The sequence below is a fragment of the Winogradskyella poriferorum genome (genome assembly GCF_036553625.1).
In the GTDB taxonomy this organism is placed as follows: domain Bacteria; phylum Bacteroidota; class Bacteroidia; order Flavobacteriales; family Flavobacteriaceae; genus Winogradskyella; species Winogradskyella poriferorum.
This window is the reverse complement of record NZ_JAZHOU010000001.1, coordinates 57,672-519,044: the sequence shown is the minus strand read 5'-3', so window position 1 is coordinate 519,044 and position 461,373 is coordinate 57,672. Positions and strand designations below refer to the sequence as shown.

406 protein-coding genes, 3 tRNA genes and 1 pseudogene (2 of these 410 running past the window's edge) are annotated in these 461,373 nt (G+C 33.9%); 242 read left to right on the top strand and 168 right to left on the bottom strand.

Annotated elements, in window-relative coordinates; all coding sequences use genetic code 11:
- The 4 genes from V1468_RS02365 to V1468_RS02350 form a co-directional block, all read right to left on the bottom strand.
- On the bottom strand, positions 1-343 hold the beginning of the coding sequence (locus V1468_RS02365; protein WP_331808651.1) for a Bax inhibitor-1/YccA family protein. Its footprint begins 395 nt before the window's first position; the window shows 343 of its 738 coding nt (coding positions 1-343); it begins with the start codon at positions 341-343; the stop codon falls past the left edge of the window.
- 2 nt (positions 344-345) lie between these two features.
- Positions 346-1,209 carry a hypothetical protein gene (locus V1468_RS02360; protein WP_331808650.1) on the bottom strand — a complete coding sequence of 288 codons (864 nt, stop codon included), beginning with the start codon at positions 1,207-1,209 and terminating at the stop codon, positions 346-348.
- A gap of 89 nt (positions 1,210-1,298) precedes the next feature.
- Positions 1,299-2,447 carry a glycosyltransferase gene (locus V1468_RS02355; RefSeq protein WP_331808649.1) on the bottom strand — a complete coding sequence of 383 codons (1,149 nt, stop codon included), beginning with the start codon at positions 2,445-2,447 and terminating at the stop codon, positions 1,299-1,301.
- Positions 2,444-3,412, bottom strand: a complete 969-nt coding sequence (locus V1468_RS02350; RefSeq protein WP_331808648.1) for a lysylphosphatidylglycerol synthase domain-containing protein — start codon at positions 3,410-3,412, stop codon at positions 2,444-2,446. Before V1468_RS02350 ends, V1468_RS02355 begins: the two co-directional genes overlap by 4 nt.
- A gap of 27 nt (positions 3,413-3,439) precedes the next feature.
- Between V1468_RS02350 and V1468_RS02345 the strand changes: the two genes are divergently transcribed.
- The 22 genes from V1468_RS02345 (at position 3,440) to V1468_RS02240 (ending at position 25,470) form a co-directional block, all read left to right on the top strand.
- The gene (locus tag V1468_RS02345; protein WP_331808647.1) at positions 3,440-4,081 is read left to right on the top strand and encodes a cell envelope biogenesis protein OmpA; all 642 of its coding nucleotides are present in this window, start codon (positions 3,440-3,442) and stop codon (positions 4,079-4,081) included.
- A 60-nt stretch (positions 4,082-4,141) separates the two neighbouring features.
- Complete coding sequence (locus tag V1468_RS02340; RefSeq protein ID WP_331808646.1) at positions 4,142-4,684, top strand: energy transducer TonB; 543 nt, start codon at positions 4,142-4,144, stop codon at positions 4,682-4,684.
- 16 nt (positions 4,685-4,700) lie between these two features.
- Positions 4,701-5,255 (top strand): crossover junction endodeoxyribonuclease RuvC, encoded by a 555-nt coding sequence (gene ruvC, locus V1468_RS02335; RefSeq protein ID WP_331808645.1) that lies wholly within the window; start codon positions 4,701-4,703, stop codon positions 5,253-5,255.
- 1 nt (position 5,256) lies between these two features.
- Complete coding sequence (hemW, locus tag V1468_RS02330; RefSeq protein WP_331808644.1) at positions 5,257-6,390, top strand: radical SAM family heme chaperone HemW; 1,134 nt, start codon at positions 5,257-5,259, stop codon at positions 6,388-6,390.
- Positions 6,387-7,136, top strand: a complete 750-nt coding sequence (locus V1468_RS02325) for a cyclase family protein (protein WP_331808643.1) — start codon at positions 6,387-6,389, stop codon at positions 7,134-7,136. The genes hemW and V1468_RS02325 overlap by 4 nt, the downstream gene beginning before the upstream one ends.
- A 102-nt stretch (positions 7,137-7,238) precedes the next feature.
- Complete coding sequence (locus V1468_RS02320) at positions 7,239-7,847, top strand: DUF4230 domain-containing protein (RefSeq protein ID WP_331808642.1); 609 nt, start codon at positions 7,239-7,241, stop codon at positions 7,845-7,847.
- Positions 7,844-8,203, top strand: a complete 360-nt coding sequence (locus V1468_RS02315; protein ID WP_331808641.1) for an MmcQ/YjbR family DNA-binding protein — start codon at positions 7,844-7,846, stop codon at positions 8,201-8,203. Before V1468_RS02320 ends, V1468_RS02315 begins: the two co-directional genes overlap by 4 nt.
- Before the next feature lie 138 nt (positions 8,204-8,341).
- The gene (locus V1468_RS02310; protein ID WP_331808640.1) at positions 8,342-8,740 is read left to right on the top strand and encodes a hypothetical protein; all 399 of its coding nucleotides are present in this window, start codon (positions 8,342-8,344) and stop codon (positions 8,738-8,740) included.
- 118 nt (positions 8,741-8,858) lie between these two features.
- Positions 8,859-9,269, top strand: a complete 411-nt coding sequence (locus tag V1468_RS02305) for a response regulator (RefSeq protein ID WP_331808639.1) — start codon at positions 8,859-8,861, stop codon at positions 9,267-9,269.
- Between the two features lie 98 nt (positions 9,270-9,367).
- On the top strand, positions 9,368-9,907 hold the full coding sequence (locus tag V1468_RS02300; protein WP_331808638.1) for a heme NO-binding domain-containing protein: 540 nt from the start codon (positions 9,368-9,370) through the stop codon (positions 9,905-9,907).
- 2 nt (positions 9,908-9,909) lie between these two features.
- Positions 9,910-11,502, top strand: a complete 1,593-nt coding sequence (locus tag V1468_RS02295; protein ID WP_331808637.1) for a PAS domain S-box protein — start codon at positions 9,910-9,912, stop codon at positions 11,500-11,502.
- A gap of 1 nt (position 11,503) precedes the next feature.
- Positions 11,504-12,637 (top strand): FIST signal transduction protein, encoded by a 1,134-nt coding sequence (locus tag V1468_RS02290; RefSeq protein WP_331808636.1) that lies wholly within the window; start codon positions 11,504-11,506, stop codon positions 12,635-12,637.
- The gene (locus V1468_RS02285) at positions 12,638-13,681 is read left to right on the top strand and encodes a sensor histidine kinase (RefSeq protein ID WP_331808635.1); all 1,044 of its coding nucleotides are present in this window, start codon (positions 12,638-12,640) and stop codon (positions 13,679-13,681) included. It begins immediately after the preceding gene.
- 1 nt (position 13,682) lies between these two features.
- Positions 13,683-14,780, top strand: a complete 1,098-nt coding sequence (locus V1468_RS02280) for an FIST signal transduction protein (RefSeq protein WP_331808634.1) — start codon at positions 13,683-13,685, stop codon at positions 14,778-14,780.
- A complete protein-coding gene (locus V1468_RS02275) occupies positions 14,780-15,946 on the top strand; it encodes a sensor histidine kinase (RefSeq protein WP_331808633.1) in 1,167 nt (388 codons plus the stop codon). Before V1468_RS02280 ends, V1468_RS02275 begins: the two co-directional genes overlap by 1 nt.
- Complete coding sequence (locus V1468_RS02270) at positions 15,933-16,250, top strand: Hpt domain-containing protein (RefSeq protein WP_331808632.1); 318 nt, start codon at positions 15,933-15,935, stop codon at positions 16,248-16,250. Before V1468_RS02275 ends, V1468_RS02270 begins: the two co-directional genes overlap by 14 nt.
- Before the next feature lie 9 nt (positions 16,251-16,259).
- A complete protein-coding gene (locus V1468_RS02265; protein ID WP_331808631.1) occupies positions 16,260-16,973 on the top strand; it encodes a LytR/AlgR family response regulator transcription factor in 714 nt (237 codons plus the stop codon).
- Between the two features lie 630 nt (positions 16,974-17,603).
- Positions 17,604-20,054 (top strand): DUF4114 domain-containing protein, encoded by a 2,451-nt coding sequence (locus tag V1468_RS02260; protein ID WP_331808630.1) that lies wholly within the window; start codon positions 17,604-17,606, stop codon positions 20,052-20,054.
- Between the two features lie 149 nt (positions 20,055-20,203).
- Positions 20,204-22,597: a sensor histidine kinase gene (locus V1468_RS02255; RefSeq protein WP_331808629.1), complete on the top strand. Its 2,394-nt coding sequence runs from the start codon at positions 20,204-20,206 to the stop codon at positions 22,595-22,597.
- Between the two features lie 6 nt (positions 22,598-22,603).
- On the top strand, positions 22,604-23,272 hold the full coding sequence (locus V1468_RS02250; protein ID WP_331808628.1) for a hypothetical protein: 669 nt from the start codon (positions 22,604-22,606) through the stop codon (positions 23,270-23,272).
- A gap of 7 nt (positions 23,273-23,279) precedes the next feature.
- On the top strand, positions 23,280-23,906 hold the full coding sequence (locus V1468_RS02245; protein ID WP_331808627.1) for an HNH endonuclease: 627 nt from the start codon (positions 23,280-23,282) through the stop codon (positions 23,904-23,906).
- Entirely contained in the window at positions 23,899-25,470 is a 1,572-nt protein-coding gene (locus V1468_RS02240) for an Eco57I restriction-modification methylase domain-containing protein (protein ID WP_331808626.1), read from the top strand. The genes V1468_RS02245 and V1468_RS02240 overlap by 8 nt, the downstream gene beginning before the upstream one ends.
- Here the strand turns inward: V1468_RS02240 and V1468_RS02235 are convergent.
- Positions 25,459-27,528 (bottom strand): tetratricopeptide repeat protein, encoded by a 2,070-nt coding sequence (locus tag V1468_RS02235; protein WP_331808625.1) that lies wholly within the window; start codon positions 27,526-27,528, stop codon positions 25,459-25,461. The genes V1468_RS02240 and V1468_RS02235 overlap by 12 nt on opposite strands.
- A 156-nt stretch (positions 27,529-27,684) precedes the next feature.
- On the opposite strand from V1468_RS02235, the gene V1468_RS02230 reads away from it, so the two are divergent.
- The 3 genes from V1468_RS02230 to V1468_RS02220 all read left to right on the top strand — a co-directional run bounded on the left by V1468_RS02230 (position 27,685) and on the right by V1468_RS02220 (position 30,634).
- The gene (locus tag V1468_RS02230; protein ID WP_331808624.1) at positions 27,685-27,966 is read left to right on the top strand and encodes an STAS domain-containing protein; all 282 of its coding nucleotides are present in this window, start codon (positions 27,685-27,687) and stop codon (positions 27,964-27,966) included.
- A gap of 23 nt (positions 27,967-27,989) precedes the next feature.
- Positions 27,990-29,249 carry an oligosaccharide flippase family protein gene (locus V1468_RS02225; RefSeq protein WP_331808623.1) on the top strand — a complete coding sequence of 420 codons (1,260 nt, stop codon included), beginning with the start codon at positions 27,990-27,992 and terminating at the stop codon, positions 29,247-29,249.
- 101 nt (positions 29,250-29,350) lie between these two features.
- Positions 29,351-30,634 carry a glycosyltransferase gene (locus tag V1468_RS02220; RefSeq protein WP_331808622.1) on the top strand — a complete coding sequence of 428 codons (1,284 nt, stop codon included), beginning with the start codon at positions 29,351-29,353 and terminating at the stop codon, positions 30,632-30,634.
- Here V1468_RS02220 and V1468_RS02215 read toward each other — a convergent pair.
- The 3 genes from V1468_RS02215 to V1468_RS02205 are packed head-to-tail and all read right to left on the bottom strand — an operon-like array spanning position 30,624 to position 36,437.
- The gene (locus V1468_RS02215) at positions 30,624-32,141 is read right to left on the bottom strand and encodes a cellulase family glycosylhydrolase (RefSeq protein WP_331809339.1); all 1,518 of its coding nucleotides are present in this window, start codon (positions 32,139-32,141) and stop codon (positions 30,624-30,626) included. The two genes, V1468_RS02220 and V1468_RS02215, sit on opposite strands and share 11 nt — an antisense overlap.
- Entirely contained in the window at positions 32,134-33,348 is a 1,215-nt protein-coding gene (locus V1468_RS02210) for a hypothetical protein (protein WP_331808621.1), read from the bottom strand. The genes V1468_RS02215 and V1468_RS02210 overlap by 8 nt, the downstream gene beginning before the upstream one ends.
- Positions 33,348-36,437 carry a hypothetical protein gene (locus V1468_RS02205; protein WP_331808620.1) on the bottom strand — a complete coding sequence of 1,030 codons (3,090 nt, stop codon included), beginning with the start codon at positions 36,435-36,437 and terminating at the stop codon, positions 33,348-33,350. Before V1468_RS02205 ends, V1468_RS02210 begins: the two co-directional genes overlap by 1 nt.
- A gap of 183 nt (positions 36,438-36,620) precedes the next feature.
- On the opposite strand from V1468_RS02205, the gene V1468_RS02200 reads away from it, so the two are divergent.
- The 4 genes from V1468_RS02200 to V1468_RS02185 are packed head-to-tail and all read left to right on the top strand — an operon-like array spanning position 36,621 to position 39,917.
- A complete protein-coding gene (locus V1468_RS02200) occupies positions 36,621-37,799 on the top strand; it encodes a response regulator (RefSeq protein WP_331808619.1) in 1,179 nt (392 codons plus the stop codon).
- Between the two features lie 13 nt (positions 37,800-37,812).
- Positions 37,813-38,292: a glycosyltransferase family 2 protein gene (locus tag V1468_RS02195; protein ID WP_331808618.1), complete on the top strand. Its 480-nt coding sequence runs from the start codon at positions 37,813-37,815 to the stop codon at positions 38,290-38,292.
- 13 nt (positions 38,293-38,305) lie between these two features.
- Positions 38,306-39,307: a type I phosphomannose isomerase catalytic subunit gene (locus tag V1468_RS02190; RefSeq protein ID WP_331808617.1), complete on the top strand. Its 1,002-nt coding sequence runs from the start codon at positions 38,306-38,308 to the stop codon at positions 39,305-39,307.
- Between the two features lie 46 nt (positions 39,308-39,353).
- Positions 39,354-39,917, top strand: coding sequence for a PhnA domain-containing protein (locus V1468_RS02185; protein ID WP_331808616.1), 564 nt, complete (start codon positions 39,354-39,356; stop codon positions 39,915-39,917).
- On the opposite strand, the gene V1468_RS02180 is transcribed toward V1468_RS02185, so the two are convergent.
- A complete protein-coding gene (locus V1468_RS02180; protein ID WP_331808615.1) occupies positions 39,914-40,054 on the bottom strand; it encodes a hypothetical protein in 141 nt (46 codons plus the stop codon). The genes V1468_RS02185 and V1468_RS02180 overlap by 4 nt on opposite strands.
- A 48-nt stretch (positions 40,055-40,102) precedes the next feature.
- Between V1468_RS02180 and V1468_RS02175 the strand changes: the two genes are divergently transcribed.
- On the top strand, positions 40,103-40,366 hold the full coding sequence (locus tag V1468_RS02175; RefSeq protein ID WP_331808614.1) for a DUF1272 domain-containing protein: 264 nt from the start codon (positions 40,103-40,105) through the stop codon (positions 40,364-40,366).
- 214 nt (positions 40,367-40,580) lie between these two features.
- Positions 40,581-40,895, top strand: coding sequence for an STAS domain-containing protein (locus V1468_RS02170; RefSeq protein WP_331808613.1), 315 nt, complete (start codon positions 40,581-40,583; stop codon positions 40,893-40,895).
- An 84-nt stretch (positions 40,896-40,979) separates the two neighbouring features.
- On the opposite strand, the gene V1468_RS02165 is transcribed toward V1468_RS02170, so the two are convergent.
- Both V1468_RS02165 and V1468_RS02160 read right to left on the bottom strand, forming a co-directional pair.
- Positions 40,980-41,423, bottom strand: a complete 444-nt coding sequence (locus tag V1468_RS02165) for a YybH family protein (RefSeq protein WP_331808612.1) — start codon at positions 41,421-41,423, stop codon at positions 40,980-40,982.
- Between the two features lie 65 nt (positions 41,424-41,488).
- Positions 41,489-42,589, bottom strand: coding sequence for a DUF4407 domain-containing protein (locus V1468_RS02160; protein WP_331808611.1), 1,101 nt, complete (start codon positions 42,587-42,589; stop codon positions 41,489-41,491).
- A gap of 176 nt (positions 42,590-42,765) precedes the next feature.
- Between V1468_RS02160 and V1468_RS02155 the strand changes: the two genes are divergently transcribed.
- The gene (locus V1468_RS02155) at positions 42,766-43,965 is read left to right on the top strand and encodes an NAD(P)/FAD-dependent oxidoreductase (protein WP_331808610.1); all 1,200 of its coding nucleotides are present in this window, start codon (positions 42,766-42,768) and stop codon (positions 43,963-43,965) included.
- A 36-nt stretch (positions 43,966-44,001) separates the two neighbouring features.
- On the opposite strand, the gene V1468_RS02150 is transcribed toward V1468_RS02155, so the two are convergent.
- Both V1468_RS02150 and V1468_RS02145 read right to left on the bottom strand, forming a co-directional pair.
- Positions 44,002-46,638 carry a M56 family metallopeptidase gene (locus V1468_RS02150; RefSeq protein ID WP_331808609.1) on the bottom strand — a complete coding sequence of 879 codons (2,637 nt, stop codon included), beginning with the start codon at positions 46,636-46,638 and terminating at the stop codon, positions 44,002-44,004.
- A gap of 2 nt (positions 46,639-46,640) precedes the next feature.
- A complete protein-coding gene (locus tag V1468_RS02145) occupies positions 46,641-47,006 on the bottom strand; it encodes a BlaI/MecI/CopY family transcriptional regulator (RefSeq protein WP_076618165.1) in 366 nt (121 codons plus the stop codon).
- 121 nt (positions 47,007-47,127) lie between these two features.
- Between V1468_RS02145 and V1468_RS02140 the strand changes: the two genes are divergently transcribed.
- Positions 47,128-48,516 carry a M28 family peptidase gene (locus V1468_RS02140; protein ID WP_331808608.1) on the top strand — a complete coding sequence of 463 codons (1,389 nt, stop codon included), beginning with the start codon at positions 47,128-47,130 and terminating at the stop codon, positions 48,514-48,516.
- Between the two features lie 4 nt (positions 48,517-48,520).
- Here V1468_RS02140 and V1468_RS02135 read toward each other — a convergent pair whose 3' ends face one another.
- Positions 48,521-49,915, bottom strand: a complete 1,395-nt coding sequence (locus tag V1468_RS02135) for a dipeptidase (protein ID WP_331808607.1) — start codon at positions 49,913-49,915, stop codon at positions 48,521-48,523.
- 105 nt (positions 49,916-50,020) lie between these two features.
- Between V1468_RS02135 and V1468_RS02130 the strand changes: the two genes are divergently transcribed.
- Positions 50,021-50,102 (top strand) — tRNA-Leu (locus V1468_RS02130).
- A gap of 152 nt (positions 50,103-50,254) precedes the next feature.
- Here V1468_RS02130 and V1468_RS02125 read toward each other — a convergent pair.
- From V1468_RS02125 to V1468_RS02110, 4 genes are all read right to left on the bottom strand, one after another.
- Positions 50,255-53,131, bottom strand: coding sequence for an alpha-amylase family glycosyl hydrolase (locus tag V1468_RS02125; protein ID WP_331808606.1), 2,877 nt, complete (start codon positions 53,129-53,131; stop codon positions 50,255-50,257).
- A 66-nt stretch (positions 53,132-53,197) separates the two neighbouring features.
- Positions 53,198-54,559 (bottom strand): SusE domain-containing protein, encoded by a 1,362-nt coding sequence (locus tag V1468_RS02120; RefSeq protein ID WP_331808605.1) that lies wholly within the window; start codon positions 54,557-54,559, stop codon positions 53,198-53,200.
- Between the two features lie 17 nt (positions 54,560-54,576).
- The gene (locus V1468_RS02115) at positions 54,577-56,133 is read right to left on the bottom strand and encodes a RagB/SusD family nutrient uptake outer membrane protein (protein ID WP_331808604.1); all 1,557 of its coding nucleotides are present in this window, start codon (positions 56,131-56,133) and stop codon (positions 54,577-54,579) included.
- 10 nt (positions 56,134-56,143) lie between these two features.
- Positions 56,144-59,203: a SusC/RagA family TonB-linked outer membrane protein gene (locus V1468_RS02110; protein WP_331808603.1), complete on the bottom strand. Its 3,060-nt coding sequence runs from the start codon at positions 59,201-59,203 to the stop codon at positions 56,144-56,146.
- Positions 59,204-59,476: 273 nt separating this feature from the next.
- Between V1468_RS02110 and V1468_RS02105 the strand changes: the two genes are divergently transcribed.
- The 11 genes from V1468_RS02105 (at position 59,477) to V1468_RS02055 (ending at position 79,257) form a co-directional block, all read left to right on the top strand.
- Entirely contained in the window at positions 59,477-60,523 is a 1,047-nt protein-coding gene (locus V1468_RS02105; protein ID WP_331808602.1) for a LacI family DNA-binding transcriptional regulator, read from the top strand.
- A 130-nt stretch (positions 60,524-60,653) separates the two neighbouring features.
- Positions 60,654-62,174: an MFS transporter gene (locus V1468_RS02100; protein WP_331808601.1), complete on the top strand. Its 1,521-nt coding sequence runs from the start codon at positions 60,654-60,656 to the stop codon at positions 62,172-62,174.
- A complete protein-coding gene (gene pgmB, locus V1468_RS02095; RefSeq protein ID WP_331808600.1) occupies positions 62,175-62,831 on the top strand; it encodes a beta-phosphoglucomutase in 657 nt (218 codons plus the stop codon).
- Positions 62,832-62,871: 40 nt separating this feature from the next.
- Positions 62,872-65,178 (top strand): glycoside hydrolase family 65 protein, encoded by a 2,307-nt coding sequence (locus V1468_RS02090; RefSeq protein WP_331808599.1) that lies wholly within the window; start codon positions 62,872-62,874, stop codon positions 65,176-65,178.
- 37 nt (positions 65,179-65,215) lie between these two features.
- Positions 65,216-67,159, top strand: a complete 1,944-nt coding sequence (locus tag V1468_RS02085) for a glycoside hydrolase family 13 protein (protein WP_331808598.1) — start codon at positions 65,216-65,218, stop codon at positions 67,157-67,159.
- 44 nt (positions 67,160-67,203) lie between these two features.
- Positions 67,204-69,684: a TIM-barrel domain-containing protein gene (locus tag V1468_RS02080; RefSeq protein WP_331808597.1), complete on the top strand. Its 2,481-nt coding sequence runs from the start codon at positions 67,204-67,206 to the stop codon at positions 69,682-69,684.
- A 106-nt stretch (positions 69,685-69,790) separates the two neighbouring features.
- Complete coding sequence (locus V1468_RS02075; protein WP_331808596.1) at positions 69,791-71,566, top strand: alpha-amylase family glycosyl hydrolase; 1,776 nt, start codon at positions 69,791-69,793, stop codon at positions 71,564-71,566.
- Between the two features lie 2 nt (positions 71,567-71,568).
- Positions 71,569-72,993, top strand: a complete 1,425-nt coding sequence (locus V1468_RS02070) for an alpha-amylase family glycosyl hydrolase (protein ID WP_331808595.1) — start codon at positions 71,569-71,571, stop codon at positions 72,991-72,993.
- Entirely contained in the window at positions 72,993-74,648 is a 1,656-nt protein-coding gene (locus V1468_RS02065; protein ID WP_331808594.1) for an alpha-amylase family glycosyl hydrolase, read from the top strand. Before V1468_RS02070 ends, V1468_RS02065 begins: the two co-directional genes overlap by 1 nt.
- A gap of 10 nt (positions 74,649-74,658) precedes the next feature.
- The gene (locus tag V1468_RS02060; RefSeq protein ID WP_331808593.1) at positions 74,659-76,776 is read left to right on the top strand and encodes a glycoside hydrolase family 97 protein; all 2,118 of its coding nucleotides are present in this window, start codon (positions 74,659-74,661) and stop codon (positions 76,774-76,776) included.
- 102 nt (positions 76,777-76,878) lie between these two features.
- Entirely contained in the window at positions 76,879-79,257 is a 2,379-nt protein-coding gene (locus tag V1468_RS02055) for a GAF domain-containing protein (protein ID WP_331808592.1), read from the top strand.
- Here the strand turns inward: V1468_RS02055 and V1468_RS02050 are convergent.
- Entirely contained in the window at positions 79,247-80,518 is a 1,272-nt protein-coding gene (locus V1468_RS02050; protein ID WP_331808591.1) for a Pycsar system effector family protein, read from the bottom strand. The genes V1468_RS02055 and V1468_RS02050 overlap by 11 nt on opposite strands.
- 165 nt (positions 80,519-80,683) lie before the next feature.
- On the opposite strand from V1468_RS02050, the gene V1468_RS02045 reads away from it, so the two are divergent.
- Together V1468_RS02045 and V1468_RS02040 are read left to right on the top strand one after the other, a co-directional pair.
- Positions 80,684-82,246, top strand: coding sequence for a protein adenylyltransferase SelO (locus tag V1468_RS02045; RefSeq protein ID WP_331808590.1), 1,563 nt, complete (start codon positions 80,684-80,686; stop codon positions 82,244-82,246).
- Between the two features lie 40 nt (positions 82,247-82,286).
- On the top strand, positions 82,287-86,003 hold the full coding sequence (locus V1468_RS02040) for a metallophosphoesterase (protein ID WP_331808589.1): 3,717 nt from the start codon (positions 82,287-82,289) through the stop codon (positions 86,001-86,003).
- Here V1468_RS02040 and V1468_RS02035 read toward each other — a convergent pair.
- Positions 86,000-86,824 carry a hypothetical protein gene (locus tag V1468_RS02035; protein ID WP_331808588.1) on the bottom strand — a complete coding sequence of 275 codons (825 nt, stop codon included), beginning with the start codon at positions 86,822-86,824 and terminating at the stop codon, positions 86,000-86,002. The two genes, V1468_RS02040 and V1468_RS02035, sit on opposite strands and share 4 nt — an antisense overlap.
- 70 nt (positions 86,825-86,894) lie before the next feature.
- Here V1468_RS02035 and V1468_RS02030 point away from each other — a divergent pair, with 70 nt between their 5' ends.
- From V1468_RS02030 to V1468_RS02005, 6 genes are all read left to right on the top strand, one after another.
- Positions 86,895-88,112 carry a BaiN/RdsA family NAD(P)/FAD-dependent oxidoreductase gene (locus V1468_RS02030; protein ID WP_331808587.1) on the top strand — a complete coding sequence of 406 codons (1,218 nt, stop codon included), beginning with the start codon at positions 86,895-86,897 and terminating at the stop codon, positions 88,110-88,112.
- A complete protein-coding gene (locus tag V1468_RS02025; RefSeq protein WP_331808586.1) occupies positions 88,109-88,645 on the top strand; it encodes a DUF1697 domain-containing protein in 537 nt (178 codons plus the stop codon). The genes V1468_RS02030 and V1468_RS02025 overlap by 4 nt, the downstream gene beginning before the upstream one ends.
- 3 nt (positions 88,646-88,648) lie before the next feature.
- Entirely contained in the window at positions 88,649-89,776 is a 1,128-nt protein-coding gene (locus tag V1468_RS02020) for a diphosphomevalonate/mevalonate 3,5-bisphosphate decarboxylase family protein (RefSeq protein WP_331808585.1), read from the top strand.
- A 76-nt stretch (positions 89,777-89,852) separates the two neighbouring features.
- Positions 89,853-90,782, top strand: coding sequence for a mevalonate kinase family protein (locus V1468_RS02015; protein ID WP_331808584.1), 930 nt, complete (start codon positions 89,853-89,855; stop codon positions 90,780-90,782).
- A gap of 136 nt (positions 90,783-90,918) precedes the next feature.
- Positions 90,919-91,821, top strand: coding sequence for a geranylgeranylglycerol-phosphate geranylgeranyltransferase (locus V1468_RS02010; RefSeq protein ID WP_331808583.1), 903 nt, complete (start codon positions 90,919-90,921; stop codon positions 91,819-91,821).
- Positions 91,822-91,902: 81 nt separating this feature from the next.
- Positions 91,903-92,742 (top strand): pseudouridine synthase, encoded by an 840-nt coding sequence (locus tag V1468_RS02005; protein ID WP_331808582.1) that lies wholly within the window; start codon positions 91,903-91,905, stop codon positions 92,740-92,742.
- A gap of 2 nt (positions 92,743-92,744) precedes the next feature.
- Here V1468_RS02005 and cysM read toward each other — a convergent pair whose 3' ends face one another.
- From cysM to V1468_RS01960, 9 genes are all read right to left on the bottom strand, one after another.
- Positions 92,745-93,623, bottom strand: coding sequence for a cysteine synthase CysM (gene cysM / locus V1468_RS02000; RefSeq protein ID WP_331808581.1), 879 nt, complete (start codon positions 93,621-93,623; stop codon positions 92,745-92,747).
- On the bottom strand, positions 93,620-94,414 hold the full coding sequence (gene epsC, locus V1468_RS01995; protein ID WP_331808580.1) for a serine O-acetyltransferase EpsC: 795 nt from the start codon (positions 94,412-94,414) through the stop codon (positions 93,620-93,622). Before epsC ends, cysM begins: the two co-directional genes overlap by 4 nt.
- A gap of 122 nt (positions 94,415-94,536) precedes the next feature.
- Complete coding sequence (locus V1468_RS01990) at positions 94,537-95,559, bottom strand: transglutaminase domain-containing protein (protein ID WP_331808579.1); 1,023 nt, start codon at positions 95,557-95,559, stop codon at positions 94,537-94,539.
- A gap of 9 nt (positions 95,560-95,568) precedes the next feature.
- Positions 95,569-95,985, bottom strand: coding sequence for a carboxypeptidase-like regulatory domain-containing protein (locus tag V1468_RS01985; RefSeq protein ID WP_331808578.1), 417 nt, complete (start codon positions 95,983-95,985; stop codon positions 95,569-95,571).
- A 209-nt stretch (positions 95,986-96,194) separates the two neighbouring features.
- Positions 96,195-97,001, bottom strand: coding sequence for an IS3 family transposase (locus tag V1468_RS01980; protein WP_331809338.1), 807 nt, complete (start codon positions 96,999-97,001; stop codon positions 96,195-96,197).
- Positions 97,002-97,045: 44 nt separating this feature from the next.
- Entirely contained in the window at positions 97,046-97,417 is a 372-nt protein-coding gene (locus V1468_RS01975; protein WP_331808577.1) for a transposase, read from the bottom strand.
- A gap of 186 nt (positions 97,418-97,603) precedes the next feature.
- Complete coding sequence (locus V1468_RS01970; RefSeq protein WP_331808576.1) at positions 97,604-98,329, bottom strand: hypothetical protein; 726 nt, start codon at positions 98,327-98,329, stop codon at positions 97,604-97,606.
- A gap of 162 nt (positions 98,330-98,491) precedes the next feature.
- Positions 98,492-99,511 carry a serine hydrolase domain-containing protein gene (locus tag V1468_RS01965; RefSeq protein WP_331808575.1) on the bottom strand — a complete coding sequence of 340 codons (1,020 nt, stop codon included), beginning with the start codon at positions 99,509-99,511 and terminating at the stop codon, positions 98,492-98,494.
- 250 nt (positions 99,512-99,761) lie between these two features.
- Entirely contained in the window at positions 99,762-100,295 is a 534-nt protein-coding gene (locus V1468_RS01960) for a hypothetical protein (RefSeq protein ID WP_331808574.1), read from the bottom strand.
- A gap of 220 nt (positions 100,296-100,515) precedes the next feature.
- Between V1468_RS01960 and dnaG the strand changes: the two genes are divergently transcribed.
- The gene (gene dnaG, locus V1468_RS01955; protein WP_331808573.1) at positions 100,516-102,480 is read left to right on the top strand and encodes a DNA primase; all 1,965 of its coding nucleotides are present in this window, start codon (positions 100,516-100,518) and stop codon (positions 102,478-102,480) included.
- 21 nt (positions 102,481-102,501) lie between these two features.
- Here the strand turns inward: dnaG and V1468_RS01950 are convergent, their stop codons facing one another.
- Entirely contained in the window at positions 102,502-103,131 is a 630-nt protein-coding gene (locus V1468_RS01950) for a response regulator transcription factor (RefSeq protein ID WP_331808572.1), read from the bottom strand.
- A 139-nt stretch (positions 103,132-103,270) separates the two neighbouring features.
- Complete coding sequence (nadE, locus tag V1468_RS01945; RefSeq protein WP_331808571.1) at positions 103,271-104,059, bottom strand: NAD(+) synthase; 789 nt, start codon at positions 104,057-104,059, stop codon at positions 103,271-103,273.
- An 84-nt stretch (positions 104,060-104,143) separates the two neighbouring features.
- On the opposite strand from nadE, the gene gldB reads away from it, so the two are divergent.
- A complete protein-coding gene (gene gldB, locus V1468_RS01940; protein WP_331808570.1) occupies positions 104,144-105,106 on the top strand; it encodes a gliding motility lipoprotein GldB in 963 nt (320 codons plus the stop codon).
- Positions 105,106-105,441: a gliding motility protein GldC gene (gene gldC, locus V1468_RS01935; RefSeq protein ID WP_331808569.1), complete on the top strand. Its 336-nt coding sequence runs from the start codon at positions 105,106-105,108 to the stop codon at positions 105,439-105,441. The genes gldB and gldC overlap by 1 nt, the downstream gene beginning before the upstream one ends.
- A gap of 13 nt (positions 105,442-105,454) precedes the next feature.
- On the opposite strand, the gene V1468_RS01930 is transcribed toward gldC, so the two are convergent.
- On the bottom strand, positions 105,455-106,204 hold the full coding sequence (locus V1468_RS01930; RefSeq protein ID WP_331808568.1) for a hypothetical protein: 750 nt from the start codon (positions 106,202-106,204) through the stop codon (positions 105,455-105,457).
- A 354-nt stretch (positions 106,205-106,558) separates the two neighbouring features.
- Here V1468_RS01930 and V1468_RS01925 point away from each other — a divergent pair, with 354 nt between their 5' ends.
- Positions 106,559-107,173 (top strand): DUF4230 domain-containing protein, encoded by a 615-nt coding sequence (locus V1468_RS01925; RefSeq protein WP_331808567.1) that lies wholly within the window; start codon positions 106,559-106,561, stop codon positions 107,171-107,173.
- Here the strand turns inward: V1468_RS01925 and V1468_RS01920 are convergent.
- Positions 107,168-107,473: a rhodanese-like domain-containing protein gene (locus tag V1468_RS01920; protein WP_331808566.1), complete on the bottom strand. Its 306-nt coding sequence runs from the start codon at positions 107,471-107,473 to the stop codon at positions 107,168-107,170. The two genes, V1468_RS01925 and V1468_RS01920, sit on opposite strands and share 6 nt — an antisense overlap.
- Before the next feature lie 46 nt (positions 107,474-107,519).
- On the opposite strand from V1468_RS01920, the gene V1468_RS01915 reads away from it, so the two are divergent.
- The 19 genes from V1468_RS01915 (at position 107,520) to V1468_RS01825 (ending at position 127,592) form a co-directional block, all read left to right on the top strand.
- Entirely contained in the window at positions 107,520-108,098 is a 579-nt protein-coding gene (locus V1468_RS01915) for a TetR/AcrR family transcriptional regulator (RefSeq protein ID WP_331808565.1), read from the top strand.
- Positions 108,099-108,210: 112 nt separating this feature from the next.
- Positions 108,211-109,284 carry a 1,2-phenylacetyl-CoA epoxidase subunit PaaE gene (gene paaE, locus V1468_RS01910; protein WP_331808564.1) on the top strand — a complete coding sequence of 358 codons (1,074 nt, stop codon included), beginning with the start codon at positions 108,211-108,213 and terminating at the stop codon, positions 109,282-109,284.
- A 109-nt stretch (positions 109,285-109,393) separates the two neighbouring features.
- Entirely contained in the window at positions 109,394-110,350 is a 957-nt protein-coding gene (gene paaA, locus V1468_RS01905) for a 1,2-phenylacetyl-CoA epoxidase subunit PaaA (protein WP_331808563.1), read from the top strand.
- A 69-nt stretch (positions 110,351-110,419) separates the two neighbouring features.
- Positions 110,420-110,710, top strand: coding sequence for a 1,2-phenylacetyl-CoA epoxidase subunit PaaB (gene paaB, locus V1468_RS01900; RefSeq protein WP_076620128.1), 291 nt, complete (start codon positions 110,420-110,422; stop codon positions 110,708-110,710).
- Between the two features lie 98 nt (positions 110,711-110,808).
- Complete coding sequence (gene paaC, locus V1468_RS01895) at positions 110,809-111,564, top strand: 1,2-phenylacetyl-CoA epoxidase subunit PaaC (protein WP_331808562.1); 756 nt, start codon at positions 110,809-110,811, stop codon at positions 111,562-111,564.
- A 122-nt stretch (positions 111,565-111,686) separates the two neighbouring features.
- Positions 111,687-112,187 carry a 1,2-phenylacetyl-CoA epoxidase subunit PaaD gene (gene paaD, locus V1468_RS01890; RefSeq protein WP_331808561.1) on the top strand — a complete coding sequence of 167 codons (501 nt, stop codon included), beginning with the start codon at positions 111,687-111,689 and terminating at the stop codon, positions 112,185-112,187.
- A gap of 85 nt (positions 112,188-112,272) precedes the next feature.
- Positions 112,273-113,052 carry an enoyl-CoA hydratase-related protein gene (locus tag V1468_RS01885; RefSeq protein WP_331808560.1) on the top strand — a complete coding sequence of 260 codons (780 nt, stop codon included), beginning with the start codon at positions 112,273-112,275 and terminating at the stop codon, positions 113,050-113,052.
- Between the two features lie 65 nt (positions 113,053-113,117).
- Positions 113,118-114,056, top strand: coding sequence for a pyridoxal-phosphate dependent enzyme (locus V1468_RS01880; protein ID WP_331808559.1), 939 nt, complete (start codon positions 113,118-113,120; stop codon positions 114,054-114,056).
- A 92-nt stretch (positions 114,057-114,148) separates the two neighbouring features.
- Complete coding sequence (locus V1468_RS01875; protein WP_331808558.1) at positions 114,149-115,327, top strand: 3-hydroxyacyl-CoA dehydrogenase NAD-binding domain-containing protein; 1,179 nt, start codon at positions 114,149-114,151, stop codon at positions 115,325-115,327.
- Positions 115,328-115,417: 90 nt separating this feature from the next.
- Complete coding sequence (locus tag V1468_RS01870; RefSeq protein ID WP_331808557.1) at positions 115,418-115,822, top strand: PaaI family thioesterase; 405 nt, start codon at positions 115,418-115,420, stop codon at positions 115,820-115,822.
- Between the two features lie 38 nt (positions 115,823-115,860).
- Complete coding sequence (locus V1468_RS01865; RefSeq protein ID WP_331808556.1) at positions 115,861-116,181, top strand: GIY-YIG nuclease family protein; 321 nt, start codon at positions 115,861-115,863, stop codon at positions 116,179-116,181.
- 29 nt (positions 116,182-116,210) lie between these two features.
- Positions 116,211-117,422, top strand: a complete 1,212-nt coding sequence (pcaF, locus tag V1468_RS01860; RefSeq protein ID WP_331808555.1) for a 3-oxoadipyl-CoA thiolase — start codon at positions 116,211-116,213, stop codon at positions 117,420-117,422.
- A gap of 18 nt (positions 117,423-117,440) precedes the next feature.
- The gene (locus V1468_RS01855) at positions 117,441-118,607 is read left to right on the top strand and encodes a S41 family peptidase (RefSeq protein WP_331808554.1); all 1,167 of its coding nucleotides are present in this window, start codon (positions 117,441-117,443) and stop codon (positions 118,605-118,607) included.
- Positions 118,608-118,681: 74 nt separating this feature from the next.
- Positions 118,682-121,222, top strand: a complete 2,541-nt coding sequence (gene paaZ / locus V1468_RS01850) for a phenylacetic acid degradation bifunctional protein PaaZ (RefSeq protein WP_331808553.1) — start codon at positions 118,682-118,684, stop codon at positions 121,220-121,222.
- Between the two features lie 2 nt (positions 121,223-121,224).
- Positions 121,225-121,983: an enoyl-CoA hydratase/isomerase family protein gene (locus V1468_RS01845; RefSeq protein WP_331808552.1), complete on the top strand. Its 759-nt coding sequence runs from the start codon at positions 121,225-121,227 to the stop codon at positions 121,981-121,983.
- Between the two features lie 120 nt (positions 121,984-122,103).
- Positions 122,104-122,718: an acyltransferase gene (locus V1468_RS01840; RefSeq protein WP_331808551.1), complete on the top strand. Its 615-nt coding sequence runs from the start codon at positions 122,104-122,106 to the stop codon at positions 122,716-122,718.
- A 183-nt stretch (positions 122,719-122,901) separates the two neighbouring features.
- Positions 122,902-124,212: a dihydrolipoamide acetyltransferase family protein gene (locus V1468_RS01835; protein WP_331808550.1), complete on the top strand. Its 1,311-nt coding sequence runs from the start codon at positions 122,902-122,904 to the stop codon at positions 124,210-124,212.
- Positions 124,213-124,327: 115 nt separating this feature from the next.
- Positions 124,328-125,395, top strand: coding sequence for a branched-chain amino acid aminotransferase (locus V1468_RS01830; RefSeq protein WP_331809337.1), 1,068 nt, complete (start codon positions 124,328-124,330; stop codon positions 125,393-125,395).
- Positions 125,396-125,516: 121 nt separating this feature from the next.
- Positions 125,517-127,592 carry an alpha-ketoacid dehydrogenase subunit alpha/beta gene (locus V1468_RS01825; RefSeq protein ID WP_331808549.1) on the top strand — a complete coding sequence of 692 codons (2,076 nt, stop codon included), beginning with the start codon at positions 125,517-125,519 and terminating at the stop codon, positions 127,590-127,592.
- A gap of 34 nt (positions 127,593-127,626) precedes the next feature.
- Here V1468_RS01825 and V1468_RS01820 read toward each other — a convergent pair whose 3' ends face one another.
- From V1468_RS01820 to V1468_RS01805, 4 genes are all read right to left on the bottom strand, one after another.
- Positions 127,627-129,303, bottom strand: coding sequence for a SulP family inorganic anion transporter (locus V1468_RS01820; RefSeq protein ID WP_331808548.1), 1,677 nt, complete (start codon positions 129,301-129,303; stop codon positions 127,627-127,629).
- Between the two features lie 117 nt (positions 129,304-129,420).
- Entirely contained in the window at positions 129,421-129,981 is a 561-nt protein-coding gene (locus V1468_RS01815; protein ID WP_299097421.1) for a DUF4136 domain-containing protein, read from the bottom strand.
- 11 nt (positions 129,982-129,992) lie between these two features.
- Complete coding sequence (locus tag V1468_RS01810; protein ID WP_331809336.1) at positions 129,993-131,987, bottom strand: urocanate hydratase; 1,995 nt, start codon at positions 131,985-131,987, stop codon at positions 129,993-129,995.
- A gap of 14 nt (positions 131,988-132,001) precedes the next feature.
- Positions 132,002-132,163, bottom strand: a complete 162-nt coding sequence (locus V1468_RS01805) for a DUF5522 domain-containing protein (protein ID WP_171032453.1) — start codon at positions 132,161-132,163, stop codon at positions 132,002-132,004.
- A gap of 380 nt (positions 132,164-132,543) precedes the next feature.
- Between V1468_RS01805 and V1468_RS01800 the strand changes: the two genes are divergently transcribed.
- From V1468_RS01800 to hemL, 3 genes are read left to right on the top strand one after another with little or no spacing between them, the layout of a single operon-like run.
- Positions 132,544-133,449: a 1-aminocyclopropane-1-carboxylate deaminase/D-cysteine desulfhydrase gene (locus V1468_RS01800; protein WP_331808547.1), complete on the top strand. Its 906-nt coding sequence runs from the start codon at positions 132,544-132,546 to the stop codon at positions 133,447-133,449.
- On the top strand, positions 133,431-134,261 hold the full coding sequence (locus V1468_RS01795; protein WP_331808546.1) for a glucosaminidase domain-containing protein: 831 nt from the start codon (positions 133,431-133,433) through the stop codon (positions 134,259-134,261). The genes V1468_RS01800 and V1468_RS01795 overlap by 19 nt, the downstream gene beginning before the upstream one ends.
- Positions 134,262-134,263: 2 nt before the next feature.
- Entirely contained in the window at positions 134,264-135,550 is a 1,287-nt protein-coding gene (hemL, locus tag V1468_RS01790) for a glutamate-1-semialdehyde 2,1-aminomutase (RefSeq protein WP_331808545.1), read from the top strand.
- A gap of 49 nt (positions 135,551-135,599) precedes the next feature.
- On the opposite strand, the gene V1468_RS01785 is transcribed toward hemL, so the two are convergent.
- Both V1468_RS01785 and V1468_RS01780 read right to left on the bottom strand, forming a co-directional pair.
- Complete coding sequence (locus tag V1468_RS01785) at positions 135,600-135,938, bottom strand: hypothetical protein (RefSeq protein ID WP_331808544.1); 339 nt, start codon at positions 135,936-135,938, stop codon at positions 135,600-135,602.
- A 150-nt stretch (positions 135,939-136,088) separates the two neighbouring features.
- On the bottom strand, positions 136,089-137,585 hold the full coding sequence (locus V1468_RS01780; RefSeq protein ID WP_331808543.1) for a hypothetical protein: 1,497 nt from the start codon (positions 137,583-137,585) through the stop codon (positions 136,089-136,091).
- A gap of 152 nt (positions 137,586-137,737) precedes the next feature.
- Between V1468_RS01780 and yiaA the strand changes: the two genes are divergently transcribed.
- From yiaA to V1468_RS01760, 4 genes are all read left to right on the top strand, one after another.
- On the top strand, positions 137,738-138,223 hold the full coding sequence (gene yiaA, locus V1468_RS01775) for an inner membrane protein YiaA (RefSeq protein WP_331808542.1): 486 nt from the start codon (positions 137,738-137,740) through the stop codon (positions 138,221-138,223).
- Positions 138,224-138,305: 82 nt separating this feature from the next.
- Positions 138,306-138,575 (top strand): hypothetical protein, encoded by a 270-nt coding sequence (locus tag V1468_RS01770; protein ID WP_331808541.1) that lies wholly within the window; start codon positions 138,306-138,308, stop codon positions 138,573-138,575.
- A gap of 11 nt (positions 138,576-138,586) precedes the next feature.
- Positions 138,587-139,873, top strand: coding sequence for a DUF2157 domain-containing protein (locus V1468_RS01765; RefSeq protein ID WP_331808540.1), 1,287 nt, complete (start codon positions 138,587-138,589; stop codon positions 139,871-139,873).
- 20 nt (positions 139,874-139,893) lie between these two features.
- Entirely contained in the window at positions 139,894-140,463 is a 570-nt protein-coding gene (locus V1468_RS01760; RefSeq protein ID WP_331808539.1) for a GDYXXLXY domain-containing protein, read from the top strand.
- A gap of 90 nt (positions 140,464-140,553) precedes the next feature.
- Here the strand turns inward: V1468_RS01760 and V1468_RS01755 are convergent, their stop codons facing one another.
- The 5 genes from V1468_RS01755 to V1468_RS01735 all read right to left on the bottom strand — a co-directional run bounded on the left by V1468_RS01755 (position 140,554) and on the right by V1468_RS01735 (position 148,016).
- Positions 140,554-143,040: a zinc-dependent metalloprotease gene (locus V1468_RS01755; RefSeq protein ID WP_331808538.1), complete on the bottom strand. Its 2,487-nt coding sequence runs from the start codon at positions 143,038-143,040 to the stop codon at positions 140,554-140,556.
- Positions 143,041-143,140: 100 nt separating this feature from the next.
- Positions 143,141-144,394 carry a fibronectin type III domain-containing protein gene (locus V1468_RS01750; RefSeq protein ID WP_331808537.1) on the bottom strand — a complete coding sequence of 418 codons (1,254 nt, stop codon included), beginning with the start codon at positions 144,392-144,394 and terminating at the stop codon, positions 143,141-143,143.
- A 150-nt stretch (positions 144,395-144,544) separates the two neighbouring features.
- A complete protein-coding gene (lysS, locus tag V1468_RS01745; RefSeq protein ID WP_331808536.1) occupies positions 144,545-146,233 on the bottom strand; it encodes a lysine--tRNA ligase in 1,689 nt (562 codons plus the stop codon).
- A 210-nt stretch (positions 146,234-146,443) separates the two neighbouring features.
- Complete coding sequence (locus V1468_RS01740; RefSeq protein WP_331808535.1) at positions 146,444-146,851, bottom strand: DUF1573 domain-containing protein; 408 nt, start codon at positions 146,849-146,851, stop codon at positions 146,444-146,446.
- A 109-nt stretch (positions 146,852-146,960) separates the two neighbouring features.
- Positions 146,961-148,016 carry a response regulator transcription factor gene (locus V1468_RS01735; protein WP_331808534.1) on the bottom strand — a complete coding sequence of 352 codons (1,056 nt, stop codon included), beginning with the start codon at positions 148,014-148,016 and terminating at the stop codon, positions 146,961-146,963.
- Positions 148,017-148,124: 108 nt separating this feature from the next.
- On the opposite strand from V1468_RS01735, the gene V1468_RS01730 reads away from it, so the two are divergent.
- The 3 genes from V1468_RS01730 to lipB are packed head-to-tail and all read left to right on the top strand — an operon-like array spanning position 148,125 to position 149,817.
- Complete coding sequence (locus V1468_RS01730) at positions 148,125-148,283, top strand: YqaE/Pmp3 family membrane protein (RefSeq protein ID WP_331808533.1); 159 nt, start codon at positions 148,125-148,127, stop codon at positions 148,281-148,283.
- A gap of 39 nt (positions 148,284-148,322) precedes the next feature.
- Positions 148,323-149,126 carry a hypothetical protein gene (locus V1468_RS01725; protein WP_331808532.1) on the top strand — a complete coding sequence of 268 codons (804 nt, stop codon included), beginning with the start codon at positions 148,323-148,325 and terminating at the stop codon, positions 149,124-149,126.
- Positions 149,119-149,817, top strand: coding sequence for a lipoyl(octanoyl) transferase LipB (gene lipB / locus V1468_RS01720; RefSeq protein ID WP_331808531.1), 699 nt, complete (start codon positions 149,119-149,121; stop codon positions 149,815-149,817). The genes V1468_RS01725 and lipB overlap by 8 nt, the downstream gene beginning before the upstream one ends.
- Positions 149,818-150,042: 225 nt before the next feature.
- Here the strand turns inward: lipB and V1468_RS01715 are convergent, their stop codons facing one another.
- The 5 genes from V1468_RS01715 to xerA all read right to left on the bottom strand — a co-directional run bounded on the left by V1468_RS01715 (position 150,043) and on the right by xerA (position 156,895).
- A complete protein-coding gene (locus tag V1468_RS01715) occupies positions 150,043-150,573 on the bottom strand; it encodes a hypothetical protein (RefSeq protein ID WP_331808530.1) in 531 nt (176 codons plus the stop codon).
- Between the two features lie 667 nt (positions 150,574-151,240).
- Positions 151,241-153,259, bottom strand: a complete 2,019-nt coding sequence (locus V1468_RS01710) for a DUF262 domain-containing protein (RefSeq protein ID WP_331808529.1) — start codon at positions 153,257-153,259, stop codon at positions 151,241-151,243.
- The gene (locus V1468_RS01705; RefSeq protein WP_331808528.1) at positions 153,252-154,943 is read right to left on the bottom strand and encodes a DUF262 domain-containing protein; all 1,692 of its coding nucleotides are present in this window, start codon (positions 154,941-154,943) and stop codon (positions 153,252-153,254) included. The genes V1468_RS01710 and V1468_RS01705 overlap by 8 nt, the downstream gene beginning before the upstream one ends.
- A 175-nt stretch (positions 154,944-155,118) precedes the next feature.
- On the bottom strand, positions 155,119-155,661 hold the full coding sequence (locus V1468_RS01700) for a hypothetical protein (protein WP_331808527.1): 543 nt from the start codon (positions 155,659-155,661) through the stop codon (positions 155,119-155,121).
- 46 nt (positions 155,662-155,707) lie between these two features.
- A complete protein-coding gene (gene xerA, locus V1468_RS01695) occupies positions 155,708-156,895 on the bottom strand; it encodes a site-specific tyrosine recombinase/integron integrase (protein WP_331808526.1) in 1,188 nt (395 codons plus the stop codon).
- A gap of 424 nt (positions 156,896-157,319) precedes the next feature.
- Here xerA and V1468_RS01690 point away from each other — a divergent pair, with 424 nt between their 5' ends.
- The 7 genes from V1468_RS01690 to V1468_RS01660 all read left to right on the top strand — a co-directional run bounded on the left by V1468_RS01690 (position 157,320) and on the right by V1468_RS01660 (position 162,927).
- A complete protein-coding gene (locus tag V1468_RS01690; protein ID WP_331808525.1) occupies positions 157,320-158,711 on the top strand; it encodes an arginine decarboxylase in 1,392 nt (463 codons plus the stop codon).
- Between the two features lie 165 nt (positions 158,712-158,876).
- Complete coding sequence (gene speB, locus V1468_RS01685) at positions 158,877-159,818, top strand: agmatinase (protein WP_331808524.1); 942 nt, start codon at positions 158,877-158,879, stop codon at positions 159,816-159,818.
- The gene (locus tag V1468_RS01680) at positions 159,808-160,785 is read left to right on the top strand and encodes a deoxyhypusine synthase family protein (RefSeq protein WP_331808523.1); all 978 of its coding nucleotides are present in this window, start codon (positions 159,808-159,810) and stop codon (positions 160,783-160,785) included. The genes speB and V1468_RS01680 overlap by 11 nt, the downstream gene beginning before the upstream one ends.
- Before the next feature lie 15 nt (positions 160,786-160,800).
- Entirely contained in the window at positions 160,801-161,130 is a 330-nt protein-coding gene (locus tag V1468_RS01675) for a hypothetical protein (RefSeq protein WP_331808522.1), read from the top strand.
- A gap of 70 nt (positions 161,131-161,200) precedes the next feature.
- Positions 161,201-161,614, top strand: a complete 414-nt coding sequence (locus V1468_RS01670) for a VOC family protein (protein ID WP_331808521.1) — start codon at positions 161,201-161,203, stop codon at positions 161,612-161,614.
- Positions 161,614-162,390: an RMD1 family protein gene (locus V1468_RS01665; protein ID WP_278004332.1), complete on the top strand. Its 777-nt coding sequence runs from the start codon at positions 161,614-161,616 to the stop codon at positions 162,388-162,390. The genes V1468_RS01670 and V1468_RS01665 overlap by 1 nt, the downstream gene beginning before the upstream one ends.
- A 168-nt stretch (positions 162,391-162,558) precedes the next feature.
- Positions 162,559-162,927 carry a hypothetical protein gene (locus V1468_RS01660; protein ID WP_331808520.1) on the top strand — a complete coding sequence of 123 codons (369 nt, stop codon included), beginning with the start codon at positions 162,559-162,561 and terminating at the stop codon, positions 162,925-162,927.
- A gap of 18 nt (positions 162,928-162,945) precedes the next feature.
- Here V1468_RS01660 and V1468_RS01655 read toward each other — a convergent pair whose 3' ends face one another.
- Positions 162,946-164,376, bottom strand: a complete 1,431-nt coding sequence (locus tag V1468_RS01655; protein WP_331808519.1) for a mannosyltransferase — start codon at positions 164,374-164,376, stop codon at positions 162,946-162,948.
- A gap of 90 nt (positions 164,377-164,466) precedes the next feature.
- On the opposite strand from V1468_RS01655, the gene V1468_RS01650 reads away from it, so the two are divergent.
- Positions 164,467-164,895: an SRPBCC family protein gene (locus V1468_RS01650; RefSeq protein WP_331808518.1), complete on the top strand. Its 429-nt coding sequence runs from the start codon at positions 164,467-164,469 to the stop codon at positions 164,893-164,895.
- 3 nt (positions 164,896-164,898) lie between these two features.
- On the opposite strand, the gene V1468_RS01645 is transcribed toward V1468_RS01650, so the two are convergent.
- The 4 genes from V1468_RS01645 to V1468_RS01630 are packed head-to-tail and all read right to left on the bottom strand — an operon-like array spanning position 164,899 to position 170,111.
- Positions 164,899-166,332: a cellulose synthase family protein gene (locus V1468_RS01645; protein ID WP_408647352.1), complete on the bottom strand. Its 1,434-nt coding sequence runs from the start codon at positions 166,330-166,332 to the stop codon at positions 164,899-164,901.
- A gap of 56 nt (positions 166,333-166,388) precedes the next feature.
- Positions 166,389-167,093, bottom strand: coding sequence for a glycosyltransferase family 2 protein (locus V1468_RS01640; RefSeq protein WP_331808517.1), 705 nt, complete (start codon positions 167,091-167,093; stop codon positions 166,389-166,391).
- Positions 167,094-167,124: 31 nt separating this feature from the next.
- Positions 167,125-168,747 carry a 4Fe-4S binding protein gene (locus V1468_RS01635; protein ID WP_331808516.1) on the bottom strand — a complete coding sequence of 541 codons (1,623 nt, stop codon included), beginning with the start codon at positions 168,745-168,747 and terminating at the stop codon, positions 167,125-167,127.
- A 14-nt stretch (positions 168,748-168,761) separates the two neighbouring features.
- Positions 168,762-170,111 (bottom strand): NAD(P)/FAD-dependent oxidoreductase, encoded by a 1,350-nt coding sequence (locus tag V1468_RS01630; RefSeq protein ID WP_331808515.1) that lies wholly within the window; start codon positions 170,109-170,111, stop codon positions 168,762-168,764.
- A 141-nt stretch (positions 170,112-170,252) separates the two neighbouring features.
- Here V1468_RS01630 and V1468_RS01625 point away from each other — a divergent pair, with 141 nt between their 5' ends.
- Both V1468_RS01625 and V1468_RS01620 read left to right on the top strand, forming a co-directional pair.
- Complete coding sequence (locus V1468_RS01625; RefSeq protein ID WP_331808514.1) at positions 170,253-171,260, top strand: glycoside hydrolase family 113; 1,008 nt, start codon at positions 170,253-170,255, stop codon at positions 171,258-171,260.
- A gap of 67 nt (positions 171,261-171,327) precedes the next feature.
- Positions 171,328-172,056, top strand: coding sequence for a metallophosphoesterase family protein (locus V1468_RS01620; RefSeq protein ID WP_331808513.1), 729 nt, complete (start codon positions 171,328-171,330; stop codon positions 172,054-172,056).
- Positions 172,057-172,060: 4 nt separating this feature from the next.
- On the opposite strand, the gene V1468_RS01615 is transcribed toward V1468_RS01620, so the two are convergent.
- The 10 genes from V1468_RS01615 to V1468_RS01570 all read right to left on the bottom strand — a co-directional run bounded on the left by V1468_RS01615 (position 172,061) and on the right by V1468_RS01570 (position 179,536).
- A complete protein-coding gene (locus V1468_RS01615) occupies positions 172,061-172,753 on the bottom strand; it encodes a TIGR04283 family arsenosugar biosynthesis glycosyltransferase (protein ID WP_331808512.1) in 693 nt (230 codons plus the stop codon).
- A 29-nt stretch (positions 172,754-172,782) separates the two neighbouring features.
- Positions 172,783-173,580, bottom strand: a complete 798-nt coding sequence (locus V1468_RS01610) for a DUF547 domain-containing protein (protein ID WP_331808511.1) — start codon at positions 173,578-173,580, stop codon at positions 172,783-172,785.
- Positions 173,577-174,479 (bottom strand): sterol desaturase family protein, encoded by a 903-nt coding sequence (locus V1468_RS01605; protein ID WP_331808510.1) that lies wholly within the window; start codon positions 174,477-174,479, stop codon positions 173,577-173,579. The genes V1468_RS01610 and V1468_RS01605 overlap by 4 nt, the downstream gene beginning before the upstream one ends.
- A gap of 28 nt (positions 174,480-174,507) precedes the next feature.
- The gene (arsM, locus tag V1468_RS01600) at positions 174,508-175,476 is read right to left on the bottom strand and encodes an arsenosugar biosynthesis arsenite methyltransferase ArsM (RefSeq protein WP_331808509.1); all 969 of its coding nucleotides are present in this window, start codon (positions 175,474-175,476) and stop codon (positions 174,508-174,510) included.
- 48 nt (positions 175,477-175,524) lie between these two features.
- Positions 175,525-176,337: a purine-nucleoside phosphorylase gene (locus tag V1468_RS01595; protein WP_331808508.1), complete on the bottom strand. Its 813-nt coding sequence runs from the start codon at positions 176,335-176,337 to the stop codon at positions 175,525-175,527.
- The gene (locus tag V1468_RS01590) at positions 176,330-176,959 is read right to left on the bottom strand and encodes a TIGR04282 family arsenosugar biosynthesis glycosyltransferase (RefSeq protein ID WP_331808507.1); all 630 of its coding nucleotides are present in this window, start codon (positions 176,957-176,959) and stop codon (positions 176,330-176,332) included. The genes V1468_RS01595 and V1468_RS01590 overlap by 8 nt, the downstream gene beginning before the upstream one ends.
- Positions 176,952-177,446, bottom strand: a complete 495-nt coding sequence (locus tag V1468_RS01585; RefSeq protein ID WP_331808506.1) for a rhodanese-like domain-containing protein — start codon at positions 177,444-177,446, stop codon at positions 176,952-176,954. The genes V1468_RS01590 and V1468_RS01585 overlap by 8 nt, the downstream gene beginning before the upstream one ends.
- A gap of 29 nt (positions 177,447-177,475) precedes the next feature.
- Positions 177,476-178,531 carry an arsenosugar biosynthesis radical SAM (seleno)protein ArsS gene (gene arsS / locus V1468_RS01580; protein WP_331808505.1) on the bottom strand — a complete coding sequence of 352 codons (1,056 nt, stop codon included), beginning with the start codon at positions 178,529-178,531 and terminating at the stop codon, positions 177,476-177,478.
- A 66-nt stretch (positions 178,532-178,597) separates the two neighbouring features.
- Positions 178,598-178,933 (bottom strand): arsenosugar biosynthesis-associated peroxidase-like protein, encoded by a 336-nt coding sequence (locus V1468_RS01575; RefSeq protein WP_331808504.1) that lies wholly within the window; start codon positions 178,931-178,933, stop codon positions 178,598-178,600.
- Positions 178,934-179,062: 129 nt separating this feature from the next.
- Positions 179,063-179,536: a nucleoside deaminase gene (locus tag V1468_RS01570; RefSeq protein ID WP_331808503.1), complete on the bottom strand. Its 474-nt coding sequence runs from the start codon at positions 179,534-179,536 to the stop codon at positions 179,063-179,065.
- A 175-nt stretch (positions 179,537-179,711) separates the two neighbouring features.
- On the opposite strand from V1468_RS01570, the gene V1468_RS01565 reads away from it, so the two are divergent.
- The gene (locus V1468_RS01565; RefSeq protein ID WP_331808502.1) at positions 179,712-182,291 is read left to right on the top strand and encodes a phosphoenolpyruvate carboxylase; all 2,580 of its coding nucleotides are present in this window, start codon (positions 179,712-179,714) and stop codon (positions 182,289-182,291) included.
- Between the two features lie 96 nt (positions 182,292-182,387).
- Here the strand turns inward: V1468_RS01565 and V1468_RS01560 are convergent, their stop codons facing one another.
- Together V1468_RS01560 and V1468_RS01555 are read right to left on the bottom strand one after the other, a co-directional pair.
- A complete protein-coding gene (locus V1468_RS01560; RefSeq protein ID WP_331808501.1) occupies positions 182,388-183,683 on the bottom strand; it encodes an ammonium transporter in 1,296 nt (431 codons plus the stop codon).
- A 4-nt stretch (positions 183,684-183,687) separates the two neighbouring features.
- A complete protein-coding gene (locus V1468_RS01555) occupies positions 183,688-184,026 on the bottom strand; it encodes a P-II family nitrogen regulator (RefSeq protein WP_331808500.1) in 339 nt (112 codons plus the stop codon).
- A 479-nt stretch (positions 184,027-184,505) separates the two neighbouring features.
- Between V1468_RS01555 and gltB the strand changes: the two genes are divergently transcribed.
- Positions 184,506-189,011 carry a glutamate synthase large subunit gene (gene gltB, locus V1468_RS01550; protein WP_331808499.1) on the top strand — a complete coding sequence of 1,502 codons (4,506 nt, stop codon included), beginning with the start codon at positions 184,506-184,508 and terminating at the stop codon, positions 189,009-189,011.
- Between the two features lie 3 nt (positions 189,012-189,014).
- Positions 189,015-190,481 carry a glutamate synthase subunit beta gene (locus V1468_RS01545; protein WP_331808498.1) on the top strand — a complete coding sequence of 489 codons (1,467 nt, stop codon included), beginning with the start codon at positions 189,015-189,017 and terminating at the stop codon, positions 190,479-190,481.
- 32 nt (positions 190,482-190,513) lie between these two features.
- On the opposite strand, the gene V1468_RS01540 is transcribed toward V1468_RS01545, so the two are convergent.
- The 10 genes from V1468_RS01540 to V1468_RS01495 all read right to left on the bottom strand — a co-directional run bounded on the left by V1468_RS01540 (position 190,514) and on the right by V1468_RS01495 (position 204,167).
- Positions 190,514-191,476 (bottom strand): hypothetical protein, encoded by a 963-nt coding sequence (locus tag V1468_RS01540; RefSeq protein WP_331808497.1) that lies wholly within the window; start codon positions 191,474-191,476, stop codon positions 190,514-190,516.
- A 250-nt stretch (positions 191,477-191,726) separates the two neighbouring features.
- Entirely contained in the window at positions 191,727-193,025 is a 1,299-nt protein-coding gene (gene thrC / locus V1468_RS01535) for a threonine synthase (protein WP_331808496.1), read from the bottom strand.
- Positions 193,022-193,942 carry a homoserine kinase gene (locus V1468_RS01530; RefSeq protein ID WP_331808495.1) on the bottom strand — a complete coding sequence of 307 codons (921 nt, stop codon included), beginning with the start codon at positions 193,940-193,942 and terminating at the stop codon, positions 193,022-193,024. Before V1468_RS01530 ends, thrC begins: the two co-directional genes overlap by 4 nt.
- Before the next feature lie 6 nt (positions 193,943-193,948).
- Positions 193,949-196,396, bottom strand: a complete 2,448-nt coding sequence (gene thrA / locus V1468_RS01525) for a bifunctional aspartate kinase/homoserine dehydrogenase I (RefSeq protein ID WP_331808494.1) — start codon at positions 196,394-196,396, stop codon at positions 193,949-193,951.
- Between the two features lie 20 nt (positions 196,397-196,416).
- Positions 196,417-197,682, bottom strand: a complete 1,266-nt coding sequence (gene ilvA / locus V1468_RS01520; RefSeq protein ID WP_331808493.1) for a threonine ammonia-lyase IlvA — start codon at positions 197,680-197,682, stop codon at positions 196,417-196,419.
- The gene (gene ilvC / locus V1468_RS01515; protein ID WP_331808492.1) at positions 197,682-199,187 is read right to left on the bottom strand and encodes a ketol-acid reductoisomerase; all 1,506 of its coding nucleotides are present in this window, start codon (positions 199,185-199,187) and stop codon (positions 197,682-197,684) included. Before ilvC ends, ilvA begins: the two co-directional genes overlap by 1 nt.
- Before the next feature lie 12 nt (positions 199,188-199,199).
- Positions 199,200-199,727, bottom strand: coding sequence for an acetolactate synthase small subunit (gene ilvN, locus V1468_RS01510; protein ID WP_331808491.1), 528 nt, complete (start codon positions 199,725-199,727; stop codon positions 199,200-199,202).
- A 2-nt stretch (positions 199,728-199,729) separates the two neighbouring features.
- Entirely contained in the window at positions 199,730-201,463 is a 1,734-nt protein-coding gene (ilvB, locus tag V1468_RS01505; RefSeq protein WP_331809334.1) for a biosynthetic-type acetolactate synthase large subunit, read from the bottom strand.
- A gap of 140 nt (positions 201,464-201,603) precedes the next feature.
- Positions 201,604-203,283 (bottom strand): dihydroxy-acid dehydratase, encoded by a 1,680-nt coding sequence (gene ilvD / locus V1468_RS01500; protein WP_331808490.1) that lies wholly within the window; start codon positions 203,281-203,283, stop codon positions 201,604-201,606.
- Complete coding sequence (locus tag V1468_RS01495) at positions 203,280-204,167, bottom strand: branched-chain amino acid transaminase (protein WP_331808489.1); 888 nt, start codon at positions 204,165-204,167, stop codon at positions 203,280-203,282. Before V1468_RS01495 ends, ilvD begins: the two co-directional genes overlap by 4 nt.
- A 536-nt stretch (positions 204,168-204,703) precedes the next feature.
- Between V1468_RS01495 and kduI the strand changes: the two genes are divergently transcribed.
- From kduI to V1468_RS01450, 9 genes are read left to right on the top strand one after another with little or no spacing between them, the layout of a single operon-like run.
- A complete protein-coding gene (gene kduI, locus V1468_RS01490; protein WP_331808488.1) occupies positions 204,704-205,543 on the top strand; it encodes a 5-dehydro-4-deoxy-D-glucuronate isomerase in 840 nt (279 codons plus the stop codon).
- Positions 205,544-205,553: 10 nt separating this feature from the next.
- Positions 205,554-206,309, top strand: coding sequence for an SDR family oxidoreductase (locus V1468_RS01485; protein WP_331808487.1), 756 nt, complete (start codon positions 205,554-205,556; stop codon positions 206,307-206,309).
- 13 nt (positions 206,310-206,322) lie between these two features.
- The gene (gene uxaC, locus V1468_RS01480) at positions 206,323-207,723 is read left to right on the top strand and encodes a glucuronate isomerase (RefSeq protein ID WP_331808486.1); all 1,401 of its coding nucleotides are present in this window, start codon (positions 206,323-206,325) and stop codon (positions 207,721-207,723) included.
- A gap of 10 nt (positions 207,724-207,733) precedes the next feature.
- Positions 207,734-208,081, top strand: a complete 348-nt coding sequence (locus V1468_RS01475; protein WP_331808485.1) for a cupin domain-containing protein — start codon at positions 207,734-207,736, stop codon at positions 208,079-208,081.
- Positions 208,082-208,091: 10 nt separating this feature from the next.
- Positions 208,092-209,072, top strand: a complete 981-nt coding sequence (locus V1468_RS01470; RefSeq protein ID WP_278006254.1) for a TRAP transporter substrate-binding protein — start codon at positions 208,092-208,094, stop codon at positions 209,070-209,072.
- Between the two features lie 2 nt (positions 209,073-209,074).
- On the top strand, positions 209,075-209,530 hold the full coding sequence (locus tag V1468_RS01465; protein ID WP_331808484.1) for a TRAP transporter small permease: 456 nt from the start codon (positions 209,075-209,077) through the stop codon (positions 209,528-209,530).
- Position 209,531: 1 nt separating this feature from the next.
- Positions 209,532-210,827, top strand: a complete 1,296-nt coding sequence (locus V1468_RS01460) for a TRAP transporter large permease (RefSeq protein ID WP_299097338.1) — start codon at positions 209,532-209,534, stop codon at positions 210,825-210,827.
- Between the two features lie 11 nt (positions 210,828-210,838).
- Entirely contained in the window at positions 210,839-212,299 is a 1,461-nt protein-coding gene (locus V1468_RS01455; protein WP_331808483.1) for a tagaturonate reductase, read from the top strand.
- 20 nt (positions 212,300-212,319) lie between these two features.
- Positions 212,320-213,933: a UxaA family hydrolase gene (locus V1468_RS01450; protein ID WP_331808482.1), complete on the top strand. Its 1,614-nt coding sequence runs from the start codon at positions 212,320-212,322 to the stop codon at positions 213,931-213,933.
- Positions 213,934-213,953: 20 nt separating this feature from the next.
- On the opposite strand, the gene V1468_RS01445 is transcribed toward V1468_RS01450, so the two are convergent.
- Together V1468_RS01445 and V1468_RS01440 are read right to left on the bottom strand one after the other, a co-directional pair.
- Positions 213,954-214,991 (bottom strand): LacI family DNA-binding transcriptional regulator, encoded by a 1,038-nt coding sequence (locus V1468_RS01445; protein ID WP_331808481.1) that lies wholly within the window; start codon positions 214,989-214,991, stop codon positions 213,954-213,956.
- Positions 214,991-217,492 carry a glycoside hydrolase family 95 protein gene (locus V1468_RS01440; protein WP_331808480.1) on the bottom strand — a complete coding sequence of 834 codons (2,502 nt, stop codon included), beginning with the start codon at positions 217,490-217,492 and terminating at the stop codon, positions 214,991-214,993. Before V1468_RS01440 ends, V1468_RS01445 begins: the two co-directional genes overlap by 1 nt.
- A gap of 171 nt (positions 217,493-217,663) precedes the next feature.
- Between V1468_RS01440 and V1468_RS01435 the strand changes: the two genes are divergently transcribed.
- Positions 217,664-219,148, top strand: a complete 1,485-nt coding sequence (locus V1468_RS01435) for an Ig-like domain-containing protein (RefSeq protein WP_331808479.1) — start codon at positions 217,664-217,666, stop codon at positions 219,146-219,148.
- Between the two features lie 24 nt (positions 219,149-219,172).
- Here V1468_RS01435 and V1468_RS01430 read toward each other — a convergent pair whose 3' ends face one another.
- From V1468_RS01430 to V1468_RS01415, 4 genes are all read right to left on the bottom strand, one after another.
- The gene (locus tag V1468_RS01430; protein ID WP_331808478.1) at positions 219,173-220,486 is read right to left on the bottom strand and encodes a pectate lyase family protein; all 1,314 of its coding nucleotides are present in this window, start codon (positions 220,484-220,486) and stop codon (positions 219,173-219,175) included.
- 88 nt (positions 220,487-220,574) lie between these two features.
- Complete coding sequence (locus V1468_RS01425; RefSeq protein ID WP_331808477.1) at positions 220,575-222,131, bottom strand: DUF5123 domain-containing protein; 1,557 nt, start codon at positions 222,129-222,131, stop codon at positions 220,575-220,577.
- Between the two features lie 26 nt (positions 222,132-222,157).
- Complete coding sequence (locus V1468_RS01420) at positions 222,158-223,945, bottom strand: RagB/SusD family nutrient uptake outer membrane protein (protein WP_331808476.1); 1,788 nt, start codon at positions 223,943-223,945, stop codon at positions 222,158-222,160.
- Positions 223,946-223,957: 12 nt separating this feature from the next.
- Entirely contained in the window at positions 223,958-227,155 is a 3,198-nt protein-coding gene (locus V1468_RS01415) for a SusC/RagA family TonB-linked outer membrane protein (RefSeq protein ID WP_331808475.1), read from the bottom strand.
- Between the two features lie 408 nt (positions 227,156-227,563).
- Between V1468_RS01415 and V1468_RS01410 the strand changes: the two genes are divergently transcribed.
- The 11 genes from V1468_RS01410 to V1468_RS01360 all read left to right on the top strand — a co-directional run bounded on the left by V1468_RS01410 (position 227,564) and on the right by V1468_RS01360 (position 240,303).
- Positions 227,564-228,961 carry a glycoside hydrolase family 28 protein gene (locus tag V1468_RS01410; protein WP_331808474.1) on the top strand — a complete coding sequence of 466 codons (1,398 nt, stop codon included), beginning with the start codon at positions 227,564-227,566 and terminating at the stop codon, positions 228,959-228,961.
- A gap of 99 nt (positions 228,962-229,060) precedes the next feature.
- A complete protein-coding gene (locus V1468_RS01405; protein ID WP_331808473.1) occupies positions 229,061-230,014 on the top strand; it encodes an alpha/beta hydrolase in 954 nt (317 codons plus the stop codon).
- Positions 230,011-231,027 (top strand): DUF4861 family protein, encoded by a 1,017-nt coding sequence (locus V1468_RS01400; RefSeq protein ID WP_331808472.1) that lies wholly within the window; start codon positions 230,011-230,013, stop codon positions 231,025-231,027. Before V1468_RS01405 ends, V1468_RS01400 begins: the two co-directional genes overlap by 4 nt.
- Positions 231,027-231,446, top strand: a complete 420-nt coding sequence (locus V1468_RS01395; RefSeq protein ID WP_331808471.1) for a cupin domain-containing protein — start codon at positions 231,027-231,029, stop codon at positions 231,444-231,446. The genes V1468_RS01400 and V1468_RS01395 overlap by 1 nt, the downstream gene beginning before the upstream one ends.
- A 2-nt stretch (positions 231,447-231,448) precedes the next feature.
- Complete coding sequence (locus V1468_RS01390; RefSeq protein ID WP_331808470.1) at positions 231,449-232,675, top strand: glycoside hydrolase family 88/105 protein; 1,227 nt, start codon at positions 231,449-231,451, stop codon at positions 232,673-232,675.
- 69 nt (positions 232,676-232,744) lie between these two features.
- Positions 232,745-233,788: a Gfo/Idh/MocA family oxidoreductase gene (locus V1468_RS01385; RefSeq protein WP_331808469.1), complete on the top strand. Its 1,044-nt coding sequence runs from the start codon at positions 232,745-232,747 to the stop codon at positions 233,786-233,788.
- The gene (locus tag V1468_RS01380; protein ID WP_331808468.1) at positions 233,785-235,395 is read left to right on the top strand and encodes a glycoside hydrolase family 43 protein; all 1,611 of its coding nucleotides are present in this window, start codon (positions 233,785-233,787) and stop codon (positions 235,393-235,395) included. The genes V1468_RS01385 and V1468_RS01380 overlap by 4 nt, the downstream gene beginning before the upstream one ends.
- Positions 235,395-236,588 (top strand): exo-alpha-sialidase, encoded by a 1,194-nt coding sequence (locus V1468_RS01375; protein WP_331808467.1) that lies wholly within the window; start codon positions 235,395-235,397, stop codon positions 236,586-236,588. The genes V1468_RS01380 and V1468_RS01375 overlap by 1 nt, the downstream gene beginning before the upstream one ends.
- Positions 236,589-236,599: 11 nt before the next feature.
- A complete protein-coding gene (gene pelA / locus V1468_RS01370; protein WP_331808466.1) occupies positions 236,600-238,618 on the top strand; it encodes a pectate lyase in 2,019 nt (672 codons plus the stop codon).
- The gene (locus V1468_RS01365; protein ID WP_331808465.1) at positions 238,605-239,390 is read left to right on the top strand and encodes a rhamnogalacturonan acetylesterase; all 786 of its coding nucleotides are present in this window, start codon (positions 238,605-238,607) and stop codon (positions 239,388-239,390) included. Before pelA ends, V1468_RS01365 begins: the two co-directional genes overlap by 14 nt.
- A gap of 1 nt (position 239,391) precedes the next feature.
- Complete coding sequence (locus V1468_RS01360; RefSeq protein WP_331808464.1) at positions 239,392-240,303, top strand: alpha/beta hydrolase; 912 nt, start codon at positions 239,392-239,394, stop codon at positions 240,301-240,303.
- 12 nt (positions 240,304-240,315) lie between these two features.
- Here V1468_RS01360 and uxuA read toward each other — a convergent pair whose 3' ends face one another.
- The 3 genes from uxuA to V1468_RS01345 are packed head-to-tail and all read right to left on the bottom strand — an operon-like array spanning position 240,316 to position 243,340.
- Positions 240,316-241,482 (bottom strand): mannonate dehydratase, encoded by a 1,167-nt coding sequence (gene uxuA, locus V1468_RS01355; protein ID WP_331808463.1) that lies wholly within the window; start codon positions 241,480-241,482, stop codon positions 240,316-240,318.
- A 10-nt stretch (positions 241,483-241,492) separates the two neighbouring features.
- Positions 241,493-242,299 (bottom strand): SDR family oxidoreductase, encoded by an 807-nt coding sequence (locus V1468_RS01350; protein WP_331808462.1) that lies wholly within the window; start codon positions 242,297-242,299, stop codon positions 241,493-241,495.
- Between the two features lie 12 nt (positions 242,300-242,311).
- Positions 242,312-243,340, bottom strand: a complete 1,029-nt coding sequence (locus tag V1468_RS01345) for a LacI family DNA-binding transcriptional regulator (RefSeq protein WP_331808461.1) — start codon at positions 243,338-243,340, stop codon at positions 242,312-242,314.
- A 136-nt stretch (positions 243,341-243,476) separates the two neighbouring features.
- Between V1468_RS01345 and V1468_RS01340 the strand changes: the two genes are divergently transcribed.
- The 4 genes from V1468_RS01340 to V1468_RS01325 are packed head-to-tail and all read left to right on the top strand — an operon-like array spanning position 243,477 to position 246,583.
- Complete coding sequence (locus V1468_RS01340) at positions 243,477-244,523, top strand: sugar kinase (protein ID WP_278006230.1); 1,047 nt, start codon at positions 243,477-243,479, stop codon at positions 244,521-244,523.
- Positions 244,524-244,527: 4 nt separating this feature from the next.
- Complete coding sequence (locus V1468_RS01335) at positions 244,528-245,193, top strand: bifunctional 4-hydroxy-2-oxoglutarate aldolase/2-dehydro-3-deoxy-phosphogluconate aldolase (RefSeq protein ID WP_278006229.1); 666 nt, start codon at positions 244,528-244,530, stop codon at positions 245,191-245,193.
- Between the two features lie 4 nt (positions 245,194-245,197).
- Complete coding sequence (locus tag V1468_RS01330; RefSeq protein WP_331808460.1) at positions 245,198-245,722, top strand: LacI family DNA-binding transcriptional regulator; 525 nt, start codon at positions 245,198-245,200, stop codon at positions 245,720-245,722.
- Positions 245,723-245,752: 30 nt separating this feature from the next.
- Positions 245,753-246,583 carry a DMT family transporter gene (locus V1468_RS01325; protein WP_331808459.1) on the top strand — a complete coding sequence of 277 codons (831 nt, stop codon included), beginning with the start codon at positions 245,753-245,755 and terminating at the stop codon, positions 246,581-246,583.
- A 125-nt stretch (positions 246,584-246,708) separates the two neighbouring features.
- On the opposite strand, the gene V1468_RS01320 is transcribed toward V1468_RS01325, so the two are convergent.
- Positions 246,709-246,781 (bottom strand) — tRNA-Phe (locus V1468_RS01320).
- Positions 246,782-246,883: 102 nt separating this feature from the next.
- On the opposite strand from V1468_RS01320, the gene V1468_RS01315 reads away from it, so the two are divergent.
- From V1468_RS01315 to V1468_RS01285, 7 genes are all read left to right on the top strand, one after another.
- Positions 246,884-247,612, top strand: a complete 729-nt coding sequence (locus V1468_RS01315) for a type III pantothenate kinase (protein ID WP_331808458.1) — start codon at positions 246,884-246,886, stop codon at positions 247,610-247,612.
- Positions 247,612-248,934, top strand: coding sequence for a hypothetical protein (locus tag V1468_RS01310; RefSeq protein WP_331808457.1), 1,323 nt, complete (start codon positions 247,612-247,614; stop codon positions 248,932-248,934). The genes V1468_RS01315 and V1468_RS01310 overlap by 1 nt, the downstream gene beginning before the upstream one ends.
- Before the next feature lie 15 nt (positions 248,935-248,949).
- Entirely contained in the window at positions 248,950-250,314 is a 1,365-nt protein-coding gene (locus tag V1468_RS01305) for a hypothetical protein (protein ID WP_331808456.1), read from the top strand.
- Positions 250,314-250,880 carry an LPS export ABC transporter periplasmic protein LptC gene (gene lptC, locus V1468_RS01300; RefSeq protein ID WP_331808455.1) on the top strand — a complete coding sequence of 189 codons (567 nt, stop codon included), beginning with the start codon at positions 250,314-250,316 and terminating at the stop codon, positions 250,878-250,880. Before V1468_RS01305 ends, lptC begins: the two co-directional genes overlap by 1 nt.
- Before the next feature lie 39 nt (positions 250,881-250,919).
- A complete protein-coding gene (locus V1468_RS01295) occupies positions 250,920-251,111 on the top strand; it encodes a hypothetical protein (protein WP_331808454.1) in 192 nt (63 codons plus the stop codon).
- A gap of 3 nt (positions 251,112-251,114) precedes the next feature.
- Positions 251,115-252,404, top strand: coding sequence for a hemolysin family protein (locus V1468_RS01290; protein ID WP_331808453.1), 1,290 nt, complete (start codon positions 251,115-251,117; stop codon positions 252,402-252,404).
- A 94-nt stretch (positions 252,405-252,498) separates the two neighbouring features.
- The gene (locus V1468_RS01285; protein WP_331808452.1) at positions 252,499-254,655 is read left to right on the top strand and encodes a peptidylprolyl isomerase; all 2,157 of its coding nucleotides are present in this window, start codon (positions 252,499-252,501) and stop codon (positions 254,653-254,655) included.
- A gap of 63 nt (positions 254,656-254,718) precedes the next feature.
- On the opposite strand, the gene V1468_RS01280 is transcribed toward V1468_RS01285, so the two are convergent.
- Together V1468_RS01280 and V1468_RS01275 are read right to left on the bottom strand one after the other, a co-directional pair.
- Positions 254,719-255,999, bottom strand: coding sequence for a GYDIA family GHMP kinase (locus V1468_RS01280; protein ID WP_331808451.1), 1,281 nt, complete (start codon positions 255,997-255,999; stop codon positions 254,719-254,721).
- Between the two features lie 48 nt (positions 256,000-256,047).
- Positions 256,048-257,364 (bottom strand): hydroxymethylglutaryl-CoA reductase, degradative, encoded by a 1,317-nt coding sequence (locus V1468_RS01275; RefSeq protein WP_331809333.1) that lies wholly within the window; start codon positions 257,362-257,364, stop codon positions 256,048-256,050.
- Between the two features lie 137 nt (positions 257,365-257,501).
- On the opposite strand from V1468_RS01275, the gene V1468_RS01270 reads away from it, so the two are divergent.
- The 4 genes from V1468_RS01270 to V1468_RS01255 all read left to right on the top strand — a co-directional run bounded on the left by V1468_RS01270 (position 257,502) and on the right by V1468_RS01255 (position 264,693).
- Positions 257,502-259,733: a S9 family peptidase gene (locus V1468_RS01270; RefSeq protein ID WP_331808450.1), complete on the top strand. Its 2,232-nt coding sequence runs from the start codon at positions 257,502-257,504 to the stop codon at positions 259,731-259,733.
- A gap of 28 nt (positions 259,734-259,761) precedes the next feature.
- A complete protein-coding gene (locus V1468_RS01265) occupies positions 259,762-261,588 on the top strand; it encodes a peptide MFS transporter (protein WP_331808449.1) in 1,827 nt (608 codons plus the stop codon).
- 70 nt (positions 261,589-261,658) lie between these two features.
- On the top strand, positions 261,659-264,037 hold the full coding sequence (locus tag V1468_RS01260; protein WP_331808448.1) for an oligopeptide:H+ symporter: 2,379 nt from the start codon (positions 261,659-261,661) through the stop codon (positions 264,035-264,037).
- 86 nt (positions 264,038-264,123) lie between these two features.
- Positions 264,124-264,693 (top strand): thioredoxin family protein, encoded by a 570-nt coding sequence (locus V1468_RS01255; protein WP_331808447.1) that lies wholly within the window; start codon positions 264,124-264,126, stop codon positions 264,691-264,693.
- 73 nt (positions 264,694-264,766) lie between these two features.
- On the opposite strand, the gene V1468_RS01250 is transcribed toward V1468_RS01255, so the two are convergent.
- The 7 genes from V1468_RS01250 to surE all read right to left on the bottom strand — a co-directional run bounded on the left by V1468_RS01250 (position 264,767) and on the right by surE (position 272,979).
- On the bottom strand, positions 264,767-266,794 hold the full coding sequence (locus tag V1468_RS01250; RefSeq protein ID WP_331808446.1) for a ComEC/Rec2 family competence protein: 2,028 nt from the start codon (positions 266,792-266,794) through the stop codon (positions 264,767-264,769).
- A 55-nt stretch (positions 266,795-266,849) separates the two neighbouring features.
- Positions 266,850-268,643, bottom strand: coding sequence for a cytochrome-c peroxidase (locus V1468_RS01245; protein ID WP_331808445.1), 1,794 nt, complete (start codon positions 268,641-268,643; stop codon positions 266,850-266,852).
- A 1-nt stretch (position 268,644) separates the two neighbouring features.
- Entirely contained in the window at positions 268,645-270,102 is a 1,458-nt protein-coding gene (locus tag V1468_RS01240; RefSeq protein ID WP_331808444.1) for an alkaline phosphatase PhoX, read from the bottom strand.
- Positions 270,103-270,244: 142 nt separating this feature from the next.
- Positions 270,245-270,757, bottom strand: a complete 513-nt coding sequence (locus V1468_RS01235) for a C40 family peptidase (RefSeq protein ID WP_331808443.1) — start codon at positions 270,755-270,757, stop codon at positions 270,245-270,247.
- A 6-nt stretch (positions 270,758-270,763) separates the two neighbouring features.
- Entirely contained in the window at positions 270,764-271,879 is a 1,116-nt protein-coding gene (lpxB, locus tag V1468_RS01230; RefSeq protein ID WP_331808442.1) for a lipid-A-disaccharide synthase, read from the bottom strand.
- A 2-nt stretch (positions 271,880-271,881) separates the two neighbouring features.
- The gene (locus V1468_RS01225) at positions 271,882-272,166 is read right to left on the bottom strand and encodes a hypothetical protein (protein ID WP_331808441.1); all 285 of its coding nucleotides are present in this window, start codon (positions 272,164-272,166) and stop codon (positions 271,882-271,884) included.
- A 42-nt stretch (positions 272,167-272,208) separates the two neighbouring features.
- Positions 272,209-272,979: a 5'/3'-nucleotidase SurE gene (gene surE, locus V1468_RS01220; protein WP_331808440.1), complete on the bottom strand. Its 771-nt coding sequence runs from the start codon at positions 272,977-272,979 to the stop codon at positions 272,209-272,211.
- Between the two features lie 169 nt (positions 272,980-273,148).
- On the opposite strand from surE, the gene V1468_RS01215 reads away from it, so the two are divergent.
- Positions 273,149-275,326 carry a carboxy terminal-processing peptidase gene (locus V1468_RS01215; RefSeq protein ID WP_331808439.1) on the top strand — a complete coding sequence of 726 codons (2,178 nt, stop codon included), beginning with the start codon at positions 273,149-273,151 and terminating at the stop codon, positions 275,324-275,326.
- A gap of 7 nt (positions 275,327-275,333) precedes the next feature.
- Positions 275,334-276,428, top strand: a complete 1,095-nt coding sequence (locus V1468_RS01210; protein ID WP_331808438.1) for an ABC transporter permease — start codon at positions 275,334-275,336, stop codon at positions 276,426-276,428.
- Between the two features lie 193 nt (positions 276,429-276,621).
- On the opposite strand, the gene yihA is transcribed toward V1468_RS01210, so the two are convergent.
- Positions 276,622-277,236, bottom strand: coding sequence for a ribosome biogenesis GTP-binding protein YihA/YsxC (gene yihA, locus V1468_RS01205; RefSeq protein WP_331808437.1), 615 nt, complete (start codon positions 277,234-277,236; stop codon positions 276,622-276,624).
- A 30-nt stretch (positions 277,237-277,266) separates the two neighbouring features.
- Positions 277,267-278,031, bottom strand: coding sequence for an alpha/beta fold hydrolase (locus tag V1468_RS01200; RefSeq protein ID WP_331808436.1), 765 nt, complete (start codon positions 278,029-278,031; stop codon positions 277,267-277,269).
- Positions 278,032-278,315: 284 nt separating this feature from the next.
- Between V1468_RS01200 and mraZ the strand changes: the two genes are divergently transcribed.
- The 17 genes from mraZ to V1468_RS01115 all read left to right on the top strand — a co-directional run bounded on the left by mraZ (position 278,316) and on the right by V1468_RS01115 (position 296,714).
- Positions 278,316-278,786 carry a division/cell wall cluster transcriptional repressor MraZ gene (gene mraZ, locus V1468_RS01195; protein ID WP_076617928.1) on the top strand — a complete coding sequence of 157 codons (471 nt, stop codon included), beginning with the start codon at positions 278,316-278,318 and terminating at the stop codon, positions 278,784-278,786.
- Positions 278,773-279,669: a 16S rRNA (cytosine(1402)-N(4))-methyltransferase RsmH gene (gene rsmH / locus V1468_RS01190; RefSeq protein ID WP_331808435.1), complete on the top strand. Its 897-nt coding sequence runs from the start codon at positions 278,773-278,775 to the stop codon at positions 279,667-279,669. The genes mraZ and rsmH overlap by 14 nt, the downstream gene beginning before the upstream one ends.
- Positions 279,666-279,989, top strand: a complete 324-nt coding sequence (locus V1468_RS01185) for an FtsL-like putative cell division protein (RefSeq protein ID WP_331808434.1) — start codon at positions 279,666-279,668, stop codon at positions 279,987-279,989. The genes rsmH and V1468_RS01185 overlap by 4 nt, the downstream gene beginning before the upstream one ends.
- Positions 279,990-280,046: 57 nt before the next feature.
- The gene (locus V1468_RS01180; RefSeq protein ID WP_331809332.1) at positions 280,047-282,008 is read left to right on the top strand and encodes a penicillin-binding protein; all 1,962 of its coding nucleotides are present in this window, start codon (positions 280,047-280,049) and stop codon (positions 282,006-282,008) included.
- Complete coding sequence (locus tag V1468_RS01175; protein WP_331808433.1) at positions 282,005-283,468, top strand: UDP-N-acetylmuramoyl-L-alanyl-D-glutamate--2,6-diaminopimelate ligase; 1,464 nt, start codon at positions 282,005-282,007, stop codon at positions 283,466-283,468. Before V1468_RS01180 ends, V1468_RS01175 begins: the two co-directional genes overlap by 4 nt.
- Positions 283,469-284,710: a phospho-N-acetylmuramoyl-pentapeptide-transferase gene (mraY, locus tag V1468_RS01170; RefSeq protein WP_331808432.1), complete on the top strand. Its 1,242-nt coding sequence runs from the start codon at positions 283,469-283,471 to the stop codon at positions 284,708-284,710. It begins immediately after the preceding gene.
- On the top strand, positions 284,710-286,041 hold the full coding sequence (gene murD / locus V1468_RS01165) for a UDP-N-acetylmuramoyl-L-alanine--D-glutamate ligase (protein WP_331808431.1): 1,332 nt from the start codon (positions 284,710-284,712) through the stop codon (positions 286,039-286,041). Before mraY ends, murD begins: the two co-directional genes overlap by 1 nt.
- 45 nt (positions 286,042-286,086) lie before the next feature.
- Positions 286,087-287,283 (top strand): FtsW/RodA/SpoVE family cell cycle protein, encoded by a 1,197-nt coding sequence (locus tag V1468_RS01160; RefSeq protein ID WP_331808430.1) that lies wholly within the window; start codon positions 286,087-286,089, stop codon positions 287,281-287,283.
- Positions 287,283-288,377 (top strand): undecaprenyldiphospho-muramoylpentapeptide beta-N-acetylglucosaminyltransferase, encoded by a 1,095-nt coding sequence (gene murG, locus V1468_RS01155; RefSeq protein WP_331808429.1) that lies wholly within the window; start codon positions 287,283-287,285, stop codon positions 288,375-288,377. The genes V1468_RS01160 and murG overlap by 1 nt, the downstream gene beginning before the upstream one ends.
- Positions 288,378-289,730: a UDP-N-acetylmuramate--L-alanine ligase gene (gene murC / locus V1468_RS01150; protein ID WP_331808428.1), complete on the top strand. Its 1,353-nt coding sequence runs from the start codon at positions 288,378-288,380 to the stop codon at positions 289,728-289,730. It begins immediately after the preceding gene.
- 19 nt (positions 289,731-289,749) lie between these two features.
- Positions 289,750-290,439, top strand: a complete 690-nt coding sequence (locus V1468_RS01145) for a cell division protein FtsQ/DivIB (RefSeq protein ID WP_331808427.1) — start codon at positions 289,750-289,752, stop codon at positions 290,437-290,439.
- Positions 290,440-290,442: 3 nt separating this feature from the next.
- Positions 290,443-291,780 carry a cell division protein FtsA gene (gene ftsA / locus V1468_RS01140; RefSeq protein WP_331808426.1) on the top strand — a complete coding sequence of 446 codons (1,338 nt, stop codon included), beginning with the start codon at positions 290,443-290,445 and terminating at the stop codon, positions 291,778-291,780.
- A 51-nt stretch (positions 291,781-291,831) separates the two neighbouring features.
- The gene (gene ftsZ, locus V1468_RS01135) at positions 291,832-293,754 is read left to right on the top strand and encodes a cell division protein FtsZ (protein ID WP_331808425.1); all 1,923 of its coding nucleotides are present in this window, start codon (positions 291,832-291,834) and stop codon (positions 293,752-293,754) included.
- 146 nt (positions 293,755-293,900) lie between these two features.
- A complete protein-coding gene (locus V1468_RS01130; RefSeq protein ID WP_331808424.1) occupies positions 293,901-294,353 on the top strand; it encodes a GatB/YqeY domain-containing protein in 453 nt (150 codons plus the stop codon).
- Positions 294,354-294,360: 7 nt separating this feature from the next.
- Positions 294,361-294,434: transfer RNA gene (locus V1468_RS01125), tRNA-Arg, on the top strand.
- Positions 294,435-294,854: 420 nt separating this feature from the next.
- Positions 294,855-295,721 (top strand): zinc-dependent peptidase, encoded by an 867-nt coding sequence (locus V1468_RS01120; protein ID WP_331808423.1) that lies wholly within the window; start codon positions 294,855-294,857, stop codon positions 295,719-295,721.
- Positions 295,722-295,772: 51 nt separating this feature from the next.
- Positions 295,773-296,714: a UDP-glucuronic acid decarboxylase family protein gene (locus V1468_RS01115; protein WP_331808422.1), complete on the top strand. Its 942-nt coding sequence runs from the start codon at positions 295,773-295,775 to the stop codon at positions 296,712-296,714.
- Positions 296,715-296,796: 82 nt separating this feature from the next.
- On the opposite strand, the gene V1468_RS01110 is transcribed toward V1468_RS01115, so the two are convergent.
- The 6 genes from V1468_RS01110 to V1468_RS01085 all read right to left on the bottom strand — a co-directional run bounded on the left by V1468_RS01110 (position 296,797) and on the right by V1468_RS01085 (position 305,446).
- On the bottom strand, positions 296,797-297,366 hold the full coding sequence (locus V1468_RS01110) for a hypothetical protein (protein WP_331808421.1): 570 nt from the start codon (positions 297,364-297,366) through the stop codon (positions 296,797-296,799).
- Between the two features lie 91 nt (positions 297,367-297,457).
- A complete protein-coding gene (locus V1468_RS01105; RefSeq protein ID WP_331808420.1) occupies positions 297,458-298,516 on the bottom strand; it encodes a nucleotidyltransferase family protein in 1,059 nt (352 codons plus the stop codon).
- 28 nt (positions 298,517-298,544) lie between these two features.
- A complete protein-coding gene (locus V1468_RS01100) occupies positions 298,545-299,678 on the bottom strand; it encodes a hypothetical protein (RefSeq protein WP_331808419.1) in 1,134 nt (377 codons plus the stop codon).
- Between the two features lie 12 nt (positions 299,679-299,690).
- On the bottom strand, positions 299,691-299,858 hold the full coding sequence (locus tag V1468_RS01095; RefSeq protein WP_331808418.1) for a hypothetical protein: 168 nt from the start codon (positions 299,856-299,858) through the stop codon (positions 299,691-299,693).
- Positions 299,859-300,063: 205 nt separating this feature from the next.
- Positions 300,064-302,316, bottom strand: coding sequence for a T9SS type A sorting domain-containing protein (locus tag V1468_RS01090; protein ID WP_331808417.1), 2,253 nt, complete (start codon positions 302,314-302,316; stop codon positions 300,064-300,066).
- 187 nt (positions 302,317-302,503) lie between these two features.
- On the bottom strand, positions 302,504-305,446 hold the full coding sequence (locus tag V1468_RS01085) for a T9SS type A sorting domain-containing protein (RefSeq protein WP_331808416.1): 2,943 nt from the start codon (positions 305,444-305,446) through the stop codon (positions 302,504-302,506).
- A 266-nt stretch (positions 305,447-305,712) separates the two neighbouring features.
- Between V1468_RS01085 and V1468_RS01080 the strand changes: the two genes are divergently transcribed.
- The 22 genes from V1468_RS01080 to V1468_RS00975 all read left to right on the top strand — a co-directional run bounded on the left by V1468_RS01080 (position 305,713) and on the right by V1468_RS00975 (position 330,599).
- Complete coding sequence (locus tag V1468_RS01080) at positions 305,713-306,900, top strand: UDP-N-acetylglucosamine 4,6-dehydratase (RefSeq protein ID WP_331808415.1); 1,188 nt, start codon at positions 305,713-305,715, stop codon at positions 306,898-306,900.
- A 1-nt stretch (position 306,901) separates the two neighbouring features.
- The gene (locus V1468_RS01075; RefSeq protein ID WP_331808414.1) at positions 306,902-308,050 is read left to right on the top strand and encodes a LegC family aminotransferase; all 1,149 of its coding nucleotides are present in this window, start codon (positions 306,902-306,904) and stop codon (positions 308,048-308,050) included.
- Positions 308,047-308,943, top strand: a complete 897-nt coding sequence (locus V1468_RS01070) for a methionyl-tRNA formyltransferase (protein ID WP_076617862.1) — start codon at positions 308,047-308,049, stop codon at positions 308,941-308,943. Before V1468_RS01075 ends, V1468_RS01070 begins: the two co-directional genes overlap by 4 nt.
- On the top strand, positions 308,940-309,962 hold the full coding sequence (gene neuB / locus V1468_RS01065) for an N-acetylneuraminate synthase (protein ID WP_331808413.1): 1,023 nt from the start codon (positions 308,940-308,942) through the stop codon (positions 309,960-309,962). The genes V1468_RS01070 and neuB overlap by 4 nt, the downstream gene beginning before the upstream one ends.
- Positions 309,959-311,068: a UDP-N-acetylglucosamine 2-epimerase gene (gene neuC, locus V1468_RS01060; protein ID WP_331808412.1), complete on the top strand. Its 1,110-nt coding sequence runs from the start codon at positions 309,959-309,961 to the stop codon at positions 311,066-311,068. The genes neuB and neuC overlap by 4 nt, the downstream gene beginning before the upstream one ends.
- The gene (locus V1468_RS01055; RefSeq protein WP_331808411.1) at positions 311,055-312,101 is read left to right on the top strand and encodes a nucleotidyltransferase family protein; all 1,047 of its coding nucleotides are present in this window, start codon (positions 311,055-311,057) and stop codon (positions 312,099-312,101) included. The genes neuC and V1468_RS01055 overlap by 14 nt, the downstream gene beginning before the upstream one ends.
- A gap of 1 nt (position 312,102) precedes the next feature.
- Positions 312,103-312,786: an acylneuraminate cytidylyltransferase family protein gene (locus V1468_RS01050; RefSeq protein WP_331808410.1), complete on the top strand. Its 684-nt coding sequence runs from the start codon at positions 312,103-312,105 to the stop codon at positions 312,784-312,786.
- Positions 312,779-313,606 (top strand): hypothetical protein, encoded by an 828-nt coding sequence (locus tag V1468_RS01045; protein ID WP_331808409.1) that lies wholly within the window; start codon positions 312,779-312,781, stop codon positions 313,604-313,606. Before V1468_RS01050 ends, V1468_RS01045 begins: the two co-directional genes overlap by 8 nt.
- 51 nt (positions 313,607-313,657) lie before the next feature.
- Complete coding sequence (locus tag V1468_RS01040) at positions 313,658-314,917, top strand: lipopolysaccharide biosynthesis protein (protein WP_331808408.1); 1,260 nt, start codon at positions 313,658-313,660, stop codon at positions 314,915-314,917.
- A gap of 3 nt (positions 314,918-314,920) precedes the next feature.
- Positions 314,921-315,934 carry a hypothetical protein gene (locus tag V1468_RS01035; RefSeq protein ID WP_331808407.1) on the top strand — a complete coding sequence of 338 codons (1,014 nt, stop codon included), beginning with the start codon at positions 314,921-314,923 and terminating at the stop codon, positions 315,932-315,934.
- A gap of 3 nt (positions 315,935-315,937) precedes the next feature.
- Complete coding sequence (locus tag V1468_RS01030) at positions 315,938-317,179, top strand: O-antigen ligase family protein (protein WP_331808406.1); 1,242 nt, start codon at positions 315,938-315,940, stop codon at positions 317,177-317,179.
- Positions 317,163-318,047, top strand: a complete 885-nt coding sequence (locus tag V1468_RS01025) for a sulfotransferase domain-containing protein (RefSeq protein ID WP_331808405.1) — start codon at positions 317,163-317,165, stop codon at positions 318,045-318,047. The genes V1468_RS01030 and V1468_RS01025 overlap by 17 nt, the downstream gene beginning before the upstream one ends.
- A 10-nt stretch (positions 318,048-318,057) precedes the next feature.
- A complete protein-coding gene (locus tag V1468_RS01020) occupies positions 318,058-318,909 on the top strand; it encodes a sulfotransferase family 2 domain-containing protein (RefSeq protein ID WP_331808404.1) in 852 nt (283 codons plus the stop codon).
- Between the two features lie 8 nt (positions 318,910-318,917).
- On the top strand, positions 318,918-320,006 hold the full coding sequence (locus V1468_RS01015) for a glycosyltransferase family 4 protein (protein WP_331808403.1): 1,089 nt from the start codon (positions 318,918-318,920) through the stop codon (positions 320,004-320,006).
- Positions 320,007-322,145: a bi-domain-containing oxidoreductase gene (locus tag V1468_RS01010; protein ID WP_331808402.1), complete on the top strand. Its 2,139-nt coding sequence runs from the start codon at positions 320,007-320,009 to the stop codon at positions 322,143-322,145.
- Positions 322,146-322,234: 89 nt separating this feature from the next.
- On the top strand, positions 322,235-323,452 hold the full coding sequence (locus V1468_RS01005; protein ID WP_331808401.1) for a delta-aminolevulinic acid dehydratase: 1,218 nt from the start codon (positions 322,235-322,237) through the stop codon (positions 323,450-323,452).
- A 2-nt stretch (positions 323,453-323,454) separates the two neighbouring features.
- Positions 323,455-324,153, top strand: coding sequence for a WecB/TagA/CpsF family glycosyltransferase (locus V1468_RS01000; protein WP_331808400.1), 699 nt, complete (start codon positions 323,455-323,457; stop codon positions 324,151-324,153).
- A gap of 446 nt (positions 324,154-324,599) precedes the next feature.
- A complete protein-coding gene (gene wecB, locus V1468_RS00995; RefSeq protein WP_331808399.1) occupies positions 324,600-325,694 on the top strand; it encodes a non-hydrolyzing UDP-N-acetylglucosamine 2-epimerase in 1,095 nt (364 codons plus the stop codon).
- A gap of 89 nt (positions 325,695-325,783) precedes the next feature.
- Positions 325,784-326,875: an MraY family glycosyltransferase gene (locus tag V1468_RS00990; RefSeq protein WP_331808398.1), complete on the top strand. Its 1,092-nt coding sequence runs from the start codon at positions 325,784-325,786 to the stop codon at positions 326,873-326,875.
- 96 nt (positions 326,876-326,971) lie between these two features.
- Positions 326,972-327,733 carry a polysaccharide biosynthesis/export family protein gene (locus V1468_RS00985; RefSeq protein WP_331808397.1) on the top strand — a complete coding sequence of 254 codons (762 nt, stop codon included), beginning with the start codon at positions 326,972-326,974 and terminating at the stop codon, positions 327,731-327,733.
- Between the two features lie 3 nt (positions 327,734-327,736).
- On the top strand, positions 327,737-330,073 hold the full coding sequence (locus V1468_RS00980; RefSeq protein ID WP_331808396.1) for a GumC family protein: 2,337 nt from the start codon (positions 327,737-327,739) through the stop codon (positions 330,071-330,073).
- 106 nt (positions 330,074-330,179) lie between these two features.
- On the top strand, positions 330,180-330,599 hold the full coding sequence (locus tag V1468_RS00975) for a CBS domain-containing protein (RefSeq protein ID WP_331808395.1): 420 nt from the start codon (positions 330,180-330,182) through the stop codon (positions 330,597-330,599).
- Positions 330,600-330,625: 26 nt separating this feature from the next.
- Here the strand turns inward: V1468_RS00975 and rpe are convergent, their stop codons facing one another.
- The 8 genes from rpe to V1468_RS00935 all read right to left on the bottom strand — a co-directional run bounded on the left by rpe (position 330,626) and on the right by V1468_RS00935 (position 337,887).
- Entirely contained in the window at positions 330,626-331,288 is a 663-nt protein-coding gene (gene rpe / locus V1468_RS00970; RefSeq protein ID WP_331808394.1) for a ribulose-phosphate 3-epimerase, read from the bottom strand.
- 283 nt (positions 331,289-331,571) lie between these two features.
- The gene (locus V1468_RS00965) at positions 331,572-332,435 is read right to left on the bottom strand and encodes a sigma-70 family RNA polymerase sigma factor (RefSeq protein ID WP_094967995.1); all 864 of its coding nucleotides are present in this window, start codon (positions 332,433-332,435) and stop codon (positions 331,572-331,574) included.
- A gap of 94 nt (positions 332,436-332,529) precedes the next feature.
- Entirely contained in the window at positions 332,530-332,904 is a 375-nt protein-coding gene (locus V1468_RS00960; protein WP_331808393.1) for a hypothetical protein, read from the bottom strand.
- A gap of 66 nt (positions 332,905-332,970) precedes the next feature.
- Complete coding sequence (locus V1468_RS00955) at positions 332,971-334,170, bottom strand: glutamate-5-semialdehyde dehydrogenase (protein ID WP_331808392.1); 1,200 nt, start codon at positions 334,168-334,170, stop codon at positions 332,971-332,973.
- A gap of 11 nt (positions 334,171-334,181) precedes the next feature.
- A complete protein-coding gene (gene proB / locus V1468_RS00950) occupies positions 334,182-334,961 on the bottom strand; it encodes a glutamate 5-kinase (RefSeq protein ID WP_331808391.1) in 780 nt (259 codons plus the stop codon).
- 1 nt (position 334,962) lies between these two features.
- Positions 334,963-335,769, bottom strand: coding sequence for a pyrroline-5-carboxylate reductase (proC, locus tag V1468_RS00945; protein WP_331808390.1), 807 nt, complete (start codon positions 335,767-335,769; stop codon positions 334,963-334,965).
- A gap of 343 nt (positions 335,770-336,112) precedes the next feature.
- Positions 336,113-336,736: an Omp28-related outer membrane protein gene (locus V1468_RS00940; RefSeq protein ID WP_331809331.1), complete on the bottom strand. Its 624-nt coding sequence runs from the start codon at positions 336,734-336,736 to the stop codon at positions 336,113-336,115.
- A 149-nt stretch (positions 336,737-336,885) separates the two neighbouring features.
- Positions 336,886-337,887: a hypothetical protein gene (locus tag V1468_RS00935; RefSeq protein WP_331808389.1), complete on the bottom strand. Its 1,002-nt coding sequence runs from the start codon at positions 337,885-337,887 to the stop codon at positions 336,886-336,888.
- Between the two features lie 134 nt (positions 337,888-338,021).
- Between V1468_RS00935 and V1468_RS00930 the strand changes: the two genes are divergently transcribed.
- A complete protein-coding gene (locus V1468_RS00930; RefSeq protein WP_331808388.1) occupies positions 338,022-338,429 on the top strand; it encodes a hypothetical protein in 408 nt (135 codons plus the stop codon).
- Between the two features lie 57 nt (positions 338,430-338,486).
- Here the strand turns inward: V1468_RS00930 and V1468_RS00925 are convergent, their stop codons facing one another.
- Together V1468_RS00925 and rpsO are read right to left on the bottom strand one after the other, a co-directional pair.
- Entirely contained in the window at positions 338,487-340,739 is a 2,253-nt protein-coding gene (locus tag V1468_RS00925) for a polyribonucleotide nucleotidyltransferase (RefSeq protein ID WP_331808387.1), read from the bottom strand.
- A gap of 194 nt (positions 340,740-340,933) precedes the next feature.
- The gene (gene rpsO / locus V1468_RS00920) at positions 340,934-341,203 is read right to left on the bottom strand and encodes a 30S ribosomal protein S15 (protein ID WP_331808386.1); all 270 of its coding nucleotides are present in this window, start codon (positions 341,201-341,203) and stop codon (positions 340,934-340,936) included.
- Between the two features lie 182 nt (positions 341,204-341,385).
- Here rpsO and V1468_RS00915 point away from each other — a divergent pair, with 182 nt between their 5' ends.
- The 3 genes from V1468_RS00915 to V1468_RS00905 all read left to right on the top strand — a co-directional run bounded on the left by V1468_RS00915 (position 341,386) and on the right by V1468_RS00905 (position 344,708).
- Positions 341,386-342,495, top strand: a complete 1,110-nt coding sequence (locus tag V1468_RS00915; protein ID WP_331808385.1) for a sensor histidine kinase — start codon at positions 341,386-341,388, stop codon at positions 342,493-342,495.
- A 121-nt stretch (positions 342,496-342,616) separates the two neighbouring features.
- Positions 342,617-343,714, top strand: a complete 1,098-nt coding sequence (locus V1468_RS00910) for a sensor histidine kinase (RefSeq protein WP_331808384.1) — start codon at positions 342,617-342,619, stop codon at positions 343,712-343,714.
- Positions 343,715-343,787: 73 nt separating this feature from the next.
- Positions 343,788-344,708, top strand: coding sequence for a hypothetical protein (locus V1468_RS00905; RefSeq protein WP_331808383.1), 921 nt, complete (start codon positions 343,788-343,790; stop codon positions 344,706-344,708).
- Positions 344,709-344,764: 56 nt separating this feature from the next.
- Here V1468_RS00905 and accD read toward each other — a convergent pair whose 3' ends face one another.
- From accD to tamL, 3 genes are all read right to left on the bottom strand, one after another.
- Positions 344,765-345,622 (bottom strand): acetyl-CoA carboxylase, carboxyltransferase subunit beta, encoded by an 858-nt coding sequence (gene accD, locus V1468_RS00900; RefSeq protein ID WP_331808382.1) that lies wholly within the window; start codon positions 345,620-345,622, stop codon positions 344,765-344,767.
- Positions 345,623-345,841: 219 nt separating this feature from the next.
- Positions 345,842-346,909, bottom strand: a complete 1,068-nt coding sequence (gene fbaA, locus V1468_RS00895; RefSeq protein ID WP_331808381.1) for a class II fructose-bisphosphate aldolase — start codon at positions 346,907-346,909, stop codon at positions 345,842-345,844.
- 115 nt (positions 346,910-347,024) lie between these two features.
- On the bottom strand, positions 347,025-349,589 hold the full coding sequence (tamL, locus tag V1468_RS00890; RefSeq protein ID WP_331808380.1) for a translocation and assembly module lipoprotein TamL: 2,565 nt from the start codon (positions 349,587-349,589) through the stop codon (positions 347,025-347,027).
- A gap of 102 nt (positions 349,590-349,691) precedes the next feature.
- On the opposite strand from tamL, the gene V1468_RS00885 reads away from it, so the two are divergent.
- The gene (locus tag V1468_RS00885; protein ID WP_331808379.1) at positions 349,692-350,426 is read left to right on the top strand and encodes a TrmH family RNA methyltransferase; all 735 of its coding nucleotides are present in this window, start codon (positions 349,692-349,694) and stop codon (positions 350,424-350,426) included.
- On the opposite strand, the gene porT is transcribed toward V1468_RS00885, so the two are convergent.
- Together porT and ubiE are read right to left on the bottom strand one after the other, a co-directional pair.
- Positions 350,413-351,129, bottom strand: coding sequence for a type IX secretion/gliding motility protein PorT/SprT (porT, locus tag V1468_RS00880; protein ID WP_331808378.1), 717 nt, complete (start codon positions 351,127-351,129; stop codon positions 350,413-350,415). The genes V1468_RS00885 and porT overlap by 14 nt on opposite strands.
- Before the next feature lie 2 nt (positions 351,130-351,131).
- A complete protein-coding gene (gene ubiE / locus V1468_RS00875; protein ID WP_331808377.1) occupies positions 351,132-351,863 on the bottom strand; it encodes a bifunctional demethylmenaquinone methyltransferase/2-methoxy-6-polyprenyl-1,4-benzoquinol methylase UbiE in 732 nt (243 codons plus the stop codon).
- A gap of 182 nt (positions 351,864-352,045) precedes the next feature.
- Between ubiE and trkA the strand changes: the two genes are divergently transcribed.
- The 5 genes from trkA to V1468_RS00850 all read left to right on the top strand — a co-directional run bounded on the left by trkA (position 352,046) and on the right by V1468_RS00850 (position 355,979).
- Positions 352,046-353,395: a Trk system potassium transporter TrkA gene (trkA, locus tag V1468_RS00870; protein WP_331808376.1), complete on the top strand. Its 1,350-nt coding sequence runs from the start codon at positions 352,046-352,048 to the stop codon at positions 353,393-353,395.
- Positions 353,396-353,402: 7 nt separating this feature from the next.
- Positions 353,403-354,905, top strand: a complete 1,503-nt coding sequence (locus tag V1468_RS00865) for a TrkH family potassium uptake protein (protein ID WP_331808375.1) — start codon at positions 353,403-353,405, stop codon at positions 354,903-354,905.
- A 164-nt stretch (positions 354,906-355,069) separates the two neighbouring features.
- On the top strand, positions 355,070-355,318 hold the full coding sequence (locus V1468_RS00860) for a hypothetical protein (RefSeq protein ID WP_331808374.1): 249 nt from the start codon (positions 355,070-355,072) through the stop codon (positions 355,316-355,318).
- Positions 355,319-355,434: 116 nt separating this feature from the next.
- Positions 355,435-355,710 carry a hypothetical protein gene (locus V1468_RS00855; protein WP_331808373.1) on the top strand — a complete coding sequence of 92 codons (276 nt, stop codon included), beginning with the start codon at positions 355,435-355,437 and terminating at the stop codon, positions 355,708-355,710.
- An 8-nt stretch (positions 355,711-355,718) separates the two neighbouring features.
- Positions 355,719-355,979, top strand: a complete 261-nt coding sequence (locus V1468_RS00850) for a hypothetical protein (RefSeq protein ID WP_331808372.1) — start codon at positions 355,719-355,721, stop codon at positions 355,977-355,979.
- Positions 355,980-356,041: 62 nt separating this feature from the next.
- Here the strand turns inward: V1468_RS00850 and V1468_RS00845 are convergent, their stop codons facing one another.
- Complete coding sequence (locus V1468_RS00845; protein ID WP_331808371.1) at positions 356,042-357,226, bottom strand: pyridoxal phosphate-dependent aminotransferase; 1,185 nt, start codon at positions 357,224-357,226, stop codon at positions 356,042-356,044.
- Positions 357,227-357,244: 18 nt separating this feature from the next.
- On the bottom strand, positions 357,245-358,345 hold the full coding sequence (locus V1468_RS00840; protein WP_331808370.1) for a fatty acid desaturase family protein: 1,101 nt from the start codon (positions 358,343-358,345) through the stop codon (positions 357,245-357,247).
- 147 nt (positions 358,346-358,492) lie between these two features.
- Between V1468_RS00840 and rsmG the strand changes: the two genes are divergently transcribed.
- Positions 358,493-359,119 (top strand): 16S rRNA (guanine(527)-N(7))-methyltransferase RsmG, encoded by a 627-nt coding sequence (rsmG, locus tag V1468_RS00835; RefSeq protein WP_331808369.1) that lies wholly within the window; start codon positions 358,493-358,495, stop codon positions 359,117-359,119.
- Between the two features lie 49 nt (positions 359,120-359,168).
- Here rsmG and V1468_RS00830 read toward each other — a convergent pair whose 3' ends face one another.
- Positions 359,169-360,860 (bottom strand): T9SS type A sorting domain-containing protein, encoded by a 1,692-nt coding sequence (locus tag V1468_RS00830; RefSeq protein ID WP_331808368.1) that lies wholly within the window; start codon positions 360,858-360,860, stop codon positions 359,169-359,171.
- Between the two features lie 135 nt (positions 360,861-360,995).
- Entirely contained in the window at positions 360,996-362,621 is a 1,626-nt protein-coding gene (pruA, locus tag V1468_RS00825) for an L-glutamate gamma-semialdehyde dehydrogenase (RefSeq protein ID WP_331808367.1), read from the bottom strand.
- Between the two features lie 141 nt (positions 362,622-362,762).
- On the opposite strand from pruA, the gene V1468_RS00820 reads away from it, so the two are divergent.
- Positions 362,763-363,785 carry a DUF6695 family protein gene (locus V1468_RS00820; RefSeq protein WP_331808366.1) on the top strand — a complete coding sequence of 341 codons (1,023 nt, stop codon included), beginning with the start codon at positions 362,763-362,765 and terminating at the stop codon, positions 363,783-363,785.
- Here the strand turns inward: V1468_RS00820 and V1468_RS00815 are convergent.
- The 3 genes from V1468_RS00815 to V1468_RS00805 form a co-directional block, all read right to left on the bottom strand.
- Complete coding sequence (locus tag V1468_RS00815) at positions 363,778-364,290, bottom strand: hypothetical protein (RefSeq protein ID WP_331808365.1); 513 nt, start codon at positions 364,288-364,290, stop codon at positions 363,778-363,780. The genes V1468_RS00820 and V1468_RS00815 overlap by 8 nt on opposite strands.
- A 15-nt stretch (positions 364,291-364,305) precedes the next feature.
- On the bottom strand, positions 364,306-364,692 hold the full coding sequence (gene apaG / locus V1468_RS00810) for a Co2+/Mg2+ efflux protein ApaG (protein ID WP_076617735.1): 387 nt from the start codon (positions 364,690-364,692) through the stop codon (positions 364,306-364,308).
- Between the two features lie 64 nt (positions 364,693-364,756).
- The gene (locus V1468_RS00805; protein ID WP_331808364.1) at positions 364,757-366,133 is read right to left on the bottom strand and encodes a pyridoxal phosphate-dependent decarboxylase family protein; all 1,377 of its coding nucleotides are present in this window, start codon (positions 366,131-366,133) and stop codon (positions 364,757-364,759) included.
- A 75-nt stretch (positions 366,134-366,208) separates the two neighbouring features.
- On the opposite strand from V1468_RS00805, the gene V1468_RS00800 reads away from it, so the two are divergent.
- Positions 366,209-366,742, top strand: a complete 534-nt coding sequence (locus V1468_RS00800; RefSeq protein WP_331808363.1) for a cysteine dioxygenase — start codon at positions 366,209-366,211, stop codon at positions 366,740-366,742.
- Between the two features lie 9 nt (positions 366,743-366,751).
- Here V1468_RS00800 and V1468_RS00795 read toward each other — a convergent pair whose 3' ends face one another.
- Together V1468_RS00795 and V1468_RS00790 are read right to left on the bottom strand one after the other, a co-directional pair.
- A complete protein-coding gene (locus V1468_RS00795) occupies positions 366,752-367,231 on the bottom strand; it encodes a hypothetical protein (protein WP_331808362.1) in 480 nt (159 codons plus the stop codon).
- A gap of 1 nt (position 367,232) precedes the next feature.
- On the bottom strand, positions 367,233-368,483 hold the full coding sequence (locus V1468_RS00790; RefSeq protein WP_456300856.1) for a type IX secretion system plug protein: 1,251 nt from the start codon (positions 368,481-368,483) through the stop codon (positions 367,233-367,235).
- A gap of 166 nt (positions 368,484-368,649) precedes the next feature.
- Here V1468_RS00790 and V1468_RS00785 point away from each other — a divergent pair, with 166 nt between their 5' ends.
- The 9 genes from V1468_RS00785 to V1468_RS00745 all read left to right on the top strand — a co-directional run bounded on the left by V1468_RS00785 (position 368,650) and on the right by V1468_RS00745 (position 379,104).
- Positions 368,650-369,999, top strand: a complete 1,350-nt coding sequence (locus tag V1468_RS00785) for a Na(+)-translocating NADH-quinone reductase subunit A (RefSeq protein WP_331808360.1) — start codon at positions 368,650-368,652, stop codon at positions 369,997-369,999.
- Positions 369,999-371,225: an NADH:ubiquinone reductase (Na(+)-transporting) subunit B gene (locus V1468_RS00780; protein ID WP_331808359.1), complete on the top strand. Its 1,227-nt coding sequence runs from the start codon at positions 369,999-370,001 to the stop codon at positions 371,223-371,225. Before V1468_RS00785 ends, V1468_RS00780 begins: the two co-directional genes overlap by 1 nt.
- Positions 371,226-371,228: 3 nt before the next feature.
- Positions 371,229-372,017 carry a Na(+)-translocating NADH-quinone reductase subunit C gene (locus tag V1468_RS00775; protein WP_331808358.1) on the top strand — a complete coding sequence of 263 codons (789 nt, stop codon included), beginning with the start codon at positions 371,229-371,231 and terminating at the stop codon, positions 372,015-372,017.
- 6 nt (positions 372,018-372,023) lie between these two features.
- Complete coding sequence (locus V1468_RS00770; protein WP_331808357.1) at positions 372,024-372,656, top strand: NADH:ubiquinone reductase (Na(+)-transporting) subunit D; 633 nt, start codon at positions 372,024-372,026, stop codon at positions 372,654-372,656.
- 75 nt (positions 372,657-372,731) lie between these two features.
- Positions 372,732-373,466: an NADH:ubiquinone reductase (Na(+)-transporting) subunit E gene (gene nqrE / locus V1468_RS00765; protein WP_331808356.1), complete on the top strand. Its 735-nt coding sequence runs from the start codon at positions 372,732-372,734 to the stop codon at positions 373,464-373,466.
- Positions 373,467-373,478: 12 nt separating this feature from the next.
- Positions 373,479-374,789: an NADH:ubiquinone reductase (Na(+)-transporting) subunit F gene (nqrF, locus tag V1468_RS00760; RefSeq protein WP_331809330.1), complete on the top strand. Its 1,311-nt coding sequence runs from the start codon at positions 373,479-373,481 to the stop codon at positions 374,787-374,789.
- Between the two features lie 159 nt (positions 374,790-374,948).
- A complete protein-coding gene (lipA, locus tag V1468_RS00755; protein ID WP_331808355.1) occupies positions 374,949-375,821 on the top strand; it encodes a lipoyl synthase in 873 nt (290 codons plus the stop codon).
- Positions 375,821-376,837 (top strand): type I glyceraldehyde-3-phosphate dehydrogenase, encoded by a 1,017-nt coding sequence (gap, locus tag V1468_RS00750; RefSeq protein ID WP_331808354.1) that lies wholly within the window; start codon positions 375,821-375,823, stop codon positions 376,835-376,837. Before lipA ends, gap begins: the two co-directional genes overlap by 1 nt.
- A 29-nt stretch (positions 376,838-376,866) precedes the next feature.
- Positions 376,867-379,104 (top strand): ATP-binding protein, encoded by a 2,238-nt coding sequence (locus V1468_RS00745; protein ID WP_331808353.1) that lies wholly within the window; start codon positions 376,867-376,869, stop codon positions 379,102-379,104.
- Here V1468_RS00745 and lpxK read toward each other — a convergent pair.
- Positions 379,101-380,099, bottom strand: a complete 999-nt coding sequence (lpxK, locus tag V1468_RS00740; RefSeq protein WP_331808352.1) for a tetraacyldisaccharide 4'-kinase — start codon at positions 380,097-380,099, stop codon at positions 379,101-379,103. The genes V1468_RS00745 and lpxK overlap by 4 nt on opposite strands.
- 41 nt (positions 380,100-380,140) lie before the next feature.
- Here lpxK and V1468_RS00735 point away from each other — a divergent pair, with 41 nt between their 5' ends.
- The 5 genes from V1468_RS00735 to V1468_RS00715 all read left to right on the top strand — a co-directional run bounded on the left by V1468_RS00735 (position 380,141) and on the right by V1468_RS00715 (position 384,065).
- The gene (locus tag V1468_RS00735) at positions 380,141-381,235 is read left to right on the top strand and encodes a Nif3-like dinuclear metal center hexameric protein (RefSeq protein ID WP_331808351.1); all 1,095 of its coding nucleotides are present in this window, start codon (positions 380,141-380,143) and stop codon (positions 381,233-381,235) included.
- 2 nt (positions 381,236-381,237) lie between these two features.
- Entirely contained in the window at positions 381,238-382,023 is a 786-nt protein-coding gene (locus V1468_RS00730; protein ID WP_331808350.1) for a zinc ribbon domain-containing protein, read from the top strand.
- 108 nt (positions 382,024-382,131) lie between these two features.
- A complete protein-coding gene (locus V1468_RS00725; RefSeq protein ID WP_331808349.1) occupies positions 382,132-382,692 on the top strand; it encodes a hypothetical protein in 561 nt (186 codons plus the stop codon).
- Positions 382,693-382,884: 192 nt separating this feature from the next.
- The gene (gene msrA, locus V1468_RS00720) at positions 382,885-383,547 is read left to right on the top strand and encodes a peptide-methionine (S)-S-oxide reductase MsrA (protein WP_331808348.1); all 663 of its coding nucleotides are present in this window, start codon (positions 382,885-382,887) and stop codon (positions 383,545-383,547) included.
- Between the two features lie 29 nt (positions 383,548-383,576).
- Positions 383,577-384,065, top strand: coding sequence for a hypothetical protein (locus tag V1468_RS00715; RefSeq protein WP_331808347.1), 489 nt, complete (start codon positions 383,577-383,579; stop codon positions 384,063-384,065).
- Between the two features lie 60 nt (positions 384,066-384,125).
- On the opposite strand, the gene V1468_RS00710 is transcribed toward V1468_RS00715, so the two are convergent.
- Entirely contained in the window at positions 384,126-384,926 is an 801-nt protein-coding gene (locus tag V1468_RS00710; protein WP_331808346.1) for a methyltransferase domain-containing protein, read from the bottom strand.
- Between the two features lie 83 nt (positions 384,927-385,009).
- Here V1468_RS00710 and V1468_RS00705 point away from each other — a divergent pair, with 83 nt between their 5' ends.
- Positions 385,010-385,690, top strand: a complete 681-nt coding sequence (locus V1468_RS00705) for a hypothetical protein (RefSeq protein ID WP_331808345.1) — start codon at positions 385,010-385,012, stop codon at positions 385,688-385,690.
- 142 nt (positions 385,691-385,832) lie between these two features.
- On the opposite strand, the gene V1468_RS00700 is transcribed toward V1468_RS00705, so the two are convergent.
- Positions 385,833-387,206: a sensor histidine kinase gene (locus tag V1468_RS00700; RefSeq protein ID WP_331808344.1), complete on the bottom strand. Its 1,374-nt coding sequence runs from the start codon at positions 387,204-387,206 to the stop codon at positions 385,833-385,835.
- A gap of 138 nt (positions 387,207-387,344) precedes the next feature.
- On the opposite strand from V1468_RS00700, the gene kynU reads away from it, so the two are divergent.
- The 12 genes from kynU (at position 387,345) to V1468_RS00640 (ending at position 397,020) form a co-directional block, all read left to right on the top strand.
- Positions 387,345-388,610, top strand: a complete 1,266-nt coding sequence (kynU, locus tag V1468_RS00695) for a kynureninase (RefSeq protein WP_331808343.1) — start codon at positions 387,345-387,347, stop codon at positions 388,608-388,610.
- On the top strand, positions 388,611-388,961 hold the full coding sequence (locus V1468_RS00690) for a hypothetical protein (RefSeq protein WP_331808342.1): 351 nt from the start codon (positions 388,611-388,613) through the stop codon (positions 388,959-388,961).
- Positions 388,962-388,987: 26 nt separating this feature from the next.
- Positions 388,988-390,406, top strand: coding sequence for an FAD-dependent oxidoreductase (locus V1468_RS00685; protein ID WP_331808341.1), 1,419 nt, complete (start codon positions 388,988-388,990; stop codon positions 390,404-390,406).
- Positions 390,407-390,531: 125 nt separating this feature from the next.
- The gene (locus V1468_RS00680; protein WP_331808340.1) at positions 390,532-390,945 is read left to right on the top strand and encodes a RidA family protein; all 414 of its coding nucleotides are present in this window, start codon (positions 390,532-390,534) and stop codon (positions 390,943-390,945) included.
- Positions 390,946-391,037: 92 nt separating this feature from the next.
- The gene (locus V1468_RS00675) at positions 391,038-391,625 is read left to right on the top strand and encodes a hypothetical protein (protein WP_331808339.1); all 588 of its coding nucleotides are present in this window, start codon (positions 391,038-391,040) and stop codon (positions 391,623-391,625) included.
- Positions 391,622-393,061, top strand: coding sequence for an aldehyde dehydrogenase (locus tag V1468_RS00670; RefSeq protein WP_331808338.1), 1,440 nt, complete (start codon positions 391,622-391,624; stop codon positions 393,059-393,061). Before V1468_RS00675 ends, V1468_RS00670 begins: the two co-directional genes overlap by 4 nt.
- A 36-nt stretch (positions 393,062-393,097) precedes the next feature.
- The gene (locus tag V1468_RS00665; protein ID WP_331808337.1) at positions 393,098-393,415 is read left to right on the top strand and encodes a GIY-YIG nuclease family protein; all 318 of its coding nucleotides are present in this window, start codon (positions 393,098-393,100) and stop codon (positions 393,413-393,415) included.
- A 33-nt stretch (positions 393,416-393,448) separates the two neighbouring features.
- Positions 393,449-394,231, top strand: a complete 783-nt coding sequence (locus V1468_RS00660) for an SDR family oxidoreductase (protein ID WP_331808336.1) — start codon at positions 393,449-393,451, stop codon at positions 394,229-394,231.
- 188 nt (positions 394,232-394,419) lie between these two features.
- A complete protein-coding gene (locus V1468_RS00655) occupies positions 394,420-394,911 on the top strand; it encodes a 3-hydroxyanthranilate 3,4-dioxygenase (protein ID WP_331808335.1) in 492 nt (163 codons plus the stop codon).
- A gap of 65 nt (positions 394,912-394,976) precedes the next feature.
- On the top strand, positions 394,977-396,062 hold the full coding sequence (locus V1468_RS00650) for an amidohydrolase family protein (RefSeq protein ID WP_331808334.1): 1,086 nt from the start codon (positions 394,977-394,979) through the stop codon (positions 396,060-396,062).
- 56 nt (positions 396,063-396,118) lie between these two features.
- Entirely contained in the window at positions 396,119-396,349 is a 231-nt protein-coding gene (locus tag V1468_RS00645; RefSeq protein WP_331808333.1) for a hypothetical protein, read from the top strand.
- 29 nt (positions 396,350-396,378) lie between these two features.
- Positions 396,379-397,020, top strand: coding sequence for an O-methyltransferase (locus tag V1468_RS00640; protein WP_331808332.1), 642 nt, complete (start codon positions 396,379-396,381; stop codon positions 397,018-397,020).
- Positions 397,021-397,074: 54 nt separating this feature from the next.
- On the opposite strand, the gene V1468_RS00635 is transcribed toward V1468_RS00640, so the two are convergent.
- From V1468_RS00635 to V1468_RS00610, 6 genes are all read right to left on the bottom strand, one after another.
- Positions 397,075-398,577: a S8 family peptidase gene (locus tag V1468_RS00635; protein WP_331808331.1), complete on the bottom strand. Its 1,503-nt coding sequence runs from the start codon at positions 398,575-398,577 to the stop codon at positions 397,075-397,077.
- Positions 398,578-398,693: 116 nt separating this feature from the next.
- Positions 398,694-398,984 (bottom strand): Sec-independent protein translocase subunit TatA/TatB, encoded by a 291-nt coding sequence (locus V1468_RS00630; protein WP_331808330.1) that lies wholly within the window; start codon positions 398,982-398,984, stop codon positions 398,694-398,696.
- 78 nt (positions 398,985-399,062) lie between these two features.
- Positions 399,063-401,363, bottom strand: coding sequence for a M1 family metallopeptidase (locus V1468_RS00625; RefSeq protein ID WP_331808329.1), 2,301 nt, complete (start codon positions 401,361-401,363; stop codon positions 399,063-399,065).
- A gap of 64 nt (positions 401,364-401,427) precedes the next feature.
- Entirely contained in the window at positions 401,428-401,934 is a 507-nt protein-coding gene (locus V1468_RS00620) for a DUF6702 family protein (RefSeq protein ID WP_331808328.1), read from the bottom strand.
- A gap of 46 nt (positions 401,935-401,980) precedes the next feature.
- Complete coding sequence (locus tag V1468_RS00615) at positions 401,981-402,793, bottom strand: carboxypeptidase-like regulatory domain-containing protein (RefSeq protein WP_331808327.1); 813 nt, start codon at positions 402,791-402,793, stop codon at positions 401,981-401,983.
- Complete coding sequence (locus V1468_RS00610; protein ID WP_331808326.1) at positions 402,780-403,595, bottom strand: carboxypeptidase-like regulatory domain-containing protein; 816 nt, start codon at positions 403,593-403,595, stop codon at positions 402,780-402,782. Before V1468_RS00610 ends, V1468_RS00615 begins: the two co-directional genes overlap by 14 nt.
- 127 nt (positions 403,596-403,722) lie before the next feature.
- Between V1468_RS00610 and pepE the strand changes: the two genes are divergently transcribed.
- The gene (pepE, locus tag V1468_RS00605) at positions 403,723-404,430 is read left to right on the top strand and encodes a dipeptidase PepE (RefSeq protein WP_331808325.1); all 708 of its coding nucleotides are present in this window, start codon (positions 403,723-403,725) and stop codon (positions 404,428-404,430) included.
- A gap of 1 nt (position 404,431) precedes the next feature.
- On the opposite strand, the gene V1468_RS00600 is transcribed toward pepE, so the two are convergent.
- Complete coding sequence (locus V1468_RS00600; RefSeq protein WP_331808324.1) at positions 404,432-404,857, bottom strand: GNAT family N-acetyltransferase; 426 nt, start codon at positions 404,855-404,857, stop codon at positions 404,432-404,434.
- A gap of 116 nt (positions 404,858-404,973) precedes the next feature.
- Between V1468_RS00600 and V1468_RS00595 the strand changes: the two genes are divergently transcribed.
- Positions 404,974-405,741, top strand: a complete 768-nt coding sequence (locus V1468_RS00595; RefSeq protein ID WP_331808323.1) for a M48 family metalloprotease — start codon at positions 404,974-404,976, stop codon at positions 405,739-405,741.
- A 43-nt stretch (positions 405,742-405,784) separates the two neighbouring features.
- Here the strand turns inward: V1468_RS00595 and V1468_RS00590 are convergent, their stop codons facing one another.
- Positions 405,785-406,180 carry an ankyrin repeat domain-containing protein gene (locus tag V1468_RS00590; protein WP_331808322.1) on the bottom strand — a complete coding sequence of 132 codons (396 nt, stop codon included), beginning with the start codon at positions 406,178-406,180 and terminating at the stop codon, positions 405,785-405,787.
- A gap of 262 nt (positions 406,181-406,442) precedes the next feature.
- Between V1468_RS00590 and gpmI the strand changes: the two genes are divergently transcribed.
- Together gpmI and V1468_RS00580 are read left to right on the top strand one after the other, a co-directional pair.
- The gene (gene gpmI / locus V1468_RS00585) at positions 406,443-407,957 is read left to right on the top strand and encodes a 2,3-bisphosphoglycerate-independent phosphoglycerate mutase (protein WP_331808321.1); all 1,515 of its coding nucleotides are present in this window, start codon (positions 406,443-406,445) and stop codon (positions 407,955-407,957) included.
- A gap of 45 nt (positions 407,958-408,002) precedes the next feature.
- On the top strand, positions 408,003-408,413 hold the full coding sequence (locus V1468_RS00580; RefSeq protein WP_331808320.1) for a BT0820 family HAD-type phosphatase: 411 nt from the start codon (positions 408,003-408,005) through the stop codon (positions 408,411-408,413).
- Between the two features lie 9 nt (positions 408,414-408,422).
- On the opposite strand, the gene V1468_RS00575 is transcribed toward V1468_RS00580, so the two are convergent.
- Complete coding sequence (locus tag V1468_RS00575; protein ID WP_331808319.1) at positions 408,423-409,688, bottom strand: acetyl-CoA hydrolase/transferase family protein; 1,266 nt, start codon at positions 409,686-409,688, stop codon at positions 408,423-408,425.
- 122 nt (positions 409,689-409,810) lie between these two features.
- Between V1468_RS00575 and map the strand changes: the two genes are divergently transcribed.
- Genes map through V1468_RS00555 form a run of 4 tightly spaced genes read left to right on the top strand, consistent with a single transcriptional unit; the run spans position 409,811 to position 412,564 of the window.
- The gene (gene map / locus V1468_RS00570) at positions 409,811-410,629 is read left to right on the top strand and encodes a type I methionyl aminopeptidase (protein ID WP_331808318.1); all 819 of its coding nucleotides are present in this window, start codon (positions 409,811-409,813) and stop codon (positions 410,627-410,629) included.
- A gap of 6 nt (positions 410,630-410,635) precedes the next feature.
- Positions 410,636-411,415: a DUF3050 domain-containing protein gene (locus tag V1468_RS00565; RefSeq protein WP_331808317.1), complete on the top strand. Its 780-nt coding sequence runs from the start codon at positions 410,636-410,638 to the stop codon at positions 411,413-411,415.
- 6 nt (positions 411,416-411,421) lie between these two features.
- On the top strand, positions 411,422-412,189 hold the full coding sequence (locus V1468_RS00560) for a class I SAM-dependent methyltransferase (protein WP_331808316.1): 768 nt from the start codon (positions 411,422-411,424) through the stop codon (positions 412,187-412,189).
- A 6-nt stretch (positions 412,190-412,195) separates the two neighbouring features.
- Positions 412,196-412,564, top strand: coding sequence for a DUF423 domain-containing protein (locus tag V1468_RS00555; RefSeq protein ID WP_331808315.1), 369 nt, complete (start codon positions 412,196-412,198; stop codon positions 412,562-412,564).
- A gap of 104 nt (positions 412,565-412,668) precedes the next feature.
- On the opposite strand, the gene V1468_RS00550 is transcribed toward V1468_RS00555, so the two are convergent.
- From V1468_RS00550 to V1468_RS00540, 3 genes are all read right to left on the bottom strand, one after another.
- On the bottom strand, positions 412,669-413,646 hold the full coding sequence (locus V1468_RS00550) for an FAD:protein FMN transferase (protein WP_331808314.1): 978 nt from the start codon (positions 413,644-413,646) through the stop codon (positions 412,669-412,671).
- Between the two features lie 5 nt (positions 413,647-413,651).
- The gene (locus V1468_RS00545) at positions 413,652-414,029 is read right to left on the bottom strand and encodes a Na(+)-translocating NADH-quinone reductase subunit F (RefSeq protein WP_331808313.1); all 378 of its coding nucleotides are present in this window, start codon (positions 414,027-414,029) and stop codon (positions 413,652-413,654) included.
- A 101-nt stretch (positions 414,030-414,130) separates the two neighbouring features.
- Positions 414,131-414,994, bottom strand: coding sequence for a DUF4846 domain-containing protein (locus tag V1468_RS00540; RefSeq protein WP_331808312.1), 864 nt, complete (start codon positions 414,992-414,994; stop codon positions 414,131-414,133).
- A gap of 62 nt (positions 414,995-415,056) precedes the next feature.
- On the opposite strand from V1468_RS00540, the gene V1468_RS00535 reads away from it, so the two are divergent.
- The 3 genes from V1468_RS00535 to V1468_RS00525 are packed head-to-tail and all read left to right on the top strand — an operon-like array spanning position 415,057 to position 417,381.
- A complete protein-coding gene (locus V1468_RS00535) occupies positions 415,057-416,487 on the top strand; it encodes an SLC13 family permease (protein ID WP_331808311.1) in 1,431 nt (476 codons plus the stop codon).
- An 11-nt stretch (positions 416,488-416,498) separates the two neighbouring features.
- Positions 416,499-416,888 carry a cupin domain-containing protein gene (locus V1468_RS00530; RefSeq protein WP_331808310.1) on the top strand — a complete coding sequence of 130 codons (390 nt, stop codon included), beginning with the start codon at positions 416,499-416,501 and terminating at the stop codon, positions 416,886-416,888.
- A 40-nt stretch (positions 416,889-416,928) separates the two neighbouring features.
- Positions 416,929-417,381: a Na(+)-translocating NADH-quinone reductase subunit F gene (locus V1468_RS00525; protein WP_331808309.1), complete on the top strand. Its 453-nt coding sequence runs from the start codon at positions 416,929-416,931 to the stop codon at positions 417,379-417,381.
- Here the strand turns inward: V1468_RS00525 and V1468_RS00520 are convergent.
- The 8 genes from V1468_RS00520 to V1468_RS00485 form a co-directional block, all read right to left on the bottom strand.
- Positions 417,367-418,611, bottom strand: a complete 1,245-nt coding sequence (locus tag V1468_RS00520) for an Nramp family divalent metal transporter (RefSeq protein ID WP_331808308.1) — start codon at positions 418,609-418,611, stop codon at positions 417,367-417,369. The two genes, V1468_RS00525 and V1468_RS00520, sit on opposite strands and share 15 nt — an antisense overlap.
- Complete coding sequence (locus V1468_RS00515; protein WP_331808307.1) at positions 418,611-419,156, bottom strand: RNA polymerase sigma factor; 546 nt, start codon at positions 419,154-419,156, stop codon at positions 418,611-418,613. The genes V1468_RS00520 and V1468_RS00515 overlap by 1 nt, the downstream gene beginning before the upstream one ends.
- Entirely contained in the window at positions 419,147-420,259 is a 1,113-nt protein-coding gene (locus tag V1468_RS00510) for a glycosyltransferase (RefSeq protein WP_331808306.1), read from the bottom strand. Before V1468_RS00510 ends, V1468_RS00515 begins: the two co-directional genes overlap by 10 nt.
- Positions 420,260-420,265: 6 nt before the next feature.
- A complete protein-coding gene (locus tag V1468_RS00505) occupies positions 420,266-420,469 on the bottom strand; it encodes a membrane or secreted protein (RefSeq protein WP_331808305.1) in 204 nt (67 codons plus the stop codon).
- A gap of 156 nt (positions 420,470-420,625) precedes the next feature.
- The gene (locus V1468_RS00500) at positions 420,626-421,417 is read right to left on the bottom strand and encodes an anti-sigma factor domain-containing protein (protein ID WP_331808304.1); all 792 of its coding nucleotides are present in this window, start codon (positions 421,415-421,417) and stop codon (positions 420,626-420,628) included.
- A 7-nt stretch (positions 421,418-421,424) separates the two neighbouring features.
- Positions 421,425-421,961 carry a sigma-70 family RNA polymerase sigma factor gene (locus V1468_RS00495; RefSeq protein WP_331808303.1) on the bottom strand — a complete coding sequence of 179 codons (537 nt, stop codon included), beginning with the start codon at positions 421,959-421,961 and terminating at the stop codon, positions 421,425-421,427.
- Positions 421,962-422,154: 193 nt separating this feature from the next.
- Entirely contained in the window at positions 422,155-423,168 is a 1,014-nt protein-coding gene (gene murB / locus V1468_RS00490) for a UDP-N-acetylmuramate dehydrogenase (RefSeq protein ID WP_331808302.1), read from the bottom strand.
- 1 nt (position 423,169) lies between these two features.
- Entirely contained in the window at positions 423,170-424,360 is a 1,191-nt protein-coding gene (locus V1468_RS00485) for a pyridoxal phosphate-dependent aminotransferase (RefSeq protein ID WP_331808301.1), read from the bottom strand.
- 113 nt (positions 424,361-424,473) lie between these two features.
- On the opposite strand from V1468_RS00485, the gene V1468_RS00480 reads away from it, so the two are divergent.
- Positions 424,474-425,829, top strand: a complete 1,356-nt coding sequence (locus tag V1468_RS00480) for a retropepsin-like aspartic protease (RefSeq protein ID WP_331808300.1) — start codon at positions 424,474-424,476, stop codon at positions 425,827-425,829.
- 30 nt (positions 425,830-425,859) lie between these two features.
- Here the strand turns inward: V1468_RS00480 and V1468_RS00475 are convergent, their stop codons facing one another.
- Positions 425,860-426,288 (bottom strand): DUF1573 domain-containing protein, encoded by a 429-nt coding sequence (locus V1468_RS00475; protein WP_331808299.1) that lies wholly within the window; start codon positions 426,286-426,288, stop codon positions 425,860-425,862.
- 186 nt (positions 426,289-426,474) lie between these two features.
- Between V1468_RS00475 and V1468_RS00470 the strand changes: the two genes are divergently transcribed.
- Positions 426,475-429,108 (top strand): valine--tRNA ligase, encoded by a 2,634-nt coding sequence (locus tag V1468_RS00470; protein ID WP_331808298.1) that lies wholly within the window; start codon positions 426,475-426,477, stop codon positions 429,106-429,108.
- A gap of 75 nt (positions 429,109-429,183) precedes the next feature.
- Here the strand turns inward: V1468_RS00470 and V1468_RS00465 are convergent, their stop codons facing one another.
- The 7 genes from V1468_RS00465 to purH form a co-directional block, all read right to left on the bottom strand.
- Positions 429,184-430,122, bottom strand: a complete 939-nt coding sequence (locus V1468_RS00465) for a hypothetical protein (protein WP_331808297.1) — start codon at positions 430,120-430,122, stop codon at positions 429,184-429,186.
- Between the two features lie 104 nt (positions 430,123-430,226).
- A complete protein-coding gene (gene rodA / locus V1468_RS00460) occupies positions 430,227-431,507 on the bottom strand; it encodes a rod shape-determining protein RodA (RefSeq protein ID WP_331808296.1) in 1,281 nt (426 codons plus the stop codon).
- Between the two features lie 3 nt (positions 431,508-431,510).
- Entirely contained in the window at positions 431,511-433,445 is a 1,935-nt protein-coding gene (gene mrdA, locus V1468_RS00455) for a penicillin-binding protein 2 (protein ID WP_331808295.1), read from the bottom strand.
- Positions 433,442-433,948 (bottom strand): rod shape-determining protein MreD, encoded by a 507-nt coding sequence (locus V1468_RS00450; RefSeq protein WP_331808294.1) that lies wholly within the window; start codon positions 433,946-433,948, stop codon positions 433,442-433,444. Before V1468_RS00450 ends, mrdA begins: the two co-directional genes overlap by 4 nt.
- Positions 433,941-434,762, bottom strand: a complete 822-nt coding sequence (gene mreC, locus V1468_RS00445) for a rod shape-determining protein MreC (protein ID WP_331808293.1) — start codon at positions 434,760-434,762, stop codon at positions 433,941-433,943. Before mreC ends, V1468_RS00450 begins: the two co-directional genes overlap by 8 nt.
- An 11-nt stretch (positions 434,763-434,773) precedes the next feature.
- Complete coding sequence (locus V1468_RS00440) at positions 434,774-435,802, bottom strand: rod shape-determining protein (RefSeq protein ID WP_243472821.1); 1,029 nt, start codon at positions 435,800-435,802, stop codon at positions 434,774-434,776.
- 113 nt (positions 435,803-435,915) lie between these two features.
- Positions 435,916-437,445, bottom strand: a complete 1,530-nt coding sequence (gene purH / locus V1468_RS00435; protein ID WP_331808292.1) for a bifunctional phosphoribosylaminoimidazolecarboxamide formyltransferase/IMP cyclohydrolase — start codon at positions 437,443-437,445, stop codon at positions 435,916-435,918.
- A gap of 143 nt (positions 437,446-437,588) precedes the next feature.
- On the opposite strand from purH, the gene V1468_RS00430 reads away from it, so the two are divergent.
- The gene (locus V1468_RS00430) at positions 437,589-438,842 is read left to right on the top strand and encodes an ABC transporter permease (RefSeq protein WP_331808291.1); all 1,254 of its coding nucleotides are present in this window, start codon (positions 437,589-437,591) and stop codon (positions 438,840-438,842) included.
- Between the two features lie 239 nt (positions 438,843-439,081).
- On the opposite strand, the gene V1468_RS00425 is transcribed toward V1468_RS00430, so the two are convergent.
- Positions 439,082-439,537, bottom strand: coding sequence for a GAF domain-containing protein (locus V1468_RS00425; RefSeq protein WP_331808290.1), 456 nt, complete (start codon positions 439,535-439,537; stop codon positions 439,082-439,084).
- Between the two features lie 83 nt (positions 439,538-439,620).
- Here V1468_RS00425 and xrtF point away from each other — a divergent pair, with 83 nt between their 5' ends.
- From xrtF to V1468_RS00395, 6 genes and pseudogenes are all read left to right on the top strand, one after another.
- Positions 439,621-440,181, top strand: a complete 561-nt coding sequence (xrtF, locus tag V1468_RS00420; protein WP_331808289.1) for an exosortase family protein XrtF — start codon at positions 439,621-439,623, stop codon at positions 440,179-440,181.
- On the top strand, positions 440,174-440,602 hold the full coding sequence (locus tag V1468_RS00415) for an exosortase F system-associated membrane protein (RefSeq protein WP_331808288.1): 429 nt from the start codon (positions 440,174-440,176) through the stop codon (positions 440,600-440,602). The genes xrtF and V1468_RS00415 overlap by 8 nt, the downstream gene beginning before the upstream one ends.
- A 49-nt stretch (positions 440,603-440,651) precedes the next feature.
- Positions 440,652-441,065 (top strand): annotated as a pseudogene (locus tag V1468_RS00410) (HYC_CC_PP family protein).
- 72 nt (positions 441,066-441,137) lie between these two features.
- On the top strand, positions 441,138-441,869 hold the full coding sequence (locus tag V1468_RS00405; RefSeq protein WP_331808286.1) for a heavy metal translocating P-type ATPase: 732 nt from the start codon (positions 441,138-441,140) through the stop codon (positions 441,867-441,869).
- Complete coding sequence (locus tag V1468_RS00400) at positions 441,866-444,100, top strand: TonB-dependent receptor (RefSeq protein WP_331808285.1); 2,235 nt, start codon at positions 441,866-441,868, stop codon at positions 444,098-444,100. The genes V1468_RS00405 and V1468_RS00400 overlap by 4 nt, the downstream gene beginning before the upstream one ends.
- Before the next feature lie 90 nt (positions 444,101-444,190).
- Positions 444,191-444,568 (top strand): heavy-metal-associated domain-containing protein, encoded by a 378-nt coding sequence (locus tag V1468_RS00395; RefSeq protein WP_331808284.1) that lies wholly within the window; start codon positions 444,191-444,193, stop codon positions 444,566-444,568.
- 22 nt (positions 444,569-444,590) lie between these two features.
- On the opposite strand, the gene V1468_RS00390 is transcribed toward V1468_RS00395, so the two are convergent.
- The 9 genes from V1468_RS00390 to miaB all read right to left on the bottom strand — a co-directional run bounded on the left by V1468_RS00390 (position 444,591) and on the right by miaB (position 453,367).
- The gene (locus tag V1468_RS00390) at positions 444,591-445,238 is read right to left on the bottom strand and encodes a DUF6090 family protein (RefSeq protein ID WP_331808283.1); all 648 of its coding nucleotides are present in this window, start codon (positions 445,236-445,238) and stop codon (positions 444,591-444,593) included.
- Positions 445,239-445,680: 442 nt separating this feature from the next.
- Positions 445,681-447,312: a chaperonin GroEL gene (groL, locus tag V1468_RS00385; protein ID WP_331808282.1), complete on the bottom strand. Its 1,632-nt coding sequence runs from the start codon at positions 447,310-447,312 to the stop codon at positions 445,681-445,683.
- A gap of 101 nt (positions 447,313-447,413) precedes the next feature.
- On the bottom strand, positions 447,414-447,689 hold the full coding sequence (locus V1468_RS00380) for a co-chaperone GroES (RefSeq protein WP_243472811.1): 276 nt from the start codon (positions 447,687-447,689) through the stop codon (positions 447,414-447,416).
- A gap of 172 nt (positions 447,690-447,861) precedes the next feature.
- Positions 447,862-448,203 carry a preprotein translocase subunit SecG gene (gene secG / locus V1468_RS00375; RefSeq protein ID WP_331808281.1) on the bottom strand — a complete coding sequence of 114 codons (342 nt, stop codon included), beginning with the start codon at positions 448,201-448,203 and terminating at the stop codon, positions 447,862-447,864.
- A 1-nt stretch (position 448,204) separates the two neighbouring features.
- Complete coding sequence (locus V1468_RS00370) at positions 448,205-449,131, bottom strand: hypothetical protein (RefSeq protein WP_331808280.1); 927 nt, start codon at positions 449,129-449,131, stop codon at positions 448,205-448,207.
- A gap of 3 nt (positions 449,132-449,134) precedes the next feature.
- The gene (locus V1468_RS00365; RefSeq protein ID WP_331808279.1) at positions 449,135-449,638 is read right to left on the bottom strand and encodes an LptE family protein; all 504 of its coding nucleotides are present in this window, start codon (positions 449,636-449,638) and stop codon (positions 449,135-449,137) included.
- A 64-nt stretch (positions 449,639-449,702) separates the two neighbouring features.
- Complete coding sequence (locus tag V1468_RS00360; RefSeq protein WP_331808278.1) at positions 449,703-450,968, bottom strand: sigma-54 interaction domain-containing protein; 1,266 nt, start codon at positions 450,966-450,968, stop codon at positions 449,703-449,705.
- A gap of 2 nt (positions 450,969-450,970) precedes the next feature.
- Positions 450,971-451,906: a hypothetical protein gene (locus tag V1468_RS00355; RefSeq protein ID WP_331808277.1), complete on the bottom strand. Its 936-nt coding sequence runs from the start codon at positions 451,904-451,906 to the stop codon at positions 450,971-450,973.
- 12 nt (positions 451,907-451,918) lie between these two features.
- A complete protein-coding gene (gene miaB / locus V1468_RS00350) occupies positions 451,919-453,367 on the bottom strand; it encodes a tRNA (N6-isopentenyl adenosine(37)-C2)-methylthiotransferase MiaB (protein WP_331808276.1) in 1,449 nt (482 codons plus the stop codon).
- A gap of 205 nt (positions 453,368-453,572) precedes the next feature.
- Here miaB and V1468_RS00345 point away from each other — a divergent pair, with 205 nt between their 5' ends.
- From V1468_RS00345 to porM, 6 genes are all read left to right on the top strand, one after another.
- Complete coding sequence (locus V1468_RS00345) at positions 453,573-454,013, top strand: hypothetical protein (RefSeq protein WP_331808275.1); 441 nt, start codon at positions 453,573-453,575, stop codon at positions 454,011-454,013.
- A 156-nt stretch (positions 454,014-454,169) separates the two neighbouring features.
- Positions 454,170-456,677: a type I DNA topoisomerase gene (topA, locus tag V1468_RS00340; RefSeq protein ID WP_331808274.1), complete on the top strand. Its 2,508-nt coding sequence runs from the start codon at positions 454,170-454,172 to the stop codon at positions 456,675-456,677.
- Positions 456,678-456,683: 6 nt separating this feature from the next.
- Positions 456,684-457,850, top strand: a complete 1,167-nt coding sequence (locus V1468_RS00335; RefSeq protein ID WP_331808273.1) for a formimidoylglutamase — start codon at positions 456,684-456,686, stop codon at positions 457,848-457,850.
- Positions 457,851-458,016: 166 nt separating this feature from the next.
- On the top strand, positions 458,017-459,363 hold the full coding sequence (gene porK, locus V1468_RS00330) for a T9SS ring complex lipoprotein PorK/GldK (RefSeq protein ID WP_456300855.1): 1,347 nt from the start codon (positions 458,017-458,019) through the stop codon (positions 459,361-459,363).
- An 85-nt stretch (positions 459,364-459,448) separates the two neighbouring features.
- The gene (gene porL / locus V1468_RS00325) at positions 459,449-460,084 is read left to right on the top strand and encodes a type IX secretion system motor protein PorL/GldL (RefSeq protein ID WP_331808271.1); all 636 of its coding nucleotides are present in this window, start codon (positions 459,449-459,451) and stop codon (positions 460,082-460,084) included.
- 51 nt (positions 460,085-460,135) lie between these two features.
- Positions 460,136-461,373, top strand: partial view of a type IX secretion system motor protein PorM/GldM gene (gene porM, locus V1468_RS00320; RefSeq protein WP_331808270.1) — the 5' portion only. It continues 349 nt past the right edge of the window; 1,238 of the gene's 1,587 nt are visible here — the first part of the coding sequence; the start codon lies at positions 460,136-460,138; its stop codon lies off the right edge, out of view.

Genomic DNA, 461,373 nt, shown 5'->3' with positions numbered 1-461,373 from the left:
AATCAGGAAAATTTTTGTGCGCATATGAAGAGAAACCACCTAAAAAAAAGCCTTTTGCAATAACATAAAGCGGTACTAAAATATGCGCCCAGTTTTGTCGTACAGAAATTAAAACACTCATTACAATAGCTCCTAGCATTCCACCTAAGGTAAACCATCGCATTTGCATTCCGGCTTCGTTGAGTTTCCACAAGTAAGCTGTAATGGCTGCAATAACCAAAATGCCCATCATAGACTTAAAGAAAATACCAGCAACAGACATCGTTTTTGTAGACGATTTGCCATCATCCCAAAAGTAGTCGTTAAAAACAGGGTTAGAGGTTTTAAAATTCCTGAGGCTCATTATTATAAGTTGAATTTATAACCAACAGCAATATCAGTAGAAAAGTTGCCTTGATTGTCTAAAAAAGCAGCAAATAATTCGCCGTAAATTATTGTAATATAGCTGTTGTTGCCAACCTTAATATCTGAACCTATACCAAAAATAAAAGGAATATCAAATGAAGTTTCGTTAGAGTCTACTTCCATATCATTTTCATCTAAGAATGTAAAATCCGAAAAATTGATGGTCGCTAATTTCACTTGTCCATAAATTGAAAATGTTTCTTTATTTATAAACCTAAAACGATAGCCCAAAGCTAATTCTGTTGTACTATATTTAAAATCATCACTTTCAAAAGCATGTCTGGCTTGTAAAAAACCAGAATGTCTTGGTATTGCATTAGCCTCAAAAATTTCTAATTCTGCACCAATCATCGGTGTTTTAGTGTTGTCAGGATTACCAACAAATGGACTATTTGTAATTCCACCAGAAAATCCAAGTCTAAACTGAACACTACTTTCAGTACTCGTAGAAGTGTAGTTAGAATCTACAGAAACATTATAACTGTCTATATAATTCCTAAGGCTATAAAGCGTTAATTTTAGCTTGTCTGTAGACATGCCATTGGTAAGGTTGCTTAGTGTAGATTTATATTCTTCTTGATAATCATTATTATCATCTTTGGTATTCTTCAGTTCAGTAATACTGCCATCTTCAGATTTCACAAAATAACGGTATTTACCATCAATCGTATTCCATAGTAGATCTAGTTTACCATCAACTTCGGTTTTAAGCTCTAGAGATTCGCCATTAACATTGTAGGTTTGTTGGCTATAATTTATTTGAAAAGCCATGCAGAAAAGTATTGCAACTAAAATTTTCTTCATTTGTGAGTTTTTTAAGTGATTTGTGGTCTGCCAATAACCGCAAAGGGCATTGGTTGTAGTAAAGCTATTAAAAATATCTTAAGTATAGGTTACTTTGTAAAAGTTCTCCCTTTCCATTGATAGGGTTTAAAAAGCGATAAAACAGCTATATACACACTAAAAAAAGGATAAATAAAGCAAGACCAAACATAAGAGAATAGCACATTTTCTTGTTTAAAAAAACGAGCTGTTTTAAATATTAATAGAAAATCAATGCTGAATTTTATTACTACTAAAGCAATTGCTATCCTCGGTTTTAAATAGCCTAAAAATAGAATAGGAAGCATGGCAATACAAGCTAGGTTTCCCAAAAAAACAATAAGCCCAACTAATTTTGAAAACCAATTAGGATTATGACTGGTTTTTGAAGCCCAACGCAAGCGTTGCTGAATTAAGGCGCTTAAATTCATGACAGGTTTTGTGCTGACAATGGCTTGGTTAGATTTTAAATACAAGACTTTTTTAGAATCCGCTTTTTTCAGTTTTTCTAGCAAAAAAATATCGTCACCACTAGCCAAATAATCGTTGCCACTAAAACCATTTACGGATTGAAATATAGATTTTTTATACCCAAAATTAGCACCATTTGACAAAAACGGAAGTTTTATCCCAAAACCACCAATAGTAGCACCTTGCAAACTTAAAACATCAAGTATTTGAAAACGTTTTAAAAAGGAACTGCCATCATTATAAGTCACTGGAGCAACAATACAATTTGGTTGGTGATTTTGAATACATTCATCAAAAGTATCTAGCCAATATTTTGGTAAAACGCAATCCGCATCTGTAGTAATAATCCAATCGTGTTTTGCCATAGCTACAGCAGAACTAATAGCATCCTTTTTTGGAGAATTAGTAACTCTGCTGTTCTTTATAATCTTAATAACGTCAGTTCGAGTGTCACGCTTTTTGCGTGATGTATCGAGAACGTTTTGGATTACTTCCACAGAACCATCTTCAGAATCATCGTCAACCATGATAATTTCAAATAGTGTTTTAGGATAATTCAATCTGTAAATTGAGTTCAATAGTTCACTTAAATTCTCAGCCTCATCTTTAAAAGGAATTATAACAGAAAATTTTGTTTTAGGTTCTAAATCCTGAAGCTCAAAATCTTCAACCTTATCAAAACCATAGATAAAACCAACTATAAAAATTAAATAAACAATTATAATTGCTATGAGTGTTGTGGAAATCATGCTTTGGTTTTAGGGAGTTTAAAATTTAAAACAAAATAGCTGCCAAGTACACTTGGGATAGCAAAATTTAGTATCCACATAATTAAAACAATACATAAAATAGTAAGCTCATCTACACCAATATGAGTAAATAAAAAAACAGCCACACTTCCTTTTATTACAACATCGAATATAGAAATTGTTGGTATTATAGAAGCTAATAGATACATGCTTGTGATAACAACCATATCATCATAGTAGCTGAGGTTAACTTCAAAAATTGTTAACAGATAATAAAATTGAAATGAAAAAATAAGATACCGTAATAGTGATAAGATAATATTACTTACATGCACTTTTAATGTGATGTTTTTAATATAATCTATAATTTGATTAACAGAATATCCTCTAAAATTAAAACGTTTATGTTTCACTCCGAAAATAGCAAAAACAGACATTAATAAAATTAAAGCACCAAATCTTACGACTCTATAATAATCAACTTCTAGTTGATAGCGATTAATAAAAATTACTAATCCTACAACACCAAAAATGGTTGTTATGGTCATTTGCGAAATATTACCCAAGAGATTGAGTAGTAAAACACGTTTTCTATAGGTTTTGGTAAAGTAGGCAACTTTTGCACCATAATCGCCAATTCGGTTTGGTGTAATTAGCGATGCTGTTAAACCACCAAGACTTTGCTCTAAGGCTTCTTTAAAAGAAATTGGTTTAATGGTTTTAACTAAAGTTTTCCATTTCAAAATTTCAAAAAGCCAATTAAAACCACTTAAAATCACTAAAAAAATGATGTTTTTTGTTGAAAAAGTCTTGTTTTCTTTCAAAAAAGCTATAAAATCACTCAGCTGAAGTTGCCCATTTTCGGTGAGTTTTGAATAAATAAAATAAAATGCACCAACAACAATGCTTAACTTAATCAGCACAAAGAAGAATTGCTTAGTTTTGTAAGGTATGTTGTAAAGCATGATACAAATTAAACCAAAAACTTACACATGAAGCTTAATTTAAAACAATACCTCTTTTTATTTAGTCTACTATGTGTTGGGATGCATAGTAATGCTCAGTTTAGTAAAGCTACCAGTAAATGGAAAGCACTTTTTGCGGTAGGTTTTAACTATCCTACAACAGATGGTTTTGTAGATGGAACTTACGCTCAATCGGTTAATTTTCCAACGGTAAATATTGGTGTACAACACATGTTTAAACGTGCTTATGGAGTAAAGCTAGATTATGGTTTTAACCGTTTCAAAAACGATGATGGTTCACCAGAGTTTAAGATAAACTACTCTCGTATAAATGCACAATTTGTATTTGACCCTACAGAATATTTAGGTTTTTTACCACCACGTTTAAGAACCATCTTGCATGCAGGACCAGGATTTAGTTTTGCAAAACCTTTGGGTGGTTTAGAAGATAACAAACAGTCTTATTTAAATCTTTTGGGTGGTTTAGAGCTACACTACGCTATTAACGAAAAAGTATCTGTTTATACAGATGTAGCCTATATATATGGATTAACATCTTTAGATGAGTATGATCCTCCCATAAGTGGGCTAGGTGCATTTAACGGCAGTGTGTTTAATGTTACTTTTGGTATTGCTGTGTCGTTAAGTGGTTGTCAGTATTGTGATTAAATAACTCAAATAAATTTTAAGACTATTGAAATATTTATTTTCAGTAAAAAAAAGAATTATATGGTATTAAAAACGAAAGTCAATTTATTAGTTGCCGTAAGTATCTTGTTGGCTATGAGTGGTTTTGGTAATGCTCAAGAAAAAGAGACTAAGGTAGAATCAACTGAAGAGGTAGAGATTGTTGAGGTTGACGCAGAACAAGAGCCAGAATTTATTCCTTTTAATGCTGTAAATGAAGTGCCTTATTCAGAGGAGTGTGAAAATTATAAAACTAACGAAGAGCGAAAAAAATGTTTTGTAGAATTTATACGGAATCACACTATTAGAAAATTCAATACAGATTTACCGAGAGAGCTAGGTTTGTCTGCTGGTAAAAAACGCATTTTTGTTGGTTTTAAAATCGATGTAACAGGTAATGTTGTAGATGTAAAGTCTAGAGCAGAGCATGAAGATCTTGAAAAAGAAATTGAGCGCGTTATTAATTTGCTTCCGAAGTTTATTCCAGGAAAACACAAAGGTAAAGTAGTAACTGTCGCCTATTCACTGCCTGTAATTTTTACTATAGAAGAGTATGAGGTGAAGGGTGATAAACAGAAAAACTAATATGTATTAGACTTTAATGAGTAAAGAACAAATAATATTAGGAATAGATCCAGGAACAACCATTATGGGATTTGGACTTATTAAAGTGGTTGGGAAACAAATGCAGTTTTTACAACTTAATGAGCTACAACTAAAAAAGTACGACGATCATTATCTAAAACTTAAGCTCATATTTGAACGAACTGTAGAACTTATAGACACCTATCATCCAGATGAAATAGCAATTGAGGCACCATTCTTTGGTAAGAATGTACAGAGTATGCTAAAATTAGGGAGAGCTCAAGGTGTTGCCATGGCAGCAGGTTTGTCTCGCGAAGTGCCTATCACAGAATATTCGCCTAAGAAAATTAAAATGGCAATAACCGGTAATGGTAATGCCAGTAAAGAACAGGTGGCAAAGATGTTACAAAGCACACTGAATCTAAAGGAATTGCCAAAAAATCTCGATTCTACAGATGGTTTGGCAGCAGCAGTTTGTCATTTTTATAACCAAGGTCGTGTTGAGGTTGGTAAAAGTTACTCTGGTTGGGGAGCTTTCGTAAAACAGAACGAGGATAGAGTAAAAAAGTAGAATGGCAGGCATCTACATCCATATTCCCTTTTGCAAACAAGCTTGTTACTATTGTGATTTTCACTTTTCAACATCTTTAAAAAAGAAAGATGAACTAGTGAGCGCTTTAGCAAAAGAACTACAGTTACGTAAAGACGAGATTAAAGATATAGAGGTGCAAACCATCTATTTTGGCGGAGGAACACCTAGCTTATTGATGAATGACGAATTACAATTATTGATTGATGCTGTTTATGAAAACTATAAAGTAGCTGAAAACCCTGAAATTACACTCGAAGCCAATCCAGATGATTTGTCTAAAACCAGAATTTTAGAACTGTCCAAGAGTCCAATAAACCGATTGTCAATTGGTATTCAATCCTTTTTTGAACACGATTTAAAATTGATGAATCGAGCGCATAATGCTGAAGAAGCCAAAGAATGTTTGTCTATAGCGACACAATATTTTGATAATATTTCAATAGATTTAATTTATGGAATTCAAGGAGCATCAAATACGCAATGGCTTCAAAATATTGATATTGCATTGAGTTATAATGTTCCTCATATTTCGAGTTATGCATTAACCGTTGAGCCTAAAACTGCTCTAGCATCATTTATAAAAAAAGGAATTATAGATGATGTAAACGATGAGCAAGCACATGAACAATTTCATTTACTTAAGGATAAACTTGAAGCTTCAGATTTTATACATTATGAGTTGTCTAACTTTGGTAAGGAAGGCTATTTTAGTAAAAATAATTCAGCCTATTGGCAAGGTAAACCATACATTGGTATAGGGCCATCTGCACATTCGTTTAATGGCAAGCAACGTGGTTGGAATGTTAGAAACAACACTAAGTACATTGAAGCTATTCAGCAAAACGAGCTACCAATTGAAATAGAAACTTTAACCACAACAGACCGTTACAACGAGTATATAATGACAGGTCTAAGGACTATTTGGGGAGTGTCTTTAGATAAAGTTGAAAGAGATTTTGGTAAAACTTATAAAGATTACTTAAAAGAGCAAGCCGAAACTTTTATAAATCAACATTTATTGTATATTGATAATAAGCATATACGTGTCACTAAGAAAGGACAATTTTTAAGTGATGGTATAGCCTCCGAATTATTTAAACTTAATTTAACGTGATTACACAAATTCAATACAATTCCAGAAAACTTAAAATAGATTTAACCAAGCCTTTAGACATTTCCATACCAATAAAGGATGGAGATTCAAATGTTAATGCATGGTATATTGGGGCACCAAAAATACAGCCAGAGGTGTTTGATAAAGATGTAATTAGTGTAGAAAAGGGTGCTTCGGTTAATTTTAACTCTATAACGTTTAACCCACATTCTCATGGTACACATACAGAAACAGTGGGTCATATCACAAAGGAGAAATACTCAATTAATAAGCATTTAAAGCGCTTTTTCTTTTTAGCAGAAGTAATTACTGTAGCACCAGAAAAGCGAGGTGAAGATTATGTAATCTCAGCAAAACAATTGCAATTTGCAATTGGTAACAAAAAACGAGAAGCCATAGTAGTACGAACAATGCCTAATACCAAGGATAAAAAAACAAGACAATACTCTAATACCAATTGGACTTATTTTGAAGAAGAAGCAATTAAGTTATTAGTTAAAAAGGGTGTTAAGCACTTACTCGTAGATTTGCCAAGTGTAGACAGAGAAGAAGATGGAGGAGAGCTAAAAGGACATAATGCATTTTGGAATACAAAAGGAGCCATAAGAAAAGATGCGACTATTACAGAGTTTATCTATGTATCTAATAAGATTGAAGATGGAGCTTATATGCTAAATCTTCAAGTTGCACCTTTTGAAAATGATGCTACGCCAAGTAAACCTGTGCTGTATAAAATATTAGATTAGATAAGTTACATCTTGTAATGCTAAATTTATTTTAGCATCTGTGACTCGATGGGAAGCATAGTAATGTGACGAGGGCACGATAAAAGTGTCTCAATAATACATATGGAAACATTTTTTATAATAATCATTAGTATCCTGGTAACACTGGGTTTGGTTACCATTTTTAGACAATGGAAAATCAAAAAGAAAACCAATGAACAGTCAATCGTTTTGTTAGATAAAATAAAGCGTGTTTGTAAGTTTATTACTGTAGAAGGCGACTTTGCTGAAATTTACCACTACGAAGATGTAAAAGAAAAATTCTTAAAACTTATATCTAGTAGAAAGAAGGCTTTGGTGGTTATTAATGCTAAGGCACACGTTGGGTTTGATTTAAGCAAAGTACAGATGCAATCAGATTTAAAATCTAAAACAGTAGTCCTATCTCATTTTCCACAACCCGAAGTTTTGTCTATAGAGAGTGATATTAACTACTACGATAAGCAAGATGGTATGTTCAATAAGTTTGAAGCTTCAGATCTTACAGAACTTCATACCAAAGCAAAAGAACACATTATGGACAAAATCCCAGAAAGCGGATTGTATAATGTTGCAAAACTAGAAGCCTTAGAGGCGATTCAACTTATAGAAAATTTAGTACAAACCATTGGTTGGACCTTGGATTATTCAGCATTAAAAGTTGAAGGAGAAGAAAAAAAGCTACTAAAATGAATATAGAAGACTTTAGAAATTATTGTATGAATAAAAAGGAAGTTACAGAACATTTCCCTTTTGATAATGATACATTGGTTTTTAAGGTTTGCAATAAAATGTTTGCTCTTGCTTCATTAAAACGTTGGGAAAACCATGAAGGTTTTATAAACCTTAAATGTAACCCAGACTATGCAGAAGAACTCCGTGCAGAGTACAATAGTATAACACCAGGTTACCACATGCACAAAAGACTTTGGAACAGTGTAAAGATCCACAACACAGACCTTTCGACAAAATTTATCCTAGAACTTATTGACCACTCTTATGACGAGGTGGTAAAAGGGCTCCCTAAAAAAGTACGAGATAACTTATAGCTATTGTCCTGTATTTCAGGTTAAAGAAATTACTCTTCCATTCGTCGCCACCAAGTGTTTACTCGTCTAAAAATGCCGCTATAGCCTCAACTGTAGGGTTAAATTTGTCTTATCTAATAATCAAAGTATCCCCAAGCTATGAGTACGGTATTAATTATTTTTTCATTGACATTAACACAAATTGGCATGTATTTATTTCTAAAGAGTAGTATAGAAAATGTTTTAGAATATTATTCTAATAACAATTTAAAAGAAAAACAATCTGAAGCGATTAAATTGCAAAGTGCAGAAAGTATTAAACAAAATGACACAACCGTGTTACCAAAAAAGGTAGATAACACTAATCATTTAGTTTTAAACAAAAGCTTGAGACATCTAGAATTTATTTCTCAATTTGAAATGTATTTAGAAGACAAAAATTACAAAAGTTTTTCAATTGAGTTTCTTCAAGAGTTTGAAAAACTAAAAATTGAAGCTCAACTTACAACCCTAAAAACCACAAATAGGCTTAATGACAAAGGATTGAGAGCTGCCTAAGCAAAAACCATTCGTCGACACTTATCTGCCATCCAACGACAGTAAGCCTCGTTCAACCGAATAATAAATACCATTTTTCTATATAGAAGTAACTTGCTTCAGTATAATTTAGCTAAATATGAGAACCCTTAATGTTTTACTTATAGAAGATGATATGATTGAAGTGATGAAGCTTAGCAGAGCTACGTCATCCTTAAATCTTAATCACAAAATTATTGAGGCTAATAATGGTGAAGAAGCTCTTAAGTTATTAGAGGAAAAAGATAAACTTCCAGATATAATCCTATTAGACCTAAATATGCCTAAAATAAATGGAATAGAATTTCTAAAAATTTTAAAGGCAGATGATAGGCTAAAATACATACCAACAATAATTCTAACAACGTCCAATAACCAACGTGATCTTTTAGAGTGTTATAGAATAGGTATAGCAGGTTATGTGCTAAAGCCTTTAAAATATGAAGATTATGTTTCTAAAATTGAAAAATTATTAGGATATTGGAGTATTAATGAACTAATCACAACGTAATAGATCATATTTTGCAACTTCCATTAAGCATTTGTAAAATAATGTTTTAATTTTCTGTGATTAAAAATGCCCTTTTTTAACCTTAAAAAATTACACCCATGAAAGGTATAATCTTTACCGAATTTTTAGATTTAGTTGAAGAAAAATTTGGCCTGGCTATGGTAGATAAAATAATTACCCAGTCTAATTTAGAGTCTGAGGGAATCTACACATCTGTTGGAACTTATGAGTTTTCAGAAATGCTGCAACTTATTTCACATCTGAGTGAAAATACAGATATAGCAATAGACGATTTGCTAATGGTATACGCAGAGCACCTTTTTAAAGCGCTAATAAAGTCACATCCCAACTTAGTAGCACATTACAAAGATCCAATGAATTTATTGGCTTCGATAGAAAATCATATTCACGTAGAAGTAAAGAAAATATATCCAGACGCACAGTTGCCTTCTTTTGAACTAGAAGAAAAAACAGATGACAAAATGGTAATGATATATAAGCCTGATAAAGCATTGTACATGCTTGGTAAGGGCCTAATGTTAGAAACTTTTAAGTTGTTTGGTGTGCCAGCAAATATTGAAATGGAAAAACTTAATGATCAAGGAACAGAAGTTAGGTTTTTCATCAATAAAGCTTAACAATGAGTCAGGAAGAAGTAGATATTCTTAAAAGAACTCTTGCTAGAGAGAGGGCATCTAGGAAAGCTGCAGAAGAAATTTTGGAAGCAAAATCTGCAGAATTATACGAAGTTAACCAAAAATTAGAAGCATCTCATAAAGAACTAACTACACTATACTCTAAAACGAATTCTCAGTTACAAGGTGTTTTTGAAACCATCGCAGATGCGTATGTTGTTGCAGATGTAAATGGAGATATTATAAAAATGAATGAAGCCACACTTCCTTTATTAGGTATTCAAAATATAAATGATACATGTAACTTAATGGAGTTGGTTAAACCGTCAGAATATGACCGTGTGTATAAAGCTTTTAATAAGCTATATAGAGAAGGTGGTAATATTTCAGACCTTAGAGTTAATATCACTACTATAGATAAAAGAGACATATTAGTGCAAATAAATGCTAGTGTTATTTATGATAAAGAGCGACCAATAGCTACTCAAGGTATAGTAAGAGATATTACTTTAGAGAATAAATACCAACAAGCTTTAGTTACCCAAAAGCAAAAGTATGGTAACATTATTGCCAATATGAATCTTGGTCTTGTAGAGGTAAACAATGACGATGAGATTTTAATGGTGAACCAAAGTTTTGAAGAAATGTCTGGTTATTTAGAAGAAGAATTATTAGGTAAAAAAGGAGGAGACGTTTTTCAAGCTGATAGCAACAATGACAGAATAAAAATAGAAAACGAGAAACGACTAAGAGGTGAGTCTAATTCTTATGAACTAAAGGTTAAAAATAAAAAAGGTGAAATTAGATATTGGCTTATAAGTGGTGCGCCAAATTATGATTTAAAAGGAAATATAACTGGGTCCATAGGCATACATCTAGATATTACAGAATTAAAAAATCTAGAATTTCAGAAAGAGAAACTTCTTCAAAAGCTAGAAAAGAGTAATGAAGAGTTACAAGAGTATGCTCACATAGTTTCTCATGATTTAAAATCTCCATTAAGAAGTATTGATGCCCTAATTAGCTGGTTAAAAGAAGACAATAAAGATAAGCTTGATGATGTAAGTCTTCAAAATTTTAGTCTCATAGAAACAACCCTAGAAAAAATGGAGCAGTTAATTTCTGATATTTTAAATTATTCTAGTGTTGCTTCAGATAATACAGACTTAGAACCTGTAAATACACAGGCTTTAATAGATGATTTGCTCAAAATATTATATGTACCAGATCATATAAACGTAAGGGTGCTAAATACCTTACCAACTGTATGTGGAGATAAAACCAAGCTTCAACAGGTTTTTCAAAATCTAATAAGTAATGCTGTAAAGTTTAATGACAAGGAAAATGGCCTTATAGAAATTGATGTAGAAGAAAATGATAACTTCTATCAATTTTCCTTTAAAGACAATGGTATTGGTATAGACCCTCAGTTTCACGACAAAATATTTAAGATTTTTCATTCACTTAATAAAAGCAAAGACTCTACTGGGATTGGACTTTCATTGGTTAAAAAAATTGTCAATCTTCATGATGGTAAAATATGGTTAGAAAGTGAACCAGGAAAAGGAACTACATTTTATTTCACTTTAAAAAAGTAACATGAAAACAGTACAATTAGTAAAAAGGGACAATAAAAACTGGGAATATATAACACCAAAACAAGAGTTAAAAGAACCTTTGGTTTTAGTGTTTGGAAATCGTTTAGCAATTGAAAACAAAAATATTTATGCTGAAATAAGGACGTTGTTTCCTGATGGTGAAATTATATTTGGCTCTGCATGTGCAGAAATTTCTTCAGACACAGTCAACGAAAATAGTATAACCATTACGGCAATTCAGTTTGAAAAAAGTAATTTCATCGTTAAGACCAGTAATGTTTTAAATAAAGATTTAGATAGCTATAAAACCGGTAATGAATTAATAAACCAATTCCCAAAAGAGGGCTTAAAATATGTTTTTGTTGTATCTGAAGGAAGTTTTATAAACGGAAGTCAGCTAACAAGAGGTATGAGCGCCTCAACAGATGATAATATAGTTATAACAGGTGGTTTATGTGGTGATGATACCAGGTTTGAAAAAACAATTGCAGGTTATAATGAAAACCCTAAACCAGGCGAAATAGTTGCAGTTGGTTTTTATGGAGAGACTCTAGATATTTCGTTTTCTATTCATGGCGGATGGACTCCCTTTGGACCAGAGCGTATTGTCACAAAATCTGAAGGAAACACCTTATATGAGTTAGATGGTAAACCAGCATTAGACCTATACAAATCCTATTTAGGTGATAAAGCAAAAGACCTTCCTAGCGCAGCATTGCTGTACCCTTTAAATGTAACTTCAGAAAATGAAAAACAATCAATAGTAAGGTCTATTTTAAACATCGATGAAGAGAATAATGCTGTAATCTTAGCTGGTGATATAACCAAAAATTCCAAAGTACAGCTTATGATGACTAATGTAGATAATATTGCTAATGCCTCAGAAAGAGCAGCAAAGCAAGCATTAGAGCTAAGAGAAACAAAGCCAGAGTTGGCAATGTTGGTTAGCTGTATTGGTAGAAAATTAGTGTTAGATCAACGTGTTGAAGAAGAAATAGAAGAAGTTATAGAAGTTTTAGGTAATGATACTACAATTTCAGGATTTTACTCTTATGGCGAAATAGCACCTTTTCATGGAGAAGTTGCCTGCCAATTGCACAATCAGACCATGACTATTACTCTAATGAGTGAGTAAATGAATTCACTTTTAAAAAGACAAATACGTAAATTCCTTAGTGACGATCTTAAGGAAAATAAAGATTTGGAAGTCTTTCTGAATGCTGTTGATTTGTCTTACCATAATTTTGAAGAACAGTCTAATATGATTCAAAGAGCTATGAGAATTAGCTCCGAAGAGTTGTTTGAGGCTAATAGAAAATTACAAAAGGAAGCAAAAGAGCAAAAAGAGCTAATTGATAAGCTAAAAAGTGTTGTCAATAAACTAAAGGTGTTTAATAATGATTCTGAACAAAAAGAAGATAAAGAGCTTAATGAAATTGAGCTTGTAAACTTTATAGAAAATCAGGCCAAAGAAATTGTTGAGATAAATAAGCAACGAGAAATATTGTTTAAAGAGTTAGAACACCAAAACCAAGAACTTAGCGATTATGCTCATATGGTATCTCACGATTTAAAATCTCCGCTTCGTAGTGTAGATACCCTTGCCGCTTGGTTGCTAGAAGATAACAAGGGCAAGTTAGATGATCACTGCAGTTTACAATTAGGTTTAATTCGTACTAATGTAGAGAAAATGGATGCTTTAATTAGTGGGATTTTAAGCTATTCCACTATTGGTAAAAACGAAGTAGAAACATATAAGGTAGATCTTAATTTATTATTGAAAGATGTACTTAAAATGATAGAAATCCCAAATCATATCTCAGTTAATATACCAAGCTTACCTTCTGTAAATGGAGATAAATACAGATTACAACAATTGTTTCAGAATTTAATAAGCAATGCTGTAAAATATAATGACAAAAACCAAGGTTATATAGAGATTGGGTTTACTGATAAAAATGAATTTTGGGAGTTCTCTATTAAAGACAACGGAAAAGGAATTGATGAGGTTTACTTTAATAAAATTTTTAAAGTCTTTGAAAAGCTTGAAAATATAGAAGGATCAACAGGTGTTGGTTTATCTATAGTAAAGAAGATCGTAGATTTATATGGTGGCAAAATCTGGTTAACATCAAAGCCAGGGGAAGGGAGCACGTTTTATTTTACATTAAAAAAATAGTATGTTAATAACAACTACAAATACAGATGAAATTGTCTCAGCTATTTCAAATCATGTTGGCGATAATGCAGCTTTAATTACAATTGGAGAACACACAGAAATTGATGTAACTCAGCTTATCAGTGAGCTTAATGCTTCACAGACTAAGTTTATGGGAGGGATTTTTCCAAAAGTTATTCATGGCAATTCTATTTTAGATAAGGGTATTGTTATTAATACGCTCAATAATTTAGAGTCTATGTTTTTGGTTAAAAATATAAGTACAAAAGATTATACAATTCCTAAGGTTGTTTTTAGTAAAAACCAGGACTATAGTCTTTTTACCTATGTAGACGGATTAACATCAAATATTTCTCATTACTTAAGCGAACTCTATGAAAATTATGGAATGCAAACCAATTATTTTGGAGGAGGAGCAGGCAGTTTATCACTAGAGCAAAGGCCTTGTGTTTTTAATAGCGAAGGCGTTTTTCAAGACGCAGCTGTTTTTGCCATAATGAAAATGTCTTCTAGAATTGGCGTTAAACATGGTTGGAGTAAAGTAGATGGACCATTTATTGTAACCAAAGCAGAAGGTAATATCATAAAAGAAATAAACTGGAAGAATCCTTTTAAAGTCTATAAAGAAGTTGTGGAAGCACACTCAGGTAAAACCTTTACAGATAGCAATTTTTTTGATATTGCAAAAGGATATCCTTTTGGAATATTAAAAGATGATGCCGAGTGCATTGTTAGAGATCCGCTAATGGTAAATGATAAAGGAGAACTGGTATGTGTTGGAGAGTTAGAGGTTAATGTGCTTGTAGATATTTTAAATGGTGATAAAGCGTCTTTAATAAATGCAGCTAAAGGAGCAGCTCAGGATAGTATAAAGAAGGCATCTTCACCAAGAAAAGCAATTCTTATAGATTGTATCTCTAGGATTTTGTTTTTAGAAGATAATTTTGATAAAGAACTAACAGCTATAACCAGTACTATAGAAAAAAACTTTGATAATATATCTATTGGTGGAGCATTAACTCTAGGTGAAATTTCATCTTACGGAGAAGGCTTTTTAGAGTTTTACAATAAGACAGTTGTTGTAGGTTTGTTCGAATAATGAAAATTGAAAATCACATATTAGACATTTTACAGCTTTATGAATATGCTATGGCTATTGGTAAGTCTTTAGATTATAAGGAAAGCTGCGATTTGTTTTTAAAACTCATACTTAAACGAAAAAATCTTAATGCAGCATGGATATTAGAGCCTAAAGGCAAATTGTTGCATTCTACTTATGCCATTCCTTTTGGCAAAGAAATTAGTATAAAAAAAGACCAGCCTATTTCAGAGTTTTTAAAAACTATAGAGTTTAGTAAGATAGTTCCTGTAGATAGTATTGTCTCAAGTATTTCGCCAATACCAATCGATAAAGGAAATGCTACAATTTTTAATCTAGAGGAGGAAGGCTATTTGTTTTTGTATTCTAAGAAAGATAATCTAAGTAACAAAGATTTATCACAATTAGAACCAGTGATAAAAAAGTTTACTATTAATCTAAAAGCATGTAAAGCTTTTAAAGAACAAGAGCAATTGCTTCATAATTTAGAGGTTCAAAACCAAGAGCTTAGTGACTATGCACATATGGTATCTCACGATTTAAAATCACCACTTCGTAGTGTAGATACACTTGCAGCTTGGCTAATAGAAGATAACAAAGACAAATTAGACGAGCACTGCAGTACGCAACTAGGCTTAATTCGCTCCAATGTAGAAAAGATGGATGCACTGATTAATGGTATCTTAGACTACTCAGCAATTGGTAAAAACCAGGTAGAAACATATAAAATAGACCTCAATTTGTTGCTTAAAGACATGCTTAATATGATGGAGATACCTAGTCATATTTCCGTCAATATGCCAGAACTACCAACTATAATAGGCGATAAGTACAGATTACAGCAATTATTTCAGAATTTAATAAGCAATGCTGTAAAATACAACGATAAACCAAAAGGAGTTATTGAAATAGGTATAGAAGAAAAAGAACAGTTTTGGCAATTCTATATTAAAGACAACGGTAAAGGAATTGATGAGGTTTACTTTAATAAAATCTTTAAAGTCTTTGAAAAGCTTGAAAATATAGAAGGATCAACAGGTGTAGGTCTGTCAATTGTAAAGAAAATAGTAGATTTATATGGTGGCAAAATCTGGTTAACATCAGAACCAGGTAAAGGGAGCACGTTTTATTTTACATTAAAAAAGAAGAGTAATGGAGAAGCCTAATTTATCTTATATAGAAAGTATGTCTGGAGGTGACAAAGCTTTTGAGCAAAAACTAATAGACATCATTAAAAAAGAATTTCCAGAAGAAAAGCAGGTGTACTTTGATAATATCGCTGCAAGTAATTTTAAAGCAGCGGCAGAAAACGTGCACAAACTTAAACATAAAATTAGTATTTTAGGGCTCACAAAGAGTTATGATGTCGCTGTAGACTATGAGAATAACCTAATAGAAAACAGAACAGAAGGCAAAGTAGAGTTCGAAGCTATTTTGCAAAATATAACCAGTTTTTTAAAGACCCATTAATCCTGTTTTATGAATTGTATTATTATAGATGATGAAGCTACAGCAAGAGCTATAATTAACCAACTATGCAGTACTGTAGATAGCTTAAATGTTTTAGAAGAATTTCCTAGTGCAATTCATGCCATAAAGTACTTAAATCAGAATGATGTCGATTTAATCTTTTTAGATATACACATGCCAGATTTTACGGGTTTTGATTTTATAGAAACCATAAAGAATCCACCAAAAATTATATTAACTACCTCAGATTCTAATTTTGCTATACAAGCATTTGAGTACGATTGTATAGTAGATTATTTGGTAAAACCAATTACACCAGAGCGCTTTAAAAAAGCCATACAAAAAGCAGAAGCTGTAGCAAGCAGTCCAAAAAAGGTAAAAAAGCCTGAAGATGATGTAGAGACATCTTCTGGTAACGATTTGTATGTTAATATTGACAGACGACTCATAAAAATTGATATTCCAAGTATTTATTTGGTAGAAGCCAAAGGCGATTATATTCAAATAAAAACTGAAACTAAAAACTATACGGTACATTCAACACTAAAGAAGATTGAAGAAAAACTTCCCGATAGTTTATTCTTAAAAATTCATCGTTCTTACATTATTAACGTAGATAAGATTATAGATATTGAAGATAATAGTGTTCTTATAAAGAAAGATGTAATACCTGTAAGTCGTTCTAACCGTCCAGAGTTAATGAAACGACTTAATTTACTCTAAACAATTCATCCTTTTAATAAGGGTTTTCAACGTAGCCAAAGGTCTATTTATCGAATATCAAATATGTTGATAGGTACTCTCATTTATCTTTAATTTAGATTCATATAGCGGTATATTGGATTAATGGCGAATTAAGGCAGAGACAAAAAGTTTCTGCTTTTTTTTGGCTCAATAAATAGAAATTACCATTCGTCGACACTTAACTGCATTCCACAGCCTTACAGTACATGTTTAACGAATAATAAAAATCCCAGCATAGAATGTCAGTATTTTTGAATTCGAAAGTCATAATTTCATGGTTTTTGGATTGATGGTAAGAACAAGACAAAGGCGAAAGCCTTTGTCTTTTCAAATTAAGAAGGTGATTAAATAGCAAATAAAGTATAATAGTCAGTGGTATTTTAACCCCTTAAGAACTGATTATTATAACCTCCTAATTACTAACTAGGAGAAAGGCAAATACGAAAGTTTTTGCCTTTTGTTTTTTATGAAAATTTCATTCAAAAAATAGCATAAAAACCATTCACCGAAGTAAAAAAGCAATCTAACGCGCTAAGCTTGGTGTCAATCGAAAATATAAAGTTAAGCTCACCTTTTCAGTCTAATTTTGTGGTATAAACACAAGAAATCATGAAACATAAACTACTACTTTTTTGTTCAATACTAACAATGGTAATTTCTGCCCAGAATTACCAATTTCTAGGAGAATATACATCAGATGGAACACCATTGTATTTAGAAAATCCAGGAGATGTTGTTTCTGGTGAAACATTGCAAATGATAGACAATTCTCTTCCAGAAAGTTATCCAGTGCCAGACTATAACCCTCATTATATTTCATCTGGTTACGATACAGACTTGCAAATAGAGAGTTTGGCAGATGTTTGGGTAACCTTTGTGAGTGAAGGTGCTGGTTACAAAAACGTCTTAGGATTCTATACTTATGATATAAATAATCCGCCAGCTACAGCACCACAACCAGAGGATATAACCATTATATTTCCAAATGCTTCTGCTTTATATAGTGGAGGAGGTTTGCAAGTTGGTGATAAAGTAAAAATTGGTACGTTTCCTGCAGGAACAGGAATTGGTTGGGTGTTATTAGCAAATGCTTGGAACTCATCTACAAGTACTGTTGGTTATGGTTTATGGCAATTGTATTCTAACCCAGATTACAATCCAGAATCTGAAGAATCTTTACGCTACCACAACGTATTGTTAAATGATCCTGACAACGAACGTATCATCTTAGGTTTTGAAGATATTAGAAGAGATTATGGATCTTGTGATAACGATTTTAATGATGCTATTTTTTACATCTCTGCAAACCCTTACACAGCATTAAGAACTGTAAACTACGCAGATGTTAACAGTGCAACAGATGTTACTTCTGGTAACGATGGAGGTCTAGAAAGTAATGGAGATTTAGCAAGTTTAATAGCTAAAAGAAACTTTAATCGTACAAAGAATAACCAAGTAAAGAATAAACGTTCTCGCCAGAGAAAATTTAATAAACAACAATACTTACAACAAAAATCTTCCAACAGTGGATCAAATATAGAATCGTATTTGCCAGAAACAGGTATGTATGGTAATGAAACTGCTTATGTGTCTAGTCCAGAAGATTTAATAGGCATTACCAATGCTACAGAAGTGTTTTCACTAGATATGTACAAGGAAAGTTCTAGAGTTTCAGCAGTTTTAGCAACCGCAACAGAAGGTGCTGTTTACGACCATTCAAAAGTTATATGCGATAGATTAAACAGTTCTAGTTTAGAAGACATAAGAACTGTAAATGTAAGAGGTCACAAGGTTATTAGTGCAAAAATTCTAAGAGCAACTGGTGAGATGGAATACACATTAAGCTTTTCAATAAAATTAGGTGAAGTACAAAATGAGTTATTTAGTTTTTGGAATATAGCACAATATCCAGAAGGGGATTATTACAACTTTCAGATTTGGGGAAGCTCATTCTCGCAAGTGTTCTCAATAGGAAATCATATTATAGATACACTTACCGCAGAAAAGCCTTTATTGAGTACTGCTGTAGAAGACGTTATACCAATGGTTTTTGTAAAGTCTGGTTCTTATAGTAATGGAGAACTTCAGTTAGATATCATCAACAAAATAAATGCAACAGCATTAAATTATAATGCAAGTATTGCACCAACAGAAACAACAGAATATTATAGTGATGCACAGTCTATTGCTTTATCAGGAAATTGGAATGAACACATTACAATTACAACAGGTACTTTATTCGATGTTGGTTTCTCGTTACAAGTAGATGGATATGCTCAACAGGACGCACTGTATTTAGCAGATGGACCTTGGGGAATAGATTACAACACACACTTGGAACAAATCGCCAGCTTTGATGTGGCTAATAATCCAATAGCTTATGATGATGATCTTTATGAAATAGAGCGCCAACCAACAGTTTCGGGTGTAGTAACTGGTAATGTTAACCTGTTTAGACACGTTTTACCAGGTGATCAAACTTTAGATGTTACAGATTTTGAAGCCATTCAGTTTTATATGACGAGTGACAATCCTGTAGAAGTAATATTAATGCCAGAGCAGTTAGAGGATTGGAACAATCGCTTACGTTACACCATACCAGCAAATACAGCAAATACATTTTATAACATTGCGTTTAGTGATTTTGTAGATGCTAATGGAGAGAGTGGAGATGTTACAAATGTTAAAACGATTGTATTTTCGGTATTAGGAGATTATTCAAACTCGGTACCATTTAACTTAGGTGTTTCAGAAGTGGCTTTTGGTGCACAACAAAGTTTAGGTATTAATGATTTTGAAACAGAGGATAACACATTACAAGCATTCCCAAATCCAATGACGTCTCACACAACTGTAAACTTTACAATGGCACAAAACGAAACAGTGCAATTTGTAGTGTACAATCAGTTAGGTAAGCAAGTATATAATAAAACTCATAATGCTGTTGCAGGAAAAAACAGTATTACTATAAATAGAAACAATTTAAGTGCAGGTGTATATTTCTGTAAAATCGCTAATAGTCAGTTTACATATAATCCCTTAAAACTGATTATTAAATAACCCTAATTAATAACCTTAAGTGTTGAAGGCAAAAGCGAAAGCTTTTGCCTTTATTATTAAAATTCATTTTTTAATACTTACATTTCGATAGTTATAAGTTTTTCTTTATTTTATACTTTTATCGAACTTTATAATTTTATTATCAATTAATGACTAAAATTGCCTTCAAAGTTTCTGCTAGAGCTGGAAAATTACTAGGTAGAGAAAATTTCTCTAATCCTGAGGGTGCTATCATTGAATTGGTAAAAAATTCATATGATGCTGATGCTAAAAACTGTTTTGTACTTTTTGATATACCTACAAAGAAGATTAAAGATAGTAACGGTAAAGAATTTGAAATTCCGATAAGAGAGAAAAGCACTATCTATATCATTGATAATGGTGAAGGTATGACTGAAAATGTCATCAAAAATCACTGGATGCAGATTGGTACAGGAAATAAAGAGAAAGATTATATTTCTGATGATAAACGAACAAAGACTGGAGCAAAAGGGATTGGTCGTTTTGCTTTGGATAGATTAGGTTATGAAACAGAAATGTGGACACTTTCTAAGAAAGCAAAAAATAACATTGGTTCTTTTTGGAAAATGGACTGGAATGAATTTGACCAAAACGATAAAGCGATTTCACAAATTGAGGCAGAATTAGAACCAGTAGAAGTTGATTTAAAAGCAAAAATTAGAGATCTTACTAACAATAATCCTCAATTAAAATCAATTATAGAAGGTTTGAACTTCAACAGAGGAACTATTATAAAAATAGATAATCTCAAGGACGATTGGTATATAGAAGAAACATCGTCTGTTTTTAAAAGTTTAGAGGCCTTAATTCCACCTAAAGAGCTTAATATCCCTTTTGAGGTATATTTTAATCATTTTCAACAACCCAAAGAATACGGTAAAGTTCAAACAGCATTTTTTAATGACTTTGACTATAAAATTAAGGCTAGTTACAATTCAGAATCCTTAAGTGTAGATTTTGAAATAACTAGAAATGAAATTGATATCAAGTCATTGAAAAAGAATTATCCTGAAATTTATAAGTCAAAAAAACATCCGTATGATTTAAAAACTCTTGAAGAGAAAACTTTTTCCTATTCCAAGGCTATTGATAAAGTATTAAACTGGAAACTTGATGATTCTAACAGAAAACTTTTAAGTGATGTCGGAAGTTTTGATTTGACATTTTACTATTTAAAACAAAGAAATTCCAAAAAAGAAGGATATCCTTATAAGAATATTAATTCCCGTGAGAGAAAATCAATACTTGAACGCTTTGGAGGGGTAAAAATCTATAGAGATTCGTTCAGAGTGAGACCATATGGAGACCCAGACAATGATTGGTTGAGGTTAGGTTCTAGAGCCGCTTCGAGTCCTGCCAGTGCTGGACAACGAATTGGAGACTGGAGGGTTAGACCTGAATCAACAGCAGGAATAATAACAATCTCGAGGTTAAATAATGAATTATTAATTGATAAGTCCGACAGAGGTGCTTTACAAGAAAATGACGCTTTTGAAACGTTTAAAACTATAATCATTGGTGTTATTCGTGAATTCGAATATGATAGAACAAGAGTATTAAATCCTCTCTTTTTAGAAAATAAACGAAGAAAAGAAAAGAAAAAAGCCGAAGAACTTCAGAAAAAAGCAGAGGAATTAGCAAAAAAACTATTAGAACAACAAAAGAAAAATAAGGACACTAATAAAACAGAAGAAGAGGAAGAAGATGAAATAGAAGACGCTATAATTGATACGATTAAGACTATTGAAAATGAAAAAGAAGAAGAAGAAAATCAAGAAATTGTCCAAGTAAGGTCACTTGCGAGTTTAGGCTTAGTTGTGTCATCCTTTGCTCACGAATTGAAAGAAGTAAAAGATAATGCGATAGAAGTTAAAGAACTAGAAGGGATTTTCAATTCCATCGTGCCTAAAGAGTTAAAAAACTCTAGTGATTATAAGGATGGTATCGATATAATTGAATTATTAGATGAGAATTCTGATAAAATTATCCATTGGGTAGATTATGCATTAACAGCTATTAGAAAAGACAAAAGAACCAGAGGTAAATTTGAATTTACTGGATTTTTGAAATCCTTAAAAAAGTCTTGGAGTCGAATTTTTAAAAAGAAAGATATTCTTCTCAATATAAATGATAATACTAAAGATGAATCATATGATTTTCGAGCTTTTGAAATGGATATGTCAACGATTTTCACAAACTTAATTAATAACTCAATAGATTCATTTAATAATCTAACTGAGATTCAGGAAAGAATAATAGATATTTCAGCCAGCTTGAAAGACAATTATATAGAAATTATATATACTGATAACGGAGTTGGATTGGATGTAGTATTTGAAGACAAAGAAGATATTTTCCTGCCTTTTAAAACTGCGAAAAGAGATAGAAAAGGAAAAGAAATTGGGACAGGTTTAGGTATGTATTTAGTTAAATCTGTAATTGACGATAATAATGGGACTATTGATATCCTAGAGCCAACTAAAGGATTCTCTGTATTAATTTCATTTCCAATAAGAAAATAAATAATTATGGAAGCTAAATACAAAATTGGATATATCGATGAAGATATAAAACAAGTAAAAAAATATCAAAGACGTTTCAAGAACTTTGGAATTGAAATTATAGGTTACGAATTTCACCAAGGAATGTCTTTGGATGAGCTTATGAATCAAGTTTATGAATCTGATATAGATTTATTAATGATTGATTACAAGTTAAATGAGACAAATCAAGTTACTTTTAATGGTGAAATCGTTGAAAGTGAATTCTATGACAAAAAGCCACTATTTCCTCATATTATATTCACAAACAAGGTTGAACAGGCTGAACCGCACGTTGAAGACTGGAAAATTATATTTGATAAAGATGATATTTTCAGTGAAGATGATGAAGATGAAAAGAAAGTTCATCACTTCATCACTACTTTAATTAAAAGTATTGAACAATACAGAAATCACGTTAATAAGAAAAAAGTCATTGTCTCTGAACTGTTAGAAAAAGGAGAAAAAGAGGGTCTAACTGCTTCAGAAAAAGATTTGTTGGTCACCAAGCAAGATGAATTGTTAGCTTTAGATAAAAGTGAGAGAAATGAAATCCCTAAACACCTTTTAACCGAAAAAAAACTGGATGATTTAGCTAAAACTAAAAAAGATGCAGAAGCATTTCTACAATCATTAATCGACAAAAGAAAAAAGTGATTGAGATATGAATGTAAGAGCAAAACCACCAGTTAGAAGAACAGTTACTACAAAGCAACCTACAGGTAAAAATTGGAGTGAACATAAACCAGATCTCAAGGAAGATTTTAATAGTTGTTGTGGATATTGTGATTCTTTTGATGGCTTTAGACATACATATTTTGAAGTTGACCATTTTATTCCAAAGAGCCTATTTGAAAAGAACGGTAACATTGATTATTGCCAATATGATAACCTAACATACTCGTGTAAGTTCTGCAATAATAAAAAAGGCAGTAAATGGCCATCCAAGGACGAAACTGTTCCTAATGTTAATAACAAAGGATTTGTTGACGCTTGTTTACCGGAATATGAAAATCATTTATATAGAACATCCAAAGGCAGTATAATGTGGAAAACAAATTTGGGTAAATGGATGGCGACAGAAGCATTTCGTTTTGATGAAAGAGAACGTTCAATAATTGTATTATGGAATCTAAATGAACTCAGAAAAATAATAAATGGATTAATTCTAGAATTAGAAAATTATCAAGTTGGCGATGGAATCTATGAATCAATAAAGGAAAAACTTGGTGATTATACATTAAAGTATTTTGTTTTCCATCAGGAATTGATGGAGTATTACAATGAATAAAAAAGAGACTGGCTCATATTACACGCCATCATACTTGGCAAGTTTTATTTCAAAAAGAGTATTATCTCATTTTGAAGGCAGAAAACGTATGTCAATTTTAGAGCCTAGTGTCGGTGATGGAGCATTTATCTTCGAACTAGAAAAAGCAAAGGATATAAACATCAATTTAACAGCCTTAGATATCAACGAAGTTGAATTGAAAACAGCCTCAAAAAAGTGGAGTAAAAAAACAGCTTCATTTATTAAAACAGATTTCTTAGAGTTTTCGACTGATAAACAATTTTCAGCTGTAGTAGGAAATCCACCTTACGTAAAAAAAAATATACTTACATCAAGACAAATTGAGCTAAGCAAAGAAATACATTCAAGCGAAAAATTAACTGAGGCATCAGTTAAAAATATTTGGACAACATTTTTAGTCAAATCAAATACAATTTTGGCCAAGAATGGCGTTTTGGCTTTCGTTTTACCATCTGAATTATTACAGGTTAAATTTGCTGATGAAATTAGAGAGTATTTAAAAAAACAATTTGAAAGAATTGAAATATTTACGTTCAATGACTTAATGTTTGAATGTAAAGGTCAGGATACAATAGTTCTTTTCGCCTATAAAAAATCTGATGATAAAGGAGAGTATTTTGCAAATATTAGTTCGAAGGAAATATTAGAACAAAATTCATTTGTGTTAAAAAACAATGAACTGTTAGTTACTTCAAAAGTAAAATGGACGCATCACTTTTTGACTTCGGATGAGTTAATATTTATTGATAAATTAAAAAAAGAACTAAAAACTGTAAATGACTATTCAGAATCTAGGCCTGGTATTGTAACTGCAGCTAATAAGTTTTTTATAATTAATAAAGAAACAGAAAGTCAATATAAGTTATCAAAATATACAAAACCCATTATTCAAAAAGGGCAGTTTGTTAATGGTAGTGTAGTATTTAATGATAGTGATTTTAAACAACTAGAAGACGATAATTTACCTAGTAGACTTTTACAACTAAATGAAGATGATAGAGTTTCAAACGATTTAAGAAATTACCTGAAGCAAGGAGAATCTTCAAATATTCCAGAAAGATATAAATGTAAAATACGAAATAAATGGTATGTAATTCCTAATATATCTGTAAAGCCTGATGCTATTTTCTTCAAGAGAAGTCATCTATATCCAAAACTTTTAAAGAACAATTCAAACGCCTTCGTTACAGATTCTGCCTATAAAATTAGTATGAGAGATAGTTATGACTTGAATAGTTTTATTTATTCATTTTATAATACATTAACCTTACTTCTTTCAGAATTGGATGGTAGATATTATGGTGGAGGAGTTTTAGAATTGATTCCTAGCGAATTTAAAAAATTACCTATTCCGTATATTGAGATTAATCAAAGTGAATTCGAAAAATTTACTACTTATTTTGAAAATAAATCCAATATTGAGCAAATATTAAATCAAAATGACTTTAATGTTCTTAACTCAACTCTTGGGATTAACGAGGAAAATATAAAAAGGCTAACAGAAATTAGAAATAAATTAAAAAAGAAAAGATTAAGAACCTGATTTTTTTAATATACTCCTCATAAACACCCATTTAAAACGTAATCCAACCTCAGTAAAGGTAAAACCAGCAGCAGTAGCAGAGGCAATATTACTGTGCGTGCCATACACATTAAGTAAGCTACGCTCAGAAAATTTGTAACCAAAAGCACCTTGTACTCTATATGCTGTTTGTTTTGGGTCGTCTTCTATAAACTGGTAACCAAAAGCACCTGTAAGATTATAAAACCATTCTTTTGGTTTAGCAATAGCCTCATCTTTAATAAGGTTTATAAAAACCTCATAAGCATTAAACTTTTCTGGGCTAAAGTATATTGTTGGCACTTGGTCTTTAAATGTAATGTGTTGGTAATTTACACCAGCTTTTAATCCAGGTTTTGGTAAAATGTTATAGTATAATGAGGTAAATAAGAGGTTTCTGGTGTTACCATCGTTTTGCGAGGTGTGGATTAACTGCGTGTACCAACCTAAGTTAAAATTTGTACTAAGATTGTAGTTAGCATAGTAGTTGTTTTGCACCAACTCTCGGTCTAAAAGCTCGGCATTAAAACTTTCTACTTGGCGCTTATAACCAAGCTCTAGGGTTTGTAGTTTAAACGTTTTTATGTTTAGTGATAGGTTAGCTAATAGCTGGTTGTAATCATTGTTTTCGGCTTCGGCAGAATTAAGTCCAGCAATACCTTTCAACGTTAAATTAGGGATTAACTGATACGATAACCCAAAGGACAAGTTATTTGCACTTGCCGAAACATCTGTAACACTATTATTAGTAGTGCGATAACTGTAATTTCCTAAGAGCTGTAATTTAGTTGATAATGGATATATAACATTTGCTGAGAAGGTATAAGCTTTGTTGTCTCCATTATCAAAGGTGTGAGACGCCTTAGTTTCAATCGTTGGGCTAAAACTAAGATCTAATTGATTAATAAAATTAGTGGCATCCTTTTGCTTATCATAAAATTTTAAAGTGTTTTCTGCTGAGGTATACGCTTCATCAGTTCTGCCTAATGCTTTTAAGACGTTAGCCTTTCCTAAGTTACCATCAAAAGACGTGCTGTCGTTTACTAGAATTTGATCATAGTCTTCTAAACTATTTTTAAAATTACTTTTGTAAATGTTTAACGTAGCACGCAGAGCCAAAACCCAATTTTCATTAGGATATTCAGCCATAAGTTGATTGATTAGTTCAGAAGCTGCTTTAAATTTTTTGTTCCAGATTAAAGCTTGTGTATAGCGTTCTTTTGTTTGTTGTTTTATTGTTGCATCTGTAGAGTCGGTAATGCTATTGTAGGCTTCAGTACTTAAGGCTAAAGCTTGTTTTTCTTTGCCTTTTAGATGAGAGACTAATGCCAAACCATTCAAGGCAATAATCTTATGCTCTGATTGTTCAGCCAAACGATTGTATATGTTCTGTGCTTCATCGTACTTTTCCCATATTAAGTATAAATTACCAAGGTTGAGCAAAGTATCTTTATCGTCATTAAACAGCCCTAGATTTTTAATTAGGAGTTCTTCAGCTTTTTCATAGTTCTGCCCTTGCTGATTTTGGTAAGCATAACCTAAATAGATATATTTTTTAGAGGTTAGAGCATTTGGGTTTCCTGGAGATACTTCTAAAGCTTTTTTGACGTAGGTTAGAGCGTCTTCATATTCTTTTAGGTTTGAAAGTGTATTAGCAAAACCTAACAAGGCTGCAAAACTCTTAGGATCTTCTGTTACCAAACCTTTGTAGTAAGACTTAGCGTCTTTAAAATTGCTATTCCAGAGTAAAGATTCTCCGTAATTCAGTTTTACTTCAAAATCATTAGGATAATCTTTTAGTAAATCTGAAAACAAAGCATTAGCAGCTTCGGCTTTTCCGTTTAGTCCAATAGCACGACCATAACACAAACGTGCTGTTTTATTATTTGGGTAATCCTTTAATATGTCATTAAAGAATTGTTCGGCCTTAGCGTATTGTCCGGTTTCTAAATACGTAAAACCTTCTTGCATATTCTGAGCAGAGAAACACAGAGTAAACGCTAAAAAACTGATAGTAAATAATGATTTTAAAGTCCTCATATCTGTTACAATTTAACTATTTGCAAGTTACGGTAAGGTAGTCCTTCATTCATCTACAGTAAATTGCCATCCGTCGAAATAGATTGCTCGTACATGGAAATACGGAGGATATTTGTGTCAGATTTGAATGAAAAACGATTAAAAAATAACAAAATTATGGCACTTACAATCACAGAAAAGCACGGAGTTTTTATAATAGGAGGATCTATTAACGCATCAACAGCAAAACATTTTCAAAACCATTGTGAAGCTATTTTAAATGCAAATGGAGAATTAACTATTCATATAGAAAATGTAATAGAAATTGATGCTAATGGCATTAGAGCTATTAAGGCATTGTACAAGCAGGCCTTAAGTCAGAATAGAGGTTTTATGGTTATTGGAAATATCAATAGAGACCTTTTTGAAGAACTAAGAGCAATTAAAACAGCAGCTTAATTTCAACCTTAAAAAATAAAACTATGCAAGCCTTATCAATCCTAAAATCGAAAAAAATAACACCAGAACAACTCTTTATGGTTAGTGTTTTGGCAGTAAATGGAGGTAACTATTTGTACAACCTTATTTTGGGTCGTGTATTAGGACCTGCTCAGTTTGCAGATGCTGCCGTACTCATCACATTTTTATTGGTACTGTCTTTTGTAGCGATGACGTTTCAATTGGTTACAGCTAAATTTTCGGTGTTGTTTGAAGGTGATACTTTTAAGAGTTTTGTTGCTAAAGTCTATAAGCAATCCTTTATTGTAGGTGTAGTTTTTGGTCTTTTAATTGTGACTTTTGCATCTCAACTTCAAACGGTTTTTAATACATCATCGTCAAATATGTTTGTGATTTTTGGTTGTGGTGTACCGCTTTACTTTCTAATGAGTGTTAACAGAGGAACCTATCAAGGGAAAAAAGCCTATAAATCTTTGTCTATAACATATCAAGGCGAAATGTTAAGCCGATTGCTCATTACATTAGCTATAATTTTAATCTTCGATATTAAAGCATCTTGGGTAATTGCGTTAGGTATTTTAATCTCTTTTGCGTTTGGATTATTTCCTTTTAAAACAAGTCAGATTAGTTTTAGTAAGACTTTAAAATTAGAAGCAGAGCATAGTAAGCAAATAAAACGCTTCTTTTTGCTAACAGCGTTTTATGAGTTAACACAAATCATCATTAATAATAGTGACATCCTATTAGTGAAACACTATTTTGAATCTTACGAAGCTGGTTTGTATGCTTCCTTAGCATTGATAGGTCGTATCGTATATTTTATTGCCTGGATGTTTGTAATGTTACTATTACCAGCTGTTGTAGAACTAAAAAAAGAAGGAAAAGAAACAGCATCAGTATTGTTTAAGTATGTTGGATACATCGCTGCAATATCTGCAGTTATAGTATTAGGTTGTGTACTTTTCCCAGAGTTAATAATAAATATACTTTTTGGTGAAGCTTATATAGATATGGCACCATTGCTTTGGCAATATGCTATAGCCACATCCATGTTTGCCTTGTCTAACATCTTTGCTTACTACTACTTGTCTTTAGATAAATATGTGCCTGTTATTATCTCGGGAGTATTTGGAATGTTACAAGTTGTATTGGTTGTGTTTTACCACGATAGTTTAGATCAGGTTGTGCATATGCAAATTGTTGCAATGGCAATGCTGTTAATCATTCAGTTAGCATTTTTTAGACTCGAAGTCGTAAGACAAAAAAGGCTTAATCTAAACTAATTTACCATTCGTCTACAGTAAATAGCAAACGGTCTAAAATCAACCAATTTTATCCTTATAAACCTTCAAATTTGTAGTGTAATAAACAAAAACCTAGTATTATGAAATTAGCAATCGTAACAGCATATCCACCAAGTAAAGTCACTTTAAATGAGTACGCGTATCACTTGGTAAAGCAATTCAGAAAGCATCAAAATGTAACAGAATTGATTTTATTAACCGATAAAACAAAAGGTGATAAAGATTTACAGTTTGAAGAAGCTGGTTGCAAGATCACAGTAAAAGAATGTTGGTCGTTTAACAGTTACAAGACTATTTTTTCAGTAACAAAAGCAATCAACCAAACAAAACCAGATTCAGTATTGTTTAATTTACAATTCATGAAGTTTGGCGACAAGAAAGTAGCAGCTGCTTTAGGTTTAATGCTGCCATTGGTTTGTAAACTAAAAAGAATTCCAAACATAGTATTGCTTCATAATATTCTAGAAGAAGTAGACCTTGGAAGTGCAGGTTTTACATCAAACAAAATGATGCAAAAAATATATGGCTTTATAGGCTCTACGTTGACACGATTAATTCTAAAAGCAGATACAGTTGCTGTAACTATGCAGAAGTATGTAGATATTTTAGAAGAGAAGTATAATGCTAAAAACGTAAAATTAATACCTCACGGTACTTTTGAAATACCAGCAGAGCCAGATTATTCTTTACCAGAAGGACCGTTACAAATAATGACTTTCGGAAAGTTTGGAACTTATAAAAAAGTAGAAGGTATGATTGAAGCTGTAGAGAAAGTAAGACAATCTACAGGCTTAGATATGGAAGTTGTAATTGCCGGAACCGATAACCCAAATGTACCAGGATACTTAGCCAAAGTACAAGATGATTATAAACACGTGCCACAATTAAGATTTACAGGATATGTTGAAGAGTCTGAAGTGCCGACGTTATTTCAAGAAAGTGCAGTAGTTGTGTTTCCTTATACTTCTACAACAGGCAGCTCTGGTGTATTGCACCAAGCAGGTAGCTACGGTAAAGCAGTTGTAATGCCTAACCTTGGTGACTTAGCATTATTAGTACAAGACGAAGGTTATAGAGGTGAGTTTTTTGAGCCAGGAAGTGTTGAAAGTTTAGCTCAAGGCATTAAAGCGATTGTTACAAACGAAGCTTATAGAATAGAATTAGCTAAAGCTAATTATGAAGCAGCAACGGCTTATCCAATGTCTAGAATTGCTGATATGTATGTTCAGACTTTTAAAACGATTATTGATAGGAAGCGTAGTAAAAAAAGATTGTTTAGAACAAAACTAGCTTCTAATGTAATTGATAAAAGACAAGAACAGACTAATTCTTCTAATACAGAATCACCTACACCTATTGTTTAGAGGAAATATATTTATACGATGCCTTTTTTGCCCCATTTTTATCGATAAAACCAAAATGTTTTTGAACATTTTTTCGCCAAGGAAGTCTACCTACGACTTCCTTTGGTATTTTAGAAAAGTCGTATAAGGTCCAAGACATAAACGGAATGTCTTGTTCTGCAAAAGTAGTTTGAATTTTTTTGTGGTATTCAGCTTGGTCATCTTCAGATGGTCCAAAAGGTTTCCAAAAACCACTGTAAGACGACATACCATATTCAGTAATTACAATAGGCTTATCTTTAATTTTCGACTTTAAATTGGTATATGCTTCGGATAAATCATCAAGATTTTCATAGTAGTGAAATGAGATGAAATCGAGCTTGTCTTTAAGAATTTCTCCACTTTCTACATTCGACCAGCCTATGGTTACAGGATGATTGCCATCTACAGATTTTACTAAATCTATCATTTTATTGAGCCAAGCTGTGACCAAGGATTCACCTCTCGATTCAAAATCTAAATTGGGCTCATTTTTAATGTCCCAACCTAATAACGCATCATGATCTTTTAAAGCTGAGACTATTTTTTTGGCGTGCTGTTGGGTTAAAGTCCAATCTAGTACGGAATAGTCACCATAAAAATCAAACAAGGTTATGAGTACTTTAAGATCTTCTGTCTTTGCTAAGTCTAAAAGTTGTTTTACTTGGTCTAGTTTTGTTGCATCTACGTTGGCTTTTCCAAAACTTTCATACGGAATAAAAACACGTATACTGTTGAGGTTAGCGCTTTTTATAATTTTAAAATCCTTAGCAATCGTATCGGCATTAAAATTGTCGCCATACATATCCCAAGCTGTCGCTTGTGGATAGTAGTTAATGCCCTTAATGTTTAGTTTTAAAGTATCTTGAGTGGTTTGATTTTCAAACGGACGGCTTTCTAATTTTACCATATGTCGTATTCGCCAAAACCCATCTTCCAGTAAAAAAGTAACACGATAATCCGAAGTTTCTGTTGCGTCAAAAATTAGCTTATTGTCTTTAAAAACGCGTTTGTATTCCACAACATCATAATCTGTTAACACAGCAAGTTGACCATCTTCACTAAAAAAATCGAGTTTAGGATTGTGAGATAACGTGGTGGCATCTATTGTAGTATTACTTTCAGTATTAAGATGTATAATGTTGTGAAGGTTTTCTCTGGAGTTTTCGGTATAATAATCAGTTATGCCTTCAGTGGTATTAGTTTTGTATGCAACTTGCTTTACGTACCAAGCATCTAAATAATCTGTTTCAATAGCTTTTAGGGTTTGCTGGTCCATTGGTCTACCTTCATTAGTTAAAGGTTGCCATTGCATTTGAGGTAGATATTGCTCTACTTTTTTTACTTCGGTATGAAGCATTTTGCTTCGGTCTGCACCAGTATTAAGGTAACTGTAAATAGACGAAATACCATAAACCACCAAACCAATAAGAATGATATAAGATATCATTAACGCTGTGCGTATTATATTTTTATTGATATTACTCATAGGTAATGGTACTAAAGGATTTTGTTGTTCCAGCAGCATAAAATTCAAAATTGTATTGTCCTTTTGGGAAACGGTCTTTATTTAGTTTAAATGTCGCAAAACCTTCACGTGTTTCTTTAATCATTTTATGGTCTAAAACATCATTTTTAAATATTTTTAAACTCACGTTGAGACCATCTGGTACACGCTGATTCATAAAACTTTCAATTGGTCCTACAGTTATGGTGCGCTTATCTTCAGAAAAATGAATTTCAAAATCACCAATAGCTTTTTTATAAAAAATGACAATAGTATTGCTTTCTGCCATACCTTCAACATAGGCTTTTACATCATAACGTTCTTCGTGGTCTGGGTGCAAAAATTTTGCCTTGGCAATACCGTTAATTGTTAGTCCAGAGGTTGATGATTTGTAACCCTTGGAGTTAGTGAGATAAAAATTTACAAAGGTGCCATCGCTAACTGTATTGCCGTAACGGTCTTTTAATTCTGAAGTTGAAAATGTAGTAATTTGATTTCCGTCTGCATACTCATGAATTCTGTTGTAATCAATTTCGAAATTCGTAGGAATAGCTGGTACCACATTAACATCATATTCTTTCGAATTAAGATCTAAACATTCTGTACTTATAATGATGCGACCATCTTCTTTTTCTGAATATATATTTCTGTAAGCAATGCCATTTTGCATTACGATGTCGTTGCTGTAATTTTTGTTTATAAATTGATGCTTTACTTGCACTTTTGTGCTGTCTGCTAACGGATTGTCTAATGGGTCTGTAGGTATGGTAACAAGCATTGTATAATCTGTACCACCTGCTTCAATGCTAGGAGGGCCAATGTAGGTTTCAATAGCTTTTATTTTTGGTTGTGGATTAACATATAGTGTACCTGTTTTAAGAACAGAATCATTAATCAGTTGCCAGTTTATAGTGCCTGATTTATTGGCAAATTTTTGCGGTAATTGAAAACTAGTTATTGAATTTTCTATGCTAGGTGAAACTATAATGGTGCCGTAACTATTAGCACATAATAAATAAACAGAGGCATTTACGTTTCCTTTAAATTGTAATGAAATGTCCTCTCCAGCAACATAAGAATTTTGCGTTGTGATTAACTCAATGTCATGGTTAGAGTCACTTGAGTTTTGTTTGTTATTAGTGACAAAAAACAAAATAAAAAAGGCGATATAGAAATACTTTAGCTGCATTAATTAGGATTCCCTATATAGGTGTTAACTTCTAGTTTTACAAATTTATAAAGTGGATGGTTTATTGGTTGTAACTCATTATCATCGTGCTTAATAATTCGATTAGGTACAATCTTATCTGAAATATCTTCGTTTGGTAAACCGTTAACATAACAGTTTTCCATGTCGTTATTAATTAATTTTGAAGTTTCATTTTTCAAAAGAGCATATTCAAATGGACGTTGTCGTTGCTGTCGTATGCCATCCTTTATAAAGATATGATCTACCCAAATCAACTCTTTATATTCGTTATAATAAGATACTAATAATTGCGGAATAGTAACTTCTTCTGTACCTCCATTAAATAGTATTCCAGAAACTTTAGAATCCTCAATATTCTGAATAGAAATTGACGTACGCTTGTACAAATCTGAACTCGATACATTACCTGCCACCTGAAGATTAAATTTTGTAGGTTGCTCTTCAAACTCTACAGGTGTAAATTCATCAGGATTAAAAGTCTTTGGAATAGAATCTTGCGTTTTAGACCAGGCAATTCCTTCAAAATTTATTCTAAAGGAACTTACTTCCTTAGGCATTAATTTATGCTTTACATGATATTTTGCATTGTAGGTTGCCAAAAACTTGTTATCATCGTTATATAGCGTGCCTTTAAGTACAACGTCAGCAGGTACATTATCTATATTTTGTACCTCACCAATGAGCGCGTAATGGTTTTCAAACTTTACCAATTTAGCATCTAAAATTTCTAAGACGGGTTGTTTTAAAATGTCTTCGTGATGGGTTTCTTCGGTTGTAATACGTCGTCTACCTTGGTTAAAATAGTCGGTCGTATTCATAGAGTACAATTGATCTGGAGGTAAATCTAAATCAATGTCTTCGGGTTGTAAATACCATTTACCATTAACTTTTTCGAGATACTTATAATCGGTTTTCTTAATTTTTTCGAGAGGTGTAATCCATTCGGTATTCACTTTTATGCTTGCTAAACTGTCATTTTCGCTTATAGTTTCAGTTGTAATCGCATCGAGTTTAGCGTAAGAGCTCAATAAACCGTCAGTGACGGAAACTTCTAGCATGTATTGGTCTAATGCCATATTGCTCTTTGGGTTTATGAGGCTGTGCGCTTCTTTAAAGCGTTTAAAATCGATAGCATCGTAATAGGCAATAACGGCATTTTTGGCAGAGTGATGCGATACGTTTTTAATGTAAAACAAATAAATACCATAAAACACAATGATGGCTAATATCACAGACCATACGTGTGTGAGTTTTAAAATTAACCTAGAAAATTTGGTATAATTATTCTGAAAATTAAGATAGACAGGTGGTGGTGAATATTTTGTTTTTAAAGCATGTACCAATAAAAATTGAACGTTGAGTACAAAAGCTACTAAAACGGTTAGAAAAGGCATAGTGCCCCAAAGAATTTTTAACCAGGTGGCTACGTCGTCTTTAGGTAGAATAGATGATAACGGAGGTACATTGAGTTTTTCCCAAACCATTATGCCATTTTCTAATTGCCTTAAACGTTGCCAGCCACAGAAATATAAAATTGGATCGTAAAACTTGTCGTTAGAGAAAATGTATTTTAGATTGTATTTCTCTGGTGTAGTTAAAAATTGTTGTAACGAACCAATACCTTCTACACCTTTAAATTTTGAATTTTCCAAACGCTCAATAGGTCGTGTTGTAAGTTCTGGAAGTCGTCTTGCTGAATGGTAATTACCATCAACAGACAATGCTTTTGTTTGCGCAGACAACCATGCCATTTGGTCGCCAAAACCAAGAGTCATATAACGCCATTGGTCGTGATGATCCTGACTCAAAAAATTAATAATAGGTAGCATTTTAATTTTTTGAGGTTGGGAGGGTTTAAAATAACCAAGGCTTAGTGTAAAAATGGTCATAAACAAGAATAAACCAGCAAAGAGTCCGCCAGCAACTCTGTGGTACACATCTCCAAGGCGTTCTTGTATGAGTGTTTTTAAATCGCCTTCAACTAATCTGTAAGCAAACTCTCCAAAAAGCGGCAAAGACATTATAGATGCCCAAAGCGTAAAACGGTCTAGTGTTAAGATGTTAAACGCAGTTTCACCAAGCGCAATTCTAGGGATAGGTGTTGTACCGCCTGTACCTAAAATCGTTAAAATGGTTATAGACAAACCAAAAAACAAATAGCGCTTACTGTAATAGCGATAGAAAATATATGGTAATAAGATCAGTAAAACTCCCCAAGGAATCAAGAAAAAAACCAGTCCAGAAGATGTTATTTCCAAGAAATTATCTCGAGAGCCATGCGGAATTGGAACCTGCGTAATAGGGTTGTTTTTAGAGTTTATCCAATACGGTAAAATACAACCTACAATGATTACTAAGGATAACATTCCAAAGCTAACAATGCGTTTAAAGAGTTTAAAAAAGCTATTAAGAAATAATCTAATAGTAACTTGCTTGTAAGAAGGCACACCTTCTCTTGCGTGGTCCATTATTACCATGCCTATTAACGGAAAAATAAAAAAGACCATTCCAAAAATAGGTGTAACGTGGTGTGATGTTACCGTAACTGATATTAGGGATAATGAGGTGGCTAAATATCTGAGCTTACCAGTTTTTAACCACAAATAAATTTCTGGTAGCGCATGCATTAAAACAGAAACACCAACAATACTTGGTAGCTGTCCGAAGATATGAAGCGTTTCTACGAATGATGAGGAAAAAACAGCCAATATTGCAGCATAACCAGCCGCTTTTTTACTTGCGGTAATAAGGTAGGCATATCTGTAAACTCCAGTGATAAATAATGTTATACCAATAAATGCAACCGTAAACATGCCAAATTTGAGTCCTCCTATATATGAGAGCGCACCAATAGACTGATGTACTAATGGAGGATAACTCATCACAGTAAACCCTGTATACCACTTATAATTCCATGGCTCAAACCAACTATTGGCATAATGGTCAGCAAAAAAAAGATGTATAAGGGCATCATAGGTGGTTTCTAAAGTGAAAAAAATAGATGTACCATGAAACACTAAACCCATTAAAAGGGCAGCAATCAAATATTTATTTGAGCTTTCTTTCATCTATAATGCTGATGCTTAAATCATTTTGGTAAAGATATATAATTTCAAAGGTGGTTCTAATTTTATTCATCTTAAGTAATCTGCCATTCGTCTACACTAAATGTCTGATTAATCTAAATTAAAATTTTCAGGATACCTTATCTAGTACTTTTGAACCGAAATTAATACCTAAAATCACAAATTATGAAAATTTTAGCCATCGACGACCAACAGTTAGTATTACTTCCTTTAGAAAAGAGATTGAAGGAGTTAGGATACGATGTTAAAATAGAAACAGATGCTAATAAAGGATTGGCTATATACGATGACTTTAATCCAGATTTAGTTATCGTAGACTTTAATATGCCAAAAATTTCTGGATTTGATGTGGTAAACCATATTAGAACGTCAAAAAACCCTGAAACACCAATTATGATTTTATCAGGTAATACTCAAGATGCAATTATAACTGAAGCATTTGAGTTAGGTGTTACAGATTATATGAAAAAACCTTTAAGCTTAAACGAGATTTGTGCACGTGTAAAGCGATTAATCGGAGTGCCACAAACAGCATTAGCTAATTCTTCTGAGAATGTAATGATTCAGCAACGTTGTGTTGGTGTTGTAATTCCATGTTATAATGAAGAAGAGCGATTGCTAAGTGATGAGTTTTTAAAGTACATAGATCAACATACAGGTTATCATTTATGCTTTGTTAATGATGGTAGTAAAGACAGAACTTTAGAAGTTTTGCATAATATTCAAAAAGGAAGAGAAGATTTTATTACAGTTTATGATTGCGAAAAAAACGGTGGTAAAGCAGAAGCTGTAAGGTTAGGAATGTTACACATGGCACAAAAAGAAGATCTTGATTACATAGGGTTTTTAGATGCAGATTTATCCACCGATTTAAGAGATTTTGACGATTTAGTAAAAACTATAGAAAACTCAGATTTTAAAATTGTAAGCGGTTCTCGTATCTCTAGAATGGGAGCAGATATTACTAAAGAATCAGCACGCAAAATCATTAGCTTAACGATAAACTTTATTATAAGAAAGATTTTAAGAATGGATTTTAAAGACACACAATGTGGTGCAAAAATCTTTCATAAGGATATCATTGATATTGCTTTTGGTAAAAAGTTTGTAACGCAGTGGATTTTTGATGTAGAAATTTTTAAGCGAATGTCTATCCATTTTGGTCTTAAGAAGGCAAAAGCGATGCTTTGTGAACAGCCATTAAAGCGTTGGATACATGCTGACGGATCTAAATTGTCTATGAAAGACTCAGTAAAGATTGTAATGCAATTAGCGCAGATTGCATGGGTTTATAGATCCAAAAAATCAAAATCTAAGAATTCAGAAGTTCTTGAAGTTGCATAATAATAAGTAAATAATGAAGATAGGAGTCATAATAATTTTTAGAAATAATGAATCTTTAATAAATGTTGACGCTTTAGCCAAACACATTCAGTCTACAGATGTTGTAAAGTTTTGTTTGGTAGATAATAACAGCAAGGATAATACCATACAATTACTTAACGAAGTAAAAGAAAATTGTGCAGACAAAGTAGAAATTGTAGAGATAAAAAAGACGGTTTCCGAACCAATGGCCAAAAGAGCAGGTGCTCGTTATTTGTTTAGTAATTATAATTTGAAGTATATAGGGTTTATAAACTTGGCATCACTTCAAAAAACAAACAAAAGTCTTGATGAAATTTTGGAGCACAGTGTAAAAAACAAAGAATTTATAGCAGAGGTAAAAGCGCTAATAGATAAAAATAACCCTAAGTCAAATTTCTTTAAGGGAATTATTTCAATTGTAGATTCAGTAAAAGAAATGAATAAATACAGGGCTTTAAAACCGAGCCTTTAAAAATAGAAAGAACATGAAAGCATATCCTATAAAATTTAAACCAATCTTAAAAGAGAAAATTTGGGGCGGAAATAAACTCTCAAAAATCTTGAATAAGCAAACAGATTTAGAAAATGTTGGTGAAAGCTGGGAAATTTCTGGTGTAAAAGGAAATGTTTCAGAAGTAGCTAATGGAGACTACAAAGGGCAAAACCTAAATGATCTTTTAAAAACATATAATTCAGAATTTTTAGGTTTAGCAAATTCAGAACGTTTTGGCGAAGAGTTTCCTCTGTTAATTAAGTTTTTAGATGCAAAAACAGACCTTTCAGTACAAGTGCATCCAGATGATAAAATGGCCCAAGCACATCATAATTCCTTTGGTAAAACAGAAATGTGGTATATCATGGATAGTGATGACGATGCAGATATCGTTCTTGGATTAAAAGATGAAAGTGTAGATAAAAATATATTAGGACAAATTAACGCAAATAATGTTGAAGAGGTCTTTAATAGAGAAAAAGTAAAGCAAGGCGATAGTTACTTTATTCCAGCAGGAAAAATTCATGCCATTGGTGCAGGTGTTTTGGCTGCTGAGATACAGCAAACCAGTGATATTACTTATAGAGTTTACGATTGGGATAGAACCGATGATTCAGGTAATAAACGAGATTTGCATACTAAACAAGCTATAGAAGCAACAAAATCTTTTGAGTCTAATGGTAAATGTGATTATGAACTTTTTTCTTATAAAAATAGCAATTTAGTGTCTTGTGATTTCTTTACTACTAATATTTTTAAGGTTAATGGTTTAAGACAAATAAACTATGACTATCTAGACTCGTTTGTTATTTTTATGTGCGTAGAGGGAGAGACTTTAATATCTGTAAACGGACATACCGAAACTTTAAAAATGGGAGAAACTGTATTGCTTCCAGCATCAATGAGAGCTGCTTTATTTAACGGTAAGAATGCAAAGTTGTTAGAAGTGTATATAAAACCACAACAATCTCAAAGTAAAAAATTAGCTATTTAGTTACTTTATAATTTTATATTTGCTCATCTTTTAAAATTATATTTTGATGAGTTTAGAAAGAGAACTTCAAAAGCGAAGTGGAAATCAGTGCGAACTTAGTGGAGCCACAGAAAAACTAGCAGTTTATATTGTTCCAGATGCTAAAGATTTGGCTTTATATGCATCGGAAACATGTATAGAACAGATGAACGATGCTGACAAAATTGATGCTAACCATTGGAGATGTCTTAACGATAGCATGTGGAGCGAGCATGATGCCGTAAAAGTGATGGCTTGGAGAATGCTTCACAGAATTGATGCAGAATGGACACAAGATTTACTCAATATGTTTTACATCGAAGATGACTTGTTAGAAGTAGCAAAAGCATCGGGTGATGGTGAAGATGATGAAAATAAAATTACACATCGCGATGTTAATGGTGTGGTTTTAGAACATGGAGATTCTGTTGTGCTTATCAAAGATCTTAAAGTTAAAGGCTCGAGTATGGTAGCCAAACAAGGAACGGCTGTTAGAAATATAAGACTAGACCATGAAAACGCTGAGTATATTGAAGGCAAAGTAGATGGCCAGCAAATCGTAATTATAACCCAATACGTTAAGAAGATTTAATCTGAGTTCTTTTTGTTGAAGAAGTCAAAACTCAGAGGTATCATAAATACCATAAATAAGTAACGACCAGTTACTAATCCAAAGAGTGTTATTCCGGCAAGAATAACCATTAAAATTACCTTATATTTATATTTCATGGTGTAAAGGTAAATTCCTTCTTTAATTTATTCAATACAAAAATCAAAATGTTGCAAATAAGACCAACTTGTGAGCATTGTAATAAATCACTTCCTTTTGATTCTGAAGAGGCTATGATTTGCACATTTGAATGTACCTTCTGCAAGGATTGTGTAGAGCTTTTACATCATATCTGCCCAAACTGTGGTGGTGGTTTTGAAAAACGACCAATTCGTCCTAAAACATTACTCCATAAATATCCTGTTTCTATTAAAGAAATTCATAAACCGGTAGACCTTAAGACTCACTATATAAAATTCAAGATTAAGTAGTAATTTTTCTTACAATCTATGTGTTTGTAAATGTGTTGTTTATCGAAAAAATAAACCGCCAATTTCAAATTGTCTAGACAAAAATACCATTTATCGAATTTCTGGGAAGTAGAGGATATTTAGTCAGATATTAGTGTCATCCCTTAGAATTAATAGCACCAGATTTACAGATTAATAGCCCTAAATTATTATTAATGATTTAACAGTATTTATTATGGATTTACAGATCACCAACTACAACAACCGCTTTCAGATTAAGGGGACACTTAACAAGTTAAGTATTAAGACTTTTAATGCGCATTTTGCTAATATTTTTGATAGACTAGATAATATCTTATTAGATATAGAAAGTGTAGAAAGTATAGATAGGGCAGGCGTAATGGCCTTGGCTAGATTACATAATGAATCTATTACAAAATCTAAAAAATTATCAATAATAGGTTTAGGTTGCAAAGAACTTTACGATCATTTTAAGTCTGAAGAGCCTGAAACTATCCAGGTGCCTGCTGGTTCAATTGTTGCAGCTTAGAAGAATAAATCTTAAAATATATACACAGAAAGTGCCTTAAGTACGTTTATGGTGACAGATAAGCGGCTTTTGAGCACTTTTTATTTAGCAAGACATGTCTGCTATAATTTTCCATTCGCCATTAATCTTTTTAAAGATAATGATGAAAATACCATCTGCATTACCAGCTTCTCTTTTTAAATGATATTCTCCCATAACCCAGTAATTATTTCCTTCAATTTTTGAAACATCATTGATAACAAAATTCAATGTACCACTTTCAGCTTTTGTTGGATAGCCTTTTTTATAATTTTTTAAAGTGTTTTCCCAACCGTAAGTTAATCCTCTGTTACCGTAAAATTTTAAAGAATCATTCTTCCAGTAGCCTTGCATAAACCCTTCTAAGTCATGAGTATTCCATGCCTTTTCTTGTGCGTTCAGGACTTTTAAAATTTCTGCTTTGTCGGTTTCAAAAGTGTCTTTCTGTTGGTCTTGGTTATTACTGCAATTGAGTAGTAAAAGTACTAAGGCAAAATAGAAGGATTTCATTACAAATAGGATTTTAGAATATCCTAAAAGTAATCATTTACCAATAAATCTGTACTAACGCATTTTTAAAGTACTCCCTTTTGCTTCTTTAAAAATGCATCAGCTTGGTGCTGCATCAACTCGCGTGCTTTTTTACGTTTGTAGTTCATCACCTCCTCTTCATCAGCAATTTCTGTGTAGACTTTGTTGTTAATGTCATTATCTGTTTTAACTAGTAACTGACGTTCTGCAACTTGTTGGCTAACCCACGATTTTATAACAGTTTCCTGATCTTCTAATTTATAGTCGTACTCGCCTTTTGGTGATAAAAGTTTTGCGATAATAGGTGAAGTTTCAATAGTAAGAAACAACAAGAAAATAAAGAAAGAAGGTAGCCAAGGCAACGTGCCCAAAGCGGTAACTCTGGCCATTAAGCCGTCAAAATTATCAATGATAGGTTGCGATTCTGTAACGTTGGCTTTATAATCGTCTTGCAAAGCAATAATTTCATTTTCTAGAGTTGTAATTTTTGCTTTATTATCGGTTTTTAGTTGTTGTAATTCTGCTAAAGCAGCATCGTGTTTTTCGCGCTTTTCTTTGTAAACAGGGCCTTTTCCTAATTTCATTGATCCAGATGTGCCTTCGGCTTCTGTTATATAAGTGTCGTAAAGTGCATTGACTTCGGTTTCTTTAGTACCTATTTCACTTTGTAAACCTAAAATCTGATTTTCTAATTCTGCTATTTTAGGATTGAATTGTTGCGCAATTTGATTTTGATTGGCTAAGGTTAAATCATTCTTTTGTTCTAATAACACCTGATTGATTTCCTTTTCAAAAATCTTAAGTTCTAAAGGTTTTGAAATCACCACAGCAATTATCACAGCCAGAAAAATTCGTGGTGTAGCTTGTAGCAACTCGTCTAAAAAGCTATTTCTTTTTTTAATAGTTGATACAATATAACGGTCTAGATTAAATATAAGAAGTCCCCAAACCAGCCCAAAACCAATGGAAGTATAGAGGTTGTCAAAAACTGTGTATAATGCATAACTTGCAGCAATAGTTGCCATTAATGCGGTAAAAAACACAGTAGCACCAATGCCAGCATATTTATTTTGCTCGCCATTAGAGCAGTTATCGAGAATATTGGTATCTGCTCCCGAGCACAGGATAAAGAATTGTTTTAACATAACTGTTTGTTTTTTGATTGATTGATTGATTGATGTATAGGTTATTAGAACGCAAAATGGTAACAAATGTTACATAAATAAGCTAAAAATGTGGAGTTTAGGCCTCATATGATTTTTGTCATACCAAATCTTAAGTATAAAAACTAACTTTAGGTGTAACCAAAAATCATAGAGTTATGAGAACTACAGTTGTAATAGGAGGAAATTTTGCAGGCATTACTGCAGCTTTAGAGTTAAAAAGGAAAGACCCAAAGAATCAACGTGTAATACTTATTGATAAGTCTCCCTTGTTTTTGTTTATACCATCATTGATTTGGGTTCCTTTTGGCAGAAGAGATATAAAAGATATTTCATTTAGAAAAGATAAAATACTAGAGAAAAAAGGTGTGGAATTTGTTCATGCAGAAGCCATAAAAGTCTTGCCCGAAGATAACAAAGTTGAAACCACAAAAGGCGATTTTGAATATAACGATTTGGTTATAGCTACAGGTCCAAAAGTTAAGTATGATGTTGCTAAAGGTGTTAAAGATTATGCATACTATATAGGTACACCAGATGGAGCCATGAAAACCCGAAAAGCACTTAATGCATTTAAAGAAAATCCCGGTCCTGTTGTAATTGGAGCAACACAAAATGCTGGTTGTATGGGAGCAGCATATGAGTTTCTTTTTAATATTGAAAAATGGCTGAGAGAGCAAAAAATTCGTAAAAAAGTAGATTTATATTGGATAACACCCGAAACGTATTTAGGACATTTTGGTATAGATGGTATGCCAATGGGAAATACCATGCTTAAGACCTTTATGAAAATGTTTAATATACATTATAGAACCGAGGTTGGTGTGGAAGAGGTGAAGTCTAATGGGGTATTATTATCTAGTGGAGAATTTATAGAAAGTAACTTCACCATGTTGATGCCTCCTTTTATTGGTGTTGAATTTGTTGTTAATTCTAAAGGGCTACAAACCAATGCTGCAGGCTATATACCTGTAAATGATACATACCAGCATGTTACACATAAGAATATTTGGGCAGCAGGTATTGCGGTAGATGTAAAACTGCCATTTAAACCTGGTAAAGTACCTTTCTCTGGGCCAAAAACAGGATATCCATCTGATGAAACTGGCAAGGTAGTGGCAGAGAATATTCTAAGAGTTCAAAAAGGTAAAAAGCTAAAAGAAAAGCCTTGGGGAAAAATACCTGGACTGTGTATTATGGACGCAGGAAAGAAAGAAGTTTTAATTGTAAGCAATCACTTGTTTAAACCGAGAACGTTTGCCATTATGATTCCGAATGTAATCTATGATTTTGGCAAAATCTTATTCGAAAAGTATTTCCTTTGGAAAACAAGAAACGGATTATCTTACCTTCCATAAGACTAAAAAAAAGCCTCGCATTGCGAGGCTTAAGTACTAATTTGTAACGGTAATCAATATTGGTGGTAATTCTTTACCATTTTTATCATATATATCAAAAAGAGTAACAACATAATTGGGTTCAATATGGTTTATATATGATTTAACTTTATCGTTCAAGATGTTACCTTTATTAATATGTATTAGATTATTTGGAAACTGAATTTTAAAGGATGTAATTTTATTTTCTTTTAATGTAATTTTTAAATTTTTCAGTTTTTCCTTAGTAAGCGAAATATCTCCTCCTTTAATTTGTTTTCCATTAATAATAGGGTACTGAGTAGTTCTGTCACTAAATAAATCAATTTTACCAGTACTCTTACCATCATCATCTATAAATTCATATGAAGCAGTTACCATTTTTACCTTCCATGGACTATTATCGTTGGTGTTGTCTGTCTTTTTTAGAGAATCTTCAGAAGTATTGAAAATTTTCTTTTCTTTGGCTTTAGCTTCTTCAACGGTTAACCCAGAGTATAAGTTTAATGATCTTTTCGGTAAGTTAGATTTAGCAATACTTTCATTATAAGATATACATGTAGACCAAACATTTGCCTCTTTAAGTTTCAACTGTATGGATTTAGCTAAATCTGCACTTTTATTCTTTTCAATAGCAATTGAAGCCATAACATATTTTCTATGCTCGTCAGTAGATAAATGTTTGTTGAGTTTTTTTACTTCATTGTTAATGTCAGCTATTTCAACTTTCTTACCGTTAAATTGAATATTATTCTTACCATCAATATAGATTTCAATAGGTTCAATTTTGTTAGTTTGGTATACTCCATTAGCATTTGGTCCACCCTTAGATGTTTTCTTAGGTGTCTCAGGTGCTGGTGGAGCAGGAGGTGGTGGAGGTGGAATGTTTGGCCACGGTTCTGCGTCTTGCTTTTGCTTTTTAGTCATTAGAGAGCTGTAGATCTTGTAATAATAGTCATATTCATCTTTTTTAATAACTGGGTAAGCAGCTTTAGGATTTACTTTGACTTTCTCTATGGCTTTATTCATTTTTTCTGCCCAAGCATTGTATTCTGCTATCTGTTGTTTTGTAGCTTTTTGTTGAGTACGACCATTATAGTTCTTGGCAGGAACAGGTGGACAAGGTAGAATATTATGTTCTTTTAATTCTTCTTTAGTGAACGAATTATATATTTTGTCTGCCTGTGCTTTTAAAATAAATAACTCAGAGTTATCGGTTTGAGGACCTTTTAAATATTCTGTAATTGCATTAGAATATACCTTCGAGATTTTCTCGTAACGTTTTATTTGCGAATTTTGATAGGTTGATTTGAATCCTGTTTTTGTATACAGATTAAATTGATATGGTTGCGGATGCGTTTTACTCATAGCATTGTTTAAAACTTTACTGCCAGTGTAATAGACGATATCTTTATGAGAATAATCGTTTAAAGTAGAATTTTCAATGTGTTTACCGTCAAGCCATAGTGCAAATACGGTTTCATCTTTCCAAGATTCAAACTGTATTTTTGAAGGTGATTTTGGTTCAACTTTAGACAGGTTAATTGTAGGGACTTCAGGATACTTTTTGACACTGTTCCGTTGTGTGTCGTTCATAATATCATAGATGGCAACAATTCTTTGATATGTAGTGTTATTAATGAAATTTGTTCTTTCAAAAGCTTCCATCCAAGCAATATATTCTTGCATCATGGCATCTGTAGCGCCACTAACATAAGTCATCTTTAGTTTATTTGCTTCCTTTAGCTCTTCTGTAATAGCATCAGCAGGATTTGTTTGTTCTTTTTGTACATACTCTCGTTCTGCAAAGCTGTAAAAAAGAATAGCTAAAACTGGTAATACCAATAAGGTACTTAACCAAATTCGAGTTTTGGAGGTTTGCGTTTTCATAACTGTAAATCGTTTTTTGAATGATGAATAATTGATAGCACTCGCTAATTGATGATTGTGAGTGTTTGATGAAAATTGTAATAATATATTTTGATAGCTTTTAGTGGTAACACCTTGCTGCAATACAGCGTCATCTGCTAAAAACTCGTGATTTAGTTTTACATGATGTTTTAAAATGTACACCAACGGATGAAACCAAAAGACAATTTGTAACAGTTCTAGCAACAAAATGTCTAAGCTGTGCCATTGCTTGGCATGCGTTTCTTCGTGTAGTCTAACTTCTTCGGGTATTTGATTGTTTTCAAATTGTTGGCGGTTAACAAAAATGTATTTAAAGAAGGAATGTGGTATACGATACGCTTTTAGTAATACGTAGATAAAATTACGGTTGTGCTGTTTATCGTTTGTTGCAATTTGGCTGTAAAGTCTAAAAAGGTTAACCGCAAAACGAATTGCAAATAGTGTTGCTCCAAGTATGTAGATAGACCAAAGAATAGTTTCTAAAGTCAGTACAGGTGAGGTCTCAATGGGTTGAGGCATAACTTCTGCTTCTATGGGAATAAATGCAGCTGTGATTTCAAAATTTTGAACAATAGGTTCTATATATTCAATAATTGTAAGCTGCGGAATTATTAAAGCCATGGCAAACGAACCCAACAGATAAAATCTTTTGAAGTGATGCATCTGTTGCTTTTCTAAGAGTAGCACATAGGTTAGCCAAAACACCAAAAGACAAGCCGAAAATTTTAATAAAAATAGTTCCATGATTACTTACTTTTAATTTCCTTGTCTATTATAGCTTTTAGCTCTTCTAACTCTTTTTTGGTTAAATCTGTTTTTCGGGTGAAGAACGATGCAAACTGAGACGCACTATCGTTAAAAAAAGTTTTAATTAAACCGTTTACATGCTTTGAGAAGTAGTCTTCTTTTTTAACTAGTGGGTAATACTCTCTTGATTTACCATAGGTTTTATAATCCACAAAACCTTTACCAATCATGCGCTTTAATAACGTGGCAACGGTTGTTGTTGCTGGTTTTGGCTCAGGATAGACTTCTAAAATATCTTTCATAAAAGCTTTTTCTAGCTTCCAGAGATATTGCATAAGTTGTTCTTCGGTTTTAGAGAGTTCCATTGTTCTACAAAATTAGAATTAACTCTACAAATGTAGAATAAAAAAATTATTTTCAAAACATTTGATTATCAATTTTTTACAATTTAGTATCTTTGAGTAGAAGATTAAATGATTTATTTTAATGAAAAAGCCCTTACTATTACTTGGCTTAATAGCTTTAGTAACTTTCAATATTAAAGCGCAATCTGTTCAGGATTTAATTAATGAAGTAAGTAATTCTAACTTACAAACTACAGTAGCAGAGCTGTCTGGAGAACAAACAGCGACCATAAACGGAAGTACACAAACCATAACGACTAGAGTACAAAGTAATAACGATTTAGCAGCCGATTATATAAAAGAACGTTTAGAAGCATTGCCTAATCTTAATGTTGAATTTCAGAATTTTAATACGGTTGGGAAGAATGTTATTGCTACTCAGATTGGGCAAACAAATCCTGATGATATATATATAATTTGTGCGCATTATGATTCTGTAACTACGTACTGTGCAGATGATAATGCTACTGGAGTTGCAGCAGTTTTAGAAATTGCACGAATACTTTCTACACAGTGTATTGATAATACAATTGTTTATGCGCTTTGGGACGAAGAGGAAATAGGATTGCTTGGTGCTAATTATTATGCACAGCAAGCTGCTGACGAAACCAATGGAAATACACGAGATAATATTTTAGGAGTAATTAACATGGATATGATTGGTTATGATGGTGATGCACCCGGAACACCTGGTGATAATCAGTTTGATATTGATGTTAGAAATATTGCAAATTCGGTTGCTATAAAAGATGATTTATTGGCTCTTCTTGGTACTTACACCTTCGATTTACACGAAATTGTTGTTAATCCAGGTACCACAGCTAGCGACCATTCTCGTTTTTGGAATCAAGGTTATTCAGCAGTTTTGGTTGGTGAATCTTGGGAAACCAATGATCAAACACCAGATTATCATACGTCTAACGATAGGGTTGAGGATATCGATTTTCAATATATGACAGAATTGACCAAGTTAGTGTTGGCATATACAGCGACTAAAGCTAATTTAATTGGTGTAGATAATACCATTACACAAACAGCGACATCATTAATGTCTAACCAAACGATAGGAACATATCAATGGTTTAATTGTGATACGAATACGCCCGTTTCTGGAGAAACCAATCAGTCCTTTACACCATTAACCGATGGAAATTATGCTGTTGAAGTCACCAATGGAAGTTGTACAGAAATGAGTGCGTGCATTAATTTTTCTGTTTTATCTACTGAAGAATTTCAGCCTAATGAAATAAAAGTGTACCCAAATCCGGTAGATTCAGTAATTAAGGTTGATAATTTTACTGAAACTAAAATTGATATCATAATTAATAATATATCAGGGAAAGTGGTTAAAAAAACAAACTCCCAAAAAACCTACATCGAAATTCCGTTTGATAGTATTACTTCAGGAGTTTATTTTGTAAATGTTAAGTCTAAAACTAAAGCTTCGACCTATAAAATTATTAAAGAGTAAAAAACTACTCAGTCGACTTTAACTCAGTAAAATACTTGTAAAACCAAGGGATAGTCTCAATACCTTTTAAGTAATTCCAAACACCAAAATGCTCGTTTGGTGAATGTATAGCATCGCTATCTAAACCAAAGCCCATAAGGATTGTTTTGCTTTTTAATTCTTGCTCAAAAAGAGATACAATAGGAATACTTCCACCACTACGTTGTGGAATAGGAGTTTTTCCAAAAGTTTGTTCGTAAGCTTTTGACGCAGCTTGGTAACCTGTGCTATCTATTGGTGTTACATAGCCTTGGCCGCCATGATGTGGAGTTACTTTTACTTTTACGGCTTTTGGTGCAATACTTTCAAAATGGGTTTTAAATAACTTCGTAATCTCTTCCCAATCTTGGTTAGGCACTAAGCGCATAGAAATTTTGGCGTAAGCTTTACTCGCAATAACTGTTTTTGCACCTTCACCTGTATAACCTCCCCAAATTCCGTTAACATCTAATGTCGGTCTTATAGAGTTTCGTTCATTTGTGGTATAGCCTTCTTCACCGTAAACGGCATCAATATCTAAAGCTTTCTTGTAGTTGTCTAATGAAAACGGAGCTTTGGCCATTTCTGTACGTTCTTCATCTGAAAGATTTTCAACCTTATCATAAAAACCAGGAATGGTAATGTGATTGTTTTCATCATGAAGTGATGCAATCATTTTGGTTAACACATTTATTGGGTTTGCTACAGCACCTCCATACAAACCAGAGTGTAAATCTCTATTTGGTCCGGTAACTTCAACTTCAACATAGCTTAAACCACGCAAACCAGTTGTAATAGAAGGTACATCTTTAGCAATCATGCCAGTGTCAGAAATTAGAATAACATCGTTTTCTAACTTCTCACGATTAGCAGCGACAAACTTCCCGAGATTGGCACTACCAACTTCTTCTTCACCTTCAATCATAAACTTTACATTACATGGTAATTCATTATTGTTTGTCATGTATTCTAAAGCCTTTACATGCATATACATTTGGCCTTTGTCGTCACAAGCACCTCTTGCAAAAATGGCTCCTTCAGGGTGTTTTTCTGTATTTTGTATTATAGGCTCAAACGGAGGGGAATTCCATAAATCTAACGGATCTGGTGGTTGTACGTCATAGTGGCCATAAACTAAAACTGTGGGTAAGTTTTTGTCAATTATTTTTTCGCCATAAACGATAGGGTAGCCATCTGTTTCACAAATTTCAACCTTATCACATCCAGCTTTTTCTAAACTCACTTTAATAGCGTCTGCTGTGTTAAGTACGTCTTCTTTGTAAGCTGAATCTGCACTTATAGAAGGAATTTTTAGTAAATCAATTAGCTCGTCGATAAAGCGTTGTTTGTGCTTATCGATGTAAGAATTTATGTTTTGCATAGTAGTTATTTGATTTCTAACAAAAGTAATAATAATGAAAGGATTATTTTCTTAAATAAAACCTATTTGAATATTGAAACTATTGTTTATATTTGCAGTCCTTTTGCAGGCGTGGTGGAATTGGTAGACACGCTAGACTTAGGATCTAGTGCCGCGAGGTGTGCGAGTTCGAGTCTCGCCGCCTGTACAAATAAAACCTTCAACGTATATGTTGAAGGTTTTTTGTTTATAGTCATTTTGTTAGCTTTTTTTGTGTATTATATTAACGACCACTAATTAATATTATAAAAAAAGGCTTCTCTATAAGAAGCCTTTTTACTCAAATAAACACTTAATAAATTAGAGTTTTACTAACTTAGTTGTCTTAGTTTTATTGTTGTTATCCTCAACTTTTACTATGTACGTACCTGTATTTAAAGTAGAAATGTCAAAAGTGTCATTTTTAGTAAAATCACCTTTATAAGATTTTACTTTTTTCCCTGTTAAATCATAAATTTCAATATTAGAGACATTAGAATTAATTCTAAACAATGATTGTGTAGGGTTAGGGTATATTGAAAATACTGAAAAATTTTGGTCATCTACACTTAGAACACTAGATGGTTGATTTCCTAAAATTCTAAACTGACCTGCTGGTATTGTGATAGTAGTTGTAGAGTTAGAAACCGTAGTGTTACCTGTAGGGTCCATTAAGTCGTACCAAGTTGTAGTTACTCCTGCTGGGAAGTTGGTGTTTACAAACTGTGTATTAACATCAAAATTAGCTAAAATTATAACGTTTCTAAGTTCAGATGTAGGAATTGAAGTATCAAAAATATCTATTCTAGGAGTGAAATCCCCTGAACTAATGGTGTATTCGCCTTCAAAAACCGGTTCTTCAATTTTAAGCTTGTGTAGTCTAGACCAATCATCATAAATTTGTGATCTCACAGCATCAGTAATCCAATTGTTACCCCATTGAGGTTGTGGCTTAGTGTCTAATTTGCAATCACCAGGCGTAGCATCATCAGGTGTATTTACAGTACCATTGTTACAAGTAAATATAGAATTGTTCATTCCTAATTCTCCAAAATGCCAAATCATTTTTGGCCCAGGAACCATTACAGATACAGCAGCTAAAGCAGACATGCGTGATAGTGCTGTATTTAAGTCTTGAACATTGTGACTGCTATTACTAGTATTTCCAAACTGAAGGTTTTTATACATTAAGCGCTCTTCGTCATGACTCTCTGGATAACCTAAAACTCTTGGGCCATCAAAAGAAGATCTTGATTTGTGACCAATACCATTAATATTTTTATTTCCATTCTGTCCCATTGTTAACTCATTGTAAGGATCTGTCATTTTTCCCCACATCATCACACCCTTACCTTCAGAGTATCTGTAATTAGCCCATTCTTTTTCTTCATTTTCACTTCCTAAATGCTCAAAAATAGCATAGTGATAAGGATCTAAAGACCACGAATAGTCAACATACTCTCTTAATACATCTACACGGTCTTGTTGGTAACCATTTGTACAGGTTTCGTTTCCTGAAGTACAATTTTGAGTAAAACCTTTTGTTAAATCCCAACGGAATCCATCTATATGAAATTCTTCAACCCAATGTTTAATAACACGTTTTGTGTAGTCTTTTGTTCTTGGATTAGAGTGATCAAAGTCGTTACCTACACTATAAGTATGTGTAGCTGTTACATTAAAATAAGGGTTTTCAGAACTTGGTCCTCCCCAACCATCACCATCAGGATCATCCATCCACATACGCACCATCGGGTTACGTCCGAAAGCGTGATTTAAGGCTAAGTCCAAAATTACAGCAATACCATTTTGATGACAAACGTCTATTAATTCTCTTAGCTTGTCTTCTGTACCATAGAATTTGTCTAATGCCATATGGAAAGATGTATTGTAGCCCCAGCTTTCATTACCTTCAAATTCCATAACAGGCATTAACTCAATAGCGTTAATATTTAAACTTTTAAAGTAGTCAATTTTATCAATCACATCTTGATAGTTTCTGTCAGCATCAAAATCTCTAACTAAGAGTTTATAAATTATGAGGTCTTCTTTCTTTGGCTTTTGAAAGTCCGTGACTTGCCAGTTGTATGGTGTTTGTCCAGTTTGTAAAACTGTAACTTCTCTTTCTTGACCTACTGGATATGTAGGCATATTTGGATAAGAAGTTGTAGGTATATATGGGTCGTCAAAAGGAGAAAGTACTAATGTTGAGTATGGATCGGCTGTTTTTACTAATACAGGCGAGTTGGCAACTGGAGTTTTATCAACTACCCAATATTGGTAGGTTTCAATTTGTCCTGGAGTTAACCCTGTTAGTTCAATCCAAAACTTGTTATTTCTTGTTGGATCCTTTTTCATTGCGTACGAAGCATCAGGCTGATAGTTATTAAAACTACCTGCCAAGTACACAAAATCTTTTCCAGTAGCATATAACACTAACAAAGCAGTATTGTCATCTATGTAGTTGATTCCATCTTCATAGTCTGCAGCCATTATACCAAAATTAGAACCAGGGTCTACTAATACACTAAAAGTTCTTGTAATTGTGGTTCCGTTTAAAGTTGCAGTTAATTCATAGGATTTGTTCTCAGTAATATTCATATCTGTATATGAATAATTTGAAACGAAGTTAGCCGTATTAATAACGGATCCGTTAGCAGATAATGTATAAGTAGCAGGACCACCTATATTAGTAGCAGAAATACTTAGACTTTCACCTGAATTCAGTATTGTTGTTTCAGAACTTGGTGACGATAGGCTCATTTGAAATGTCCCAACATCAAAAAAGAAATCTTGGCATCCATTGGCTTTAAGCTCTTCTGAACCATCTGCATTCCTAAAAACCATGCCCATTCTAACAACATTTGCAGCTTCTGAAGCACTAAGACCATAGTAAGTTTCAGGTACAAAGGTAATGGTCCATATACCACCTCCTTGGTTTGTCATTTCTCCAATACCATCATCTATGCCCCAATTACCGACAACATGAGTCCATGGGTCCGTAGTGTCACCAACACCAGAATGTATATATACTTTTGATGGATTATTAAATCCGTTACAATTGGAAGAGCTGCTATTTATATCTAATGTGATAGTAATAGATTCGTCTACCTCAAACGGGTTCGGTGTTATTGTAACTTGACTATAGCCTAGTAAGGAAATTATAGCAAGTAATGTAAATATGTAAATCTTTTTCATAACGCATTATTTAAAAAAAGGGCTGACATTAATCAGCCCTTTTTGGGTTAATAATAAGATATTTTATTATTGAATTTTATTCAGTTCATAGGTGCCATTAGCAACATCCATTTTTACACGGTATAAGCCAGCTGCAACAGCAATGTTATCTCCTCCATCGTCTAAAGTGCCATCAGCACCAGTGTCACCGTAGTTAGTTCCCCAATCTTCATTAACTCTAAACTTAATCTCACCATCTAACATAGTTACAATTTCAGCCATGTAAACATCTGGCTGTACTTGTGTGAAACTATAGTCAGGAGTAGCTCCCCAGTCATTATAACCAGAACCTACAATACCAAAAACATCTCCAGCTTCCATTGTATAAACATTATTGTTAAAATCTAGAGTAATATTATAGAATCCAGCTGTAACAACAATGTTGTCACCTCCATCTTCTAAAGTACCGTCAGCACCAGTATCTCCAAAGTTAGTTCCCCAATCATTATTCAAACGGAATTTAATTTCACCATCAATTAATTTTACACCAACTTTAAAAGTATCTGTTGTATAATCATAGTAAAACTTAGCATCTGGTGTAGCGCCCCAATCATTATAACCAGAACCTACAATTCCCCATGAAAAAGGTTCCATTGTGTAAGTGTTGTCATTAAGATTCATAGTTATTTTGTAAGAACCAGCTGTAACAGCGATATTGTCACCTCCATCATCTAATGTACCATCAGCTCCTGTATCTCCATAATTAGTTCCCCAATCATTATTTGCTCTAAACTTGATTTCACCGTCAATTAAATTAGCATAAGCAACAAAAACATTCTCCTCAGAAGTAGTGTAAAAAACACCATCTAAGCCAGCGCTTCCCCAATCGTTATAACCAGAACCAACAATTCCCCACATAGAAGGCTCTATTCCTGTGCCTCCACCTGAAGTTTCTTGTTGTAACTCTACATTAAGTCCTTGAATAGCAGAATATGATGGTAAACCATCATCTCCAATAACCGCCATTAATCTAAAATAAAGTGTGCCTGTATTTGTACCTTCATTATTGTCTAGTCCTGCAGCATTAGCTAAGGCAATCATTTGGCCTACGGTTACAGGGATTTCATTAGCTTCAGGATTTGCTGTAGTACTTCCTAAATCATAAAGACTTTCGCCTGCTACATAATCTGAAAAATCAGACATTGTAGCCCCTTGTAAATAGTATGTGATATTAGTTGGTACTCCAAAATCTGCACTTCCCCATGTGAAACGTTCTGCGAGATTGCCTGAAACAGATGAGTTTAACACATAGTTATCTAAAAATGAAGTGTTAAACACTAGTCCTTCTGCTTCATTTGCCACAAACTCTAAATCGTCATCTTGCTGGCAAGCAGTAAAGCTAGCTACAGTGACAAATAGCAATAAAATTAATTTTATTTTTTTCATCATTCTTTGTTTTTTGTTTATTAGTAATTAGGATTTTGTGTTAAGTTAGGATTTGCTTGTAAGGCAGTTGCCGGAATAGGGAATAATCTATAACTGTCTGGTATAGATGATCCTGAAGCTGAGCCGCCTTTCCAAGGCCATATATAACTACCTCCTGTAAACATGCCAAAACGTATTAAGTCTGAACGACGATGACCTTCTAGGTTTAGTTCTCTTGCACGTTCGTCTATAATAAAATCTAATGTTAAGTCTCCACTAGTTATTGTGCTAGCGCCAGATCTAGATCTAACAGCATTAACATAATCTAAGGCATCTCCCATAGATGTTCCAGCAGCACCTCTTAAAGCTAATTCAGCATACATTAAATAAGCATCAGCTAGACGATAGAAAGGGAAATCTGTAGCTGAAAAGTCAACAGCACCACCAGATCCATCTGAAGCTGTATTTCTAAATTTAGTTACAGGGAATCCATCAGTCCATTCTCTATAATCATTCATTTCGTAGTTATGCCCATCTGTCCAAAACAAACTAGCTCTTACATCATTTGAAGCTTGTAGTTCTGCAATGTTATCCCCAAATAATCCGTACCATCCTTTAGAAGATCTGTGACCTGTCCATCCTTGAGTAGCTCCAAACTGAGCTAAAGGCATAGTGTCTGCACTTAAACTTCCGTTAACAATGTAGGTTGTGTTACCATAACTTTGACTAGTTACAGATTCAGCTATAAGTGGAAAGATAATTTCTGGTGACATGTCATTATCAGAAGAGAACATTCTAATAAAGTTATTGTCTAAGCTATAAGGTCCTTCATTAATAATTTTATTAATGTAGGTAGCAGCGTCATCCCATCTTGCAGTACCTGTGTATACTTCTGCATTGATGTATAATTTTGCTAAAAGCATATCGACTACATATTTATTAGCTCTACCATAGTTAGAAGTCTCGCTAATAACAGGTTCTATAGCTAATAATTCAGTTTCAACGTAATTAAATAATTCTTGTCTTGAAGCCTCAGGTAATGGTTCTGACTGACCAAAATTCTCTTCCGTAGCTAATACACCTTTTCCAAATACATCAATGATATTATAGTATGCAAGTGCTCTTAAGAATCTTGTTTCTGCTACAATGTTTTCTTCATTAGGGAAATCTGCTATCTCTAATGCTTGTAAGAAGTTGTTACATTGTGGGATAGTGTAATAAGCTCTGTCATAGAATAATCTAAAAAACTTATTGTTTCTGTCCCAAGCAGATGTTGTAGTAAGCTGGTCTAAACCATCATCTCCCCAGCGATTTTTCATAGCGTCTGCCGTAAAATCTTGTAAGTTGATGATAGCTCTCAAAAAAGCTCCTTCACCAGCATCTGGACTTACAATATCTGAACTACCAGGACCGCTTGGGCCTGTTAATGCATAAGAAGCATATAGTCTAGAGACTAGTCCTTCTACAGCATTAGGGTCGGAAGCTAATAATTCCTCAAGTGTTAATTCAGTTATAGGCTTTGTGTCTAAATCGTCAGTACAAGAGAAATAGAACCCTATAATTGTTAAACTGAATAAAATTAAAATTCTTTTTTTCATAATTCTTTTTTTAAAAATCTATATTAACACCTAATGTGTAAACAGTAGGTCTAGGATAAAAGTTTCTGTCAATACCACCAAAGTTTTCTGGGTCTTCACCAGAGTAATCTGTTATTAAGAACGGATTAGTTACGGCAGCATATAACCTCATAGAGCCATCTTTTATTAAATCACTAAAACGATACCCTAAAGCAATATTATCACATCTTAAGAATGTTGCATCTTCTAAATAATAGTCTGAGAACTGAATGTTACCATTTACATTTTGAATAACATCATTAGCAGAACCATCATAGAAGTTTAGAACATTAGTTAAGTTGTTCTGACTACTAAATACTGCAGCATCCGTCCATCCGTAGTTAAGTTGTGCAAAGTTGTACACGTTACCACCAATTTGACCTCTGAAGCTAGAGCTTAAGTCCCAATTTTTATAGTTTACATTTAAGTTAAAACCATAAGTCCAGTTTGGTGCAATTTGCTCGTAATAACGGTCAGCATCAGTAATTTGATTGTCACCATTTAAATCAACAAATGCGTTTGGAATAGGGTCGCCGTTTGAATCATATACTTGTTTAAATACATAAGCACTCCCTGCTTGCTGACCAACAGCATGTCTTAATAAGTCTGCACCTGTACCTCTAAGTGTACCACCTGCATTTATATTGTCAAGACCATTTAAGTCGGTAACTTCTGTGCTATTATAAGACAGGTTTCCACCTATGTTTATTGTTAGATCTTCTGTACTAACAGGAACTAGGTTAAGGTTAAGTTCAAAACCTTCACTTTCCGTTTCACCAATATTGTCAATAAAAGCATTGGTTAAAGCTTGTCCTGGAGGAACAGGAGCTTGAGCTAATAAGTCTCTAGTATTACGCTTGTATATATCAAAAGAACCTGATAGCATTCCGTTGTTAAACAAAGAGAAATCTAAACCTAGGTTATAAGTTGTAGTTTTTTCCCATGTTAAGTTGGGATTAAAAGGTTGCGCAGAATATAAAGATGAATTAGGGAAATACTGACTGTTAGCGTCACCCGCTAAGAATAATGGAATTGAAGGATAAAAGCCTACTACACCAGTAATATCTTGTTGTCCAGTTTCACCCCAACTTAATCTTAATTTTAAAGAATTAAAGACTTTAGAATCACTTAAAAACGCTTCTTCATCAATTTGCCAAGCTAAAGCAGCTGCAGGAAAATAACCCCAACGATTATCTTCGGTAAATAATGAAGACCCATCGGCTCTTACAGAAGCAGTTAATAAGAAACGCTCTAATACACTTATGTTAGCTCTCGCAAAATATGATTGTAAATTTAGAACGTTATAGTATCTAAAGTTAGGATTAGCTTCGTTATATACTAATTCTCTTCTACCAGAATCTGCATTATATTGATAACGAACTTGGTTACCGTCATTTTTGAAATTTTGATAAGAATAACCTGCCTGAACGTCATAGCTATCTACAATTTTACCTGTTAGCTCTTTTTTGTATTGTAAGAAAGCATCAAAGGTAGTATTAGTAATGTGTTGTTGTTCCTTGTAGTTAATACCTGGATTAAATACACCTTGCCCTGTGCTATTGTCTAATCTAAACGTTTCAAACGCACCATTAGTAAAACGTTCTTCTATTTTAGAACCAGATGCATCTAAACCTAAGTTTACAACAGCTCTAAGTTCAGGTAAAAATGGCATTGTGTAGTCTAATTCAGTATTTCCTACAAAACGATAAACATTTTCTGGGCGCTCTCTCTGTTCTAGTCTTGCTAATGGATTAGCTTGGAAAATACCAAAGTTACCACCTCCGTTTAGTGTTATGTAATAATTTTGAAATCTATTATTAGGAGCTCTATTATAGATAGGTTTAGTAGGGTCGAAATTAAGAGCTTCACCTATAGCACCACCAGCATCAACAGCATTTTTAAAAGCAAAGATACTCTTAGCGTTAACATCTAACTTAAGGTTATCATTTAGCAAACGTGGTGTAAGTTTAACAGACATTGTTAGTCTTTCATAGTCATCGTTTTTTACAACACCTTCAGCGTAGGTATAACCTACAGAACCTCTAAAAGGAATAGCATCCCAAAGATTAGCTCTTGCACTAAAGTTGGTGTTAGAGGTTGTTGCAGTTCTTGTAATAGCATCTCTCCAATTTGTGTTGTAAATATTTCTTCCGTTTATTGTTTGTGCTATGGCTTCTGAAGTAGCAACTGTACCAGCAGGAACTCCTAAGTCATCAACACGGTCTGGGTGATATTCTTGGATGAATCTTGTAAACTCATTTCCGTTCATCATATCTAATCCATCACCTAAAGTAGATACAGAATAGTCTGTAGAGAAATTATATTGTGCTCCACTAGAAGTACCTTTTTTTGTGGTTATGATAATAACACCATTAGATGCTCTAGAACCATAAATTGCAGTAGCAGAAGCATCTTTTAATATTGAGAAACTTTCAATGTCATTAGGGTTTACCAAAGTCAATGGGTTAGATACACCAGCAGGATTATCGTTTCCAATAGGTACACCATCTATAACTATTAATGGATTGTTTTGTGCGTTTAAGGACGATCCACCACGAATTCTAATATTTGGTGCAGCGTCTGGCGAACCTCCGTTATTGGTGATTCTAACACCAGCAGCTTTACCATTCAATAGTTGATCGGTAGAAACGATGGCACCTTGATTAAAATCCTTTGATGATACAACATCTACAGATCCTGTAGCGTCTTTCTTAGTAGTAGAACCGTAACCAATAAGTACTACTTCGTCTAATTGTGCTGCATCTTCTTCAAGTGCAATATCAAGACTAGATTGACCGCTAAATGTTATTTCTTGTGTTTTGTAACCTACATAAGAAACTACAACAGTCTCTCCTTGGTTAACTTCTAAGGTAAACTTACCGTCAAAATCGGTAGAAGCACCTCTCGAAGTTCCTTTTACCAAGACATTTACGCCTGGTAAAGGCATAGCGTTTGCTTTATCTGTTACTGTACCTGAAACGGTTGTTTGAGCCAATAAAGTGGTAGGCATCATTATCAAACAGAACAGTAAAGCATTTAAGAATGTTTTCATACAATGTTTTTAAGTTAATTGCTTAGTTAATTGATTTATATTTTCACTTCTTGGGTTAAATCTATGTAAAATTAGTGTGATTCATGTGTTAAAAAATATGACATAAGTCACGAAAACGTTTTCGTGTTAAAAACTTTTTAACAATCATTAACATTTTTATTAAAATAGCAAAAAAATGAGGAATTCGCAATTAGACCTAGTTAAAATTAAGGACTTTGGAATTTGAATTGTTAAAATAAGGTTATCTTCGCTCAACTATATTATAGTTAAAATATGAAACGAAAAATTACATTAAAGCAAATTGCAAGGGAGTTAGATGTGTCTATTTCTACGGTGTCTAAAGCTTTGAGAAATAGTGCTGAAATAAGCGACGATACAAAACAAAAAGTGCAAGCATTCGCAAAGTTGTATAACTATAGACCTAATAATATTGCTCTAAGTTTAAAAAACCGTAAAACAAACACTATTGGGATTATTATTCCTGAGATTGTACATCATTTTTTTTCTAAGGTAATTCGTGGTGTTGAGTTGGTGGCAAATAATAGAGGTTATAACGTTATTGTTGGGCTTTCAAATGAATCTTTTTCAAAAGAGGTAATTAATATGGAAATGCTGGCAAACGGAAGTATAGATGGATTTATTCTTTCTATTTCTAAAGAAACACAGCAATTACAAGATTATCATCACTTTAATGAAACAATGAGCCAAGGAATGCCTATTGTAATGTTTGATCGTGTAGTTTCAGATATCAATTGTGATAAAGTAATTGTAGATGATTTAAATGGCGCCAGAAATGCTGTAGAAAAATTAATTAAAAATAAATGTAAATCCATAGCATTAATAACTACTAAAGACTATGTGAGTGTTGGCAAGTTAAGAACACAGGGTTATCTAGATGCCTTAGAGAAACATCAAATACAGCCTAAGGCAGAGCTTATTTTAAAAATTGATGACACCTTAGATTATGAAACACATTTAGAAGCTTTAGAAAAAGAGATTGAGCAACTGTTTAAGTCAAATAAAAACATAGATGGCATCTTTGCAGTTAACGAGCTCTATGCCTTGTCAGCAATGAAGGTTGCAAGAAAATTAGGATTAGATATTCCAAATGATATACAGGTTATTGGTTTTACTGACGGTGTTTTGTCCAAACATTCAACTCCAAGTTTAACTACTGTAAGTCAGCATGCGCAACAGATGGGTGAGAAAGCAGCAGATCTCCTTATCAACAAGTTAGAAAATAAAATAGAAACGGAAGAAGAAGAATTTCAAACCATCGTAATTGAAACAGAATTAATTGAGCGCGAATCCACTAAATAATAATTTAACATTGGTGTTCTAACAATCTTTTATATCTTTACCGACGATTCAAGACTTATATTTTCACTTCTTACATAAGTTTTGATGAGCACTGCTTATCAGAATAGTATTAATTTAAACATACTATTTAATGAAAAAGCGCACACTAGGTTTCTGGGAAATTTGGAACATGAGTTTTGGGTTTCTGGGAATTCAAATGGGTTTTGCCCTCCAAAATGCCAATGTTAGTAGAATATTCCAAACACTAGGAGCAGAGATTGAAGATATTCCAATTCTTTGGGTAGCTGCACCATTAACTGGATTAATTGTTCAGCCAATTGTTGGTTATTTCAGTGATAGAACGTGGCATCCCAAATTGGGACGTAGAAGGCCTTACTTTTTAATTGGAGCTATTTTAGCATCTACAGCATTATTTATAATGCCCAATTCTCCAGTATTGTGGTTCGCAGCAGGTATGTTGTGGATAATGGATGCGTCAATTAATGTATCAATGGAGCCCTTCAGAGCTTTTGTCGGCGATAACTTGCCGGATCATCAAGCTACTAAGGGATTTGCCATGCAAAGTTTTTTTATAGGCATCGGCGCTTACGTGGCGTCAAAACTCCCAAACATTTTAACCTATTATGGTGTTGCCAATACAGCACCGGAGGGAATAATACCTGATTCAGTAAAATATTCTTTTTACATAGGTGGTGCAGTATTTTTAATTGCTGTCCTTTGGACTGTAGTAAAATCTAAAGAGTATAGTCCTGAGGAGATAGAAGCCTTTGAAGATGTAGAATCAAACAATTATAAAGAAGAGGAGAAGTCGCAGGCTTGGTTCATTTCCAATGGAAAAACACATGTAAGAAATGGAACTATTGTTTTAATAGTAGGTTTGGCTTCTACCTATCTAATCTATAAGTATCAACTTAAAAAGGATTTGTATGTATTAACCCTTGGTTTGTTAAGTCTTGGAGGGTTGGCACTTGTTATTTCAGGCTTAATGCAAAAAAGTAGAAATTTCAAAAATGGCTTTGTAACCATTATGAACGACTTTCAAAACATGCCAAAGGTAATGAAGCAACTTGCTTGGGTGCAGTTCTTTTCTTGGTTTGCTTTGTTTTCAATGTGGATTTATATGACACCTGCTGTGACAGAACATATTTACAATTCTGTTGATACTACATCTGTAGCCTATAATGATGGTGCAAATAGAGTTAATAATATGTTTGCTAATTATAATATTATTGCCGCAGCGGTAGCATTTCTTTTACCACTGATGGCAAAGAGGACGAGTAGGAAGTTTACACATTTTTTAGCTCTAGTTTTTGGCGGATTGGGATTAATGTCGATTTATTTTATTAGTGATCCTACAACGGTTAATCTAGAGTGGTTGCCAATGATGGGTGTAGGTGTCGCTTGGGCTTCCATACTATCTATTCCCTACGCTATGCTTGCAGGTGTTTTACCTTCAAGTAAAATGGGTTATTACATGGGTGTTTTTAATTTTTTTATCGTAATTCCTCAGCTCGTTGCTGCTTCAATATTAGGCTTTTTGGTCTCAAAATTTTTCAACAACCAACCAGTTTATGCCCTTTTCGTTGGCGGAATTTCAATGATATTCGCCGGATTACTAACGCTAAGAGTGAAGGATAAAATAACAAAATAAATGAAAACTAAAGGCTTCATATTCGATCTAGATGGTGTCATTGTAGACACCGCAAAATACCATTTCTTGGCGTGGAAAAAATTAGCTAATGATTTAGGTATAGACTTTACCGAAGAAGAAAACGAACAACTAAAAGGTGTAAGCCGAGTAAAATCGCTTGAAAAGATTTTAGCTTGGGGAAATAAAACCCTTTCAGAAAAAGAATTCAACGCGCAAATGGCTAAGAAAAATGAAGATTACTTAAGCCATATTGCTAAAATGGACGAATCTGAAATTCTTCCAGATGTACCAAAAGTACTCAACTTTTTGAGTGAAAATAAACAACCTATATCCTTAGGTTCTGCAAGTAAAAATGCCAGAACCATTTTAGAGCGTGTTAATTTAAAAGAACAATTCAATGCTATTGTAGATGGTAACGATGTTACCAAAGCAAAGCCAGACCCAGAAGTGTTTTTAATAGCTGCAAAACTGTTAAATGTAGCACCAGAGGACTGCATCGTTTTTGAAGATTCAGTTGCTGGTGTAGAAGCAGCTAATTTTGCCAATATGATATCTATAGGTATTGGTAGCAAGGATGTATTGGGTCATGCTAAATATGTCTTCAATGATTTTACGGAAATTTCTGAAGATTTTATAGAACAACTTATAAACGAATAAAAAATAAGCCTTTTTTTCTTGGGCTCATAAAAAGAGACAAATGAATTTAGATTATATCATACCTAACGCTTGGTCAATCATCGAAGAAGGATTCGACCCAAACAAAGTTAAAGCTTCAGAAAGTATCTTTAGCTTAGGAAATGGTGCAATGGGACAACGTGCCAATTTTGAAGAGAGGTATTCCGGACCTACGTTTCAAGGAAGTTACATTGCAGGTGTTTACTATCCAGATAAAACAAGAGTAGGTTGGTGGAAAAACGGTTATCCCGAGTATTTTGCTAAGGTGTTAAATGCACCAAGCTGGATTGGTATCAACGTTATGATTAATGATGAAACTTTAGACCTGCATACGTGTAAAAAGGTTGAAAACTTTAAGCGCGAGCTTAATATGAAAGAAGGTTGGTTGTCCAGAAGCTTTACGGCAACACTTCGAAATGATGTAGAAATCGAAGTCAATGTAAAGCGTTTTCTGAGTCTTACTGAAGATGAAGTGGGAGCAATTAATTATGAAGTAAAACCACTAAATTCTGATGCTAAGGTAACCTTTCAACCGTATTTAGATAGTGGGATTACCAATGAGGACACCAACTGGGACGACCAGTTTTGGGATACGCAAGATGTGGTTCAAGATGGAGAGAAAGCATTCATCAAAGCCAAAACGATGAAGACAGAATTCCATACCTGTACATTTATGGAATCTCGTATTTATCTTAATGGTGATTCAGTTGAAGCAAATGCAACAGTTGATAAAACGTCAAACAAAATAGCCTTTACCTATACGCAATATGCAAAGCAAGGTGAGACGGTTGCTATTCATAAATTTGGTGGTTACACAGTAGATAGAAATCACGATAAAGACCAATTAATCACGGCAGCAAGTTCGGTTTTAGATACGGCTGTAAATGAAGGTTTTTCAAGTTTACTAGATGCTCAAAAAGAAGCTTGGGCTAAGATTTGGGATATGGCAGACATCACTATAGATGGTGATTTAAAAGCGCAACAAGGTATTCGATTTAATATCTTTCATTTAAATCAAACCTATTTAGGAACCGACCCTCAATTAAATATAGGTCCAAAAGGTTTTACAGGCGAGAAGTATGGTGGAAGTACCTATTGGGATACTGAAGCATATTGTATTCCATTCTATATGGCAACCAAAGACCAAAGCGTAGCCAGAATGTTATTAACCTACAGATATAAGCACTTAGAAAAAGCCATTGAAAATGCCGAAAAATTAGGCTTCAAAAATGGTGCAGCTTTATATCCAATGGTAACAATGAATGGTGAAGAATGCCACAACGAGTGGGAAATTACCTTTGAAGAAATTCACAGAAATGGTGCTATAGCTTTCGCTATTTACAACTATTTCCGTTATACAGGAGACTTTAGTTATGTGCCAGAAATGGGACTTGAAGTATTGATCGGAATTGCAAGATTCTGGCATCAACGTGCAACCTTTTCAACATACAGAAACAAGTATGTTATTCTTGGAGTAACTGGTCCGAACGAGTATGAAAACAACATTAATAATAACTGGTACACCAACTACATTGCGCAGTGGTGTATTAAGTATGCAGCAGAATGTATAGATAAGGTTGAAGCTGATTATAATTCAGATTACACGCGTGTTATGAATAAGGCTAAACTCTCTAAAGCTGAAGTTAAAGAATGGTTAGAAGTGGCTAATAATATGTACTTCCCACATTCTGAAGAACACAATGTATTCTTGCAACAAGACGGTTTCTTGGACAAGGAATTAATCACTGTGGCAGATTTAGACAAGTCGCAAAGACCAATTAACCAAAAGTGGTCTTGGGATAGAATTTTACGTTCGCCATACATTAAACAAGCAGATACATTACAAGGGTTTTACTTCTTCGAAGATCATTTTACAACTGAAGAATTAGAGCGTCATTTCGATTTTTATGAGCCATTTACGGTTCACGAAAGTTCGTTGTCGCCTTGTGTTCATAGTATTCAGGCAGCGAAGTTAGACCGAATGGAGCAAGCATACACGTTCTACTTAAGAACATCGCGTTTAGACTTAGATGACTACAACCACGAAGTGCACGAAGGACTTCACATCACATCAATGGCTGGTACCTGGATGAGTATTGTGGAAGGTTTTGGAGGTATGCGTGTTAAGGACAATAGGCTAACTTTTGAACCTCGCATTCCTAAGCAATGGGAAGGTTATTCATTCAAAGTGAATTTTAGACATCAAATCTTAAAGGTTATCGTTAATCAAGGTAAAACACACTTTGAAGTTGATGGCGACCAAGATTTACAAATTATAGTTAATGGTGAAAACGTAACTATTTCGCCAAACAATTTAGTAACAGTTTAAGCTGCTAAGTTTTACAAGAACATTAAATACATTAATTATGAAGAAACTATCATTAGTTATTACTTTTTTTTCAATCGTTTTAATGTGGTCTTGTAAAGAAAAGGCAGATTCTACTACGACTGAAACTGAAGATAAACCATTACCTGAATTTAATGATGTTGAAAAGATTGAACCGCCATTTTGGTGGACAGGCTTTAAAAACAAATCACTTCAACTTTTGGTTAAACATCCAGATATAGGGAAGTTTATTCCAGAAGTTGATTCTGGTGATGTTTCTCTGGTCAAATTTCACAAAGCAGAGAGCCCAAACTATCTATTTTTAGATTTAGAAATTGCAGAAGGAGCAAAACCTAATAAATTCAATATTATTTTTAGAGAAAACGACTCTATTGGATTAGTGCAAACCTACGAGTTAAAAGCTCGAGAAAAATCTGCTGAAGATTATGTAGGTTTCAATAGTTCTGATGCTATTTATCTTATCACACCAGACCGTTTTGCAAATGCCAACCCAGATAACGATGAGGTTGAAGGTTTGCTGCAGCAAGGTATCGATAGAACTGATGGTTATAAGCGTCACGGTGGCGACATTCAAGGTATTACAGAGCATTTAGATTATATTGATGAAATGGGCTTTACTGCTGTTTGGCCTTGCCCAATTTTAATCAACGATATGCCAAGTGGTTCATATCACGGTTATGCAATGACCGATTTTTATAAAGTAGATCCACGTTTCGGAACTTTAAATGAATACAAAAATTTAGCCAACCAACTTCATAATAGAGATATGAAACTTATTATGGACCAAGTGGCTAATCACTGTGGATTAGAACATTGGTGGATGAAAGATTTACCATTCAAAGATTGGGTAAATTACCAAGAGCATTACGAGCAAAACAAGGATAATTGGGATTGGAAAACCACTAAAATGTCTAACCATAGACGTACTACAAATCAAGACCCTTATGCTTCCGAAGCAGATTACGAAGGCATGTCAAAAGGCTGGTTTGTGCCAAGTATGCCAGATTTAAATCAGAAAAATCCATTTATGGCCAAGTACATTATTCAAAATAGTATTTGGTGGGTAGAAGTTTTAGGTTTAGACGGAATTAGACAAGATACGTATCCTTATCCAGATAAAGATTTTATGAGTGATTGGGCAGGAGCCATTATGACCGAATATCCAAACTTCAGCATCGTTGGTGAAGAGTGGAGTTTAAATCCGTTGCTAATTGCATATTGGCAAGAAGGACACGAGAATACAGATGGTTATGATTCTAACTTAACATCGTCAATGGATTTTGCAATGCAAGCTAAATTAGTTGAGGCTTTAAACGAAGGCGAGGCTTGGAATAGTGGTTTGGTTAAAATTTACGAGGCTCTAGCAAATGACTTTGCATATACAGCACCAGAAAAGATTATGGCTTTTCCAGATAATCACGATATGAGCCGAATCTTTACACAACTTAAAGGCAATGCTACAAATACTAAAATGGCATTAAGTTACCTGTTGATGTTGCCTAGAATTCCTCAAATCTATTACGGAACAGAAATCTTAATGGATGATTTTGATAAGCCTGGAGACCACGGATTAATCCGCACAGATTTCCCTGGAGGTTGGCAAGGCGATACTGTAAATGCATTTACAGGAGAAGGCTTAACAGAAGCACAAAAGAATATGCAATATTTCCTTAAAAAAGTACTTAACTACAGAAAATCTAGTGAAGCTATTCACAGAGGCAAGACAAAACATTTTGCACCTTTTCAAGGCACTTACTTTTTATACCGTTCTAATAGTGACGAGACAGTGGTTCATATTATGAATAAAAACGATGAACCAATTGAAATCGATTTAAAGTATCACGAAGAAATGGGATTAAAAGGTAAAACCTTAAAAAATATCATTACAGGAGAGACTTTAACTTGGGATGATAGTATAAAGCTTAACGAGAAAGGAAGTTACATTTATTCCACAAAATTGTAAAGTTTTTGTCATTCCGCACTTGATGCGGAATCTATTTTATTATTATGAAAAACATCATCCTATACATCTCAATTTTCTTCACAACGGTTTCAGTGGTTGCACAAAACCCAAACCGTGTATACCAATCGCATCAACTTGAAAATGGAAAATTAAGCGTTACCACTAACGATGGTGAATATATATTTCAATTTTATTCTCAAAACACTATTGAGACCACGTTTATTCCAAAAGGCGAAAGTCAAAAAAAAGAAAGTCACGCTGTAGCTCAACATACTAAAAACTCTGATGTGAGTCTTAAAATAACTGATGGTGGTATTCTAGAATTTATTGGTTCAAACAGTTTAAAGGATTGTTTGCCTTCAAACCTTAATTGCAACTATTTTACAACAGTAAAAATTCAGAAATCACCTTTCCAAATCTCATACTACTACAAAGACAAATTCATCACTTCCGAAAAACGTGGCTACTACAAAAGTAAGCACGAGCCAATGGATATGGTAAAAGGCAATATCGTTGCCGATTCCACTGAAAAAATAGAATTCAACCTATCAAAAGACGAAGTGTTGTTCGGAGGTGGTGCAAGAGCTTTGGGTATGAATCGCAGAGGACATCGTTTACCATTGTTCAATAGAGCACACTATGGTTACGAAACACATAGTGAATTAATGAACTACACAATGCCAATCGTATTGTCGTCTAATCAATATATGATTCACTTTGATAATGCACCAATTGGGTATTTGGACTTAGATAGCAAAGGAGATAACACCTTAACTTACGAAACCGTTTCTGGTCGTAAAACCTATCAAATTATCGTAGGTGAATCATGGTACGATATGTTGAATAATTACACCAACCTAACAGGAAAACAGCCTATGTTGCCACGTTGGGCTTTGGGCAATTTTTCAAGCCGATTTGGGTATCACTCACAAGAAGAAGTTGAAAACACGATTTCAAAATTCAAAGAAGAAAAAATTCCTGTAGATGCTATTATTTTAGACTTGTACTGGTTCGGAAAAGATATACAAGGTACCATGGGAAATTTGGAAGTCTTTAGAGATTCATTTCCAGATTTTGAAGGCATGGTAAAACGTCTCAATGATAAAGGTGTAAAAACTATAACAATTACAGAGCCTTTTGTGTTGACTACGTCAAAAAAATGGGATGAAGCAGTTGCCAAAAACGTATTAGCGAAAGATTCTGTTGGCAATGATGCAAGGTATGATTTTTACTTTGGTAATACAGGACTTATTGACATCTACAAACCAGAAGGAGAGCAATGGTTTTGGAATATTTACAAAGATTTAGCCAACAAAGGTGTGGCTGGTGTTTGGGGAGATTTAGGAGAGCCAGAAGTGCATCCAGATTGGGTACAACATCATACAGGTTCGGCTTCCGAAGTTCATAATATTTACGGTCACGATTGGGTACGTTTAATCTACGAAGGTTATCAACGCGATTTTCCAAATACAAGACCATTTATTTTAATGCGTGCTGGTTATTCTGGTAGTCAACGCTACGGAATGATACCTTGGTCTGGTGATGTTAACCGAACTTGGGGAGGACTGCAAAGTCAGCCAGAAATTGCATTGCAAATGGGAATGCAAGGTTTGGCGTATATGCATAGTGATTTAGGTGGCTTTGCAGGTGCTAACTTAGATGACGAACTGTATGTGCGTTGGTTGCAGTATGGAGCATTCAATCCAATTTTTAGACCGCACGCTCAAGAAGATGTACCAAGCGAGCCAATTTACAGAAGTGAAAAAGCCAAGCGATTAGCAAGTTTTGCCATTGCAATGCGATACAGATTATTACCATATAACTATAATCTGGTGTACGAAAACCATAAATATGGAAAGCCGCTAATGCGTCCACTATTGTTTGAAGAACCTAGCAATCCAGATTTATTCAATTATTCAAAAACCTATTTATGGGGAAATGATATTCTGGTCTCGCCAGTTTTAGAAGCAGGCAAAAAGGAGCAAGAAGTTTACTTCCCAAAAGGTTCAAAATGGTTTGATATCGAAACCGATAATGTTACCGAAGGTGGTACGACAAAAATTGTTCAGTTGCGAGAAGATTTTATTCCGGTTTATGTCAGAGCAGGTGCATTTATTCCGTTAACTGATATGGTTCAAACTACAGAAAATTATGATGATAGTGCATTTCAATTACAGTATTACCACGATGATTCTGTGAAAGAGTCTGAGCGAGAATTATATTTTGACGATGGAAAAACAGCCAATCCGATCGAGAATAAAGCTTTTCAAATTTTAGAGTTCGAAGCAAAGCAAAAAGGTAATTGGTTAAAGTTTGAATTTGAAGCAGAGACAGGAAAAAGCTATTCAGCTAAATCAAAAACGATTGCCTTAACCATTCATAACATCAAGAAGAAACCGAAAAAAATCAAAGTAGGAAAAGAAAAGGTTAATGGAACTTATAATTCAAAATATAAAACCTTAACGCTTGATGTGATTTGGGATACTACAACCGAGAAAGAAATTAAAATAAAGCTTAACAAATAGTATGCGTTCAAAATATATAATTGCTTTAATTTTACTTGTATCGTTTGTTTTTAGTTGCAAAAACGAGCCAAAACAAACTATAAAAACTGAAGAAACTAAATCAGTGATGAAAAAGAAAGAAGTCGTATATCAGGTGTTTACACGTTTATTCGGAAATACCAATACCAACAATAAACCTTGGGGAACTTTAGAAGAAAATGGCGTTGGTAAATTCAACGATTTCACAGACAAAGCACTTACTGAAATCAAGGACCTCGGAGTGACACATATTTGGTACACTGGTGTGCCACATCACGATGTTATTACAGATTATACTGAATTTGGCATTTCTAACGACGATCCAGATATTGTAAAAGGACGTGCAGGTTCGCCATATGCGGTAAAAGATTACTACAATGTGAATCCTGATTTGGCCGAAAATGTAGAGAATAGATTACAAGAGTTTGAAGCCTTAATTGAGCGTTCGCACAAAGCAGGTTTAAAAGTTATAATTGATATTGTGCCAAATCACGTGGCACGAAATTATCAGAGTCTAACTAATCCTGAAGGCACAACGGATTTCGGTGCAGAAGATGATACAACCGTGACTTACGCAGTTAATAATAACTTTTATTACAATCCAGGTGAAACTTTTGAAGTGCCAAATTGGGAAAACAATTACCAACCTTTAGGTGGAGAAAATCATCTAGAAGCAGATGGTAAGTTTGAAGAAGTTCCAGCAAAATGGACAGGTAATGGTTCAAGAGCATCAAAGCCAAATATGAATGATTGGTACGAAACTGTTAAGGTTAACTACGGAATAAATCCAGACGGTCAAAAGGATTTTGATGAATTGCCTGAAGGTTTCGATAACGAAGATTACAAAGCTCATTATAACTTTTGGAAAGACAAAACTGTACCTGGTTCTTGGGTAAAGTTTAAAGATATCGCTTTGTATTGGACTGCCAAAGGCGTGGATGGTTTCCGTTTTGATATGGCAGAAATGGTACCTGTGGAATTTTGGAGTTATATGAATTCGCACATCAAGATGCGGAATCCAGATGCGTTTCTATTAGCTGAGGTTTACCAACCACATTTGTACAGAGATTACATCAAAAAAGGAAAAATGGATTACCTGTACGACAAAGTGCAATTGTATGACACCATAAAACACGTGATGCAAGGTCACGGAAGCACGTACAACATTCCACCAATTCAAGAGGATTTAAAAGATATTGAACACCATATGCTTCACTTTTTAGAAAATCACGATGAGCAACGTATTGCGAGTCCAGATTTTGCAGGTAATGCTGAAAAAGGAAAGCCAGCAATGGTCGTTTCTGCAACCATAAGCACATCGCCTACAATGGTATATTTTGGTCAGGAATTTGGAGAAAAAGCCGAAGAGGATTTAGGTTTTGGCGACCCAACACGAACATCTATTTTCGACTACGGAAGTGTACCAAGCGTTGTGCGTTGGGTAAACAACAAACAGTTTGATGGTGGTCAATCTACCGAAGATGAAAAAGTATTGCGAGACTTTTACAAGCGCTTATTAAACTTCACGATTACCAGTGATGCTTTAATGGGAGACTATCAAGATTTGCAACATTACAATCAGCAACATACTGAGTGGTACAACGATAAGGTTTTAAGTTTTGCACGTTGGAGTGAAGATGAAAAACTCATTGTGATTTCAAACTTTAATGCCGAAAATACTTATGGTTTTGAATTGCAACTACCAGAAGATTTGGTCTCAAAATTAGGTTTGAAAGATGGAGATTATCAAGTTGAAGATCAGTTGTACAAGAATTATACGTCAACTTTAAAAGTTGAAAATGGAAAAGCCAAAGTACGTATTGATATAAAACCTTTAGAATCATTCATACTTAAAATAAAGTAATCATGAAAAAACTAATATTTACCTTTTTTGCAATTGCGCTGTTTGCAAGTTGCAAAGAAGAAAAAAAGGAAACTAAAATAGTAGAGGACGAGCCAAAAACCAGTGTTGAAATTGAACCAATTTCAGATGAGATTTTGGAAACGGCAGTAATCTATGAAGCAAATATTCGTCAATATTCTCCGGAAGGTACTTTTGATGAATTCACTAAAGATATTCCAACCTTAAAAGAATTAGGAGTAAAAGTCATTTGGCTAATGCCAGTGTTTCCTATTTCTGAAACCAAACGAAAAGCTACAGGTGGAGAAAATAGCAAATTCGCTTCTGATTTTCCAGAAGAAGAACAAGCTAAATACTTGGGTAGTTACTATGCAGTAACCGATTTCACAAAGATTAATCCTGAATTTGGAACTAAAGAAGACTTTAGAGAATTGGTCAATACAGCTCATGAAAACGGAATCTATGTCATTTTAGATTGGGTGCCAAACCATACAGGTTGGGATCATGAGTGGATAAAAAATCATCCAGATTATTACACTCAAGATGAATCGGGTGAGATTGTACATCCTGACGGAACTGATTGGACAGATGTTGCAGATTTAAACTACGACAACCAAGATATGCGTAAGGAAATGATTGAGGACATGCTGTATTGGGTAAAAGATGAAGGTGTAGACGGCTTTAGATGTGATGTTGCAGGTTCTGTGCCTGTCGATTTTTGGGAAACAGCTATTTCTAAGTTAAGAAGTGAAAAAGATGTTTTTATGTTAGCAGAAGCTTGGGAGCCAGAATTGCTGAAAGGCGAATTGTTTGATATGGCTTATGCTTGGAATGGTCATCACTTAATGAATGACTTAGCAAAAGGTGAAAAATCACCTGAAGATTTTTATGAGTATATGACTAAAGTTTCTACGGATTATGAAGCTGATGATATTCTTATGAATTTTGTTACCAATCATGATGAAAACTCGTGGAGCGGAACCATAAAAGAACGTATGGGAGATAAAAAAGACATATTTACTGCACTAGAATATATGATGCCAGGAATGCCATTAATATATAGTGGACAGGAGTATGATATGGAACATCGCCTTAAGTTTTTTGAAAAAGATTCTATCCCGAAAACTAAAGGTGAGTATTTCGATTTGTTGAAGACATTAGGAGAACTTAAAAGTACTAATGTAGCTTTGAATGGTGGTAAAGATGCAGCTTCATATAAACCGATGCCATACTCAGATAGTATCTTAATGTTTGAAAGAAGTAAAGGTGAAGAGACCATAATTTTTGTTGGAAACTTTACAGATAGTGGCAATAGAGTTGTAATTCCTAAAGGGAAATATAAAAACTATCTAACTGGCGAGATTGAAACAATTACACCACAAGCCCAGCCAATAGAAGCTTGGGAATATAAAATCTTAATTAAACAATAATGTACAAATATTTTTTAGTAACCATTATAGCTTTTTCAATGCTTAGCTGTAAAGAAAATAAAACTGTAGTCGAAGAAAAACCAAAGGCACCATTTGTTTGGGAAGGAGCGAATCTCTATTTTCTGTTAACCGACAGATTCAATAATGGTGACACATCCAACGATGTTAATTTTGATAGAACCAAAGAAACAGGAAAACTTAGAGGTTTTGAAGGAGGAGATATCAAAGGCATCACCCAAAAAGTAAAAGAAGGCTACTTCACTGATTTAGGGATAAATGCCATTTGGATGACTCCAATTGTTGAACAAATTCATGGAGGAACAGATGAAGGTACAGGTATAACTTATGGTTTTCATGGGTATTGGGCAAAGGATTGGACCAAAATAGATCCAAATTATGGTACTAAAGAAGATTTACATGAATTGGTAAAAGAAGCGCATGCGAGAGGTATTCGCATTGTGCTAGATGCAGTGATTAATCACACAGGTCCTGTTACGGAAAAAGATCCTGTTTGGCCAGAAGATTGGGTTCGTACAGATGTGCAATGTTCTTATGACAATTACGAACACACTGTCAGTTGTACTTTGGTAAAAAACTTACCAGATATCAGAACTGAAAGCAATGAAAATGTAGAGTTACCTCCGCAATTGGTTGAAAAATGGAAAGCAGAAGGACGTTATGAGCAAGAAGTAAAAGAGTTAGACGAGTTCTTTGAAAGAACTGGCCATCCAAGAGCTCCACGTTTTTATATCATGAAGTGGCTTACAGATTATATTACTGAATTTGGTGTGGATGGTTACAGATGTGATACGGTAAAGCATACAGAAGCCTATGTTTGGGAAGAATTCAAAAAAGAATGTGATTATGCTTTTACGGAATTCAAAAAGAATAATCCAGAAAGAGTCATGGATGATAATGATTTTTATCTGGTAGGTGAAGTTTACAACTATGGCATCAGTGGAGGAAAACTATTTGATTATGGTGACAAAAAAGTCAATTATTATGATGATATGTTCAATGCGCAAATCAATTTCGAATTCAAATGGAATGCTAAAGAGAATGGTTACGAAGATTTATTCAAACGTTATTCGGGTATCTTAAATAACGAGTTGAAAGGGTTTGGTGTACTAAACTATTTAAGCTCTCATGATGATGGTGGTCCGTTTGATCCTAAAAGGGAAAAACCATTTGAGACAGCAAATAAACTATTATTGTCACCAGGAACATCGCAAGTATATTATGGTGACGAATCTGCAAGATCTTTAGTGGTTGAAGGCACTCAAGGAGATGCAACCTTACGTTCGTTCATGAACTGGGATGCTGTAAAATCAGATGCAAAAACAAATAAAGTCTTAGAGCACTGGCAAAAATTGGGTAAATTCAGAGAGCGTCATCCAGCTGTCGGTGCTGGGATGCATCAAATGATAACTAAAGAACCTTATCTATTTTACCGAAGTTATTATAAAGGAGATTTCAAAGATCTAGTTGTTATAGGTTTAGACTTGTTAAAAGGAGAAAAAGTCATTGATGTTTCTAAAGTATTTGAAGAAGGCGAATTGCTTCAAGATGCATATTCTGGTGTTAAAGCAACAGTAGAAAACGGAAAAATTACCATAAATTCGAATGCTAATATCGTTTTAATCGAAAGACAATAAATCAATCTTAATGAAATTCAATCTTATCCCATTAATCCTTACAGTTCTTTTCTTTTCTTGTAATCAAAAGGAAAAACATATTACTGAAGTGACTTCGCCAAATAAGGACATAACCGTCAACTTTAATCTTACCAAAGAAGGACAGCCATTTTACACTGTAATGTTTAACAACAAAACGGTTGTAGATACATCGTTTTTAGGTTTCGACTTTAAGGAAATTGAAGATTTTGATAAAAATTTCAAAATAAAAAATGCATCAACATCAACGTTCAACGAAACTTGGCAAATGCCTTGGGGAGAACAAATAGATGTAGTAAACCATTATAATGAATTAAGAGTTGAATTAGAAGAAACATCAGAATTAAACCGAAAACTAAATATTGTTTTTAAAGTGTATGACGATGGTATTGGGTTTAGATATGAATTCCCAGAACAAGCTAACTTTAAAGAAGCACTGATTAAAGATGAACATACAGAATTCAATTTAACCGAAGACTACAAAACCTTTTGGATTCCTGGTGATTGGGATATTTACGAGCATTTATATAACACGACAAAATTATCAGAGATTGATGCTCTACAATTTGCGAACCATAAGAATTTAGCACAAACCTATATTCCTGAAAATGCTGTTAACACTCCAGTGACAATGGTCGGCACAGATGGTACACACTTAAGTTTTCATGAGGCAGCGTTGATAGATTACTCAGGAATGACCTTAAAAGTAGATACTGAAAATCTTGATTTAAAGAGTAATTTAGTAGGTTCAGAGAATACTGATTATAAGGTAAAACGAATGTTACCTTTTGAGACACCTTGGAGAACCATTCAAATTTCAGATAATGCACCAGAACTCATAGAATCAAAGTTAATCGTAAACCTAAACGAACCAAATAAACTTGGAGATGTATCTTGGTTTACACCAATGAAGTATACAGGTGTTTGGTGGGAAATGCACTTAGGAAAATCGTCTTGGGATTACGGTATGACTCAAAATATGAGTACTTGGACAGATACAGGAGGTGCACACGGAAAGCACGGAGCGAATACTGAAAATGTAAAACGATTTATAGACTTTTCGGCAAAAAATAACATTGGAGGTGTTTTAGTTGAAGGTTGGAATACAGGTTGGGAACATTGGATTGGTTTTGAAGATCGAGAAGGCGTATTCGATTTTGTAACACCTTATCCAGATTATGATATTGATGAGGTAACACGATATGCTAAAGAAAAAGGTGTAGAAATTATAATGCACCACGAAACCTCTGCGGCAACCGAAACGTATACCAAACAACAAGACACAGCTTACGCCTTAATGCAGAAATACGGTATGCACTCAGTAAAATCGGGTTACGTTGGCAAAATTCTTCCGAAAGGTGAATACCATCACGGACAGTATATGGTGAATCATTACAACAATGCTGCCATTAAAGCTGCTGAATACGACGTTGCAGTTAATGCGCACGAGCCAATTAAAGCAACTGGTTTACGTAGAACTTATCCAAATATCATTTCTCGTGAAGGTTTAAGAGGTCAAGAATTTAATGCTTGGGCAAGCGATGGAGGTAATCCACCAGAGCATTTGCCAATAGTTGCTTTTACAAGAATGTTGTCTGGCCCTATAGATTACACACCAGGAATTTTCAATATTAAGTTTGATGAATACAAACCAGACAATCAGGTAAACACCACTATTGCTCAACAATTAGCATTGTATGTGGTGATTTATAGTCCAATACAAATGGCAGCCGATTTAGTTGAGCATTATGAGGCGAACCCAGAGCCACTTCAATTTATAAAAGATGTTGGAGTAAATTGGCAAAAAACTAAAGTCTTAAATGGCGAAGTTGGCGATTATGTAACTATAGCAAGACAAGAGCGAGAAACAGGAGATTGGTTTGTTGGTGGTATTACAGATGAAAATGCAAGAACAATAGACTTAATTTTCGACTTTTTAGATGAAAACCAAAGCTACGAAGCTATAATTTATAAAGATGGAGATAACGCACATTGGGATGAAAATCCGCTAGATATTATTATCGAAAAAATTGAAGTGTCAAAAGGCTCAAATCTTTCAGTAAAATTAGCAGAGGGAGGAGGTTTTGCAATTAGCATAAAGAAAGTTTAGTTTTTTGTCAAAATATGTAACAAAATCATGTGTAAGTTCGTCTACTAATAAACGACTACAATTAAAATTTTGTAACTTAGGAAATAAAACTACTTTAATTCATTGAATATTAATAACCACATTGAGTCACCTTTAAATGTAAAGGTTAGCTTTAATAAGCTATTAGAAAAGTACGAACTGCTTATGCATTCCGATAAAAAAGCAGTGGTTTCTAATGCAAAACGTGTATTACAGATTGCTGAAGATAATCCTATTCTTAGAGAGGGTTTTAGCGATTTGTCTTTGTTTGAAAAGTATGAAGATGAGATTGCAGGTATTCTTCAGGATTCCTTTAGTCCTATTTTAACACAAAATGAAATAAAAACAGCTTCTATACCTTTACAAGATGTTATTTTTAATTCATCAGAACGTTTTAATTCAATTTTGAAAGATGCTGGAGAGGACTTTGAATTAGAAATTAAAAACCTTCCAGAAGATCATAATTATATAATTGCATGTTCAATTATTTTGAAGTTCTGTTATGGTTATGACCTTAGTTTTAAACGACCTTTCTTCTATGAAATTCCAGATAAAAATGGTGTTATGCGTTACTATAAAATTCTGTACAATGCAGACTTTATAGAAATTACACCAAATGAGCATGCTCCAAATATTACATCAGAAGATTATGATCAACTGATAGATAATTTTGAGGATTTAGAGTTATGGAAATCAAAGTTTCCACCAAATAGTTATGATTTTAAAGGATTTGTAATTTCAAATATTTTTGATGTTACTGATGATCAGTCTATTTCCAATATTAAGTCTTCTCTTTTAGGTAAAGGAAAACGAAAGGACCAAGCCTTTATGGAAGACTTTCATGAAATCTTTCGTTCGCTCCTTGGTATAAAGGATATAAAAGTTGGGTTCTCTATCTACAATAAAGATGATGATTCTTTTATGAGAGTCTATGGTGCTGGTATGACGAGTTATCTTCTTAATGAATTAGAAGCATCTTATTGCACAGATGCGCTGTGTGATTGGTCATATAATAGATTGCTTAAAGAGAAAAAATACTTCACAATTTCAAATGTAGAAGAGGTTTATGAAAGTAGAGATTGTGATGTACCTCATATTAAAGTTTTAAAAGAGCAAGGTATACAAAGTGCAATTTTTGCACCAATTGCTAATGACCAAGGGTTAATGGGAATACTAGAATTAGTATCTGACAAACCTAAGGTTCTAAATAGTGTTAATGCTAATAAACTTGTAGACGTAATGCCTTTTATTGTCTCGGCTGTAGAACGATCTAAGGCAGAGGAAGAAAATTTAATTGAAGCTGTAATACAGAAGGAATGTACCTCTATTCACTCTAGTGTACATTGGAAATTTGTTCAGGAAGCCAGAAATTATATCAAAGCGCAGTACAATAAAGAAGAATCAGCAACATTTAGAAAAATTGCTTTTGATAATGTGTATCCGCTATTTGGACAAATAGATGTTAAAGGTTCTTCAAATGCTAGAAATGAAGCTACCAAGAAAGATTTACTAATGCAATTAAATCTTGCTGAGAAAATTCTCGATAAAAGTCTTGAGAAAAAGCACTTGCCAATATTTGAGAAAATAAGGTTTCAGATTGTAAAGCATAGTTCTGATATTAAGGATAATTTTAAGGTAGATAGCGAGCATGCCATTTCTGTCTTTTTAAAAGAAGAAGTAAAGCCAGCTTTTCAGCTTATAGCTAAAAGTCAGGAGTCGCTTAAAGATGATATTGAAGATTACTTTAAAAAGATAGATGAAGATCTTAACGTTATTTATTTCTATCGGAAGCATTACGACGACACGGTAAAGCTTATAAATACCAATATGTCATCACTATTAGATGAAAAACAGATTGAAGCACAAAAAATGTATCCACACTTTTTTGAGCGTTTTAAAACTGACGGAGTGGAGCATAATATGTATATAGGTGAATCTATTACTAAACTAGATAGCTTTGATGTGATTTACCTTTATAATTTAAGACTGTGGCAATTACAGGTAATGTGCGAAATGGAGAACGCGTACTATCAAAACCAGCATGAATATCCAATAAGTTTAGATGTAGCTTCAATGGTATTAGTGTTTAATCAGCCACTTTCAATTCGTTTTAGAATGGATGAAAAACGCTTTGATGTTGATGGTACTTATAACGCACGCTATGAGGTGGTTAAAAAACGTGTCGATAAAGCTTTTATAAAAGGTACTGAAGAGCGAATTACTGAAAAAGGAAAACTAACCATTGTGTATTCTCAAAAAGAAGATGAGGACGAATACAAAACTTATATAAGTTTTTTACAATCTAAAAACGTACTTGATAACGATTTAGAAGTCTTAGAGTTAGAGGACTTGCAAGGAGTAACCGGACTTAAAGCGTTAAGGGTTAGTATTCTTTACCATAATGAAAATGATGATAAGAATTTCTATACTTACAACGATTTAATGGAAACTATTAAATCCTAAAAATACCTTTTTCATCTTCCTTTGATTTTATAAAACCAGTCTCTTCATTAGTTTCTGGTAAAACATCTTCAATATTTACGTTAGGATTATCTTTTACCGCAATAGCAAAAGATATTAAAGAGATAATGATACCAATCATAAATACAGTATAGGTAATACGTAATAGTCTGTATTTGCGTTCTAGAACCTTACCTAAAAAGTATAAATCTTTTGTGAGTGCTTTATAGATATAGTCTTTATCTTTTACCATTTCTCCAATAGCCCATTCAAATTCTTTTAATTCCATTTTGTGGAAATTACCAAAAAAACTAAGGTTAACCTCTTGGTTTTCAACATCCTCTTTGGTAAACTCCCCACTTGTTACATTTGGTCGTGTAGCAATGATTGATAGTACCATAGAAATAACACAGAATGATAAAAATATAATGGTAGGCCAAGTTAAATAAGGGTTGGTGTCTAGCTTAGAAATAAGATTGGCAAGTACAACCGAAATAATAATGGCATTAACCGATAGCAATATGTTGGCTTTTGTATCGGCAATATCGCTCAGTTTAATATGGTTTCTTAATGCAGTTCTGTAAAATGTTTGTACACCACGTTCTGGGCTTTCGTTTTTATATTGAGCTTTGTATTTAGCCTTAAGTTTTTCAACATCAAGTTTCTTTTTACGCTTTTTCTTTTTGCCCATTAACTTTGCTAAGTTCTTTTCTTTTCGTGGTTGCCAGTTTTTTAAAGCATATTCTGTATAAAAACTATGTTCCGTTAATACTTTTATATTTTCGGCTCGCCATTCAGCAGGCGTATAATTTTTAATACCACGCAGTTCTAGTTCTTTTCTAAGAAACTCGCTAGCTTCATTAAAGTATTTTTTTCCAAAGTGAGAAGCGTCAGCATCTCGTATAATTTCTTCAAGTTTATTGGATGGTTCTTCGTCAAACTTTGTTGCCATTATACAACTTGAAACAGCATTGATAATGTTTTCTTCAACCCCTTTTTCTTTCAAAAAAGCTTGGGCAAGTTTTACACTTTCAGCTTCGTGATTTTCAGAATTTACAGTGTAACCAATATCATGCAACAGGGCTGTTAACTCAAGTATATGAGACTCTTCTTTTGAGATTTTTGAGTTTTCTATAAGTTCTTTAGTGCTCTTTACTACGCGCTGTGTGTGCGTGTAGTTATGATATATAAAAGTGTTAGGAAGTTTGTCTGATAATAGGTTAAAAACATATTCCTGTGTGTCTTCAATAAGAGACTTTGCCATAAGTAACGTACATTATTAATTAGGTCTAAATTACGAAAATTACAAGACTTAACATTTAATTAGAGCTAATAGTAATTACTAAGTTGTATTTTTATAAAAATGATAAAGCAATAAGTTGTAACTACCATTTTAAATCCTAGACCAAAAAGCCTTCTTCATAACTATATGCAATTAAAAATAGCCGATACTTTTAATAAAGAATTACCGTCTGACACTAACTTAAGTAATACTAGAAGAAAAGTATTTGGTGCCATGTACTCTTATGTAAAACCCAGAGTACCTAAATCACCAAAGCTAATTCATGTATCACCAGAAATGTGTGAAAACATAGGAATTCATGAAGACGAAGTAGGTTCTGAGGAGTTTTTAAATATTTTTTCAGGCTCTGAATTGTACAAAGAAACGCAGCCTTATGCCATGGCTTATGCAGGACACCAATTTGGGAATTGGGCAGGACAGCTAGGTGATGGAAGAGCAATAAATTTATTCGAGGTACAGCACAACAAAAAACGATGGGCAATGCAACTAAAGGGAGCTGGTGAAACGCCATATTCTAGACAAGGAGATGGCTTAGCTGTTTTAAGGTCTTCCGTAAGAGAATATTTGTGTAGCGAAGCAATGCACCATTTAGGTGTGCCAACAACAAGAGCATTGAGCCTTATGCTTTCTGGAGATGAGGTGTTAAGAGATATGCTTTATAACGGTAATGCAGCCTATGAAAAAGGTGCTATTGTTTGCAGAGTAGCGCCATCATTTATTCGTTTTGGTAATTTTGAATTGTTTGCTTCAAGAAACGATACAGAAAATCTTAAAAAGCTTACAGAATATACCATAAAACATTTTTATCCAGAACTTGGAGCACCTTCAAAAGAAGTCTATATTCAGTTTTTTAAAGCAGTTGCAGATAAAACTTTAGATATGATTATTCATTGGCAACGTGTCGGTTTTGTGCATGGAGTTATGAATACAGATAACATGTCTATTTTAGGACAAACGATAGATTATGGACCTTATGGTTGGTTAGAAGGTTTTGATTTTGGATGGACACCAAACACTACAGATAGAGAGCATAAGCGTTACCGTTATGGTAATCAGCCAAATATTGGGTTGTGGAATTTGCTACAATTGGCTAATGCATTGTATGCTTTAGTTGATGAAGCAGAGCCATTTGAAACAATTTTGAATCAATATCAAAAAGATTTTGAAGAAGCGTTTTTAAATATGATGCGTTCAAAATTAGGATTAGATTTCAAAAAAGAAGAAGATCAAAAATTAGTTGAAGATTTAGAAGATTGCTTGTTGCTTTCAGAAACAGATATGACAATTTTTTACCGTTTGCTTTCTAATTTTGAAAAAGGAAAAGTTGAAAATAGCCTAGAAATTGTAAAGCAAGCATTTTACAACCCAGAAGAAATACAAGGCAAGAAAGAAGAGAAATGGAATGATTGGATTATAGATTACGACAAAAGATTAAAGTTAGAAGAAGCTACAGACCAACAACGACAAATAAAAATGAATGCTGTAAATCCTAAATATGTACTTAGAAATTACATGGCACAGTTGGCTATAGATGATGCCAATGAAGGAAAATATGGTTTAATTGACGATTTGTTTCAAATGTTGAAAAATCCATACAGCAATCAACCAAAATACGAAAAATGGTTTGCTAAACGACCAGAATGGGCACGACATAAAGCAGGATGCTCTATGTTATCTTGTAGCTCTTAACCTTTTTAACAAGTTTATTTTTCAGTTATAAATAATACACATGAAACATATTTACAAAAGAATTACAATCTTAGTTTTAATCATTTTAAGTCATGCATGCGCAACGTATAAAGCGCAGTATGCTGAAGATGATTTTACAATTCAAAATTTACCAGAAAAACAAGTTGATAATGTGTTTTACTTAGTTGGTGATGCTGGTAAATCTCCTATGAATGGCTATTCAGATGCTTTAATGGCGTTTAAGAAGCATATAGCAACGCAAGGCAATTCAAAAGAAGATTATACACTGTACTTGGGAGACAATATTTACCCAGCAGGATTACCAAAAAAAGAGCATAAAGACAGAGCGTCGGCAGAAAATGCACTTCAGGCTCAGTTTGGTGCTGTAAAAGATTTTAAAGGTAAAACCATATTTATACCAGGTAATCATGAGTGGTATGCAGGCGGATTAAAGGGAGTAAAGCGCCAAGAAAAGTATGTAGAAAACGCATTAGGTAAAAACACTTTTCAGCCAGAAAATGGTTGTCCGTTAGAGAGTATAGATGTTAGTGAGACAGTACAACTCATCATTATAGATACCCAATGGTATTTAGAAAACTGGAATGATAATCCAGGTATAAATGACGAGTGCGAAATAAAAACAAGAGAGCGTTTTTTCTTAGAAGTCGAAGGTGAATTAAAAAAAGCACAAAACAAAACTATTGTATTTGCGATGCATCACCCAATGTATACCAATGGTGTACATGGTGGACAATTTGCTGCTTCAAAACACTTGTTTCCTGGGCAGAAGAAAATACCATTTCCAGGTTTGGCTTCTGTAGTTGCGCAAATTAGAACACAAGGAGGTGTATCTATTCAAGATCGATATAACGAGCGTTATAATGAGTTAATGAAGCGTTTAGAAACCCTTGCTGTAGATAGTCCAAAATTAGTATTTGTGTCCGGTCATGAACATACGTTGCAATATATAGAAGAAGGCAGAATAAAACAGATAGTTTCTGGTTCTGGTGCAAAGGAGTCTTATGCTACGCTTAGTGATAATGGTTTGTTTTCCTATGGAAAACAAGGCTTTGCTAAACTCGTAGTGTATAAAGATGGTAGTTCTTGGGTACAGTTTTTTAGCGCCGAAAATGGAGAGCCAGAAGCCATGTTTCAAAAAGAAGTTATACCTCCAAACAAACCAGATTTTGATATTTCTACTTTACCAGATAGCTTTCCAAATACAGTTGAGGTTTCTATTTATTCAAAAGAAGAAACTGATAAAACGGACTTTTTTGAAGCTATTTGGGGAGAAAATTATAGAGATGTTTATAGTAAAAAAATTACGGCAAAAGTAGCCACTTTAGATACCCTTTACGGTGGATTAGAGGTAGTCCGAAAAGGTGGCGGGCATCAAACACGTTCTTTAAGATTAAAACTAAAAGACGGTAGAGAATTAAATATGCGAGCACTTAGAAAAAGTGCGACACAATATATTCAAACGGTTGTATTTAAAGATAATTTTATTAAGAATGAATTTGATGAAACCATAGTAGAAGATCTTATTTTAGATTTTTACACGGCGGCACATCCTTATGCGTTTTTAGTAGTGCCTAAACTTTCTGATGCCGCGCAGGTATTACATACCAATCCAAAATTATATTACATTCCAAAACATAAGCATTTAGGAAAATACAACGATGAGTATGGTGGAGAACTGTATATGATAGAAGAACGTCCGGAGGACAACTATTCTAACGACAGAAATTTTGGATATGCAGATGATATAGAAAGTACCCATGATATCATCGAGAAAATAAGAAAAGATGAAGAGTATAAAATAGACGAAGTCGCTTTTGTTAGGGCAAGATTGTTTGATATGCTTTTGGGAGATTGGGATAGACACCAGGATCAATGGAGATGGGCACAATTTGATCAACCAAATGGAGACAAACTTTACAGAGCAATACCAAGAGATAGAGATCAGGTGTTTTCTAATTTTGATGGGACGTTGCTAGACATCGGAAGAACAATTTCTAGCTCTACAAAACAACTTCAGGTTTACGATTCTGAACTTAAAGATATTAAATGGATGAATAGTGCTGGGCATAAATTAGATAAAGCATTAATCAAACAAGCGGATAAATCGGTTTGGTTAGAACAGGCTAAATTTCTCCAGACAGAAATAACAGATGAAGTTATAGAAGACGCATTTTCAAATTTACCTAAAGAAATTCAAGACGAAACTATAGAAGACATTAAAACCAAATTAAGAGGAAGACGAGATAATCTGGTAGATATTGCGACGCGTTATTCTAACTATTTAGATGAGTTGGTAATACTTACAGCAACCGACAAAGATGATTTTATTGAGATTACAAGAACAGCAGATAAAGAGACCAGAGTACAGATCTGGAGAAATAAAGGAGGCGAAAAAGCAGATGTCATTGTAGATAGAACGTATCACAGAGATGTCACTAAAGAGATTTGGGTGTATGGTCTAGATGATGATGATATTTTTGAAGTTAATGGTAAAGCAAATAATTTAATCTATACAAGACTTATAGGTGGGCAAGGAAATGATATCTATATTATAAATGAAGGAAGACGCATTAAGGTTTACGATCATAAGTCTAAAAAAAATACTATCGAAAAAAACAAGGGTGGTCAGATAAAGTTTACAGATAATTACAAATCTAATTTATACGATTTTCAAAAGTTTATAACAAAGACAGGTGTTATAACACCAAGTCTTGGTTTTAATCCAGATGATGGACTAAAAGTAGGAGTAAGCCTTGTTAAAACTACAAAAGGCTTTGAACGCAATCCATTTTCACAACAACACAAGTTTAATGCTGGTTATTATTTTGCTACAGAAGGCTTCGATATTAGGTATAACGGTCAGTTTGCGAATATTTTTAATGATTGGAACTTAAAAGTAGGTGGTGTTTTTACAAGTGCCAATTTTACAAATAACTTCTTTGGTATAGGTAACGAAACAGTAAATAACGATGACGATTTAACTTTAGATTATAACCGAGTTAAGACCAGTATTATTGGATTAGATGTAGGTGCCATTAAGTCTTCGGGCTATGGAAGTGAATATGGGTTTAGAGCTATTTTTGAAGGTATAGAATTAGACGAAACCGATAATAGATTTATTACAGATTTTATGCCTACAGCAGATGAAGAATTTTATGAAAGGAGATTGTTTACAGCTTTAGAGGCGGAATATGATTACCATAGTGCAGATGACGAAATAGCAACCTCTAGAGGAATGGATTTTAATATTGTCGCAGGTGCTAAAACAGAGATAGAAGAGTTTAAAAATGTTTTTGGTTATGTAAATGCACATCTAGGATTCTATAATGCTTTGAGTGTAAATAGAAAACTGGTTCTAAAGACAGATATTAGAACTCAATTGCGTTTTGGTGATGACTTTTTATTTTATCAGGGAGCAAATATTGGAGATGGAGGAGCAGGACTAAGAGGATATAGAACAGAACGATTTACAGGTAAAAATTCTTTAGTAACCAATGCAGATTTAAGATATAGTTTTAATAGTTTTAAAACAGGTTGGTTCCCTATGCAGATAGGTGTTTTTTCAGGAATAGATGTAGGTAGAGTTTGGGTGAAAAACGACACTTCAGAAAAGTGGCATAACTCTTACGGAGGTGGCTTTTGGGTAGCAGCTGCAGATTCTGTTGCAGGTACATTTAACCTATTTAATGGTGAAGATGGTTTGAGATTTTCATTTGGTTTTGGTTTAAACTTTTAGTTGAGTTTAAAACTGTAAATATTGCCTCCTTCGTCGCCATTGCGTTCATCTGTTATGTAAACCATAGCGTTATTTTTAAAGCAAATACCCTCTTTTTGAGAGTTATGGTCAAAAGGTAGCTCTTCGATATTACCAGAAAAGAAATCATCATTTTTAAAGTTAGTGATTTTCCATACTTTATCATGATTTAATAGTACGATGCTTTCACCATCATCGCTAATATCGGCAGCAGTAATTTTATTGTTTTTACCATCTAAATTAAAGTCAGATCTTAACACGGCTTCATGTTTCCCTGGTATGTTAGGAACTTTTAGGGTGATGAATTTCTTCGTTTCTTTACTAAAAATATAAAATGAATTATTGTACAAAAAGAACGCTTCAAAATCTTTAGAATACTTCTTTTTAGGAACGGTAAAGTCAATAATTTCAGCTTCAGCAGTATCGTTGTCTAAGTCGTTGTGATTTATTTTCAAAATCCTAAAATGCTTTCGCTTTTCATTGTTGTTTCCAAAGTCACCAATGTAAATATTACCGTCTTTATCAGAAGTTAAATCTTCCCAATCAATGTTGCTGGCATTAGTTATTGCTACTTTTTTTACAATTTTTCCGCTAGAGTCTAACCCGAATAAATCACTGTCATTTCCAGAGTCTTCAATAGTCCAAATTAAATTCGATTGAGGTGTGGTTTCTGCAGCAGAAGCCTCTTTTATGGAGTTATTAATGCTGCCTTCTATTTTGAGTTGACCAGCAGATTGACAAGAAACCGCAATCAGCGTTATTAATATTAATCTTTTAAAGTGTATCATTGTAAATATTTTCATAGGTTAAGGATAACTATAGAAGTTAATTTTAACAAAGATTTACTCATAAAATCTTCTTAAATCATAATTTTTGAACGCACAAAAAGACATAATTGTTATTGGTGGAGGTGCAGCCGGATTTTTTGCTGCAATTAACATAGCAGAGAAGCATCCCGAATTAGCAGTTGCTATTTTAGAACGTGGTAAAGAAGGTCTGCAAAAGGTGAAAATTTCTGGCGGCGGACGTTGCAACGTTACACATGCAGAGTTTATACCATCAGAGTTGGTGCGAAATTATCCAAGAGGCGAAAAGGAATTGCTAGGTCCCTTTCACACCTTTATGACAGGAGATACTATTGCCTGGTTTGAAGAACGCGGAGTAGAATTAAAGATAGAAGAAGATGGCAGGATGTTTCCGGTCTCAAATTCATCTCAGACTATCATAGATTGCTTTTTGTTTGAAGCCAAAAAACATAAGGTTGAGGTTTTATATAATCACTCTGTAAAAACTATAAAACCTATTGAAAATGGATTTAAAGTTAGTACAACTCAAGGAGATGTTGAAGCAAAAAAAATAGTTTTAGCAACAGGAAGCAACCCGAAAGTATGGAAGCTTTTAGAGAGTTTTGGTCATACCATTGTTCCGCCAGTTCCATCACTATTTACGTTTGATATAAAAGACAAACGCATAAAAGATATACCAGGCGTTGTGGCACAAAATGTAGAAGTGAAAGTTTTAGATACAGATCTTTTTTCTGAAGGTCCTTTACTTATAACACATGTTGGTATGAGTGCGCCAGCGATCTTAAAATTATCGGCTTATGGAGCGGTTGAGCTAGCAAAGCTTAATTACAATTTTAAGATTGGAATTAACTTTATAAAACAAGATTTTGAAGATTGTCTAGATCAATTAAAAGGTTTAAAACAAGATTTAGCCAAGAAACAGATTTTTGGCACTGCACAGTTCGATTTACCAAAGCGATTGTGGCGGAAACTAGTTCTAGCTTCAAATATTTCTGATAATGAACGCTGGGCAGATCTCAATAAAGAGCAACTGACTGCTCTAGCAGCGCAGTTAACACAAGCGGTTTTTCAAGTAACAGGCAAAAGTACCTTTAAAGAAGAATTTGTTACAGCAGGTGGAGTAGACTTAAAAGAAGTAAACTTTAAAACCTTTGAAAGTAAGTTAATACCCAACTTATTTTTTGCAGGAGAAGTTATTAATGTAGATGCAGTAACAGGTGGTTTTAATTTTCAGAATGCTTGGACAGGAGCTTACATTGTGTCGCAATCAATAGCAAAGAATTGAAAACATACATCGTATTATTAAGAGGTATCAACGTTGGCGGACACAGAAAGGTGCCAATGGTAGAGTTAAGAGAACTACTAACAAAGACAGGGTTTTCTGATGTTAAAACTTACATACAAAGTGGGAATGTGATTTTTAAATTTGCAGAAACTAATGCTCAAAAGATAGAAAATTCAATTCAAAAGTCTATTGCTGATCATTTTGGATTTGATGTATCTGTGATGGTAAGAACGAGACAACAATTACAAAAAATATTTGACGACTGTCCGTTTTCTGAAGATAAAAAAATCAACAGTTATTTTGCCATATTATCTCATAGTCCAGATAAGGATTTAGTTCAGGAAGCTTATAATAAAACCTATGAAAATGAGGAGTATGAAATCACAAATGATTGTCTTTATTTCTATTCAAACAAGGGTTATGGCAATGCAAAATTTAGCCTTAATTATTTCGAAAGAAAACTTAAGGTTAATGCTACGGCAAGAAACTATAAAACAATGCTAAAGTTACTATCTTTGTCGGCAGAAAATTAGATTATGATAGCTGAAGATTTTATCCTTAAAAATTATAATTCAAGTGTAGAAAGTGGCTCAGTAAAATGGGAATCACCAAGTAATATTGCATTAATAAAATATTGGGGAAAAAAGGAAAATCAAATTCCAGAGAATCCATCAATAAGCTTTACACTATCTAACTGTAAGACCATTACAAAGCTTACTTACACTAAAAAAGACCTTTCGACTGCGCTCAAGGTGACATCAGATTTTAGTTTTGATGTGTATTTTGAAGGAGAGCAAAACGAAGCCTTCAAACCAAAAATTCAAACTTTTTTTGAACGTATTGAAGAATATGTACCTTTTTTAAGAGATTATCATTTTAAGATAGAAACTTCTAATACTTTTCCACACAGTTCTGGTATTGCGTCTTCTGCATCAGGTATGAGTGCATTGGCGTTGTGTTTAATGAGTATTGAACAAAAATTAAAGGAAGGTGTCACCTTGAGCGCAGTCGAAAGGTCTTCTGAAAAGAACTACTTTAAAAGAAAAGCATCGTTTTTAGCCAGATTAGGCTCTGGTAGTGCTTGTAGAAGTATCGAAGGAGAGTTGGTAGTTTGGGGACAAAATGAGAGTGCAGAAAGTTCAGATTTATATGGAATTAAATTTGAAGGTGAAGTGCATTCTAACTTCAATAATTATCAAGATACTATACTTTTAGTTGATAAGGGAGAAAAGCAAGTGAGCAGTACAGTTGGTCATAAATTAATGTTTGGTCATCCTTTTGCACAGCAACGTTTTGCACAAGCGCACGATAATTTAGCAAAACTTAAGGCAGTTTTAGCTTCTGGTGATTTGCAAGGCTTTGTGAAAATTGTTGAAAGTGAGGCTTTAACGCTTCATGCAATGATGATGACGAGTATGCCTTATTTTATTTTAATGAAGCCTAATACGCTAGAGATAATTAATAAAATCTGGAAGTATAGAGAAGAAAATAATTCTAATGTATGTTTTACTTTAGATGCAGGTGCTAACGTACATGTATTATATCCTGAAAATGAAAAAGAAAGTGTGCTAAAATTTATAAATAAAGAATTGGCTGATTATTGTCAAAACGGTCATTTTATTACAGATTTTGTAGGTAAAGGCGCACAATTAATTGAAAATTAATCTAGCTTAGGTGTTGATTGCAAACCAAATAGCATATTAATCCGTATATTTGTTAAAAGAAATTGTTTAAAGCACGATGAAAGGACCCCTTTTCTATTCAAAAATTTTACTCTTCGGAGAGTATGGAATCATTAAAGATTCTAAGGGATTATCTATACCTTATAATTTTTATAATGGCGCTCTAAAGGTTGACGAAAATCCATCTGAAGAAGCTATTAAATCTAACGAAAGTCTAAAACGTTTTGCATCTTATTTAGCAAATTTAGATAAAGATTTAGTGTCTTTTGATATAGAAAAGCTTAAGGAAGATGTTGATTCAGGTATGTACTTCGATTCATCCATACCTCAAGGCTATGGTGTAGGAAGTAGTGGAGCTTTAGTAGCGGCTATTTATGATAAGTATGCTACCGAAAAAATTACCGTTTTAGAAAACCTTACGCGCGAAAAACTATTAAGGTTGAAAGTTATTTTTTCTGAAATGGAATCGTTCTTTCATGGTAAATCTTCAGGATTAGATCCTTTAAACAGTTACTTAAGTCTACCAATATTAATCAACTCTAAAGATAATATTGAGGCAACAGGCATACCATCTCAAAGTACAGAAGGTAAAGGAGCTGTATTTTTATTAGATAGTGGTATTGTTGGCGAAACAGCACCTATGGTTAGTATTTTTATGGAAAACATGAAGAATGAAGGATTCCGCAGTATGCTAAAGGAGCAGTTTATTAAACACACAGATGCATGCGTTGATGATTTCCTAAAAGGTGACATTAAATCATTATTCAGAAATACAAAGCAGCTTTCTAAAATTGTATTAAATAATTTTAAGCCTATGATACCTAATCAATTCCATGAATTATGGAAAAAAGGTATCGAAACCAATGACTATTACCTTAAACTATGTGGCTCTGGAGGTGGTGGCTACATCTTAGGTTTTACGGAAGATATAGAAAGAGCAAAAGCAGCTTTACAAGGTCAGAAATTAGAAGTTGTTTATAATTTTTAATAATATGAGTTATTTAATAAAATCAGGTGAAGAAATATTAATATGGCAATTATTATTAATTGCTTTTTTTGTGTTCTTGGCTTGGTTATGCTACAAAGTAGTTAAAGCTATTACTTCTAAAAAGTAATTTTTAATAATGCTATCAAGAAGGCAGAAACATATTCTGTTAAAATTCTTCAGCCTGTTTTCGGTAGTGCGTGGTTACAATATTTTGGTTGTAGTTATTGCACAATACTTAGCATCAATTTACATTTTTGCGCACGATAAGCCTTTAAAAGAAGTACTATTTGATGTTAACTTGTTAATGTTAGTTTTAGCATCATCAGCAACAATTGCAGCAGGCTACATTATCAATAACTTTTATGATTCTGAAAAAGATTTAATCAATAGACCAAGAAAAACCATGTTAGATCGCTTGGTAAGTCAAAATACAAAGTTGTCATTTTACTTTGTTTTGAATTTCTTAGCAGTGGTTTTTGCAAGTTATGTTTCATTTAAGGCTGTACTATTTTTTGCACTTTACATTTTTGCGATTTGGTTGTATTCTCATAGATTCAAAAAACAGCCAATGACAGGTAATTTGGTGTCTGCCATCCTTGCTGTAACACCATTCTTTGTAATATTTATTTATTACCAAAACTTTGAATTGGTGATTTTTGCTCATGCTATATTCTTATTCTTGTTAATTTCTATGCGAGAGTTAACCAAGGATTTAGAAAATATTAAAGGAGATTTGGCTTTAAATTATAAAACAGTTCCGGTAGTACATGGTGAGCGGACTTCTAAAATTATGCTTACTGTTTTAGCTTTATTAACTATAATTTCTGGTATTGTGCTCGTTTTGTTTTTTAAAATAGGTCACATGTACTATTTCTTTTATCTAAGTATAGTGTTACTTTTTCTTTTTTTATTCATTCTTTGGAAGTCTAATAAAAAAACACATTACTTGATTCTTCACAATATTTTAAAATTTATTATTGTAGTTGGTGTGTTTTCCATTTTACTCATAGATGTTTCTGTGGTTTTAAATCGCTTGTAATGTTTTTATTGTCGCAACAAACAACTATAGAAATTAATAGTTCGTATTAACTAATGTTATACCTTTGCCAAAAATTTTAATATGAGCAGACATCAAGATAGCAAAGGAAAAGGAAAAACTTCGGGAAGAGGACAAGCTAACAGCAAATCTAAAAGTTTTGCGAGAGGTAATGCTCCTTTCAAAAAGAAATCAAAACCAAAAACAGCATCAAACCCAGACGAAATACGCTTAAACAAATACATAGCCAATTCTGGTATTTGTTCGCGTAGAGAAGCTGATGAAAATATAGCCATTGGCTTGGTAACGGTAAACGGAAAGGTTGTAACCGAAATGGGTTATAAAGTAAAACGTACAGACGATGTGCGTTTTGATGGTCAGCGTATTGCGCCAGAACCTAAGGTATATGTGCTACTAAATAAACCAAAAGGGTTTGCAACAACTACGGCAGAAGGTAAAGGTAGAACAGTAATGGATCTAGTGGCTAATGCTACCAATGCTAATATTAGACCAATAGGTCGTTTGGGCAGAAATTCACTGGGTTTGTTATTATTTACTAATGATGACAAGGTGGTACAGAAATTCACCAATTCTAAGAATGGCGTTGCACGATTATTTCAGGTAGAGTTAGATAAAAACTTAAAGTTTGAGGACTTAAAAAAGATACAAGAAGGTTTTAATGTGGATGGTAATTTAATTACCGTGGAGGAAATCAGCTACATCGAAGGTGAGTCTAAGAATAAAATTGGTGTAAAAATAAAAAATACAGGAAACTCAATCTTAAGAACTATTTTTGAAACCTTTAAGTACGATTTAGTAAAGATAGATTGCGTAGCCATAGGTCACTTAACCAAAAAAGACATTCCTAGAGGACATTGGAAGCATCTTACAGAACAAGAGATTAATACCTTAAAGATGTTATAATCTTAGAGAAATAAATCTGAAGACAAATACCGATCTCCACGATCACAGATAATACTAACTATAACACCGCTTTCTAACTCGTTAGCGAGTTTTAAAGTGGCAGTTGTAGCTCCGCCACTACTCATACCAGCTAAAATACCTTCTTCTTTTGCTAATCTGCGTGTCATTGCAACAGCTTCTTCTTGGCTAACCTCTATAACACGATCTACTTTAGAAGCATCAAAAATTTTAGGTAAATAAGCTTCTGGCCATTTTCTAATACCAGGTATTTTAGAGTTATCAGTTGGTTGCACACCAACAATTTCAACAGCTTTATTTTGCTCCTTTAAATATGTTGATGTGCCCATAATTGTACCAGTAGTTCCCATTGCAGATACAAAATGCGTCACAGTACCTCCAGTATCTCTCCAAATTTCTAGACCCGTAGATTTATAATGCGCTTTCCAGTTGTCATTATTTTCAAACTGATTAAATGAAAAGTAACCTTCATTTTCAACCTTGTCTATGGCATAATCGCGAGCACCTTCTATACCATCAGGATGTAAAGTTACTTTAGCTCCATAAGCTTTCATGGTTTGCACACGTTCCTTTGTTGCTGTCTCTGGCATAACAAGTTCTATGTCTAATCCGTAGATAGCAGCAATCATAGCAAGGGCAATACCTGTATTTCCGCTTGTGGCTTCAATTAATTTTGAAGATTTGTTTATTCGCTTAGCTTCCAAGGCAGTTTTAATCATGTTGTGGGCAGCTCTATCCTTAACACTGCCACCAGGATTATTACCTTCTAGCTTAAAATAAAGACTCACATTAGGGTTAGTATTTAAAGCAATGGATTTTACAAGAGGAGTATTTCCTATTCTATCAATTAAGGTCTTGTTCATTTAGCTTGTGTTTTTTTAGAGTAAATTTCAACTTTATGATTGTGGATTACTGTAGAGTTTTTCGGTACTGAGGTTGTTAGCCAAGTATTGCCACCAATAACGCTATTTTCGCCAATAACAGTATCACCTCCAAGGATTGTTGCATTAGCGTAAATCGTTACATTATTTTTTATTGTTGGGTGACGTTTCGTAAACTGATCTTGTTTCCTTACGATTAATGCACCTAAGGTAACACCTTGATATATCTTTACATTATCGTGTATTTCTGTGGTTTCACCAATGACAACACCTGTACCATGATCTATAAAAAAAGAATTGCCTATGGTTGCTCCAGGATGAATGTCTATACCTGTTATTTGATGCGCATATTCAGTCATTAACCTAGGAATTATAGGGAGCTTTAAGTTGTGAAAAATTCTTGCCATTCTATAGATAGAAATAGCAAAAAAGCCAGGATAAGCCATATAGATTTCTTCGAGCGATTTTGCAGCAGGATCGTTATTAAGAATAGCTTCAGCATCTTTTTTTAAACTGCAATACAAATCTGGAATATTAGTTAGAAAGTCAGTCCAGCGTTTGCAAGGTTTACCTTTGGTTTTTGGGCAGGCAATATCTCTTAAAGCTATAAATAGAGGCTCTAAAACAGTAAATGCCTCTTCGGTATTAGTGTCGCTATCAAAAAAAGCTTTAAAGAGTAATTTGGTAAAACGTTGAGATTCCTCTTTTAAAATCATAGGTACTTTAATAGCAGATTTCTGCTCATTTATTACCATTAATAACTTCTTATCCATTCTTGCCTTTTCTGTGCGTTAACGACACTTATAAGTGTCTAAATAACGAATTTAGTGAAAGTGAAGTTGAAAGGAAAAAGCTTAACACTAATTTATTATTGATAATGTAAAGAAGAACGAGTCTATTTTTTAACGTCAACGGTGTAAGTTGATATTAAATCATCATCGATATACAGATGCACATCATAAAAACCAGTTTGGTTAAACTGATGTTCCAACTCTAGAGATTTATCATTTATAGAAATTGAAGTGGGTTGGTCTTTCCAGGTGCTAAAACCGTTGTCAAAACCAAGTTTTACATTTTCTGGCTTTGTGTTGTTTTTTAATTGATACTTAAACACCACTTTTTGATGTGGCTTTATAGTATGATGCATTTGCTGAGGCGCATTATGCAACTCTAGATTTTTATAGGCATTACCATACAATACTGGCGCTTTTAAAAAAGTATCAAATGTAGGAATCTCATTATCATCTAAAAGCCACCAACGCTCATCAACAGGAAAATGATTTACAGCAAATAGTTTTGGGTTTGCCAAAAAGAAGCCATCATTATATTGAAAACTAAATTTATTGGTCTTAGGATTTGGAATACCACTAGCCCAAGTAGGATCACACAAATACCATTTGTCATTAAGTTTTACAGCATTCCATGAGTGGTTGGGTAAATCTAAAGTTTCAATATTTGTGGTGCTTACACGCCCAAAACCTTGTACAATCTCACATTCCAGATTGGCAAAATCAGCTAAAGTTTTTACCAAATAAGCATAACCTGTACAAATAGTTCGTTTTTTCTTAAGTAGCCTACTAAAAAGCTTAGTTCTAAATTTTGTATTCCAGGCATCAAGCTTTAGGCTATCATCTTTAAAACGTTGTCGTTGTCGGTCGTTTTTTAGGTAAAGCGAATAATCATTAGCAATATTATCGCAAACCCACTTATAAATAGCTCTAAACTTTTCTACATCTGTGTTTAACGTACTGGTAAGTTTAAAAGAAAGTTCAGGTAGATTTGTAAGGTTCTCACCTTTTAATGATAAGGCAATACTATCTGCTTTTTTAAAATCTATATGGTCAAAGTCTGCTATTTGAGCATTAAGCCTACATAAACTTAAAAAAAGCAGTAGTAATAATAGAAGCGTTTTTTGCAAAACTTACACTTAATTCTTTTTGCGTTTAGACTTGTAAGGTTTGTTGGTGTCTACAGCACCAATCATTTCTACCATATCTGGTGTAAGCTCTAAAGTAATAAAGCTTGTTTTGTCTGTTATAGATACCTTTTGGGTTTCGTAACCAAGATAGCTAAAGACCAGTACATCACCAGTTTTTAATTTCTTTGGAAATGTAAATTTACCCTCATCATCTGTTACAGCGCCAACTCTGGTACCATCTAATGTAATGTTAGCACCAGGTAAAGGGCCTTCTTCGTTAGATACGAGACCGGTTATGGTACGCTCTTGTGTAGTCTCATTAGTTTGACCAAAGGTGGTATTAAACGTAAATAATGTCATCATAAAAACCAATGCAAAACCAAAAGTTTTGAATGTGTTGCTCTGTGTTAATGTTTGTGTTTTCATAAAATCTAGGTTTTGTTTACCTCTAAACTAAAGCGTTTGGTTAAAGATATAAAATAGGCTTGAGTTATTAATGTCTTTGGTTGAGTAAAGTGGTGGTTGTAGTGAGGGATTTTTTTGTCTTAAACAGCAAAAGCTCCTTAATGGTCTAAAAATCTTGTTTGAATTTTGAATGTCTCGTCCTGAAATATGGCTACAGGTTAAACTTGATTTTAAGCAGTTAATTTGTATACCATATTTGGTGTTTTAAAATTTAAAGATAAGTGTAATCTTACTTCATTGTATAGTTTAATTGCATTTTTTGTAGCTCTCTTAGCGTGAGCTGTATTCATAAAAGTTTGATCCAGATAAAATTCGTCTTTTAAGATACCGTTTACACGTTCAGCCATAGCGTTTTCGTAGCAATGATTTTCTTCTGTCATGCTTATAGCAATGTGTTTTCTTTTCAGTATCTGGGTGTATACATTGCTGCAATATTGTATGCCCCTGTCCGAATGATGGATGAGTCCGTCTATGTTTTTTGCCTGATATAAAGCTTTATTTAAGGCCCTGACACAACCGCTGAGTTCTAAGCTATCACTTAGGTCGTAACCTACTATTTTTCTTGAATAGGCATCGGTAATCAAAGCCAGATAACAAAATCCTTTTAAGGTTCTGATGTAGGTAATATCGCTTACCCAAATCTGATTAGGTTTTGTTACACTTACATCTTTAGCTATGTTTTTGTACTTACGGAACCTGTGCAAAGAATTCGTTGTTCTAGCACTATATTTTTTGCGTAAGGTCAGCATATTATGAGCTCTAAGCACATTGAACAGTGTATCTCTTCCCATTTTGATATTGGCTTTATCAAACTCAATATCTAATGATCTTATCATTTTACGAACCCCTTCTCTAGGTAAGGATTTGCGTCGCTTTTTTACAATTTGAATAACTTGCCTTTCCAGTTCCAGACGTTTTATTTCTCTAGCTTGGTATTTATAAGAGGCATCTCTTTTGAGTCCAAAACAAGCACAAATAGTAGTGAGTGAAGCAAATCCATTACACTTGATTTTAGCTTTGATTAAGGCTTGGTATTTAGTTTTTTTTTGAGTTCAATGACACTCTTATAGCCTAGTTTCTCAGCAGCCACTTCTAGGTAGGATTCTTCAACCATAGCATCAAGATCTTTCTTGAGCAATAGTTTTTTCAGCTGTTCTATTTTCTTTTGCAGCTCTTTGATACGTGTTATTTCATCTTTTGTTTCCACTTTAATTCTGGTGTTCATGAGGTCTTTACGTTCATATTTCCTAATCCATTCATTAATGGTAGTAGGGTTTATTCCGTAGAGTTTTCCTAATTGGTTCTTGTTGAGTTTTCCCGTGGTAAGTTCGTCTAAAATTTTCAATTTAAACGATTCACTGTAACGTCTAATTACTTTGTCATTTTTGTACATAATTATTAAAATTATGTAGCCTTATTTCCGGACGGGTCAGAATTGCGTACAACGGCTCGTATAACTGTCAGTTACGGATTTAAAGTTAATAATTTTCGGTTTAGAACTGGCGTTAGCAATTCCGAGTGGATTCGGACGTAGTCGAATCCGCCGTAATTTCAGTTATACATTGTTGTGCACTGGCTTTTATTTTACATTAGCGTAATATTCCAATAGTTCATAAGTTAATTTTGGAATGTTTTTTCGCGTATCTCTTTCAATTCCTTTTACATTTTGTAATTCCGATTTCAGCTTTAAATATGTTTCGTTTTTTATATTCGATATTAAATGTCCACCAGAATTCAAATCCTTTTCCAGTTGGTCATTCAGTTCCGCCTTATCAATTTCAAGTTTTTCAACAAAACTAAATCCACATTTTAAAAGGTCACTCTTCTTAAATTGATTCGCTTGTTTTTGAAGAAACGTTTTTCCGAATTTTTTAAAGTCCTTAACTATTTGTTCAATAATTTTCTTTGTGGTTTTTACTCGTCCGTTGTGAAAGTAATAGGCTTCTTCAACAGGTATTACTCCAGTCCCTTTTTTCAGGACAATTAAGTTGATATGTCTATTAATTAGTCCTGTGTTGTAGCTGTTAGACCTTAAATAGTTCTTATTAATTCTTGAGGCTACAGAACAGCTAAAATTCCTGTCTTTTAAAGCAAATGTTATATGTAGATGTTCATACACATTTCGACCATTGATTACTTGAACATTCTCGAAAGTGTAACAGCCATTTCTATATTCTAAAAAGTCAAATTCAGGTAATGCTTTACCAATTTCTGAAATCAAAATCTGTTTCACCTGACCTCGTTTTAATTCAGGTGAATCGTCATTCTTTTCAATTTTCGATTTGATTTTTGAATACCAGCTCATTTTTCAGCTTGTGCACAACAGTTATATATACAAACCTAACCAAAAAAGTAAGTATATACAATCCTAATGATGTGCTATTCAGTACCTTTTTGTGGCTTGGGGCATAACCTATAAAGATGAGTTATGCTGTACCTTTACAGATTCAAAATCGTTTTAAAGCAATTATTTTTGGTTCTTAATGATCTTAACAATACGATTAATCGAAATCTCAGATAAATTCCATTCGTAGCCATTAAAATCTGTAGTGTTTAAAAACTGTATAACCACAGTGTCTATATCTTCATGGTATTCGGCAAGGCTTTGGTAACCAGGTACCAATCCACCATGTTCAAACTCATAAATAGACGCATAGATGTCTCGTTCTCCTTCATTAAAAACAGAACCATCGTTTAGAGCGCGTAAGAATGTGCCAACATCTTCTGCGGTAGCCAACATGCCATATTCATTGGTTTTAAAATCTTGGTCTATACCAACATAATAGCCACTCATTACATCGTCTAAGTTAACTTCTTTAAGAGAAAAAAACGTGTTTTTAAGATTTAGTGGACGCAATATGGTTTCTTTGATGTACTGTTCGTGGCTATAGCCTAAAACCTTATCAATAATTCTACGAAGTAGCAGGTAGTTGGTGTTAGAGTATTCGTAGCCTTTATCTGGTTTAAAACTTGCTGGCAAATCCAAGGCAAAGTCAAGCGCCCTTTTACCATTTTCTTGTTCGTCTTCCCAATACGCAGGATTATCTGTGAAATTTGGAATACCACTTCGATGCTGCACCATCATTTTTAGAGTAATGGTCTCTGCGTTTTCAATTCTACCAACCAATTCCGGAAAGTAATCTGCAAGTGTGTCATCTAACGACAATTCATTGGCTTTATCGAGTTTAGCAATAGAAACTGCAGTGTAGAGTTTACTTATACTCGCAATTTTAAATAAAGACTTAGGGTCTGCAGGTATTTTGTTTTCTCTGTCTTTCCAGCCACCAGTATAAAATGCAGGAGGTTTGCCGGCTTGGTCTACGTAAACAATCATGCCTTCAAAACCATGAGATAAGGTTTCGTCTACTTGTTCTTGTACGGTGTTTGGTAAGGGTAAAATCCAGGCCCAAACTAAAATCCATGGCACGTAGAATAGGGAAATTATGGTACCAACCAACAAGACGACTCTAAATATGTTTTTTTTCATGATGTCATTTGCTTATAGTAGAACAAGCTACCAATATTTTTACAGTTGCAAATTTCTATTAATATGCTAAGAGTAAAAACTATATAGCTCTGAATTGTTGAATTGTCTTGATGAGTTGTTTAATATTCAAAAAAGTTTCAGTCTTTAAAGTTAAAAAGCCGAAAAAAGAAATTGAGTTTTTTGAATTGATATTATCGTTTTGTTTGTGAAAATTTACGAAGAATTCATGAGGGAATTCATCTGTAATGAGTTATGCACGTTGTTGTGGTGTCGTTTTTTTTATTTTTATTGTCCAATCATTTGTATTTAATTCCATCAATTCATTTCTTTCGTAATTGGCAATTTCGGTGCATTCAAATTCCAATATATTTCCGTTCCAGCTTTTAAATTCTATCATATCCATTTCAAAGGGACTTTTGATAATTTGCATATCAGAAAGTGAATTTTCCAATTTATAAATGTCGCTATATTCAGAAAGGATAAAAGTTCCATTTGGTGTTACTTCCAAGTTTCCATAATCAGCTTGTTTTTCCGATTCGATAACATTCAATTCAAGCGAATCCAAACGAAATGCACAATCAGAAGTCAAAACAAAAATTTCGTTTTTCTGCTTAGATACTTTTACATCTTTAGGAAATCCACGAAATTGTCCGACTTTTGTTATTCCGCTTTCGTCCGTAAACTTAATACAAGTCCAAGATTGGGAATTCCACACGCATTCTACGTCATAAATTCGTTCTTCAAATTTGCCAGAGTATGGTTGATTTATTATTTCAGCTTTCACTTAATGTTCTTTGTTTCGAAATGGTTGCTTAAATGCACCACAACCCGTTATATAATAATAAATATAATCATTATCCAAATAAGAGAAGTTTTTGGCTAGTTATCAAATTCAATCTGAAATAACTTTCTGCTAGCTTTTTTTAAACAAATAGATTGTATTAATTTTACACGCTTGTCATTATTAAAAAGTTTAAAGGATTCCTAATCTCACAGGAAGTTACATGATCTCACAAAATTCCATATCTCAAGTTTTTGAAACTGCTCGCGTAGAGGAGGTTATTGGAGATTTTGTACAGTTAAAAAAAGCAGGTAGCAACTTTAAAGGTCTCAGTCCATTCAGTGAGGAGCGTACTCCAAGCTTTATGGTCTCTCCAGTAAAACAAATCTGGAAAGATTTCTCAACTGGCAAAGGTGGTAATGCTATCACCTTTTTAATGGAGCATGAGCATTTTACCTATCCAGAAGCCATACGCTACTTAGCTAAAAAGTACAATATAGAGATTGAAGAAACCGAGCGTACAGATGAGGAAAAGGAGCAGGCCAATGCCAAAGAAAGTTTGTATTTGGTAAGTGAGTACGCTAATGAGTATTTTCAAAAAGTTTTACAAAAAACAGATCAAGGACAAGCCATTGGTAAGAGCTACTTTAAAGAGCGTGGTTTTACCGAGGATACGATTAAAAAGTTTCAACTCGGTTATTCCTTAGACGAATGGCAAGCCTTTACAGATGATGCTTTGGGTAAAGGTTACAAGCTAGAGTTTTTAGAAAAAACTGGGCTTACCATAGTAAAGGATGAGCGTCGTTTCGATAGATTTAAAGGTCGTGTGATGTTTCCTATTCATAGTATGAGCGGGAGAGTGCTTGGTTTTGGTGGTCGTATCCTAACCAACGACAAAAAAGCTGCAAAGTACCTAAACTCTCCAGAGAGCGATATTTACCATAAAAGTAATGTGCTTTACGGATTGTATTTTGCAAAGCAAACCATTTCAAAAGAAGACAATTGCTTTTTGGTAGAAGGTTACACAGATGTTATTCAGTTTTACCAAACCGGAGTAAAAAATGTGGTGTCATCTTCTGGTACCGCTTTAACCTCTCAGCAAATACGGCTCATTAATAGGTTGACCAATAACATCACAGTGCTTTTTGATGGTGATGCGGCTGGTATAAGAGCCTCTATTCGTGGTATAGATTTAATCTTGGAACAAGGTATGAATGTAAAGGTCTGTACCTTTCCAGATGGTGAAGACCCAGACAGTTTTGCAAAGTCTAACACCTTAGAAGAGCTTACCGAGTATCTCAATGAAAATGCTAAGGATTTTATTCAGTTTAAGGCATCACTTTTAGTAAAAGAAGCCAATAACGATCCTATTAAAAAAGCTGAAACCATTAGAGATATTGTAAATAGTATTGCTAAAATTCCTGATGCCATTAAGCGTGAAATCTATGTAAGAGAGTGTGCCTCTATTATGGATATTAGTGAGAGTGTGCTTTTTACTACCTTAGCACAGATTGGTAAAAAGGAAGCTCAGGAGGCCAACAAACAATATAAGCAAGAGCAAAGAGCTTTTGAAGTTGTAAAGAGTGAGCAGCAAAAAAAGCCAAGGGTAGATGTACAGTACGAATTAGAGCGAAAGATTATAGAAATCTTGATGCTGTATGGAGATAGAGTAGAACAGTTTGAAGATTTAATCTTAAAAGAAGATGAAGCATCTGGTGATTTAATTTTAGAGCCAGCAATGCATGAGGCTCGTGTATTTGAAAAAATATATTTAGACCTTCAGGAAGATGAAATGATGTTTTCTAATGAAAAATTTAGGGAGTTGTACTATGCTATTATAGACAGATTAAACCAAGATGAAAATTTTTCAACTAAAGATTTTATAAATCAATTAGATCAGAAACACGCAACCGAGGTTACCAGTATTTTAATGGAAGATGAAAAATATAACCTTCACGATTGGGAACGAAACCATATTGTACCTAAAGAAAAGGAGCATTCTATATCGCAATTAGTGAGTCAAACTATACTGAGCTTACGATGTCACCTGATTGATTTAAAGGTTGATGAGTATAAACATGATATTATAAGAGAAGGTGTTAATACTAAATCTATCCTAGAAGATGTAAGGGATTATAGTAATCTCAAGAAATTGCTTTCTCTTAAATTAGGTAAGGTAATAAGTTAATTAATTGTTCTATACTATATGCTAAGTTAAGTTATGATGCTTAGCCTGATGAATTAAGTCTACAATATTATTTACGTTAAGTTTCTTAAAAAGTCTGGCCTTGTAAGTACTTACAGTTTTTTCGTTAATATCTAGCTCTTCCGCAATTTCCTTGTTTTTTCGTCCTATGGACAAAAGTTTTAAAACTTCAACCTCTCTGGTAGAGAGCTTTTTAAACATACGGCTTCTGCTCTTTCGAGTATCTTCATAGCGCAAATGCTTATCCATTTTTTCACTTAGAGACACTTCACCACCATGTATTTTTCTAACAGCAGCTTCTATGGCTTCAACATCGGCAGTTTTGTTTAAGTAGCCAGAGGCTCCTGCTTTTAGTGTACTAATAGCATAGATTTCTTCGGGCTGATGACTAAAAATTAGCACATTAACCGACTGGTTTTCTTTTTTAATGGCCCTTAATGCGGTAATACCGTTCAGTTCTGGTAAATCAATTTCTGATATAATTACATCAACTTCATGACGTCTTACAAATTCAAAAATTTCTATACCACTACTTAGCTTACCTACAACTTTTAAATCGGGCTTACTGTTTAAGAATAGTTCAAGACCTGTTCTTACAATAGGGTGATTGTCAACAATCAAAATACGTATCATGACAATTGATTTTGGTTTGGTTAGGGTTAATCAGTGTAATAACAATATTACTAAGTCAAGATTCTTAACGGAGTGATGGCTTAGTAAAGATAGTTAAAAAATAAGCAGGATTAGCAAATTATTCGATAAACTGTAATAATTATCTTAAATTTTTAGGAATTTCACAAATTGGAATCGGAATCATTTTGTGTTGATTTCGGGTGTTATAACTCATAAAAATACTAAAAACCTCTTTCTCTCTTCCTGTAAAGTCGTTAATGGTTTTACCCTCGTCTTTCATTTTCATCGCCCATTCTAGCTCTGGGTAAGAAGCACCAATTTGGTCTTCATCGCTTCGGGCATCACCAAATAAACCATCACTAGGCGCAGCTTTCATTATAGATTCTGGTACGCCGAGATAATCGCCAATATCGTATACTTCAGACTTTAATAAATCTGCAATTGGGCTTAAATCTACACCTCCATCTCCATATTTAGTGTAGAAACCAACTCCGAAATCTTCAACTTTGTTTCCTGTTCCTGCAACAAGGCGTCCTTGTAAGCCAGCATAGTAGTAAAGTGTTGTCATACGCAATCTGGCTCTTGTGTTAGCTAAAGCCATATCTACAGTAGCTTGTTTACCATCAAGGCTTACTTCGGTTTTAAATTCTTCAAAAACAGGAGTTAAGTCCACTCGAGCATCGCTAACATTTGAAAAACGTTTTTTTAACTGCTCAATGTGCTCTTGAGCTCTTGTAACATGGCTTGTAGCTTGGTGGATAGGCATTTCTATACATAAAAGGTCTAAGCCTGTTTTAGCACAGAGCGTTGAGGTTACGGCAGAGTCTATTCCGCCAGATATACCAACAACAAAGCCATTTACGTTGGCATTATTTGCATAGTCTTTTAACCAATCTACAATATAATCTACAACCTTTTCTGTTTGCATAATATTTATAATTTAAAACAAAGAAATGTACCTTTGCACAACAAAAATAACGGAAACGTGTTAGGATTAAAAATGTTTCGTAAAATGTCGTTGAGAATTTTCATTTTGTTAATATTGAGTTTGGCTTTGGTATCTTGTAATGAGGATAATAAACTCGAAGAAGAAATTTCAAATATCAACATAGACTTTATCGTTGAGCGGTTTGACAAGGCTTACGCTGATGCAAAACCAGCTGACTTACCAAAATTAAAGGAAGCTTATCCGTTTTTGTTTTCTAAGCATGTGCCAGATTCGATTTGGATTGAAAGAATTAATGATACACTGCAAAATCAATTACTGATAGAAGTTGGTAAGGCTTACGGAGATTTTAAAGATGTGGATTTTGATTTTGAAAGATTATTCCAACACTTAAAATATTACGATAAAACATTTAGTGTACCTCGTATAGTTACACTAACTAATGATGTAGATTATAGAAATAAAACTATTGTTACAGACTCGCTATTACTTGTAGCTTTAGATAATTTTTTGGGTGAAGATCATGAGTTTTATCAAAATATACCAAGATACTTAGCACAAAACATGCGTAGAGGCCAAATAATTCCTGAGGTTGCGGAGGCTTACGCTAAAAAGTATGCTTTTCAGTCTAATCGCAAGACGCTTTTGGATGAAATGATTTACCATGGAAAGTTACTTTATTTCAAAGATATTATGATCCCGTTTAAGTCTGATGAAGAAAAAATAGGGTATACAGAGCAAGAGCTAAAATGGGCAGAAGCCAACGAGAGTCCAATATGGAGCTATTTTATAGAGAAGGAACTACTTTTTAGTACCGATAGTAAGTTACCAAGTCGTTTTATAGCAGATGCACCTTATTCTAAGTTTTATTTAGAGTTAGATAACGAATCGCCAGGACGATTAGGGCAATATATGGGATGGCAAATTGTTAGGGCTTATGCAGAAGCTACGGACGAAAATGTACTGACTGTTTTAAAAAAGGAACCCGAAGAAATTTTTAACAAAGCAAAATTTAAACCAAAGAAATAATGTCTAAAACCATAACATCTAAAATAGAATTAAACGTTGAACTTGACGAGAATAGAGTGCCAGAAAAATTAAATTGGTCTGCTGAAGATGGTGGAGTAAAAAATGAAGAAGCTAAAGCTATAATGCTCTCGGTTTGGGATAGTAATGCTCAAGAAACATTAAAAATAGATTTATGGACTAAAGATATGCCTGTAGATGAAATGAAACAGTTTTTTCATCAGACTTTAGTAACCATGAGCGATACATTTTTGAGAGCTACTCAAGACGAAAAAATGACAGCTACAATGAAAGATTTCTGTGATTATTTTGCTGAAAAGTTAGAGTTAAAAAAATAGTGAATTTTAAACTTTAGATCCCTTCAGATTCATAAAAAGGGTTGGTGTTAAAACAATCGGCTTTTTTTAAGGTTGCGTAATTTGGGTTTTGTCTTTTAAAACGTAAAAATTTTGAAGTGTCATAAACTTCCCAAATTGTTAATTTGTTGTGTTTTCCCGCTTTAGATTTTAAATCTATTTTATGTTGGGCAATCATTTTGTCAACAACTTCCTTATCACCAATTCGCATTTTTTTGCTAGAGCTGTGGCCTTTATTAATTTGTTTTACAATCCAATAAAATCTTACAGGTTTTTTTGTGGGTTCTTCCAGTTTTTCTTTAACGTCAGAGGACGCTATAGATTTTCCTTCAGATTTGTTTTCGTAGGTTGATTGTCTAAAAATACTATTCTGCTCTTCAGTATCTATTTCTGTTGTTTCGGTAGTTTCAATCTTCTCTTCAAAAGTTTCATGTCTTAAAAGCGTTATGATAATTAACTTATCGTTTACCTTTACTTCGGTAACAAATCTGCCAACAGGAATATCAGCCAAAGATATTTTAGTATCTAAACTATTTACAATGTAAGCCTTCTGAAAATCACTGTTAAAAATCTCAACTTTGTCAATATTGCGTTCTCCTCTTAAAATTAAGGTGTCTCCTGTTTTATTTAGACTGTGATGCAACTCACTAGCTCGGTAATTTATGTTTTTTAATAATGTTGATTTTTGACCATGGATAAATGGAGCCAAAAACAATAGAAGAATGGTTAATAGTCTAGTCATCATAAGTAGGTTTTTGTTTTGGGGAAACAAATAGTATTTATTTCTAATACTTAGTGTAAAGATAAGTTGAGGTAATGAGTTGTCTATATTCTCAAGATATAAGGTGTTTTTTTAAGTTGAAAAGCTTGAGTGTTCGATATATGTTTAAAAAAAACCGTTGAAGTTAAACAGTGTAATATAGATTTAATATACTAGTAAGGATTTGGTAATCTCAATTCTAAATAAGTGCTATACATTTGTAATGCTATTAACCAGAACTTAAACATTAGTCAGGCTTTCATCATGAGAAAGAAACTAGTGTTTTTTTTATTAAAAACTAGTTTGAAATTAAGTAAGTATATTTTTTTAAATTAGCTTATGCGAAAAATCTTATTCGGAGTTATTATTACGTTGATTGTTCTCTTCACATTTAAATATTGTGGAGATAGAAAAAAAGAACAAACTATTTTAAAGGAAAACTCTGCCCTAATACAAGAACAGTTAAAAAACGTTAGCAAACTTGTGGTTACCGAAGGCCATTTTAGTGAGGTTTTTACATACGATAATTCTAAGCGAATTTTTGGAGATTTGTTAGAGGTTGAAAAGAAAGCAATTGTGGTAGTCAATGCAGATGTAACTGTAGCTTATGATTTATCTAAAATTGAATATAACGTAGATGAAACCACAAAAACACTGCAAATTTTGAGTATTCCAAAGGAGGAAATCAAAATAAGTCCAGATTTTGAATATTACGATATCCAAGCAGATTATCTCAATCCTTTTGAAGCTAAGGACTACAACGAAATCAAAAAAACAGTGCGAAAACAATTAATGAAGAAAATTGAAGCTTCAGATTTAAAGTCTAACGCACAAAATAGATTATTAAGCGAACTTTCTAAATTTTATATTCTTACCAATTCCTTAGGTTGGAAACTAGAGTATAATCAAACACCAGTTGAAAGTCTTGAGGGTTTAAACACGCTTAAACTATAACTTATTACTCAAGGAAACCCAACCACCACCATTAGTAGCTTCAATATTATTCAAATTTAAAAACTTAGCAGCTTTAGCAGAGCGCACACCACTGGCACAACAAGTTACCACTGGTTTATTTAGTTTTTTTACTTCGTCAACTCTGTTGTTCAATTGGTCTAGCGGAATATGTACAGCATTTTCAATGTGACCAGCATCCCATTCACGTTGGCTACGTACATCAAGAATTACAGCACCATTTTCTAAAAATTCATCAACTTGTCGCTTCTTGCTTCCAAAAATAAAATCTAAAAATCCCATAGTTTTCTTTTTTATAAATTTACGTTGAATTAATCACTTCCTAAAATTGAAAACCGAAACACGTAAAGACGAAATTATAAAAACTGCAGCCAAACTCTTCAAAGAAAAAGGTTACAGCGCAGTAACAATGCGCGATTTGGCGTCTGCTATGGGAATGAAAGCAGCTAGTTTGTACAATCATATAAAATCTAAACAAGAAATCTTAAAAGAGATTATTATTTCACTGGCAGAAGAGTTTACTCATGGTTTAGAGTTAATTCAAAAGTCAGACATTTCTAGTATTCAAAAAATAGAAGAGGTTGTAAAATTGCATGTTAATATTACCTCCCAGAATACGTTTGGTATGGCGTCTTTAAATAACGATTGGATGCATCTTGAAGAAAAATTAGATTATTATCTCGAACTACGCTCTAATTACGAGGAAGAGTTAAGGCAAATAATAGCAGATGGAGTCAAAAAGGGCGAAATAATAGACGAAAATATTGAGATCATGTTGTTTTCTGTCTTATCAACCTTAAGGTCTTTGTATTTGTGGATTCCTAAAAAGGACTATTTAAATCCAGAAAAATTATCACAAGAGTTAAGTACAGTTCTTGTTAAAGGTATTAACAAAAAAATCGATTAATTTTTTGTAAATTTGTCAAGCAAACTAACAACTGTTAGTTTTTTTAGTAGGTAATTCGAAATCGTTTTCGAGTTAAGCTTAAAAAGTTTTAAAGTTTAGATTATAACTGTTAATGGCAGATTTTCATAAATTAAGAATAAAAGATATTTACAAGGAAACAAAAGATACATCAGTTGTAACTTTTGATATTCCTGAAGCGTTGCAAGACGAATTTAAATTCTCGCAAGGGCAACATTTAACGCTTAAGGCACTAATTAATGGCGAAGATGTGCGTCGTTCATACTCGTTATGTTCTAGTCCATTTGATAACGAATGGAAAGTGGCAGTAAAAGAAATTCCAGGAGGGAAGTTCTCAACCTATATAAATAGCACTTTAAAAGCAGGAGACGAGCTAGATGTTATGGCACCTAGCGGAACATTTGGTGTAGATTGTAATGCAGACAATGCTAAGAACTATCTGTTTTTTGCAGCAGGAAGTGGTATCACACCAATTCTTTCAATGATTAAAGCGCATTTGGCAGCAGAGCCAAACTCAACTTGTAAGTTGTTTTATGTCAATAGAACAGCAAAATCCATTATCTTTAAGGAAGAGTTAGAGCAATTAAGAAATGCCTATTTCGGTCGCTTGGAAATCTATTATTTCCTAACCAAAGAAAAGCGAGATATTGAGTTGTTCAATGGTCGTTTTGATGATGAAAAAATGAAAGTGCTCACCAAAACATTCATTGATATTCCAGATACAAGCGAAGTGTTTTTGTGTGGACCAGAAGATATGGTCAATTACGTGAGTAATTATCTGGCTGAAGCCGGTTTGCCAAAAGATTTAATTCATTTCGAATTATTTGTAAAAGGTCTAACCGAAGAAGATAAAAAACGTGTTGAGCGTTTATCTGAACAAAAAATTGATGGTGTCGAAGTTGTTGTTATCGATGGCGGAAAAGAATTCCGTTTTACAATGCAGCAAGACGATGATAATATTTTAGATGGAGCACTTATAGCAGGAGCAGATTTACCATTTGCGTGCAAAGGAGGCGTTTGTAGTACCTGTAAGTGTCAAGTAATGGAAGGTGAAGTTGAAATGAAAATCAACTATGCGCTAGAAGAAGATGAAGTTGCACAAAACTATGTATTAAGCTGTCAAGCAGTCCCAACTACTAAAAGAGTAGTGGTCGATTTCGACGTTTAAATAAAGATTTGTTATTCCTACTTAGGTTGGAATCTCAATATATATTGAAAAAGAAAAATTAAGTTTCACCAGCTAAAAGCAATAAGCTAATAGCCAAAAGCTAAAAGAAATGAGTGAAGAACAAATAAAAAACCTAGAAGAGCAATTTGAAGAGCGTATCGCTCGCGACGAAAAAATTGAACCTAAAGACTGGATGCCAGAAAAATATCGTCAAACGCATATTAGGCAAATCAGTCAGCACGCACATTCCGAAATTGTAGGAATGTTACCAGAAGGAAACTGGATTACTCGTGCGCCATCCTTACGTCGTAAAGTAGCCTTATTGGCAAAAGTGCAAGACGAAGCTGGCCACGGATTATACTTATACAGTGCTTGCGAAACATTAGGAATCTCGCGAGACGAGTTATACGAACAATTGCATTCAGGTAAGGCAAAATATTCTTCCATATTCAATTACCCAACAGTAACTTGGGCAGATATGGGAGCTATAGGTTGGTTGGTAGATGGTGCAGCCATTATCAATCAAGTGCCACTTTGCAGTACCTCTTTTGGTCCTTATGCAAGAGCAATGGTGCGCGTGTGTAAAGAAGAAAGTTTTCACCAGCGTCAAGGTTACGAAATTATGCTAAAGCTTTGTAATGGAACACCGGAACAAAAAGAAATGGCGCAAGATGCACTTAACCGTTGGTGGTGGCCAAGTTTAATGATGTTAGGTCCAACTGATGATATGTCAGTTCACACCGAACAATCAATGAAATGGAAATTGAAACGAAAAACCAATGACGAGTTACGTCAGCAGTTTATTGACCAAACAGTGCCACAAGCTGATATTTTAGGATTAACAATTCCAGACCCAGATTTAAAATGGAACGAAGAGCGTCAGAGCTATGATTTCGGAGAAATTGATTGGGATGAATTCTGGCAAGTCGTAAAAGGTCACGGACCAATGAACAAAGCACGAATGAAAGCAAGAGTTGGCGCTTGGGAACGTGGCGAATGGGTTAGAGACGCAGCAATGGCTCACGCAGAAAAACAACAAGAAAGAAAAAACAAACAAGTAGTATAATCAGAAGGTTAGACTCGAGAAATGAGAAATGTATACTGAAAAAGTCTAACATCTAACATCTAATATCTAATGTCTAATAAAAAGAACTGGCCACTTTGGGAGGTTTTCGTAAGAAGTAAAAACGGATTAGAACATCGTCATTTCGGAAGTCTTCACGCAGCAGATGCAGAAATGGCTTTAGAAAACGCAAGAGACGTTTACACAAGACGTAACGAAGGCGTAAGCATTTGGGTTGTAGAAAGTAAGCATATTACAGCATCAAACCCAGAGCATAATGGCGAATTATTTGAACCTGCACAAGACAAGGTGTATCGTCATCCAACATTTTATGATTTACCAGACGACGTAAAACATATGTAACAAAGCAAGGCTTTGTCATCCTGAACTCGTTTCAGGATCTCTTTATTTATGTTAAATGTCACCTTGAGCGCAGTCGAAAGGTCTCAATTTGATTAAAAATGAAAAACAAAAACCTATACAACTATATCCTGGGAATCGCAGACAACAGCCTAATTCTCGGTCAGAGATTAGGAGAGCTTTGCGGTCACGGACCAAGTTTAGAAACCGATATTGCGTGCACTAATATGTCACTGGATTTATTAGGACAAGTACGTAGTTATTATCAATATGCAGCGAAGATAGCTGGAGATGGCAGAACTGAAGATGATATCGCGATGCTTCGTAAAGAACGCGAATACTTCAATGTCTTATTGGTAGAACAGCCAAATACCGATTTTGGGTACACAATGGCAAGACAATTCTTATTCGATGTATATCATTTTTTAATGCTAAACGAATTAGAAAAAAGTACCGATTTAAATCTGTCTGCAATTGCAAAAAAATCCATCAAGGAAGTGAGTTACCACAAGCGTTTCTCATCTGATTGGATTAAGCGATTAGGAGATGGTACCGAAGAAAGTCATAGTCGTATTCAAACCGCAATAAATGATTTATGGACGTATACCGATGAATTATTTCATCAAACTGAAGCCGATGAAGCTATGGTTGCAGAAGGCGTTGGAGTAGATGTCACTAAATTAAAAGACGCTTATTACGAAGAAGTAAATGCAGTTTTAGAAGAAGCAACGCTAAGCGTTCCAGAAAGCAAATATTTTCAAAAAGGAGGAAAGCAAGGCATTCATACCGAACATATGGGTTACTTGCTGGCCGATTTACAATATATGCAACGCACCTATCCAAATATGGAATGGTAACAAATTCCTGCGAAAGCAGGAATCTTAGAAATAAAGTATACGTCACTTCGAGTGATTTGTGAAGAATGAACAAATTGTATCGAGAAGCATTTTAGTGAAAATTCCTGTTTTAAGAAAAAATAATGACAACAACGGAGGAGCATATCAACCCAAAACTGGTTTCAATTCTAGAGTCTATTTCAGATCCAGAAATCCCAGTATTATCCATAATGGATATGGGAGTGGTACGTTCTGCTGTTATCGAAAATGACATTGTAAAAATCGAAATCACGCCAACTTACAGTGGCTGTCCTGCAATGGATGTTATCGGAGACGATATCAAACGCGCAATGCAAAAAGCAGGTTATAAAGCTGAAGTAGATTTGATTTTACATCCAGCTTGGACAACCGATTGGATTACGCCAAGAGGCAGAAAAGCTCTAGAAGATTACGGAATTGCAGCACCATTAGATGCCGAAGCCGATAAATCCGTGTTACTGGAAGGAAAACAATTAGTAAAATGTCCGCAATGCGGAAGTAAAAATACAAAAATGGTAAGTCAATTTGGTTCAACAGCCTGCAAAGCACAATTTCAGTGTGAGGACTGCCAAGAACCCTTTGATTATTTTAAATGTTTGAAATGACAACTTGTTGTCATCCTGAACTGTCACACTGAGCGCAGTCGAAGTGTTGTTTCAGGATCTCATTAAGATTAATAATTATAAAATTATGAGTTCAATAGAACTAAAAATAGAAAACAACATAGCCTACATCACATTGAACCGACCAGAAGTCTTTAATAGCTTCAACCGTGAAATGGCATTAAATCTACAGCAAGTTTTTGACGATTGCGAAAGTAATTCTGAAGTAAGAGCAATCGTGCTAACCGGAAACGGAAAAGCATTTTGCGCAGGTCAAGACTTAAAAGAAGTAACAAGTCCGGAATTAAACCCAGGATTCAAGAAAATTCTAGAAGAGCATTACAATCCAATCATCACAAGAATTAGAAATATTAAAAAACCAATCATTGGTGCGATAAATGGTGTGGCAGCTGGTGCAGGAGCAAACATCGCATTGGCTTGCGATATCGTTGTGGCTCACGAAAAAGTAAGTTTTATTCAAGCGTTTAGTTTAATTGGTTTGATACCTGATAGCGCAGGAACGTTCTTTTTACCACGATTAATAGGTTTTCAAAAAGCATCTGCATTAGCGATGTTAGGAGATAAAGTGTCTGCCGATGAAGCTGAAAAAATGGGAATGATATACAAAATGTTGCCATTAGAAAGTTTTGAAGAGGAAGTAAATAAATTAGCCTTAAAACTCGCTAATATGCCAACATTAGCTTTAGGGAAAATCAAGGAAGCCTTTAATCAATCCTTGACGAATAATTTAGAGGAGCAGTTAGCATTAGAATCAAAATTACAAATAGAAGCAGCTCAAACTGAAGATTATGAAGAAGGCGTTTCAGCTTTTGTAGAAAAACGTAAACCAACTTTTAAAGGAAAATAAAGTTTTGTCATCTCGAAATGTCACACTGAGCGCAGTCGAAGTGTTGTTTCAGGATCTCACCAATTATGAATAAAGCACTTCTCATACAAACCCATCAAAGAATAAAACCATTTATTCACAAAACACCTGTGTTAACATCACAATTGTTAGATGAAATAGCAGGTTGTAAAGTGTTTTTTAAATGCGAGAATTTTCAAAAAATGGGAGCGTTTAAAATGAGAGGTGCAGCAAACGCAATTTTATTGCTTACAGATGAAGAAAGACAAAACGGTGTCGTAACACATTCTTCAGGTAATTTTGCTCAAGCTGTTTCATTAGCAGCCAATAAAATTGGTGTTAAGGCATATATCGTTATGCCAGAAAATGCACCAAAAGCCAAAAAAAATGGTGTTAAAACCTATGGTGGAAAAATTATAGAATGTGAATCCACAGCCGAAGCGAGAGAGTTCACGGCCAATAAAATTCAGAAAGAAACCAAAGCCTCATTTCTACATCCATCTAATCAAGATGAAGTCATATACGGCAATGCGACAGCAGCAATGGAGTTGTTAGAGGAGCAGCCTAATCTTAATGTAGTTATAACCCCAGTTGGAGGTGGTGGATTATTAGCAGGTACAGCTTTAGCTGTTAATCAGTTTGCACCAAATTGCAAAATAATAGGTGCAGAACCAATGGAAGTCGATGATGCGTATCGTTCTTTAAAATCAGGAAAAATTGAAAAAAACGAAAGCACAAATACCATTGCAGATGGCCTAAAAACCTATTTAGGCGACTGTAATTTTCCAATCATAAAAGCTTTGGTAAATAAAATTATTAGAGTTGAAGAACAAGAAATTAAAGAGGCTATGCAACTCATTTGGGAACGAATGAAAATAGTTGTAGAGCCATCAAGCGCAGTAGCTTTTGCAGCTGTTTTAAAGAATAAAGAAGAATTTAAAAATAGGAATGTCGGAATTATCATTTCTGGCGGAAATGTAGATTTGACAAATCTTCGCTTTGGATGATTTGTCATCCTGAACTGTCACACTGAGCTAGCCTGTGCTGAGCGCAGTCGAAGCATCGAAGTGTTGTTTCAGGATCTCAATAAAAAACAAATATGAACATAGGAATCATCGGTTTAGGAACAATGGGAAGCGGTATCGCTCAAGTAGCGGCAACTGCAGGTTGTTCCGTAAAATTATACGATACCAACCAAGCGGCTTTAGATAAAGCTAAAGCAAGCCTTGAAAAAATATTAAATAGACTCATTGAAAAAGGTCGAATAGATGCTGAAGAAAAAAATAGAATTCAGTCAAATATCACGTATGTCGATAGTCTAAAAGCATTAGCAGATTCAAATCTTACGATTGAAGCTATCGTCGAAAATATCGATATCAAGAAGAAAGTCTTTTCAGAGTTGGAAAGCTATGTTGCGGATGATTGTATTATCGCTTCAAACACATCGAGTTTATCCATAGCATCCATAGCATCATCTTTGCAAAAACCAGAACGTTGCATCGGAATTCACTTTTTCAATCCAGCACCATTAATGAAATTGGTTGAGATTATTCCAGCAGTGCAAACCTCAAAAGCGGTTTTAGACAAATCTGTTGAAACTATAAAAAGTTGGAAAAAAACAGTAGCTGTTGCAAAGGATACACCTGGTTTTATCGTAAACCGTGTAGCGCGACCATTTTACGGAGAAGCCTTAAGAATTTATGAAGAAGGCATTGCTGATTTTGAAACCATTGACCATAGTTTAAAAACATTGGGAGGTTTCAGAATGGGACCATTCGAATTAATGGATTTTATTGGTAACGACGTTAATTACACCGTAACAGAAACCGTATTTACAGCCTTTTATTTCGACCCAAGATACAAGCCAAGTTTCACACAAAAGCGTTTAAGTGAAGCAGGCTATTTAGGAAGAAAAACAGGAAAAGGTTACTATGATTACGACCAAAATGGAAAAATTATAAATACTTGTCATCCTGAACTTGATTCAGGATCTCATCAAGAATTGGCTCAAACCATTTTCGACCGTGTTCTAGTAATGTTAATCAACGAAGCAGCAGACGCTTTGTTTTTAAACATCGCATCAGCAGAAGATATAGACAATGCTATGACCAAAGGTGTTAATTATCCAAAAGGCTTATTAGCATGGGCAGACGAAAAAGGCGTTGATTGGTGTGTAACGAAACTAGATGAATTGTACAACGAGTATCACGAAGACCGTTACCGTTGCAGTCCGTTGTTGCGTAAAATGAACAAGGAAAATAAAACATTTTTTAACTAGCGTCAGTTCGAGTGCGAAGCGTATCGAGAACAAGCGAAACTTCTCGATAAAATTTTCTATCGAAAATCACTCGAAGTGACAAATTGAAGTATGAAAGGAGAACAAATTCCAAATAAAATGTTAAGTCAAGATGCATTTAGCACTTGGTTAGGCATCGAAATCCTAGAATGCGAAATCGGTCGTTGTCGCGTGGCAATGACGGTTCGTAAGGAAATGTTGAATAGTATGGGAAAAGCGCACGGCGGAATTAGTTATGCATTGGCAGATACCGCTTTTGGTTTTGCGGCGAATACACACGGAAAATTTGCTGTGTCCATAGAAACCAGCATCAACCATATAGAAGCATTAAATGAAGGAGATTATTTAGTCGCTGAATCTGTGATAGAAAACGTAAAAAACAGACTAGGGTTTAATATTGTAGAAGTAAAACGAGGAGATGAACTGGTAGCACTTTTTAAAGGTGTTGTTTATCGCACTCAAAAAGATTGGGAATGAAATTCCTGCGAAGGCAGGAATCTCATAATAAAGAATAAATGAAATATTGGTACGTCTATATTATGGCAAACAAGCCAAATGGAGTAATCTATATAGGAGTAACTGATAATTTAGATGAAAGAGTTAAAGAACATAAATTAAAAGTTTATCCAAAATCTTTTACAGCTAGATACAATTGTGAGATTCTAGTTTATTTTGAAGAATTTGAAAATGGTGAAAAGGCGTCAATTAGAGAAGTTCAATTCAAGAAGTGGAAGAGAGATTGGAAGATTAAATTAATAGAAGAAATGAATCCTAGTTGGGCTGATTTAAGTTTGAATTGGAATTTAGGAAATAAAATATTTAGGAATAACAAATAATAAGATACCTGCTTTCGCAGGCATTCAAGATGAAAGAAGCATACATAATAGACGGCATAAGAACACCAATAGGAAATTACAAAGGCACATTATCGGCTGTAAGAACAGACGATTTAGCAGCTTTGGTAATTAAAGAAATCGTAAAACGAAACCCAAGCATTCCAAAAGAAGCATACGACGATGTTATTCTGGGTTGTGCTAATCAAGCCGGAGAAGATAATCGTAACGTAGCTCGTATGGCATCACTTTTAGCAGGATTGCCATTTACAGTTCCAGGAGAAACTGTAAACAGATTATGTAGTTCTGGTTTGTCAGCAATTATTCACGCAAACAGAGCGATAAAAGCAGGAGATGGCGATGTGTTTATTTCAGGAGGTGTTGAGAATATGACACGCGGCCCTTATGTTATTGCAAAACCATCGAGTGCATTTGGTACTGATGCTAAAATGTACGACAGTAGTTTTGGATGGAGATTTGTAAATCCAAAAATGCACGAAATGTACGGTACGGACGGCATGGGAGTTACTGCTGAAAATCTTGTAGAGAAATATAATATTTCACGAGAAGATCAAGATGAATTCGCCTATTGGAGCCAGGTGAAAGCGTCTAAAGCACAGGAAAACGGACGATTAGAAAAAGAAATTCTTCCTGTCGAAATTCCTCAACGTAAAAAAGACCCAATCGTTTTTGCAAAAGACGAATTTGTAAAACCAACAACATCAAAAGAGATTTTAGCCAAATTACGACCAGCCTTTAAAAAAGAAGGCGGAAGCGTAACCGCAGGAAATGCATCAGGATTAAACGACGGAGCAGCAGCAACCATTATCGCTTCAGAAGAGGCAGTAAAAAAATACAATCTAAAGCCTTTAGCGCGCATCGTGAGTTCTGCTGTCGTGGGTGTAGAGCCGCGAATTATGGGCATCGGTCCAGTTGAGGCGTCCAACAAAGCTTTGGCAAAAGCCGGATTAACAATGGACGATATCGACGTTATAGAGCTCAATGAAGCCTTTGCTGCGCAAGCATTGGCGTGCACCAGAGCTTGGGGATTGGCAGACAATGATCCAAGAATCAACCCTAATGGAGGCTCTATCGCAATTGGCCATCCGCTTGGCGTTACAGGCACTAGAATCGCCTATTCAGCGGCTTTAGAGCTCAAAGAGCAAAACAAGCGCTACGCATTGGTAACGATGTGTATTGGCGTAGGGCAAGGCTATGCAGCTATTATTGAAAATATGAGTTAAATTATTGTTTTTCGTTACATGAATAAAATTCTGATTTTATTAATTCTATTATTTACTAATATATCCTCTGGTCAGGATAAAAGCTGTGATTGCCTAAATAGTTTAGAAGAGGTTTCCAAAAAGATTAAGGTAGCCAAGAGCTATAAGTCTCAGATTAAAACTAAATCAGATGAATTCAGGTTTGAAGAATGGAAAAGTCAAATAATAAAGGAAATTAATGAAGATAGTCTAAAGGATTATTTTTGTTTAGGGTATCTTCAAAAATACATTTCCTTTATAAAAGATAATCACAATATAATTTATCAAAAGACTGAAGCCGATTTATTTAAGCCTTTGTTTTATGAAAGAGAAGTTGATGATGTTATTGACTCAGACTCAATTTCTGGAATTTACTATTCGGGTAACGAAACTATAAAACTTATAAAACATTCAAATTCGAGTTGGTTGGGTGTTATGGATACTTCAGATTCTGATATTTGGAAAAATGGAACCATAAGATTAAAGCTCAACAAAACTTCAAAAGGGAAATTTGAAATATTCGAGCATTATAAAAACGGCTTACTCGTATACAATAACAATATTGAAATAAAGAACAATAGAATAGGAAACACCTTTTGGAATAAAGACAATACATATCATTTTTATAAACAACACGAAGAAAATTTCGGCTTTAAATCTTTAGACGCTAATCATGACTATATAAATATCAAATCCCTTAAGCGAACATATGAGCTAATGGATGAAGCTGATACGTTTTACAACGATTTAAAGCAAAAATTAGTCAAGCCTTACTTAATTATAGATTTAAGAAACAATGGAGGTGGTTCTTTATTACAAACAAAATCACTTATTAGACTTTTAAGAAAGACAAAAGAAATAAAGAGAATTTATGTGCTTATCAATTTTTTAACAGCTAGTGCTGCTGAAATAAGTACACTTCGGCTAAAAGACGATAAGCGCACTGTTATTGTTGGTGAGAATTCAAAAGGGGCAGTATCATATGGTTATGGAAATGAAGGGATAGCAGGAAGATTAAATTGTAATTCTATTCAATATGCGTTTTCCATAGAAGTGATTAAAAATGATTATTTAAAGTACGAACAAGTTGGCATAAGACCAGATGTCCTACTAAACAATGATAAAGATTGGATAAAAAAGATAATTGAGTTAAATGCAAACGATTAAAGATAGTAGATTAATGATAGGGGAACTGCTCCAAAAAAATACAAAGTCGATAATACATAATCTTAAACAGTAAGATGAAGAACAAAATTCAACACTACGTCCAAGGACAGTGGACTACAGGAAAAGAAGAAGGAGCACCAATTTACGACGCCATAACAGGCGAACACTTCACAAATTGGGCTGTTGAAGGATTAGATATTCCTGAAGTTCTTAATTACGGACGCACTAAAGGAGGCGAAGTACTTCGTAAAATGACGTTTCAAGAGCGTGGTAATATGCTCAAAAAATTGGCACTTTACCTTACAAAACGCAAAGAACAATTTTACGATTTAAGTTACAGAACTGGTGCAACGCGTGTAGATAGTTGGATAGATATTGAAGGTGGTTTTGGTAACTTGTTTGCCAACGCATCATTACGAAAATTGTTTCCAAACAAACCGTTTCACGTAGAAGGCGACCCAATCGATTTATCTCGTGGAGGACGCTTTATGGCGCATCATATAATGGTGCCAAAAAAAGGTGTTGCAGTACATATCAACGCATTTAACTTCCCAGTTTGGGGAATGTTAGAAAAGTGTGCTGTAAACTGGATGGCTGGTGTGCCAGCAGTGGTTTTACCAGCACCATCATCATCTTATTTGGCTGAAGCTGTAGCGAGAGAAATTATCAATTCAGGTATTTTACCAGAAGGCGCACTTCAAATCATAAACGGAACCGTAAAAACTGTTTTAGATACGGTTGAATCTCAAGATGTCGTAACTTTTACGGGTTCGGCAGCAACAGGTCGCTTATTAAAAGCGCATCCAAGATTAATTGAAGAATCTGTGCCTTTTACTATGGAAGCCGATTCGTTAAATGCGTCAATTTTAGGGGAAGATGCAGTTCCTGGAACACCAGAATTCGACTTGTTTGTTAAGGAAGTTCGAAAGGAAATGACGGTAAAGGCCGGACAAAAATGTACAGCCATCCGACGCATTATCGTTCCAGAAAATTTAGTTGAAGATGTTCAAATTGCATTAGCAAAAGAACTCGATAAAGTAACCATTGGAGACCCAAGACTTAAAGAAGTACGGATGGGCTCATTGGTAAGCAAACAACAAGTTGAAGCTGTAAAAAGTTCTATTGCAGATATCAGCAAAGAAGCTGAAATGGTTTATGGCAATTTAGATAATATTGAAACCATTGGAGCAGATGCTAATAAAGGTGCATTCATCAGTCCAGTGGTGTTTAGAACAGATAATCCTTTCCGAAATAATGTTGTTCACGAGCGCGAAGCGTTTGGGCCAGTAAGTACCATTATGCCATACAAGTCAATGGACGAAGCTGTGCAATTAGCGCAAATGGGTAAAGGGTCGTTAGTGTCTTCTATTGCAACTTATGATGATAACATTGCAACTGATTATGTTGTAAATGCCGCAAGTCATCACGGAAGAATTTTGGTGATTAATCGCGAAATGGCAAAACAAAGTACAGGTCACGGTTCGCCGTTACCGTACTTGGTTCACGGAGGTCCAGGACGTGCTGGTGGTGGAGAAGAAATGGGAGGAATGCGTGGTATTAAACACTATTTGCAACGTACAGCCATTCAAGGAACACCATCAACAATTACAGAAATCACTGGCATATATCAGCAAAATGCAAAATATAAGGAAGCTGAAGACCATCCGTTTAAGTACCATTGGGAAGATATTCAACCAGGAATGTCTTTAAAAACGCATAAGCGTACACTTACGGATACTGATATTCAGAATTTTGCCAATTTAACTTGGGACCATTTTTACGCACATACAGATATTACTTCTTTAGATGGAAGTATTTTTGAAAAACGAACAGCGCACGGTTATTTTATAATTTCGGCTGCAGCTGGATTGTTTGTGTATCCAAATAAAGGTCCTGTAGCGGCAAATTACGGTTTGGATTCTATCCGATTTTTAAGACCATTATACCACAATGATACCATTTATGTGCGTTTAACCTGTAAGGAAAAAGTGGATAGAGATGTCTCATCAACCGAGCATCCAAGTGGTATTGTAAAATGGCACGTTGAGGTTTTTGATGCTAATTTTGAAAACCGACCAGAAAGTCAAAAAACAGACAAAGACAGTCCGTTGGTTGCCGTGGCTACCATCTTAACAATGGTTCAGAAAAAGCAAGAAACCTTTGTTGAAATGACCGAAGAAAAAATCAACGAATGCTTATCAAAGTTAAAAGCAGACGCTAAACCAAAATGGGGAATTATGACGCCTCAACATATGATTGAGCATTTAGAATACACTTATAAAATTGCATCAGGCGAAATTCAAGATTTTGAAATTGCCACACCAGAGAAGATTTTAGACAAGGTGCACGCAAGCTTGTATAACTATAGAAAGTTTCCACAAAATTCTCAATTTCCACAGTTAGAAAAAGACACGCTAGACGATTTAAAACATCAAGATTTAGAAACAGCGATTGAGAAGTTTAAGGAACAACGCAAAAAATACATCGAGTTTTTCAAGGAAAATCCAGATGCTAAATTGAAGAATTTAGTATTTGGCGAGTTGAATCGTTACGAATCTTACTTGCTCGAAAGAAAACATTTAAACCATCATTTTGAACAATTTGGATTAATATAATTATGTCAGAACAACAACCATACGTAAAACAAACCATAGAAAACCAAGTAGGATACATTGAATTTTTTCATCCTGCGCATAACTCATTACCAGGAAATATTCTAGCTGAATTAGCACAAACTATCACCAACGCTGGTGGTAACGATGACATTAAAGTCATCGTTCTTAAAAGTGGAGGCGATAGAACATTTTGTGCTGGAGCAAGTTTTAATGAGCTTATCAATATCGATGATGAAGCCACAGGGAAAGTCTTCTTTTCAGGATTTGCTAACGTGATTAATGCGATGCGAAAATGTCCAAAATTTATCATTGGTCGCGTGCAAGGAAAAACCGTTGGAGGTGGAGTAGGAGTTGCGTCGGCAACTGATTATTGTATGGCAACAAAATTTGCAGCCATAAAGTTGAGTGAACTAAACGTTGGTATCGGTCCGTTTGTGGTTGGTCCAGCTGTAGAGCGCAAGTTAGGTTTAAGCGGAATGTCACAAATCGCCATTGATGCCAATACCTTTTATCCAGCAGAATGGGCAAAACAAAAAGGCTTATTTACACAAGTGTTTGATACTACAGAAGCATTAGACGAAGCCGTAAAAACCTTTGCTGAAGATCTTTGCAACTACAATCCGGAAGCAATGAAAGAAATGAAGAAAATCTTTTGGCAAGGTACCGAAGATTGGGATACGCTTCTAGCTGAAAGAGCAGCCATTAGTGGTCGCTTGGTATTAAGTGATTTTACAAAAGAAACATTAAAACGATTTAAGTAAAGATAAGCCCATCCTAACCTTCCCAGAGGGAAGGAACTAGTAAATAGAGTAAATGAAAGAACACGTAACAATAAAAGCACAGGAGTGTTTTCCCCCTCTGGGGAAATTAAAAGGGGCTATATGATCTACGCATTCCAAGGATACACACCAGTCGTGCATGAAAGTAGTTTCGTGCATCCGTTGGCAGCAGTCACTGGCAATGTCATCATTGGCAAAAACTGTTACATCGGTCCAGGTGCTGCCATTCGTGGGGATTGGGGACAAATCATTTTAGAGGATGGCGTTAACGTGCAAGAAAACTGTACAGTGCATATGTTTCCAGGTAAATCTATTACCCTAAAAGAAAGTGCACACGTTGGTCACGGAGCCATCATTCACGGAGCCAATTTAGGACGTAACTGTCTCATTGGTATGAATACCGTAATTATGGATGATGCCGAAATTGGAGATGAAAGTATCGTTGGAGCCATGGCATTTGTTAAGGCCGAAACTAAAATTCCACCACGTAGTTTGGTGGTTGGTAATCCCGCCAAAGTCATCAAGCAGGTAAGCGATGAGATGATTGCTTGGAAAACTAAAGGAACGCAGTTATATCAGCAGTTGCCGCAAGATTGCCATAACAGTCTAAAAGCCGTTGAGCCATTACGCGAAGTTCCAGAAAATATGAAAATCCAAGTAGGTGCTTATGACACCTTAAGGGAATATTTCCTGCGCAGGCAGGAATCTAAAGATTAGATAAGTTCAGCGTCACTTCGAGTGATTTTTGAGGAACGAGAAAATTGTATCGAGAAGTTTATAAGTAATTACTATCAAAATAAGTTTACTCGATTTAAAAATAAAAGTATCAACTAACAAACGCTAGTTAATGCGTTTAGTCATTCCGCACTTGATGTGGAATCTAAATTGAAGATAAAGACTATGTCTAAATTTGAACTAAAAATGCCCAAAATGGGCGAGAGCATCACTGAAGGAACCATCATTAATTGGTTAATCAATGAAGGCGATTCTTTCGATGAAGGCGATATCATATTAGAAGTAGCCACAGATAAGGTGGATAACGAAGTGCCAGCACCAGCAGCAGGAACGTTGCTTGAAACCAAATACCAAGCAAAAGATGTGGTAAAAGTTGGTGAAGTTATTGCTGTTTTAGACGTAGAAGCATCTAGTTCGAAGCAAAAATCTAAAGAAGAAACTGTCTCATCGAATAAAAGTGAGAAACCGAATTCAAAGCGTAAACCTAAAAAAGAGCATAAGCAAAGTTATACAGTGCCGAGTGTTTCTTCCCCTTTGGGGAAGTCAGAAGGGGCTTCATTCTTTTCACCATTAATCATTTCCATTGCAAAGGAGCATCATATTAGTTTTGAAGAATTAGCAAGAATCCCAGCAACCGGAAACGAAGGACGATTAAGAAAAAGCGATGTCTTTAATTATATCGAAGACGGAAGGCCTTACAAGTTTGCGCAACCAGTGGTTCAAGATCCAACAGCTTATCGTATTCCGCAACTAACGTTCGATAAGGGCAAAGGAAAGATTGTAGAAATGGATCGTATGCGTCAAATGATTGCAGATCATATGGTGTATTCCAAGCATACATCGCCACACGTAACGGCTTATGTTGAAGCTGACTTAACCAATATGGTAAATTGGCGAAATGACAATAAAGTTGCTTTTCAGGAAAAATATGGTGAAAAACTAACGTTCACACCATTGTTTGTAGAAGCAGTAGCTAAAGCGGTCAAGGATTTTCCAAATATCAATGCGTCTGTAGATGGTAACAATATCATTGTAAAAGAAGACATTAATATTGGTATGGCAACAGCATTACCAAGTGGAAATTTAATTGTACCAGTAGTGAAAAATGCTGATACTAAAGACTTAAAAACGTTAGCTGAAAACGTAAACGAACTCGCTGGAAAAGCAAGAGAAAACAAGTTGAGTGGCGACGATATCAAAGGCAGCACGTTCACTATTTCTAATGTTGGGACGTTTGGTAGCGTTATGGGAACACCAATAATCAACCAACCAGAAGTGGCCATTTTAGCATTAGGAATTATTAAAAAACGCGCCGAAGTCATCGAAGCTGAAAAAGGCGACGAAATCGCTATTAGAAGTATGATGTACTTATCTCTGTCTTTCGACCATCGTGTCGTAGATGGTTTCCTAGGTGGAAGCTTTGTGCGAAGAGTTGCTGATTATTTAGAGCAATTTGATACGAATAGAACAATATAAAAATGACGTCACTTCGAGTGATTTGTGAGGAACGAGCAAATTGTATCGAGAAGCAGTAAAATAGTTCTCGATACAAAATTGCTAAAGACAATTTCACTCGAACTGATGAAAAAACATAAATATGAATATTTCAATCAAAAAAATAGAAACATCAAAAGTCGATACTATCGACTTCAATAACATACCATTAGGAACCTCTTTCACAGATCATATGTTTATCTGCGATTATAAAGATGGCGAATGGCAAAACCCAAGAATTGAACCGTTAGCTTTAATTCCAACACATCCAGCAGCAATGGCGTTGCATTACGGACAAGCCATTTTCGAAGGCATGAAAGCGACTGTAGATTCTGATGGAACACCAATGCTATTCCGTGCTGATAAAAATGCAGCGCGTTTAAACTTTAGTGCAGACCGAATGGGAATGCCAAATGTTCCAGAAGAATTATTCGTAGAAGGCTTAAAACAGCTCGTGGCTATGGACAAAGCGTGGATTCCACCACAAGACGGTAGTGCATTATACTTACGTCCGTTTATGTATGCCGATGAAGCCTTTATCGGTATGCGTGCAGCCACAAGTTACAAGTTTATCATTATGGCATCGCCAGCAGGACCGTTTTTCAGCAAGCGTATAAAATTGTGGGCAGAAAAGAAATTCGTTCGTGCCGTAGATGGTGGTACAGGCGAAGCAAAAGCAGCTGGAAATTATGCAGCAGCAATTCGTCCAACGGAATTGGCAAAAGCAAAAGGCTATGACCAAGTATTGTGGCTAGATGCTGTTGAGCACGAGTACATTCAAGAGGTGGGAACAATGAATATTTTCTTCAAAATTGATGGAAAATTCATCACGCCACGTCGCGATGGCGCTATTCTCGATGGAATTACCAGAATGAGCGTTATCGATATTTTAAAAGATAAAGGTTTTGAAGTCATTGAGCGTCCAATCACGCTTACCGAAATCCGTGAAGCATCAGAAAAAGGCCTTTTAGAGGAAGCTTTCGGAACAGGGACAGCTGTTGGTATTGCTTACATTCAGAGTATTGGCACAGAAAATGGCGACATTCACGTCTCTGACGAAAGTACGGTAGGATTAGAGGTTAACGACACGCTAAATGCCATAAAAACAGGAAAAATTGAAGATAAATTCAACTGGATGATAAAGGTTGAAAAGGAATTAGTGTAAAGATAACGTCACTTCGAGTGATTTGTGAGGAAAGAGCAAATTGTATCGAGAAGTAATAATAAAGTTCTCGATACAAAATTGCTTGAGGCAACTTCACTCGAACTGACGAATAGATATAATGATGAATAAAGACATATTAAAAAAAGGGTTTACCAATTTAGTAACCGCCAAAACAATGGCAGAATTGTATGAAGCCAACTTTAAAGTAGTTTCAAAATACGTGCACGCCACATCACGTGGTCACGAAGCTATTCAAACTGCTTTAGGAATGCAATTGTTACCTCAAGATTATGCATTTCCGTATTATAGAGACGATGCCATGTTGTTAGCTTTTGGTATGACGCCTTACGATCTAATGCTTCAGGTGTTAGCTAAAAAAGACGACCCATTTTCTGGTGGAAGAACCTATTATTCACATCCGAGTTTAAAAGATGCTGATAAGCCTAAAATTCCGCATCAATCCTCAGCAACAGGTATGCAAGCTATTCCTGCAACAGGAGTTGCGATGGGAATGCAATATTTGGAAAAGCAAGGACTTCAAAATTCAAATGTTGTTCAGAATGATAGTAAAGAATCGCAATTAAATCCAATCACGGTTTGTAGTTTGGGTGACGCATCAGTAACCGAAGGTGAAATTGCAGAAGCCTTTCAAATGGCTGCTTTAAAGCAAATGCCAATTCTATATTTGGTGCAAGACAATGGTTGGGATATTTCAGCCAACGAAGCCGAAACCAGAGCGCAAAATGCTGCGGAATATGCAAAGGGTTTTCACGGATTAGAAGCCATTTCCATAGATGGTGCTAACTTTATTGAAAGCTATGAAACTTTAGAAGAAGTTATAAAAACCATAAGAGAAGAACGTCGTCCGTTTTTGGTTCACGCTAAAGTGCCGTTATTGAATCATCATACATCTGGTGTACGTATGGAATGGTATCGTGATGACTTGGAAGAAGCAAAATCTCGAGATCCATATCCAGTTTTAAAACAGCAAATGTTAGATAATGGTTTCACGCAAAACGATATTGATACTATTGAAGCGGAAATAAAAACCTTGGTTGAAAATGATTTTCAAAAAGCCTTAAAAGCTGAAGACCCAACACCTAAAGATTTATTTACGTACGATTTTGCGCCAACACCAATTACCGAGGAAAAGGGTGAGCGTTCGCCTGAAGGTGCAGAAAAAGTCGTGATGGTAGATTGTGCCTTATTCGCTGTTGAAGAATTGATGCGCAAGCATCCGGAATGTCTGCTTTACGGACAAGATGTTGGTGGACGACTTGGTGGTGTATTTAGAGAAGCGGCAACATTAGCACAGAAATTTGGTGACGACCGTGTTTTCAATACACCAATTCAAGAAGCTTTTATCGTGGGCTCTACGGTTGGTATGAGTGCGGTTGGATTAAAACCTATTGTTGAGGTTCAATTTGCCGATTATATTTGGCCAGGACTCAATCAATTATTTACCGAAGTGAGTCGTAGCTGTTATTTAAGTAACGGTAAATGGCCTGTGAGTATGATTTTGCGTGTGCCAATTGGTGCTTATGGTAGTGGTGGACCTTACCATTCATCTTCTGTAGAAAGTGTAGTCACTAACATTAGAGGTGTTAAAATTGCTTATCCAAGTAATGGTGCTGATTTAAAAGGTTTAATGAAAGCCGCATATCACGACCCAAACCCAGTAGTTATTTTTGAGCATAAAGGTTTGTACTGGTCTAAAGTACCAGGAACACAAGGTGCAACATCTGTAGAACCTGCTGAAGACTACGTATTGCCTTTTGGAAAAGCTTGGGTGTTACAAGAAATCTGGAAGCAAGACGATGTAGAAACCTGCACGATTGTTACCTACGGAATGGGTGTGCATTGGGCAATGAATGCTTCAGAAGAATTGGGTTTAAAAGATCAAATAGAAGTTATCGATTTAAGAACGTTGTATCCTCTAGATGAAGCAACAATAATGAAGTCGGTTAAGAAAACAGGCAAGTGTTTAGTGGTAACTGAAGAGCCAAGTAACAACAGTTTTGCAAGAGCCTTATCTGGGAAAATTCAGGAAGAATGCTTTAGATATTTAGATGCACCAGTAATGACAATTGGTAGTGAAAATATGCCTGCAATTCCATTGAATTCAACATTAGAACAAACAATGATTCCTTCAACTGAAAAGGTGAAAGCAAAGATTGAAGCTTTACTTAATTATTAAAATAAAAAAGCGACTCAATTGAGTCGCTTTTCTTTTATAAATCGTATTCCGAAAGCGGTTTTGTGAATTCTTCAGGATTGGCTGCTAAATAATAACGAGGATCATTTATATCTTCTATAATCACCTCTTTAAACTTAGGACTTGCTTTGTACATTAAAGCTTTGCAGTCTTCACTAAGATGTTTCAGTTTTAAGCTTTTTCCTGCAGCTTCATATTTATTTACCAAATTGAAAATAGCTTCCATAGCAGAATGATCACTTACACGAGATTCAACAAAATCTATTTCAACGTTTTCAGGGTCATTCTTTACATCAAACTTAGAATTAAAACTCTGAATAGACCCAAAGAATAACGGTCCCCAAATTTCGTAAGTTTTTGTGCCATCTGCTTGCATACGTTTTCGTGCTCTAATCATTGTTGCGTTTTTCCAAGCAAATACTAATGCAGAAATTATTACACCAGCGATAACAGCTACTGCTAAATCTTTCCACACAGTAATTGCAGAAACGGCAATAAGTACAATAGCATCAGAAATAGGAATTTTACGAATGATTCTAAAACTAGACCAAGCAAACGTACCGATAACCACCATAAACATTACACCAACAAGTGCAGCGATTGGAATTTGCTCAATCAATGGTGCGGCAAATAGAATAAAACCTAATAATGCCATTGCTGCAAATGCGCCAGACAATCGACCTCGACCACCAGAATCTACGTTGATAATGGATTGGCCAATCATAGCGCAACCACCCATTCCACCGAATAATCCATTTAGCATATTCGCACTTCCTTGAGCAATACATTCACGATTACCATTTCCTCTGGTTTCGGTGATTTCATCAACAAGATTTAAAGTCATTAATGACTCAATTAGTCCAACAGCAGCTAAGATGAATGCCGTCGAAATAATGATATCCCAATGTCCTGCCAGTGTTCCGAATAATCCAAAAATTTGATCTTGAAATGTTGGTAATCCACCTTCTAAACCTTTACCACCACCTTCTGTAATAAAAGAACCAACAGTGCTCATTTCAATTCCGCCAAAAATAGTGATACAAGCGACAACAAGGATTGCCACTAAAGCTGCAGGGATTTTTTTGGTGAGTTTAGGTAGGCCGTACATAATTCCCATTGTCAATCCAATGAAGCCCATCATTTTCCAAAAAGCAGCATTTGAGAATAATGCTGAGAACCATTCAGAAGTATTGCTTAAAAATGAAATATTCTGTGGTACGGCATTAGGAAATAATTTTAATTGTGATAAGAATATGACAATGGCCAATCCATTTACAAATCCCATCATTACAGGATGTGGAATAAGTCTTACAAATTTTCCAAGCTTAAATACACCTGCTAAAATCTGAATACCACCAACAAATAGTAAGGTGATAAAAAGCCATTGAAGCCCAAGATTATCAATAGGTGTATCTAAATTAATACCAACTTCATTTCCTTTTTGAATAAGGTGTACCATAACTACAGCCATTGCGCCAGTAGCACCAGAAATCATTCCTGGTCGACCACCAAACAAAGCGGTAACGATTCCCATCATAAAAGCACCATACAATCCAACTAAAGGGTCTACACCAGCTACGAAGGCGAAAGCAACAGCTTCCGGTACCAAGGCCAATGCGACTGTAAGGCCAGATAAAATATCGTCTTTAGGGTTTTGGGTAAAATTCTTTCTTGTAGTTTGACCTAAAATCATAACATTTTCATTTTGAAGTCGCCAAAGATAGAATATTTAGAATAAAAAGAGATTTTGAAATTGTAAACAAAAAAAGCACTGATTTCTCAGTGCTTCCGTTTTTAGATTTTCAATCTTTTATTTTGATGGAGGAAACTGCTCTAAAGTTTTTGATACAAATTCTTTGATACGCGCTTCTTTCTTTTCTACATTCTTGGTTACTAAGTAGCCAGTTCCAGAGCCTTGCCAAACCAATTCTTTTTTGTTGGCATCGATAAAGTCAATAAATAACATGCCTTCGGTTGTGGTTGAGACATTACTGCCTCCCCAGCCAAAACCAGGTCCCCAGCCCCAACCCCAACGGTTGAAACCTCCCCAGCCCCAAGCACCAGCACCCCAAGCATTATTGTATACGTCTACGCGTTGATTTGATTTGGTGAAGATACTCACTAACATATCCGGATTTTCGGATTTAGTCATGCCTTTTGCAAGTAGTTCTGCTTCAATAGCTCTAAGGATACGTCTTTTGTCAATATCACTTATTTCTGCCTTATCAATTCCTGGTTTAAAAAACGCAAAGGTTTTGTATTGGTCAAAATTAGCCTCTCTGTCATAATCTGCAGCTACTCTCACAGAGCTACAAGACGATAGAAGGATGGCTAAAACTAAAATCGGAGTAAATTTGAGTAGTTTCTTCATATCACTTTTTTTTAAATGTTTTCTAAAAGATCATCATCAACAGTATTTGGTAATGTTACTTTTAAATTTGGTTCGGTTTCCATAGCGCGTTTTATAGCGAAAACCGCACCTTCATTCCTTGCCCAACTTCTTCTTGAGATACCATTATTTACATCCCAAAATAACATTTGTTTGAGACGTGTTGATGCTTTTTTAGTACCATCAAGAACCATGCCGAAACCACCATTGATAACTTCTCCCCAGCCAACACCACCACCATTATGGATGCTTACCCAAGTGGCTCCTCTAAAACTATCTCCTATAACATTGTGTATAGCCATATCTGAAGTGAAACGAGAACCGTCATAAATATTGCTTGTTTCACGATAGGGTGAATCTGTCCCAGAAACATCATGATGATCGCGACCTAGAATAACGTAACCAATATGTCCTTTTGCGATAGCGTCGTTAAAAGCTTGAGCAATTTTCATTCGACCTTCGGCATCTGCATAGAGGATTCTGGCTTGTGAGCCTACGACTAACTTGTTTTCTTGAGCACCTTTAATCCACTGAATATTATCAGCCATTTGTTGTTGGATTTCTTCAGGTGAATTTTTCATAATTTCCTCTAAAACTTCGCAAGCAATAGCGTCGGTTTTTGCCAGATCTTCTGGTTTACCCGAAGCACAAACCCAACGGAATGGACCAAAACCGTAATCAAAACACATTGGTCCCATAATATCTTGCACGTAACTTGGATACTTGAATTCGCGACCTATAGTTGGGTTTTTAGACATTATATCTGCTCCAGCACGAGAAGCTTCTAGCAGGAAAGCATTTCCGTAATCAAAGAAATAAGTGCCTTTCTCTGTATGTTTATTAATTGCAGTTGCATGACGACGTAAGCTTTCCTGAACTTTAGTTTTGAATAGGTCTGGATTATTTGCCATCATTTCGTTAGCATCTTCAAAAGATAATCCAACAGGATAATAGCCGCCAGCCCAAGGGTTGTGTAGTGAGGTTTGGTCGCTACCTAAATCGATATGAATGTTGGCTTCATCAAATTTTTCCCATACTTCAACAACATTTCCAAGATATGCGATTGATATTGTTTCTTTATTTGATTGCGCTGTTTGAACTCGAGCTACTAATTCATCTAAATCGGTGATTTTTTCATCAATCCAACCTTGATCTAATCTAATTTGGGTGATTTTAGGGTTTACTTCTGCACAAACCGTAATACAACCAGCAATGTTACCAGCTTTTGGTTGTGCGCCAGACATACCTCCCAAACCTGAGGTAACAAAAATGTGTCCTTTAGGTGATTTATTTATTTTTCTAAAGCCGTTTAAAACGGTAATTGTTGTGCCATGAACAATGCCTTGTGGGCCAATGTACATGTAGCTTCCTGCAGTCATTTGTCCGTATTGCGTAACACCTAATGCATTGAATTTTTCCCAATCATCTGGTTTAGAATAATTAGGAATCATCATACCATTGGTTACAACAACTCTTGGTGCTTCTTTATGAGAAGGAAATAAACCCATAGGATGACCCGAATACATGACAAGTGTTTGCTCGTCGTTCATTTCTGCCAAATATTTCATTGTAAGTCTGTACTGTGCCCAATTTGAAAACACAGCACCATTGCCACCATAAGTAATTAATTCGTGTGGATGTTGTGCAACCGCATAATCCAAATTGTTTTGAATCATTAGCATAATCGCAGCAGCTTGTTTTGATTTTGCAGGATACTCGTCAATTGGTCGTGCATACATTTTGTAGTCAGGACGTAAACGGTACATGTAGATACGACCATATTTATCTAATTCTTCCTTAAATTCAGGGAGTAGAGTACTGTGATGTTTTTTGTCAAAATAACGCAATGCATTTCTAAGTGCTAGTTTTTCTTCTTCTGGAGATAGAATAGCTTTTCTTTTAGGCGCATGATTTATTTTTGGGTCGTAAGGTTTTGGTTGAGGTAAGGTATTGGGTATACCTTCTAAAATCTGATCCTTAAATGATATTTCTGTTGCTTGCATTATTTCTTTTTTAATTTCTCTTTGTTAAATCCGTATGGGCAATGTCTGCAACCACTTTCGCAACAATAGCCACGTTTTAGGTGATATTGCTCTGTGAAACAACGATAACCTTCTGGAGTTAAATAGTAATCGCCTTCTTCTATTGGGACATATTTTTTCATGTCTTACAAAGATAATGTAATTTGGATTGATTTTTGAATGGACACTGTTGTGATATTAGTTTCAAAATATTTAGTTCCTGATGGTTATATTGGTTTAACCTTGTTTCCTTTTGTGATTCTGAAAGATAAATCATTGAAGACGAATGAGGTATTAATTAACCATGAAAAAATTCATTTAAGGCAACAGTTAGAGTTATTGGTGTTTCCCTTTTTTGTGATTTATTTCATTGAATTTTTTATTCAATTAATACGATATAAAAATTGGAATTTAGCTTACCGGAATATTTCATTTGAACGAGAAGCTTATACAAATGAAAGTGACTTTAGCTACTTGAAAAGAAAATCGTTTTTTAGTTTTACGCACTATTATTTGAACTTAAATGTTAGAAATTAATACCGTACATAATCAGTTTTTAGAATTAAATAACAGTACTGTTCAATTGGCTCTAAAGCCTGAGTATATCATACATACTTTTATTTCAGGAAATAAGTATAGAAAGCTGAAATATAATCTTGAAAAAGCTAAAGATCTTAAGAACGATACTATATTAAGTTTTGGTGGTGCTTATTCAAATCATATTGCAGCAACCGCATTTGCAGGTAAGTTTTATGGATTTAGAACAGTTGGTATTATAAGAGGCGAAGAGTTAGTTGATAAGGTAGATTCTAATCCTACTTTAAAGTTTGCGAAAGGTTGTGGAATGCAATTCAAATTTGTAGATAGAGAAACGTATAGAGATAAGGCAGAAGTTGATTTTATTGATAGTCTAAAAGCAGAGTTTGGTGATTTTTATTTAGTGCCAGAAGGCGGAACAAATCTTTTAGCAGTGCAAGGTTGCGAGGAAATTTTAAATGAAAATGATTCTGATTTTGATTTTATTTGTTGCAGTATTGGTACAGGTGGTACAATTTCAGGTGTAATAAATGCTTCAAAATCGCACCAGAAAATATTAGGTTTTCCTGCATTGAAAGGTGATTTTATCCGAGAGGATATTCGTAAATTTGCAACAAAGGACAATTGGGATTTAATAACGGATTACCATTTTGGAGGTTATGGAAAAATAAAGCCAGAATTAATCACGTTTATTAATGACTTTAAAAAGAGATACAATATTCCTCTAGATCCTATATATACTGGCAAAATGATGTATGGTATTTTTGATTTGATTGAGAAACAGTTTTTTCCAAAGGACTCAAAAATATTAGCAATTCATACAGGTGGTTTGCAAGGTGTAGAAGGGATGAATATAACATTGAAACGAAAAGGATGGCCTCTAATAAAATAGAAATTAAATTTAAACATATCGCCTTAGTTACAGCTTTGGTTGTGTTTTCTTGTGGACCAAAAAAAGGAATTGTAACCAAAAAAAGACAGCAGAAAGAAAAGGTAGAAACCGTTGAGGTTGTAAAAACTGAGAAAACAGAAGAAGTTAAAACTCCTGAGATAGAAGCAGAAGTTAAGCCGCCATCTTCTACGGCTGTATATATTGCAACTTATGCAGATATAGCAAAAGAAGAAATGCGTAGGTACAAAATACCAGCAAGTATTACATTGGCTCAGGGAATTTTGGAGTCTGCATCTGGAAAAGGAAGATTAGCTGTAAAAGCTAATAATCATTTTGGGATAAAATGCCATGGTTGGACTGGAGCAAAAATATACCATGATGATGATCGTTCTCAAGAATGTTTCAGAAAATATAAAGAAGCGAAGTCCTCCTATGAAGATCATTCTAAGTTTTTAACAGGACGAGGTCGCTATGCCGATTTATTCAAATTAAAACAAGACGATTATAAAGGTTGGGCCAGAGGATTAAAAAAAGCTGGCTATGCTACTGATAGAAAATATCCAGATAAACTTATTAGTTTAATTGAGCGTTACAAGCTTTATGAGTATGATGAGGAGGTTTTGAGTTCAAAAAAAGATGAAATAAAAATTGTTAGAGTCAATAGCGGAACAAAGATACATATAGTGGAAAAGGGTGATACTTTATATTCGTTATCTAAACGATATAATACAACCGTAGATGCTATAAAAAGTATGAATAGATTGAGTTCTAATACACTTGCTGTTGGTCAAGAATTAAAGATTCCAAATTAAATATGTTATATCAAAGAAGTAGTGCTTTGTTTAAAGAAGCACAGAATGTTATACCAGGAGGCGTTAACTCACCAGTGAGAGCATTTAAGGCTGTTGGAGGTACTCCGATTTTTGCAAAATCAGCTAAAGGTGCTTATGTCTACGATGAGGATGGAAACCGTTTTATAGATTATATTAATTCTTGGGGACCAATGTTGTTAGGGCATGCTTTTCAGCCAGTTGTTGATGCTGTAATAGAGAAAACTAAAGAAGGAACTTCTTTTGGGATGCCAACAGCACTAGAAACAGAGATTGCTGAATTAGCAGTATCGATGGTGCCTAATATTGATAAAATTCGTTTTGTAAATTCTGGTACAGAGGCTTGTATGAGTGCTATTCGCTTAGCACGTGGCTACACTAAAAAAGATAAAATTATAAAATTTGCAGGTTGCTATCATGGCCATAGTGATTCTTTCTTAATTGCAGCCGGTAGTGGTGCTGTTACGTTTGGTACTCCAAATAGTCCAGGTGTAACCCAAGGTACTGCCAAGGATACACTTTTGGCAACTTACAATGATATAGAAAATGTAAAGGCATTAGTTGAAGCAAATAAAGGTGAGATAGCTGCAATAATTGTGGAGCCAGTAGCAGGCAACATGGGTTGTATTCCTCCGGCTGAAGGATTTTTAGAAGGCTTAAGAACGGTTTGTGATGCTAATGATATGCTGTTGATTTTTGATGAAGTGATGACAGGTTTTAGACTTGCAAATGGAGGTGTACAAGAGTTAAAAGGAATTAATGCAGATATCGTATGTTTTGGTAAAGTAGTCGGTGGTGGCTTGCCTGTTGGTGCTTTTGCCTCAAGAAATGAAATAATGAATCATCTAGCGCCTTTAGGTCCTGTTTACCAAGCCGGAACTTTAAGCGGGAATCCTTTAGCAATGGCAGCTGGATTGGCTATGCTTAAGGCAATTAAAACAGATAAAGGTCTAATGAATAGGCTAGAGGAGAAAACAAAATATCTTCATAAGGGTATTACTGAAGCCTTAAGTAAAAATAATGTAACACATAGTATCAATAGAATAGGCTCAATGATTTCTGTTCACTTTTCTGATGAGCCTGTTGTGGATTTTGAAAGTGCTGCAAAAGGTAACAATGAAACTTTTAAGAAATTCTTTCATGGCATGTTGAGTAAGGGAATTTATATAGCACCTAGTGCTTTTGAAACCTGGTTTATCACAGATGCCTTAACCTATCAAGATTTAAATGAAACCATTGCAGCTGTTGAGGAAGTTGCAAAAGAGTTGTAACAAAAAAAGCTTCGCAATTGCGAAGCTTTTTTTGTTGTATATCTTAATCTTAATGATTTTCTTCTCTCGATAAGACTTTGTATTTTGAAAACTGCTCATCGTTCAATATTTCTTCCATAGAATTATCAAGTCTCGCTCTGTTTTTATCTATCTCTTCTTGTGAAGTCTTCTTGTTTTCAGATAAACTGATTTCAGTCTTTATGTATAATTTATAAGCTTCGTAAATTTTGTCTCTTTGATTATTATCAAATTTTAAAGTTCTTCTTAAGGTTTCAGTTTTTTCAGAAGCCTTTGCATTTACTTCTATAATAGAGTTTTGCGCAGTTAGTGTTTGACTACCAATAAACATTGCAAAAACAAGTAAGCCTAATGTAATTATCTTTTTCATTGTGGATTGTTTAATTTAATAGGTTACTAAAATAATAATTTTATTTAAATCTATGGTAATTATTATTTATATAATGGGTTCAACTTTTTTTTATAAAAAAAATAATAGCGAGTTTCTAATTGCTGATTTTTAATAATTAATCTATGCAGATTACGAATGTATAAGATTTAATGTTGTGTTGTAGAGTTTACGATCTTCTGCTTTGTTCTTTAGCCAAGCATAAAAGCTTATAACAAAAATGTCTTCTTTGTGAATAGTATTAGATTCAAAAGTTGATTTTAATTTTGAAGAAAAATCAGTAGCTGTAGCGGTTTCGGGATTTTGATAAATACGTTCTGCATAGTTTAAGAAAGTTAATATTCTAGATTGGTTAATTTGTTTTAAGTAGGTGGTGTATTTGCGTTTAAAACTTTTTAATCTCGAATAGAATAAGTCGTCTTCATTCAACTCTATGTAAAGTAAAATTTCTGCAATATTTTTTTTAATTACCCAATCTATTCCAGCTTTCTCTATATAATACTTGTCTGTGTGATAAAATTTAGACATTACAGATTTAGCCTTTGAAAAATCTTCTTTTTGAAAATAAAACATTAGAAGTGAAAGGTGTAAATCTAAAAGCGACTCTATGTCACTATGTTTTTTCTTAATAACCTTTTCAATAAGTTCTATAGCTTTATCCTGTTTATTATGATAATTGTAGTTTAGTGCTTCTACGAGGGTTTTCTTTAGTATAAACTCTTTTTGAAAAATTCCTTTTTTTAGTCTCATTAGCTCTTCCATCTCTTGGATATACCTTAAAGAGGCTTCAAATTTTTTATTTCTGAATAATGTGTTTGCAATGATATAAACGATATGTATTTGATAAAATAGCTGCTTATCAGTATCCTTTTTGTCTTTTAAGATCTTATAGCTTTTTAAGACAAAATTTTCAATTTGGTAATACCTATTTGTTGCTAGAGCTGAGATATTGACAATTGCCAAAATTTGATAAAGGGACTTAAAGGAAAGTGTTTCGCTAAGCTCAATGTTGTAATCTTGGAGAATAGATTCTAGTTCTGCTTCAAAATTTATGGTTTTACCTTGGTAACTCATAGTGTTTAAAACTTCTTTGAGTTGAGCATAAATTATATTTAATTGATCCTCTAGGATATGCTTTTTTCGGTTTTCCTTTTGCTTAAGGATGAGATTATTCAAATCAATTTTCGGGTAATTAGGCGCATACTGAATCTTAGTATGGTAGATTTCATTGAGAATAGGAAAGAGCAAATGTTCATCTGCCAAGCGCTCTGCTTTGTCCAGAATTTTGTAGGCAATCTCATAGTTTTTTTGAAGCAGATAAGTGCGAGATGCAAGAATATACTTAATGATCTGCATATCTATTGAATTCTCGTCTTCCAGATTCTTATTGGCAGTAAAATCGATTAAAGATTGAAATAGCCGCTTTCTTAAAGCATGATACGCATTGCAATTATCAACTTTATAGAGTTGATAGCAAATAGATTTAGAATCTAATTCGGGTTTTGTCATTAATCTGAATAATTCAATGTTTTTTGTGTCCTTTCGCTTGTTTTTTTGTTGAAGATATACCATGAATCTTTGTTGGTCTTCTACATTAAATGCATCTATAATTGATTTTAAAGCTAACATATAATCGTCATTGAAATATAATTTTTATTCAATAAATATAAGCTAAAATTGATATTGTATTAAAATTATATCGTCAGTAATTAGGTTATAATGATTTTGTTGAGAGTTAGATTTATTCAAAATTTGTCTCGTAATCATTAAAACAAAGAATTATGAATTATCAAACAACTGTATCCTTAAAGGATGAAGAGAAAGTAACAAAAAAGAAAAAGGAAAATAAGGTTTATAACCAAAAGCCAACACCAGCTTTTATTGGAGCTTCTTGGACAGCGTTACTCATTGGTATGGTGTCTTATTGTGTTGGGTTGTGGAATGCAAACATGCAACTAAATGAAAAAGGCTATTATTTCACAATATTACTTTTTGGTTTGTTTTCAGTCATTTCGGTGCAGAAGGCAGTTAGAGATAAATTGGAAGATATTCAAGTCACAGAAATATATTATGGGATAAGTTGGTTTACTACCATAATATCAATTGTGCTTTTGGTTGTTGGATTATGGAATGCGGATTTGGAATTGAGTGAGAAAGGGTTCTACGGAATGTCTTTTACTCTGAGTCTGTTTGCAGCAATAGCTGTGCAGAAAAACACCAGAGATGTCGCATACATTGACAAGAAAATTGAAACTAAAAAAGACTAAAGTTAGTTTTAATGATGGTTAGTTAGTAACCCAAAACCTCGTAGATAGGTTTAGAGCTGTGAGGTTTTAAATTCTAAAAGAAATGAAATCAGATTATGTAAAAATTATAATATTAATTCTATTAGGATTTTTAACTATCCCATTATTAGAAATTTTTCCTGCAGCAGTAGGTGGAGCTTCTTTAATAATAGTAATTACAATTCCTTTTCTTGTTTTAGTTAGTATAATAATGGCAATAGTTTATTCATTATATTACAATAAGAAGAAAAATGAAAAGACAAAAAGAAGAGCTTTTGTAATTATGGCTTTAACTCTAATAGCTCTAAATCTGCTATTATTTCCTAACAGATAAATTTAAAGAGTATGAAATCAAAACTATTAAACGATATATCAGAACTTTTAGAGAACAATATAATTTCTCAAGAGGTTGCTACAAATATTACTGCATATTATAAATCTAAAGAGGATAGCCAACCTAATAGATTGTTTACAGTATTTGGCGTTTTGGGTGCTACATTAGTTGGGTTGGGTATTATTCTAATTATAGCGCATAATTGGGATAATTTATCAAGATCAATAAAAACCGTTTTTGCATTTATACCACTTGTTATTGCACAACTGGTATCAGGTTACTCTATTTATAAAGAGAAAAGTCAGGTATGGAAGGAATCTTCAGGTACGTTTCTCTTTTTTGCCATTGGAGCATCTATTGCACTTGTGAGTCAGATTTATAATATCCCTGGTGATTTAGGTAGCTTTTTGTTTACCTGGATAGTACTCACATTACCCTTAATTTATCTGCTCAATTCTAAAGCAGTGTCAATTCTGATTGTTGTATTTGCAAGTTATTATGCTTGCGAGTTAGGATACGATTTTGGGTATATGAATAAAACGCCATGGCTATATTTAGTCTTTGTTTTAGCAACACTTCCGTTTTACTTAAAGTTGCTAAAAACATCACCTATTGCCAATTCAACATCTGTTTTTAATTGGCTTTATACTCTAAGTTTTACTGTTGTTTTGGGTGCTTTTATAAGTAGTAATTGGCCTGTTGGCTTTTTAATGTATGCTATGCTGTTTGGTGTTTTTTATAATCTAGGTAAATTACCTGTTTACGAAAATCAACAGTTAAGGCGCAATAGTTTTACTGTTATAGGATCATTAGGAGCTGTTGTTTTGTTAATTATTCTGTCTTTCAATATTGTCTGGGATGAGATTTTAGTATTGGCTTCATTAGCCATGAATACCCAAGAAATGATAATTGCTACTGTTTTATTTGTATTAGCATTTATGATTTTACTGTATACCAAAAAGAAAGAAAAAGCAGAAAGCTTTAATCTGTTTCAATATGTCTTTTTAATTGTTGCGATTATATTCTTTATTGGCATAGCAAATGCCATTGTAGCTACTGTTTTAACTAATATTATCCTTTTAGTTCTAGGGCTTTCAGCTATTAAAATAGGTGCGGATACATTTAGGTTTAGTGTCCTTAATTACGGATTGTTGATAGTAACCTCAGTTATAGTCTGTCGCTTTTTTGATATAGATATAGGTTTTGAAGTTAAAGGGCTTCTTTTCGTAGCGGTAGGATTTGGATTTTTCTTAACCAATTATATTATGCTAAAAAAGAAGAAAGAATTAAATCGTTAGAAATTTAAAAATTTAAACACATGAAAACTATACACATATTTATATTATTCTTAGTCATGATATTGGTGCAATTATTTGTGCCAGCAAAAATGATTTTTGACAGAGAAAATGTTTTAAAAACAGGTGTTACTTATAAATTTAAAACACAACCCGTTGACCCAAATGATCCATTTAGAGGAAAGTACATCACCTTAAACTATGAAATGGATTCTGCTAAAACCAATGATGCAACTTGGGAACAAGGAAAAACAATTCTCGTTTATCTTGAAAAAGATAGCCTAGGCTATGCTAAAGTTCATAGTGTTAGTAAGGGGCAAAAGTCTACTGACAGAGATTATGTAGAAGCAACAGTTAGTTGGAATTATGGAAATTCAAATACTGTTAATTTTGAATTACCTTTTAATCGGTTTTATATGGAGGAATCTAAGGCTAAACCAGCTGAAGATATTTACAGAAAATACAACAGACAAGGGAACAATAAAAGTGAGACTTATGCTTTAGTTGCTGTGAAAAATGGAAATGCAGTTTTAAAAGATGTCTACATAAACGATAAACCAATAACGTATTACATAGAAAGAGATAATGAATAAGAGTTGATGGCTTTTTTAAAGTCTGACTTAGATAATGAAAAAAGGCTTCAAATTAATTTGAAGCCTTTTAAGAATATTAATTATTTCAGATTATTTAGGATCTAAAATATTATTGATACGCTCTATTGCATCAGCAATATGAATTCTGCTCATGCTATCTCCTCCTCTTGCAGAACGCAATTGACTGCGTAAAGTTTTTAATTCTGCTCTTACAACTGCTCTAATATCAGATTGACTGGTATTAACAGCTGTCATTTTCATATACGGACTTGGAGATCTTCCGCTTTGATTTTCTGCAGTCATTAAATATGCCAAACGATCTATGTGCGCACGTTGTAAGTTACGACGATAGGTGTCTATTTTCTTTCCTGTACGTAATTCGCTCCATACACCCTTACGTAAATCGCTCATCATATCAGTTAAAGCATAAGCCTTACTGTCATATGTGTGTGCTTCCGTTAAACGTTGCATTTTACCTAAACTTAAAATGTTATTAAGTGTTCTTGCTTGTAATGCACGTATACGCTCTACAGAACCAGAGTACTCAATACGGTCAAAGATATCTTTATCTAACAGCCATTCAGGTGTGCTAAATAAATTGTCTTGGATAAATTGCATAGCTTCCTTTTGGTGTGCTTTTGGTACAGGAGTATAAACTACACCTTCTTGATCTGCAGTTTTATAGTGTTCGTAAACACCACCAATGTTATTAGATACGTGTCCCATATATCTGTTAAACTGAGATACTACATGACCATACATCTCATCTAAATCATCATAATCTTCACCTGCTTCAGTTGTCCATTCTATTAAATTAGGAACAATACGCTTTAAGTTTTTAATACCATACTCACTTGCAAGCATTGCGTTGTCACCTAAATCTTCAGTTTGAGAACTCGGATCGTGGATATCACCAACTTGTTGGTGGCCAAAACGATACATTGGATCGCCTGCATGTTCAGTAATCCATTGGTTAAGGATTTCTTTTTCTTCTTCAGCAGTTTTATCTAAGATAGGTTTGTAACCCCAAGCAATAGCATATTTATCGTAAACACCAATATTAGGCATTAAAGCAACACCTTCATCACCAGGTTGAGCTACGTAGTTAAAACGTGCGTAGTCCATTATAGATGGTGCTGTACCATATTTTTGGGTAAACTCTGCATCTCGTAATTTTTCTACTGGATAAGCAACACTACTTCCCATGTTGTGTGGTAGTCCAAGTGTGTGTCCTACTTCGTGAGCAGATACAAAACGAATTAATCGTCCCATAACTTCATCTTTAAATTCAGGACTTTGAGCGTCAGGATTTATAGCTGCGGTCTGTACAAAGAACCAACCGCGTAATAATGACATTACGTTATGGTACCAGTTAATATCACTTTCTAAAATTTCACCAGTTCTAGGGTCGCTTACGTGAGGACCGTTGGCATTTGGTATTGGTGATGCTAAATATCTAACTACAGAATATCTAACATCTTCTGGTGTCCACTCTGGGTCTTCTTCTACTGAAGGTGGGTCTTTAGCAATTATAGCCTCTTTAAAGCCTGCAGCTTCAAAAGCTACTTGCCAATCTTCAATACCTTGCTTAATATATTTTCTCCATTTTTTTGGAGTTGCTCTATCTATGTAGTACACAATTTGTTTTTTAGGAACTACTAGTTCCCCTCGCTTATATTTCTCAATATCTTCATCTCTAACTTCTAATCTCCAGCGATCTAAATAGGTTAAAGATTTACTTCTTTGGTTTTCTAAGCCGTAGTCTGTTGTGCTACTTGTAAACCAGCCAACACGCTCATCGAAGTAACGACGTTTCATAGGGTTTTCTGGAAGTAAAATCATAGAGTTGTTTATTTCAATAGAAATACTTCCTGTGCTCCAGTTAGATGGTGGTGAGCCAGCAGCATACGTTTTTACGTGGCGAGCTTCGATGTTTTTAGGGTAACTTTTAATGGTTTCAATAAAAGACTTATCGCTCTCTAGCCTTGTAACTTTGTATGGTCTTCTTCTAAATTGTGGAAGGCCTAGAGATTTTACATCTTTGCTAAACAAAGGAGTAGCGTCTATAACAGTGCTTGTAGAATCCTTGCTGTAGGCTTGTATTGGGAATGTAAATAATACTGGCTCAAAATTTGAATTCTTCACAGCCTCGTTAACAGGTAAAGAGTCCGCAGCAGTTACATTGTAAGATACTACACGAAGAATGACTTTTTTGCCTTTCTTTTCCCAGCGTAAAACTTGTTCGTTTTGCTTTCCTCCACCAAAACCAAGTCCACTTGCGGTTTTAGCAATACGAGTTACCATTAACATTTCTCTGTCAAATAAAGAATCTGGGATTTCGTAATAAAATTTATCATCTAAAGAGTGTACTGTAAAGAGACCTGTGTCACTTTTAGCATCTTTAGTAATGACTTTATCATAAGGTTTAGGATCATTTTTGCCTGGTTTTTTTCCAGCAGGTTTTGCCATTGCTGTGGCATCATTTTTTTTAGATTTACTGGCTTTTTTAGCTGTAGAACAAGAAAAAGCTAAAAAAGCAGAAGCTACAAAAAGTAGCTTAATGGATAGTTGCTTCACTTTGAGTCGGTTTTAAAAAATTTGCATGAAAATAAGGATTCCGTTAAGAATCTTTCAGTTCTAGAACCGATTTTATAATTTTTTTAACGCAAGTTTTTCGTTATTCTAGCGTATCTAGGTAATCTCTAATAAGTTCTACACCCTCTGAGTGAATCATAGTTGTGCCAATGTAAGGCATACTAAACCCTTCGTTATATTCTGATATTCTAAGAGAAATACTCACCTTTCTTTCAGCTATTTTAGAATCGTTCAAGGATGTCTCGTAAGCCAATCTTAAAATAGACTGGTTGCCACAATCACCGCCTTCTATATGGCAATGCGCACAGTTGATGTCTAAATAAGATCTGGCTCTATCCTCGAGAGGTGCTGAGGTATCCTGCCAATTAACTATAGAAGAGACTTCAGAGCTGCTTGATACTCCGGTTAAGTGTTGATTATTGATAAAATTATCGAGTTGATTTACTCCATTAACCACAAAGTTCATGTTTCTGAGTTTTGGACCTATTGGTGTTGTAACATCGTAAGTGTTATGACATGTAAAACAATCTGTGTTAGATGGTATTTTATAGTTAGATGAGTTGGTTGTACCTTCAACATCTATCCAGGTTACAGGAACAATACTGCCGTTTAAATCTAATGTAGCTTCATTTTGTGCTGCATTCCATTTGTAATCACCAGTTTCCCATAATCCATTAATTTTTATGAGTACACGAGTTTCAATAATTATTCTACCAAGTGATAAATCACGCTCATCAACATTGTAGTAAAAAGTTTTGGCAATAACAGTGTTGTCAGGGAAAATAGGCAAACCATCACCATCGTATTGCAACGTTGTATTTTCAGGTAAAGCAATTAAGCGTTGCTTGTGCGCATAATCCGTGAATAATTGTGTGTTAAGTTCATATTTAAATGCTTTCGATGAAATGTTTAAATCTCCAAGATTGCCTGAAAATAAATTTAATTCAGAAAGATTAGGTCTAAACTCTGGTACTACAGGTAAAGTTTCTGTTGTAAAACTTAAGACGTCTGAATATAAACTTGTGTTATTCGTAGAGCAAATTGCTATGATATAAACATCATAAGTTGTTTCTGCTTCTAAACTAGATAAAGTTACGGATGAGGACGTTGCATCTATTGTGGAGCCTGAGCCCAAAACAAAACCTGATTCGCCATATTCAACAATATAAGAACTTGCTTCATTTGGGTCTGTCCAATTAATTATTGCAGAAGAAGTGGTAATGCTATTCGCTGTAACATTTGTTATTTCTAAACATGCAGCTACCGTATCATCATCATCATTGTTACAAGAAAGAACAACAAAAAATGTTAGGATTAAAAGGGTAAGTTTTTTCATTTTTTAATAAGTGACTGATTCATAGCGATTGTGAAAATACTAAAAAAGCTGTAATCAGCAAGTTGTAAAATAAAATGAGTTGATTTTAAATAAAAAAAGGATTTACCTAAAGATAAATCCTTTTTTAAATTATATAATATTTCTTGAGTTCTAAACCATCTCAACAAATAACCCTTCATCAGTTTTTTCAACTTTAGTTAAGCCGTGTTTTCCTAAGCCTTTTATGCCTTTGTCCCAACCCTTATTGCTTAAGCCAGATTGTAACTTAAGCTCATTTAAGTTCATGCGTTGCTCTTTTTTAAGAATTTCAAAAATGGCTTTTTCGTTATCGCTTAAATCCACTTTCTTTTTCTCTGGTCGCATCTGTGGGAAGAACAATACCTCTTGTATACTTTGGTTATTGGTTAGGAACATAATTAAACGATCCATACCAATTCCCATTCCAGATGTTGGTGGCATACCATATTCTAAAGCACGTAAAAAGTCAAAATCAATAAACTCTGTAGCTTCATCATCACCTTTTTGAGCTAGTTTTAATTGGTGCTCAAAACGCTCGCGTTGGTCTATAGGGTCGTTAAGCTCAGAATACGCATTTGCGATTTCTTTACCACAAACCATAAGCTCGAAACGCTCTGTTAACTCAGGGTTTTCTCTATGCTCTTTACACAACGGACTCATCTCTTTAGGGTAGTCTGTAATGAATGTTGGTTGTATGTAGTTGCCTTCACATTTTTCACCAAAAATCTCATCAATCAATTTGCCTTTACCCATGGTGTCGTCAACTTCAATACCCATGTCTTTGGCTGCAGTTCTAATTTCAGCTTCAGTTTTACCATAGATGTCAAAACCTGTAAATTCTAAAATAGAATCACGCATAGAAATACGCTTGTATGGTGCTTTAAAGTTAATTTTGTGTTCGCCAAATGTTGCTTCAGAAGTCCCATTAACTGCAATGGCACAATGCTCTAATAACTTTTCGCAGAAGTCCATCATCCAGTTGTAATCCTTGTAGGCAACGTAGATTTCCATTGCTGTAAACTCAGGATTATGGGTTCTGTCCATACCTTCGTTACGGAAGTTTTTAGAGAACTCATACACACCTTCAAAACCACCAACGATTAAACGCTTTAAGTAAAGCTCGTTGGCGATTCTCATATACAACGGAATGTCTAAAGTATTGTGATGCGTTACAAACGGTCTCGCAGCTGCACCACCAGGAATTGGTTGTAAGATTGGCGTTTCAACTTCAAAATAACCAGCATCATTAAAAAATTGACGCATAGCGTTAAACAATTTTGTACGCTTTACAAACACATCCTTTACGTGCGGATTTACAGCCAAATCTGCATAACGTTGTCTGTAACGTTGCTCTGGGTCTGTAAATGCGTCGTAGGTTTTTCCGTCTTTTTGTTTTGGGATTGGTAATGGTTTTAAAGCTTTGCTTAATAGTTTAAACTGTTTTACCATCACTGTTTTTTCGCCAACTTTGGTGGTGAATAGTTCGCCCTCAATACCAACAAAATCGCCTAAATCGATTAACTTCTTAAAGACATCGTTGTACAACGATTTGTCTTCGCCTGGGCAAATTTCGTCTCTGTTAAAATATACTTGGATACGTCCTTCGCTATCTTGTAACTGTGCAAAAGAAGCCTTTCCTTGAACATTAATAGCCATTAGACGACCAGCAACAACTACCTGTTTACCTTCTTCGTAATCAGTTTTTATCTGTTTGGAAGTGTGCGTAACTGGGTATAAATCGGCTGGATAAGGATTAATCCCTAAAGCACGAAGTTTTTCTAACTTTTGGCGTCTTACTAATTCTTGTTCTGAAAGTTGCATTTTTTTATTCATTTAAGACGGCAAAATTACGTTATTTATTTAAAGTATAAAACAAAGAAATAAGGCTGTTTGAAAAGAGTTTGTTTTGTTAATCTGAACTTGATTCAGATTCTAAAACAATTGTAAAACCTGTGTTTTAAGATTCTGAAATAAATTCAGCTTGACAGATTTCTTACTTTTTAAACAGCCTTAAATTAAGTGTGTTTCAAATTACTTAGAAGCTATTATATTCCCTTTAATTTTTAAGATTTTGTTACCACCTTCAGCATTAGAGGTTACTGTAATAGTTTTTGTAAAGGCACCAAGTCTTTTGGTATCGTACTTAATTTTTAATTCTCCAGATTTCCCAGGTAAAATAGGTTCTTTTGAATAGCTTGGTACAGTACAACCACAACTGGTTTTTACATTTGTAATCAATAAAGGAGCGTCACCTTCATTGGTAAAAGCAAACAATCGTTCGCCATCGGAATGTTGTTCAATAGTTCCATAATCAATGACCTCCGTTTCAAATGAAATGATGGCTACTTTACTTGGCTTACTTTCAACTTTGTTTGAAGTTGCATTAAATAATCCTACAGACAGAATTAAAATTAGAATAGTGTTTACTGTTCGTCTCATAGTTTTAAAAATTTTTGATTAATACTGAAGCAAACTTCAAACTTAGAAACGAAAATTTGAGAAATAAGAGGTTTGAAATTGGTACTAGTACCAAGGTTGAATTTTGTAACTATTTAGTAAATAAAGACTTAACATCGTCTCTAGATTGCACTTCCAACTTCTTGTAAATGTTATTAGTATGTGTTTTTATGGTGCTAACGCTTAAGAAAAGTGCTTCAGCAATGTCCTTATTGCTTTTATCTTGTAATAAATGTTCTAAAACAACTTGCTCTTGTTTAGATAATTTAGATTTTAAATCTTCGGTTTTAGAGTGCTTGTTTTTCCACATTCGGTAGAGAAGAAACAAATTCAAGAAAAAAGAAAGGGTAAGCACAGCGTATAAGTAAATATCAAATGAGGTATTTACATCTTCTTCAGCCGATGCCAGCATAAAACGGTCAGCCGCTAATTCATTTCTGTATTGCGCTGTGTATGGTGCGTTAGGATATGCAGTTTCCAAGCGTTCCTTAAGATTGTCGTAATAGGAATTATTTTGCAAATCTTCAACATAATAGCTGTGTAAATCACTGCTTCTATCCGATAAATAGGCATAAATGGCGAGTTCTGCTACAGGCTCGTTTAAGGCAGTTCCGTAGTCTTGCAGTGTTGTAAACCACTTTTTATTATTCAGCTTTCGGTTGGCTTCACTTCGTACTTCACCATAAGCAAAACGCATATCGTTTTTAAGCGAATCTATCTTTAAGAACGCATTGGCCTTGGGATTATTAGATTCTACTTTACAAAATACCTGGTTACCAAACGAAAAAGGTAGTTTTAGAGTGTCCGTATTTTTGGCAATAAAGAGTAACTCTTCACTATCACTGCAATGACCGTTAAAGTGGTTGACATCCTGTTGCGTTTCAGTACACTTATCTACATGGATACGATAGATACGATTTTCGGTACTCAGCATATCACCTTTAAACTCAAAGTATCCAGTTTCATCTGCTGATGTTTTTGCAATGATTTGCTCTGAATACACACCAGACATTTTACGGTAATCTTCTACAATAGAAAGGTACACGATTTTTTGCCACTCATCTGGATTGGTATAACCAGAGAATGAATATTGTGCTTCACAACACCAAGAAAAAATTAATAATGCTATAAGACATCGTAATTGCATAAAACGAATCTACACAATTTTATAAAATTCTAACAGCTTCATTTTAATAAGTGTAACAATTTTAACAAGATTACGTCCTACAAGTACATCAAATCATCAAACGAAATTATGAGTGTCTGGCGTGTTATTTTAGCTGTTATTTTTCCACCTTTAGCTGTTGTAGATAAGGGTTGTGGGTCGTTTCTTATTACCTTTATATTGTTCTTCTGCGGATGGGTTCCTGGAGTTATCGCAGCTTTGGTAATTCTCAATAATCCTGAACGATAAATCCGTATCTTTGTGCTTTAATAAATCAAATTAAAGTACATGAAAAAAGTAATCCTACTTGTCATTTTAGCTTGTTTTATAGCAAGTTGTAATGTTACGGAGTCTATTGTTTTTAATCAAGATGGTTCGGGCCAGTTTTTAGCTACCTATGAAATGGGTGATGCTATAAAAGCTATGTCCAAAGCAATGGGAGATGAAGAAAACAAAGAGAAAAAAGAAGGAGGCGAAATTATGGACACCACTATAGTATTTGCAGACATAATGGAAACCTACAAAGATAGTGTAGCGGCTTTACCAGAAGACAAGCGATTAGCTATGGAGGCTGTAAGAGATATGTATATGAAAATGCATATTAATGAAGATGAAGGAATAATGAATTTTGGTATGGGAATGGATTTTGAGTCTATTGATGAGCTTAAAGATATGAATGAGAGGTTTAAGAAAATACAAAGCTTAAACGCACAAGGTGATCAAGTAGGTGCAATGAAAGATAACTCTCCGTTAGGCGAATTTATGGGTAATGAAAACAGTAATGTAGCTTATACCTTTACCGATGGAGGCTTTTCTAGAACTACAACTATAAAACTATTAGATGAAGAAACAGATGAGGCTATAGATGAGCTTTTTGATGAAACCGATGAGAGCAACCAACAGTTCATAGAATATTTTGAAGGTTCTTTTTACAATGTAAAATTAACCTTTCCTAAAGTAGTAAAGTCTATCGATATTGAAGGTGTTGAGTTTTCTGATGATAGAAAAACAGTAACTTACAAAACAAGTTGGGTAGAGTATCTTAAAAACCCAAGGTTACTAGATGTGAACGTGAAATTTGTTGATGAATAAAAAAGTAAAACTTCAAGATTTAGGCTTAAAAGATTTTAAAGAAACTTGGGATTATCAGGAAACCCTTTTTAAAGCCATCTTAGACACTAAGATTAAGAATAGGCGAGAAAATGCTGGTTTAGAAACGGACAACCATTTTCTGTTTGTAGAGCATCCGCATGTCTACACTCTAGGTAAGAGTGGAGATTTGTCCAATCTGTTACTCTCAGAAGAGCAACTTGTTGAAAAGGGAGCTACATTCTATAAGATTAATAGAGGTGGAGATATTACCTATCATGGTCCTGGGCAAATTGTAGGTTATCCTATTTTAGATCTAGACAATTTCTTTACAGATATACACAAGTACTTACGGTTTTTAGAAGAAATTATTATCCTCACGCTGACAGAGTATGGTTTAAAAACTGAGCGTAGTCCTGGTGAAACAGGTGTGTGGTTAGATGTTGGCACTCCATTTGCTCGAAAAATTTGTGCTATGGGAGTGCGTGCCAGTCGTTGGGTTACTATGCATGGTTTTGCATTAAATGTCAATGCAGACTTAGGCTATTTTGATAATATAATTCCTTGTGGTATACGAGGTAAAGCAGTAACCTCTTTAAATAACGAGCTTGGTGTAGATAAGGTAGATGAAGAAGAAGTGAAATCTAAGATTTTAAAGCACTTTAAGGTGCTTTTTGAGGCGGATTTCTTCTAGTTTTTTGAATTAGCTACCTTAAAATTCAAAAAAAAATCGAAAAATAAACTAGGCTTTTTTTAAACCGCAAACTTGCTCCAGAATTAAAGTTAACGGTCTTGTGTATGATTTGTTGCGGGAAAGGACGCAGTCATTTTCCGCCGTAAACCAAAGATAATTAATAAGATTGAAATTCCGAGAGGAATTTCAGCCGCAATTAATTACACACGTTGTTACCACACGTTTTTATTCATTCAGTTTTTTGTTTTCCAATATTTTAAATCCAAATAAACCTTCTCTTGTTTCAAATTCAACACTTTTATAAAGTTCCATTTTTTCATAGTATTTTGAATTAAAAACGAGTTCTTTATTTTTTCCTTCGTAGTTTATTGTGAATACAGGTTGTTTTTTATTCCTTCTGTATTTCGTTCCGCCTTGTATCCAAGTTCGGTCAATAATTTCATAAGATTCGGTTTTGGTGTTCGATTCAGCAAAATAGTAATTCGATAGTGTGAAAATTGAGCAAGCAATAAACCCAAATCCAATTATATATTGCATTCCAGAATAAAGGTAAAGTCCAATTCCTTCGTAGTCGTATGTTTTTCCATAATTTTTATAGTCCACTATAAAGGCGACAATGCCAGTAGCAAGAATAATTCCGATTAAGATTGGTAAGTCAATTATAGTATTCCGATATATTTTGATTTGCCAAATCATTAATGAAATTCCTAAAATGAAAATTATAGCATAAAATATTTTTCGTTGTTTTTTCGTCATTTTTGGCAAATGTGTGGTAACAACGTGTTTGTGTATGATTTCGTTACGGGAAAATCCAGCGGATTTTTCCGATTAATAACGAAAGATAGCAAAAATGATTGGAATTTCCGATAGGAAATTCCGCCGTAATGAATTATACACGTTGTTGGGTTTTAGTGCTTTTATAATTCATTCCGTTTTTTGTTTTTTTCGGTCAGCTTTTTATTCATATTTCGTTAATTTTCGCTTTAAATTAATCCGCAAACTTGCTCAAATTCCGACCTTTTTTTAATTCAGATTTGAGTGAGCAATTCCAGCGTTGTTATTCCAGTTCCGATTGTGCAAACAGACTAAAAAGTCAACCGTAATTTAATTCAGAGTTTGAGTAAGCAATTCCGTTGGTGTATTTCATTCCACGTTTGAGTGGTAATTCCGAAATTTTTTGAAATTCCGCACACAATTTTTCGGATTTATCTATCTTAAAATTCTAAAAAAAAATCGAAAAATAAACCAGGCTTTTTTTCAATCCGCAAACTTGCTCCAGCATTAAACCCAACGGTCTCGGCTATGAGTAGTTGCGTGGTTTAGCACTTAACTTTGCAAGTACACACCAAACTGAAAATCCGCAAGGATATTCAGAAGTAGGCGAGAACAAGCAATTACTTATAGCCATTGTTGTGGGTAGTATTTATTGTATTTTTATATTGCCTTCTATTTCACGTGGTCTTTTACTTTTCAATAAATAACAATGTGAATTGTCTTCTGCAATAGCAATATGATTTGTTTTGTTATTATTATCCAATAGATTTGATTCTTTAATCAACCGCTTTTTCCAGTTTGGGAAATTCTCGGAAGGAATAAAATCCTGTGCAATTTGTTGAGGGGTTTTTAATATTAGTTGCAAAATAAACTTTTTAAAATATTCTCTGTAATATTCATCGTTGATACAATATTCTATTTCTCTGAATTTGTCAAATAGTCTTCTTTTAGTTGCATTGCCTATATGCCAATATGACCACCAGTAAGAATAGAATTCATAATTGCCATTGACTTCAATAGTCAACATTGCTCTTCTGATACTGTTGTTTAAGCTTTTTTCATTACCAAAATAATTATTAATTACATCTGCGATTTTTGAAAACTTAATAGAATCAAAATTCAAAGGATTAAAGTCATAATTAATACAGTGAAAAATGAAACTTATTTTACCTCTCAATAGTTCATTGTCTTCAGCTTTAAAAATGATATTTCTGTAGTTTGGATCGAAACAAATTAACCTTGCCTTTTCAATCTCTTCATTAATTTGATCTTTTGCATATTGTGATTTTAGATTTGGTTGTTGATTAAGAAATTGATATATGTTTTGGCAACCATTTGATAATTCATTGATTAGATTTATGACACCATCAAAAGATTGTGGACTTCTCACTATATCTGGTCTTGAACCATCTTTTTCTACATCACCTCTTGAAACAATGTTTCTAACTACTCGCATCCAATCTTCGTAAGTTTCTTTATTTTTTTCATCGTTTTTTCTGTAATAAACAGACTCTGCAAAAAACAAAACTTTTTGAGTATATGTGGCACTATTTCTTTGAAGAGTAGAAGTGGCATTATCTTCATGCACAATCATTGAAAGAAAAGACCCTTTTGGTGAATGTCTCCATAAAGGAAAAGGTAATTTGTCGGATAAGTAATCATGTAGAAATAGCCTTTCATGATATATGTCCAAAGTTGAAACAAGAAAATCAAAAGCTCTTTTTGTAAAGTGCGAAGGGCGAACTTTACTTGGTTCTTCTTGCAATTGGTTAATTAAATCGATTCTAACGTCAGTTGAATTGATTCTTTCTACTGATGACATTGTCATTGCAATAGCACTAACAAACCTTATTTGAGCATCATCGATTGTGTTGTTTTTTCTAAAATAATCCCAGAAAAAGTCAGTCCAGTCATTATCAATTTTAACCCCAAATTGATCTTTCATATCCACACCATTCTCCCAATTTTCATCAATTATTTTTTTTTGAAATCCTGCTTTAAAATTCTCAAAAGGTGTTAAAAGTTTACCTCTTGCATTCATTTTAATATATAGGTCATCTGTTAATCCCATATTCTCTAGTTCTACAAAATAGAATTGAATAAGATTAGATTTTAATTTCTCCCAAAGGTTATCGATTTCATAAAATTTTTCATGAATTGCATCAATGCTTCTAAGCATTGAGTCAATTGTAGGGTCATTTTTCCACGATAAAAAGAACCAATTTTTATCAATAATTGTTTCACTTAATATTTGCTCAGAATTTAATACTTTGATTGATTCTCTAACTAAAACTTGACAAAATTCACGTGAAGATATACGGGTTTCGTACGTGAATTTCTGTAGCAAATCACCTATATTTTTACTTGATAGTAATTCTTCTTTTGTAGCTCCATACCAATGAAGTAAAAAAAGAGTTGTTAATCTTTGTTGCCCATCCAAAGGCTGGAATTTTGAATCCACAACACTTCCATAAATGAAATCAAGTTTTATGGGCTCATTATTTTTTAGACAATTAAAAATTGCGTTAAGGAAGTTGTCTCTTACTTCTTTCTGATTTTTTCTTCCTTGAGCATAATCCCTTTGTATGATAGGAATCTGAATGGAATGTTCATTGATCAAATCATTAAAGTTTAGAATGCGTCCAGTATAATTCTCTTGATTACTCATTTATTGTTAAATATTTGTCCAAAACAGAATACAAGTCTGTTTCATAATTTTTACGATCTTCTTCAGTCCAAAATGAGATTTTCGGTGGATATTCACTAAAATATTTTAGAAATACATTTTTAGTACAAATTGGAATAAAAACACCTGATTTATCACGATTAATAATTGTTTTTCTTTTTAGAGGAAATACAGCATTTTTATATCCACGATTAGTTTGGGAATCAAGAAGTGTAAGATTAGAAATATCATTTATAGCATCATCACCAAGATCTGAATTAAAGTGCGAAACAATATCTTCAAATAATTCTTTGAATTCATCTTCATTATTAACATTACACTGTTCAGATCTCTTGAGTAGCTTGGTGCCTTCTTTTTTAGATACATCAATAAAGACTTTTGCATCATTAAGCCAATGTTCTCTATTTTTATCTGGGACTGTGTCTTTTATAGATGTAATATGTTCAATATCCCAACTTTCATTCTTGAATAAATGAAAAGGAAAATAAGAGTTATCTTTAGGGCTATTGAGCATTGTAATAATATTGTAAAGAAGTAAAGTTTTACGTACTTCTTTTTTATCTTGATATTGTAAGTCTTCAATAACCAAGTCTTTCATTGATTTTACTATCAAGTCATCTAAATAAGAACTAAATTCAACTTTTGAAAGATTACTTGATTCTGAATATAATTTACTGATTGAGATTTCATTGATGGTTACTAAAAATCCGATTTTATGATACCATTCACGTTTATTAAACCACTCACTAAATCTTTGATAATACCTTTTTATTTGTTGCCAGTTAGTTTCAATTGTTTTTTGATTACTATTTCTAAATAGTTTGGTGAAATACCTAAAAGTTGCATAAGGATCATTTTCGTCTTTATCTTGATTCATTAAATTGAATATGAATTCAATTCGGTTTGTTTGAGTATTTTGACCAGTTAGGAAGTACCAAAATCTATCTTCTTGAAGTCCATGTTCAATATTATCCCATTCTGTTGCTATTTCAAGTTGCTTTAATCTCAGCTGTTCTGGGTTTGATCCAATAAAATTTGAACTATTTAAGAAGAGAGCTTTTATCAATTCACTATTTGTCAATGGAATTTTTCCTATATTAATCCTAGTAAATATTGAAATTGGATTTTCAGTTTGGGATTCATACCAAATTACTTTTGAATGATATTTAAATTTTGAACCAAATTCTTGTTTGTCAAAGTTTACTTTTCTCTTTTCGAACCAACTGCAAATAGTTTGATAAGCATGGGAAATATGGTAGAAATCAACGTTGCTATCATTTATTTTATTTTCTTCAAGTTTATCAAGAAAATCAGATGTACCTAAACGAGTTTGATAGTCTATATGAAATATTTTTTCTCTTCTACTTTCAATAAAGTCTTGATTTAAATAGTGCAAAATCAAGTATATAGTTGTTAAGCGTTGTTGACCGTCAATAACTTCATATGAATGAGCCTTTGTTTCTCGGCTTTTAATAACTATTGGTTGAAGACAATACCAGGTTTTGTCGTCCGTGTTGTCAATAACTCGAGGTTTAAATTCGTTTATGTCATTAAGTAGGTCATTTACCTCTTTTTTAGTCCATTTATAACCTCTTTGGTAAGATGGTATAAAAAATGAAAATTGATTTAATTCACTTATTGTTTTTAACTCAAGTTTGTTTTCCATTTTAATATTTACTCGTCATTTTTTTTATATTACCCACAACGGTCTCGTATAACCGTCAGTTACGGTTTTAAAGTTAATAATTTTCGGTTAAGCACTGACGTTAGCAATTCCGAGTGGATTCGGACGCAGTCGAATCCGCCGTAATTGCGGTTATACATTGTTGGCAACTGGCTTTTTATTCTATATGATACCATTGATATTCTTTTCCGTTCCAAAATATAATTCCGCCACCGTGAGATTCCTCAACGCTCATATAAATTCCGTTTCCAATAAGTTTGAAATTTTTGCTTTCGTCTTGTCCGATTATATCTCCTGTTTCTTCGGCAACTAAAGTCGGTGATACAGTTTTTCCTTTTGGTAACATTTCAAAAACTTCAATCCAATCCAAGTCTGTCATTTCAGACACTTCTTTTCCTGCTCCGAAAACGTAGCTTTCGTAATTTACAGAATTGTGAAGTATTAAAACTCCTATTTTTTGATTGATTTTATTTTTTACGATAGAAGCGAAGTCAGTTTTGTTATCTCCGTTAAAATCTCCTTTCAGATTTTTGTCAGTAACTAATTCTAAAGAATCAGGAACTTTTGATAAGTCAATTTTTTCACTCGGTTCAACTTTTGGTTTATTTGATTCGGCTTTTAATTCAGTTTTTCTTTCCGCATCTTTTTTACAAGACGAAAAGCATAAAATCAGAACTAAAATTGTCAATGTAAATCTCATTTTTCAGCTTGTTGCCAACTTGTTATATCTCAACGAATATATGGATTTAATTGTTAAAATCACGGGATAAACCAAGTTTTGAGCTTGTATTATCCTGTCGCAATGTCTTTTGTATAATAGTATCCAATGGATTAGTAATTTTCATTAAATCTTTACGCTGTACATGTGTATAAATCATTGTGGTCTCTGGTCTACTATGACCAAGTAAAGATTGTATATATCTAATGTCAGTACCATTTTCTAATAGATGTGTGGCATAGCTGTGTCTTAATGTGTGTGGCGTTACAGTCTTACTAATGTTGGCGCTTTTGCAACTTCTTTTTATAAATTGTCTTATGCTTTCAGCGCTATATTTTCCACCATTAGCACCCTCTACAAAATATGTTTTTGGATTATAGCTCAGATAGTAATTAGAAAGCAATGGTAAAAAACTATCAGCCAAACTCACCAAACGATCCTTTCTACCTTTACTGTTTTTAACATGTAGCTGCTTTCGGTCTATATTTATATCAGTTAGTTTTAAATTAATAAGCTCACTCACGCGCAAACCACAAGAATATAACAAAGTAATAATAGCTCTGTGTTTAAGGTTTTTGGTGCACCTAATGAGATCTAAAACTTCATTCTGAGACAAAACAGTCGGTATTTTTTTAGATTTTTTAGGTCTTACTAAGTGCATTTCATTAAGTTCTATTTCAGGGTAAAATGCCTTAAAAACCTTAACGGCACTTATAAATTGGCGTTGGGTACTAATGCTGTAGTTACGATTTATAAATACAGTTTCTATAAATAATTCGATATCTCTGTTGGTTATATTCTCAACACCTTTAGAGTTATGAAACTCAATGAGATCTGCAATATAAAACGTATATGTGTCTATAGTGCTTTTGCTGTAACGTTTGCCTCTAAGGTATTTATAAAAATTATTGAGTATTTTCTTTTGTGTAGCATTTAGTTGACGCTCGGGTTTAGAAATAGCACCATTTGTATCCGTTTGTTTTCTAAGACCTTTGTTTTTTATTTCCGCAACATTGCAGAACCTTTTTTTTACAAGACTAATATTATCAGAAGATAGAGGCATATACCATAGCCTATGAGTTTTGCTCCATTTTGCTAATGGAATTTTTCGAACTATAGTCAATAAATCCTCATTGTATTTAAATTTTAAGCCTAGATTTTGTCTTCCTTTATGGGTGAGGTTAATAAGTTGTAATTTAGGTAATTCTGTATTCATAGCGTTAAAATAGTAAAAAATAATCTATTGTTTATCAGCTTAGTAAATAGGTTTTTTTTCAATAAGGTTAAAAATATTTTCAAAAAACAATAAAAAAGTTTTGCGTATTAAAAAATAGTATACATTTGCTGCGAAATTTAGAATCACTAACACAACAGGTTCTAGATTTAGCTGAACACATTGAAAACTGTTTTTACGTTCGGGCTTTTGAAAATTAGGAAGTCATATTCAAAAGCAGCTTATAAGATAAGCGTCCGAAATTTAAAGCTAACTTCCGTTTCTCCAATAGCTGCTAGCCAGCATATATACGCTTTTGTACCAACTACACAAAGCCAGTTTCAGATTTGATATAGAGTTAACATTAATTAAGCCTATAACTTTATACCTTTATTTTTTCTGAAAAACAACCGAGAATAAAACTAAAATGAATACAAAATACATTGATCTTATCGATCAATCCTTTTACTTTCCTCAAGAAGAATTTTATCTAGAGGAAAACACACTGCAATTTCATGGTATAGACCTAATGAAATTAATTGAGCAATACGGAGCACCATTGAAGTTTACCTATTTGCCGCAAATTTCTAATAACATTCAGCGTGCCAAAACATGGTTTGCAGATGCTTTTGCAAAACACAATTATAGTGGTACATACAACTACTGTTACTGTACTAAAAGTTCGCACTTTAAGCATGTATTAGACGAAGGTTTAAAAAACAATATTCATATTGAAACCTCTTCGGCTTTTGATATTGATATTGTAAATAGCCTAAAGAAAGAAGGGAAAATTACAGATGAAACCTTTGTAATTAGTAACGGTTTTAAGCGCGAAAAATACATTAACAATATTGCCGATTTAATTAACGGAGGTCATCAAAACTGCATACCAATCATAGACAACTATGAAGAGTTAGATTTGCTTACCGAAGAAATCAATGGTAAGTTTAAAGTAGGTATAAGAATTGCGTCGGAAGAAGAGCCAAAGTTTGAGTTTTACACTTCACGCCTAGGCATTGGTTACAAAAATATTGTGCCATTTTACAAAAATCAGATTCAGAATAACGAGCAAGTAGAGCTTAAGATGCTGCATTTCTTTATCAATACAGGTATTAGAGATAACGCTTATTATTGGAATGAGCTCACAAAATGTCTAAAGGTATATACCTCTTTAAAGAAGATTTGTCCATCTTTAGATAGTTTGAATATTGGTGGAGGCTTCCCAATTAAAAACTCTCTGGCTTTCGATTTTGATTATGCTTATATGGTAGATGAAATTGTAAACCAAATAAAAACCGTTTGCGAGGAAGAAGACGTAGATGTACCAAATATTTTTACAGAATTTGGAAGTTTTACGGTAGGTGAAAGTGGAGGAGCTATTTACAAAGTACTTTACCAAAAGCAACAAAACGATCGTGAAAAATGGAATATGATCAACTCATCTTTCATTACAACGTTACCAGATACTTGGGCTATAAACAAACGCTTTATAATGTTGCCAATCAACCGTTGGCAAGAAGGTTACGAGCGTGTATTGCTTGGTGGGTTAACTTGCGATAGTGATGATTATTACAATAGTGAACAACACGTCAATGCTATATATTTACCAAAGTATCACAAAGACAAACCATTGTATATAGGCTTCTTTAATACAGGTGCATATCAAGAAACCATTGGAGGTTTTGGCGGATTGCAACACTGTTTAATACCAAGCCCAAAACATATACTAATACAATGCGATGATAACGGAAATTTAACAACCGAAGTTTTTGCAGAACAACAAAAAAGTGAAGATTTACTGAATATTTTAGGCTACTAAAAGATTTCAGAATTAAATAAGAAAGATTAAGAATGTCAGGTTGAGCATTGGTTGAAATCAAAATGTATTTTGATTGATAGCACACTACGAAGTAGTCGAAACCTAATTTGAAATAAAAATAAACAATAGAATAAATAACAAATTTCCCTTTCAGGAATTAAAAAAATGAAAACAAAAACTTACGCTGGCATTCCAGCAGAGCATTCAAAATTAGATCAATCAAAGATTGTTTTAATCCCAGTACCTTACGATGGTACAAGTACATGGCAAAAAGGAGCTGATAAAGGTCCAGAAGCATTTTTACACGCTTCAGAAAACATGGAATTGTACGATATCGAAACAGATTCTGAGGTATACCTTCAAGGTATTCACTTAGCAGATGCAGTAACAGAAGATGCGTCGCCTGAAGCAATGGTAGAAGCAGTGCACCAAGCAACCAAAAAGTTTATAAAAAAGAACAAATTTGTAACCGTTTTTGGTGGTGAACATTCAATATCTATTGGTACTATTAGAGCTTTCAACGAAATGTTTGAAGATTTAACTGTGTTGCATATTGATGCGCATGCAGATCTTCGCGAAAGTTACGAAGGTTCTAAGTGCAACCATGCTTGTGCTGTGTATGAGGCGAGCCAAACCACGAACCTTATTCAGGTTGGTATTCGTTCCATGGATGCTATTGAGAAAACAGTGATGGACGAAGAAAAAACATACTTTGCGCATGAGATGGCTGTAGATGATAACTGGATGGATTCTGCAATAGATCAAATGTCAGACAACGTATTTATTACGTTCGATTTAGATGCTTTCGATCCTTCAATTATGCCAAGCACTGGAACACCAGAACCAGGAGGTTTATTATGGTACGAAACACTAGAGTTTTTAAAGCAGGTGTTTGAAGAAAAGAATGTTGTAGGTTTCGATATTGTTGAGCTTTGCCCAAATGAAAACGAAAAGTCTTCAGACTTTTTAGCCGCAAAATTGTATTACAAAATGTTGAGCTATAAATTTCAAGGTGAGGATGTAGAAGACGATTTTGAAAGTAATTTCAATACAACTTCAAACGGAAACAATAAATTTTCTAAATTTAATGATGAAGATGAGTACTAATAAAGGACATATTACACAATTTATAGAGAAGTATTACCTGCACTTTAACGCAGCAGCTTTGGTTGATGCAGCTAAGGGTTATGAGGATCAGCTTAACAATGGTGCTAAAATGTTAGTGTCTTTGGCTGGTGCTATGAGTACTGCAGAATTAGGTAAGATTTTTGCTGAGATGATTCGTCAAGATAAAGTACACATCATATCTTGTACAGGTGCAAACCTTGAGGAAGATATCATGAATTTGGTAGCACATAGCCATTACAAACGTGTGCCTAACTATCGCGATTTAACTCCTCAAGACGAATGGGATTTGTTAGAAAAAGGACTAAACCGAGTTACAGATACTTGTATTCCAGAAGAGGAAGCATTTAGACGTATACAAGAACATATCGTTAAGATTTGGAAAGACGCAGAAGCTAAAGGTGAACGTTACTTACCACACGAGTATATGTACAAACTGTTATTGTCTGGTGTTTTAGAAGAATACTACGAAATAGATCTAAAGGATTCTTGGATGTACGCAGCAGCCGAAAAGAACTTGCCTATTGTTTGCCCAGGATGGGAAGACAGTACTATGGGTAATATTTTTGCAAGCTATGTGCTAAAAGGCGAGCTTAAGGCAAGCACTATGAAATCTGGTATTGAGTATATGATGTTCTTAGCAGATTGGTACACTGAGAATTCAGAAAAAGGTATAGGTTTCTTCCAAATTGGTGGAGGTATTGCAGGAGATTTTCCAATCTGTGTAGTGCCTATGCTTTACCAGGACATGGAGCGTACAGACACACCTTTCTGGAGTTATTTCTGCCAAATTAGCGACAGTACAACAAGTTACGGATCGTATTCTGGTGCAGTGCCAAACGAAAAAATAACTTGGGGAAAACTAGATATAAATACACCTAAATTTATCATAGAAAGTGATGCAACCATTGTTGCTCCATTAATTTTTGCGTACCTTTTGGGTATGTAAATCCAACCTTACAAGATGAACAGAAAAGACCAACATTTAAAACGTGTCATTGTAGACTTTAAAAAACTAACGCCAGAAATTCTTGCTTTATTGGTAGAGAAATATCCTGACGGTTACGACGACGATCACATTATTACATTCAGAAATGCTAAAAATGAAGTCGTAGATGCTGTTGAGGTAACTACCGAAGATACCAAGTATTTGGTAAAAGTAAGTACCAAATTGGCTGTAACCATGGAGAATTATGATGAAGATGATTATGAAGATTTCGAAGACGATGATCCAGAAGCAGTACAAGACCCAGAAATGGCAGCAGATGAAGATGCTGATGATTTTGATGCCTAAATGTAATTGGTGTTAAATTATTTTGTAACTTTCTTTATACTATAAAGTTACATTGTTTAATGCTTAAATTATGGAGACGTCATTTCACATGTCATTACCGTGTTTGAGTGTAAAGGATACTCAAGACTTTTACATCAATAACATTGGTGCTTCTGCAGGCAGAACCTCAGAAAATTGGGTAGATATAAATCTGTTTGGTCATCAAATTACGTTTATAAAAGCCGAAAAATTTAACTTCAATAACCCTAATTATGTGTTTGAAGGTAAGATTTTACCATCCTTCCATTTTGGTGTTATTGTAGATGTTGATAATTGGAAAAAAATCTATACCAAGCTTACAAAGCAAGCGTTAGAAGTTGTAACCAAAACCACTTTTTTAAAAGAAAAAACCGGAGAACATCTTTCATTTTTTATTAAAGATACTAATGATTATATGTTAGAGTTCAAAAGTTTTAAAGAACCTAAAGACATGTTTTTAGCATAATGTTACCAGTTGTTGCTTATCAAGTAGCAAACACTATCAATATAAAAGCGAGCAGACAGCAATTGCAGTGGCAGTTGCTGTTTCAAGATAGTGATGAGTTGTTTTATTTACACTCAAAAGACAAGTATATCTATCTGTTTCAGTATGGGATGGTCAGTTTTTTTAACCTTTCAAAAACTGAAATAGATGAAGCTTTAGATACTATTAAACCATTGTGCGATACCTACTTTGCAGATAAAATTTCTGAAGAAGTTAATGTAGAAATACAAGCAAATACACTTCAGGTTAATTTTGAAAGTATAGTATTGCCAGATTTTAATAGCGAAATGATACGGTTAGTAATGCTTAATGCATCGCAATCTGTAGCACTAAACCGTTTTTCTGAAATAACCGAAGCGCTTTTAATAGAAACTAACGAACACACCAAGTATTTAGAAGCCAGAGGAAAACTAAATATTTCAGGAAATAAGTTAAAACGATTTATAGGTAAAATCCTAAACATTAAAAACAAGATTTCTGAAAACCTATACATCTTTGATTCACCAGAAATAACCTGGGAAGACGAGCAGTTAAACAAATTAAATTCAGATTTAAAACAGACTTTCGATCTTAAGGATCGTTACCACGTTATCCATGATAGAATAGAGATTATAAAAGAAAATTTAGAACTCTTTAAAGATATTATGGATCATCGAGAAAGTAGCCGATTAGAATGGATTATCATTATTCTAATTTTGGTAGAAGTCATAGATATGTTTATTCTAAAATTGTTTTAGACCAAGATAGTATTCTTCGCAACAAACCACAGTTATCATTCTCTCAGATAATGATCTAAAAGTTTTGGGCTTGAGGTGGTAAATACCCAACTACAAAATAAAATTATAAATAGAAATTCTTGAGCAAGACGTTGTAAGATAGAGTTTTAAGTAAAAAAGCAATTAAAAATGAAAAACAGACAATTTGTAGTATTTGTATTTTTAGTAATGGCATTTAGTGTTAATGCAATAGTAGATACAAAAAAAGATAAACAAGACCAGGAAACCGTTACTGTAATAGCAACTTTTGATGGTTATGATGAAGAAGATGGTTATGCCTTCTTAGTGGCTGGCGAAGATGATGAGGAAGATGAAGATATCATGTATTTTTATGATGTTGCTCCTGAAGCACTAAAAGCTGTAAACCTTAAATCGGATGATATGATAGGTGAGCGTTTTCAGATAACCTATAAGATTGAAACCTACGAGGAGGAAGATGAATATGGGTATAAAGAAACGTACGAAAAGTACACTATCATAAAGATTAAAAAGATGTAATATTAAAGAGGCTGCTAATTAAATTGGCAGTCTTTTTTTTAGAATAACTTCCCAAAAGAATGCAGAAAATACTACGAAGTATTCTAGAGCAACAATCCACAAGTTTTCAGATTTATCTGCTGTGCCAATACCAAGGTAAGAGAGGTAGCTTAAGATTATAATTGCACTCCAAATAAGTGGGTATCTGTAGTTAGTGAATATGCAAAGCATTACCAAAGTAGCAATATACCAAGGATGTACTGTAGTACTTAAAAAAAGATAAATTGTAAAAACTAGTAGTATGGATGTACTAAGTTTAGGTATGGAATTATTTTTTTTAAAAAAGGAAAAGCCTAAAATTGCCAAAATTGAAACTAGAGGCAGAATCTTACCAATTATACCAATTTCATTATAACCAGTAATAGCATAACCAATAGCTCTTAATACATAGTAGATGCTGGCATTAAATTCAAAATTATTAAACCACAGTCCGACCGTTTTAGAGTAGTTGTCTACAAATTCTATTGAAAAGAATGGGATGAAAAATGCAATTAAGGTTATGCCAACAATGGTATAGAATACAATTAGTTTTTTCATACCTGCGAAGGCAGACAAATTATTAGGTTCAGCGTAGCTAATCCATTTATGTTGGCTGTTCTTTCGGTCACTGAGCGAAGTCGAAGTGAACCACCAAAAAAACAAAGGCAAAAACATCAAGGGAATCAGTTTTACAGAAACAGAGCAAGCAAAGACAACAGCAGCCCATTTCCAATAGCCTTTATGTAACAAGTATAAACTCCAAACTAAGAAGAAAATCATAACACCTTCAAAATGGAGGTTACCAGTAAGTTCTATGATGATAAATGGGTTTAAGATGTACCAAAAGATTCGATTAGAAGGTAATTTTAAGGCTTCTAAAAGCTTTTTTCCAAAATAGAGTGTTCCTATGTCGGCAGCAATAATAAGAAGTCTCATACCTGCGACAGAGCTTAAAATGCTGTTTCCGGGAAATAGATTTCCAAGAGCAAAACACAACTGATTTAAAGGTGGGTAATTGGTAAAGTGAGAGGCGTTTAGTTTACCCATACCATTATACAGTTCTTGCGCTAGAGGCATGTTAGTCTCACCTTGACTTATTATAACATTTGGTGTGTCCAAATACGGATTGAGCCCTTCTAAAATCATGTGTCCATCCCAAATAAACCGATAGAAATCTTGTGATAAATTGGGTAATGCAAATAGAAATAATAGTCTGAATAAGATAGACGCGATGAACAAAATTCTAAAGTAGAATCCAGACGTTTTCAAAATTTGGTAACCTATAACAAATAAGCAGCCATAGAGTAAAATGAGTTGTAACGCATCGGTTCGCTGTGTGTAGTAAGCAAACCATATGTAAAGCATACAACTTATTAAGATGTAAGCTAATGTTATCTTTTTGTATTTGTAAATATTGGCTAATTCAAGCATAATATATCCAAAGATAGAATTATTTAAATCTGCTATGTCTTATAGATAAAAAAAGAATAATAACTTTAAAAGGAATTAAAATGTAGAGTTATGAGCCATTCTATTTATTTCAACTTTATGATTAATGCTGATAAATTCAGTGTATATAGAGCTGTAACAGAGCCAGAACATTTGGTAAATTGGTGGCCATTAAAATGTTCTGGAATTCCTAATGAAGGCGAGGAATACAATTTTAATTTTACAGATAAATACAATTGGTATGCAGAAGTTAAAAGTGCTAAGCAATGGCATCATATTCATTATAAAATGACTAAATCTGATGATGATTGGAATCCTACAACCTTTGGTTTTGACCTGGAAGAGAAGAACAACGGAATATATCTTCACTTTTTTCATAAAGATTGGCCAGAGTGCAATACACACTTTAAACATTCATCCTTTTGTTGGGCAATGCTCTTAAAAGGGTTGAAAGATTATTTGGAAAAAGGGACAATCGTGCCTTTTGAAGATAGAGAGTAGTATTTATACTTTAGAACCTAAAGATTTAAAAAACACATACCCAAAACCAATACAAAGCATTAAGTGAAAAGGAAACAATCCAAAGTCTCCACCTTGATCTCCAACTATAAATGCGCTATAAAGTCCAAATGCAAAATACAGCATTAATAAGCCTTCTAAAACCACATTTTTAGATAAAGATTTCTTAAGGTATTTATTGTTTTTCCAGTTGTCTTTGAATTTCTTAATATTGAATTTTGGTGTTCTTACAAATTCACTCTTTTTACCAATATGGCCTTCTATTACTGCAATTGAGTTATGAAGTGAAAAGCCCATTGCAATTGAGAAAAACGTGAAGAACATACCAATATATCCAAAGAATTTTTTGAAACCACTTCCGTAGATATTTTTGTACATAAACCAGTAGCATACAAAGAAAATGATGGTACTCATTATAAAGAAACTCATCACGTAGAAGTAGTCTCTTAAATGTGCGTATTCGTTCTTAATGTATAGCATTGGTATGCTTAAAATAGCGACAACAAATATGCTTAAAAACATAGAACTGTTTAGCAAGTGTAATAAACCGTGTACTTTCGTTTTAGCCGAAATATTTTTAGACTTAATAACTCGCCAAAGCATTTTCCTGAAGTTCTCTGCACCACCTTTATTCCAACGGAATTGTTGTGATCTTGCAGCACTAATAACTATTGGTAGTTCAGCAGGAGTTTCAACATCTTCAAGGTACTTAAACTTCCAGTTTTTTAGTTGTGCTCTGTAACTTAAATCTAAATCTTCTGTTAATGTATCTCCTTCCCAGTTTCCGGCATCAATAATACATTCCTTTCTCCATATACCAGCTGTACCATTAAAGTTTATAAAATGACCTTTACTGTTACGTCCTACTTGCTCTAGAGTAAAGTGCGCATCTAAAGCAAATGCCTGTATTCTGGTTAATAAAGAGTAGTCTCTGTTAATGTGTCCCCAACGTGTTTGTACAACACCTATTTCTTCATCTTTAAAATAAGGTACTGTGCGTTTTAGCCAATTAGATTTTGGAAGGAAGTCCGCATCAAAAATGGCAATAAATTCACCTTTTGCGATTTCTAAACCTTCTTTAAGGGCACCAGCTTTAAAACCAACACGATTGGTTCTTGTAATGTGTTTTATATCTAAACCTGTAGCAGCTAGTTTTTCTACATGTGCTTTTGTAGAATGTACCGTTTCGTCTGTAGAATCGTCTAATACTTGAATCTCTAATTTATCCTTAGGATAGTCTAGTAAAGCAATGTTGTCTAGTAAGCGTTCCATCACATACATCTCGTTAAAAACAGGAAGCTGTATAGTAATGTAAGGTACTTCTTCAGGATTATTGAGATCAAATTTTTCGCAAGTATTGCGTTTCTTTTTTGATGACAAATAATTATAAAGAAGGTTTAATTGAGCTAGTGCGTACATAAAAATAAGTACGATAGCAATAGTATAAACAACAATAATAAAGTAGTGTAGGTAAATCACTTAAAACTATATTTAAAAATCCATGTTAAGATTTTTACGCCTGCAAATATAGCACCTTTTACCGTTCCTGAAACTTTTGAGACACCTATTCTGTTTTTATATTTTACAGGAATCTCTCTATAGCTAAGTTTTTGCTTTAATGCTTTTAGTTGCATTTCAACCGTCCAGCCATAGGTTTTATCTTCCATTTTTAGGGCTAGAAGTTTTTCATATTTTATAGCTCTAAAAGGACCAAGGTCTGTAAAGGTAGATTTAAAAAATAGACGCATTAAGCTGGTAGCTAACCAATTGCCAAAAATTTGAGGGCCAGTCATAGAGCCTTCTTCTCGGAATTCTTTAACACGTGCTCCAACAACAAAATCAATGTTTTCGTCTATAATAGGTTGAACAATTTTTGTGAGTTCTTCAGGATAGTCGCTGTAATCTCCATCTAAAAAAACCACAATATTAGGTGTTTTTGATTGGTCGCTGAGCGAAGTCGAAGCGATGTATTCCATGCCTTTTAAGCATGCATAACCATACCCTTTTTGATGTTCTACCAAAACTGTAGCACCAGCTTGTCTTGCATTTTCTTCAGTATTGTCGGTAGAATTGTTGCTTACAACAATAATTTCATCAACAATAGAAGGAATTTCTTTTATGACATAAGGAATAGAGGCTTCTTCATTATAAGCCGGAATAATTACAACTATTTTGGGCATCTAGTTCGTTTGAAAGTGCAAAATAAAAGCCTTATTTCTGATTTACCAAATCCATTAGATTAACATCGTTACCTAATAAAATATCATTTGGATTAATACGACCTTTTGTACTATCGTTTTCTAATTTTAAAACACCTCTTGGGCAAACAGCGCTACAAACACCACAGCCAACACAGCTGGCACGCACTATGTTTTCACCTTTTTGAGCATAGGCACGTACATCTATTCCCATTTCACAATAGGTGGAACAGTTTCCGCAAGAAATACATTGTCCACCGTTGGTGGTGATTCTAAATCTAGATTTAAAACGCTGAACTAATCCTAAATAAGCCGCAAGAGGACAGCCAAATCGGCACCAAACTCTATTGCCAAAAATAGGGTAGAAGCCAGTGCCAATAACACCTGCAAACCAAGCACCAATTAAAAAGCTGTATGAGTCTTTAATCCACTGAGAATTTATACCAATAAAGGATTTTGCTCCTGTAAAATAGCAATACAATGTTACTATGGTCATTACCACAGAAATCAACAATACAGAATGAACAACCCATCGTTCTAGTTTCCATGCTTTCAAACTTTTGTCAGAGTGCTGACGGTAAGGGTCGCCCAGAGTTTCTGCAAGTCCACCACAGCCACAAACCCAACTACAATACCAGCGCTTTCCGAAAAAGTAAACCATTAATGGTACAATGATTATCGTTAAAATTGTTCCCCAAACTAATATGAAAAGTCCTATGGCACCACTTTCAGTAAGATTTTTAATATTCCATTCAAAGAAAAAATCATAATCTAATGGAAATGCATTTTTAAAATCATAACCAGGCATGTTGAGACTAGCCATTATCTCTGGAATTAAAAATGCAAAGACAATCTGAAAAAACAATACAGATGTGGTTCGAATTATTTGGTACTTATTATGGCGATATTTTATATACATTCTTACAGCCATAACCACCATAATAACGCAGTACAAAAATCCGTAAACAAACCATTGGCTGGCATCACCACCATTAAGAGCATTGCTAATTGGGTCTAAAATATATGTCCAGTTTACAACATAGTCTGGCATAAAATAGAGTAGCAAATAGAAGACCACAAGGTACACAAGGACTAACCAGGCAATCCAACCACGATTGGTGGCAGACTTATGGTATATTCCATTATTTTTTATTCCGGGAGGTCCTAACAACGAAATATTAGGTAAAATATAAAGTAGAGCTCCAATGATGCCAAGTCCAAATGTGAGCCACCACATGAGTGCTATATTTTCTTTCACAAAACCAGAACCAGCTTTTTTGGCTAGGTTATAGCTAATGGTGTGTGGTTTTCCATGAATTTTATATTGGTACTGTTCTCCTTTTTTTGCCCAGTTTTTTTCAGCGTTGTATTTAGCAATTTGCTTGTCGTAATAGTTGTTAGAGGTTTCAAGCGCTTTTCTAACAGCTGAAGAAAACTCAAAAATGTTAACTTGTTCTTCGGTGACTAAAGTCTTTTTAAGTTCCTTAGAAAAGATGTCACTTTTAATACCTTGTTCTGAGATATACTCATCAAGTTGTGTGTCGGTCATGCTGAAATTTCCTAGAAAAATACTTCCTGAAAATATCGCTAAACCCAAAAGGAAAATAGCTAAACCTATATGTTTTGTTAGTTTCATGTGTTTTATTTAGCTTAGGATGATGCAAATAATTTGCGCCAATGTTTTTTGTTCAGTTCAATGTTGCTATTGGTATCTTGGTTGTATTTTTTGATGATATCCTTTTCGTGAAGTTTATACAACTCAGGATCGAAATTAGCAGCTTGAAGATGTTTTAAAACCGTATCAATAGTCCATTTTTCGGTAAGCCATTTGTCAAAAACTTCGTGTCGCATTCTTATGCCAAAGGTGTTGATGCCTAAGAACTCCTTAGTGTCTTTGTGATAAGCTATGGTTATACATTTGGTGTCGTCTTCATGTTTCCAATGAAAATGATTTTCATACTCAGGTTTTCCTTTTTTACCATGTACCCAACCATAGGTTTGGTATTCAATATCTATAAATTTAGCACTGTTAAACCAATGTCCTGGTTTATATTCTAGTTTATTACCGCAAATGGTTTGTGCTAAAGTTTCGCCCATCATACGACCTGTATACCAAACCGCTTCAATTGGTCTGCGATTACCAATAGCTTCGCGTTGCTCAGCACAATCTCCAATAGCATAAACATCTTTAATGTTGGTTTCTAAAAATCGATTAACCAAAACACCTTTATTGGTTTCGATGTTGCTCTCTTTTAAAAATGAAATGTTTGGTGTTACACCAGCAGTTAAGCCTACAAAATCACAAGGAATTTCTTCGCCTGTTTCTTCAATGATGATTGATTTTACTTTTCCGTTATCATCAGAAATGATTTCTTTTAAATTAGTTGAAAGTCTTAAATCGATAGGATGACTCTTTATGTGTCTATTTAGCATTTGGCTTTCGCCTTCGGGCAAAACGCTATTCCAAAAACTACTTTCACGCACCAAGAAAGTCACAGGAATATTTCTAGAATTCAACATTTCTGCTAATTCAATACCAATGAGTCCTCCGCCAACAATGACGGCGCGTTTACATATTTTATTATTTGGTGCGTAGATTTCAAGATTCTCTAAATCTTGTTTGCTGTACAAACCTTGCACACCTTTTAAATCTTCACCTGGCCACCCAAATTTGTTAGGTTTGCTGCCAGTTGCAATGACTAATTTATCATAGCTTATTTGATCGCCTTCTTCAAAATGAAGCACTTTATTATCAGTATCAATCTCATCAACGAAACCTTTTTTTAGTTCGATATTATTTTTCTTCCAAAACCAATTCTCGTAAGGTTGTGTGTGTTCAAACTTCATATGTCCCATGTACACGTACATGAGTGCAGTGCGAGAAAAGAAGTAATCACTTTCGGCAGAAATGAGTGTTATTTTTTTATCTGATAACTTTCTAATATGTCTGGCAAGAGTAACGCCAGAAATACCGTTACCTATTATGGCAATATGTTCCATTGTTTTGGTTTAGTTGATGCTTAAGTCGCATTTAAAGATAAGACCTTAAAAAATGAATTCAATTTAGAAAGTATTTAAATTAACAATTTCTTGTAAGGTGTTGTGTTTTATTAAGACGTGGCTTTTCTTTATTTTTATGATATGAGAATAGTAGTTGTTTTTTTGGTGGTTTTGATTTTTGGGTGTTCTGCAACACCTTATAAACCGAGTAAAATTAATGGAGTAAGCTTTGTTGCTGCTAGAGATATTGTGGATAGTACGCATGTAGAACCTGTAGTTAAGGTCAATGCAAATTATGCAGCAATTATGCCCTTTGGATTTATAAAAAACCTTGAGCATCCCGAAATTATTCACAATACAGACAGACAATGGTTTGGTGAAACCAGAGCAGGAGCAGAGCAATACATTTCTGAATTACGAAAAGCCAATATTAAGGTGATGATTAAGCCACAAATCTGGGTTTGGAAAGGTGAGTTTACAGGTGAAATAATGATGACAACTGAAACGGACTGGAAAGCTTTAGAAGATTCTTACACAAGTTTTATTTTAGAATATGCAGATTTGGCAGAAAAGGTCAATGCAGAGATATTTTGTATAGGTACAGAGTTAGAGTTATTTGTAAAATTTAGACCGACATATTGGTCTCAATTGATAGAAAAGATAAAAACAATCTATAAAGGAAAATTAACGTATGCAGCCAATTGGAATGAGTTTGCCAAAACACCTTTTTGGGACAAATTGGATTATATTGGTATTGACGCTTATTTTCCACTTAGCGACAAAAAAACGCCTACTTATGAGGGTTGTTTAAAAGGTTGGAAATCTCATAAACCAATTATAGAAAAACTTTCAAAACAATTAGATAGACCAATTTTGTTTACAGAATATGGTTACAGAAGTGTAGATTATTCTGGTAGACAACCTTGGGTGTCAGACCATACCATGCGAGATGTAAATCTTGAAGCACAAGTAAACACTACTAAAGCATTACTAGATACCTTTTGGCATGAAGACTGGTTTGCAGGAGGCTTTGTTTGGAAATGGTTTATTATGCATGATGAAGTTGGTGGGCATGATAACCCTATGTTTACTCCGCAAAATAAGCCTGTGGAAGCTGTTCTTTCTAAAAAGTATGCTGAGTATAATTAACTCTAATTTAATCTTATAATTCTTAAACTTGTTAACTATCAATTAGTTTTGTGCAAAAGCGAATTATATGCGAACACTTGCTATTGGTGATATTCATGGTGGATTTAAAGGTTTAAAACAAGTTTTGAAAAGAGCTGAGGTTTCAGCTAAAGATCAACTTATCTTTTTGGGAGATTATGTAGATGGCTGGAGTCAATCTGCTCAGGTTATTGATTATCTCATAGAGCTTTCTTCGTATAATAAATGCATCTTTATAAAAGGAAACCATGATGTTTGGTGCGAACAATGGTTGGCAGAAGGTAGTGTTAATGATGTGTGGTATGTACATGGTGGGAAAGAAACAATGGAAAGTTATGAAGGCTTTTCAAAAACACAAAAACAAGTACATCTCGATTTTTTTGAAGCCATGCCATTGTATCATATAGATGATGAAAATCGTTTGTTTTTGCATGCTGGTTTTACATCCATGCATGGTGTGCGAAAAGAAATTCACAGAGAAGCATTTTATTACGACAGAACACTTTGGGAAATGGCGTTAACCATGGATAAACGTATTCAGCAGAATTCAGAATTGTTCCCTAATCGACTTAAACATTATAAAGAAATTTATATTGGGCATACACCAACAACAAGGTTTAATAAGTATGACCCAATGCAGGCAGCAAATGTTTGGAATATAGATACTGGAGCAGCCTTTACAGGTAAACTATCTGCAATGGACATAGATACAAAAGAAGTTTTTCAAAGTGATACGTTAATGCATTTGTACCCTAATGAGATGGGGCGAAACAAATAAACAGTTAAACAATATTCTTTTTATAATAAGATAGCATTTCTTCAGCAGATGCACCAAGCCATCTTTTGAGGTATATTACCAAATAGTGATACTGTAATTTCCAAACACCTACTTTTTTATAGAGTCTTGCGGAGGTAGTGATTTTTTTGTTAATCACAGTAAAGATGTTCCGCTTGTAAAGTTCTCCAATTAAGATGTTGTCTTCGTAGATGGTATAGTTTTCGTTATAGCCTCCTATGGCGTTAAAAAGTGCTTTAGTAATAAATAAACTCTGATCTCCACCACGACATACTTTTAGGTTGAATTTTGTAAACCAGCCAGCAAATTTTAACCACCAATGGTTGCTGTCAAACTGCATTCTAAAGCAACCAGCTTCATGCCCTTTTTGTATTTTGTCTAAAATGAATTGATCAAAGTCTTTTGGAGGAAATGAATCGGCATGTAGAAAATATAGAATAGTTCCTGTTGAAGCTTCTGCTCCAACATTCATCTGTTTGGCTCTTCCTTTTTTTGATGATATGAGTTTAACGTCTGTTAGAGTGAAACTCGTTATAATTTCAACAGTCCTGTCAGTGCTTCCGCCATCAACTACAATAATTTCTGAAATGTTTTCTGGTGAAGAATTCTCTGTAAGATGTAGCAATAGTTTGCCAATGTTATTGGCTTCATTCAACACAGGTATTATAATGCTAATCATACTTGTACTAACGGAATATTTAGGTTGTTTTAATCATTCAAATCCCAACTATAATCCTTAAAACTCTTTTTTGCTTTATCTGAAATTTCAATAGCAGTATATTTATTTAAAAAGTCAATTAAGCTGCCATCTTGCTCAAAGTCTTTTTTAAACCATTTAAATATTTTAGAAAGTTTTATTTCGTTTTCAGAAATTTCATTTTTTGAGGTGTCAGCCAGAAATTCTTGAGTTGCTTTGGTGAGTTGCTCTTCTAAATTTTCGGCAGTAAATGCTGTATTTTGAAGTTTTGGGCAAGACTCAGAAGCGCAAACAATAGCAAAGTGAATGCGAGGCTCGTTCATTTTGCGGAGAATTTTGTGTTCTATTTCATCTAAATTATAATCTAGGTCAGCTAGTTTCCAAAGACGTTGTTTCCATGGATCTTTTATGTCTTTGATGCTTTCTAATGGGTAGTTTCTTAAAATTAAATCTATGGTAAGTGCATTGTAGGTATTAATCCAGAAGGCAATTTTCTTAGTTTTCGAAAATGATTCAAAATACTTACTCTTATGCATCAAGCTTAAGCAATAAATATAATCTAGTAATTTTTTGTGCTCAGTTTTAAAAGATTTGTAGTTTACTTTCCCATCGTTAGAAACATGCTTTTGTAATAATTCATCCCAAAGTTCGTGCTCTTTTAGAAAACGTTTTGTAACTATAGTATTCTTTTTCAAGATTGAATCTACTTCTGTAATATTGGTGTTTGTTGAATCAACAGAGGTTTTGTGTTGAGCAACAGCATAGTTGGTTAAAATAGAAAGGATAATAAATACTAATCTATATTTCATAATTCTACTTTTCTTTTTTTTGAAAATGCAGGATATAACTCCTGACTTACAAAATCTTTTGGAAAATCCTCATCTCCTTCAAAACCTAATTCTATGTCGCGTCCATCATGAGGAATATAATCAGTTTTAAAGATGTAATCCCAAAGACTTAAGGTAATCCCAAAGTTAACACCATATCTTGCGTGCTGAGGAAGCTCCTTTGCATGGTGCCAAATATGCATTTTCGGATTATTAAAAATGTACTTAAGAAATCCGTAGTTCCACCCCAAATTTGCATGGTTAAGATGACCAATAGTAATGTTGAAAAAGTGAATAATAGCAACATCTTGAGCATCAAAACCACCAATAATAGCAATAGGGATATAGAGTAAGGATTTGTACATCACAGGTTCCATCCAATGGTAACGCAAATGTGCTGCAAAACCCATTTCTTTTACACTGTGATGCACTTTATGGAAATTCCATAGCCAATTAAAGCGGTGAAGTAGTCTATGCGTATTCCATTGAACAAAGTCGGCAACTATAAAAAAGATAAATAAGCCTAACCATTTAGGTAATTTATCAACATCAAATAATTCAAAGTCTTTAACGTTTAATCCAATGAGTCCAAGGGAGTCATTAAAAAATTCAGCAACAGTATTAGATAAAGCGATGAAGACAATGAGATTTAACAAGAAAAAATTAAAGAACATATAAAAAGTATCCAGCCAAAAATCTTTTCTAAAAATGGCCTGGTTCTTTCTCCAAGGAAAAGCAATTTCTAATATCCAGACCAATATAGAAATGATAATAAGACCATAGAAATAGTTATCCCAATGGTTTATGTCAATAAGTTCATGCTTAAGATAATTCCAATAACCAGAGTAAGAATTTTTAATTATGTCTAAGTACTTTTCCATAATGTTTTATAATCTCATTGGAAATTTTCTAACAACACCCTCCACCATCGTAATGAAAGGTAGATTCGCTAATAAAAATATCATCGCGTCCCAAGCCAGCAAGTGCTCCAGCAGTTTTATCGCAAACAGCTAGAGGTTGATTTTTTAATAACACGTGTCCTGCTTTATCATCAAAATAATCATCTTCGCCATAATAGATGGCTGCTTTTCCTGTAAAAATACAAGGTCCGTCGGCAGGCATAGGATCTTTTATAGCAGCAACTTCAATAGATTCTATATAGATTAATTCATCAGTTGGGTAGTGTTTCGGATCCAGAATTCGGTAGGGTTTGCGAGCTCTAATTTCAATGGTACCAAAGCCAGCATCTGTTAGCGCCTTTACATAGTCGGCAATTGGCAAGCTACCACTTAAGCAAAGTGCTCTTAATCGTTCGTCGTTTCGTAACTCGTCGTTCATAGGTTGCTCGCAAGTAGGATCGCTCATTACTAAACGTCCATGAGGTTTTAACACACGGTACATTTCTGCAATGGCTTTCTTTAGATCTTCAGCTTTGAAAATATTGAACAAACAATTTTGAGCTGCTACATCAATGCTATTATCTTCAACCGGAAGATTCATAGCATCACCTTTTTTAAGATCAACAAATTCAGATTTAAACCAATCGTTTTGTTCTTCTGCTATTTTGAAGTTTTTACGAGAAGCCTCTAACATTTCATCAACAACATCCACACCAATAACACCACCTTTTTGTCTGCTGAAATATGCAAATTGAAGCAGTTCCATGCCACCGCCAACACCAACATAAAGTGTTTTTGGATTGTTGGTTAAATCGCGCGCGTGCACTGTTGAACCACAACCGTAGTTCATCTCTTGCATGATTCTTGGAATCTTCAAACCAGGTAATTCCCAAATAGGATTAGTGGTGCAACACAGCCCAACATCTGGTGTAAGTGCAGCTTCTTTATAAACGTCTTTTGTGGTTTCTAGGTAACTCATGTTTCTAAGTAATAAGTATGAAGTAAAAAGTAGTATTGTTAATAAATACTATATACTTTTAATTAATTCTTTAAATAACGTAATCATATCTGGTTCTGCTTTGTTTGCCATGGCTATGATATCGGTAATATCTACAGGTTCTAAATTTTCAGGATCACATTCGTCTGTTAGTACAGACACTGCTGCTGCTTTTAGTTTTAGATGGTTGGCAACAATAATTTCTGGTACTGTACTCATACCAACAGCATCGGCACCTAAAATTTTAAGCATACGGTATTCAGCTCGTGTTTCAAGTTGTGGACCAACAACAGAAGCGTACACACCTTTGTGAAGTGTAATGTTGTGCTCTGAAGCTATACTTTCAAACTTTGAAATGATTTCAGCATTGTAAGGCGCGCTCATATCTACAAAACGCTCACCAAGTTTAGAAACTCCTTTAAAGGCAAGCGGTGAACCACCTTGAAGATTGATGTGATCGTCAATGACCATTAATTCACCTTTTTTAAAATCTAAATTAACAGCACCAGCTGCGTTAGAAACTAATAACGTTTTAATACCTAGCTTTTCCATTATTCTCACCGGAAAAGTTACATCTTGAAATGTGTAGCCTTCATATACATGAAAACGGCCTTGCATTACTACTACTTTCTTTCCGCTAAGGGTGCCGTAAATAAGTTTTCCTTTATGAAACTCTACAGTTGCTGTTGGGAAATTTGGAATATGGTTGTAGCTGGCTTCAGCTTCAATATCTATTTCGTTAATGAGTTGACCTAAGCCAGTTCCTAAAATAATACCAACTTCTGGATTGTTAAATCCTTTTTGTTTTAAGTATTCTGTACTTTCTTCTATAAATTTAATCATGGAGTTGTCTGATTTTTTCTTGTAGTTGTTGATTGTTTTTATAAAAATCTGAAGCTATTAAATCTTCATAAGTGTCTATGTCATTTAAAGTTTCTAATTTACTAACAGATACGTTTAATGTGTGTAACTCTTGTAACGTTTCTTCTAAAAGTGAAGGTTGACTCCAAGGTTTATTGCAAAAAATGTCTGTAACCAGATTAGACATGCCTACCAAATAATAACCTCCATCTTCTGCAGGACCAAAAATCACATTACTTTTTTGTAATGATTTAAAGCCGTTTTCAATATGAAACGAACTAATATCTGGTAAATCCGAACCTATGAGAATGATATTTTTATAGCCACTATTAAAACCATCTATAAAAGCGTTAAGCATACGTTCGCCTAAATCCTTGCCTTTTTGAAGTTGCTTCTTGTGGTTAGTCCACGTATTGGTTTCAATTTCTTTACTAAAGTAGATGTGTGTATCTGCGTCTAATCCCGAAATAGCATTTTGGGTAACCTTTAAAAGTGCTTTGTACACTTCTAGTGCGGCAAAATCTCCTATAGTTTTGGCTAATCTTGTTTTAACAGATCCTAATTTAGTGTTTTTAACAAACACTATAACGAGATTTTTAGTCATAAATTTTATTGCCTTTTATGAGCCATTGACTCCATTCTTTTGAGAATGCATGTACATTTTCAGTAAGTTTATTTTTGTCGTCGTAAACTTTAAAGTCCTTGTTTTTCCATTCAAAAATACCACCAAAAAGATTGTAAACATTGGTGTAACCTTCTTTTTTTAACTGCTCTGCAATGTCCTCTGATCGTATTCCTAGAGAGCAATAGACAACAATCATTTGGTCTTTGTTGTTTAGTTTTTTTGTGGTGTTGGCTAAATTAAATTCGTTATAGCCAACATGTAGAGCATCTTTTAAATGGCTAACTTCATATTCTCTAAGTTCTCTTGCATCTAAAAGAAAGGCATCAGTTTTTGGCATTGCCAACTCTTGAACAGAAATGTATGGTACACTTTCGTTATTGTGCTTTTTTAATAATTCTGAAAGCGATTCTTGAGCGAACAAGATTCCTGAGAAAAGTAGTAATATGTATAAAATTTTGTTTTTCATTTTAAGATTCCTGCTTTCGTAGGAATATGCTAGGCAACTGTACCTTGGCAACTACTACCAGCACCAGCTGTGCAGCCATAACAGTGTTGAGATATTACAATATTTCTGCCTTCTAATAAATCTTCATTGTATTCTGAAATGTGTTTAACTTTACTATTTACAGGTAATTCTAGCATTTGGTTAAAGTCGCAATCGTACAAATAACCATCCCAACTTACCGACAGTGTGTTGGTACACATTACGTTGGCAACAGCAGCAGGATTGTAAGCATCAACCAATTGATACATGTAATCTTCATAGTTTTCTGAAGCTATCAGATAATCTAAAAATCTACTAATCGGAAGATTGGTAATGGCAAACAAATTATGAAATTGAATACCAAAATCATCCATCAGTGCCTTTTTAAAATCCTTTTCCATTGAAGCTTGGTTACCTGGTAAAAAAGCACCTGAAGGGTTGTAAACTAAATCTAGTCTTAGGTTGCTGTCTGGCATGCCATAACCAATATCATTAAGCTCTTGTAATGCTTTAATAGATTTGTCAAAAACACCATCTCCTCTTTGTTTATCTGTTTTTCCGCGTGTCCAATGTGGCATTGAACTTACAACATGTACATTGTGCTTTTTGAAAAACTCAGGTAAGTCATAATATTTTTTGTTAGCTCTAATTATTGTAAGGTTAGAACGTACAATAAAATCCTTAATGCCAGCTTTGGCGGCTTCTTCAACAAACCATCTAAAATTAGGATTCATTTCTGGCGCTCCGCCTGTTAAATCCAAGGTGTGTGCTCCAGTGTTTTTAATAACCTCAAGGCATTGCTGCATGGTTTCTTTAGTCATTATTTCTTTACGATCTGGTCCTGCATCAACATGGCAATGCTCGCAAACCTGATTACACATGTATCCTACATTAATCTGAAGAATTTCTAAGGTTTTTGCCTTTAACGGAAATTGACCCGTTTCGGCGATTTTATCTTTAAAAGTTGGTAATTCGCCATTTTGAAAAATTCCATTAGAGAGAATTTCTAATTGCTTTTTGCTTTGGGCTAATGCGTTTTCTCGTTTGTGTAAAGATTTGGTGACCATTAATTAAATTTTCTTATTCAATATATTTACGAAAATAGAGGTTGAGGAGTTTTGAGCTAGAGCTATCTAGCCATCTAGTTTATTAACTTTATTCATCATTTGAACACCATGAACTAAGGAAGCACCACCTCTAATAGCACCAGCAACATGTAGGGCTTCCATCATTTCTTCTTTGGTAATACCTCTTTGTAGGCCATCTCCTGTGTAAGCATCTATGCAATATGGGCATTGAATAGTGTGTGCAACCGCAAGTGCAATTAATGATTTTTCTCTTTCGGAAAGTGCGCCTTCTTTAAAAACAGAATTGTAGTATTCAAAAAATTTGCTTCCAAGTTCTTCATTCCAGTCAGAGATTTTTCCAAATTTTCTTAAATCGGCTGGGTCGTAATAGGTTTTAGACATTCAAAATAGTTTTTTAAAATTGTACGAAAAAATCAATATAATGCTTTTTGTCGAGGTTAATTCTTAAAGATTACAGAAAACATTAAAAAAGGTAATTAGCTTAAAGATTAATATTGGTGAAATATTTATTTAGTACTCAGTTTTATCTTCTTTTTCCTCCCACTCTTCAAAAGGTTTAATTGCAATTTCTGGCGCTAATTGTTCAAACGGAATACTTCTTTCGTTATACGGTAATGGGATTTCCTTGTATATAAATTCATCATCAAACCCAATATTTGCTGCATCTTCTTGATTACTTCCATAATAAACTTTATCTGGTCTTGCCCAATAAATAGCTCCCAAACACATAGGGCACGGCTCGCAAGAGGTGTAAACCGTACAGCCTTCGAGTTGAAAAGATCCAAGGTTTTTGCATGCATCTCTAATTGCTGTAACTTCTGCATGTGCTGTTGGGTCGTTGGTTGAGGTTACTTTATTATTTCCTATACCTACTATTTTTCCGTTTTTTACAATAACGCAACCAAAAGGGCCGCCTTCATTATTTCGCATGCCTTTTAGAGCAGCGTTTACGGCTTCTTGCATATATTTTTCCTGTTCTGTCATTACTCAGGTCTTCAATTTTGTGTTTAATAACGTAAAAATACATAATGCATTAATCGTGTAACAATAATTTAATGTCTAAATATCTTGTAAGACTTTAGTGTTTGCTGTAAAAATGGTATCTTTAAGATTCTTTGTTTTATTACAAATTCTGACTAAAAAAATAAATTAAAATTGTATGCATACAGAACCAAAATTAGCGCGTTTCAATCAAAATGTATTGTCTAAGTATCAGATTTACAACAGTATTTTTATGACGTTGCCCTTTGATACTTTGTCAAAAACTGTAGCGTTGTTGCCGCTGTTTCATGAAACATGCAAAACAGGATTCGAAGAAAAAAATGACCCTACAACTATTGTAAATACGTTTTTTGATAAATATCAAAGCCAATTAGATGAAAAAGGACAGATAGATTTGTTGTTTCGCTTTATTCAATATATAGAGCGACAAGTTGTGTTGTTTGATGCTGTAGAAGATGCGGCTTTTCCAACTGTAAATAATATGGAAGGTGTGGGTTCCTTAAGAAGTTTAAAAGAAAATGCAACTGCTCAGCACAAAAAGGATCTTCTAAAACAATATTTAGAAACTTTTAATGTAAGGATTGTTTTAACAGCGCATCCTACACAGTTTTATCCTGGTGCGGTTTTGGGTATTATTACCGATTTAGCTGAAGCTATAAAAACGGATAATTTAACCGAGATTAGTGACCTTTTAGGGCAGTTAGGGAAAACACCATTTTTTAAAGATCATAAACCAACACCTTATGATGAGGCTGTAAATTTAATTTGGTATTTAAAGAATGTTTTCTACCATTCTTTTGGAAGTATTTATGATTATGTTCAACAAAATATCTTTGATTACGATGATATTAATAACTCATTGGTAAATATAGGTTTTTGGCCAGGCGGAGATAGAGATGGTAATCCTTTTGTGACCCCTCAAATAACGCTTAATGTTGCCAAAAAATTGAAGGAGTCTATCATCAAAAATTACATTAAGGATGTAAAATACCTTAGACGACGTTTAACATTCAAAGGTATTAGAGATCGAATTATTGATGTAAATCATAGGCTGCATAATACATTGTTGAATAAAAGCAACCAAATTTCACTAGAAGAGCTGAAGTCTGAGTTGAATGAGATTAGAACACAATTAATAGAAAATCATCAATCATTGTATCTAGACAAGGTAACTTCAATGATTAATAAAACCACTTTATTTGGTTATCATTTTGCAAGTTTAGATATACGACAAGATAGTCGTGTGCATGATAAAATGTTTAGATCATTGGTAGGTGAATTGATAGACAATGGAAGTGAATTGTTTCCAAAGAATTTCTTTGAGTTATCTGAGAAGGACCAAAAGTTACATTTGGCATCTATAAAAGGTTCAATCGATACGGTTGAATTTAAAGAAGAACTTTCTCAAGATATAGTAGAAACAATAAGGGCTATGAAGTCAATACAAGAGACTAATGGAGAAATAGCTTGTAGTCGATATATTATTAGCAATAACCAAACTACAATGAATGTGTTGCAATTGTTTGCTATGCTAAAAATTGTGGCATTTCATGAGGAGTTAACTGCAGATGTGGTACCGCTTTTTGAGACTGTAACTGATTTAATTGCTGCGCCAAAAGTAATGGAGGAGTTGTATACAAATCCACATTACCGTGCGCATTTAGAAAATAGAAATAACAGACAAACCATAATGCTAGGATTTAGTGATGGTACCAAGGATGGTGGTTATCTTATGGCTAACTGGGCAATTTTTAAGGCTAAGGAAGCATTAACAACGCTATCTAGACAGTATGATATCGATGTTATTTTCTTTGATGGTAGAGGTGGACCACCTGCTCGTGGAGGTGGAAAAACGCACCAGTTTTATGCGTCTTTAGGCCCAACTATAGAGGATAAAGAAATTCAGTTGACCATTCAAGGGCAGACGATTAGTTCTAATTTCGGAACTTTGGATTCTTCACAATACAATATGGAGCAGCTTATAAGTTCTGGTATTATGAATCGCCTTAATGATAAGAATACTGAGATGGCTTCGGAAGATAAAGAAGTCATGAATCACTTAGCTGAGTTGAGTTATCAGGCTTATGTAGATTTTAAAGATCATCCTAAATTCTTGTCTTACTTGGAGCACATGAGTACATTAAAATATTATGCTAAGACAAATATTGGGAGTCGACCTTCAAAGCGAGGTAAGTCTGAAGGTTTAGATTTTAATGACCTTAGAGCAATTCCTTTTGTAGGTTCTTGGAGTCAGTTAAAGCAAAATGTACCTGGATTCTTTGGTGTTGGTACAGCTTTAAAGTATTATGAAGATAAGGGTGAGTTTGAAAAGGTTCAGCATTTGTATAAAGAATCACGTTTTTTTAGAACCTTAATTGCTAATAGTATGATGTCGTTGTCTAAGTCATTTTTTGACTTAACGCGTTATATGGCAGATGATCCTGAGTATGGAGAGTTCTGGAAGTTGATTTATAAAGAATACGAAACTACAAAACGTCTTATTCTAAAACTTACTGGCTTTAATGAATTAATGGAAAATGAGCCAGTAGCAAAAGCTTCAATTGCGGTTAGAGAATCAATAGTATTACCGTTATTAACAATTCAGCAATATGCATTAAAGAAAATGCAGGAATTAAAACGTGCTGATAAAAAAGATTATGATAAGATTGAGGTTTTCGAAAAAATGGTTACAAGATCCTTATTCGGAAATATTAATGCAAGTAGAAATTCTGCTTAAGAGGCATTTCAAAACAAAGTAAAATAAAACACCCTCTAATGTTATATTAAGAGGGTGTTTTTTCACAATTTAAATTAAAAACAAAGTATATAATATTTAATGCTCGTTTAGTCTAAAGTCTGGATAAGCATCCATGCCATGTTCATGTGCATCTAAACCTTCTAATTCTTCAAGTTCAGAAACTCTAATGCCTACAGTTTTCTTTAAAGTAAAAATGATTAAAAATGAAGACGTAAGGCAGATGGCAGCATAAGCTAATACGCCATAAAGTTGAGGTAAAAACGATAGTTCATTGGCAGCATCTAGTGCAGAAGCTACTACATTACCATTTGCACTTAAAAAATCACCAGCATCATTAGTTAATGGTTTAAAACCGAAAATACCAACCGCTAAAGTTCCCCAAATACCACATACAAGATGTACAGCTATAGCTCCAACTGGGTCATCCAGTTTAAGTTTATCAATAAAACTAACAGCCAGTACAATAATAATTCCGGATACGGCGCCAATGATAATAGCATCTGTAGGACTCATAACATCAGCTCCTGCTGTGATACCTACAAGACCTCCTAAAATACCATTTAAAAACATGGTAAGGTCCAGATTTTTATACATAATTGTAGAGGTTATGGCTGAAAAAACTCCACCAGCAGCTGCGGCAAGACAAGTGGTTACTAGTGTTAATGATGTCGCTTCTGGATCAGCAGAAAGTACTGAACCACCGTTAAATCCAAACCAGCCTAACCAAAGGATTAATACTCCTGCAGTGGCAATTGGTATATTGTGGCCAGGTATAGCTTGTAGTTTTCCATTTTTAAATTTCCCAATTCTTGCGCCTAATAAACAAACAGCTACTAATGCTGCCCATCCTCCTACAGAGTGTACAAGTGTAGAGCCTGCAAAATCATAAAAACCTAGTTTGTCTAGAAATCCTTCTCCCCATTTCCAAGAACCTGCTATTGGGTAAACCAGACCTACATATAGAACTGTAAAGATCATAAAAGGACCAATTTTAATGCGCTCAGCTACAGCTCCAGAAACTATTGTAGCTGCGGTTGCGGCGAACATGCCTTGAAACAGAAAGTCTGTCCAATACGTATAACCTTCATTGTAAGCTAAGTTTAAAGTTCCAGAATCTGTCAATGGTGCATCTAGCCCAAAACCAGAGAATCCTATATAGCCATTAAACTCTCCAGGATACATTAAGTTGAAGCCTACCAAATAGTAGAGTAGTAGGCCAACAGTAATGATGAATATATTTTTAAATAATATGTTTATAGTATTTTTTTGACGTGTTAATCCGATCTCTAAGAAAGCAAACCCAAGATGCATAAAGAAAACCAAGGCTGTGCAAATCATCATCCAAACATTGTTAGTAGTAAATAAATCCATGGTTTTAGTTTAAAGTTTGACTGCCTTTTTCTCCAGTTCGTATTCTATAACATTCCTTAATGTCAGATACGAAGATTTTACCATCACCAACTTGTCCTGTAGCTCCAGATTTTAAAATGGCTTTAATTGCTGCTTCTTCAAAATCGTCATTAACTACAATAGATAGGTAACGTCTTTGGATGTCACTAGTGCTATACGAAACACCTCGATATACATGGCCTTCTTTTTCATTTCCAAGGCCTGTTACATCCCAATAAGAGAAGAAATTTACACCAACGTCGTGAAGCGCATCCTTCACAGCTGAGAATTTGGATTTTCTAATAATAGCTTCAATTTTTTTCATTGTTTTGGTGATAATTGCATTTTTTTTTGTTTGACAAAGATTGAGAATATATAATTTGGATGTTTAATTAGTTTCAAATGTATATATTTTATTTTTAGCCCTAAAAAAAATAGGGTTAATATGTTTATTTTTATTGTTTTTTGAATTTAAACCCTAAAAAATTTTAGGTTGTTTTGTTTTGAGTTTAATTTATTGAATAATCAATATAATTTTATGTTCATTGTATTTTTTTAACATAAAAAATATGTTTTCATTAATATTTAAATCTGTTTATTAGCAATTAATAGTTTTTTGTGCTTTGGTTTTAATTGTTTTCTAGTTGTGATTTTTGCATTATTTTCTCTAATTATTGGTGATTTTCTATTACTAGGGCATGTTATTAGATATTTCATGAAAAGTGATTTAGCTTTTTTCAAAATCAAAAATTAGCACCTATCTTAGTTAATCACTCAGGTATAATTTAGAGCAAAAAATAAGTGATGATGCTAAAGAAACAAGGACTTTATCTGCCAGAATTTGAACACGATAATTGTGGAGCAGGATTTATATGTAGTTTAACAGGAAAACGTTCTAATGATATTATTCATAAGGCGTTAGAGATATTAGTCAAATTAGAGCATCGTGGTGCAGTAAGCGCAGATGGTGTAACGGGAGATGGAGCAGGAATTTTAATCGATATTCCTCACAAATTTTTTGAAAAATCTTGTGACTTTAAATTGCCAGAGCCAGGTGATTATGCCGTTAGTAATGTTTTTCTACCAAGGAAGAGTAATCAAAGGGAGTTTTGTGTCAATGTTTTTGAGTCTGAAATTGAAAAACAAGGTTTAGAACTTTTAGGTTGGAGAGATGTCCCTGTAAATAGTGAGGTTTTAGGTAGAATTGCAAAAACTACAGAGCCATTTGTAAAACAAGTTTTTATTGGAAAATCTGATGATGATCAATCTGATTTTGATTTCAAGTTAAAACTATATGCTGCTAGAAAAATAGCTGAGCATACTATATATGATTCTAAATTATCAGAATCCCAATTTTTTTATGTGCCGAGTCTATCCACTAAGATTATAATCTTCAAAGGCTTACTAAAGCCAGAACATATTAATGAATATTATTTAGATTTATTTGATACGGATTTAGATACTAGACTGGCGCTTGTGCATCAACGTTTTTCTACTAATACATTCCCAACTTGGGATTTGGCGCAACCTTTTAGATACATCTGTCATAATGGTGAAATAAATACCCTGAGAGGAAATGTGTCGCGTATGTTTTCTCGTGAAGAGATAATGGAGAGTCCACTTTTTGGTGATGACATTAAAAAGATTATTCCAACAATTTTAAAAGGAAAATCGGATTCGGCAACCTTAGATATGGTAGTAGAGTTATTACTTATGACAGGTCGCTCACTACCAGAAGTTATGATGATGTTAGTGCCAGAAGCTTGGGAGAAAAATCCTGATATGTCTGATGCTAAAAAGGCATTTTACGAATATAACTCGTGTTTGATGGAACCTTGGGATGGACCGGCTTCAATTCCTTTTACAGATGGAAATTATATTGGTGCGGTATTAGATAGAAACGGTTTAAGACCATCTAGATATACGGTTACTAAAAATGGAAATGTGGTGATGTCTTCAGAAACAGGTGTGGTAGATATCAAGCCTGAAAATGTAAGCTTTCACGGACGTTTGGAGCCAGGTAAAATGTTTCTGGTTAATATGAATGAAGGCCGAATCGTTAATGATGAAGAAATTAAAGAAGAGATTGCAGCAAAACACCCATACAGAAAATGGCTAAACGATAATTTAGTACATCTAAAAAGTATTTCTGCTAAACGAGGTCCAATAAAGTATGATGAAATTGAACTAAAAAAACGAAAAATAGTTTTTGGTTATACCAGAGAAGATTTAAATACTATTATAAAACCAATGGCTCAAAATGGTAAGGAGCCAATAGGTTCTATGGGAAGTGATACTCCTATAGCTGTTTTGTCAGAGCGTCCGCAGTTGGTTTATAACTACTTTAAGCAAATATTTGCCCAAGTTACCAATCCACCTCTAGATGGTATCCGTGAAGAATTGATTACTGATATCAGCCTAACGCTAGGTAGTGATGTTAACCTTTTTGATATTAGTCCTGAGCATTGTAGGAAGCTTAAGATTCAAAATCCTGTAATTTCAAAACACGATTTAGATAAAATCAGAAATTATGATACTAATCCTAACTTTAAAGTTGAATCGATTTCCATTCTATATGAAGTTAATAGAGGCTTAAATGAGTTAGAAGTAGCTCTTGAAAATCTTATGTCAAAGGCATCAAAGGCTATTGATAATGGTGCTAATATTATTATTCTTTCAGATCGCTATGTTGATGAAAATCATGCGCCAATTCCAGCACTTTTAGCCTGTTCTTATGTTAGTCATGCATTGCATAAATTAAAAAAACGATCAAAAATCAGTTTAATTATTGAATCAGCAGAACCTCGAGAAGTGCATCATTTTGCACTATTATTTGGTTTCGGTGCGAGTGCTGTAAATCCGTATATCGTTAATGAAATTGTTCAAGAGCAGGTTGACTCAGATGAAATTTCTGAGTTGAAATATATAGAAGCTATTAAAAATTACAACAAGGCAATTGGTAAGGGGATTCTTAAAGTAATGAATAAAATAGGTATTTCAACTTTAAACTCATATCGTGGATCGCAGTTGTTTGAATGTATTGGGATCAACACACAGACTGTAGACAAATATTTTCCGAATACTCCAACTCGAATTCAAGGTATTGGTTTAAGAGAAATAGAACAGGAAATAGTAAAACGTCATAGAAAAGCCTTTCAGCCTAATGATGACCAAGCAGATATTGAAATTGGTGGAGATTACAGATGGAGACGAGGTCAAGAAAAGCACATGTTTAATCCGTTAACTGTTGCTAAACTTCAAGAAGCTGTAAGAACAAATAAGGCTACAACTTATAAAGAATATTCTGAGTTGGTGAATAACCAATCCAAGAGTCTCATGACTATTAGAGGACTCTTTGAATTCGATCAATATGATCCAATTCCTTTAGATGAGGTAGAACCTTGGACAGAAATCGTAAAGCGTTTCAAAACAGGTGCCATGTCTTATGGTTCAATTAGTAAAGAAGCTCATGAAAACTTAGCTGTTGCCATGAATAGAATTGCTGGGAAGAGCAATTCTGGTGAAGGAGGCGAAGATCAAGAGCGTTTTTATAAAAGTTCTCAAGGTGATTGGAAAAATTCAGCGATCAAGCAAATCGCGTCAGGTCGTTTTGGTGTGACTTCAAATTATTTGACTAACGCGAGTGAGATTCAAATTAAAATAGCACAAGGTGCAAAGCCTGGTGAAGGTGGTCAGTTGCCAGGTCCTAAAGTAAATCGTGAAATTGCCAAAACACGGAATTCTACACCTTATGTTGGACTTATTTCTCCGCCTCCGCATCACGATATTTATTCCATTGAAGATTTATCACAATTAATTTACGATGCAAAATCAGCAAACAGAGATGCAAGAATTAATGTAAAATTAGTTTCGGAAGTTGGTGTTGGAACCGTTGCGGCAGGTGTTGCTAAAGCAAAAGCTGATGTGATTTTAATTTCAGGTTTTGATGGTGGTACAGGAGCTTCACCATTAACATCATTAAAACATGCAGGGTTACCTTGGGAATTAGGTATTGCCGAAGCTCAACAAACTTTGGTGATGAATGACCTAAGAAACCGTATTGTTTTGGAATGTGATGGACAATTAAAAACAGGTAGAGATGTCGCTATTGCATGCTTGCTTGGTGCTGAAGAATTTGGTTTTGCAACAGCACCATTGGTAGCTTCAGGATGTATTATGATGCGCGTTTGCCATCTCAATACTTGTCCTGTTGGTATTGCAACTCAAAACCCTGAGTTGCGTAAAAAATTCAAAGGCAAGCCAGAGCATGTGGTAAATTATATGTACTTCGTAGCGCAAGAACTGCGAGAGATTATGGCGTCTTTAGGCTTTAAAACGGTTAATGAAATGGTAGGTCAGGTTCATAAGCTGAATAGAAATAAAGCAATTGAACATTACAAGGCTTCAGGGATCGACTTAACTCCGATTTTACATAAAATTGATGTGCCTGAAGGAACAAAACTCTATAATACAACGACGCAGGATCATCATTTAGAAAGCCATTTAGATTTTCAGATTATAAAACAAGCGCATCAAGCTTTGTTCAGAAAACAAAAAACAACTTTAGAAATGCCTATCACTAATATAGATAGGGCTGTAGGTGCTATTGTTAGTAATGAAATTTCAAAAATTTATGGTGCGGATGGCCTTCCAAATGATACTATAAATATTGATTTTTATGGTTCGGCAGGTCAGAGTTTTGGCGCATTCGCTACTAAAGGTTTACGATTTACGGTTCATGGAAATACTAATGATTATTTGGGTAAAGGACTTTCGGGTGGAAAGCTGATTATTAGAGTTCCAGAACAAAGTACAATTGTTCCAGAAGACAATATCATTACAGGAAACGTAACGCTTTATGGTGCTACTTCAGGTGAAGTTTACATCAACGGAAAAGCAGGTGAGCGTTTCTGTGTAAGAAATTCTGGAGCTAAAGCTGTGGTTGAAGGTATTGGAGACCATGGTTGCGAGTATATGACAGGTGGAGTTGCAGTCATTCTGGGTGAAGTAGGACGAAATTTTGGTGCTGGGATGAGTGGTGGAATTGCTTATGTTTTAGATAAAAATAACAACTTCAAACAAAACTGTAACGGTGAAGATTTAAATATAGATTACATCATTTTAAAAGGTGATGATAGTAAACAATTACGAGGCTTAATTCAAAATCATTTTGAAGCTACAAACAGTCCTTTGGCAAAACGAATTCTTGAAAATTGGGAAACCTATCTGCCAAAATTCAAGAAAGTACTTCCAGAGGAATACAGACAGGCCTTAATACGATTAGAAAACGAAAAATTACAAATAGCGTAAGACATGGGAAAGATTACAGGATTTCTAGAATACGAGCGTCAGGATGAAACTTACGAAGCACCAGAAAAGCGTATAAAAAACTACAAAGAGTTCACTATTCCTTTAGAAGAACAGGAACTTAAAGCTCAAGGAGCACGTTGTATGGATTGTGGCATTCCTTTTTGTCACAGTGGTTGTCCGTTGGGTAATTTAATACCAGACTTCAACGATTATGTTTATAAAGGCAATTGGAAAGAAGCAGCGAAGATATTACACAAAACAAACAATTTTCCGGAATTTACAGGAAGACTATGTCCTGCTCCATGCGAAGAAGCGTGTGTTTTGGGTATTAATGAAGACCCAGTGACCATAGAAAATATTGAAAAAAATATTGTTGAAACAGCTTTCAAAGAAGGTTGGATTACGGCACAACCACCTAAAGTACGAACTAAGAAAACGGTTGCTGTTATTGGTTCTGGACCTGCTGGTTTGGCTGCTGCGCAACAATTAAATAGAGCAGGACATTATGTTGTGGTTTACGAGCGTGATTCTAAAGTTGGTGGCTTGTTGCGTTATGGAATTCCAGATTTTAAAATGGAAAAACATATTATAGATAGACGCGTAAAAGTTTTGGAAGAGGAAGGTGTCATTTTTAAAACTAATTCACATGTAGGCATAGATGTCGACGCTTCAAAATTAAAAGAAGAGTTTGACGCTATTCTACTCTGTGGCGGAGCTACAGTGAGACGACATATTCCAATTCCAGGTGCAGATTTAAAAGGTGTGCATCAGGCGATGGAATTTCTAAAACTCAACAATGAATATGTTGATGGAGTCGCGGATTTTGAAAATATCATTTCAGCTGAAGGTAAAAATGTTATTGTTATTGGAGGAGGAGATACAGGAAGTGATTGTATAGGTACATCTAATCGTCATGGTGCAAAATCAGTGACCAATTTCGAAATTTTGAGTAAACCACCAGAAGGTCGTCCAGCACATCAACCATGGCCATATTGGCCAATGAAGTTGAAGACGACGTCTTCGCATCAAGAAGGTGTAGAACGCTTTTTTAGTATTTCAACCAAAGAATTTATAGGTGATAAAAAAGGCAACCTGAAAGGCTTAAAAACGGTTGAGGTAGAGTGGCTGTTTAAAGAAGGTGAGCGACCGCAATTAAAAGAAATACCAGGAACTGAAAAGACTTGGGATTGTGAATTAGCTTTATTAGCACTTGGTTTTACAGGTTCTGAGAAAACGTTAGCCGAACAGTTTGGTTTAAAAATGGACTTTAGAACTAACATTGAAGCTTCGACTAAAGATTATGCTACAAATGTTTCAGGAATTTTTGCAGCTGGCGATATGCGTAGAGGTCAATCTCTAATTGTTTGGGCAATTTCTGAAGGACGACAAGCGGCACATCATGTTGATGCTTATTTAATGGGCGAATCTAATTTGCCTTTAAAGGATGGGTTTGATTTACCCAGAGTGTAACGATACAAATTATTATGTTGAAATAGGGTTGGCTATTCATTATATTCATAAAGCATATAATCAACAATTACAATTCCTCTGTTTTTGAGATTTAGGATTAATGATTTCCAGTGTTTGTTTTTTAATGAAGCGCCTTGAAATGATTTAATGTTATAGTTTTCATCTATAATTCTAATTGAAGGTTCTTTTTTGAGCTTTTGCTCAAAGTATATCACCTTCACTTTTTCAAGATTAATTCTTTTTTTAAGATTAAGAAAAATATTGTTTTTAACAATTAGATAGTTTTGGTTTAGTTGGAAATAATAAGATTTTAATCCAAGGATAAATAGTATTAATGCAGGGAAAACCCAAAAAAATAAAAAGCCTATAGTTGTTATAGACTCCCATTTTATTAATAAACCAATTCCGAATATAGAAATTATAAATAAAGCAAATATGCCATCAAATGATAAAATAAAAATGCCTTTAAATGTCTTTTTATTAAAGTGAATTTTATTAGTTCTGGCACTTAGTTCATTATATGAGTTAATGATGTTTAATTGATTTTTGGAATTGAGTAACTGTCTAATTTTAGGCATGTTTGAATAATACTTTGAATAAAGTGTTAAGGTCGTTCCGTTTTTTAACGTAATACACAAAGCATCTTCTTGTAAATATTGCCACAAGATTTTTTCTAACTCAGTTTCAATTATAGAAATTTCTTTAACAGATTGCCAGGAATAAAATTTTTTTCCAAAAATATTTTTTACTTCTAGTCCTTTGTCAAAGAATATATATTGTTTAAATGTCTTTAAATAATACCTAAATGACCAAAATAAAAGTAATAGAAAAATAACTATAGTCCATATTGGTGTCAATATAGATGTTTTTTCATCTACCATATTTATAGAAGCAAAGGTGATGACTGTAGATAAAAAGCAAACAAGTAGAATAATTATTATTGGTTCAACAATAACATGTCTAACAGAGAATTTGCTATGAAGTTTAGTGGTCAAATTTTATGGTAATGTCTTAAAATATAAGTCAAATAAAATATGAAATCGTTACATTCTATTTCGGAAATTTTGATTTAATCCTGTCTAAATACAAATTACCAATACTCTAATATGTTTATATTGTTTTGAAGTTTAATAGAATAGGTGAGGAACATCCGAAATATCTTGTAAATTCATTATTGTGGAAACCTCTATTTTTGTTGAATTCATTATGCTAAACCATGATTAAATACGAAGGCTTTAAAAATGTTTATTTTAATAAAAATTCTTTTAATTCCTTATAATCTGAGATAATCGTGCTCTTCTTTTCTTTGTGTAGAATAGATTTTATTTGAGAAGGCATTTCCATATTGTTTACTATTTGTTCTGGCATTACTGGTAAGAACTTAATAGGATGTGCTGTTTCTAAAAAAATACCATAAGAATCAGGATGTTGAGTCATGTAGTTTTTTAGTGCTAAATAACCAATAGCTCCATGAGGATCTGCGATGTAATCATGATGTGTTTTTAAATGATTGATAGCATCAACAGTTTCAGAATCTGTGTAGCTGAAGCCAGAAAGGTTTGCTTTTAATTGCGTAAAATTGTTGTTGTGAAGTGCTTCAATCCTAATAAAATTACTTGGCGCACCAACATCCATAGCATTGCTAATTGTAGCAACTGAGGCTTTGGTTTGGTAATTTCCTGTTTTTAAATATTCTGGAACAATGTTATTTGCATTTGTGCCTGTAACAAAATGATGAATAGGTAAGCCTAATTTTTGTGCCATCATACCTGCGCAAATATTTCCGTAATTACCGCTTGGTACCGAGAAAACTAGTTTTTTATCCTTTTGTTTTAATGTTTTAAAAGCAAAGAAATAATAAAACATCTGCGGTAACCATCTTGCAATATTTATGGAGTTTGCTGAGGTCAATGTTCTGGCTGTTTTTAAGTCTTCATCTAAAAATGCAGTTTTAACCATATCTTGGCAATCATCAAAAACACCATCAACTTCAAGTGCTTTAATATTTTGGCCAAGCGTTGTAAGTTGTTTTTCTTGTATATCGCTAACCTTTCCACTTGGATATAAGATGACAACATCCACGCCATCTACACCTAAAAAACCACTAGCAACAGCACCACCAGTGTCTCCTGAAGTGGCTACCAAAACCGTAACCTTATTTGTGTTTTTATTTTTACTGTTGAAATAGCCAAGACAACGTGCCATAAAACGTGCTCCAACATCTTTAAATGCCATAGTTGGTCCGTGGTACAATTCTAATGAAGCTATGTTTTTATCAATTTCAACTAACGGGAAATCAAAACTTAAAACATCTTTTAGAATTGATTTTAAATCTTCTTCATGAATTTCATCTCCAACAAATTGTTTAATGGCTTCAAAAGCAATGTCAACATGGCTTAGGTTTTCAATATTTTGAAAGAAAGACTCTGGTAATTGTTGAATTGTCTTTGGAAAATATAAACCCTTATCAGGTGCTAATCCTCTAACAACAGCTTCTTCAAATATAACTTCTGGTGCGTTATGGTTAAGGCTAAAATATGTCATTGAATTCGTGTTCCGGTTTTACTTATATGAGATACGTAAGTGCTATAATCTATGCCAGAATTTTTATAAACGGCATCCATTGCTGTTTCAACTTTTTGGGCAGTTTCAAGATTTTTACTTAGTGCGAAAATTGATGGTCCAGAGCCAGAAATACCAGCTCCCAAAGCACCTGCAGCAATTGCAGATTGTTTAACATCGTCAAAAAGTGGAATTAATTTTTTTCGGTTAGGTTCTGCTACCAAATCAACCAAAGAACGACCAATTAAATCAAAGTCATTACTATGTAAACCGCTGATTAGTCCACCTACATTAGACCATTGTGTAATTGCTGTTTTTAAATCGATTTGTGTTGGTACAACTTTGCGCGCATCTTCAGTCTTTATTTCAATTTGAGGATGGATAATTGTAGCAACCAAATTTGTAGGTGTAGGTATGCTAACAATATCTAAAGGCTCGTAGTTTTTAACCAGAATAAAGCCTCCGTAAAGTGCTGCAGCAACATTGTCTGCAATGGCAGAGCCACAAGCAGCTACTTCGCCTTGCATGGCAAAAAGGGTTAATTCTAAATTTGAATATTTATTACCTAATAATTGATTTACAGCAAAAGCAGTACCTGAAGCACTTGCAGCACTACTTCCTAATCCGCTACCAGGCTTAAAGTTTTTAAAAATTTGAATGTCTAATCCGAAGTTGGCTTTACTGTCTTTAAGCATGAGTAGAGCAACAACTCCAGCAACATTTTTATTGGCTTCATAAGGGAGATTAGCGCCTTCGATTTTAGAAATGACAACGTCTTTGCTGTCTGTTTTAGTGAAAATCATGTCGTCTCCTAAAGTTTCTAATGCAAAACCCATAGCGTCGTAGCCACACGATACATTGGCAACAGTTGCAGGAGAAAACACTTTAATTTGATTCATGATTTTTTAATTTCTTCCTAAAGTAATAATATCTCCAAATAAACCAGAGGCTGTAACTTCTGCGCCAGCACCAGCACCTTTTATAATTAATGGTTGTTCTGTGTATCGTTCTGTGAAGAATAATACAATATTGTCTTTTCCTTTTAGGTTGTAAAAAGGATGTTCTTTGTCAATCTCTTTTAATCCAACGCTTGCCTTTCCGTTGTTAAATTCAGCAACGTATTTTAACTGGCAATTGTTGTTTTGTGCTGATTTGTATAGTTCGCTAAAGTGTGAAGCTTCAGTTTTTAAGGTGTTGTAGAAATCATCAACAGTCCTAGCTTCTAAACTTTCTTTAGGTAAAAACGATTGGTTTTTAATGTCTTTTAAATCGAGTTTGTAGCCAGCTTCTCTGGCGAGAATTAATATCTTTCTGGCAACATCTACACCACTGAGATCTATTCTTGGATCAGGCTCTGTGTAGCCTTCTTCTTGAGCTTGTTTTACGATGTCATGAAAACTACTCGTATCATCAAAATTATTGAATATGAAATTCAGACTTCCTGATAAAACGGCCTGAATAGAAGTGACCTTATCACCTGAGTTAATAAGGTTGTTTAATGTGTTGATTACAGGTAAACCTGCGCCAACATTAGTTTCGAATAAAAATGAAGCATTATATTTTCTTGATAAATCCTTCAGTTCTTTATAATCTGAATATTTTGAAGAACAGGCAATTTTGTTGCAAGCTATAACCGAAATACTTTCTCTTAAATAATTTTTGTAAGTTTTTGCAACGTCTTCGTTTGCTGTAACGTCAATAAAAATGCTATTGCTGAGGTTGAGTTCTTTTATAGTGTCAAAAAATAATTTATGAGATTGTTTTTTGCCTTTTTGTAATTGCTCGTTCCAAGTGTTTAGGTCAATGCCTTCTTCTTCAAAAATCATTTTTTTTGAGTTGCTTATGCCAACAACTCTAACATTAAGTAGAAGATTTTCGTTAAGATAATCTTGTTGTTTTTTGATTTGATTCAATAAAATACCACCAACATTTCCAACACCGACAATAAACAGATTGAGTGTTTTAATTTGTTTTTCAAAAAAGCGATTGTGTAATGCTGTGAGTGCTTTTTTTATGTCTTTGTGAGAAATGACGGCTGAAATGTTTCGCTCAGAAGCGCCTTGAGCAATAGCTCTAACATTGACATTGTTGTTGCCTAGAGCTCTAAACATTCTGCCACTAATTCCTTGGTGACTTTTCATGTTATCTCCAACAACAGCAACAATGGCTAAGCCATCTTCAACGAGTAAAGGCTTTATTTTCTTTTTAGAAATTTCGTAAACAAATTCTTCATCCACAATATGTTTTGCCTTTTTAGATTCAGAGCTAAAAACACCAACACAAATAGAATGTTCTGATGACGCTTGGGTAATTAAAACCACATTGATGTTGTTTCTTGATAGCGCGGAAAATAAACGCTTAGAAAACCCAGGAACACCAACCATACCGTTACCTTCTAAAGTCAATAAAGCTATATTTTCAATATGACTTATACCTTTAACAGGTTGCTTTTTGTCTTTACCTTTTTTTGTGATTAAAGTGCCTTTTTCATCAGGTGAAAATGTATTCTTTATGAGAATCGGAATCTTTTTCTGCAAGGCTGGTTGAACAGTAGGTGGATACAGTACTTTGGCACCAAAATGTGACAATTCCATGGCTTCCTGATACGAGATTTCTTCTATCGGAAATGCTTGTTTCACCAGTTTAGGATTCGCAGTGTACATGCCACTAACATCAGTCCAAATTTCTAGTACATCTGCTTTAACAGCTGAGGCAATTAAAGCTGCTGTGTAGTCAGAGCCACCTCTTCCTAATGTTGTGGTTTCGTTGTTTTTGTTTCTGGAAACAAAACCTGGTAGCACAACAATTTTATCTTTATTCTTTTTGAAAAATGAAGAAATATTACTTGTGGTTTCCTTGGTTTTTACGGCTGCATTAGTGAATGTAGAGTCTGTTAAAATCAGTTCTCTACTGTCTTTTAAGGAGGCGTTTTTTACAGTTTGTTGTAATGCTTCGGAAATGATGTATGAAGATAGTAGTTCGCCAAAACTTACAATTTTATCAATGGTTTTGTTGGAAAATTCGTTGATAAGATAAAGCCCTTGAAGAATTTGTTTTAATTCTTCAAGTTTGGTGTTAACTTCATTTAAGGCTGCTTGTTTGTTTTTGTTGTCAATTAATTCTTCAACAGTGTTAATGTGGCGATTGACAATATTTTGAAATACTTCTATGTACTTCTCATCTTTGTTTGTAGCAAGATTTCCGGCTTCAATAAGCATGTCTGTTGTGCCTCCTAAAGCTGAAACCACAACTGCAATCTTATTTTTTTTAGATTCACTTTCTAGAATCTTTATAACCTTTGATATGTTTTCTGCGTTGGCAACTGAAGTGCCACCGAACTTGAGGACTTTCATCTATTGTTCTTTTTTAACAATTATATTAAAAATTGAAATAAATCGGGCTTGTTATTTAGATAATCTCCGTAGAATTTATGAAGTTTCATTTTGGTGATTAAGGGTTCTAAATCTTCAGGCGATTTTAATTCTATACCAACAACTGCGGAACCTGTATCTCTGTTGGATTTTTTTGTGTATTCAAAATGAGCGATGTCATCGTTTGGTCCTAAGATTTCAACAACAAATTCTTTTAAAGCTCCAGCGCGTTGCGGAAACTTTACAATAAAATAGTGTTTTAGGTTAGAGTAGAGTAGTGCACGCTCTTTTATTTCGGCAGTACGTGTTATGTCGTTATTGCTGCCACTAATTATGCATACTACATTTTTGCCTTTTATTTCATCTTCATACATATCTAATGCAGCTATACTCAATGCGCCAGCAGGTTCGGCAACAATAGCTTCCTTGTTGTATAACTCTAATATAGTCTGACAGATTTTACCTTCATCTACAGTAATAACATCATGAAGCGTTTCTTTGCAGATTTCAAAAGTTAAATCTCCAACACGTTTTACGGCAGCACCATCAACAAAATTTTCTATGTGATTGAGTTCAGTGTTTCTATTATTTTTTATTGAAGTAGACATTGAAGGTGCTCCTTTTGGTTCTACGCCAATAATTTTAGTTTGAGGAGAAAGTTCTTTGAAAACTGAAGACAATCCAGCGGAAAGTCCACCACCTCCAATAGGAACAAAGACATAATGAATAGGATGTGTTTTAGTTTGGTCGATAATTTCTAATCCAACGGTAGCTTGCCCTTCTATAACTTTTTTGTCATTGAAGGGATGAATAAAAGCTTTGTTTAACTCTTCGCATTGCTTCATAGCAGCATGGTAAGCATCATCAAAACTATCGCCAACTAAAATGACATCTATGTATTCTTCACCAAACATTTTTACCTGTTCTATTTTTTGGTTAGGTGTTGGGGAAGGCATAAAAATGGTGCCTTTAATCTTCAAAATTTTGCAGGATAAGGCGACACCTTGGGCATGATTACCAGCACTGGCACATACAATGCCATTTTCAATTTCGGTATCTGTTAAGGATGCTATTTTATTATAAGCTCCTCTGATTTTATACGAGCGTACTTCTTGTAAATCTTCTCTTTTGAACATGATGTTACACTCATATTTTTTTGAATGTTGCATATTGTTGATAAGCGGTGTCACAGAAGCAATACCTTCAAGTCGACTTGCGGCTTGTTCTACAGATTTTAAAGATGGTTTGTATGTGGTGCGTGTTTCCATTATGCTAGGACAGAATCTTGAGTTTTAGTTTCTTCTGTTTTTATCACTTTCATTGCGGTCATTGCGGCACGTAGACGCTTACCAACGGTTTCGATAGGATGATTTCTAATAGCATCATTCACTTTGATTAATTCGATATTATCAACACCTGTTTTTGTTGAAAAAGACTTCCCTATTACTGAAGCATCTACCGTTTTCATAAAATCTGCAAGCAAAGGTTTACATGCATGATCAAATAAATAGCAACCATATTCTGCAGTATCAGAAATGACGCGATTCATTTCAAACAACTTTTTACGTGCAATTGTGTTTGCAATAAGTGGTAACTCGTGTAACGATTCGTAGTAAGCAGAATCTTCGATTATTCCTGCGCTTACCATAGTTTCAAAAGCAAGTTCTACTCCAGATTTTACAAATGCGACTAACAACACACCATGATCAAAATACTCTTGTTCTGTGATGTGATCTGAAGTTAATTCGGTTTTTTCAAAAGCAGTTTCACCTGTTGCAGCTCGCCATTTTAATAGATTTACATCATCATTTGCCCAATCTTCCATCATAGTTTTTGAGAAATGACCAGAAATGATATCGTCCATATGTTTTTCGAATAACGGACGCATGATGGTTTTTAATTCTTCAGACAATTCAAAAGCTTTAATTTTTGAAGGGTTTGACAATCTATCCATCATGTTTGTAATGCCACCATGCTTTAACGCTTCAGTAATAGTTTCCCAACCAAACTGAATTAATTTTGCAGCATAACCAGCATCAATTCCTTCTGCAACCATTTTGTCAAAAGACAAGATTGCACCAGTTTGCAACAAGCCACATAAAATGGTTTGCTCGCCCATTAAATCAGATTTTACCTCAGCTACAAAAGACGATTCTAAAACGCCTGCTCTATCGCCACCTGTTGCAACTGCGTAAGCTTTTGCTTGCGACCAACCTTTGTTTTCTGGATCGTTTTCTGGATGGACTGCAATTAATGTTGGCACACCAAAACCACGCTTGTATTCCTCACGGACTTCGGTTCCTGGACATTTTGGTGCAACCATAATTACCGTAATATCTTTACGGATTTGTGTACCTTCTTCAACGATATTAAATCCATGCGAGTAGCTTAACGTTGCGCCTTTTTTCATTAAAGGCATCACTTGGTTAACTACATCTGTATGTTGTTTATCTGGTGTTAAGTTTAACACTAAGTCTGCTGCTGGGATTAAGTCTTCGTAAGTCCCAACATTAAATCCGTTATCGGTTGCGTTTTTGTAGGACGCACGTTTTTCATCAATAGCTTGCTGACGTAGAGCATAAGAAATATCTAAACCAGAATCTCTCATGTTTAATCCTTGGTTTAATCCTTGTGCGCCACAACCTACGATGACTATTTTTTTATCTTTTAATGCAGCTACGCCATCTTCAAATTCTGAAGCTTCCATAAATCTGCATTTCCCTAATTGTTCTAATTGTTTTCTTAATGGTAATGTGTTAAAATAATTTGCCATTTTAGTTTGTTTTTAGTGTTGAAAAGCTTCCAACATTTTAGTTATTTCCATTGGTGTTTTGGTAACTGCAATTCGTCCAGAACGGGTAAATTGTAAAATTCCAAAAGCACTTAATTCTCTGTGTAACAATTCTATTTCGCTACGTCTTCCTGATTTTTCAAGTACAAAAAATTCTTTATTTACAGTGACAATTCTTGCGTTACTTTCTTTAATAATATTTTGAATTTGGCGTTCTTCAAACAATAAATCTGATTTGATTTTGAACAAACAAGACTCTTGATAAATGGTTTCTTCTTCGGTGTGATAATAAGCTTTAATCACCTCAACTTGTTTTTCAATCTGACCAATAATTTTTTTCATTTGATCTTCGGTTAACTTCACTACTATGGTCCATTTAGACACATTTTCAATTTCTGAAACTGAAGAATTTATACTTTCAATATTGACGTGTCTACGTTGAAATATTGCCGAAATACGATTTAATAACCCGATATTATTTTCGGTATAAATAGAAACGGTATATAATTTATTTTCACTCATAATTACTCTAATCTTACGTCTGAAACACTTGCACCTGTTGGTATCATCGGGAATACATTATCCTCTTTTTCAACCATAACTTCTAAGAAATATGCACCTTCGGTTTCCATCATTTCTTTTACAGCATGGGCTAAATCTTCTCTTTTAGATACGCTTTTAGCATTAATATGATAGCCTTTAGCAATTGCTACAAAATCCGGATTTTCCATTTCTGTAGAGGCATAACGCTTATCAAAAAACAGTTGTTGCCACTGTCTTACCATACCTAAAAAATTGTTATTTAACACCACAATTTTTACAGGTACTTTAGTTTGAAATATGGTTCCTAACTCTTGGATAGTCATTTGGTAACCTCCATCACCAGCAATCATAACCACATCACGTTCTGGTGCGCCCATTTTTGCACCAATTGCAGCTGGTAAGGCAAATCCCATAGTCCCTAATCCGCCAGACGTAATGTTACTTTTAGAGACGTTAAAATCGGCATAACGACAAGCAATCATTTGGTGCTGACCAACATCGCTAACTATAGCAGCTTCACCTTTGGTTTGTACATTAATCTCTATAAGCACTTCGCCCATAGTCAAGCCATCTTTTGAAGGATGCAAATCGTTTTTTATGACTTTATCAAATTCAACTTGATACAAATCTTTAAATTTTTGATGCCATTCTGTATGTGAATTTTCTTTTAAAAGCGGAAGAATTGCCGCCAAAGTCTCTTTTGAATTCCCTAAAACAGGAACATCTGCTTTTACGTTTTTATCAACTTCAGCTGGATCAATTTCAAAATGAATCACTTTTGCTTGTTTAGCATAAGTTGCTAAATTTCCTGTGACGCGATCATCAAAACGCATTCCGATTGCGATTAAAACATCACACTCGTTAGTCAACACATTTGGCGCATAATTACCGTGCATACCAACCATGCCAACATTTAATGGATGCGTTGAATGAATTGCCGAAGCACCTAAAATAGTCCAAGCCGAAGGTAAACCTGCTTTTTCAATAACAGCTTTAAATTCAGCTTCAGCTTCACCTAAAATCACACCTTGTCCCCAAACAACAAGAGGTTTTTTTGCATTATTTATTAATTCTGCTGCAGCTTGTAAAGTGTTTGGATTAGTTTCAGGAATTGGTTTATAACTTCTAATTCCTGTACATTTTTCGTATTTAAAATCGAATTCTTCAAATTGTGCATCCTTAGTAATGTCTATTAAAACTGGTCCAGGACGACCACTTTTTGCGATGTAAAATGCTTTTGCAATGACTTTAGGAATTTCTGAAGCTTTTGTGACTTGATGGTTCCATTTAGTCACAGGTGTAGAAATACCAACGATATCGGTTTCTTGAAAGGCGTCACTACCTAATAAATGCGAGCCAACTTGACCTGTTATACATACCATTGGCGTACTATCTATTTGCGCATCTGCAATACCTGTGATTAGGTTGGTTGCTCCAGGACCAGAAGTAGCCATAGCAACACCAACTTTACCTGAAATGCGCGCGTAACCTTGGGCAGCGTGCGTTGCACCTTGCTCATGACGTGTTAAGACGTGATGAATTTCATTTTGAAATTTATACAACTCGTCATAAACAGGCATAATTGCACCACCAGGATAACCATAAAGTACATCTACACCTTCTGCTATTAAGCTTCGAACAACCGCTTCGCTACCCGAAATGCGGATAGTTTTTGAAGTTGATTGCTCGTTGTTTTTTATTGTTTTTGTTTCCATAAATTCCTGCGCAGGCAGGAATCTCATCCTACCTTTTTAATTTTTATGTTTTCTCGCGCGTTGCTTGAGTTTTTTTATTTTGTCTTAATAATTTATTTTATGTTCATCACTCTTTAGATTCCTGCTTTCGCAGGAATTTGTTAAAACTCGTCGGTTACGCAACCTTTGGATGCAGACGACACTGTTTTAGCATATTTGTAAAGGACACCACGATTAAATTTTAATTCTGGTGCTTTCCATGATTGTTTTCTTTGTGATAATTCTTCTTCTGAAACTTCTAGTTGAATGGTATTGGTTTCAGCATCTATTGTGATAAAATCGCCATCTTTAACTAATGCAATTGTACCACCATCTTGAGCTTCTGGCGTAATGTGACCAACTACAAAACCATGTGTTCCACCAGAAAAACGTCCATCTGTAATTAAAGCTACATCTTTACCCAAACCTGCACCCATAATGGCTGCAGTTGGCTTAAGCATTTCTGGCATTCCTGGTCCGCCTTTTGGCCCTTCGTATCTAATAACAACCACATCACCTTTTTCTACTTTACCATCTCTAATACCATCGTTTGCTGCGTATTCGCCTTCAAACACTTTTGCTTTTCCGCGAAAGCGTAATCCTTCTTTTCCTGTGATTTTTGCAACACTTCCATCTTCAGCTAAGTTGCCGTACAACATACGCAAGTGACCTGAGATTTTTATAGGCTCTTCGATTGGTTTTATCACGTCTTGACCTTCGGTTAAATCATCAACGTCTAATAAATTTTCAGCTAATGTTTTTCCAGTTACAGTTAAACAGTCACCATGAATTAAGCCTTTTTTCAATAGATATTTTAAAACTGCAGGAATACCACCAACGCGATGCACGTCTTCCATTAGATATTTTCCGCTAGGTTTTAAATCGGCTAAAAATGGTGTGTTGTCACTAATATTTTGAAAATCTTTTAAAGTGAAATCTATATTTGCCGCTCGTGCAATTGCTAAAAAGTGAAGCACTGCATTTGTCGATCCGCCTAAAATAGTCACCAAACGAATAGCATTTTCTAAAGATTTGCGTGTAATGATATCGCTTGGTTTAATATCTTTTTCGATTAGCAATCGCATCGATTCGCCAGCTTTTATGGCTTCTTGTTTTTTCTCTTCGCCAGTTGCTGGATTTGATGAGTTGAAAGGTAAGGCCATTCCTAAAGCCTCAATTGCTGACGCCATCGTATTTGCAGTATACATTCCGCCACAAGCACCAGCGCCAGGACAAGCTTTTTCAACTATATTTTGATATTCGCTTTCATTCATAGTACCAGCGACTTTGCTTCCCCAAGCTTCGAAAGCAGAAACGACGTCTAGTTTTTTTCCGTTATGACAACCAGAATCAATGGTTCCACCATAGACTAAAATACTTGGTCTATCTAAACGAATCATCGCCATTAATGCTCCTGGCATATTTTTGTCACAACCAACTACGGTAATTAGTCCGTCGTAACTCATGGCTTGCACAACGGTTTCCATAGAATCTGCAATAATATCTCGTGACGGTAAAGAATAACGCATACCTGGTGTACCCATGGAAATTCCGTCACTTACACCAATGGTATTAAAAATTAAGCCTACAACATCTTTATTTTTTGTGCCTTGCTTAGCGAGTTTTGCTAAGTCATTTAAATGCATATTACATGGATTACCTTCGTAACCTGTACTTGCGATACCTATAATGGGTTTATAAAAATCTTCTTTGGTTAATCCAATAGCATGCAACATTGCTTGTGCTGCTGGTTGCGTTGGATCTTGTGTTACTGTTTTACTGTATTTATTTAGTCGACTCATAAAGTTGTACTAGTTTTTCTGGTTTCCAAAACTTCATTTTTATACAAGTGCATTAAATTATAGCCATGGGTTGTTTCCCATTTTTTAGGAAACAGATAATCGTCAATAGATTGCAAACCTACCACTTCGGCTGCTGTTCCTGTAAAAAAAGCACTATCTGCTTCTTTTAATTCTTCTAATGTGAAATATTTTTCTACCACTTCAATCCCTTCTTCTTTACAAATATCCATTACTGTTTGTCTGGTAATGCCAGGCATAATATTGCCTTTGGGAGGAGTATATAGTACGTTGTCTTTTTCAATAAAAACGTTGGCGCCTGAACACTCTGCTACATAGCCATTCATATCTAAAAGCAATGCTTCATCGTAGCCACCATTTTTGGCTTCATTAGTTGCTAATATTGAATTAGTATAGTGGCCAGTCACTTTAGCATCAACAATGCAAGATTTTGGGTTTGGTCTTTGGTATTGTGAAGTTTTTACCTTTAATAATTTATCACCCATATATTTTCCCCATTCCCAACATTGAATGGTTAAAAAGCTTTCTTTAGAACTAAGTAAGCTCATATCAGCACCTGTTGTAAGGAGCGGTCTTATGTATGCATCTTCCAGGTTGTTTTTTTTCAATAAACTATAGGTTATTTCAATGAGCTCTTCTACTGAATAATTTACAGGAATATGCATGGCTTTTGCGCCATAGCACAATCGTTCGTAATGCTCTAAAGCTTTAAAAATTCGAGCTCCATTGGCTGTTTTGTATGATCTGATTCCTTCAAAAATTCCATTACCATAGTGAAGACTTTGGCTGTAAGGGTTTATTAAGACATCATAGGCATTAATAAACTCTCCATTGTGAAATACGATGCTATCTTCCTTTTTGTACATAATATTAATTCATAAAAAAATGCCTTCCAAATTACAGGAAGGCATTTTTGCGATTTATTTAATAACACCATCCTATCATTGCGAAATAATCACAATAATTATAATAGAAATGATATTAATGGTTTGTTTTTTCATAAATGTCAAACAAATATTTAAAATAAATAACAGATATCCTAACATTTTTTTAAATAACTGACTTTAATTATAAAAAAGTAAAATAGAGTCTTTTGAAGTGAGAGGGCTTTTTTATTTGTTGTCATCAGTGTTGTTATAAAAAAAAGCAATATTTAAAAAAAGTGTTTTTTATTTTAGAGGTAAATGTACAAATGTGGACATTTATTGATTTTTTTTCTAATTAAATTATGGGAATAAAATATTTTTTATTTTAGGTGTGATAAAATATAAATTGAAATAATCATGTATTTCATTAAATTATCAAAAAAACAATTACTATTTTAACAAATTCATAATCCGAAAATAGCAGTTTACATAATTATTTATATATTTGTGTAATCGATTACAATTAAAATAAAATTATGTCAAAATACGATACAAGATACGCGTCTAGTCCGCAAGCTGTAAAAAAGTACGATACTCAAGAATTAAGAGATGAATTCTTAATTGAAAAGGTAATGAAAACCGATGAATTAAGATGGGTTTATTCGCATTATGATAGATTTATGGTTGCAGGGCTTGTTCCAGTTAATAAGAAAATAAAATTAGAAACTATAGACCCTCTAAAAGCTCCTTTTTTTCTAGAACGAAGAGAATTAGGAATCATCAATGTTGGTGAATCTGGAGATGTAAATGTAGATGGTACAGCGTACGAATTAGGTCACAAAGAAGCTTTATATCTGGGTCAAGGTAATAAGGAAGTTGAGTTTTCTAGTAAAGACGGAAGTAATCCTGCAAAATTTTATTTAAACTCTACACCTGCTCACAAAAAATTTCCAAACAAAAAAATTGGGATTAATGATGTTGAGGTTATAGAATTAGGTTCTGCAGAAACAGCTAATGCCAGAACACTTAGAAAATACATTGTAAATAGTGTTGTTGATGTATGTCAATTACAAATGGGAATGACAACCATAAAAACAGGTAGTAGCTGGAATACTATGCCAGCTCATGTGCACGATCGTAGAATGGAAGTATACTTTTACTTTGAAGTTCCAGAAGATCAGGCGGTAAGTCATTTTATGGGTGAACCTCAAGAAACAAGACATATCTGGATGGGTAACGAAGAAGCTGTAATCTCACCACCTTGGTCTATACATTCTGGTTCTGGTACTGCTAGCTATTCTTTTATTTGGGGAATGGCAGGTGAGAACCTAGATTACGGAGATATGGATGTTTGTAAAATCAACGAATTAAGATAAGCATATATTTATGTTCGATTTAACCGGAAAAACAGCATTGGTGACTGGCTGTAAAAGAGGTATTGGCTTTGCTATGGCAGAAGCTTTAGCAGAAGCTGGCGCAGATATTATTGGTGTGTCAGCATCTCTGGAAAAAGAAGGTTCTGCAATAGAACAACGTGTTGAAGAGCTAGGGAAAAAGTTCTCAGCTTATCAATGTGATTTTTCAAGTAGAGATTCATTATATAGCTTTATAAAGGCTGTAAAATCAGACCACTCTAAAATAGATATTTTAGTTAATAACGCAGGCACTATTTTAAGAAAACCAGCAGCTGAACATCCTGATGAGTATTGGGATAAAGTGATTGAGGTAAACTTAAATGCGCAATTTGTATTAAGTAGAGAAATAGGAAAAGATATGGTTTCTAATGGTTCTGGTAAGATTATTTTTACAGCATCATTACTGACTTTTCAAGGCGGAATTACAGTTCCAGGTTATGCGGCTTCAAAAGGTGCTATTGGTCAGTTAACGATGGCACTTTCTAACGAATGGGCTTCAAAAAATGTACAGGTTAATGCTATTGCACCAGGTTATATCGCAACAGATAATACCGAAGCGTTGCGCAACGACGAAGACAGAAGTCAATCCATTTTAGCAAGAATTCCTGCAGGAAGATGGGGAACACCAAAAGATTTTAAAGGACCTATAGTTTTTTTGGCTTCAGAAGCAAGCGACTATATGAGTGGCTCAATTTTAACCGTAGATGGCGGTTGGATGGGTCGATAAATTTTCAAAATAGATGAAACAGTTTATACACGATAATTTTCTTTTAGAAAATAAATATGCTGAAGAGTTATATCATAACTATTCAAAAAATCAACCTATAATAGATTATCATAATCACTTACCTCCTCAAGAAATTTTAGAGGATAAAGTGTATAATAATCTTACCAAAGTATGGATCAATGGTGACCATTATAAGTGGAGAGCCATGCGTACTTTAGGTATTAAAGAAAAATTTATTACAGGTGATGCTTCAGATAAGGACAAGTTTATGCATTGGGCAAAAACAGTACCTTATACAATGCGTAACCCATTATATCATTGGACACATTTAGAATTAACAAGGTACTTCAATGCAACCGATTTACTAAATGAAAAAACAGCTGAAAGAATTTATGAATCTACTTCAGAGCAATTAAGTTCTTCAGATTACAGTTGTAGAAATTTACTTCGCAAGGTTAATGCCGAATTGGTTTGTACCACCGAAGATCCAATTGATACACTAGAGCATCATCAAGCACTTGCTAAAAGTGATTTTGAAATCAAAGTAAGTACAGCGTTTAGACCAGATAAAGCTATCCTAATAGCAAGTGAAGGTTATAATGATTATATGGATGCTTTAGCAAAAGCGGCCGATAAAGATATTTCTAACTATCAAGATTTAAAAGACGCATTACGCAGTAGAATTGAATACTTCAATAATAATGGATGTAGATTGTGTGATCATGGTTTAAATCAAATTTCTTTTGTTGGCTATACAGATAATGAAGTTAAAACGATTTTCAAGAAGAAAAGAGCAGGCGAGATATTGTCAAAAGATGAGGTGCTTAAGTTTGAAACAGCTATTCTTTTATACCTGTCAGAAACGTATCATGAATTTGGCTGGGTACAACAATTTCATTTAGGAGCATTAAGAAATAATAATGCACGTATGCATAGTATTCTCGGACCAGATACAGGTTGGGATTCTATTGGAGATTATCCGCAAGCTGAAAAATTATCTGCATTTTTAAATGCATTAGACGGAAAAGATAAACTCACAAAAACCATAATTTATAACTTAAATCCTGCTGACAACGAAGTTATGGCGACCATGATAGGTAACTTTAACGATGGTAGTGTAAAAGGAAAAGTTCAGTTTGGTTCTGGTTGGTGGTTTTTAGACCAAAAAGATGGTATGACCAAGCAAATGAATGCCTTGTCTAATATGGGATTAATTAGCTGCTTTATTGGTATGCTTACCGATTCGCGTAGCTTTTTGTCATTCCCAAGGCACGAGTATTTCAGACGTTTGCTTTGTAATCTTTTAGGAGACGAAATTCAACGTGGTGAGTTGCCAAAAGAGGAGCTGGAATGGATTGGTAAAATCGTTTCAGACATCAGTTATTTTAATGCTAAAGAATATTTTAATTTTTAATTAGAAACGCATGTCTGACGAAGCTGTTTTTTTTGAGCAAGACAAGATAGAGTGGGAAGTTTTAGATGATAAAATTAGCCGTCAAATTGTTGGTTATGATGATACAATGATGATGGTTAATGTAAAGTTTAAAAAGGATGGTGTAGGTCAAATGCACAATCATTTTCATACACAAACCACATATATTTCCAGTGGTAAATTTGAAGTGACTATTGATGACAAAAAGAAAATTCTTAAAGAAGGGGATTCTTTTTTTGTGCCATCAAACGTTATGCATGGTGTTGTTTGCTTGGAAGAAGGCATGCTGGTAGATGTTTTTAATCCAGTAAGAAAAGATTTTTTAGAGAATAAAATTTAAAAGAGAAATTATGAAGAACGTATTCCAGCATTTTATTCTTTTAATAGCAGTGACGCTTACCGCATTTAGTTGTAGCGATACAAGCGATGTAGAAACTATTAAGTTGGCACATAGCTTAGACGTTAATCACTCTGTGCACAAAGCCATGGTGAAAATGGGAGAGGATTTGGCTGAAATTTCTGGCGGAAAAATGCAGTTAGAAATATACCCAAGTCAGCAATTAGGAACAGAGCGCGAGTGTATAGAATTGCTTCAAATCGGAAGCTTGGATATGACAAAAGTTTCCGTAGGTGTTATGGAAAATTTTGCACCACGTATGAAGGTTTTCGGTTTACCATATTTATTTAGAGACAGAGCACATGCTTTTGAAGTTTTAGACGGACCAATTGGTCAGGAGCTATTAGACGAAGGTACAAAGTACTGGATTAAAGGAATGTGTTATTACGATGCTGGTAGCAGAAGTTTTTACACTAAAGATAAGCCTATTAATTCTCCAGAAGATTTAAAAGGACTTAAAATTAGAGTAATGGAGAGTGTTACGGCAATGGATATGGTAAAAAGTTTAGGTGGTTCGCCAACACCAATTTCTTGGGGAGAGCTTTACACATCTTTACAACAAGGTGTTGTAGATGGAGCAGAGAATAACCCTCCAAGTTTTTATTTATCCAGACACTATGAGGTTTGTAAATATTATTCGTTAGATGAGCATACCGTTTTACCAGATGTACTAATCATAGGAACACATGTTTGGGATCGTTTATCTGAACAACAAAAGAAATGGCTTCAGCAAGCTGTAGATCAATCTGTATCTTATCAACGCGAATTATGGGCAGAAGCAGAAAAAGAAGCTTTAGAAGAAGTTCAAAAAGCAGGAGTAACTGTGGTAAGACCAGACAAATCTAGCTTTGCAAATGATGTAGAAGGAGTTTACGAAGCATACAGCAAAGATGATGATATGAAAGATCTTATAAACCGCATAAAGAATAACTAATAATGAGAAAAAAGATAGATAAGATTTTAGGAAACCTTCTCATTGTTATTATGGGAGTTATGGTAGTCAATGTAATTTGGCAAGTATTTACAAGGTTTGTTGTAGGTACGCCAAGTTCGTTTACAGATGAGTTGGCCAGATACCTTATGATTTGGCTGGGTATTCTGGGTGCAGCTTATGTTTCAGGAAGAAACATGCATGTTGCAATTGATGTATTACCTCAAAAAGCTTCAAATAAGACACAAAAATACCTAAAGTTAGTCGTATACGTGCTTATTATTTTGTTTGCATTGTTTGCTATGGTAATTGGAGGTTGCAGATTGGTCTACATTACCTATGTTTTAGATCAGCAATCACCAGCATTACAAATTCCTTTAGCCTTTGTGTATTTAGCAATTCCCGTAAGTGGATTACTAATCATTTACTATAAAATTTCAGACATCATTAATATCGAATAACATGGATTACATCCCAATTTTAGTTTTAGTTTTAAGTTTTGTTGGTTTGCTTTCAATAGGCACACCAGTAGCTTGGAGTATTTCTATTTCGTCTGTATTAACGATGTTAGTTAGTATTCCTGCTTTACCAGCTTTTACAACAGTTTCTCAACGTATGGGAACAGGTTTAGATAGTTTTGCCTTGCTTGCTATACCGTTTTTTATCCTCTCAGGACAATTGATGAATAAAGGTGGTATTGCACACCGACTCATAGCTTTTGCCAAGACACTTGTAGGTTCTTTACCAGGTGGATTAGCCTTAATAAATGTCATAGGTGCAATGTTAATGGGAGCTATTGCAGGTTCTGCAATGGCATCAGCTTCTGCAATGGGAAGTATTCTTGGTCCTGAAATGGAAAAAGAAGGCTATTCCAAAGAGTTTGGAGCTGCAGTTAATATTACTTCTGCAACAACAGGATTAATCATTCCGCCAAGTAATGTACTTATTGTATATTCCTTAGCTAGTGGTGGTGTTTCTATTGCTGCATTATTCTTAGCAGGTTACATTCCTGGTATCATTACAGGATTGTTTTTAATGCTGGTGGCTATGTTTTGGGCTAAAAAGAAAAAATATAAATTAGGAAAGCGTAGTTCTTTAAAAGATGTTTTTAAGACATTTATTGATGCAGTACCTAGTTTATTTTTATTGATAATTGTAATCGGTGGAATTGTAACAGGAATCTTCACAGCAACAGAGGCTTCTGCAATAGCAGTACTTTATACCTTGATTCTTGGTTTTGCTTATAAGGAAATCAGTTTTAAAACCTTACCTCAAATTTTATTAGACTCTGCATCTACAACAGCAGTTGTAATGCTATTAATTGGTGCATCAATGAGTATGTCTTGGGTAATGTCTTTTGAGAATATTCCGCAGAGTATCAGTGCTTCATTATTAGCAATAAGTGATAATCCAATCATCATATTATTAATCATCAATCTAATTTTATTGTTTGTGGGCATATTTATGGATATGACTCCAGCAGTATTAATCTTTACACCAATATTTTTACCAGTAGTAGAAGGTCTAGGTATGGATCCTATACAATTCGGTATCATCATGGTTTTAAATTTATGTATTGGGCTCTGTACACCACCTGTAGGCTCCGTCCTCTTTGTCGGTGTTGGTGTTGCAGAAACTACAATTCAAAAAGTAATGAAACCATTGCTACCATTGTTTTTAGCTATGGTAGTAGCTTTATTTTTAGTAACATATTTCCCACAATTAACACTTTGGTTGCCAAGTGTTTTCAACCTTTAAAATAGATTAAAATGTCAGTGACTGTAGATAAAAAATTAAATAGATCTAATTTAGGATTAGAAAAAAAATCACCGATAAAAGTCGTACAATTTGGAGAAGGTAATTTTTTAAGAGCCTTTGTAGAGTATGCATTTCAAAAATTAAATCAAAACGCTGATTTCAATGCTGGTGTTGCTGTCGTGCAACCTATTGATAGAGGTATGGTTGATATGTTGAATGACCAAGACGGACTATATACATTGTTCTTAAAAGGAATTCAAAAAGGTGAAGAAATTCAGACGAAAGAACTCATCACAAATATTGTGAAAGGTGTAAATCCGTATGCCAATTTTCAACAATATTTAGACTTGGCGAAAGAAGAAGAGTTACAATTTATTATATCTAACACAACTGAAGCTGGCATCGCTTATGTAGAAAGTGATACTTTAGAAATGCAACCACCAAGTTCATTTCCAGCAAAGCTTACTGTGCTATTGTATGAGCGTTTCAAGCATTTCAATGGTGTTTCAGACAAAGCATTGACAATTATTCCATGCGAATTAATTAATTACAATTCTGATACTTTAAAAGAAATAATTTTAAAGTATTGTGCAGATTGGAAGCTTGAAGAAGAGTTTAAAACCTGGTTAACGCAAGAGTGTTCATTCCATAATACGTTGGTAGACCGTATTGTTCCTGGTTATCCAAAAGACCAAATTGAAGAGTATAACGCGCAGTTAGATTATAAAGACAATTTAATTGTTTCGGCTGAAACATTTCTACTTTGGGTTATTGAAGGAGGCGATGATTTAAAAGCCAAATTGCCTTTCGATAAAACTGATTTAGACGTAAAAATTGTTGAAGATATGCAACCATATCGTACTAGAAAAGTACGTATTTTAAATGGTGCGCACACATCAATGGTACCATTTTCGTTGCTTTATGGAAATGAAACCGTAAAAGAAACCGTTGATAACGATTTTACTGGAGCTTTTGTAAACAGTGCCATTTTTGATGAAATCAATCACGTGTTACCAATGGACAAAGCAGAATTAGACAGTTTTGCTGAAGAAATCCTAGACCGTTTTAGAAATCCATTCATCAAGCATAAGTTAGCTGATATCGCTTTAAATTCTATTTCAAAATTTAAGGTGAGAGTATTACCAAGTTTATTGGAATACAACGAGAAATTTCAAAAGTTACCAGCGCATTTAACCTTTGCTTTTGCGTGTTTAATTCGTTTTTATAAAGGCGAATGGAATGATGAAGCATTGCCTATAAAGGATAGTGAAGATATTGTAAACGCTTTCAAAACTATTTGGTCAACTGATGATTACAAAGCTGTTGCTACAGCAGCATTACAAAACACGACGTTTTGGGACGAAGACCTTACAAACGTAAACAACCTTGTAGATGCTATTGCATTGGCATTAGAAGAAATTGAAGCTAATGGCGTTGAGCAAGGTTTGAAAAATTTCAAGAATAAATTATAAGATTAATAAACCGAGAGGTGATGCAGAAGAAGTTAATAAAAGTACATCCAACAGATAATGTCGCAGTGGCTTTGGTCAACCTAAAAGCTGGAGACGTTATAGCATTTGAAGGTCAAGATATCAAAGTGATTTCAGATGTTAAGGCGAAGCATAAAATCGCGATGAATGATTTTGGTGCTGGAGATCGCATTATGATGTACGGAGTTTTAGTAGGAAAAGCGAGTGAAGCTATAGCAAAAGGTGATGTGCTTACCACTGAAAATGTAAAACATCAAAGTGCAAAAGTCACTCAAAAAACTGATACCATTGGTTGGTCTGTTCCAAATGTAGACAAGTGGAAAGACAAAACATTCATGGGTTACCATAGAGAAGATGGGCAAGTTGGTACAGCCAATGTTTGGCTGTTTTTTCCTTTGGTATTCTGCGAAAACAGAAATATTGAACTACTAAAAGATATTTTTGAAAAAGAACTTCTGACTCAAAAGTCTAATAGCCACAGAATGTTGTTGCGTTCGTTGGTAAATGAAGATAACGGAACTACAGCAGTTGAGCCAGAACAAACCACGAATGTGTTTGATAATATTGAAGTGAAATTCATCACGCATCCTGGAGGTTGTGGTGGTATTCGTCAAGATTCTGAAAGTCTAGCACGTTTGTTAGCTGGTTATGTGAAAAATCCGAATGTGGCAGGAGCAACGGTATTAAGTTTGGGATGTCAAAATCTTCAAATTGATATTTTCAATAAAGCATTAGAAGCGATTAGTCCAAACAACAAAAAACCAGTGTTGATGTACGAGCAACAACAAATGGGAACTGTTGATGAAATGCTAACAGCAATTATAAAAAACTCGTTTGAAGCCATTAAGGAAGCGAATAAAATTGAGCGTCAACCAGCACCTTTATCGAAGCTTAAAGTAGGTTTAGAATGTGGAGGTTCTGATGGTTTTTCAGGTATTTCAGCAAACCCAACTTTAGGTTATACTTCAGATATGTTAGTAGCACTTGGAGGAACAGCAATTTTAGCTGAATTCCCAGAACTTTGTGGTGTAGAGCAGGAGTTGGTAAACCGATGTGTAGAAGAAGATAAGGCGGATAAGTTTTTAAGCTTAATGCAAGCCTTCGAAAAATCCGTTGTAGATGCTGGTTCTGGTTTTGATATGAATCCATCGCCAGGAAACATCAAAGACGGATTGATTACTGATGCTATGAAATCTGCAGGTGCTGCTAAAAAAGGTGGTACGTCACCAGTAGTTGATGTTTTAGATTATGGCGAATATGTTACAAATCCAGGTCTTAATTTATTGTGTACACCAGGAAATGATGTAGAAAGTACTACAGCAATGGTAGGTTCTGGAGCAAACATTGTGTTGTTTACAACAGGTTTAGGAACACCAACCGGAAACCCGATTACACCAGTGATAAAAGTATCTTCAAATTCGGAGTTAGCAGCAAAAATGAGCGATATTATTGATGTAGATACTGGAGATGTTATTAAAGGCGAAAAGACTATAGAGGAGATGGCAGAGACGATGCTTCAGTACATCATTGATGTGGCTAGTGGTACCATAAAATCTAAAGCAAGTATCTTAAATCAAGATGATTTTATTCCTTGGAAACGAGGTGTGTCTTTATAAAATTAAGTTTTCAGCTAGAGTTAAGCAGAAGCTTCACTTTTCACTTTAAGTGAAGAATCTCTGATGATTAATTCTGGCTGAAGTACGATTTTTTCGCTTTCCTTGTTAAGTGTTTTACTGTCCACTTCTTTTAAAAATACTTTAGCGGCAATCCTACCCATTTCAATAGGTGACTGATCGACAGAAGTAATAGAAAGTTCCATAAATTTGGTAAAAGGCTCGTTACTGAATCCAACAACACTAATATCTTCAGGAATACTTAAACCTTGATCTTTTATTTCTTGTATGGCACCAAGTGCACTAAAATCTGAAGAAGAAAATATAGCATCAGGCGGATTCTTCATTTTTAGTAGCTTTTTTACCGTTTTTCTACCTTCAGAAACCTTACTAAACGTTTCTATAACTAAATCTTCATCAAACTCTAATCCATGATCTATAATCGCTTGTTTGTAGCCTAAATAACGATTTTTAAAGATCTCTAGCGACCTATTATTAGAAAGATGAGCGATACGCTTACAACCTTGCTCTATGAGGTGTTTGGTAGCTTGGTAAGCACCATTGAAGTCATCAATGGTTACAGAACTAACACCAGGAATTTCTTTTTTTCTATCGAAGAAGATTAACGGTACTTTTTTTTGAGCAATGTTATGAAATACATTACTTTTTGATTTAGCATTAGAAATAGACATTAAGATACCATCAACTTGAGCATTTAATAATGAGTTAATATTACCTGTTTCCAAGTTTTCTTGGTCGTGTGTTTGGCAGACAATGACATGATAACCTTTTGGATACAATTCTTCTTCAATACCTCTAATTACGGACGCAAAGAAGTTACTATCCATACGAGGAACAATAACACCAACATTATAGCTTTTTCCACTTTTTAACGCTTTAGCAAGTGTGTTTTGCTCATAGTTCATTTTTTGAGCAGTTTCTTGAACTAACTTTCGTGTCTTCTCACTAATTTTTGGATTGTTATTTAAGGCTCTAGATACAGTTGCAGCTGTAAGTCCAACCTCCTTGGCTATATCGTAAATCGTAGTCTTTTTTTTCATTAGTTTAACGTTTTAACCTTGAATTCATAAACCTTGCCTTTCTCAGTTTCAATGTCATAAAGCTTATAATTGAGCAAATCTAATTGTTTTATGGTTATTTCCTTTGAAACCAAAGGTGTTTTTATGTCTGGTGTTTGGTAAAATGAATTCATGTTTTTCCCTTTGGCTTTTGTTAATTCCTTTCCGTTAGAACCCAAAAGTGTTTCAAGAGTTCGTATTCTTAAATTGCCACCTAATTCAGATTTTATTTTAACTGAACTTAGCTTATTATTAGCCCATTTAATATCAACTTCAAATCCTCCTCGCGCTTTTAAACCTTTAATTTCACCATCGCTCCATTCGCTTGGAAGCGCTGGTAAAATGTGTATAGCTTCGTCATGAGATTGAAGCAACATTTCTGCTATACCAGCTGTACAACCAAAATTTCCATCAATTTGAAATGGTGGGTGTGCATCTAATAAATTTGGATATGTACCACCGGATTTAGTACCATCTTCAACTAAGGCCAATTGGGTTTTTATAAGCTTATATGCTCTGTTTCCATTTAGCATTCGTGCCCAAAAATTTACTTTCCATCCCATGGACCAACCAGTTGAAATATCACCTCTTTGTTCTAAAGTTTGTTCTGCGGCATTAAACAATTCAGGGTTTTTAAAAGGAGATATTTGGTTTGAAGGATATAAACCGTACAAATGCGAAATATGACGATGTGTATTGTTTGGATTGTCCCAATCTTTTATCCATTCTTGTAATTGTCCATATTTACCTATTTGCATAGGAGGTAAGCGCTTTTTTAGCTTGCTAATTGAGTCTGCAAATTCGGAATCGATATTTAAAATTTTAGATGCATTTTCGACATTACTGAACACATCAAAGACCAATTGGTTGTCCATTGTGGTTCCGTAGCTAATGCCAACATCATCTAGATATTTGTTTTCAGGGGACATTGATGGAGAAACCACTAACCAATTGTGTTCAGGTTCTTCCTGTAAAACATCTGCATAAAATCGTGCCTTTCCTTTTAGAATAGGATAATTTTGCCTTAAAAATTCTTTATCTCCTGTAAACAAATAATGCTGCCATATATGTTGACTCAACCAAGCTCCTCCCATTGGCCACAGACCATAAAATCCACCATCAACCATACCTGAAATTCTCCATATATCTGTGTTGTGATGTATATTCCAACCACGAGCATGGTACATATTTTTGGCACTTTCTTGCCCAGTTACAGATAAGTCTTTTAACATTGAAAAAAGAGGCTCGTGCAGTTCTGAAAGATTAGTGACTTCAGCAGGCCAATAATTCATTTCGGTATTAATATTTACAGTGTATTTGCTGTCCCAAGAAGGTGATAATTTGTCGTTCCAGATTCCTTGAAGATTTGCTGGTTGTCCACCTGATCTTGAGCTTGAAATCAGTAAATAACGACCAAATTGAAAATACAAAGCAACTAACGACAAGTCATTTGAATTTGCAAAACTTTGCAAACGCTGATCTGTTGGTAATTCAGACGATTCATTTTTTCCTAAATTAAAAGAAACACGTTTGTAAAGGTTTTGATAATCTTTAACATGCGTGTTTTTTAGAGATTCAAAAGACTTGAGTTTACAATTTTCTAAATAGTCTTTAACAATTCTTTCAGCTGAGCTACTTAAATCATTGTAGTTTTTAAAGTTTGTACCGATGCTAACAAAAAGTAATACTTCGTTGGCATTTTTAACAGAAAGAGACGTTTGGTTTTGTTCAAGTTTTCCACCTATTAATTTTGGAAAAACAAAAGTTTCGAACTTGATTTTACCTGTTTTGTTTTCATGGTTGCCAGCAGTTCCGTTGAGTTTTAAAATACCATTTTCAACAGAAATATGATGCTTTTTTTGAGGCGAATCTATTGATATATCAAAGCTTATTTGATTTTCAACGTCTGATGAAAGACGAATAATCATAACTTGGTCAGGGTAGGATACAAAATATTCGCGTTTAAAATTGACGTTATCAATAGTATAGCTAATTGTAGAAATGGCATTGTCTATATCTAGAGTGCGTTTATAGTTTTTTGGATTTTCGTGGTTTTGAAAACTCAAATTCAAGTTGCCAACAGTTTGGTAAGGCATACCATTGTTATTATCATTTGGAGCCTGTTTTGGAAAAACTTCGAGAGCCTTTTGTTGCGCCTCTTCAAACTTTCCTTCAAAAAGAAGTGTTCTTAAACTTTCAATATCTTTGTAACGGTCTTTGGTAATGTTGCTTCCAGGTTCTCCAGCCCAAACAGTTTCTTCGTTTAACTGAATTCTATCATTTTTGACTCCTCCAAAAAGCATTCCGCCGATACGTCCATTTCCAATAGGTAAAGCTTCATTCCAATTTTTGGCTGGTTGCCTATACCATAAGGTGTTGCTATTGGATTTTATAACATCAGTTTTCTTAGCACAAGACAAGATGTTGATGGTAATAATCACAACCAGAATTTTAATAACATTATTAAAAAGAACGTTTCTCATGTAGATAAATTAGATGTCCTATGTGTTTGTATTTTTTATTAATGAACGGACTAATTAAAACCCTATAAAACTACAAGTTTTATTTAAATTAGCTTTGCTAATTTTAAGAAATTGATTATCATTGGGTAATCGATTACATAAATGTAATTCTTTATTTTTAAAATTCATAATATGAGTATGGATATTGTAAAGAAATTAAGCTGTTTTGTAGGAGCTGTTTTACTTTTTTTTAGTTGTAGCAGTGAGGGTTCAAGTGATAATTCACCAGACATAATTTTAGTAAGTAGTATAACTATAATTGGTAGTACAATTAATGATGGTGCAACAAGTCAATTATCGGTACAAGTGTTGCCTATAAATGCTTCAAACTTAAATGTTACTTGGAGTGTATCTAGTCCGTCTATTGCTTCTATTTCTAATTCAGGTTTGTTAACAGCAGTTTCTAATGGTTCGGTTACAGTTAGAGCTAATGCACAAGATGGTTCCGGTGTTTTTGGAGAGCAGACATTTGAGATTTCTGGAGTTGGCAATCCGGTTAACGGAACAATTGTAGAAACTTCACAACAAATTCTAACTGCAATTGCTTCAGCTAATCCAGGAGAGACTATTTACGTTAGAGGAGGAGACTATATTTTCAATTCTACCATACAAATTTCTGGAAATGGTTCTAACAATAATTTAATTTCGCTTTTAGCGTATTCTTCTGATACCGAAAGACCTCGATTCAATTTTTCATCCATGTCTGAAAATTCATCTAACAGAGGTGTTGAACTTTCTGGTGATTACTGGCATATTAAAGGCATAGATATTTATGCTGCTGGCGATAATGGTATGCATATTTCTGGCAACAATAATACCATTGAATTTTGCACATTTAGTGAAAATAAAGACTCAGGTTTGCAGATTGATGGCGGTGGAAGTAATAATATTATTCTGAATTGTGACTCGTACTATAATGCTGATTCTTCTTTAGAAAATGCAGATGGATTTGCCTGTAAATTAAATGCAGGATCCAATAATAAATTTATTGGTTGTAGGGCTTGGCAAAACTTAGATGATGGTTGGGATGGCTACTTAAGAGATACAGATAATATTTCGACTACTTACGAAAACTGTTGGGCTTTTAAAAATGGATATTTAATGAACGGAACTGTTGGTGCTGGTGATGGAAACGGTTTTAAAACCGGAGGTAGTGATGATAAAACATTAAAGCATAATGCTGTGTACACCAATTGCATAGCAGCAGGTAATGTTTATGATGGTTTTGATCATAATAGCAATCGAGGAGAAGTAGAAATCTATAATTGCTCAGCTTATGGTAATGGACGCAATATTAATTTTAGTTCTACTAATATTGCTCAATTTTTACTGATAAAAAACACCGCTTCTTTTGCAGGTAATAACAATGATAGTTATTCTGCAACTACTACAGATATTACGAGCAATGGATGGCAAAATGGAATTACTACTAGTGCTTCTGATTTTATAACTATAGATATTGATTTACTTGCCTCTCCAAGAAATGAAGACGGAAGTTTACCTAATATAGATTTCTTAAAATTAGTATCTGGAAGCGATTTGATTGATGCTGGTGAAGATGTTGGACTTCCGTTTAATGGTAATGCACCAGATATAGGCGCATTTGAATTTAATTAAAGCAAAATATGCTAGTAGATGTATTTATAGTTCATCTACTAACATATTAGCATAAACTTCAATATTAGAATAGTGCTCATTTAAGGTATTTAAGTGGGCATCTTTTTTGTTTTTATTTAGCTGTAGTTTTCGCTCCCATTTGTCTGGTATACCATCATTATCAGAGTCTTTTGAAGCTTTCTTAGGTTTTATTTTAGGCCAACCACCAACATTATCCTGCGAGTCTATAATTCCGTTTTTGTAGCTTGGTTTATCCTTTTTTATGCTCTTTATAATCCTTTTGTCTACTTTGTCTCTGTTAAAGCTGGCACCAGCTTGTTTAAGCACGTTTTTATAAGCAATTTCGGTATCGGTAGTTAGAACGTTATTGTTAATATCAACAGCTTTTTCAAGCTTTGTAAGTTCTGGTTGATCGCATTGAACTCCACCATTCCAATTGTTATTAGTGATGTCTTGATAATTATAAACGTAGTTTCCGTCAACATAGAATTTTCCATAAGGTTCAGAAGGGCTTACAATTCTGTCTAATTTTGAGGATGTTGTTGCAGGACCAGATTTAAAATAATTGTTGACAATGTTGTAAGTACCTTCTTCGCCACCATAAATACTATTTTCGCCCCAATTATATATTACGTTATTTCTGAAATCAACAAATTCATCTTCAGAATTTTTAGTCGTTTTAGAGCCGCTAAATCTTGGGTTTCTGCTATTGTTATTAGCAATTAGATTATGGTGAAACGAAGCGTTTACTCCTCCCCAAATTCCTCCATAACCATGAGCACCTTTTTTGTGTACAGATCTGTTTAGAGCTTCCGAAACAATGTTCCATTGAAACGTAAAATTTTTGTTGTTATAAAATGAAGCATTTTCATCTGTTGCCCAACTGATAGAGCAGTGGTCTATAATTACATTTTCGGTATTTCTACAACCAAGAGCATCACCTTCAATACCATTAACATCTCCCATTCTAAATCTCAAGTATCTTACAATAACATTATTAGATTTTATAGTTACAGGATAGCCTTTTATGGTAATGCCACCACAAGGAGCTGTTTGCCCTAATATGGTTAAATCTCCTTTGTTGATATCTAATTTAGATTGAAGCTCAATAGTACCAGATACATCAAAAACAATAATTCTGGCACCTTTTTTTTGAATGCCTTTTCTAAGGCTACCTTCTCCGCTATCATTTAGGTTTGTTACTTTATAAATAAAGCCACCTCTTCCACCTGTGGCATATTGCCCAAAACCTTCTGCAGTAGGAAATGCTTTTTGTTGAGCAGAAAGGCCAAAAATGGTTATTAGGCTTATTAATAAAATGAAGTTTATTTTTTTCATGTGGTATTCTTCCGTATTAATTTAATAAAAAAAGGAGAAATGTTATTTAAAACAAATCTCCTTCTTTAAAGACTAACTTATCTCAATATTATTGTCTCCAACGAGGATCTCCAACTTGGTTGTCAATTAAAGATTGTGTTGTAATTGTGAAATCGCCATTGAGAGGATCTACAAAACCAGGATCTAATGTGTCATAACTTGAAGATGTGTCATATCTTGGTACAGTAGGATCGTAAAATGTAGGTGCGTTAAAATAATTATTATTACTAAATGTAATAAACTCATCCGTTCTGTCTTGATCCGAATAACCTTCTGAATCTGTATCTGTAATTAAAGTATTTGTTACAGTGATGTCATTGTCTTCAAATCTTACGTACAGAATTCTTCTGCTTGAAGAATTAGAACAAGCATATAAAGTACAACTGTCTATAGAGATGTTACAAAGGTTGCCGTTAGAAGCAAGTGTCCCAGCATCATCAATTCTAAAGAAATCTCTTCCAGGTGCACAGTTGTTAAATGTACTATTACTGAAATTTACATTTAAAACATCTGAATTTCTAAAATCAAAGAAATCACCACCACTTGTTAAGACATTTGTAACAATACAGTTCTCAACTGTTACAGATTGTAAAATAGCATCGGTAACATTACCTGCTATAAATGATCTGTTGTAATCGTGAACGTTACAACCGCTAACTAATAAAGAGTTGTAGTTTCCTGTACTTGTGTATCTTAACATGTCAGTTAAATCTGTAGCGACATCTCCTGTAAGATCTAAGTCTATAAGTTCTACATCAGTAGCTCCATCTACAATAGAAAAGCTAACCTTTAATAAAGGTTTGTCAAAACTGTATAGTCCTCTTATTGTTAAAGGCTTATCTAGTGTAATAGTACCAACTTGAGCTGTGTAATCACCAGCATCTAGTACTAATACATCACCAGGATTAGCATCGGCCACCATTTGAAATATATCATCCGTTGGAGTAACCAATATACCATCACCAATATCAATACCTGTAGTGAAATTTAACACTCCTCTTATTGTAGTACCGTTAAGAATTTGTACAGTATAATCTGTTTCACCTGTTAGACCTGTTACAGTTGCTACACCTTCAGCGATTTCTTGAGCAGATAAAGTATAGCTAATGTTACCTGGTACTATAAATAACTCAGTTACAGCAGTATTTGGTAACCATCTAAATGTAGCTTCGGTAGCTAAAATATCTTCAGGTACTATAGGGTAAAAAATCTGTTCTGTTAATGTTTCAGCTGTTGTAGTAGCATAGGTAGAATTGTTTAAACCTCTAGAACTAATAGCTTGTACTCTTATATAATAGAACGTTTCTTGTTCTAATTCTATTTGCACAGGTACGTCTTCATAAGTTACTGAAACTGATTCAATAATTGTTGAGAATGAAGCATCTTCACTAATTTCAATTAAATAATCGTTAACATAAGGATCAGAATCCCACTGAAGTTCTACAACTACTTGGTTTCTAATAAATGCTTGTAAACCAACTGGTGCAAATTCGCGACTTACGTTTAGCTCTTCAATAACTTCATCTGGACTGTCACATCCCGAAAATGTAAATAGTAGAGAAAGAACCACTATCGAACATTTTAAAATATATTTTGCTTTCATCATGTTTTAAGTTTCTTAATTATTAGTTATTAATAGCCGTAATCGTTAACCAATTGACCATTACTTGCATCTAAAAAGACTTGCCATATAGGCCAAAATTGTCTATCGTCTGGATTTACCCCAAGCTTGTATATGGAGTTAATCATATCATCCTCTAAAACAGTCCAGTCTTGTGGTGTGTAGTCTGGCCCAGGATTAGTTGTTTCGTTTCTGTTTAGACCGTAAATATCTAAAGTCTCACCATCCTCTTCGTATTTGTAATAAAGTGTAGTCGGTACATCTGCATACTCACCAATTCTGTTTTTTAGATTGAACATTTTTGTTTTTGCTTCATCTAAATTAGCACCTAATAAATTCCAACGAATCAGGTTCATTTTACGTTCCATTTCACCAGTAAATTCATATTTGTGCTCATCAATGATAGCTTCAAGCATATCGGCAGAACTTGTTAAGCCATCAACATATGCATCAACTTTTTCGGCATGTAATTCGGAAGGAAAGGCTCTTCTTCTTAATTCTTTTAAGTATGGTGCTGCGGCTCCAGGTCCTTGCAATTCGTTAGCTGTTTCTGCAGCAATAAGTAATACTTCTGCATAACGCATGTAAATTTTATTTACACCATCATCATTTGTAGAAGTTACATAGCGATTCATCCATTCGTATCTGTATTTTCCAAAATACCAAGTGTCAAGACCAACTAATTCTTGCTGAGCAAAACCGTCTGTTGGGTTTCCCCATTGGTATGGTACACAAGTTATATCTCTACGAGTATCTTGTTCGTCAAAGTCATAGAATACCGTTGGCAATGGACCAGCAATACCACCTCTTGCCTGACCAGTGTGTTGATCTACACCTCTGTGTCTAACAGCAAAAGAAAATAACACTCTACCACGACCAGCTGCAAAAGGTATTTCCCAAAGTGATTCGCCACCAGCAGCCACAGATTCTTCGTTAAAATTTCTCCATAATGTTTCAAAAGATGGTTCTAAACTCGCTTTTCCACTGTTAATTACGTCTGTAGCTTCATTAAAAGCTAATGTGTACATATTCTGAACAGAAAGATCAGGATCGTTACTCCTTCTTATACCATCAGGATATTGTTGGAAACCTGAAGCAGCAAGTGCTAATCTAGCTCTAAAGGCTTTAACAAATGCTTTGTTTGCTCTCTCTACTGTAGTAGTTGTAGCGTTATCGTTTGGCCAAGCCACCAATTCTTCAGCTTCACCTAAGTCTGCAATGATTTGTTTGTATATAACATCTCTACTCGATTTTGGTAGATATAATGTTTCCGCAGAAATAGGCTCAAAACGTGCAGGAACATCTCCCCATGTTTTTAATAAATCAGCATAATATATAGCTCTGTAGGTTAAAGCTTCTCCTAGTAATTGGCCTAACTCTGTTCCAGGCTCTGGGTTACCATAAGTTCTTAAACCTCTTATACATAGGTTTGCACGTTCTATACCTGCATACATCATAGCCCAAACGTTGTTATCTCTATTCATTTGAGTATTTGTAGGAGTTGCATCGTATATCATTAATTCTCCTTGCGAGCTTCCTACTTCATCAGAGCTGTAATTCCATTCAGTATCTGTATTAAAACCATAAAAAGGAATATAACGACCTCTATAAGAATTAGTTTGTCCCATACGCTCTAGGATGCCATCTACAGCACCTCTAGCTAAATCTGGTGTTGAGAAGATAACTGATTCATCTCCTGATGATGGAGCAGGCGCATCTAAAAAGTCTTCATCAAATTCTTGACAGGAATTAAAAAGCCCTGCAAGAAAGATTAACGTTAGAAATATTGTTTTTTTCATTTTCAAAGTTTTTTAAAAATTAAGGTTTAAACCAAAAGCAACTTGTCTACTTCTAGGATATGCTGAGTAATCTACACGAGGTGTAAATGTTGTTTTTCTTCTTGTTGATACTTCTGGATCGATACCAGAATAATTTGTCCATACAAAAACGTTATTAGCAGTAACATACAATCTTAATTTAGTGATTCCTAAATCTCCTACTGCAGATTCCGGTAAAGTGTAACCTAAAGTTAAGGTATTTAATCTTAAGTAAGTACCGTCTTCTACAGCCCAGTCACTAAATACATATCTTTGCATATACGGAGACCACATTGTAGTATTTGCATTTAATGCTTCTAGTTGAGACGGATCTGTAACTAGTTGACCCGAAGAAGGATCTAAGTTTGTCCATCTAACACCATCAGCGAACTCCGTAGTTAGGTTTCCGAAATCATTACTCTCTCTTGGTGTATTTGAATGAATTTTATTAGCGTTGTATACGTCAAAACCAACACTCCAATTAAAAGCCGCTGTAAAATCAAATCCATAAGCTCTAGCACTTAAAGTCATACCTCCTGTAAAATCAGGGTTAGCATCACCAATTACTGTGTTATCATCATTATCTACAACGCCATCTCCATTGATATCTTTAAGTTTTAGAGCTCCAGGTCTAACAAAGCCATCTCCAATAACAGCACTATTGTCAACAACACCATCTCTTAACGTGTATTCTCCAGTAGTAGAATCATAGTCAAAGTCAGATACTTCATAACGACCATCGCTCTTGTAGCCATACATTATACCTAGAGGAGAACCAACTTGTACAAGGTAATCATTTCCAATTTGACTAGAAGCCCACTCAGACGTCCAACCAAAGTCTTCTAATTCACCTAGTGAATTAATTTTATTTGTATTTGCACTAATGTTGAATGATAAATCTAATCCGTAGTTTTCTTTGTTTATAGCAGAATAATTAATTAATGCTTCAAAACCAGTATTTTGTATTTCACCAATGTTTCTAAATTGATATTCATAACCAGATCCTGGTGTACGGAAAGCTAAAAGTAAATCTTTAGTAACGTTTTTATAAAGTTCAAAAGAACCACTTAAACGACCATTAAAAAGAGAATAATCTAATCCAATATTTTGCGTTACAGTAGTTTCCCATTTTAAATCTGGGTTTGCTAATACGTTTGAAGCTGCCCAATAGTTGTCTATACCATTTATGTAAGATGTATTGTAAGATTGGAATGTCTGAATAGTTTGCCCTGTTGGAATATTATTGTTACCAGCCTCACCATAACTTAAACGTAATTTTAATGAATTTAGCCAATCTGTATTTTGAAGAAATTCTTCTTCAGAAACTTTCCATGCAAAAGCAGCAGATGGAAAGTATCCCCAACGATTATCTCCTAAGAATTTACTAGAACCATCAATACGATAAGTTGCTGTAAGTAAGTACTTGTTTTTATAATCGTAGTTGGCACGACCAAAGAAAGATAATAGTTTGTCTTCTGGACTGTAAAAATTATTCACAGAAAACGGTGTTCCTTGAGTTGTTAAGTTTACGCTTGTGTTAAAATCAAAAGCTGAAGGAAAACCATGAAGTTCACTAGTAACTTGATTGTTCTTAGCAATTATCATTTCCTGACCAACTAAAAGTTGTAATCCATGATCATCACCAAGGTGGTTTTTAAAGTCGTAGTTAATAGTATTTGCATTTCTAAAGTCTTCACGCTTTCTATCTCTAATAACTAAACTTGGTAAGCCTTGATTTTCTACAGCAGGTCTGTTGCTTGAAAAATAGGTTGATTTACCATAAAAACGATAATCTAAATCATTTCTATTGTTAAGGGTAAGACTTGTCTGAAATTTAAGATTATCAATTACTTCCCACTCAAAGCTACCAGAAAGATTTAAGTTTTTTCTAGACTGTCTTCTTTGGTTGTCATCTACAGCTACAAAAGGATTTACTAAGTCACTAAAGAAAGTCTCCTCTGTGTTAGTTGGATCAAAACTTACTAATGGTATAGGAGAGTATCTTATAGAGTGCTTAAGTCTTGAGTCTGCAGAAGAAACTTCATTTTGTTCATTAGCACCACCACCATTAATTTCTGTATCTGAGTAACGTGCATTAAATGTTAAGTTAACTCTATCGCTGGCTTTACTCTTTAAAGCTAAAGATAAGTTCTGTCTTTTAAAATTAGAACCAACCATAATAGCCTTTTCGTCATATAATGCGTAATTAAAATTGAAATTAATTTTTTCAGAACCACCTCTTATTGACAAATCTCTACTTTCTACTTCTCCTGTGCGACCATAAATAAGGTCCTGCCAATCGTTACCTTTCATACCGATATATTGGTCGTAATCTTGGTAAAGACCATAGTTTTCTTCATATATCTGAGGCTCATCGTTTAGTAACCAATATTCATATTGCCACTTTACAAAGTCCTCCGGACTTAAAACATCAATTGTGTTTGCGATCTTCTTAACACCATAGAATGTATTGAAGTTAACAGATATTTTACCTTCTCTACCACTTTTAGTAGTTATGATAACAACACCATTAGCACCTCTAGAACCATAGATAGCAGTTGAAGACGCATCTTTTAAAACACTTATGTTTGCAATGTCAGAAGGTGAAATGTCACTTAAATTATTAATAGGGAAGCCATCAACAATTATTAAAGGCGAACTGTCTTGTGTTATAGACCCTGTACCTCTTACCTTAATTTGAACTTCCGCATCTGGCGAACCTTCAGTAGATAAAACTTCAACACCTGCCAAACGACCTGTTAAAGTCTCAGCAACATTAGAAATATTTTGTTCTTTAAGATCATTACCGCTTACAGTAACAACAGATCCTGTTAAATCAGATTTTCTTGCTGTACCATAACCAATTACAACAACCTCGTCTAAGGCTTCTTGACTTGGCTTTAATACAACATTTATAGTTGTTTTATCACCTATTTTAATTTCTTGAGTAGCATATCCTAAATAAGAAACTACTAATATAGCATTTGGCCCACTAACTGTTAGTGAGTAATTACCGTCAAAATCAGTAGATGTTCCGTTAGTCGTTCCTTTAACCAATACAGAAGCACCAGGAACAGGTCCACCGATATCTTCTGCGGTTACTGTACCTGATATTGTTTTGCTTTGGGCAAATAAACAAGAACCGCTCAAAAGGAATAATACAAATAAGGATGTCGAAATGTTTTTTTTCAAAATAATGCGTTTGGCATTAGTTTTTTCCCGAAAAAAAAGCAAATGTTCAAATAGAGAGTTAAACATAAGATTTTTGAGTTAGTTTATAAATTAATTAAAATATGTAATCGATTGCACAAATTTATCGTTAATTTTGAAATACACAAATTTTTGTTAATATTTTTTTCGATATGTTAATTTTTTAAGCAAAAATTGAGCAATCTATAATTTGATGCTTTTTGTTATTTGTGCAAGTATTGATTATTTTAAAGTGTTAAGTCTTTTTTTTTGGAATATCGAACTAAATTTTATAGGTTTGGTAATCGATTACATTATTAATAATTTGATATGATATTAGACAGGTTTTTTAGTGAGATTTTAAAAATCAGTAAGCTCTTTTTGAGAATTCCTCAAATAGCTCCTTTTGTAATGCTAGTGATAGTTGTTTCGTGCAAAGGGGAAGAGTCAGCAAAAGAAAAAGGTCCTTGGGATATGATGCAAGAAGTTGTTGAAAGTGTTAAGGAACCAACATTTCCTAAAAAAACATTTAATGTTGTAGACTATGGTGCAATCGCAGATGGCGTGACTAAAAATACGGATGCTTTCAAAAAAGCTATTAAAGCATGTACGGAAAGTGGAGGAGGAAAAGTAGTAGTTCCTAAGGGCGAATATTTAACAGGAGCTATTCATTTAGACGATAATGTGAATCTGCATTTAGAAGAAGGTGCTGAGATTTTATTCAGTACAGATCCTCAAGATTATTACCCTTTAGTTGCTACAGCTTATGAGGGTATTGAGTTAATGAATTATTCTCCGTTATTATATGCTTACAAGAAGAAAAATATAGCGGTTACAGGAAAAGGAATTTTAAACGGCCAAGCAGGTAATGATAACTGGTGGAAATGGTGTGGAAAAGATATCTACGGATGGGAAGAAGGTATGCCTCATCAAAAAGATAGCCTTAACTTACCAAGACTTATGGAAATGGGTCAAGAAGGTACACCATTAGAAGAGCGTGTTTTTGGTGATGGCCATTATTTAAGACCAACATTTTTAGAGCCTTTTGAAAGTGAAAATATCTTAATTGAAGGAGTGAAAATTGTAAATGCTCCATTTTGGATTATTCACCCATTCAAATCAAAAAATATTATAGTTGATGGAGTAACGGTAGAAAGTCACGGACCAAACAATGATGGTTGCGATCCAGAATATTCAAAGAACGTCATCATTAAAAACTGTACTTTTAATACTGGTGATGATTGTATCGCTATAAAAGCAGGAAGAGATGCTGAAGGTAGACGTGTAGGTATTAAAACCGAAAATGTAGTAGTACAAAATTGTAAAATGATTGATGGCCACGGCGGTGTTGTAATAGGTAGTGAGATGTCTGCTGGAGTTTCTAACGTTTATGTTGAAAATTGCGAAATGAATAGCCCAAATCTAGATAGAGCTATCAGGTTAAAAACGAACTCAAGACGAGGCGGAACAATTGATGGCGTTTATGTTAGAAATCTTGAAGTTGGTCAGGTAAAAGAAGCGGTACTAAAGCTGAATATGTTCTATGCAACATACACTAACCAAACAGGCGAGCATATACCAGAAATAAAGAATATCGTATTAGAAAATGTAAAAGTTAAAAACGGAGGTTACTACGGTATTTTAGCTAAAGGTTACGAGCAATCGCCAATTACAAACGTGACTTTAAAGAATGTAAATATTGAAAAAGTAGATGAAGCATTTTCGTTAGAGAATGTGTCTAACTTAAAACTTATAGATACATATATCAATGGCTCATTAATGCAGAGTCCACCTCAGACTAAAGATTAATAATGTTTATAAATCAATTCCCTAACTATTGAGATTAATAGCGTTAATTTGAATGAGCCTGACCTAAAAATCAGGCTTATTTTTTAAAAAAACCATACTGTGCAAAAAGCCATAACATACAGCCTTTTTTTCTTGATGTTTTCATCAAGTGTTTTTGCATTTCAAACTATTCAAAAAGATACATCTTACACAGTAAATAGTTCTTACAAGAAGTACAAAAAGCATTTTCCGAATATAGAAATACCAAAGCCTCAGTGTTATGAGAATGTCAATGAAATATACGATGAGGTTTATAAGCAAATTGATGAGCGAAAACTACATTTAGACGCTTTTGTAAATACAGATTCCTTGTTAAAGCCTGCTGTAGTAATGGTTCACGGAGGCGGTTGGAAATCTGGAGACAAATTGCATATGAAACCAATGGCTCAGTTTATCGCTTCAAAAGGCTATGCTTGCTTTGCTTTAGAATACAGACTCTCAGATGAAGCACAATATCCTGAAGGTATTTACGACATTAAAGAAGCTATTCAGTATATAAAGTCTAATGCAACTCGATTTAGAATAGACACCACCAAAGTCGCTATTTTAGGTACATCATCAGGTGCGCAAATGGCAACATTGGTAGGTGCTACAAATAATAATTCAAATTTTGAAGCAGAAACAGATTACAGTACATCAACTTCAGTTCAAGCTATTGTAAATTTAGACGGAGTTATAGCCTTTGTGCACCCAAAATCCAGTGAAGGTAAGATGGCTGCTTGGTGGTTGGGTGGCACTTCAAAAGAGAAACCAGAAATTTGGAAACAAGCATCTGCATTAACACATATTGATGAAAACACACCACCAACATTGTTTATTAGTAGTCAATACGAACGCTTTCAGGCAGGACGAGAGGAAATGATTGAAATTATGAATAAACACAACATTTATTCTCAAGTTGAGAATTTTCCAGAAAGTCCGCATACCTTTTGGTTGTTCAACCCTTGGTATAAGGATACCGTAAATTACATTACCACATTTTTAGATAAAACATTCAAAAAAAAACATAAATGAAAACTTCAAAATTAATAGCAGCTTTATTGTGTGTAAGTACCATTGTAGCTTGTAAATCCGAAAAGAAAGAAGATACAAAACAAGAGGTTCAGCAAGAGCAAAAGGTAGAAGACACACCAAAAACCTATGCTGAGATTTCAGTAGCACAAGGTGGCGAATGGAAAGATGGACCAAGAGGTCATCAAGAATACAGCAACGGTACATCGTTTAAAAACGTAAACCGATTAAAAGTACCAGCGCAACACACAGACCATACTTGGTTTATCCGTTACGAAGGTCCAGGTTGGGAGAGCAACAAAGTAGGTTACAGACTTTATTTAGATTGGAGAAATGCTATTGATATTTTTGGCAAGAAGACAGATACAATGGTATTAGGGCAAGTGGGTCAAGATGGTTTTGATTCTTACCACGAGCCACAACCTTGGGGACAAGATATTCTAAAAGTAGGCAAAGGTCTTGGTGTTGGTTCATTAGGACGTTTGGTAAATGACGAAGTGCTTCATTTTAAAAATGTAGATTCAACGTTTGCGTCTGTTGAAAATTCTGCCAATGCATCTTCTGTAGTAGTAGATTACTACGGTTGGAAAACAGGCGAAGACACTATCGATTTGCAATCAACACTTAGCATTCAGCCAGATAAAAGATATACAAAGCACACTATTCAGCCATCAAAAGCGGTAGATGGTATTGTAACAGGAATTATAGACCACAAGGTATCGTATTTCACAAAAGAAAGTGAAAATAAAAAATGGGCTTACATAGCAACCTATGGCGAGCAAACATTAGTGCCAGACGACTTAGGTATGGCAGTGATTTACGAAGTAGATACAACCGTTGAAGTTAAAAAAGGTGAGTTTGATTACTTAGTAGAATTTAAACCAACTACTGAGCCAGTTTCATTTTATTTTCTAGGGGCTTGGGAACAAGAACCAGAAGGAATTAAAACTGAAAAAGAGTTCTTAGATTACCTTGATGGATTGTTGACTGAATTAAACTCTAATAACACGTTATAATGAAAACTGGTATCAAGTTGCTAGTAGTGGTCACGTTTTGCTTTGCTTTACAGACCACAACAGCTCAGGAAAAAACATATACAATTGAAGAATGTGTCAATACCTTTTCTGAAGAAAAAACGGTGCCGACAAAAGCTGGTTACCAATATTGGTTTGCCGATAAGGATTTTTTAGACGGAAGAACCATAAAAATGAGTGTTGTTGCACCAGGAAAATCTACACACGCACCTCATAAACACAAGGAAGACGAGTTCTTTTATGTGCTAGAAGGCAAAGCAAAATTTCATTTAGATGGTAAAGAAGTGGTTGTTGAAGCAAATACCAGTTTGTACTGTCCATCGTGGAGTATGCACGGCATTAGCAATGCAGGCGATACCGAATTAAAATATTTAGTGATTAAAAAATACGAAAAAGAGTAAAGATGAAAAACATAGCACTCGTAGCAATATTAGCATTGGGTTTTCTTACCAGTTGTAAAGAAGAAAAGAAACAAACAGAAGAAACGCCTGTGGCTAAAAAAGAAATCTCTGAAGACCTAAAATGGTCAGAGCGTATGGCACTTTCTGAAGTAAAACGTTTTCCAGACCCAACTTTATTAGACTTTAGAGATAAGCCAAAATGGAGTTACACGCCAGGACTGGTTCTGCAAGGAATGTCTAAGGTTTTTGAGCAAACCAAAAATCAAAAAATTTACGATTATATCTATGATTATCCTAACAGAATGATTGAAGAAGATGGTAAGATAAAGACGTACAAAATGTCTAACTACAATCTAGATATGATAAAAGCGGGAGATGTCATCTACTACGTGTACAACAAAACACAAGAATCGCGCTTTAAGAAAGTAATGGACACTTTACACAAACAGTTAGAAGGGCAGCCAACAACATCTGAAGGAGGTTATTGGCACAAAAAAATATATCCATACCAAATGTGGTTAGATGGTGTGTATATGGCAGAACCGTTTCATACAAAATATGCTAAGGCTTATATGAATGAAGACGAAGCCAATAAGGTTTATGACAAAATTATGTTGCAGTTCGATTTAATTGAGAAGTACAGCAGAGACCCAGAAACAGGTTTGTACTATCACGGTTGGGACGAAAGCAAAGAACAAAAATGGGCTGATAAAGAAACAGGATTGTCACAAAATTTTTGGTCTCGAGGAATGGGTTGGTACGGAATGGCATTGGTAGATGTGTTAGATTATTTGCCACAAGACCACGAAGGTAGAGAGCGACTAGTTAAGTATCTCAACCAATACGCGGAAGCCATTGTAAAATACCAAGATGAAAAAACAGGTACGTGGTACCAAGTACTTAATCTTCCAGAAAAAGAAGGTAACTATTTAGAAGCAACAGGTACAAGTATGTTTACCTACACTTTAGCAAAAGGCGTTAACAAAGGCTATTTGCCAAAACAATATTTAGACAATGCCAATAAGGCTTTTAATGGTATTTTAGAAACGTTCATCACTGTTGAAGATAATGGTGTCGTTAACCTAAATAAATGTTGTGGAGTAGCTGGTTTGGGAGGCAATCCATATAGAGATGGCACTTTTGAATATTACATTGGCGAAATTATTAGGTCTAACGACCCAAAAGGTACAGGTCCATTTATGATGGCTGCTTTAGAACTTAACAAGTAAAATTGAAAGATACATCAGTTCTAGTGATTTTGAAACACTGGAAATTGTATCGAGAACAATAACATTATTATGGCTACCATCAACACAGCACTTTGTTCGTACGGAATGAGCGGACATTTATTTCACGCACCATTTATTGAAGCGCATCCAGATTTTAATCTTTATGCAGTTTTTGAACGAACAAAAAACTTAGCTGAAAAAAAATATCCCAATATCAAAACGTTTCGTGCTTTAGATGATATTCTAAAAGATGAAACCATTGATTTAGTAGTGGTTAATACACCAAACATTACACACTACGATTATACCAAAAAAGCGCTTGAAGCTGGTAAACACGTTATCGTAGAAAAACCGTTTACAGTAACCACAAAAGAGGCCAAAGAATTGATAGCCTTAGCCGAAAAGCAAAATCTAAAGCTTTCTGTCTATCACAACAGACGTTGGGATAGCGATTTTAAAACCGTAAAGAAAGTTGTGCAACAAGGAGTGTTGGGAGATATTGTTGAAGCTGAATTTCATTACGATAGATTCGACCCAGAACTGAGTTATAAAAAACACAAAGAAACACCAACCGAAGGTGTTGGTAGTTTATACGATTTGGGTTCGCACCTAATTGACCAAGCATTGCAACTGTTTGGTATGCCAAACGGTGTTTTTGCAACTTTAGATACATTCAGAAAAGATTCTAAAGTAGGAGATTATTTTGATGTGAAACTTTACTATGATTCGCATTTTGTAACTCTAAAATCCAGTTATTTTGTAAGAGAACCATTGCCAGCCTATAGCATTCACGGTACAAAAGGTTCGTTTATAAAATCTAAAGCTGATATTCAGGAAACCGAACTTCAAAAAGAAATAAAACCCAATACAGCAAATTGGGGAATGGAGCCTGAATCCGAAAGAGGATTGCTTCACACAACTGAAAATAATACCTCAAAAAAAGAACTCGTTGTAACTGAAGAAGGCGATTATATGGCCTATTACAATGGAGTTGCTGAAGCTATAAAAAATAATAAATCATTACCTGTTACAGCAGAAGAAGCAACGCAAGTCATTACAATTATTGAAGCGGCTTTTTTGAGTAACACGGAAAAGAAAGTCATTACCCTATGAAAAATATAAGTTTAATAGCCACATTTTTTATCGTCTTCAATTGTATGGCGCAAGACAAGTTTGTGTCCGAAGTTTGGGTGTCAGATAATGGAGATGGTACATACACCAATCCAGTTTTACATTCCGATTTTTCAGACCCAGATGTCGTTAGAGTTGGCGAAGATTATTATATGACGGCTTCGTCATTTACCTGTTCGCCTGGCTTGCCGATTTTACATTCCAAGGATTTGGTAAATTGGGAATTGGTAAACTACGCTTTACAAAAACAAGTGCCATTAGAGGTTTTTGATAAACCACAACACGGAAAAGGTGTTTGGGCACCTTGTATTCGTTTTCATAAGGGCGAATATTACATCTATTATCCAGACCCAGATTTTGGCATTTATATGATTAAAACCAAAGACCCAAAAGGTGCTTGGTCAGAGCCTGTTTTGGTTAAAGGAGGTAAAGGATTGATAGACCCAACACCACTTTGGGACGATGACGGAAAAGTGTATCTAGCTTATGCTTTCGCAGGAAGTCGTGCAGGCATAAAGAGTTTGTTAGTTGTGTGCAGTATGAATGCTGAAGGCACCAAAACTAATGATGATGAGGTTATCATTATAGATGGTCACAAAGAAGAATCTACCATTGAAGGTCCTAAGTTTTACAAACGAAATGGCTACTACTACATTTTTGCACCAGCAGGTGGAGTACCAACAGGATGGCAAACTATTTTAAGGTCAAAGTCAGTTTTTGGACCTTACGAAAAAAAGAAAGTATTGCATCAAGGTAATACCGAAATCAATGGACCACATCAAGGAGCTTGGGTAGATACAGTTACTGGCGAAGATTGGTTTCTTCATTTTCAGGATAAAGATATGTATGGTCGTATAGTTCATATGCAACCAATGTCTTGGGAAAACGATTGGCCAGTTATGGGAGTAGACCAAAACAATGATGGTATTGGCGAACCAGTAACCACATACAAAAAGCCAAATGTTGGAAAAACCTATCCTTTAGCAACACCACCAGATTCTGATGAGTTTAATGAACCAAAAAGAGGTTTACAATGGCAATGGCACGCTAATCCACAAGTGTATTATGGTTTCCCAACACCAATGGGACATTATACAATGTATTGCAGACCACGACCAGAAGGTTCTGGTAATCTACACGACGTTCCAAATTTGTTATTGCAAAAATTCCCTGCAGAATCGTTTACAGCAACTACCAAATTAACGTTTAATGCCAGACACGATAACGAGCAAGTTGGCTTTTTAATTATGGGATTGAGCTATAGCTATATTAAATTCTCGCAAGAAGATGGACAGTTGTATGTGTCGCAGGTAACGTGTAAAGACGCACACAAAGAAGGTAAAGAAAATGAAAGTGAAAAAATAAAAGTAGATAGCAATACAATTTATCTTCAAATTAAAGTTGATAAAGGTGGAGAATGCCATTTTTATTACAGTACAAATAACAAAAGATTTAAGCCTGTAGGAGACACATTCAAAGCAAGAGAAGGCAGATGGATAGGTGCAAAAATAGGTTACTTGGCATTAAGAGAAGGTATTATTAATGATGCAGGAAGTTTAGATATTGACTGGATTCGATTTAAAAAATAATGAATAGCTTAAAGTCAATAAAATATTATTTGTTGTTGTGTTTTCTGGGACTGATTTTCCTTCAGAGTTGTTCAGAAGAGAACAAAAGAAAACTTCCATTTGAGGTTAAAAAAGACTTATTCGATACGCTTCAACCAAAAGATTTAGGTTTAAAACTTCCAAAAGGTATTGAAACACATACCATTTTTAAACCCACAGATAGTATAGATCATTTTAGTAATGGAGCTGTAATGACTGCTTTTAAAGGCGATTTGTACTGTCAGTGGCAAAGTTCGTCTAAAGATGAAGATTCTGATGACACTTGGGTAGCCTACAGTAGAAGTGCAGATGGTATACATTGGAGCAAGCCAATGGTTTTGGCAGCATCCTTAGAACAAGGTTATTGTACTTCTGGTGGTTGGTGGACGTACAAAGATTCACTGATTGCTTTCATTAATGTTTGGCCGTCGAAAGTGTCGCCAAAAGGTGGTTTTACCCATTACAAAACAAGTGCAGATGGATTAAGTTGGTCTAAAGAAAAACCAGTTTTAATGGCTGATAATACAGCTATGAATGCCGTATTTGAGCAAGACCCACATCAGCTTACTAATGGTCGTATCATTAATGCTGCGCATTTTCAACCAGGATTACAAGTGTCGCCAATATACACAGACGACCCAAAAGGTGTTAGAGGCTGGATGAGAGCTCACTTTAGAAATAATTCAGAAAAAAATAATGTCTCTCAAGAAATTGAGCCAAGTAGTTTCAGAAAAAAAGATAATACTCTGGTAATGGTGTTTAGAGACCAATTTAGTTCGTTTCAGACCTTAGCTTCAATTAGTGAAGATAACGGCAAAAGCTGGACGACACCAGTTGAGACCACAATGCCAGACTCTAGGTCTAAGCAAAGTGCAGGGAATTTTCCTGATGGTTCCGCTTATATCATCAACAATCCTGTGCAATCCAAAACGAGAATGCCTTTGGCTGTAACGCTTAGTAATGATGGTAATCTGTTTACCAATGCGTATGTGCTTCGTAAAGGAGGAGATGCTATACAGCCATTGCAATACCAAGGTAAGTATAAACGATTGGGTTATCATTACCCTAAGTCGTTTATCTTCAACGATAATTTATATGTGTCTTACACTACCAATAAGGAAGATGTAGAGTACACCAAAGTTCCGTTGAGTAGCCTAAAAACCACTAATCCTTAAAATGATTAATTATGAAATTCAACCCTAACTATAAATTCATACTAGTCGTAATCGGACTATGTTTCTTCACAGGAATTTCAGCTCAGGTTCACGATAAATCTTGGCGAAATATTATTCACGATAAACCTGATGAATGGTTTAAGTCTGAAGAAGCCAAAAACTATGCAGAAAATGTATTGTTATATCAACGAGACATTGGTGGATGGCCAAAAAATGTACAAATGCACTTGCCATTGTCTCAAGATGAAAAAGAAGAATTGTTGAAGAAAAAACAAACCAATGAAGATACAACAACAGATAATGGAGCTACGATTCAAGAAATGCTGTTTCTTTCAAAAATATATGCTCAAACAAAAGATGAAAGGTATAGAAAAGCCTTTTTAAAAGGTTTGGATTATATATTGGAAGCGCAATACGATAATGGTGGTTGGCCTCAGTTCTATCCTTTAAAAGAAGGTTATTATTCACGTATTACCTATAATGATAATTCGATGGTGAACATTATGAATATGCTTCATCAATTCAAAAAGAATACCGATTACTATTCTATAAAATTGCCAAAAGCACAATTAGAGCGTGTTAATGATGCTTTTAGAATTGGTGTAGACTGTATCTTAAAAACCCAATACAAACAAAACGGTATTTTAACAGCTTGGTGTGCACAACATGACGAGAAAACTTTAGAACCTGCTAAGGCTAGAGCCTATGAATTGCCATCTTTGAGTGGCGCAGAATCGGCTCATATTGTTATGTTATTAATGTCTATAGAAAATCCATCAAAAGAAATTATCAACGCTGTAAATAGTGCAGTAGCTTGGTTCGAAAAAGTGAAGATTACAGGACTGCGAAAAGACAGAGTGTACAATGATGTTGGAAAGATTATTGACAAACGAATGATTCCAGATGAAAACGCACCTGCAATTTGGGCTCGTTTTATGGAACTTGAAGACAATACGCCTTTCTTTTGTGATAGAGATGGTGTTAAAAAAGCCACTTTGGCAGAAATCGGAGATGAAAGAAGAAATGGCTACGCTTGGTACAGAAGTGACCCTCAAATGGTGTTGGATGCCTATCCAGACTGGAAAAAGAAATACGATTTATCTCAGAAGAATTCGCCATCAAACCCATTCAAAATTGTGGTAGCACAAGATGGTAGTGGAGATTACACCTCTATTGTTGAAGCTATAAAAAACACCAAGGCTTTTCCGTATGATAGAATCACTATTTTTATTAAGAATGGAGTCTACAAAGAGAAAGTGAAAATCCACGAGTGGAACCAAAATTTAGCATTGGTTGGCGAGAGTAAAGAGAATACCATTATAACTTACGACGATTATTTTAATAAAGTAGGATTGGGTAGAAACAGTACATTTTACACCTACACATTATTGGTTGAAGCTAATAATGTCATTTTAAAAAATCTCACGATTGAAAATTCTTCAGGCGAAGTTGGACAAGCCGTTGCATTATCTGTGTTTTCAGATGAGGTAGCTGTTGTTAATTGTAATTTATTAGGCAATCAAGATACTTTGTATGCTTCAGGAAAAGGAAAGCAATATTACAAAAACTGTTATATCGAAGGTACAACCGATTTTATCTTTGGAAGTGCGACTGCTTTTTTTGAAAATTGCGAAATCTACAGTAAAAAGAACTCTTACATCACAGCCGCATCAACACCACAAGATTCGTTGTTTGGTTATGTGTTTAAAGACTGTAAAATCACTGCAGATAAAGCTGTGGATAAAGTGTATTTAGGAAGACCTTGGCGTGTGTATGCGCAAACCGTTTTTATGAATTGCGAATTAGGAAAACACATCTTGCCAATAGGTTGGCACAATTGGTCTAAACCAGAAGCTGAAAAAACTGCCTTTTATGCAGAATATGAAAACAAAGGCGAAGGTTATAAACCATCTGAACGTGTAGAGTGGTCGCACCAATTAACTAAACGTGAAGCAAAAAAGTACACCCTAAAAAATGTACTGGGTAAATACAAAGAAACCTCAAAAAAAGAATGGTATGAGTCATTATAGAATAATCTTAGTTTTAGTAATTGTACTATTTCAATCGTGTAATAATACGACTGAAACTAAAAAAGAAGAGCCTGCAAAGACCGTTGAAAACGTTTCGATCTATACCATTGGAGATTCAACGATGTCAGATAAGGTAAATCCAGATGAAAACCCAGAGCGTGGTTGGTGCCAATTATTACCAACGCTTCTCAACGATAAAGCAACGGTAAAAAATCACGCTGTAAATGGTAGAAGTACCAGAAGTTTCATCACTGAAGGTCGATGGGATTCGGTGCAAAAGCAACTTAAAAAAGGAGATTATGTCTTCATTCAATTTGGTCATAACGACCAAAAAATATCCAATCCACAACGTTTTACCAATCCGCATACTGCATACAGACACAACTTGATAAAGTTTGTGGAAGAAGCAAGAGCAAAAGAAGCTATTCCTGTACTTTTTTCGTCGATTGTAAGACGAAATTTTAATGCAGATTCCACTTTGGTAGACACTCACGGAGTATATCCTTTAGAAACCCGATTGGTAGCTCAAGAGTACGATGTTCCGTTTGTAGATTTGCAATACCTTACTGAAACACTAGAGGAATCTTATGGAGTTGAAGGCTCTAAGAAACTACATTTGCATTTTGCGCCAGGCGAAATTGCATATTTTCCTGAAGGAAAAGAAGACAATACTCATTTGTCAGTTTTAGGCGCTACTGAAGTCGCGAAATTGGCTGTTGCAGAGTTGGTTGAAAAGATTGAATCGTTTAATGTTTATGTGAAAAAAGACTAAAATGAAGAACTTGTGGTTAAGTATTTTGGGTGTTTTCTTTTTTATGACGTGCTATGCGCAAGAGCACGAAGTAATTAAACTTTGGCAAGATTCCATTCCTAATGCTATTGAAAATCCGGATTATAAAGAGATTCAAACGCAAAAAGATTCTGAATTATGGAGTGTTGAAAAAGTTAAAGAACCAACATTAACCATTTTTGCACCAGAACAACCAAACGGAACAGCAGTAGTTATTTGTCCTGGTGGAGGCTATCATCATTTAGCCATAAACAAAGAAGGTTTTAAAATTGCTAAATGGTTAAATACGCGTGGAATCACAGCCTTTGTATTAAAATACAGAATGCCTAATGATAGTATATCGACAAATAAAACCATTGCGCCACTTCAAGATGCGCAACGTGCTATGCGTTATGTGAGGCAAAATGCCAAACACTGGAATTTAGATGAAAATAAAATCGGAGTTCTTGGGTTTTCGGCAGGTGGACATTTAGCGTCAACCTTATCAACGCATTATAATGATGCCGTTTACAAAGTAGAATATGAAGTTAGTGCAAGACCAGATTTTTCAATTTTGGTGTATCCTGTAATTTCGATGAAAGATGGTATAACACATCAAGGTTCTAAAACGAATTTGCTGGGCGAAACACCATCAAACGAAACTGTAGAATTTTATTCTAATGAAACTCAAATCACTTCAGAAACACCAAAAACCATTTTAATTCACGCTACAGATGACAAGTCAGTTCCTGTAGAAAATAGTCTTCAATATTATTTAGCCTTAAAGGAAAACAAAGTGCCAGCCGAGCTTCATATTTATGAAAAAGGCGGACACGGTTTTGGTTTAGGACGTGGTTTTACAAGTGATGATTGGCCAAAAGCTTGTGAGACTTGGTTGGGTAAAAATGATTTGTAAACGTTATTTCTTTTAAATAATTCCACTTTTTGAAATCCCAAGACTAAGTCCTCTAAGTTCTGCAAGACCTTTTAAGCGCCCAATAGCAGAATAACCAGCATACGAATTGTTGTGTTTTAAATCATCAAGCATTTGGTGGCCGTGGTCTGGTCGCATAGGTAGCGAAATGTTGCGTTCTTTTTCAATCTTTAAAACTGCTTTTACAATCTCAAACATATCCGAAGAACCTTCAAGGTGATGGTCTTCGTAAAAACTACCATCGTCTTCTCGCTTCACATTTCTAAGATGAAGAAAATGAATTCTATTTTTGAATTTTTTAATCATCTTTGGTAAGTCGTTGTTCTTGTTTGCACCCAAAGAACCTGTACAAAACGTAATACCGTTTGAAGGACTATCGATAAAACTAACCAAATCATCCAAATCGCGTTCTGAAGTGATGATACGAGGCAATCCCATAATATCAAATGGTGGGTCGTCTGGATGAATCGCCATCTTGACACCCAATTCTTCCGCAAGCGGAATAATTTCATTCAAAAAATAGGACAAATTAGATTTTAAATCGGAATGCGATAGGTCTTTATACTGCGCTATCATCTTTTTGAATGTCGGAATATCAAGGTCGTCAACTGTACCAGGCAACCCTTTTAAAATACCATCCTTTAAACGTTGTATTTCAGTTTTAGACATAGCTTCATAGCGCTGTTTGGCCTTAGCTAAAATAGCTTCGTCGTAATCTTTTTTTACATCATTGCGTTGCATTATGTAGGTTTCAAAAACAGCCATTTCAACCTTGTCGAATCGTAATGCTGTGCTGCCATCTTCGAGTTCCCAGAAAAGATGTGTACGCGTCCAATCTAAAACAGGCATAAAGTTGTAGCATACATTTTTCACACCACATTTAGCGACATTAATAAGGCTTTGTTTGTAGTTTTCTATGCGCTTCAAATAGTCGCCTTGACGCAGTTTTATGTTTTCGTGAATAGGAATACTTTCAATAAAAGACCATTCTAATCCTGCATTGAGAATTTCATTTTTTGTAGCTTGAATATCTTCAATAGGCCAAATTTCGCCATTTGGAATATGGTGCAATGCAGTAACTATACCAGTTGCACCAGATTGTCTAATATCCGAAAGGGTTACAGCATCAGATTTGCCAAACCATCTAAAAGTTTCTTTCATTTCTTAATGTTTAAACACCACTAAAAGCACCAAAACCACCATCAACGTGGATGACGGTTCCTGTCATAAATTTTGAAGCATTACTTGCGAGAAGTTGTACTGCGCCATTGAGTTCATCAGAATTTCCAAAACGCTTCATAGGTGTGTTTTTAATAATGGTTTCGCCACGATCGGTTAAAGAGCCATCCTCATTGGTTAATAATTTTCGGTTTTGGTCTGCAAGGAAAAATCCAGGTGCAATGGCATTGACTCTAATCTTATCGCCAAATTTGTGAGCCATATCTACAGCCATCCAACGTGTAAAGTTTTCCATAGCAGCCTTTGAAGCCGAATAACCAACAACACGTGTTAATGCTTGTGCCACAGCAACCGAAGAAACGTTAATGATAGAACCACCATTTTGTTCGGTCATTTGTTTTCCAAAAACCAACGACGGAATTACGGTTCCCATTAAATTTAAGTCTGTTACTTTCTGAAAGTCATCCAACGAGATATCAAATAACGACTGAGAAGGCGACAAAGTTGCGCCTGGCATATTACCACCAGCTGCGTTGATAAGGACATCAATTGTTTGCCACTTTTCTATAAGTTGAGTTTTAACGTTTTCTAGGTTTGCTTTGTCTAGTACATCTGCTTTGATGCCTATAGCGTTTGTTGCAGAAAGCTGCGCTGCAAAATTTTTGGCTTTGTCTTCATTTCTTCCAAGTATAGCTACTTTAGCACCAGACGCAACTAGATGCTTAGCTATACCAGAGCCTAATACTCCGTAACCACCTGTGATGATGATGACTTTATCTTTTATATCGAGGATGTTCATTGTTTTGTGTTTTTAATTTTTTTTATCTGAGGATTCCCTAACTATTAATTCAGATTTTAAGATGTTCTTGTTTAGTGAGGGTTTCCAGTTTTTATCATTAATTCTACTTAAGAACGTTTCAGCTGCAATTTTGCCTATTTCGGCACTATGCTGATTTACTGTTGAAATTGTAGGCTTTACAAATGATGTAAACGGTTCATTGCCAAAACCAATTAAACAAATATCCTCTGGGACATTAATGTTATTTTCATTCAATACCTGAAGTGCACCTAAAGCAGCATAATCACTTGCAACATAGACAGCATCTGGACGTTGCTCTAGTTGCAAGAACTTTTGCATCATTTCTCTACCATCTTCAAGCGTGAGACTGCTCTCAGTTAGTAAATTTTGGTCTAAAGGTAGGTTGTGTTTCGTTAATGCGTCTATATATCCTCTTATTCTATTGTTAAAAATTCGAGTTCGTCTATAACCACCAATATGAGCAATACGTTTGCAGCCTTTTTCAACTAAATGTTCAACAATCATGTGGCTACTATCATAATCATTGATACCAACATAATCGACATTAAGGTCATTTTCACCACGATCAAAAAGAATCAATGGAATTCCTTTAGATTTTATTTTCTCATAATAGGAAAGATCAGTTGTTTCATTTGCCATTGAAGCAATTATGCCATCAACTTGGGTGTAAAGTAATGTGTCTATATTTTTACATTCTTTTTTAAAAGATTCTTTAGACTGTGTAATGATAATGTTATAACCAGCCTTGTCTAAAACAGCTTCCATGTTTTCAATAACAGAAGAAAAGAAATTACTATTAGTACGAGGTACAATAACACCAACTAAATTGCTTTTTCCTTTTCTTAAAGCACTGGCCAAATGGTTGGGTTGGTAGTTTAATTCTTTAGCAACACGTTTTACATCTTCCTTGGTTTGTTTGCTTATCCTAGAATCATTGTGTAATGCTTTAGAGACTGCTGCTGCTGAGATATTAAGAACATTGGCAATGTCTTTTATTGTAGTTCTTTTTTTATTTCCCAAGATTTTATATATTTGCTTAAACGTTTAAGCAAAATTAAGCTTTTTGTTTTTTATAATCAAAACCAGACACGTTTTGATTTATTTTTAAAATGTTTGGTTAAACGTTTAAGCAAATAACTAATTAAACAATTTTTAAATGAAAAAAGTAGTCACTTTTGGGGAAATAATGCTAAGATTAGCACCTCAAGGATTTTTAAGATTTTCTCAAGCATCTAGCTTTGATGTAGTATATGGAGGTGGTGAGTCTAACGTAGCAGTTTCTTTAGCTAACTATGGTGTTCCTGTAGATTTTGTAACGCGTTTACCAAAAAACGATATTGGTGAATGTGCTATGATGGAAATGCGTAAAAGAGGTGTAGGTGTAGATAAAATTATATATGGTGGTGACCGTTTAGGAATTTATTTCCTAGAAACAGGCGCTGTAAGTAGAGGTAGTAAAGTAGTGTATGACAGAGCGCATTCTGCTATTTCAGAGATTAAGCCAGGTATGGTAGATTGGAAATCTGTGTTTGAAGATGTGGCATGGTTCCACTGGACAGGTATTACACCAGCTATTTCTCAAGGTGCAGCAGATGCATGTTTAGAAGCGGTAAAAGTGGCGAGTGAAATGGGTGTTACTATTTCTACAGATCTTAACTATAGAGCAAAACTTTGGACGTATTGTGACGATGCGCACAGAGAAAAAATAATGACTGAATTAACATCGTACTGTGATATCGTTTTAGGAAACGAGGAAGACGCAGAGAAGCATTTTGGTATTCATCCTGAAGGTTTAGATGTACACAAGCATGGACATGATGTTAAAGCTGAAGCTTTCTTATCGGTGTGTAAGCAAATGATGGCTAAGTTCCCTAAAGCTAAAAAAGTAATTACAACTTTAAGAGGATCAATTTCTGCTTCTCATAACACTTGGGCAGGTGTATTATACGATGGAGAAAAAATGTATGAAACACGTCAGTACCAAATTACTGATATCGTTGATAGAGTAGGTGGTGGAGATTCATTTATGGGTGGATTAATCTACGGATTATTAAAATACCCTGAAGATGACCAAAATGCATTAGACTTTGCTGTTGCTGCTTCATGTTTAAAGCATACTATTAAAGGTGATGCTAACTTGGTAACAGTTTCTGAAGTTGAAAAATTAATGGGAGGTGATGCCTCTGGACGTGTAGCAAGATAATATTATGGCAAATTTTTCAAGATTAGAAGTAGCAGAAGTTATGAAACAAACAGGTTTAGTGCCTTTGTTTTATAATGGAGATATAGAGGTTAGTAAAAAAGTAGTTAAGGCCGTTTATGATGGTGGTGCAAGATTACTTGAGTTTACAGCCAGAGGAGATTTTGCTCACGAAGTTTTTGGTGAGTTAAATAAGTATGTTCTTAAAGAATTACCAGGTATGATTATGGGAGTTGGCTCTGTTACAGATGCAGCATCGGCTTCTCGTTTTATGGCTCTTGGAGCTAACTTTATTGTTACACCTGTGCTGAGAGAAGATATAGCAATAGTTTGTAACAGAAGAAAAGTAATGTGGTCTCCAGGATGTGGTTCTTTAACAGAAATTTGTAGAGCAGAAGAATTGGGTTGCGAAATTGTAAAATTATTTCCAGGTGGCATCTACGGACCAGATTTTGTTAAGGCAATAAAAGGTCCTCAACCATGGACTAGCATAATGCCAACAGGAGGTGTTTCGCCTACAAAAGAGAATCTGGAAGGATGGTTTAAAGCAGGTGTAACTTGTGTTGGTATGGGTTCAAAATTAATAGCTAAAAATGCTGATGGTAATTACGATTTAGCAAAGATTGAATCTGATACTAAAAATGCAATTTCTATAATTAAAGAATTAAAATAGTAAGATGTTGAAGACTTCGAGAATTACAATGAAGGAGCTTTCTGAGCTTTCAGGTTACTCTGTTTCTACAGTGTCTAAAGCGCTTAATGGAAAGCAAGATATTAGTCCAGATGCTACAGAATATATAAAGTCATTGGCTAAAAAGTTTAATTATGTACCTAATAAATTTGCGTTAGCATTAAGAGGTATAAAAACAAAATCTGTTGCTGTTGTAATTCCCGAAGTTACTTTAAATCATTATAGTAAAATGCTTTATCATTTGCAGGAAATTGCTGAAATAAAAGGCTATAGAGTTATTTTGTTTCAGACATTTCATAATGAAAAAAAGCAGTACAAATGTATTAATAGTCTTAATGATGGCTCTATTGATGGTGTTTTTCTAATATCAGACACACCAAAAGAGAATAGTAATTTAAGACTAAAAAATACTCCACTTATACAATTGGGAGTTAACCGATTTAATACTGATAATGAAATAAAAGAATTGTCTTCTTCTGGTTTTAGTAAATTTTTAAAGCTAGATTGCTAACTTATTTTTCTAAATAAGGCCTGCATATTTATGAAGAAGGCAATTCTTTACATGATAATAAGTGCTATAGCATTTACATTACTGAATGTTACTGTAAAATCGTTAGGGCAATTTAGTGTTTATCAGATTGTTTTTTTTAGAGCACTTGGGTCTTTATTTTTTACGTTTCCGTATTTAATAAAAAATAAGATTTCTTTTTACGGTAATAAGAAAACGCTATTAATACTTAGAAGCGTTTTTGGTCTTACTTCTATGTTATTATTCTTTTTGTCTCTGCGGTATATTACAATGGGTACAGCAGTATCAATTAGATATATTGCTCCAATTTTTGCTTCCGTTTTTGCTGTTTTTCTATTAAAAGAAAATATAAAACCCATACAATGGTTTTTTTTAGCACTGGCTTTTTCTGGTGTTTTAGTATTAAAAGGTTTTGGAGAAGATCTTCAAATAGAAGGAATCATATTATCTTTTATTTCAGCTGTGTTTGCTGGCCTAGTATACATTACTATAAGAAGAATAGGTGATAAAGATCACCCTGTGGTTGTTGTCAATTATTTTATGCTTATTTCAACTATTATAGGAGGTTTACTCTCAATCAACAGTTGGAAAACACCAGTAGGTTATGATTGGTTGATTCTAATGAGTCTCGGAGTATTTGGGTATTTTGCACAGTTATATATGACAAAAGCTATGCAAATAGGAGAGACCAATGTTATAACACCTTTTAAGTATCTTGAGGTAGTATTTACAACTATTATAGGCTTGCTTTATTTCAGTGAGACTTATAGTATTTACATCTTATTGGGTATGCTTATTATTATATTGGGGTTAACACTAAATCTAGTTTTTAAAAAGAAGTAACTCTATCTAATTTTTTCTTAAAAAAAGGAATTGACTTTTTTGATTGAAAATCAATAAGTTTTCATCTATATCTCGATTAAAGCATTAAAAAACCCTGTAAATCAGATGTTTACAGGGTTTGAAGGTGGTGCCTCCAGGAATCGAACCAGGGACACAAGGATTTTCAGTCCTTTGCTCTACCAACTGAGCTAAGGCACCAGTTGCTTGTTTAAGCGGATGCAAATATAAATGCATTTTTAGTATTACCAAAAAGAAAATTGTAAAATTTGATTTTATAAATTTGTTTTATATAAAAAACGTATGAATCTTATTATAGATGTTGGTAATACCTTTGTGAAATTTGCTGTATTTCAGAAAGATAGTCTTGTTTATAAAGTTAGTTTTAAACTTTTGGAGTTTAAAAAGGAATTCAAAAAACTTAGAAAAGAGTTTCCGAAAATAAACAATGCTATAATTTCTTCTGTTGGAAAGTTATCTAAGAAGCAAATAGGGATTGTTGAACAAGATTTAAAAGTCTTAGTGCTTAGTCATAACATAGCGTTACCTTTTAAAAACCTTTATGAAACTCCAAAAACATTAGGTGTAGATCGTATAGCTTTGGTTTGCGCTTCTGTAAGTCAGTTTCCGGATAATAATGTCTTAATTATAGATGCTGGTACTTGTATAACATATGATTTTGTAACAAATAAGAATGAATACTTGGGTGGTGCAATTTCACCAGGAATAAGACTCAGATACCATGCACTTCATAATTTAACAGCAAACCTTCCGTTATTAGAAAAGAATCAACCTAAAACTATAATTGGTAACTCAACAAAAGCTTCTATACACTCAGGTGTTATAATAGGAGTTGTTAAAGAAATTGATGGTGTTATAGACCAATATAAAGCTGAACACCAAGATTTAACAGTTATTTTAACAGGTGGTGATGCCATTTTTTTGTCAAACCAATTAAAAAATAGCATATTTGCGAATTCAAATTTTCTACTAGAGGGTTTGAATTACATTCTAGATTTTAATTCAAAATAATGATAAAGAGACTCATTGTAATTTGTATTGCAATTATAAGTTCTAGTGTTTTTGCGCAGCAAGGTACAGCATCACCATATTCATTTTACGGTATTGGTAGCCTTAAGTTTAAAGGTACTGTAGAGAATCGTAGTATGGGAGGTATTAGTGTGTATTTAGATAGTATACATCTTAATTTAAGAAACCCAGCGTCTTACGTAGGTAAAAATGTTGAAGCTTACCCCTATGATGGTGAAAGTAGACCTGTAAAGTTTGCTGTAGCTGGTACTACTTCTAATGTTACATTAAAGGGCAATTCTGGAGAAGCAGATAGTAATAGTGCTACTTTTGACTATATAGCATTATCAGTGCCAATAGGTAAATTTGGTTTTGGTTTTGGACTTATGCCATATACTTCTGTAGGATATAAGCTAGATGACATCAATGATAACGATGATATAATAAATCGTTTTAGAGGAGAGGGAGGAGTTAACAGGGTTTACGCAGGCTTTGGATATCAGATATCAAACAAATTAAGTGCAGGCGTAGACTTTAATTACAACTTCGGAAACATTCAAAATTCAGCAATTGAGTTTGCTTATACACCAGATGGTGATTTGGTTGAATTGCAAACCAGAGAAGACAGTAGGTCCGATTTGAGTGGTTTAAATGTTAATTTTGGATTGGCATACAAGACTAAAATATCTGAAAAATTAGAGCTTTCTGCAACAGCAACTTTTGCCCCAGAAAGTAAATTAACTTCAGATAATGGTCGTGCAATTTCTACTATCGAAGTTACTACTACAGGAACAGAAACAGTTTTAAATAGTGTTGAAGTTGATTTAGATAGTCAGAATTTAAGGAAAACAGATTTAACCTTACCTTCTCGCTGGTCTTTAGGGACAGGTATTGGTCAACCAAAGTCTTGGTTTGTAGGTGCGGAGTATACATTACAGAATACAAGCAATTTTTCTAACCCATTTTATACTAATGATGTTTCTTCTTTTGAGAATGCTTCACAGTTCTCACTAGGAGGTTTTTATATTCCTGATTATGATGCTTTTACTGGTTACTTTAAACGAGTGGTTTATAGAGCTGGTGTTAACTTTGCAAATACAGGTTTAGTAGTTAAAAATGAATCGATAAAAGAGTTTGGCATATCTTTTGGTTTAGGATTACCAGTTGGTCAACGATCTCGTGATCCTTTCTCAAATTTGAACCTAGGTCTTGAAATTGGAAAACGAGGAACAACTAACAATAATTTAATCCAAGAGAATTTTATAAACTTCAATGTAAGTTTATCTTTAAACTCTAGATGGTTTAGACAAAAGAAGTACAACTAACAATAAAAATAAAAGATGAAGACGAGAATTACTATACTACTAGCAGCTCTTTTTGTAAGCTTCAATATTAGTTTTGCTCAGCAAGATGAGGAGTGTATGAATAACCTATCGATTTTTGATAGTTATGTAAAAACAAAAAAGTATGACGATGCCTACGAGCCTTGGAAAATAGTTCGTAACAAGTGTCCAAAATTCAATAGAGCTATTTATGTACATGGTGAAAAAATATTATTACACAAAATAGAAAATTCAACAGGTGCAGAACAAGTTGCTCATATTAACGACTTAATGTTGCTTTACGATCAAAGTAGAGAGCATTTTCCTTCTAAGTATGACGAAGGGGAAGTTTTAGTTGATAAAGCTAATCTAGCATACAAGTACAAAAAAGAGTTGGCTAAAAGTGATGAGCAGTTGTTTAATATGTTTGACAGTGCTTATGTAAAGGATGTAAAAAACTTTACAAACGCTAAAGGTCTTTATACTTACTTTTCTTTAATGGTTGATTTGTTTGATGCAGGCAAAAAACCAGCTCCAGAAATGTTTAATAAGTATGATGACGTTACTGAGGTTATTGAAAACATTATAGCTAATAATACATTAAGCCTAAATAAGTTAGTAGAAAAAGAAGAGGCAGGAGGCACTCTAACAAGCAGAGAAGGCAAGTTAAAGAAGTATTATGAGGCAAATATAAAAGCATTTGAAGAGCAAGTCGTGCCAAGTATGGATAAGAAACTTGGTGATAGAGCAAATTGCGATGTGTTAATTCCATTATACGAAAAGAATTACGAAGAAAATAAGAATGATGGAGTTTGGTTGCAGAGAGCTATGAATCGTATGTATGCTAAAGGATGTAAAGAAGATCCATTGTTCTTAAAGTTAGTTCAACAAAAGAATAGTCTCGAGCCAAGTGCAGATACAGCTTACTACTTATACTTATTAACAAGTGAGCAAAAGTATTTTGATCAAACATTAGAGCTAGAGTCAGATCCATTAAAAAAGGCAAAACTATATAAGAAATTGGCTAACGAGTTAAAGAAAAAAGGAAGTTATAGTAAAGCCAGACAATACTATATGGAATCTATGAAGCTAAACCCTTCAGATGGCTCGCCTTACTTAGCTATAGCTGCTATGTACGCCAAGAGCGCTAATAATTGTGGTGACTCTAACTTTAACAAAAGAGCAGTATTCTGGTTAGCGGCTTTAGAAGCAGAGAAGGCAGGAAGAGTAGATGGTCGTTTAAAATCAGCAGCAGCAAAATCTGCAGCAAGTTATAGAGCAAGTGCGCCTTCAAAATCAGATATTTTTAATGAAGCTAATGCTGGTCAAACTATTAGAATTGGATGTTGGATCGGTCGTTCTATAACAGTTCCGAACATATAATGAATTTAAGATTTTCACATATCATAAAAAACTTAGTCACAGTATTAGCTGTGACTTTGTTTTTTTCTTGTGAAAACGATTTTGATGAGGTTCAGAAAGTAGGTGTGTTTCAAAACCAACCTATTGGAGAAGCCGAAAACATTGATTTAAAATATACAGAGTTTTTAGAGGATACAGTTAGACTTAAAGCAAACCTTATAAGCCCTCAGATGTTCGATTATTCAAACAGAGATTTTGCATTCTCTGAGTTTCCAAAAGGAATTCTTTTAAAAGTGTACGATAAAGATGGTAAGTTAACTACCATAACATCGCGCTACGCTATTTTTTACACAGAGACTGATATAATAGATTTGAGAGGAAATGTTACAATAACAACTCATCAAAAAGAAAGGTTGGTAACCGAACAATTGTACTACAACGAAAAGTTAGAGTGGGTATTTACAAACGAACCTTGGAAGTTTACTCAGGCCTCAGGTACTAAATATGGCGTTGGTTTTGATTCTGATAAAGACTTCAAAAATTTTCAGATGTTAGAAATGGGTGGCGATTTTGAACTTGATAATTAACTATCTTTGTGACTTAATTTTACTCAGATAATATATCAAATGAAAATTCTTAAAATATTTCAATACGCTTACATCATCTTTGCAGTGTTATTCCTTTGGGATGCAATATCAAATTGGTCTATAGACAGAAGTAGATCGTATATGTCGCTTTTCTTTGTGGCATTGGCCATTTTTATGTTCTTTTTTAGAAAGCGCTTTGCAAGCAAATTTCAAGATAGAAACAAAGACTAATATATGACTCTAGATGTAGTCATAATAATAGTTACATTAATTCTTTCAGCTTTTTTCTCAGGCATGGAAATTGCCTATGTGTCGTCTAACAAGATACACATTGAGTTAGAAAAAAAGCAGGAAGATTTTCTTGGAAAAATATTAACTAAGTTAACAGCAAAGCCATCAAAATATATTGCTACCATGCTTATTGGTAACAATATTGCATTGGTAATTTATGGTCTAAAGATGGGTGATGTGCTTGTAAAATGGTTTCAGTCTATGTTGCCATCAGATAGTGCTGTGCTAACCTACCTGTTTTACGATTTTCAACTCTTAACGCAAACCGTAATTTCAACTTTTGTAATATTAATCACTGCTGAGTTTTTGCCTAAAGTATTTTTTCAGATTTATGCCAATACTTTAATGAAGGTTTTGGCGTTACCAACCTATGTGTTTTACTTGATTTTTTCATTGATATCAGATTTTGTGCTTTGGATTTCGGATGCAGTGTTAAAGTATATTTTTAAAGCTAAAGGAGAAGATGTTGTTTTGGCAATGACCAAAGTAGAACTTGGTAATTATATCAGTGAGCAAATGGAATCTGTTGAAGATCATGAAGAGGTTGATAGTGAAATTCAAATTTTTCAAAATGCACTAGAGTTTTCAGATGTAAAGGCAAGAGAAGTTATGGTGCCTCGTACTGAAATATCAGCCGTTGATATCTCAGAATCTATTGAAAATTTAAGTCAACTTTTTATAGAGACTGGACGGACAAAAATTATTGTTTACAAAGATAATATTGATGATATTTTGGGATATGTACATGCATTTGAGTTGTTTAAAAAACCAAAAAATATAAAGTCTATTGTTATTCCGGTAAGCTTTGTGCCAGAAACTATATTAATAAAAGATGTGCTTAATATTCTTACCAAAAAACGTCAAAGTATTGCGGTAGTAATAGATGAGTATGGCGGAACGTCTGGCCTTATGTCTGTAGAAGATATTGTGGAAGAGTTGTTTGGGGAAATAGAAGATGAGCACGATACGCTAGAAATGACCGAAGAGCAAATAGATGAAAATACCTATAGATTTTCTGCAAGATTAGAAGTAGATTATATTAACGAAGCTTATAAGTTAAACCTTCCTGAAAGCGAAACCTATGAGACTCTTGGTGGACTAATAGTTAATGAAACTGAAGGTATTCCAGAAAAAAACGAAGATGTTTTAGTTGATAATTTTAAGTTTACTATTGAAGAAGTTTCCTCAACAAAAATTGATATAGTAAGGCTTAAAATCCTAGATATAGATTAAAGACTACAATAGCTTACAAAAACTATACTTCTCCTTTTATTATTTACTAGAAAATACTATTTTCGCAGACTTATTTATACGAAAAATTTAAGACATGGCAATTTTAAATAAAATTAGACAGCGCTCACTAATCTTAATATTAGTTATAGCATTAGCATTGTTCGCTTTTGTTATTCAAGGAGTAATTGATAACCCAAATGCGTTCTCAAACTCTCAAGGTGTTGTAGCAACAGTTAATGGTACAGATATCGATGTAACTGAATTTCAACAAAAGGTAAAGAATTATCAAGACAGAGTAGGCGGAAGAGTATCGTCTTCTCAGGCAAAAAATGCAATATATAATCAAGAAGTGAGTAAAATCCTTTTAGGAGAAGAGTTTGAGGCACTTGGTTTGTCTGTTGAAAAAGATGAGATGCGAGACTTGCTTAAAAACAGCTTTCAATCTAATCCAGAGTTTCAAGATGAAAACGGAAACTTTGATGTTAACCGTCTTAATGCTTTTATAAGTAACCTTAAAGATATTAGTCCAGATTCGGCACCATTAACATCTGCAGGCCAAACTGTAAATATAAACTATGACATCTGGACAAACAACGAGCAAAACATAGCTAATAGTTCATTACAGCAAACATATTACAACCTAATTAAAGCAGGTGTAGGAACAACAATTGCAGAAGCGCAAGATGAGTATATGGCAGATGCTAAAAGTGTAGATATTCGTTTTGTTCAAATTCCTTACACGTCTATTGCAGACAGTTTGGTAGAGGTGTCAACATCTGATGTTAAAGCGTACATGAAAGACCACGAAGAAAAATTTAAAGTAGATGCAAGTAGAGAGGTGGTTTATGTAGAGTTTAAAGAAGTGGCATCCAAAGAAGATGAAGAAGCAATAAAAGCAGACCTTTTAAAATTAAAGAGTGATCAACCATTCTATAATACAAGTAGTGGTAACACGGATACTATTCCTGGTTTTGATAGCGCAAATAATGTTGAAGAATTCATTAATGCTAATTCAGATATTAAGTTTAATGATTCTTTTTTAACAGCAGCACAATTACCTGGTGCAGCAAAGGATACCTTAATGAAGTTAGAAGTTGGTGAATATTATGGGCCTTATAGAGATGGAGAGTTTTTTAAGCTGTCAAAAATGATTGCTAAAAAGCAATTGCCAGATTCTGTAAAGACTAGACATATTTTAATCCCTTTTATAGGATCGGCATCACCAGATGTTACCTTAACAAAAGAGCAGGCTAAAAAACAAGCAGATAGCCTTTATAATATTTTAAAAACTAACAAATCTAAGTTCGATGAATTTGTAACAGAATTTTCAACTGATCAAGGTAGCGTTAATAACGGAGGTCGTTATGATTGGTTTGGTTACAACAGAATGGTAGCTCCATTTAGAGATTTCTCTTTTAACGGAAAGACAGGTGATTTGGGTGTTGTAGAATCTTCGTATGGATTTCATATTATAGAAATAGAAGGGCAAAAAGGAGAGTCTGAAATGTTTAAAATTGCAACATTAGCAAGAAAAATTGAGCCATCTCCAGAAACTTTAGATGATGTTTATAATAAAGCGACAAAGTTTGAAATTGCTGCTAAAGATGCTGATTTTAATGAATTAGCTAAAGAAGGTGGATTAACGGTTAAGCCAATAACATTTAAAGAATTAGACGAAAATATTCCAGGCTTAGGAAGTCAGAGAGAAACAATACGTTGGTTTTTTGAAGAAGGTAGGGATGAAGGTGACTTCAAGAACTTCCCAGTTTCAGGATTTGGATTTATTGTAGCTAAATTAGTAGAGAAGAATGAAGAAGGATTAATGAATGTAGAAGATGCTTCTGTAATTGCTTTACCAGAAATAAAGAAAGAAAAGAAAGCAAAATTAATCCGCGAAAAGATTAAAGCTACTTCAATAGATGAGATTGCTAAAAATCAGGGACAGAGCCCTAAGACAGCAGCAGCTATCACTTTAAAGAATACTACATTAGCAGGTGCAGGTGTAGAGCCAAAAGTGGTTGGAGCTGCATTTGGTTTAGAGCAAGGTAAAACGTCTAAACCTATTGATGGTGAAAAAGGCGTTTATGTCATTGAAGTGACAAAAGTAAATGAGGCAACTGAGTTAGACAACTACACTTCAATTGTGAATAGATTAAACGCAGCTAAGCGTGGAGCAGCACAAGGAAAAGTATATCAAGCACTTGAAAAATCTGCTGAAATCGAAGATAACAGAGCTAAAACAGTTTTCTAATTTAGGATATTCGATCTTATAAAACAGAAAAGGCTTTACATAATTGTAAAGCCTTTTTTATTGTTATTGAGTTAATGTCATTGTAGAATATGGAATTACAATATCTAGACCTTTAGACTTAAAGTAATCTTTAGGGTTAGTAGGAGAGGTAGCTAAAACAAAATCGCCTCCCCAAGCTCCAAGGCTTTTGATACATCCATTAAAATCCCTGAATAATTTTGATTTTACAGGATCTTGATTTAGTAGTTTGCCAATTATATTTTCATGTTCAGTTAATAAGCTTTCAAAAGCAGCTAGAGATGTTGTTTTTATTGTTTCCTCTGTGATAGCATTAATATCATTAATTACAGCATTACTAACTTTATTTAGGCTTTTATAAGCTTTAATACCATCTCTACTATTTTGCTTTTGATTAAGGTAAACGAAATATAATTGGTCTTTAAAACTTGGATTAAAATCTATTGAAGTAACTAATGGTTGATTGTTTTTATCTAACTGAAAAGTAATTGGTGTGTTGTGCTGAGCACAAGCAATGTCATAACCACTTCCGCCAAACGTTTTTTCTAAAAGCTGATAAGCATTAACATCTGCCCATTGCGCAATATTGTTTATTAATGTAGAGGAAGTGCCTAGTCCCCAACTTTTATTAAATTCTAAATGTGTTGAAACCTTATAACCTTTTTCGTTTTTTAAAAAGTCAGGATTAAGTCTTTGTGCAGCATCAATAATTTGTCTTAATCGAGAAGAAATATCATTATCATTCTCAAAGGTTTTAAAAATCTCACCATTATCTAAAGTGAAACTTTTTTCAAACCAAACATTACCCTTTTCATCATAGCTTTTCCAGCTTAGGGTATTGCTGTTGTCTTCTTCTACTTTAAGACTTTGACCATATTTTGTAGGTATGGCTAATGATTTTGCACCATCAAGTACAACGTATTCACCAGTGATTAATAATTTTCCGTTGCTTTTATATTTTTTTATTGATTGGTTTTTGGTGGCTGGGCGAAGTCGCTTTTCGGTGGCTGAGCGTAGTCGAAGCCACAATTTGTAATGGCTATCATTCTTGCATTCCGCCAGATTTTTTAATTCTTTATGTTGTTTGTTTATTAAAGCTTCTTTTTTAGCTCTACTCCAACCTTGAATTTGTTTCTCTCTATAAAAAGCATCATCTATTCTTTGAAACTCTTCAATATATTTTAGCACTACAGGTAGACGCTTTTTTGTATGATTTGCACCTTTACCATCATTATGCTCTGCAATACGTTTTTCGATGTCAATAGTACTGCCAGTATAATATGAACCATCAGCGCATTCTAATATATAAACGTGTCCTTTTGGCATTATATGACTAATAATGTGACTTCGACTACGCTCAGTCACCAGTTTAAATTAAATTTTCCTTACGTTTTCAATAGCTTCAACAACTGCACTATGTGTTACCACATTAGTTTTAAAATGCTCTACTATTTTTTCTTTTTCTTCTGAGGTAGCTTCAAACTGATTTAATATGTTCATTAAATGCATCTTCATATGGCCTTCTTGAATACCAGTAGTGGTTAAGGATTTTACAGCTGCAAAATTCTGAGCTAAACCTGCCACAGAAACAATTTTCATTAAATCTTTTGCAGATGGTTTTTCTAGCATTTCTAAAGCAAATTTAACTAAAGGGTGTAAGCTTGTTAAGCCGCCAACTGTTCCCAATGCAAGTGGAATTTCAATCCAAAATTTAAAAGTGTCGTTTTCAATTGAGCAGTGCGTTAAGCTTGAGTACTTACCATCTTTTGAAGCATAAGCATGTACGCCAGCTTCAATAGCTCTAAAGTCGTTACCTGTTGCTAAAACCACAGCGTCAATGCCGTTCATTATACCTTTGTTGTGTGTTACAGCTCTGTAAGGTTCAACTTCAGCAATGCTAACAGCTTGTTTAAATTTCTCTGCAAAAAGTGAAGGGTTTGTTATGTCTTTACTTTTTAAATCAGTGATAGGGCAAGACACTTCAGCTCTAACTAGGCAATTTGGTACGTAGTTAGAGAGTATGCTCATTACAATATTTACATCGTCTTCTAATTGTGCTTGCGCTTCGGCTTTAAAGGTTTTAGCAAACTGTTCTAAACAAGAATTTATAAAGTTGGCACCCATTGCATCTAGTGTTTCAAACGTTGCATGCAATTGGTAGTAGTGCTCTAAATCTTCGGTTTTATTTTTAAGTTCAATATCTAAAATACCACCACCACGACGTTCCATATTTTTAGTTATGGCTTTGGTGTCTTCAATCAGTTTTGGTTTTACACTTTCAAAAAACGAAAGTAACGCTTCAAAATTGCCAGAATACGTAAAATGAACCTGACCAATTTTTTCAGTCGAAATCACTTCAGCCTTAAAACCACCTCTATCCAGCCAAAATTTTGCTGCTTTACTTGCTGCTGCAACCACAGAACTCTCTTCTATTGCCATTGGGATGGTGTAGAGTTTATTATTGATTGAGAAATTTGGCGCAACACCAAGTGGTAAATAATAATTTGTAATGGTGTTTTCTATAAACTCATCGTGAAGCTTTTGAAGCTTTTCGTCAGAATTCCAATACTGTTGTACGAGGTTTCGAGCATCTTCTTTGTTAGAAAAATAAGTGTCTAAAAGCCATTCAATCTTTTCAGATTTAGATAGTTTAGAGAAGCCAGAAATAGCAGTTGGCATGGTTAAATTGATTTTAAATTGCAAAGATACTTAGGATTGGCATAAAATGTGTGCATAATCGATTATTATTGCCGATTTACTGTTAATAATGCCTGATTTTTGCATATTTTTTAGTAAACTTGGCATTGCTTTATTGAAAAAAGATTAATATGAAATTGAGATACTTCGTAGCTATTATTGGATTCCTAACTACTACATTGATTTACAGTCAGGATAAACAAATTACCCTCGAAGAAATTTGGAGTGGAGCCTTTAGAACAGAAGGTATGCAAGCCTTACATTCTATGAACAACGGAACACAATATTCCGTTTTAAATTACGATAGGCAAAATGGAGTTTCAACAATAGATATTTACGATTATAAAACTTTGAAAAAAGTTAAGACCTTGGTGTCTTCAGCAAATTTGACTGATATCCGAGGTTTTTTTGATTACAGTTTTAGTGAAGATGAGTCTAAAGTGCTTTTAACCACTAATTCTATCCCAGTGTTTAGACGCTCTACTTTAGGTGAATATTATATCTATGACATCGAAACCGAAAAGTTAACGAAGGTTTCAGATAATTTGGTTCAGGAACCAACATTCTCACCAGATGCGGATAAAATAGCTTACGGTTTTGAGAATAATCTCTATGTAAAGGATTTAAAATCTGGTGATGTAACGCAAATCACATTTGATGGTGAGAAAAACAAAATCATTAATGGTATTACCGATTGGGTTTATGAAGAAGAATTTAGTTTTGTAAGAGCTTTTGATTGGAATGCAGATGGAAATAAAATTGCTTTTATCCGTTTTGATGAATCTGAAGTTCCTGAATTTTCAATGGATGTTTATGGCTCTGATTTATACCAAACTCAGCAAGTTTTTAAATACCCCAAAGCTGGTGAAGCTAATTCTAAGGTGTCTTTACATTTGTATGATTTAGATTCGGGAAAACTCTCCGAAGTAAAGGTGAATAAGTCTTATAATGATTTTTATATTCCAAGACTAAAGTGGACCAAAGATGCTGATGTGCTTAGTGCCCAATATATGAATCGTCATCAAAACGAATTGGATCTCTGGTTTATAAACGCTAAAACTAATACTTCAGATTTGGTGTTGGCTGAAAAGGATGATGCGTATATTGACGTAACCTTCAATTTAACATTCTTGAAAGATCATAGCTTTATCTGGACGAGTGAGAAGGATGGTTTCAATCATATTTACCACTATGATAAATCAGGAAAGTTAATAAATCAAGTAACAGATGGTGATTGGGAGGTTACCGACTACTACGGCTTTAATGAAAAGGCCAACACCATTTACTTTCAGTCCACAGAGAATGGTTCTATAAACAGAGATGTATATTCCATAAAGTTAAATGGAAAAAATAAGACTCGATTAACAAAAACCGAAGGGACTAACAGTGCTTCTTTTAGTGCTGATTTCACCTATTTTATCAATACGCATTCTAGTGCAACCACACCATACGAATATACGTTGCACGATTCAAAGTCTGGAGACTTGGTAAAAAGTATCAAGGATAATGATAAGTTGGCACAAAAAGTAGGTGATTACGTTACCTCACAAAAAGAATTCAGTACTATTAATATCAATGGTAATGACTTAAATATGTGGATGATAAAACCTGCTGATTTTGATGAAAGTAAGCAGTATCCATTATTTATGTATCAATATTCAGGTCCAGGTTCTCAGCAAGTGGCGAACCGATGGAATGGTGCCAATGATTATTGGTATCAAATGCTGGCACAACAAGGCTATATTGTAGTTTGTATAGATGGAAGAGGAACAGGTTTTAAGGGAGCAGAATTCAAAAAAGTTACACAAAAAGAATTAGGGAAATATGAAGTTGAAGACCAAATAGAAGCGGCTAAAAAGTTAGGATCGCTGCCTTATATAGATGCTTCTCGTATCGGAATTTGGGGATGGAGTTATGGTGGTTTTATGAGTAGCAATGCTTTATTTAAAGGTAATGATGTATTTAAAATGGCAATAGCAGTAGCGCCTGTGACGAGTTGGAGATTCTATGACACAATTTATACCGAGCGTTATATGACCACACCAGATGAAAATCCTAGTGGTTACGATGATAACTCACCAATTAACCATGTAGATAAGTTAAAAGGAGACTTTTTATTAATACACGGAACAGGAGATGATAATGTACATGTACAAAATACCATGCGCATGGTTGAAGCTTTAATACAAGCAGATAAGCAATTTGAATGGATGATTTATCCAGATAAAAACCATGGTATTTATGGCGGAAACACAAGACTACACCTTTATAAAAAGATGACCAATTTTATCCACAAAACTTTAGGAGACAAAATGCAAAATGCTAATAAAGGAGAAAAGGAAATGTCAAAAATTAAAGGCTAACTAACTAAAACTAACTAATACAAATTATATGTCAACAGCAATTAAACAACCGCACCAAAAAGAACTATTTGGACATCCAGTAGGTTTATTCATTTTGTTTTTTACCGAAATGTGGGAGCGCTTTTCTTATTATGGAATGCGTGGTATTTTGGTATTATACATGGCAACATCTGCTACAGCAATAGATCCAGGATTAGGGTGGACAAACAAAGATGCTATTTGGTTATATGGATGGTATACAATGTTGGTGTATGTTGCTTCAATACCAGGAGGTTGGATTGCTGATAAATTTTTAGGTCAAAAGAAAACCGTAATGCTTGGTGGACTTTTACTTTGTTTTGGACATGGTATTTTAGCAATACCACAAGATTGGGCGTTTTTTACAGGATTACTTTTAATTATTCTAGGTGTTGGTGGTCTTAAGCCAAATATTTCTACTATGGTAGGTGGTTTGTATAAAGAAGGAGATATTCGTAGAGATAGTGGTTTCACTATATTTTATATCGGTATTAATATTGGTGCATTTTTGGCTAGTATTACAGTAGGTCTTGTGGCATATTACTATGGTTGGCATTATGGATTTGGTTTAGCAGGTATAGGTATGTTACTTGGGCAATTAGTTTTTGTTTGGGGACAGAAGTTCTTAAAGGGTGTTGGTGAGTTTTCTGGAGGACAAGAAGCTTCATTGGCAGAACAGGAAGCCGCAAAAAGACCATTAAATAAAATTGAAAAAGATAGAGTTGTAGTTTTACTCATTTCATTTTTAATTGTAGTTGTGTTTTGGGGAGCTTTTGAGCAAGCAGGAGGCTTAATGAATCTTTACACAGATGCAAAAGTAGATAGAACTACAGGGTGGAGTTGGTTAGCTGAAATACCAGCGGCTGTATTCCAGTCGTTAAATGCAGGTTATATCATTATTTTCGGAACTATAATTGGTGGTTTCTGGATCTGGTGGAAAAAGAAAGGAAAAGAGTCTTCTTCATTATTTAAAATGGCAATTGGTACCATTATAATGGGACTTGGTTATGTTTTTATGATGCTTGCATCAAAGGAAGCAAGTGCTGAGACCTTTGGTAAAGCTGCTATGATTTGGATTTTCCTTGCTTATTTGTTTCATACAATAGGAGAGTTATGTACATCTCCTGTAGCATTATCGTTCATTACTAAGTTAGCGCCTTTAAAGTATGCTTCAATTATGATGGGAGTATATTTTGCAGCAACAGGTTTTGGTAATAAACTTGCGGGAAGTATTGGTGAGTCTGCTCAGTTAGAACCGTTTGAAGGTAAGATGACTGTAAGTAAAGAAGCAGTCATGCCATATATGAGTAAAGACACAATTGAGGTAAAGACAGAAAGTGGAATAAAGAAGATTTTTGATTATCCAATAAATGAAGACAAAAACTTTTCTGTAAAAGCATCTGTTTACTCTGAGAATGATAAAGTGATTTTCAAAGAATATGAAAAGGGGACAGACCTTAATAATATTTTTGAGCTCTCAAAAAAAGAAGATTCTAACACATCAGAACTTTTAGCAACCTTAAAAGAAAATAAAATTACTGCTTCTAACCCATATCATGCTAAGCTTGTTTTTGAAAAGGATAAGGATAAAGCTCAGATTACAGAAAATAAGGGTGATGGAAAAGATTATGGTGTGTCTTTTGTGTTAGAAGAGCAACAAAGTGAAGTAGAGTATACTACTTTTAAATGGTTGGTGATTTTCACTGTAGCATTTGGCTTACTTCTTATTTTGTTCTTAAAGCGATTAAAGAAATTAACACATGGAGCAGAAGACAACGAACACGAAATGCTTGAGGCTGAAAAGTACGAAATAGCAGATCCAGATATTAATAACTAACAATAAATCAATTCCCTCGTAGACTAATATTTACGAGGGTTTTCTCTACTAACTAAATTAGCTTTTTTTTATGAGCACAGATATTCAAAATCTATTCAAGGATAAAGTTCTAGGGCATCCAGCAGGACTTTTTGTTTTATTTTTTACAGAAATGTGGGAGCGTTTTTCATTTTATGGAATGCGTGTTCTTTTAGTGAATTTTTTAACAATGGCTTTAGTTGGCTACAATCCAGGATGGGAGTGGTCTGTTGAAAACGCAGGTGCACTATTTGGTACTTATGCTATGTTGCTTTATATAACTCCAATTGTAGGAGGAATCATTGCGGATAAATTTACAGGTTATCGTTGGGCTGTTATTATTGGTGCTTTTATTATGACCTTAGGACATGCCTCAATGGCTTTTGAAACCGAAGTGTCTCTTTATATAGGATTAGCGTTGTTAGTTATTGGAACAGGATTTTTTAAACCTACAATGACATCGATTATTTCTGAAATGTATAAAGAAAACCCAGAAAAAAAGGATGGTGCTTATACTATCTATTACATGGGTGTTAATGCAGGTGCATTTTTTGGTATGATGTTATGTGGCTATTTAGCAGAAAAGATTGGATGGGCTTGGGGCTTTGGTCTTGCAGGTGTGTTTATGTTATTAGGTACTATTCAGTTTTGGTTAGCTGGAAAATTATTTGGTGATATAGGTGCTAAACCATCTAAAAATGTTGAATTAGAGATTCCTCAAAATATTAATGAAGAATACCCAGAGAAGAGAAGTGATGATGGTGATGACGAAAAACCAAATCCTTTTACAACTATAGATAAAATCCTTATTCTTATTTCATCGGTAATTGGTTTAGGATATGCTTTTAATGATCCGTTGTCAAAAATTGCAGGTTTTGATATGTTCTCTGCACTTAGAATAGGAAGTCTAGAAGGTCAGTATGTAGCAGTGCTTTTTGCTCTAGTTGCGTTTTTGTATTTAGTAATTAGTAGAATAGGACGCTACACTAAAGTCATTAGAGACCGTATGATAGCTTTTATCATTTTTGCATTTTTTACAGTCTTCTTTTGGATGTCTTTTGAGCAAGGAGCGTCATCGCTAATTGTATTTGCCAGAGATAACGTAGATAGAATGCTAAGTGGTAATGCGGCAATAACATTTAACATTATTAATGCTTTATTGACAGTTATTCCTTTAGTAATTATAACCTATGTGCTTTACTTACTATGGAAGAAAACGTACAATAAAATTTCTACATCAAATATAGTGCTTGTGGTATGTTTTTTATTAATGTGGGCAATCGTAGGGTGGATGCTTAATCGCGATTTTAATACGGTAGCTTATGATGTGTCTTACAAGGTCGTTAAAACAAATGCTGAATCTAATAGCTATAAAGTTGATGAAAGCAGGCTAGAGCTGTATAAAGACAAGATTCTTTCAGGTACATTTTCTGCTCTTGTGGATGGTAAAGAAAAATCTGTAACAATAGATAGTATTGCCTATGATGGAAAGTTTGTGAAGCTAAAAGAGTCTGAGTTATACGATAATAAAGAGAAGAAGAAGGAACAGAAGAAGTTTAATGAGGAGTATGTGAATAAAGTTCTATCATTTGATAGTAGTAAAGAGGCCATAGTTTATTATCACAAAAAAGAAAAAGAAGTTTTAAAAATTCCTTTAAAAGAATTGTACTTCAATACAGCTATTACAGAAAATATGGTTCTAAACCCTGCATATGTTATTGAAGAAAAGACAACTTCTGTAGCAGAGCCACAAGAGTTAAATACAGGCGATAAAATCTATATGATTGCTAAAAATAATGAAGGCACAGAGTTTGGATACCTTACAGAAGAACGTTTAGCTTTTGCACGAGAAAATGGTAAGAATTTAAATAGAGATAATGGTGTAGTTGAAGCTACAATAACCAAGGTAAAACAAAATGAGGTAGAGATTACTGTGTCTTGGTTTAGTATTCTTAATTCATTCTTTATTATTGCTTTTGCTTCATTCTTTTCTCGTTGGTGGGAAAGTAAATATAATCCTTCTGCAGCAAGTAAATATGCGTTAGGATTAATTATAATGGGTGTAGGATTTGGATTGCTAGCGTTTGGTTCTGCTGGAATCCAAGAAGGTGTTAAAGTAAGTATGATATGGCTAATCTTAGCTTATCTATTTCATACACTAGGAGAACTTTGCTTATCTCCAGTTGGTTTATCTTATGTAAGTAAGTTAGTGCCTGCCAGAATGATTGGTTTTATGTTTGGTATGTGGTATTTGGCAATAGCAATAGGTAATAAATTAGCAGCGGTTATAGGAGGTCAGATAGAAAATATAACTAAAGAGTATAGCTTATCTACATTCTTTATGATTTTTACTATTGTGCCAGTTGCTGCAGGTGTGTTAGTATATTTGTTAAATCCTGTGCTGAAAAAACTAATGCATGGTGTTAAATAGCAGCATATTTATTAAAATAATTAGAAAATGCTCCTAATCAGGAGCATTTTTTGTAAGTTCGGTATAAGAATTGCAACAAATCAGTTATGGGAAAAACAAAATTACTTATAGCCTTTATAGCTTTTGGAACATTAGTGTCTTTTCAAAAGACTACAGAGTCACCAGAAAAAGAAATCAATTGGATGACTTTAGAAGAAGCAATTAAGCTTCAGGAAAAAGCACCTAAAAAAATCATTATGGATGTTTATACCAATTGGTGTGGTCCATGTAAGATGCTTGATAAAAATACCTTTCACAATGAAGATGTTGTAAATTACGTAAACGAGCATTATTATGCAGTAAAATTCAATGCAGAAGGTAATGATACAGTAACCTATAAAGATAAAACATATACCAATCCTAATTATGATCCGGCAAAAGCTAATAGACGAAATAGCGCCCACGAGTTTGCACGCTCTCTTAAGGTAAGAGCGTATCCAACAATGGTGTTTTTTGATGAAGAAGGAGAGTATATTGCACCAATTTCTGGATATTTAAAACCACGTCAATTAGAATTATACTTAAAACTTTTTAAGACAGATAAGTACAAAGAAATGGATACTCAAGAAAAGTTTAATGAGTATTATAAAAACTTTGAGCCTACTTTTAAGGAATAATAAGAACCGTCAATTCGAGTGATTTTTCTAAACTAGGTTTATAAAAATTGTATCGAGAATAAGTCTTTAAGAATTATTTAATAATGAAAGCTCCCTTTTCATTTGTATAATGGAAAGGGATTTTTTTGTTTCTACATGTAGTTTTCCAATGTTTTACATAAGATTTGTAATTACTAGCATCTGCAATAATTTGTTGAGGTTTAATGCTATCAATAACTCTTTCTAGGTTAACTTTTGGAGAATCGCGAAGTAAGATGAAATCTGGTCGAAAAGATAGGTTTTTATAAATTCCTAAGCTATCTATAATTAATAATCGCTTGTTTTTAAATTGATAAATATCATGTAGTTTAGATTGAGCTACACTGTTAATTAATTCACCAACTTTATAATTCTTAATGATGTTATCATTATTAAGTTTTGAAGCATCTAAATTATGATGAACCTCAAGTCTGTCTTTCCGTTTAAATCCTATAACAGAAAAACGACTTTTATTAAAGACAATTAAAGATTCATTTTGATTATGAAATTTATTAAAAAGATAAGTGCCTTGCAAAGCAATAATACTAACAAGGCAAATAGCTAGCCATTTATATGTTTTTAATTTATAGAGCTGAACAGCACTAATGATTAAGATGTAAGTTATTAATACCTGAATTAAAGCAAAAGGAATATCTCTAAATAAAAAGTCTTCAAACTGAGCTACCCAAGCTATAAATCCATTTAACCATTCTATAATTAAACTATAAATTTCAACAATAGGTTTAGGAAGAAAACCAACTAGAGCCATGGAAATCACTAAAAGGCCAAAACCAAGAATTAATCCTAAAAAAGGAATTACCACAAGATTAGATATAAAGAACAAACCTGGAAACTGATGAAAATAGAATAAACTAATAGGCAGAACACCAGCTTGTGCTGCTAGCGTAACCGTAAATATCTGCCAAGGTTTATCTAAAGTCCAATATTTTGGTTGCCAGATTATATATAAAATAGGTTGAATACTAACAATGCCTAAAACCGCTAAATAGCTCATCTGAAAACCGACTTCAAACAAAAATGTAGGCTTTACAAGCAGAATAAAAAATGCAGAAATGGCTAGTGTGTTGTAAATATTCGTAGGTCGTTTAAGATGCATAGCAAAACTTATAATGCTGAACATCGTAACAGCTCTGGTAACGGAAGGTGATAATCCTGCTACAATAGCAAATAACCAAAGTATCGTAATAATAACTATTGGTCTAAGAACGTATCCGTATTTAAGTAGTAGTAATGGTCTAAAAATAAAATTGAGGATGAGTAATAAAATACCAACATGCAGACCGGAAACCGCTAGAATATGAATAGTACCAGAATTCACATAATTGTTATAAATGCTTTTGTCAATAGTCTGTCTTTGACCTAAAAGTAGCGCATTGATAATGCTTAAAACATCATCTTTAAAACCAGCATCAACCAATTTATTGTTGATAGTAGTCCTAAATAAATCTGCATACCCATAAATAGTAGTAGGTTGGTCTGAAAGTATTAAGAATTGATTCTGTTGAAGATAAATTTGGTTGTACACTTGTCTCAGATCCAGATACTTGCTGTAATCAAATTGATGCGGATTTAGAGGCTTTTGAATATTTTTTAAAGCAGATTTACTATAAATGACAGCATCAACAGGTAGTGAGCTAGATGAAGAGTCTCTTTTAATATTGATAAGTAGTTTTCCAGAAGCTTCACGCTTATTAGTAGAAATCAATGAAACAATATACTTATCGTTATACAGATCTGATTTTAAACGCTCTTTGATTTTGAACGTTAATTCAATAGAGTCATTGAAATCTAAGTTGCTGTAATGTGATTGACGAATCTTGTCATTTTGAAAATTATAGGCATTAATGCCCAAACTTATCATACAGAAATAAGAAATTAAGCCGAATATCGGTTTTTTATTGTATGAATCTCTAAGTATTAAATAGTAAATAAAAAGAATAGCCATTAAACCTAAGGAAAGGTAAATGGCTATGCTAAAATTTGGTTTAAAATAATGTGCAATACAAATGCCTAGAATAAGACAAACTGTAAGTTTTATTATGGTGAAATTTAGTAACTTCATGATTATGAGTTACTAATATAATAATTTGTAGTCTGTTTCTTGTTAAGGTTTCGAGTTATTTGTCTTCTAGGCTATTCATAAATGCAATAATATCTTTTATCTCATTTGGTTGTAAGTGTAATGAATCTGGCGGGAGAGTTTGGTATTCAAATTCTAAACCAAGTCCTATTCCACCTCCGTTATTGTAAAAATCCATTAAGGTCTCTAAATCTGCGTAAGCTCCATTGTGCATATATGGTGCAGTTTTAGAAATGTTTCTAACTGTTGGTGTTTTAAAAAAGTGTTTTCTTTCTTCAGTTTTAAAAATATGATATCTTCCCAAATCCGTGTCAGCGATAGCAGGCAAACTGGTTGATTTAGGTACACCTAATAGTTCAAACTCGGTTTCTGTAAAGTTTGGTGGTACTGTACCATTAAATACTGGAGCAAAATGACAAGTAGCACATTTTGCTTTGCCCATAAATAGATTAAAACCATTAATCTCAGATTGGGTTATGGTTTGCTCAATGTTATTGATATTATTGTCAAATTTTGAATTGAATTTATTCAAACTTCTAACGTAAATAGCAATAGCATTCCTAATATTAGCATCCGTAACTCCATTTGGATATAGCTGGTTGAAGGATTTAAAGTAAGTACTGTCCGTTTTTATTACAGCTTGTAGATTTGATAAATCGCTATGAAACTCGTTAACATTATTTACTACATCTACAATTTGTCCTTCTAAATTACCTGTTCTTCCATCGTAGAAAAAGCTTTGTTGCAATGCAGCATAGGTTAACGTTGGTGTGTTGCGTTTTTGCTTTGGAAAAATCTTTAAACCATCTGTAAAAGCTAATTCTTGTTTGTGGCAAGTTGCACAACTCATCGTATTGTTGGCTGATAACTTTTTATCATTAAAAAGGGTCTTTCCTAGTTGTTGTTTAGTCTGTTTTAAAGAATCAATTTCTACGTAGTCCGCAAAAAAATCAATATTAAAAGTGTCATCTGAAAATAATGATGTCATCGTATTGTTGAAAGCTAATTCAAAAGGAAACTCTAAATTCCAATCTTTCACAGTTTCATTTAGTAGTGCTAGTTGCTTATGTGTATGATTTTTAATGAAATGATACCTGTCAAAACTATTAAAGTCTCCTTGAAGTGCTTTAATTGATACCTTAATTTCAGTATTCCACTTTTTTAATAACGTTTGGTCTGAAAAGTTTTCAGCATATGTGTTTAAAATATTCTTAATGGTTTCATAACCTAGTTGAGCTTCGGTTAAAGAAGCCTCCAATACGGGAGAATCAAAACCAGTAATACCAGTTAGAGCAGTTCTAGCAATTTGATCTCTAATAAGCCAAATGACATGATAATCTTTAAGCTTTATATGTGTGTTTTGTTCTATAAGCTTTAATCTGTTTTTTGTCTTTTCGGTAATATTAGAAACAGAAGCTAGATCTAAAGGTTTTTCATGTAGTATTTCTTCTATAACTTGAAAACCAAACGGTTTTTTGATTTTTATGTCTGTGGCATCTTCCTCTTCAATTTTTAAAATGTTAGGCGCATTTAAGGACATGTAATTGTTTTTGTCTATAAATGAGAGGATCGGCTCTATGCTTTTAAAATGATTTCTGGCCTCTCTGTAGTAGGAAAGAGCAGTTTCAAAACTTGTTGCATTTTCAAGTGCTTCAAGCGCATCTATACATTGGTTCAAATTAGATTTGTAGCTTTCTGCCAAAAAATCTAGAGGTGTAACCTTTTCATTTTGAATTACTGCAGTATAATCTTTGTCATTTTTGCAGCTATAGTTTAAAGCAAAAAGGCATACCATTAAAATGTATGCCTTTTTTAAAATGGTTATATTCATCTTATCTGTCTAATCCTTGTAGTACATATAACATGCTTCCTTCTTTTCTGCTATCTGCTGCAGGATTTGCATTAGGGTCTGTAAAAGCAGAACCATCTGCAGGCTCCCAACCATGATTTTGAGTAATAAGGATAAACGATTCATCAACACCTATAACGTCAGAAATGTCTATCATACCTGTAAGTTCCCAAATACCAGTGGTAGTTCCATACCCTTGAGCAGCAGCAACATCTTGGTCACACTCCAAAACAACCTTTAATGCTCCAGTATTTAAGTTATATTGGTATAAACGTGCATAGTGCATTTTGTCAGCATTATCAAAATATCCATTTGGGTCTTCTTGGATGTAAGCATAGTTTTCAGTTACTAAGATGTTGTCAGGACTATGAAAAGCCTTAGCTATACCATTTGGTAAATCACCATCTAAAACACAGGTAATTGTACCAGCAGCAGTTGGGTCGTTTTCATTTAAAACTACTTTGTAAACGCGACCGTAAGTAGTTCCTTTACCAACTAAATCTGGCTTTTGTCTTCCTGTTACACAGAAGTAAATTTCTCTGTTGTTTGAAGCAGAACCTCTTCTCCAATCGATATCTTCTAATCTAGAGAAGCCCATTACGCCTTTATTTTTAGCTTCAGCATCTAGTAAATCAATATTTGTTTCTTCTAGAGCTACAAAATCAATAGGATAAGATTGACCTTCTTGCATATCCATTTCAAAGTTAATACCAGCTTGTGTAACTCTTAATCCGTATAGTTGACCACCGTTTAAATCGGCAAAATCACCAACATACATACCCAACTGACCAGATGGTACTACATTGTCAGAATGGTCATCGCCTATAAATGCAACGGTTTTGTTTGGATAAGCATCTTTGCCAATAACAACAGCGTTTTCAGTAGACCACTGTCCCCAAGCTGGTAACATTAATGCAGAAGATGCTGAGTTTGGAGATTTGTATGGGTCAGTGGCAAAAACACCTTTTGATGCTCCTCCCCATTCACCACCAGAAAGATATAGTGGACCAAATCCGTGCTCTTCCATAGTGATTAATGATCCAGAACACTGTGCAGTTGCAGCAGTTGCAGCAGCGTTTAAGATATATTCTCCAGCAACGGGTTTAAAAGTTTCATCTAACGTAATTCTAGCAATTGAGTAATCTGCTTCAATATTATTTATAAGCGTGTAAGTGTTGTCTGAGTTTTTTAATAAACCAGCACCATCTGCCATAGAACCATAAACAAAGTTTGGCGTATCTGCTAATTGGTCTTCAGAAGATAGAAAATTGTAAATGTTTACGTTAGAGAATTCAGGTTCTAACTTAAGTAAAACAGGTGTTTGTGAGTGAGATCTCAGCTCAACCAAATTTTCTTGTTGACTATTGTTGTCATCATCGCTCTTGCACGATACAATGCAACAAAAAATAAATAATAATGTAATGTGTTTTAAAGTTTTCATTGGTAGTTATGTTAATTAATTGAAGCAAAACTACTCGGACAGTATTAACACATTTTGAATGCATTATTAAGAAAAAGTATTTCTATCGTAAACTTTGTTATTTAATTATTAATAAATAGAATGATAATAAATAAGATTTAGATTAAAGTATGCGCCTCGCCTGAACGAAAGCAAAATACCAGTATTTTTCTGCTAAAGAAGAAATCATAACTCCTCTGCTTGTTGAGGCATGAATGAATTCTACATTACCAGTGCGTACATTGGTTACAATCCCAACATGGTTAACTTTTCTGCTATTCTTTCTTGTTGCAAAGAAGACCAAGTCACCAACATTAACTTCTTTAAGATCTATCCAATCTCCATAAGAGGATAAGCTGCCAGTTGTTCTTGGTACAGAAATGTTATTGTCTTTAAATGTAGTGTAGACCAATCCAGAGCAATCCATGCCACGCTTTGTAGTACCACCATATTTGTAACGTGTACCATTAAATTTTTTAGCATATCTGGCGATAGCTTCTCCTTCTTGTGTAGGTTTAATATTTGGGTTTACTTTTACTGAATGTGTTTGTCGCTTCTTTGATGTAGAATATGATTTTTTGGCTTTACAACTTGTTAATGTGGCAATAACACAAATAAGTAATATAATTTTTTTCATAAGGTTTTATATACTGCTTACTGATTCAACAATAAGTTTAGCGGCCTTTTCACTTGCTCCTTTACCGCCTAGTTTCTTCTCAAGTTCAAAATAGTCTAAAAATAATTGGTCTCTTTTATCTGAATTTAGAATTGCATTTAACTCTTTTATCAAACGCTTTTTGTTAAGGTCACCTTGTATTAATTCGGTAACCACTTCGCGGTCCATAATAAGATTAACAAGTGAAATGAATTTTAAAGTTATAATGCGTTTTGCAATATGATACGATATGGCATTCGCTTTATAACATACAATTTGTGGAACTTTATATAATGCTGTTTCTAATGTTGCAGTGCCAGAAGTCACCAAAGCAGCATAAGAAATACTTAGCAGATCATAGGTTTTGTTAGAAATAAAACTAACATTGTTCTTTTTAATAAAGGTTTTGTAAAACTCAAAATCCTGACTCGGAGCTCCAGCAATTACAAATTGATAATCTTTAAAATCATCAACTAGGCTGAGCATAACACCTAGCATTTTGGTAATTTCTTGTTTTCTACTGCCTGGCAATAATGCTATAATGGGCTGATTACTCAGTTGATGTGTTTTTCTAAATTCAGTTTCATCAACTTGTGGTCGGCCTGCAATGGCATCAATTAGTGGATGACCAACAAAGTGAACATCGTAATCATACTTCTTATAAAACGCTTCTTCAAAAGGAAGGATGCAGTACATAGCATCTACATCACGTTTTATTTTTTCAACACGACTCGCTCTCGAAGCCCAAACCTGAGGAGAAATATAATAGTGCGTTTTAAAGTTTTGTTCTTTTGCCCATTTGGCAATTCTTAAGTTAAAACCAGAATTGTCTATAAATATGATAACATCTGGTTGAAACTGTGCAATATCTTTTTTACAGAATTTAATATGACCAGAAATTTTTCTAAGATTCATAATCACTTCTGCAAAACCCATAAACTGACGCTCCTTGTAGTGCATTACCAATTCACCACCTACAGCTTGCATTAAATCTCCACCCCAAAAACGAATATTAGCTTTATCATCTTCTTTTAATAAAGCTTTCATAAGGTTAGATCCGTGTAAATCGCCAGAGGCTTCGCCTGCAATTATGTAATACTTCATTATTAATTAAAAAATTTAATAATCATAGTTATTATAAAAACTAACATAGTGGCTATGAGAACACCTTGAGCTCTATTGTCTTTTTTCTTCCTTAGAAAGAAAAAGAAAATTGCCAGATTAGGTAAAGCGCCAAGACTTATCATCTTGGTTAAGATGCCTCGTTGTGCACTTTGCTTCAATACCACAAGCCAGTTATCGTCATTGCCAAAAATTTGTATCGCGACTAAAAGTCCCAAGAATGTAGCAATAATACCAACTAAAAACCCAATAACTATATCTTTATTCATGCTTGTATTTTTAGTTGATGTTAATGTCATTCGGTATAGGAATTAATTTAATTTCCAAGTATTTAAGGATTGAATAGTGTGGTGCGCAGTTAAATCAAACTGAACAGGAACAATTGAAACATAACCATGTTCTAAAGCCCATTCGTCAGTATCTTCACCATTGTCCATATTTACAAATTTCCCAGCTAACCAATAGTATTCTCTGCCCATAGGATTAACACGTTTGTCAAATTCTTCAACCCAATTGGCACGTGCTTGCCTGCAAACTTTTATACCCTTAATATCTTTTTTGTCAAGGTTGGGTAAGTTTACATTCAGTACCACACCATCTGGTAAACCGTGTTCTAGAACTTGTTTGGTAATAGTTTCAACAAAAGACTTGCAATGCTCAAAATTAGCATTCCAATTATAGTCTAAAAGTGAAAAACCAATTGCCGGAATCCCTTCAATACCAGCTTCTAAAGCAGCACTCATCGTGCCAGAATAAATGACATTGATAGAGGAGTTAGAACCATGGTTAATACCAGAAACACAAATGTCTGGTTTACGATCCAGAATTTCTCTAACAGCTAATTTTACACAATCAGCAGGTGTGCCAGAACAGCTGTATTCAGGTTGCTTACCATCAATATTCACTTTTTCAATGTAAAGCGTCGAGTTTACAGTAATAGCATGTCCCATAGCACTTTGCGGACTATCTGGCGCAACAACAACGACGTCGCCTATAGTGTTCATTACACTTATAAGCGTTCTTATGCCAGGAGCAGTAATGCCATCATCGTTGGTAACTAAAATTAGAGCTCGTTTTGCCATGGTGCTATTGAGGTTTTGAATAGCGTAAAAATACTAAAAACCATAAGAAGTAGAAGTATTTGTACCTTTAACAAAAAATTAGTGCCGTGATTTTTTATGGCATGATTTTTTCTTCTATTTTAGTGAAAATAATCATTACCTACTTGTTGTAATTAGAAAAATTAGAAAGATGAAAGGGAATTATAAGTTTTTATTGTTAGCATTCTTAATTGCTTTTGCTTCGTGTAGCTTCACAAGTAAGAAGTTCGACGATAATCCAGATAAAGATAAACTGCTTATTCAGTTAATCACATATGTTTTAGATAATGGACATTTTAATCCACAAGATTTGAATGATAGTTTCTCTGAAAACGTTTTTGAAGATTATCTTAATCAGTTAGATCCATTTAAGCGTTATTTTTATGAATCTGATATAAAGGAATTTGAAGCCTATAAAACGCAATTAGATGATCAGCTTAAAGATTATGACGTGGCGTTTTTTAATTTAACTCACGAGCGTTTGTTAAAACGAATTGAAGAATCTAAAGCCATTTATGCTGAGATTTTAGAAAAACCGTTCGATTTTACCAAAGATGAAAGCTATACTGCGGACTACGAAGAATTAAAGTACGTAAAAAATAAGCGCGAAATGAAGGAACGTTGGAGACAACAACTTAAGTTTTCAACAATAGCTAATTATGATGATGCAATTTCGCAACGAGATACAAACATGGAAGCAAATACACTTCCAGAAAGTGTTTTTTCTGCTCAAAATGAAAAGTCTTCTAAAGACAATAAAAAATCTTTAACAGAGCTTGAAGAGGAAGCAAGAGAAGCAACTAAGCGTTCTCTAGATGAGCTTTACGACTTTATTGATGACAGGCAGCGCAAAGATTGGTTTGCAGTATACATCAATGCTATAGTTGAAGAGTTTGATCCGCATACATTCTACTTTGCGCCAGAAGATAAAGACCGATTTGATGTAGCTATGTCTGGAAACTTTGAAGGTATTGGAGCTAGGCTGCAAAAGAAAATGGATGCCATAATGGTAAACGAAATTATAAGTGGTGGTCCTGCTTGGAGAGCAAATGAGCTAGAGGTTGGTGATCAGATTTTAAAAGTGCGTCAATCAGATGAAGAAAAACCTGTTAATGTTGTCGGGATGCGTTTAGATGATGCTATTAAGTTGATAAAAGGCCCAAAAGGAACTACTGTGGTTTTAACCTTAAAGAAAGTTGATGGTACAATTGAGGATATTTCAATTACCAGAGATATTGTAGAATTGGAAGAAACATATGCGAAATCTTCAACTGTAATAAAAGGTGATAAGAAATTTGGTGTGATTAACCTTCCAAAGTTTTATGTGGATTTTGAAAACTACAATAAACGCAATGCAGCTTCAGATATAAAACAAGAAATCATAAGGTTAAAACAAGAAGGTGTTGAAGGTTTAGTCCTAGATTTAAGAAACAATGGAGGTGGATCATTACAAACAGTAGTAGATATCGCTGGTTTGTTTATAGAAGAAGGTCCTGTTGTGCAAGTAAAAGAAGCTGGGCAACCAAAAGAAGTATTAAAAGATAGAGATAAATCTATAGTTTGGGATGGTCCTTTAGTAATCTTAGTGAATGAGCTATCAGCATCTGCTTCAGAAATTTTAGCTGCTGCAATGCAAGATTATAAGCGAGCCATAGTTATTGGTAGTAAGCAAACTTATGGAAAAGGAACAGTTCAGAACGTATTAGATTTAAATCGATTAGTAAGAAATAATTCTAATGGAGATTTGGGTGCCTTAAAGTTTACAACCCAGAAGTTCTACAGAGTTAATGGCGGTTCTACTCAGTTAGAAGGTGTTAAAAGTGATGTAGTAGTACCAGACAGATATAGCTATATTGATATAGGTGAAAAAGATCAGGAAAACCCATTACCTTGGGATAAGATTGATGCGGTAGATTATGAAGTTTGGGGTAATTATTTTGATTACGATACAACTATCGAAAAAAGCAAAGCTAGAATGGCTGCTAATGAGCAGTTGAAACTAATTGATGATAATGCCAAATGGGTGAAGAAAATAAGAGATCGTGAAAGCTATTCTTTAAATTATGAGAACTACAAAAAGGAAATGGAGCTTAACGAGGAAGAAGCAAAACGCTTTGAAAAACTATCTGAATACAAAACTAATTTAACCTTTAGTTCCTTACCTTATGAAGTTGAATTGATGGATGAGGATTCTATACTTAAAGAAAAACGTGATCGTTGGCATAAAAGTTTGGCTAAAGATGTTTATATAGAGGAAGCTTTAAATGTTTTACACGATTTAAAAATGACCTATGCTATAAAAAATAAAGTAGCTGAGGTAAAGAATTAAAATATTGATGGGAAACCAAAGCAATTCTCTCACAAGATTAGCGCTTCAAAAGTTTAAAAAGAACTTTTGGGGCGTTTTCAGTTTAGGGATAATTATTTGCATAGGGCTTGTTTCGGTTTTTGCATATCTATTTGCGCCAGATGCTTCCAAGAATGCCAATCAAATGCATTTATCTATTCATTCAAAACCACCTGGATTTGAAGTACGGATGTTGACACTACCCTCGAGTATTGAATCTGAACAAGGTTTTTTATCTAAGTTGTTCTTCGGTTCTGATAATACAGATACAGAAATTCCTATTCAATCTTATACTGTAAAAGATGATAAACTAAGCTATGTTGAATATGCTTCAGATGGTCTTCAAGGTATAGAAAAGCAGATAAATTTAGATCGTTTTCCTAACTCAGATTACAAGCCTTTTATAGAAAATCGGAGTTTTGGTTTTGGTACAGATAAATATGGAAGAGACTATTTAAGCCGTATTTTAATTGGCTCTCGTATTTCGTTTTTTATTGGTTTTATTGCTGTATTTATTTCTTTGATAGTTGGTTTGCTGATGGGAAGTTTGGCAGGATATTATGGAGGTAAGGTAGATGCTGTGATTATGTGGATTATAAATGTCACATGGTCTATTCCAACACTACTCTTGGTCATAGCAATAACCTTGGCATTAGGAAAAGGCTTTTGGCAAGTTTTTATTGCAGTTGGCTTAACAATGTGGGTTGAGGTAGCAAGAGTTGTAAGAGGGCAAATTATAAGCGCTAAAGAGATGCAGTACGTTACAGCAGCAAGAGCCTTAGGGTATACAGATTACAGAATAATAACAAAACACATTTTGCCTAATATATTTGGACCCTTAATAGTAATTTCCGCAGCAAATTTCGCAGCAGCAATACTTATTGAAAGTGGACTGAGCTTTTTAGGAATTGGAGCACAGCCACCAATGGCTAGTTGGGGTGCTATGATTAAAGATCATTATAATTACATAATTTTAGGTAAACCGTATTTAGCATTAATACCAGGAGTTTGTATTATGCTTTTGGTAATGGCATTTATGTTAGTAGGTAATGCTCTAAGAGATGCTCTAGATGTAAAAACTTAAATCAATTTTATTATGACAAATAAAGGGAAATTAATTTTTTTAGTTGTTTTTGTACTTTCTAGTCTTTTAATTCAGTATGACTTTTCTTTTACTGAGATTAAATTGAAAAATGTTGTTAGTACAATAATAGCTGGAATAATAGCAGTTTTGTTAATCAGTTTTCTACAGAAAAGAAAAATATAAAAGTTTAATCTTATTCTTTTTTTAAAGCTTCAATCTCTTCGTTGGTAGCATCAATAAAGTTTAAAACATCATCCTGACCTATCTTTTTAGAAGATGATGTAATAAAATAAGGAGGTAACTCTTCCCAGGTTTTTAAAAGTTCTTTGCAATAGTCTTCAACATGATTATCTATAGCGTTTGGTTTTAGCTTATCGGCTTTGGTGAAAATAATTCCAAACGGAATGCCATTTTCACCCAAGTATTGCATAAATTCTAAATCTATAGTTTGAGGCTTGTGCCTGATATCAACAAGAACAAAAGCAGAAACCAATTGTTGTCTTTGCTCAAAATAATTGGTTATAAATTTCTGAAATTTCTTTTTTGAAGTTTTTGAAACTCTGGCATAACCATAGCCAGGTAAATCAACCAAATACCACTCATCGTTAATGATAAAATGATTTATTAATTGCGTTTTTCCTGGTCGTCCAGAGGTTTTTGCTAAACTTTTTCTGTCAGTAAGCATGTTGATTAAAGATGACTTACCAACATTACTTCGTCCGATAAAGGCATATTCAGGAATACGATTCTTAGGGCATTTTGCCACTTCAGAATTACTCATTACAAACTCAGCTGATTTTATTTTCATGACAATTTTTGTGAGAGTAGAAACCTCTTTTTATAGAGCTCTTGATTCTAACCAATCATTCAATATTTTATTGAATTCTTCAGGATGTTCCATCATTGCTGCGTGCCCACATTTATCAATCCAAAATAAATCAGAATCTGGTAAAAGCTCGTGGAATTCTTCTGCGACTTCAGGTGGAGTTACGTTGTCGTTCTTACCCCAAATAATACAAGTTGGTGTATTCATTTTAGGTAAGTCTTTTGCCATGTTGTGCCTTATGGCGCTTTTAGCAATTGCTAAGGTTTTTACAAGTTTATTTCTGTCGTTTACAGTTTCGTAAACCTCATCTACAATTTCCTTTGTAGCAACAGCAGGATCGTAAAAAACATCTTGAGCTTTTTTCTTTATAACCTCATAGTCGCTGCGCTTTGTATAGCCACTTCCCATTGCGCTTTCATACAAGCCAGAGCTTCCAGTAATTACTAGGGCTTTAACTTTTTTGGGATATAATTTTGTGTGATATAGTCCTATGTGTCCACCTAAAGAATTTCCTAAAAGAATAACATTTTCTAGGCCTTTAAACTCTATAAAATCCTTCAGATAGTTTGCGAAGCTTTTAACGTTGGTTTTTAAAAGCGACATTGTGTAGATTGGGAGTTCTGGAATGATAATTTTGTACCCATTCTTACTGAAAAAACCAGTTACAGCATCAAAATTACTTAAACCTCCCATTAAACCGTGAAGCACTATAATTGGTGTGCCTTCTCCTACTTCAATATATCTATAATCCTTTTCTTTTTTTAAAAGGTGTGCCATCTATAATATCAGTGCTTAGTGTTAAAAACAAATATAACTAAATCCTTTTTAAAACAAATACAATTATTGCTATTGAATGCTTTTGAAGTGATTTTTTGTAACTGAATGTTGTTAATAATTACCACTTCAAAATTGAAGCGCTAGAGGTTTATTTCACTGTGCTTTTTGGTTTTTCTTAATTCAACAACTCAAAACTTATCAACAAAAGTGGGAGTATGTGGTAAAATGTGGTAAAATTTTCAATATATTTGATTCTTAAACGTTAAAGTGGAAAATCAAGGGTATTGAATTCATTTATTGGAACATACGAGTGTAAAGCAGATGCAAAAGGGAGGTTAATGGTTCCTGCTGCTCTAAAAAAGCAAATGTCTGCTGCTTTGCAAGATGGTTTTGTGCTTAAGCGTGCTGTGTTTCAGCCTTGCTTGGAGTTGTATCCAATGTCTGAGTGGAATGCATTGATGGCGAAAATCAATAAGCTTAACCGCTTTAAGAAAAAGAATAACGACTTCATAAGACGTTTTACTGCAGGTGTTAAGGTTGTGGAGGTTGATAGTGCAGGTCGCTTATTAATTCCAAAAGACTTAGTTGGTTTCTCCGGAATTACAAAAGAAGTAGTACTGGCTTCTGCGGTAAACATCATTGAAATATGGGATAAGGATAAATATGAGCAAGCAATTGATGATGCTGCCTCTGATTTTGCGGATTTGGCAGAAGAAGTAATGGGACAAGATGATGATGACAATGGAATATCATAATGCAGTTTTACTCAAAGAAACCGTTGATGGCTTAGATATAAAGCCAAATGGCGTTTATGTAGATGTCACATTTGGTGGTGGTGGACATAGTCGAGAAATCTTATCTAGGCTTGGTGATGAAGGAAAGTTGTATGCATTTGATCAGGATAAAGATGCTTTAGCTAATAAAATTGATGATGAGCGTTTTGTGCTTATCAATGAAAACTTTAGGTATATCAAACGCTTTTTGAGGTTTTATGGTGTAAAGGAGGTTGATGGTGTGTTGGCGGATTTTGGTGTGTCTTCGCATCAATTTGATGTTGCCGAACGAGGGTTTTCAACTCGATTTGAAGCAAAGCTGGATATGCGAATGAATCAGGATAATAAGTTGTCTGCCTATGAAGTCGTCAACGAATATGAGGAAGAGCAATTAAGAGGTGTTTTGTTGCAATATGGTGAGCTAAGACAAGCGCCTGCAATGGCAAGAGTGATAGTTTCGGAACGTAAGGATGCGCCTATTGAAACGAGTGAGCAGTTAAAGTTAGTATTGAAGAGGTTTTTGAATCATAGAAAAGAGAATAAGGTTTTAGCTCAAATATATCAAGCGATAAGAATAGAGGTGAATCAAGAGATTGAAGTTTTAAAGGAGTTGCTTTTGCAAATGCCAGAGATTTTAAAAAAAGGTGGAAGGCTAAGTTTTATTTCTTATCACTCATTAGAAGATCGATTGGTAAAGCGCTTTATAAGAAATGGAATGTTTGAAGGAGAGCCAGAGCGTGATGTGTTTGGCAATTTTGAAGTGCCATTAAAGAAAGTAGGTGGTTTAATTGTGCCGACGGAATCGGAAATAAAAATGAACAATAGAGCACGAAGTGCAAAACTTCGAATTGCTGAAAAAATATGAAGAAAAGTATCTACAGCATATTAAGAGGTAAGTTTCTAATCAGTGATGATTCGTTTAAAAATTGGCGCATCATCATTTTTATTTCGTTCCTAGCCATTATAATGATTGCCAGTTCTCATAGTGCCGATAAAAAAGTGCATGAGATTGCAAAGTTAAATAATGAAGTAAAAGAGTTAAGATCTGCATTTGTTGATGGTCGTTCAAAGTTAATGCGATTAAAAATGGAGTCGACCATAATAAGAAAAGTAGCGGATAAAGGAATCCAAATTTCTGAGATTTCACCAACAAAAATTAAGGTAAAATCATCAGTTGAAAATTAAGCTTTGGCAACAACAGAAACTAACATATTAAACAGATTGTACTTTGTGGCAGGCAGCATGTTTGTGTTTGCCTTAGCTGTGGTATTTAAGTTGGTTAGTATTCAGTTTATCCAAGGAGAAGAGTACCGTCAATTGGCAGAAAAACGTACAGTAAAGGATTTTGATATTGAGCCCAACAGAGGTAATGTCTATTCTGCTGATGGAAGTTTGTTGGCTACGTCTATACCTAAGTACGATATAAGACTTGATGCAGTGCAAGCTCAGCAAGCCGTTTTTGATGAGCATATTGGTGCTTTGGCAGATTCACTTTCAGCTTACAAAGGTAAATCAGCAAGTTATTATAAAGATATTATTCGTAAAGCACGAAGAAATAAAAACAGATACTTTCTTTTGGCAAGAAATATTAGCTATTCAGACTATATAAGATTAAGAAATTTTCCATTGCTTAACAAAGGTGCTATTGGAGGTGGTTTAATCGTTGAACAGACAACCAGAAGAGAGCATCCAATGGGACAAATAGCTGCAAGATCTATAGGTTATGAGCGTGTCGATAGCAATGGTGATACGGCTAGAGCAGGTATAGATGGTGCTTTTGGTGAAAAATATTTAAGAGGTGTTAAAGGAAAACGCTTAAAGCAAAAAATAGGAAATGGGCAATGGAAACCAATTGCCGATTTTGACCAGGTAGAACCGCAAGATGGTTACGATGTGTACACTACTATAGATGTTAATATTCAAGATATAGCGCATCATTCACTCTTGAGACAGTTGGAAACTTACGAAGCAGAGCATGGTTGTGTGGTCGTAATGGAGGTGAAAACAGGTGAGATAAAAGCAATAGCAAATCTTGCAAGAACCTCTAAAGGAACATATTACGAAAAAAGAAATTATGCAGTTTATGAGTCTCATGAGCCAGGTAGTACCTTTAAGGTGATGGCTATGATGGCTGCGCTAGAAGATAAAGTGGTCGATACATCAACTGTTATAGATACTAAAAAAGGGACAAAGTATTTCTATGGTAGAACTATAGGTGATTCTCATCATGGAGGATTTGGTAAAATCTCTGCGGCTAGAGCTTTGGAGGTGTCTTCAAACATTGGTTTAGCAACTATTGTAGATGATAATTATGCTAAGAATCCAATGAAGTTTATCAATCATATAAAACGTTGGAAACTTAACGACTCATTAGATATTCCTATTCAAGGGGAAGGGATTCCAAATATTCCAGAACCAGGTAAATCTAACTGGAGTAGAAATGCTTTGCCATCCATGGCTTATGGTTATAATTTGGCGATTACTCCTTTGCAAACGCTTACGTTTTATAACGCTATAGCGAATAAAGGAGAAATGATTAAGCCTAGGTTTATTCGTGCCGTAAAGTCTTTTGATAAGGATGTTGAGGTATTTGAAAAACAAGTATTGGTAGATAAGATTTGTTCAGATAAAACCCTTTTAGAGATAAAAGATATTCTTAAAAATATCGTGATTCGTGGTACTGGAAAAAATATGTACTCAGAAACGTTTTCTATGGCAGGAAAAACAGGTACTGCGCGTACAGATTATGCAAATTACGAAGAATGGAGAAAGGATAGAAAGTACGTGTCGTCTTTTGCGGGTTATTTTCCTGCAGATAATCCTAAATACTCATGTATAGTGGTTATTCATAAGCCGAGTACAAAAGTAGGTTACTATGGAGCAGATGTTACAGGTCCTGTTTTTAAGCGTATAGCGCAAAAAATATATACGGATACACCATTAATTGATGAAGTAAAGACATTAGATTATAAGAGCAAGCTCGTTAATGAAGATTATGAAAGTTATTTCGATAATGTAAATAAGTATAAGGAGTTAATGCCTGGTGTTGTGGGAATGCCAGCTATGGATGCTATTGCTTTATTAGAAAATCTTCAGGTAGATGTTAAAGTAAAATTAAAGGGTAGTGGAATAGTAAAATCCCAGTCTATTGAGAGGCATCAAAAATTAAAACCTAATCAAACAATTGTTCTAGAGGCATCATGAAGATTTTAAAAGACATATTGTATAAGGTTACTATAAATGCTGTTGTGGGTAGCACAAGTACTACTGTAAACAAAATAGAATTTGATTCTCGCAAGGTTGAAACTGATGATGTGTTTATTGCAATTAGAGGAACACTAGCAGATGGTCATAACTATATAGAAAAAGCAATAAAAGATGGTGCGACCTCTATTGTTTGTGAGGTGTTACCAGAGACGTTGCAAGACGGAATTACGTATGTTGAAGTTGAAAATTCTAATCAAGCTTTGGCTTTTATGGCTGCCAACTATTTTGAGCATCCTTCTGAAAACTTAAAACTAGTAGGTGTTACGGGTACTAACGGTAAAACAACAGTAACGAGTTTGTTGTATCAGTTGTTTAAAAAAGCAGGTTATAAGGTGGGATTGTTGTCAACCGTAAAAATTATGGTTGATAATACCGAATATAAAGCAACCCATACAACACCAGATTCGTTAACCATCAATAAGTATCTAAAACTTATGAATGATGAAGGTGTGGAGTTTTGTTTTATGGAAGCGAGTTCGCATGGTATTCATCAAAGCAGAACAGAAGGTTTAAAGTTTGCTGGTGGAATTTTTACCAACCTATCACACGATCATTTAGATTACCACGAGTCATTTGCGGAATACAGAGATGTAAAAAAGGCGTTTTTTGATCATTTACCAAAAGATGCATTTGCATTGTCTAATATGGATGATAAAAATGGGTTGGTAATGCTTCAGAATACCGAAGCTAAGAAATACACCTATGCTTTAAAGAATTATTCAGATTACAGAGCGCAGATTTTAGAAAACGAATTTAGTGGTTTGTTGTTAAAAGTGAATGACAGCGAACTATGGACAAAACTTATTGGCAGTTTTAATGCTTACAACATTCTGGCAATATATGGAGCTGCGGAATTATTAGGCTTAGAAAAAGATGAAATTTTAAGGTTGATTAGCGAGTTAGATAATGTGTCTGGCCGTTTTCAGTATTTCATTTCAGAAGAAAAAATTACTGCAATTGTAGATTATGCACATACACCAGATGCTCTAAAAAATGTGCTTGAAACCATAAATAGTATTCGTACTAAAAATGAAGAGTTAATTACAGTTGTAGGTTGTGGTGGTGATAGGGATAAGACTAAGCGACCAAAGATGGCGCATATTGCTTCAGCATTAAGCACTAAAGTGATTTTTACTAGTGATAATCCACGTAGTGAGGTTCCTGAGACGATTATTGAGGATATGGAAAAAGGAGTTGAGCCTCAAAATTTCAAAAAAACATTATCAATTACAGATAGAAAACAGGCAATAAAAACAGCGTGTCAAATGGCGGAAGCTAAAGATATCATCCTAATTGCAGGTAAAGGACACGAGACGTATCAGGAAATTAAAGGTGAACGCTTTGATTTTGATGACTATAAAACAGTACAAGAATTTTTAAAACAATTACAGAAGTAGATGCTATATTATTTATTCGAATATTTAGAAAAACAATTCCAATTTCCTGGAGCATCACTGTTTGGGTTCTTAACCTTTAGAGCGGCAATGGCAGTTATTTTGTCATTGTTAATTTCTACTATTTATGGTAAACGTATTATAGAATTTTTACGTAAAAAGCAAGTTGGCGAAACCATACGCGATTTAGGCTTAGAAGGTCAGGTTGAAAAAGCAGGTACACCAACAATGGGTGGACTTATAATTATCCTAGCGACGTTACTTCCTGTATTATTAATAGCTAAACTTGAAAACATTTATATCATTCTACTCATAATTACGACACTATGGATGGGAACCATTGGGTTTATTGATGACTATATCAAAAAATTCAAAAATGATAAAGAAGGGCTAAAAGGAAAGTTTAAAGTTTTAGGTCAAGTTGGTTTGGGGCTTATCGTCGGTTTGACTTTGTACTTTCATGATGATGTAACCATAAAAGAAGAATTACCGCTTCAGCAACAACAAGAATTGTTGGCTGAAAATCCTAATATACCTGAAGCGCAATTGTTTGATGTGGCTGAAAAGTCAACAAAAACAACGATTCCTTTTGTAAAAAATAATGAGTTCGATTATTCCAATTTAATCACATGGATAAGTCCAGATTTTGAAGGTTACGCTTGGATCATCTTCGTGTTAGTGAGTATCATCATAGTAACGGCTGTATCCAATGGTGCAAATCTTACAGACGGTATAGACGGTTTGGCGGCAGGAACATCGGCCATTGTTGTATTGACTTTGGGAATTTTTGCTTGGGTGTCTGGTAATATCATTTTTTCTAAATATCTCAACATCATGTATATCCCTCAGGTGGAGGAGATAACGATATACATTGCAGCATTTGTGGGAGCGCTCGTCGGTTTCTTGTGGTACAATGCCTATCCAGCACAAGTATTTATGGGTGATACAGGGAGTTTAACTATTGGAGGAATCATAGCTGTAATAGCAATAGCAGTAAGAAAAGAATGGCTAATACCTGTGTTATGCGGGATTTTCTTAGCTGAGAACTTATCGGTAATGATGCAGGTGAGTTATTTCAAATACACAAAGAAAAAATATGGTGAAGGCAGGCGGATTTTTAAGATGTCTCCATTACACCATCATTATCAAAAATCAGGATATCACGAAAGTAAAATAGTCACACGATTTTGGATTGTAGGAATCCTATTAGCCATAATATCTATAGTGACATTGAAGATTAGGTAATGAGAAGGCTCGTGATTCTTGGTGGAGGAGAGAGTGGTGTAGGTACAGCACTTTTAGCAAAAGCAAAAGGATATGATGTGTTTGTGTCCGACAAAGGAAAAATTAAAGAAAAGTACAGAGACGTTCTTTTAAATAATGAGATTGAATTTGAAGATGAACAGCATACAGAATCTAAAATTCTGAATGCAGACATCGTAATGAAAAGTCCTGGTATTCCAGATAAGGTGGCTTTGGTGAAACAAATTAGAGATGCTGGTATTAAGGTGGTTTCTGAGATTGAATTTGCTTCAAACTATACAGATGCCACATTGGTCGCAATAACAGGTAGTAATGGTAAAACAACAACTGCGACACTAACGCATCACTTGTTGAAACAAGAGTTAGATGTTGGATTGGCAGGAAATATTGGAGACAGTTTTGCTAAGCAAATTTTGGAGAAAAATCATGAGAATTACGTATTGGAAGTGAGTAGTTTTCAGTTAGATGACATTCATGATTTTAAACCCAAAATCGCAGTCTTAACCAATATAACGCCAGACCATTTAGATCGCTACGATTATAAGTTTGAAAACTATATCGCTTCAAAATTTAGAATTGTAGAAAACCAAACTGAAGCTGATTATTTCATTTATGATGCAGATGATGAGGTTATAACAGACTGGTTGCAAAACCATGAGATTCAATCTAAAAAGTTGCCTTTTTCACTAATAAGAGAAATCGAAGAAGGTGCATACTATAAAGACAATAAAATAATAATAACAATAGATAACAACAATATAATTATGCCAACAGAAAACATAGCATTAGAAGGAAAACATAACGTTAAAAACGCTATGGCTGCTTCTACGGTAGCGCACTTGTTAAAAATAAGAAAACAAACTATAAGAGAGAGTTTAGAGAACTTTCAAGGGGTAGAACATCGTTTAGAGCATGTCCTAAAAATTAATAAAGTACAATATATCAACGACTCTAAGGCTACAAATGTTAATGCAACATATTTTGCATTAGAGAGCATGGATGCGCCTACAGTTTGGATTGTTGGAGGTGTTGACAAAGGCAATGATTATAAAGAATTGTTTCAGTTTGTAAATGAAAAAGTGAAGGCGATTATCTGTCTTGGTGTGGATAATAAAAAACTAATCGAAGCTTTTGGTAATATGGTAGATGTTATTGTAGAAACGCAATATATGAACGAAGCTGTTAAAATAGCTTATAAGGTGGCAGAAGCAGGAGATAATGTGTTGTTGTCACCAGCATGTGCTAGCTTCGATTTGTTTGAAAACTATGAGGATCGTGGACGTCAATTTAAGGATGCTGTGAGAAACTTATAAAATTTTAAAACGTTGAATTAGGGAGGCAACGATAAAAGGTTAAGCGTGCAAAATATTTTTTCACAAATAAAAGGAGATAGAGCAATATGGGCAATAGCAACACTATTGGCGATATTTTCATTTTTACCAGTTTATAGTGCTGCTAGTAATTTGGCATATGTTGGTGGTACAGGTAATACTTTTTCCTTTTTTGTGAAACACTTTATGCATCTTTCTTTAGGTTTTGCAATAATGTATGCGGTTCATAAAATTCCGTATAGGTATTTCAAAGGGCTTTCCATGGTGTTGATTCCTGTGGTTTTAGTACTTCTTTTAATCACAATTTTACAAGGTTCAACTAACAGTCAAGGCACAAACACAAGCCGTTGGATACAAATTCCAATTGTAAATATGTCGTTTCAGACATCAACATTTGCGGCAGTTGTTTTAATGGTTTACGTGGCGCGATACCTTTCAAAGATTAGAGAGAAAAGTGTAAGTTTTAAAGAAACTATTTTACCACTTTGGGGACCTGTTTTTTTTGTTCTAATTCTCATTCTTCCTGCTAATTTTTCTACAACAGCAATCATTTTTACTATGGTAATGATGCTGGCCTTCATAGGTGGTTATCCAATAAAGTATCTCGCAGTAATAATTGGTTCAGGTTTGTTGGCTTTAGTGATGTTTATTTTGGTAGCAAAAGCATTTCCAGATGCCATGCCAAATCGTGTAGATACATGGATGAGCAGAATTGAAAATTTTGCAAATGGTGAAGATACTGAAGAAGACTATCAAATTGAAAAAGCAAAAATTGCAATTGCAACAGGTATAAAGCCATTAGGTCCAGGGAAGAGTGTTCAAAAAAACTTTTTACCACAATCGTCATCAGATTTCATATTCGCAATTATCATTGAAGAGTACGGTCTGTTTGGTGGTATATTTTTATTGATAATGTACTCATGGTTGTTGTTTAGAATTGTTGTGGTTTCGCAAAAAGCTGATACCACTTTCGGAATGTTGTTGGTATTAGGTGTTGGTCTGCCAATTGTGTTTCAGGCGTTAATTAACATGGCTGTTGCAGTTGAATTATTTCCTGTTACAGGACAAACATTGCCATTAATAAGTAGTGGAGGTACGTCCATTTGGATGACCTGTATGGCAATAGGAATAATATTAAGTGTGAGTGCAAAGCGTCAAGAAATAAAAGAAAATGAAGTTTTAGAAGGTGATAATCCTTTAGATATTTTAAGTGAAACAATTTAATGAGCAACTATAAATTCATATTGTCAGGTGGTGGAACAGGAGGTCATATATATCCTGCCATAGCTATTGCTAACGAATTAAAATCGCGTTATCCAAATGCTGAATTTTTATTTGTTGGTGCCTCTGACCGTATGGAAATGGATAAAGTACCACTGGCTGGTTATAAAATTGAGGGACTATGGATATCAGGTATTCAAAGAAAACTGACGCTGAAGAATTTAATGTTCCCTTTTAAGTTGATGACAAGCTTATTGAGATCTAGAAAAATCATTAAAACCTTCAAGCCTGATGTAGTAATTGGAACAGGTGGTTTTGCAAGCGGACCGCTATTACAAATGGCAACTGCCAAAGGTGTGCCGTGTTTAATACAAGAGCAGAATTCATATCCAGGAATTACTAATAAATTGTTAGGTAAGAAAGTAGATACGATCTGTGTGGCTTATGATGGCTTGGAAAAGTTCTTTCCAAAAGAAAAATTAAAGCTTACTGGTAACCCAATAAGAAAGGATTTGTTAGCTGTAAAAGGAAAACATATTGAAGGTAAAGATGCTTTCAGTCTTATTCATAGTAAACATACATTGTTGGTGTTAGGCGGTAGTCTTGGTGCAAGACGTATCAATGAGTTGATTGAGGTGAATCTCGACTTTTTTGAAGAGCATAACGTACAGCTCATTTGGCAATGTGGTAAGTTATATTATGATAGATACAAGCAACATAAAGAATTAAAAAATGTTCAGGTACATGCCTTTCTAAATAATATGGATATGGCATATGCGGCTGCAGATGTTATTATTTCTAGAGCTGGTGCAATTTCGGTATCGGAATTATGTATTGTTGGTAAGCCAACCATTTTTATCCCGTCTCCAAATGTTGCTGAAGATCATCAAACAAAGAATGCCCTTGCTGTCGCGGAAAAAAATGCAGCGATTTTAATAAAGGAGAGTAATTTAGATAATGACTTTCAGAAGCAATTTTCTGAATTAATTACTAATGAAGAAAAACAGACAGAATTAAGTAAAAATATTGAAGCCTTAGCATTGGTGAATGCAACCAATGATATTGTTGATGAAGTTGAGAAATTATTGAAAAAATAAATGAATCTAAAAGCTATAAATAACATCTATTTTGTCGGTATTGGTGGTATCGGTATGAGTGCATTGGCACGTTATTTTGTGGCTAACGGAAAACAAGTTGCTGGCTATGATAAAACACCTTCAGATATTACAACGGGTTTGCAAGAATTGGGTGTTGAAGTTCATTTTAATGATAGTATTACTGAGGTAAAGCAAGAGTTTTTAGATAAAGAAACGACTTTGGTTGTGTTTACACCAGCAATTCCAAAAAGCCATTCCGAGTTAAACTACTTTAAGGATAATGGTTTCAAGGTGTATAAACGTTCTCAAGTACTTGGCGAAATTACCAAGCAAACGACATGTCTTGCTGTCGCAGGAACACATGGTAAAACCACAACGACAAGCATTTTAGGGCATTTGTTGAATGAGTGTAATGCACCAGTTACAGCATTTTTAGGTGGAATTAGCGAAAACTACAACTCTAACTTAATCTTAAATGGTACTGAAGTTACAGTAGTTGAGGCAGATGAATTCGATCGTTCTTTTTTAACCTTATCACCAGATTTGGCATGCATCACTTCAATGGATGCAGATCACCTCGATATTTTTGGTGATGCAAATGAGCTTACAAAGACATTTAAAGAATTTTCAGAATGTATAAAACCTCATGGTAAGCTTTTTGTGAAAAACGGATTACCATTAAAAGGCATTACTTACGGAGTGGATGACAACGCTGATTATAGCGCAAAAAATATTAGAATAATAAACGGCAGTTATGTGTTTGATGTGAAAACACCTAGCGGAACACATAAAGATTTTCAATTTAACCTACCTGGTAGACATAATTTGTCGAATGCAATGATCGCCTTGGCGATGGCTGCTGACTACGGTTGCCCTTACAACCAGCTCGCCAAGGGTTTAGCATCTTATAAGGGTGTTAAAAGACGATTCACATACCAGATTAAAACTGAAGATTTTGTGTTTATTGATGATTATGCACATCATCCTGAAGAGATAAATGCAGTGCATCAAGCGGTGCGCGAAATGTATCCTGATAAAAAGGTGTTGGCAATATTTCAGCCGCATTTATATAGTCGTACCAGAGATTTTGTTGATGGTTTTGCACAAAGTCTTTCAAAATTCGATGAAATACTGCTGTTAGATATTTATCCAGCAAGAGAATTGCCAATTGAAGGAGTAACGTCGGAGTGGCTGTTAGGTAAAATTGAAAATTTAAATAAAAAGCTGATTTCTAAGTCAGCTATTATAGATGAAATTAAAGTTTCTGATGCACATGTTGTTTTAACAATAGGTGCTGGAGATATTGGAGTAGAAGTAAAACATATAAAAGAAGCCTTTAGTGTTGCGAGTTAACCTTAACTACATAAAAGTCATGGTATTGCTGATTTTGGTTAGCTTTCTTTTTGCGTTTTCTAATTACAGAAATGACAACCGCAAAGTGTCTGAGCCAAATATAGAATTTACAGGTGAAAATAAGTTATTTATTACTGAGTCAACTGTTAGTAAATTGTTAATACAAAATCAAGCCGCAGTTACGGGACAACCTAAAGAAATTATAGATTTGAACGATTTAGAAGCTGCCCTAAATTCTAATCCGATGATAAAGAAAGCAGAGGTGTTTATGTCAGTAAACGGTGAGCTTTCAGCAGAAATTGAACAAAAACGACCTATCGCTAGAGTGCATACTAATGCATCGTATTACATAGATGATGAAGGCTCGTACATGCCCTTGTCTTCAAATTTTGCAGCAAGAGTGCCATTAGTTACTGGTAATATTAAGAAAAATAACCTCAATACAGTGTTTCAATTTGCAAAGGCTGTAGATGAGGATGAATTTTTAAAAAAACATGTCATTGAAATTCATCAAAACGATGATGGAACCATTGATTTTAGAATTAGAAAAAGCAATTTTAAAGTTCATTTAGGAACTTTAAATCAGCTTCAAAAAAAGATAAATAATTTCAAAGCCTTTTATCAGAAGGCTTTTAAAGATAAGATTTTAGATAATTATAAGCTTGTAAATCTCAAATTTGACGAACAAGTGATTTGCACCAAAATTTAGACTATGGACAAGCATCAAATTTCGGTAGGTTTAGATATAGGAACCACAAAAATTGTGGCCATGATTGGTCGCAAAAATGAGTATGGTAAAGTTGAGATACTTGGTGTAGGTAAATCCAAAAGTTTGGGTGTGCATCGTGGTGTTGTAAACAATATCACACAGACGATACAATCTATTCAGCAAGCAGTACAAGAAGCAGAAGCTGCTGCATCAGAAAAGATAGAAGATGTTACTGTTGGTATTGCTGGTCAGCACATTCGTAGTTTACAGCACAGTGATTACATCACCAGACCAAATTCTGAATTGGTTATTGATGAAACAGATATTGACCGTTTAATAAACCAAGTTCATAAACTGGTAATGCTTCCAGGTGAAGAAATTATCCACGTGTTACCGCAAGAGTTTAAGGTTGATGGTCAAGCAGAAATCAAAGAACCAATTGGTATGTATGGAGGAAGGCTAGAGGCCAACTTTCATGTTGTAGTTGGTCAGGTGTCATCAATTAGAAATATTGGTCGATGTGTTAAAAGTGCAGGATTAGATTTAGAAGGTATCACGTTAGAGCCCTTAGCATCAGCAAATGCAGTATTGAGTCAGGAAGAGAAAGAAGCAGGTGTTGCGTTGATTGATATAGGTGGTGGTACAACCGATTTAGCCGTGTTCAAAGATGGAATTATTCGCCACACCGCAGTAATTCCATTTGGTGGAAATGTTATAACCGAAGACATTAAAGAAGGTTGCTCAATTATTGAAAAGCAAGCTGAATTATTAAAGATAAAGTTTGGTTCAGCTTGGCCAGGCGAAAATAAGGATAACGAAATTGTTTCTATTCCAGGGTTACGAGGAAGAGAACCAAAAGAAATTACCTTAAAAAACTTGTCGAAGATTATACATGCCAGAGTGGTAGAAATCATAGAGCAGGTTTATGTAGAAATTAAAAACTACGGACACGAAGAACAAAAGAAAAAACTGATTGCAGGTATTGTTTTAACAGGAGGTGGAAGCCAGTTAAAGCACTTAAAGCAATTGGTAGAGTACATCACAGGAATGGATACCAGAATAGGATATCCTAATGAGCATTTAGCTGGTGACAGTGATGAAGATATAGCTAGTCCATTATTTGCAACGGCAGTTGGTTTAGTAATGGATGGTCTTAAGCGACAAGACCGTAAAAAAGCGGAACAAGTTGCAGAAGAGGTTGTTGAAAATGAAGGAGAAGAAGAGGGGACGACCACTGAAGCACAGCAAGACATTGTAACTGAAGAACCTAAGAAAGAGCGTCGTTCATTTTTAGATAAGTTAACAGAGCGCGTTAAAGAATTTTTAGATAACGCAGAATAGATAAATTAATTAATTAATCAAGATATATAAAATCCCATAATCTCGAAAAATATGAGTAACAGCAACGAATTTGGAAGCATCTCATTTGATTTACCAAAACACCAATCTAACGTAATTAAGGTTATTGGTGTTGGAGGAGGTGGTAGCAATGCCATCAATCACATGTTTCAGCAAGGTATTAAAGGAGTAGATTTTGTAATCTGTAATACAGATGCACAAGCACTTCAAAGTAGTGGTGTTCCAAATAAAATACAATTAGGAGTTAACTTAACCGAAGGATTAGGTGCTGGTGCTAACCCTGATGTAGGTGAGCAAGCAGCAGTAGAAAGTTTAGAGGACATTCGCAGAATGTTAGACACCAATACCAAAATGATATTTATTACAGCCGGAATGGGTGGTGGTACAGGTACTGGTGCAGCGCCAATTATCGCAAAAATGGCTAAGGAATTAGATATTCTTACTGTTGGTATCGTTACTATGCCATTTCAGTTTGAAGGTAAAATGCGTAACGAACAAGCGCAACGTGGTATCGAAAATCTCAGAGAACATGTAGACTCGTTAATTGTAATTAATAATAATAAGCTACGCGAAGTTTATGGTAACCTTGGGTTTAAAGCAGGTTTCTCTAAAGCAGATGAAGTCTTATCAACAGCATCTAGAGGTATAGCAGAGGTTATAACACATCACTATACACAAAACATAGATTTACGTGATGCTAAAACAGTATTGAGTAATAGTGGAACAGCCATTATGGGATCGGCTACAGCTTCTGGTCAAACCAGAGCACAAGAAGCTATTATGAAAGCTTTAGATTCGCCATTACTTAACGATAACAAAATCACTGGAGCTAAAAACGTATTGTTGCTTATCGTTTCAGGTTCTCAGGAAATCACTATTGATGAAATCGGTGAAATAAACGACCATATTCAGAATGAAGCAGGTCATGGAGCTAATATTATTATGGGTGTTGGTGAAGACGATTCATTAGAAGAATCTATCGCAGTAACTATAATTGCTACTGGTTTTGATATCGATCAGCAAAATGAAATCTCAAATACGGAAACCAAAAAAGTAATTCATGCTTTAGAAGAAGAAGTTATTGAAGAAGTAAGTACGCAAGAAAAAGAGCCTGCGATAATTACACCAGATATTGTTCTCGAAGAAAAGAAAGAAGATCCGATAGTGCGTCATACACTTTTAGATGAGGATGATACCGATACTTCAGCAGAGCATAATATGGATTTAATTCCTACCACAGATTTATTAAGAAATATGGATGTGGTATATGATGAAGTGTTAGATACTAAAGCAGAACTAAATGTAGAGCCAGAGGAGTTCATCATTACACCAATTGAAAATAAAGCTGAACCAATTATAGAAGAGAAAGAAGAACAGATTACCTTAACTTTTGATTTGCCTTTATCTAATAATGAACCAGAAACAGTTGAGGAGCCAGAGTCTGGTGAAGAAATGATGTTTTTTAGCCTAGATGAAGATGTAAAAGATATTGATGTTAATGAACCTGTAGAGATAATTTCAGTAACAGAAGTTAACGAAGAAGGCGAAAAACGTTATGCGTTAGAGGATGTAGAGTCTTACGAATCTTCAATTAATGCTAAAGTAGAAACTGAGGTAAAAGAGGAAATCGTTTTTGAAAAGAAAGTACTTCCTGCTGAAGAGACTAAGGAGGTTTCTGAGGATGAAATTGACCCAATGAATAGTCCAATTTCAGATTTAATTAAAGCACGTGCTGACGAACGCAGAAAGCACATGAAAGAGTTTAATTATAAGTTTAATACTGCTAAAATTGACGAAATAGAAAAAGAGCCTGCTTACAAAAGACAAGGTGTTAACTTAGAAGATGCTCAGCATTCATCAGAAACCAATACTTCTAGATTGTCTGTAGGTACAGATGATAATGACGACATTCAGTTAAGAAGTAATAATTCATTCTTACACGATAACGTAGATTAATAGCAAATTTAGTTTAGTGTTACACACCAAAGTCAAGCCCAAAAAGGAACCTCAATCTTTTTGGGCTTTTTGTTTTCAAAGGTTTCCAATAAACAAGAAACCTAACTTTTTTAGTATCTTCGCACTTCTAAAAGATTAATGTAATTATGAGTTTACAAGATAATATAATGTCTGCTATGAAGGCAGCTATGAAAGAAAAGAATCAAACAGCATTGGCAGCATTAAGAGCTGTGAAATCTGAAATTTTATTAGCCAAAACAGCTTCTGATGGAGCTGATGAGTTAACAGAAGAGCAAGAGATAAAGATTCTTTCTAAAATGGTAAAGCAGCGTAAAGACAGTGCAGCTATTTTTCAAGAACAAGGAAGAGAGGATTTAGCCCAACCAGAGCTAGATCAGGCAGAAGTCATTAGTCAGTTTTTACCTGAAGCCTTAAGTGAAGAAGAGATTGAAAAAGTGGTGATAACTACCATAGAGCGTACAGGAGCAGAAGGCATGAAAGATATGGGTAAAGTTATGGGAATTGTAAGTAAAGAACTTGCAGGTCAAGCAGACGGAAAGACAATATCTACGATTGTAAAAGCTAAATTGACAAGCTAGAATCATTGGCCACGTAGCTCAGCTGAATAGAGCACTGGATTTCGGCTCCAGCGGTCGTAGGTTTGAATCCTACCGTGGTCACGAATACATACTTCAATAAGAAAAAATGCCAAGCTTGCTTGAGCATTTTTTTGTTTGAAGGATGTTCAAAGCGGAGCGCAAAGGATGCGATAGCAATCCGTTGTGCTCTGATTTGTTAGAGAAGTTGACTATTATTCAAGCTTGCTTGAGCATTTTTTTGTTTGAAGGATGTTCAAAGCGGAGCGCAAAGGATGCGATAGCAATCCGTTGTGCTCTGATTTGTTAGAGAAGTTGACTATTATTCAAGCTTGCTTGAGCATTTTTTTGTTTGAAGGATGTTCAAAGCGGAGCGCAAAGGATGCGATAGCAATCCGTTGAGCTCTGATTTTTTAAAAGTAGAAGCTTAGATATGCAGCCTAGATTGCATATTTTTTAGTTTTAGTGTTATAGTTTTGAAACATTTCTTTCTATATTTAGTCAATGATTCTAACCTGCCTTCAAGAGACTCAAAAGCCCGAAATTAATCCTACATTCAGGTTTATCTTAATAGTTATATTTTTCTCTGTATTAGGAGTTATTTTATTAGTTAAACTTTATAGAGTTATTGAATCTATATATGCTTCAAAATATAAAAAGCCGTTCTTTTTAAATGCTGTTATATTCAGAAGTGGGTTAACCAACCACCAAAAATCAATTTTAAAAAGTGAATTTGAGTTTTATAGAAAACTAGAAATAGAGCAGCAAGGAATTTTTAGACATCGTCTGGCAACTTTTATTAATAGTAAAGAGTTTATAGGTAGAGAGGGTTTGGTTGTAGATGAAGAGATGAAGACGTTAATTTCAGCTACAGCAATAATGTTAACCTTTGGTTTTAGAAATTATCTTATCGAGTTAATAGATAAGGTAATTATTTATCCAACTGCATATTATTCTAACTTAAATGAGACTTATCATAAAGGAGAAACCAATCCTCAGCTTAAATCTATTGTCTTTTCTTGGGAAGATTTTAAAAAAGGATATCATATAGGTGATGACAATTTAAATTTAGGTATTCATGAGTTTGGCCATGCAATACATCTAAATGCATTTGGTAAAGATGATGTTAGTAGTGAAATTTTTAGAGGTGGTTTTGACAAATTAACGAGCTATCTTCAGGATCACAAATTAGTTAGAGATACTTTAACGACATCAAAATATTTTAGAGCATATGCTTATACCAATCAGTTTGAGTTTTTTGCAGTACTGCTAGAGAACTTTATTGAAACTCCAGATGAGTTTAGAGGTAAATTCCCTAAACTTTACAACTTCATGAAACAAATGTTAAACTTTAATTTTGCAGGATACTAAAGACTAAGAAATAAGCATTATTTTTGAGGGATCAGTAACTACAAACTATACATGAAACGAATATTAGTAACAGGTGGTGCAGGATTTGTTGGTTCACATCTGTGTGAGCGTCTTTTAAATGAAGGAAACGAAGTCATTTGTTTAGATAACTATTTTACGGGTTCTAAACAAAATATAGAGCACTTAATGGATCATCATTATTTTGAATTAGTAAGGCATGATATTACAAATCCTTTCATGGCCGAAGTCGATGAAATATACAACTTTGCATGTCCAGCCTCTCCTGTGCACTACCAATACAATCCTATAAAAACAACTAAGACTTCAGTAATGGGTGCTATTAATATGTTAGGATTGGCTAAACGCGTGAAAGCAAAAATATTACAAGCCTCTACAAGTGAGGTGTATGGAGATCCAACTGTACACCCTCAGCCAGAAAGTTATTGGGGAAATGTTAACCCTATTGGTATGCGTTCTTGCTATGATGAAGGTAAACGATGCGCGGAGACTTTATTTATGGACTATCATAAAGAGAATAAGGTAAAGATTAAAATCATACGCATTTTTAATACATATGGTCCTAGGATGCATCCTAAAGATGGTAGAGTGGTCTCTAACTTTATTGTACAGGCACTAAGAGGTGAAGATATTACCATTTTTGGTGACGGTACACAAACAAGAAGCTTTCAGTATGTAGATGATTTAGTAGAAGGTACGGTTAGAATGATGAATACTAGAGATAGTTTTATAGGTCCTGTAAATATTGGAAACCCAACGGAATTTACAATGCTTCAGTTAGCGGATGAAATAATTAATCTTACAGGCTCTAAATCTAAGATAACATATTTACCACTTCCTGATGATGATCCTATGCAACGTCAACCAGATATAGATTTGGCCAAAAAAGAGTTAGATGGTTGGGAGCCAAAGATAAACTTAAGAGACGGCTTAAAAAGTACAATTAGCTACTTTGATACATTGTTAAGCCAATAGAACTTAGTGAAATAAGTATATAAACAAAAAAGCCTCTTTTAATAAAAAGAGGCTTTTTTGTTTTAGTTATAATTATCCGTGACTACCATAGTGCAAATACAGCTTGTATATGTGTTTGATAGTGATTGTTATCTAATCCACTTTTAGCTTGGTCTAGTGCAAATTTACCAATGACCTGAGCTCTAATACCAAAAGTTTGTCTTCTGTTTAGCCAAAATAAAACTCCACCTCCAAGGTTAAGTGAAATATTAGTTTCGTCTATATTAAAAAAACCAACACCCGCATTTCCATAAAAATCAATCCAATCAGCAGAAGGAAAGATATGTTTACCAAAGTAATATTTTGCATGGGTATCAAAAGAATAATATGTATAATCTTCTTGAAGCTCAAAATTGTCTATCATATCACCTTTAGAATATGAGTTGAGTGTAAAAGCTTGTTCTATCGATAAACCTGAAGTCCATCCGACCTCTATACCTAAAGAAATAGGTAAATTAATGGCCCAATCACCCATGCCATTTATAGGGGATTGTGTTCCCTGGTTGTTGATAGCATTAAGACCTACACTTCCAAACCACTCAGCAGAATCAGACTGACTGTATGAATTGAATGTGAACGTTAAAAGGGTTGCTAGTAAAAGTAATTTTCTCATAAAAAAAATTTATTTTAAAATTCAAAGTTAAACTTTATGGTTTATAAAACAAATAAAGACACAAAGTAATTTATTTTTTATAAAAATATAATTAAGTGCCTTTTATAGCAGATCTAAAATAAGATATAATTCGCTTTCTATCTTTTATTAAAGCCTTTCTATAAGCCTTGTTTTTTATAAAATGAGGAATTCTGCCTAATACTATCCGTAAAAAATCTGATCGTTTTAAAAGTTTGTTCCAAAATTTGTAAAAGCCGATATGTTTTAGTTTGTAAGTATAAAATCGGGTTGTAAAATTTGTGCTTTTATATTTATCAGGGATATCTTCAAAAAATAGATGTAATAAATTGAAGTATTTTCTAACAATGTTAGCCTCTTTTATTAAGATCTCCCCTTCTTTATGGTGTATAGTAATACTATCGTATGCTGATCTAAAACTGATGTTATTATAAAGACTGCCTTTGTCGTTTACCTGATAATTAAGAACATTGTGAAGTAATAAATGTTTTGAAGAGGGGATGGCAACATTATTGATAATTTGCTTTGAGGCTAATATATCTGGGTTTCGTAATTCACTGTTTTCGTAAGATACAAACAGTTTTCTGTGTAATTCTACCGCACATATAAATTTGTCAGTCTTTAATCGCGGCAAGTGCTTATGTTCAAAGAAATTGTCGCCCAGTGTCTGTTCTATTGGATAATAGCTGTTGTCTTTTAATAATTGAAATGCTAAATCGAGCTGATTAGGAGGTATTAAGATATCAATATCACCAATCATACGTTCTGCAAAATCATCATAGTAATTTCCAGAAATTAAAGCCGTACCCTTTAAAAACACATGCGCTATATTGTGTGCTTTTAATAACTCAGATAGTGTGGCTGTTTGAGATAAAATTTCACTATTTCTATTTCTGTTGAGCAGAGTGATTTCTTTGAGATAAGTATCTAGCTCTTCAGGTAAAAGATGAGTGAGTTTTTTAGCTTTTAAACGACAATAAATAGCAGGAAGTACTAAATGCTTACTGCCTTCAATGACAATGTTATCCCAGTTAAAAGAGCTGTTGCTCAAGGTGGCTTCTAAATGATCTCTAGAAGAAGTATAACTTAAAATATCAGCTATATTTTGGTATGTAGTAACAAGGTTAGCCATGAACAGTGTTAGGCAAAACTAAAAATATTTAATGATTGTCAAATTGAATAAAACAATTTGTAATTTCCTGAGTAACATTTTCTGTACTACTATATGTTAGTTTGTAAACAGGAATTGCAGATAACCAATTTAAAAAAGTTTCTGCGTGGTTTGGGTTTGGTGATAACCAGGATTCAGGAATTAGAGTTTCTAATACCTCCTTTATAGATATCAACTCAAGTTTTGTGTCGCTACCAGCACTGTAATTTACCATTATAATGGCTTTACAAGGATAATTGCTTACAGCCGGATTTTTACAAGGTACATATTTAATCACGCCTTTAGTTTTATTAAAAAGTACATCAGGAATACTATTAAAATTTGGTATTAAAGGTCGTAATACATTAAAAGCTCCTTCTTTTATAGATATAGCAGAAGGGTTGTGGTAAATATGAGAATCTGACCCAAGCATTGGAGAAACATCATCAGCGACCAATTCAAAGCCATTAGCTGTCAGTAAGGCGCATAGTGTACTTTTTCCTTTTCCAGATTCACCAATAAATAAGATAGAATTTTTACCATCGGCAATGGTTGAACCATGAAAAGTACCTAACCAATCCGACTCTACTCTGTTATGAATAAATGAAAGCAATTCCATAGCAAACTTCCCTTGTATAATATGATAGTCGCGTTTAGGAACTGTTTTGACTAAGGCTTCGTTCTTAAACAAACAAAGCATGTTATTTTCTATATAAATGTCATAAACAACAGTGGCTGTACCAGTGTCAGTTGTTTCTAAATGTGCAATACTTGGATGAATAGTTTTTTGGACTAGCTCAGAATCATAGTAAACCTCAAATACATTGTTTTTGAAGTTGTATTTCTTTGAATGTTTTCGTTTTAGCGGATTAAATGCAGAGCTAAGATCGCTTTCTGAACCATGTTCTACATTACATTGTTCCAAATAGGATTGTATGTTTTGGGCTATTCCACCAGCATCTAAACTTGGATTAATGCTCACTACTTTAGATTTAAAATTATCTAACGAAGCACATTCTAAGTAGTCGTATAATAGGTGTTTAAAACTATCATCTACCACACTGTAGGTGTTAGATGTTTCATACCAAAGTATCCAATAAGAACCAAACAACCGTTGGTATGTCGGTGCTAAATTGTTACTCAAAGTGGCTTGAAATTAGTCTCCTGTCAGAGGATTTCCACCTGGATCTGGAGGTGAAGAGGTTTGAGCTTTAAGGGGATTTAAAATCACAAAAGTCCCTACAGCTGTTATTGCTGCATATTTACCCATCTTTTTTATGGCATCCTTACGGGTAATTTTGTCGGTATTGTTGTCTTTATTCATGGCGCTTGCCTAAGTTTGGTATAAAAATAGTAAAATAATTTATTTAACAATGGAAAATATAAAAAGGTTTACACAAAATTAATTAACCATTAAAACATACTGTGTAAAGGGGGGTTAACTGTTTATGAATTTTAGGTATAAAGTCAAGTTAAAAACACCTCACAAGTGTCTCATAATTACGTAAATAGTGTAAGGGTGGTTTTTTTTATTTTAAAATTACTTTTTCAGTTTTCAAAATAGTGCCATTAACAAGTTTTACAATATATACACCAGTATGTAAATTGTTGGCATCAATACTGTGTAAAGTTGAATTAGATTCTAGCGCTTTTGAATTAACCAATCTCCCTTGTATGTCATGTAGGTAAGCAGAAGTTCCTTCGGCTAACTGTCCGGCAATATTAATGGTCTTGTTATTCGGGTTGGTGTAGATTGAAACACCATCAAAAAGATGATCTGATACGGATAAGGCACTATTTGAAAATCGTAGATAAAAACGACCCGTACCATTTAAGTTTGCAGCAGGTGTAAATATGTAATCTGAAGTGTTTAAGAGGGTAGACGTGTTAGCGAAAGTATCATCTAAATACACTTCAATAGATGTAGGTAATGTGTTTTCGGTAATACTAAACGTAAGTTGCTCACCCATGTTAGCGTTAACACCCAGTGCAATTGTAGTATCGTTGTAATCCGTTTCGCCAATAGCCTGTGTTGCAAAGGGTACATTAATATTATCTTCTACTAAATGCGAAAAGATAGCAAATGATGGCGCCACACCACCTAGTAAACTTGCATCATACCCAGGATCTAATCCTAAGCCAGCTGAAGCTGTAAAATAAACCTTTGTAAGGAAACTGTCTGTAGAATTACTTAAGTTAATATTAACATTGGTAACGGCAGAAGATGTCGAACGACCAGCGATAAAGTCATCATCCGTAGAGGTAAGACGCATATCAGGTGTGCTGGTTGTAAACTGAAGATTGCCTCCAAGTGGATTAGAAGCCACAAAAAAACCTTGTCCAGGAGCAATATTTAAAGTGTTATTCTCTAAGGCGCTAATAATAGTATAGTCGTCAGCAGAAGTGCCATCTGTACTGTCATTATAGCCGTAAATTACTACTGCACTTGGGTCTAACAGTGCCGCGTTTTGAGTTAAAAACGCTTGTGCATCCAAGTAAGAAGGGAACGGATTACCAACTAAATTAAGAATGCTTGCAGATCCCTGATCTATGGCAACCTCTACTAAACTAGTGTTTACAATACCTTCAAAAGATACAAGGTTTGTAGGAGCGCCAATTTCAATACCCGAGCGATACCCAATACCAGCTAGCAACGGAGTGGTATCTGTATCATTCCAAATTTGATAAGGAGCACTGGCATTATCGTTATCAAAATCACCAAATAAAACCTCAGGACCACTAGAGCTTGTAAGTATGTTTGTGTTGTTAGCTATAAATACATTAAAAGCTTGTCCGCTTAAGGGTGCGCTAATTAAATCATTACCATTTACAGGATCGTTACTATTCACATGGCGATTGTAAACGACATTACCCGTAGCTGTACCATCAACAATAAGACTAGAATACTCGTCTGAGTCTGAGTTTAATATTAAACTACCAATATTATTAAGATTTCCTGAAACTTCTAAATTACCTGTTTTTGTAACATTGACAGTACTTCCGTTTTCAATAGACAAATATGGTACAGTCTCACTTGTAGTCACGTTTACTGTAGTGTTTTCTGCAATCGTATATGTGCTTTCAAAGTTTAAGGAATTGATGAATAGATTTCTTTGTCCACTGCCACCATCTCCATTTGTTCCAGCGCTAACATTATAAAATCTAATGTTAGTTATAGTTCCGGAATTAATGCTGCTGATCGTGCCACTTTCTGATCCAGTAAGTCCTCCAGACCTATTAGCTGTCCATGAAATACTATTGGTGTTTTGAGTAAATGTGAATGTTATGACCGTGTTGGCATCGTATGCGTTAGAAAATAGTCCAGATGTTCCTGTAATATTGTATTGATCACTGCCAATATTAAAATTTATAATGGTATTGTTTGAGCCATCTCTCAAATCAAAACCTTTATTGCCATCTCTAAAATTTACACCAACCGAAACCGTAAATGAATCACCTTCCTCCATAGCCTTAGGCATATATGTTGTTGCCCCAGAAACAGCATCATTTCCACTATTAGCATACATTGCAAACGAGTTCCCGTTAACATCTATGGCAGACGAAAACGTACCAATAAATCTACCTGCAAAACCACCATTTGGAGTAGCTTGATCAAATGTCCAATCACTAAAACCTGTGCCTAAATTTGTTGCATTCCAACTACCTCCGTAGTTGTCTGAATCATCATTTCCTAGTGTAAAAGTGTCTACTCCCAATGTTTGTCCATTACATATAAAAGTAAGGGTGAAACATAAGGTAAGGATTAAGTAAATCTGTCTCATAAGTTGATATGGATTTGATATTATGTTAATTATACACCTTCAAATATAACTTTTTTTGCAGATTTATTAAAGTGAAACATGTAATCTTGATAGATTCTTAATTATTTAAGAAGTTGGTTGTTAAGCTAAACTAAAAAACGCATTCTTATCAAGAATGCGTTTTTTACAAAAGATGTATTGTCTAAGGTTATTTTAATATAACCTTCTGAGTTTTGTTTTGAGATGTGTTACTTAATTCAACAATATAAACACCAGGGTTTATATTGTTTACATCAATGCTTTGCAATCTTAGATTGGTAGTTAAAGTCTTAGAGCTTATTAAGCGACCTTGAATGTCATAAACCTTAGCAACAGTGTTTTCACTTACTTCACCAGCAATGTAAATAGAACGATTTGTTTGATCTGCATATATCGTTAAACTATCAAATACATTTTCAGTAGTTGAAAGCGTAGTGTTTGTAAAGTGAATGTAGAATCTACCAGTTCCCATCAGATTTGTATTTGGTGTTAAAATATAATCTGAGGTATTTAAAAGTGTAAAGGTGTTAGATAGATTGTCTTCTAAATATACGTTGACTGTATTTGGTAAAGTCGTTTCAGAAATACTAAAAGTTAATTGTTCTCCCTGATTAGCATTTACACCAAGAGGAATAGTAACATTAGTATAATCTGTATCGCTTAATGCTTGTAAAGCAATAGGAAGTCCTGTATTATCTTGAACCAAGTGTGAATATATAGCAAAGCTTGGTGCAGAACCACCCCAAATTACAGCGTCATAGCCAGAGTCTAGACCTTGGCTAGCATTCGAATTAAAATAGAATTCTGTATTGTAATTGTTATTAGCAGTTGAAGCGTTTAATTCTAAAAACGTTAAAGAACTACTATTTCTTCCTGCAATAAAATCATCAGAGCTTCCAGTTGTTCTCATTGCTGGTGTAAACTCAATATCATGCGCTAATACATCATTACCATCTGCTGCAATAAAGAAACCTTGTCCAGGAGAAATTAACTCACCAGATGCATTCGCAAGAGTGATTATTTTCCAACCATCAGAAGCATTACCATCATAACCATAAATACCAGATGCGCTTTCCATTAAATCAATATTTCGTTCTCCAGAAGTTTGAGTGCTTACAACATGGGTTAAGAATGCTTCTGCATCAATGTAAGATGGATAAGGATTTCCTATTAGGTTCCATTCAGCATACGAAGCACCTGCACCTATAGTTATATCCTTAATTACATCACCAGTGTTTGCGGTTCCGGTAAAGGTTAAAGTTGCTCTATCAGTAGTAGCAGCTCTGTATCCTGTAGCGGCATCTAATGTTGTTGCTGCATTTGTTGTGGCATCATAGTTTTCATAAACGTCAGTATTGTTATTAAAAGGCGCAAAAGCTCTCGTAGAACCAGATGCGAGTAAATTAGCATTTGCACTGTCAAAACTTCCAAAGGCTTGTCCAGTAACAGGTGCAGATATTAAGTCGTTATCATTGTTGGTTGCATCGTTTGTGAAAGAATTGACACTACGATTATAAGTTACTGTACCTGTTATAGATCCATCTAGAATTAAGCTAGAGTAAGATGTAGATACAGATTCTAGAGTAAGGCTGTTAACGGTTAATGTTGCTCCAGAAGCAACCTCCAACCCTGCACCAGGGTTAATAACGACATCATTTAGACTAACATCAGAGTTTAAAACAGCAACACCATCTACTACAATGGCGTCTGATGCACCAGTCGTTCCATCAGGATCCGCAGGATACCAAGAACCGTCAGAATATGCATAACCATTGTAGATACCCTCAACTTTAAAGTTATCGAACTCTATAACATCACTTCCTCCATTAAGAGTACCAGTTAATATTAAACCTACTGTAGAAGTTCCGTCAGCAACAGGAATAGAAATAGTTCCGTTTACACCAGGTGAACTATCAGGATCGTTAAAATATTCTACTGAACCTTGTCCAACTCCATCAATTACAATCTCATAGTCACCTGTCTCGGCATTTGCAAAAGCATGGTAGTCGAAGCTAACTGTTATGGAACTATAGTTAGAAACATCAACGTCATCAAAAGTGAAAGTATAAGGAGATAATGTAGGTTCACCAGTTTCCCCTCCTAAATCTCTGCCAAATGCTGTATTGCCAGAGAAATTGCCATTATTACTAGAAGCAGCTTGTATAAATAAACCTTCATTAGGTGATGTTGGGTCAACAAATAACTGCGACTCTATATCATTATTCCAGTTTGGATATGTACTATCAAAATCTTCAATAACAATGGTAATAGCAGGACTAGATTCATTGTCTTCAATTGTTAAGTCAAACGTAGATTGCGTACCTAGAGTGGCCATATTTCCACCAGTTACACTTGTAATGGTAAAGGTTAGGGTTTCATCACCTTCAAAAACAGTATCATCAGTAACTGTAATAGTGACTGTTTCGTCGGTTGAAGACCCAGCAGGAAAGGTTACGGTTTGTGTTGTGTATCCATTAATATCTGCATTGTCACCTGTAGTTAATTCTACATCAAAAGAAGTCGCGTTGGTGCCATCAGGATTTGTAATCGAAAAAGTTAAATCGGTTGTACCAACTCCTTCTAAAACTGACGCAGAAGCCGAAGCAAATTCTACAGAAGTGATTGGTGAACCGGAAGTAGCCACTAACTCTAAATTTCTTAGTCTTACATCTTTTCCTGAACTTCCATTACTAGAAATTCTTATCACTACTTGGGAAGTTAGAGAATTTAAAGAAAAAGTACCTCCATCAATATAAGATGATGATGAAGGAGTGTTTGAAACTTCTGTTTGAGCATATGTAGCACCACCATCGTCAGAAATTTCAATTTTTGCTGCATTGTTAGTGCCACTTCCGAATGTAGCAACATCTAATGTAAATGTTGCACTACTATAAGAAGAAAGGTCATAGGTAGCAGTAATTATAAAGTCATTGGTTGTGCCGTCTTCAACAAGCCAGTAAGATCCGCGGTCAATGTCGTTAGAGGTGACATTGTTTTCAAATGTCCAGCCTGCAGGAGCAGTACCTCCACCAGCTTCGTTAAAAATAGTTATCTGCCCAAACCCTAAACTTGTAAATAAAATGGCAACTAAAAATGTGTAAAAATGTTTCATGTGTTTTTTTAAATGAATTGTTTATCAATAACACATAAGAATCAATTAAGGCATTTTGCAGGTAGAAAGGGATTTCAAATATAATAAAACAAAGCAGTCCTTAAACATTTAGATATTAACAAAGCGTTAATTATATTAAAAATATCATTGAATGATATTATCTTCTGAAGATAATAGTTTGTAAAACTAAAACCCTAATGTTTTTTAGGAGATTGTTGTATTTAGTTTAGTTTTGTTGAGAAGTAATTGACAATAAAATTATAGTAATGGAAATTCTATCTCTAATAGGAAGGGAAGCAGAATTATTTGTAGAAGATATTGCCAAGCATAATGAGGATTTGAACAAAATAGTTTCTTCCTCAGCATTTTTAGTTATTGGTGGTGCTGGTTCTATTGGGCAAGCTGTAACTAGGGAGATTTTTAAACGAAAACCCAAAAAGCTTCATGTAGTAGATATTAGCGAGAATAATTTGGTGGAACTGGTAAGAGACTTACGTAGTTCTGTCGGTTATATTTCGGGTGAGTTCAAAACTTTTGCTTTAGATTGTGGGTCAGATATTTATGATGCCTTTATAAAATCCGATGGTAAATACGATTACGTTCTAAATTTATCAGCTTTAAAACATGTACGTAGTGAAAAAGATCCTTATACTTTAATGCGTATGGTTGATGTTAATGTGTTCAATACCAATAAAACCATAGAACAAGCTGTAGCTCATGGTGCTAAAAAGTACTTTTGTGTTTCTACTGACAAGGCAGCCAACCCTGTAAATATGATGGGAGCTTCTAAAAGGATTATGGAAATGTTTTTAATGCAAAAAAGTCAGGATATTTCTATATCTACAGCACGTTTTGCAAATGTGGCGTTTTCTGATGGTTCTCTACTTCATGGATTTAATCAGCGCATGTTAAAACAGCAGCCTATAGTAGCGCCAAATGATATTAGACGTTATTTCGTTATTCCTAAAGAAGCAGGTGAATTATGCTTAATGTCAACTATTTTTGGAGATAATAGAGATATATTTTTTCCTAAGTTAAATGAAGGTTTACATCTGATTACATTTGCTGAAATAGCTGAGCGTTATTTAAGGCAACGAGGTTATGAGCCTGTAATTGTACATTCGGAAGATGAGGCAAGAGCAAAAGTGAAGGAGCTTTCTCAGCAGAAAAAATGGCCATGCTTATTTGTAAAGAGTGATACAACAGGAGAAAAAGACTTTGAAGAGTTTTTTACAGCTTCTGAAACCTTAGATATGAGTCAATTTAAGAATTTAGGAATTATTAAAAATTCTCTAAACATCGAAGCTGATAAACTAGAATTATTTGAAAAGACCATTTCAAGTTTGCGAGATCAAGGGAGTTGGGAGAAACAACAGTTAGTGGATTTGTTCAATAAAATGATTCCAAACTTTAATCATAAAGAAACCGGAAAGTATTTAGAGGCCAAAATGTAATATGAGAGACCTTTATTTAAACCAAACCATTCGTTTTATTCAAGAAACGTTTCAAACAACAAATTTTATCCCTTTACATGTGCCGCATTTTTCAGGTAAAGAAAAGCGCTATCTTAACGAGTGTATAGACACTACGTTTGTGTCTTCTGTGGGTAAGTTTGTAGATCAGTTTGAAGAACAAATAGCGACAATAGCGCAAACTAATCGTGCAGTAGCTGTGGTTAATGGTACTGCTGGCATACAGGTGGCTCTGCGTTTAGCAGGTGTGAGTGCAGGTGACGAGGTGCTAACACAAGCCTTGACTTTTGTGGCAACAGCAAATGCTATTGTATACAATAATGCGCATCCTGTGTTTTTAGATGTTGATATAGATACTATGGGTTTATCTCCAAGAGCTGTTTCAGACTTTTTAGAAGAACATGGAGACCTGCGAGAAGATGGTTGCTATAATAAAACAACCGGACGAAAAATAAGTGCATGCTTACCTATGCATACCTTTGGTTTTCCGGTACATTTAGATGAGCTTATAGTAGTTTGCAAAAAATGGAATATCCCTATAGTAGAAGATGCTGCAGAATCTTTGGGTAGCCTTTATAAGGGTAAACCTACCGGAAGTTTTGGTGAATTGGGTGTATTTTCTTTTAATGGAAATAAAATAGCCACTTCTGGTGGTGGTGGTGCAATTGTTACCAACAATAAAGTACTTGCAGACCAAGGAAAGTATCTCACCACTACTGCAAAGCAACCGCATGCTTATGAGTATTATCATGACGCTTTAGGGTATAATTACAGAATGCCTAATATCAATGCAGCTTTGGCATGTGCGCAATTGGAGCAATTGCAAGGTTTTTTAGAGAAAAAAAGAAAATTAGCATCAAGTTATAAAGCATATTTTAGTACAAAAGGCATTGATTTTAGAACTGAAACACAAGATACAAAAGCCAATTACTGGTTAATGTGTGTTGAGTTAGCAAACAAAGAAGAACGCAATCTGTTTTTAGAGACTACAAATGCTCAAGGTGTTATGACCAGGCCTATATGGCAACTAATGTTTAGATTGCCAATGTATAAGGATTGTACAAGAGACAGTCAAAAAAATGCTATATTTTTGGAAGAACGAATTGTTAATATACCAAGTAGTGTTATATGAGTCAAAAGAAGTTAAGAATAGGATATTTTGCTGACGGACCATGGTCGCATAGAGCTTTTGAAATAATCAATAATGATGATAGATTCGATATTCAGTTTATTGTACCTAGAACAGATACAACGGATATGGTGTTGTCTGATTTTTCTAAGAAATATAATATAGATTATTTTAAATTAGATAATGTCAATTCACCTTCCAGTTTAGAAAAGATTAAAACATACGATTGCGATGTTTTAGTGTCAATGAGTTTTAATCAGATTTTCAGAAAAGGCATAATTAATTTAACACCAAAAGGTATAATTAATTGTCATGCTGGTAAATTACCTTTTTATAGAGGGCGAAATATCTTGAATTGGGCACTTATTAATGATGAAAAAGAATTTGGTATCACAGTACATTTTGTTGATGAAGGTATTGATACAGGTGATATTATTCTACAGGATACTTTCCCTATAACGGATGAAGATGATTACGCTTCTCTTTTAGAAGTAGCATTTGTAGAATGTTCACGTTTGTTATATGATGCTTTGGTGAAAATAGCTGAAAATGACTATGAAAGAATAGATCAAAAGACCATTCATCCTGTTGGTTTTTATTGTGGAAGAAGAGGTGTTGGTGACGAAATTATTAATTGGAATGACACTTCAAGAAACTTATTTAACTTCATACGTTCAATATCCACACCAGGTCCAATAGCAAGAACTGTCAATAACTCACAAGAAATAAAAATCAATAAGTCAAGGTTAATTCCTGATGTCCCAAATTATATTGGTACAGTTGGCCAGGTGCTTAGTAAAACTGAATCAGGATTTTTGGTAAAAACTAAAGACTCTTTTATTGAAATATTAGATGTAGATGGTAAAATAAGAGTAGGTGATAAATTAGGAAAATGAGTAAAGTAATTATAATTGCTGAGGCAGGTGTAAATCATAATGGAGATATAAGTTTAGCGAAAAAGCTAATTGATGCAGCTGTTGATGCTAAGGTGGACTATGTAAAGTTTCAAAGTTTCAAAGCAGATAAGTTAGCAAGTCCTGATGCTAGCAAAGCCGATTATCAAGCAAAAAATATGCAGGATAGTGATAACTCACAATACAATATGCTTAAGAGTCTCGAAATTAGCCATCAAGATCACTTAGATTTAATCGCTTATTGTAAAGGGAAGGATATTAAATTCTTATCAAGTGCTTTTGATGCTGAGGGTGTTAAATATTTAGATGATCTAGGTTTAGATATATTCAAAGTACCAAGTGGTGAAATTACAAACTATCCTTATTTAAAAGCTATTGCAAAAACAAATAAGTTAGCGATTTTATCAACCGGAATGGCTGACATAGAAGAAATAAAGGTGGCACTGGAAGTGCTTCAAAATAATGGTGTAAAAAAAGAGAACGTTATAATTTTACACTGTAACACGGAGTACCCAACTCCAATGGAAGATGTAAACCTTAAAGCAATGCTTACAATCGAAAAGGAACTAGGTGTTACTGTAGGTTACTCAGACCATACATTGGGTATTGAGGTGCCTGTTGCAGCAGTTGCTTTAGGAGCAAAAGTGATAGAAAAACACTTTACACTTGATAAGACCATGTCTGGGCCAGACCATAAAGCATCGTTAGAGCCTAATGAATTAAAAGAAATGGTCAAAGCCATAAGAAATATAGAGAAGGCAATTTCTGGTAATGGTAAAAAAGAGCCTTCAAAGAGTGAGCAAAAAAATATTAGTATAGCAAGGAAGAGCATATATATAGCAAAAGATATGGTTTCTGGTGATGTTATTTCAGAATCAGACATATTGCCCTTGCGTCCAGGAGATGGTATTTCGCCAATGCGATGGAACGACATTGTGGGTAAAACACTCGCAAAAGATGTTAAAAAGTTTGACAAATTAACCTGGACCGATATCGTATGAAAATAGGTGTCCTAACAAGCTCTAGAGCAGATTACGGAATATATCTACCATTATTAAAGCAATTAGAGATAGATCCTTATTTCCAAACAGAGATCATTGCTTTTGGTACACATTTGTCACAAGGACATGGATACACATTAAGAGATATTAAGAAAGATGGTTTTAAAGCGATTCATACAATTGCTTCCTTAGAGGCTGACGATAGCCAATATGGTATTGCCAAATCTTATGGAAATACAGTTTTAAAGTTTGCTGATTTTTGGAAATTGCATACGTTCGATTTGGTCTTCTGTCTTGGCGATAGATTTGAGATGAGTGCCGCAGTTCAGGCAAGTATTCCTTATGGAGTGCCTATGGCTCATATACATGGAGGAGAAACTACTTTAGGTGCTATAGATAATATATATAGGCATCAATTAACACTAGCTTCCAAGTTACACTTTGTTGCTACATTAGATTACAAGAAAAAAGTAGAACAGCTAACAGAGAGTGCAGATAGTATCTTTAATGTGGGAGCATTAAGCTTAGATGGTATTCAGGATTTTATTCCTGTTGAAAGACAAAAGATATTCGGCGAATTTAACATTAAAGACGAACCCTTTGCGTTGGTTACATTTCATCCAGAGACTGTTGCTGTAGAGCGTAATAATGAGTATGCTTCGCAAATGAGAATCGCTTTAGAAGCCTTAACAAACGAATTACAGATTGTGGTTACAATGCCAAATGCAGATACCTTGGGAGGTGTATATAGAAACGAGATAAATAGACTCAAAGAAAATGTTCCTGATAAGGTGGTCTTGGTTGAAAATTTTGGAAAGGCAAATTATTTTTCGGCAATGCATTATTCAACCCTATTAATAGGAAATACTTCAAGTGGAATTATAGAAGCTGCATCATTCAAAAAGTATGTAGTAAATGTAGGTGATAGACAAAAGGGAAGAGCACAAAGTGAAAACACCTATGATGTAGATTTTAATGCGGTAAACATTGTAAATAAAGTAAAGGAAGTACTAAGGTTGCCTGTTTACTCAGGCGATAACACTTATTATAAAGAAAACACAGCTAATACGATTATAAAAACAATTAAAGAGTATGATAAACTATAGAGAGCATTTAGTTCTTAATAAAACAACCATACGTGAAGCTTTGGCAAAATTAGACGTGTTGGCAGCTAACGCTGTTGTTTTTGTTGTAGATGATTCAGATAAGCTTATAGGCTCATTAACAGATGGCGATGTGCGCAGAGGTTTGTTAAAGGGTGTAAGTATAGAGGAGTCTGTAGAAGCTATAATACAAGATAATCCTAAATTTATTAGAAAAGACGAAAGAGATATACTTCAAATTATAGATTTTAGAGAGCGTAATTTTAAAATTATACCAGTTTTAGATAAAGACGATAGAGTTATTAATATCGTTAATTTTAGATATATGCGCTCATATTTGCCTGTAGATGCTGTTATCATGGCAGGAGGCAGAGGGCAGCGATTAAGACCGTTAACCGATACAACACCAAAACCATTGCTTAAAGTAGGTGATAAATCTATTATGGAGCACAATGTAGATCGGTTAGCACTTTACGGTATTGATGATTTTTGGTTTTCAGTTAGGTATTTAGGAGAACAGATAGAGGATTACTTTGGAGATGGTAGTGAAAAGAACTGTGCTATTAGTTACGTGTGGGAAGATGAGCCTCTAGGCACTATTGGTTCGGTTTCTAAAATCAAAGATTTTAAGCATAATCATGTTTTAATATCCAATTCAGATGTGTTAACCAATTTAGATTACGAAGCGTTTTACTTAGATTTTATAAAGCAAGATGCGGATTTGGCTGTAGTTACAATACCTTACAATGTAAGTATACCTTATGCTGTATTAGAGACATCTAATAATCATATTATAGATTTTAAAGAAAAGCCAACATATACTTACTATTCTAATGGTGGTATATATTTGATGAAAAAAGAGGTTTTAGACTTAATTCCTGAAAATGCACTTTTTAATGCCACGGATTTAATGGAAAAACTTATAGAAATGAGCAAAAAAGTAATTTCTTTTCCATTAATTGGGTATTGGTTAGATGTGGGTAAGCACGAAGATTTTGAAAAAGCACAGGTAGATATTAATAATATAAAATTCTAATTTGAGACCATTAGTTCTAATACCAGCCAGAGGAGGGTCTAAAGGTGTGCCGGGAAAAAACATTAAGTTGCTAAACGGTAAACCTTTAATACAGTACACTATTGATGCTGCTAGAGCGACATTCAATGATAATGTTATATGTGTTTCTACTGATGACAAAAAAATAAAAAGCACAGTCGAATCCCTTGGTTTAGAAGTCCCTTTTCTACGTCCAGAAGTCTTAGCTACAGATACAGCAACGTCAGAAGATGTTATAAAACACGCTTTAAAATTCTATAAAGAAAGAGGATACCAGGCAGATACATTAATATTGCTTCAACCTACATCACCTTTTAGAACGGCCCAACATATTAAGGATGCTTTAACTCACTATAATGACAACCTGGATATGCTGGTTTCGGTAAAAGAAACAAAATCTAATCCTTATTACGTACTTAGAGAAGAAAACGAGCAAGGGTATTTGGTAAAGTCTAAGGTGTCTAATGCCAAAAGAAGGCAAGATGTGCCAACAGTTTGGGAACTCAATGGTGCTATTTATATCATAAATACAAGATCAATTGAAGATAATTCTTTAGCAGAACTGGCTAAAGTGAAAAAGTTTGAAATGGATGAATTAAGCTCCCATGATATAGATACAGTATTGGATTGGAAAGTAGCCGAAGAAATTTCTAAAATGGATGAGTAACATTATATTTCATATTGGTTTACATAAAACAGGTACAACATATCTGCAAAGGGAGTATTTTCCGCAATTAGCACTAAAATACATTAAAGCCAGTGAGCCGTATTACAAGGTGTTAATGGGTATGAATATAGTTGAACAACCTGTATTAATATCTGAAGAAAACTTAAGCGGAAGACTATTTGGTGGAAATAAATTAGAAGAATGTCTTAGTACAATCCGTAGTATTAAAGAAATGTATCCAGAGGCTAAAATTGTTGTTGGTTTTAGGAAGCATTCGGATTATATCTTATCATCTTACAAGCAATTCCTGCATGAAGGGAATGCTTTAAAGTTTAAAGATTTCTTCAATTTTGAGAATACAGGTGTTTTAAAACAAGAAGATGTAGTTTTTAGAAGTTTTATTGAAGTAGTACAGCATAGTTTTGAAGATGTTTTTATCTACACGTTAGACGATTTAAAAGCGATGGAATCATTTCATAAATCGTTTTCAGAATTTTTAGGGTTAGAAGACGCATCTATAAATTTTGAGTCAAAAAAGGTGAATTCAGGTATTCGTACCAGTTTTCAAACAAAATTATTATACCGCTTAAATTATATAGATATTAAGTTTTATAAGATGTTTAAATTTAAGTTGCTGTATAGTAAACTTTTTAAGTTTTTAAATATTACTCCTCGTAAAATTTGTCAGAAATATTTACCTGATTTTGGTAAAAAGTTTATGCTCAACCCTAATACTGTGTCAGAAATAAATAAAAAATTTGACCAAGATTGGAATTATGTGTTGACTAAAAAATCCATACAAGCTAATAAGAATACATAAATAAAGTTAAGGTGTAATTTTGTACATGTATTCTTTTAATTATCGTGTTAATTGAAAAAAAAACTAACCAATATAAAAAAACATTCAGCAGGTGGTAGATATGTAGTGTCTGGGCTTATAATGACATTTGCATCACTAATCACAGGTTTTATAGTTCTTAGTTGGATTAATCCCGAAGAGCTAGGGAGATGGCAGAGTTACACTGTTTTTATTGGTTATGTTCAATTACTTGCCTTAGGAATACCGCAAGGTATTAATAGAGAGTTGCCATATTGGTTAGGTAAAGATCGTATAGATACAGCACTAGAGAAATTAAAAACTGCTGGCGCATTTGTAAATAAGTTGGTGGTTGCTCTGTATGTAGTTTTAACAATTGTTGCTATAGTATTATATACTGCCAATGCGATAGAAAAGGAAGGCCTGGCAATGTTAATGTTTGCAGGATCTTTGGCATTTTTCAATATTCAAAGAAGTTTCCTGGGAGCAACTTACAGAACGTCCAAGGAATTTGCTAAGCTTACCAATATCCAGTTGGCAATAAGTGCGCTTTATATGTTGCTTATTCCATTAATATACGTTTTTGATATTTGGGGTTACGTTGCTTATCAGTTTGTTATTAATGGTGTTTTTGTGATTTTATTCAAAATATACCGACCTTATAAAATAAAATACAACTTCAATAAGGAAGATTTTATAGACCTGTTTAAAGTTGGTTTCCCAATTTTTTTCTGGAACTATATTGGTGTCATCTCGCGCTCAGTACCAAGATTGGTCTTAGTGATTTTTGGAAGTCCGCTACTAGTCGGTTTGTTTGCTCCTGCAGCCAATATTAATAATGCGGTTTTAGCAATTCCAAAATTTTTAAACAGATACTTATTCCCTAAAATGACTTTTAAATTTGGTCAAGATGGGAATAAAGAAAATGTATTTAAAACAGCATTACAGACCGTTAAATATCTCTTTTTGGTAATGCTAGGTGTTGGCTTGTTATTAGTGTTTTTATTGCCTTATGCTATTCCAATGGTGTTTCCTAAATATAAAGACGGTATTTTAGCAGCGCAGATAATGGTATTTTCTGGTGTGTTTTATAGCGTTAATACGGTGTTTCATGTGGCGCTTAATAGTCTTAAAGAGTTTAATTTCTTTAAGTATTTAATTTCGTTTAGGTTGTTGAGTTTGTTAATCTGTTCATACGTGTTTGTAACAATATATGATGATTTACTTTTAGGAGTGTCTATAGCAGCTGCAGTTACAGAATGTATTAATATGTTTAATTATTATGTGTTTCTCAAAAAAGCCAAAAGAAATTAAAGTATGACAAAGAGATATGTTCTTCTGGTTTTAAGCCCATTTCAATTCATCAATGTATTAGAGTATCTACATACTAAGACTATTAATTATAGTGACTGTGATCTTGTTTTACTATCCGAAAGACAAATCGCTATAGACCAGATCATAAATGAATTTGATGAAATAAAACAATTTGCCAATATACATATACCAATGTTAGGCAAGGGCAATTACTGGCTAAGGTTCTTAAAAACTAAAAAATTATTAAAACGATTTAATAAACACATACCTATAGTAGGTAATTTAGATAATCATTGGTCTAAGTACGTTCTTAAGAATTCGCCAAAAGAAATAAAACCTGTTGCGGTTGATGATGGTGCTGCTTCAATAGATATACTAAAACTTAGAAATAAAAATGAATATAGAACAAGCCATCCAAAAATATTAAGTAAAAAAGGTCTTCTAGAGTTTTTGTTTTTGAAGCCAAAAAAGGCGCTTCCTAAAAGTATAAGATTTTTTTCATGTTTTAATATTCAACCTAGTTCAAAAGACGAGTTATTAATAAATAATTTTGATTATACAAAAAGAAAATATCAAGTTAATGACTTAACTCTTGTAGACGAAATATGGGTGCTCGGTACTCCTTTGCTTCAGAAAGGATTTATAACCCAAGAAGCAAATGAATATGTTTTGGATACTTTAAAAGTATTTTCCGAAAATAAGGGTTTTAAGGTTAAGTATTTCATGCATAGAATTGAAAAGTTAGAGAATGATAATGGTTTTGAAATTGTAAAGAATACCATGCCTTTTGAGATGTTTTATCTTAATGCAAGAAAAAAGCCAAGATATATTATAAGTTATTATTCTACATCACTATATGTGCTCCATAAGATGGAATATGATACCAAGTTTGTGGCAATAAGAATTAATAAAGAATGGAGAGATAATGCCAATTGGAATAGAATAGATGAGGTTTACCATTTTTATAATTTAAATGGAATGGAAGTAATCGATATTAATGCCTTGTCTAAATTGTAGTATATGAAAAACTTATTCTACATTATTCTTGTTTTTATTGTTCTTTATCTTGGGGCAGATATCCTTGTTAGAGGTGAATCTGAAGGCTCAAGGCCAGTTGTTCAAATGATTGCCGGTGTTTCGTTGATAGGAATGTTGATTTATAATAATTATTATTTCGGCAAAAGAATAACTCTTCTGAAAGTTTTCGATTTTTCAAGGCTTTGGTTAATTTTTGTTGTTTTAGGGGTATTTTATTTTTTATTAAGTTTTATTGAGTTTCCTTCGATATACGCAAATATAAATTTAAGGTCTGTAATTATTTTGGTGTATGTCATTGCTTCAATGTTCTTTTTTTACAATGCCACAATTAACTTACATCTTAAAGGGAAAGCATTAAATCTACTCTTGCTAGCATTAATTTTAAATGGTTGTCTAGAAGTTTTTTTAGCAATTATTAATCCTTTAAATTCAGGTGGTATAAGAGTAGTTAATACATCGGCAGGCTATATATTTTTAATGATATTACCGATGTTAATGTATCGTTTTCAAAAGTATAATTTTTGGGTGTTTGGCTTAGCTCTAGTACTAACCCTAATGTCAGGAAAGAGAGGAGCAGTAGTAATATATATATTCATTATTATTTACTCACTCAGAAACTTTAAAGGGGTATTTAAGAATTTTAAATTTGATTGGAAGGCCTGGTTGTTTTTAGCCATATTATTTGTTGTTGGCCTTTATTTTATTGAGAATGCTTACGATAGTTTATCTCATAGATTTCTTAATATAGAGGACGAAAAAAGAGGCACAATAGGCTCTGGTAGAGATGTAATATGGTCAACGTTAATATATTTCTGGGCAGATGGTTCTGTATTTAATCAAGTTTTTGGATTTGGTTTTTATGCATCTCCAAAAATCGAAGGACATATTGCACATAATGATTTTGTTGAGTATTTAATAGACTTTGGTATTCTAGGTTTACTTTTGTGGTCTTTGATGCTATTTAGATTTTACAAAAACATAAAGAGGGTTAAAAAATACGACAAATACTTATACACATTATTGTTTTTTTGTCTTGTAGTTTTTGTCGGTAGAGGTTTTTTTGCTGGTACAAACAGAACAGATAATATTGTTTTAAGTATTTCTATGGGATATATTCTTGGTATTACATGTCTAAAATTGGTAAGCCTTAGGCAAAATCAATATATGCAGTATCAAAAAGATTCAGAAAAACAGATTGGTAATTTAGATGGTAAAAAAAATTAACACATTCTTAATTGGTGCGCAAAAAGCAGGTACCACAAGTCTATATGATTGGTTAGGGCAACACCCTCAGGTGTATGCTCCCGAAGAATTAAAAGATTACCATTTTTTTACAAATGAAAATTTCTTTAAGAAAGGAACTAAACATTTAGAATCCTTTTACAAAAAAGGAGATACAGATATAGCGTTGCATGGTGCCGTTAATTACATGTATTTTCATCACAAAGCTTGCGAAAGAATACAAGACTATAATAAAGACATTAAGATCATTATTTGTCTGAGAAACCCAATAAAAAGAGCGACTTCTGCATACAATTACTTTAAACGAACACTGCGTGAAGAAAACACCTTTGAGCAAGCTATTGAGGCAGAACTAAAAGGAGAGTTAAATACCTTTGAGCAACAATCTAATAATACTTACTTACAGCATGGTTATTATGCGAAGCAAATACAACCGTTTATTAACATGTTTAGAAAGGAAAATTGCCACTTTGTACTATTCGAAGAACTAATAGATAAACAAAAACAGCAAAATGTTATGAAAGAGGTTTGTGATTTTTTGGGTGTTGATAATAGCTTTCAATTCAAATATGTACATCTTAATGCAAGTGCACAACCGAAGTCAAAGTTCTATAATTATGTGATGAGAAAATCTGGTTTAACAAAGATTTTAAAGCCGTTATTACCACTTCGATACAGAAAAAGGTTGGGTAAGGCACTAGAGCAAAAAAATATAGGAGATAAAAAAATTGAAACAACAATAAGTCAAAGCACTCAAAAGTTTTTAGAACAAAAGTTTAGACATCAAGTTATAGAAACAGCGACACTCACAGGTAAAGACTTAGAGCAACTTTGGGGTTTTAGAAATTAAGTATGTTGTTATGAAAGACTTTTATTGCTTTATCCATATCGAAAAATGTGCTGGGACTACTTTGCATCATTCAATTAAATATAATTTACCAGGTTATTTAATACTTAAACCTTGGTATTATTGGTCAAATGAAAGAGGTAATTTCTTAAACGATAAAGAGCTTAGGTGGCTTAAAATTTGTTTCCCTTTTTTATCTGGTATGGGAGGTCATACTACAAGAACTTTTACAAACTACGAAAGTGTTGTAGGTAAAGATGTAAAGTATTTTACTTTTTTAAGAGATCCCATAGCAAGATATATGTCTCAGTATAATCATCATGTCAATAAGAAAGGAAGGGATTGGGCTATTGAAGATTTTGTAGAGGATAGGAGATTTAATAATTACATAACAAGGCGTGTAGCTGATGGAGAAGATTTAAATTTAGCTAAGTTAAGATTAAGTGAGGATTACTCTTTTGTGGGTTTGTTTGAAGATTTTGACGAATCATTGGTAATGTTAGAACAATTTATATTTAAAAATGAAATAGCTTTAAATTATGAACATAAAAATGATTCTTTAAGAGAAAATAAGGTTAGATACGATAATCTTTCTGAAGAATTAAAAAAATCAATTTTAAAAAATAATGCTTTAGACTTAGAATTATATGAATATGTTTGCAAAGAGATTTATCCAAAATATAAAAAAGATTATACAGGTAATTTAGAAGATGATACAAAGATTTTTAAGGATAAGAATAAGAGCTATCATTTTAATAAAATCAGGTATCAATTAATACGTTTCAGTAGAGTTTTAACAGACAATGTCATACAAAGGCTTGTGCATACTATTTTTAAGAATAAAACTGATTCTAATTTGGAATAAGAAATCTGATGAGTAAAAATATTTTAGTAATTGGTGCAGACCTAACCAGTAATGGAGGTATCGCCAGCGTAATAAAATCACATTACAAGGCTTATCAATCAAAAGAGTTTCCTTTTAAATTATTTTTGCTTAAGACCAATCATTATAAAGACAAATCACTGATTTTTGAAGTTCTAATTTTGTTCAAAGCATTCTTTCAGTGTTTGTATTTTATACTGTTTAAGAAGGTGAAAATTGTACATATACATTCTTCTGCAAAAGTCAGTTTTTTTAGAAAATCTATATTTCTTCTGTTAAGTAAGATAACTGGTAGGAAAATAATACTGCATCTACATTCTAGTGATTTTTATGGGTTTTTTCTAACAAAGAATAGACGATTAAAAAGATATATTAACTTTATATTTAACAGAGCTGATAGGATTGTTGTATTATGTACAGATTGGGAAAATAAGTTAAGGGAAGCCTACAATTTGAAGCATGTGGTTAGAATAGCAAACCCCATAAATCTTGAAAGTACGTCCATTCAAGAACATAAGGTAACAAACAACGATAATGATTTTACTCTGGCCTTTGTTGGGTTTTTAATAGAATCTAAAGGAATAAAAGATCTATTAATGGCTATGAAACAACTTAAAGACAAGGGGTATTCAAGTATTAAGTTAGCCATTGCAGGTAAAGGCGAATTAGAAACATACATCAACAAATTCATTACAGAGCATCAATTGTCACAAAATGTAGATTATATAGGATGGGTTTCAGGAGAAGACAAAGACAATCTTTATAAAAAATCCGATACCTTTATACTGCCTTCTTACAAAGAAGGTATGCCAATTTCTATTTTAGAAGCAATGAATTTTGGATTGCCAATAATTTCTACAAATATATCAGGCATACCAGATGTGATTACTGTGCCAAGAAATGGATTTTTGGTAACACCTGGTAATGTTGACGAAATTGTTAATGCAATAATAGATTGCTATAAAGACAAAGAACTAAGAGAAACGATAAGCCAAAATAACCTTGAAGACATTAAGAGGTTTTCGGCACATCAAATTTTTAATCAGATTACAGAAGTTTATTCAGATTTACTTAAATAAATGCAACAACTCACACAAAAACTAGGCTCAGGAGATATGATTATACAAGACGTACCTTATCCGCAATTAGGTAAGGGCATGGTCATTGTAAAAAACCATTATTCCATTATCAGTTCAGGTACCGAGGGCTCAACAGTTGTAGCCGCTCGCAAAAGCCTTATTGGTAAGGCAAAAGAGCGTCCGCAACAAGTAAAACAAGTTATAGATACCTTAAAAAAGCAAGGGCCTGTACAAACCTACAGAGCAGTGATGAAAAAGCTCGATGCCTATTCGCCATTAGGCTACAGTTGTGCAGGTGAAGTGGTAGAAGTGGGTGAGGGTGTTACCGAGTTCGAAATCGGTGATAAAGTAGCATGTGCAGGTGCAGGATACGCTAACCATGCAGAGATTGTATCCGTTCCGGTAAATCTTTGTGTAAAATTAGAAAACGATGCCAACCTTAAAGACGCAGCCTACAATACACTAGGAGCTATTTCTATGCAAGGAGTGCGTCAGGCAGATTTAAGATTAGGGGAATCTTGTGTGGTCATTGGTTTAGGGTTATTAGGTCAGCTGGCAGCATTAATTCTTAAAGCATCTGGTGTTACGGTGATTGGTATAGATGTGTCTGAAGCTGCGGTTAATCAGGCAGTAGAAAATAAAGTTGTTGATTTAGGATTAACAAGAAATGCAGCAGGTGTTGAAGAGCAAATTCTAAATGCAACAAAAGGTCATGGTGCAGATGCAGTAATCATAGCTGCGGCAACATCAAGTTTAGACCCAATTAATTTTGCTGGTGCTATAGCGCGTAAAAAAGGTAAAGTAGTGGTTCTGGGTGCGGTGCCAACAGGGTTCGATCGTGATCCATATTGGTATCGTAAAGAGTTAGAATTAAAAATGGCCTGTTCATATGGTCCTGGGCGCTATGATCTTAATTATGAAGAAAAAGGGATAGACTATCCATTGCCTTATGTACGTTGGACAGAAAAGCGCAATATGGAGGCATTTCAAAGTCTAATGGCAACCAAGCGTATAGATATTGGCTACTTAACCACGCACGAATTTGAGTTCGATAATGCCAAGGACGCTTTCGATTTGGTAGTGTCTAAATCAGAACCGTTTACAGGCATTGCTCTAAGATACGATACGTCTAAAGGTATTTCTAAAGCTAAAATAGCAACGTCTGATACTACTAAACTCGGAAAAGTTAATATTTCTTTTATTGGTGCTGGGAGTTATGCGCAAGGAAATTTATTACCTAACATTCCTGAGTCTGCTGAGGTTGGAAGAGTAGGCGTATTAACAAATACGGGAACAACATCTAAGCGTGTAGCAGAAAAGTTTAAGTTTCAATTTTGTGCTACAGAAGAAACCGATGTTTTAGACGACAAAACCAATACAGTCTTTGTGGCGACGCGTCACGATTCGCATGGGCCATATGTTCTAAAAAGTTTACAAGCCAGCAAAAATGTATTTGTAGAAAAACCGTTGTGCTTGTTAGAGACAGAATTAGAACAAATTATTGAAGCACAAGCAACAAATAAAAAGGCTGTAATGGTTGGCTTTAATAGACGCTTCTCACCTTTAACCAAGAAACTCAAAAAAGCAGTGGGTAATAACCCAATGACCATGATCTACAGAGTTAATGCAGGTGCAATACCAAAAGATACATGGATACAAGATGCCGAAATAGGTGGAGGTAGAATTCTTGGAGAAGCCTGCCATTTCATAGATTACTTAACATATCTCAACGGAAGTTTACCAACTAAGATAACGGCATCAGCATTGCCAGACGCCAATCAGTTAAACGATACCCTAAACATTTTAATTCAATTTGAAAATGGATCCTCAGGAGTTGTTGGCTATTATGCTAATGGTTCTAAAGCAATGACTAAGGAATATGTTGAGGTATTCTCGGCTGGTATGTCTGCAACGTTAAGCGATTTTAAAGAGCTAAAGATTTACGGAAAAGGGAAGCCAAAAAAGAAAAAGATCCTTAATCAGAATAAAGGTCAAAAAGAAATGGTAGAAGCCTTTGTCCATGGTTTACTTAAAGATGGTCAGGCACCAATTCCTTTTGAAGAAATTGTAGCAGTAACAAAAGCATCATTTAAAGTTTTAGAATCTATAAAACGTGGTGGCGAACAAGTTGATGTTTAATTAACGTCAGTTCGAGTGTTCCGACCTTTTAAGTCGGGATGTATCGAGAACCAATGTAAAAACTACAGTTTTCCTTAAGTCAATCGAACATGACAAATAAAATAAATGCGGATAGAAATCTGATGAAGTTTAAAACAAGCTTTCAAAACCTCAAAGCCTACTGCGAAGCCGAAAACTTTAAAGGTTGGGATCCATACGATGGCATGAATTCCAAAATCTTTCAGGCATTGCCCCTAAAATATTGGGATTTGGCACGTTTGGCCTGGATACAAGGCTTTAAGCGAAGTCCTGTTAATTTTAGGAAACTATTACTGGTGCCTAAGCAGCACAACTCAAAAGGGATAGCATTATTTCTTTTAGGCTATTGCAGGTTATACCAAGCAGCCAGTAATGGTAAAACCGAATTTGGAACCCCAGAAGAACTTTTAGAAAAGATAAAGTACATAACCCAACTACTTTTAGATATGAAAGTAGAAGGCTATGCAGGCGCATGTTGGGGTTATAACTTCGATTGGCAGGCAAGACGACTCTTCCTATTCAAAAAAAATACACCAACAGTAGTAGCAACAGCATTTTGTGTAGAAGCACTGATAGAAAGCTATAAGATTACACAAGACGAAAGCGTGTTAAATACTGCCTTGTCATCAGCAGAATTCGTACTAAAGGATTTATCCCGTACAGCACACGGTAATGGACACATCTTTTCATACAGTGTTAAAGACGGCAACAATACGGTAATCAATGCATCATTATTAGGAGCAAAAATTTTAAGCTATGCTTATAAATACAAGCAGAAGCAAACGTATTTAGACATGGCAAAAAAAGCGGTTTTGGCAGCTTGTGATTTGCAAAAAGACGATGGCTCTTGGATTTATGGCTTGCTTCCAGTACAATCTTGGAAAGACAGTTTTCACACCGGCTTTAATTTAGATGCTATAGAAACCTATCAACAAAATACGGACGATACCACGTTTCAAGAATACATAGATAAAGGGTGGAAATACTATACAGCACACTTTTTTGAAGCAGATGGCAAACCAAAATATTATCACGATAAAACTTATCCTATAGACATTCATTGTCCGGCACAAGTTATAGTAACAGCATCAAAACTCAAGCAATTCAAAGCACATACAGAGCTGTTAGAACGTACACTAAATTGGACGATTGAAAACATGCAATCTAAAAAAGGCTATTTTTACTACCAATACAGACAAGGCATTAGTTCAAAGATTCCATACATGCGATGGAGCAACGCTTTCATGTTTAATGCAATGTCTCATTATTACCTGGAAAAAAACAAATAATTATGCAGTCTCAAGCCCTAAATAATGTCATCACCTATGCGCCAAAATCCAGAGCGCAACTCATAGAGTATGCTTTTGAGCATCATAAAATTTTAGTGGCTGTAAATGCCGAAAAAATTCTACATGCAACAGGTCAAAGTAGAGCCATTATTAACCGAAACTTGGGCTACCCAGATGGTATAGGTGCTGTTTGGGCATTACATAAAAAAGGCTATAAAGATGTCGTTAAAATCCCAGGGTGCGAACTTTGGCTAAATATTGTAGAAAAGTACCATAATTCAAAGTCGTTTTATTTAGTAGGTGGGAAACAAGACGTTATTGAAGAAACAGTAACAAAGCTAAAACAAGACTTTAAAGGTATCAATATCTGTAACTATAGAAATGGCTACATTAAAACTGAAGCTGAAGAAAAAGGACTTATTGAAGATATTGTACAACACCAACCAGATGTGGTTTTTGTAGCTATGGGCTCACCAAAACAAGAGCTTTTAATGGAGCGCATACAACAGCAACATCAAGCCGTATATCAAGGCCTGGGCGGAAGTTTCGATGTGTATACAGGCAGCGTAAAACGCGCTCCAAAATGGTGGGTCAAAAACAATCTGGAATGGGCATACAGACTTATTAACCAGCCCTCAAGGATTAAGCGTCAAATTCATTTGGTACGTTTTTTTGCAAATTTAATATTGGGGAAATATTAATAACACAAAATAATGGCTGCTTAGCATTTTAAACACAACCCAAACCGCCACGTCAGTTCGAGTATTTTATTCGAAGTATGAGAATAAATGTATCGAGAACAACAAAATATATACAAATGTCATTCCGAGCGTAGTGAAGAAATCTCAAAAAAAGAAAAAGCCAATCCCAAAGATAAATTTTATAAATAAGACCAAGAGTCAATTCTTTAAGTTGCATTTAGTTTAATGATATTAAATAACAATATTTGATTAGGATCTCCGCTGGGTGTCCTCCGGAGCTCCTTCGGGTCTCCTTCGGGGTTCCTTCGGGTTAAGGCGGGTCTTTATCAAAAACATAAAAATCTTTAATACAAAAGCGGTAAGTCATACAAGAAAATTGTTAAAAACACATAAATTTGTGCTATCAATAAAATAACTATAATAAAATCAATCAACCTAAAACTATCATGTACAACATCACAATCATAGCAGGTGCAAGGCCTAACTTTATGAAAATAGCACCAATCATCCATGCTATTGAAAACGCAAAAAAGCGAGGTGAAGCCTTAGACTACCGTTTAGTACACACTGGACAGCATTATGATAAGAATATGTCAGGTAGTTTTTTTGAACAGCTTAGTATTCCAGAACCGCATATCAATCTTGAATGTAGTGGTGGTACGCAAGCTGAGCAAACAGCAGCGATTTTAGTGAATTTTGAAAAGGAGTTAACTCAGCATCCTGCAAATTTGGTTTTAGTGGTAGGAGATGTTACTTCAACTATGGCATGTGCTTTAGTTGCGCAAAAACTGCACACTAAAGTGGCTCATGTTGAAGCAGGCATTCGTTCTGGGGATTGGACCATGCCAGAGGAAATTAATAGATTAGTTACAGACAGTATTACCAACTATTTCTTTACCACATCAGAACTGGCTAACCAAAACCTTCGTAATAATGGTGTAGCGGACAACCAGATTTTTTATGTCGGTAATACCATGATAGATACGCTTTTAAAACAACGTCCAAACTTTAAGGCACCAGAGGTTTGGAGTCAATTACATCTTAAGCCTAAGTCTTATATTGTAATGACGCTTCATAGACCAGCTAATGTCGATGAAGAGAGCCAGTTAAATGCTATGATAGACGAGATTGTAGAAAACACTCAGGATTTGCCATTAATTTTTCCGGTGCACCCAAGGACGGCAAAAATATTAGAACGCTTAAAAGTGTCTCATCCAAGACTTCATATGGTAGCACCTTTAAGTTATTTAGAGTTCAATTATCTTGTAGAACATGCCAAGGCAGTGATTACAGATTCAGGTGGCATCACAGAAGAAACTTCTGTAATGAATGTACCTTGCATGACCCTAAGAGATAATACAGAGCGACCTGAGACTATGGATTTGGGAACAAATGAGTTGGTAGGAACAAATCCGAAGGCGATTAAACCGTATCTGGAAAAACTTTTTAAAGGAGAATGGAAACGCTATCAAACAATTCCGCTTTGGGATGGTAAAACTGCAGAAAGAATCGTAAGTCATATTTTAAATATAAACAAGTAATAATTTGTAGATATTGTCCCAAACATCTTATTCTTCATTTGGAAATTTGTATCTTTCTAAACCCCTAAGATGTTTTAAAATCAACCCGCATGTTTGAAACATTACTTGAGAATTTTACCCCTGAAAAAAATATAACCATCTGGCTCATTGTGGCTTTTGTACTGGCGTTTTTAATTGCTTTTCAGACGTTCCCTACCATATTGTATGTGGCCAAAGAGAAACATTTAATGGATGAACCTGATAGTAGAAGCGTACATTCTGATAAAACACCAACGCTTGGAGGTATAGGTATTTTTGTTGGGCTTATTGTAGTAATGACTCTTGTAGGGGCTTTTCTAAATACTAAAGTGCTACTCCTTGTAATGGGTGGCTTAACCATTCTTTTTTTCTTAGGGCTTAAAGACGATTTAACGGTGCTTTCTGCAAGGAAAAAATTTATCGGTCAAATCGTTGCAGCGAGTCTGCTTATTGTGTTTACCAACACCAGAATAATAGGCTTCTCTAAGATTTTAGATATTGATGTTTTGCCGTATTGGGTGTCTGTAGGGTTTACACTATTTGTATATATTCTTATTATTAATGCTTACAATTTAATTGATGGTGTAGATGGATTGGCAGGTACAATAGCATGTTGTATTAGTGCAATCTTTGTTTATCTCTTCGTTAATTCTAATGAATTGAGTTTAGCTACTATAGCTATTGCACTGTGCGGATGTTTATTGGCCTTCTTAAGATTTAATTTTTCAAAGACAAATAAAATCTTTATGGGAGATACAGGATCTATGATTGTAGGGTTCCTTTTAGCGTTTTTTACAATCAGTTTTATTAATATGGCACAGTTAGATAAGTCATCAGCTTATTTTAAAGCATCGCCAGCCTTAGCATTTGCACTATTATTCTACCCGCTTTTAGATACACTCCGTATTTTTTTAATTAGGGTTGTTATTCATAAAACAAGTCCTTTTAAAGCCGATAAAAATCATATTCACCATAAATTTATAAAATATGGTTATAGCCATTTAATGACTACTGTTTTAATCAGTAGTATTAATGTTGTTATAATAGGGATAGCATTTAATTTGTTACACCTTAATCTAAATACACAAATTATATTTTTAATGCTTTATGGTTCTGCACTTTATACATTGCCGTTTCTGCTAAAGAAAATAGGTAATAAATAAGTTTAAGACAAAGCTGAGGTTGTCATAATATTATAATTGCTTTTGCCAATCCTCTAAATGCGGTTATATTTGCTGAACTTGTAATTCTAAGTTTTAATGAAAAGAAGGATATTAAGTTTATTCGTATTAGTTGTTTTGAGCGCATGCGCTTCAAAAAAGGAGATACTCTACATGCAAGATGCGATGCAGCAAGATAATAGTACTGTAAGCTATGCGTCAGCAAACATTCAACCTAATGATATATTAAAGATTACAGTTGAAACTACAATACCAGAAGCGGCAATACCTTATAATAAAACTAGAGCTTTGGGTACACAACCACAAAACTTACAAGTTCTTCAATTAGATGGGTATTTAGTGTCAGTAGACAATATTATAAATTTTCCGGTTTTAGGTGAAATCTCAACAGCCAATAAAACTACTAAGGAGTTAGAAACTGAAATTAAGAATCAATTAACTTCAGGTGGACATCTTACAGACCCCTCGGTTAATGTAAGGCTCATTAATGCTAAAGTTACTATTTTAGGTGAAGTTAATAAGCCTGGTACATATAGTTTTACAGAGCAAAATATCACCATATTACAAGCCTTAGGTTATGCTGGTGATTTAACTATTAATGGAAAGCGCGACGATATTCTTATCACGCGAGAAGTAGATGGAGTGCGTAAAATATCTCATATAGATTTAACCTCGAGCTCATTTATGGATAGTGAATTTTATTTTATAAAACCAAATGACAATATTATTGTTAATCCGAATAATCCTAAGGTAAAGAGTGCAGGTTTTATTGGCAATGTTAGTACTATATTAACCATTGCATCATTAGCGCTTAGTGTTACAATTTTACTCACAAGATAAGGTATGGAGAATCAATTTAATAGTAATTTTTTTGGTGAGGAGGATAAAATTGACGTAAAACAAATTGTGAGGCAATATCTAAGCCACTGGCCTTGGTTTGTAATTGCAGTGGTCGTTTCAATGTTAAGTGCGTACATCTATTTAAGATATGCACCACGCATTTTTGAAACCTATTCCAAAATAAAAGTATTAGATGAATCTGAAGGTTTAGAGCTGCCTACATCTGCATTTGTATTTAATAGAAGTAACATCAATCTAGAGAATGAGATAGAAATCATAAGCTCATACCTGATCATGGAGAGAGTTGTTAGAGAGCTCAATCTAAATACTGTATTTTATGAAGAAGGTACAATACAGACCAAACAAATAGAATCGCTGCCATTAGACTATAACCAAATCATCAAACCAGATAGTATATCAAAAACTTTATCTTATAAAATACAGGTAACAGACAAAGGTTTTCAGGTCATAAACATAGATACGGACAAGGTTCTTAAATTTAAAGGACATTCCACATACACTCAGAATCATAATTTACCATTTAATGTAAAATTAAATGACCAGATTCCACTTAGTGACATCGTAGATACTGCATACAATATTGTGTTTACAACAGTAAAAGAAGCGACCTTGTCTTTAAAAAGTAGAATAGTAGTAGAGGCTGTTGGTGACCGAAGCGATATTTTAAAGCTGTCAATAAAAGGTGAAAGTAAAGAACTGTCGGAAAAAACCCTAAATACCTTAACTACAGTTTTTAATAATGATGGTATTAAAGATAGACAGCTCGTTTCTGAACGTACTGTGGACTTTATAGATAATAGGTTTCATTTTTTGGCAGAAGAACTAGACTCTATAGAAATTGACAGGCAAGAGTTTAAACAAGATAATAGAATTGTAGATATTCAAACTGATGCACAAATAGGGATTGAGCAACGCACCAAATCTGAAGAGGAAGTCTTTGCTTTAGAAAATCAGTTAGAACTTTCAAAGTTATTGACAAATTCACTAACAAACCAAACCGAATCAGACTTGTTACCAGCAAACATTGGAATAGAAAACGTTAGTATTAATGGGCTTATTTCAGATTATAATACAGCTGTAATAAATAGAGATAAGTTAATTAGAAGTGGTGGTGAAAATAACCCGATGGTACAATTGGCTATTGCCGAAGTACAGAATTTAAAATCTAGTATTGATAGGTCATTAAAAGCCTATTCAGCACAAGTGACTGCATCATTGAATCAGCTGAAAACCAAAAACAGAAGATTGGCCGGAAGAGTGTCTCAAATACCTGAACAAGAGCGCTTATTTAAAGCTATAGATCGTCAACAAAAAATAAAAGAGAGTCTTTACCTTTTATTGCTTCAAAAACGTGAAGAAGCTGCTATTAATTTAGCCATTACAGAACCATCAATTAAGGAGGTTGAACTTGCGCTTTCTAGTATGAGACCAATATCACCAAAGCCTACTATAGTCTATGCAGGTGCTTTGTTAGCAGGTTTACTAATACCATTTGGGGTGTTGTATCTCATTTTTATGTTAGATACCAAATTGCATAGCAAAGATGATATTGCCGAAGTGACCACCCAAATTCCAGTAATTGGTGAGATACCAGATTTAAGGAAGAAAAAAAATATCATTTTTAATGATCCTAATGATCGATCTCCTTTAGCAGAATCATTTAGAATTTTAAGCTCTAACGTTGATTATGTTCTGCCAGTTAAGGAAGGTGAAAAAGGAAAAATAATCTATTGTACGTCTACAATTAAGGGTGAAGGTAAAACCTATGTAAGTCTTAATCTATCACTTGCACTCTCTAGTATTAACAAAAAGGTATTACTCATTGGTGCTGACTTAAGAAATCCTCAAATTCACACCCACATAAGTGAAGATAAGCAGAAGCCAGGTTTATCTAATTACCTGCATGATGTAGATTATAATTGGCAAGATGCTTTAATAAGTGGTTTTGATAAGCATCCAAATCATCGTATTATTCTTTCCGGAAGTATTCCGCCAAACCCAGCTCATTTACTTACAAATGGACGTTTTAAAAAGCTTATTGAAGAGGCTAGGGAAATATACGATTACGTTGTTGTTGATACAGCTCCAACAATCCTTGTTACTGATACGATGCTAATTTCGCAATTAGCAGATGTAACTATTTACATTACTAGAGCCAACTATACAGAGAAGAATCTGTTGAAATTCTCAAAAGATTTATCAGAAAGCGGTAAGTTAAAAAACATGGCCTATGTAATAAATAGTGTAGGGGCAAGTAAGTCTCAAGGTTATGGTTATAACTATGGTTATAACTATGGTTATGGTAGTGCTGACAGCTAGGAGGATTTTATTGCGATATTACTTTTCAGTTTCATACATGATATTTATCATAATTTCTATCAGTTTTATAGGTTACTTTTAATAGTGAATTGTAAAACTAATAGTCATGAGATATATACCACCAATTTCAGAAATAATGAGCAAAAATATCATTGCGCTCAATAGAGATGATGATTTAGAAACTGCTGAGATCCTTTTTAAAAGACATAAGATAAGACATATACCTGTTGTAAATGGAGAAATAATAATAGGTATGTTGAGTTATTCAGATTTGTTACGCATTAGTTTTGCTGATGCAGTATTTGATAACGAGGAAGAAGTTGATACACTAGTATACAATATGTTTACTATTGATCAGGTAATGGTTAAAAATGTTGTTACCGTGTCACCTACAGCCACTGTTAAGGATGTAGCTAAGATACTGTCAGAAAAAGAATTTCATGCATTGCCTGTCGTAGAAGATGGAAGTCTTGTTGGTATTGTTACCACTACAGATTTATTAAAATATCTCTTGAAGCAACTATAAAAAAAGCGCCAGTAATGGCGCTTTTTTTATGAGTTGGCTAAAGTTTTTAGCTTTTCAATTGTAGCTGTGGGATTATCACTTTTAAAAACATGACTTCCAGCAACGAAGGTGTCTGCTCCGGCTTCCACTAACTTCTTAATATTTTTATCGGTGACACCACCATCAATTTCAATGCGTGTGTCTAATCCTTGCTCATCAATTAGCTTGCGAAGCTTTTTGATACGTTGATAGGTAACGTCTTCAAACTTTTGACCACCAAAACCGGGATTTATAGACATTAATAATACCATATAGCATTCTGGTAAAATATCTTCTAAAACATTTATAGGTGTTGTAATGTTGAGCACAACGCCTGCTTTACAACCAGAATCTTTTATTTGTCTCAATGTTCTGTGCAAATGTACTGTAGATTCGTAATGTACAGTGATGATATCTGCACCTACTTTAGCAAATTCTTCTATGTAGCGCTCAGGTTTTTCTATCATTAAATGCACATCCAAAGGTTTGGTAGCGTGCTTTTTTATAGCTGCAATTACAGGCATGCCGTATGAAATATTTGGCACAAAATGACCATCCATTACATCAATATGAAACCAATCTGCTTCACTTTTATTAACCATTTCAGTATCGCGTTGTAAGTTGCCAAAATCAGAGGCTAACATGGAAGGTGCTATAAACTTTTTAGTCATTTAGGTAGTTTGTTAAATGTTTGAGCAAAGTTATATAAAATTGAAGTTTATTAAGGTTTGGAGTTGATAAGATATTATAAAAAGTGAACCCACGGTAATCAGCCGTGGGTTCTTTCATCAATCAAAAAACGAACAGTTATGTTTTGTAACTGTTGTTACCTTTATTAGGTTGGTGCTTAAATATACAAAAAACCAAGCCTAATCAAACCTTTATATCATTTTAACTCTAAATACTTTTATAGTTATTTTGAATAATTATGCTTAAAGTATTCTATAACAGAAGTTAACCTAAATAGGTTTTTAATATTTTGCTTCTAGACGTATGCTTTAACCTACGAATAGCTTTTTCTTTTATTTGTCTTACACGCTCACGAGTTAAATCAAAAGTTTCACCAATTTCCTCTAAAGTCATTGGGTGTTGATTTCCAAGTCCAAAATACAGACGAATAACATCAGCCTCACGAGGAGTCAATGTTTCAAGTGCACGCTCTATTTCTGTTCTTAAAGATTCATGCAATAAGTCTTTATCAGGGTTTGGGGATTCACCACTACGAAGTACATCGTACAGGTTAGAATCTTCTCCTTCAACTAATGGTGCATCCATACTTACATGACGACCAGAATTTTTCATGGACTCTTTAACATCGTTAATCGTCATGTCTAATTCTTTAGCGATTTCTTCTGCAGAAGGAGGACGCTCGTGACTTTGCTCTAAAAACGCAAACGTCTTATTGATTTTATTAATAGAACCAATCTTGTTAAGTGGTAAACGCACAATACGAGATTGTTCTGCTAGAGCTTGTAAAATAGATTGACGAATCCACCATACAGCATAAGATATAAACTTAAAACCACGTGTTTCATCAAAACGCTGTGCAGCTTTAATTAATCCTAAATTACCTTCATTAATTAAATCTGGTAATGTTAAACCTTGGTTTTGGTATTGCTTAGCCACGGAAACTACGAAACGCAAGTTAGCCTTAGTTAATTTTTCTAAAGCTATCTGATCGCCTGCTTTAATGCGCTGAGCTAATTCTACTTCTTCGTCTGCAGTAATAAGGTCGACTTTACCTATTTCTTGTAGGTATTTGTCTAATGAAGCGGTTTCTCTGTTAGTAACCTGCTTGGTAATTTTGAGCTGTCTCATTTACTTTTTTTGTGATTTGTGCAATTTACAACATTGTTGTTGCTTTTATTATACGTAAATAAGCATCAAAATGTTACAGAGTTGCGAAAAAAAATTAAATCTTCAGCAATTTTACGGTGTCTAAATGAATAGCATCTACCGTTTCATTAGTAAATTTGTAGTGACCTCTTGTTGTAATTAGCCTAAAACGATACGACTTAAGTTGACTCAGAGTATTTAGAAATAACCATTTAGATTTTAAAAGTTTAGGTTTTTCTGATTTTAAACTTAAATCAAAAATGTGCTTTCGTCCTTCTTTCTCTGCAACAATATCTGGAGTAATGTCTATATCACTACCTTTTTTATGATAGGATTTAGGCGTTTCATACCCTTCAATATCTGCTTTAATATTGTTGTAACCTAAATTTTCTAAATAACTTATAGAGTTACTTAATTCTTCGCTGTATTTTTTTTTGTCTTCTGAAATCATAACAGATAATATAATAATTTACATGCAAAATTCCAAATTTTGAGTAAAATGGGACTTTAAGAGCTGTTAAACTCTTACTTGCCCATCTCCAAAAACGTAATACTTATTAGTTACTAATTGTTTTAAACCTAAAGGTCCTCTGTGGTGTAGTTTATCGGTACTAATCGCCAACTCGGCACCAACACCCATTTGACCTCCATCTGTAAATCGCGTAGAAGCATTATGGTAAACGGCTGCGCTATCTACATTATTCATAAACGTTAAAGCTTCATTTTTATCTTCAGTTATAATGGCTGCAGAATGCTTTCCTGAGTATTTATTGATCATATCAGTGGCTTCATCAATGTTATCAACTGAAGCAATTAAAAGCTTTAGGGCTAAAAATTCTTCAAACCAAATGCTGTCTTGAGATACGGTATTTACATTTTCTAATAGCTTAGAAATAGATTTATCTGCAATGATTTCAACATTGTGTTGTTCTAATTTTTGCTTTAGCATCATCAATTTAGTTTCGTATTCAGGAATGTTCTTATTGATAAGAACTTTATCTAGTGCATTACATCCTGAAATTTTATCGGTTTTGGCATTTATAATTACATTAACCGCTTTGCTCCAATCTGCTTTTTCAGAAACATACAAGAAATTGTTTCCTCTACCACTAACCAGAACTGCACATGTAGCATGGGTTTTTACGAATTCAATAAGTCGCTCTCCACCTCTTGGTACTATTAAATCTAAAGGTTCAGTTGGATTTTTTAGAAATTCTTGTGTTTCTTCACGTTTTAAGTGTAATAACTTAATCCAGTCTTTAGATAGGCCGTTTTCAGTTAAAGCTTCGTGCCAGCATTGCTCTAAAATAATATTACTATTATAGGCTTCTTTACCACCTTTCAGCAAAATTTTGTTGTTGGCTTTAAATGCTAAAACTGCCGCTTCAATAGTGACATCTGGTCGAGACTCATAGATGATAAGAATAGTTCCGAATGGAGCAGTAGTATTCACTATATTAAGTCCATTCTTTAAGGTTCTGTTTGAAATTTCCTGCCCAACAGGATCGTCTTGAAGCCTTACAGAATTTACAGCTTCTATCATCTCATCAACTTTTTTGTTGTTTACAATTAAACGATCAAAAAGGGCTTGATCTTCCTTTTGAAAAGCATCTAAATCTTTTTTGTTAGCTTCAATAATGGCATCGCGTTTGCGATTCAAAATTGCAGCCATGGATTTTAATACGTTGTTTTTTATATCTGTATTTAAAAGTTTCATAAATGTTGTTTTTAGGCACTAATAAATTTAGTACCAACTTGTTTGTTATTAATTATATCTACAATTACATTTTCGCGTTTACCGTTAGCGATATAAGTAGGTATGTCTTTTTTGGCAGTGCCTTTGGCTATCTTTAATTTTGAAGCCATACCACCACGTCCTTCTCCTTCTTTTTTATTAGAAGCACAGACATATTTTTCTACGTTTTGGTCTGTTCTTACCAAGTTTAACTTTCGAGATTCGTCATCGTCTGGATGACCTGTATACAGACCATCAGTATCTGATAAGATAATTAAGCGATCTGCATCTAACAGTTCAGCAACTAAACTGGCTAACTCATCATTGTCTGAAAACATTGACATGGTTAAAGAGACAGCATCATCCTCATTGGCGATAGGAATAACACCTTCGGCCAATAAGCCTTCATAACAGTTTATCATGTTTTGTCTGTGTTTTCCAGGATCAAAATCGCGCTTTGTGGCCAATATTTGAGCACAACGCATTCCGTAATCATGGAAAATACTGTAGTAATGACGCATCATTCTTGGTTGTCCAACTGCAGAATAAACCTGTCGTCTTATAGATTTATCATCAATTTTAGTGTCTCCTAAAACTTCCATTCCTGCAATTGCAGAACCAGAAGACACTAGGATTACCATGATATCCTCTTCGTATAATACAGCAATTTGGCGTACTAATTCTCTAAGGACTGGTCCTAAAATTCTGTTGTCTTTATTTGTTAAAACGTTGGTTCCTACTTTTACGACCACACGTTTAATATCATCTTTCATTTTATTTGTTTTTTCCTAATTCAACTGCTCTGTCAAACGCAGCATAGGCTGCATCTTGAATAAGTTGTTTTACATTATTGTCTTCCATTGAGTCTATTGCTGCTTGGGTTGTACCTCCTTTAGAGGCCACTTTATCAATCCAGCGTTCAGGTGAAATATCAGATTGATTGAACAATTCAATAGCACCTTCAAATGTGTTGCTTACTAGAATTTTTGAATCATAGTCTGAAAAGCCCATTTTCTGAGCAGCTTCTAACATAGATTGCATGAAATAAAATACATAAGCTGGTCCGCTACCAGAAATACCTGTTGAGGCATCAATAAATTTTTCCGTATCTACATGGATAGACGTTCCTGTAGTATCTAATAAGTGTCTTACCATTAAAAGTTCTACTCGCGATATAGCTTTAGAACCTGTGTAAGATGTAACGCCTTTACCAACTTTTGCAGGCAGATTAGGCATGGTTCTAACCACTTTTTTTATGCCTAAGCCTTTTTGAATAGTGTCTATACTAACACCTGCCATTAACGATACAAATATTTGCTCGTCGTTGATTAGGGGTTTCATGTTTTTAAAAAGCTCTTCGCAGTGATAAGGTTTTACTGCCAAGAATACGATGTCCGACTTTGGTAAACCGTCCTCTAAAGAGGTGTATACATCAAATCTTGGGTTTTGTCTGAGTGTTTCAATTTTGTTAGGATCTGTGTCGTAGATTCTTAATTTTTGTTTTCCTAATAAAGAAGAATCTACCATTCCTTCTGAATAGGTTAAGCCCATGTTACCGGCACCTATTACTAATACTTTCATAATTAATTTTTAATTAAACTTTACTTGTCAGTCGCTATATAAGCCTCAAACACTGTGCGATAGTGCCAAACTGAAAAGTTGATTTTAAGATTTTTGAAGTTCAAAAAGAAAAAGTAAGATTGTTGAGGATATGCCAATACATTCCCTATATCCTTAAGGATATGTAAATCTTAAGAAATGTTAAATGAAGCAAAACTGTCAGTTTGTCGGTGACAAAATGTGGATTTACTGAGGTAAGAGAATCGATTTTTGTCTTGTAATTGAAGTAAAATTATGGATAGAACAAAAAAAAGAGGCTGTATTTTACAGCCTCTTTTTTTTGATTTGTTTTTAAAACTTGTAATTAGTTTTCTTCAAAAGTTTGGGTGTCTCCAAAGTAAGCCATTCTAGAATTTAATACTTGGCTGTCTCCAACAAAATTTTCGTTAGATATAAAAGCAACAACACTCAAATTAGTGCTGTTTGCTACATTAGACGGAACATTTGCAGTAAAGGTTCTGGTGTAAACAGAATTTGTAATTTCATTACTAGAAATAGCATCTCCGGCAACATTTGTTAAACTAGCTCTAAGAACATGATCGTGCTGAAAACCAGTAATTACATCTACACCACCATAATAACTTGTGTAATTTTCCTGGTCAGCTATTAAATCATCTTCTAATAGCATAACTACAAGTTTGGTGTTGGCAAAATCAAAATCCTGACTAAATTTTGCATCAACTTTAATAGTCATGGAGTTTCCTGATAAAGAAGGTGTTATGGCTAAACCTAATGGAGCATTGTCACATAATGTAAGGTCTACAACTTGATTTACATTACTTGGCTCTGGGTAAGTACAGTCAGATGCTCTGTCTACCATAGCCGTTGGGTAACCAGTAAGTCCAATCGAAGCTTCTAAGGCTCCAGCTCCTTCAAAATTGTAAGGATCATAACCACTACTTGATGGACTAGAGTTGTATCTGTGAATAGCAACTACATTTATTTGATCAGTTTGTCGTTTTGTGCCTGAAGCAACAGGATTGTCTGCTAGTTTATTAATGTCTTTCTAAAAGCATAATATCCTAAAAAAATAAAAGTCCATTAAATTTTGATGGACTTTTTAATGACATTTCTACTCTATTCGAAATCAAAGAATTCAGTATCTAGTTTAATTCTAGACCTTAGTTTATTAATTTTTTGATGCATTCTATTAAAAAATAGGGCTCTATCTTTTTCACCAGCATTAACTAGAAGTTTAGATATACTCATTTGCTTCTGAAAAAATTCAAACATCAACTCACAAGTTGGTAAGTGTTCAATCTTAAAATAGCTAATAACAGTAAAAGGAGTAAAGAATACCTTTTGGCCTGGAGTAATTATCATAATAGTATTACTCATGGTATGTATGTCATTAATATACAACTGATAACTTGACTTATTTTTAGAGCCAATTAATGATTGTTTTATAGCTTGTTCTTCTACATGTTTTACCACATCTTCAATATCATCACAAATTTTTAATGCCAATTCTTGAGAAAGCATGCCAGCCTCAAAATAATACAAAACCTGTTGAAGAGAACCGTTAATGGTAGTGTTATTCCATATTTCGGTAATGTTTATATCTCTGTAAACCTCCCCAAGTTTAAAGGCGCTATCTAGTAATGGTTGAGGGATGGTTTCTATAAAATCGTCAAAAGACATTTTGTTTTGTGTCATATTTGTGTCAACATCTTTTAACCAAACATAGATTTTATAACGTGAGAGAAAAGAATCCTTTAATGTGTGAAACAGAGGTATATCCTTTGCAGAATATATAATAGAGGCATTTTTTACTTTGGTTAATGGTATTATGCTGCTATATGATTGTTTAAGCCAAGTATTTAGACCTTCAGTATTATGAATTGGTGGTGATAATTCAGTTAATATTGTATTCTGACTTCCTACCTCAAATAGTTTATTCAATGATATGTTATAATGCTTGGCAAGTATTACCGCTTCTTCTAAACTAAGATTGGTTTTATTGTTTACACGCCTATATGCAGCGTCATAACCAATGTCTAAAACTGAAGCTATTTCCTCTACAAAGGATGTTTTTGTTGAGGTTTTTTCTTTTAGATAATCAATAAATATACTTTGCATAAAATCATATTTAAAATTAAAATATTTATATGTATTTGCAAAAATTACAAAAACAAATTATGAATTACGTAAAATAAATAATTTAATTTCAATTATTGCAAGTTAATTTAGGTGTGAATCTAAATTTTATTGATATGAAAAGTGCTAGAAAACAAATAAGACTAATTAGTGTTATTTTAACAAGTTTAATACTCTTCCAAAGTTGTAGAGTTTATAATAAAGAACATGTTACTCTAGATAAAGCTGTTGAAGAAGGTAAAAGGGTAAAGATTTTAACCAAAAAAGGTATAAAATTAAAATTTAAAAAGATTGTTCATTCTGACGGTGTTTATTATGGGATTAAGAGAGTTAAAGGAAATGAAGAATTAAATCCTATAGATCCTAATTCTGTTGAGTCTATACGATTACATAATAAAACAATGTCTATTATATATGGAACAGGTATTGGATTATTGATTTCTGGAGTTGTGCTATCTGTAATATTTATTACTACTTGGGATGGACCAAATTTAGATTTTGCACCAGCTTCCTTTCCTAATTAAAATAAAAAGCCCATCAAATCTTGATGGGCTTTTTTTTAGTAATTAAAGATGATTTAATTAATCTTCTTTGTTATTGTCTTTACGGTTTCTGTCATCTCTACGATTATTACCTCTGTTGCGGTTATCGCGTCCTCGATTGTCTCTGTTACCTTTATTGTTATCGCGCTTAGGTCTATCTTCCCAACCTTCTGGTTTTGGTAAAATAGCTTTACGAGATACTTTTTCTTTTCGTGTTCTTGGATCAATACCAAAGTATTTTACATCAAAAACATCTCCCATGTTTACAACATCAGATACGTTTTCTGTGCGTTCCCAAGCTAATTCGCTTACATGTAATAATACTTCGTTTCCTGGTGCTTCTGTATACTCTACAACAGCTCCAAAATCTAGCATTTTAATCACTTTTACTTCATAGATGCTACCAACTTCTGGTTTAAATAACATTGCATCAATACGTGCTAAAACAGCGTCTATACCTTCAGAACCAACACCTAAGATTTCAACAATACCTTCTTCAGTAACAGGATCTTCATTGATAACAATAGTAGTTTCTGTTTCTTTTTGTAACTCTTGAATGTTCTTTCCGCCAGGTCCAATAAGTGCTCCAATAAATTCATTAGGAATACGTCTTGTTACCATTTTTGGTGCGTGACCTTTAACGTCTGCATTTGGTTCAGAAATAGTATCTGTTAATTTACCTAAGATATGTAAACGACCATCACGAGCTTGTTTTAGTGCATTTACTAAAATCTCATATGATAGTCCTTTTACTTTAATATCCATTTGGCAAGCCGTAATACCATCTGCTGTACCTGTTACTTTAAAGTCCATGTCACCTAAGTGATCTTCATCACCTAAAATATCAGATAATACAGCATATTTACCAGATTCTGTGTCGGTGATTAATCCCATTGCAATACCAGAAACAGGCTTTTTTAATTGTACACCAGCATCCATAAGTGCCATAGTACCAGCACAAACTGTTGCCATAGAAGAAGAACCGTTAGATTCTAACACTTCTGAAACAACACGTACTGTATAAGGACAATCTTCTGGAACCATACCTTTTAAAGCACGTTGAGCTAAGTTACCGTGTCCAACTTCACGTCTAGAAGTTCCTCTAATTGGTCTAGCTTCTCCTGTTGAGAATGGTGGGAAATTATAGTGTAAATAGAAACGCTCTTCACCTTCAAAAGATGGCATATCTATTTGATTAGCTTCTCTACTTGTACCTAAAGTAACGGTTGCTAATGCTTGAGTTTCTCCACGTGTAAAGATTGAAGAACCGTGTGTTGATGGTAAGTAATCTACCTCACACCAAATTGGTCTAATCTCTGTTGTTTTACGACCATCTAAACGTAATCCTTCGTTTAATGTTAAGTCACGTACAGCAGCTTTTTCAGCTTTGCTATAATATTTTGAAATTAAATCGCCAAAATCTTCAACTTCTTCTTCAGAGAAAGATGCGATTATTTCTTCTTTAATTTCTGCAAATGCAGCACCACGTTCGTGCTTAGAAGATCCTGCTTTCGCTACAGCATATACTTTATCGTATGCCATATCATGGATCTTTTTAGCTAAATCTTCGTCTGTTCTTTCAGGTTCGTATTCTCTGGTTTCTTTTTTACCAAAAGCTTCAGCTAATTTTGTCTGAGCTTCACATTGTACTTTGATGGCTTCGTGAGCAGCTTTAATAGCTTCTGTCATTTCTTCTTCAGAAATCTCATCCATTTCACCTTCTACCATCATTACAGAATCAGCAGATGCACCAATCATCATGTCGATATCAGATTCTGCTAATTGTGCTAATGTTGGGTTGATGATAAACTCACCATTAATACGTCCTACTCTTACTTCTGAGATAGGAGTTTCAAAAGGAATATCTGAAAGTTGAATAGCGGCAGATGCAGCTAAACCTGCCATAGCATCTGGCATAACTTCAGGGTCATGAGACATTAATTGAATCATTACCTGAGTTTCGCTGTGATAATCTTTTGGGAATAATGGACGTAAAACACGGTCTACTAAACGCATTGTTAATACTTCTCCGTCACTTGGTCTTGCTTCTCTTTTAAAGAAACCACCAGGATAACGACCAGCAGCAGCAAATTTTTCGCGATAGTCTACTGTTAATGGTAAAAAGTCTACGTCTGCTTGTTTGTAGTTGGAAACAACTGTACATAGTAACATACATTTTCCTGATTGTACAACAACAGAACCATGTGCCTGTTTTGCAAGTTTTCCGGTTTCGATAGATATTTCTCTACCGTCACCAAGGTCAATGACCTCTTTGTAAGTTTTTGGAATCATAAATTTTTTAATTCTTCAGCTGATATGCAGGGCATACTCAGCAATGTTAAACAATGGTCGTTGTGTTGTTGTGTAGTTGTTGTGTGACCAATGAAAAACTATTGTAGCTTCTTCAATTCGAAAATTAAACGCTTTCGAAGACGTTATGTTGTAAACAAAAAACCACGCTAAAAGCGTGGTTTTTCTATTAGAGATTATTTTCTTAATCCTAATTCTTTTACTATTGCACGGTATCTTAAGATATCCTTTTTAGTTAAGTAGTCTAATAAAGCTCTACGCTTACCTACTAACTTTACTAGAGAACGCTCAGAGTTAAAATCTTTACGATTGTTCTTTAAGTGCTCAGTTAAGTGATTAATTCTGTACGTAAATAACGCAATTTGTCCTTCAGCAGAACCAGTATCATTTTTTCCTTTACCGTGTTTTGCGAAGATTTCTTCTTTTTTCTCTTTAGATAAATACATTCTAATATTGTTGTAAATGATTGTTATGTACTTTGAAAGATTTTCTTTCAAGCGGCAAATATAATACTTTCTTTGTGATTTGTGGTTTTTTTTGTAACTTTTAATCTGTATAACAATGTTTTAGTAAGTCTCCCCTGACTAATTAAGAGCTTATTCCTATTAATCCTGAAAACTTAGTTAGGATGAAAGCTATTCGCTCTTCTCAAAATGTAGCCAATGCATACGATGTATTAGATCGTGTGTTTAATAATACTTATAATGGTATTGCTGTTGTTAGTATGGATGGCGATTGGCTTAAAATGAATGAAGCCGTTTCAGATATCTTCGGTTATACCAAATCCGAGCTTTTTAATATGGACATCGATAATATAGTCTTTATAGAAGACTTAGGTGTACATGAGGAAAAGTTTGAAAAATTAATAAGCGGTAAAATAGATAAGTACAGAGTAAAGCAGCGTTTTTTTCATAAAAGTGGAGACGTTATTTGGGTGTTGATCTATGTTACTCTTGTATATTTTAAAGAGGGAAGGCCTCATATGATCTGGCAGTTTACTGATGTAACTAATCGTCAAAAAAATCAGGATAAGTTAAAAGCCATGCTTAGTGTGGCTAAGGAGCAGAATGACAGACTAACGTCTTTTGCAAATATTGTAACTCATAACCTTAGGTCGCATTCTGGGAATTTGGCTTCGCTAACCGACTTTTTAGAAGATGATTTTCACGGGATTACAAAAAACGAAAATTATAAATTGCTAAAGCAAGCTGTTGATAATTTGCAAGAAACTGTCGCCCACCTCACTGAAGTTGCAAAAATTAGAGAAATAGAGCCTTCAAAATTGCAAAATCTTAATCTTTATGAATATGTTGAAAAGGCAATGTATAATATTATTGCAATGGCTCAGAATTCTAATGCTGTTATTTATAATCAAATAGATGAATCTCATTATGTAAAAGCTGTTCCTGCTTATCTAGATAGTATTATTTTAAATTTTCTTACCAATGCTATTAAATATAAATCTGATTTGCGATCACCTGAGATTGAGTTATCATCTGTAATTGAAGGCGATTTCGTTATATTTAAAATTAAAGATAACGGGTTAGGTATTGATATGGATAAATTTGGAGATAAACTTTTTCTCATGTATAAAACGTTTCATTGTAATGAGGATGCTATTGGTATTGGACTGTTTTTAACTAAAAACCATATAGAGTCTCTTGGAGGTAAGGTTTCGGTAAAGAGCGAAGTTAATGTTGGTACCGAGTTTTCAGTTTATTTTAAAAAAAGCTCTTGATAATAGATAAGTTTTTGTAACTTCGTTATATATCCCCTTAAAAAAGAGTAGGTTAACAAGCATATTGTTATTGTTTAACACTTGCTCTGCTCCGAATATACATTAACAAATAAAGTTGCTTATGCCTAAAAACTTCAAAAAGGTTGAAGATGTTCTGTATAGAAAAATTTTTAACTATGCCAAAGGGGGAATTTCTATAGTTAGCTTAAAAGGAGAATGGGTTAAGGTTAATCAAAGTTTAGTACAACTTTTGGGGTATCCAGAAGAAGAACTTTACACGATGGCTTTTCAAGATATAACTCATAAGGATGATCTCGAAAAGGATATTAATCTTATGCACCAGTTGCTTAATGGTGAAATAGAGAACTACCAAATGGAAAAACGATATTTTCATAAGGATGGACATATCGTTTGGGTGTTACTAACAGTGTCCTTAGTTAGAGATGAAAATAATGACCCATTGTATTTTATATCTCAAATTACAGATATTTCAGATCAGAAATCGGCCTCATGGAGATTTAAATTTCTTATGAATGTTATAAAAGGACAGAATAAAACTCTAAAAGATTTTACGTATATAGCAACCCATGATATAAGAACTCATATTGGGAACTTGAGTTCTATTTCTGAGTTCTTAGAAGATGAGTTTCCGAATTTAACAGAGAGTGAAAATTTTGAAATGCTAAAAGAGTCTATTTCAAATTTAAATGCCACAATAGAGCATCTTAGTAAGATAAAAATAGATAAATCTATTAAAGAGCAAAATCTAGAAGTTTTGTTGTTAGATACGTATGTGACCAATGCAACCTATAATGTTAATGCTATAGCTAAGAAAGAAAACTGTACAATAATTAATAACGTTGAGAGGGGTATAAAAGTTATGGGCACAGAAGCATACTTAGATAGTATTATTCTTAATTTTTTAACCAATGCTATTAAGTATAAATCTCTAGATCGAAATCCCATAATAGAGTTGTCTACAGAAATAAAAAACCAGTATGTGGTTTTAACAATAAAGGATAATGGCGTCGGCATAGATTTGTCTAAAAATGGTTCTAAACTCTTTACATTAAACGGAACTTTTAATAATCATCACGATAGTAGAGGTGTTGGTCTATTTATAACAAAAAATCATATTGAAAGCCTTGGTGGTAAAATTGAGGTAGAGAGTGAACTTGATAAGGGAACTAGTTTTTCGTTGTATTTTCTAAGGGCATAAATTTATGATAGGCGATTAAACTTTTTTTAACTGTTATAGTCTTAACAACATATTAACAATAAAAAAAGTAATCATGAATTATTCAAATCACCAACTAAGCAAAGTCATTAAGAATGGAAATAGAAAAACTCTATATGTTAAACAAAAAGCAATTCTATGTCTTATTCTTTTAAGTTTAGTTTTTAACTCATGCAGCAATAGTGATGAGGTTATAGAAACAGAAGACGTCGCACAAGACACAACAGAAGTACAACGCTCTGCTGAGATTGACCAAATAGATAATATTTTAGGAGATTTAGTAATAGATGCCTATGAGGAGCAAGAATCAATAGCAGATAGAAGGGGTACTACTGCAGATAGTTCTAATGATGCATTTTATGCAAAAGATATTCCTGAGTGTGTTACAATCACTGTAGTAGCTCAACAAAATTATAGAGAGGTAACACTAGACTTTGGTACTGAAGGTTGTATAGTAAATGAGCATCTCATTCAAGGAGAAATTGTTTTTGATTATACAAGAGATACCGAAGCACAAGAAATTATGATAAATTATAGTTTAGTAGATTTTTATTTTGATGGTAAAAATGTTATTGCAAACCGTTCTATTTTAAAAGAGCTAACTAACGACAATGGTAACCCTCAGTTTACGCACAATTTAAGTATTACTGTTGTTTGGCCAAATGGAGTGCAAGCTTATAGAGAGGGTACGAGGGTAAGAGAATGGATTGAAGGATTTGATAGTGGTGTTTTTAGCGATAATGTATTTGAAATTACGGGTGATTGGACAGCGACTTTTGTTAATGGTAATACACACTCCTATGAAGTTTTAGTGCCTTTAAGAAGAGAGGTTGTTTGTGTTTATTTCGTTAGTGGCTCGTTTGATGTACAACGTACAAACTTTGGAGGTGTTTTTGATTTTGGAAATGGTAATTGTGATAACCAAGCTACTTTTACGTTTAACAATGGTACAGAAGTACCTATAACTTTAAATTAACGCGGTTTCATTTAGTTGAATGGAAAAAAAAAGGCGAGCTATTTAGCTCGCCTTTTTTATGCCCTTAATGGTTGATTCTTTATTAAATCAATATACTGATTTACTTTTTTCTTTAAATCTTTTCTATGGGTTATAAAATCTAAGAAACCATGCTCTAACAAGAATTCTGAAGTTTGGAAGCCTTCTGGCAATTCTTGTCCTGTTGTATCTCTTACCACTCTTGGTCCTGCAAAACCGATTAAAGCACCTGGTTCAGCAATATTAATGTCACCAAGCATAGCGAATGAAGCGGTAGTACCTCCTGTTGTTGGATCTGTACATAATGATATGTAAGGTATACCAGCATCCGCAAGTTGTGCTAATTTAGCTGAGGTTTTTGCTAACTGCATTAAGGATAAAGCTGCTTCCATCATACGTGCTCCACCAGACTTACTAATAATCATAAATGGAGTCTTTTTCTTTAAAGCATAGTCTGCAGCTCTAGCAATTTTTTCACCAACAACACTTCCCATTGATCCTCCAATGAAGCTAAAATCCATGCATGCAATTACCAAATCTTCACCCATAGATTTTCCAACAGCTGTACGTACAGCGTCTTTAAGGTTAGTTTTGGTTTGTGCAGCTTTTAAACGATCTGGATATTTCTTTGTGTCAACAAACTTAAGAGGATCCTTTGAGGTTAAATCTGTATCTAACTCTTTAAACTTATTGTCATCAAAAAGAATTTCAAAATACTCTTTACTGCCAATTCTTACATGATAGCCATCTTCTGGACTAACGTAAAAATTTTGTTCAAGTTCTTTAGTGTCAATTATTTTTCCTGTTGGGGATTTGTACCAAAGTCCTTTGGGAGTGTCTTTCTTTTCTTCTGTTGTAGTTTGAATCCCTTTATCTTTTCTCTTAAACCAAGCCATATAAATTTGATTTTTTAAACCCTTTGATAAAAATTCATAGGGTAATTTTTAATCATAGATTTTAAAAGATTTCTATAATTAATGCTATTAGTTAGTTGAAGCAAAATTACTACTAATTAATTAAACTCAAAAGTAGTTGCTTCATGTTATTGATAAAATAAACAAACCTATCAAAACTAAAAATTAGCTCTGATAGGCCTGAAAATATGCAATACGTTATTATAACGTGTCTACATTATTTAAATCTTCAAATGCTTTTTTAAGACGTTCTACAAACGCTTGTTCACCTTTTCTTAACCAAACTCTAGGGTCGTAGTATTTTTTGTTAGGAACATCGTCTCCTTCAGGATTACCAATTTGAGTTTGCAAGTAATCGTGATTGTCCTGTACATAATCTCTAACACCACTTAAGAAAGCCCATTGCATGTCGGTGTCAATATTCATTTTTATAACTCCATATCCAATGGCTTCTCTTATTTCTTCTACTGTAGAGCCAGACCCTCCATGAAAAACAAAGTCAATATGGTTATGACCCACATTGTATTTTTCGGTTATGTATTCTTGAGAGTTTTTTAAGATTTTAGGGGTTAATTTCACATTTCCTGGTTTATAAACACCATGAACGTTACCAAATGCAGCAGCAATAGTAAACTGATCACTAACCTTACTTAACTCTTCGTATGCGTAAGCAACTTCTTCTGGCTGCGTATATAATTTAGAAGCATCTACATCACTATTGTCTACACCATCTTCTTCACCACCTGTAATACCAAGTTCTATCTCTAGGGTCATGCCCATTTTGCTCATACGCGCTAGGTATTGTTTACAGATTTCTATATTCTCTTCTATAGGTTCTTCAGATAAATCAATCATATGAGAGCTATACAGAGGTTTTCCTGTTTCTTCAAAATGTTTTTCACTTGCATCTAATAAGCCATCAATCCAAGGCAATAATTTTTTTGCACAGTGGTCTGTATGTAAAATTACAGGAACACCATAGGCTTCAGCCATGTGGTGAACATGTTTAGCACCAGCAATTCCACCAGCAATAGCACCTTTTTGGTCTTCGTTTCCTAAACCTTTTCCTGCGTTAAATTGTGCACCGCCATTAGAAAACTGAATGATTACCGGAGCGTTTAGTGCTTTGGCTGTTTCTAAAACACCATTTATAGTATTAGAACCAATAACATTTACTGCTGGTAAGGCAAATCCTTTTTCTTTAGCTAATTTGAAAATTTCCTGAACTTCTCTACCTGTTGCAACGCCAGGTTTGATATTATGACTCATTATATTATGATTGAAAATTAGATATCAAAAATACATAATTTTAGTCATTTTTTTGTGTGAATAATAAGAATAATGGCTATAAAATCTCGAAAACGATGTAGATGAATGAAGGCTTTTAAAAAGGATAATTTATACCAATGTTATACACAGCGTTTCTAAAATTATAATCTCTAAACCAACGATTACCTTCGCTTTGAGAAGGATCGTAAGTCTTAAAACCAGTATCAAATCTAAGTACAAAGAAGTTAAAGTCGTAACGAAGTCCAAAACCAGAACCTACAGCAATATCCTCGAGAGAATTAAAGTTTGTAAACGTGGCTTTATCGTCTTCAACATTATCTAAAACATTCCATATGTTTCCTGCATCAACAAAAAGGGCACCTTTAAAATTACCAAACAGACTAAAGCGCTGCTCTGCACTGAGGTGTATTTTAAAATTAGCCTCGTTAAATTCGTTAGTAGTATTAGAACTTCCTGGCCCAAGGTTATAAGCGGTCCAGGCTCTATTATCGTTCGGTCCACCTGCAAAGAAACTTTTTGCAAATGGAATACTGTTAGAGTTACCGTAAGGAATTGCAATCCCAGCATAACTACGAAATGCAAAAATGTTGTTTTTGCCTAAATCAAAATATTTAATGTAGTCTATCTCTGTTTTAAAATACTGAGAAAACGCTACGCCAAAAACTTCATAATTTCCATTTTCATTTTTTGAGGCACCAAAAATTTCAGAAAGATTAGATAATAGATTACCAGCAAGCTCAACACGCCATCTAAAAATAGAAAAGTCGTTATCAAAAATGCTGGTACGTCTATTTTTTTGATAATCAAAACTTGTAGAAAATATAAGGTTGTTCTCGGTTAAACGTTCTTTTCGTTCTTCGATATTATTTACAGTTTCAAAATCATCATCAGCTGAGGTTAAACTTGTGTTTCCATTAAGAACATCATTAATAAACTGATCGGCTTCTGTTGGGATGCTTAAGCTGTTATCTGAAGCTATATAGCCAATGTTTTGAGCGATATTATTAAGTCTGTTATAAGAGTTTGTGTATACACCAAAATAATTACTGGTATTTAGGTTTTTTACAAATTGAACATTAAAGAGCTCTAGGGTGTTTGTTACCGTTCTGGATGGTAGCCAGTTATAACTTAATAGTCCTGATAAGGTTTGTTTGTCTAACCCAATATTCTGTTGGCTGGTTGTAGATATATTTATAGACGTGCTTGGTGACATGTACTTAGGGATAATACTGTCGGTATTAAATGGTGTAAACAAACGAGGTATTGTAAGTCTTACGTTACCACCAAACTCATTAATATCAAAAAAACTGTCATCATCATCACTACCATCTTTTGAAGCACCAATAGCAGCAATACCACTTATTTCTAGAGTTTCTGCTCCCTTAAAAATATTTCGGATTTTTAGACCAGGTGTTACGGAAAAACCTATAGTTTGAATGTTGCTTTGAGAAACATCTACGTCTAAACTAAGTGCATACTTTTTTCTTGGTTCTAAAAATATGTTAGCGGTAAGTGTAGTGTCTTCAGAGTTTTCTAGGTATTCAATACTTGGGTATCTAAACATCTGTAAGTCATTAAGATATCTTAAGGATCTACTTCGAGCTAAATCGGTATAGATGTCACCTTTGCTTATAAAAATAGCATCGGTAAGTGCTTTGGGTCTAAATCTTAATTTATCCTTACTATAAAGGTTATAGTTTTTGTAAACTGTGGTATCTGAAATCGCTTTGTCTCGATTGCTAAAATTATCATCTGTAAAAATATTAACCTCTTTTATTTTGTATATTTTAAAAGGTTCTACTCTAGAAGAATCATCTGATCTAATAACTCTGTTTGAAATAATAAGATCAGTATTAATTTTATGATTTGTGTCAATGGTATCTGTTTCAAATCTTATGTAATCTTGTCCAAAGTAATAGAAACCTTTGTTTCTTAAGTAGGTGTTAATACGCTCTCGTTCATCCTCATAATTTTGTTCATCGTATTGCTCTCCCTTTTTTAAGAGTGTTGCTCTAACAAATCTAGGGTAAAGCGAATCTATTAAGGGACTGCTGATAACTGGGTTTAACGAATCTAAAAAATACGGTTTGTTTTTGGTAACCTTATATGTTACTTGTGCCTTTTTATTGCTGTCTTTTTCTACTTCAAAGGTTACCTCATTATCAAACCAACCTTTACTGAAGTAATACTTCTTTAAGTTATTTGCGGTCTTCTCTGTTTTTTCTTCGTTATAAATTGTAGGTGCTTCACCTGTACGTTTTAACCAACTGTTAAAGTTTTTTCTGGCCTCTATTTCTCTGTCAAATTGTTTCTTAGATAGTAGTTTTGTTTTCCAGCGTACTTTTGAAGAATCACTTAATACTTTTGCCTGTAAAATAGAATCTATATTTGGTCTTGCTAAATTATAAACATGCAGCTTTAAAGGGAAACCTAATAAGCTATTCATGCCTGTGTTAGTTTTTTGAAGAATGATATTGTTAACACGTTCTTCTTTATTAACCTTATCATCTACAATAATGGTGTTTTTTGTAATTAAATGTTCATTAGATTTTACGCGTTTTACTACATCACAAGAGTTAAAAACAGCAATAAAAACCAACAATAAAATATAATGTAGTCTTTTAGAAAGTATAGATGCTATTAAAGGTAGAATTTGCAAGCTTTTTAATATATATTTTTTTGTTATTGGTTGCTACAAACAAAAATTAGTCCAAAAAAGGTTTACTTTGTATTTAATCTAAGCAAATGTAAAGACATTTTAATGGTTACAAAGCAAGAAATAAAGTTAATTAAAAGTTTAAATCAAAAAAAATACAGACAACAGTTAGGGCTTTTTACTGTTGAAGGCATAAAAGGAATTGAAGAATTTTTAAAATCAGATTTCAAACTTCATCGTTTATATACTACAAAACAGATTTTTGATGATTCAAAAGGTGATGTTGTAGATATTTCTGAAAACGAATTAAAAAAGATAACAGCTTTAAAGAATCCTAACACAGCTCTAGCTATTTTTGAAATTCCAAAATCAGATAAAGTAGATGATGATAACTTAATTGTAGCTTTGGATGACGTAAGAGATCCAGGGAATTTAGGAACAATTATTAGGCTTTGTGATTGGTATGGTGTTAAGGATTTGGTTTGTAGCCAAAACACGGTTGATTGTTATAACTCTAAGGTGGTTCAGGCAACGATGGGCTCGTTAACAAGAGTTAATATCAGTTATCTCAACCTTTCTGAATTTATATCAAGATATAACGGTGATGTTTTTGGAACCTATATGAATGGTGAAAACATTTACAATGCAGATTTGCCAAATAAAGGAGTTATCGTTTTGGGTAATGAAGCTAATGGTATTTCAGAGAAAATATCATCTATAATAGATCGAAAAATAACCATTCCTCAATTTGGGAAAAGTAAGGATACAGAGAGTCTAAACGTTGCAAATGCAACAGCGATTGTGCTAAGCGAATTTAGAAGACGAACTATTGAAATGTAAAGTTTATAAAGATACCTCTGGTTTGCATTTTAGCAACATTACCAGTCCATGGGCTATTAGGATCAGTATCTCTAATAATTTCATCGTTTATAGCAAAAACTCCACGAATTGAAGGAGTAAATTTAAAATACAGTAGGTATAAGTCTATACCAAAACCAATCTCGTAGAAGTAAGTGTTTTTCTTCATTCTAAATTCTCCCGAACTATTGTCGTCTGGATTGTCCTGATTGCTCGAAAGGTTTAATGCTGTAGAAAAACCACCAATTAGAAATGGTTTGAAATTGTTTATTCTTTTAGTTGAAACTTTTAAGAGTAACGGAATATGAATGTAAGTAGATTTTACCTCTCTCAATAAATCTGAATCATTGTAATCAGTACCAGCAAAATAGCTTTCATTGTACATTAAGTTTCGGGTTGTAAAAAATACTCCAGGCTCTAATCTTAAGTTCATGTAATCGTTAATACGCATGTCTCCAATAAGCCCTAGGTGAAATCCAAATGTATTGTCAACTAAAATATCATCAAGGTTTTCTTCATATTCAAACTTAAAATCGTATTGATTAAAGCCTAAAAAGTAACCCCAAGACAAAAACTTTTGATCCAAGTTGTCAATATTATTAGCTACCTTCTCTTTAGTAAATAATTGTGCAGTCGCAGATTGAGCTGCTATTAAGAATGTTAAGAAAACAAAGATTTTCTTCATAATTATGCTTTAGATGCTGTGTATATAGTTGCCACACCCATAGTTTGTGGTTTATCTTCGACATTTATAAACCCAATTTTTCTCAAAATATTGTTTAATTCTTCACCATAAGGAAAAACAGATGCCGATTCGCTAAGGTAATTGTAAGCTATTTTATCTTTTGAAAATAATTTGCCGATAGTAGGCAAAATAAATTTTGAATAAATTTTGTAGCCAAACTTGTAAATTGGGTTGGTTGGCACCGAAGTTTCTAAAATAACAAAAATTCCGTTAGGCTTTAAAACTCTTAAGATTTCTGATAGTCCTTTTTCTAGATTTTCAAAATTCCTAACGCCAAATGCTACGGTTATAGCATCAAAGGTATTGTCTTCAAAAGGTAAGTTTTCAGAGTCGCCAATAACCATAGAGATGATGTTCTCTAATTTTTTAGAGGTTATTTTTTTTCTGCCAACTTCCAACATGCCATTGCTAATGTCTAAACCAATAATTTCTTTGGCATTGGTAGCGGCTAAGTTAATGGCTAAATCACCAGTGCCTGTTGCAATATCTAGAATGTTTTCAGGCTGTTTATTGCCAACAATTTTTACGACTTTGTTTCGCCATTTTACGTCAATACCAAAAGAAATCACTCTATTTAGTCCATCGTATTCGTTAGAAATGGTATCAAACATTTCGGTAACCTGCTCTTTTTTAGAAGCATCACTATCTTTATACGGTTTAACTTTTTCAGCCATTAAAAAATTTTTTGCAAAAATACGTGAATTTTTTTGTTTGAAAATTCAGAATTCACAAATCCCAAATGAAAATTTTCTTGAAATGTTAATAGTTTGTCACCAACATTAAGTTTAAAGCTTAGTGATGCGTTAACTTATTACTTCTTACTATATTTGTATGTTTATTTTGAATAAAACTTTAGATGAAAATAATTATCGCAGGTGCTGGAGAGGTAGGATTTCATTTGGCAAAATTATTATCCTATGAGTCGCAAGAGATCACTCTTATAGATACAAAAAAGGATAATTTAACCTATGCAGGTGAGCACCTTGATATAAAAACTATAAAAGGAGATGCTACATCAATTGCGATCTTAAGGGAAGCACGTATTGAGTCTGTAGAACTATTTATCGCAGTAACATCTTCTGAGACTACAAATATTACAGCTTGTGTGTTGGCTAAGCAATTGGGAGCACAACGAACCATCGCTAGGATTTCTAATACCGAATTTATTGAGCAGAAGGATGCCATTGGTTTCTCGCAATTTGGGATAGATGAGTTAATTTCTCCAGAATCATTAGCAGCTTCAGAAATTGAATTATTATTAAACCAATATGGGTTTAATGATACTTATGAGTTTGAAGGAGGAGCATTAACTATGCTTGGGTTAAGACTTTCTAGAACGGCAAAATTTGTAGGAAAGACTGTAAAAGAGGCGGCAGAGTTATATTCAGAATTACATTTTATTCCTATTGCAATTCAACGTTATGGAACACAGTATACTATTATACCTCGAGGTGATACACAATTTAAAGAAGGAGATAAGGTTGTTTTTATGACTTCTGAAGGTGGTGATGCCGAATTGTTTCAACTCTCTGGTAAAGCAAAAACAGACATTAAGAATGTAATGATTCTTGGTGGAAGTAAAATAGGTTATAAAACTGCTAGAGATCTATGCAAAAGTAAGTTTAATGTAAAACTTGTAGAGAGCAAAAAACCATTGGCAGAAGATTTAGCAGATAGATTGCCAAACGCTTTAATAATCTGTGGTGATGGTAGAAATGTAGAGATTTTAGATGAAGAAAATATTAACGACATGGATGCTTTTATTTCTGTTACTGGTAATTCTGAAACTAATATCATGTCTTGCTTATTGGCAAAATCTAAAGGTGTTAAAAAAACAATTGCTTTAGTAGAAAACATGGACTACTATCAGCTATCACAATCTATAGGTATAGATACGCTAATCAATAAAAAGTTATTAGCTGCAAATAATATTTTTAGGTACATGCGAAAAGGTGAGGTTGTTGCCATGACCAAGCTTACCAATATGAATGCAGAACTATTAGAATTTGTGGTAAAACCTAACTCTAAGATTACAAATAGAATAATAAAAGACTTAAATTTCCCTAGGTCTGCTATATTTGGAGGTGTAATTAGAGATGGTGAAGGTATGATTCCGTTAGGAAGCTTTAAGATTGAAGCTGGCGACAGAGTCGTTGTGTGCTGTTTGCCTCGATCAATCTCAGAGGTAGAAGCCTTTTTCTCGTAAAAACATTATGTCTAGAATACGACTTAACTATAAGATCATTTTTCACTTTTTTGGACTGCTTTTGCTTTTCAATGGTGGCTTTATGATGCTTGCCACTCTAATCAGTCTTATATACAAAGACGGAGTAACCTTAAATCTGTTCTTAGCAAGTTTATCTACTTTGCTTTTAGGTGGTGTGGCCATGTATGGCACCAAGAATCATAGTAAAGAAATGAACAAGCGAGAAGGTTACATTGTAGTGGCCTTTGGTTGGATAGTGATGTCGCTTACAGGTACTTTACCATATATGGCAACAGAGTCTATACCAACTTTTACAGAGGCTTTTTTTGAAACTATTTCTGGTTATACCACAACAGGTGCTAGTATTCTAAATGATATAGAGATACTGCCCGAAGGTGTTTTGTTTTGGAGAAGTATGACGCACTGGATTGGTGGTATGGGTATAATAGTACTAGCTATTGCAATTCTGCCATTGTTAGGCGTAGGAGGTATGCAGCTTTTTGCTGCTGAAGCACCAGGTCCAGGAGGTGATAAGTTGCATCCAAGAATTACAGATACAGCAAAACGATTATGGCTAATCTATTTTGGATATACAGTTGCAGAAACAATTCTATTACAGGTTGCAGGTATGTCGTTTTTTGATGCCATTAATCATGCACTCAGTACATTATCAACTGGTGGTTTTTCAACCAAAAATGCTAGTGTAGCCTATTGGAATGATAATCCAGCAATTCAATACATCATTATTTTCTTTATGTTCTTAGCAGGTACCAATTTTGTATTGAGTTATTACCTTTTTAAGGGTAAGGTTTCTAAAATTATTCAAGATGATGAGTTTAAATTATACTTTAAATTTATTGCCATCTTTACTATTATTGCTGCTTCTTTAATTTATTTTAGAGCTGATATTTCAAAATCTACAATAGCACATCCAATGGTTTTTGGTGAAGCCGAAAGCGCTATAAGACATGCCTTATTTCAAGTATTAACGGTAATAACAACTACGGGATTTGTTTCTGCTGATTATACCATGTGGACACCATTTTTAACAGTCTTTTTCTTTGGTTTAATGTTCTTAGGAGGTTCTGCGGGAAGTACTTCTGGAGGTGTAAAGGTGGTAAGACATTTGATTTTAATAAAAAACGGATTCTTGGAATTTAAGCGTTCATTGCATCCTAATGCTATTTTGCCAGTTCGCTACAATACTAAATCAATTTCTAAAGATATTGTATTTAATGTGCTGGGATTCTTTATATTGTATATGTTATCCTTTATTATCGGAGCTTTGGTTTTCTCCATGTTTCAAATGGATTTTGAATCAGCCATAGGTTTATCGGCCTCAAGTTTAGGTAACGTAGGACCTGCACTCGGTGATTTTGGACCTGTAAATAATTATGCTGCATTACCGCCTTTAGGTAAATGGTGGGCTTCTTTTTTAATGCTAATAGGTCGATTAGAATTGTTTACTGTGCTCATAATAATGACACCTTTTTTCTGGAGGAATAGATAAAAATTAAAATTTTTTTAATTTTTTTTAGAATTTACCTAGCCTATAATTTTACTGCTATTTTTTGAGTTCTATGTTCTAAAAATCAGACTGTTGTTGTCACACTGTTTGTAACATTTTTATTTCTGTTGCGTCATATTTGCGTAACCAATTAAAAATTATCAATCATGGAATTAGTATTAAATCAAGAATTAGAATCTGTACCAGAACCCATTGCGGTATCTCATTACACAACAAACGGTTTGTTAAATTCTAATTACAAATCTGTAGTGAAGCACAACTTTAGCAAGTCTACAACAAAATCTGTTTTCGGAATTAGACAGCGTATTAAGTCTTCACAATTAGGTAAAGTAGACCACGTTGCAGCCATATTAAAATTGTCTGTATTCGTTATAGCTTTAATCGCTATTTTCTAAAATATACTCACTTTATTTTCTGAACTCTAACTGACATTTATGTCTTTTATATCGTGCGCTCTTACAAGCGAACAAACTATCTTTTATCTAAATATTAAAATTTAAATTCAATAATTATGGGTTTTGGTGGGTCTGTACAAGCAATGATAACAACTCTTAAGAACAACGAAAAGATGCGTTCTAAAAGAGGTAATTTCAAGAAAACAGTACATAGTTCTGGATATAGCAAACAAAAACCAGAGTATGATTTTCCTGAGGCTACACCACAAATGCTTAATGAGATAAAAGAAAGATTGCAAAAAGAGCGTAAGAGACGTACCTATAAAGTCGTTGCTTTAACAATTATCTTGTTTTTAGGATTGGCTTATTTAGTTTTTATAGAATTAAAATAAAACTAATATTGCCTTTAGCAGAATCAATGATAAGCGCTCTTAAGAGTAATAAAAGTGTTATGCTTGATAAGTCTAAACGCTTTAGAAAGACGCTTGGAGGTTATAATAAAAATCGAAAAGGGAATTTTGATTTCCCTGAAGCATCACCAGAAATGCTTCTTGAAATAAGAAAAAAGTTAAAGAGAGAACAACAAATACTATGGTTAAAAATTAGTATTGTTTCAATTATAATAATAACGCCTTTGGTTTGGATGCTATTGGCATCATAAAAAAAGCTATAATTCATCATTCAGAATTATAGCTTTTTTAAAAATGTTATAATAGGTAAGGTTTAGCTTAGAGCTTCCTTAATTCTTTTAATAGCTTCTATAATTTGTTCTTGAGAAGCGGCATAAGAAATACGTATACAATCAGGATTTCCAAAAGCTTCACCAGTTACTGTGGCTACAAGCGCTTCTTCTAATAAAAATAAAGACATGTCTGTAGCGTTATTTATAGTTTTTCCTTTAATAGTTTTTCCAAAATAAGCAGATACGTTAGGAAATACATAAAAAGCACCTTCTGGTTCATTGGTTTTAAAACCATCAATACCATCAAGTAACTCTAAAATTAACTGACGACGTTCTTTAAATTCATCAATCATATATTTTATACGAGCTGGGTCAGCTTCTAAAGCAGAAATGACAGCACGCTGAGCAATACAATTTGCACCACTTGTTACCTGACCTTGCATTTTGTTACAAGCTCTGGCAATCCAGTCTGGTGCACCAATATAACCGATTCTCCAGCCAGTCATAGCAAAGGCTTTAGAAACACCGTTTATGGTTATTGTTCTTTCGTACATGTCTTCAAACTGAGCCATGCTATGGTGTCCGCCAATAAAATTAATGTGCTCATAGATTTCGTCAGAAGCTACGTATATGTTTGGATATTTTTGTAATACATCTGCAATAGCTCTTAACTCTTCTTCACTATATACAGAACCACTTGGGTTGCAAGGGGAACTGTACCAAAGCATTTTGGTTTTTGGAGTTATAGCAGCTTCAAGTTGCTCTGCGGTCATTTTAAAGTCATTAGAAATATCAGTTTTTACTTCAACAGGAACACCTCCATTAAGCTTTACAATATCAGCATAACTAACCCAATAAGGACATGGTAAAATAACTTCATCACCATCATTCAGCATTACCGAAGCAATGTTAAATAATGATTGCTTAGCTCCTGTAGAGACTACTATTTGAGATCTTGAATAATCCAACCCATTATCGCGTCTAAATTTTGTAATTATCGCGTCTTTTAATTCTACATAGCCGTCAACAGGTGTGTAGCTATTGTAGTTATCGTTAACAGCTTTTATTGCTGCCTCCTTTACAAAATCTGGAGTGTTAAAATCTGGTTCTCCCAGACTTAATCCAATAATATCTTTACCCTCTGCTCTTAGTTCTCTGGCTTTTGCAGCCATAGCAAGGGTTGCTGAAGTCGATAGATTGTTAATTCTATCAGAAAGTTGGTTCATGTGTTAGTTATAATAGAATTATGCTTGCATTGCTGGTCGCGTTCCCATTTCTTTCAAAAATCTAAAATGCGCAGCAATTGCTTTTCTTGTGGTTTCGTATTCTTTATAAGGTAAATTAAACTCTTTAGCAGTATCCTTTACAATTTTAGCAATCTTTCCATAATGTATATGACTTATGTTTGGAAAAATATGATGCTCTACCTGATGATTTAATCCGCCTGTATACCAGTTTACTAACCAGTTTTTAGCACCAAAGTTAACAGTGGTTTTAAGCTGATGAATTGCCCAGGTGTTTTTCATTGTACCATCTTTTTCTGGCATTGGCATTTCAGCTTCGTCCATAACGTGTGCTAATTGAAAAACAACACTGAGTATAAGGCCAGCAACATAATGCATAATAAAAAAGCCAATTAAAACTTCGTACCATGCCAAATCAGTTAATAGAATCGGTAAAACAATCCACATAGCAACATAGACTAATTTAGAAATTACCAATTTACTCCAATTTACGATTGGATTAGGGAACTTACCATAAGATAACTTGCGCTTCATGTAGCGTTTCATTTGCTGAAAATCAGTGGTAATTGCCCAATTTATTGTTAATAAGCCATAAAGGAAAATAGAATAGTAATGTTGAAACTTGTGGTGCTTACGCCATTCAGCATGTTCTGAGAATCTAAGAATTCTTCCTGCCTCTAAGTCTTCATCATGACCATGAATATTTGTATAAGTATGATGAAGCACATTGTGCTGTACTTGCCAGTTATAAACATTTCCTGCTAAGATATAAATGCTACTTCCCATTAAACGGTTTACCCATTCTTTGTTAGAGAAAGCACCATGGTTACCATCGTGCATTACATTCATACCAACTCCAGCCATACCAATACCCATAACAACGGTTAATAGTAGTTGAGCCCAAGTAGGTATGTCTAAGGTGATAAGTAAAAAATAAGGGGTTAAAAAAATCGCAAACATAACAATGGTTTTTAACCATAGTTGCCAGTTTCCTGTTCTTTTAATGTCGTTTTCTTTAAAGTAGTTGTTAACACGTTTATTTAAAGTTCTAAAGAACTTAGCCGAGTCAACACGAGAGAATGATAAGGTTTGTTGAGCCATAAATCAATTTTTTTCTTTTTATCTATAACGAAAAGGGATTAAATTCATTATAAGTTGACAAAGATAATTAATAAATAAAATGATTCCTTATGCTAAGGTGTTAATTTATGCACACTAAAATAGTTATTTTTGCACAAATTAAAATTGATGGATTTAATTCTTAAGTATTTTCCTGATCTAACTGAACATCAGATTGAACAATTCTCAGCATTAGAAGCATTATATAAAGATTGGAATTCTAAGATTAATGTGGTGTCTCGTAAGGATATAGATGAGCTGTATCTAAGGCATGTTCTGCATTCGCTTGGTATTGCTAAGGTAATTAAGTTTACAGATGGTTCTTCAATCTTAGACGTTGGTACTGGAGGTGGTTTTCCTGGTGTGCCTTTGGCTATTATGTTTCCTAATTGTCAGTTTCATTTAGTAGATAGTATTAATAAAAAATTGAAAGTGATTAACGCAGTTAGCGAAGCTCTTGGTTTAACTAATGTAAGAACAACCCATAGCAGAGTAGAGGTAATTAACGAAACCTACGATTTTATTGTTAGTAGAGCTGTAACGGCAATGCCAGAATTTACAAAATGGGTGAAGGGTAAAACTGCTAAAAAGCAACGAAATGAATTAAAAAACGGTATTCTATACTTAAAAGGAGGTGATTTAACCGAAGAGTTAAAACAATACACAACAGTTAAAGCTTATCTCTTATCAGATTATTTTGAAGAAGATTTCTTTGAAACTAAAAAAGTAATTCATTTGCCACTTAAACATCGTTAAATAAAAAAGCGCTTCTGCACGAAGCGCTTTTTTATGTGGTATAATTAGATTAATTAGCAACAAACTTAGTTGTAAAGCTAGTATTGTTTTCTGAGGTTACATTCAATATGTAAAATCCAGAAGCTAGATTTACGGGAATTGTAGTTCTGCTATTTAATACTATTGAAGTATTGTAAACTACTTTACCTGAAACATCAACAATTTGTATGGATCCACTAGATTCAGTGTTTGAAAGAAGTACTAATTCATTTTTTACAGGATTACTTTCAAGTCGAAACGAAATCACTTTATTGTCGGTACTACTTAATGGAGGGGTTAAGATTTCAGTTAATGCAAAATTAACATTGTTCTCTGTCAATTGGGTGTGAGGCTCGTTGTCGTTTGGTAAAAATGTATTATCAAAAGGTGTGATGTTTGTTGTTCCTCTACTAGCTAAATTGATATCATGATGCCAATCTATTTCATCATCTGTAATTTCTAAAGCCAATCCACTTACAGAAGGAATAAAACTAAATTTATCTATTTGCAAAGCGTTTACAAAATCGCCAGCAGTACCACCACCAGAGGCTATGTCTCCGGTTAAAGCTGCCAGATCAAAAAGTCCTCCTGGTGCAGAATCTACACCATCGGAATATGAAAATGATTGACTACTGGCTTCAGAGCCTTCTACTTCAAAACCAAAAATAGAGATGCCAATATCACTTACTAAAGACGTCATGTTTGCAGCTGGTGTAAGGTTTATTTCTACATTAACAGTTGCTGTAAAGCTACCAGCAGGAACATTAAAGCTATCATCAATAACAGTGTAATTATTAGTAACTGTTGGTCCGCTGTTACCCATTGCAAAATAAGAACTACCAATACCACTTCCATTAATTATAGCTACGTTTCTTGTGTTTTCAGGAAATCCTGAAGTATTAAAACTATTGATATTACTTTCAAATTGAGTTCTAAAAGGATGAGGTTGAGGTAACGTAATTGAAGGGTCAAAATTCACAGGGCTTCCAGATTGAAGATGTGCTTCAAAATGATCAACCAGTAATTGTCTTGCGGCCGGAGATTTTAAAAACGAATCTATAAGAGGTTGTACTTCGGCAATTGGTTGTGTGCCATTGTAAGCAAGAAAATTTAATTGGTGTTGCAATCCAATAGGAACATTAGCTCCATGATGCGGAGAATCAAAAGACATATATAGTCTTGTGTCTGCATCCATTGCGTTAGCTTCCATATAATTTAAAGCATAGCGCGATATTAACCCACCCATACTTGGGCCAATAATTACATTTTGCTCAGGGTTAGTAGCGCCAGCTTTCGATGTATTTACGATATCCAAAAGTTCTACTAATAACATAGCGTTTCGCTCTATAAAATCAGTACCACCATCTATTGTTGCTCCATCAGCAGCTCTTACATAAACAGGAAAGTTTAAGATAATAACATCAAAACCTTCTGCTCTTACTAAGTCTGCTAAGTTTTGTGAACCAGAGCTGCCAGTAAAATCTAATAAACTGTATAATCCAGCAATGTCTCTAGAGTCACCTGGATCAAAGCCATCTACGACAATGATTGGTTTGTCTAGCACATTATCAGAACTTAAAAACATTTGATACTCTCCTTCACCAGGATAATTGCTTGCTTCACCATAAGATGATAAATCTGGTGTTACACTAGATGTGAATGATATTTGGGCTAAAAGTAATGAGGGAATAATCGAAAAGATTAAAATGTAGAATTTCTTCATATTGAGGGAGTTTTTGGTTTTAGACGCAAAAGATAGTGGTTTTAAAAAGGCAACAGTTATATTTTCTATGAAGCGCAAAAAAAATCCTTAAAAGCATGAGCTTTTAAGGATTTGTAATTCAGTTTGTTATGCTGGTTATCCTAAGAAAGGGTATCTGTAATCTGTTGGTGTTACAAATGTTTCTTTAATTAACCTTGGAGACACCCAACGTAATAAATTTTGAGCACTACCAGCTTTATCGTTTGTTCCTGATGCTCTGGCACCACCAAATGGTTGCTGGCCAACAACAGCACCAGTTGGCTTGTCGTTGATGTAGAAGTTTCCGGCAGCGTTTTGTAACGCTTTTGTAGCTTCTTCAACAGCGTATCTGTCGGTAGATAAAATAGCACCTGTTAGAGCGTATTCGCTTGTTTCATCAACAAGTTTTAAAGTCTCTGAATAAGCATCATCTTCGTATACATAGATTGTAATCACAGGGCCAAATAACTCAGTGCACATTGTTGTGTATTTAGGATTTGTAGTTACAATAACTGTTGGTTCTATAAAGTAACCCTTAGATTTATCGTAATTTCCACCAGCAATAATTTCAGCATCGCTATCAGCTTTTGCTTGGTCTATATATTTAGCTAATTTGTCAAATGAACCTTCATGAATTACTGCAGTGATAAAGTTGCTCATGTCTTCAGGAGAACCCATTTTGAATGAAGCAAGATCTTCTAAAACATAGTTTTTAACATCTGCCCAAATACCTTTTGGAATGTATGCTCTAGATGCTGCACTACATTTTTGACCTTGGAATTCAAAAGCACCACGAGAGATAGCAGTTGCTACTTGCTTAGCATTAGCGGATTTGTGAGCTACGATGAAATCTTTTCCACCAGTTTCTCCAACTATTCTTGGATATGTTTTGTAGTTGTGAATGTTTTCACCAATTTGTTTCCAAAGTTCTTTAAATATAAATGTAGAACCTGTGAAGTGTAAACCAGAAAAATCTGGACTAGCTAAAACAGTATTGGTAATCATTACAGGATCTCCAAATACAACATTGATAACACCATCTGGTACACCAGCTTCTTTAAAGACATCCATAATTACTTTAGCAGAATATACTTGGCTGTCACTTGGTTTCCAAACAACCACATTACCCATTAATGCCATACAAGCAGGTAAATTACCAGCAATAGCAGTAAAGTTAAAAGGTGTTACAGCATAAGTAAAACCTTCAAGCGGACGATACTCAACACGGTTCCAAGCATCGCTTGTACTTTCTGGTTGCTCCATGTAAATGTCAGTCATAAACTGAACGTTAAAACGTAAAAAGTCTATAAGCTCACATGCAGAATCAATCTCTGCCTGGTGGATTGTTTTAGACTGTGCAATCATAGTTGCAGCATTAATTTTTGCTCTGTAAGGACCAGCAATTAATTCTGCAGCTTTCAGAAAAATACCAGCACGTTGCTCCCAAGGTAATTGAGACCAAGTCTTACGAGCCTCTAATGCTGTAGCAATAGCTTCTTCAACGTGCGCTTGCTCAGCTACATGGTATTCGCCAACGATATGTTGATGGTCGTGAGGAGGAGACATGGTTCTGGTATTTCCAGTTTTTATATCTTTTCCATTAATATATAAAGGCACTTCTACTTTGCTGTTAAACATAGCTTTGTAAGTTTCGGCTACAGCTTTACGCTCTGGTGAACCTGGTGCATAAGACTTTACAGGCTCATTAACCGCTACAGGTACATTAAAGAATCCTTTTGACATAATATGATTGTTTTTGTTTGAATTTTGAAAGTGCAAAGGTACAATTTTTAAAGCAGAAAGTTGGTTTCAAACGTTATAGTTCTGTGAAACTTGCATGCATATTTTTTTGTAAGTTGCCGTTAAAATTTTCTACAAAGACTTATGTTGAAAAATGATGCCTTTATTTTAACCCTTGCTTATCCTGAAACCATTGTGTCTCATGCAGACGAATGGTATTCTAAGTATTTAAAATACCTTTCAATTGGAAGTGAAAATCATGTTAGAGCTGGTCATGCAGCCATGGTCTTGATTCATAAAGAAACAGGTGTTTTAGAGTATCATGATTTTGGACGCTATATCACCTCAGAACCTAATGGACGGGTAAGAGGACGAGAGACTGACTTTGAATTGCATTTTCCTGTAAAAGCAAAAGTTGAAGGTGATACAATTAAAAACTTAGATGAAATTCTTGAGTTTTTAGCTGTGAACCCAAAATTAACTCATGGTGATGGTCGTTTGTACGCGTCGGTTTGTAATTCAGTTAATTATGACTTAGCTAGAAACCATATTGATGCCATGCAAGCTAAAGGCTTCATTAGATATGCAGCTTTTATAAAAGAGGCCTGTAACTGTGCTAGGTTTGTAACCGATGCTTTAATCGCTGGTGTTTCGGATGTGAAAATTAGGAAAAAACTCATTAGATCTAAATGGTTTACACCAAGTACTATTGGTAATGTCGTCATTGCAGATACTGAAGACTTTGTTTATTTAGTAAATGAAAAAGGCAATATAAATGAATTTAAATCTACCGTTAGCAGAGAAAATAGAAGATTGTTTTTAGATAGGCTTAAAGGCTATAATCCAAGTTTGGTCGGAACACTAAAACCCAAACACAATGAGGTTAAGGAACAGCATGCACAATGGTTAAGTGGTATTGCTGCAGGTGCTTGGTTTGAGTTACACGATTTAGGACATGACTCAGAATATCGTTTTAGAAGGATTTCACCTTATGGTAATATGGATTGTGATGGTATTTACAAAGTGAATGATGATAGCTTTGATATTTCTAAGGACTATCAGTTTATTCATTATTCAAATTGTTTGTTTTTTAATATAAAACAAGAGGGTAAAGTGTATAAGTTTGAATTAATCAAAGACTATCATAGCTACACTTATTTTAAATAAAGATGATTGGTATATAGCTTCGATTAAATTTTTTTACATCGTAAAGAATGGCTTTTGATTGAACCCAACCAAAGTCTTCACTTTGTAATCCTTGAATGTCGTCATTCATAAGAATGCCTGCCTCAAAAACTACTAAATCGTTTTTCTTTAATAGTATTTTGCTAGTAACGGTTGCCATATCTCCATTAGAACATTTAAAATTCCAGTTATTCTTCATGCTCTTTAATACTGAGATGTCTGAAGTCATTAAATAATTAACTTTTGGGATATCCTTAGGTAACTCTTTAATATCATATAGGTCAAAAACTAAATGTACTTCCCATTTGTCATCACTTTTAAAGTCGAATTTTTTAAAAGGATTGATAGAATTGTTTGAACATTTAATTTTATCAACATTTGCCTTAGAATTTAGATCTATTATAAGGGAATAACCAGTTATGGAAGTAAATCCAAATAAAATGATAATTAGCCCCAAAGTAATAATAAGGGCTTTCTTTAAATTCATGATTAGTTCAATCTATTAATTAAGCGCAAAAGGCGCACTCAATTTAAAAGAAGGAATGTAAACCTTAAACTTACTGGCTTTTGTAAAGTTTACCATATTATAATGGCCCTGCATAGCGCCAAAAGGAGAGGTTAGCAGGCAGCCAGAATTATAAGTGTGTTTCTCACCTGGTTTAAGAACAGGTTTTTTTCCAATAACACCTTCACCTTCAATAATCTCTTCGTTATTAAGGGCGTCAAGGATTTTCCAATGACGAGAATGTAGCTGAACAGAATCTTTACTTTGGTTTTCAATAGTTACCTTGTAACCAAAAGCAAAATGCACTTTATAGTTTTTATAAAAAGTGCCTTCAAAATTGGTTTCGACTGAAATTTTAATACCGCTTGTAACTTGTTGTACCATAGATTTTTTGAGCGTTGTACTTGCTAAAATAAGATAAAATTTTAATCAAGTGGTAAATTTTAAGTTAAGACGTAGGTATTTTTAACATTTTTTCGTCTACATAGGCCTCCAAAGTTCTAAAAAAGGCTAAAATGTCTGCTTTTTCCAAAATACTATTTATAGTTACCATACGTACAAATTGTTCGTTTTTATAAGAACCAAAACCTACCATGAGCTGTGCATCTTCGTATAGCGCAGTACATAATTCTTTTGGGTCTATATCTTTATAGTTAAAGCAAACTGAAATAGAATCATCAAAACTGTAAAGTTTATAATCATTATTTTGTTTGATGTAATCTCTCGCGATTTCAGCCATTTCAAACTGCTTGTCAACAATTTTCTCTAATCCTTTGGTGCCAACGGATTTCCATAGTGTCCATATTTTAAGGGCATCATTGCGTCTACCACATTGCATTGAGGTTTTGCCTAAGTTAAAGTCATCTCCATCGGTTTGATATAAATAATCAGCTTCGTTAGAAAATGAATGATGAAGTTGTTCAGGATGTTGTGTGACAATAATAGAGCAACTTAAAGGTGTGCCTAGCATTTTATGTGCATTTACACTAAACGAATCGGAATGTTCAAGACCATTTATTAAATGCTTGTACTTTTTACTAAAAATAACACTACCACAATATGCGCCATCAACATGAAGCCAAAGGTTGTAATTTTTGCATATAGGACTTAATGTTGAAATATCGTCAAAAGCACCCAACACAGTTGTACCGGCAGTAGCATTTACAAAGAATGGTATGTGGTTGTTTTTGAGGTCTTCTTTAATCAAAGTTTCTAAATGGCTGGCGAGCATCTCTCCTTTGTCGTTGGTTTTAACAAGACGTACCTGCTCGCGTCCAATTCCAGTTAAGGCTGCATTTTTTGCTATGGAATAATGGGATTCAGCAGAGGTGTATACAATCATTTTCGTGGTAAGACCTTTGGCTCTAATGGACTCGTTTTTGGCATCTCTAGCCATAATAAGTGCCATCATATTACTCATAGAGCCACCTGGTGCAAAAGTACCATCGCTGTTTTCTGGATATCCTGCTAGTTTAGAGATGTTTTTCAGAACTTGTTTTTCTATGCCAACTTGTGGTCCTGCTACCTTATAAGTGTACATGCTGTTGTTGAGCATTACGGCTAATAAATCACCTAAAGTTGCTTTTCCGATTCTTCCTCCAAAGAGTTGATTAAAAAAGGATTTTGAAGCTGTTTTGGGTGTACTTTTTATGATGCTTTTTAGGTTGTTAATCAAAGCCTCATCAACCATACCTTCATCATCTAATGATAAGTCTAATGCATCATATAAATTAGACGTAGGAATTTGTTTGGCTACAGGTTGTTTATATTCTTCGGCCAATAACTGTTCAGCGAGTTCTATAAAAATATTGAGGTCTTTTTGCATTAGATTGATTTCAAAATTTTGCTTAGGCTAAATTTATTCCTATTTTTCGGTATTAAAGAATTATTTCTCTAAATATTGAATACTCAGGAACATATTCATGCACTTATCAATGTATTGTCGCATTCTTCAAAAGAAGATTACACGGACATTTTGTTAAATTTTAATTTTCAGGATATAAACTTCTCTGAAATAGAAAATTGGAAAATCCATAGTTATACAAGAAACTGTTTTTATAAGGATGAAAATTTTGAGCTCATTTTAATTTGTTGGGATAAAGGACAAAAAACGGCTATTCACAATCACAATGGTGAAGAATGTTGGGTCTACCTATTAGAAGGTGAGTTAGAGGAAGATTTCTATGAGTTGGATGATTCTGGGCAATTAGAATATAAATCATCTCAGATTCTACGACCAAATGAAATCACTAAATCTGAAGGACATGATGGATTTCATAGATTAAGAAATAGCTCTAAAAGTAGAGCGTTAAGTCTTCATGTGTACGCGAAGCCAATAGCGCAAAGTCTTACTTTTGATGATGCTTTAGGAAAGTTGGTTGATAAAAATTTAAGATACGACACTTTTAAGAGTTTTGTGTCTGTAGGGCTTTGAAGACAAAAATTATAAATATAATTTAAGAAGAAAATTCATATTAGTTTTTTTAATTGTTTCATCATTTGTAATTATCAAATTGCCACTAAACTCAAAGTTAACACAATCAAAATGGTCGCATTTTAAATCTGTATTTTCTTTAATAGAATTTTTGTCAATTTCTATGATAATATTGCCGATACAGGACTTTTCTATTTCAAAATACTCTAGTTTCTCGAGGTCCCAGAAAAACTCAAAACTACTGACCTTTGGTTTGTCACCAATAATTTCTGATAAGCAATTATTAATTTTATTGTCTTTGGAGACATGTTTAATATCGATTTTTTGGTTGAAATCCCCATGAAAGAAAATATCTAAACTTTCATTAGAGCCTTTGACTGTACCCAATAAATTACCTTGATATTCACCATTATCTTTATCGTTAGTGTAGTTTACAAGAAACACATAATTCAAAAATCCAAATGAAATTAATATTATAATATTCTTCATCCTAATTAGAAATATCTACAGAGGTGGCTTCTCCGTAACCTATTAGTTTGTCGTATCTAGCTCCTAAGTCTCTATAGTAAACCAATACTTTATAGTTGTTTTCTGTTTGCCAATAATCTCCACTTATGGCACCTTCGTCAAGTTCACCGGTTTCCCTGTCTATTACAACATACTTGTAATTGTAAAACCCTTGCTTTAATCTAAAATTTACTTCATATTCACCTTTTTCAGAATTGTATTCCATTTTGGTTAATGGTTCAATAGCAAAAGCATTAAAGTTACCATAAATATGAATGTCTTTTCCGGTTAATTCCTCTTGAATCAAAGAGAAGTGCACCATTGTATAATCGGCTTCAGTGTCAACGTCTGTTCGGTCTAATGCTGTTACTTGGAAGTTGCCATTTAAATCCGGGTTATAGGTGTAAGGTCTGCCAGCTCTGGGTGCATTTGGGTATAAATAGCTTTGGTAAATATCCTTTAGGTCAATAAACTGTACACCGACATTAGAGGTTCTTACGTCTTTGTTTTCAAACCATAAATATTCATTTCCTCCCCAAAAGGCTGATTCCGTGTCGTAGCGATAGATGAGTTCGTTACCAAGCGTGTATTGTGGTTTTAAATCTGATATAGATGTGTTTAGGTTGTTATTCTGAATAATAACAGTTTTAATAGTCTCAAGGGGATTGTTAAAGTTGATGCTGTTTGTTGAAATTGTAAGATCAACGGATTGCTTTTCATCAATAACCTTTACATCTCTAGAGCGTTTAATGTTAACACCAACATTGACCAAGTCTTCATAGATCATAAACTTTCTGCTAAACATAAGCTCGTCATATTCGTCATAAATTGAGATCATATAGTTGCCGCTCTTTAATAATGCTCTGGTTTGAATATTGGGAATTTGCAATTTATAGTGCGAATACACTTGGTAAGTATTAAAAGAATTATAATATTCTAAAATACGTTGGTTGTCTAAGCCTCTCATATATTCAGCCTTCGCGAGTACTGAAGGAGTCCAATCAAAATTGAAGTGCTCAATAACGTAATAAAAATCTTCCTCATTGGCGTTTAGTGCATCAAATTCTAAAACTAGAGGTTCGCCTAATTTTAAAACAGGTAACTGGCCTTGTGTGGTGTTGCTTTTAAAGGTAATTGTTTTAATAAAGTATGGAGGACTTACTTCTTCTGCCTGAGCAGTTAAGCCTAATGGTAGTACTAACAAAAATATAATATAATAGAAATTCTTTGAGATCATATGTTGTAATGTAGAAAGGTATAAAGATAATCAAATTCTATGCCTTAATACAGAAGTCTTATTTATAATCATTATAAATAGAAATGTTGGTGTTAAATTGAAAATATATTCCTCTTTAATTCTTAAATTTGCACGGATTTTTAGATAACTAATCTTTAACTTTATGTCAAAAGACATCAGAATAAAAAAAGGTTTAGATATAAAATTAGTTGGCGAAGCCGAGAAAACTATTGAGAATGCTATTGTTAGCAATTTCTATTATATCAGACCAGAAGATTTCCACAGTATTATTCCAAAGCTTGTTGCAAAAGAGGGCACACGTGTAAAAGCAGGTGAAACTTTGTTTTACAACAAGGATAATGAGGCAATGAAATTTGTTTCTCCAGTGTCTGGTGAAGTAACAGAAGTACAGCGTGGACCAAGACGTCGTATCGACGCAATAAAAATTACGGCAGACAAAGAGCAGACTTACTTAGATCATGGTAAGTTTGATATGTCAGCTGATGCCAACAAACTTAAAGCACATTTGTTAGCTTCAGGATGTTGGGCATTTATTAAACAACGTCCTTATGATGTAGTTGCAAATGCTGATAGCACACCAAAGGGAATTTTTATCTCTGGTTATGCGAGTGCGCCTTTAGCTGCTGACTTAGATTATACGCTTGCAGGTAAAGAGGCAGAGCTTCAGGCTGCAGTAACAGCTTTATCAAAGCTTACTGAGGGACAAGTTCATGTTTCCGTAGGAAGCAACAACTCTCCTTTAGCAGGTTTAAATGATGTTACAGTTCATAAGGTTTCTGGGCCGCATCCATCAGGTAATGTGGGTACTTTAATTAATAAAGTTGATCCAATTAACAAAGGTGAAGTAGTCTGGACAATAAATGCACAAGATTTAGTAATTATCGGTGAATTATTATTAACAGGAAAGTTTAATGCAGAGCGTGTAGTTGCTCTTGCAGGTTCGTCTGTTAAGAAACCAAGATATTTTAGAACAAAAATTGGTTCTGAAGTTGCTACTATGGTATACGATAATGGAGTAGATAAAGATGGTAATGACAGAATTATCTCTGGAAATGTATTAACAGGCAAAAAAGTTGCACCAGATGGAGCTTTAGATTACTACAGTAATGTAATTACAGTAATTCCTGAAGGTGATGACTATGAATTCTTTGGATGGAATAAACCTGTGTTTAATAAGATTTCTACATCTAGAGCCTTAACGTTCTCATGGTTAAATCCTAAGAAAAAATACGACTTAGATACGAATACAAACGGAGAACATCGTGCTTTTGTGGTAACAGGAAGTTACGAAGAAGTATTTCCTTTAGATATCTATCCAATGCAGATATTAAAAGCTTGTATGTATAGTGATTTAGATGAGATGGAAGCTTTAGGAATGTATGAGGTAGCACCAGAAGATTTTGCCTTAACAGAATTTATATGTGTGTCTAAACAACCACATCAAAAAATAATAAGAGAAGGATTAGACTTAATGCTTAAAGAGATAGGATAATGGGTTTAAAACAAAATTTACACAATTTTAAAGAGAAGAATAAGGATAAAAAGTGGCTGCCAGGATTTAATGCACTTTTCACCTTCTTATATATGCCAAATGAAACCACACACAATGGTACTCATATAAAAGCGGCAGATGATCTTAAGCGTACGATGAATACAGTAATCATGGCTTTAGTGCCATGTTTAATTTTTGGTATGTTTAATGCAGGTTACCAGCACTATCTTGCTCAGGGATTAATAGAATCAGCAGATGGATTTTTAGGTGCATCTTTCTGGACTTGGGATAACTTTGTTATTGGTCTATGGAAAGTCTTACCACTTGTAATAGTGTCTTATGGAGTTGGTCTCGCTGTTGAATTTATATTTGCTATCATCAAAGGTCACGAGGTAGAAGAAGGTTACTTAGTAACAGGTATGCTTGTGCCACTAATTGTTCCTGTTGATATCCCATTGTGGATGTTAGCTGTAGCCGTTGTTTTTGGTGTGGTGATAGGTAAAGAAGTATTTGGTGGTACAGGAATGAATATTCTTAACCCAGCATTAACCATACGTGCCTTTTTATTCTTTGCATATCCAACATGGATGTCTGGTGATAAAGTTTGGGTACATGGAGCTGTAGAAAGAGACCAAGCTATTGCAGCAGGTCAAAATTTAGATGCTATTTCAGGTGAAACCTTACTAGGAGCATATGCCCAAAATAGTTCTTTAGCTGGTATTGATTATTGGGATATGTTTTGGGGATTAATACCAGGTTCGGTTGGTGAAACTTCAAAATTTTTAATCATCATAGGTGCTTTGTTCTTAATCTTTACTAAGATAGGTAGCTGGAGAATTATGTTAAGTACAATTATTGGTGCTTTAGTAATGGGATTAATTTTCAACGGTGTTGTAGATGCTGGTTGGGTTGGTCAGTCAAGTAAATTCTATGGTCTAATGAGCCTACCATTCTGGCAACATTTAATTATAGGTAGTATTTTATTTGGTGCAGTTTATATGGCAACAGATCCTGTAACGGCAGCACAAACCAATAAAGGAAAATGGATTTATGGTTTCTTGATAGGTTTCATTTCTATTATGATTCGTGTATTTAATCCAGCATATCCAGAAGGTGTATTCTTAGCAATTTTATTGATGAATGTGTTTGCACCAACAATAGACCATTATGTGGTTCAAGGTAATGTGAAGAAAAGAATGAAACGTGTAAAAGTAAAAACAGCATAAAACATGGCAGTTAATACAGAAAAAAATTCGTACACAGTCATCTTTGCTATCGGAATGGTAGTTATAGTAGGTGTTATATTAGCAGGTTTGTTTAGTTGGACTAAGCCAATGATTACTCAAAATGAGGAAATTGAAAAGCAACAAAACATTCTTTATGCAATGGGTATTAACGAAAACGATGAGTCTAGTGCTGTTTTCGTATCTACTGATGTTGCTCCAGAAGAATTTGCTAGCAATATAAAAGAACAAATGGTTATCACTGTAGACGCTAACGGTAAGATGTTAAAAAGTCAAACTCGTGATGAATACATGGCCGAAAATAATAAGGAGCCTTATTTGATTGATATCAAAAAACAAAAGTCTAATGCTAAGGCTGGTGAACCAAGACAATTACCACTATTTGTAGGTGAAAAAGACGGTAAAAAAATATACGTGGCACCTATTTATGGTAAAGGACTTTGGGATGCTATTTGGGGCTATGTAGCAATGGATGAAGATATGGTTGTGCAAGGAGCTTATTTTGATCATAAAGGTGAAACTCCAGGTTTAGGTGCAAACATTAAGCAACGTTTCTTTATGGACGATTTTTATGGTGAGCACTTATTATCTGATGCTGGTGTTTTTAAAGGAATAACAGTAGCTAAAGGTAATGCAGACCCTAAGAATGAAAATAAAACAGATAATGAGGTTGATGCTATAGCTGGTGCTACAATTACTGGCGATGGTGTAACTGCAATGATTAAAAGTGATTTAAAGTTGTACGTGCCTTATTTTAAATCTTTAAAAAATTAATAGAACATGGCTAAAGACAGTAAATTAATTTTAGATCCATTAGCAGATAATAATCCAATTACTATTCAGGTTCTTGGTATTTGTTCGGCATTGGCGATTACTGCAGAACTAGAGGCATCAATAGTAATGTCTATTTCTGTATTATTTGTACTAGGTGTTGGTAATGTTGTAATCTCGTTAATGAGAAACATTATTCCTTCAAAAATTAGAATTATCGTTCAACTTATTGTAGTTGCAACATTAGTAATTATAGTAGATTTAATTCTAAAGGCATTTGCTTACGAACTAAGTAAAACACTTTCCGTTTTCGTCGGACTTATTATTACCAACTGTATTATTATGGGACGTTTTGAGGCTTTCGCTTTAGGTAATGGCCCTTGGAGATCTTTCTTAGATGGTATAGGTAATGCTTTAGGTTACGGAATTATTCTTGTAATAGTGGGTTTCTTTAGAGAGTTACTAGGATCTGGTACTTTATTAGGTTTTCCGGTGTTAGGAGACCCAATTGAAAAGACAGGTTTATATAGTTTTGGATATGAAAATAATGGATTTATGCTATTATCGCCAATGGCACTTATTGTAGTAGGAATCATTATTTGGGTACAGCGTACAAGAAATAAAGACTTAATAGAAGATTAAATATAGTAATGAGATTTAGTAAGGAGAATTTATAGTTCTCAATACTAATTGCTCAAAACTCGATACTAAAAGAATATGGAACATATAGAATTATTTTTCAAATCAATTTTTATAGATAATATGGTATTTGCCACGTTCTTAGGAATGTGTTCATACTTAGCAGTATCTAAAAAAGTGTCAACAGCTGTTGGTCTTGGTGCTGCAGTAATATTCGTATTAGCGATTACAGTACCTCTAAACTGGTTATTAGATCAATATATATTACAACCAGGTGCGCTGTCATGGTTAGGTGAAGAGTATGCAGCTTATGACTTAAGCTTTTTATCATTTATTATGTTTATTGCTACTATCGCTACAATGGTTCAACTTGTAGAAATTGTAGTAGAAAAATTTTCACCTTCACTTTATAACTCATTGGGTATATTTTTACCACTTATTGCTGTAAACTGTGCAATCTTAGGTGGCTCTTTATTTATGCAATCTAGAGAAATTCCAACTTTAGGATTATCTGCAGTGTACGGAGTAGGATCTGGTATAGGATGGTTCTTAGCAATTTTAGCTATTGCTGCTATACGTGAAAAAATTAGATATAGCAGTGTACCACCAGCATTAAGAGGGCTGGGCATTACATTTATAATCACTGGTTTAATGGCTATTGGTTTTATGAGTTTTGGTGGAATGTTAACAGGAGGTGATGAAGATGCTAAATCAGATGAAAAAACTGCAGCTACAGAGGTAATTAAAGAGGACGTAAAATCAGATACAGAGGTTAAGACTAACCTTGATGTAGCGGAAAACTTAAACAAGTAAGAGATTAGTATGATATTATTAGCAGCAAATACAATCGGAACTATAGTAGCAACAGTAACTGCCTTTTTATTGGTTACAATAATCTTAGTTGCACTATTATTATTTGTAAAACAAAAATTATCACCATCAGGTCCTGTAAAGATCACAATTAATGGTGAGAAAGAATTAGAAGTAGCATCAGGAGGTACACTTTTAAGCACTTTAGGAAATCAAAAAGTATTTTTACCGTCTGCTTGTGGTGGTGGTGGAACTTGTATACAATGTGAGTGCCATGTATTATCTGGTGGTGGAGAAGCGCTACCAACTGAAACACCTCACTTCTCAAGAAAGGAATTGCAGCACGGTGCACGTTTAGCATGTCAGGTTAAGGTAAAGCAGGATATGGAAATTACTATTCCTGAAGAAATATTTGGTATTAAGAAATGGGAAGCTGTTGTGGTTAGAAATTATAATGTTGCTTCTTTCATTAAGGAATTTGTTGTTGAGATTCCAGAAGATATGAACTATAAAGCAGGTGGATATATTCAGATTGAGATTCCACCATGTGAGATAAAATATTCAGACATAGACATCACAGCACATCCAGAAGAGCATGATACTCCAGATAAGTTTCAGGCAGAGTGGGATAAGTTTGGTTTATGGCCTTTAGTAATGAAGAATAACGAAACTGTTGAGCGTGCATACTCTATGGCTTCTTACCCAGCAGAGGGAAGAGAAATTATGCTTAATGTACGTATTGCTACTCCACCATGGGATCGCTCTAAGAACCAATGGATGAACGTAAATCCAGGTGTAGCTTCATCATATATATTTGCTCAAAAGCCAGGTGATAAGGTTGTTATTTCAGGACCTTATGGTGAGTTCTTCATTAACGAGTCTGATAGCGAAATGCTATATGTTGGTGGTGGTGCAGGTATGGCGCCAATGCGTTCTCACTTATATCACTTATTCAAGACATTAAAAACTGGTCGTAAAGTAACATATTGGTACGGAGGACGTTCTAAACGTGAGTTGTTCTATTTAGAGCATTTCAGAGAGTTAGAAAGAGATTTCCCTAACTTTAAGTTTTACTTAGCTTTATCAGAGCCTCTTGAAGAAGATAATTGGAAAGTGAAGAAAGATATTAATGATGAAGAAGGTGACGGTTTTGTAGGTTTTATTCATAACTGTGTAATAGATAATTATCTAAGTCATCATGAAGCACCAGAAGATATAGAATTATACTTCTGTGGTCCACCTTTAATGAACCAGGCAGTTCAGAAAATGGGTGAAGATTTTGGTATCCCAGATGAGCACATTAGATTTGACGACTTTGGTGGATAATCACTAAAGCAAGTAATAATAAAAATCCTATTCAGAGTTAATTTTTGAATAGGATTTTTTTATTGTGTTAATCTTTTTTTAATACCAGAAGGCTTTATAGGTAATAATCTTTCTTTAATAATTTACTTCGTATCTTTGACATCTAGAAAAAGAATGTGAATGGAAACCAAAGTTGCTTCAAATATATTACCAGAACGTAAGCCTAAATGGCTAAGAGTTAAGCTTCCAACAGGAAAAAAATATACTGAGCTAAGGAGTCTCGTTGATAAATATCAGTTAAACACTATTTGTACATCTGGAAGTTGTCCAAATATGGGAGAATGTTGGGGAGAAGGTACTGCAACCTTTATGATTTTAGGTAATGTCTGTACACGATCTTGTGGTTTTTGTGGAGTTAAGACAGGAAGACCTGAAACCGTTGACTGGGATGAGCCAGAAAAGGTGGCACGCTCTATAAAGCTGATGCAAATAAAGCATGCTGTATTAACAAGTGTTGATAGAGACGATCTTAAAGATATGGGAAGCATCATGTGGGCAGAAACAGTAAAAGCTGTTAGGCGTATGAATCCTGAAACGACCTTAGAAACATTAATTCCAGATTTTCAGGGAGTGGAAAGGCACATCGATAGAATTATTGAAGTGGCACCAGAAGTTGTTTCTCACAATATTGAAACCGTACGTCGTTTAACAAGAGAAGTGCGTATACAAGCAAAATATGACCGCAGTATGGGTGTTTTAAAATACCTTAAACAACAAGGTCAACGTAGAACTAAATCTGGTATTATGTTAGGTTTGGGTGAAACTAGAGAAGAAGTTATTGAAACACTTCACGACCTTAGAGAAAATGATGTAGATGTAGTAACTATTGGTCAATATCTTCAACCAACAAAAAAACACCTACCAGTACAGCGTTTTATAAATCCAGATGAATTTGATGAGTATAAAGCAATAGGTTTAGAACTTGGGTTTAGACATGTTGAAAGTAGTGCACTGGTAAGATCCTCATACAAGGCGCAGAAACACATTAATTAATGATTAGAGTTGCCATTAACGGTTTTGGTAGGATTGGCCGAAGAGTATTTAGGTTAGCACTTAATCATCCTAACATAGAAATTATAGCTATAAATGATTTGGCAGACGCTAAAACATTAAGCCATCTACTTAAGTATGATAGTATACATGGTGTTCTTAATAATGAAGTGTCTTTTATAGAAAATAGTATCATAATCGATGGGTCTGCTGTACCATTATTTAACGAAAAGCATCCTAAAACAATTAACTGGAACAGCGTTCAGCCAGATATCGTAGTAGAGGCAACAGGAAAGTTTAAAACCAAATCAGAACTTCAACATCATATTAATAATGGAGCCAAGCAAGTAATATTATCTGTTCCTCCTGAAGAAGATGATATTAAAACAATAGTTTTAGGTGTTAATGATACGATTATAGAGGGTACAGAAAGCATAATATCTAATGCGTCTTGTACAACTAATAATGCTGCACCAATGATAGCATTAATTAAGGAGAATTTTGGTATTAGACAAGCATATATTACTACAGTACATTCATATACAACAGATCAGAGTCTGCACGATCAACCGCATAGAGATTTGAGAAGAGCAAGAGCTGCAGGCCAATCTATTGTGCCTACAACTACAGGTGCTGCAAAAGCGATAACTAAAATTTTTCCCGATTTATCAGATGTTATAGGTGGTTGTGGTATAAGAGTACCTGTTGCAAATGGGTCGCTGACAGATATAACTATAAATGTTGAAAGTAATACCAATATCGAAGAAGTGAATTCTGTCTTTAAGAATGCATCTCAAGGAGCATTAAAAGGTATTTTAGAATATACCGAAGACCCTATAGTTTCTGTTGATATTGTAGGTAATCCACACTCTTGTATTTTCGACTCTCAAATGACCTCAGTCATCGGAAACATGCTGAAAATAGTGGGTTGGTACGATAATGAGACTGGATACAGTTCAAGAATTTTAGATTTAATTTGCAATTTATCGGATAAAAAAGCACTTTTGTCGAATAAATAATTATATTTGTTCAAATAAATAGAGCTGAAATGTCCCGAATCAAATGTTACATATTTGTTTTTTTAGCATGTTTTTCTAGTCTAATCTTCTCACAGCAAGGTGTGGTAGAAGATACAGACTTATTGGCTTTACGGCTACAAGAACGTGTTAATCAGGCAAAATTAGAAAGCGATAGAGGTGACTATTACAATGCTTTAAATAATCTAGATAAAGCTTTAGAGATTGCAAAAACAATTGATGATAAAATAAGTCAAGGAACAACACTTACAAAAATAGCCAAGGTTCGTTATCTGGTTGGAGAAACCGATAAAGCCAATATAGATCTTCAAAAAGCAATACAAATACAACGCGAAAATAATGATTACGGTAATCTTGCTGTAAGCTACAATATACAAGGTGTTGTTTATAGCACAAACGAAAAATATCAACTTGCTCTAGATTACTACAAATCTGCAAAAAACTTATTTGAACAAGAAGATCTAGAAGAATATATTTCAGAAGTTACATTAAACGAAGCTAAAGCATATATAGCTCTTGGAAGATTTGAAGAAGCTAAGACACAATTAGAGAAGACAATAATCATAGCTAAAAAGTATGATCAGAGAAGAGTTCTTAGTAGTGCCTTAATTCAATCAGGTAAGGTTTCTAGTGCATTAGATAATGATGATTTGGCGTTGTCTCAGGTAGAGGAGGGGCTGTCTATCGCAAAAGCTTACAATATTGTAGAAAACACTAACGAGGCTTATTCTACCTTAAGTGATATACACAAAAAAAGAGGTGATTATAAAAGTTCTTTAGAGAATATTACTAAACATATTAATCTTTCAGATTCTATATTAAACGTTAAGCGAGAAAACTTAGCTCCAGGAATATCTAGTCAATTTATTACTAAATATAAAGACGATCAAAATGCTCAGTTAAAAGCACAAATGGAAGAGGTTAGTGCAGAAAGTAATTTTACCCGAATAACTACAATATTGAGTATTGCATTAATAACAATTCTTTCGCTTTTAACCTTATCGCTTTACAAAAACAACAATATAAGGTTAAAGACCAACAACATGCTCCACAAGAAGAATGATGAGCTTATTGTTGCTAAAGAAAAAGCTGAACTGGCTTCTAAGACAAAAGCTAATTTTCTATCTACTGTAACACACGAGCTAAGAACTCCACTATATGCAGTTACAGGCTTAACAAACATGTTACTAGATGAAAACCCTAAAGAACATCAAGTACCACATTTAAAATCATTAAAATTTTCTGGAGATTATCTATTAACGTTTATTAATGATATACTTCAAATAAATAAAATTGAAGCAAATAAAGTTGAACTAGATCCAGAAGTATTCAACCTTAAAAATAAAATAGAAAATGTAATGTCTGCTTTAGGTAATTCAGCTAAAGACAATGGCACCAAATTACATTTTGACTATGAAGATGGTTTACCAGAATCTTACAATGGTGACCAGCTAAAGATTTCCCAAATCTTAATTAACCTACTTGGAAATGCTATTAAATTCACAAAAGATGGTGACATCTGGGTAAGAGCGTACAAAATTGACCAAAAGGACGATATGTATACCTTACGTTTTGAAATTGAAGATAATGGTATTGGTATTACAAAAGAAAAACAAGATCAGATGTTTGAGAGCTTCTCCCAAGGCTCTGTGCAGATTAACCGTAAGTATGGCGGAACAGGTCTAGGTTTATCTATTGTAAAAGGACTTATCAAAATTCTTAAAGGTAACATCTATTTGAAGAGCGAACTCGGAAAAGGAACAACGTTCTTCTTTGAGATTCCTTTAGAGAAGGCTGAGACAGTTGAAACACCAGCGGTAGAAGAAACTAAACAATCAAATAAGATGGAAGATTTGGATCTAAGTGAAGTAAAGATTTTAATTGTCGAGGACAATAAAATCAACCAGATGATTACCAAAAAGATTCTCAACAAAATGGGACTTTATTGTGATGTTGTAGATAATGGTGAAGCTGCCGTAGAACAAGTAAAATCAACAGATTATAATGTTGTTTTAATGGATATTCATATGCCAGGTATTAGTGGTTTAGAAGCTACTAAGATTATTAGAACTTTCAATAAAGATTTAGTCATCTTTGCGTTAACAGCTGTAACACTAGAAGATAAAATGCACGAATTTGGTGAAGCCGGATTTAATGATATTATCTCTAAACCGTTTAAACAAGAAGATTTTGAAGGTAAGCTATACGATGTGCTTTCAGGAAAAGAAGTAGTGTCTAGTTTCTTTTAGCCTACAAAAGATCTAATTGCATTATCAAAAAGATCTTTTTTATCCAAAGTTATTTCAATCGGAAGATAGAATAATTTAGATTCTAAACTTTCATTATCAGCAAGTCTAACAAAATCTTTTTCAGTAGTAATAATCAATTCCTTTTTAGCCAGCTCTTCAATATCATTTACCCTGAAGCTATAATGGTCAGGAAATTCTAGATGATTAAATTTTAATCCTTTGTTTTTTAGAAAGTCAACCAAAGGCTTTGCGTTAGCGATACCAGTTACAAGCGTAAATTCTGGTAAAGATTGTAGTGCCATCTCAGAATGTGTAGAAATAACCTTCTCAGCATAGCGAATAGAACTAAATACTAATTGTTGATGTGGTTTTACCTTTAGTTCTTTAGATATTTTTGCTTTTTCATTCTCAGAAATAGCTTCAGGACATTTTGTTACAACAATTACATCAGCTCTCTTTGCACCAGATCTAGGTTCTCGCAAGTTACCAGTAGGTAAAACAATATCATTGCTATATAGGTTGTAATAGGCAGTGAGCAAAATATTAAAACCAGCCTTAACCTTTCTGTGTTGGTAAGCATCGTCCAGTAAAATAACTTCGGGTTTTTCTTCTAACTGTAGCAATTGCGAAATTCCATTTTGGCGATCACCATCAACAGCAACTTTTATATCCTTAAATTTTCTAAAGAATTGAAAAGGCTCATCGCCAATAGTATCTGCAGTAGCACTTTGGTCTGCTAGTTCGTAACCTTCAGTTATACGTTTGTAGCCTCTGCTAAGCGTTGCAATAGATTTTTCATCTTTTAGCAACCGAATCAAATACTCTATCATTGGTGTTTTTCCTGTACCACCAGTACTAAGGTTTCCAACACAAATAATTGGGATGTCATATGATTTTGAAGACTTAATACCCTTATCGTATAGCCAATTTCTTAGCCAAGTTAACAAGTAGTAAATTGGTACAACAGGAAACAATATGACGCGTAGAAATTTCACAAGCACTAAATTATATTATTTTTGAAAACAAATATACGCTTATGATAGTACAAGACGTAATAAATCATTTACACGAGTTGGCACCTTTAAACTATGCCGAAGATTTTGATAATGTAGGCCTTTTGGTAGGTGATAAAAATCAAACAGTTACAGGTGTTTTGGTAACCTTAGACACGCTTGAAGCTGTAGTAGATGAAGCCATAGAAAACAACTGTAATCTAATAGTAAGTTTTCATCCTATCATTTTTAAAGGCTTAAAAAAGTTAACAGGAAAAACCTATGTAGAGCGTGTTGTTATAAAAGCAATTCAGCATAATATTGCAATTTTTTCTATACATACAGCTTTAGATAATGCGTTTGAAGGAGTTAATTCTATAATCTGCGATCAGTTACAATTACAGAATAAAAAAATCTTAATACCGCAATCTGGCACACTTAAAAAGTTACAAACCTATGTGCCAAAGGAAAATGCTGAAGCATTAAGAACAGCACTATTTAATGCAGGTGCTGGTAACATTGGTAATTACGATTCTTGTAGTTTTAATCTTGAAGGTAAAGGAACTTACAAAGGAAATGAAGCATCAAATCCAACTCTAGGACAAAAAGGAGAGTTGCACACCGAAAATGAAATTTTAATTTCTGTAGTATTTGCAAAACACATAGAATCAAAGGTTTTAAAGGTGCTTTTTAATACACATCCTTATGAAGAAGTAGCTTATGAAGTCACAACTTTAGACAATACCAACCAATATATTGGTATGGGAATGATTGGTGAGTTGTCACAAGAGATGGAAGAGTTAGATTGTTTGCAATACGTAAAAGATAGAATGAATACCGAATGCGTTAGACATTCAAAATTCCTCAATAAACACATAAAAAAGATTGCGGTTTTAGGAGGCTCAGGAAGTTTTGCTATAGGAGCAGCTAAGGCCTCTGGCGCAGACTTATTAGTAACAGCAGATCTTAAGTATCACGACTTTTTTAGTGCAGAAAACAGTATTTTATTAGCAGATATTGGTCATTATGAGAGCGAACAGTTCACAAAATCGTTTTTAGTAGACTATCTCTCGAAAAAAATTACTAATTTTGCAGTCGTTTTATCAAAGACAAATACAAATCCGGTAAAGTATTTATAATTATGGCGAAAAAAGCTGAAGCTACTGTAGAAGAGCGTTTAAGAGCGCTTTATGATTTACAGTTAATTGACTCTAGAGTAGACGAAATAAGAAATGTTAGAGGTGAACTTCCTTTAGAAGTAAGAGATTTAGAAGATGAGGTAGAAGGGTTAAATACCAGACTAGAGAAATTAAATGATAGCCTTGCTGTTATAGATGATGAGATTAAAGGAAAGAAAAATTTAATCGAAGAAGCAAAAGCTTTAATCAAAAAGTATAGCGAGCAACAAAACAATGTTAGAAATAACAGAGAATACAATTCATTAACAAAAGAGATTGAGTTTCAGGAATTAGAAATTCAATTAGCTGAAAAGCACATCAAAGAATTTAAGGCTCAAATAGAACAGAAAAAAGATGTTATTTCTGAAACTAAAGACCGTTTAAAAGATCGTAAAGAGCACCTTAAACACAAAAAAGGTGAATTAAACGAAATTTTAAAGGAAACTGAAAAAGAAGAAGAAGCGCTTATAGGTAAGTCTGAAGAATACCAAAAGAAAATTGATGAGCGTTTGGTAAAAGCATACTTAAGAATTAGAAATAACGTAAAGAATGGTTTAGCTGTTGTGCCAATAGAACGTGGTGCATCAGGTGGTTCTTTCTTTACTATTCCACCACAAGTACAAGTAGAAATTGCTTCTCGTAAAAAAGTAATTACAGACGAGCACAGTGGTCGTATCTTGGTAGACGCTGCTTTAGCAGATGAAGAAAAAGAAAAAATGGATAAGTTATTTGCTAAACTAGCAAAGTAATTACCATTAAATAATATTCAAAAAAAGCCTTCACAAACTGTGAGGGCTTTTTGTTTGATAGCAATAATAACTACTTAAAGTAGTTCTATATTAATTAAACTAACAATTTTGAATAAGTTATATTTCATAAGTGCGTTTCTTGCTTTTGTCTTTACAAGTTGTACTGAGAAAGAAAGTGTACTACCTGAAAATCTCTATAATCAAAAGGCTAATGAGTTTGTGGCTACATTACTAAAATATCAAGATTTTAATTGTAATTGTGTAATCGAACCCAGACATACCTTGTTGGACTATATGAAAATAGAACGTCCAACTGGCAATATGGAAAAGGTAATTATGAAATGGACTAATATAAAATCACAAGAAGTAAAAGATAGTCTCAATACACTTTCAAAACAAGTTAATCTTAACACAACAATAATTAAAAGTGGTTATAAATTAATATCAGCGAGATTGGCAGATTCAATTGTTAGGATTAAAGATAGAGACGAAAGGATTCAGGTTATGGACTCACTTTGTCCTAAAGGATTTATGACATTATCAAAGCCCTTTTTTAATAAATCAATGGATACAGTTTTTATACAAATAGATAACATGCCATATTCTTGTCTTTCTATGCCTATAAGTTTTTATTATTACTTAAATAATGATTGGATTATTAACTATTAGTCTAAAATTTTTTTGTAGACTTATTTAATAAAACTTTAAAAGATTTCTTTTTAAGGAATTGTATTTTTATACGTCTATAGAAAAAGAAAAAAGGAAATTCATGAAATACCCAGAAAAAGAATATGCAAATCAACGAAAAATGATAAACTGGGTATTACATCTGACCTTAAAAGAACAAATAAATATTAGCAGATGAAAAAATTACTTATTATTTTAAGCATAAGTCTTTGCTTTAATTGTCATAACCAGGCGCAAACCAATCCAAAACAACAAGAAATAATTAATGCAGAACCTGTAGAAGTTCCTATAGAAGATGGTAAGGCAAAAGCCTATTTTGCAAGTGGTTGTTTTTGGTGTGTAGAAGCAATTTACGAAAGTGTAAAAGGTGTAGAGGAAGTTTACAGCGGTTTTTCTGGTGGACATACAGATGATATTACGTACGAGAAAAGTCACTCCGGTACAACAGGACATGCGGAAGCCGTTGAAGTTATTTATGATCCAGAGGTAGTGAGTTTTTCAACGCTGGTAGATGTCTATTTTGGTTCTCAGAATCCGACACAAGTTAATGGTCAAGGGCCAGATAAAGGTCCTCAATACCGTTCAATCATATTTTATCAAAATGATGAGCAAAAAGAAATTATAGAGGATAAGAAAGCTGCTCTTGCAAAAGAATTAGATGCAACAATCGCAGCTGAAGTATATCCATTCTTAAAATTTTACAAGGCTTCAGATTATCATCAGGATTTTGAAAAGCGAAATCCAAATCAAAGTTATGTGAGAGCGGTTTCTATTCCTCGATTAAATCGTTTTAAAGCAAAATTTCCTGAATTATTAAAAGACGAAGAAAAACATTAATTTAGTTATCTGTCGTTAGAACTAAATAAATGGAGAAAGTAATATTTGATAATAAAACTGATTTTAACGATTGGAGTGATTTGCTTTGGAATCTTTTTTCAAATGTTATAGCTTTAGTTTTGATGTATGCAATCTTTTCAATTCCGAAAATTTGGGGCAGTCATTGGATAGATTTTAAGTTCTTTTCAATATTTGCATGTGGATTGCTTATTTTTTGGACCTACAAATTTTTAATACAAAAACATATTGTTTCTATATCAATAGATGTTGATAATCCAAGTTTTAAAATAGTCGAAAAAAAGTATTTTAAAAGTCTAATAGTTCATACTTGCGATATTTCAAACACCCAACTATCAGCACTTTCAGATGAATATATTGAAGAGCCGAAATTTGAAATAAAAATTAATTCGAAAACTGTTAGAATTAACTATAGACAAAAAGGACTGTCAAAAAAGAAAGTTTTAAAGCTTTACAAAAAACTTGAAAAGATTATAGATTCTAAAAACCTGTCATTCTGAATTTATTTCAGAATCTGAAACGGGTTCAGATTGACAGAACAGTGTTTTTTAGTTAACTTCTTATTTTTTAGTAGCCTTAATCTCAAAAATCATAGGAAATAACTGATCTTTCATCTTATACATTCCAGACTCTGCTTTAATTAAATCAGGAAACACATCATAAGGGCTTTCGTCATGCTCATTTAGATAGTCTATTTGTAAGCCAGCTTCAATAAGTGCATTTACGACTTCAGAAAGTCCATGATTCCAGCCATATTCCTTACTCACCATTTTAGAAGATTGATTGGCATAAGTACCTTCATATTCTTCGTAAATTACTTCATCTTGGCTGTAATGATATTTCATTTTTGGTTTACCATCAACATAATCAAACATCCAAAGAATAGGATGAAATTCAACTATGTAAAAAATACCTCCGGTTTTTAAACGTTCCGAAATCATCTTAGCCCAAGGTTTCAAGTCGGGCAACCATCCAATAGTACCATAACTTGTAAAAACAATATCAAACTTATCCTTTACGTATTCAGAAGTATCCAAAACATTGCAACATATAAACTCAGCATCAAGCTGCAATTCGTTATTAAGCTTCTTGGCAAGTTTTATGCCTTCATCACTCAAATCTACACCAACGCATTCCGCTCCCATACGTTGCCAACTTAAGGTGTCTTGCCCAAAATGACATTGTAAGTGCAATAAAGATTTTCCGTTAACATTGCCTAAAGCCTTTAGTTCATATGGCATTAAAGAAGATTTTCCAGACTTAAAATTTTCCATATTATACATCTCGCTTTCTGCATGTATAGCTACTTTTTTATTCCAGGTTTCTTTATTTGTGTTAAAGTAGTTTTCAAAATTTTCCATCTTCTTAATAACTTTTTGTGTCTTCCTTTTGCGAAGCTTGGTGTGCTCCTTAATTTTGATGTAATTTAAAATATCTTTTTAATATGAAGTCTTTATATCTTAGTTTCATTTGCTTGCTTTTCGTTTTTTCTTGTAAATCTGAAAAGAAAGAAACTCCCCAAAAAACAAAAGAAACGGAATTAAGTATTGCTGAAAAAATTGCCAATGCTCATGGATATAAACAATGGGAGAACGTAGAGAAAGTAACATTTACTTTTAAAGTTGATAGAGATAATGTGAAGAGTAGTGGACGATCTTGGGTTTGGTTTCCAAAAAGCGACAGTATTTATATGAAATCAGGATCGCACAATATTAAATATTCAAGACGCAATCTAGATAGTGTGCCTGCTAATGCAGACAAAGCTTTTATTAATGATAAATTTTGGCTTTTGGTGCCATTTCAGTTAGTTTGGGATGCATCTGCAACCATTTCTGAACCTAAAAAAGTAGAATCGCCAATTAATAAAGAACAATTAGATATGATTACTATTATCTATCCTAATGAAGGCGGTTACACACCTGGTGATGCTTACGATATTTATTATGATGAAGATTATTTAATTAGAGAATGGACGTATAGACAAGGAAATTCACCAGAACCATCATTGTCTAATACATTTGAAAACTATCAAGATTTTAATGGGATTAAAATAGCAATAGACCATAAGAAAGATAATGGCAATTGGAATTTAAACTTCACAGATGTTAGTATAATACTGGAGTAGGTGAGTTTTAAAATTTTGGCATTACTTTTGTAATCTATAATGTAAGTTTCACGTAGGTCATTCGACTTAAAACGTATAGCTTACATTTTCCGCCTTACGGCGTCTATATATATCCAAGAGCGCTTTGTAAAAAGCGCTTTTTTTATAGGCTAGTTAATTGAAAAGTTACAGTTGTACCTTTATTAACTTCACTTTCAATTTGCAATGTACCACCTAATAGCTCTATATAAGATTTAGCAATAGATAATCCTAGTCCAGCACCATGCGTACCAGTTTTATTCTCTAAATCTATAGTGAAAAACGGCAGATGTACCTTATCAATGTGTATATCTGATATGCCAATACCATTATCACTTATTTTAAACTGTAAGGTGTCGTCATCAATAGGACTACATGATATATTTACTATGGCGTTTTTAGGCGAAAATTTTATCGCATTGTCTATAATGTGGTTAAGTGCTTTATGTAGTTTATCTTGGTCAGTTCTAAAGGTTTTATTTGTCTTAAAATTTATGGTTGTGGAAAACTGAATGTCTTTTTCTTGTACTTTACCAGTAAACTCACTTTTTATCTCATCTAATAAGTCCGAAATTTTGACTTTGGAGATATCAATGGGTACATTTCCAGTTTCAAGCTGAGATATTTCTAATACATCATTAAAAACAGCTAACAACAGTTTGCTATTGTCTTCTATTATCTGAAAGTATTCGTTATTCGCTTTATCCAGTTGCAAATCAGATTTAAGTAATTGAGCACTTCCCGTAATTCCATAAAGTGGTGTTTTTATTTCATGACTCATATTGCTTAAAAATGCAGTCTTAAGTTTGTTTGACTGCTCAGCTTCATTTTTTGCTTTAATTGTTTTATTATGCTCTTTTTTTAGCATTTGTTGCAATTCATTTTCTTTTACAAGTGCTTTGTGTAACTGCTGAATTAAAAAAGAAACTGCATAAACAGTGAGCAAGCAAAAAATAATGTTATTTATAAAAACAATTGTTAAACCTTCTAGCGGACCTTCAACAAAAAACTGAATATCAATAATGTTGAAATACTTAATTAGTATTAGGGTTAAATAAAAAACAGCAGTTATGATAATAGAATTTATACCCGATCGTGTACTGCTGTATAGTGTAATTAAAATACTTAACATGAACAGTAAAATCGTACCATTACCACCTAAACCAAGGTCATAAACAAGACCAAAGGATAACACTAAAAATGTTGCACTGTATATTACTTTTCTGTTTTCTAAGCTTAGTTTTCTATATAGGAAACCAAAAAACAACACCAAAATAGCAATAGTATCAGCATAAAAAACAAACCATTTGTCTAGAATTATTGCCGCAATTATACTCGGGAAATACGAAATAGATCCCAAAACCATTGTTAAAGTAAAAATGGAAATAAATAGTTGATCTCTGTAATAGGACAAACGATCAGTTTCATTTTTATGGTTTTGTAAACCAAGGTATTTAACATACCATTGTCTGTAGGAAAGCCAAAGTTTTTTCAGCATTTTTTTTGGATTTTGATTGATGATGGATGCAGGTGTTTAAAACAAATCTACTCAAATCTAAGTGTTTATGCTTTGGTTTTGGAGACATATTTAGATAAAATTATTCTTATTTTTGTTTGGAACGCAAAAATTATCCAATTGACCAACTATAAAACCGGTCTTGATTTCGCAAAAACACAAGACCAAAACGATTCTTTAGCGCATTATCGAAGCCAATTTCATATTCCAAAGGACAAAGAAGGAAATGATTGGTTGTACTTTACAGGAAACTCGCTTGGACTACAACCAAAAAGCACGCAAAAATACATTCAACAAGAGTTAAACGATTGGGCAAACCTTGGTGTAGAAGGACATTTTGAAGCCAAAAACCCATGGATGCCATACCATGAATTCTTAACCGAAAGTATGGCGAAAATTGTAGGTGCAAAGCCTATAGAAGTTGTAGTGATGAATACGCTAACCACCAATCTACACTTGCTAATGGTTAGTTTTTATCAACCAACAAAAACCAAATATAAAATTGTAATTGAAAGTGATGCGTTTCCGTCAGATCGATATGCTGTGCAAACACAACTAGATTTTCATGGTTTTGATGCTAATGAAGGTTTAATTGAATGGAAACCTCGCGAAGGCGAAGAATTACTAAACATTGAAGATTTAGAAACAATCCTAGAAGAACAAGGCGACGAGATTGCTTTGCTTTTAATTGGTGGCGTTAACTATTACACAGGTCAATATTTAGATTTAAAACGAATTGCCGAATTAGGTCACGCCAAAAACTGTATGGTTGGTATCGATTTAGCTCATGGCGCAGGAAATATTCAACCAGAATTACATAATTCTGGAGTTGATTTTGCAGCTTGGTGTACTTACAAATATTTAAATTCTGGACCAGGAAGTTTAGGTGGATTATTTGTTCACGAAAAACATGCGCACAATAAAGATTTAAAACGTTTTTCAGGTTGGTGGAGTCACAATAAAGACACGCGTTTTAACATGCGTCAACCATTAGACGTTACACCTGGAGCTGAAGGTTGGCAACTTAGTAATCCGCCAATTTTATCTATGGCTGCCATAAAAGCGTCTTTAGACATGTTTAACGAGGTTGGCATGGATGCCTTACGCAAAAAATCAGAACAACTAACAGGTTATTTTGAGTTTTTAATTAATGAATTAAACAACGATAAAATAAAAATAATCACACCAACAGATCCAAAACAACGTGGTTGCCAATTATCGATTCAAGTTAAAGATGCCGATAAAAGCTTACATCACAAATTAACCGAAGCCAACATAATTACAGATTGGCGCGAACCTGATGTAATACGTTGCGCACCAGTACCACTTTATAACAGTTTTGTAGATGTATTTAGAATGGTTGAAAAGTTGAAAGAAATTTTGTAGATGAAAAATATTTTTTCACTAATAAAGGATGAAAATATTTTACTCAAAATCAAGAAAAAATCAGAAGCAAGTTTTTGGGAATATCAAATTTTAGGTCTGTTCTATTATCTTTTTAATTTAAGCTTTGACTATTTTATAATAACTGACAAAAAAATAGTTTATGTAATAAAAGATAAATTAATAAAAATTGCTGAATACAGTGATTTTTCAACCTTAGAATTTAATTCTAAAAACGATATTTTTTCTTATAAAAACATTGATAATCAAGAACAAAAATTAAATTTAAAAAGACTTAGATTATCATATGAAGAAATTCAAAAAATAAAGAAAGTATTGAATCATAATATCTAGACACTTGATTAAACAAGGATAAAATAATGACACAAAAAGAAAACATATTAATCATTGGTGCAGGTTTATGCGGTTCACTTTTAGCACTACGTTTAGCACAAAGAGGCTACAACGTCAATGTTTATGAAAGCAGACCAGATCTACGCACAACAGACATTTCCGCAGGAAAATCAATCAACCTTGCCTTATCAGATCGCGGATTTAAAGCCTTACGTTTAGCTAATGTTGAAGATAAAGCGCGTGAGATTTGTATCCCAATGAAAGGTAGATTAATGCACGACACCAAAGGTAACACCTTCGCATCCAACTATTCTGGTCGTGATAACGAATACATCAACTCAATTTCAAGAGGTGATTTAAACGGAATGCTACTAACCGAAGCCGATAAATACGATAATCTAACCATTCATTTTAATACTGAATGTGAAACAGTAGATTTAGATACCAATACTGTTCATTTTGTAAACCGAAATACAAATGAAGCGTTTAACGTCACTGCAGACGTTATTTTTGGTACAGATGGCGCAGGTTCAGAATTAAGAAAAGGCTACTTTTTGCAACGTAAATTCTTGTTCAGTTTTTCACAGAATTTCCTAACACATGGTTATAAAGAATTAGAAATTCCAGCAGCAACAGACGGAAGTCATCAAATTAGCAAAGACTATTTACACATTTGGCCAAGAGGCGAATATATGCTTATCGCTTTACCTAATTTAGATGGAAGTTTTACGGTAACTCTGTTTTTAAGTCATGAAGAAGGCGAGTATAACTTCAAAGATTTAGATACAGAAGACAACATAAAAGCCTTTTTCCAAGCGCAATTTCCTGATGCTTTAGCACTAATTCCGAACATTGCTGAAGAATTTGCAAACAATCCAACAGGCGCTTTAGGGACTATAAAATGTTCACCTTGGTATTATAAAGGCAACACCTTAATTTTAGGTGATGCGGCGCATGCTGTTGTTCCGTTTTATGGTCAAGGAATGAATGCCTCTTTTGAAGATGTTGCTGTTTTAGATAGCATTATAGACAAACATGAAGGCGATTGGGAAACCATTTTTAAAACCTATCAGTCGGTTAGAAAAGCAGATGCAGACGCTATTGGCGAATTAGCCGAAGAAAACTATTACGAAATGCGCGATCATGTTGCTAACCCAATGTTTAAAACAAAGCGCCAGCTAGAAATGCAATTAGAAAAGCATTTTCCAAAGCACTATTTTTCAAAATACTCGATGGTCACATTCAATGAAAATATTGGCTATCATGAAGCCATGACCAAAGGTCGTGCGCAAGACAAAGCCATTTTAAACATGATTGCAGACAATGAGATATCGATAACAGCAGATATGACTTATGAGCAATTAGAAAAGGCTTTACAAAAAGTACAAGAAAAAACTAACGATATTATAGATGATGACAACGTTGCAAAAACGATGCATCACTAAATTCCTGCGAAAGCAGGAATCTCATAAAAAAGAATAAACTGTCACTTCGAGCGCAGTCGAGAAGTCTCAGGAAGATAAAATAATCAAAAAATAGATTCTGAATCAAGTTCAGAATGACTACCAATATGAACACAAACGCAGGAACTAAAGTAACACCAAGAGGTGCATATCCACATGTAAAAGTGGTCGGCGATTTCATTTTCGTTTCAGGAACCAGTTCAAGACGCGCAGACAATACAATTGCTGGTGTAGAACTTATTGACGAAATGAACACCAAAAAATTAGATATCGAAGTTCAAACCAGAGAAGTTTTAAAAAACATCGATAAAAATTTACAAACGGTTGGAGCAAGTCTAAAAGACGTGGTTGATGTGACCACATTTTTGGTAAACATGAACGATTTTGCAGGTTACAACAAAGCCTACGCTGAGTTTTTTGAAAAAGAAACAGGACCAACAAGAACAACTGTTGCTGTACACCAATTACCACATCCAGATTTATTGGTTGAGATTAAGGTGATGGCGTATAAAAAACAATAGTTTTTGTCATTCCTGCGCAGGCAGGAATCTAATTTTAAATACATTTTCAATTGAAACTCTTTTCATTTTTTATTCTGATAACAATCTTCTTTTTGTCGTGCGAAAAAAAGAAGGCTGAACTATATTATAATGAAAATGGATTTCCAATAATAACAAATTCATTTAAACTGGATTTTATTAAAGAATTTCTCAACGATACTTCTTTAGCTAAATATAAAAGGTATAGTGAACCTTATGTGTTTATGGTTAATGATGATAATAAAATTTATACTATAACAGAGAATTCTAAGATACAGAACCTCACAAAAACAGATTATATTTCTCTTAAATTGAAGATACAAGATATTTCATTTATTTATGAGCAATTGAGTGAAGATTTGAAAAACGAAAATTTAATTGCTCATGGTCTTAGAAGCTTAAACTGGGATAAACTAATTGATTACCATTTTGAAAACACTAATTTAGGAATTGAATATTTTGTTTCTCAAGATTCAATTGCTAAAGTTGAAGAATCATTAAAAGATAATGGAATTTTGTATCTCAGTACACCTATTTTTAATAAAACTTTAGATCTAGCTTTTATGGACATTGAAGGTAGTATTACAGGTGAAACCATAATTTTTAAAAAGATAGAGGATCGATGGAGTGTTAAAGAGATAACAAATGAATGGATAAGATGAACATCAAAAACTACATAAACGGAGATTTCTTGGTTCCCATTGCTAATGGTTGGATTGACAACTACAACCCTTCAAACGGAGAAGTCTATGGGCAAATCCCAAACTCATCAAAAGACGATGTAGAGCAAGCTTACAAAGCTGCTAAATCTGCTTTTCCTAGTTGGAGTCAAACTACATTAGAAGAGCGAAGCAGAATTCTAATTAAAATTTCAGAATTATTAGAAGCTAATTTAGACCGTTTTGCAGAAGCCGAAAGTAAAGACAACGGAAAACCTGTAAGTCTTGCCAAAATGGTAGATATACCAAGAGCAGCAAGTAATTTCAGGTTTTTTGGAAATGCCATTACACAATTTGCAAGCGAAAGCCACGAAAGCGTTGGTCAGAATGCGGTGAATTATACACTTCGTCAACCTATTGGTGTAGTTGGTTGTATAAGTCCGTGGAATTTACCACTGTATCTGTTCACTTGGAAAATCGCACCAGCAATCGCTGCAGGGAATTGCGTGGTAGCCAAACCAAGCGAAGTCACACCAATGACGGCTTATTTGTTAGGTGAAATTTGTAATGAAGCTGGTTTACCAAAAGGTGTGTTGAATATTGTTCACGGTTTAGGCACTACGACTGGTCAAGCTATTGTAGAGCATCCAAATATCAAAGCCATTAGTTTTACTGGCGGAACAGCAACTGGCGCACATATTGCCAAAGTTGCTGCACCAATGTTTAAAAAATTGTCTTTAGAGTTAGGTGGAAAAAATCCAAATATCATATTTGCCGATTGCGATTATGATGATATGCTGAATACTACAGTACGTTCGTCATTTGCTAATCAAGGTCAGATTTGTCTTTGCGGAAGCCGAATTTTTGTTGAGGAATCAATTTACGATAAATTCAAAGCAGACTTTGTAGAAAAAGTAAAAGGGTTAAAAGTTGGTCATCCTTCTGAAATAGACACTAATATTGGTGCTTTAGTTTCAAAACCACATCTTGAAAAGGTGAAAAGCTACATCGAAATTGCCAAAGAAGAAGGTGCAACTATTTTATGTGGCGGAAACGAAGTTACAGTTGAAGGCTACGAAAACGGTTACTATTTACAACCAACAATTATCGAAGTAAAAACAGACGATTGTCGCGTAAACCAAGAAGAGATTTTCGGTCCAGTAGTTACTATTATGCCATTTAAAACTGAAGACGACGTGTTAGACATGGCTAACAAAGTAAAATACGGTTTATCAGCAACACTTTGGACTAATAATCTAAAACGAACCATGCGAATGAGCAACCAACTACAAGCAGGTATTGTTTGGGTAAACACTTGGATGATGCGCGATTTACGCACACCTTTTGGTGGTGTTAAAGCAAGCGGAGTTGGTCGCGAAGGTGGATTTGAAGCTTTACGCTTTTTTACTGAGCCTAAAAATGTATGTATAAAATATTAATTTGATGTCGCCTCGAGCGCAGTCGAGAGGTCAATTATGAAAACGTATTATGTTTACATATTGAAATGTTCAGATGGGTTAACTTATACTGGAATAACAAATAACATATCTAGGCGATTTGAAGAACATCAAAACGGATTAAATAAAACCTGTTTTACATATAAAAGAAGACCTTTAGAATTAATATTTCATCAAGAGTTTAACAATGTAGAACAAGCAATATATTTTGAAAAGAAAATAAAAAAATGGAGTGCAAAAAAGAAATTTGCTTTAGCTAATGGAGAGTATAATTTGTTGCAAATTCTAGCTGAATGTAGAAATGCAACACATTCTAAATATAAACCGAACAGTTAAGTAGGTCTCGACTGCGCTCGACCAGACAGAATTATGAATCTAAACTTAAACAACAAATACGCGCTAGTATGTGGTAGCACAGCAGGAATTGGTAAAGCAACTGCTTTAGCTTTAGCTGAAGAAGGTGCAAACATCACACTAGTAGCAAGAAACGAAGACAAGCTAAAAGCTGTTTTAGCTGAATTACCAAAACACAGAAACCATGATTATATAGTAGCCGATTTTTCTAATCCGATGGAATTAAAAGAAAAAGTTGAAAACTATATTAAAAACAATCACGGATTCCATGTGTTGGTAAACAATACTGGCGGACCAGCTGGCGGACCAGTTTTTGATGCAAAAATTGAAGAATTTGAAAGCGCTTTTACGCAGCATTTAAAATGTAATCATGTATTAGTACAAGCTGTTGTTCCGTTTATGAAAACTAAAAACTATGGGCGTATTGTTAATGTAATTTCAACGTCAGTAAAACAACCGTTAGACGGACTTGGTGTAAGTAATACCATTCGTGGTGCTGTAGCTAATTGGAGTAAAACCTTAGCTAACGAGCTTGGACAATTTGGGATTACTGTAAACAATGTTTTACCTGGCGCAACTGGTACAGAACGTTTAACCGAAATCATAAAAAACAAAAGTGCTAAAACTGGCAAAACAGAAGAAGAATCTGCTAACGCCATGAAAAGTGCTGTACCAGCAAAACGTTTTGCAAAACCAGAAGAATTAGCTGCTGCGATCACCTTTTTAGCTAGTGAAAAAGCGAGTTACATTAACGGAATTAACCTTCCGGTTGATGGTGGTAGAACAAAAAGTTTATAAGCCTAATATTTCAAAAATATTATTCTTAATTTTATTGAATTGATGAATCTGCGTTAAGGATTGAAGCGACATCCTTTTTTACGTCAGTTTGAGTGTTTTGCGAAGCATGAGCAAAATGTATCGAAAACAAGTAAAAAAGATATAGCGTAAAGCCTGACCCGATAGGGTAACGCCCAAAATAGTATACAATGAGCAAATTATTTCCGCCTATTAATTTTAAAGCATGGATTGAAGAAAATCGTCATTTACTAAAGCCACCAGTTGGTAATAAAGTGGTTTGGAAAGATGCAGATGTTATTGTTATGGTTGTTGGTGGACCAAACGACAGACAAGATTATCACTATAACGAAACTCCAGAATTTTTCTATCAAATAGAAGGTGATATGGTCTTAAAAGTGATTGAAGATGGTGAGCCCAAAGATATTAATATAAGAGAGGGCGAAATTTTTGTCTTGCCACCAAAAGTACCACACTCACCACAACGAAGCGCAAACACTGTTGGTTTGGTTATAGAATATCCAAGACCAGAAGGTGTAAAGGATAAACTGCAATGGTACTCTGATGAGGATACAAGTTTGATTTATGAAGAAGAGTTTATGCTGGACAATATAGAAACTGATATGCCTGCTATTTTTGACCGTTATAACGATATGGTTAAAAAAGGTGCTTTTAAAAAATAAATCAGAAAATATCTAACCACTACAACACAATTACCAAAATTAAATTTTGGTAAGATTCAAAGCACATGAGTAAACACAAACTAAGAATTAACGGTCATTCTCATCTTCTTCCTTATCCTGAAGAAATTCCTGAATTTATGAAAGATAAAGGGATTTTCTGGGTAGATAAAGATCGAAAATTTATGCTTCAAAAAGATTGGAACAGACCAATTACAGATTCTAGTTTTTTCTTAAATGAAAAGTTAGCATGGATGGAGCACTTTAAAATTGACCATGCTGTTGTTCTGAATTTATCTCAACTTTATGGTAATGGTTTAAGGTTGGAAGAAATGAAACAAGCGTTACGATTTCAGAATGATTTTAATGCACGTATTCAGCACGATCATCCGAGTAAATTTACAACGGGTTTTGTGGTACATCCTGGTTTTGTAAGAGGTGCTTGTTGGGAAATAGAGCGTTGTGTAGAGGTTTTAGGAATGCGCTTGTTATGTCTGCCAACACATTATATGGACACTATTGGAACTTGGCGTTGTATTTTTGATGAAGAAAACGAACCTATTTTTGAGCTTGCCGATAAATATAACTTGGCTGTTGAAATTCACCCTTACGATGGTGAAAAATTTATTAAACTAGAAAATACGTCATGGCGTTTTCACTTAATTTGGATGTTGGCACAATGTGCAGATGCATACCATTTTTTAACCTTAAATGGTTATTATGAAAAGTATCCTAATATGCGGATTTGTTTTGCTCATGGTGGACAGTTAGCACAGATTAATCTTGGTCGTCGTATTCAAGGGTTTGATGGAAGACCAGATTTGTTTGAAGGTAAAAAGCATCCTCGTAAAGCGGTAGGTCATAAAAATATTTTCTTTGATACTTTAGTGCACGACACAGGTTCTTTAGAGTTACTAATAAAGAATCAAGGTTCAAATCAAGTTATTATGGGACTAGATGACCCTTATCCTCTTGGCGAAATGGAAAGTGCACAACAGTCTTCATATCCTGGTAAAATTTTAGATTTAGCAATGGATCGAAAAATCATAAATGAAACCGAACGTGATGCTATTTGGGAAGACAATGTTATTAAATGGTTGTGTGGTGACGATGAAAAGGCAAAACAAGATTTAGTTGCCAGAATTACTTCCTAATATTTTCATCTTCATTTTTTTGTCTATATTTAGAATCTAATCAAACAATCAATATCATGAAAAAAGTAGGCTCTTATATGGCAATTATAGGTATAGGTTTAATTGTTTTACCTTTTATAGGTTTAACAATTAGATTTACTGATTGGATATATGAATGGGGAGAAGGTGTGGCTTGGGCTATAAAAATAGGTTTAGTAGTTATAGGTGCTGCATTATTCTTTTTAGGTAAGCCAGAGGCTGGAGAGGTAGAATTAGAACTTCCTGAAGAGCCAGAAAAAGCTGAATAAATTAATATTTATTTTAAAATTATTTTGATATGTATTTTTTGCCAGAGGCATTAGACAATTATGTTGTGGAACATTCTGAGCAAGAGCCAGAGTTATTACAACAGTTAACACGAGAAACATATCAAAAAGTATTGCAACCAATCATGCTTAGTGGTCCTTACCAAGGTAGAGTACTGAGTATGATTTCTAAGTTGGTAAATCCTAAATCTATTTTGGAGTTAGGAACCTTTACAGGTTATGCGACATTGTGTTTAGCCGAAGGTTTACAAAAAAACGGAATTATTCACACCGTTGATATTAATGAGGAGCTTCACGATTTTCAAAGAAAATATTTTGATAAATCTGGATTCGGTGAACAAATAAATCAATATACAGGTAATGCATTAGATATCATACCTGAATTAGATGTAATGTTTGATTTAGTGTTTATTGATGCTGATAAGCCTAATTATAGTAATTACTTTCATCTCATCATAGATAAGTTAAATCCAGGCGGAATTATATTGTCCGATAATGTCTTATGGCATGGGAAAGTTGTAGAAGAACTTAACGAAAAGGATATTTCTACCAAAGCTGTTTTAGACTATAATACACTTTTAAAAGAAGATGAACGTATTGAAACCGTGTTGTTACCAATACGAGACGGATTGACTATTAGTAGAAAGAAATAAAAAAGAGCTTTGCATTAATTTGCAAAGCTCTTTTCGATTTTTGATTGGTTATTGTTATTGTACAGCTTGTAAAGCATCGATATTTCCGTAGCCAAAGCTACCATTTTTATTAGGGTAGAATTCAGCTGATTGTTTTAATCTATTTAATACCTGAGTTCTGGACCAACTAGGATATTTAGACCATATTAAAGCAGCTATGCCAGCAGTTGTAGCTGTTGCAACAGAAGACCCTCCTGTATAACGTCTTTGACCTGTGTTAAATCCTAATACTGGTGGTGCTTTACTTGTATTGTTGTCGCCTTCCATAATAATTGTAAAATCAATTTTACTACCACTGTGGCAGGTTTCGCAACGCTCATAATTAGAGCCATCATTAACTCCTGTAACCGCGACAGTTTCGCTCATTGTAGCAGGAAAAATGACTCCAAAACCATTAGTAAAGCTAGTTGACGTTCCACCAGCAGCAAAGATTAATTTTCCTTTGCTATAAGCATATTTCACAGCATCTTTAATGTTACCTATAGACCAAACGTAACCAATAGACATAGAGATGATTTTAACATCACTTCTATTACCTAGTTGTGTTAAAGCTGCCGAAACACCTTTGCGTTCGTGGTAATCATTTAACAAAACATCTTCAGTTGCTCTATAGGCAACTAAATTAGAGTTGTAAGCCACACCAACTGGCATGCCATCATTGTTTCTTGGAGCAGCCATAGTAGAGCCCATTGCAGTACCATGGCCACACTTATCATGAGGTCCATCATAGTTGCTGCTCCACCACCAAGCAGAGTCTATAAAAGTTCCGTATTTCTGAACAAATCTACCTGTTGAAGCACCATCGTTAATTCCTGATGCGTTTAATAAATATTGCGATGCTGAAACACCAGTATCTATAAGACCAATAGTAACACCAGAACCAGTACTGTGATTCCAAGCCTGAGGAATGTTATGCTCGTTAAAATGCCAAGACACTTGCGCATTGTTTGGACTAATTGTGGTGTAGTGCGCAGAATTTATATTGTCAGGATTTTTGTCGCAACCTGAGCTACTTTTAGCTGTAAAATTTGAGTAATGATTATAACCATTAGGTTCAAGATAGCGAACAAAATCGCTCTTTCTTAGTTCAATAATGGTTTCAATTTTTGTAACTTCTATATCAAACACGGTAATGATTTCGTGTTCTATTAGTTTTAATTTCCTTTCGTCAAAATCTTCATTTTCAAGAACAATGTTTATCAGCGCGTTTTTTTTAGATTCTAAAACAGGATCTTCAGTTTCACTGAAACTTTGATCCGGACTTCCATATCCTACAGTTAGTACATTTTGTCCGTGAACAACAGCGCTCCACAAAAAGTGTTCATCAACGGCATTCCAGTCAAAATCACCTGTATTTTCTATAGTTTCGGAAATTCGTGAATTAATTTGCTCAATGGTAAGTGGGTCTTTAGGAAATTGAACAGCTCCTGATTGGCTTTCAATGTTTGGTTCATCTTTAGAGCATGATACCAACACCATTACTACTAAAAGTAATAGTTTGAAAAAGTTTTTTTTCATTTAATATGATTTAGATGGTTCGTGATTGTCTAAATATATTAAATTATTCTATAAAAATTACATTAAAAATTAAGGATATGTTATAAAAACCATATAAATATAGTGAATATCTTATTTTACATGTTTCGTTTTACTGAACCTGTAAAGTTTTCGAGATCGTCTTTGACCTTATTAATTTCTTGTTGAATTTCTTTTGTAGTATCAGAATCTACGATGTTACTTTCTTTAGCACTTTTAGTAACCTCGTGCTTTATGTCGTTGGTAGCATCTCTTAAGGTTCGCATACCTTTTCCTAGTCCTCTAGCAATTTCTGGTAGCTTATCAGCACCAAAAACTAATACTAGGATAAACAGTATAAAGACAATTTCGGTTCCTCCGATAAATAATAATGTTGCTAATTGTATCACAATGCAAATATATAGTGACTTTATGTAATAAAAAAAGCCAACTCGTTAAAGTCGGCTTTAATTTTATAATTAATTTTCTTAATCTTTAATTTTGTTCTTAAACTGGTCAAAATCACTCTCTTTAGTTTCTCTTGGCCAAGAGTTGTTAGAGGTGTCAATATCTGCAGTTTCTAAATCTGGGTCAACGGTTATAGCTACAATTTCTTTATCTGATGCTACAGCTCTACTAACTTCCTTGTCGTTGAATCTCCAGATTTGTGCTGGATACGTTATTTTTTCTTTAGAACCGTCTGAATATTCATATTCTACAATTAATGGCATTACTAATCCGCCTGGCTTGTCAAAGGTTACTTCATAGAAATACTTAGGTGATTTCTTCATGTTCTTTTGTTGCTCTGGCGTGAAATTATCCATTATATATTCCTTTACGGTAGGTAAATCTTCCATAGACTGACCATTCTTTATGGCTTCATCGAAACCTTTATCATCTTCACCTATAAAATAAACAAGTGAATTAGGGTCTATATTGTAACGCTCGGCAAGTTTTTTTCCTTCTTCGGTAGGATTAGTTGTTACACCATATTTTTTTACTTCCTTAATACCAATGTCAGTATAGTCTGTTGTGTAGAACCAACCTCTCCAAAACCAATCTAAATCTACAGCTGAGGCATCTTCCATGGTTCTAAAAAAGTCTTCAGGTGTTGGGTGTTTAAACATCCAACGTCTTGCATACTCTCTAAAAGAATAGTCAAATAACTCGCGTCCCATAATGGTTTCACGAAGAATATTTAGACCAGTTGCTGGTTTACTGTAGGCGTTACTACCAAATTGATATGTGTTTAATCCTTTGGTCATAATAGGTGCAATAAAATCTTGATCGCCTCCCATATACCTTACGATATTTTTTGCAGGACCTCTACGAGAAGGATATTTATCGTGACCTGGAGATAAAGCAGTTGGATTCCACTCACCAAAATCTTGCTCAGCTACATACTGAACAAAAGTGTTTAGACCTTCATCCATCCATGTCCATTGGCGCTCATCACTATTTACAATCATAGGGAAGAAGTTGTGACCAACCTCATGGATGATAACACTAATCATTCCGTATTTAGTTCTGTCTGAGTAGTTGCCATTTTCGTCTGGTCTTCCGTAATTCCAACAAATCATTGGGTATTCCATTCCTTGTCTTTGAGCATGAACAGAAATGGCTTTATGGTATGGATAATCGAAAGTCATACGAGAGTATGATTTTAAAGTACTTGCTACAGCTCTTGTAGACCATTGTTCCCATAGCGGATTTCCTTCTTTAGAATAAAGTGAAACAGCCATAACATCCTTGTCTCCAATTTTTACGGCCATCATATCGTATATATACTTTCTAGACGTAGCAAAACCAAAATCTCTAACCATTTGGGCAGAAAGTTTCCATGTCTTTTTCTTTGTGCTTTTTGTCTTTTCATTTTTACGAGCTTCGTCTTCAGTTACAATCAATACAGGTTTGTCGTAAGATTTTTTGGCTTGGTTGTAACGCTTCATCATGTCTTTAGAAAACACTTCTTCTCTGTTGGTTAAATAACCTGTTCCGTCTAAGATATGATCTGCAGGTACTGTGATGTTAACATCAAAGTTACCGAATGGTAATGCAAACTCGTCTCTACCCCAAAACTGAGAGTTTTGCCATCCTTCAACATCGTTGTACACTGCCATACGAGGATAAAATTGTGCTATAACATAAGATCTGTTATCATTTTCTTCGAAGTACTCATAACCTGAACGTCCACCATCATTTACGTGATCATTGATTTTGTACCACCACTTTATTTTGAAAGAAAACTTATCTCCAGTCTTCATTGGTTTTGGTAATTCTACGCGCATCATGGTGCGATTTATGCTATGAGGTAAGTCTTTACCATTAACATCTTTAACGTGTTCGATATTGAAACCACCATCAAAACGTTCTTTTAAATATGTTCCTGTTGCTCTTGAAGCTGAAGTAGCAGGACCAATACCAGAACTACTTATTAAAGGTGTTTTGGAGTCTTTAGCTCTCATGTTCTGGTCTAATTGTACCCATAGGTAAGTGAGCTCATCTGGTGAATTATTGGTATAAGTAATAGTTTCGTCACCGTATAATTTGGCATTAACATCATCTATTTCTATATCCATTTTGTAGTCCGCTTGTTGTTGGTAGTAAGCAGGACCAGGTGCTCCAGAACCTGTTCTAAACATGTTTGGAGTTGCAAATTCATCATATAATTGTTTGAATTTGTTTTGGTTAGTGTGACCAGGTTTGCGCTCTGGCTTAATGTCATCTTGTGCAAAAGCACTTGCAGAAACAAAAAGCATAGCACCAAAGAAGTACTTGAAAATTTTCATTGCAATTAGTGTTATTTAAAAATGATTCCGAAAATAGAGAAATTAGGGCGTTTTAACAGAATTTTTAGTTAAAGTTTAACATGCACTCATCATTCTCTGGTATGAGTAAGAAACTCTTGTTTCTATCATTTAACTTTAATCTTACAATGTTCTGTTGTTCTGGAAGAATATCAAAAAGTAGGCGATTTACAACTTTAATTGATTTTATGTCTTTTATGTTCTCTATTTCTAGGTAGCAGTAAGTAATATCTTCCTTATATTCTTTACCTATGAAATTAAATTTATAGGCTTTTCCATTAATTGAGATTTTAAGTTTGTCTTCTAGATAACGCTTCATGTATTCATCAACAATTTCAGGTTCATCTTCCTCTGCAAGAGTTATAGTTTCATCATAACGCTGACGAATAAGTCTTTCAAAATCATCTATAAAAACCTGACTTATGATTTGAACGGATTGTTGCTCTTTAGCATGCTCAATATTGGTAACACTTACGTAATATTCGTGTTTGGTTGTGCTCGAAGTTAATATTGAGCCAATGAGTAAAGTGAAAATAAAGTATATAGATTTCATCAGTATTGTCTATTTCTTTTTTATAAAACCAAAAAGTATTCCAAAGTTAATCATTATTAGAACTATCAAGGTTTTCTCTGTAAGCTTTTAATTTTTGTTGTAAAAATTCTAGCAGCTCAATGTCATTATCTTTTTTGCATAGGTTTAGAAAATTTTCGTCTTCTTGAGAGAATAAAAAGTATTCGTCTCTAAGGTTTTTGGGTAGTGTGTCGTTTTCAAAAATTATAGATTCATAATCAATTCTGAGTCTATTAATACATTTGTCTCTGTCATCTAACTCAACAACATCTTTTAGCTTTTTGGTTCTGCCACTTATTTTATTGAGTATTTTATGTAAATTAAGAACAACACCTCCTCCAAAAGGTCCGCCCATTATAGAGCCTGTTGGTCCACCATCTGCATCGTGTAGTTTTTTTTCGTTTTGAGTAAGTGGTAGTTTGGTGTTGCCTGGTATGCCAAGGTCATAGAAGTTGATTTCGGTTTTGGCATCTGAGTTTTCTAAATCAGATTGTAAACTTCCGGTAAGTATTTTGCCTACAATAACTTTATCGAGTTCGCTAACTTTTTCATCTAATTTAATTTCAATAGAATTAGAATCTTCGTGTTCTTTTGAAACAATAATTTCTTTGTTATTGTAAATTAGACTGGAAATGAACAATGTATCAGTGGCTTTAGCTTCAATACTAAATAAGCCTTTATCATCAGATACAGTATATTTTGATGCTGTTTTATTTAGGATGTGAATACCTTCTACATCATCGTTGGCAATTAATTTGCCTTTGATTTCTTGCCTTTGGGCTTGCAACAAAAATGATAAAAGAAGTGTTACAAGACTAAATAAGAGTTTAGTCTTTTTCACTTTTATTTTTAAGGAAAGCTTTGCTTAGTTGTGTAATTCGCTCTAAAAACTGCATTTCTCTGTCTTCAGCAAGAAGGTCTTCATCAATACCTTTATCTTCAATGTAGTCTATAAAGGCGTCTACTTGTTCTAATGGAATATTAAAATTAGTGTGAATATAGTTAACACTATATTTATCTAACGCCTCTTTAAAAGGGGTTTTGTTAATTGCTTTTTCGGCATTTGTTTTGTCTTCCTTTTCAATATCTACGACCTGACTTACAATAAATCCTGCTAGATTTACAATGTTGAGCATATTACCTACTCTTGGATTGTTTTCATTAAATGCTAAATTTTCTGCTTTAGTCTTATAATCTGCAGAGAACTCAAAATCCTCGATATGGTCTAAACCGAGATACACATAGTCTAAACTTACATTATAAGTTCTTACGTTTTCTAAGTCTGTATTAAGGTTTCCTGTTAAACCAAAGGGTAGAATGACGACTTCATCTAGTTTATTGACTTCTTCAACAAGTATAACTGTTAATTTTTTTGATTTAATAATGTCTTCAGTTATAGTGACTTTAAAATCTTTAAATTGAATAGCACTAAATTCAAGAATATCATTTACTGCTACCATTGCTGTAAATTCTCCATTCTCATCTGTAATAGTGCCTTTATTGGTTGTTGTATTAAATACAGTTACTCCTTCTTTATCTTCAGACGGTACCGATATTTTTCCATTTACTGAGACTCTCTCGATATCCTGACTGTAAATTGAAATGGTTAAAAAGCAGCTTATTATAAATAGTATGTGTTTCATGTTGGTATTATTGTCATATAAAGTTCGTGCTTATTCATCAATTTTCATAAAAAAAGCTTAATAAATCTTTGTTAAAGTGCGAAGAAACTCTTTTAGTTAATAAAACTTTAAATTATAAATTTGCAGTATGAAATCAATTATTATAGCTAGTACATCAACCGTTCACGGAAGTGGTTCTTTAGAGTATCTTTTAGATGAATTAAAAGTTCATTTTAAATCTGCAGACGAAATTTTATTCATACCATATGCCAGACCAGGTGGTATTACGCATGATGAGTATACAGCTAAAGTGGCTGAGCCTTTTAAAAAAATAGGTAAGACTGTGAGAGGGATTCATGCTTTTGATGACCCTAAAAAAGCTATTTTAGAAGCTAAAGGTATTTTTACAGGAGGTGGAAATACTTTTGTTTTAGTAAATCAGTTGTATAAAAAAGATGTGTTATCTTCAATAAAAGAGGCTGTAAATAATGGAACGCCATATTTAGGAACAAGTGCTGGAAGTAATATTTGTGGCCTAACAATGAATACCACTAACGATATGCCTATTGTGTATCCACCAAGTTTTAAAACTTTAGGTTTGGTGCCGTTTAATATAAACCCACATTATTTAGATCCGAATCCAAATAGTACGCATATGGGTGAAACCCGAGAAACCAGAATTAAAGAGTTTCATGCGTTTAATACGCAACCTGTTATTGGTTTAAGAGAAGGGAGTTGGATAGAAGTGAATGGAGAAAACGTAACTTTAAAAGGTAATTTAGAAGCCAGAATTTTTGAGTACGGCAAGGCGCCTTACGAAATACCAACCAACTCTGATTTAAAATTTTTAATGTAGGTTATATTTTTTTTAGAAAGTGGTAGCCCAAAATTTTGAAGCCTTCATTATAGTAGAATTTATGAGAAGGGTGATTTTGAACATAGGTGTTTAGCTCAAGAGATTCATAGCCTTTTGCTTTGCAATACTCTTGAATCCAATTCATAAATGATTTGCCCAATCCTTTATTTCTGTGTTGAGGTTTTATGTAAACATGGTCTATTTCTACAGATTTGCCCGAATAATGCCTTGTACAATACCATAAACCAGTAATACCAACTATTTCATTCTTCAGAGTTATGATAGCACATTCATAATTTTGATTTTTTATTTCGTTAAATCGAGACGATAAAACGGATGCTTCTATTTTACCTTCGTTTAGTTCAAAAACTAATGGTACTATAGACTCTAGCTGAGAGTTAGGTAGAATTTTAAAATCGTAGTTCATTTTAATAGTTAAAGGCTGTAAAATTAATGTTTTTAGAAATTTGAAACTACACAAGATGACTTTTCAATAAATTATGTGTCAAACTTTTGTAAATTTATCATACTAAGACAATCAATATGAGAAGAGGTAATTTTAAAGTTAGAATTTTTATATTCATAGCAATAGCAGCATTTGCCTACCTAAGAAAGTGTAGTCAAGAAGAAATTAATCCATACACAGGAAAAAAACAAGCTATTTCATTGTCTCCACAAGAAGAGATTGCTATTGGTTTACAAAGTGCGCCTGGTATGGCCCAGCAGCATGGTGGGTTGCATCCAAATAACCAATATCAAGCGCTGGTTGATAATGTTGGTAACAAACTTGTAAATAATAGTGTTGCAAAAGATACACCATATCAGTACGAGTTTCATTTACTGGCAGATGAAAATACAATAAACGCATTTGCGTTACCAGGTGGTCAAATTTTTATTACCTATGCTTTATTTTCAAAATTAGAAAACCAAGATCAGCTGGCAGGAGTTTTAGGTCATGAAATAGGTCATGTATTAGGAAAACATTCAAACGAAAGAATTACAAATTCTAAGTATTGGCAGACTTTAATTATGGGCAGTTCTGTTATTGATGCTGGTGGTATTGCACAACAATATGGGCAAGGCCAACTCTTAAAAAATGGAAGAGGAGATGAGTTAGAGAGTGATGAGTTAGGAGTGAAATTTATGATGGATTCAGGCTACAATCCTGAAGAGATGATAGGAGTAATGGAAATACTTAAAGCTGCAGCTGGTCCTAATCGTGTTCCAGAATTTCAAAGTACACATCCCGATCCAGAAAATCGAATTGAAAAAATTAGAGAAGCTATAAGAAAATATAAAAAAGCGTCTTAACATGTAAGACGCTTTTTCAATTAACTAACTCAAATAATTGTCTTTAATTAGACACTTTCTTTTTAAAGCGTTTCAAAAACTGTGCCGCTTCCTTAGCTTTAGATTGTTCTGCATGGTTTAATGCAGTGTAACCTAAGTCGCAAGATTTGTGTACATCAGCTCCAGCTTTTAATAATATTTTAATTAATTCTACACGATTATATTTTGCTGCGTAGTGAATAGGGCTCATACCATTAGATTTGGCATTAACATCAGCACCTTGTTCTATTAAGGATTTTGCAAGCTCCACGTCTCCTGTGGCTACTGCTTTGCAAAGTGGACTTACTTCAAAAGTTTTTACAGTTACTTCACTTGTTGAAGTTAAAAGATCGTTTGATGCATTTAAATTTGTGATTGAAAAGCCCAATGCCAAGGCTAAAACTACTGCTGTTTTTTTCATGATGAAAGATTTAAAAATTAATTGATTTGTTTTTTGATTATACTAAAGAGACGACATTAATTCTATAATGTTACACTTTGAAATTTTAAATAACATACATTTAACGTTTTGAAAACAAATCTGTTAAGGCTTTCATAAAATCGCGTATCTATATAACAATCAGTGTTATATAGCTTTAAAATTAAATAACATTCAAAATTTTTTGAATACAGAATTATAGTCGTATTCTATGCCTTATATTTGAAGTAATAAACAGAAAAACATGAATAAGAAGGTTATTTTAATGATACTAGATGGTTGGGGAAAATCACCAGACCCAAAAGTTTCAGCAATTGATAATGCAGAAACTCCATTTATAGATGAGTTGTACAATACATATGCTAATGCTAGTTTGCGAACAGACGGTTTACACGTAGGTTTGCCAGAAGGACAAATGGGTAATAGCGAGGTAGGACATATGAATCTTGGTGCTGGTAGAATTGTGTATCAGGATTTAGTTAAAATTAACCTTGCTGTAGAAAATAAAACCCTTCAAGAAGAGCAAGTACTAAAAGATGCTTTTAATTATGCTAAGGCGAATGGAAAAGATGTACACTTATTAGGTTTGGTGAGTGATGGTGGAGTACACTCTCATATAAATCATGTATACGGACTTTTAGACGCCGCAAAAGCGAATGATTTGGAGAATGTTTATGTTCATGCTTTTACAGACGGTAGAGATGTAGATCCTAAATCTGGTTATGGTTTCATTTCAGAGTTAGAAGAATATTTAGCCAAAACAACAGGTAAACTGGCAACCGTTACAGGACGCTATTATGCCATGGACAGAGATAAACGCTGGGAGCGTGTTAAATTAGCCTATGATGCTGTTGTGCACGGAGAAGGAAAACAGACTACTAATGTTCTAAAAGATATACAGCAAAGCTATGAAGAAGATGTTACAGACGAATTTATTAAACCACTGGTAGTTAATCAAAATGGCAAGCCAATAGCAACTATAAAGGAAGGCGATGTTGTTTTGTTCTTCAATTTTAGGACAGATCGTGGGCGTCAATTAACACAAGCATTATCTCAAGAAGATTTTCATGAGTACAACATGCACAAATTGAATTTACATTATGTTACCATGACTAATTATGATGATAATTTTAAAGGTATCAACGTAATTTTTAATAAAGATAATTTATCTGAAACTCTAGGAGAAGTACTAGAAAAACATGGAAAAAAGCAAATTAGAATAGCAGAGACAGAAAAGTATCCTCATGTTACTTTTTTCTTTTCTGGAGGAAGAGAAGAGCCTTTTGAAGGTGAAACAAGAATTCTTAGAAATTCACCAAAAGTTGCTACTTACGATTTAAAGCCCGAAATGAGTGCTTATGAATTAAGAGATGCTCTTATACCAGAACTCAATAAAGGTGAAACAGATTTTGTCTGTCTTAATTTTGCAAATGGCGATATGGTTGGTCATACTGGTGTTATGGAAGCTGCAATAAAAGCTTGTGAAGCTGTAGACGAATGTGTGAAAGATGTTGTAACAACAGCTTTAGAAAATGATTACACTACTATTTTAATTGCAGATCACGGTAATTGTGAAACCATGATTAATCCTGATGGAACACCGAATACAGCACATACAACTAATCCTGTACCTGTAATCTTAATTGATAAAGACCTAAAAGAAATAAAAGACGGTATACTTGGAGATATTGCGCCTACTATTTTAAAGTTGATTGGTGTAGAGCAGCCTGATGCTATGACGCAGCATAGCCTTGTATAAATGACTCATTGTTTTAACTTTGTCGACTAATAATTGATTGATTGCATGAATTTTCAGGATAGATTAATAATAGCAGTAGATTTTGATGGAACTATAGTAGAAGATGCGTATCCCAAAATAGGGAAAACAAGAATCTTTGCTTTTGAGACCTTAAAACGTCTTCAACAAGATGGTCATAGACTTATCTTATGGACCTATAGAAATGGTGCGAAATTGCAAGAAGCTGTAGATTTTTGTAAAGAAAATGGTATAGAATTCTATGCTGTAAATGCTAGTTTTCCAGAAGAAAAATATGATTACAGCCGTAGCCGAAAAATTCATGCAGACTTATTTATAGACGACAGAAATATAGGAGGCATACTTGGTTGGGGCGAAATTTATCAAATGATTACCAATGAAGAGCCAAATATTAAGCCATCCAAAAGAAAAGGTGGCCTTTTTGGTTGGTTTAAATAAGCAGTTGGTTTAAGTTAATTCAAAATAAGCTCTGTCAATTTCCTCTCTATGGTCTGGGTGGGCAATATCTACAAGTGCCTTTACACGTTGCTTTATTGTTTTTCCAAATAAATTAGCAATACCGTATTCTGTAACCACATAGTGTACGTGGGCTCTTGTTGTAACAACACCAGCACCTGGTTTTAAAGCAGGTACAATTCTGCTAATACCTTTTCGGGTAACAGAAGGTAAGGCGATAATAGCCTTTCCGCCTTTGCTTAAAGATGCACCTCTGATAAAATCCATTTGTCCACCAACACCAGAGTACATTTTAGAGCCAATAGAGTCAGCACAGACTTGGCCAGTTACATCTACCTCAATAGCAGAATTTATTGCTACCATTTTAGGATTTTGTTTTATGTACGATGTGTTATTAGTGTAATTAGAAGCTCTCATTTCTACAAAAGGATTGTCATCTACATAATCATATAAGCGCTTAGATCCCATTAAGAATGTAGTTAAAGCACGTCCTCTGTTTATTTTTTTATAATTACCATTTATAACATCGCTTAGAATTAAGTCTATAACGCCATCAGAAAACATCTCGGTATGCAAACCTAAATCTTTGTGGTTAGTTAATCTAGACAATACAGCGTTAGGTATGTTGCCTATTCCCATTTGTAGCGTACTTCTATCTTCAATTAGGCTTGCAACATAATCTCCTATTTTGCTTTCAATCTCTGATGGTTCAGAAGCGAGCATTGTAGGGATCTCATCATCAGCCTCTACAAAATAATCTATTTCAGAATAATGTATAATTCCTGCTCCATGCGTACGTGGCATATTTTTATTAACCTGAGCAATAACAGTAGTGGCATTATCTATTGCAGCCAATGTAGCCTCAACAGATACACCTAACGATAAGTAACCATGTTTGTCTGGTTCAGAAACATGAATTAAAACAACATCTAAATCTAGAATGTTTTGGTGAAATAATGTAGGTAATTCACTAAGAAAAACAGGTGTATAAGAGCCATTACCAGCATGTAATGTATGTCTCACATTTTTACCAATAAAAAAGGAATTAACATGAAAACTATCCTTTAGCTCTGGATTAGCATATGGTGCTTCACCTTCTATATGTAAATGACAAACTTCAACATTTCTAAGCTCTTCGTGCCTAGCCGACATGGCGTTTATTAATTGTTGAGGAGCCGCTGCTGCTGCTTGTATATATACTCTATCGTTAGATTTAATGACTTTTACCGCTTCTTCGGCACTTACTGTTTTAAACATTTGCTAAAATTTAGATTACAAACTTACTGCTCAAAAGATAGAAAAAAACTGTTTTTTATCATGTTTTTCTAAAATTATTTAATAGTTATAAATGCCTATCTTTGCAGCTCAATTTAGGAAACATGATTATAGTAAAAACCAGAGAAGAAATTGAGTTAATGAGACAAAGCGCACTTATTGTTTCTAAAACATTAGGTATGCTTGCAAAAGAGATTAAAGAAGGTGTAACCACCAATCATTTAGATACTATTGCAGAAGAATTTATAAGAGACCATGGTGCATTGCCAGGTTTTAAGGGTTTATACGATTGCCCTTCTACATTATTATGTAGTGTTAATGAAGCGGTAGTACATGGATTGCCAACAGATATCCCATTAAAAGATGGAGACATTGTATCTGTAGATTGTGGGGCGCTTATGAATGGTTTTTATGGAGATCATGCCTATACTTTTGAAATAGGAAATGTTGCTGAAGACACTAAGAAATTAATTAAAACCACTAAAGAGTCTTTATACGTAGGTATAGAACAGCTTAGAGTAGGAAATAGAGTAGGAGATGTTGGTTTTGCAATACAACAATATTGCGAGGCTCAAGGATATGGCGTTGTTAGAGAGTTGGTTGGTCATGGTTTAGGACGAAAAATGCATGAAGATCCAGAAATGCCAAACTATGGAAGACGTGGCAGAGGTAAAAAGTTTATAGAGGGTATGGTCGTTGCTATAGAGCCAATGATTAATATGGGAACGCACAGAGTAAAGCAACTTAAAGATGGTTGGACAATCGTTACCCAAGATGGTAAGCCTAGCGTGCATTTTGAGCACGATATCGCCATTGTAGATGGTAAGCCAGAGATACTTTCTACTTTTGCTTATGTGCACGAGGCTTTAGGTATAACGTCAGACGAAGAAGATAAATTTAGACAAAAAGCACTAGTATTATAATAGTCAATGAATATTGAACAATTAGAATCTGAATTAACTCCGCTTAGAACAGCGTTAAATAATCACAAATTATACAAAGCTTTAGACTCCATTGAAGATGTTAAAGTATTTATGGAGCAGCATGTGTTTGCAGTGTGGGATTTTATGTCTTTGTTAAAAGCACTCCAAAATAGTTTAACAAACACATCGGTTCCGTGGACACCTGTCGGTAATTCTGCAACCTCTCGTTTTATAAACGAAATTGTTCTAGGAGAAGAGAGTGATGTTAATGAGCTAGGTCAACCTAAAAGTCATTATGAGATGTATATTGATGCGATGCATCAAATAGGTTCTAGCACTTTACAGATTGAAAGTTTTCTTAATGAAATAAAGCAAGGAAGATCTATTGAAGAGGCTTCGGTTTTAGTAGGTTTAAATGAGGCTACATCTAAGTTTATTGAGTTTACTTTTAATGTTATAGACACTAAAGCAACTCACAAAATAGCTTCTGCTTTTACATTTGGAAGAGAAGATGTCATTCCTGATATGTTTTTTCAGATTATAAATCAGTCTAAAACTAGTGACAACACATACAGTAAGCTAACATATTATTTAAATAGACATATTGAGTTGGATGGCGATGAGCATGGTCCTTTATCTCTTAAAATGATTGAAGAGTTATGTGGAAATGATGCTAAAAAATGGGAGGAAACTTTAGAAATTTCAAAGTTAGCATTACAACATAGGATTGCCCTTTGGGATGGTATATATCAATTGATATCTTCAAACAAAACAGTTGAAGTTTAATTACTTTTGAAACGACTTTTTAAAATCATATTAAACTTAGTACCAAGACCTATATTGATTAGGTTAAGCTACATCGTAAGACCAATTTTAGCCTTTTTTTTAAAAGGAAATAAATACACGGATCCTATAGATGGTAAAAGTTTTAGATCTTTTTTAGCGTATGGTTATGTAAAACAACGCGAAAATATTTTATCACCATCAACACTTTCATTAGAAAGACATCGTCTGTTTTGGCTATATCTTAAAAATGAAACCGATTTTTTTTCAAACAATTTTAAAGTGCTTCATTTTGCGCCAGAGCAGTGTTTTTTAAAACGGTTTAGAAAACTAAAGAATATAGATTACACTACTACAGATTTATTGTCTCCTATTGCAGATGTTAAGGCAGATATTTGTAATCTTCCTTTCGAAGATAACAGTTACGACGTTATTTTTTGTAATCATGTGTTAGAGCATATACCAGACGACACTAAGGCTATGCAAGAGCTATATCGTGTTATGAAACCAGGTGGTTGGGGAATTTTTCAAATTCCTCAAGATTTAAATCGCAATGTTACATTTGAAGATGATAGTATAACTGATAAAGCCGAACGTGCTAAAATCTTTGGGCAATACGACCATGTTAGAATTTATGGTAGAGATTACTTTGATAAACTGAGAAGTATTGGTTTTACGGTTGAAGAAGTGGATTATACAGCGACTTTATCAGACTCTGAAATTGATAGATTCCGTTTAGCCAAAGGGGAGGTAATTCCAGTTGTTTATAAAAAATAGATTGAAATGAGTCAACAGATATTTATAATTACAGGAGCATTATTCGGAATGTTATCTATAATATTTGGCGCGTTTGGTGCTCATGCTTTAAAGAAAATCTTATCTGAAGACCAACTTAAGAGTTTTGAAACAGGTGTAAAATACCAAATGTATCATGCTATTGTTTTATTAGTACTTGGCTGTAATCAAGAATTCTCTACACCAGCTATGTATTGGTTTTTTACTATTGGAATTGTTTTATTTTCTTTTAGTATTTATGGCTTAATTTTAAGTGATGCTAAAGGGAAAAAACTAAAATTTTTAGGTCCAATTACGCCTATTGGTGGTTTACTTTTTGTAATTGGTTGGTTGCTCATAGTATTGCGAGCTTGGTAATAAAAAAGTCGCATCAAAAACGAACAAAGATGCGACCAATTCATATAGTTGCTGACTATAATAGTCAATTATAAGACACGCATATATCAATTAGGTCACATGTGTTATTCCGGAAAGCCATTAAGACTCAAAGTTTCCAATTCTCCTGATTCATTTTCAAAAATAAAATAGGCTTTTAACTCAGGATGTCTGCCTAGTAATACTTCAACTTTTTCTATTCCCATAGCCTGAAAAGCTGTGGCATAAGCATCTGCCGTCATACAATCTGGTGCTATAACCGAAACACTTAAAATGTTGGTTTTTGTTGGGTAACCAGTTCTTGTATTTATAATATGTGCATATCTGTTTCCGTTTTCATCGGTTTTAAACTTACGGTATGTGCCAGAAGTTGCCATAGCTTCATCTTTTAGTTCTAAAGCTTTAAAAACAGATTGTTCTCCATCAAAACGTGGTTCGTCTAGGCCAACTTTCCAAGGTGCTTGTTTTTCATTGTTTATACCTTTTACCCTAATTTCACCACCAATTTCAACCAAATAATCTTTAATGTTTTTACTTTCTAAAAATTCAGCGATAACGTCTACACCATAGCCCTTGGCAATGGCATTAAACTCTAGATAAGATGTTTTTTGTTTTATAATTTTAGAGCCTTTTAATCCTACTTTGTTTAGACCAACAAACTTCATAAGACTATCTATGGTAGTGCTGTCGGTTAAAAATTTATTGGTGTCTGCTCCGAAATTCCAAGCATTAACTACATTTCCTATTGTTGGATCAAATGCACCTTCGGTATATCTATACACTTCCTTAGATTTTTTAAACACACGTTTAAAATGTTCATCAACTTCTACATCTTCATTTTTGTTAATTCTTGAAATATCAGAATCTGGAATATAGGTAGAAAGCGATTTATTCACCACATTAAAAAGGCTGTCAAATTGTTTTTGATAGTTTTCACCATTTTCAGAATAAAATTGAATATTGTATCCAGTGCCAAAAACTGGTCCTGAAACTTTAATGTTTTTAGGTTCTTTTTGACAAGAGAATATCGTTAAAAGAAAGGCTAATAAATAAAAATTCTTCATTGTTTTTAGTTGAGGTTCATTTCAATGACTTGAATGCCATTATACTCTATAAGGTATTCTTCATTGAGGTAGATTGGTAAATTTTCACCTTCAGGATTTCCTAATCCAACACCAGCATATAAAACCTTGGCGTTTTTTTCGAAGGCATGTTTTTTAAAGGTTTCCATCCAAACCACATCATAATTATTAGGATTTTCGGGTAACATTACCGCTCTTACAATTACAAAATAGTATTGGCTGTTTTTATCAATACAAACAAATTGAGGATGTCTTTTTAGCTTACTATTTATAGCGACAAATTCAAAACCACGAGATTCTAAATCTTTACCAACATGATTCATGGCTAAGTTGTGTAATTCTTGTTTTGTAAGTGCTTTGCTCATATTATTTCCCTTGAAACTGAGAGTCTATTTAGTTTTGGCAAAAATACAACATTGAATTATTAATCTGAAGAAGATTCCTGCCTTCCCAGGAATGACAATACTTACTTAAATCTAACAAATTTTGCGCTACTAAACGTGTAATTGGAAACAGGTGTAATAGCATCATCTTCTAATTTATACCATGGAGAAATAGAAGAATCGGTTAAGTTTTTAACGAGGTGAACACTTTGTGCAGGTGTATTGCCTTGAAGTAGAAGAAATAATTTTTCGCCTTTGTCATTAATAACTTCATCACAAAGCATTACAATATGTCCTGGGCTACCACCTTTTATTAGCATATCGCCAATTTTTAAATCTTTGGCTTTTACAGATTTTAGTTCATTGTATAGTGATAACGTACCAGAATAAGTATAAATGAGGTTTAGGTATTTGTAAAAATTTTCTTTAGTGTGATTAGCACTTGCCGTTTTGTGAAAATAGACTTTGTTTCCACTAATTTTTGGTCTATAACCTTCTGCATATTTTTTCCAAGAACAGTAATGACCAGAAGTAAAATTGAAGCCAATCTCATCCTTTCTGTCGTTATCCCATAGATATTCACTTCGTATTCTAATAAGGGCATCTGCGCATTGTTGCAAACCATTTTTGGGTACAGGAACTTCTAGTATGCCGATATGACCTCTTTGCCAAAAGTACTCTGTATTATCGTAGTTTATGATTTTGCTGCCAAAGGCTTTGAGTTTGTAATTTCTAAGGTAAGCTTCAAAACTACCTTTAGGATATTCAACACGTTTATAACCATCAGGTATATTAACTCTAGATTTTATGGTTAAGCTATCTTTGTTGATTAAACTTGGAGTTTCAATTACAGCTTTTACCGTGTCGTAAGCTTTTTCTACAGGTTTAAATTGAAAAGCAACAAAAATTAAACCGATAATAAGTAAGAGGAGTATTAGTTTCTTCATAACTGATAAACGTTATTTTTTAAAGATTTCGTATTATATTCCTACTTTTATTTAAAATGACTATGTATCCACTATCAAAACGTTTGGGCTTAATCTTTGGGCCTTTACTATTTGTAATTCTTCAGGTTTTTCAGTTTAGTCTAATTTCAGACAAAGCAGATATTGTTATTGCAGTTGCATTATGGATGATAATCTGGTGGATTACAGAAGCGGTTTCTATTTCGGTAACTGCATTATTGCCTCTGTTTTTATTTCCTTTATTTAAAGTGATGCCAATAGATGAGGTTGGAGCTAACTACGGAAGCAAAATGGTGTTTCTGTTTTTTGGTGGTTTTGTTTTGGCTTTAGCCTTAGAAAAAGTAAATCTTCATAAACGTATTGCTCTAAATATTATAAAGTTTACTGGCACGACACCAAATAAGGTTGTATTGGGTTTTATGATTGCTACAGCTTTTATGAGCATGTGGATAAGTAATACAGCTAGTGCAGTAGTAATGTTGCCAATAGCCATGTCTGTAATAAACTTGCTTATAAATGATGCTGATGGTTTTACAAAGCAGGATCAAAATTTTGCACTAAGTGTAATGCTTGGTATTGCGTTTTCTGCTAATGCTGGTGGAATAGCAACAATTATTGGTACACCTCCTAATTCAATTCTAATTGGTTTACTAGAGAATGAATATAACATGGAGATAACCTTCTTGAATTGGTTGATTGTTGGACTGCCTTTCTCAATAATATTAATCACTGTAATCTATTTTGTTTTAATAAAGCTTTTTCCAAATGATGGAATAAAATTCGGCGCTTCAAAAACTGTAATTGTTGAAGAATTAAATAAGTTGGGTAAAATCTCACCCAAGGAAAGACAAGTGCTAATAACATTTGCTGTAATAGTGTCTCTATGGATTTTTAGAACAGTCATTAATGGTATATTACCAAAGCTTAGTTTAACAGATACAATGATTAGTATTTTGGGAGCTTTAGTGCTGTTTTCAGTACCACATAAGTTTAACAAAGGTGAGTTTATTTTAGAATGGAAAGACACCCAAAAGTTAGCTTGGGGAATTTTAATTCTATTTGGTGGCGGATTGGCTTTGGCAAAAGGCATGTCTGCAAGCGGTATAGTAGATCTAGTTGCAGAAACGATTTCTAAAAGTGAAATAAGTGTTTTATTCACGGCTTCGTTACTTATCTTCTTAATGTTATTTATGACAGAGTTGATGAGTAACGTAGCACTTACAGCCGTTTTAGCGCCTGTTGTTGCAGGTGTTGCTATTGGTTTAGAAGTGCCAATATTGTATTTGCTTATACCTGTTACAATGGCAAGTAGTTGTGCATTTATGTTACCAATGGCAACTCCTCCAAATGCTATCGTTTTTGCAAGTGGTTTTGTAAAAGTGCATCAAATGGCAAGGGTAGGTGTGATATTAAATATTATCTCTGTGCTCTTATTAATTTTAATGTTTCAGTATATTCTGCCACTAATATTTTAAAAGATTCAATTATGAATTTTAATAACGTAAAACCAATATTTGTTGTAAATCTTTTGATTTTAAGCCTACTATTTTTTGGTTGTAAGTCAGTTGAAAAATTACCAGATCCATTACAAGCAGGATGGAAAGGAGAGAAAGTTTGTGAAGTTGTTGAAGAAAACAAATCTGTACGTGTTTTAAAATGTACATTTCCGCCAAATGTTGGTCACGAGAAGCATTATCACAGTCCACATTTTGGTTATACGTTATCAGGAGGTAAATTCAGAATTACTGATACAACAGGTACTCGCGAAGTAGATGTGCCAAAAGGTTACCACTTTTCTAATGATGTTAAAACTATTCATGAAGTGTTAAATATTGGTGAAACCACAGCTGTTTTTTTGATTGTTGAATACAAGTAAATTAAATAATTAGTATCTTTTATAGCGAAAAAGAAAAGCTATGAATACTACAAGTAAGAGATTTGATAAAGCTTTGAAAAAGCTTTATGCCGCCTTTCATAATAAAACACTCAATCCTGAAAACTGTAAACAATGCGCTGTCGGAAATATTCTTGATAACAACGATAGTTGGCAATATATGACGGACTTGCATGGCTCCAAACGCTTAAACTATGTAGGCTTAGTTCACCAAAATTTAGGAAGACGTTTTAATGGCTATGCACCAATAGAATTATTAACAATTGAAGCTTCCTTTTTAGAAGGTTGTGGTTATCGTTTGGGTAAAACCTATTGCCATAAGCCAGATTATTATAAAAATCAAGATATTTTATTTAATGGTTTAAATGCTGTTGTTGCGACTTTATGCGAGTTGGATGGTGTCAAAAATGTTATGGATTGTAGTTCTCTGTTTGATTATGAACTTAAAGATGATTTCAATCTACAACATGCTTAGGTACCAAATACTGAAACCTATTAGAAAAGCAATACCCAACCAAGACAAAATATGTAAGCCTAAACTCGGTCTCCAGGCTTTAGGTGTATGTTTACTACAGAGCAGTTTGTAATTTATAATAGCATAGAAAGGTGCTGTTACAAAAGATAGAATTGTAGCGACTTTAATGAGTAATCCCATCTCAGAAGCCAGAAATAAAAAGATAATTATGGTTCCGAAGGTTAAAATTAGTATCCAGTTGAGGTAACCTTTTTTGTAGGTTTTATTGTTGAGTATCTCTAAACTTTTGTTCATAGCTCTAGGAGAAGCATCTAGTGTGGTAATAGTGGTACTAAACATAGTTGTAAATGCAGCAATGCCAATAAGAATTTTAGCCCAATCACCTAAACTTTTGGTGTATAATTCTATAAGTTGGTTAGAAAATATACCAGCTTTATTGCTAAAGTTATTTCCTGAATCGTGCATTACAAAATAGCCTAAACTGACAAAAGCAATTCCTAAAAGTATAGCACCAAAAAAGCCGACGTTAAAATCTAACAACGCATTTTTTGGGCTAAATGACCCTTCGTTTTTTTTCTTTTCTAATGCCCAAATTGAATGCCATACAGAAATATCTAAAGGTGCTGGCATCCATCCCATAAAGGCGATTAAAAAAGCAATTTCAATTTTATTGTTTGGTAATACCTGATTGAAATCTATGGACCTATCTAATTCAGTAAAAGCAAAATAGACAGCAACCAAAGTGCTTATGGTAAGTGTAATTATAATCACTTTAATAAGCTTGTCTAAGGTATTGTACTTCCCAATCAATAGAATAAATAGGCAAATAAAGAGTAAGATAATCGTCCAGATTTCTACACTGCTTATACTTTCAATACCAAAATTCAAAAATGAAATATCACCAAAGAGCGAATTGGCCAAACCTGCCGTAACGATAGTTACAGCAGCTTGAATTGTAAACATAGTGGCTAAGCTTAAAATGAAATAGGTTATTAAAATGGACTTACCTAATTTGTGATATCCTTCTAGCAAACTCTCTCCCGTTGCTGCAGCATATCTAGGACCAAATTGAAAAAATGGATATTTGAATAGATGAACAAGTAATAATGCCCATAAAAGACCTAAACCAAAATCAGCACCAGCCCTTGTTGATTGTACCAAGTGCGAAACACCAATTGCTGCACCAGCAAATAGTAAACCAGGACCTAATTTTTTGATATGAGAAAGCATTACGTTTTAGTAATAATAGCAGCTAATAGTTTTTTTGCTCGTAATAGTTTTACCTTAACATTGTTAATAGGTTCGTTAAGTTCCTCAGAAATTTCTTTGTAGCTCAATTCCTGAAAATACCTTAGATTAATAACTTCTTGGTAATGCGGTTTCAGCTTTTTAATATCTCTAAGTAGTTTGGCAAGATTTTGTTCAGTAATGATTTTATCTTCGGGAGTAGGCGAGTTATCTATAATCTCTAAGTAGTTGTCTTCGTTGTCTTTTGAGGTGTTTTGTATGGTCTTTTTTTGCTTTCTTACTAAATCTATATGGATATTTTTAGATATAGTAATTAGCCAAGTTTTAAACTTATAATTCTCATCATAAGTATTTATTTTATCAAAAGCTTTAGAAAAGGTTTGGATGGTAATGTCTTCAGCATCATTTTCATTTTGAGTACGCATTAGCTGAAAAGAATACACATCATTCCAAAAAGTGTCAAGAAGATAATTAAACGCAATCTGGTCATTTTGTTTGGCTCTGTTAATTGCGTCTGTTATTTCCAATGTTTAGGTGTAGATATAAGATTAGCAATAAAGATACTTAATTGTGTGCTAACTAAAAATAATTCTAGAAAAGGTGCAAAAAAGATAAGATTAGCGTCGTCTAGTTTTTTTGCGGTAAGCCCAAAGCATAATAGCTGAATCATAAAACGAAGGGCAATAATGGCTAATACCCATTGCATTTTATACCCAAGGACTATGAGTGTTATAGCAAAAACCCAAAACAAAAGTTGAGATGCGTAAAATAAACCTAAAAGGATTTTGTGTTTTGTTTTATAAAATGAGGCAGTACTTACGTGTCTGCGCTTTTGCAATATCCAATCTTTAAACGTTTTTTTTGGTTCTGAGATTGTAAAGCTTTCTTTTGAAAAACAGATGTCTGTATTATTTGCATTAGCAACTTCATTTATAAACAAATCATCATCACCAGATTTTATAGACATGTGGCCGTTAAAGCCATTATTGTTAAAGAACAATTCTTTTCTATAAGCCATGTTTCTGCCAACTCCCATGTAAGGTAAACCTAATTTGGCATAAGAGAAGTATTGTAGTGCGGTAATAATGGTTTCAAACCGTATTAGGGCATTTAAGATTGAATATTTCTTTTTGGCATATGCGCCATAACCCAACACAATAGCTTTTTGGTTTGAAAATTTACTACTTATTTGTGCAAGCCAATTATTAGAATTTGGTTTACAATCGGCATCAGTAAAAACAAGGAAATCGTTGCTTGAAGCTTTAATACCAAGGGTTAATGCGTATTTTTTATTTCCCCAAAACGCTTCATTAGATTTTACATCTACAATTTTGACGTTTTTATTATTGGCTTCAAAACGTTCCATAACTTCTAGTGTATCATCAGAAGAACTATCGTTAACCAATACAATTTCAAAATTGCTATAATCTTGTTCTAAGATATAAGGAAGATTTCTTTTTAAATTTTCTTCTTCGTTTTTAGCACAGATAATTACAGAAAGTGGTATGTGCTTTTTAAGTTTGGTTTCCGAACGTTGTAAGGAAAAAGAAAACAGATAGATTAAATAATAAATAAGCTGTAAGCTAACTATAACTACAAATACTATAAATAGTATAGTGGTAAAGCTCATTTAAATTTAAGAATGTTGAGGTTCGCTACAATCTTTGAATTGATCTGGAGTTTTTCCACAAAAACCGCAAGCTTCTCCTTCTTTGTTTAGCATAGGATTCTGACTGGCGCAGGTGCCAGCAAATTTTCCATCTTTTTTTGCCCAGATTTTAATCGCAATTCCGGCAACTGCTAAAGCAAGCATTCCTAAAGTAAGAAGTATTAATTTCATCAGACTTAATAATTTGATGCAAAGATAAGGCTTTAATATAAAATTTGTAAGCTTTAAGCTAGAGGATTTCTAGAGGTGTAAAATCTAAAATATTATTCATCAAATAAAAAAAAGAGGCACAAACCGTGTCTCTTTATCCTAATTTTTTTTTGAAGTTTATTTTTCCTTAAGAGAAATCTCTGCAACTTCAGTATTATTTTCATTAGTTTCTTCTCCGTCTTTACCTATTTTAATACTTAAGGCTAAAGCATCTTCCATATACGGAATTTGTTTCATCTTACGGTCAGACTCATCCAATATACCTAAGTTTACCATTCGGTCTTGAAGTTCGGCCCAAATTTGGTAATGCTGATCTTCAGGTAGCTCAGGCAACTTAATTACATCTATCAATGATGTTTTATCTACAGGATTAATGTAGGCTACAGTTTTAAGATCTTTAGCTCTGTCATTACCATTGATAATGTATTTTCTGGCATTAGGATTGTTTAACTTGTTTAATTCAGAAGATAACTCAGATAGCCTGCTGTTATTTTTTTCAATATCACTTCTTAGGTCATAAATTTCGTCTATTACCACATTATTTTCATCTAAGAGATTCTTGTTTTTTTGGTACAAGAAAAATGTAGACGCAGCAAATAAAACAGCAGCGGCAGTTGCAGCTATAGTATACCAAGGTGTCTTTCTGTGTTGTACTAACTGAATTACTTTGGTATCATTTTTTTCTTCTAAGGCATCTAAGATGTTTCCTAAAATATTTTTTGGGACATCTACAGCGCCAGACTTAGCAATAATTTCTAAATTATTCTGAAGCTTTTCGTAAGCTTCGGCTGCTTCAGGATAATTACTAATAAAAAATTCTACCTCCTTGGTTTCCTCATAGGAGGCTTCACCTACTAAGTACTTGTTTAGTAAGTCAGAATTTAAAAAGGTATGTAATTTTGTTTCCATAATTCTGTTATTCTGGGTCGTAAACTTTTTTAAGTTCACGTAATCCTATTTTTAATCTCGATTTTATGGTACCAAGTGGAATGTCTAACTCATCGCTAGCTTCTTGCTGTGTCATACCCTGAAAAAATAAGGCATCTAACACAATTTGGTACTTTTCTTCGAGTCGTCCAACATGCTCTTTAATATCCAATACATCTTGGTTTAAATTGCTTGATGGTAAGATATATACGTTTGAAGTATCGATTTGGACTTCTTTCTGATATCGATTATTAAAACTTCTTAATTTATCTATAGCTGTGTTTCTTGCAATTCTAAATAGCCAAGTAAATAGTTTTGCTTTTTTTGGATCGTATTTATGAGCGTTTTTCCAGACTTTTATAAAAGTTTCTTGTAAAGCGTCTTGAGCAATTTCTTCGTTTATAGTTATTTTTAAAATAACACCGTATAGACTGTTAGAGTAGTTCTCATACAATAAATCTAACGCTCTTTTGTCGCTTTTATCAAGTAAGTCGATTATTTTCTGTTCGGTTGGTGTAACGCTCAAAATGTTAAAATCTTAGTTTTTAGATTTTTAAAACATCCAAAATGGATTTACAAACGTAAATATAGTTAAATACGGTAATATAAGTATTTCATATTATAAAGTTAGAATAGTCATTTTTTCAGAGAGATTGGTTAATAGCATTTAAAAGATTATTCTAAACTCAAAAGTCGTAACGAGGGTTACGACTTTTGTTTTATATAATGTTTACTTCTGTCTCTATTGAAATATTAAAAATTCGTTTAATAGTTTTTTGAATTAATTGTGCCAGTTCATAAATATCACTTCCTTTAGCATTACCATAATTAACTAGAACTAAAGCTTGCTTTTGGTGTACACCATAGTCATTGAATCTTTTTCCTTTAAAACCAGCTTGTTCTATTAGCCAGCCAGCAGGAACTTTAACCAAAGTATCCGATACTTTGTAAGATGGTACATCTGGAAAATTGGTTTGTAAGTTGTTGAACACTTCAATAGTAACTACAGGATTTTTAAAAAAACTACCACTATTACCTATTTCTTTTGGGTCTGGTAGTTTACTTTGTCTAATAGCAATTACTGCATTAGATACATCTTTAATTGTTGGTTTTACAATATTAGATGTTTGGAGTTCTTGCTTAATAGCACCATAATCTGTGCGCAGTTGGTGATTTTGTTTGCTAAGCTTAAATGTAACGCTTGTAATGATGTATTCGCCTTTTAAATCTTGTTTAAAAACAGATTCTCTATAATCAAATTTGCAATCTTCTTTTGTAAAAGTTCTTGTGTCTAGACTATTAACGTTAATAGCTTCGCAACTTTCAAACACATCTTTTAATTCTACACCATAAGCTCCTATATTTTGAATAGGAGATGTCCCAACATTACCAGGAATTAAAGATAGGTTTTCAATACCACCATAATTGTGCTCTATGCACCAAAGGACAAACTGATGCCAGTTCTCGCCAGCCATAGCTTTAACAAAAACAGCGTCATCAGTTTCATTGGTTACTTCAATTCCTTTTAGGTTTATATGAAGCACTAGCGCTTCTATATTTTTTGTAAGGAGCATATTGCTTCCTCCACCAAGAATAAATATTGGTTCGTTACCTTTGGTTTTTAAAACCTCAATTAGAGCTGCTTCAGTTGTAATATTACAATACGATTTTGCTTTGGTATCTAGGCCAAAAGTATTAAAAGGTTGTAATGAAACATTGTGCTCTATAACCATATTAGTCTTTATATACTTTTAGGGCTTCCTCTAATATTTTAACGGCTATTCTAAGACTATCTTCGTTAAGTACATACGCAATCCTTATTTGGTTACGACCAACTCCAGGTGTAGAGTAGAAGCCAGCTGCAGGTGCTACCATGATAGTGCTATTTTCATAATCAAAAGACTCTAACAGCCATCTTGCAAAATCATCTGAGTTTTTAACAGGTAATTCTGCAATACAATAAAAAGCTCCGTTAGGTTTAGCAACCTTTACACCAGGAATGTTTTCTAAGCCTTCAATTAAAGTATTTCTACGCTTTACATATTCTTCTTTAACGTCATCAAAGTAGCTTTGCGGAGTTTGTAAAGCAGCCTCACTAGCAATTTGCGCTAAGGTTGGTGGACTTAATCTTGCTTGGGCAAACTTTAGTGCCGTTTTTATAACCTCTTTGTTTTTAGAAACTAAATAGCCAATACGAGCACCACACATACTGTAACGCTTAGAAACTGAGTCTATAACTATTGCATGCTCTTCTAAGCCTGGTTCTTGTAATATGGAATAATGCTCTATACCATCATATACAAACTCTCTGTAAACTTCATCTGCAATTAAGAATAAATCGTGTTTCTTAACAATAGCAGCAAGTTTGTTGATTTCTTCTTTAGAGTATAAATAACCTGTAGGATTACCAGGATTACAAATAAGAATGGCCTTAGTTTTTGGTGTGATGAGTTTTTCAAATTCCTCTATAGGAGGAAGTGCAAAATTGTCTTCAATTTTAGAAATTACAGGGACCACTTTAACGCTAGAAGCTGTTGAAAAACCATTGTAATTAGCATAAAAAGGCTCAGGAATAATAATTTCATCGTCCTCATCCATAATACTACCAAAAGCAAAAAGCAAAGCTTCACTACCACCTGTGGTTACTATAATATCACTATGGGTTACATCAATATTGTTACGCAAGTAATATTGAGCAATTTTTTTTCTGTATTCTTCAGATCCTTCTGATCTTGAATAAGCAAGTATATCTAACGAGTGTACTTTTACAGCATCTAAAGCAACCGTAGGTGTTTTGATATCTGGTTGTCCTATATTTAAATAATAAACTGTTTTTCCTTGTTTATGAGCTTCTTCAGCAAAAGGAACCAATTTTCTTATTGGGGATTCTGGCATATTAATGCCTTTCTCAGAAATTTTCGGCATGGTAAAAATTTTAGAGTGCTAAGTTCTGAAATTTCTTAAAGTTTCTACAAAAAATAACGCTGAAAATGTATAGTTAAACAAAGATTTGTAAATTCAGTAAAATCTAATACCTATTGAAAAGACTTTACGCATATATAATTTTACTCTTTTTTTGCCTTAATAGTTGGTTTGTCATTGCTCAAGGCCAGTTTTTTCTAAAGGATAAGGTCAGTGAAAAAATTAATTTTGAATTTGCGGCTAACCTTATTATTATTCCATTAGAGATAAATGGCGTAGAACTGTCTTTTGTACTAGATACAGGTGTTAGTAAACCCATATTGTTTAATCTAACAGCCAATGATTCACTAGATTTAAAAAATACAAAAACGTTTTATTTACACGGTTTAGGCGCTGACGGAAAAATTGAAGCTTTAAAGTCTAGCTACAACAGATTTAAAATTGGTAATGCGGTAGGAAACAACCAAGATTTGTATGTGGTTTTTGATACAGATATAAACTTTACACCGCGTTTAGGTGTTGTTGTGCATGGTATTATTGGGTATGATGTATTTAAAGATTTTGTTGTAGAAATTAATTACAGTTCTAAATATATAAGACTACATAAGCCAGAATTATTTAAACCTAAAACATCTAAAAAGTGGAGAACCATTCCTCTAGAAGTATATAAAAGTAAACCGTACTTAGGTGCTGAAATAGATTTTGGATACAACTCAAAAGATGTAAAATTACTTGTAGATACTGGTAGTAGTGATGCTTTGTGGTTGTTTGAAAATAAAACTAAGGGTATAATGCCAAATGATTCGCTCTTCTTTAGAGATTATCTAGGCAAGGGATTAAGTGGTTCTGTTTATGGAAAAAGGTCTAAGGTTAAAGGTTTTCAACTAAGTTCTTTTAATTTAAAGAATGTAAATGTGGCTTACCCTGACTCAGTTTCAGTAGATACTAACAAGATTTATAAAGAAAGGGATGGAAGCGTAGGAGGTGACATTTTAAAACGCTTTAACTTATTTATAGATTATAATAATAAGAAATTGCATTTTAAGAAGAATCATTATTACAAAAAGCCTTTTACATATAATAACAGTGGTATTGTATTGGAATACAACGGAACCATGTTTGTAAAAGAAGAGATTAAAATTCCTAAAACCGATGGATATAGCCTTAATGACGAAATGAATTCGGTTAAAATAGACCTTTCTTTTAGTCATAGAATGCTGCTAAAGCCGATGTACCGTGTTGTAGAATTACGAAAATCTTCTAATGCCTATGCTTCAGGCTTAAGAGTTGGAGATATTTTATTGAGCATAAACGGCAAAGAGGTTTATAATTTAAAACTCAACGAAATCAATGAAATTTTACATGGTAAAACAGGTAGACCCATAAAGCTTAAAGTAGAGCGTAATGGAGAGGTCAAAACTTTTAGATTTAAACTAGATAATGCCTTTAAAAAAAATGAGCCCTCAGATTGAGAGCTCATTAGTTTTTTATTTTAATTGAGATTATTGCTCAATCATACTTTTTTCTTTCTTGTCTAAAACACTTGTTTTATCAGGATCTATAACTAATCCTTTAATCTTTAGAGCCACTGTTGGTGTTTCAGCATTAGAATAAACGGTAATAGTTTTTCTAATAGGATTAACTCTCTTAGTGTCATATTTTACTTCAATTTCACCAGTTTCTCCTGGCATAATTGGATCTTTCGGCTTTTTTGGTACTGTGCATCCACAAGTAGATTTTACATTAGAAATTACTAGAGGAGCGTTTCCTGTATTAGTAAACTCAAATGTTCTTACACCATCAGAACCTTTTTCAATTGTTCCGTAATCGATAACAGTGGTCTTAAACTCTATCTTAGCTACTTTCTTTTCTTGAGCAAAAGATCCTAAACTGATTAAACCTACAAATAGAATTGCTATTAAATTTTTCATCATTTAAATTTTTAAATTGATACTACCAAAACTACTTACTTTTTAATTCCCATCAAAATTAATTAGATGTAATACATGCTATTTAACAGAATTTAAGGTGTTATATACACTTTAAGTATCTAATAATTTTTCAAAAAAAGAAATATAAGTACTTTTGTGAGTTACTTAGCAAAAACAATACCAAATATGGAAATTCCATCAAAATATAATGCATTGTCAGTAGAAAAAAAGTGGTACGACTACTGGATGCAGCACAATTATTTTCATTCTACACCAGATGAAAGAGAACCATACACCATAGTAATTCCACCACCTAACGTTACAGGAATTTTGCATATGGGACATATGTTGAATAACACCATTCAAGATGTGTTGATTCGTCGTGCACGTTTATTAGGAAAAAATGCATGTTGGGTTCCTGGTACAGACCACGCATCTATTGCTACAGAGGCTAAAGTTGTTGCCAAGTTAAAAGAGCAAGGCATAGATAAAAACGAATTAACAAGAGAAGAGTTTCTTAAACATGCCTGGGATTGGACGCACGAATATGGAGGCGTTATTCTAGAGCAACTAAAGAAATTAGGATGTTCTTGTGATTGGGATAGAACCAAGTTTACAATGGACGATGATATGTCTGAAGCTGTAATAAAGGTGTTTGTAGATTTATACAACAAAGGCTTAATTTATCGTGGTTACCGTATGGTAAACTGGGATCCTGAAGCTAAGACAACACTTTCTGATGAAGAGGTAGAATATGTTGAAAAACAAGGAAAGCTTTACTACGTAAATTATAAAATTGAAGGTTCTGATGATACCTTAACTATTGCTACAACGCGACCTGAAACTATTTTAGGAGACTCAGCAATTTGTATTAATCCTGAAGATCCAAGACATCAAAATCTTAAGGGTAAAAAAGCAATTGTACCTATTTGTAATCGTGTAATTCCAATTATTGAAGATGATTATGTAGATGTAGAATTTGGTACTGGTTGCTTAAAAGTAACACCAGCACACGATGAAAATGATAAGGTTCTTGGTGACAAACACAATCTTGAAGTTATAGATATCTTTAATGAAGATGCTACCTTGAACAGTTACGGTATGCATTACGAAGGGAAAGACCGTTTCGCTGTTCGTAAATCTATTGTAAAAGAATTACAAGAGCTCGGTCATATTGAAAAGATTGAGGATTATAACAATCGTGTTGGTATATCAGAGCGTACAAAAGCTATTATAGAGCCACGTTTAAGCGACCAATGGTTCTTGAAAATGGAAGATTTGGCTAAACCAGCTTTAGATGCAGTTCTTACAAATGGTGAGGTGAAATTATTTCCAAAGAAATTTGAAAATACGTATCGTCACTGGATGGAAAATATCAGAGATTGGAACATTTCTCGTCAGTTACTTTGGGGACAACAAATTCCTGCGTATTACTATGGTGATGGAAAAGAAGATTTTGTAGTTGCAGAAACTATTGAAGACGCTGTAAAATTAGCTCAAGAAAAGACATCTAATTCAGAGCTTCAAGCTTCAGATTTAAAGCAAGAAACTGACGCACTAGATACATGGTTCTCATCTTGGTTGTGGCCAATGAGTGTTTTTGATGGAATACGAAATCCAGAAAACGAAGACATAAAATACTACTACCCAACCAATGATTTGGTAACAGGTCCAGACATTTTGTTCTTTTGGGTAGCACGTATGATTATTGCAGGTTATGAGTACAAAGACCAAAGACCATTTGAAAATGTTTACTTAACAGGCTTGGTAAGAGATAAGCAAAGACGAAAAATGTCTAAGTCGCTAGGTAATTCGCCAGATGCCTTAAAGCTTATTGAAGAATATGGTGCAGATGGTGTAAGAGTAGGCTTGTTATTGAGTTCTGCAGCAGGTAATGATTTGTTATTTGATGAAGCTTTATGTCAACAAGGTAAAGGATTAGGAAACAAAGTTTGGAGTGCTTTTTACTTAACAACACTTTGGGAAGTATCTGATAAAATTGAACAACCTCAATCGAGTAAAATTGGTCTAGAGTGGTACGAAGCTAAATTTCAAAAAGTATTAGTAGAGATTGAAGATCATTTTAGTAAATACCGTCTTAGTGATGCATTAATGGCTATTTACAAATTAATTTTTGATGATTTCTGTGGATGGTTGTTAGAGATTGTAAAGCCAGCTTATGGTGAGCCAATTGATGCGATAACATATAATAAGTTAATTGCATTATTTGAAGACAACTTAAAAATCATGCATCCATTTATGCCATTTATTACTGAAGAGATTTGGCAAACTATGAAATCGCGTACACCAGAAGAAGCCTTAATCATAGCAAAATGGCCAGCTCAAAAAGAGGCGAATGAAGCGTTAATTGCTCAATTCGATTTTGCTTCTGAAGTGATTTCTGGAATCAGAAACATCAGAAAACAAAAGAATATTGCATTTAAGGATGCTATTGGATTCTCGGTTGTAAATAACGAAAAAGCAGAACCTTCGTTCGATGAGGTTATTGCAAAAATGGGTAATCTAAGTAGCTTTGATTATGTGAACGAACCTGTAGATGGTGCTTTAACCTTTAGAGTAAAATCTAACGAATACTTTATTCCAATGGAAGGAAGTATAGATGTAGAAGCTGAGGTTAAAAAGCTAACAGAAGAATTGAATTATACTGAAGGATTCTTAAAATCGGTTCAAAAGAAGTTGTCTAACGAGCGTTTTGTAAACAATGCGCCAGAGCAAGTTGTAGCTTCAGAAAAGAAAAAAGAAGCTGATGCTTTAGCTAAGATTGAAACGATTAAAGCAAGTTTAGCGAGTTTGAATTAATTTTATTTCTGAAGAATAAAAAAAACGATGAATCTTTAACTATTTGAGATTCATCGTTTTTTTAGTTTACATAAATTAGTCTTTCAGTCTTATTTTCCAAGCTAAGTCTAAACTTAATAAATGCTCATAATTGAAATCCGCTATAGGTGTAACGCTGTAAAATGTTGGTCTGTATATTATTCCGATATTTAATGTTCTGCCAATTTGGTAATAAATGTTTGTAGTTAGACCTAAGTTTTGGCTTCTTCTATTAATTTCAATTCTACTGTCAGGTTGTGATGTATCAACAAATTTCCAATTATTCCATGAGTAATTAATTCCATAACCAAAGCTAAATTTCCCAGATTTGTAATTGTCTGTTAACTCTAGGTTGAAGGTGCTCATATTTTCTCTGGTATCATCTAGAGTCACTGGCGCTGGAACAGGTACAAAAAAATCAAATGCTGTTAGCCCTTTAAAACTTAAAAATTTGTTTGAGCTGTAATAATATTCTAAACCAGTTGAAAGACCCCAAAATCCTGTGTTAGTTTTACTTTCAATATTTTCAGGTTGAAAATAAAAGTGATTCATGTAGGGTATTGACACGTGCAAAAATATTTCATTGGTTTTGTTAGTGCGATCACTTAAATAGTATTCATTTTTGCTATTGTATATATCTAGATAGACGTTTTTTGGATATGCATATCTATTAGGACTATTTTTATCAATCAACATTCCAATTCCATAATTTGTTGGAATGTTTAGCCAGTATTCAAAAGAATTCTTTGAATTGATTGTTACTGATTTTTCTATTGTGTCGTCTAAGATTTTGATATTAAGGTCTTCCTTTTTTCTTTCAACAATAATGGAAACCTTGTTTTTAGAAGTTGATAAGCTATCTCCGTTGTGTACTACAATGCCTGGTTTGTTAGTGTGTATATTTATTTGCTGAATATTTCCTTCAATTTCGTGTGATATTGTCGCGCAGGATGATAGTAATATAGTGAGGAAAATAAATAATACAATGTTTTTCATACAAAAGTCAATTGCGATGACTGGTCTTTTTTATGAAAGATGAAAAAATATGCAAAGGGTTGCGTGAAATCTCTCACTATAGAAGTTTTAGTTCATTGAGAATACTACCACTCATTTATTTTGTTGCTATCCAACTTCACAAAAATGAATAGTAAAATGGTAAAACCCCAAAGTCCTGAGCCACCATAACTAAAAAAAGGTAGAGGAATGCCGACTGTAGGTATTAAGCCCATTACCATACCAATATTAATAGTAAAGTGAATAAAAAGAATAGAAGCCACACCATAGCCATACACGCGGCTAAATTGTGATTTTTGAGCTTCAGCCAAATACAATATTCTAATAATTAAAAAGACAAATAAGAAAACAACAATACTACTTCCAACAAATCCCCATTCTTCACCTACAGTGCTAAAGATATAATCTGTTTCTTGTTCAGGAACAAACTTACCTGTTGTTCTAGTACCTTCAAGAAAACCTTTGCCTGTTAACCCACCAGAGCTTATAGCTTCTTCGGATTGAATGAGATTATAAGCCTCAGACTTTCTCATGTTTCCTAGCTTTACAGGGTCTTTTTCTAAACGTAACCAAAGGCTAATTCTGTTTTGTTGGTGTATTTGTAAGCCATGTTTGTAAAATAATTTTACTCCATACGCAAACCCTATTGCTACAAAAAGTACGAGAACGTATTGAAGTTTAGAAGCACGTTTCTTTTTTCTTATAAAATAACGAATTGTAAGTGCTATTGCCGAAACGATTGCAGTAATTGCAATTCCAAATTTTAAAGAAAGTACAGCTAAAATTATAAGCGATAGGGCTACAATTAAATAAATTTGTTGTAAACCTTCTCTATAAAAAACAAAGAAAAAAGCGGCATAAACTATAGTGCTTCCTGCATCGTTTTGTAGTAATATTAATAAAGCGGGAATAAATATAATAGCAGCAACACGTATCTGATCTTTTAAGGTTTTCATGTTGGTTTGCAAATCACTAATATATTTTGCTACTGCCAAAGCCGTTGCAAACTTGGCAAACTCACTTGGTTGAATAGTCATACTACCTATGCCATACCAAGAACGTGCGCCATTTACATCTTTACCGAATATAAATAGACCAACTAACAATAAAATGGCGGCTAAATATATGATACTTGAAAACCGTTCATAAAATTTTGCTTCTAGCGATAAGATTAAAACAATGATTACAAAGGTTAGCCCTATAAAAACAAGTTGTTTTCCGTAAAGTTCGGTCATGTTGAAATAACTCGTTACCTCACCATCATGAGATGCAGATAGAATATTAACATAGCCAAAACCTACCAGTAAAAGAAAAAGAATAATGGTTATCCAGTCGAACTTAAAACGTCTTTGATTTTCTCTGAGCATTAACTATTGTTTTAAGGTCTCTTGATCTTCAAGTTTAATAGCATAATTATCTATAACCTGAAGTGTGGTTTCACCATTGATTTTGAAAGGTTCACCAGAATGAGGTTTTGCATATTCATTTTCAAGACTGTGAGTTAGAATCCAATTTTCTAGATCCGTTCTGGTTATCTTTCCTTTAATATATTTTTCAATCATTAAACTTGCCATTCTTCCTGCAAATCGACTTCCCCAATATCCGTTTTCTACAAAAACAGCAATTGCAATTTTGGGATTATCTTTAGGTGCAAAAGCCACAAAAATTGAGTGGTCCGTTAATTGTGTTTTTTTACCGTCAATAATTGCAAAGTTTTCAGCAGTACCTGTTTTTCCACAGATTTCTATTCCTTCAACTTTTAGTGCTTTAGCAGTACCATCGTTGTAAACATCAAACATACCTTCTATTACAGGTTCAAAGTGTTGTCTGTCTATGGTTGTGTATTTTGGCGTGGTAAAATTTGATGGTATTGTATCTCCCTCGATGGTTTTAATGATATGAGGTGTGTAGTAATAACCACGATTTCCAATTGCAGCAGCCATGTTTGCTAACTGAATTGGTGTGGCCTCAACTTCTCCTTGTCCAATAGCATTAGAAACGATGTAGGTTGAGCCCCAGCGATTATCTCCGTAAGCTCTGTCATAATAATCTCCATCTGGAATACGACCAGGTCTACCAACAGATAAATCATTATTTAAGAAATCTCCCAGACCAAAACTCTTGGCGTGTGCAGCCCATTTGTTCATACCGTCACCAGCATCATCATATTTGTCAATAATTCGTCTGTAGACATTTACAAAATAAGCATTGCAGGATTGCGCGATTCCCATATTCATATCAACAGGACTTCTATGATGATGACAACCTGTTAATTTTCTACTGCCATAGTAATAGCCCATTCTACAACTAAAAGTGTCGTGCTCATCAACGACTCCTTCTTGCAAACCTATTAATGCGTTGATAACTTTAAACGGAGAGCCAGGAGGATATTGCGCCAAGAGACCTCTATCGAATAAAGGTTTTGCAATACTATCGTAATGTAGTTTTGTGTAGTTCTTAGATCTATTTCTGCCAACTAAAATATTAGGATTGTAACTTGGACCAGTTACCATGGCTAAAATTTCGCCACTACTTGGTTCTATAGCAACAATGCCGCCACGCTTATGCTGCATTAAAAGTTCTCCATAAGCCTGTAATTCTGAATCGATGGTAATGGTAATATCTTTACCAGGTACAGGTAACGTATCTAATTTTCCTTCTTGAAAAGGCCCAATAGTTTTATTAAACCTATCTTTTTGAATAAATTTTATACCCTTCGTGCCACGAAGAATTTCTTCATAAGATTGTTCTACACCCTGTTTTCCGATTAAATCTCCTAATTTGTAATAAGGTTGTTTTTCTATAATCCTTCTGTTGACTTCACCGATATCACCTAAAACGTTGGCTCCAATAGAGGTTTGGTATGATCTTAACGAGCGTTTCTGAATGTAGAAACCAACATATTTTCGCATCTTTTCCTGAAGAACAGCGTAATCTGATTTGGATAATTGCGGAACAAATGGAGAAGGTAATCTTGGAGAGTAGTTTTTGGCACGTTCTAATTTTTTGTCGTAGTCTTCTCTTGTAATCTTCAATAGGTTGCAAAACTCAATAAGATCTAACGAATCCATAGGTTCTACTTCTCTAGGTATAACCATGACATCATAAGATGGTTGATTAGCAACTAGTAATTTGCCATTTCTATCATATACATAACCTCTTTTAGGATAGGTGTACTCTTTTTTTATAGCTGAATCTTCAAAGATATCGTATTCATAACCGCCATAAATCTGTAGATAAAACAGGCGTGCTATAAAAATAAGACCAACAAGAATAACAGTAGTTAAGAGTAAAAGTTTTCTCATTTTTTGTTTCTACTAAATAGAATGATAATTAGGATACTTAGAATTATAGTAAAAATACTAGAGAATAACGTTTTTTTCAAGATTAAAAGTATACCAGAAATGTTAAAAACTTCTAACGAAAATAACATGAGATGATGCGTAAAAGTTCCGAGGGTAATATATGTAATTAAACTACCAAGCTCTGTATTACTAAATTTTATGCTTTGATGCTCGTATAACATCCCAAAAGATGTTTTTAAAAACACCGGTCTAGCATAAGCTAGAAGGACTGAGGCTGCTGCATGTACACCTCCAGAGTCTAAAAACATATCAACTAACATGCCTAGTAAAAAGCTAACTATTAGCAAGATAAGTCGCTCTTCTTTAATTGGAAAAAGAAATATAAAAATGATATAAATGTATGGATTGATGTAACCCAAAAAATTAATATGACTACAAATGATAACCTGTGACAAGAGCAGTAAGATAAAACGAATGCTATTTATACCTAAAACACTACTCATTACTGCTTCTTTGTAATTTTAATATTTCATCTCTGTCTCGGTTTTCAAGTATATAAATTGTACCAATGTTGGTCATGTCATTGAAAAGTCTTACTTGAATTGTGTATGTATCACCACTAATGTCAGTTTCAAAACTCTCAATACTTCCTATGTTAATTCCTTTTGGAAAAATTGAGGATTGACCACCTGTGACAATAGTGTCACCTACTTTTACTGGAGCAAATTTAGAAACATCTATCAGTTGAACCAACTCAGGTGTTTTTCCATTCCAGGTTAATGAACCTATGTGGTTTGAGTTTTTCAATTTGGCATTAATTCTACTTTTTTTACTTAAAATGGAAAGTACAGTAGCGTAATTTTTTGAGGTGTTATCAATAATACCAATAATGCCTTTTGATGTTATAACTCCAAAATCTTGTCTTACGCTATCGTTCTTACCTTTGTTGATGGTAAGAAAATTATTGGTTGAAGAATAACTGTTTTTATAGACATCTGCAGTTGTTATTCTATAGTTTTCTCTAGAGATTGTAGTATCTATAACTACATTGTTTTCTGAGTTTACAGAATTAAAAAGTTGTTCTTTTAAACGTTTGTTCTCTTCAGCCAGAATTTCATTTTCCTTTTCTAAATCAAAATATTTATCAATAGAATTTACGGTGCCATAAACACCACCAGACAAGGCGTTTGCAGAATTTATAAATTTACTTCTGTGGTATGAGTGCGATTGTATGGTAAGTGCTAAGCCAATACTAAAGAGAAATAAAAACAACAGAAAGGTTTTGTTTCTAATAACAAAATTGAAGATTTGTTGCATTTATTTCTCTTTTATTTTATCAATACGCTTTTGAATTTTGGTAAGTTTTTCAGCACAATTCCTGTACCTCTTACTACGGCTCTTAAAGGATCTTCAGCAATATAAACAGGTAAATCAGTTTTTTGAGATAGACGCTTGTCTAATCCTCGTAACATAGATCCGCCACCTGCAAGATAAATACCTGTGTTGTATATGTCTGCAGCTAATTCTGGTGGAGTTTGAGATAAGGTTTCCATTACAGAATCCTCGATTCTTAAGATAGATTTATCTAATGCTTTCGCGATTTCTCTATATGAAATCTGAACCTGTTTAGGCTTACCAGTTAATAAATCACGTCCTTGAACACTCATGTCTTCAGGTGGTAATTCTAAATCTTCAGTAGCAGCACCAATTTGAATTTTTATTTTTTCGGCAGTTCTATCACCAACATACAAGTTATGTTGTGTACGCATGTAATAGATAATATCGTTGGTAAATACATCACCAGCAACTTTAACAGATTTGTCACAAACAATACCTCCAAGTGCTATAACTGCAATTTCGGTAGTACCCCCACCTATATCTACAATCATATTACCTTTTGGTTGCATAATATCTACACCAATACCAATAGCAGCTGCCATTGGTTCATGGATAAGGTAGACCTCTTTGCCATTAACACGCTCACAAGATTCTTTTACCGCTCGCATTTCAACTTCAGTAATACCAGAAGGAATACAAACAACCATTCTCAACGCAGGATTAAAAAACTTTTTCTTGAGCGCAGGTATGTTTTTTATAAACATACTTATCATTTGCTCAGAGGCATCAAAATCTGCAATTACACCATCTTTTAGCGGTCTTATGGTTTTAATGTTCTCGTGTGTTTTACCTTGCATCATGTTGGCTTCTTTACCAACAGCAATTATTTTATTACTAATTCTGTCTCTTGCAACTATTGAAGGGTTATCTACAACAACTTTGTCATTGTGTATAATTAGTGTGTTTGCGGTTCCTAAATCTATGGCTATTTCTTCCGTTAGGAAATCAAAAAATCCCATGCGCGTTTATAATATTATTCGGGTTATTCTTGTCATATGTTTATGACTAAGCGTAAATGTAATAAATTATACGTTATTTCTGCCCTTATAGATGTCTTAACTCAATATATTTTTTAGTGCTTAAAATGACGTGTTCCTGTAAAGACCATAGCAACATTATTTTCGTTACAATAATTGATGCTTAATTCGTCTTTTATAGAGCCACCAGGTTGAATCACAGCTGTAATACCTGCATCATCTGCAATCTCTACACAATCTGGGAACGGGAAAAACGCATCACTTGCCATAACAGCTCCTTCTAAATCAAAATTGAAAGATTTTGCTTTGTGAATAGCTTGGTTTAGTGCATCTACACGACTTGTTTGTCCTGTTCCGCTTGCTAAAAGTTGTTTGTTTTTTGCAAGAACTATCGTGTTAGATTTGGTATGCTTACAAAGTTTTGAAGCAAAAATTAAATCTTCTTTTTCAGCATCAGTAGGTGCTTTTGTTGTAGCTGTTTTTAAGTCTTCTAAACCATCAGTTTTGTTGTCTTTATCTTGAACTAAAACACCATTTAAACAAGTTCTAACTGTTTTTTCAGATAGTTCAACATCATTTAAGATTAAAAGAATTCTGTTTTTCTTTCCTTTTAAAATTTCTAAAGCATCATCACTAAATGAAGGTGCAATAACAACCTCACAGAATAACTTGTGAATTTCTTCTGCAGTTGCTTTATCAATCTCTGTATTTGAGATTAAAATACCACCAAAAGCAGAAACAGGATCTCCAGCTAATGCATCTACATACGCTTGGTGAATAGTATCTCTTTGAGCAAAACCACAAGCATTATTATGCTTTAAAATAGCAAAAGTTGGGTCTTCACCTTTAAATTCTAAAATAAGATTTACAGCAGCATCAACGTCTAAAAGGTTGTTGTAGCTCAATTCTTTACCATGAAGTTTTGTGAACATGGCATCAAAATCACCAAAGAAAAATCCTTTTTGGTGAGGGTTTTCGCCATAGCGTAATACTTTTCCTTTTGTTTCACTAATCTTTAAAACGGTTTCTTCTTCATCTTTATTAAAATAGTTAAAAATAGCAGAATCGTAGTGAGAAGAAACATTAAAAGCCTTTGCAGCAAAACGCTTACGGTCTTCTTCAGAAGTTTCTCCATTTTTAGATTCAAGTAATTCTAAAAATTCAGCATAATCATCTACAGAAGATACACAGGTAACATCTGCATAGTTTTTAGCAGCAGCTCTAATAAGTGAAATACCTCCAATATCAATTTTTTCTATAATATCTTGATTGCTAGCTCCAGATGCTACCGTTTTCTCAAAAGGATATAAGTCAACGATAACCAAATCTATTTGCGGAATTTCAAACTCAGCAAGTTCAGCTACATCACCTTCATGATTTTGACGATTTAAAATGCCTCCAAAAACTTTTGGATGCAAAGTTTTAACTCTTCCACCTAAGATTGATGGGTAAGATGTAACGTCTTCTACAGGTACGACATTAATGCCTAAATCTTTAATGAATTTTTCTGTTCCACCTGTTGAATAAATGGTAACGTTAAGGTCGTTTAATTTTTTTACGATTGGTTCTAATCCGTCTTTACTAAATACCGAAATTAGCGCTGAGGATATGGTTTTGTTGCTCATAATGTTGTGTTGTGATTTTGATGCTGCAAAAATAAAATAAACAATAGTATAATCTTAGGGCTTATATTAGTTTCTTTAAGTTTTTTGTAACAATAAATTGTTGAAAACGTCCTATCTTTAAATTGTTTTAAAACAACCAACACATGCTTGTCTATTTAAGAGTATTCAAAGAGAGCTTTTCGTTTGCGCTAAATGCCCTTAGGAATAATAAGTTACGTACTTTTTTATCACTTTTAGGGGTTACGGTTGGTATCTTTTCAATTATTGCAGTTTTGGCGGCTGTAGATTCTTTAGATAGGAATATTAAAGAAAACCTATCAGGATTAGACAAAAACACAATGTACCTTACTAAGTTTTCATTCGGGCCAACAGATGTTCCGAGATGGAAACGCGATAATTATCCTCAGGTAGACTATGACGATTACGAATTTATAAGACGTAATGTACCAGATATTGAAGAGTCTGCTTATGTGATTTTTGGAGGAAGAGAAACTATACGTTATCAAGCAGAAACATTAACTAACATTGAAATTACACCTATTTCGCATGGCATCTACACTATAGATGATTTAAAAATTGAAAAAGGCAGGTTTTATTCTGAGCTCGAGTCAGATACAGGTTCGTCAGTTATTGTTTTGGGTTCTGAGTTGGCTGAAAGTTTATTTGATCAAACTAATCCAATAGGTAAAGTAGTTAGGGTCTATGGAAGAAAACTCACAGTCATAGGTGTACTTAAAAAATATGGCTCTGGATTGGGTGATTCACCAGATGTTAAGGGGTTTGTACCAGCAAATTTCGTTAGACAATTTAGAAATGGTGGAGTAGATGGCTTGCCAGGTGCTGTGGTAATAAAGCCAAAAGAAGATGTAGATATTGGTGCTTTTGAGAGTGTTTTAAAACAAAAGTTCAGAACCTACAGAGGGCTTAAAGCTGATGAGGATGATGATTTTTTTATAAATAAATTATCTGGATTGGTGTCTTTTGTCGATGCAATCATAGGTACACTTAATGTTGTTGGTTGGGTTATTAGTGGATTTTCACTATTAGTGGGAGGCTTTGGTATTGCCAATATTATGTTTGTGAGTGTAAAAGAACGTACTAACCTTATTGGAATTCAGAAATCTTTAGGAGCCAAAAATCGTTTTATTCTATTTCAATTTTTGTTTGAAGCTGTAATTTTAGCGGTTGTTGGAGGTTTAATAGGTCTACTGCTTGTTTATATAACAGCTTTAATAATGAATGGTGTAGTAGGAGATAGTTTTGAGTTTGTGCTTTCTTTCGGAAACATGTTCTTAGGTTTTGCACTTTCTACACTTATTGGTTTAATTTCTGGGGTAATACCTGCGTTTTCAGCATCTCGTTTAGATCCTGTTGAAGCTATTAGAACTGGAATGTAAGATCTTTATGAAGCAACAGTTTTGGAAATACTATTTTTTTGTAATTATAACTTTAATTCTGGTACTATTTAGCTGTTTCTACTTTTCTGAAGGAATAGTAGGTATAAATAAAACTGTAAACTGGGCTTGGGATTTTACCAACTTTGTTTTTTGGTTAGAACTAATAATTTATTTAACTGTTATATTTCTGATGGTATATGTACTTACCAAAATCTTGGTTCAAATCATCAATTACTTTACTAAATAATTTTAGCTACTTCTGCACAAACAAACTCTAAGAAGCGTTCATCAGCTTCTGTAAATGGATCTGGAGTATTAGAATCTATATCTATCTGTCCAATGTTTTCACCATTTACAAAAATTGGAATTACAATTTCAGCTTTTACTGTAATACTACATGCTATGTAATTATCTTGAGCAGACACATCTGGAACTACAAAGTTTTTGTTACTTACAGCAACTTGTCCGCAAATCCCTTTTCCGAATGGAATGATGGTATGGTCTGTTGGTTCACCAACATACGGTCCAAGTTTCAACTCGTTTTTATCTCCATTCTTAAAATAGAAACCAACCCAATTGTAATAGTCTATATTAGCTTCAAGAAGCTCACAAATTTTAAAAAGACGCTCGTCTATAGTAAAGTTCGTGTTTGATACTATTGATTTTATTTCAGGTTTTAGAGTTTCAAAAGTCATAATTGCAAGTTTTTGGCAAAAATATCTAAAAGCATGAACTTTTGAATTAGGGTTTTCATAAATTTAACAGCCTGCAACTAATAATGTTTTATTTGAGAGAACTCTTAACAAAATATAAACTCGTTATAAGATTCATTTTCACCTTTTTATTGGTGTATGGAGTGCTAACTGTTGGTTATACTATGTATTTAAAATTATCAGATGGTTCTAAATACTATCCAGATTACATGACCAATTTGGTTGCTAAACAGACCAACTCTTTAATCAATAGTATAGGTTATGATGCTCAAGTTTTGCCGCATCCCAATGAACCTTCTATGAAAGTAATCATTAACGGAAAATTTGTAGCCAGAGTTATAGAGGGTTGTAATGCTGTAAGTATTATTATTTTATTCTTGTCGTTTATTTTGGCATTTGCTGGTAAGTTTAAAACGACATTATTTTATTGTTTTGCTGGTAGTATTATTATCTATGCCTTTAATCTTATTCGTATTGTTATTTTGTCTGTAGGACTGTATCATTATCCATGGAGAAAAGAGGTATTACATAGTGTTGTTTTTCCTATGTTAATCTACGGCACAGTATTTTTACTTTGGATGTTTTGGGTCAATAGATTTTCTAAAAATGTAAAAGCAAATGCCTAAACTAACGCGCTACATATTAGCTGGTTTGTTGTTACTGGTGTTGGTTGCAATCAGAGGTTATGAAGATTATTTGTTTTACGATCCATATCTCAGGTTTTTTGAAAATGACTACCTCTATATGGATAACCCAAGACGCGAAGTAGCCAAATTAGTATTCTACACAAGTCTGCGATATTTGCTAAATACATTAGCATCATTAGGAATTTTATACCTTATTTTTAATGATAAAGTAATGATAAAATTTTCAGTTTTATTGTATGTGATTGCCTATGTGTTATTACTAATTCCTTTTCTATACTTTGTTGTCAGTCCAAGGCAAGAAGATTACTATTTATTCTTCAATATCAGACGATTTTTAATTCAACCAATAGGTTTAATACTACTATTGCCAGCATTTTACTATTACAAGCTTAATCGTTAATGATTTTATAAAAGCATTTCTGTTTGTGTTATTTTTGTAACTCTGCAATGTGAAACTTTCATTTCTAAATAGAACTGTTGCGGCAGCATTATCTTTTTTAGTGCTATTTTCTACGTTTTCTTTAACTGTAGAAAAACATTTCTGTGGAGATACCTTAGTTGACGTTGCTATTTTTACCAAAGCAAAAAAGTGTGGTATGGAGGTGGTAGACATAGATCAATCGGAAATGGTCAAAAAGTCTTGTTGTAAAGATGAAACAGAAATCATCAAAGGGCAAGATGCATTAAAGATTACCTCAATAGATGATTTAGCAAGTATACATAAGTAAATACTTATTGCTTATAGCTTTAGTTATATCTACCTGTTTGAAAGTTTACCCAAAAAAGCAATACCAAACAGAGATTATTCACCTCCCGAAATAGTGAAAGACATACACGTTTTGGACGAGACTTACCTTATTTAGATGATTTAAAATTTTCAAGATTTTGTATTCACTAAGAATACTAATTAAAGATAATTTTAAATTAAATAAATCATGACACACACATACGATGTTACAGGAATGACCTGTAACGGTTGCAAAGCTTCTGTAGAAAAGGCTTTATCTGCATTGTCAGACGTAGAGAATGTTGAGGTAGATCTCAATAGCGGCACTGCAACCATAAAAATGCACAAACATGTTGGAGTAGATGCACTTCAAAATGCTTTATCTGATAAATACACGATTTCAGAAAAAGACACTAAAAATGTTTTTAGTTCAACTCAAACTGTTAAAGAGGAAAAAAGTGAACTGAAACAGCTGTTTCCATTATTTTTAATTCTTGGTTATATATTAATAGCCTCAACTCTTTTGAACATAAAACCATGGAATATTAATGGTTTCATGCTAGATTTTATGGGTCTATTTTATATTGTTTTTAGCTTTTTTAAGTTGCTAGATCTTAAAGGGTTTCCACAAAGTTTTGGTATGTACGATCCATTGGCAAAGGCCGTTCCTGCATATGGTTGGATATACCCATTTATTGAAGTTGTACTAGGCTTAATGTTTCTTATGCGATTTCAAACTAATATTGCTTTGATAGTTACTTTGGTAATTTTAGGTATTACAACTTTTGGCGTTACCAAAACATTGTTGGATAAAAAATCCATTCAATGTGCTTGTTTAGGAACAGCTCTTAAATTACCAATGACCAAAGCAACCTTTATTGAAAATGCGATAATGATAGTTATGGCCATTTTTATGATTATTAAAACTTTAGATGTATGAAAAAGTTAATAGTTATAATTTTTATTCTTCCTTTTATAAGTTTTTCACAAGAACAACTAGAAGGTGTTGTTTTAGAAACAAGCACAGGTAAGCAAATGCCTTTGCCAGGCGCCAATGTATATTGGTTAGGCTCTTCTGTAGGAACTATTACAAATGATGACGGAACATTTGCATTACCATATAAATTCTCTTTTACTAAGTTAGTAATAAGCTATGTAGGTTTTAAAACAGATACTATAGATGTTACAGAGAATAAGTACATAAAACATGTGTTACAAGCATCAGAAGAGTTAGATGCGGTAACAATAACCTCTAGAAAACAAGCTACGGTTAAGTCTTATTTGCAAGCGACCAACACCTTTACAGTTAGCTCTGATGAATTGCTAAAAGCAGCTTGTTGTAACCTCTCTGAGAGTTTTGAAACCAATCCTTCAATCGACGTTAATTTTGCCGATGCTGTTTCAGGAACAAAGCAAATAAAAATGCTAGGACTTACAACCCCATATATCTTAATTGCTGCCGAAAACATTCCGGCTATTCGCGGTGCATCACAAGCTTATGGACTGAGTTTTATTCCTGGTACTTGGGTAGAAAGTATTCAGATTACTAAAGGCGCAGGTAGCGTAGTAAATGGTTTTGAGAGCATTGCAGGCCAAATAAACACAGAGTTAGTTAAACCTAACACTGACGATAGATTGTTTGTAAATGCTTTTGCTGGTCTTAATGGTAGATATGAGCTTAATACACACATTAATCAGAAAGTATCTGATAAGTGGAGTACTGGTTTGTATGTTCATGGCAATATGAGAGATCAAAAGTTTGATAAAAATGACGATACGTTCTTAGATGTACCTCTAAAAGAGCAGATTAACGTAATGAACCGTTGGCAGTATACAAATGCAGAAAAGGGAGTTGTTAGTTTTATTAACTTAAGATATTTAAATGACAATACTCAAGCAGGCCAATTAGACTTTAATCCAGATACAGATAAAGGAACTACTAACTTTTGGGGAAGTGAGATTAATACAGAGCGTTTTGAGGTCACTACAAAGTTAGGTTACGTTAATCCCGAAATTCCTCATCAAAGTATTGGTTTTCAAACAGCATTTAGCCATCACGATCAAGATTCATATTTTGGGCTTAATTTGTATGACATTCAGCATAATAGTTTTTATTCAAATGTGGTCTATAACAGTATAATTTCAGACTCGAGACACAAAGTAAAAACAGGTTTAAGTTTTACTTACGATCATTATGACGAATTGGTAAATGCTTCAACTTATGAGCGTACAGAGAATTCTGTTGGAGGGTTCTTCGAGTATTCTTACGATAATTTAGATAAATTATCTATGACAGCAGGTGTAAGAGTAGATCAGCACAATAGACTAGGCTTTTTTGTAACACCTCGTTTGCATGTGCGATACACACCATGGGAAAAATCAGCGTTGCGTTTTTCTGTCGGAAGAGGAAAGCGTAGTGCTAATATTTTTGCCGAAAACCAAAATATGTTTTCTAGTTCTAGACAGATTAATATTTTAAATTCTGGAGGGAAAATTTATGGTTTAGATCCTGAAGTGGCATGGAATTATGGAGTAAGTTACTTACAAGGATTTAATCTCTTTGGAAGAAAAGCAGACGTAACCTTTGATTTTTACAGAACAGATTTTCAGAATCAAGTTGTTGTAGATTGGGAAAACCCTTATGAAATTAATTTCTATAATCTTGAAGGAGATAGCTATGCTAATAGCTTTCAGTTCGAATTTAACTATAATCCTTTTGAACACTTTGATATTCGTACAGCATACAAATACTACGATGTTAAAACAGATTACAATTCGGGTAAGTTAGAAAAGCCTTTAGTACCAACGCATCGTTTTTTTGCAAATGCTTCATACGAAACACACGTAAAGGATAATGCAAAGCAATGGAAGTTTGATGCAACGTACAACTGGTTAGATGCTCAACGCTTTCCTAGTACAGATTTAAGCCCTTCAGAATATCAATTAGATGATTATTCGCCTACAGTAGGAACATTAAATCTGCAGGTAACAAAGGTGTTTTCTCCTAATTTTGAAGTATATTTAGGTGGAGAAAATGTAACTAATGTTAGGCAGTCCAATCCTATTATTAGTGCAGATGATCCTTTTGGAGCAAATTTTGATAGTAATTATGTGTATGGCCCAATATTTGGAAGTATGTACTATGCAGGATTACGATTTAGAATAAATTAAACTGTCATTCCTGCGAAAGCAGGAAGCCACATTAAAAGAATAAATAATTAGATTCTGAAACAATTTCAGAATGACAAAAACAATAACAGAATGAAACAATTAACTTTAATTTTAGCATTAATAGTAACCACAATGACATTTGCACAGAACAAGAATGCAAAAGCTTCTATGGAAGTTGATGGAGTTTGTGGTATGTGTAAAGAGCGCATAGAAAAGGCAGCAATAAAAACCAAAGGGGTAAAGTCTGCGGTTTGGAGTATTGAGACACATGAATTGAAATTAATTTATGATGAAAACAAAACCAACCTAGAAACTATTTCTAAAAATATAGCTGCAGTTGGTCATGATACAAAGGAAATAAAAGCAACAGATGAGGCTTACGATTCCGTTCATCCTTGTTGTAGATATCGTGATCAAGATGTCGTTAAGGATCATGATGGAGAAAAGAAAGCAGAAAGCAAAAATTAATCAAAAAGCCTGAAATTATATTTCAGGCTTTTTTGTTTAATATTTTTAAAATACTATCACAGCTTTTGATGCCATTTTCAGTAGCTATTTGCTTAAACATGAAAGAACCTCGAATAGCCTGCATCATGTTTTTAAGTAATTTTTCATCCTTAAAAGGTGATTTTCCATCACGCATCAAATCATAATCTGTATTGTATATAAAGTAGTTGCCTAAGTAATCTTTATTAATGATTTCTTGGCGTTTATAAGCGTCGTTAATCATTTTGTAGTTGGCGTAATGTCTTTCTATTGCCTTTTTTAGTTCTAAATCATCAAGAAGTTTTAGGTCACCAGAATTTACTAAAGCTTGATAGGTAAAGTCTTTTGGTGTAAAGTTGGTAAGTTGAGCTAATAAATAAACTTGCCGAAGTTTTTTGCCCTTTTCAGGATCTTTAGAATTAAGTATGGGTAGTAACTCTGTGCTTATTTTTACTTTTTTGTCAATGTCTTTAATGTTATTTTCTAGTTGGGCCTTGTCTTCTTCAATATCTTGTTTGAGGCTTGCTAGATATTGCTCTTTCTGTGCTTTGTTCTTTTGATTTTCGGAGCATTTGTTTAAACTAAAAGCAATGGATATACCTACTATAACAATAAGTATTTCTCCAAAAGCATAGGTTAGTTTCTTTTTCATTTTGGTACGAATTAGTCTCTTAAAACTAACAAATAATATTTAATTCAATTTTAGTTAAATATTTGCCAACGAAAATATCATCGATTTGCTTTTTCTATACCTTTAATCTGTTCTTTTAAAACATATAAGTTATGGGACAAACACAGTCTAAAGGCAAGTCTTCTGCGTCTAAACAAGCGCCTAAGAAGACTCCACAGGCTTCTCCAAAGAAGAAGTAATTTTGTGGTTGGCTTATTATAAATAAGCCTAATTTTTTTGGTAAATCTGATTGAGATTCCACCTCCTAAAGAGGTGGTTTTTATTTTTTAAAAACACATCAAATTTTAAAGTTATATAAAATAAAAAAGCCTTTGATGAAAATCAAAGGCTTTTCAATTTTATAAGATATGTACTCACTAATATTTTATGCAAGAGTGAGATCTTTGCCTGTCCGTGCTACGGACTACATCATTCCTGGCATTCCGCCTCCACCCATTGGTGGCATTGCAGGTGCATCTTCTTTGATGTCTACTAAAGCACACTCGGTAGTTAAGATCATACCAGCCACAGAAGCTGCATTCTCTAATGCAATACGAGTTACTTTCTTAGGATCAATAATACCAGCTTTAAGCATATCTACATATTCTTCAGACTTAGCATCGTAACCAAAGTCTTTTTTACCTTCTAGTACTTTATTGATAACAACAGATCCTTCACCACCTGCGTTCTCAACAATAGTTCTTAAAGGCGCTTCAATCGCTTTATTAACGATTTGTACACCTGTAGTTTCATCCAAGTTATCAGTAGTGATTTTTTCTAAAGTCTTTTTAGCTCTTACCAAAGCAACTCCACCACCAGCAACAATACCTTCTTCTACAGCAGCACGTGTAGCATGTAAAGCATCATCAACACGATCTTTCTTTTCTTTCATTTCAACTTCAGAAGCAGCACCTACATAAAGTACAGCGACTCCACCAGCTAATTTTGCTAAACGCTCTTGAAGTTTTTCTTTATCATAGTCAGAAGTAGTTGTTTCTATCTGAGCTTTGATTTGGTTAACTCTAGCTTTAATGTCTGAAGTGTTTCCGTTACCATTGACGATAGTTGTGTTGTCTTTGTCTATCATTACAGACTCAGCAGTACCTAACATAGAAAGGTCAGCGTTTTCTAAAGAGAAACCTCTTTCTTCAGAGATTACTGTACCACCAGTTAAGATTGCAATATCCTCTAACATTGCTTTACGTCTGTCACCAAAACCTGGTGCTTTTACAGCAGCAATCTTAAGACCGCCACGTAATTTGTTGACTACTAATGTTGCTAAAGCTTGTCCCTCTACATCTTCTGCGATGATTAATAACGGACGACCAGATTGTGCAACTGGTTCTAAGATTGGAAGGATTTCCTGTAAGTTAGAAATCTTCTTATCGAATAATAAAATGTATGGATTCTCTAAATCAGCTATCATTTTATCAGCATCAGTTACAAAGTAAGGAGATAAATAACCTCTGTCAAATTGCATACCTTCTACAACGTCTACATAAGTATCTGTTCCTTTTGCTTCTTCAACAGTAATTACACCTTCTTTACCAACTTTACCAAAAGCTTCTGCGATAAGCTCGCCAATAGTGTTGTCATTGTTAGCAGAAATAGAAGCTACTTGCTGAATTTTTTCAGAAGAGTTACCTACTTTTTTTGCTTGCTTTTCTAAGTCTGCAGTAATTGTTTCTACAGCCTTGTCAATACCACGTTTTAAGTCCATTGGGTTAGCGCCAGCAGCAACGTTTTTTAAACCTTCTTTTACGATTGCTTGTGCTAAAACGGTTGCAGTTGTTGTACCATCACCTGCTAAATCATTAGTTTTAGAAGCAACTTCTTTTACCATTTGAGCTCCCATGTTTTCAAGCTCGTCTTCTAGTTCAATCTCTTTTGCTACAGAAACACCATCTTTGGTTACTTGAGGCGCGCCAAATGATTTACCTATAATTACGTTACGCCCTTTAGGTCCTAAAGTTACTTTTACTGCGTTTGCTAAAGCATCAACACCACGTTTTAGTCCGTCGCGTGCTTCAATATCGAATTTTATATCTTTTGCCATTTTGTTTTATGTTTTTGTTTTTCCTACGAATGCAGGAATCTTATTAATGTTAGTTTTTGTTTGAATGCGATTCCGTAAATCTTACGGAATTACAGAATAGATTAAACAATTGCTAATATGTCGCTTTCGCGCATCATTAAATAGTCTTTACCTTCTAACTTTAATTCAGTGCCACCATACTTTCCGTATAAAACTGTGTCACCAACTTTAACAGTTAAAGGTTCGTCTTTTTTACCATTGCCAACAGCAACTACAGTTCCCTTTTGCGGTTTTTCTTTTGCATTATCTGGAATAATAATACCAGAAGCTGTTTTTGTTTCAGCTTCCATAGGTTCTACAAGAACTCTGTCTGCTAAAGGTTTAATGTTTAAAGCCATTTGTTATAATATTTTTGATTAATTAAAATTTGTTTTAACGCTTTAGCGTTATTCGAAAATTATGCCAAGACAAATAGACTGACAAACTTGCAGATATACCTGTCGTAAATATTAGACATAAAAAAAGCCAACTCTAAAAGTTGGCTAAATAAGTTGTTTGTTTTAGGAATTATTATTTCCCATCTGTACCATCAGTAGTACCAGCATCATCTGTGTTTGTTGGAGCTGATGCAGGTATTTCAATAGCTTCATTTTCATCTAAAGCTTTTGAATCAATATCGTTACCAGAATCTATGGTTAAGTTTGATGCAAGGATTAAAACAATTAATGCTGTACCTAAAAACCAAGTACTCTTATCTAAGAAGTCTCCTGTCTTTTTTACACCACCTAATTGTTGTGTGCCTCCACCACCAAAAGAAGATGATAAACCTCCTCCTTTAGGGTTTTGTACCATAATTACTACTACCAATAGAAAGGCAACTGCTACGATTAAGATTAAAAATATTGTAAACATTTTATATAGTATTATCTTTTAATTCTTCTACCAATTTTATTTGGTCTGCAAAGAAACTACTTTTTTCTGGATATTTCAAACTTAAAATTTTATAAGATTGAATAGCCTTGTCATAGTTTTTCTGTTCTAAATAAATTCTGGCCAAAGTTTCTGTCATTAAGCTATCAGAAACATCGTCATCATTGTTTACCAGTTTTGGTTTTGGTATATTACTGGCAACTGGTTTTATCCTAGGATTTTCGCTTATAAACTTATCAATAAGATCTAGTTTACTAGCTAATGGTTGTGTTGTATCTTCTGTTTGAGTCTCTTCGGTTTTAGTTTCTGTTTCCCTTTCAATGGGTTTAAAACTTGTAATTTTTAACCACTCAGTAAAAGAATGACTTTCATTTTTATCAAACTCTAGAGGTTTTCCGATATTGAGCTTTTCTTCTGGCGTTATATTTTTAACATCGACCGAGATTATAGAATCTTCAATTTTTAGAGTTTCTTCTTCTAAGGTTTGTTTCTGTTGAGGTTTTACTTCAAATAAATTTGGGTCTAAAACACCTTCGGTAGCTTTAATATGTTCTTTTAACGCATCGTCAATGGTAACACTTTTATTAACTGAAATATCATCAGCCTCATTAACCTCTAATGATTTTATATGTTCAGAGTTTTGCTTGATTTGATTAGAAATTTCATTCTGGTTAAATACTTCAGATGTGATATAATCGAACAATACACTACGGTCTGCGGTATGAGCTGCAGTTACTTTTAAAGCATTATTGTACTTGTAGCTTTCCTTTTGCTTTAAACCTTTTAGATATAAAGCACGTAAGGGTTGAAAATAAGGAAACTCAATAATCTTTGCCAATAGTGCATCTGTTTGAGATGCTGTAACAGCCTCAGGATGCTGAAGTAAATATGTTAATTCTTTTAATTGCATATATTACCAATTGGCTAAAGACGCATTGAATATATCTTGAGTTAATCGTTCAAAAATAACCTCAAAAGCTTCATCTTTAGTGCCACCAATAAGTTGTGCATTAGCATCAAAATCATAGAAGAATGAAAAGCGTTTTTCAAAATCTTTTTCCTCATCTAATGTGTTGAAATATCTAACATTAACACTTATGGTTAATCTGTTTTGTGCTGCTTTGTTGTCTGATGTTGCTGTCATTGGAGCAATTCTGTATTCAACAATTTCACCTTCAAAAAGTAAATCACCTCCTGTTGTTACTAAACTTAAGCTTGTTTGGTTTTGTACCAAATCTTGTAGGGCATTTGTAAAATCTATATCTAAACCAGGTTCTACTAGTTCTGCATTATTCTGAAAGAAATTGACTTGAAATGTCTTTGCATCACCTGTGTCTGCACCTGTAAAAGAATATATGCCGCAACCTGTAACTGTTAGCGAAAAACATAATATACTAATATATTTTAATAATCTCATGTAGCTTTTTTTTATCTGAACGTCTAAGTACTATTTATAGTGCTTAAGTTGTCCTAATCTTTTCTTAAAGATCGTACTGCTTTATTTTTCTGTATAAGGTGCGCTCACTAATGCCTAATTCTGCGGCTGCAAGTTTTCTCTTACCGTTATGGCGTTCTAAGGATTTTTTTATAAGTTCTAATTCCTTGTCTTGAAGCGATAAAGTCTCTTCTTCCTCAATTTCTTCTGCAAAGTGGTATTTGTCGTCTATATCAGTAGATACAGATTCGTTAACCTCAGAATGCTCAGGTATAGAAAGAACTTCTAAATCTTCAACTGTATTTTCAAAATCCTCATCATTGTCGTTGCCATAAATTTTCTGAATAAGATGCTCATTATCTTTTTGAACATCAGAGACATCTCCAGACTTCATTAGTTCCATGGTTAACTTTTTAAGGTCATTTAAATCGCTTTTCATGTCGAATAAAACCTTGTAAAGTATTTCTCTTTCACTACTAAAGTCACTTTCAGATTTAGTATTATTTATTACGGCAGGTAAATTTGAACCTGTATTTGGTAAATAATTCTGAAGTGTAACTGCATTAATAGTACGATTATGCTCTAAAACCGAAACTTGCTCAGCAACATTTCTTAATTGACGAATGTTACCATTCCAGCGGTATTTTAAAAGCAGAGCAACAGCATCGTCGGTTAACTTTACTGTTGGCATTTTATATTTTAGAGCAAAGTCGCTTGCAAATTTTCTAAACAATAAATGAATATCCTCTTTGCGCTCTCTTAAAGCAGGAAGATTGATTTCTATAGTACTCAAACGATAGTAAAGATCTTCTCTAAACTTTTCTTTCTTAATGGCTTCAAACATATTAACGTTTGTAGCAGCCACGATTCTTACGTTGGTTTTTTGAACCTTACTAGAACCTACCTTAATAAACTCTCCATTTTCTAAAACACGAAGCAAGCGTACTTGTGTTGTTAACGGCAATTCACCAACTTCATCTAAAAAGATGGTTCCACCATCAGCAACTTCAAAATAACCAGAACGTGTTTGTGTAGCACCTGTAAACGCACCTTTTTCATGACCAAAGAGCTCACTATCTATAGTGCCTTCTGGTATAGCACCACAGTTTACAGCAATGTATTTGCCGTGCTTTCTGTGAGAAAGTTGGTGTATAATTTTTGGAATACTCTCTTTACCAACACCACTTTCTCCGGTTACCAATACAGAGATATCTGTCGCAGCAACCTGAATAGCTTTTTCTATGGCACGATTGAGTTTAGGGTCGTTACCAATAATGCCGAAGCGTTGTTTTATGGCTTGTACTGATTCCATGTTTAATTAACGTAATTGAATCTTTCGTTAATTTCTACCATTAAGTCAGCTCCGAAATCGTAAGCAATATCACGACTTGTAATTCTTCCGGCTGTGTTGTATGCTAAGTCAAAAGTGAAAGTGTCTCCGTTAAATGTAGCTCCATTCCAATTGTTTGTAGAGTGAAACTGAGCAATTAAAGGTCCTATTTCGTCAGAATAATCATCACTTAAAAAGTTTAATAGGTAATTGTCATTGTATACAACTTGTAATGGGTTTGTGTTGTCGTCAAAAGTATAAGTGTAATTGCTGTCCAACTCACCTGTTCCTACACTACTGTTAATATTACCAAGTCCATTGTAGGTAATTGTTTCTACTTGTATAGAGGTAGTGCCATCAAAAGATTCCTTTTTTATAACTCTGTCAAACCCATCTATTGTAAATACTGTAGAAATGTTTGAACCTACAACAGTTCTTGTAATTAAGTTGCCGTCGTATGTAAAGTTGTAGACGTAATCTTCAAAGTCATCTTCAAAATAGTCATACGTGATTTGTGATATTTGTCCGTTGGTGTATGTAATGATATATTCATTGGTTGTTGTACCATTTGAGTTTACAGATACATTACTTGTTATTTGTCCTTGAGCATTACGAGTAAAGGTTTGGTTTTCTGTTTCGCTTGGTGCTCCTTCAAACTCAAAAACCGTTGTGCTTGATACAACTTTATTATCTGAAATATTAAGATCAGAATTGGTAATTGTACGTATAGGAAGACCAAAGAAATTAATAGAAGTGTCTGTGTCTAGCTCATACATAGATAGTGTAAGATCTGCACTGTTACTGCCTCCATTATTGCCACCTCCATTGCTTGGGCCTCCTGTTAAATCAGAGTCTAAAGGTTCGTTTTCACAAGCGGTTACTAAAGTAAATGCGCAAAGAAGTAATAAGATTTTTTTCATGAATAAGATTGATTAAGAGTTGTTTTTTGAATAGCCTACAGCTTCGCCAATAAGTGTAGCACTCGTGCAGTCTAATATTTTTACGTTAACAAAGTCACCTGGTTTGTAATGTTCTTTTGGGAAAACAGCAACCATATTTTGACTGTTTCTACCAGACCAGTGCTTGTCAGATTTTTTAGAAGATTTTTCTATTAGGATTTCTTCTACTTTGCCTACATGTTGCTGTGTTCTGTATAAACTGTGTCTGCGTTGTAGAGCTTGTATCTCGTTAAGACGTCGTTGTTTTACATCAGCAGGTACATCGTCTTCCATTTTTCTGCCAGCCAGTGTTCCTGGACGTTCAGAATAGGCGAACATAAAACCATAATCGTACTTTACGTATTCCATTAAGGTTAAGGTGTCTTGATGGTCTTCTTCTGTTTCGGTTGGGAAACCAGCAATCATATCTTGGCTTATGGCTACATCTGGAATTATACGACGGATATTATCAATAAGTTCAAAATATTCTTCCCGAGTGTGTAAACGATTCATTTCTTTAAGAATACGATTACTTCCACTTTGTACAGGTAAGTGTATATAGTTACAGATGTTTTCATATTTAGCCATAGTCTCAATAACATCTAAAGTCATGTCTTGAGGATTAGATGTAGAGAATCTAAAACGCATTTTAGGTTGTGCTTTGGCACACATTTCAAGAAGATTAGCAAAATTTACAGCGGTAGCTTTTTGTAGATCAGAAGCTTTTTCAAAATCTTTTTTAAGGCCTCCACCATACCATAAGTAGCTATCAACATTTTGTCCTAAAAGGGTAACTTCCTTATAACCTTTGCTCCATAAGTCGTTTACTTCTTCTATAACACTTTGAGGGTCTCTACTGCGCTCTCGTCCTCTGGTAAAAGGAACCACACAAAACGTACACATGTTATCGCAACCTCTGGTTATAGATACAAAAGCGCTTACGCCATTACTGTTTAATCTTACAGGCGAAATGTCTCCATAAGTCTCTTCTTTAGATAAGATAACGTTAATAGCATCTCTACCTTCATCAACATCTGCTAAAAGATTTGGTAAATCTTTATAGGCATCTGGACCAACAACTAAGTCAACAATTTTCTCTTCGTCTAAAAACTTAGTTTTTAGTCTCTCTGCCATACAGCCTAAAACACCAACTTTCATTGATGGGTTTTTATCCTTGATTTTGTCGTAGTATTTAAGACGTTTCCTAACAGTTTGCTCAGCTTTGTCTCTAATAGAACATGTATTTACCAAAACTAAATCAGCATCTTCCAGGTTTTGCGTTGTGTTGTATCCTTGATTAGACAATATAGACGCTACAATTTCGCTGTCGCTAAAGTTCATTTGGCAACCGTAACTTTCTATAAACAACTTTTTTTTGTTGCCGTCTTTTTGGTCTAAAATCAAGGCTTCACCTTGTTTGTTTTCGTCAATTATTTTCTCCATCTATTCAAAGCTCACTGAAGTGAGTAATTATTGTTTTTTCAAATAGTCAATAAACATGCAAAGATAGTATTATTTTGTAGACTGTGACAAAGTGGCAGTTTTAAAAAGTAATTTATAATTGCTTCAAATTATTATTTTTACAAAGTTTTTAGATTTTGGTGTGCAACCATTTCATTTAATTACATCTTATATAAAAAATAAACTTATGAAATATTCAAAAATTATAATGGCTTTAGTGTGTGTTGCTTTGTTTTTAAATATGCAGTGTGAAGACGACGAAACATCATTACCACAAACCAACTGTGCTAGTTTTGTAGCGATAGATGGTTTTTCTTATGGTAATTCTGCAACAAGCCCTTACTCTATAAATAGTGTTTCAATTACCGAAGACTGTTTGTTAATTGAGATTTCTGCTTCTGGCTGCGATGGTAATACTTGGGATATGCAGTTAATAGATTCTGACGTTGTTTCAGAGTCTAACCCACCAGAACGATTTGTAAAGTTCTTTTTAATAAATACAGAAGATTGTTTAACGGTTGTAGACAGAGCACGTTCGTTTGATCTTACACCCTTGCAAGTAGAAGGTGAAAATGAAATTATAATAAACGTGGATGATTATCCAAACCCTATTACATATACCTATTAAAGAAAGCGTTAAATTAAATAAATTAAAGTCTTGTTTTTACAGGGCTTTTTTTAGTTTGAAATCTGAAAATACCATAGTAAAGTAATGGCTATTTAAAACCAAATTAGGATTGTAAATTTATTTTCGCATACATTTGTAACCTCAAAAAAAGAAAGAATGCCGAAGAATCTAGTTATTGTTGAGTCACCTGCAAAGGCTAAAACCATTGAAAAATTTTTAGGAAAAGATTATAAAGTTGAGTCTAGTTTTGGACATATTTCAGACTTGCCTTCCAAGGAATTAGGTGTGGATGTCGAAGGAGATTTTGAGCCTAAGTATAAGGTGTCTAAAGATAAGCGAGATGTCGTAAAAAAATTAAAGGAATTAGCGAAGAAAGCCGAAATGGTTTGGCTGGCAAGTGATGAGGATCGTGAGGGAGAAGCTATAGCATGGCATTTGGCAGAGGCATTAGATTTAGATAAAGAAAAGACGAAGCGTATTGTATTTCATGAAATTACAAAAAGCGCGATAAAGAAAGCTATTGAGAATCCTCGTGGCATAGATTATAACTTGGTAGATGCTCAGCAAGCAAGACGTGTTTTAGATCGAATTGTTGGTTATGAGTTGTCTCCGGTTTTATGGAGAAAAGTTAAAGGAGGATTGTCGGCTGGTAGAGTGCAATCTGTATCTGTAAGATTAATTGTAGAACGTGAACGTGATATTCAAAATTTTACACCAGAAGCATCTTATAGAGTAGATGCAGAATTTACATCAGAGGACGGTAAATCATTTAAAGCTAAATTACCAAAGAACTTTGGGTCAGAAGAAGAGGCCTTAGAATTTTTAAACAATAATAAAGGAGCAACATACGAGGTGGCTGATTTGCAAAAAAAGCCAGCAAAAAAATCTCCAGCAGCACCTTTTACAACATCCACATTACAACAGGAAGCGTCAAGAAAATTAGGATTCTCTGTAAGTAGAACAATGAGTAATGCGCAACGCTTGTATGAGGCTGGTCTTATAACCTATATGAGAACAGATAGTGTTAATCTATCTGATGAGGCAAGAAAAGGAGCAGAAAAAGAAATTATTTCTGCATATGGTTCAGAATATAGTGAGCCAAGAAATTATAAAGGAAAATCTAAAGGAGCTCAAGAGGCTCACGAGGCTATAAGACCAACAGATTTTGCTAATCATTCAGTAAATGTAGAACGCGACCAGGCAAGACTTTACGATTTAATCTGGAAACGCGCCATTGCATCACAGATGAGTGAGGCCAAACTAGAGCGTACAAACCTAAAAATTCAAATTAACAGTTCGGCAAAGGTTAGTGAGCAATTTACAGCTAATGGAGAAATCATAACTTTTGATGGATTCTTAAAAGTATATCTAGAAGGAACTGATGATGAAGATGCAGAGCAAGATGGTATTTTACCAGATCTAAAGGTAGGAGAGGAGCTCTCTAATGACTACATTACTGCGACGCAACGTTTTACTAGACCGCCTTCAAGATTTACAGAAGCGTCTTTAGTAAAGCAGTTAGAAGAATTAGGAATTGGTAGACCATCAACATATGCGCCAACAATTTCAACAATTCAAAATAGAAATTATATAGAAAAAGGTACGCATGAAGGAGATGAAAGAGCTTACAAGCAATTAGTCTTTTCAAACCAAAATATAAAAGAAAAGAATCTTACAGAGAAAGTAGGTTCTAATAAAGGTAAATTGGTGCCAACAGATGTTGGATTTATCGTTACAGACTTTTTGGTAAATCATTTTGAAAGCATATTAGACTATAATTTTACAGCAAGAGTAGAAGAGAGTTTTGATGATATAGCTGAAGGTAAAGAAGACTGGAAAGCAATGATGAAAGACTTCTACAAAGGTTTTCATCCTCAGGTTGAAGATGTTCAGGAAAATGCTGAGCGCGAAACCGGAGAGCGTATTCTTGGTACAGACCCAAAAACGGGTCGCCAGGTAAGTGTGCGTTTGGGTAAGTTTGGTCCAATGGTGCAGATTGGTACAGTAGACGAGGAAGAAAAACCACAGTTTGCTAGTTTGTCTCCAGATCAGCAACTTAATACTATTACCTATGAGGAGGCTATGGATTTGTTTAAGCTTCCGAAAGCTTTAGGTCACTACAAGGATGATGAGGTAGAAGTTAACAATGGACGTTTTGGACCTTATGTAAGATATGGTAAAAAGTTTGTCTCCTTACCAAAAGGAGTAGATCCGCTTAGTGTAGAGTTAGATGAAGCTATTGTATATATTAAGGAGAAGGAAAAAGCTGACGCTCCAATATATATTTACCAAGATTTAGAAGTCACTAAAGGAAAAGGACGTTTTGGACCATTTATTAAATGGAACAATATGTTTATAAATGTGAATAAAAAATACGATTGGGACAATTTATCTGAAGAAGACATCGTAACTTTGATCGAAGAGAAAATCCAAAAAGAAAAGGATAAGCTTATTCATGTTTGGGAAGATGAAGGTATTAGGGTAGAAAAAGCGCGTTGGGGAAGACACAACGTTATAAAAGGTAAGCAGAAAGTTGAGTTGGCTAAGACTGTAGATGTTTCTGATATGACCTTGGAAGAAGCTAAAGCTATTCTAGAGAAAAATGCCCCAAAAAAGAAAACAAGAAAAACTACAAAGAAGAAAACGACCACCAAAAAGAAGTAATACTTTATGAATTTTAATTTTCTAACGCCTGTTTCAGATGCGGTTTTAGCTCACTCAGAACTATTAGCGCAGCAAGCGCTCGGAAAAAAAATCAAGATTCATTCAAAGCAAAACGGAATTCCAGATTTAGAAGGAGTTCACCTAGCTATTATTGGTGTCGTAGAGAATCGCAACGATGTGAACTATATAGGAGTTGATATTAATTTCGATTCTATAAGAAAAACACTCTACACTTTATTTCCGGGAAATTGGAGCACGACTATTGCAGATTTAGGAGATATACTTCCTGGCGAATCTGTTGAAGATACGTATTACGCAATTCGTACAGCAATTTCAGTTCTAGTTGAAAAGAATATTATACCTATTATTATAGGAGGTAGTCAAGACTTAACCTATTCTAATTACCGTGCATATGATAATTTGATGCCAATGGTAAATATCGTTAATGTAGATACTAATTTCGATTTAGGAGACGCTAATCTACCAATCAAGAATAATAGTTATGTTGGTAAGATCATTGTAGAAGAGCCATACAATCTTTTTAATTATTCTACTATTGGATATCAAACGTATTTTAATTCTCAAGAAGAGATAGATCTTATGGAAAAGCTCTATTTTGAGTCGTATCGTTTAGGTGAGATATCTGCAGATATTCATAAAGTAGAACCTTTAATGAGAGATGCACATATAGTCTCTATAGATTTAAAGTCCATACGAGCTGCGGAAGTAAGTGATAATTTAAAGTATTCACCAAACGGATTTTCAGGAAAAGAGATTTGTGCCATTACACGTTATGCAGGTATAAGTAACAAGGTATCTTCATTTGGAATCTATGAGTATTACAATTCAAAAAATGATTCTGCTTCCTCTATGCTCATTGCGCAAATGATATGGTATTTTATAGAAGGTGTTAATTGCAGAGTTAAGGACGATAATTTTAATAACGAAAATGAGTTTCAGAAGTACAATGTTTTGGTTGAAGATGACGAGCTCATTTTTTATAAAAGTTTAAAAACTGGACGCTGGTGGATAGAAATACCTTTTTTGCCAGATGTTAATAATAAATTAAAAAAGCATACGTTATTACCATGCATGCATGCCGATTATGTACTTGCTACTCAGGGCGAAATACCCGAACGTTGGTATAAAGCCTTTAGGAAGAACAGCTTTTAAAAAGTACACTTAGTCGATAATTTAACATTTAAACTATCGACGAAATGCAATTTTTAAGGATTAACTGTAAAAAAAAATCGAAAAAAGTTGTTTTTTAGAAAATATATAAATATGTTTACGACCTTAAAATTAAGGACGACTAATTTAACCTCGAGTTACTATGAATATTAAGAGATTTATTTTACTTACCACTGTATTGGTTTTGGTTGCCAGTTGTAATTCTGGAGACCGCGGACAATTAGTAGGTGTTAAAGGTAAAAAATGGCACCCAGAGAAACCTTATGGTATGACTTTAGTACCTGGAGGTGCTTTTATTATGGGTAAATCAGACGATGATATCGCTGGTGTAAAAGATGCTCCTACAAAAACGGCTACTGTACGTGCATTTTACATGGACGAAACTGAGATTACAAATAGTGAATACAGACAATTTGTATTTGCCGTTCGTGATTCCATACTAAGACATAAGTTGGCTGAAATGGCTGACCTTGAAGGTAAGACTCCAGGTAATGGTGATATTGGTGAGTTTGCATATTTAGATGCCAACCCAGAAGAGTTGAACGCTTACGAAAGTTATATGCAAAATACTTACGGTAATGAGCAGAGAAAAATTAACTACGACGTTGAATTAATATTTGATACTGATGATTATCCTGATGAATTATATGCCGAGGTTATGGATGGTATGTATTTACCATTAGAAGAGTCTTATAACGGACAGCGTACTTGGGATGTAAAGCAATTTAAATTTCAGTATACATATATGGATATCGCAAAGGCAGCAAAAGATAGAAGTCTTAAGCGTTCAGAAGTTATTCAGCAAGAAGAAGTAGAGATTTATCCAGATACTACAGCTTGGATTAGAGATTTTGCTTACTCTTACAATGAGCCAATGCACAACGATTATTTTTGGCATGATGCTTACGGTGATTATCCAGTAGTAGGTGTGTCTTGGAAACAAGCTCAGGCATTTTGTCAGTGGAGAACATTACACCACAATAGTTACCAAAAAAGTAAAGGAAAACAACCAGTTAACTCTTACAGATTACCATCTGAAGCAGAATGGGAATATGCTGCACGTGGTGGATTACAAGGAGCTTCATATCCATGGGGTGGGCCTTACACCAAAAACGATAGAGGCTGTTTTATGGCAAACTTTAAGCCTTTACGAGGTGATTATGCAGCAGATCAGGCATTATATACTGTAGAGGCGGATGCTTACGATCCTAATGATTTTAACTTATATAACATGGCAGGTAACGTTTCAGAATGGGTAAATGGTTCTTATGACCCTGCTTCTTATGAATATATGTCAACCATTAATCCAAACGTGAATGATACTGAGAATTCACGTAAAGTAGTAAGAGGTGGATCTTGGAAAGATGTTGCTTACTTCTTACAGGTAAGTTCTAGAGATTATGAGTATGCGGACTCAGCAAGAAGTTATATCGGTTTTAGAACCGTACAAGATTACATGGGAACTGAAGTAACCAAAAACGCAGCAACTAACTAAAAAAAACTTAAATCAATAACCCAAATTAAATTAACCTACTTAAGTTATCATCCATTTAACTTAAACTAAAAAACTAAACAAAATTATGGCACAGAAAGGTAAAATTACAATCACTAACATGATCTACGGATTAGGAGCAGCAATCGTAATCGTTGGAGCATTATTTAAAATTCAGCACTGGCCTTTTGGTTCAGAGATCTTAACACTAGGTATGGTTGTGGAAGCCTTGGTATTCATATACTCAGCCTTTGAGAGACAACAAGCAGACTTAGATTGGTCGTTAGTATACCCAGAATTAGCTGGTGGACAATCACTAGGTAAAAAGGCTAAAAAAGAAGAGCCAAAAGATGCTGAAGGATTATTATCTAAAAAATTAGATAACTTACTGAAAGAAGCTAAAATTGATGGTGAATTAATGGCTAGCTTAGGTAACAGTATTAAAAACTTTGAAGGTGCAGCTAAGGGGATCAGTCCAACAGTTGATTCTATGGCGGCACAAAAGAAATATAGCGAAGAAATGTCTTTAGCAGCAGCTCAGATGGAGTCTTTAAACAGTCTTTATAAAGTACAAATGGAAAGTGCAAACCGTCAAGCTGCAATCAATGAAGAAGCTGTAGAAAATGCACAGAAATTAAAAGAGCAAATGGCATCTTTAGCATCAAACCTTTCATCATTAAATGGTGTTTATGGTGGAATGTTATCTGCAATGAACAAAAACTAATTAGTTTTTATAATCAATTTAATTAATTAACATTCAAAAAAACTAATTACAATGGCAGGAGGAAAATTATCTGCAAGGCAGAAAATGATTAACTTAATGTACTTGGTATTTATTGCTATGATTGCAATGACTACAAGTAAAGAGATACTATCTGCATTTAGCTTATTCAACAAAAAATTCGAAAACGCAAATGAATTAGCAGTAGCTTCTAATACAAACCTATTAAAGGGATTAGAAACTCAAGCTAGTGAAAAACCAGCTGATTTTGGTGTAGCATTCAATAATGCTCAAAAAATTAGCTCTATTTCTAATGAATTCTTTACATACCTAGAAGGTCAAAAGAAGATGATATTAGAAAAAGGAAACTATGCTGAAAAATTCAGAGAGCAAGGTGGTTTACCAGCTGAAGAGATGGATAAAGGTGATGCTTTAGATGAGCATTGGTTTACTGGAGATCGTCTTACAAAAGCAGGACAGGCATTTGTTGACAGAGTTAATAAATACAAAGCAGACATCAATGAAGTATTAGGTAACGATGTGGCATACAACCCAGCTAAAGAAACTTTAGAGCGTCGTTTTAGTACTTCTGAAGTTACTAATAAAGACGGAAGACCTCAAAATTGGTTAGATTACAACTTTAAAGGATTTCCAGCTGTAGCTTCCTATACCAAGCTTACAGCTATGCAAAACGATATTAAAGCAACGGAAGCTAACCTTTATAACGTGTTTTTAGGTAATACTGTAGATACAGTAACTTCTTTAAAGAATTATACAGCTATAGTTATCCCAGACAAGAATGCGTTTTTTGCTGGAGAGAAGTTTACAGGTTCAGTTGTTTTAGGTAAATATGCTAATGTAACTCCAACAAAATTAAAAGTAGGAGATAAAGATTTAGATATGAACCGAGAAGGAGCTATTGATTCTACTGGAGCAGCGAGAATAGAATTCACTGTAGGTAACGTTGGTGAGCATGATATTAACGGACAATTCACGTTCTTAGAAAAAGGCCAAGAGTTACCGATTGATTTTAGTGGTAAGTACGTTGTTGTGCCAAGACCTAATTCAGCAACTATATCAGCTGATAAGATGAATGTTGTTTATCGTGGTGTTGCTAATCCAATGACTATTTCTTTTGCAGGTATAGCAGACAATAAAGTATCTGCTTCTGGTGCTGGTTTATCTAGAGCATCAGGTCAAGGTAAATATGTAATGAATCCTGGTACGGGGAAAGAAGTAACCATTAATGTTACGGGTACTCTAGATGATGGTTCAAGAGTAAGCGACCGTAA

Bases quoted from the DNA above. Each gene is read 5' to 3' on its own strand.
- V1468_RS02360 (WP_331808650.1), bottom strand. From the start codon at position 1,209: ATGAAGAAAATTTTAGTTGCAATACTTTTCTGCATGGCTTTTCAAATA.
- V1468_RS02355 (WP_331808649.1), bottom strand. From the start codon at position 2,447: ATGATTTCCACAACACTCATAGCAATTATAATTGTTTATTTAATTTTT.
- V1468_RS02350 (WP_331808648.1), bottom strand. From the start codon at position 3,412: ATGCTTTACAACATACCTTACAAAACTAAGCAATTCTTCTTTGTGCTG.
- V1468_RS02345 (WP_331808647.1), top strand. From the start codon at position 3,440: ATGAAGCTTAATTTAAAACAATACCTCTTTTTATTTAGTCTACTATGT.
- V1468_RS02340 (WP_331808646.1), top strand. From the start codon at position 4,142: ATGGTATTAAAAACGAAAGTCAATTTATTAGTTGCCGTAAGTATCTTG.
- ruvC (WP_331808645.1), top strand. From the start codon at position 4,701: ATGAGTAAAGAACAAATAATATTAGGAATAGATCCAGGAACAACCATT.
- hemW (WP_331808644.1), top strand. From the start codon at position 5,257: ATGGCAGGCATCTACATCCATATTCCCTTTTGCAAACAAGCTTGTTAC.
- V1468_RS02320 (WP_331808642.1), top strand. From the start codon at position 7,239: ATGGAAACATTTTTTATAATAATCATTAGTATCCTGGTAACACTGGGT.
- V1468_RS02315 (WP_331808641.1), top strand. From the start codon at position 7,844: ATGAATATAGAAGACTTTAGAAATTATTGTATGAATAAAAAGGAAGTT.
- V1468_RS02310 (WP_331808640.1), top strand. From the start codon at position 8,342: ATGAGTACGGTATTAATTATTTTTTCATTGACATTAACACAAATTGGC.
- V1468_RS02305 (WP_331808639.1), top strand. From the start codon at position 8,859: ATGAGAACCCTTAATGTTTTACTTATAGAAGATGATATGATTGAAGTG.
- V1468_RS02300 (WP_331808638.1), top strand. From the start codon at position 9,368: ATGAAAGGTATAATCTTTACCGAATTTTTAGATTTAGTTGAAGAAAAA.
- V1468_RS02295 (WP_331808637.1), top strand. From the start codon at position 9,910: ATGAGTCAGGAAGAAGTAGATATTCTTAAAAGAACTCTTGCTAGAGAG.
- V1468_RS02290 (WP_331808636.1), top strand. From the start codon at position 11,504: ATGAAAACAGTACAATTAGTAAAAAGGGACAATAAAAACTGGGAATAT.
- V1468_RS02285 (WP_331808635.1), top strand. From the start codon at position 12,638: ATGAATTCACTTTTAAAAAGACAAATACGTAAATTCCTTAGTGACGAT.
- V1468_RS02280 (WP_331808634.1), top strand. From the start codon at position 13,683: ATGTTAATAACAACTACAAATACAGATGAAATTGTCTCAGCTATTTCA.
- V1468_RS02275 (WP_331808633.1), top strand. From the start codon at position 14,780: ATGAAAATTGAAAATCACATATTAGACATTTTACAGCTTTATGAATAT.
- V1468_RS02270 (WP_331808632.1), top strand. From the start codon at position 15,933: ATGGAGAAGCCTAATTTATCTTATATAGAAAGTATGTCTGGAGGTGAC.
- V1468_RS02265 (WP_331808631.1), top strand. From the start codon at position 16,260: ATGAATTGTATTATTATAGATGATGAAGCTACAGCAAGAGCTATAATT.
- V1468_RS02260 (WP_331808630.1), top strand. From the start codon at position 17,604: ATGAAACATAAACTACTACTTTTTTGTTCAATACTAACAATGGTAATT.
- V1468_RS02255 (WP_331808629.1), top strand. From the start codon at position 20,204: ATGACTAAAATTGCCTTCAAAGTTTCTGCTAGAGCTGGAAAATTACTA.
- V1468_RS02250 (WP_331808628.1), top strand. From the start codon at position 22,604: ATGGAAGCTAAATACAAAATTGGATATATCGATGAAGATATAAAACAA.
- V1468_RS02245 (WP_331808627.1), top strand. From the start codon at position 23,280: ATGAATGTAAGAGCAAAACCACCAGTTAGAAGAACAGTTACTACAAAG.
- V1468_RS02240 (WP_331808626.1), top strand. From the start codon at position 23,899: ATGAATAAAAAAGAGACTGGCTCATATTACACGCCATCATACTTGGCA.
- V1468_RS02235 (WP_331808625.1), bottom strand. From the start codon at position 27,528: ATGAGGACTTTAAAATCATTATTTACTATCAGTTTTTTAGCGTTTACT.
- V1468_RS02230 (WP_331808624.1), top strand. From the start codon at position 27,685: ATGGCACTTACAATCACAGAAAAGCACGGAGTTTTTATAATAGGAGGA.
- V1468_RS02225 (WP_331808623.1), top strand. From the start codon at position 27,990: ATGCAAGCCTTATCAATCCTAAAATCGAAAAAAATAACACCAGAACAA.
- V1468_RS02220 (WP_331808622.1), top strand. From the start codon at position 29,351: ATGAAATTAGCAATCGTAACAGCATATCCACCAAGTAAAGTCACTTTA.
- V1468_RS02215 (WP_331809339.1), bottom strand. From the start codon at position 32,141: ATGAGTAATATCAATAAAAATATAATACGCACAGCGTTAATGATATCT.
- V1468_RS02210 (WP_331808621.1), bottom strand. From the start codon at position 33,348: ATGCAGCTAAAGTATTTCTATATCGCCTTTTTTATTTTGTTTTTTGTC.
- V1468_RS02205 (WP_331808620.1), bottom strand. From the start codon at position 36,437: ATGAAAGAAAGCTCAAATAAATATTTGATTGCTGCCCTTTTAATGGGT.
- V1468_RS02200 (WP_331808619.1), top strand. From the start codon at position 36,621: ATGAAAATTTTAGCCATCGACGACCAACAGTTAGTATTACTTCCTTTA.
- V1468_RS02195 (WP_331808618.1), top strand. From the start codon at position 37,813: ATGAAGATAGGAGTCATAATAATTTTTAGAAATAATGAATCTTTAATA.
- V1468_RS02190 (WP_331808617.1), top strand. From the start codon at position 38,306: ATGAAAGCATATCCTATAAAATTTAAACCAATCTTAAAAGAGAAAATT.
- V1468_RS02185 (WP_331808616.1), top strand. From the start codon at position 39,354: ATGAGTTTAGAAAGAGAACTTCAAAAGCGAAGTGGAAATCAGTGCGAA.
- V1468_RS02180 (WP_331808615.1), bottom strand. From the start codon at position 40,054: ATGAAATATAAATATAAGGTAATTTTAATGGTTATTCTTGCCGGAATA.
- V1468_RS02175 (WP_331808614.1), top strand. From the start codon at position 40,103: ATGTTGCAAATAAGACCAACTTGTGAGCATTGTAATAAATCACTTCCT.
- V1468_RS02170 (WP_331808613.1), top strand. From the start codon at position 40,581: ATGGATTTACAGATCACCAACTACAACAACCGCTTTCAGATTAAGGGG.
- V1468_RS02165 (WP_331808612.1), bottom strand. From the start codon at position 41,423: ATGAAATCCTTCTATTTTGCCTTAGTACTTTTACTACTCAATTGCAGT.
- V1468_RS02160 (WP_331808611.1), bottom strand. From the start codon at position 42,589: ATGTTAAAACAATTCTTTATCCTGTGCTCGGGAGCAGATACCAATATT.
- V1468_RS02155 (WP_331808610.1), top strand. From the start codon at position 42,766: ATGAGAACTACAGTTGTAATAGGAGGAAATTTTGCAGGCATTACTGCA.
- V1468_RS02150 (WP_331808609.1), bottom strand. From the start codon at position 46,638: ATGGAACTATTTTTATTAAAATTTTCGGCTTGTCTTTTGGTGTTTTGG.
- V1468_RS02145 (WP_076618165.1), bottom strand. From the start codon at position 47,006: ATGGAACTCTCTAAAACCGAAGAACAACTTATGCAATATCTCTGGAAG.
- V1468_RS02140 (WP_331808608.1), top strand. From the start codon at position 47,128: ATGAAAAAGCCCTTACTATTACTTGGCTTAATAGCTTTAGTAACTTTC.
- V1468_RS02135 (WP_331808607.1), bottom strand. From the start codon at position 49,915: ATGCAAAACATAAATTCTTACATCGATAAGCACAAACAACGCTTTATC.
- V1468_RS02125 (WP_331808606.1), bottom strand. From the start codon at position 53,131: ATGAAAAAGATTTACATATTTACATTACTTGCTATAATTTCCTTACTA.
- V1468_RS02120 (WP_331808605.1), bottom strand. From the start codon at position 54,559: ATGATGAAAAAAATAAAATTAATTTTATTGCTATTTGTCACTGTAGCT.
- V1468_RS02115 (WP_331808604.1), bottom strand. From the start codon at position 56,133: ATGAAAAAAAGAATTTTAATTTTATTCAGTTTAACAATTATAGGGTTC.
- V1468_RS02110 (WP_331808603.1), bottom strand. From the start codon at position 59,203: ATGAAAACATTCTTAAATGCTTTACTGTTCTGTTTGATAATGATGCCT.
- V1468_RS02105 (WP_331808602.1), top strand. From the start codon at position 59,477: ATGAAACGAAAAATTACATTAAAGCAAATTGCAAGGGAGTTAGATGTG.
- V1468_RS02100 (WP_331808601.1), top strand. From the start codon at position 60,654: ATGAAAAAGCGCACACTAGGTTTCTGGGAAATTTGGAACATGAGTTTT.
- pgmB (WP_331808600.1), top strand. From the start codon at position 62,175: ATGAAAACTAAAGGCTTCATATTCGATCTAGATGGTGTCATTGTAGAC.
- V1468_RS02090 (WP_331808599.1), top strand. From the start codon at position 62,872: ATGAATTTAGATTATATCATACCTAACGCTTGGTCAATCATCGAAGAA.
- V1468_RS02085 (WP_331808598.1), top strand. From the start codon at position 65,216: ATGAAGAAACTATCATTAGTTATTACTTTTTTTTCAATCGTTTTAATG.
- V1468_RS02080 (WP_331808597.1), top strand. From the start codon at position 67,204: ATGAAAAACATCATCCTATACATCTCAATTTTCTTCACAACGGTTTCA.
- V1468_RS02075 (WP_331808596.1), top strand. From the start codon at position 69,791: ATGAAAAAGAAAGAAGTCGTATATCAGGTGTTTACACGTTTATTCGGA.
- V1468_RS02070 (WP_331808595.1), top strand. From the start codon at position 71,569: ATGAAAAAACTAATATTTACCTTTTTTGCAATTGCGCTGTTTGCAAGT.
- V1468_RS02065 (WP_331808594.1), top strand. From the start codon at position 72,993: ATGTACAAATATTTTTTAGTAACCATTATAGCTTTTTCAATGCTTAGC.
- V1468_RS02060 (WP_331808593.1), top strand. From the start codon at position 74,659: ATGAAATTCAATCTTATCCCATTAATCCTTACAGTTCTTTTCTTTTCT.
- V1468_RS02050 (WP_331808591.1), bottom strand. From the start codon at position 80,518: ATGGCAAAGTCTCTTATTGAAGACACACAGGAATATGTTTTTAACCTA.
- V1468_RS02045 (WP_331808590.1), top strand. From the start codon at position 80,684: ATGCAATTAAAAATAGCCGATACTTTTAATAAAGAATTACCGTCTGAC.
- V1468_RS02040 (WP_331808589.1), top strand. From the start codon at position 82,287: ATGAAACATATTTACAAAAGAATTACAATCTTAGTTTTAATCATTTTA.
- V1468_RS02035 (WP_331808588.1), bottom strand. From the start codon at position 86,824: ATGAAAATATTTACAATGATACACTTTAAAAGATTAATATTAATAACG.
- V1468_RS02020 (WP_331808585.1), top strand. From the start codon at position 88,649: ATGATAGCTGAAGATTTTATCCTTAAAAATTATAATTCAAGTGTAGAA.
- V1468_RS02015 (WP_331808584.1), top strand. From the start codon at position 89,853: ATGAAAGGACCCCTTTTCTATTCAAAAATTTTACTCTTCGGAGAGTAT.
- V1468_RS02010 (WP_331808583.1), top strand. From the start codon at position 90,919: ATGCTATCAAGAAGGCAGAAACATATTCTGTTAAAATTCTTCAGCCTG.
- V1468_RS02005 (WP_331808582.1), top strand. From the start codon at position 91,903: ATGAGCAGACATCAAGATAGCAAAGGAAAAGGAAAAACTTCGGGAAGA.
- cysM (WP_331808581.1), bottom strand. From the start codon at position 93,623: ATGAACAAGACCTTAATTGATAGAATAGGAAATACTCCTCTTGTAAAA.
- epsC (WP_331808580.1), bottom strand. From the start codon at position 94,414: ATGGATAAGAAGTTATTAATGGTAATAAATGAGCAGAAATCTGCTATT.
- V1468_RS01985 (WP_331808578.1), bottom strand. From the start codon at position 95,985: ATGAAAACACAAACATTAACACAGAGCAACACATTCAAAACTTTTGGT.
- V1468_RS01975 (WP_331808577.1), bottom strand. From the start codon at position 97,417: ATGTACAAAAATGACAAAGTAATTAGACGTTACAGTGAATCGTTTAAA.
- V1468_RS01970 (WP_331808576.1), bottom strand. From the start codon at position 98,329: ATGAGCTGGTATTCAAAAATCAAATCGAAAATTGAAAAGAATGACGAT.
- V1468_RS01965 (WP_331808575.1), bottom strand. From the start codon at position 99,511: ATGAAAAAAAACATATTTAGAGTCGTCTTGTTGGTTGGTACCATAATT.
- dnaG (WP_331808573.1), top strand. From the start codon at position 100,516: ATGATCTCACAAAATTCCATATCTCAAGTTTTTGAAACTGCTCGCGTA.
- V1468_RS01950 (WP_331808572.1), bottom strand. From the start codon at position 103,131: ATGATACGTATTTTGATTGTTGACAATCACCCTATTGTAAGAACAGGT.
- nadE (WP_331808571.1), bottom strand. From the start codon at position 104,059: ATGCAAACAGAAAAGGTTGTAGATTATATTGTAGATTGGTTAAAAGAC.
- gldB (WP_331808570.1), top strand. From the start codon at position 104,144: ATGTCGTTGAGAATTTTCATTTTGTTAATATTGAGTTTGGCTTTGGTA.
- gldC (WP_331808569.1), top strand. From the start codon at position 105,106: ATGTCTAAAACCATAACATCTAAAATAGAATTAAACGTTGAACTTGAC.
- V1468_RS01930 (WP_331808568.1), bottom strand. From the start codon at position 106,204: ATGATGACTAGACTATTAACCATTCTTCTATTGTTTTTGGCTCCATTT.
- V1468_RS01925 (WP_331808567.1), top strand. From the start codon at position 106,559: ATGCGAAAAATCTTATTCGGAGTTATTATTACGTTGATTGTTCTCTTC.
- V1468_RS01920 (WP_331808566.1), bottom strand. From the start codon at position 107,473: ATGGGATTTTTAGATTTTATTTTTGGAAGCAAGAAGCGACAAGTTGAT.
- paaE (WP_331808564.1), top strand. From the start codon at position 108,211: ATGGCAGATTTTCATAAATTAAGAATAAAAGATATTTACAAGGAAACA.
- paaA (WP_331808563.1), top strand. From the start codon at position 109,394: ATGAGTGAAGAACAAATAAAAAACCTAGAAGAGCAATTTGAAGAGCGT.
- paaB (WP_076620128.1), top strand. From the start codon at position 110,420: ATGTCTAATAAAAAGAACTGGCCACTTTGGGAGGTTTTCGTAAGAAGT.
- paaC (WP_331808562.1), top strand. From the start codon at position 110,809: ATGAAAAACAAAAACCTATACAACTATATCCTGGGAATCGCAGACAAC.
- paaD (WP_331808561.1), top strand. From the start codon at position 111,687: ATGACAACAACGGAGGAGCATATCAACCCAAAACTGGTTTCAATTCTA.
- V1468_RS01885 (WP_331808560.1), top strand. From the start codon at position 112,273: ATGAGTTCAATAGAACTAAAAATAGAAAACAACATAGCCTACATCACA.
- V1468_RS01880 (WP_331808559.1), top strand. From the start codon at position 113,118: ATGAATAAAGCACTTCTCATACAAACCCATCAAAGAATAAAACCATTT.
- V1468_RS01875 (WP_331808558.1), top strand. From the start codon at position 114,149: ATGAACATAGGAATCATCGGTTTAGGAACAATGGGAAGCGGTATCGCT.
- V1468_RS01870 (WP_331808557.1), top strand. From the start codon at position 115,418: ATGAAAGGAGAACAAATTCCAAATAAAATGTTAAGTCAAGATGCATTT.
- V1468_RS01865 (WP_331808556.1), top strand. From the start codon at position 115,861: ATGAAATATTGGTACGTCTATATTATGGCAAACAAGCCAAATGGAGTA.
- pcaF (WP_331808555.1), top strand. From the start codon at position 116,211: ATGAAAGAAGCATACATAATAGACGGCATAAGAACACCAATAGGAAAT.
- V1468_RS01855 (WP_331808554.1), top strand. From the start codon at position 117,441: ATGAATAAAATTCTGATTTTATTAATTCTATTATTTACTAATATATCC.
- paaZ (WP_331808553.1), top strand. From the start codon at position 118,682: ATGAAGAACAAAATTCAACACTACGTCCAAGGACAGTGGACTACAGGA.
- V1468_RS01845 (WP_331808552.1), top strand. From the start codon at position 121,225: ATGTCAGAACAACAACCATACGTAAAACAAACCATAGAAAACCAAGTA.
- V1468_RS01840 (WP_331808551.1), top strand. From the start codon at position 122,104: ATGATCTACGCATTCCAAGGATACACACCAGTCGTGCATGAAAGTAGT.
- V1468_RS01835 (WP_331808550.1), top strand. From the start codon at position 122,902: ATGTCTAAATTTGAACTAAAAATGCCCAAAATGGGCGAGAGCATCACT.
- V1468_RS01825 (WP_331808549.1), top strand. From the start codon at position 125,517: ATGAATAAAGACATATTAAAAAAAGGGTTTACCAATTTAGTAACCGCC.
- V1468_RS01820 (WP_331808548.1), bottom strand. From the start codon at position 129,303: ATGATTTTAGGTCAAACTACAAGAAAGAATTTTACCCAAAACCCTAAA.
- V1468_RS01815 (WP_299097421.1), bottom strand. From the start codon at position 129,981: ATGAAGAAACTACTCAAATTTACTCCGATTTTAGTTTTAGCCATCCTT.
- V1468_RS01805 (WP_171032453.1), bottom strand. From the start codon at position 132,163: ATGAAAAAATATGTCCCAATAGAAGAAGGCGATTACTATTTAACTCCA.
- V1468_RS01800 (WP_331808547.1), top strand. From the start codon at position 132,544: ATGTTAGAAATTAATACCGTACATAATCAGTTTTTAGAATTAAATAAC.
- V1468_RS01795 (WP_331808546.1), top strand. From the start codon at position 133,431: ATGGCCTCTAATAAAATAGAAATTAAATTTAAACATATCGCCTTAGTT.
- hemL (WP_331808545.1), top strand. From the start codon at position 134,264: ATGTTATATCAAAGAAGTAGTGCTTTGTTTAAAGAAGCACAGAATGTT.
- V1468_RS01785 (WP_331808544.1), bottom strand. From the start codon at position 135,938: ATGAAAAAGATAATTACATTAGGCTTACTTGTTTTTGCAATGTTTATT.
- V1468_RS01780 (WP_331808543.1), bottom strand. From the start codon at position 137,585: ATGTTAGCTTTAAAATCAATTATAGATGCATTTAATGTAGAAGACCAA.
- yiaA (WP_331808542.1), top strand. From the start codon at position 137,738: ATGAATTATCAAACAACTGTATCCTTAAAGGATGAAGAGAAAGTAACA.
- V1468_RS01770 (WP_331808541.1), top strand. From the start codon at position 138,306: ATGAAATCAGATTATGTAAAAATTATAATATTAATTCTATTAGGATTT.
- V1468_RS01765 (WP_331808540.1), top strand. From the start codon at position 138,587: ATGAAATCAAAACTATTAAACGATATATCAGAACTTTTAGAGAACAAT.
- V1468_RS01760 (WP_331808539.1), top strand. From the start codon at position 139,894: ATGAAAACTATACACATATTTATATTATTCTTAGTCATGATATTGGTG.
- V1468_RS01750 (WP_331808537.1), bottom strand. From the start codon at position 144,394: ATGAAAAAACTTACCCTTTTAATCCTAACATTTTTTGTTGTTCTTTCT.
- lysS (WP_331808536.1), bottom strand. From the start codon at position 146,233: ATGCAACTTTCAGAACAAGAATTAGTAAGACGCCAAAAGTTAGAAAAA.
- V1468_RS01740 (WP_331808535.1), bottom strand. From the start codon at position 146,851: ATGAGACGAACAGTAAACACTATTCTAATTTTAATTCTGTCTGTAGGA.
- V1468_RS01735 (WP_331808534.1), bottom strand. From the start codon at position 148,016: ATGCAATTACGATGTCTTATAGCATTATTAATTTTTTCTTGGTGTTGT.
- V1468_RS01730 (WP_331808533.1), top strand. From the start codon at position 148,125: ATGAGTGTCTGGCGTGTTATTTTAGCTGTTATTTTTCCACCTTTAGCT.
- V1468_RS01725 (WP_331808532.1), top strand. From the start codon at position 148,323: ATGAAAAAAGTAATCCTACTTGTCATTTTAGCTTGTTTTATAGCAAGT.
- lipB (WP_331808531.1), top strand. From the start codon at position 149,119: ATGAATAAAAAAGTAAAACTTCAAGATTTAGGCTTAAAAGATTTTAAA.
- V1468_RS01715 (WP_331808530.1), bottom strand. From the start codon at position 150,573: ATGACGAAAAAACAACGAAAAATATTTTATGCTATAATTTTCATTTTA.
- V1468_RS01710 (WP_331808529.1), bottom strand. From the start codon at position 153,259: ATGAGTAATCAAGAGAATTATACTGGACGCATTCTAAACTTTAATGAT.
- V1468_RS01705 (WP_331808528.1), bottom strand. From the start codon at position 154,943: ATGGAAAACAAACTTGAGTTAAAAACAATAAGTGAATTAAATCAATTT.
- V1468_RS01700 (WP_331808527.1), bottom strand. From the start codon at position 155,661: ATGAGATTTACATTGACAATTTTAGTTCTGATTTTATGCTTTTCGTCT.
- xerA (WP_331808526.1), bottom strand. From the start codon at position 156,895: ATGAATACAGAATTACCTAAATTACAACTTATTAACCTCACCCATAAA.
- V1468_RS01690 (WP_331808525.1), top strand. From the start codon at position 157,320: ATGAATACAAAATACATTGATCTTATCGATCAATCCTTTTACTTTCCT.
- speB (WP_331808524.1), top strand. From the start codon at position 158,877: ATGAAAACAAAAACTTACGCTGGCATTCCAGCAGAGCATTCAAAATTA.
- V1468_RS01680 (WP_331808523.1), top strand. From the start codon at position 159,808: ATGAGTACTAATAAAGGACATATTACACAATTTATAGAGAAGTATTAC.
- V1468_RS01675 (WP_331808522.1), top strand. From the start codon at position 160,801: ATGAACAGAAAAGACCAACATTTAAAACGTGTCATTGTAGACTTTAAA.
- V1468_RS01670 (WP_331808521.1), top strand. From the start codon at position 161,201: ATGGAGACGTCATTTCACATGTCATTACCGTGTTTGAGTGTAAAGGAT.
- V1468_RS01665 (WP_278004332.1), top strand. From the start codon at position 161,614: ATGTTACCAGTTGTTGCTTATCAAGTAGCAAACACTATCAATATAAAA.
- V1468_RS01660 (WP_331808520.1), top strand. From the start codon at position 162,559: ATGAAAAACAGACAATTTGTAGTATTTGTATTTTTAGTAATGGCATTT.
- V1468_RS01655 (WP_331808519.1), bottom strand. From the start codon at position 164,376: ATGCTTGAATTAGCCAATATTTACAAATACAAAAAGATAACATTAGCT.
- V1468_RS01650 (WP_331808518.1), top strand. From the start codon at position 164,467: ATGAGCCATTCTATTTATTTCAACTTTATGATTAATGCTGATAAATTC.
- V1468_RS01645 (WP_408647352.1), bottom strand. From the start codon at position 166,332: ATGTACGCACTAGCTCAATTAAACCTTCTTTATAATTATTTGTCATCA.
- V1468_RS01640 (WP_331808517.1), bottom strand. From the start codon at position 167,093: ATGCCCAAAATAGTTGTAATTATTCCGGCTTATAATGAAGAAGCCTCT.
- V1468_RS01635 (WP_331808516.1), bottom strand. From the start codon at position 168,747: ATGAAACTAACAAAACATATAGGTTTAGCTATTTTCCTTTTGGGTTTA.
- V1468_RS01630 (WP_331808515.1), bottom strand. From the start codon at position 170,111: ATGGAACATATTGCCATAATAGGTAACGGTATTTCTGGCGTTACTCTT.
- V1468_RS01625 (WP_331808514.1), top strand. From the start codon at position 170,253: ATGAGAATAGTAGTTGTTTTTTTGGTGGTTTTGATTTTTGGGTGTTCT.
- V1468_RS01620 (WP_331808513.1), top strand. From the start codon at position 171,328: ATGCGAACACTTGCTATTGGTGATATTCATGGTGGATTTAAAGGTTTA.
- V1468_RS01615 (WP_331808512.1), bottom strand. From the start codon at position 172,753: ATGATTAGCATTATAATACCTGTGTTGAATGAAGCCAATAACATTGGC.
- V1468_RS01610 (WP_331808511.1), bottom strand. From the start codon at position 173,580: ATGAAATATAGATTAGTATTTATTATCCTTTCTATTTTAACCAACTAT.
- V1468_RS01605 (WP_331808510.1), bottom strand. From the start codon at position 174,479: ATGGAAAAGTACTTAGACATAATTAAAAATTCTTACTCTGGTTATTGG.
- arsM (WP_331808509.1), bottom strand. From the start codon at position 175,476: ATGAGTTACCTAGAAACCACAAAAGACGTTTATAAAGAAGCTGCACTT.
- V1468_RS01595 (WP_331808508.1), bottom strand. From the start codon at position 176,337: ATGATTAAATTTATAGAAGAAAGTACAGAATACTTAAAACAAAAAGGA.
- V1468_RS01590 (WP_331808507.1), bottom strand. From the start codon at position 176,959: ATGACTAAAAATCTCGTTATAGTGTTTGTTAAAAACACTAAATTAGGA.
- V1468_RS01585 (WP_331808506.1), bottom strand. From the start codon at position 177,446: ATGAAAAACAAAATTTTATACATATTACTACTTTTCTCAGGAATCTTG.
- arsS (WP_331808505.1), bottom strand. From the start codon at position 178,531: ATGGTCACCAAATCTTTACACAAACGAGAAAACGCATTAGCCCAAAGC.
- V1468_RS01575 (WP_331808504.1), bottom strand. From the start codon at position 178,933: ATGTCTAAAACCTATTACGACCCAGCCGATTTAAGAAAATTTGGAAAA.
- V1468_RS01570 (WP_331808503.1), bottom strand. From the start codon at position 179,536: ATGACAGAACAGGAAAAATATATGCAAGAAGCCGTAAACGCTGCTCTA.
- V1468_RS01565 (WP_331808502.1), top strand. From the start codon at position 179,712: ATGCATACAGAACCAAAATTAGCGCGTTTCAATCAAAATGTATTGTCT.
- V1468_RS01560 (WP_331808501.1), bottom strand. From the start codon at position 183,683: ATGGATTTATTTACTACTAACAATGTTTGGATGATGATTTGCACAGCC.
- V1468_RS01555 (WP_331808500.1), bottom strand. From the start codon at position 184,026: ATGAAAAAAATTGAAGCTATTATTAGAAAATCCAAATTCTCAGCTGTG.
- gltB (WP_331808499.1), top strand. From the start codon at position 184,506: ATGATGCTAAAGAAACAAGGACTTTATCTGCCAGAATTTGAACACGAT.
- V1468_RS01545 (WP_331808498.1), top strand. From the start codon at position 189,015: ATGGGAAAGATTACAGGATTTCTAGAATACGAGCGTCAGGATGAAACT.
- thrC (WP_331808496.1), bottom strand. From the start codon at position 193,025: ATGACATATTTTAGCCTTAACCATAACGCACCAGAAGTTATATTTGAA.
- V1468_RS01530 (WP_331808495.1), bottom strand. From the start codon at position 193,942: ATGAATCAAATTAAAGTGTTTTCTCCTGCAACTGTTGCCAATGTATCG.
- thrA (WP_331808494.1), bottom strand. From the start codon at position 196,396: ATGAAAGTCCTCAAGTTCGGTGGCACTTCAGTTGCCAACGCAGAAAAC.
- ilvA (WP_331808493.1), bottom strand. From the start codon at position 197,682: ATGGAAACACGCACCACATACAAACCATCTTTAAAATCTGTAGAACAA.
- ilvC (WP_331808492.1), bottom strand. From the start codon at position 199,187: ATGGCAAATTATTTTAACACATTACCATTAAGAAAACAATTAGAACAA.
- ilvN (WP_331808491.1), bottom strand. From the start codon at position 199,727: ATGAGTGAAAATAAATTATATACCGTTTCTATTTATACCGAAAATAAT.
- ilvB (WP_331809334.1), bottom strand. From the start codon at position 201,463: ATGGAAACAAAAACAATAAAAAACAACGAGCAATCAACTTCAAAAACT.
- ilvD (WP_331808490.1), bottom strand. From the start codon at position 203,283: ATGAGTCGACTAAATAAATACAGTAAAACAGTAACACAAGATCCAACG.
- V1468_RS01495 (WP_331808489.1), bottom strand. From the start codon at position 204,167: ATGTACAAAAAGGAAGATAGCATCGTATTTCACAATGGAGAGTTTATT.
- kduI (WP_331808488.1), top strand. From the start codon at position 204,704: ATGTCAAAATACGATACAAGATACGCGTCTAGTCCGCAAGCTGTAAAA.
- V1468_RS01485 (WP_331808487.1), top strand. From the start codon at position 205,554: ATGTTCGATTTAACCGGAAAAACAGCATTGGTGACTGGCTGTAAAAGA.
- uxaC (WP_331808486.1), top strand. From the start codon at position 206,323: ATGAAACAGTTTATACACGATAATTTTCTTTTAGAAAATAAATATGCT.
- V1468_RS01475 (WP_331808485.1), top strand. From the start codon at position 207,734: ATGTCTGACGAAGCTGTTTTTTTTGAGCAAGACAAGATAGAGTGGGAA.
- V1468_RS01470 (WP_278006254.1), top strand. From the start codon at position 208,092: ATGAAGAACGTATTCCAGCATTTTATTCTTTTAATAGCAGTGACGCTT.
- V1468_RS01465 (WP_331808484.1), top strand. From the start codon at position 209,075: ATGAGAAAAAAGATAGATAAGATTTTAGGAAACCTTCTCATTGTTATT.
- V1468_RS01460 (WP_299097338.1), top strand. From the start codon at position 209,532: ATGGATTACATCCCAATTTTAGTTTTAGTTTTAAGTTTTGTTGGTTTG.
- V1468_RS01455 (WP_331808483.1), top strand. From the start codon at position 210,839: ATGTCAGTGACTGTAGATAAAAAATTAAATAGATCTAATTTAGGATTA.
- V1468_RS01450 (WP_331808482.1), top strand. From the start codon at position 212,320: ATGCAGAAGAAGTTAATAAAAGTACATCCAACAGATAATGTCGCAGTG.
- V1468_RS01445 (WP_331808481.1), bottom strand. From the start codon at position 214,991: ATGAAAAAAAAGACTACGATTTACGATATAGCCAAGGAGGTTGGACTT.
- V1468_RS01440 (WP_331808480.1), bottom strand. From the start codon at position 217,492: ATGAGAAACGTTCTTTTTAATAATGTTATTAAAATTCTGGTTGTGATT.
- V1468_RS01435 (WP_331808479.1), top strand. From the start codon at position 217,664: ATGAGTATGGATATTGTAAAGAAATTAAGCTGTTTTGTAGGAGCTGTT.
- V1468_RS01430 (WP_331808478.1), bottom strand. From the start codon at position 220,486: ATGAAAAAAATAAACTTCATTTTATTAATAAGCCTAATAACCATTTTT.
- V1468_RS01425 (WP_331808477.1), bottom strand. From the start codon at position 222,131: ATGATGAAAGCAAAATATATTTTAAAATGTTCGATAGTGGTTCTTTCT.
- V1468_RS01420 (WP_331808476.1), bottom strand. From the start codon at position 223,945: ATGAAAAAAACAATATTTCTAACGTTAATCTTTCTTGCAGGGCTTTTT.
- V1468_RS01410 (WP_331808474.1), top strand. From the start codon at position 227,564: ATGCTAGTGATAGTTGTTTCGTGCAAAGGGGAAGAGTCAGCAAAAGAA.
- V1468_RS01400 (WP_331808472.1), top strand. From the start codon at position 230,011: ATGAAAACTTCAAAATTAATAGCAGCTTTATTGTGTGTAAGTACCATT.
- V1468_RS01395 (WP_331808471.1), top strand. From the start codon at position 231,027: ATGAAAACTGGTATCAAGTTGCTAGTAGTGGTCACGTTTTGCTTTGCT.
- V1468_RS01390 (WP_331808470.1), top strand. From the start codon at position 231,449: ATGAAAAACATAGCACTCGTAGCAATATTAGCATTGGGTTTTCTTACC.
- V1468_RS01385 (WP_331808469.1), top strand. From the start codon at position 232,745: ATGGCTACCATCAACACAGCACTTTGTTCGTACGGAATGAGCGGACAT.
- V1468_RS01380 (WP_331808468.1), top strand. From the start codon at position 233,785: ATGAAAAATATAAGTTTAATAGCCACATTTTTTATCGTCTTCAATTGT.
- V1468_RS01375 (WP_331808467.1), top strand. From the start codon at position 235,395: ATGAATAGCTTAAAGTCAATAAAATATTATTTGTTGTTGTGTTTTCTG.
- pelA (WP_331808466.1), top strand. From the start codon at position 236,600: ATGAAATTCAACCCTAACTATAAATTCATACTAGTCGTAATCGGACTA.
- V1468_RS01365 (WP_331808465.1), top strand. From the start codon at position 238,605: ATGAGTCATTATAGAATAATCTTAGTTTTAGTAATTGTACTATTTCAA.
- V1468_RS01360 (WP_331808464.1), top strand. From the start codon at position 239,392: ATGAAGAACTTGTGGTTAAGTATTTTGGGTGTTTTCTTTTTTATGACG.
- uxuA (WP_331808463.1), bottom strand. From the start codon at position 241,482: ATGAAAGAAACTTTTAGATGGTTTGGCAAATCTGATGCTGTAACCCTT.
- V1468_RS01350 (WP_331808462.1), bottom strand. From the start codon at position 242,299: ATGAACATCCTCGATATAAAAGATAAAGTCATCATCATCACAGGTGGT.
- V1468_RS01340 (WP_278006230.1), top strand. From the start codon at position 243,477: ATGAAAAAAGTAGTCACTTTTGGGGAAATAATGCTAAGATTAGCACCT.
- V1468_RS01335 (WP_278006229.1), top strand. From the start codon at position 244,528: ATGGCAAATTTTTCAAGATTAGAAGTAGCAGAAGTTATGAAACAAACA.
- V1468_RS01330 (WP_331808460.1), top strand. From the start codon at position 245,198: ATGTTGAAGACTTCGAGAATTACAATGAAGGAGCTTTCTGAGCTTTCA.
- V1468_RS01325 (WP_331808459.1), top strand. From the start codon at position 245,753: ATGAAGAAGGCAATTCTTTACATGATAATAAGTGCTATAGCATTTACA.
- V1468_RS01315 (WP_331808458.1), top strand. From the start codon at position 246,884: ATGAATCTTATTATAGATGTTGGTAATACCTTTGTGAAATTTGCTGTA.
- V1468_RS01310 (WP_331808457.1), top strand. From the start codon at position 247,612: ATGATAAAGAGACTCATTGTAATTTGTATTGCAATTATAAGTTCTAGT.
- V1468_RS01305 (WP_331808456.1), top strand. From the start codon at position 248,950: ATGAAGACGAGAATTACTATACTACTAGCAGCTCTTTTTGTAAGCTTC.
- lptC (WP_331808455.1), top strand. From the start codon at position 250,314: ATGAATTTAAGATTTTCACATATCATAAAAAACTTAGTCACAGTATTA.
- V1468_RS01295 (WP_331808454.1), top strand. From the start codon at position 250,920: ATGAAAATTCTTAAAATATTTCAATACGCTTACATCATCTTTGCAGTG.
- V1468_RS01290 (WP_331808453.1), top strand. From the start codon at position 251,115: ATGACTCTAGATGTAGTCATAATAATAGTTACATTAATTCTTTCAGCT.
- V1468_RS01285 (WP_331808452.1), top strand. From the start codon at position 252,499: ATGGCAATTTTAAATAAAATTAGACAGCGCTCACTAATCTTAATATTA.
- V1468_RS01280 (WP_331808451.1), bottom strand. From the start codon at position 255,999: ATGCCAAAAGGACACGTTTATATATTAGAATGCGCTGATGGTTCATAT.
- V1468_RS01270 (WP_331808450.1), top strand. From the start codon at position 257,502: ATGAAATTGAGATACTTCGTAGCTATTATTGGATTCCTAACTACTACA.
- V1468_RS01265 (WP_331808449.1), top strand. From the start codon at position 259,762: ATGTCAACAGCAATTAAACAACCGCACCAAAAAGAACTATTTGGACAT.
- V1468_RS01260 (WP_331808448.1), top strand. From the start codon at position 261,659: ATGAGCACAGATATTCAAAATCTATTCAAGGATAAAGTTCTAGGGCAT.
- V1468_RS01255 (WP_331808447.1), top strand. From the start codon at position 264,124: ATGGGAAAAACAAAATTACTTATAGCCTTTATAGCTTTTGGAACATTA.
- V1468_RS01250 (WP_331808446.1), bottom strand. From the start codon at position 266,794: ATGAAGTTACTAAATTTCACCATAATAAAACTTACAGTTTGTCTTATT.
- V1468_RS01245 (WP_331808445.1), bottom strand. From the start codon at position 268,643: ATGAATATAACCATTTTAAAAAAGGCATACATTTTAATGGTATGCCTT.
- V1468_RS01240 (WP_331808444.1), bottom strand. From the start codon at position 270,102: ATGAAAACTTTAAAACACATTACATTATTATTTATTTTTTGTTGCATT.
- V1468_RS01235 (WP_331808443.1), bottom strand. From the start codon at position 270,757: ATGAAAAAAATTATATTACTTATTTGTGTTATTGCCACATTAACAAGT.
- lpxB (WP_331808442.1), bottom strand. From the start codon at position 271,879: ATGAAGTATTACATAATTGCAGGCGAAGCCTCTGGCGATTTACACGGA.
- V1468_RS01225 (WP_331808441.1), bottom strand. From the start codon at position 272,166: ATGAATAAAGATATAGTTATTGGGTTTTTAGTTGGTATTATTGCTACA.
- surE (WP_331808440.1), bottom strand. From the start codon at position 272,979: ATGGCAAAACGAGCTCTAATTTTAGTTACCAACGATGATGGCATTACT.
- V1468_RS01215 (WP_331808439.1), top strand. From the start codon at position 273,149: ATGAAAGGGAATTATAAGTTTTTATTGTTAGCATTCTTAATTGCTTTT.
- V1468_RS01210 (WP_331808438.1), top strand. From the start codon at position 275,334: ATGGGAAACCAAAGCAATTCTCTCACAAGATTAGCGCTTCAAAAGTTT.
- yihA (WP_331808437.1), bottom strand. From the start codon at position 277,236: ATGAAAATAAAATCAGCTGAGTTTGTAATGAGTAATTCTGAAGTGGCA.
- V1468_RS01200 (WP_331808436.1), bottom strand. From the start codon at position 278,031: ATGGCACACCTTTTAAAAAAAGAAAAGGATTATAGATATATTGAAGTA.
- rsmH (WP_331808435.1), top strand. From the start codon at position 278,773: ATGGAATATCATAATGCAGTTTTACTCAAAGAAACCGTTGATGGCTTA.
- V1468_RS01185 (WP_331808434.1), top strand. From the start codon at position 279,666: ATGAAGAAAAGTATCTACAGCATATTAAGAGGTAAGTTTCTAATCAGT.
- V1468_RS01180 (WP_331809332.1), top strand. From the start codon at position 280,047: ATGTTTGTGTTTGCCTTAGCTGTGGTATTTAAGTTGGTTAGTATTCAG.
- V1468_RS01175 (WP_331808433.1), top strand. From the start codon at position 282,005: ATGAAGATTTTAAAAGACATATTGTATAAGGTTACTATAAATGCTGTT.
- mraY (WP_331808432.1), top strand. From the start codon at position 283,469: ATGCTATATTATTTATTCGAATATTTAGAAAAACAATTCCAATTTCCT.
- murD (WP_331808431.1), top strand. From the start codon at position 284,710: ATGAGAAGGCTCGTGATTCTTGGTGGAGGAGAGAGTGGTGTAGGTACA.
- murG (WP_331808429.1), top strand. From the start codon at position 287,283: ATGAGCAACTATAAATTCATATTGTCAGGTGGTGGAACAGGAGGTCAT.
- murC (WP_331808428.1), top strand. From the start codon at position 288,378: ATGAATCTAAAAGCTATAAATAACATCTATTTTGTCGGTATTGGTGGT.
- V1468_RS01145 (WP_331808427.1), top strand. From the start codon at position 289,750: ATGGTATTGCTGATTTTGGTTAGCTTTCTTTTTGCGTTTTCTAATTAC.
- ftsA (WP_331808426.1), top strand. From the start codon at position 290,443: ATGGACAAGCATCAAATTTCGGTAGGTTTAGATATAGGAACCACAAAA.
- ftsZ (WP_331808425.1), top strand. From the start codon at position 291,832: ATGAGTAACAGCAACGAATTTGGAAGCATCTCATTTGATTTACCAAAA.
- V1468_RS01130 (WP_331808424.1), top strand. From the start codon at position 293,901: ATGAGTTTACAAGATAATATAATGTCTGCTATGAAGGCAGCTATGAAA.
- V1468_RS01120 (WP_331808423.1), top strand. From the start codon at position 294,855: ATGATTCTAACCTGCCTTCAAGAGACTCAAAAGCCCGAAATTAATCCT.
- V1468_RS01115 (WP_331808422.1), top strand. From the start codon at position 295,773: ATGAAACGAATATTAGTAACAGGTGGTGCAGGATTTGTTGGTTCACAT.
- V1468_RS01110 (WP_331808421.1), bottom strand. From the start codon at position 297,366: ATGAGAAAATTACTTTTACTAGCAACCCTTTTAACGTTCACATTCAAT.
- V1468_RS01105 (WP_331808420.1), bottom strand. From the start codon at position 298,516: ATGGCTAACCTTGTTACTACATACCAAAATATAGCTGATATTTTAAGT.
- V1468_RS01095 (WP_331808418.1), bottom strand. From the start codon at position 299,858: ATGAATAAAGACAACAATACCGACAAAATTACCCGTAAGGATGCCATA.
- V1468_RS01090 (WP_331808417.1), bottom strand. From the start codon at position 302,316: ATGAGACAGATTTACTTAATCCTTACCTTATGTTTCACCCTTACTTTT.
- V1468_RS01085 (WP_331808416.1), bottom strand. From the start codon at position 305,446: ATGAAACATTTTTACACATTTTTAGTTGCCATTTTATTTACAAGTTTA.
- V1468_RS01080 (WP_331808415.1), top strand. From the start codon at position 305,713: ATGGAAATTCTATCTCTAATAGGAAGGGAAGCAGAATTATTTGTAGAA.
- V1468_RS01075 (WP_331808414.1), top strand. From the start codon at position 306,902: ATGAGAGACCTTTATTTAAACCAAACCATTCGTTTTATTCAAGAAACG.
- V1468_RS01070 (WP_076617862.1), top strand. From the start codon at position 308,047: ATGAGTCAAAAGAAGTTAAGAATAGGATATTTTGCTGACGGACCATGG.
- neuB (WP_331808413.1), top strand. From the start codon at position 308,940: ATGAGTAAAGTAATTATAATTGCTGAGGCAGGTGTAAATCATAATGGA.
- neuC (WP_331808412.1), top strand. From the start codon at position 309,959: ATGAAAATAGGTGTCCTAACAAGCTCTAGAGCAGATTACGGAATATAT.
- V1468_RS01055 (WP_331808411.1), top strand. From the start codon at position 311,055: ATGATAAACTATAGAGAGCATTTAGTTCTTAATAAAACAACCATACGT.
- V1468_RS01045 (WP_331808409.1), top strand. From the start codon at position 312,779: ATGAGTAACATTATATTTCATATTGGTTTACATAAAACAGGTACAACA.
- V1468_RS01035 (WP_331808407.1), top strand. From the start codon at position 314,921: ATGACAAAGAGATATGTTCTTCTGGTTTTAAGCCCATTTCAATTCATC.
- V1468_RS01030 (WP_331808406.1), top strand. From the start codon at position 315,938: ATGAAAAACTTATTCTACATTATTCTTGTTTTTATTGTTCTTTATCTT.
- V1468_RS01025 (WP_331808405.1), top strand. From the start codon at position 317,163: ATGGTAAAAAAAATTAACACATTCTTAATTGGTGCGCAAAAAGCAGGT.
- V1468_RS01020 (WP_331808404.1), top strand. From the start codon at position 318,058: ATGAAAGACTTTTATTGCTTTATCCATATCGAAAAATGTGCTGGGACT.
- V1468_RS01015 (WP_331808403.1), top strand. From the start codon at position 318,918: ATGAGTAAAAATATTTTAGTAATTGGTGCAGACCTAACCAGTAATGGA.
- V1468_RS01010 (WP_331808402.1), top strand. From the start codon at position 320,007: ATGCAACAACTCACACAAAAACTAGGCTCAGGAGATATGATTATACAA.
- V1468_RS01005 (WP_331808401.1), top strand. From the start codon at position 322,235: ATGACAAATAAAATAAATGCGGATAGAAATCTGATGAAGTTTAAAACA.
- V1468_RS01000 (WP_331808400.1), top strand. From the start codon at position 323,455: ATGCAGTCTCAAGCCCTAAATAATGTCATCACCTATGCGCCAAAATCC.
- wecB (WP_331808399.1), top strand. From the start codon at position 324,600: ATGTACAACATCACAATCATAGCAGGTGCAAGGCCTAACTTTATGAAA.
- V1468_RS00990 (WP_331808398.1), top strand. From the start codon at position 325,784: ATGTTTGAAACATTACTTGAGAATTTTACCCCTGAAAAAAATATAACC.
- V1468_RS00985 (WP_331808397.1), top strand. From the start codon at position 326,972: ATGAAAAGAAGGATATTAAGTTTATTCGTATTAGTTGTTTTGAGCGCA.
- V1468_RS00980 (WP_331808396.1), top strand. From the start codon at position 327,737: ATGGAGAATCAATTTAATAGTAATTTTTTTGGTGAGGAGGATAAAATT.
- V1468_RS00975 (WP_331808395.1), top strand. From the start codon at position 330,180: ATGAGATATATACCACCAATTTCAGAAATAATGAGCAAAAATATCATT.
- rpe (WP_331808394.1), bottom strand. From the start codon at position 331,288: ATGACTAAAAAGTTTATAGCACCTTCCATGTTAGCCTCTGATTTTGGC.
- V1468_RS00965 (WP_094967995.1), bottom strand. From the start codon at position 332,435: ATGAGACAGCTCAAAATTACCAAGCAGGTTACTAACAGAGAAACCGCT.
- V1468_RS00960 (WP_331808393.1), bottom strand. From the start codon at position 332,904: ATGATTTCAGAAGACAAAAAAAAATACAGCGAAGAATTAAGTAACTCT.
- V1468_RS00955 (WP_331808392.1), bottom strand. From the start codon at position 334,170: ATGAAACTTTTAAATACAGATATAAAAAACAACGTATTAAAATCCATG.
- proB (WP_331808391.1), bottom strand. From the start codon at position 334,961: ATGAAAGATGATATTAAACGTGTGGTCGTAAAAGTAGGAACCAACGTT.
- proC (WP_331808390.1), bottom strand. From the start codon at position 335,769: ATGAAAGTATTAGTAATAGGTGCCGGTAACATGGGCTTAACCTATTCA.
- V1468_RS00935 (WP_331808389.1), bottom strand. From the start codon at position 337,887: ATGCAAAGTATATTTATTGATTATCTAAAAGAAAAAACCTCAACAAAA.
- V1468_RS00930 (WP_331808388.1), top strand. From the start codon at position 338,022: ATGAAAAGTGCTAGAAAACAAATAAGACTAATTAGTGTTATTTTAACA.
- V1468_RS00925 (WP_331808387.1), bottom strand. From the start codon at position 340,739: ATGATTCCAAAAACTTACAAAGAGGTCATTGACCTTGGTGACGGTAGA.
- rpsO (WP_331808386.1), bottom strand. From the start codon at position 341,203: ATGTATTTATCTAAAGAGAAAAAAGAAGAAATCTTCGCAAAACACGGT.
- V1468_RS00915 (WP_331808385.1), top strand. From the start codon at position 341,386: ATGAAAGCTATTCGCTCTTCTCAAAATGTAGCCAATGCATACGATGTA.
- V1468_RS00910 (WP_331808384.1), top strand. From the start codon at position 342,617: ATGCCTAAAAACTTCAAAAAGGTTGAAGATGTTCTGTATAGAAAAATT.
- V1468_RS00905 (WP_331808383.1), top strand. From the start codon at position 343,788: ATGAATTATTCAAATCACCAACTAAGCAAAGTCATTAAGAATGGAAAT.
- accD (WP_331808382.1), bottom strand. From the start codon at position 345,622: ATGGCTTGGTTTAAGAGAAAAGATAAAGGGATTCAAACTACAACAGAA.
- fbaA (WP_331808381.1), bottom strand. From the start codon at position 346,909: ATGAGTCATAATATCAAACCTGGCGTTGCAACAGGTAGAGAAGTTCAG.
- V1468_RS00885 (WP_331808379.1), top strand. From the start codon at position 349,692: ATGGTTACAAAGCAAGAAATAAAGTTAATTAAAAGTTTAAATCAAAAA.
- porT (WP_331808378.1), bottom strand. From the start codon at position 351,129: ATGAAGAAAATCTTTGTTTTCTTAACATTCTTAATAGCAGCTCAATCT.
- ubiE (WP_331808377.1), bottom strand. From the start codon at position 351,863: ATGGCTGAAAAAGTTAAACCGTATAAAGATAGTGATGCTTCTAAAAAA.
- trkA (WP_331808376.1), top strand. From the start codon at position 352,046: ATGAAAATAATTATCGCAGGTGCTGGAGAGGTAGGATTTCATTTGGCA.
- V1468_RS00865 (WP_331808375.1), top strand. From the start codon at position 353,403: ATGTCTAGAATACGACTTAACTATAAGATCATTTTTCACTTTTTTGGA.
- V1468_RS00860 (WP_331808374.1), top strand. From the start codon at position 355,070: ATGGAATTAGTATTAAATCAAGAATTAGAATCTGTACCAGAACCCATT.
- V1468_RS00855 (WP_331808373.1), top strand. From the start codon at position 355,435: ATGGGTTTTGGTGGGTCTGTACAAGCAATGATAACAACTCTTAAGAAC.
- V1468_RS00845 (WP_331808371.1), bottom strand. From the start codon at position 357,226: ATGAACCAACTTTCTGATAGAATTAACAATCTATCGACTTCAGCAACC.
- V1468_RS00840 (WP_331808370.1), bottom strand. From the start codon at position 358,345: ATGGCTCAACAAACCTTATCATTCTCTCGTGTTGACTCGGCTAAGTTC.
- rsmG (WP_331808369.1), top strand. From the start codon at position 358,493: ATGGATTTAATTCTTAAGTATTTTCCTGATCTAACTGAACATCAGATT.
- V1468_RS00830 (WP_331808368.1), bottom strand. From the start codon at position 360,860: ATGAAGAAATTCTACATTTTAATCTTTTCGATTATTCCCTCATTACTT.
- pruA (WP_331808367.1), bottom strand. From the start codon at position 362,621: ATGTCAAAAGGATTCTTTAATGTACCTGTAGCGGTTAATGAGCCTGTA.
- V1468_RS00820 (WP_331808366.1), top strand. From the start codon at position 362,763: ATGTTGAAAAATGATGCCTTTATTTTAACCCTTGCTTATCCTGAAACC.
- V1468_RS00815 (WP_331808365.1), bottom strand. From the start codon at position 364,290: ATGAATTTAAAGAAAGCCCTTATTATTACTTTGGGGCTAATTATCATT.
- apaG (WP_076617735.1), bottom strand. From the start codon at position 364,692: ATGGTACAACAAGTTACAAGCGGTATTAAAATTTCAGTCGAAACCAAT.
- V1468_RS00805 (WP_331808364.1), bottom strand. From the start codon at position 366,133: ATGCAAAAAGACCTCAATATTTTTATAGAACTCGCTGAACAGTTATTG.
- V1468_RS00795 (WP_331808362.1), bottom strand. From the start codon at position 367,231: ATGAAGAATATTATAATATTAATTTCATTTGGATTTTTGAATTATGTG.
- V1468_RS00785 (WP_331808360.1), top strand. From the start codon at position 368,650: ATGTCAAAAGACATCAGAATAAAAAAAGGTTTAGATATAAAATTAGTT.
- V1468_RS00780 (WP_331808359.1), top strand. From the start codon at position 369,999: ATGGGTTTAAAACAAAATTTACACAATTTTAAAGAGAAGAATAAGGAT.
- V1468_RS00775 (WP_331808358.1), top strand. From the start codon at position 371,229: ATGGCAGTTAATACAGAAAAAAATTCGTACACAGTCATCTTTGCTATC.
- V1468_RS00770 (WP_331808357.1), top strand. From the start codon at position 372,024: ATGGCTAAAGACAGTAAATTAATTTTAGATCCATTAGCAGATAATAAT.
- nqrE (WP_331808356.1), top strand. From the start codon at position 372,732: ATGGAACATATAGAATTATTTTTCAAATCAATTTTTATAGATAATATG.
- lipA (WP_331808355.1), top strand. From the start codon at position 374,949: ATGGAAACCAAAGTTGCTTCAAATATATTACCAGAACGTAAGCCTAAA.
- gap (WP_331808354.1), top strand. From the start codon at position 375,821: ATGATTAGAGTTGCCATTAACGGTTTTGGTAGGATTGGCCGAAGAGTA.
- V1468_RS00745 (WP_331808353.1), top strand. From the start codon at position 376,867: ATGTCCCGAATCAAATGTTACATATTTGTTTTTTTAGCATGTTTTTCT.
- V1468_RS00735 (WP_331808351.1), top strand. From the start codon at position 380,141: ATGATAGTACAAGACGTAATAAATCATTTACACGAGTTGGCACCTTTA.
- V1468_RS00730 (WP_331808350.1), top strand. From the start codon at position 381,238: ATGGCGAAAAAAGCTGAAGCTACTGTAGAAGAGCGTTTAAGAGCGCTT.
- msrA (WP_331808348.1), top strand. From the start codon at position 382,885: ATGAAAAAATTACTTATTATTTTAAGCATAAGTCTTTGCTTTAATTGT.
- V1468_RS00715 (WP_331808347.1), top strand. From the start codon at position 383,577: ATGGAGAAAGTAATATTTGATAATAAAACTGATTTTAACGATTGGAGT.
- V1468_RS00710 (WP_331808346.1), bottom strand. From the start codon at position 384,926: ATGGAAAATTTTGAAAACTACTTTAACACAAATAAAGAAACCTGGAAT.
- V1468_RS00705 (WP_331808345.1), top strand. From the start codon at position 385,010: ATGAAGTCTTTATATCTTAGTTTCATTTGCTTGCTTTTCGTTTTTTCT.
- V1468_RS00700 (WP_331808344.1), bottom strand. From the start codon at position 387,206: ATGCTGAAAAAACTTTGGCTTTCCTACAGACAATGGTATGTTAAATAC.
- V1468_RS00690 (WP_331808342.1), top strand. From the start codon at position 388,611: ATGAAAAATATTTTTTCACTAATAAAGGATGAAAATATTTTACTCAAA.
- V1468_RS00685 (WP_331808341.1), top strand. From the start codon at position 388,988: ATGACACAAAAAGAAAACATATTAATCATTGGTGCAGGTTTATGCGGT.
- V1468_RS00680 (WP_331808340.1), top strand. From the start codon at position 390,532: ATGAACACAAACGCAGGAACTAAAGTAACACCAAGAGGTGCATATCCA.
- V1468_RS00670 (WP_331808338.1), top strand. From the start codon at position 391,622: ATGAACATCAAAAACTACATAAACGGAGATTTCTTGGTTCCCATTGCT.
- V1468_RS00665 (WP_331808337.1), top strand. From the start codon at position 393,098: ATGAAAACGTATTATGTTTACATATTGAAATGTTCAGATGGGTTAACT.
- V1468_RS00660 (WP_331808336.1), top strand. From the start codon at position 393,449: ATGAATCTAAACTTAAACAACAAATACGCGCTAGTATGTGGTAGCACA.
- V1468_RS00655 (WP_331808335.1), top strand. From the start codon at position 394,420: ATGAGCAAATTATTTCCGCCTATTAATTTTAAAGCATGGATTGAAGAA.
- V1468_RS00650 (WP_331808334.1), top strand. From the start codon at position 394,977: ATGAGTAAACACAAACTAAGAATTAACGGTCATTCTCATCTTCTTCCT.
- V1468_RS00645 (WP_331808333.1), top strand. From the start codon at position 396,119: ATGAAAAAAGTAGGCTCTTATATGGCAATTATAGGTATAGGTTTAATT.
- V1468_RS00640 (WP_331808332.1), top strand. From the start codon at position 396,379: ATGTATTTTTTGCCAGAGGCATTAGACAATTATGTTGTGGAACATTCT.
- V1468_RS00635 (WP_331808331.1), bottom strand. From the start codon at position 398,577: ATGAAAAAAAACTTTTTCAAACTATTACTTTTAGTAGTAATGGTGTTG.
- V1468_RS00625 (WP_331808329.1), bottom strand. From the start codon at position 401,363: ATGAAAATTTTCAAGTACTTCTTTGGTGCTATGCTTTTTGTTTCTGCA.
- V1468_RS00620 (WP_331808328.1), bottom strand. From the start codon at position 401,934: ATGAAATCTATATACTTTATTTTCACTTTACTCATTGGCTCAATATTA.
- V1468_RS00610 (WP_331808326.1), bottom strand. From the start codon at position 403,595: ATGAAACACATACTATTTATAATAAGCTGCTTTTTAACCATTTCAATT.
- pepE (WP_331808325.1), top strand. From the start codon at position 403,723: ATGAAATCAATTATTATAGCTAGTACATCAACCGTTCACGGAAGTGGT.
- V1468_RS00600 (WP_331808324.1), bottom strand. From the start codon at position 404,857: ATGAACTACGATTTTAAAATTCTACCTAACTCTCAGCTAGAGTCTATA.
- V1468_RS00595 (WP_331808323.1), top strand. From the start codon at position 404,974: ATGAGAAGAGGTAATTTTAAAGTTAGAATTTTTATATTCATAGCAATA.
- V1468_RS00590 (WP_331808322.1), bottom strand. From the start codon at position 406,180: ATGAAAAAAACAGCAGTAGTTTTAGCCTTGGCATTGGGCTTTTCAATC.
- gpmI (WP_331808321.1), top strand. From the start codon at position 406,443: ATGAATAAGAAGGTTATTTTAATGATACTAGATGGTTGGGGAAAATCA.
- V1468_RS00580 (WP_331808320.1), top strand. From the start codon at position 408,003: ATGAATTTTCAGGATAGATTAATAATAGCAGTAGATTTTGATGGAACT.
- V1468_RS00575 (WP_331808319.1), bottom strand. From the start codon at position 409,688: ATGTTTAAAACAGTAAGTGCCGAAGAAGCGGTAAAAGTCATTAAATCT.
- map (WP_331808318.1), top strand. From the start codon at position 409,811: ATGATTATAGTAAAAACCAGAGAAGAAATTGAGTTAATGAGACAAAGC.
- V1468_RS00565 (WP_331808317.1), top strand. From the start codon at position 410,636: ATGAATATTGAACAATTAGAATCTGAATTAACTCCGCTTAGAACAGCG.
- V1468_RS00555 (WP_331808315.1), top strand. From the start codon at position 412,196: ATGAGTCAACAGATATTTATAATTACAGGAGCATTATTCGGAATGTTA.
- V1468_RS00550 (WP_331808314.1), bottom strand. From the start codon at position 413,646: ATGAAGAATTTTTATTTATTAGCCTTTCTTTTAACGATATTCTCTTGT.
- V1468_RS00545 (WP_331808313.1), bottom strand. From the start codon at position 414,029: ATGAGCAAAGCACTTACAAAACAAGAATTACACAACTTAGCCATGAAT.
- V1468_RS00540 (WP_331808312.1), bottom strand. From the start codon at position 414,994: ATGAAGAAACTAATACTCCTCTTACTTATTATCGGTTTAATTTTTGTT.
- V1468_RS00535 (WP_331808311.1), top strand. From the start codon at position 415,057: ATGTATCCACTATCAAAACGTTTGGGCTTAATCTTTGGGCCTTTACTA.
- V1468_RS00530 (WP_331808310.1), top strand. From the start codon at position 416,499: ATGAATTTTAATAACGTAAAACCAATATTTGTTGTAAATCTTTTGATT.
- V1468_RS00525 (WP_331808309.1), top strand. From the start codon at position 416,929: ATGAATACTACAAGTAAGAGATTTGATAAAGCTTTGAAAAAGCTTTAT.
- V1468_RS00520 (WP_331808308.1), bottom strand. From the start codon at position 418,611: ATGCTTTCTCATATCAAAAAATTAGGTCCTGGTTTACTATTTGCTGGT.
- V1468_RS00510 (WP_331808306.1), bottom strand. From the start codon at position 420,259: ATGAGCTTTACCACTATACTATTTATAGTATTTGTAGTTATAGTTAGC.
- V1468_RS00505 (WP_331808305.1), bottom strand. From the start codon at position 420,469: ATGAAATTAATACTTCTTACTTTAGGAATGCTTGCTTTAGCAGTTGCC.
- V1468_RS00500 (WP_331808304.1), bottom strand. From the start codon at position 421,417: ATGGAAACAAAATTACATACCTTTTTAAATTCTGACTTACTAAACAAG.
- murB (WP_331808302.1), bottom strand. From the start codon at position 423,168: ATGGTTATAGAGCACAATGTTTCATTACAACCTTTTAATACTTTTGGC.
- V1468_RS00485 (WP_331808301.1), bottom strand. From the start codon at position 424,360: ATGCCGAAAATTTCTGAGAAAGGCATTAATATGCCAGAATCCCCAATA.
- V1468_RS00475 (WP_331808299.1), bottom strand. From the start codon at position 426,288: ATGAAAAATTTAATAGCAATTCTATTTGTAGGTTTAATCAGTTTAGGA.
- V1468_RS00470 (WP_331808298.1), top strand. From the start codon at position 426,475: ATGGAAATTCCATCAAAATATAATGCATTGTCAGTAGAAAAAAAGTGG.
- V1468_RS00465 (WP_331808297.1), bottom strand. From the start codon at position 430,122: ATGAAAAACATTGTATTATTTATTTTCCTCACTATATTACTATCATCC.
- rodA (WP_331808296.1), bottom strand. From the start codon at position 431,507: ATGCTCAGAGAAAATCAAAGACGTTTTAAGTTCGACTGGATAACCATT.
- mrdA (WP_331808295.1), bottom strand. From the start codon at position 433,445: ATGAGAAAACTTTTACTCTTAACTACTGTTATTCTTGTTGGTCTTATT.
- V1468_RS00450 (WP_331808294.1), bottom strand. From the start codon at position 433,948: ATGAGTAGTGTTTTAGGTATAAATAGCATTCGTTTTATCTTACTGCTC.
- mreC (WP_331808293.1), bottom strand. From the start codon at position 434,762: ATGCAACAAATCTTCAATTTTGTTATTAGAAACAAAACCTTTCTGTTG.
- V1468_RS00440 (WP_243472821.1), bottom strand. From the start codon at position 435,802: ATGGGATTTTTTGATTTCCTAACGGAAGAAATAGCCATAGATTTAGGA.
- purH (WP_331808292.1), bottom strand. From the start codon at position 437,445: ATGAGCAACAAAACCATATCCTCAGCGCTAATTTCGGTATTTAGTAAA.
- V1468_RS00430 (WP_331808291.1), top strand. From the start codon at position 437,589: ATGCTTGTCTATTTAAGAGTATTCAAAGAGAGCTTTTCGTTTGCGCTA.
- V1468_RS00425 (WP_331808290.1), bottom strand. From the start codon at position 439,537: ATGACTTTTGAAACTCTAAAACCTGAAATAAAATCAATAGTATCAAAC.
- xrtF (WP_331808289.1), top strand. From the start codon at position 439,621: ATGTTTTATTTGAGAGAACTCTTAACAAAATATAAACTCGTTATAAGA.
- V1468_RS00415 (WP_331808288.1), top strand. From the start codon at position 440,174: ATGCCTAAACTAACGCGCTACATATTAGCTGGTTTGTTGTTACTGGTG.
- V1468_RS00405 (WP_331808286.1), top strand. From the start codon at position 441,138: ATGACACACACATACGATGTTACAGGAATGACCTGTAACGGTTGCAAA.
- V1468_RS00400 (WP_331808285.1), top strand. From the start codon at position 441,866: ATGAAAAAGTTAATAGTTATAATTTTTATTCTTCCTTTTATAAGTTTT.
- V1468_RS00395 (WP_331808284.1), top strand. From the start codon at position 444,191: ATGAAACAATTAACTTTAATTTTAGCATTAATAGTAACCACAATGACA.
- V1468_RS00390 (WP_331808283.1), bottom strand. From the start codon at position 445,238: ATGAAAAAGAAACTAACCTATGCTTTTGGAGAAATACTTATTGTTATA.
- groL (WP_331808282.1), bottom strand. From the start codon at position 447,312: ATGGCAAAAGATATAAAATTCGATATTGAAGCACGCGACGGACTAAAA.
- V1468_RS00380 (WP_243472811.1), bottom strand. From the start codon at position 447,689: ATGGCTTTAAACATTAAACCTTTAGCAGACAGAGTTCTTGTAGAACCT.
- secG (WP_331808281.1), bottom strand. From the start codon at position 448,203: ATGTTTACAATATTTTTAATCTTAATCGTAGCAGTTGCCTTTCTATTG.
- V1468_RS00370 (WP_331808280.1), bottom strand. From the start codon at position 449,131: ATGCAATTAAAAGAATTAACATATTTACTTCAGCATCCTGAGGCTGTT.
- V1468_RS00365 (WP_331808279.1), bottom strand. From the start codon at position 449,638: ATGAGATTATTAAAATATATTAGTATATTATGTTTTTCGCTAACAGTT.
- V1468_RS00360 (WP_331808278.1), bottom strand. From the start codon at position 450,968: ATGGAATCAGTACAAGCCATAAAACAACGCTTCGGCATTATTGGTAAC.
- V1468_RS00355 (WP_331808277.1), bottom strand. From the start codon at position 451,906: ATGAAAAAAATCTTATTACTTCTTTGCGCATTTACTTTAGTAACCGCT.
- miaB (WP_331808276.1), bottom strand. From the start codon at position 453,367: ATGGAGAAAATAATTGACGAAAACAAACAAGGTGAAGCCTTGATTTTA.
- V1468_RS00345 (WP_331808275.1), top strand. From the start codon at position 453,573: ATGAAATATTCAAAAATTATAATGGCTTTAGTGTGTGTTGCTTTGTTT.
- topA (WP_331808274.1), top strand. From the start codon at position 454,170: ATGCCGAAGAATCTAGTTATTGTTGAGTCACCTGCAAAGGCTAAAACC.
- V1468_RS00335 (WP_331808273.1), top strand. From the start codon at position 456,684: ATGAATTTTAATTTTCTAACGCCTGTTTCAGATGCGGTTTTAGCTCAC.
- porL (WP_331808271.1), top strand. From the start codon at position 459,449: ATGGCACAGAAAGGTAAAATTACAATCACTAACATGATCTACGGATTA.